This is a genomic window from Leucobacter muris, from assembly GCF_004028235.1.
Lineage (GTDB): Bacteria > Actinomycetota > Actinomycetes > Actinomycetales > Microbacteriaceae > Leucobacter > Leucobacter muris.
The window spans coordinates 1,410,253-1,862,816 of the sequence record NZ_CP035037.1 but is presented as its reverse complement, the minus strand read 5'-3'; the positions used below and the strand labels follow the sequence as shown (position 1 = coordinate 1,862,816).

At 70.8% G+C, this 452,564-nt stretch carries 406 protein-coding genes, 12 tRNA genes, 1 other RNA gene and 11 pseudogenes (2 of these 430 only partly in view); 160 read left to right on the top strand and 270 right to left on the bottom strand.

The genetic code is table 11. The annotated features are described in order from the left end of the window. The 9 genes and pseudogenes from Leucomu_RS08770 to Leucomu_RS15950 form a co-directional block, all read left to right on the top strand. On the top strand, window positions 1-1,711 hold the 3' portion of the coding sequence (locus Leucomu_RS08770; protein ID WP_128386980.1) for a hypothetical protein. 56 nt of this gene lie to the left of the window's left edge; only the last 1,711 of its 1,767 coding nucleotides appear in the window; its start codon lies off the left edge, out of view; the stop codon is at window positions 1,709-1,711. Window positions 1,712-1,786: 75 nt separating this feature from the next. Continuing rightward, window positions 1,787-2,161 carry a ribosome silencing factor gene (rsfS, locus tag Leucomu_RS08765; RefSeq protein ID WP_017884572.1) on the top strand — a complete coding sequence of 125 codons (375 nt, stop codon included), beginning with the start codon at window positions 1,787-1,789 and terminating at the stop codon, window positions 2,159-2,161. Between the two features lie 100 nt (window positions 2,162-2,261). After that, a tRNA-Ala gene (locus Leucomu_RS08760) sits at window positions 2,262-2,337 on the top strand. A 93-nt stretch (window positions 2,338-2,430) separates the two neighbouring features. Continuing rightward, window positions 2,431-3,183 (top strand): cyclase family protein, encoded by a 753-nt coding sequence (locus Leucomu_RS08755; RefSeq protein WP_017884573.1) that lies wholly within the window; start codon window positions 2,431-2,433, stop codon window positions 3,181-3,183. Beyond that, a complete protein-coding gene (locus Leucomu_RS08750) occupies window positions 3,180-4,151 on the top strand; it encodes an arsenic resistance protein (protein ID WP_128386979.1) in 972 nt (323 codons plus the stop codon). The genes Leucomu_RS08755 and Leucomu_RS08750 overlap by 4 nt, the downstream gene beginning before the upstream one ends. A gap of 99 nt (window positions 4,152-4,250) precedes the next feature. Continuing rightward, window positions 4,251-6,368 (top strand): heavy metal translocating P-type ATPase, encoded by a 2,118-nt coding sequence (locus Leucomu_RS08745; RefSeq protein ID WP_128386978.1) that lies wholly within the window; start codon window positions 4,251-4,253, stop codon window positions 6,366-6,368. Between the two features lie 117 nt (window positions 6,369-6,485). After that, entirely contained in the window at window positions 6,486-6,950 is a 465-nt protein-coding gene (locus tag Leucomu_RS08740) for a fluoride efflux transporter FluC (protein WP_017884576.1), read from the top strand. After that, window positions 6,890-7,111: pseudogene (locus Leucomu_RS15850) on the top strand (hypothetical protein); the annotation flags it as partial. The gene Leucomu_RS08740 and the pseudogene Leucomu_RS15850, both read left to right, overlap by 61 nt. A gap of 91 nt (window positions 7,112-7,202) precedes the next feature. Beyond that, window positions 7,203-7,313 (top strand): hypothetical protein, encoded by a 111-nt coding sequence (locus Leucomu_RS15950; RefSeq protein ID WP_407656642.1) that lies wholly within the window; start codon window positions 7,203-7,205, stop codon window positions 7,311-7,313. Window positions 7,314-7,322: 9 nt separating this feature from the next. On the opposite strand, the gene pdxY is transcribed toward Leucomu_RS15950, so the two are convergent. Next, window positions 7,323-8,192, bottom strand: a complete 870-nt coding sequence (gene pdxY, locus Leucomu_RS08730; protein WP_128386977.1) for a pyridoxal kinase PdxY — start codon at window positions 8,190-8,192, stop codon at window positions 7,323-7,325. A 139-nt stretch (window positions 8,193-8,331) separates the two neighbouring features. Continuing rightward, a complete protein-coding gene (locus tag Leucomu_RS08725; RefSeq protein WP_017884579.1) occupies window positions 8,332-9,678 on the bottom strand; it encodes an FAD-binding oxidoreductase in 1,347 nt (448 codons plus the stop codon). 146 nt (window positions 9,679-9,824) lie between these two features. On the opposite strand from Leucomu_RS08725, the gene gluQRS reads away from it, so the two are divergent. After that, window positions 9,825-10,778 (top strand): tRNA glutamyl-Q(34) synthetase GluQRS, encoded by a 954-nt coding sequence (gluQRS, locus tag Leucomu_RS08720; protein WP_202950838.1) that lies wholly within the window; start codon window positions 9,825-9,827, stop codon window positions 10,776-10,778. A gap of 68 nt (window positions 10,779-10,846) precedes the next feature. Here gluQRS and Leucomu_RS08715 read toward each other — a convergent pair whose 3' ends face one another. Together Leucomu_RS08715 and Leucomu_RS08710 are read right to left on the bottom strand one after the other, a co-directional pair. Further along, window positions 10,847-11,188: a spore germination protein GerW family protein gene (locus Leucomu_RS08715; protein ID WP_017884581.1), complete on the bottom strand. Its 342-nt coding sequence runs from the start codon at window positions 11,186-11,188 to the stop codon at window positions 10,847-10,849. Window positions 11,189-11,230: 42 nt separating this feature from the next. Continuing rightward, window positions 11,231-12,052 carry an SGNH/GDSL hydrolase family protein gene (locus Leucomu_RS08710; protein WP_051066204.1) on the bottom strand — a complete coding sequence of 274 codons (822 nt, stop codon included), beginning with the start codon at window positions 12,050-12,052 and terminating at the stop codon, window positions 11,231-11,233. 65 nt (window positions 12,053-12,117) lie between these two features. Between Leucomu_RS08710 and Leucomu_RS08705 the strand changes: the two genes are divergently transcribed. From Leucomu_RS08705 to Leucomu_RS08695, 3 genes are all read left to right on the top strand, one after another. After that, window positions 12,118-13,926, top strand: coding sequence for a DEAD/DEAH box helicase (locus tag Leucomu_RS08705; protein ID WP_017884583.1), 1,809 nt, complete (start codon window positions 12,118-12,120; stop codon window positions 13,924-13,926). A 123-nt stretch (window positions 13,927-14,049) separates the two neighbouring features. Continuing rightward, a complete protein-coding gene (gene ybaK / locus Leucomu_RS08700) occupies window positions 14,050-14,544 on the top strand; it encodes a Cys-tRNA(Pro) deacylase (RefSeq protein ID WP_017884584.1) in 495 nt (164 codons plus the stop codon). 136 nt (window positions 14,545-14,680) lie between these two features. Continuing rightward, window positions 14,681-14,766 (top strand) — tRNA-Leu (locus Leucomu_RS08695). Window positions 14,767-14,818: 52 nt separating this feature from the next. Here the strand turns inward: Leucomu_RS08695 and Leucomu_RS08690 are convergent. The 6 genes from Leucomu_RS08690 to Leucomu_RS08665 form a co-directional block, all read right to left on the bottom strand. Further along, window positions 14,819-15,946, bottom strand: a complete 1,128-nt coding sequence (locus Leucomu_RS08690) for an NAD(P)-binding domain-containing protein (RefSeq protein ID WP_128386976.1) — start codon at window positions 15,944-15,946, stop codon at window positions 14,819-14,821. Beyond that, entirely contained in the window at window positions 15,943-16,329 is a 387-nt protein-coding gene (locus Leucomu_RS08685; RefSeq protein ID WP_017884586.1) for a DoxX family protein, read from the bottom strand. Before Leucomu_RS08685 ends, Leucomu_RS08690 begins: the two co-directional genes overlap by 4 nt. 51 nt (window positions 16,330-16,380) lie before the next feature. Further along, window positions 16,381-16,902, bottom strand: a complete 522-nt coding sequence (locus tag Leucomu_RS08680; protein WP_017884587.1) for a MarR family winged helix-turn-helix transcriptional regulator — start codon at window positions 16,900-16,902, stop codon at window positions 16,381-16,383. 166 nt (window positions 16,903-17,068) lie between these two features. Beyond that, window positions 17,069-17,926: an aldo/keto reductase gene (locus tag Leucomu_RS08675; RefSeq protein ID WP_128386975.1), complete on the bottom strand. Its 858-nt coding sequence runs from the start codon at window positions 17,924-17,926 to the stop codon at window positions 17,069-17,071. Window positions 17,927-17,970: 44 nt separating this feature from the next. Beyond that, entirely contained in the window at window positions 17,971-18,534 is a 564-nt protein-coding gene (locus tag Leucomu_RS08670; protein WP_017884589.1) for a DapH/DapD/GlmU-related protein, read from the bottom strand. A 19-nt stretch (window positions 18,535-18,553) separates the two neighbouring features. Further along, entirely contained in the window at window positions 18,554-19,579 is a 1,026-nt protein-coding gene (locus Leucomu_RS08665; RefSeq protein WP_128386974.1) for a zinc-dependent alcohol dehydrogenase family protein, read from the bottom strand. Between the two features lie 131 nt (window positions 19,580-19,710). On the opposite strand from Leucomu_RS08665, the gene Leucomu_RS08660 reads away from it, so the two are divergent. From Leucomu_RS08660 to Leucomu_RS08650, 3 genes are all read left to right on the top strand, one after another. Continuing rightward, complete coding sequence (locus tag Leucomu_RS08660; protein ID WP_017884591.1) at window positions 19,711-20,643, top strand: helix-turn-helix transcriptional regulator; 933 nt, start codon at window positions 19,711-19,713, stop codon at window positions 20,641-20,643. Between the two features lie 86 nt (window positions 20,644-20,729). Further along, the gene (locus Leucomu_RS08655) at window positions 20,730-21,848 is read left to right on the top strand and encodes a helix-turn-helix domain-containing protein (protein WP_128386973.1); all 1,119 of its coding nucleotides are present in this window, start codon (window positions 20,730-20,732) and stop codon (window positions 21,846-21,848) included. A 156-nt stretch (window positions 21,849-22,004) separates the two neighbouring features. Further along, window positions 22,005-23,288: an ArgE/DapE family deacylase gene (locus Leucomu_RS08650; protein ID WP_128386972.1), complete on the top strand. Its 1,284-nt coding sequence runs from the start codon at window positions 22,005-22,007 to the stop codon at window positions 23,286-23,288. Between the two features lie 39 nt (window positions 23,289-23,327). Here the strand turns inward: Leucomu_RS08650 and Leucomu_RS08645 are convergent, their stop codons facing one another. Beyond that, entirely contained in the window at window positions 23,328-23,648 is a 321-nt protein-coding gene (locus tag Leucomu_RS08645; RefSeq protein WP_128386971.1) for a DUF7882 family protein, read from the bottom strand. Window positions 23,649-23,900: 252 nt separating this feature from the next. On the opposite strand from Leucomu_RS08645, the gene Leucomu_RS08640 reads away from it, so the two are divergent. Then, on the top strand, window positions 23,901-24,560 hold the full coding sequence (locus Leucomu_RS08640; protein WP_228407045.1) for a response regulator transcription factor: 660 nt from the start codon (window positions 23,901-23,903) through the stop codon (window positions 24,558-24,560). A gap of 38 nt (window positions 24,561-24,598) precedes the next feature. On the opposite strand, the gene Leucomu_RS08635 is transcribed toward Leucomu_RS08640, so the two are convergent. The 3 genes from Leucomu_RS08635 to Leucomu_RS08625 form a co-directional block, all read right to left on the bottom strand. Continuing rightward, window positions 24,599-25,111 carry a mycothiol transferase gene (locus Leucomu_RS08635; protein WP_128386970.1) on the bottom strand — a complete coding sequence of 171 codons (513 nt, stop codon included), beginning with the start codon at window positions 25,109-25,111 and terminating at the stop codon, window positions 24,599-24,601. Between the two features lie 25 nt (window positions 25,112-25,136). Next, window positions 25,137-25,937 carry an SDR family NAD(P)-dependent oxidoreductase gene (locus Leucomu_RS08630; RefSeq protein ID WP_128386969.1) on the bottom strand — a complete coding sequence of 267 codons (801 nt, stop codon included), beginning with the start codon at window positions 25,935-25,937 and terminating at the stop codon, window positions 25,137-25,139. Window positions 25,938-26,005: 68 nt separating this feature from the next. Next, window positions 26,006-27,220 (bottom strand): NAD(P)/FAD-dependent oxidoreductase, encoded by a 1,215-nt coding sequence (locus tag Leucomu_RS08625; protein WP_128386968.1) that lies wholly within the window; start codon window positions 27,218-27,220, stop codon window positions 26,006-26,008. Window positions 27,221-27,418: 198 nt separating this feature from the next. On the opposite strand from Leucomu_RS08625, the gene Leucomu_RS08620 reads away from it, so the two are divergent. Then, window positions 27,419-28,504, top strand: a complete 1,086-nt coding sequence (locus Leucomu_RS08620; protein ID WP_128386967.1) for a PQQ-dependent sugar dehydrogenase — start codon at window positions 27,419-27,421, stop codon at window positions 28,502-28,504. A 98-nt stretch (window positions 28,505-28,602) separates the two neighbouring features. On the opposite strand, the gene Leucomu_RS08615 is transcribed toward Leucomu_RS08620, so the two are convergent. From Leucomu_RS08615 to Leucomu_RS08605, 3 genes are read right to left on the bottom strand one after another with little or no spacing between them, the layout of a single operon-like run. Next, window positions 28,603-29,508, bottom strand: coding sequence for a metal ABC transporter permease (locus Leucomu_RS08615; protein ID WP_128386966.1), 906 nt, complete (start codon window positions 29,506-29,508; stop codon window positions 28,603-28,605). After that, the gene (locus Leucomu_RS08610) at window positions 29,505-30,326 is read right to left on the bottom strand and encodes a metal ABC transporter ATP-binding protein (protein ID WP_128386965.1); all 822 of its coding nucleotides are present in this window, start codon (window positions 30,324-30,326) and stop codon (window positions 29,505-29,507) included. The genes Leucomu_RS08615 and Leucomu_RS08610 overlap by 4 nt, the downstream gene beginning before the upstream one ends. After that, complete coding sequence (locus Leucomu_RS08605) at window positions 30,323-31,270, bottom strand: metal ABC transporter substrate-binding protein (RefSeq protein WP_128386964.1); 948 nt, start codon at window positions 31,268-31,270, stop codon at window positions 30,323-30,325. The genes Leucomu_RS08610 and Leucomu_RS08605 overlap by 4 nt, the downstream gene beginning before the upstream one ends. A gap of 246 nt (window positions 31,271-31,516) precedes the next feature. Here Leucomu_RS08605 and Leucomu_RS08600 point away from each other — a divergent pair, with 246 nt between their 5' ends. Further along, window positions 31,517-33,544: a BCCT family transporter gene (locus Leucomu_RS08600; RefSeq protein ID WP_128386963.1), complete on the top strand. Its 2,028-nt coding sequence runs from the start codon at window positions 31,517-31,519 to the stop codon at window positions 33,542-33,544. A gap of 15 nt (window positions 33,545-33,559) precedes the next feature. On the opposite strand, the gene Leucomu_RS08595 is transcribed toward Leucomu_RS08600, so the two are convergent. Then, a complete protein-coding gene (locus Leucomu_RS08595; RefSeq protein ID WP_128386962.1) occupies window positions 33,560-34,369 on the bottom strand; it encodes a GNAT family N-acetyltransferase in 810 nt (269 codons plus the stop codon). A gap of 58 nt (window positions 34,370-34,427) precedes the next feature. Then, on the bottom strand, window positions 34,428-35,831 hold the full coding sequence (locus tag Leucomu_RS08590) for an MFS transporter (RefSeq protein WP_164884530.1): 1,404 nt from the start codon (window positions 35,829-35,831) through the stop codon (window positions 34,428-34,430). Between the two features lie 7 nt (window positions 35,832-35,838). Between Leucomu_RS08590 and Leucomu_RS08585 the strand changes: the two genes are divergently transcribed. From Leucomu_RS08585 to Leucomu_RS08570, 4 genes are read left to right on the top strand one after another with little or no spacing between them, the layout of a single operon-like run. Continuing rightward, on the top strand, window positions 35,839-36,555 hold the full coding sequence (locus Leucomu_RS08585; protein ID WP_017884606.1) for an ATP-binding cassette domain-containing protein: 717 nt from the start codon (window positions 35,839-35,841) through the stop codon (window positions 36,553-36,555). Next, the gene (locus tag Leucomu_RS08580; RefSeq protein WP_323368287.1) at window positions 36,552-37,274 is read left to right on the top strand and encodes an ATP-binding cassette domain-containing protein; all 723 of its coding nucleotides are present in this window, start codon (window positions 36,552-36,554) and stop codon (window positions 37,272-37,274) included. The genes Leucomu_RS08585 and Leucomu_RS08580 overlap by 4 nt, the downstream gene beginning before the upstream one ends. Window positions 37,275-37,311: 37 nt before the next feature. Beyond that, window positions 37,312-38,853: an ABC transporter substrate-binding protein gene (locus Leucomu_RS08575; RefSeq protein WP_128386960.1), complete on the top strand. Its 1,542-nt coding sequence runs from the start codon at window positions 37,312-37,314 to the stop codon at window positions 38,851-38,853. A gap of 29 nt (window positions 38,854-38,882) precedes the next feature. After that, on the top strand, window positions 38,883-40,673 hold the full coding sequence (locus Leucomu_RS08570; RefSeq protein ID WP_128386959.1) for an ABC transporter permease subunit: 1,791 nt from the start codon (window positions 38,883-38,885) through the stop codon (window positions 40,671-40,673). Window positions 40,674-40,702: 29 nt separating this feature from the next. Here Leucomu_RS08570 and Leucomu_RS08565 read toward each other — a convergent pair whose 3' ends face one another. Together Leucomu_RS08565 and Leucomu_RS08560 are read right to left on the bottom strand one after the other, a co-directional pair. Continuing rightward, on the bottom strand, window positions 40,703-41,800 hold the full coding sequence (locus Leucomu_RS08565; protein WP_128386958.1) for a magnesium and cobalt transport protein CorA: 1,098 nt from the start codon (window positions 41,798-41,800) through the stop codon (window positions 40,703-40,705). A gap of 82 nt (window positions 41,801-41,882) precedes the next feature. Further along, window positions 41,883-42,779: a TIGR01777 family oxidoreductase gene (locus Leucomu_RS08560; protein WP_128386957.1), complete on the bottom strand. Its 897-nt coding sequence runs from the start codon at window positions 42,777-42,779 to the stop codon at window positions 41,883-41,885. Between the two features lie 197 nt (window positions 42,780-42,976). On the opposite strand from Leucomu_RS08560, the gene Leucomu_RS08555 reads away from it, so the two are divergent. Continuing rightward, window positions 42,977-44,521: a protein adenylyltransferase SelO gene (locus Leucomu_RS08555; RefSeq protein ID WP_128386956.1), complete on the top strand. Its 1,545-nt coding sequence runs from the start codon at window positions 42,977-42,979 to the stop codon at window positions 44,519-44,521. A 358-nt stretch (window positions 44,522-44,879) separates the two neighbouring features. Then, on the top strand, window positions 44,880-45,677 hold the full coding sequence (locus Leucomu_RS08550; protein WP_128386955.1) for an SDR family oxidoreductase: 798 nt from the start codon (window positions 44,880-44,882) through the stop codon (window positions 45,675-45,677). Window positions 45,678-45,748: 71 nt separating this feature from the next. On the opposite strand, the gene Leucomu_RS08545 is transcribed toward Leucomu_RS08550, so the two are convergent. Continuing rightward, window positions 45,749-46,297, bottom strand: a complete 549-nt coding sequence (locus tag Leucomu_RS08545) for a type 1 glutamine amidotransferase domain-containing protein (protein WP_128386954.1) — start codon at window positions 46,295-46,297, stop codon at window positions 45,749-45,751. A 163-nt stretch (window positions 46,298-46,460) separates the two neighbouring features. Between Leucomu_RS08545 and Leucomu_RS08540 the strand changes: the two genes are divergently transcribed. Together Leucomu_RS08540 and Leucomu_RS08535 are read left to right on the top strand one after the other, a co-directional pair. After that, window positions 46,461-47,111 (top strand): NAD(P)H-binding protein, encoded by a 651-nt coding sequence (locus Leucomu_RS08540; protein WP_128386953.1) that lies wholly within the window; start codon window positions 46,461-46,463, stop codon window positions 47,109-47,111. A gap of 26 nt (window positions 47,112-47,137) precedes the next feature. Next, entirely contained in the window at window positions 47,138-47,863 is a 726-nt protein-coding gene (locus Leucomu_RS08535; RefSeq protein ID WP_128386952.1) for a DUF1345 domain-containing protein, read from the top strand. Between the two features lie 61 nt (window positions 47,864-47,924). Here Leucomu_RS08535 and Leucomu_RS08530 read toward each other — a convergent pair whose 3' ends face one another. Then, on the bottom strand, window positions 47,925-48,686 hold the full coding sequence (locus Leucomu_RS08530) for an SDR family NAD(P)-dependent oxidoreductase (protein ID WP_128386951.1): 762 nt from the start codon (window positions 48,684-48,686) through the stop codon (window positions 47,925-47,927). Between the two features lie 477 nt (window positions 48,687-49,163). Continuing rightward, window positions 49,164-50,372: a YibE/F family protein gene (locus tag Leucomu_RS08525; RefSeq protein WP_164884529.1), complete on the bottom strand. Its 1,209-nt coding sequence runs from the start codon at window positions 50,370-50,372 to the stop codon at window positions 49,164-49,166. 79 nt (window positions 50,373-50,451) lie between these two features. Between Leucomu_RS08525 and Leucomu_RS08520 the strand changes: the two genes are divergently transcribed. The 3 genes from Leucomu_RS08520 to mshC all read left to right on the top strand — a co-directional run bounded on the left by Leucomu_RS08520 (window position 50,452) and on the right by mshC (window position 54,057). Continuing rightward, window positions 50,452-51,765, top strand: coding sequence for a M20/M25/M40 family metallo-hydrolase (locus tag Leucomu_RS08520; protein ID WP_128386949.1), 1,314 nt, complete (start codon window positions 50,452-50,454; stop codon window positions 51,763-51,765). Between the two features lie 145 nt (window positions 51,766-51,910). Beyond that, the gene (locus Leucomu_RS08515; RefSeq protein ID WP_128387821.1) at window positions 51,911-52,792 is read left to right on the top strand and encodes an undecaprenyl-diphosphate phosphatase; all 882 of its coding nucleotides are present in this window, start codon (window positions 51,911-51,913) and stop codon (window positions 52,790-52,792) included. Beyond that, window positions 52,789-54,057, top strand: coding sequence for a cysteine--1-D-myo-inosityl 2-amino-2-deoxy-alpha-D-glucopyranoside ligase (mshC, locus tag Leucomu_RS08510; protein ID WP_128386948.1), 1,269 nt, complete (start codon window positions 52,789-52,791; stop codon window positions 54,055-54,057). The genes Leucomu_RS08515 and mshC overlap by 4 nt, the downstream gene beginning before the upstream one ends. A gap of 61 nt (window positions 54,058-54,118) precedes the next feature. Here mshC and Leucomu_RS08505 read toward each other — a convergent pair whose 3' ends face one another. Beyond that, window positions 54,119-55,159, bottom strand: coding sequence for a PAC2 family protein (locus Leucomu_RS08505; RefSeq protein ID WP_128386947.1), 1,041 nt, complete (start codon window positions 55,157-55,159; stop codon window positions 54,119-54,121). 143 nt (window positions 55,160-55,302) lie between these two features. Between Leucomu_RS08505 and Leucomu_RS08500 the strand changes: the two genes are divergently transcribed. The 9 genes and pseudogenes from Leucomu_RS08500 (at window position 55,303) to lnt (ending at window position 65,157) form a co-directional block, all read left to right on the top strand. Then, window positions 55,303-56,010 (top strand): HAD family hydrolase, encoded by a 708-nt coding sequence (locus Leucomu_RS08500; RefSeq protein ID WP_228407044.1) that lies wholly within the window; start codon window positions 55,303-55,305, stop codon window positions 56,008-56,010. Then, window positions 56,007-57,098: a tRNA (adenine-N1)-methyltransferase gene (locus Leucomu_RS08495; protein ID WP_128386946.1), complete on the top strand. Its 1,092-nt coding sequence runs from the start codon at window positions 56,007-56,009 to the stop codon at window positions 57,096-57,098. Before Leucomu_RS08500 ends, Leucomu_RS08495 begins: the two co-directional genes overlap by 4 nt. Window positions 57,099-57,206: 108 nt before the next feature. Then, window positions 57,207-58,133, top strand: a complete 927-nt coding sequence (locus Leucomu_RS08490) for a peptidylprolyl isomerase (protein ID WP_128386945.1) — start codon at window positions 57,207-57,209, stop codon at window positions 58,131-58,133. A 7-nt stretch (window positions 58,134-58,140) separates the two neighbouring features. Next, on the top strand, window positions 58,141-59,307 hold the full coding sequence (locus Leucomu_RS08485; RefSeq protein ID WP_128386944.1) for a helix-turn-helix transcriptional regulator: 1,167 nt from the start codon (window positions 58,141-58,143) through the stop codon (window positions 59,305-59,307). Continuing rightward, on the top strand, window positions 59,300-60,268 hold the full coding sequence (locus Leucomu_RS08480; protein ID WP_128386943.1) for a helix-turn-helix transcriptional regulator: 969 nt from the start codon (window positions 59,300-59,302) through the stop codon (window positions 60,266-60,268). Before Leucomu_RS08485 ends, Leucomu_RS08480 begins: the two co-directional genes overlap by 8 nt. Window positions 60,269-60,277: 9 nt before the next feature. Further along, window positions 60,278-61,132, top strand: coding sequence for a twin-arginine translocase subunit TatC (gene tatC, locus Leucomu_RS08475; protein ID WP_017884629.1), 855 nt, complete (start codon window positions 60,278-60,280; stop codon window positions 61,130-61,132). A gap of 131 nt (window positions 61,133-61,263) precedes the next feature. Beyond that, window positions 61,264-61,617, top strand: a pseudogene (locus tag Leucomu_RS15945) (DEAD/DEAH box helicase); the annotation flags it as partial. Between the two features lie 226 nt (window positions 61,618-61,843). Then, window positions 61,844-63,475, top strand: coding sequence for a helicase-related protein (locus tag Leucomu_RS08470; protein ID WP_407656640.1), 1,632 nt, complete (start codon window positions 61,844-61,846; stop codon window positions 63,473-63,475). Next, complete coding sequence (lnt, locus tag Leucomu_RS08465; RefSeq protein WP_128386942.1) at window positions 63,472-65,157, top strand: apolipoprotein N-acyltransferase; 1,686 nt, start codon at window positions 63,472-63,474, stop codon at window positions 65,155-65,157. Before Leucomu_RS08470 ends, lnt begins: the two co-directional genes overlap by 4 nt. On the opposite strand, the gene Leucomu_RS08460 is transcribed toward lnt, so the two are convergent. Further along, window positions 65,072-65,428, bottom strand: coding sequence for an RNA polymerase-binding protein RbpA (locus Leucomu_RS08460; RefSeq protein WP_017884632.1), 357 nt, complete (start codon window positions 65,426-65,428; stop codon window positions 65,072-65,074). The genes lnt and Leucomu_RS08460 overlap by 86 nt on opposite strands. Before the next feature lie 179 nt (window positions 65,429-65,607). Between Leucomu_RS08460 and Leucomu_RS08455 the strand changes: the two genes are divergently transcribed. From Leucomu_RS08455 to Leucomu_RS08435, 5 genes are all read left to right on the top strand, one after another. Next, window positions 65,608-66,375 carry an SDR family oxidoreductase gene (locus tag Leucomu_RS08455; RefSeq protein WP_128386941.1) on the top strand — a complete coding sequence of 256 codons (768 nt, stop codon included), beginning with the start codon at window positions 65,608-65,610 and terminating at the stop codon, window positions 66,373-66,375. A 432-nt stretch (window positions 66,376-66,807) separates the two neighbouring features. Beyond that, window positions 66,808-71,403, top strand: a complete 4,596-nt coding sequence (gltB, locus tag Leucomu_RS08450; RefSeq protein ID WP_128386940.1) for a glutamate synthase large subunit — start codon at window positions 66,808-66,810, stop codon at window positions 71,401-71,403. Continuing rightward, window positions 71,396-72,877 carry a glutamate synthase subunit beta gene (locus tag Leucomu_RS08445; RefSeq protein ID WP_128386939.1) on the top strand — a complete coding sequence of 494 codons (1,482 nt, stop codon included), beginning with the start codon at window positions 71,396-71,398 and terminating at the stop codon, window positions 72,875-72,877. The genes gltB and Leucomu_RS08445 overlap by 8 nt, the downstream gene beginning before the upstream one ends. A 129-nt stretch (window positions 72,878-73,006) precedes the next feature. After that, window positions 73,007-73,651: an NAD(P)-dependent oxidoreductase gene (locus tag Leucomu_RS08440; RefSeq protein WP_128386938.1), complete on the top strand. Its 645-nt coding sequence runs from the start codon at window positions 73,007-73,009 to the stop codon at window positions 73,649-73,651. 63 nt (window positions 73,652-73,714) lie between these two features. Further along, the gene (locus tag Leucomu_RS08435; RefSeq protein WP_128386937.1) at window positions 73,715-75,259 is read left to right on the top strand and encodes a N5-glutamine methyltransferase family protein; all 1,545 of its coding nucleotides are present in this window, start codon (window positions 73,715-73,717) and stop codon (window positions 75,257-75,259) included. A 17-nt stretch (window positions 75,260-75,276) separates the two neighbouring features. Here the strand turns inward: Leucomu_RS08435 and Leucomu_RS08430 are convergent, their stop codons facing one another. Next, on the bottom strand, window positions 75,277-76,029 hold the full coding sequence (locus tag Leucomu_RS08430; RefSeq protein ID WP_128386936.1) for a sulfite exporter TauE/SafE family protein: 753 nt from the start codon (window positions 76,027-76,029) through the stop codon (window positions 75,277-75,279). A gap of 137 nt (window positions 76,030-76,166) precedes the next feature. Between Leucomu_RS08430 and hisD the strand changes: the two genes are divergently transcribed. The 3 genes from hisD to Leucomu_RS08415 are packed head-to-tail and all read left to right on the top strand — an operon-like array spanning window position 76,167 to window position 79,020. Beyond that, window positions 76,167-77,492, top strand: a complete 1,326-nt coding sequence (hisD, locus tag Leucomu_RS08425) for a histidinol dehydrogenase (RefSeq protein ID WP_128386935.1) — start codon at window positions 76,167-76,169, stop codon at window positions 77,490-77,492. Continuing rightward, window positions 77,492-77,974: a transcriptional regulator NrdR gene (gene nrdR, locus Leucomu_RS08420; RefSeq protein ID WP_128386934.1), complete on the top strand. Its 483-nt coding sequence runs from the start codon at window positions 77,492-77,494 to the stop codon at window positions 77,972-77,974. The genes hisD and nrdR overlap by 1 nt, the downstream gene beginning before the upstream one ends. A 2-nt stretch (window positions 77,975-77,976) precedes the next feature. Continuing rightward, the gene (locus tag Leucomu_RS08415) at window positions 77,977-79,020 is read left to right on the top strand and encodes a quinone-dependent dihydroorotate dehydrogenase (RefSeq protein ID WP_128386933.1); all 1,044 of its coding nucleotides are present in this window, start codon (window positions 77,977-77,979) and stop codon (window positions 79,018-79,020) included. Window positions 79,021-79,208: 188 nt separating this feature from the next. Here Leucomu_RS08415 and Leucomu_RS08410 read toward each other — a convergent pair whose 3' ends face one another. Next, the gene (locus Leucomu_RS08410) at window positions 79,209-79,787 is read right to left on the bottom strand and encodes a DUF3043 domain-containing protein (RefSeq protein WP_128386932.1); all 579 of its coding nucleotides are present in this window, start codon (window positions 79,785-79,787) and stop codon (window positions 79,209-79,211) included. A 165-nt stretch (window positions 79,788-79,952) separates the two neighbouring features. Between Leucomu_RS08410 and erpA the strand changes: the two genes are divergently transcribed. The 6 genes from erpA (at window position 79,953) to Leucomu_RS08380 (ending at window position 84,305) form a co-directional block, all read left to right on the top strand. Continuing rightward, the gene (gene erpA / locus Leucomu_RS08405) at window positions 79,953-80,324 is read left to right on the top strand and encodes an iron-sulfur cluster insertion protein ErpA (protein ID WP_128386931.1); all 372 of its coding nucleotides are present in this window, start codon (window positions 79,953-79,955) and stop codon (window positions 80,322-80,324) included. A 152-nt stretch (window positions 80,325-80,476) separates the two neighbouring features. Further along, window positions 80,477-81,331, top strand: coding sequence for an aa3-type cytochrome oxidase subunit II (ctaC, locus tag Leucomu_RS08400; RefSeq protein WP_051066206.1), 855 nt, complete (start codon window positions 80,477-80,479; stop codon window positions 81,329-81,331). 16 nt (window positions 81,332-81,347) lie between these two features. After that, window positions 81,348-82,985: an aa3-type cytochrome oxidase subunit I gene (gene ctaD, locus Leucomu_RS08395; protein WP_128386930.1), complete on the top strand. Its 1,638-nt coding sequence runs from the start codon at window positions 81,348-81,350 to the stop codon at window positions 82,983-82,985. Between the two features lie 21 nt (window positions 82,986-83,006). Then, entirely contained in the window at window positions 83,007-83,429 is a 423-nt protein-coding gene (locus Leucomu_RS08390; protein WP_017884646.1) for a cytochrome c oxidase subunit 4, read from the top strand. A gap of 10 nt (window positions 83,430-83,439) precedes the next feature. Next, window positions 83,440-83,883: a GNAT family N-acetyltransferase gene (locus Leucomu_RS08385; protein ID WP_017884647.1), complete on the top strand. Its 444-nt coding sequence runs from the start codon at window positions 83,440-83,442 to the stop codon at window positions 83,881-83,883. Further along, a complete protein-coding gene (locus Leucomu_RS08380) occupies window positions 83,880-84,305 on the top strand; it encodes a TetR/AcrR family transcriptional regulator (protein WP_128386929.1) in 426 nt (141 codons plus the stop codon). Before Leucomu_RS08385 ends, Leucomu_RS08380 begins: the two co-directional genes overlap by 4 nt. 125 nt (window positions 84,306-84,430) lie before the next feature. On the opposite strand, the gene Leucomu_RS08375 is transcribed toward Leucomu_RS08380, so the two are convergent. From Leucomu_RS08375 to ctaE, 5 genes are all read right to left on the bottom strand, one after another. After that, a complete protein-coding gene (locus Leucomu_RS08375) occupies window positions 84,431-85,045 on the bottom strand; it encodes a class I SAM-dependent methyltransferase (protein WP_128386928.1) in 615 nt (204 codons plus the stop codon). 114 nt (window positions 85,046-85,159) lie between these two features. Beyond that, window positions 85,160-86,773, bottom strand: coding sequence for a cytochrome bc1 complex cytochrome b subunit (gene qcrB, locus Leucomu_RS08370; protein WP_128386927.1), 1,614 nt, complete (start codon window positions 86,771-86,773; stop codon window positions 85,160-85,162). After that, entirely contained in the window at window positions 86,770-87,885 is a 1,116-nt protein-coding gene (gene qcrA, locus Leucomu_RS08365) for a cytochrome bc1 complex Rieske iron-sulfur subunit (RefSeq protein ID WP_017884651.1), read from the bottom strand. The genes qcrB and qcrA overlap by 4 nt, the downstream gene beginning before the upstream one ends. Before the next feature lie 46 nt (window positions 87,886-87,931). Next, the gene (gene qcrC / locus Leucomu_RS08360) at window positions 87,932-88,741 is read right to left on the bottom strand and encodes a cytochrome bc1 complex diheme cytochrome c subunit (protein WP_128386926.1); all 810 of its coding nucleotides are present in this window, start codon (window positions 88,739-88,741) and stop codon (window positions 87,932-87,934) included. 21 nt (window positions 88,742-88,762) lie between these two features. Then, window positions 88,763-89,377 carry an aa3-type cytochrome oxidase subunit III gene (gene ctaE / locus Leucomu_RS08355; protein WP_017884653.1) on the bottom strand — a complete coding sequence of 205 codons (615 nt, stop codon included), beginning with the start codon at window positions 89,375-89,377 and terminating at the stop codon, window positions 88,763-88,765. A gap of 229 nt (window positions 89,378-89,606) precedes the next feature. On the opposite strand from ctaE, the gene trpD reads away from it, so the two are divergent. Then, entirely contained in the window at window positions 89,607-90,674 is a 1,068-nt protein-coding gene (gene trpD, locus Leucomu_RS08350) for an anthranilate phosphoribosyltransferase (RefSeq protein WP_128386925.1), read from the top strand. A 79-nt stretch (window positions 90,675-90,753) separates the two neighbouring features. On the opposite strand, the gene Leucomu_RS08345 is transcribed toward trpD, so the two are convergent. From Leucomu_RS08345 to Leucomu_RS08315, 7 genes are all read right to left on the bottom strand, one after another. Further along, window positions 90,754-91,788 carry a M23 family metallopeptidase gene (locus tag Leucomu_RS08345; protein ID WP_128386924.1) on the bottom strand — a complete coding sequence of 345 codons (1,035 nt, stop codon included), beginning with the start codon at window positions 91,786-91,788 and terminating at the stop codon, window positions 90,754-90,756. A 110-nt stretch (window positions 91,789-91,898) separates the two neighbouring features. After that, complete coding sequence (locus Leucomu_RS08340; RefSeq protein ID WP_128386923.1) at window positions 91,899-92,774, bottom strand: alpha/beta fold hydrolase; 876 nt, start codon at window positions 92,772-92,774, stop codon at window positions 91,899-91,901. Continuing rightward, window positions 92,771-93,379 (bottom strand): phosphoribosylanthranilate isomerase, encoded by a 609-nt coding sequence (locus Leucomu_RS08335; protein ID WP_128386922.1) that lies wholly within the window; start codon window positions 93,377-93,379, stop codon window positions 92,771-92,773. Before Leucomu_RS08335 ends, Leucomu_RS08340 begins: the two co-directional genes overlap by 4 nt. A gap of 52 nt (window positions 93,380-93,431) precedes the next feature. Continuing rightward, on the bottom strand, window positions 93,432-94,757 hold the full coding sequence (locus Leucomu_RS08330) for a DUF418 domain-containing protein (protein ID WP_128386921.1): 1,326 nt from the start codon (window positions 94,755-94,757) through the stop codon (window positions 93,432-93,434). 671 nt (window positions 94,758-95,428) lie between these two features. Then, window positions 95,429-96,217, bottom strand: coding sequence for a phosphatase PAP2 family protein (locus tag Leucomu_RS08325; RefSeq protein ID WP_128386920.1), 789 nt, complete (start codon window positions 96,215-96,217; stop codon window positions 95,429-95,431). Next, a complete protein-coding gene (locus Leucomu_RS08320) occupies window positions 96,214-97,092 on the bottom strand; it encodes a TrmH family RNA methyltransferase (protein ID WP_128386919.1) in 879 nt (292 codons plus the stop codon). The genes Leucomu_RS08325 and Leucomu_RS08320 overlap by 4 nt, the downstream gene beginning before the upstream one ends. Further along, window positions 97,089-97,979: an alpha/beta fold hydrolase gene (locus Leucomu_RS08315; RefSeq protein WP_228407043.1), complete on the bottom strand. Its 891-nt coding sequence runs from the start codon at window positions 97,977-97,979 to the stop codon at window positions 97,089-97,091. Before Leucomu_RS08315 ends, Leucomu_RS08320 begins: the two co-directional genes overlap by 4 nt. An 89-nt stretch (window positions 97,980-98,068) precedes the next feature. Here Leucomu_RS08315 and Leucomu_RS08310 point away from each other — a divergent pair, with 89 nt between their 5' ends. Continuing rightward, window positions 98,069-98,767, top strand: a complete 699-nt coding sequence (locus Leucomu_RS08310) for an exonuclease domain-containing protein (protein WP_017884661.1) — start codon at window positions 98,069-98,071, stop codon at window positions 98,765-98,767. Window positions 98,768-99,066: 299 nt separating this feature from the next. On the opposite strand, the gene Leucomu_RS08305 is transcribed toward Leucomu_RS08310, so the two are convergent. Both Leucomu_RS08305 and Leucomu_RS08300 read right to left on the bottom strand, forming a co-directional pair. Then, window positions 99,067-99,315, bottom strand: a complete 249-nt coding sequence (locus tag Leucomu_RS08305) for a type B 50S ribosomal protein L31 (RefSeq protein ID WP_017884662.1) — start codon at window positions 99,313-99,315, stop codon at window positions 99,067-99,069. Window positions 99,316-99,450: 135 nt separating this feature from the next. Further along, on the bottom strand, window positions 99,451-100,236 hold the full coding sequence (locus Leucomu_RS08300; RefSeq protein ID WP_128386918.1) for an ABC transporter ATP-binding protein: 786 nt from the start codon (window positions 100,234-100,236) through the stop codon (window positions 99,451-99,453). A 24-nt stretch (window positions 100,237-100,260) separates the two neighbouring features. On the opposite strand from Leucomu_RS08300, the gene serB reads away from it, so the two are divergent. After that, a complete protein-coding gene (gene serB / locus Leucomu_RS08295) occupies window positions 100,261-100,899 on the top strand; it encodes a phosphoserine phosphatase SerB (RefSeq protein ID WP_128386917.1) in 639 nt (212 codons plus the stop codon). A 108-nt stretch (window positions 100,900-101,007) separates the two neighbouring features. Here serB and fabG read toward each other — a convergent pair whose 3' ends face one another. Further along, entirely contained in the window at window positions 101,008-101,718 is a 711-nt protein-coding gene (fabG, locus tag Leucomu_RS08290; RefSeq protein ID WP_128386916.1) for a 3-oxoacyl-ACP reductase FabG, read from the bottom strand. A 95-nt stretch (window positions 101,719-101,813) separates the two neighbouring features. Here fabG and Leucomu_RS08285 point away from each other — a divergent pair, with 95 nt between their 5' ends. From Leucomu_RS08285 to Leucomu_RS08265, 5 genes are all read left to right on the top strand, one after another. Continuing rightward, the gene (locus Leucomu_RS08285; RefSeq protein WP_128386915.1) at window positions 101,814-102,314 is read left to right on the top strand and encodes a DUF3099 domain-containing protein; all 501 of its coding nucleotides are present in this window, start codon (window positions 101,814-101,816) and stop codon (window positions 102,312-102,314) included. Beyond that, window positions 102,311-102,556, top strand: coding sequence for a hypothetical protein (locus Leucomu_RS08280; RefSeq protein ID WP_128386914.1), 246 nt, complete (start codon window positions 102,311-102,313; stop codon window positions 102,554-102,556). The genes Leucomu_RS08285 and Leucomu_RS08280 overlap by 4 nt, the downstream gene beginning before the upstream one ends. Further along, window positions 102,549-103,418: an SURF1 family cytochrome oxidase biogenesis protein gene (locus tag Leucomu_RS08275; protein WP_128386913.1), complete on the top strand. Its 870-nt coding sequence runs from the start codon at window positions 102,549-102,551 to the stop codon at window positions 103,416-103,418. The genes Leucomu_RS08280 and Leucomu_RS08275 overlap by 8 nt, the downstream gene beginning before the upstream one ends. A 109-nt stretch (window positions 103,419-103,527) precedes the next feature. Further along, window positions 103,528-104,418, top strand: coding sequence for a cutinase family protein (locus Leucomu_RS08270; protein ID WP_128386912.1), 891 nt, complete (start codon window positions 103,528-103,530; stop codon window positions 104,416-104,418). A gap of 139 nt (window positions 104,419-104,557) precedes the next feature. Next, window positions 104,558-105,061: a cupin domain-containing protein gene (locus Leucomu_RS08265; protein ID WP_128387818.1), complete on the top strand. Its 504-nt coding sequence runs from the start codon at window positions 104,558-104,560 to the stop codon at window positions 105,059-105,061. Window positions 105,062-105,133: 72 nt separating this feature from the next. Here the strand turns inward: Leucomu_RS08265 and Leucomu_RS08260 are convergent, their stop codons facing one another. The 10 genes and pseudogenes from Leucomu_RS08260 to sufB form a co-directional block, all read right to left on the bottom strand. Further along, window positions 105,134-106,732: an ABC-F family ATP-binding cassette domain-containing protein gene (locus Leucomu_RS08260; protein WP_128386911.1), complete on the bottom strand. Its 1,599-nt coding sequence runs from the start codon at window positions 106,730-106,732 to the stop codon at window positions 105,134-105,136. A 221-nt stretch (window positions 106,733-106,953) separates the two neighbouring features. Further along, on the bottom strand, window positions 106,954-107,670 hold the full coding sequence (pgl, locus tag Leucomu_RS08255) for a 6-phosphogluconolactonase (protein ID WP_128386910.1): 717 nt from the start codon (window positions 107,668-107,670) through the stop codon (window positions 106,954-106,956). Next, a complete protein-coding gene (gndA, locus tag Leucomu_RS08250) occupies window positions 107,670-109,061 on the bottom strand; it encodes an NADP-dependent phosphogluconate dehydrogenase (RefSeq protein ID WP_267128476.1) in 1,392 nt (463 codons plus the stop codon). The genes pgl and gndA overlap by 1 nt, the downstream gene beginning before the upstream one ends. A 59-nt stretch (window positions 109,062-109,120) precedes the next feature. Then, window positions 109,121-110,053, bottom strand: coding sequence for a glucose-6-phosphate dehydrogenase assembly protein OpcA (locus tag Leucomu_RS08245; protein ID WP_128386908.1), 933 nt, complete (start codon window positions 110,051-110,053; stop codon window positions 109,121-109,123). After that, a pseudogene (gene zwf, locus Leucomu_RS08240) lies at window positions 110,050-111,580 on the bottom strand (glucose-6-phosphate dehydrogenase). Before zwf ends, Leucomu_RS08245 begins: the two are co-directional and overlap by 4 nt. 13 nt (window positions 111,581-111,593) lie before the next feature. Further along, window positions 111,594-111,944, bottom strand: coding sequence for a metal-sulfur cluster assembly factor (locus tag Leucomu_RS08235; protein ID WP_017884676.1), 351 nt, complete (start codon window positions 111,942-111,944; stop codon window positions 111,594-111,596). 17 nt (window positions 111,945-111,961) lie between these two features. Next, window positions 111,962-112,720 (bottom strand): Fe-S cluster assembly ATPase SufC, encoded by a 759-nt coding sequence (gene sufC, locus Leucomu_RS08230; RefSeq protein WP_128386907.1) that lies wholly within the window; start codon window positions 112,718-112,720, stop codon window positions 111,962-111,964. Continuing rightward, window positions 112,717-113,049: a non-heme iron oxygenase ferredoxin subunit gene (locus tag Leucomu_RS08225; protein WP_017884678.1), complete on the bottom strand. Its 333-nt coding sequence runs from the start codon at window positions 113,047-113,049 to the stop codon at window positions 112,717-112,719. The genes sufC and Leucomu_RS08225 overlap by 4 nt, the downstream gene beginning before the upstream one ends. Then, complete coding sequence (gene sufD / locus Leucomu_RS08220; RefSeq protein WP_128386906.1) at window positions 113,049-114,227, bottom strand: Fe-S cluster assembly protein SufD; 1,179 nt, start codon at window positions 114,225-114,227, stop codon at window positions 113,049-113,051. The genes Leucomu_RS08225 and sufD overlap by 1 nt, the downstream gene beginning before the upstream one ends. Before the next feature lie 2 nt (window positions 114,228-114,229). Then, complete coding sequence (gene sufB, locus Leucomu_RS08215) at window positions 114,230-115,648, bottom strand: Fe-S cluster assembly protein SufB (protein ID WP_128386905.1); 1,419 nt, start codon at window positions 115,646-115,648, stop codon at window positions 114,230-114,232. Window positions 115,649-115,898: 250 nt separating this feature from the next. On the opposite strand from sufB, the gene Leucomu_RS08210 reads away from it, so the two are divergent. Further along, window positions 115,899-116,855, top strand: a complete 957-nt coding sequence (locus tag Leucomu_RS08210; RefSeq protein ID WP_228407042.1) for a COX15/CtaA family protein — start codon at window positions 115,899-115,901, stop codon at window positions 116,853-116,855. 1,262 nt (window positions 116,856-118,117) lie between these two features. Next, a complete protein-coding gene (locus Leucomu_RS08200; protein ID WP_128386902.1) occupies window positions 118,118-118,795 on the top strand; it encodes a hypothetical protein in 678 nt (225 codons plus the stop codon). A gap of 317 nt (window positions 118,796-119,112) precedes the next feature. Here Leucomu_RS08200 and Leucomu_RS08195 read toward each other — a convergent pair whose 3' ends face one another. Together Leucomu_RS08195 and Leucomu_RS08190 are read right to left on the bottom strand one after the other, a co-directional pair. After that, window positions 119,113-120,258, bottom strand: a complete 1,146-nt coding sequence (locus Leucomu_RS08195) for a trans-sulfuration enzyme family protein (protein WP_128386901.1) — start codon at window positions 120,256-120,258, stop codon at window positions 119,113-119,115. Window positions 120,259-120,614: 356 nt separating this feature from the next. Further along, entirely contained in the window at window positions 120,615-121,559 is a 945-nt protein-coding gene (locus tag Leucomu_RS08190; RefSeq protein WP_128386900.1) for a heme o synthase, read from the bottom strand. An 83-nt stretch (window positions 121,560-121,642) separates the two neighbouring features. On the opposite strand from Leucomu_RS08190, the gene tkt reads away from it, so the two are divergent. Genes tkt through Leucomu_RS08175 form a run of 3 tightly spaced genes read left to right on the top strand, consistent with a single transcriptional unit; the run spans window position 121,643 to window position 126,497 of the window. Further along, window positions 121,643-123,781 carry a transketolase gene (tkt, locus tag Leucomu_RS08185; RefSeq protein WP_128386899.1) on the top strand — a complete coding sequence of 713 codons (2,139 nt, stop codon included), beginning with the start codon at window positions 121,643-121,645 and terminating at the stop codon, window positions 123,779-123,781. Continuing rightward, on the top strand, window positions 123,778-124,878 hold the full coding sequence (gene tal / locus Leucomu_RS08180; RefSeq protein ID WP_128386898.1) for a transaldolase: 1,101 nt from the start codon (window positions 123,778-123,780) through the stop codon (window positions 124,876-124,878). The genes tkt and tal overlap by 4 nt, the downstream gene beginning before the upstream one ends. Window positions 124,879-124,919: 41 nt before the next feature. Next, window positions 124,920-126,497 carry a glucose-6-phosphate isomerase gene (locus Leucomu_RS08175; protein WP_128386897.1) on the top strand — a complete coding sequence of 526 codons (1,578 nt, stop codon included), beginning with the start codon at window positions 124,920-124,922 and terminating at the stop codon, window positions 126,495-126,497. 122 nt (window positions 126,498-126,619) lie between these two features. On the opposite strand, the gene Leucomu_RS08170 is transcribed toward Leucomu_RS08175, so the two are convergent. From Leucomu_RS08170 to uvrA, 9 genes are all read right to left on the bottom strand, one after another. After that, the gene (locus Leucomu_RS08170) at window positions 126,620-126,937 is read right to left on the bottom strand and encodes an RNA polymerase-binding protein RbpA (RefSeq protein WP_017884688.1); all 318 of its coding nucleotides are present in this window, start codon (window positions 126,935-126,937) and stop codon (window positions 126,620-126,622) included. Between the two features lie 131 nt (window positions 126,938-127,068). Beyond that, complete coding sequence (secG, locus tag Leucomu_RS08165; RefSeq protein ID WP_128386896.1) at window positions 127,069-127,317, bottom strand: preprotein translocase subunit SecG; 249 nt, start codon at window positions 127,315-127,317, stop codon at window positions 127,069-127,071. A gap of 87 nt (window positions 127,318-127,404) precedes the next feature. Beyond that, window positions 127,405-128,202, bottom strand: coding sequence for a triose-phosphate isomerase (gene tpiA, locus Leucomu_RS08160; RefSeq protein ID WP_017884690.1), 798 nt, complete (start codon window positions 128,200-128,202; stop codon window positions 127,405-127,407). Further along, window positions 128,199-129,401: a phosphoglycerate kinase gene (locus Leucomu_RS08155; RefSeq protein ID WP_128386895.1), complete on the bottom strand. Its 1,203-nt coding sequence runs from the start codon at window positions 129,399-129,401 to the stop codon at window positions 128,199-128,201. The genes tpiA and Leucomu_RS08155 overlap by 4 nt, the downstream gene beginning before the upstream one ends. A gap of 12 nt (window positions 129,402-129,413) precedes the next feature. Further along, on the bottom strand, window positions 129,414-130,031 hold the full coding sequence (locus tag Leucomu_RS08150) for a superoxide dismutase (RefSeq protein ID WP_128386894.1): 618 nt from the start codon (window positions 130,029-130,031) through the stop codon (window positions 129,414-129,416). Between the two features lie 115 nt (window positions 130,032-130,146). Next, the gene (whiA, locus tag Leucomu_RS08145; RefSeq protein ID WP_128386893.1) at window positions 130,147-131,127 is read right to left on the bottom strand and encodes a DNA-binding protein WhiA; all 981 of its coding nucleotides are present in this window, start codon (window positions 131,125-131,127) and stop codon (window positions 130,147-130,149) included. Window positions 131,128-131,182: 55 nt separating this feature from the next. After that, window positions 131,183-132,061: an RNase adapter RapZ gene (rapZ, locus tag Leucomu_RS08140; protein WP_017884694.1), complete on the bottom strand. Its 879-nt coding sequence runs from the start codon at window positions 132,059-132,061 to the stop codon at window positions 131,183-131,185. Then, on the bottom strand, window positions 132,058-134,061 hold the full coding sequence (gene uvrC, locus Leucomu_RS08135; protein ID WP_128386892.1) for an excinuclease ABC subunit UvrC: 2,004 nt from the start codon (window positions 134,059-134,061) through the stop codon (window positions 132,058-132,060). The genes rapZ and uvrC overlap by 4 nt, the downstream gene beginning before the upstream one ends. Next, a complete protein-coding gene (gene uvrA / locus Leucomu_RS08130; protein ID WP_041205715.1) occupies window positions 134,058-136,979 on the bottom strand; it encodes an excinuclease ABC subunit UvrA in 2,922 nt (973 codons plus the stop codon). The genes uvrC and uvrA overlap by 4 nt, the downstream gene beginning before the upstream one ends. 172 nt (window positions 136,980-137,151) lie before the next feature. Here uvrA and Leucomu_RS08125 point away from each other — a divergent pair, with 172 nt between their 5' ends. The 3 genes from Leucomu_RS08125 to Leucomu_RS08115 all read left to right on the top strand — a co-directional run bounded on the left by Leucomu_RS08125 (window position 137,152) and on the right by Leucomu_RS08115 (window position 139,052). Next, window positions 137,152-137,799, top strand: a complete 648-nt coding sequence (locus Leucomu_RS08125) for a hypothetical protein (RefSeq protein WP_128386891.1) — start codon at window positions 137,152-137,154, stop codon at window positions 137,797-137,799. Beyond that, the gene (locus tag Leucomu_RS08120; protein ID WP_128386890.1) at window positions 137,796-138,491 is read left to right on the top strand and encodes a hypothetical protein; all 696 of its coding nucleotides are present in this window, start codon (window positions 137,796-137,798) and stop codon (window positions 138,489-138,491) included. The genes Leucomu_RS08125 and Leucomu_RS08120 overlap by 4 nt, the downstream gene beginning before the upstream one ends. A gap of 144 nt (window positions 138,492-138,635) precedes the next feature. Further along, window positions 138,636-139,052 carry a VOC family protein gene (locus Leucomu_RS08115; RefSeq protein ID WP_017884698.1) on the top strand — a complete coding sequence of 139 codons (417 nt, stop codon included), beginning with the start codon at window positions 138,636-138,638 and terminating at the stop codon, window positions 139,050-139,052. Here Leucomu_RS08115 and Leucomu_RS08110 read toward each other — a convergent pair. The 15 genes from Leucomu_RS08110 to Leucomu_RS15180 form a co-directional block, all read right to left on the bottom strand. After that, window positions 139,016-139,813, bottom strand: a complete 798-nt coding sequence (locus Leucomu_RS08110) for a helix-turn-helix transcriptional regulator (protein ID WP_128386889.1) — start codon at window positions 139,811-139,813, stop codon at window positions 139,016-139,018. The genes Leucomu_RS08115 and Leucomu_RS08110 overlap by 37 nt on opposite strands. A gap of 51 nt (window positions 139,814-139,864) precedes the next feature. Continuing rightward, window positions 139,865-141,955, bottom strand: a complete 2,091-nt coding sequence (gene uvrB, locus Leucomu_RS08105) for an excinuclease ABC subunit UvrB (RefSeq protein WP_128386888.1) — start codon at window positions 141,953-141,955, stop codon at window positions 139,865-139,867. 280 nt (window positions 141,956-142,235) lie between these two features. Continuing rightward, the gene (locus tag Leucomu_RS08100) at window positions 142,236-143,441 is read right to left on the bottom strand and encodes a winged helix-turn-helix domain-containing protein (RefSeq protein ID WP_128386887.1); all 1,206 of its coding nucleotides are present in this window, start codon (window positions 143,439-143,441) and stop codon (window positions 142,236-142,238) included. Window positions 143,442-143,451: 10 nt separating this feature from the next. Then, window positions 143,452-143,868 (bottom strand): nucleoside-diphosphate kinase, encoded by a 417-nt coding sequence (gene ndk, locus Leucomu_RS08095; RefSeq protein ID WP_017884702.1) that lies wholly within the window; start codon window positions 143,866-143,868, stop codon window positions 143,452-143,454. Between the two features lie 67 nt (window positions 143,869-143,935). Further along, window positions 143,936-144,430: a DUF4233 domain-containing protein gene (locus Leucomu_RS08090; protein WP_228407041.1), complete on the bottom strand. Its 495-nt coding sequence runs from the start codon at window positions 144,428-144,430 to the stop codon at window positions 143,936-143,938. Beyond that, window positions 144,427-145,782, bottom strand: a complete 1,356-nt coding sequence (locus Leucomu_RS08085) for a bifunctional folylpolyglutamate synthase/dihydrofolate synthase (protein ID WP_017884704.1) — start codon at window positions 145,780-145,782, stop codon at window positions 144,427-144,429. Before Leucomu_RS08085 ends, Leucomu_RS08090 begins: the two co-directional genes overlap by 4 nt. Beyond that, on the bottom strand, window positions 145,779-149,183 hold the full coding sequence (ileS, locus tag Leucomu_RS08080) for an isoleucine--tRNA ligase (RefSeq protein ID WP_128386886.1): 3,405 nt from the start codon (window positions 149,181-149,183) through the stop codon (window positions 145,779-145,781). Before ileS ends, Leucomu_RS08085 begins: the two co-directional genes overlap by 4 nt. A gap of 363 nt (window positions 149,184-149,546) precedes the next feature. Next, the gene (locus tag Leucomu_RS08075; protein ID WP_128386885.1) at window positions 149,547-150,608 is read right to left on the bottom strand and encodes a hypothetical protein; all 1,062 of its coding nucleotides are present in this window, start codon (window positions 150,606-150,608) and stop codon (window positions 149,547-149,549) included. Window positions 150,609-150,663: 55 nt separating this feature from the next. After that, window positions 150,664-151,110, bottom strand: coding sequence for a hypothetical protein (locus Leucomu_RS08070; protein WP_128386884.1), 447 nt, complete (start codon window positions 151,108-151,110; stop codon window positions 150,664-150,666). Next, on the bottom strand, window positions 151,101-151,844 hold the full coding sequence (locus Leucomu_RS08065; protein WP_128386883.1) for a hypothetical protein: 744 nt from the start codon (window positions 151,842-151,844) through the stop codon (window positions 151,101-151,103). The genes Leucomu_RS08070 and Leucomu_RS08065 overlap by 10 nt, the downstream gene beginning before the upstream one ends. Continuing rightward, a complete protein-coding gene (locus tag Leucomu_RS08060; protein WP_128386882.1) occupies window positions 151,841-152,845 on the bottom strand; it encodes a class C sortase in 1,005 nt (334 codons plus the stop codon). Before Leucomu_RS08060 ends, Leucomu_RS08065 begins: the two co-directional genes overlap by 4 nt. A gap of 253 nt (window positions 152,846-153,098) precedes the next feature. Next, window positions 153,099-154,634, bottom strand: coding sequence for a SpaH/EbpB family LPXTG-anchored major pilin (locus Leucomu_RS08055; protein ID WP_128386881.1), 1,536 nt, complete (start codon window positions 154,632-154,634; stop codon window positions 153,099-153,101). Window positions 154,635-154,685: 51 nt separating this feature from the next. Next, window positions 154,686-155,117: a hypothetical protein gene (locus tag Leucomu_RS08050; protein WP_128386880.1), complete on the bottom strand. Its 432-nt coding sequence runs from the start codon at window positions 155,115-155,117 to the stop codon at window positions 154,686-154,688. Between the two features lie 345 nt (window positions 155,118-155,462). Continuing rightward, window positions 155,463-156,854 (bottom strand): discoidin domain-containing protein, encoded by a 1,392-nt coding sequence (locus tag Leucomu_RS08045; RefSeq protein ID WP_128386879.1) that lies wholly within the window; start codon window positions 156,852-156,854, stop codon window positions 155,463-155,465. A gap of 262 nt (window positions 156,855-157,116) precedes the next feature. Further along, window positions 157,117-157,275 carry a hypothetical protein gene (locus tag Leucomu_RS15180; protein WP_164884527.1) on the bottom strand — a complete coding sequence of 53 codons (159 nt, stop codon included), beginning with the start codon at window positions 157,273-157,275 and terminating at the stop codon, window positions 157,117-157,119. Between the two features lie 635 nt (window positions 157,276-157,910). Here Leucomu_RS15180 and Leucomu_RS08040 point away from each other — a divergent pair. The 3 genes from Leucomu_RS08040 to Leucomu_RS08030 all read left to right on the top strand — a co-directional run bounded on the left by Leucomu_RS08040 (window position 157,911) and on the right by Leucomu_RS08030 (window position 161,151). Continuing rightward, complete coding sequence (locus tag Leucomu_RS08040; protein ID WP_228407040.1) at window positions 157,911-159,254, top strand: quaternary amine ABC transporter ATP-binding protein; 1,344 nt, start codon at window positions 157,911-157,913, stop codon at window positions 159,252-159,254. After that, the gene (locus tag Leucomu_RS08035) at window positions 159,254-160,168 is read left to right on the top strand and encodes an ABC transporter permease (RefSeq protein WP_017884716.1); all 915 of its coding nucleotides are present in this window, start codon (window positions 159,254-159,256) and stop codon (window positions 160,166-160,168) included. Before Leucomu_RS08040 ends, Leucomu_RS08035 begins: the two co-directional genes overlap by 1 nt. A 77-nt stretch (window positions 160,169-160,245) precedes the next feature. Beyond that, window positions 160,246-161,151, top strand: a complete 906-nt coding sequence (locus tag Leucomu_RS08030; RefSeq protein WP_128386878.1) for a glycine betaine ABC transporter substrate-binding protein — start codon at window positions 160,246-160,248, stop codon at window positions 161,149-161,151. Between the two features lie 169 nt (window positions 161,152-161,320). Here Leucomu_RS08030 and Leucomu_RS08025 read toward each other — a convergent pair whose 3' ends face one another. Continuing rightward, the gene (locus Leucomu_RS08025) at window positions 161,321-162,187 is read right to left on the bottom strand and encodes an NADPH-dependent oxidoreductase (protein ID WP_128386877.1); all 867 of its coding nucleotides are present in this window, start codon (window positions 162,185-162,187) and stop codon (window positions 161,321-161,323) included. A gap of 112 nt (window positions 162,188-162,299) precedes the next feature. Between Leucomu_RS08025 and Leucomu_RS08020 the strand changes: the two genes are divergently transcribed. The 6 genes from Leucomu_RS08020 to Leucomu_RS07995 all read left to right on the top strand — a co-directional run bounded on the left by Leucomu_RS08020 (window position 162,300) and on the right by Leucomu_RS07995 (window position 168,694). After that, complete coding sequence (locus tag Leucomu_RS08020; protein WP_128386876.1) at window positions 162,300-162,530, top strand: hypothetical protein; 231 nt, start codon at window positions 162,300-162,302, stop codon at window positions 162,528-162,530. A 161-nt stretch (window positions 162,531-162,691) separates the two neighbouring features. Then, on the top strand, window positions 162,692-164,308 hold the full coding sequence (locus Leucomu_RS08015) for an ATP-binding cassette domain-containing protein (protein WP_128387816.1): 1,617 nt from the start codon (window positions 162,692-162,694) through the stop codon (window positions 164,306-164,308). 355 nt (window positions 164,309-164,663) lie between these two features. Then, window positions 164,664-165,137, top strand: a complete 474-nt coding sequence (locus Leucomu_RS08010; protein ID WP_128386875.1) for a GyrI-like domain-containing protein — start codon at window positions 164,664-164,666, stop codon at window positions 165,135-165,137. A gap of 151 nt (window positions 165,138-165,288) precedes the next feature. Next, window positions 165,289-167,877, top strand: coding sequence for a valine--tRNA ligase (valS, locus tag Leucomu_RS08005; RefSeq protein WP_194294537.1), 2,589 nt, complete (start codon window positions 165,289-165,291; stop codon window positions 167,875-167,877). Window positions 167,878-167,879: 2 nt separating this feature from the next. Then, complete coding sequence (locus tag Leucomu_RS08000; RefSeq protein WP_017884723.1) at window positions 167,880-168,161, top strand: hypothetical protein; 282 nt, start codon at window positions 167,880-167,882, stop codon at window positions 168,159-168,161. 11 nt (window positions 168,162-168,172) lie between these two features. Then, complete coding sequence (locus tag Leucomu_RS07995; RefSeq protein ID WP_128386874.1) at window positions 168,173-168,694, top strand: hypothetical protein; 522 nt, start codon at window positions 168,173-168,175, stop codon at window positions 168,692-168,694. A 53-nt stretch (window positions 168,695-168,747) separates the two neighbouring features. Here Leucomu_RS07995 and clpX read toward each other — a convergent pair whose 3' ends face one another. The 5 genes from clpX to Leucomu_RS07970 form a co-directional block, all read right to left on the bottom strand. Beyond that, window positions 168,748-170,019, bottom strand: a complete 1,272-nt coding sequence (gene clpX / locus Leucomu_RS07990) for an ATP-dependent Clp protease ATP-binding subunit ClpX (RefSeq protein WP_017884725.1) — start codon at window positions 170,017-170,019, stop codon at window positions 168,748-168,750. Window positions 170,020-170,164: 145 nt separating this feature from the next. Continuing rightward, window positions 170,165-170,803: an ATP-dependent Clp protease proteolytic subunit gene (locus Leucomu_RS07985; protein WP_017884726.1), complete on the bottom strand. Its 639-nt coding sequence runs from the start codon at window positions 170,801-170,803 to the stop codon at window positions 170,165-170,167. A 27-nt stretch (window positions 170,804-170,830) separates the two neighbouring features. Next, entirely contained in the window at window positions 170,831-171,415 is a 585-nt protein-coding gene (locus Leucomu_RS07980) for an ATP-dependent Clp protease proteolytic subunit (RefSeq protein WP_017884727.1), read from the bottom strand. A gap of 167 nt (window positions 171,416-171,582) precedes the next feature. Then, on the bottom strand, window positions 171,583-172,941 hold the full coding sequence (gene tig, locus Leucomu_RS07975; RefSeq protein WP_017884728.1) for a trigger factor: 1,359 nt from the start codon (window positions 172,939-172,941) through the stop codon (window positions 171,583-171,585). A 51-nt stretch (window positions 172,942-172,992) separates the two neighbouring features. Further along, window positions 172,993-173,070, bottom strand: a tRNA-Pro gene (locus Leucomu_RS07970). Between the two features lie 189 nt (window positions 173,071-173,259). Here Leucomu_RS07970 and Leucomu_RS07965 point away from each other — a divergent pair. After that, on the top strand, window positions 173,260-173,904 hold the full coding sequence (locus tag Leucomu_RS07965) for a phosphoribosyltransferase (protein WP_128386873.1): 645 nt from the start codon (window positions 173,260-173,262) through the stop codon (window positions 173,902-173,904). A 372-nt stretch (window positions 173,905-174,276) separates the two neighbouring features. On the opposite strand, the gene Leucomu_RS07960 is transcribed toward Leucomu_RS07965, so the two are convergent. The 9 genes from Leucomu_RS07960 to recO form a co-directional block, all read right to left on the bottom strand. Further along, a tRNA-Gly gene (locus Leucomu_RS07960) sits at window positions 174,277-174,347 on the bottom strand. 77 nt (window positions 174,348-174,424) lie between these two features. Then, window positions 174,425-174,982: a gamma carbonic anhydrase family protein gene (locus Leucomu_RS07955; RefSeq protein WP_128386872.1), complete on the bottom strand. Its 558-nt coding sequence runs from the start codon at window positions 174,980-174,982 to the stop codon at window positions 174,425-174,427. A gap of 55 nt (window positions 174,983-175,037) precedes the next feature. Then, window positions 175,038-175,110: transfer RNA gene (locus Leucomu_RS07950), tRNA-Asn, on the bottom strand. A gap of 89 nt (window positions 175,111-175,199) precedes the next feature. Beyond that, the gene (locus Leucomu_RS07945) at window positions 175,200-176,048 is read right to left on the bottom strand and encodes an ABC transporter ATP-binding protein (RefSeq protein WP_017884731.1); all 849 of its coding nucleotides are present in this window, start codon (window positions 176,046-176,048) and stop codon (window positions 175,200-175,202) included. 11 nt (window positions 176,049-176,059) lie between these two features. Continuing rightward, the gene (gene dnaG / locus Leucomu_RS07940) at window positions 176,060-177,931 is read right to left on the bottom strand and encodes a DNA primase (protein WP_128386871.1); all 1,872 of its coding nucleotides are present in this window, start codon (window positions 177,929-177,931) and stop codon (window positions 176,060-176,062) included. A 98-nt stretch (window positions 177,932-178,029) separates the two neighbouring features. Then, a complete protein-coding gene (locus Leucomu_RS07935; protein ID WP_017882491.1) occupies window positions 178,030-179,289 on the bottom strand; it encodes a deoxyguanosinetriphosphate triphosphohydrolase in 1,260 nt (419 codons plus the stop codon). Continuing rightward, on the bottom strand, window positions 179,282-180,478 hold the full coding sequence (gene dusB / locus Leucomu_RS07930) for a tRNA dihydrouridine synthase DusB (protein WP_128386870.1): 1,197 nt from the start codon (window positions 180,476-180,478) through the stop codon (window positions 179,282-179,284). Before dusB ends, Leucomu_RS07935 begins: the two co-directional genes overlap by 8 nt. Window positions 180,479-180,514: 36 nt before the next feature. Next, a complete protein-coding gene (locus tag Leucomu_RS07925) occupies window positions 180,515-181,303 on the bottom strand; it encodes an isoprenyl transferase (RefSeq protein WP_017882493.1) in 789 nt (262 codons plus the stop codon). Between the two features lie 10 nt (window positions 181,304-181,313). Beyond that, window positions 181,314-182,036 (bottom strand): DNA repair protein RecO, encoded by a 723-nt coding sequence (gene recO, locus Leucomu_RS07920; protein WP_128386869.1) that lies wholly within the window; start codon window positions 182,034-182,036, stop codon window positions 181,314-181,316. A gap of 34 nt (window positions 182,037-182,070) precedes the next feature. On the opposite strand from recO, the pseudogene Leucomu_RS15940 reads away from it, so the two are divergent. From Leucomu_RS15940 to Leucomu_RS15930, 3 genes and pseudogenes are all read left to right on the top strand, one after another. Further along, window positions 182,071-182,385 (top strand): annotated as a pseudogene (locus Leucomu_RS15940) (TRIC cation channel family protein); the annotation flags it as partial. Between the two features lie 51 nt (window positions 182,386-182,436). Next, entirely contained in the window at window positions 182,437-182,727 is a 291-nt protein-coding gene (locus Leucomu_RS15935) for a trimeric intracellular cation channel family protein (RefSeq protein WP_407656658.1), read from the top strand. Then, complete coding sequence (locus Leucomu_RS15930; RefSeq protein ID WP_407656639.1) at window positions 182,682-183,029, top strand: hypothetical protein; 348 nt, start codon at window positions 182,682-182,684, stop codon at window positions 183,027-183,029. Before Leucomu_RS15935 ends, Leucomu_RS15930 begins: the two co-directional genes overlap by 46 nt. 83 nt (window positions 183,030-183,112) lie before the next feature. Here Leucomu_RS15930 and Leucomu_RS07910 read toward each other — a convergent pair whose 3' ends face one another. From Leucomu_RS07910 to Leucomu_RS07880, 7 genes are all read right to left on the bottom strand, one after another. Next, window positions 183,113-184,168, bottom strand: a complete 1,056-nt coding sequence (locus Leucomu_RS07910) for a 2,3-butanediol dehydrogenase (RefSeq protein ID WP_128386868.1) — start codon at window positions 184,166-184,168, stop codon at window positions 183,113-183,115. Window positions 184,169-184,388: 220 nt separating this feature from the next. After that, window positions 184,389-184,991, bottom strand: coding sequence for a crossover junction endodeoxyribonuclease RuvC (gene ruvC / locus Leucomu_RS07905; protein ID WP_017882497.1), 603 nt, complete (start codon window positions 184,989-184,991; stop codon window positions 184,389-184,391). Between the two features lie 78 nt (window positions 184,992-185,069). Next, window positions 185,070-185,834, bottom strand: a complete 765-nt coding sequence (locus Leucomu_RS07900; protein WP_017882498.1) for a YebC/PmpR family DNA-binding transcriptional regulator — start codon at window positions 185,832-185,834, stop codon at window positions 185,070-185,072. Between the two features lie 52 nt (window positions 185,835-185,886). Next, window positions 185,887-186,390, bottom strand: coding sequence for an HIT family protein (locus Leucomu_RS07895; RefSeq protein WP_081611553.1), 504 nt, complete (start codon window positions 186,388-186,390; stop codon window positions 185,887-185,889). 41 nt (window positions 186,391-186,431) lie between these two features. Further along, window positions 186,432-188,354, bottom strand: a complete 1,923-nt coding sequence (gene thrS, locus Leucomu_RS07890; RefSeq protein WP_228407374.1) for a threonine--tRNA ligase — start codon at window positions 188,352-188,354, stop codon at window positions 186,432-186,434. A gap of 158 nt (window positions 188,355-188,512) precedes the next feature. Next, window positions 188,513-188,585: transfer RNA gene (locus Leucomu_RS07885), tRNA-Val, on the bottom strand. 116 nt (window positions 188,586-188,701) lie between these two features. Beyond that, window positions 188,702-189,670, bottom strand: a complete 969-nt coding sequence (locus Leucomu_RS07880; RefSeq protein ID WP_228407373.1) for a hypothetical protein — start codon at window positions 189,668-189,670, stop codon at window positions 188,702-188,704. Window positions 189,671-189,921: 251 nt separating this feature from the next. Between Leucomu_RS07880 and Leucomu_RS07875 the strand changes: the two genes are divergently transcribed. The 3 genes from Leucomu_RS07875 (at window position 189,922) to Leucomu_RS07865 (ending at window position 190,212) form a co-directional block, all read left to right on the top strand. Further along, a tRNA-Gly gene (locus Leucomu_RS07875) sits at window positions 189,922-189,997 on the top strand. A 45-nt stretch (window positions 189,998-190,042) separates the two neighbouring features. Continuing rightward, a tRNA-Cys gene (locus Leucomu_RS07870) sits at window positions 190,043-190,113 on the top strand. Between the two features lie 27 nt (window positions 190,114-190,140). Next, window positions 190,141-190,212 (top strand) — tRNA-Val (locus tag Leucomu_RS07865). A 109-nt stretch (window positions 190,213-190,321) separates the two neighbouring features. On the opposite strand, the gene Leucomu_RS07860 is transcribed toward Leucomu_RS07865, so the two are convergent. Then, window positions 190,322-191,638: an aspartate aminotransferase family protein gene (locus Leucomu_RS07860; protein ID WP_128386865.1), complete on the bottom strand. Its 1,317-nt coding sequence runs from the start codon at window positions 191,636-191,638 to the stop codon at window positions 190,322-190,324. 169 nt (window positions 191,639-191,807) lie between these two features. On the opposite strand from Leucomu_RS07860, the gene Leucomu_RS07855 reads away from it, so the two are divergent. Next, window positions 191,808-192,488: a GntR family transcriptional regulator gene (locus tag Leucomu_RS07855; RefSeq protein WP_128386864.1), complete on the top strand. Its 681-nt coding sequence runs from the start codon at window positions 191,808-191,810 to the stop codon at window positions 192,486-192,488. Between the two features lie 93 nt (window positions 192,489-192,581). Beyond that, complete coding sequence (locus tag Leucomu_RS07850) at window positions 192,582-193,610, top strand: phosphotransferase (RefSeq protein ID WP_128386863.1); 1,029 nt, start codon at window positions 192,582-192,584, stop codon at window positions 193,608-193,610. A gap of 61 nt (window positions 193,611-193,671) precedes the next feature. On the opposite strand, the gene Leucomu_RS07845 is transcribed toward Leucomu_RS07850, so the two are convergent. After that, complete coding sequence (locus Leucomu_RS07845; RefSeq protein WP_128386862.1) at window positions 193,672-194,724, bottom strand: hypothetical protein; 1,053 nt, start codon at window positions 194,722-194,724, stop codon at window positions 193,672-193,674. Window positions 194,725-194,779: 55 nt separating this feature from the next. Next, window positions 194,780-194,965, bottom strand: coding sequence for a CsbD family protein (locus Leucomu_RS07840; RefSeq protein WP_128386861.1), 186 nt, complete (start codon window positions 194,963-194,965; stop codon window positions 194,780-194,782). A 200-nt stretch (window positions 194,966-195,165) separates the two neighbouring features. Here Leucomu_RS07840 and Leucomu_RS07835 point away from each other — a divergent pair, with 200 nt between their 5' ends. The 3 genes from Leucomu_RS07835 (at window position 195,166) to Leucomu_RS07825 (ending at window position 197,418) form a co-directional block, all read left to right on the top strand. Next, complete coding sequence (locus Leucomu_RS07835; RefSeq protein ID WP_128386860.1) at window positions 195,166-195,969, top strand: DUF1206 domain-containing protein; 804 nt, start codon at window positions 195,166-195,168, stop codon at window positions 195,967-195,969. Window positions 195,970-196,092: 123 nt separating this feature from the next. After that, on the top strand, window positions 196,093-196,701 hold the full coding sequence (locus tag Leucomu_RS07830) for a flavodoxin family protein (protein ID WP_164884526.1): 609 nt from the start codon (window positions 196,093-196,095) through the stop codon (window positions 196,699-196,701). Window positions 196,702-196,749: 48 nt separating this feature from the next. Further along, window positions 196,750-197,418 (top strand): Pr6Pr family membrane protein, encoded by a 669-nt coding sequence (locus Leucomu_RS07825; RefSeq protein ID WP_228407038.1) that lies wholly within the window; start codon window positions 196,750-196,752, stop codon window positions 197,416-197,418. A gap of 55 nt (window positions 197,419-197,473) precedes the next feature. Here Leucomu_RS07825 and Leucomu_RS07820 read toward each other — a convergent pair whose 3' ends face one another. From Leucomu_RS07820 to Leucomu_RS15490, 4 genes are all read right to left on the bottom strand, one after another. Continuing rightward, the gene (locus Leucomu_RS07820; protein ID WP_017882517.1) at window positions 197,474-197,710 is read right to left on the bottom strand and encodes an Rv0909 family putative TA system antitoxin; all 237 of its coding nucleotides are present in this window, start codon (window positions 197,708-197,710) and stop codon (window positions 197,474-197,476) included. A gap of 92 nt (window positions 197,711-197,802) precedes the next feature. Then, window positions 197,803-198,405 (bottom strand): hypothetical protein, encoded by a 603-nt coding sequence (locus tag Leucomu_RS07815; RefSeq protein WP_128386859.1) that lies wholly within the window; start codon window positions 198,403-198,405, stop codon window positions 197,803-197,805. 9 nt (window positions 198,406-198,414) lie between these two features. After that, entirely contained in the window at window positions 198,415-199,479 is a 1,065-nt protein-coding gene (gene zapE, locus Leucomu_RS07810; RefSeq protein WP_031289439.1) for a cell division protein ZapE, read from the bottom strand. A gap of 86 nt (window positions 199,480-199,565) precedes the next feature. Further along, window positions 199,566-200,048 (bottom strand): alpha/beta hydrolase, encoded by a 483-nt coding sequence (locus tag Leucomu_RS15490; RefSeq protein WP_228407037.1) that lies wholly within the window; start codon window positions 200,046-200,048, stop codon window positions 199,566-199,568. Between the two features lie 781 nt (window positions 200,049-200,829). On the opposite strand from Leucomu_RS15490, the gene Leucomu_RS07800 reads away from it, so the two are divergent. The 4 genes from Leucomu_RS07800 to Leucomu_RS07785 all read left to right on the top strand — a co-directional run bounded on the left by Leucomu_RS07800 (window position 200,830) and on the right by Leucomu_RS07785 (window position 206,051). Beyond that, window positions 200,830-201,402, top strand: a complete 573-nt coding sequence (locus Leucomu_RS07800; RefSeq protein WP_128386858.1) for a DUF3000 domain-containing protein — start codon at window positions 200,830-200,832, stop codon at window positions 201,400-201,402. Beyond that, entirely contained in the window at window positions 201,399-202,592 is a 1,194-nt protein-coding gene (locus tag Leucomu_RS07795; protein ID WP_128386857.1) for an HRDC domain-containing protein, read from the top strand. The genes Leucomu_RS07800 and Leucomu_RS07795 overlap by 4 nt, the downstream gene beginning before the upstream one ends. Window positions 202,593-202,713: 121 nt before the next feature. Further along, on the top strand, window positions 202,714-203,910 hold the full coding sequence (locus tag Leucomu_RS07790) for a thiolase family protein (RefSeq protein WP_407656637.1): 1,197 nt from the start codon (window positions 202,714-202,716) through the stop codon (window positions 203,908-203,910). Between the two features lie 5 nt (window positions 203,911-203,915). Then, the gene (locus Leucomu_RS07785) at window positions 203,916-206,051 is read left to right on the top strand and encodes a 3-hydroxyacyl-CoA dehydrogenase NAD-binding domain-containing protein (protein ID WP_128386855.1); all 2,136 of its coding nucleotides are present in this window, start codon (window positions 203,916-203,918) and stop codon (window positions 206,049-206,051) included. A gap of 85 nt (window positions 206,052-206,136) precedes the next feature. Here Leucomu_RS07785 and dxs read toward each other — a convergent pair whose 3' ends face one another. The 5 genes from dxs to dut form a co-directional block, all read right to left on the bottom strand. Continuing rightward, a complete protein-coding gene (gene dxs, locus Leucomu_RS07780; protein WP_017882525.1) occupies window positions 206,137-208,101 on the bottom strand; it encodes a 1-deoxy-D-xylulose-5-phosphate synthase in 1,965 nt (654 codons plus the stop codon). Window positions 208,102-208,355: 254 nt separating this feature from the next. Further along, window positions 208,356-211,043 (bottom strand): aconitate hydratase AcnA, encoded by a 2,688-nt coding sequence (acnA, locus tag Leucomu_RS07775; protein ID WP_017882526.1) that lies wholly within the window; start codon window positions 211,041-211,043, stop codon window positions 208,356-208,358. 148 nt (window positions 211,044-211,191) lie between these two features. Beyond that, window positions 211,192-211,977 carry a DUF3159 domain-containing protein gene (locus tag Leucomu_RS07770; protein ID WP_017882527.1) on the bottom strand — a complete coding sequence of 262 codons (786 nt, stop codon included), beginning with the start codon at window positions 211,975-211,977 and terminating at the stop codon, window positions 211,192-211,194. After that, on the bottom strand, window positions 211,974-212,642 hold the full coding sequence (locus Leucomu_RS07765) for a DUF3710 domain-containing protein (RefSeq protein WP_194294536.1): 669 nt from the start codon (window positions 212,640-212,642) through the stop codon (window positions 211,974-211,976). Before Leucomu_RS07765 ends, Leucomu_RS07770 begins: the two co-directional genes overlap by 4 nt. A 66-nt stretch (window positions 212,643-212,708) precedes the next feature. Next, window positions 212,709-213,146: a dUTP diphosphatase gene (dut, locus tag Leucomu_RS07760; protein WP_017882529.1), complete on the bottom strand. Its 438-nt coding sequence runs from the start codon at window positions 213,144-213,146 to the stop codon at window positions 212,709-212,711. A gap of 92 nt (window positions 213,147-213,238) precedes the next feature. On the opposite strand from dut, the gene Leucomu_RS07755 reads away from it, so the two are divergent. Beyond that, window positions 213,239-213,709: a DUF3093 domain-containing protein gene (locus tag Leucomu_RS07755; protein WP_017882530.1), complete on the top strand. Its 471-nt coding sequence runs from the start codon at window positions 213,239-213,241 to the stop codon at window positions 213,707-213,709. A 233-nt stretch (window positions 213,710-213,942) separates the two neighbouring features. Here the strand turns inward: Leucomu_RS07755 and Leucomu_RS07750 are convergent, their stop codons facing one another. Further along, on the bottom strand, window positions 213,943-214,233 hold the full coding sequence (locus tag Leucomu_RS07750) for a DUF4193 family protein (RefSeq protein WP_017882531.1): 291 nt from the start codon (window positions 214,231-214,233) through the stop codon (window positions 213,943-213,945). Between the two features lie 224 nt (window positions 214,234-214,457). Between Leucomu_RS07750 and sepH the strand changes: the two genes are divergently transcribed. After that, window positions 214,458-215,645: a septation protein SepH gene (sepH, locus tag Leucomu_RS07745; protein ID WP_128386854.1), complete on the top strand. Its 1,188-nt coding sequence runs from the start codon at window positions 214,458-214,460 to the stop codon at window positions 215,643-215,645. Here the strand turns inward: sepH and Leucomu_RS07740 are convergent. Next, window positions 215,642-216,859, bottom strand: a complete 1,218-nt coding sequence (locus Leucomu_RS07740) for an alkaline phosphatase family protein (protein WP_228407036.1) — start codon at window positions 216,857-216,859, stop codon at window positions 215,642-215,644. The two genes, sepH and Leucomu_RS07740, sit on opposite strands and share 4 nt — an antisense overlap. Before the next feature lie 10 nt (window positions 216,860-216,869). Between Leucomu_RS07740 and Leucomu_RS07735 the strand changes: the two genes are divergently transcribed. After that, window positions 216,870-219,323, top strand: a complete 2,454-nt coding sequence (locus Leucomu_RS07735; protein WP_017882534.1) for a DNA gyrase/topoisomerase IV subunit A — start codon at window positions 216,870-216,872, stop codon at window positions 219,321-219,323. Between the two features lie 19 nt (window positions 219,324-219,342). Here the strand turns inward: Leucomu_RS07735 and Leucomu_RS07730 are convergent, their stop codons facing one another. Both Leucomu_RS07730 and Leucomu_RS07725 read right to left on the bottom strand, forming a co-directional pair. Beyond that, complete coding sequence (locus Leucomu_RS07730) at window positions 219,343-220,224, bottom strand: EamA family transporter (protein WP_128386852.1); 882 nt, start codon at window positions 220,222-220,224, stop codon at window positions 219,343-219,345. Between the two features lie 223 nt (window positions 220,225-220,447). Beyond that, window positions 220,448-222,583 carry a DNA gyrase/topoisomerase IV subunit B gene (locus Leucomu_RS07725; protein ID WP_128386851.1) on the bottom strand — a complete coding sequence of 712 codons (2,136 nt, stop codon included), beginning with the start codon at window positions 222,581-222,583 and terminating at the stop codon, window positions 220,448-220,450. 199 nt (window positions 222,584-222,782) lie between these two features. Between Leucomu_RS07725 and Leucomu_RS07720 the strand changes: the two genes are divergently transcribed. After that, entirely contained in the window at window positions 222,783-223,004 is a 222-nt protein-coding gene (locus Leucomu_RS07720; RefSeq protein WP_017882537.1) for a DUF7455 domain-containing protein, read from the top strand. A gap of 81 nt (window positions 223,005-223,085) precedes the next feature. On the opposite strand, the gene Leucomu_RS07715 is transcribed toward Leucomu_RS07720, so the two are convergent. Then, a complete protein-coding gene (locus Leucomu_RS07715) occupies window positions 223,086-224,387 on the bottom strand; it encodes an RNA polymerase sigma factor (RefSeq protein WP_017882538.1) in 1,302 nt (433 codons plus the stop codon). A 183-nt stretch (window positions 224,388-224,570) separates the two neighbouring features. Continuing rightward, complete coding sequence (locus tag Leucomu_RS07710; RefSeq protein ID WP_128386850.1) at window positions 224,571-225,551, bottom strand: proteasome assembly chaperone family protein; 981 nt, start codon at window positions 225,549-225,551, stop codon at window positions 224,571-224,573. Between the two features lie 183 nt (window positions 225,552-225,734). On the opposite strand from Leucomu_RS07710, the gene lpdA reads away from it, so the two are divergent. Beyond that, window positions 225,735-227,108 (top strand): dihydrolipoyl dehydrogenase, encoded by a 1,374-nt coding sequence (gene lpdA / locus Leucomu_RS07705; protein ID WP_128386849.1) that lies wholly within the window; start codon window positions 225,735-225,737, stop codon window positions 227,106-227,108. A gap of 43 nt (window positions 227,109-227,151) precedes the next feature. Further along, window positions 227,152-228,945, top strand: coding sequence for a 2-oxoglutarate dehydrogenase, E2 component, dihydrolipoamide succinyltransferase (gene sucB / locus Leucomu_RS07700; protein ID WP_017882541.1), 1,794 nt, complete (start codon window positions 227,152-227,154; stop codon window positions 228,943-228,945). A gap of 33 nt (window positions 228,946-228,978) precedes the next feature. Here the strand turns inward: sucB and Leucomu_RS07695 are convergent, their stop codons facing one another. Continuing rightward, window positions 228,979-229,194: a hypothetical protein gene (locus tag Leucomu_RS07695; RefSeq protein ID WP_017882542.1), complete on the bottom strand. Its 216-nt coding sequence runs from the start codon at window positions 229,192-229,194 to the stop codon at window positions 228,979-228,981. A 394-nt stretch (window positions 229,195-229,588) separates the two neighbouring features. On the opposite strand from Leucomu_RS07695, the gene Leucomu_RS07690 reads away from it, so the two are divergent. The 3 genes from Leucomu_RS07690 to glnA (Leucomu_RS07680) all read left to right on the top strand — a co-directional run bounded on the left by Leucomu_RS07690 (window position 229,589) and on the right by glnA (Leucomu_RS07680) (window position 232,285). Continuing rightward, window positions 229,589-230,278: a DUF4191 domain-containing protein gene (locus tag Leucomu_RS07690; protein WP_017882543.1), complete on the top strand. Its 690-nt coding sequence runs from the start codon at window positions 229,589-229,591 to the stop codon at window positions 230,276-230,278. 5 nt (window positions 230,279-230,283) lie between these two features. After that, complete coding sequence (locus Leucomu_RS07685; protein ID WP_017882544.1) at window positions 230,284-230,715, top strand: RDD family protein; 432 nt, start codon at window positions 230,284-230,286, stop codon at window positions 230,713-230,715. A gap of 145 nt (window positions 230,716-230,860) precedes the next feature. Continuing rightward, entirely contained in the window at window positions 230,861-232,285 is a 1,425-nt protein-coding gene (glnA, locus tag Leucomu_RS07680; protein ID WP_017882545.1) for a type I glutamate--ammonia ligase, read from the top strand. Window positions 232,286-232,688: 403 nt separating this feature from the next. On the opposite strand, the gene Leucomu_RS07675 is transcribed toward glnA (Leucomu_RS07680), so the two are convergent. From Leucomu_RS07675 to Leucomu_RS07665, 3 genes are all read right to left on the bottom strand, one after another. Continuing rightward, the gene (locus Leucomu_RS07675) at window positions 232,689-235,736 is read right to left on the bottom strand and encodes a bifunctional [glutamine synthetase] adenylyltransferase/[glutamine synthetase]-adenylyl-L-tyrosine phosphorylase (protein ID WP_128386848.1); all 3,048 of its coding nucleotides are present in this window, start codon (window positions 235,734-235,736) and stop codon (window positions 232,689-232,691) included. Window positions 235,737-235,749: 13 nt separating this feature from the next. Next, window positions 235,750-237,087 (bottom strand): type I glutamate--ammonia ligase, encoded by a 1,338-nt coding sequence (glnA, locus tag Leucomu_RS07670; RefSeq protein ID WP_017882548.1) that lies wholly within the window; start codon window positions 237,085-237,087, stop codon window positions 235,750-235,752. A 102-nt stretch (window positions 237,088-237,189) separates the two neighbouring features. After that, a complete protein-coding gene (locus Leucomu_RS07665; RefSeq protein WP_017882549.1) occupies window positions 237,190-237,396 on the bottom strand; it encodes a hypothetical protein in 207 nt (68 codons plus the stop codon). 100 nt (window positions 237,397-237,496) lie between these two features. On the opposite strand from Leucomu_RS07665, the gene map reads away from it, so the two are divergent. Continuing rightward, on the top strand, window positions 237,497-238,366 hold the full coding sequence (map, locus tag Leucomu_RS07660) for a type I methionyl aminopeptidase (RefSeq protein ID WP_017882550.1): 870 nt from the start codon (window positions 237,497-237,499) through the stop codon (window positions 238,364-238,366). A gap of 175 nt (window positions 238,367-238,541) precedes the next feature. Here the strand turns inward: map and rnpB are convergent. The 6 genes from rnpB to Leucomu_RS07630 all read right to left on the bottom strand — a co-directional run bounded on the left by rnpB (window position 238,542) and on the right by Leucomu_RS07630 (window position 243,430). Beyond that, window positions 238,542-238,918: RNase P RNA component class A (rnpB, locus tag Leucomu_RS07655), an RNA gene on the bottom strand. A 47-nt stretch (window positions 238,919-238,965) separates the two neighbouring features. Then, entirely contained in the window at window positions 238,966-239,694 is a 729-nt protein-coding gene (locus Leucomu_RS07650; protein WP_017882551.1) for a zinc ribbon domain-containing protein, read from the bottom strand. Window positions 239,695-239,865: 171 nt separating this feature from the next. After that, window positions 239,866-240,717, bottom strand: coding sequence for a Nif3-like dinuclear metal center hexameric protein (locus Leucomu_RS07645; RefSeq protein WP_017882552.1), 852 nt, complete (start codon window positions 240,715-240,717; stop codon window positions 239,866-239,868). 3 nt (window positions 240,718-240,720) lie between these two features. After that, entirely contained in the window at window positions 240,721-241,386 is a 666-nt protein-coding gene (locus Leucomu_RS07640) for a methionine ABC transporter permease (protein WP_017882553.1), read from the bottom strand. After that, a complete protein-coding gene (locus Leucomu_RS07635; RefSeq protein WP_017882554.1) occupies window positions 241,386-242,414 on the bottom strand; it encodes a methionine ABC transporter ATP-binding protein in 1,029 nt (342 codons plus the stop codon). The genes Leucomu_RS07640 and Leucomu_RS07635 overlap by 1 nt, the downstream gene beginning before the upstream one ends. 98 nt (window positions 242,415-242,512) lie before the next feature. After that, a complete protein-coding gene (locus tag Leucomu_RS07630) occupies window positions 242,513-243,430 on the bottom strand; it encodes a MetQ/NlpA family ABC transporter substrate-binding protein (RefSeq protein WP_017882555.1) in 918 nt (305 codons plus the stop codon). Between the two features lie 214 nt (window positions 243,431-243,644). Here Leucomu_RS07630 and Leucomu_RS07625 point away from each other — a divergent pair, with 214 nt between their 5' ends. The 4 genes from Leucomu_RS07625 (at window position 243,645) to Leucomu_RS07610 (ending at window position 248,027) form a co-directional block, all read left to right on the top strand. Beyond that, window positions 243,645-245,084, top strand: coding sequence for a glyceraldehyde-3-phosphate dehydrogenase (locus Leucomu_RS07625; protein ID WP_031289447.1), 1,440 nt, complete (start codon window positions 243,645-243,647; stop codon window positions 245,082-245,084). A gap of 39 nt (window positions 245,085-245,123) precedes the next feature. Continuing rightward, window positions 245,124-245,972, top strand: a complete 849-nt coding sequence (locus Leucomu_RS07620) for a universal stress protein (RefSeq protein WP_128386847.1) — start codon at window positions 245,124-245,126, stop codon at window positions 245,970-245,972. 9 nt (window positions 245,973-245,981) lie between these two features. Further along, complete coding sequence (locus Leucomu_RS07615) at window positions 245,982-246,629, top strand: MBL fold metallo-hydrolase (RefSeq protein ID WP_128386846.1); 648 nt, start codon at window positions 245,982-245,984, stop codon at window positions 246,627-246,629. A 156-nt stretch (window positions 246,630-246,785) separates the two neighbouring features. After that, window positions 246,786-248,027 (top strand): MFS transporter, encoded by a 1,242-nt coding sequence (locus tag Leucomu_RS07610; protein ID WP_128386845.1) that lies wholly within the window; start codon window positions 246,786-246,788, stop codon window positions 248,025-248,027. A gap of 5 nt (window positions 248,028-248,032) precedes the next feature. On the opposite strand, the gene Leucomu_RS07605 is transcribed toward Leucomu_RS07610, so the two are convergent. Next, window positions 248,033-248,539 (bottom strand): flavin reductase family protein, encoded by a 507-nt coding sequence (locus Leucomu_RS07605; RefSeq protein ID WP_017882560.1) that lies wholly within the window; start codon window positions 248,537-248,539, stop codon window positions 248,033-248,035. A 173-nt stretch (window positions 248,540-248,712) separates the two neighbouring features. On the opposite strand from Leucomu_RS07605, the gene Leucomu_RS07600 reads away from it, so the two are divergent. Further along, complete coding sequence (locus Leucomu_RS07600) at window positions 248,713-249,201, top strand: glutathione peroxidase (RefSeq protein WP_164884525.1); 489 nt, start codon at window positions 248,713-248,715, stop codon at window positions 249,199-249,201. 191 nt (window positions 249,202-249,392) lie between these two features. Here Leucomu_RS07600 and Leucomu_RS07595 read toward each other — a convergent pair. Together Leucomu_RS07595 and Leucomu_RS07590 are read right to left on the bottom strand one after the other, a co-directional pair. After that, window positions 249,393-249,466, bottom strand: a tRNA-Val gene (locus tag Leucomu_RS07595). A 67-nt stretch (window positions 249,467-249,533) separates the two neighbouring features. Next, on the bottom strand, window positions 249,534-249,995 hold the full coding sequence (locus tag Leucomu_RS07590) for a peroxiredoxin (RefSeq protein WP_128386844.1): 462 nt from the start codon (window positions 249,993-249,995) through the stop codon (window positions 249,534-249,536). 274 nt (window positions 249,996-250,269) lie between these two features. Between Leucomu_RS07590 and aceE the strand changes: the two genes are divergently transcribed. From aceE to Leucomu_RS07555, 7 genes are all read left to right on the top strand, one after another. After that, the gene (aceE, locus tag Leucomu_RS07585) at window positions 250,270-252,996 is read left to right on the top strand and encodes a pyruvate dehydrogenase (acetyl-transferring), homodimeric type (protein ID WP_128386843.1); all 2,727 of its coding nucleotides are present in this window, start codon (window positions 250,270-250,272) and stop codon (window positions 252,994-252,996) included. A 14-nt stretch (window positions 252,997-253,010) separates the two neighbouring features. Continuing rightward, entirely contained in the window at window positions 253,011-254,204 is a 1,194-nt protein-coding gene (locus tag Leucomu_RS07580) for a PucR family transcriptional regulator (RefSeq protein WP_017882564.1), read from the top strand. A gap of 221 nt (window positions 254,205-254,425) precedes the next feature. Further along, window positions 254,426-255,352 (top strand): ACP S-malonyltransferase, encoded by a 927-nt coding sequence (locus tag Leucomu_RS07575; RefSeq protein ID WP_128386842.1) that lies wholly within the window; start codon window positions 254,426-254,428, stop codon window positions 255,350-255,352. 26 nt (window positions 255,353-255,378) lie between these two features. Further along, a complete protein-coding gene (locus tag Leucomu_RS07570; RefSeq protein WP_017882566.1) occupies window positions 255,379-256,383 on the top strand; it encodes a beta-ketoacyl-ACP synthase III in 1,005 nt (334 codons plus the stop codon). A gap of 82 nt (window positions 256,384-256,465) precedes the next feature. Beyond that, a complete protein-coding gene (locus Leucomu_RS07565) occupies window positions 256,466-256,714 on the top strand; it encodes an acyl carrier protein (protein ID WP_017882567.1) in 249 nt (82 codons plus the stop codon). 90 nt (window positions 256,715-256,804) lie between these two features. Beyond that, window positions 256,805-258,043 carry a beta-ketoacyl-[acyl-carrier-protein] synthase family protein gene (locus tag Leucomu_RS07560; protein WP_128386841.1) on the top strand — a complete coding sequence of 413 codons (1,239 nt, stop codon included), beginning with the start codon at window positions 256,805-256,807 and terminating at the stop codon, window positions 258,041-258,043. A gap of 211 nt (window positions 258,044-258,254) precedes the next feature. Continuing rightward, the gene (locus Leucomu_RS07555) at window positions 258,255-259,106 is read left to right on the top strand and encodes a glutamine amidotransferase (RefSeq protein WP_017882569.1); all 852 of its coding nucleotides are present in this window, start codon (window positions 258,255-258,257) and stop codon (window positions 259,104-259,106) included. A 9-nt stretch (window positions 259,107-259,115) separates the two neighbouring features. On the opposite strand, the gene efeB is transcribed toward Leucomu_RS07555, so the two are convergent. From efeB to Leucomu_RS07535, 4 genes are all read right to left on the bottom strand, one after another. Further along, the gene (efeB, locus tag Leucomu_RS07550; RefSeq protein WP_128386840.1) at window positions 259,116-260,450 is read right to left on the bottom strand and encodes an iron uptake transporter deferrochelatase/peroxidase subunit; all 1,335 of its coding nucleotides are present in this window, start codon (window positions 260,448-260,450) and stop codon (window positions 259,116-259,118) included. Next, a complete protein-coding gene (gene efeO, locus Leucomu_RS07545; RefSeq protein ID WP_228407348.1) occupies window positions 260,450-261,673 on the bottom strand; it encodes an iron uptake system protein EfeO in 1,224 nt (407 codons plus the stop codon). Before efeO ends, efeB begins: the two co-directional genes overlap by 1 nt. Then, complete coding sequence (gene efeU, locus Leucomu_RS07540; RefSeq protein ID WP_128386839.1) at window positions 261,634-262,557, bottom strand: iron uptake transporter permease EfeU; 924 nt, start codon at window positions 262,555-262,557, stop codon at window positions 261,634-261,636. The genes efeO and efeU overlap by 40 nt, the downstream gene beginning before the upstream one ends. Before the next feature lie 191 nt (window positions 262,558-262,748). Further along, entirely contained in the window at window positions 262,749-263,237 is a 489-nt protein-coding gene (locus Leucomu_RS07535) for a Dps family protein (protein WP_128386838.1), read from the bottom strand. A gap of 332 nt (window positions 263,238-263,569) precedes the next feature. Here Leucomu_RS07535 and Leucomu_RS07530 point away from each other — a divergent pair, with 332 nt between their 5' ends. Next, complete coding sequence (locus Leucomu_RS07530; protein ID WP_128386837.1) at window positions 263,570-264,571, top strand: IS481 family transposase; 1,002 nt, start codon at window positions 263,570-263,572, stop codon at window positions 264,569-264,571. On the opposite strand, the gene hemQ is transcribed toward Leucomu_RS07530, so the two are convergent. Beyond that, window positions 264,568-265,293: a hydrogen peroxide-dependent heme synthase gene (gene hemQ, locus Leucomu_RS07525; protein ID WP_128386836.1), complete on the bottom strand. Its 726-nt coding sequence runs from the start codon at window positions 265,291-265,293 to the stop codon at window positions 264,568-264,570. The two genes, Leucomu_RS07530 and hemQ, sit on opposite strands and share 4 nt — an antisense overlap. 39 nt (window positions 265,294-265,332) lie before the next feature. Continuing rightward, window positions 265,333-266,457 (bottom strand): ferrochelatase, encoded by a 1,125-nt coding sequence (locus Leucomu_RS07520; RefSeq protein ID WP_128386835.1) that lies wholly within the window; start codon window positions 266,455-266,457, stop codon window positions 265,333-265,335. 135 nt (window positions 266,458-266,592) lie between these two features. Here Leucomu_RS07520 and Leucomu_RS07515 point away from each other — a divergent pair, with 135 nt between their 5' ends. From Leucomu_RS07515 to Leucomu_RS07495, 5 genes and pseudogenes are all read left to right on the top strand, one after another. Next, window positions 266,593-267,597, top strand: coding sequence for a FecCD family ABC transporter permease (locus tag Leucomu_RS07515; protein WP_128386834.1), 1,005 nt, complete (start codon window positions 266,593-266,595; stop codon window positions 267,595-267,597). A 14-nt stretch (window positions 267,598-267,611) separates the two neighbouring features. Beyond that, complete coding sequence (locus Leucomu_RS07510; RefSeq protein ID WP_017885118.1) at window positions 267,612-268,454, top strand: ABC transporter ATP-binding protein; 843 nt, start codon at window positions 267,612-267,614, stop codon at window positions 268,452-268,454. Window positions 268,455-268,510: 56 nt separating this feature from the next. Beyond that, on the top strand, window positions 268,511-269,527 hold the full coding sequence (locus tag Leucomu_RS07505; protein WP_128386833.1) for an ABC transporter substrate-binding protein: 1,017 nt from the start codon (window positions 268,511-268,513) through the stop codon (window positions 269,525-269,527). A gap of 69 nt (window positions 269,528-269,596) precedes the next feature. Next, window positions 269,597-270,082, top strand: a complete 486-nt coding sequence (locus Leucomu_RS07500; protein WP_128386832.1) for a hypothetical protein — start codon at window positions 269,597-269,599, stop codon at window positions 270,080-270,082. 36 nt (window positions 270,083-270,118) lie between these two features. Then, window positions 270,119-271,698: pseudogene (locus Leucomu_RS07495) on the top strand (SDR family oxidoreductase). A gap of 183 nt (window positions 271,699-271,881) precedes the next feature. Here the strand turns inward: Leucomu_RS07495 and Leucomu_RS07490 are convergent. Next, a complete protein-coding gene (locus tag Leucomu_RS07490; RefSeq protein WP_017885114.1) occupies window positions 271,882-272,400 on the bottom strand; it encodes a DUF4385 domain-containing protein in 519 nt (172 codons plus the stop codon). A gap of 340 nt (window positions 272,401-272,740) precedes the next feature. Next, window positions 272,741-272,926, bottom strand: coding sequence for a helix-turn-helix domain-containing protein (locus tag Leucomu_RS07485; RefSeq protein WP_267128475.1), 186 nt, complete (start codon window positions 272,924-272,926; stop codon window positions 272,741-272,743). Between the two features lie 277 nt (window positions 272,927-273,203). Here Leucomu_RS07485 and Leucomu_RS07480 point away from each other — a divergent pair, with 277 nt between their 5' ends. The 7 genes from Leucomu_RS07480 to Leucomu_RS07450 all read left to right on the top strand — a co-directional run bounded on the left by Leucomu_RS07480 (window position 273,204) and on the right by Leucomu_RS07450 (window position 278,661). After that, complete coding sequence (locus tag Leucomu_RS07480; protein ID WP_128386830.1) at window positions 273,204-273,416, top strand: hypothetical protein; 213 nt, start codon at window positions 273,204-273,206, stop codon at window positions 273,414-273,416. 43 nt (window positions 273,417-273,459) lie between these two features. Next, window positions 273,460-274,200, top strand: coding sequence for a DUF4190 domain-containing protein (locus Leucomu_RS07475; RefSeq protein ID WP_128386829.1), 741 nt, complete (start codon window positions 273,460-273,462; stop codon window positions 274,198-274,200). Between the two features lie 203 nt (window positions 274,201-274,403). Beyond that, window positions 274,404-275,626 (top strand): IS3 family transposase gene (locus Leucomu_RS07470; RefSeq protein ID WP_128387728.1). Its coding sequence is split into 2 segments (ribosomal slippage): window positions 274,404-274,689 and window positions 274,689-275,626, totalling 1,224 coding nucleotides; the frame shifts between segments, so codons are not numbered across the junction. A gap of 50 nt (window positions 275,627-275,676) precedes the next feature. Next, window positions 275,677-275,955: a hypothetical protein gene (locus Leucomu_RS15840; protein WP_164884524.1), complete on the top strand. Its 279-nt coding sequence runs from the start codon at window positions 275,677-275,679 to the stop codon at window positions 275,953-275,955. A gap of 164 nt (window positions 275,956-276,119) precedes the next feature. After that, window positions 276,120-277,262, top strand: coding sequence for an ABC transporter permease (locus tag Leucomu_RS07460; RefSeq protein ID WP_128386828.1), 1,143 nt, complete (start codon window positions 276,120-276,122; stop codon window positions 277,260-277,262). Beyond that, window positions 277,262-277,969, top strand: a complete 708-nt coding sequence (locus tag Leucomu_RS07455) for an ABC transporter ATP-binding protein (RefSeq protein WP_128386827.1) — start codon at window positions 277,262-277,264, stop codon at window positions 277,967-277,969. The genes Leucomu_RS07460 and Leucomu_RS07455 overlap by 1 nt, the downstream gene beginning before the upstream one ends. Window positions 277,970-278,058: 89 nt before the next feature. Beyond that, window positions 278,059-278,661 carry a TetR/AcrR family transcriptional regulator gene (locus Leucomu_RS07450; RefSeq protein WP_128386826.1) on the top strand — a complete coding sequence of 201 codons (603 nt, stop codon included), beginning with the start codon at window positions 278,059-278,061 and terminating at the stop codon, window positions 278,659-278,661. A 148-nt stretch (window positions 278,662-278,809) separates the two neighbouring features. Here the strand turns inward: Leucomu_RS07450 and Leucomu_RS07445 are convergent. The 3 genes from Leucomu_RS07445 to Leucomu_RS07435 all read right to left on the bottom strand — a co-directional run bounded on the left by Leucomu_RS07445 (window position 278,810) and on the right by Leucomu_RS07435 (window position 280,547). Then, window positions 278,810-278,886: transfer RNA gene (locus Leucomu_RS07445), tRNA-Ile, on the bottom strand. A 232-nt stretch (window positions 278,887-279,118) separates the two neighbouring features. Further along, window positions 279,119-279,895, bottom strand: coding sequence for a FadR/GntR family transcriptional regulator (locus Leucomu_RS07440; RefSeq protein WP_017885113.1), 777 nt, complete (start codon window positions 279,893-279,895; stop codon window positions 279,119-279,121). Window positions 279,896-279,992: 97 nt separating this feature from the next. Next, window positions 279,993-280,547: a DUF308 domain-containing protein gene (locus Leucomu_RS07435; RefSeq protein WP_128386825.1), complete on the bottom strand. Its 555-nt coding sequence runs from the start codon at window positions 280,545-280,547 to the stop codon at window positions 279,993-279,995. 80 nt (window positions 280,548-280,627) lie between these two features. Between Leucomu_RS07435 and Leucomu_RS07430 the strand changes: the two genes are divergently transcribed. After that, entirely contained in the window at window positions 280,628-281,290 is a 663-nt protein-coding gene (locus Leucomu_RS07430) for a DNA-3-methyladenine glycosylase (protein ID WP_128386824.1), read from the top strand. 35 nt (window positions 281,291-281,325) lie between these two features. On the opposite strand, the gene Leucomu_RS07425 is transcribed toward Leucomu_RS07430, so the two are convergent. From Leucomu_RS07425 to Leucomu_RS15480, 12 genes are all read right to left on the bottom strand, one after another. Continuing rightward, window positions 281,326-282,465, bottom strand: a complete 1,140-nt coding sequence (locus tag Leucomu_RS07425) for a sensor histidine kinase (protein ID WP_128386823.1) — start codon at window positions 282,463-282,465, stop codon at window positions 281,326-281,328. After that, window positions 282,465-283,103: a response regulator transcription factor gene (locus Leucomu_RS07420; protein WP_128386822.1), complete on the bottom strand. Its 639-nt coding sequence runs from the start codon at window positions 283,101-283,103 to the stop codon at window positions 282,465-282,467. The genes Leucomu_RS07425 and Leucomu_RS07420 overlap by 1 nt, the downstream gene beginning before the upstream one ends. A 52-nt stretch (window positions 283,104-283,155) precedes the next feature. Beyond that, window positions 283,156-284,157, bottom strand: a complete 1,002-nt coding sequence (locus Leucomu_RS07415; RefSeq protein ID WP_228407344.1) for a DMT family transporter — start codon at window positions 284,155-284,157, stop codon at window positions 283,156-283,158. A gap of 2 nt (window positions 284,158-284,159) precedes the next feature. Further along, complete coding sequence (gene gmk, locus Leucomu_RS07410; RefSeq protein WP_017885107.1) at window positions 284,160-285,068, bottom strand: guanylate kinase; 909 nt, start codon at window positions 285,066-285,068, stop codon at window positions 284,160-284,162. 189 nt (window positions 285,069-285,257) lie between these two features. Beyond that, window positions 285,258-286,127, bottom strand: a complete 870-nt coding sequence (gene pyrF, locus Leucomu_RS07405; protein WP_128386821.1) for an orotidine-5'-phosphate decarboxylase — start codon at window positions 286,125-286,127, stop codon at window positions 285,258-285,260. Then, window positions 286,124-289,441, bottom strand: a complete 3,318-nt coding sequence (carB, locus tag Leucomu_RS07400) for a carbamoyl-phosphate synthase large subunit (protein ID WP_128386820.1) — start codon at window positions 289,439-289,441, stop codon at window positions 286,124-286,126. The genes pyrF and carB overlap by 4 nt, the downstream gene beginning before the upstream one ends. A 3-nt stretch (window positions 289,442-289,444) precedes the next feature. Next, complete coding sequence (gene carA, locus Leucomu_RS07395; protein WP_017885104.1) at window positions 289,445-290,689, bottom strand: glutamine-hydrolyzing carbamoyl-phosphate synthase small subunit; 1,245 nt, start codon at window positions 290,687-290,689, stop codon at window positions 289,445-289,447. Beyond that, window positions 290,686-291,261 (bottom strand): PH-like domain-containing protein, encoded by a 576-nt coding sequence (locus Leucomu_RS07390; protein WP_017885103.1) that lies wholly within the window; start codon window positions 291,259-291,261, stop codon window positions 290,686-290,688. The genes carA and Leucomu_RS07390 overlap by 4 nt, the downstream gene beginning before the upstream one ends. Continuing rightward, on the bottom strand, window positions 291,258-292,640 hold the full coding sequence (locus Leucomu_RS07385) for a dihydroorotase (RefSeq protein ID WP_017885102.1): 1,383 nt from the start codon (window positions 292,638-292,640) through the stop codon (window positions 291,258-291,260). The genes Leucomu_RS07390 and Leucomu_RS07385 overlap by 4 nt, the downstream gene beginning before the upstream one ends. Beyond that, the gene (locus Leucomu_RS07380; protein WP_017885101.1) at window positions 292,633-293,592 is read right to left on the bottom strand and encodes an aspartate carbamoyltransferase catalytic subunit; all 960 of its coding nucleotides are present in this window, start codon (window positions 293,590-293,592) and stop codon (window positions 292,633-292,635) included. Before Leucomu_RS07380 ends, Leucomu_RS07385 begins: the two co-directional genes overlap by 8 nt. Then, a complete protein-coding gene (pyrR, locus tag Leucomu_RS07375) occupies window positions 293,589-294,179 on the bottom strand; it encodes a bifunctional pyr operon transcriptional regulator/uracil phosphoribosyltransferase PyrR (RefSeq protein WP_017885100.1) in 591 nt (196 codons plus the stop codon). The genes Leucomu_RS07380 and pyrR overlap by 4 nt, the downstream gene beginning before the upstream one ends. Before the next feature lie 198 nt (window positions 294,180-294,377). Further along, window positions 294,378-294,611: a helix-turn-helix transcriptional regulator gene (locus Leucomu_RS15480; RefSeq protein WP_031290271.1), complete on the bottom strand. Its 234-nt coding sequence runs from the start codon at window positions 294,609-294,611 to the stop codon at window positions 294,378-294,380. A 130-nt stretch (window positions 294,612-294,741) separates the two neighbouring features. Between Leucomu_RS15480 and Leucomu_RS07365 the strand changes: the two genes are divergently transcribed. Next, a complete protein-coding gene (locus Leucomu_RS07365) occupies window positions 294,742-295,182 on the top strand; it encodes a hypothetical protein (protein WP_128386818.1) in 441 nt (146 codons plus the stop codon). Between the two features lie 119 nt (window positions 295,183-295,301). Here the strand turns inward: Leucomu_RS07365 and nusB are convergent, their stop codons facing one another. Together nusB and efp are read right to left on the bottom strand one after the other, a co-directional pair. After that, window positions 295,302-295,718, bottom strand: coding sequence for a transcription antitermination factor NusB (gene nusB / locus Leucomu_RS07360; protein WP_017885097.1), 417 nt, complete (start codon window positions 295,716-295,718; stop codon window positions 295,302-295,304). 5 nt (window positions 295,719-295,723) lie between these two features. Continuing rightward, window positions 295,724-296,287: an elongation factor P gene (gene efp / locus Leucomu_RS07355; protein WP_017885096.1), complete on the bottom strand. Its 564-nt coding sequence runs from the start codon at window positions 296,285-296,287 to the stop codon at window positions 295,724-295,726. A gap of 138 nt (window positions 296,288-296,425) precedes the next feature. Here efp and Leucomu_RS07350 point away from each other — a divergent pair, with 138 nt between their 5' ends. Further along, window positions 296,426-296,992 carry a thioesterase family protein gene (locus tag Leucomu_RS07350; protein WP_128386817.1) on the top strand — a complete coding sequence of 189 codons (567 nt, stop codon included), beginning with the start codon at window positions 296,426-296,428 and terminating at the stop codon, window positions 296,990-296,992. A 62-nt stretch (window positions 296,993-297,054) separates the two neighbouring features. On the opposite strand, the gene Leucomu_RS07345 is transcribed toward Leucomu_RS07350, so the two are convergent. Together Leucomu_RS07345 and Leucomu_RS07340 are read right to left on the bottom strand one after the other, a co-directional pair. Beyond that, window positions 297,055-297,900 carry a hypothetical protein gene (locus tag Leucomu_RS07345; protein ID WP_128386816.1) on the bottom strand — a complete coding sequence of 282 codons (846 nt, stop codon included), beginning with the start codon at window positions 297,898-297,900 and terminating at the stop codon, window positions 297,055-297,057. Window positions 297,901-297,928: 28 nt separating this feature from the next. Then, a complete protein-coding gene (locus tag Leucomu_RS07340; protein WP_128386815.1) occupies window positions 297,929-299,803 on the bottom strand; it encodes a vWA domain-containing protein in 1,875 nt (624 codons plus the stop codon). A gap of 118 nt (window positions 299,804-299,921) precedes the next feature. Here Leucomu_RS07340 and Leucomu_RS07335 point away from each other — a divergent pair, with 118 nt between their 5' ends. After that, window positions 299,922-301,346, top strand: a complete 1,425-nt coding sequence (locus Leucomu_RS07335; RefSeq protein ID WP_031290269.1) for an AAA family ATPase — start codon at window positions 299,922-299,924, stop codon at window positions 301,344-301,346. Between the two features lie 9 nt (window positions 301,347-301,355). Here Leucomu_RS07335 and poxB read toward each other — a convergent pair whose 3' ends face one another. From poxB to Leucomu_RS07250, 17 genes are all read right to left on the bottom strand, one after another. Then, window positions 301,356-303,080 (bottom strand): ubiquinone-dependent pyruvate dehydrogenase, encoded by a 1,725-nt coding sequence (gene poxB / locus Leucomu_RS07330; protein WP_128386814.1) that lies wholly within the window; start codon window positions 303,078-303,080, stop codon window positions 301,356-301,358. A gap of 114 nt (window positions 303,081-303,194) precedes the next feature. Then, entirely contained in the window at window positions 303,195-304,097 is a 903-nt protein-coding gene (locus Leucomu_RS07325; RefSeq protein ID WP_228407343.1) for a DUF1684 domain-containing protein, read from the bottom strand. After that, complete coding sequence (locus tag Leucomu_RS07320; protein WP_128386813.1) at window positions 304,087-305,451, bottom strand: acyl-CoA thioester hydrolase/BAAT C-terminal domain-containing protein; 1,365 nt, start codon at window positions 305,449-305,451, stop codon at window positions 304,087-304,089. Before Leucomu_RS07320 ends, Leucomu_RS07325 begins: the two co-directional genes overlap by 11 nt. Continuing rightward, a complete protein-coding gene (locus tag Leucomu_RS07315) occupies window positions 305,448-306,509 on the bottom strand; it encodes an Ldh family oxidoreductase (RefSeq protein WP_128386812.1) in 1,062 nt (353 codons plus the stop codon). The genes Leucomu_RS07320 and Leucomu_RS07315 overlap by 4 nt, the downstream gene beginning before the upstream one ends. A gap of 10 nt (window positions 306,510-306,519) precedes the next feature. Then, window positions 306,520-307,365 carry an ABC transporter permease gene (locus Leucomu_RS07310; RefSeq protein WP_128386811.1) on the bottom strand — a complete coding sequence of 282 codons (846 nt, stop codon included), beginning with the start codon at window positions 307,363-307,365 and terminating at the stop codon, window positions 306,520-306,522. After that, complete coding sequence (locus Leucomu_RS07305; protein ID WP_128386810.1) at window positions 307,362-308,141, bottom strand: ABC transporter ATP-binding protein; 780 nt, start codon at window positions 308,139-308,141, stop codon at window positions 307,362-307,364. Before Leucomu_RS07305 ends, Leucomu_RS07310 begins: the two co-directional genes overlap by 4 nt. Further along, entirely contained in the window at window positions 308,138-309,190 is a 1,053-nt protein-coding gene (locus tag Leucomu_RS07300; RefSeq protein WP_017885085.1) for an ABC transporter substrate-binding protein, read from the bottom strand. Before Leucomu_RS07300 ends, Leucomu_RS07305 begins: the two co-directional genes overlap by 4 nt. Before the next feature lie 140 nt (window positions 309,191-309,330). Beyond that, on the bottom strand, window positions 309,331-310,413 hold the full coding sequence (aroB, locus tag Leucomu_RS07295; RefSeq protein ID WP_128386809.1) for a 3-dehydroquinate synthase: 1,083 nt from the start codon (window positions 310,411-310,413) through the stop codon (window positions 309,331-309,333). Continuing rightward, window positions 310,410-311,138 (bottom strand): shikimate kinase, encoded by a 729-nt coding sequence (locus tag Leucomu_RS07290; RefSeq protein WP_128386808.1) that lies wholly within the window; start codon window positions 311,136-311,138, stop codon window positions 310,410-310,412. The genes aroB and Leucomu_RS07290 overlap by 4 nt, the downstream gene beginning before the upstream one ends. Next, window positions 311,135-312,331, bottom strand: coding sequence for a chorismate synthase (gene aroC / locus Leucomu_RS07285; RefSeq protein WP_017885082.1), 1,197 nt, complete (start codon window positions 312,329-312,331; stop codon window positions 311,135-311,137). Before aroC ends, Leucomu_RS07290 begins: the two co-directional genes overlap by 4 nt. A gap of 5 nt (window positions 312,332-312,336) precedes the next feature. Next, the gene (locus Leucomu_RS07280; protein ID WP_128386807.1) at window positions 312,337-313,323 is read right to left on the bottom strand and encodes a shikimate dehydrogenase family protein; all 987 of its coding nucleotides are present in this window, start codon (window positions 313,321-313,323) and stop codon (window positions 312,337-312,339) included. 1 nt (window position 313,324) lies between these two features. After that, window positions 313,325-314,416, bottom strand: a complete 1,092-nt coding sequence (mltG, locus tag Leucomu_RS07275; protein ID WP_128386806.1) for an endolytic transglycosylase MltG — start codon at window positions 314,414-314,416, stop codon at window positions 313,325-313,327. Then, window positions 314,413-314,910, bottom strand: coding sequence for a Holliday junction resolvase RuvX (ruvX, locus tag Leucomu_RS07270; RefSeq protein WP_128386805.1), 498 nt, complete (start codon window positions 314,908-314,910; stop codon window positions 314,413-314,415). Before ruvX ends, mltG begins: the two co-directional genes overlap by 4 nt. After that, the gene (alaS, locus tag Leucomu_RS07265) at window positions 314,910-317,564 is read right to left on the bottom strand and encodes an alanine--tRNA ligase (RefSeq protein ID WP_128386804.1); all 2,655 of its coding nucleotides are present in this window, start codon (window positions 317,562-317,564) and stop codon (window positions 314,910-314,912) included. The genes ruvX and alaS overlap by 1 nt, the downstream gene beginning before the upstream one ends. A 39-nt stretch (window positions 317,565-317,603) precedes the next feature. Continuing rightward, window positions 317,604-317,828 carry a hypothetical protein gene (locus tag Leucomu_RS07260; RefSeq protein WP_017885077.1) on the bottom strand — a complete coding sequence of 75 codons (225 nt, stop codon included), beginning with the start codon at window positions 317,826-317,828 and terminating at the stop codon, window positions 317,604-317,606. 163 nt (window positions 317,829-317,991) lie between these two features. Then, window positions 317,992-318,621, bottom strand: coding sequence for a 30S ribosomal protein S4 (rpsD, locus tag Leucomu_RS07255; protein WP_017885076.1), 630 nt, complete (start codon window positions 318,619-318,621; stop codon window positions 317,992-317,994). A 276-nt stretch (window positions 318,622-318,897) separates the two neighbouring features. Continuing rightward, a complete protein-coding gene (locus tag Leucomu_RS07250; RefSeq protein ID WP_051066245.1) occupies window positions 318,898-320,403 on the bottom strand; it encodes a replication-associated recombination protein A in 1,506 nt (501 codons plus the stop codon). Window positions 320,404-320,550: 147 nt separating this feature from the next. Between Leucomu_RS07250 and Leucomu_RS07245 the strand changes: the two genes are divergently transcribed. Continuing rightward, a complete protein-coding gene (locus Leucomu_RS07245; protein WP_128386803.1) occupies window positions 320,551-321,828 on the top strand; it encodes a DUF349 domain-containing protein in 1,278 nt (425 codons plus the stop codon). Between the two features lie 114 nt (window positions 321,829-321,942). Then, window positions 321,943-322,491 carry a hypothetical protein gene (locus tag Leucomu_RS07240; protein WP_128386802.1) on the top strand — a complete coding sequence of 183 codons (549 nt, stop codon included), beginning with the start codon at window positions 321,943-321,945 and terminating at the stop codon, window positions 322,489-322,491. A 10-nt stretch (window positions 322,492-322,501) separates the two neighbouring features. Here the strand turns inward: Leucomu_RS07240 and Leucomu_RS07235 are convergent, their stop codons facing one another. From Leucomu_RS07235 to leuA, 7 genes and pseudogenes are all read right to left on the bottom strand, one after another. After that, the gene (locus tag Leucomu_RS07235; protein ID WP_128386801.1) at window positions 322,502-324,754 is read right to left on the bottom strand and encodes a RelA/SpoT family protein; all 2,253 of its coding nucleotides are present in this window, start codon (window positions 324,752-324,754) and stop codon (window positions 322,502-322,504) included. A 62-nt stretch (window positions 324,755-324,816) separates the two neighbouring features. Continuing rightward, the gene (gene secF, locus Leucomu_RS07230) at window positions 324,817-325,848 is read right to left on the bottom strand and encodes a protein translocase subunit SecF (protein ID WP_017885071.1); all 1,032 of its coding nucleotides are present in this window, start codon (window positions 325,846-325,848) and stop codon (window positions 324,817-324,819) included. Window positions 325,849-325,850: 2 nt separating this feature from the next. After that, entirely contained in the window at window positions 325,851-327,704 is a 1,854-nt protein-coding gene (gene secD / locus Leucomu_RS07225) for a protein translocase subunit SecD (protein WP_228407342.1), read from the bottom strand. Window positions 327,705-327,768: 64 nt separating this feature from the next. Further along, window positions 327,769-328,230 (bottom strand): preprotein translocase subunit YajC, encoded by a 462-nt coding sequence (gene yajC / locus Leucomu_RS07220; protein WP_017885069.1) that lies wholly within the window; start codon window positions 328,228-328,230, stop codon window positions 327,769-327,771. A 153-nt stretch (window positions 328,231-328,383) separates the two neighbouring features. After that, on the bottom strand, window positions 328,384-329,403 hold the full coding sequence (gene ruvB, locus Leucomu_RS07215; protein WP_128386799.1) for a Holliday junction branch migration DNA helicase RuvB: 1,020 nt from the start codon (window positions 329,401-329,403) through the stop codon (window positions 328,384-328,386). Next, window positions 329,400-330,029, bottom strand: coding sequence for a Holliday junction branch migration protein RuvA (ruvA, locus tag Leucomu_RS07210; protein WP_128386798.1), 630 nt, complete (start codon window positions 330,027-330,029; stop codon window positions 329,400-329,402). The genes ruvB and ruvA overlap by 4 nt, the downstream gene beginning before the upstream one ends. 164 nt (window positions 330,030-330,193) lie before the next feature. Next, a pseudogene (leuA, locus tag Leucomu_RS07205) lies at window positions 330,194-331,983 on the bottom strand (2-isopropylmalate synthase). Between leuA and Leucomu_RS15835 the strand changes: the two are divergent. Both Leucomu_RS15835 and Leucomu_RS15700 read left to right on the top strand, forming a co-directional pair. Beyond that, window positions 331,945-332,865, top strand: a pseudogene (locus tag Leucomu_RS15835) (DUF2207 domain-containing protein); the annotation flags it as partial. The pseudogenes leuA and Leucomu_RS15835 overlap by 39 nt on opposite strands. A 652-nt stretch (window positions 332,866-333,517) precedes the next feature. After that, window positions 333,518-334,051, top strand: coding sequence for a DUF2207 family protein (locus Leucomu_RS15700; protein ID WP_267128454.1), 534 nt, complete (start codon window positions 333,518-333,520; stop codon window positions 334,049-334,051). A gap of 91 nt (window positions 334,052-334,142) precedes the next feature. Here the strand turns inward: Leucomu_RS15700 and Leucomu_RS07195 are convergent, their stop codons facing one another. The 12 genes from Leucomu_RS07195 to lepA form a co-directional block, all read right to left on the bottom strand. Next, entirely contained in the window at window positions 334,143-334,529 is a 387-nt protein-coding gene (locus Leucomu_RS07195) for a DUF5684 domain-containing protein (protein WP_017885064.1), read from the bottom strand. 24 nt (window positions 334,530-334,553) lie between these two features. Then, on the bottom strand, window positions 334,554-335,522 hold the full coding sequence (era, locus tag Leucomu_RS07190) for a GTPase Era (RefSeq protein WP_017885063.1): 969 nt from the start codon (window positions 335,520-335,522) through the stop codon (window positions 334,554-334,556). After that, window positions 335,519-336,415, bottom strand: a complete 897-nt coding sequence (locus tag Leucomu_RS07185) for a hemolysin family protein (RefSeq protein WP_128386797.1) — start codon at window positions 336,413-336,415, stop codon at window positions 335,519-335,521. Before Leucomu_RS07185 ends, era begins: the two co-directional genes overlap by 4 nt. Further along, window positions 336,412-336,876, bottom strand: coding sequence for an rRNA maturation RNase YbeY (gene ybeY, locus Leucomu_RS07180; protein WP_017885061.1), 465 nt, complete (start codon window positions 336,874-336,876; stop codon window positions 336,412-336,414). Before ybeY ends, Leucomu_RS07185 begins: the two co-directional genes overlap by 4 nt. Beyond that, complete coding sequence (locus tag Leucomu_RS07175; protein WP_128386796.1) at window positions 336,873-337,904, bottom strand: PhoH family protein; 1,032 nt, start codon at window positions 337,902-337,904, stop codon at window positions 336,873-336,875. The genes ybeY and Leucomu_RS07175 overlap by 4 nt, the downstream gene beginning before the upstream one ends. An 11-nt stretch (window positions 337,905-337,915) precedes the next feature. After that, window positions 337,916-338,266 carry a histidine triad nucleotide-binding protein gene (locus Leucomu_RS07170; RefSeq protein ID WP_128386795.1) on the bottom strand — a complete coding sequence of 117 codons (351 nt, stop codon included), beginning with the start codon at window positions 338,264-338,266 and terminating at the stop codon, window positions 337,916-337,918. Window positions 338,267-338,326: 60 nt separating this feature from the next. Next, the gene (locus Leucomu_RS07165) at window positions 338,327-339,094 is read right to left on the bottom strand and encodes a 16S rRNA (uracil(1498)-N(3))-methyltransferase (protein WP_128386794.1); all 768 of its coding nucleotides are present in this window, start codon (window positions 339,092-339,094) and stop codon (window positions 338,327-338,329) included. Window positions 339,095-339,100: 6 nt separating this feature from the next. Next, entirely contained in the window at window positions 339,101-340,198 is a 1,098-nt protein-coding gene (gene dnaJ / locus Leucomu_RS07160; protein ID WP_128386793.1) for a molecular chaperone DnaJ, read from the bottom strand. A gap of 70 nt (window positions 340,199-340,268) precedes the next feature. Further along, window positions 340,269-341,306 (bottom strand): heat-inducible transcriptional repressor HrcA, encoded by a 1,038-nt coding sequence (gene hrcA, locus Leucomu_RS07155; RefSeq protein ID WP_128386792.1) that lies wholly within the window; start codon window positions 341,304-341,306, stop codon window positions 340,269-340,271. Window positions 341,307-341,490: 184 nt separating this feature from the next. Then, window positions 341,491-342,729 carry a radical SAM family heme chaperone HemW gene (gene hemW / locus Leucomu_RS07150; protein WP_128386791.1) on the bottom strand — a complete coding sequence of 413 codons (1,239 nt, stop codon included), beginning with the start codon at window positions 342,727-342,729 and terminating at the stop codon, window positions 341,491-341,493. Continuing rightward, window positions 342,710-343,678 (bottom strand): DUF1990 family protein, encoded by a 969-nt coding sequence (locus tag Leucomu_RS07145; protein ID WP_228407337.1) that lies wholly within the window; start codon window positions 343,676-343,678, stop codon window positions 342,710-342,712. The genes hemW and Leucomu_RS07145 overlap by 20 nt, the downstream gene beginning before the upstream one ends. 13 nt (window positions 343,679-343,691) lie before the next feature. Beyond that, on the bottom strand, window positions 343,692-345,545 hold the full coding sequence (lepA, locus tag Leucomu_RS07140; protein ID WP_128386790.1) for a translation elongation factor 4: 1,854 nt from the start codon (window positions 345,543-345,545) through the stop codon (window positions 343,692-343,694). A 124-nt stretch (window positions 345,546-345,669) separates the two neighbouring features. On the opposite strand from lepA, the pseudogene Leucomu_RS07135 reads away from it, so the two are divergent. Further along, window positions 345,670-345,891: pseudogene (locus Leucomu_RS07135) on the top strand (winged helix-turn-helix domain-containing protein); the annotation flags it as partial. A gap of 176 nt (window positions 345,892-346,067) precedes the next feature. Further along, complete coding sequence (rpsT, locus tag Leucomu_RS07130) at window positions 346,068-346,328, top strand: 30S ribosomal protein S20 (RefSeq protein WP_128386789.1); 261 nt, start codon at window positions 346,068-346,070, stop codon at window positions 346,326-346,328. Between the two features lie 180 nt (window positions 346,329-346,508). On the opposite strand, the gene holA is transcribed toward rpsT, so the two are convergent. From holA to Leucomu_RS07110, 6 genes and pseudogenes are all read right to left on the bottom strand, one after another. Next, window positions 346,509-347,516, bottom strand: coding sequence for a DNA polymerase III subunit delta (gene holA, locus Leucomu_RS07125; protein ID WP_128386788.1), 1,008 nt, complete (start codon window positions 347,514-347,516; stop codon window positions 346,509-346,511). 549 nt (window positions 347,517-348,065) lie between these two features. Continuing rightward, on the bottom strand, window positions 348,066-350,948 hold the full coding sequence (locus tag Leucomu_RS07120) for a ComEC/Rec2 family competence protein (protein ID WP_228407335.1): 2,883 nt from the start codon (window positions 350,946-350,948) through the stop codon (window positions 348,066-348,068). A 23-nt stretch (window positions 350,949-350,971) separates the two neighbouring features. Further along, window positions 350,972-351,157 (bottom strand): ComEA family DNA-binding protein, encoded by a 186-nt coding sequence (locus Leucomu_RS15925; RefSeq protein ID WP_407656656.1) that lies wholly within the window; start codon window positions 351,155-351,157, stop codon window positions 350,972-350,974. A gap of 127 nt (window positions 351,158-351,284) precedes the next feature. Beyond that, a pseudogene (locus Leucomu_RS15920) lies at window positions 351,285-351,542 on the bottom strand (SLBB domain-containing protein); the annotation flags it as partial. Window positions 351,543-352,348: 806 nt separating this feature from the next. Then, window positions 352,349-354,913 carry a leucine--tRNA ligase gene (leuS, locus tag Leucomu_RS07115; RefSeq protein ID WP_194294575.1) on the bottom strand — a complete coding sequence of 855 codons (2,565 nt, stop codon included), beginning with the start codon at window positions 354,911-354,913 and terminating at the stop codon, window positions 352,349-352,351. Window positions 354,914-354,985: 72 nt separating this feature from the next. Next, window positions 354,986-356,512, bottom strand: a complete 1,527-nt coding sequence (locus tag Leucomu_RS07110) for a chorismate-binding protein (RefSeq protein WP_128386786.1) — start codon at window positions 356,510-356,512, stop codon at window positions 354,986-354,988. Window positions 356,513-356,642: 130 nt separating this feature from the next. Between Leucomu_RS07110 and Leucomu_RS07105 the strand changes: the two genes are divergently transcribed. Then, entirely contained in the window at window positions 356,643-357,509 is an 867-nt protein-coding gene (locus Leucomu_RS07105; RefSeq protein WP_128386785.1) for an aminotransferase class IV, read from the top strand. Here the strand turns inward: Leucomu_RS07105 and Leucomu_RS07100 are convergent. From Leucomu_RS07100 to Leucomu_RS07060, 9 genes are all read right to left on the bottom strand, one after another. Beyond that, window positions 357,496-358,482, bottom strand: a complete 987-nt coding sequence (locus Leucomu_RS07100) for a siderophore-interacting protein (RefSeq protein WP_128386784.1) — start codon at window positions 358,480-358,482, stop codon at window positions 357,496-357,498. The genes Leucomu_RS07105 and Leucomu_RS07100 overlap by 14 nt on opposite strands. Before the next feature lie 56 nt (window positions 358,483-358,538). After that, the gene (locus tag Leucomu_RS07095; protein ID WP_128386783.1) at window positions 358,539-359,540 is read right to left on the bottom strand and encodes an iron-siderophore ABC transporter substrate-binding protein; all 1,002 of its coding nucleotides are present in this window, start codon (window positions 359,538-359,540) and stop codon (window positions 358,539-358,541) included. Then, complete coding sequence (locus tag Leucomu_RS07090) at window positions 359,537-360,424, bottom strand: ABC transporter ATP-binding protein (protein ID WP_128386782.1); 888 nt, start codon at window positions 360,422-360,424, stop codon at window positions 359,537-359,539. Before Leucomu_RS07090 ends, Leucomu_RS07095 begins: the two co-directional genes overlap by 4 nt. Beyond that, on the bottom strand, window positions 360,421-361,473 hold the full coding sequence (locus Leucomu_RS07085) for a FecCD family ABC transporter permease (protein WP_128386781.1): 1,053 nt from the start codon (window positions 361,471-361,473) through the stop codon (window positions 360,421-360,423). Before Leucomu_RS07085 ends, Leucomu_RS07090 begins: the two co-directional genes overlap by 4 nt. Next, window positions 361,470-362,510 carry a FecCD family ABC transporter permease gene (locus Leucomu_RS07080; RefSeq protein WP_228407331.1) on the bottom strand — a complete coding sequence of 347 codons (1,041 nt, stop codon included), beginning with the start codon at window positions 362,508-362,510 and terminating at the stop codon, window positions 361,470-361,472. Before Leucomu_RS07080 ends, Leucomu_RS07085 begins: the two co-directional genes overlap by 4 nt. A 130-nt stretch (window positions 362,511-362,640) precedes the next feature. Beyond that, entirely contained in the window at window positions 362,641-364,365 is a 1,725-nt protein-coding gene (gene cydC / locus Leucomu_RS07075) for a thiol reductant ABC exporter subunit CydC (RefSeq protein ID WP_128386780.1), read from the bottom strand. Beyond that, entirely contained in the window at window positions 364,362-366,092 is a 1,731-nt protein-coding gene (cydD, locus tag Leucomu_RS07070) for a thiol reductant ABC exporter subunit CydD (protein ID WP_128386779.1), read from the bottom strand. Before cydD ends, cydC begins: the two co-directional genes overlap by 4 nt. A 162-nt stretch (window positions 366,093-366,254) precedes the next feature. Further along, a complete protein-coding gene (gene cydB, locus Leucomu_RS07065) occupies window positions 366,255-367,283 on the bottom strand; it encodes a cytochrome d ubiquinol oxidase subunit II (RefSeq protein WP_128386778.1) in 1,029 nt (342 codons plus the stop codon). Window positions 367,284-367,296: 13 nt separating this feature from the next. Beyond that, the gene (locus tag Leucomu_RS07060; protein ID WP_128386777.1) at window positions 367,297-368,751 is read right to left on the bottom strand and encodes a cytochrome ubiquinol oxidase subunit I; all 1,455 of its coding nucleotides are present in this window, start codon (window positions 368,749-368,751) and stop codon (window positions 367,297-367,299) included. A 257-nt stretch (window positions 368,752-369,008) separates the two neighbouring features. Between Leucomu_RS07060 and Leucomu_RS07055 the strand changes: the two genes are divergently transcribed. Then, complete coding sequence (locus Leucomu_RS07055) at window positions 369,009-370,058, top strand: App1 family protein (RefSeq protein WP_228407329.1); 1,050 nt, start codon at window positions 369,009-369,011, stop codon at window positions 370,056-370,058. A gap of 15 nt (window positions 370,059-370,073) precedes the next feature. After that, complete coding sequence (locus tag Leucomu_RS07050; protein WP_228407327.1) at window positions 370,074-371,141, top strand: FUSC family protein; 1,068 nt, start codon at window positions 370,074-370,076, stop codon at window positions 371,139-371,141. A gap of 243 nt (window positions 371,142-371,384) precedes the next feature. On the opposite strand, the gene Leucomu_RS07045 is transcribed toward Leucomu_RS07050, so the two are convergent. From Leucomu_RS07045 to Leucomu_RS06960, 19 genes and pseudogenes are all read right to left on the bottom strand, one after another. Continuing rightward, entirely contained in the window at window positions 371,385-371,945 is a 561-nt protein-coding gene (locus Leucomu_RS07045) for a YceI family protein (RefSeq protein WP_128386776.1), read from the bottom strand. A 336-nt stretch (window positions 371,946-372,281) separates the two neighbouring features. Continuing rightward, window positions 372,282-372,959: a type 1 glutamine amidotransferase gene (locus Leucomu_RS07040; protein WP_267128474.1), complete on the bottom strand. Its 678-nt coding sequence runs from the start codon at window positions 372,957-372,959 to the stop codon at window positions 372,282-372,284. A 65-nt stretch (window positions 372,960-373,024) separates the two neighbouring features. After that, window positions 373,025-374,401, bottom strand: coding sequence for a Mur ligase family protein (locus Leucomu_RS07035; RefSeq protein WP_128386775.1), 1,377 nt, complete (start codon window positions 374,399-374,401; stop codon window positions 373,025-373,027). A 70-nt stretch (window positions 374,402-374,471) separates the two neighbouring features. Continuing rightward, window positions 374,472-375,296, bottom strand: a complete 825-nt coding sequence (gene trmD, locus Leucomu_RS07030) for a tRNA (guanosine(37)-N1)-methyltransferase TrmD (RefSeq protein ID WP_128386774.1) — start codon at window positions 375,294-375,296, stop codon at window positions 374,472-374,474. After that, on the bottom strand, window positions 375,293-375,988 hold the full coding sequence (gene rimM, locus Leucomu_RS07025; protein WP_128386773.1) for a ribosome maturation factor RimM: 696 nt from the start codon (window positions 375,986-375,988) through the stop codon (window positions 375,293-375,295). The genes trmD and rimM overlap by 4 nt, the downstream gene beginning before the upstream one ends. Then, complete coding sequence (locus Leucomu_RS07020; protein ID WP_194294574.1) at window positions 375,988-376,287, bottom strand: RNA-binding protein; 300 nt, start codon at window positions 376,285-376,287, stop codon at window positions 375,988-375,990. Before Leucomu_RS07020 ends, rimM begins: the two co-directional genes overlap by 1 nt. A 5-nt stretch (window positions 376,288-376,292) precedes the next feature. Continuing rightward, window positions 376,293-376,718: a 30S ribosomal protein S16 gene (gene rpsP, locus Leucomu_RS07015; RefSeq protein WP_128386772.1), complete on the bottom strand. Its 426-nt coding sequence runs from the start codon at window positions 376,716-376,718 to the stop codon at window positions 376,293-376,295. A gap of 132 nt (window positions 376,719-376,850) precedes the next feature. Next, complete coding sequence (locus Leucomu_RS07010) at window positions 376,851-378,155, bottom strand: alpha/beta fold hydrolase (protein WP_128386771.1); 1,305 nt, start codon at window positions 378,153-378,155, stop codon at window positions 376,851-376,853. 96 nt (window positions 378,156-378,251) lie between these two features. Then, window positions 378,252-378,800, bottom strand: coding sequence for a CDP-alcohol phosphatidyltransferase family protein (locus Leucomu_RS07005; RefSeq protein ID WP_128386770.1), 549 nt, complete (start codon window positions 378,798-378,800; stop codon window positions 378,252-378,254). Window positions 378,801-378,899: 99 nt separating this feature from the next. Continuing rightward, a complete protein-coding gene (gene ffh, locus Leucomu_RS07000; protein WP_128386769.1) occupies window positions 378,900-380,465 on the bottom strand; it encodes a signal recognition particle protein in 1,566 nt (521 codons plus the stop codon). Window positions 380,466-380,505: 40 nt separating this feature from the next. After that, on the bottom strand, window positions 380,506-380,643 hold the full coding sequence (locus Leucomu_RS16010) for a hypothetical protein (protein WP_323368313.1): 138 nt from the start codon (window positions 380,641-380,643) through the stop codon (window positions 380,506-380,508). A 100-nt stretch (window positions 380,644-380,743) separates the two neighbouring features. Further along, window positions 380,744-381,325: pseudogene (locus Leucomu_RS06995) on the bottom strand (3-hydroxyacyl-CoA dehydrogenase NAD-binding domain-containing protein); the annotation flags it as partial. A gap of 207 nt (window positions 381,326-381,532) precedes the next feature. Further along, window positions 381,533-382,939: an MDR family MFS transporter gene (locus Leucomu_RS06990; RefSeq protein ID WP_228407324.1), complete on the bottom strand. Its 1,407-nt coding sequence runs from the start codon at window positions 382,937-382,939 to the stop codon at window positions 381,533-381,535. Window positions 382,940-382,943: 4 nt separating this feature from the next. Continuing rightward, the gene (ftsY, locus tag Leucomu_RS06985; protein WP_128386768.1) at window positions 382,944-383,819 is read right to left on the bottom strand and encodes a signal recognition particle-docking protein FtsY; all 876 of its coding nucleotides are present in this window, start codon (window positions 383,817-383,819) and stop codon (window positions 382,944-382,946) included. A gap of 35 nt (window positions 383,820-383,854) precedes the next feature. Further along, window positions 383,855-387,625: a chromosome segregation SMC family protein gene (locus tag Leucomu_RS06980; protein WP_128386767.1), complete on the bottom strand. Its 3,771-nt coding sequence runs from the start codon at window positions 387,623-387,625 to the stop codon at window positions 383,855-383,857. Between the two features lie 128 nt (window positions 387,626-387,753). Beyond that, window positions 387,754-388,152: a DUF4260 family protein gene (locus Leucomu_RS06975; protein ID WP_128386766.1), complete on the bottom strand. Its 399-nt coding sequence runs from the start codon at window positions 388,150-388,152 to the stop codon at window positions 387,754-387,756. Further along, window positions 388,149-388,724: a hypothetical protein gene (locus Leucomu_RS06970; RefSeq protein WP_128386765.1), complete on the bottom strand. Its 576-nt coding sequence runs from the start codon at window positions 388,722-388,724 to the stop codon at window positions 388,149-388,151. The genes Leucomu_RS06975 and Leucomu_RS06970 overlap by 4 nt, the downstream gene beginning before the upstream one ends. A gap of 9 nt (window positions 388,725-388,733) precedes the next feature. Then, a complete protein-coding gene (locus Leucomu_RS06965) occupies window positions 388,734-389,303 on the bottom strand; it encodes a DUF6434 domain-containing protein (protein WP_128386764.1) in 570 nt (189 codons plus the stop codon). A gap of 65 nt (window positions 389,304-389,368) precedes the next feature. After that, window positions 389,369-390,040, bottom strand: a complete 672-nt coding sequence (locus Leucomu_RS06960; protein WP_024357177.1) for a DUF1345 domain-containing protein — start codon at window positions 390,038-390,040, stop codon at window positions 389,369-389,371. Between the two features lie 165 nt (window positions 390,041-390,205). On the opposite strand from Leucomu_RS06960, the gene Leucomu_RS06955 reads away from it, so the two are divergent. Further along, complete coding sequence (locus tag Leucomu_RS06955; protein ID WP_017885017.1) at window positions 390,206-390,526, top strand: hypothetical protein; 321 nt, start codon at window positions 390,206-390,208, stop codon at window positions 390,524-390,526. 35 nt (window positions 390,527-390,561) lie between these two features. Here the strand turns inward: Leucomu_RS06955 and Leucomu_RS06950 are convergent, their stop codons facing one another. Beyond that, window positions 390,562-391,344: an alpha/beta fold hydrolase gene (locus Leucomu_RS06950; protein ID WP_017885016.1), complete on the bottom strand. Its 783-nt coding sequence runs from the start codon at window positions 391,342-391,344 to the stop codon at window positions 390,562-390,564. A gap of 79 nt (window positions 391,345-391,423) precedes the next feature. On the opposite strand from Leucomu_RS06950, the gene Leucomu_RS06945 reads away from it, so the two are divergent. Next, on the top strand, window positions 391,424-391,720 hold the full coding sequence (locus Leucomu_RS06945; protein ID WP_128386763.1) for a chorismate mutase: 297 nt from the start codon (window positions 391,424-391,426) through the stop codon (window positions 391,718-391,720). Window positions 391,721-391,763: 43 nt separating this feature from the next. Further along, a complete protein-coding gene (locus Leucomu_RS06940) occupies window positions 391,764-392,288 on the top strand; it encodes a GNAT family N-acetyltransferase (protein ID WP_017885014.1) in 525 nt (174 codons plus the stop codon). Between the two features lie 85 nt (window positions 392,289-392,373). On the opposite strand, the gene Leucomu_RS06935 is transcribed toward Leucomu_RS06940, so the two are convergent. Further along, window positions 392,374-392,916 (bottom strand): TetR/AcrR family transcriptional regulator, encoded by a 543-nt coding sequence (locus tag Leucomu_RS06935; RefSeq protein WP_031290241.1) that lies wholly within the window; start codon window positions 392,914-392,916, stop codon window positions 392,374-392,376. 53 nt (window positions 392,917-392,969) lie between these two features. Here Leucomu_RS06935 and Leucomu_RS06930 point away from each other — a divergent pair, with 53 nt between their 5' ends. Further along, on the top strand, window positions 392,970-393,557 hold the full coding sequence (locus Leucomu_RS06930; RefSeq protein ID WP_228407322.1) for an MBL fold metallo-hydrolase: 588 nt from the start codon (window positions 392,970-392,972) through the stop codon (window positions 393,555-393,557). After that, window positions 393,454-393,699, top strand: a complete 246-nt coding sequence (locus Leucomu_RS15825) for an MBL fold metallo-hydrolase (protein WP_323368312.1) — start codon at window positions 393,454-393,456, stop codon at window positions 393,697-393,699. Before Leucomu_RS06930 ends, Leucomu_RS15825 begins: the two co-directional genes overlap by 104 nt. Window positions 393,700-393,768: 69 nt before the next feature. Here Leucomu_RS15825 and mutM read toward each other — a convergent pair whose 3' ends face one another. From mutM to Leucomu_RS06880, 10 genes are all read right to left on the bottom strand, one after another. Continuing rightward, window positions 393,769-394,755 (bottom strand): bifunctional DNA-formamidopyrimidine glycosylase/DNA-(apurinic or apyrimidinic site) lyase, encoded by a 987-nt coding sequence (mutM, locus tag Leucomu_RS06925; protein WP_128386762.1) that lies wholly within the window; start codon window positions 394,753-394,755, stop codon window positions 393,769-393,771. Window positions 394,756-394,761: 6 nt separating this feature from the next. Continuing rightward, complete coding sequence (gene rnc, locus Leucomu_RS06920) at window positions 394,762-395,448, bottom strand: ribonuclease III (protein WP_128387799.1); 687 nt, start codon at window positions 395,446-395,448, stop codon at window positions 394,762-394,764. A 61-nt stretch (window positions 395,449-395,509) separates the two neighbouring features. Continuing rightward, the gene (gene rpmF / locus Leucomu_RS06915) at window positions 395,510-395,713 is read right to left on the bottom strand and encodes a 50S ribosomal protein L32 (protein ID WP_128386761.1); all 204 of its coding nucleotides are present in this window, start codon (window positions 395,711-395,713) and stop codon (window positions 395,510-395,512) included. 13 nt (window positions 395,714-395,726) lie between these two features. Further along, window positions 395,727-396,275 (bottom strand): YceD family protein, encoded by a 549-nt coding sequence (locus Leucomu_RS06910; protein ID WP_128386760.1) that lies wholly within the window; start codon window positions 396,273-396,275, stop codon window positions 395,727-395,729. Further along, a complete protein-coding gene (gene coaD, locus Leucomu_RS06905; RefSeq protein ID WP_017885007.1) occupies window positions 396,275-396,769 on the bottom strand; it encodes a pantetheine-phosphate adenylyltransferase in 495 nt (164 codons plus the stop codon). Before coaD ends, Leucomu_RS06910 begins: the two co-directional genes overlap by 1 nt. Before the next feature lie 62 nt (window positions 396,770-396,831). Continuing rightward, window positions 396,832-397,560: a response regulator gene (locus tag Leucomu_RS06900; RefSeq protein ID WP_128386759.1), complete on the bottom strand. Its 729-nt coding sequence runs from the start codon at window positions 397,558-397,560 to the stop codon at window positions 396,832-396,834. Further along, entirely contained in the window at window positions 397,557-398,999 is a 1,443-nt protein-coding gene (locus Leucomu_RS06895; protein WP_128386758.1) for a sensor histidine kinase, read from the bottom strand. Before Leucomu_RS06895 ends, Leucomu_RS06900 begins: the two co-directional genes overlap by 4 nt. A gap of 34 nt (window positions 399,000-399,033) precedes the next feature. After that, entirely contained in the window at window positions 399,034-399,981 is a 948-nt protein-coding gene (locus tag Leucomu_RS06890) for an ABC transporter permease subunit (RefSeq protein WP_128386757.1), read from the bottom strand. 118 nt (window positions 399,982-400,099) lie between these two features. Next, on the bottom strand, window positions 400,100-401,014 hold the full coding sequence (locus Leucomu_RS06885) for an ABC transporter ATP-binding protein (protein WP_128386756.1): 915 nt from the start codon (window positions 401,012-401,014) through the stop codon (window positions 400,100-400,102). Between the two features lie 260 nt (window positions 401,015-401,274). Beyond that, window positions 401,275-403,470: an ATP-dependent DNA helicase RecG gene (locus tag Leucomu_RS06880; RefSeq protein ID WP_128386755.1), complete on the bottom strand. Its 2,196-nt coding sequence runs from the start codon at window positions 403,468-403,470 to the stop codon at window positions 401,275-401,277. 62 nt (window positions 403,471-403,532) lie between these two features. Here Leucomu_RS06880 and rsmD point away from each other — a divergent pair, with 62 nt between their 5' ends. Further along, entirely contained in the window at window positions 403,533-404,117 is a 585-nt protein-coding gene (rsmD, locus tag Leucomu_RS06875; protein WP_128386754.1) for a 16S rRNA (guanine(966)-N(2))-methyltransferase RsmD, read from the top strand. An 81-nt stretch (window positions 404,118-404,198) separates the two neighbouring features. On the opposite strand, the gene Leucomu_RS06870 is transcribed toward rsmD, so the two are convergent. Together Leucomu_RS06870 and gabT are read right to left on the bottom strand one after the other, a co-directional pair. After that, window positions 404,199-405,668, bottom strand: coding sequence for an NAD-dependent succinate-semialdehyde dehydrogenase (locus Leucomu_RS06870; RefSeq protein ID WP_128386753.1), 1,470 nt, complete (start codon window positions 405,666-405,668; stop codon window positions 404,199-404,201). 36 nt (window positions 405,669-405,704) lie between these two features. Next, entirely contained in the window at window positions 405,705-407,048 is a 1,344-nt protein-coding gene (gabT, locus tag Leucomu_RS06865) for a 4-aminobutyrate--2-oxoglutarate transaminase (RefSeq protein ID WP_128386752.1), read from the bottom strand. 170 nt (window positions 407,049-407,218) lie between these two features. On the opposite strand from gabT, the gene Leucomu_RS06860 reads away from it, so the two are divergent. Beyond that, the gene (locus tag Leucomu_RS06860) at window positions 407,219-408,811 is read left to right on the top strand and encodes a PucR family transcriptional regulator (protein WP_128386751.1); all 1,593 of its coding nucleotides are present in this window, start codon (window positions 407,219-407,221) and stop codon (window positions 408,809-408,811) included. A 45-nt stretch (window positions 408,812-408,856) separates the two neighbouring features. Here the strand turns inward: Leucomu_RS06860 and thiL are convergent, their stop codons facing one another. Continuing rightward, window positions 408,857-409,876 carry a thiamine-phosphate kinase gene (gene thiL, locus Leucomu_RS06855; RefSeq protein ID WP_128386750.1) on the bottom strand — a complete coding sequence of 340 codons (1,020 nt, stop codon included), beginning with the start codon at window positions 409,874-409,876 and terminating at the stop codon, window positions 408,857-408,859. A gap of 43 nt (window positions 409,877-409,919) precedes the next feature. Here thiL and Leucomu_RS06850 point away from each other — a divergent pair, with 43 nt between their 5' ends. Then, on the top strand, window positions 409,920-410,402 hold the full coding sequence (locus Leucomu_RS06850) for a DUF3515 family protein (protein ID WP_017884996.1): 483 nt from the start codon (window positions 409,920-409,922) through the stop codon (window positions 410,400-410,402). A 142-nt stretch (window positions 410,403-410,544) separates the two neighbouring features. Here Leucomu_RS06850 and Leucomu_RS06845 read toward each other — a convergent pair whose 3' ends face one another. The 7 genes from Leucomu_RS06845 to Leucomu_RS06815 form a co-directional block, all read right to left on the bottom strand. Beyond that, complete coding sequence (locus tag Leucomu_RS06845) at window positions 410,545-411,705, bottom strand: D-alanine--D-alanine ligase family protein (RefSeq protein ID WP_017884995.1); 1,161 nt, start codon at window positions 411,703-411,705, stop codon at window positions 410,545-410,547. Beyond that, window positions 411,702-412,826 carry an NAD(P)H-dependent glycerol-3-phosphate dehydrogenase gene (locus tag Leucomu_RS06840; RefSeq protein ID WP_017884994.1) on the bottom strand — a complete coding sequence of 375 codons (1,125 nt, stop codon included), beginning with the start codon at window positions 412,824-412,826 and terminating at the stop codon, window positions 411,702-411,704. Before Leucomu_RS06840 ends, Leucomu_RS06845 begins: the two co-directional genes overlap by 4 nt. Next, a complete protein-coding gene (locus Leucomu_RS06835; protein ID WP_031290231.1) occupies window positions 412,823-413,599 on the bottom strand; it encodes a lysophospholipid acyltransferase family protein in 777 nt (258 codons plus the stop codon). The genes Leucomu_RS06840 and Leucomu_RS06835 overlap by 4 nt, the downstream gene beginning before the upstream one ends. Window positions 413,600-413,665: 66 nt before the next feature. Beyond that, the gene (gene murA, locus Leucomu_RS06830; RefSeq protein WP_031290229.1) at window positions 413,666-414,994 is read right to left on the bottom strand and encodes a UDP-N-acetylglucosamine 1-carboxyvinyltransferase; all 1,329 of its coding nucleotides are present in this window, start codon (window positions 414,992-414,994) and stop codon (window positions 413,666-413,668) included. A 74-nt stretch (window positions 414,995-415,068) separates the two neighbouring features. Then, on the bottom strand, window positions 415,069-415,671 hold the full coding sequence (gene leuD / locus Leucomu_RS06825; protein ID WP_017884991.1) for a 3-isopropylmalate dehydratase small subunit: 603 nt from the start codon (window positions 415,669-415,671) through the stop codon (window positions 415,069-415,071). Between the two features lie 2 nt (window positions 415,672-415,673). Continuing rightward, a complete protein-coding gene (gene leuC / locus Leucomu_RS06820; RefSeq protein ID WP_128386749.1) occupies window positions 415,674-417,164 on the bottom strand; it encodes a 3-isopropylmalate dehydratase large subunit in 1,491 nt (496 codons plus the stop codon). Between the two features lie 197 nt (window positions 417,165-417,361). After that, on the bottom strand, window positions 417,362-418,381 hold the full coding sequence (locus Leucomu_RS06815) for a TerC family protein (RefSeq protein WP_128386748.1): 1,020 nt from the start codon (window positions 418,379-418,381) through the stop codon (window positions 417,362-417,364). Between the two features lie 352 nt (window positions 418,382-418,733). Between Leucomu_RS06815 and Leucomu_RS06810 the strand changes: the two genes are divergently transcribed. Next, window positions 418,734-419,480, top strand: coding sequence for a TIGR00645 family protein (locus tag Leucomu_RS06810; RefSeq protein WP_228407320.1), 747 nt, complete (start codon window positions 418,734-418,736; stop codon window positions 419,478-419,480). 65 nt (window positions 419,481-419,545) lie between these two features. Here Leucomu_RS06810 and Leucomu_RS06805 read toward each other — a convergent pair whose 3' ends face one another. After that, window positions 419,546-421,138 carry an isocitrate lyase gene (locus Leucomu_RS06805; protein ID WP_017884987.1) on the bottom strand — a complete coding sequence of 531 codons (1,593 nt, stop codon included), beginning with the start codon at window positions 421,136-421,138 and terminating at the stop codon, window positions 419,546-419,548. A 220-nt stretch (window positions 421,139-421,358) separates the two neighbouring features. Here Leucomu_RS06805 and Leucomu_RS06800 point away from each other — a divergent pair. Further along, window positions 421,359-421,440: transfer RNA gene (locus tag Leucomu_RS06800), tRNA-Leu, on the top strand. A gap of 130 nt (window positions 421,441-421,570) precedes the next feature. On the opposite strand, the gene Leucomu_RS06795 is transcribed toward Leucomu_RS06800, so the two are convergent. Further along, on the bottom strand, window positions 421,571-422,518 hold the full coding sequence (locus Leucomu_RS06795; protein WP_128386747.1) for an EamA family transporter: 948 nt from the start codon (window positions 422,516-422,518) through the stop codon (window positions 421,571-421,573). A 195-nt stretch (window positions 422,519-422,713) separates the two neighbouring features. Here Leucomu_RS06795 and Leucomu_RS06790 point away from each other — a divergent pair, with 195 nt between their 5' ends. The 3 genes from Leucomu_RS06790 to Leucomu_RS06780 are packed head-to-tail and all read left to right on the top strand — an operon-like array spanning window position 422,714 to window position 424,905. Beyond that, the gene (locus Leucomu_RS06790) at window positions 422,714-423,655 is read left to right on the top strand and encodes a MerR family DNA-binding transcriptional regulator (protein WP_128386746.1); all 942 of its coding nucleotides are present in this window, start codon (window positions 422,714-422,716) and stop codon (window positions 423,653-423,655) included. Window positions 423,656-423,664: 9 nt separating this feature from the next. After that, the gene (locus tag Leucomu_RS06785) at window positions 423,665-424,009 is read left to right on the top strand and encodes an antibiotic biosynthesis monooxygenase family protein (RefSeq protein ID WP_128386745.1); all 345 of its coding nucleotides are present in this window, start codon (window positions 423,665-423,667) and stop codon (window positions 424,007-424,009) included. Beyond that, complete coding sequence (locus tag Leucomu_RS06780) at window positions 424,006-424,905, top strand: dihydrodipicolinate synthase family protein (RefSeq protein ID WP_128386744.1); 900 nt, start codon at window positions 424,006-424,008, stop codon at window positions 424,903-424,905. The genes Leucomu_RS06785 and Leucomu_RS06780 overlap by 4 nt, the downstream gene beginning before the upstream one ends. Window positions 424,906-424,996: 91 nt before the next feature. Here Leucomu_RS06780 and Leucomu_RS06775 read toward each other — a convergent pair whose 3' ends face one another. From Leucomu_RS06775 to Leucomu_RS06755, 5 genes are all read right to left on the bottom strand, one after another. Further along, a complete protein-coding gene (locus tag Leucomu_RS06775; protein WP_128386743.1) occupies window positions 424,997-426,091 on the bottom strand; it encodes a DNA alkylation repair protein in 1,095 nt (364 codons plus the stop codon). A 71-nt stretch (window positions 426,092-426,162) separates the two neighbouring features. Beyond that, on the bottom strand, window positions 426,163-427,635 hold the full coding sequence (locus tag Leucomu_RS06770) for a peptide MFS transporter (protein ID WP_128386742.1): 1,473 nt from the start codon (window positions 427,633-427,635) through the stop codon (window positions 426,163-426,165). A gap of 11 nt (window positions 427,636-427,646) precedes the next feature. Beyond that, on the bottom strand, window positions 427,647-428,003 hold the full coding sequence (locus Leucomu_RS06765) for a cupin domain-containing protein (RefSeq protein WP_051066220.1): 357 nt from the start codon (window positions 428,001-428,003) through the stop codon (window positions 427,647-427,649). 104 nt (window positions 428,004-428,107) lie between these two features. Next, window positions 428,108-429,514, bottom strand: a complete 1,407-nt coding sequence (locus tag Leucomu_RS06760) for an NAD(P)/FAD-dependent oxidoreductase (protein ID WP_228407318.1) — start codon at window positions 429,512-429,514, stop codon at window positions 428,108-428,110. Between the two features lie 150 nt (window positions 429,515-429,664). Then, a complete protein-coding gene (locus Leucomu_RS06755; RefSeq protein ID WP_164884523.1) occupies window positions 429,665-431,086 on the bottom strand; it encodes a PucR family transcriptional regulator in 1,422 nt (473 codons plus the stop codon). Between the two features lie 210 nt (window positions 431,087-431,296). Between Leucomu_RS06755 and Leucomu_RS06750 the strand changes: the two genes are divergently transcribed. From Leucomu_RS06750 to mgtE, 3 genes are all read left to right on the top strand, one after another. Beyond that, entirely contained in the window at window positions 431,297-431,719 is a 423-nt protein-coding gene (locus Leucomu_RS06750) for a DUF1801 domain-containing protein (protein ID WP_017884978.1), read from the top strand. A 119-nt stretch (window positions 431,720-431,838) separates the two neighbouring features. Beyond that, on the top strand, window positions 431,839-432,471 hold the full coding sequence (locus Leucomu_RS06745) for a LysE family translocator (protein WP_017884977.1): 633 nt from the start codon (window positions 431,839-431,841) through the stop codon (window positions 432,469-432,471). Between the two features lie 383 nt (window positions 432,472-432,854). After that, the gene (gene mgtE, locus Leucomu_RS06740; protein ID WP_128386739.1) at window positions 432,855-434,213 is read left to right on the top strand and encodes a magnesium transporter; all 1,359 of its coding nucleotides are present in this window, start codon (window positions 432,855-432,857) and stop codon (window positions 434,211-434,213) included. Between the two features lie 51 nt (window positions 434,214-434,264). Here mgtE and Leucomu_RS06735 read toward each other — a convergent pair whose 3' ends face one another. From Leucomu_RS06735 to rplS, 7 genes are all read right to left on the bottom strand, one after another. Next, window positions 434,265-437,312, bottom strand: a complete 3,048-nt coding sequence (locus Leucomu_RS06735) for an aminotransferase (RefSeq protein ID WP_128386738.1) — start codon at window positions 437,310-437,312, stop codon at window positions 434,265-434,267. A gap of 21 nt (window positions 437,313-437,333) precedes the next feature. Then, entirely contained in the window at window positions 437,334-437,975 is a 642-nt protein-coding gene (locus tag Leucomu_RS06730; RefSeq protein ID WP_017884974.1) for a non-canonical purine NTP pyrophosphatase, read from the bottom strand. 2 nt (window positions 437,976-437,977) lie between these two features. Further along, a complete protein-coding gene (gene rph / locus Leucomu_RS06725; protein WP_017884973.1) occupies window positions 437,978-438,718 on the bottom strand; it encodes a ribonuclease PH in 741 nt (246 codons plus the stop codon). 103 nt (window positions 438,719-438,821) lie between these two features. Further along, entirely contained in the window at window positions 438,822-439,661 is an 840-nt protein-coding gene (gene murI, locus Leucomu_RS06720; protein ID WP_017884972.1) for a glutamate racemase, read from the bottom strand. Between the two features lie 56 nt (window positions 439,662-439,717). After that, window positions 439,718-440,518, bottom strand: coding sequence for a ribonuclease HII (locus Leucomu_RS06715; RefSeq protein WP_128386737.1), 801 nt, complete (start codon window positions 440,516-440,518; stop codon window positions 439,718-439,720). Continuing rightward, window positions 440,515-441,228 carry a signal peptidase I gene (gene lepB, locus Leucomu_RS06710; RefSeq protein ID WP_017884970.1) on the bottom strand — a complete coding sequence of 238 codons (714 nt, stop codon included), beginning with the start codon at window positions 441,226-441,228 and terminating at the stop codon, window positions 440,515-440,517. The genes Leucomu_RS06715 and lepB overlap by 4 nt, the downstream gene beginning before the upstream one ends. A 119-nt stretch (window positions 441,229-441,347) precedes the next feature. After that, window positions 441,348-441,695: a 50S ribosomal protein L19 gene (gene rplS / locus Leucomu_RS06705; RefSeq protein ID WP_128386736.1), complete on the bottom strand. Its 348-nt coding sequence runs from the start codon at window positions 441,693-441,695 to the stop codon at window positions 441,348-441,350. A gap of 287 nt (window positions 441,696-441,982) precedes the next feature. Between rplS and Leucomu_RS06700 the strand changes: the two are divergent. Next, a pseudogene (locus Leucomu_RS06700) lies at window positions 441,983-444,099 on the top strand (RecQ family ATP-dependent DNA helicase). A gap of 84 nt (window positions 444,100-444,183) precedes the next feature. Here Leucomu_RS06700 and Leucomu_RS06695 read toward each other — a convergent pair. The 5 genes from Leucomu_RS06695 to Leucomu_RS06675 form a co-directional block, all read right to left on the bottom strand. Further along, complete coding sequence (locus Leucomu_RS06695; protein WP_128386735.1) at window positions 444,184-445,191, bottom strand: Fpg/Nei family DNA glycosylase; 1,008 nt, start codon at window positions 445,189-445,191, stop codon at window positions 444,184-444,186. A 3-nt stretch (window positions 445,192-445,194) separates the two neighbouring features. After that, window positions 445,195-445,686, bottom strand: coding sequence for a ribose-5-phosphate isomerase (locus tag Leucomu_RS06690; RefSeq protein ID WP_017884965.1), 492 nt, complete (start codon window positions 445,684-445,686; stop codon window positions 445,195-445,197). Further along, window positions 445,664-447,058 (bottom strand): MFS transporter, encoded by a 1,395-nt coding sequence (locus tag Leucomu_RS06685; protein WP_017884964.1) that lies wholly within the window; start codon window positions 447,056-447,058, stop codon window positions 445,664-445,666. The genes Leucomu_RS06690 and Leucomu_RS06685 overlap by 23 nt, the downstream gene beginning before the upstream one ends. After that, window positions 447,051-449,588: a LuxR C-terminal-related transcriptional regulator gene (locus Leucomu_RS06680; RefSeq protein ID WP_128386734.1), complete on the bottom strand. Its 2,538-nt coding sequence runs from the start codon at window positions 449,586-449,588 to the stop codon at window positions 447,051-447,053. The genes Leucomu_RS06685 and Leucomu_RS06680 overlap by 8 nt, the downstream gene beginning before the upstream one ends. 122 nt (window positions 449,589-449,710) lie before the next feature. Next, the gene (locus tag Leucomu_RS06675) at window positions 449,711-450,313 is read right to left on the bottom strand and encodes a mycothiol-dependent nitroreductase Rv2466c family protein (protein ID WP_017884962.1); all 603 of its coding nucleotides are present in this window, start codon (window positions 450,311-450,313) and stop codon (window positions 449,711-449,713) included. A 162-nt stretch (window positions 450,314-450,475) separates the two neighbouring features. Between Leucomu_RS06675 and pepN the strand changes: the two genes are divergently transcribed. Then, window positions 450,476-452,564 carry the 5' portion of an aminopeptidase N gene (gene pepN, locus Leucomu_RS06670; protein WP_128386733.1) on the top strand. It continues 497 nt past the right edge of the window, so 2,089 of the gene's 2,586 nt are visible here — the first part of the coding sequence; its start codon is at window positions 450,476-450,478; the stop codon falls past the right edge of the window.

The window sequence follows — 452,564 nt, the reverse complement described above, 5'->3', positions numbered from 1 at the left end:
GATGGAGGAGACCGGCGCGCTGGATCTCTCCGAGATCTCGGAAGCGACGGCTGCGCCGAAGCCCGCGAGCGCTCCGCAGCCCGAGGGCGAGGTCGAGATCTCGCCCTACCGTGAAGACGGCACGCCGCGCAGTCGACGCGAGATGCGCGAGCTGCGGGAGCAGGCCCTGGCGGAGCGCGCTGCGCGTGCGCAGAGCGAGAGCGATCCCGGCGCCGCGGCGGTCGCCGAGCAGCCGGCAGGTGCCGAAGGGGCCGCCGTCAACGCCGACGACGTCCGTCCTTCCGTCGCCGAGCAGCCGGCGCAGCCGACCGCGCCCGCTGAGCCTGCTCCGATCGACGAACCCGCAGCGCAGAGGAAGCCCGCCCCGGTCGGCGAGCGGCGCGAAGACGGCGCTCCGGAGGCAGCGGAGACCCCGGCCGAGCCGGTGCCCGCCCCGATCCCCGCGGTGCGCCCCGCGCCCTCCGCCGAGCCGACCTCGTCACCGGCAGAGCCGACGTCGTCCCCGGCCGAGGAGATCGAGGCCGCCCCCGTAGTCGAGGGCCCAGCCGACGACGACGTGCCCGAGACCGTCGAGGCCGAGATCGTCTCCGAGCAGCTCGGCCAGGATCCGGCGCCCGCCGAAGAGACCGGCGCGCTCGACTTCGACACGCTGATCGCACCGCCGACCGAGCCCTTCACTGTGGCCGAGCTGCAGGACGCCGAGGCGGGCACCCCCGACGATGCGGAGGACGAGGACGACGCCCACGCCGAGGCGGAGGCCCCGGCCGAGATCGTAGACGAAGCCGAGGCAGAGTCCGCCCCGGCCCCGAAGCCCAAGCGCCGGTTCCCCTGGCAGCGCAAGGCCGCCGCCGAAGAGACTCCAGCAGACGAGGCCCCGGTCGAGGCGCCCGCGGAGGAGTCGCTCACGCACGAGGCTCCGGCCGAGGCAGCCGCTGCCGATCCCGAGCCGGGCGTCGATGGTGCGCCGCCGGCGGAGGCTCAGGCCCCGGTACCGGAGGAGCCCGTCGAGGCGAATATCGAGACGGATGCCGAGATGGCGGGCGCCCGCCCCGCCGTCTCCGACCCCGTCGCCGTCGACGAGGCGATCGCGGTCGCCGAGATCGCCGAGCCCCGGGAGGCTCCGGTCGACGAGCTCGTCGAGCCGAGCCCGGAGCAGAAGACCAGCTACTCGTTCCCCGACATCGCCCCTCCGGAGGAGTGGCGCTCGGTGTTCGACGACCCGACCTCGCGCAAGGTGCCCGACCAGGGCGGCCAGGGCGGCGACTTCGACGATCTCATCTCCCGCGCGGTGGCGCAGGAGAGCACCTCGACCACCGCCGGAACGTCGGCGCTGATCCTGCCCTCCATGCCGGAGGACACCGGCGGCCTCGCCGGCCCCATCGGCACCACGGGTGAGCTGTACGTGACCGGTTCCCTCAAGCTGCCGAAGTCGCTCGGCGAGACCGGCGGGCACTCCGCACTGCACGACTCGATCGAGATGGATCCCATCACGGGCGAGGAGTCGGGCGATGTGCGCATGACATCGGAGGGCCCCGCCCCCGTGTCGGCCCGCCATGCCGTGAGCGCGCGCGCCGCCTCGGGTCTCCCGGTTGCGAAGCCGGTCAAGGATCGCAGCAAGCTCCCTCTCGTGCTCTCCCTCACCGGGGGCGGCCTGCTCGTCGCGGTGGTCGCGCTCGGCGTCTGGGGTGCGAGCAACGGGATGTTCGGATAGTTCTCGACCGCGGGCGCGCGCCCGCCGAACGAAGGAAACACACTGAAGACTGAAGCGAATCAGCCCCACGACGTGATGTCGGATCTGCGAATCGCGGTTCGAGCGGCCGACGAGAAGGGCGCCACCTCGCCGGTGGCGCTGCACGTCACGGAGCAGTTCGGCCTGGCCGACGCGTTCCTGATCGTGACCGGCAGCGTCGAGCGCAACGTGCAGGCCATCTCTGACGCGATCGAGGACGAGCTCAACGCCGAGGGCGTGCGCACCGTGCGCCGTGAGGGGCGTGAGAGCGGGCGCTGGGTGCTGCTCGACTTCGGCGACCTCATCGTGCACGTTTTCCACCAGGAGGAGCGCGACTTCTACCAGCTCGAGCGCCTCTGGCAGGACTGCCCGTTGATCGAGGTGGAGTCGATGCTCGCCCCGGCGGGGGACGGCGGCGCCCGGAGCGAGTGAGCCGCAGTGCGACGCGCCCGGGATCTGTCGATTTGCGCATCGCACCCCACTCCGGTGTAAAGTAGAGGAGTTGTCGGGGGAGCATTTCTCCGACTTCCCCGGGTCTGTGGCGCAGCTGGTAGCGCACCTGCATGGCATGCAGGGGGTCAGGGGTTCGAGTCCCCTCAGATCCACCACTTCAGAGTTCAAGCCCCGCTTCGGCGGGGCTTGAACCGTTTTCGGGCCGTCTTCGCGCGGCGACTCGGGCCGCTCCTCGGTACACTTCGAGCATGCTCGACCTCAGTCACCCGATCACCGCAGGCATGACGGTCTATCCCGGCGATCCCGAGGTGCGCTCGCGCGAGGCGCTCAGCGTCGCCGCCGACGGCGTGGCGGTCACGGAACTGCACCTCGGCTCGCACACGGGCACCCACATCGACGCCCCCTCGCACACGATCCGGGGCGGACGCACCATCGACGAGGTGCCGCTCGATGCGCTCTCGGGCGACGCCCTCGTGCTGCGGGCGGATCGTGCGGGGGAGTGCCGGCCCATCGACGGCGAGATGCTCGGGCTCGAGCGCTTCGACGCCGTTCCGCCGATCGTGGCCATCTGCACCGGGTGGGATCGCCACTTCGGCGGCGAACTCGCCCTGCGGCATCCCTTCCTGGCCGTCGAGGCCGCCGAGCGCCTGTGGTGCCTGGGCATGCGCGTGCTCGTGGTCGACACGCTCAGCCCCGATCCCACGGCCGTCGAGGCGGGGATCGCGGATGAGCGGAGCGCCGCGGGCGAGGCGACCGACCGGCAGGCGCCGCGAGATCCTGCGGCGGGTCCGCCGCCCGCCACCGCGGATCGACCGCTCGCCGTCCCGGATCCGCTGCCCGTGCACACGGTGGTGCTCGGCGGGGGAGGTGCGATCGTGGAGAACGTGCGCGGGCTCGACGCGCTCGGCGAGCGGGCGCGGCTCGGGATCTTCCCGCTGCCGCTCGCGGGCGCCGACGGCGCACCGGCCCGGGTCGTGGCCTGGAGGGACGAGGCCCGGTGATCCCGAGCTCCGTGCGGCTCGTCGAGCGCTTGGAGCGCCACCAGGTGGCGCTCTACCTGGCCGCCCTCGCCATCGGCGCCGCCGCGGGGCTGCTGCTGCCGGGCCTCGCGCGCCCAGCCGAACTCGCCATCACCCCGGTGCTCGGTCTGCTGCTCTACGCGACCTTCCTGGGCATCCCGTTCGCGAGTGCGGGTCGAGCGCTGCGCGACTGGAGGTTCCTCGGCGCGGTGCTCGTGGTGAACTTCGTGCTCGTGCCGCTCGTGGTGTGGCTGCTCTCGCGCCTCGTCGCTCATGATCGTGCTGTGCTGGTGGGGGTGCTGTTCGTGCTGCTCGCGCCGTGCGTCGACTACGTGATCGTCTTCGCGGGGCTCGCCGGCGGCTCCCGCGAACGGCTGCTCGCCGCCACGCCGCTGCTCATGCTCGCGCAGCTGCTGCTGCTGCCGGTGTTCCTGTGGTGGATGGCGGGATCGGACATCGCGGCCACGGTCGAGGCGCGTCCGTTCGTCGAAGCCCTGCTCTGGCTCATCGTGCTGCCGCTCGCCGCCGCGGCTGGCACGCAGTTCGCCGCGGAGCGCGCCCGCTGGGTTGCGCGCCTGCGCGATGCCGTTCTCGGGGCGATGGTGCTGCTGATGATGCTGACGCTCGCGGTCGTGGTCGCGTCCCAGGTGGCGGGGATCGGGGGCAGGATCGCGACGCTCGTCATTGCGATGCCGGTGTTCGTGCTCTTCGCCGCCGTGATGGTGGCGGCGGGGGCGGCGGTCTCGCGGCTGGTCGGGCTCGACACCGCCGGGCGCCGGGCGGTGGTGTTCAGCGGTGCGACCCGCAACTCGCTCGTCGTGCTGCCGTTGGTGCTCGCACTGCCCCCGGCCTTCGCGCTCGCGCCCCTCGTCGTGGTGGCGCAGACGCTGGTCGAACTCGTGGTGATGGTCGCCCTCGTGCGCCTGATGCCAAGGCTGATCCCGGGCTAGGGAATACCCCCACCAGGTATCTGGTTGGACTGGGTGTCGCCGGTCGGGCCTTGCGCGCCGCAACTGAATCACCCAGGCTGGCAGTGAGGACGGGGGAGCATGAACGAGCATCACGACCACGCGACCATCCACGAGGCTCGCGAGCGGCCGGCCGATCAGAGCAGTCACGGGGGTCACGGCGATCACGATGGGCAGAGGGGCCACGAGGGCCACGCCGTCGACGAAGCCCACGCCGGTCACGCCGGTCACGCTGGTCACGCCGAGCGCTTCCAGCGGCTGTTCTGGTTCATGCTGGTGCTGGCGGTGCCGGTGGTCGCCTGCTCGCCGATGTTCGCGATGCTGCTCGGCTACGAGGTGCCGGGATGGGCGCTCTGGGTGTCGCCCGCGCTGGGCACCGTGATGTACCTCTGGGGCGGCGCGCCGTTCCTGAGCGGCGCGGTGGGCGAGATCCGGGATCGCAAGCCGGGCATGATGCTGCTGATCGGGCTCGCGATCACGGTGGCGTTCCTCGCCTCGTGGGGGGCGAGCCTCGGCCTGCTCGATCACGAGCTGGACTTCTGGTGGGAGCTCGCGCTGCTGGTGGTGATCATGCTGCTCGGGCACTGGGTGGAGATGCGTTCGCTTGCGCAGACGACCTCGGCGCTCGACTCGCTGGCGGCGCTGCTGCCCGACGCGGCCGAGCGCGTCGAGGGCGATGAGGTCGTGACGGTGGCGCCCGACGAGTTGCGCGTCGGCGACCTCGTCGTGGTGCGGCCGGGCGGACGCGTGCCTGCCGACGGGCGCATCGTGAGCGGATCCGCGAGCATGGACGAGTCGATGCTGACGGGGGAGTCGCGAGCCGTGCGGCGCGGCGAGGGCGAGCGGGTCGTCGCGGGCACGGTCGCGACCGACTCGGGGCTGCGCGTCGAGATCTCCGCGATCGGCGGCGACACGGCGCTCGCGGGGATCCAGCGGCTCGTCGAGCAGGCGCAGAGCTCGACGTCGCGCGCCCAGCGACTCGCCGATCGCGCGGCCGCGCTGCTCTTCTGGTTCGCGCTGGGCTCGGCCGTCGTGACGGCGACCGTCTGGACACTGGTGGGTCGGCCCGACGAAGGCGTGGTGCGCACGATCACCGTGCTGGTGATCGCCTGCCCGCACGCACTGGGGCTTGCGATCCCGCTCGTCGTGTCGATCGCGACGGAGCGCGCGGCGCGCGCCGGCATCCTGGTGAAGGATCGCCTGGCGCTCGAGAGCATGCGCGTCGTCGACGCCGTGCTGTTCGACAAGACCGGCACGCTGACCGTGGGATCGCCCGCGGTGACCGCGGTTGCACCCGCGGAGGGGAACGACCCCGACGAGCTGCTCGCGCTCGCTGCAGCGGCCGAGTCCGACTCGGAGCACCCGCTCGCGCGCGCGATCGTGCAGGCGGCAGCCGAGCGGCGTCTTGCGGTGCCGGCGTCGAGCGGTTTCTCGTCATCGCCGGCGGTGGGCGTGCGGGCCGAGGTCGGCGGGCGCTTGGTGCAGGTCGGCGGCCCCTTCCTGCTCGAGCAGGAGGACGTGCGGGAGCTGCCGGTGGCCGAGGCCTGGCGCGAGGAGGGCGCGATCATCCTGCACGTGCTCGTCGACGGCGGGGCGGCGGGCGCGTTGCGACTCGCCGACGAGATCCGGCCCGAGTCGCGCGCCGCGATCGACGAGCTGCACCGGCGCGGCGTGCGGGTGGTGATGATCACGGGCGACGCCGAGGCGGTCGCCGCGTCGGTCTCATCGGAGCTCGGCATCGACCGCTTCTTCGCGGGCGTGCGCCCCGAGGACAAGGCATCGAAGGTGGAGGAGCTGCAGAGCGAGGGGCGCCGTGTCGCGATGGTGGGCGACGGGGTGAACGATGCGCCGGCGCTCGCGCGCGCCGACGTGGGGATCGCGATCGGCGCCGGCACCGACGTGGCGATCGCGTCGGCTGGGGTGATCCTCGCGAGCGACGACCCGCGCGGTGTGGTCTCGGTGATCGACCTGTCGACGGCGAGCTATCGCAAGATGCGGCAGAACCTCTGGTGGGCTGCCGGCTACAACCTGGTATCGGTGCCGCTCGCCGCGGGGGTGCTCGCGCCGGTCGGCTTCGTGCTGCCCATGTCGGTGGGCGCGGTGCTCATGTCGCTCTCGACCGTCGTGGTGGCGCTCAACGCCCAACTGCTGCGACGGCTCGATCTGCGGCCCGTGGAGCGCAGCGCCGAGGGGGAGTAGACTGCGGGGGTGCCCTTCGGCGCCCGGTGGTGGGGCTCACCGGAACCAACCTCGTTCGATGCGACAACGGTCCCTGTCTCAATCGCGTACGCGTGTGTTCGAGATGGGAGTGACCGGATGAGTGAGCGTCGGAGCCGGCCGGGAACCGGCGAGGGATCGAGGATCGCGGCGACCCTGCCCGACCTGGGGGTCGTGGCGGTGGGCGGTGCGGTCGGATCCCTCGCCCGTCACCTGCTGTCGATCGCGATCGGGTCGAGCGGCGACTTCCCGCTCGCCATCTTCGTGATCAACGTGTGCGGCGCCTTCCTGCTCGGCCTGCTCGTCGAGGTCGTCGCCCAGGCGGGCGGCGAGGGTGGCCGCTGGCGCACGACGCGCCTGCTGCTCGGCACCGGCGCGCTCGGCGGGTTCACCACCTACAGCCTGCTCGCGGCCGACCTCGCCGAGCTGCTGCTCGACGGCGCCTTCGGCGTCGCGGCGCTCTACGCGGTGCTCACGCTCGTGCTCGGCGGGGCCGCGAGCTGGTGCGGGGTGCTGGCGGGGCGGATGATCGGTCCATCATCGGCGAGGGGGGCAGAACGGTGAGCGGCGCCGCACTCGCGATCGGGATCGCGTTCGCGGGCGGCCTCGGCGCGGCCGCGCGCCACCTCATCGACACGAGCCTGCCCGATCGGGTGCGTGCGCGCTTCCCGTGGGGCATCATGCTGATCAACCTGACGGGTGCCTTCGCGCTCGGAGTGCTCGTCGGCCTCGCCCTCGACCACCCGGTCGCGAGTGTGCTGTCCATCGGCTTTCTGGGGGGGCTACACGACCTTCAGCACCGCGAGCCTCGACAGCGTGCGCCTGCTGGCCGCCCGTCGGTACCTGGCCGCGCTGTGGAACGGCCCGGGCATGCTGATCCTCGCCACCGCGCTCGCCGTGCTCGGCATCGTGCTGGCCCGATCCTGATCGACCGGCTCAGCGCACCCGTCGGGCCTCGAAGGTGCGCGCGGGGTGCACGTAGGCCTCCTGCGACTCGACGAGCTGCAGTTCGCGGCTGCCGGCCGCGAGGGTGCGCTCCAGCAGCTCGAAGACGCTCGCCGCGGTGCGGGAGAGGGCGACGGCCGCGTCGCCCGATCCGCGGAGGTGCGCCGTGAAGAGCGCGGCTGTCACGTCGCCCGAGCCGTTGCGCTTGAGCGGGAGGCGCGGCGTCTCGACCAGCCAGGCGCCGTCGTCGGTGACGGCGAGCATCTCGATCGCGGCGGGTTCGTCGTCGGCGCCGACCGGGCGGTCGGGGCGCTGCAGGCTCGTGACGAGCACGGTGGCGGGCCCGAGCTCGCGAGCGCGGTCGACGGCGTCGAGCGTCGACTCGAGCGTGTCGGGCGAGGTGCCCGTGATGAAGCCGAGCTCGAACTGGTTGGGCGTGATGAGGTCGGCCCGCGGCACCACCCGGTCGCGGATCAGGTCCTGCACCTCGGGAGCGACGTGGCAGCCCGACTTCGCGTTGCCGAGCACGGGGTCGCAGGCGTAGATCGCGTCCGGGCTGTGCCGTTTCACGCGGTCGACGGCGTCGAGGATCGCGTCGCCGATGCTGCTGCCGCCCTGGTATCCGGAGAGCACCGCGTCGACGTTCTCGAGGCCGCCGCGCTCCTCGATGCCGGTGACGATCTCGCGCACGTCGTCGCCGCTGAGCATCGGACCGCGCCACGAGCCGTAGCCGGTGTGGTTCGAGAAGCACACGGTGAAGACGGGCATCACCTCGACGCCGATGCGCTGCAGGGGGAAGACCGCGGCGGAGTTGCCGACGTGACCGTACGAGACCGAGGACTGGATCGAGAGGATGCGCATGGATCGATCCTCGCACTGGTCCATGGGCTGGACCACCTCTCGGGCGCGGGGATGGACCACTGGGGGTCCCCTCGCCCGGTGACGCGCTCCGCGGGACCCGCAGGAGCCCCGAGGCTCGGCCCTCCTCGCGGGATCCGCGTCAGATCGCACGATCGGGCGTGAGGATGCCGCGCGGATCGAGCGCCGCCTTGATCGCCCGCTGCACGTCGATCGCCGCCTCGTCGAGCTGCCAGGGCAGCTCGTGCCGCTTCAGGGAGCCGATGCCGTGCTCGCCCGAGATCGTGCCGCCCAGCGAGATCGCGAGTCGCGTGATGTCGTCGATCACACGATCGGCGGCCGCGATGCCCTCCGGGGTGTCGGGCGCCTCGACCGTGCTGTGCAGGTTGCCGTCGCCGGCGTGCGCGACCGTCGAGACGCGTCGCCCGTGCCGCTCCGAGATCTCGGCGATGCCGCGGAACACCTCGGCGAGCGCCGCCACGGGCACCCCCACGTCGCAGGAGATCTTGAGGCCGCGCGCGTTGAGGGCCGGGTTCGAGAGCCGCCGCGCCTCGAGCAGCGCGTCCGATTCCGAGACGCCCGTGTCGGTCGCGCCGTGCGCCGCGCAGACCGCGGTGATGCCCTCGGCCTTCTCGGCCGCGTCGAGGCCGGCCGTCTGACCCACGAGCATCGCGCCCCGCGGAACCGTCAGACCGCTCGGGTAGAACGACTCGATGATCTCGACGCTGAGGGCGTCCATGAGCTCGAGCACCTCGGGCTGGGCGGTTCCGCCCACGATCGCGGTGACGGCGCGGCCGGCGTCTTCGAGGGTGTCGAAGCTCGCGCGGAAGGTGCGGGGCGTTCCCGGAGGCACGGGCTTGAGGCGCACGGTGGCCTCGGTGATCACGCCGAGCGTGCCCTCCGAGCCGATGAAGAGGCTCTTGAGGTCGTAGCCGACGACGTTCTTGCGGGTGAGCGCGCCGGCGCGCAGCACGCGGCCGTCGGCGAGCACGACCTCGAGCGCGGCGACGGAGTCGGTGGTGACCCCGTGCGCGACGCAGCGCAGACCGCCCGCGTTGGTGGCGATGTTGCCGCCGACGGTGCACATGCGGGCGCTGGCCGGATCGGGCGGGAAGAAGAGCCCGCGCTCCCGGCAGGCGGTGTCGAGCTCTGCGGTGATCACGCCGGGCTGCACCACGGCGAGACGGTTCTCGGCGTCGATGCCGACGATGCGGTTCATGCGCTCGAGCGACAGCACGAGGCCGCCGTCGTAGGCCATGGCGCCGCCCGTGAGCCCGGTGCCGGCGCCGCGCACGCTCACCGGCACGCGGTGCTCGTGGGCCCATGCGAGGGCGGCCGAGACGTCGGCGGTCGACTCCGCGAAGACGAGCGCGAGCGGAGCGCCCCGGAGCACGGCGCGGGAGGTGTCGATCGCGTACGGGGCGATGAGGTCGGGATCGCGCACCAGCCGGTCGCCGAACACCTGCTGCAACTGCTGAAGAGATTCCACCCTGGCTCCTTGATCGATGGCACGGGCACCGCAACCACGGTACCGCACGGCCCCGAGCCGCGGCCGAGGCGGGAGAGCGGTGGCGTGAGACGTGGCCGGGAGCCCGGTCGGCAGCCGCGTGGGAGGATGAAGGGGTGGAGGATCGGGTGAGCGCGCCGCGCACGCGTGCGCAGGGCGGCAGGGGGGCGGGTCGGTACGCGCCGAGCCCCTCGGGAGACCTGCACCTCGGCAACCTGCGCACGGCTCTGCTGGCCTGGCTGTTCGCGCGAGCGAGCGGGCGACGCTTCCTCATGCGCATCGAGGATCTCGACCGCGCGCGCGACTCGGGCGCGGGGGAGCGGCAGCTCGGAGACCTCGCCGCCATCGGCATCGACTGGGACGGGGAGCCCGTACTGCAGACGGAGCGGGGCGCGGATCACGAGGCCGCGATCCGAACCCTCGCGCGCGCGGGTCTCGTGTACGAGTGCACCTGCACGCGACGGGACATCCTGGCCGCGCCGAGCGCCCCTCACGCGCCGCCCGGCGCCTATCCTGGCACCTGCCGCGACCGCACCGATGCGCAGCGCGCGGTGGCCCGCGAGGCGATCCTGCCCCGGATCCCGGCGCTGCGGCTACGCGCGCCCGAGGGGGTGCGCGAGCTGGAGTTCGACGACGTCGTGCTCGGGCGCACGCGCGGCGACATCGACGACTTCGTGCTGCGGCGCGGCGACGGCACCGTCGCCTACAACCTGGCCGTCGTGGTCGACGACGCGACGATGGGCGTCGACCAGGTGGTGCGCGGCGACGATCTGGCACCGTCGACGCCGCGGCAGATTCTACTGCAGCGGATGCTCGGTCTGCCATCACCCCCCGAGGTGGAGTACGGGCACGTGCCGCTCGTGCTCGGCCCGAGCGGGGCGCGCCTCGCGAAGCGGGACGGCGCGGTCACCCTCGCGCAGTTGCGGGAGCGCGGGGTCGGCTCCGGCGAAGTGCTGATCGAGCTCGCGACCTCACTCGGTCTCGGGGCGCCGGGCGAGCCCGTCACGACGGCTCGCCTGCTCGAACGTTTCGACCCGGCCGCGCTGCCCCGAGCCCCCTGGACCTGGGCGGGCCCGCGCTGATCTCGGCGGCCGCGCCGCGCGGACGCATCGAGCGCGCTGCGCCCCGGCCCGAAGCGGCGCCGTAGGGGCTACTTCTTGAGCGCCTTGATGATGCGGGCCAGGGCTCGGCCCGCCACCCACACGAACGGCACGCCGACGGCGAGCAGCGCGATGATGTTGGGCTCGAAGCGGGTGTAGCCGTCGCGGCTCACGTAGGCGCCGACCGGCACCGACATGCCCCCGCCCCCGCCGCCCGAGCCCTCGCCCTGGGCGTCTTCGAGGCCGCCGCCGCCCTCGCCGGCGCCGAAGCCGTACGAGGTGCACGCGACGGGCATGATCGTGGTGCCGTCGACCTCGACGGGCTCGCCGTAGGACGAGCGGACGCCCACCTGAGTGACCGTGTCTGCAAGCTGCTGGGTGAGTGATGCCATGCCCTCACCCTACCCGCTCAGCTGAGATTCCGGTGTGAGAGATCAGGCCTCGGCGCCGCCGTAGCGACCCCGGCGCGCGGGTTCGGGTCGGGGGCGCTTCGCCTCGATGCCGTCGCCCGAGGAGACGTGCTTGATGCGGCGGATCACCCACGGCACGAGGTGCTCACGCGCCCACACCACGTCCTCCTTGCGGGCCTGGCGCCAGGTGCGCAACGGCACGGGCGGGGGATCGAGCGGGGTGAGGTCGTGGGGCACGTTGAGGGCCTCGAGGGCGGCGCGCGCGATCGTGTGGTGACCGAGCGCGTTGAGGTGCAGCCGATCGCCCGCCCAGAAGCGGCTGTCCTGCAGCTCCTCGAGCGCCCATTGGTCGACGACCACGCAGTCGTGCCGCTTCGCGACCTTGCGCACGTTCTCGTTGAAGATCGCCACCTTGCCGCGGATCGTGCGGAAGACGGGCTGGAAGGCGGTGTCGACACCCGTGAACAGGAGGATCGTGGCGCCGCTCGCGCCCAGGCGCTCGATCACCCGGTCGAGCTTCGCCGCCACCTCGTCTGGGTCGGTGCCGGGGCGGATGACGTCGTTGCCGCCCGCGCACACGCTGATGAGATCGGGGCGCAGATCGAGCGCCGCATCCACCTGCTCCTCGGCGATCTGCCGGATGAGCTTGCCGCGCACCGCGAGGTTGGCGTACGCGAACTCGTCGTCGTAGGCGCTGAGCACCTCTGCGAAGCGGTCGGCCCAGCCGCGCAACCCGCCCGGGCTGTCGGCGTCGGGATCGCCCACGCCCTCGGTGAACGAGTCGCCGATGGCCACGAAACGCGACCAGGGAAGTTCGATTCCCGCCTGATCATCTGCCACTGCCATCCCCTGTCCGTCGAGCGGCGCCCGTCTGAGAACGCTCGCGATCTACACCGCTAGTCTAGAACGCTGTGACAGATTCGGATCCAGCCCTCCATCTCCCGGGAACGAGTGCCGCCGAACACCTGCCCCCCGCCTATCCCGAGCGCGCCGCCCACGGCACGGCCCCGCGGCTGCGCGCCTGGCAGGAGGAGGCGATCAAGCAGTATCTCGATCAGCACCCCCGCGACTTCCTGGCATCGGCGACCCCGGGCGCGGGCAAGACGACGTTCGCCCTGAGGCTCGCGTCGATCCTGCGCGCCAATCACACCGTCAGCCAGATCGTCGTCGTCGCCCCCACCGAGCACCTGAAGACCCAGTGGGCCGACGCCGCGGCGCGCGCGGGCATCCGCTTGAACCCCTCCTACTCGAACAGCGACGGGCTCGGCTACGGCCGCCATTTCCACGGCGTGGCCGTCACCTACGCCCAGGTCGCGATGAAGCCGGTGCAGCACCGCCTGCTCACCGAGAGCGCCGACACGCTCGTGATCCTCGACGAGGTGCACCACGGCGGCGACGCGCTGAGCTGGGGCGACGCGATCCGCGAGGCCTACGGCAGCGCGAAGCGCCGGCTGTCGCTCACGGGCACCCCGTTCCGCTCCGACGAGGCGCCGATCCCGTTCGTGCAGTACGCGCCGCAGGGCGACGGATCCCGGCTCTCCCTCACCGACTACGACTACGGATACGGGCGAGCGCTCGCCGACGGCATCGTGCGCCCCGTCATCTTCATGGTCTATGCGGGCAAGATGCGATGGCAGACCTCGGCCGGCGAGGAGATGGAGGCCGCGCTCGGCGAGGGCAACACGAAGGACATCACCTCGCAGGCGTGGCGCACCGCGCTCGACCCGGCGGGGGACTGGATCGCGAAGGTGCTGCGCGCCGCCGACCGTCGCCTGAGCGAGGTGCGGCAGCAGATCCCCGATGCGGGCGGGCTCGTGATCGCGACCGACCACGCCTCCGCGAAGTCGTACGCGCGTCAGCTGCGCGAGATCACCGGCGAGGAGGTGGCGCTGATCCTCTCCGACGACGCCGGCGCCTCGGAGCGCATCGACTCGTTCTCGACCGGGGACTCGCGCTGGATGGTGGCGGTGCGCATGGTGTCGGAGGGCGTCGACGTGCCGCGCCTCGCCGTCGGCGTGTACGCGACCAGCTCGTCGACGCCGCTGTTCTTCGCACAGGCCATCGGGCGCTTCGTGCGCTCGCGGCGCCGCGGCGAGGTCGCCTCGGTGTTCATTCCGAACGTGCCCGCGCTCATGCAGCTCGCCGCCGAGCTCGAGAAGGAGCGGGGCCACGTGCTCGAGGGGCCGAAGAGCGCCGAGGAGATGTGGGACGCCGAGGCCGCCCTGATGGCGGAGGCCGAGCGGGAGGACCGGGCCTCGTCGGAGCTCGAGGAGGCCGAGTTCACGTATCAGGCGCTCGGATCCGACGCGCACTTCGACCGCGCCGTGTTCGACGGCGCCGAGTTCGGGGGGTACGCCGAGGTCGAGAGCGAGGAGGAGCTCGACTTCCTCGGGTTTCCGGGTCTGCTCGAACCGCAGGAGGTGCGGGCGCTGCTGCAGCAGCGGCAGGCTCGGCAGGCCCGCCGCTCGGCGAGCCGCCAGGGGCTGCTCGAGCACGCGCCGGAGCGGGCGGAGGCGCCCGAGGCGCTGCACCGCACGCTCGGCGAGCAGCGCAAGCTGCTGTCGAGCCTCGTCGGCATGTACGCCAAGGTGTCGGGCGAGCCGCACAAGGATATCCACACCGAGCTGCGGCGCGTGTGCGGCGGGCCCCCCGTGGCCCAGGCGTCGGTGACGCAGCTGCAGAAGCGCATCGAGCTGCTGCGGAGACGGCTGCGCCCCTAGGGGCATGGCGGGCCCGAATCGCTGGTACGGCGTCGAGAGGCGGGTTTCGCGGGTCTCCCGGCGGGTGGAGCCGCGAAACCCGCCTCTCGGCGCACCTGAGCCGTGCTCCCTAGAATCGAGGGTGTGGGAAAGAAGCATGCCGCAGCATCGACACCGGCGACCGTCGCGCTCGTGCGGGCGGGGATCCCGTTCGAGATCCGCGCCTACGAGCACGAACCCGGCGTGAGCGACTTCGGGGGAGAGGCCGCCGCCGCGCTCGGGGTGGAGCCCGAGCGCGTCTTCAAGACGCTGCTCGCCGAGGTGGACGGCGCGCTCGCCGTCGGCGTCGTGCCGGTGTCGGGCAAGCTCGACCTCAAGGCGCTCGCCGCCGCGCTCGGCGGCAGGCGGGCCGCGATGGCCGACCCCGCACTCGCGGAGCGCAAGACCGGGTACGTGGTGGGCGGGATCAGCCCGATCGGTCAGCGCACGCGGCTGCGCACGGTGGTCGACTCGTCCGCGCTGGGACACGGCACCGTGCTCGTGTCGGGCGGGCGCCGCGGGTTCGACATCGAGCTGACGCCCGGCGACCTGATGCGCGCGACGGATGCGATCGCGGCGCCGATCGGCCGGCCCGACTGAGCGGCGCAGAGGGGCTGCTCGGCGGCGACGCCGAAGGAATGGGGGCGACGCGCCCGGCCTGAGCCGCCCGATTCGTACCGTGCCGGGATCCGTGCTAAGTTATTATCTGTTCGGCCGATGAAGGTCCGGATCGTTCGCGCGGGTGGCGGAATTGGCAGACGCGCTAGCTTGAGGTGCTAGTGCCCGTATTAGGGCGTGGGGGTTCAAGTCCCCCCTCGCGCACGCGAACGAAACAGCCCCTGGGCAGGTCTCACGACCGGCCCAGGGGCTGTTCTCATGTCCGGCGCGAGTCGGCGGGCACGACGGCGAAGCGATCGGCGAGGGCCCGGGCGGCCTCGCGACCGGCGCGATTCGCGCCGACCGTGGACTGCGACGGCCCGTACCCGATGAGGTGGATGCGGGGATCGGCGGCGGCACGGGTGCCGCGCACGGTGATGCCGCCGAACTCGTTGCGCAGGCCGAGCGGGTCGAGGTGCCGCAGGTCGGGGCGGAACCCGGTCGCCCACACGATCGCGTCGACGGGGGTGAAGCCGCCGTCGGCCTCCCGCACGCCGCCCGGCTCGAGGCCGGTGAACATGGGGCGCCGTTCGAGCGCGCCGCGGTCGCGGGCGGCGATCGCGTACGGCGTCCAGGCGAGGCCCGTGTACGAGACGACACTGCGGCCGGGTCTGCTGGCTTCGGCGTCGGCGGTGACCCGTGCGATCACCTCGCGCCCCTCGATCTCGGGGCGGAACCCGCCGTCGCGGAAGACGGGCGGCCGCCTCGTGTACCAGTGCGTGGTGGCGACGCGGGAGATCTCTTCGAGGAGCTGGACCGCCGAGATCCCGCCTCCGACGATCGCGACCCGTCGGCCCGCGAACTCCTCAGCCGAGACGTAGTCTCGGGTGTGCAGCTGGCGGCCGGTGAAGCACTGCTGCCCGGGGTACTCGGGGAGCAGCGGATTATTCCAGGTGCCCGTCGCGTTGATCACCGCCCGCGCGCGCCACCCGCCCTCGTCGGTGTCGACGAGCAGTTCGCCCTCGGAGTCGTCGTCGGCGCGACGCACGGCGCTCACCGCGACCGGTCGCAGGATCGGCAGTCGCGTCTCGCGCTCGAACGCGGCGAAGTAGGCGGGAGCGGCGTCGCGACTCGCCGCGTCGGGGGAGACCGTCGGCTTCGGGTGGTCGGGCAGGTCGAAGATGCCGTTGACGGTCGCCATGCGCAGCGACTCCCACCGATGCTGCCACGCGCCGCCGGGAGCCGGGTTCGCGTCGAACATCACGAAGGTGCGCGCGGCCCCCGGCTCGGCGAGGGCGCTCGAGAAGCCGCGCCTGGCGAGGTGGTAGCCCGCCGAGAGCCCCGCCTGCCCCGCGCCGATCACGGCGACCGTCGCGAAGCGGCTCGGGCGTTGCGCGGCGCTCATCGGGTCGCGAGGATCAGCGCCGCCGAAGAGAGCCCGACGGCGATGAGCCCGAGGTTCACGGGCAGGGTCTTGCCCTCGCCGCGCTTGAGGTGCAGCGCGAGCGCCAGCAACTGGATCACCGTCAGGCCGAGCACCGCGGCGAACGCCACCCAGCTCACCCACGCCCACCCGTCGAGGGTGCGGGCGAGGATGAGCGGCAGGATCGCGCCGACCGCGCCGACGATCTCGGACCAGGCTGCGAAGTAGGCGATCCCCTTGCCCGTCGTCTCCGTCCACGGCATCTTCTCCTGCAGCGCGGGCCAGGGCGTGAACGCCTTGCCCGCGCCCGCCAGCAGGTTGCACACGGCGAGGAGGCCGGTGGCGATCCACATGATGATGAGCATCTGAGGTTCCTTTCGGTGGTGGGCGATGCGGAGCCGGTCGGGAGCGGCGACTCATCGGCCCGCCGCGCCGCGCGCGCCGGGTGGTCGAGGATCCAGTTCTCCGCACTGCTGTTCGAGGTGCGCGCGGAGGGACGCCACCGCGTCGCCGAGCGCCAGGAGCTGCTGCGGTGCGAGCGCGTCGACGAACAGCTCGTGCACGTCTCTGAGGTGCGGCACCGAGCCGCGCCGAAACTGCCCGAGGCCCGCGTCGGTGAGCACGACGGTCGATCCGCGGCTGTCGTCGGCGCACCGCTCGCGGCGGATCAGCTCGCGCTTCTCCATCCGTGCCAGATGGTGCGACAGTCTGCTGCGGTCCCATCCGATGCGCGCGGCGAGCTCGGAGGAGCGCATCGCGCGTTCACCCGCCTCGCTCAGCGCCAGCAGCACCGAGTAGTCGGCCGACGAGATGCCCGACTGCTGCTGCAGGCGGGCGCCCAGCAGACGGCGCAGCGCTTCGGAGGTCTCGACGTAGTCGCGCCAGACGCGCAGCTCCTGCCGCGACGGCAGCTCGTGCTTTGCCCCGTTTCGGCCCATCCGACTCGCCTCCGTATGAGATTGATGCATCAATCATATGCGGACATGGTTGACGCATCAACCATGCGATCAGGTCGTCGGACGGCGCCGAGATGCCGCACCGGCGCCGTGCCGGTCGCGTGCCTGCTGACCCGCTTCACCCACCGGTGCGCCGATCCGCCGGCTCTCACCCGCCGCTGTAGACCGGGAAGGCGGCGTGCGCGCCGTAGTCGCTGTCGTCGAGGCGCCTGAGGGCCTCCATATCGGCCCCGGAGATCACGAAGTCGACCTGCGCGTTCGCCCGCATGTGCTCGGGGTTCGCGGTCTTGGGCAGCGACACGCAGCCCAGCTGCAGGGTGTACCTGATGCACAGCTGGGGCACGCTCACGCCGTACTTCTCGGCGATCGCCCGCACCTGCGGATTGTCGAGGATCTCGCCGTGCGCGATCGGCGAGTACGCCTGCACGAGGATCCCCTTGCTCTGGCAGTAGGCGATGAGCTCCGACGGAGTGTTGCCGGCGTGCACGAGCACCTGGTTGGCGTGCGGCGCGACGGTGCCGTGCTCGAGGATGTTGTCGAGGTCGTGCCGCAGGAAGTTCGAGACGCCGATCGCCCGCAGCTTGCCCGCCTCGTGCGCTTCCTCGAGCGCGCGCCAGGCGGCGAGGTTGCCCTCGGCGTAGTCGCCGCCGCGGAAGTCGGCCCACGGCTGCGGAGAGTGGATCAGCATCAGGTCGATGTATCCGATGTCCAGCTTCGCCAGCGACTCGTCGATCGCGGCCCCCGCCTCGTCATAGTCCTTGATCTCCGCGGCGAGCTTGGAGGAGACGAACAGCTGCTCGCGGGACACCCCGCTCGCGCGCACCCCCTCGCCGACGCCGCGTTCGTTGCCGTACGCCTGCGCGGTGTCGATGTTGCGATAGCCGACCTCGATCGCGGTCTGCACGGCATCGGCCGCCCGGTCGTCTTCGATGAACCAGGTGCCGAGGCCGAGCTTCGGGGTCTCGACACCGTTCGACAGGGTGTAGGTCTCGTTCAGGATGGTCATGCGCTTGCTCCGTTCTGCTGCAGTGCGTGGGATTCGGTGCGTTCTCAGAGGTTGCGGATCACACGCGCGGGCACGCCGCCCACGACGGTGTCGGGTGCGACGTCGCGGGTGACGACCGCTCCCGCGGCGACGACGGCGCCGTGTCCGATCGTGACGCCCGCGAGCACCGTCGCATTGGCCCCGATCCAGACCCGGTCTCCGATCACGATGGGCCGCGGAACGGTGGTCGCCCGCTCCGCCGGGTCGAGCTCGTGGTTCAGCGACGCCAGTACGACGTTGTGGCCGACGGGCACATCGTCGCCGATGCGGATGCCGCCCTGATCCTGGAACCGGCAGCCGCTGTTGATGAAGACGCGCTCGCCCAGCACCGTGTTCTTGCCGCAGTCGGTGGTGAACGGCGGGAAGAGCCTCACCGTCTCCGCGACGGGCCGCCCGGTGAGGCGCGACATGATCTCGACGCGCTCCGCGGGCGTCGTGTAGCGGGTGTTCAGCTCCATGCACACCCGGATCGCCTCGTCGGCCAGCTCGTGCATCTTGGCCGCGAGATCGGTGCCGGGTCGCGCCGCTTCGCCCGCGTCCATCCGGTCGAGGAACTCCTGCGTATCCACTGCTGCTGTTCCCTTCCGCTCAGACCGTCAGCAGCACCTTGACGGCGGTGCGCCGATCCATCGCCTCGTAACCCGCGGCGGCCTCTTCGAGCGGCAGCGTCAGATCGAACACCCGGCCCGGCTCGATCCTCCGTTCCCAGATCAGCCGGATCAACTCGGGCAGGTAGCGGCGCACCGGCGCCGGCCCTCCGTGCAGGTGCACTTCGGCGAAGAACAGCCGGTCGGCGGGAATGGTGACGCCCCGATGCGCGACGCCGACGAAGCCGATGTGCCCGCCCGCGCGGCACGATCGGATCGCCTGCAGCAGCGACTCCTCGGTGCCGACCGCTTCGATCACCGAGTGCGCACCGAGCCCGCCGGTGAGCTCCCTGATCCGCGCGGCGCCCTCGGATCCCCGCTCCTCGACGATGTCGGTCGCGCCGAACTCCCTGGCGAGCCTCTGCCGTTCGGGGTGGTGGCTCATCGCGATGATGCGTTCGGCGCCCAGCTGTTTCGCCGCGAGCACCCCCATGAGGCCCACCGCGCCGTCGCCGACGACGACCACGGTCTTGCCCGGCCCCGCCTGTGCGGCATCGGCGGCGAACCAGCCGGTGCCGAGCACGTCGGAGGCCGCGAGCAGCGACGGGATCAGGTCGGGATCGGGCCGGCCCGGCGTCTTCACGAGCGTGCCGTCGGCGTGCGGGATGCGCGCCCGTTCCGCCTGGGTGCCGATGGTCGCCGACACGAACTCGGAGTTCACGCACTTCGACGGGTATCCCGATTCGCAGATCTCGCACTCGCCGCACGAGATGACGAAGGAACCGACGACGAAATCGCCGGGCCGCACGGTCTTCACCTCGTCGCCCACCTCCTCGACGACCCCCACGTACTCGTGGCCCATCGGGGTGCGATCGACGGGCTCGACGCCGCGGTACGGCCACAGATCGGAGCCGCAGATGCAGGTCGCGGTGATCCTGATGATCGCGTCGGTGGGCTTCAGGATCCTCGGGTCTTCCCGCTCGCCGACGGTGATCCTGCCGGGGGCGTCCATGATGACTGCGCGCACGTGTGCTCCTTGGTGTGCTGGCGAAGGGTACCCGTCTACCACACCACGAATCGGCCGAAAGAGGGAGACCCCGTCGAGGGAGGCACTGCCAGGGCCTCCTTCCGCGCGGGTCGGCGCCCTATCGTGGTGGTATGGACAATCGCGCCGAGGTGAAGCGCTTCCTGGCCACCCGCCGCGCTCGGGTCACGCCCCGGGAGGTCGGTCTGCCCGAGGGGTCGAATCGCCGTGTGCCGGGGCTGCGTCGCAGCGAGGTGGCGGCCCTCGCCGGCGTCAGCGTCGAGTACTACACCCGCATCGAGCGCGGTGCGATCGCCGGAGCCTCGCCGGAGGTGCTGGACGCGATCGCGCGGGCGCTGCGCCTCGACGATGCCGAGCACGCTCACCTCTTCGACCTCGCCCACGCCGCGAGCCCGGTGGCGCGGCCGCCCCGCCGCCGCAATCCGAAGAGCTGGGCGCCGCATCGGAGCCTGCAGTGGATCCTCGACGCGGTGAGCGACGGGCCGGCGTTCGTGCGCAACGGCCGCATGGACATCCTGGCCGCCAACCGGCTGGCCCGCGCGTTCTACCGGCACACCTTCGACATGCCGGGCCGGCCGCCGAACATCGCGCGGTTCACGTTCCTCGACGAGCGAGCCTTCGCGTTCTATCCGGATTGGAAGATGTTCGCCGACGTGACGGTCGCGATCCTGCGCACCGAGGCGGCGCGGGATCCGCACAACAAGGAGCTGCACGACCTGATCGGCGAGCTGTCGACGCGCAGCGCCGAGTTCCGCACGCGCTGGGGCGCTCACGACGTGCGCCACCACGGCGCCGGGTTCAAGACCTTCGACCACGACATCGTGGGGGAGATGACGCTCGCCTATGAGGGTATGAACATGGAATCCGAACCGGGACTGTCGATCACCGTCTATGCGGCGGAGCCCGGCTCGCCCTCCGCGGAGCGGATGCGGCTGCTCGCGAGCTGGGCTGCCGGCGAGTACGGCGAGTACGGCGAGCGCGGCGACTCCGGCGAGGCTCCGCGGCAGGCCGAGGCCCCGGCCGATCGGGAGCAGCGGGCCGAGTAGCCCAGACGATCCGGCCCTCGGAGGCCACGCGCGGTCCGAACTCGGGCCCACCGGCGAACGCGCCCTCGAGCGGCGACAATGGGGGGATGGGCGAATCGACCTGGCTGAATCTGCTCGAACGGGTGCGACGGGACATCCCGACGCTGCTCGGCGACTTCATGGAGGAGCTCGCCGACCTCGACGGCTACTCCGGCGGCCCGGTGCCGCGCGACGATCTCGAACGCACCGCACTGCAGGCGTTCGATCTCTTCCTGGAGCGGCTATCGGCCGATGACGGCGAGGCCGCGGCCTCCGATTTCCCCGGCTCCCTCGGCAGACGGCGGGCGCGCCAGGGGATCCGCATCGACCAGTTCACCGAGGGGGTCAGAATCAACTTCCGGCTGCTCTGGCGCGCGCTGCACCGGGCCGCTGAGCCGGACCTCGTCGGGGAGCTCGTCTCGAACGGCGAGCGCGTGCTCAACGTCGTCGAGCGCTACGCGACGGAGGTGCAGGCCGCGTTCATCGATGAGACGCAGATCATGGCCCAGTTCCACCGCACGGCGCGCGAGCGGGCGCTGGCCCGCCTGTTCGCGGGCGGATCAGACGAGGCCGACGTGCGCGGCGCGGCCGAGGTGCTCGGTCTTGAACGCGACGAGACCTACGAGCTGATCACCGCGAAGACCGCCGAGGTTCCGGAGGCGGTGCGCGCCCCCCTCTCGGAGCAGGGGGCCCTGACGTACGAGGACGGCGATCTGCTGCACCTGTTCCGGCGCAGGCGCGGCGTCGCCGACTGGCCGCTCGCTTCGCGTGGGCTCGCGGGCGTCCACATCGCCAGGGTCGCGGGCCTCGGAACCCTCGCGCGGGCCGCCTCGTTGGCCCGCGATGTTCTGCGCGTCGCGGAGCCCGGCAGGACCGTGACCCTGCGAGACGGGTTCGCGCCGCTCATGCGCGAGCGAGTGCGGGAAGCGGTCGAGGGTTTCGAGCACGAGTTACTCGGTGACTGGCGGCGCGCCACCTCCGACGAACGGCAGAGGTTCTCGGAGACCCTGCACGTCTTCATGCGCAGCGGATCGGTGCAGGAGACCGCGGATCGGCTCTTCCTGCACCGCAACACGGTGTTCAAGCGGCTGCGCGCGTTCGAGGCGCTGACCGGGCTCGACGTGACGCGGCCGAGGGACGCCGCGATCGCGCTCCTGCTGCTGCCAACTGACCCCGCGGTGTTGTGATCACCACTCGGGGCTCTGAATCGGTGTGATCTCGACACCTCGGCGATGCATCTCGACACATAGGCTCGAAATCGCCGGCCGCGAACGGAGCGCCCGGGCAACGCACCCGCGCCGTGCCGCAGTGATCCGGCCTCGCGGCCGCCGAGAGGAAGCAGCATGATCCCCCACGAAATCGCCGACCGGATCCTCGCCGCCGTGGACGCGCGGTTCGACGAGCAGCTCGCGAGAACCGCTGAGCTCGTCGCCTCGCCGTCGCTGCGCGAGGGCGAGGAGCCCGCCCAGGATCTGGTCGAGCAGCAGATGCGGGGCCTCGGGCTGGAGATCGACCGCTGGGCGATCGACTCGCCCGAGCTGCGCGCGCACCCGGGCTTCGGCAAGTGCACGGTCGACTACCGCAGCATGACGAACGTCGTCGGCACCTATAGTCCCGCTCGCGACGGCGGGAGGTCGCTGATCCTCAACGGGCACATCGACGTCGTGCCGGAGGGGCCCGAGGCCGAGTGGTCGCGCTCGCCGTGGGACGCCGAGATCCGCGACGGCTGGATGTACGGACGCGGCGCCGGAGATATGAAGGCCGGCCTCGTCTCGAACCTGTTCGCGTTCGACGCGGTCCGCCGCGCCGGCCTCGAACTCACGGGTCGGGTCCACCTGCAGTCGGTCGTCGAAGAGGAGTGCACCGGCAACGGCTCGCTGGCCGCCCTGCTGCGCGGCTACACGGCCGACGCCGTCATCATCTCGGAGCCGGAGGAGGATGCGCTCGTGCGGGCCAACGTGGGGGTGCTGTGGTTCACCGCTCGCGTGAGCGGGGATCCCACCCACCCCAGGGAGATGGCGAACGGCTTCAACGCGATCGACGCCGCCTACGAGGTCATCGGCGCGCTGCGCGAGCTCGAGGAGCGCTGGAACGCCGAGAAGGGCGAGCACCGCTATTTCGAGGATCTGGATCACCCCATCAACTTCAACGTGGGCGGCATCCGGGGCGGCGACTGGCCGTCGAGCGTGCCGGCCTGGTGCGAGCTGCGGGTGCGCGTCGCCACCTATCCGGGCACGACCGCCGACGACGCGTGGAGTGAGATCGTGCGCTGCGTGGAGGACGCCTCGCAGCGCGCCGAGGGAGGCCGCTCGTTCGAGGTGCGGCTCACGCCCGACGGTTTCTACGCCGAGGGCTATGTGCTCGAGCCGGGCGGGGAGGCGGAGGCGCTGCTCGAGCAGACGCACCGCGCTGCGTTCTCGCGCGAACTCACGAGCTTCACCACGCCCGGATACCTCGACGGCCGGGTCTTCGTGAACTACGGCGGCATGCCGACGCTCGTCTACGGCCCCGTCTCGGAGAACATCCACGGCTACGACGAGCGCGTGAGCATCGAGTCGGTGCGCAGGTGCACGAAGTCGATGGCGCTGTTCCTGGCCTCCTGGTGCGGAGTCGTCGAGGCCGAGTAGCGGCGGCCGCGCACCGGGCTCGGCGGCCGCGAGACCGGGCTACTTCGAGTCGTGAGGCTCCCATCCCGCGTGCTCGGGGGTGAGCACGAGCCCCCGGCTCGAGTACGACGACTTCGTGAGCCGCTGCAACCACTCCCGCGAGAGCGGCACGCGCTCTCCGTCGGAGAAGTGGAAGACGATGGGGATCGAGGCCGAGATCCAGAGCGTCGTCGTGACCGCGCGTTGGTGCTGGTGCGCGGTCCAGGTGAGGAAGAAGGACTCGTTCCTCCGCACCCTCGTGACGATCACGACCCGCAGGTGCTCGAGGGTGCGGTCGTCGAAGTGGTACTCCTGCGTCCTGCCGTAGATGAGTGTTCCCAATGCTGCCTTCGGGTCGATGCCGAACGACTCCTGTCGCGGGCGCGCCATTCCCGGCGAACGGCCATCGGCCCGGGTGGAGTGGGAAGGGGGGCGTGCTTCCCGGGGAAACTGTAGCGACGGGGGCACCACCCCTGGGGGTGTGTTCTCGGCGGCTCGAGACAACTAGGATTCGGCGTCGAACCGCCGTCTCGCGGGTCTCCGGCGGGGCGCGGATCCGGCCGGTCGCGGGCCAGTCGCGCCTATACTCGTTACGTGAACACCGAGCCCCTGCGCCTGCGTCTGCTCAACGACTACGAGGTGGTCGTGGCGGGCCTGCGCGCCATGCTCGAGCCTTTCGACGACCGGGTGCGAGTGGTGGAGGAGGACATCCGCTCCATCTCGGGGCGGCGGGTGGATCTCACCCTCTACGACACCTTCGGCCGAACCCTCGATGAGCAGCGGAACCTCGGCGAGCTGGTCGCGGATCCGGCGACGGGCACCGTCGTCGTGTACGCCTGGAACGCCAGAGAGGCGGCGACCGAGGGCGACGGGGAGGCGAGCGGAGTCGAGTACCTCGACAAGTCGCTGCCCGCGGCCGAGCTCGTGGCCTCGCTCGAGCGGATCGCAGGCCGGGGGGGCGCGCCCGGCGCCGCAGCGCCCCGGGAGAGGCCCGCCGCCGTCCGCCTCGCCGAACCGCAGAGTTCGTGGCCCGGCAGGGAAGAGGGGCTGAGCGTGCGCGAGGCGGAGGTCGTCGCGCTGATCACCCAGGGGCACACGAACCCGGAGATCGCGGCGTCGCTGTATCTGAGCCTGAACTCGCTCAAATCGTACATCCGTTCGGCCTATCGCAAGATGGGCGTCGAACGCCGATCCCAGGCGGTGCGGTGGGGCATCGAGCACGGCATGCTGCCGCCTCGGAAGGGCGAGCACTAGGCCGCCTCCCATGGGTGGAAGGGTGCGCCTCCGACCGCCTACTCGAACGCTCCGGGCTCCATGCCGGCGATATAGGCCGCCTGCGCCACGTGCTCGGCCGCGTCGACCGAGATGCTCACGAGCCGTGAGGCGCGGGTCACGGGCGGGTCCCACTGCTCGTCGATGACCTCGTCGAGCGCGGATTCGTCGAGCGATCGCAGGTACTCCACCTGCGCGTCGACCACGGCTGCGAGATGCTCGAGCAGCAGCTCGGGATCCTCGACGACGACGGCGCGCGCCTGCTCCGCCGTGTGCCCGTACCCCATCTCGTGCGGGCCGAGCTCGAGGCCGAAGCGCCGGTCGAAGCCATCCGACGACCACACCGCTTCGCGGCCGGAGAGCGCGGCGAGCTGCTCGTCGAGTTCGCGGGCGGCGTGCCACAGCAGCCAGGCCACGGAGTTGTCGTGGTGCGGGTGGGCGTTCAGCAGGCCCGGCGTGAGGGAGATGCGCAGGGCCTCGGCGGAATCCTTCGGCCGCCGGGCCAGGTCGATCAGGATGTCGATGGCGTTCATGTCGTGCTGCCGTCGCTGGCTCCGCTCAGAGCGTCGCGACGGACCCTCCGTCCACTCGATAGTTCGAACCGGTCACGAAGGAGGCGCGGTCGGAGCACAGGAACGCGATGACCGCGGCCACCTCCTCGGGGGTGCCTCGCCGCTTCAGCTCGAGGAAGGGGCGCTCCTCCTCGAGGAAGGAGCGGATCGCCTCGTCGCGCGTCACCCCGAGCTCTTCGGCGCGGCGATCCATCATCGCGTCGGTCATGGGCGTGCGGATGAAGGCGGGGGAGACGGTGTTGACGAGCAGGCCCTGCCCCGCATAGCTGCGCGAGAGCCCCTTCGCGAGCGCGAGCACGCCGGCCTTCGCCGCGCAATAGGGCAGCTCGTCATCGTACGGCTGCACGGCGTCCTCCGATGCGACGAACACGACGCGGCCCCGGCCGCTGGCGCGCAGGTCGTCGAGGAAGGCGCGGGTGACGCGCACGGGAGCGAGCAGGTCGACGTCGAGCGTCGAGACCCAGCCCTCGTCGTCGATCTCGTGGAATTTGCCCTGAGCCCCCGTCACCCCGGCGCAGTGCACGAGCGTGTCGACGGCCCCGACGGCGCCCGCCGCGCTGCGGTGCAGCTGCTCGATGTCGGACGGGCGGGTGAGATCCGCCGGGAATGCGTGCAGCCGGTCCGGCGGGGCATCCAGCTCGTGCGCGGCCGCGCGCAGTTTCTCGGGATCGCGATCGGTCAGCACGACCGTGGCCCCCTCCCGAAGAAGCTCGGAGGCCGTGCTCCAGCCGATGCCCGAGTCGCCGCCGGTGATGAGGGCCGTGCGCCCCGCGATGCCGAGATCCATGATGCTCCTTCCGCTGCAGCGGGTGGTGATATCGGTCCGTCATCCGGATACGGATGGCGGATCCCCGATCAGTCTTCCGTCTCGCCGTCCTCCGTCGGGATGCGGCGGCGCAGCGCGTCGTGATCAGAGCCGTCGGCGTTCGCGATCGCGTCGCGCGCGTCGTCGCGCCGGCCCTCGACGTTCCAGAGCAGCACGCCCGCCACGCGGTCGCCGTCGACGTAGTAGACGACGCCCCGCTCTCCGTCCCACTGCTCGACGGTCTCGAGCGACGGGTCGAGGGTGCCGACCGCCTCGTAGCGGTTGCCGAACACCACCGAGTAGAAGTAGGGCGTGTGATCGTAGGGCTCGTCGGCCCCCGCGAGGTTGCGTCCCGCCTGGTGCCCCATCTCGGTGGCGTTGTCGACGTGCTCGATGCGGCGCCGGCCCAGGATCTCGTCGGGGTAGGAGGCGATGTCCCCGGCCGCGAACACCCGGGGGTCGCTCGTGCGCAGCCGGTCGTCGACCAGCACCCCGTCGTCGGTCTCGAGGCCGGCCCCACGGGCCAGCTCGATGTTCGGGGTGACGCCGACGCCCACCACCACTGCGTCGCACGTCAGGGAGCCGCCGTCGGAGAGCGCGAGGCGCACCGAGCCGTCGGCTTCGAAGCCGGCCCCCTCGGCCTTCGCTCCGGACACTATGGTCACGCCCTCGCGCTCGTACATCCGCTGGAACCGCGAGGCCAGCTCGGCGGGGAACTTCGACCCGCCCAGCACCTCATCCGGGAAGACCAGCGTGACGCGCGTGTCGTTCTGCACGAGGGCCGCCGCCAGCTCGGTGCCGATGAAGCTGCCTCCGACCACCGCCACGTGGCGCTCGCCCCCCGCGAGACCGCGCAGCCGTCGGTAGTCCTCGACGGAGCGGAAGAACACGATGCGGTCGTCGTCCGGCAGGCCGGCGGTGCCGGGGCTGCCTCCCGTGGCGAGCAGCAGCTGCTCGTAGCGGAACTCGGCGCCGTGCTCGGTGCGCACGACGCGCTCGCCGCGGTCGATCTCCACCGCTCGCTCACCAGCGTGCCTCGTCGCACCCGTGTCGGCCTCCGTGTCGAGCCAGACGTCGTCGAAGGCGAAAGCGGGATCCGTCCAGAGCTTCTTCGAGAGGGCCGGCCGCGTCACCGGAGGCGTCTGCTCCTCGGCCACGATGCCGATGGTCCCCTCGGGGTCGAGCTCGCGGATGCCGCGAGCCGCGCTGTCGGCGACCATGCCGCCGCCGACGATCAGATACCGGTACTCGCTGTAATCAGCCATGACCTCACGGTAACGAGCCGCGGGCGCGCAGCGGCAGGGCCTTGCCAACACCCCGAGCCGAGTGCTAGTCGCCGCTCGCCGCGATCGACGGCTCTTGCGAGGCCGACCGGTTCGGCGCCGGTGGAGCGCCCGGCCTCGCTGGGGCTGATGCGCCCGGCACGCAGCGCGGATGCCGCGACGGGGGCGTACCGTGGGAGCATGATCGAGACGCTTCCCGCGCCGTGCCGCGCCCGCTGGATCGCCGTGGCCGGCGCCGCGCTGCTGCTCGCGGGCTGCACGACCACGCCCGGAGCGGAGCATCGGGGCGGCGGCGCATCTCCCGGCGCAGAGGCGGCATCGGGCGCGGAGACCGTGGCGACCGGCCTCGACGCCCCGTGGTCCATCGCGTTCCACGGGGAGACGCCTCTCGTCAGCGAGCGCGACACCGCGCGCATCGTCGAGCTCGATGCCGAGGGCGGCAGCCGCGAGGTGGCGGTGATCGACGGGGTCGTGCCCGCCGGGGAAGGCGGGCTGCTCGGCATCGCCGTGCACGACGAGCACCTCTACGTCAACTTCACCGCGCGCGACGAGAACCGCATCGAACGGCTGCCGCTCGCGGGGGAGCCGGGCGCCCTGGCCCTCGGTGAGGCCGAGACGATCCTCGACGGGATCCCGGCGGCGAGCCATCACAACGGGGGCCGCATCGCCATCGGGCCTGACGGCATGCTCTACGCGACCACGGGCGACGCGGGCGACCCCGCGAGCGCGCAGGACGCGGGGTCGCTCGCGGGCAAGATCCTGCGCCTCGCGCCCGACGGGGCGGCGCCGGCCGACAACCCGTTCCCTGGCTCCTACGTCTACAGCCTCGGACACCGCAACGCGCAGGGTCTCGCCTGGGACGACGACGGCGCGCTCTACGCCTCGGAGTTCGGTCAGAACACCTGGGACGAGCTCAACGTGATCGAGGCGGGCGGCAACTACGGCTGGCCCGAGGTGGAGGGCATCGCGGGCCGGGCCGGCTTCGTCGATCCCGTGCAGCAGTGGGAGCCGGGGGAGGCGAGCCCGAGCGGCATGGCCGTCGTCGACGGCAGCCTGTACATCGCCAACCTGCGCGGAGAGCGGCTGCGCGAGGTGCCGCTCGGCGATCTCGGGGCCTCGACCGAGCACCTCGCGGGCGTCTACGGGCGGCTGCGCGAGGCGGCGGTCGCGCCCGACGGATCGCTGTGGGTGCTCACGAACAGCACCGACGGCCGGGGCGCGCCGGCCGACGGCGACGATCGGATCCTGCGCGTGGATCCCCGCTGAGGAGCCTCGATCCTCGCCGCGCCCCGGCGTGTCGTTCCGGCTCCGGAACCGAGCCCGACCGCCGCCCGGGCCGGCCTCGGGTCCGGCTCGGGCGGGGATCAGGCGACGGATCCCGAACCCCTCGCCCGCGTTCGCGACCGCGTCGCCGAGCGCGCCCGGCGACGAGCGAGCAGCCGGGTGGCGATGAGCCCCTGGCACGGCCCGAACAGGTAGGCCAGGGCGAACGCCGCGCCCTGCGCGAGCACGATCATGGGGCCCGACGCCGTGTCGAGGTAGTAGCTCGTGTAGAGGCCGACGACGGCGCAGACGGCGGCGATGGCGGGGGCGAGCACGAGCATGCGCCCGAAGCGATCGGTGAGCAGGTACGCGGTCGCACCGGGGATGATGAGCATCGCGACGACGAGGATCACCCCGACGGCCTGCAGCGCGACCACCGAGGTCATCGCGAGCAGCCCCAGCAGGATCGCGCCGAGGAGGCGGGGGTGCAGGCCGATGGCGTGCGCGTGCGTGGGGTCGAACGCGAAGAGGGTGAAATCGCGCCGCTTCACGATCAGCACCGCGAAGACGATCGCGGCCAGCACCGCGATCTGCAGCAGATCGGCCGACGACACCCCGAGCAGGTTGCCGAAGATGATGTGCGTGAGGTCGGTCTGCGAGGGCACGACCGAGATGATCACGAGCCCGAGTGCGAACAGCGTGGTGAAGACGATGCCGATGGCCGCGTCCTCCTTCACGCGGCTCGTGTCGCGCACCGCCCCGATGAGCGCGACCGCGAGCACGCCGAACACGACGGCCCCGAGTGCGAAGGGGGCGCCCACCAGATAGGCGATCGCCACTCCGGGCAGCACCGCGTGCGAGACCGCGTCGCCCATCAGCGACCAGCCGATGAGCACGAGCCAGCACGAGAGCAGCGCGCACACCACCGAGGCGACGAGCGCGGTCGCGAGCGCGCGCGTCATGAAGTCGTAGCCGAGCGGGTCGAGCAGCAGGTCGAGCGGGTTCATGCGTCCTCTCCCGGTTCGCGCGCGTCGCGTTCGCGGCTGTCGTCGTCGCGCTCCCGATCGTCCCATGCGGGACCGTCGTCACGATGCATGACGTCGAGCCCGAAGGCGAGCGCGAGCGCGTCGGGCTGCAGCACCTCGTGGGGGTCGCCGTGCATGAGCACGCGCCGCATCAGCAGCACCGCCTCGTCCGCGAGAGCGGGCAGGGCGTGCAGGTCGTGCGTGGAGACGAGGATCGTGTGGTCGTCGGCGGCGAGCTCGCGCAGCAGACGGGTGATGGTCGCCTCGGAGCGCTTGTCGACGCCCGCGAAGGGCTCGTCGAGCAGCAGGGTGGTGGCTCCCTGCGCGATGCCCCGGGCGACGAATGCGCGTTTGCGCTGCCCGCCCGAGAGCCGCCCGATCTGCCGGTCGGCGTAGTCGGTCAGCTCGACGCGCTCGAGTGCGCGGTCGACCGCGTGCTGGTCGGCGCGCCGGGGCCGCCGCGAGACGCCGAGGTGGCCGTAGCGCCCCATCATCACCACGTCGCGCACCGAGACCGGGAACGCCCAGTCGACGTCTTCGCTCTGCGGCACGTATCCGACGCGGCCCTCGCGGCGGGCGCGAGCCGGGGGGTCGCCGTCGATGAGCACCGATCCGGAGTCGGGGCGGATCATGCCCATGATCGTCTTGAAGAGGGTCGACTTGCCCGAGCCGTTCATGCCGACGAGGCCGCAGACGCGCCCGGGTTCGACCGAGAAGTCGGCCCCGTCGAGGGCGAGCACGTCGCCGTAGCGCACGGTGAGGTCGCGGATCTCGAGCGCCGGGGCGGCGGGGGCGGTCACGCGTCGCCTCCGGTGAGACCGTCGGCGATGAGCTGCGCGTCGTGGCGGATCAGCTCGAGGTAGCTCGGCACGGGGCCGTCGGCCTCGGACAGGGAGTCGACGTAGAGCACGCCGCCGAACTCGGCGTCGGTGGATTCGACGACCTGCCGCATCGGCTTGTCCGAGACGGTCGACTCGCAGAACACGGCGGGCACGTCGTTCTGCCGCACGAAGTCGATCGTGCCCGCGATCTGCTGCGGTGTGGCCTGCTGTTCGGCGTTGACCGCCCAGATGTAGCGCTCGGTGAGTCCGGTGTCGCGGGCGAGATACGAGAAGGCGCCCTCGCAGGTGACGAGCGCGCGCTGCTGCTCGGGCAGGTCCGAGAGCTTGGCCGTGAGCTCGTCGTGCACCCGCTGCAGCTCGGCGCCGTAGGCCTCTCCGTTGGCGGTGTAGTCGGCGGCGTGCTCGGGGTCGAGCTCGCTGAAGGCCGCCACCATGTTGTCGACGTAGGTCTGCGCGCTGTGCGGGCTCATCCAGGCGTGCGGGTTGGGCATGCCCGCGTGCGCGTCGTCGGCGATCGGGATCGGTTCGACGCCCTCGCTCACGACCGCGTGGGGGACGTCGAGGTCGGCGACGAACTGCTCGAACCAGGCTTCGAGCCCGAGGCCGTTGTCGAGGATCAGCTCGGCCTCGACCGCGCGGCGCACGTCGCTCGGCGTTGGTTCGTAGCCGTGGATCTCGGCGCCCGGCTTGGTGATCGACTCGACGCGCAGGTGCTCGCCCGCGACGTTGCGCGCCATGTCGGCGAGCACGGTGAAGGTGGTGAGCACTACGGGGCGCCCGTCGTCGCGGCCCGGGCCCTCCGCGGCGTTCGCGCTGCAGGCGGTGAGCGCGCTCGCGGCGAGCACGGCTGCGGCGAGCGCCAGCGAGCGGATGCGGGCGGGGCGGGGCGAGCGGCGGGGCATGGGGTCTCCTTCACGGTCGTGCGCAAGCGCCTCGGACGGGAGGCGTCGGTTCGGTGGTCCCCATCTTAAAGTTCGGTATGCCGAACTTTCAAGATCGACACGCCGTTGCGAGGCGACACCGCGGCGGCCGCGACTCGCGCCGTATGCCTCCCGAGGCATTGAAGCCGCCGCCCGGCTTGCAATGGCACCCTCGGCCCGCGAAGGTAGAAGGGCCGAATCGTTCGTCGAACAGAGTGGAGAACGGCCATGAGCGCAACCGATCAGCCGGGGGACGGCGACGGGTCGCAGCCCGACACGGGTGCCGAGACGCCTCCCGAACAGCGATCCGGCGCAGGCGGCCGCGCCGAGACCGGGCGCGACGCGCGCCGCGGGCCCGACGCCGAACCCGCGGCCGACGCGCCGTTCGAGACGGTGGCCGAGGCCCTGCTCAGGTCGGAGGCCGAGCTCGCCGCCCAGCTGAGCCGGGTGGCCGCCGCGATCCCGTCCGATCCGAGCTTGCCGGCCACCGTGCACCTGCCGAGCTCCGTGCAGATCGCCGAGGACGACTCCGACGCCCGCATCACCGAGAAGCTGCGCAGCCATGGCGTGCGGATCGGGCGGGGCATGATCTCACCGCGGGTCTTCTGGCCCGCGCTCATCGTGATCCTCCTGGTCTCCCTGTTCGCGATCCTCGCACCGGCGCTCGCCGGAAGCGTATTCATGGCGGTGCAGAACTGGATCGTCGAGCACCTCGGCTGGTACTACATGATCATCGTCGCGGTGTTCATCGCCGTGGCGGTCGGGATCGCGTGCTCGCGCCTCGGGCGCATCCGCCTCGGCCGCGACGACGACGTGCCCGAGTTCGGGGTGCTGTCGTGGTTCTCGATGCTGTTCGCCGCCGGCATGGGCATCGGTCTCGTGTTCTACGGGGTGGGCGAACCGCTCACGTACGCGACCGTGCAGCCGAAGCCCGGGTGGGAGGGCGACCAGGCCGAACTCGCCGGTCTCGCGATGGCCCAGACCTTCGTGCACTGGGGGCTGCACCCTTGGGCGATCTACGCGGTGATCGGCCTCGCGATCGCCTACGCGATCCACCGCCGCGGGCGGCCGGTCTCGATCCGCTGGTCGCTCGAGCCCCTGTTCGGCGAGCGCGTCAAGGGCTGGGTCGGCGACGTCATCGACGTGCTCGCGATCTTCGGCACCGTCTTCGGCGTGGCGACCTCGCTCGGCCTCGGGGTGCAGCAGATCTCGGCGGGCATGGCCGAGATCGGGATCGTCGATCGAGCGAGCAACACGCTGCTCGTCGTGCTGATCCTCGTCATCACCCTCATCGCCATGCTCTCGGTGATCAGCGGCATCGGCGCCGGCATGAAGTGGCTCTCGAACATCAACCTGTCGATGGCGGGGCTGCTGCTCATCAGCGTGCTGCTGCTCGGGCCCACGCTGTTCCTGCTGCAGAATCTCACCGAGTCGATCGGCTTCTACCTGGCGAACGCGTTGCAGATGACCTTCGACGTGGGCGCCTACCAGCGCTCGCCGGAGGCCACCAGCTGGTTCTCGGGATGGACGATCTTCTACTGGGGCTGGTGGATCTCGTGGTCGCCGTTCGTGGGCATCTTCATCGCCCGCATCTCGCGCGGCCGCACCGTGCGCGAGTTCATCGCGGGCGTGCTGCTCGCACCGACCCTCGTGGGCGTCGTGTGGTTCTCGGTGATGGGCGGCGCCGGCATCTACCGCCAGCTGTTCGGCGAGGGCGACCTGGTCGAGAACGGCGAGGTGCACGTCGAGAGCGCTCTGTTCAAGGTGCTCGGAGATCTTCCCCTCGGCACCGTGTTCTCGGTGGTCGGCATCCTGCTGGTCGCGATCTTCTTCATCACCTCATCGGATTCGGGGTCGCTGGTGGTCGACATGCTCGCCTCGGGCGGCCACCCCAACCCGCCCACGTGGTCGCGCGTGCTGTGGTCGATCCTCGAGGGCGTGGTGGCGATCGCGCTGCTGCTAGCCGGCGGCCTGCAATCGCTGCAGGCTGCCGCCCTCGCGACCGCGCTGCCGTTCAGCGTGGTGCTGCTGCTCATGAGCTGGTCGACGCTGCGCGCGCTGCGCATCGACGACCGGGTGCTCGAGCGGGCCGAGCGCATCGCGCGGCTCGATCGCGTCACCGAGCACATCTCGAACGAGCTGGCGGGCACGATCACCGACATCCCCGAGCTCGAATCCTGGGTGGACGATCGCATCGACTACCGCATCTCGCGCACGAGGGGCGCCTTCGGGCGCAAGCCGACCGAGAAGCGCTGAGCGCGTCCGTCTCGGCTACCGACGCACGAGGCGCTCGGTGCTGAGCCTGCATCCGAGTGAGGCGAGCGCCGAGCGCAGGGGCTCGCTCGCCGGCGCGGACGGGATCTCGACGCGCGCGGTCCAGTCGCCTGCGCGGGCGAGATCGTCGAGCAGTGCGCCGAGTCGGGCGGGATCGGAGCCGGCGTCTGCGGAGGCGGGTGCGAGCTCGGCGATGCGGTCGGCGGACACCCAGGTGTCATCGGGGCCGGGTGAGAAGTCGAGAGCGAACCCGAGTTCGGCGGCGCGCTCGGCGAGCACCGCCGAATCATGCGTCGTCTCGCCGCGATGCGTTCCCGCTGCGGTGCCCGGTCGCTGCGAGCGCATCCAGCTCTCGGAGTACGGCTGATAGCCCTGCCCGAGATACAGCTTGCGCGCTCGGGGATTGCCGCCCATCACGTCGACGACGGAGACGCCGATCCCGGCAGCCTCGGCCTCCTCGTCGACCGCGCGCATCAGCAGCGTGCTGAGGCCCGCACCCCGTGCTGCGGGCAGCACGCTGAGGGTCTCGAGCACGACTGCCGACCGTCCGTCGAGTTCGTCGGCGTAGCTGAGCGCGTAGCCGACAGTGCGGTCCGAGCGCACCGCGAGGTGGATGGAGACCCACGGTTGCTCGTCGTGCAGTCGCCGATAGTGGCGCTCGCGCAGCGGCCAGCTCTCGCCCCGCTCGACGATCTCGAGACCGGCGGCACCGATCGACGCGTGGTGGTCGAACAGCGCATCCCAGAGGGGTGCGAGGCGAGGGATCGCCTCGCCGCCGACGCGGTCGATCTCGAACTGCCCGCCCATGGGCCACCTCCGTGCGGTTTGCTCTGCGCTTGCAGTGTACGACGCGGGGCGCGGGCGCTCAGTTCGCGCGCGCTCGCCCCGCGAGCAGCCGCGGGGCGAGCGCGGCGGCCAGCGCGGGAAGGGTCGCGAGCAGCAGCCAGGGGAGCGCCGCCGCTCCCGACCCCGCCGCGGAGGCGCCGCTCGCGCGGTCGAAGAGCCCGTCGACCGCGAGGTTGCCGCACAGCACCGCGATGCCGCCGCAGCTCGCGAGCAGGCCGAAGTACGATCCGGTCGCCCCGGGGCGGGCGAGTTCGGGCACGAGGGCGAGCGCCGTCGGGTTCGCGATGAGGTGGCCGAACGCGATCCCGGTCGCGGCCATTGTGACGAGGGCGAGCGCCGCGGTCTGCGTGAGCGGCAGCAGGGCTGCAGCCGCCAGCGAGAGGAAAGCCGCCGCGTGCGCCAGGTAGCCGATGCGGAGGGCTCGCGGGGCTCCCAGTCGTGCGCTTCCGCGCGCGAGCGGGAGCTGCAGCGCGAGGGTGAGGATCGACACCCACGCGAACACGAGGGCGACGGCCCCGGCGTCGCCGCCCGCCTGGGCCATCGCGAGGGGCAGCGCGAGGTAGAGCTGGTTGTAGGCGAGCAGGTCGGCGGCGTGCAGCGCGGCGAAGGCCGCGAATCGGCGATCTCGCAGGGCCGCGAGCGCGGTCGCGCCGCGGTGGGGCCGGCGCTCACGGACCGGTCGGGGCAACAGAGCGGCGAGCATCGCGCCGACGGCGAGGAAGAGGGCTGCGCCGGCTGCGGCGACGACGGCGAAGCCGTGGTCGAGCAGTGCCGCGCCGAGGAGGGGGCCGACCACCACGCCGACCTCTCCGGTGACGGCGAGCCAGGCGAAGAGGGATGCCCTTGCACGGGGTGAGCGATGGAGCGTCCGGGCGGCGAAGCCCGGCAGGACGTCGCTCGAGGCGCGCTCCGCGGCGGCATCGCCGACGCCCGCGCCGCGCGTCGGGGAGGCGGTGCGCCGCACTGCCTCGATCTCGGCGATGAGGGAGTTGAGCGCGGGCGAGAAGAGGGCGCCGCCGAGACCGGTCAGCGCGGTGCCCGCGATGAAGAGCCAGAGCCGGGGGTCTCCCGCCCAGAGCGCCGCCGAGAGCGCGAGGAAGCCCGCGGCGCGCACCGCGCAGCCGGTCAGGATGACCGGCCGCGCGCCGACACGATCGGCGAGAGAGCCGCCGACGATGAAGAGGCCCTGCTGCGCGAGGGTGCGCACTCCCAGCACGAGGCCGACCGCGGCGGCGCCGAGCCCGAAGTCTCCCGTCAGCACCGTCGTGAGGAACGGCACCACGGCGTAGAAGCCGATGTTGAAGAGGGCCTGGGTGCCGAGCAGGGTGGGAGTTCGAGGCGCGGCGGCGGGGCCGTGCGCCGGGACGGCGCGGGCGGGCGGTGGGCTGATTTGCGCCGCCCGCCGTCCGTGATTGATAATCATTTTCATTATGAGTATCGATACTACGCGCGGATCCACCGCTCCCGCTTCGGCGCGGCGCGCGCCGAAGAACCGCGGCGGGGCGGCGCTCGTCTCGCTGCGCGGGGCGACGGTGCGAACCGCCGACGGCCGCGCCCTGCTCGAGGTGCCGCGCCTCGACATCGCACCCGGCGAGCGCGTGGTGATCACCGGCCCCTCGGGCAGCGGCAAGTCGCTGCTGCTGAGCACGCTCACCGGACGCTGGGCGGCGGGGCTCGTGTTCGAGGGCGGGCGGCAGGCGACGTTCACCCGCGTCGGCTTCGTGCCGCAGCGGGGGCTCGACGCGCTCCACCCCCTCGCCCCGCTCGCGCGCCAGCTGCGGCGCGTCACCGCTGCCGGCGCCGATCGCGTCGCCGAGGTGCTCGTGTCGGTCGGGCTCGACGATCCCGCGATGCACCGCAGACGCCCCACCGAACTCTCGGGCGGCCAGGCGCAGCGCGCGGCCGTCGCCCTCGCGGTGCTCACCGACGCGCCGTTGATCCTCGCCGACGAGCCGACCAGCGCCCTCGATCACGACACCCGCGATCAGACCCTGCGACTGCTCGACGAGATCATCGGCGAGCACCAGACGCTCGTCGTGGCGACCCACGACGGCGCGGTCGCGGACGCGCTCGCGACGCGGCACATCCGGGTCGCCGCCGGGAGCATCGCCGAGGTGCCGCTCCGCCGCGCCGGAGTGCGGCCGTGAGCGCGGCGGTGGGCGGGGCGGGGCGAAGCGCCGGATCCGGCGTCCCCGTGCTCGAGATCCGCGAGGTCACCGCGATGCACGGCCGAGGCCGCCGCGCGAGGCGCGTGCTCGCCCCGACGAGCCTGCGCATCCACGCTGGCGAATCGGTCGCGGTCGTGGGCCGCTCGGGCGCCGGCAAGTCGACGCTCGCCGACATCGTGCTCGGCCTGAGGCCTGCGGCCGACGGCGGGGTCGCGGTATCGGGGGAGCCCTGGTGCGGGCCGTCCCACCGCCCCGAACGGCGTCGCCGTCGACTGGTGCAGGGCGTCCCGCAGGATCCAGCGGCCTCCTTCGCGCCCCGATCCACAGTCCGGCGCTCCATCGAGCAGGCGCTGCGCAGACTCACCGGCGCGGCCGGCGGCGACGCGGAGGCGATGATCCGCCGCGCCGCCGAGCTCGCCCACCTCGACCTCGGCCTGCTCGACCGCCGGCCCGCCGAACTCTCGGGCGGGCAGGCCCAGCGCGCCGCGATCGCGCGCGCCCTCGCGGTCGAACCGGCCGTGCTCGTCGCCGACGAGCCGACCAGTGCGCTCGACCCCGAGACCGCGCTCTCGGTCTCGACCGCGCTGCTCGCCGGCGTCGAAGCGGCCCGCATCGGCATGCTACTCGTCACCCACGACCCGGAGCTCGCCGCGCGCTGCTCCCGCACAACGACGATCGTCGCGCCTCCCGCGCCATGACCGCCCACGTACACGACCCCAACGGACAGGACCCTCGATGACCGTCTCCCGACCCCGACCCCGGCCCCGATCCCGCGCTCTGGCGCTGGCCGCGATCCCGCTCGCGGGGCTGCTCGCGCTCTCCGGCTGCTTCTCCGGCGCCGCAGGCGGCCACCGCGGCACCGACGACCGCATCTCGGTCGCCCACATGCAGCCGCCGCGCTCCGGCCTCAGCCCCCTCAGCGACGATGCGTTCAAGCTCTCCCGCTGGTCGGCCTCCGAGACGCTCGTCGTGCTCGACGAGCTCGGCGAAGCCCTGCCCGGCCTCGCCTCCGAGTGGGAGCGCGACGGCGAGCTGACGTGGCGGTTCACGATCCGCGACGGGGTGACGTTCCACAACGGCCAGGCGCTCACCCCGGCCTCCGTGGTCAACTCCCTGCAGCACGCGATCGACGCGACCCCCGTGCCGCGCATCCTCGACGGCGTCGAGCTGACCGTGAGCGCCGAGGGCGAGCACGGCGTCACCATCGAGACGGCCGAACCCGACCCGCTGCTGCCGCACCGCCTGTCGAGTCCCCAGCTCGCGATCTTCGACGACGCCGCCTACACCGAGAACGGGGTGAACCCCGTGGGCACCGGCACCGGGCCGTTCGAGATCGTCGACGTCGACGGCGTCTCGGGCGCGACCCTCGACCGCTACGAGGACTACTGGGGCGACCCCGCCCTCGCGAGCGGCATCGACGTGACGTTCGTGCCCGACGGCACGGCACGGTCGGCGGCCCTGCGCACCGGCGAGGCCGACGTCGTCGAGGCGATCCCCGCCGGCCAGGCGGCGTCGGTCGACCAGGATCTCATCACCGAGGTGCCGATGCCGCGCACCAACACGCTGTACCTGAACACCGAGAGCGGTCCCTTCGCCGACCCCGCCGTGCGAGCCGCCGCGCGCGAGGCCATCGACCGCGCAGCCATCGTAGACTCGGTGTACGAGGGTCGCGCCGACGTCGCGTCGGGCCTGCTCGGCCCCGCGCTGCCGTACGCCGCCGACCTGCGCGACGACGCCGGCTACCGCGAACGGCTCGACGGCCGAGCCGAGGCCGCCCGGGTCGACGGCGTGAAGATCACGCTGGGGACCTTCACCGACCGGGCCGAGCTGCCCGAGGTCGCCGTGATGCTCGAGCAGCAGCTCGAAGCGGTCGGCTTCGACGTGCAGCAGGACGTGCGCGAGTACCAGTACATCGAGGCCGACGCCCTCGACGGCGCCTTCGACGCGTTCATCCTCTCCCGGGCCACCGTGCTCGACTCCGGCGACCCCGTCGCCTACCTCGCCTCCGACTTCACCTGCGACGGCGGCTTCTCGATCTCCCAGCTCTGCGCGCCCGAGGTCGACGAGGCGATCCGCATCGCCTCCGAGACCGAGGCCGGGGAGGAGCGTCAGCGCGCCATCATGCTCGCCGAGGCGAGCGTGCTCGGCACCGACGCCGCGATCCCGCTGCTGCACGAGCGGGTGATCCAGGGAGAGTCGTCGCGCGTGCACGAGGCCGCCCGCGACCCGCGCGAGCGCATCCTCATCACCGCCGACACCCACCTCGATGCCGAGTAGTCCGACCAGGGTGCGAAAGGAGGGCGACCGTGCGGCACAGTAGTGCGCTCGGGCTCGTCTCGCGCGTGCTCAGCGGGGTCGTGCTGCTGCTCGTCGCCGGGGCACTGCCCTGGTTGTCGCGGCTCGACCCCGCGGCCGCCGTGCTGCGAGCCCGCTACGCCGAGCTCGAACCCACCCCCGAAGCGCTCGCCGCCATCCGCCAGGAGCTCGGGCTCGACGGCGGGCCGCTCGCCACGAGCCTGCGCTGGTGGTCGGGTGTGCTGCGCGGAGACCTCGGCACCTCGTGGGTGAGCGGCGGCGAGATCGGGCCCGGCGTGTGGCACGCCCTCGGCGCCTCGGCGACGCTCACCCTGTTCGCCACCGTCGTGGCGCTCGTCGTCGCGGCCGCCCTCGTCGCGCCCGCCGCCCTCCGGGTGCTGCGGGATCAGCCGCAGCGGGGCTCCGGGCCCCTCGGGGTGGCTCTGACGGCGCTCCCCGAGTTCCTGCTGGCGAGTGCGCTGCTGGTGGTGGTGGCGGTGCAGCTGCAGTGGCTGCCGCCCTACGGCTGGACGGGCCTCGACACCGCGGTCCTGCCGTCCCTCTCACTCGGCATCCCGGCAGGCGGCCTCCTCGGCCGCCTGCTCTCCGACGCCGTCTCGGGCGTCGCCGAGGAGCGCTGGGTGAACGTCTGGCGACTCGCAGGCGCACCGGCTCGGGTGATTCTGGCCGGGGTGCTGCGGCGCGCGGCGGCGGCCGTCGTCGACCAGCTGGGGCTCGTGTTCATCGGCCTGCTCGGCGGTGCCGTGGCCGTCGAACAGGTCTTCGCGATCCCGGGCCTCGGCCGCTACCTGCTCGGCTCGGCGAACGCGCAGGATCTGCCGGCGCTGCAGGCCGGTGTGCTGCTCATGGCGCTGGCGGCCGTGCTCGTCGGGGTGCTGGCCTCGCTCGCGAGGCGCCTGCTGCGCGGCGGACCGCTGCCCGCCGGATCGCTGCCGCCACCGCCCGAGGCGCGCGGCGAAGGCCATGCGGCCCGCTGGACGGCGGCGATCGCGGCGGGCCTGCTGCTCGCCATCCTGGCCTTCGGGCTGCCGCGCGACCCCTACACGATCGCGCACGCCCGCCTCGCTCCGCCCAGCCTCGAGCTGCCCTTCGGCGCCGACGCCAGCGGGCGCGACCTGCTCGCGCGCGTCGCCCACGGCACGATCGGCACCCTCACCCCGGCGTTCCTGATCGTGCTGCTCGCGATCGTGGTGGGCCTGCTGCTCGCCGTGCTCGGCGAGGTCGCACGCGGGCCCGCGGAGATCGCCAACGCGACGCCCCCGATCCTCGCGGGCGTCATCATCGCCGCGCTGCTCGGCCCCTCGGTCGGGGGAGCCGCGCTCGCGGTGCTCTGGGTGACCTGGCCGCCGCTCACCACGCACGCGGCGGCGCTCATCGACGAGGCGCTGGCCCTGCCGCACATCAGGTGGTTGCCGCTCGCCGGGGTGACGAGCCTCGAGATCTGGCTGCGCCACGTGCTGCCCGCCGCCGTGCTGCCGCTGCTGCGCCACGGCATGCTGCGGCTGCCGGGCGTCGCCCTCGCCCTCGCCGCCCTCGGTTTCCTCGGCCTCGGCGCGCAGCCGCCGCTGCCCGAGTGGGGCCTGCTGCTCTCGGAGGGCATCGACTACGTCGAGCGCGCCCCGTGGACCACGGTCGCACCGGCGATCGCGCTGATCCTCACCTCGGTGTTCGCGGTGGCGCTCGCCGGGCTGCGCCGCACGCGCCGCACGCGCTCAGCCGCGGCGCCGAGGCCCACCGAGCGCGAGGACGCGGAGGTGTCGACCCCCGCCGCAGCGGTGTGACGGGCGCGGGCGGATCGGCGATCCGCCCGCTACATCCACTTCTTCAGCTTGAAGATCACGTACAGCAGTGCCGCGAACCCGACCATCCCGCCCACGGCGAGCGGATACCCCGCCGCCCAGTGCAGTTCGGGCATCAGGTCGAAGTTCATGCCGTAGACCGCTGCGATGAGCGTGGGGGCGAAGAGGATCGCGGCCCAGCCCGAGATCTTCTTCATGTCCTCGTTCTGGCGCTGCGCCACGAGCGTGGCGTTCACGTTGAGGATCTGCGAGAGCGCGTCGCGCAGCTCGGTGGTCTCGGTCACCACGCGCGTGAGGTGATCGGAGACGTCCTGCAGGTAGGCCTGCAGGGCGTCGGGGATCGCGTACTTGTCGGCACCCTGCTGCAGCTTGTGCAGCACCCGCGTGAGGGCGGCGGTCGCGTGCAGCACGTCGATCACCTCCTGGCTGAGGTGGTAGATGCGCTCGGCGGCCGCCGCGTCGCCGCTGAACACCTGCCGCTCGATCTGCTCCTTGTCGGTCTGCACGCCGTCGAGCACGGGAAAGTAGCCGTCGACGGTCGCGTCGAGCAGCTGATAGACCATCCCCTCGGGGCCGAGGCGCAGCAGCTGCTCGTTCCCGAGCAGCAGCGCGCCGCTGCCGAGCGTGGCGTTCTGCGACGCGTCGATGCCGGCGGCGACCTCGGTGCCGTCGATGAGGCGACCGTCCTGGCAGACGATCACGAGCGCGCGGGGGCGCACGAGCAGGTGGAACTCGCTGAACTCCACCTCCTCGCTCTCGTCGATGTAGCGGGCCGATCGCAGCACGAGGAACAGCACGTCGCCGTAGCGCTCGAGCTTGGGTCGCTGCCCGGCGTGCAGCAGATCCTCGACCAGCAGCGGGTGCAGCTGCCACGCCGAGGCCAGTTCGGCGATGCCCTCGGGGTCGGGCGTGGCCATCACGGTCAACGCCATGTGCGACGGATCGGCCCGCGTGAAGGCGAGCGACTCGGCGGGCGGCACGTCGGCGGCGAGCTGCTGCGGGCGGCCGTCGACGATGCGGCGGGTGAGGGTCGGAGCCGCGACGGGGGCCGCCGCGGTCGCTCCCCGCGCGCTCTGCCGAACCGCGCGCTTCGCTCGCTGCCGTGCCATGTCAGCCCCCTCCGTCGAACCGTTTGGCAGTGTATCCCAGGCGGGGCCGAGGCCCGGGCCGTGTCTCGCTCGGGATCGGCGCTCAGTCGGCGAGCGCCGACGCGATGGCCCGTTCCACGGTGGGGTGCTCGAATTCGAAGCCCGTTCCCTCGAGCACGGTGGGCAGCACGCGGGCGTCCGCGAGCAGCAGCGAGTCGGCGGCGTCGCGGCCCAGCCCGAGCCGCAGCGCCCACGGGGGCGCGGGCAGCAGGAAGGGGCGGCGCATCTGCCGGGCGAGCTCCCGCCCGATGTCGTTCGCCGAGGCCGGGATCGGCCCGCAGAGATTCGCGGGGCCCTCGACGTCGGCGGCGATGAGGTGGCGGATCGCCCGCACCTCGTCGTCGAGCGAGATCCAGGGCCACAGCTGCGTGCCGGCGCCCAGGGGACCGCTCAGCCCCAGTCGTGTGAGGGCGAGCAGCGGCTTCAGCACGCCCTCGGCGTGCAGCAGGGGAGCGGTGCGCAGCAGCACGACGCGGGTTTCGGGTCCCGCGGCGAGGGCCTCCCGCTCCCACGCCGCGCACAGCTCGGCGAGGAAGGTCTCGCCCGCCGCGCTCGCCTCATCGAGGGTCTCGCCGGGGCGATCGCCGTAGTACCCCACCGCCGAGGCGCAGAGGAACGCCGGGGCGCCGGAACCGAGACGGCGCAGAGCCGTCGCGAGCGTGCGGGTCGGGATCAACCGTGACTCCCGGAGAGTGCGGCGGTAGGGAGCCGTCCAAGGCAGGCGGCCGATGCTCGCCCCGTTGAGGCAGACCACCGCGTCGGCGCCGTCGAGCACTGCGGGGTCGAGCGCGCCGCCGTCGGTGAGCCACTCGACCTCGTGCGGGCCGCGGGGCGGGCGCCGCACCAGATGCGTGACCCGGCGCCCCTCCGCCTGCAGCAGCCAGGTGAGCGCCCCGCCGATCAGACCGGATCCGCCCGCGATCACCACGTGCCCGCTCATGAGCCGCCCCCTCTGCTGCCACGGCGGCGGCCCGGCACACCATGTGCGAGTCGCTGCCGCGTTCGTGCTCCCGATCCTAGGGTGCGCCGCCGGGTACCACCAGGAGCACGAGGCTCATGAGAGACGGGCTTCGTCGCGCGGAACGTCCACGCCGCCACCCTGAGTGCGCGGTGAGGAAGCGGGCGTAGCCTCGGGGCATGCGCATCGAAGCCCAGCCCGAAGACCGCCCAGCGGAGCCCGGCGGAGTGCGGGCGCCCGCGGCTGCTCGGCCGTTCGCCCCGCCCCTCGGCGCCGCCTTCGCCGAGCGTCTGCCCGAACGGGCGCTGCCCTGGAACGCGATGCGGCCCGAGCGCCCCGCGATCCTCGCCCTCAACGAGAGCCTCGCACGAGAGCTGGGGCTCGACCCCGAGCGGCTGCGCGACGAACCCGGTGCGCGCTGGCTGATCGGCAACGACCCCGCCGAGGGCAGCCGGCCCGTCGCGCAGGTCTACGCCGGGCACCAGTTCGGCGCCTACTCGCCCAGACTCGGCGACGGCCGCGCGCTGCTGCTCGGCGAGATCGCCGACACCCGGGGACGGGTGCGGGACCTGCACCTGAAGGGATCCGGCCGCACCCCCTTCGCGAGAGGAGCCGACGGATTCGCCGCCGTCGGTCCCATGCTGCGCGAGTACCTGATGGGGGAGGCCATGCACGCGCTCGGCATCCCCACCACCCGGGCCCTCGCCGTCGTCGCGACCGGCCGACGCGTGGTGCGCGACGAAGCGCTCGACGTGCTGCCGGGCGCCGTGCTCGCACGCGTCGCGAGCAGCCACCTGCGCGTCGGCACGTTCCAGTACGCGCGCTCGCTCGGCGACCCCGAGCTGCTCCGCCGCCTCGCCGACTTCGCCATCGAGCGGCACTTCCCGGAGCTCGCGGCCGGCGAGACGCCCTACCTCGGGCTGCTCGAAGCGGTGATCGACGTGCAGGCGAGGCTCGTCGCCTCGTGGATGCTCGTCGGCTTCGTGCACGGCGTCATGAACACCGACAACATGACGATCTCGGGCGAGACCATCGACTACGGGCCGTGCGCCTTCATGGACGCCTACGACCCCGCCACGGTGTTCAGTTCCATCGACCACCGCGGCCGCTACGCCTACGGCGCGCAGCCCGCCGTCGCCGGGTGGAACCTCACCCGCTTCGCCGAGACCCTGCTGCCGCTGCTCTCCGACGACCCAGCCGAGGCCGAACGGCAGGCCGTCGGCGCGCTGCAGGGCTTCGGGGGCGCCTACGACGCCGCGTGGACCGCGGGCATGCGGGCCAAGCTCGGGCTCGGCGACGCCCGCGGAGCCGACCCGACGGCCGACGAAGAGACCGTGGCCGCGCTCGCCGCAGAGCTGCTGCACGAGCTGCACGAGGGCCGGATCGACTACACGCGCGCGTTCCGGGCGCTCGCCGAGACCGCGCGCGGGGTCGCGGCCACCGGGTACGCCGAGCTGCTCGGGGAGCGAAGCCCCGGCCCGTGGCTGGAGCGGTGGCTCGCGCTCGGCCCCGATCCGACCGCGATGGACGCGACGAACCCCGTCTACATCGCGCGCAACCACCTCGTCGACGAAGCGCTCGTCGCGGCCACCGAGGGCGACCTCGCGCCGTTCGAGGCGATCCTCGACGCGGTCGCGCGCCCGTTCGAGCCGCGTCAGGGTCTCGAACGGTACGCTCAACCGGGCCCTCCGGGCCGCCCGCACGTCACCTACTGCGGCACGTAGGCCTGCGCCGACCCCTCCCGACCGCCCGGATCCGTCGCGCCCGTCCCGACCGCCCGCGCCCGTCCCGACCGCCCGCGCCCGTCCCGACCGCCCGGGCCCGACCCGAGCGCCCGGGCTCGACCCGAGCGCGCCTCCCCGTGACCCGCGGTGCGCCGAGAGGCGGATTTCGCATGTCGCGCGGGCGCGCGAGCTGCGAAATCCGCCTCTCGAGGGCCCGCACGCCCGGCGCAGGAGCAGCCGGGCATGGGGCGAGGGAGCAGGCAGGGGTCCGGGGCAGGGCGGGGCGTGTCAGAGACGGCGGGGCGGGGGAACAGGGTAGCCTGAACGGGAGGAAGCAGAACGGGCGAGGGAGCCGAGCATGCACACACCACGGCGTTCGGCGATCGTGACGGGCGCCGCCCGCGGGCTGGGGCGGGCGATCGCCCTCGAGCTCGCCCGGCGCGGTGAGCGCCTCGCCCTGTTCGACCTCGACCTCGACGGGGCGGCCGAGACCGCGCGGCTCATCCGCGAGGCCGCGCAGGAAGCCGGGTCAGGCACCGCCGGGCTCTCGGCCGAGACCGCAGCCGAGGCCTTCGCCGTCGACGTGAGCGACGAGACGAGTGTGCGCGAGGGTGTAGCCCGGGCCGCCGAGCGCCTCGGGCCGCCGCTGATCCTCGTCAACAACGCGGGCGTGCTGCGCGACGACCTGCTGTTCAAGATGCCCGTCGAGAGCTGGGACACCATCATGAACGTGCACCTGCGCGGCGCCTTCCTCATGAGCCGCGAGGCGCAGCAGTACATGGTGCGGCACGGCTGGGGCAGGATCGTGAACCTCTCGAGCACGTCGGCGCTCGGCAACGCCGGGCAGGCGAACTACTCGGCGGCGAAGGCGGGGATCCAGGGGTTCACGAAGACCCTCGCGCTCGAACTCGGCCGCTTCGGCGTCACCGCCAACGCGGTCGCGCCCGGATTCACGGTCACCGACATGACCCGCTCCGTCGCCGAGCGGCTGGGCGTCGGCTTCGACGAGCTCGTCGAGCGCGAGGCGGCCGCGGTGCCGGTGCGGCGGGTGGGCGCCCCCGAGGACATCGCGAACGCGGTGGCGTTCTTCACCGACGAGGCCAGCGGCTTCGTCTCGGGGCAGGTGCTGTACGTGGCGGGCGGCCCCCGAAGCTGAGCCCGCACCCAAAAGAAAGAGCGGGTGCGCCGGGGAATGGAGAGACCCCTGCGCACCCGCTCGGCTCGTCGCTAGGCGGTCTGGCCGCGGTGCTTGCCCTCGGCGATCTCCTCGACGAGCTTCGCGTTGAAGGCGGGCAGGTCGTCGGGGGTGCGGCTCGTCACGAGCCCCTGATCCACCACGACCTCCTCGTCGACCCACGTCGCTCCCGCGTTGCGCAGGTCCGTGCGCAGGCTCGGGTACGAGGTGACCTTGCGGCCCTGCAACACGTCGGCGTCGGCGAGGATCCAGCCGCCGTGGCAGATCGCCGCCACCGGCTTGTGCTGCTCGAAGAAGTCGCGGGTGAACGACACGGCGTGCTCGTCGAGCCGGATGTGGTCGCCGTTGACGACGCCGCCGGGCAGCACCAGGGCGTCGTAATCGCCGGCGCTCGCGTCGGAGGTCGATCGGCTCACGATCGCCTCGTGCCCGTTCTTGCCGCGGATCGTCCCCGTGTTCGTCGAGACGACGTCGACCTCGGTTCCGTGCTCCCGCACCGCGGCGAGGGGTTCCGTCAGCTCAGAATCCTCGAACCCGTTGGTGGCGAGGATCGCTACGCGCTTACCGGTCAGGTGCGCCATGGTGTTCTCCAATCTCGTTGCGTGCATCGATGAGCACCAGTCAACCCCGTCGCCGGCGCCCGGGGCACCCCGTTGCGCTGCTCGGTGCGATTCGCTATCTTGCCTGCGGGAGGCGATCCGGCGGCCCTGTGCACGCCACGGCCCGAGGCGTATGGTGGAGGGCATGTCACGGATCATTCTCTTCGGTGGACACGGCAAGATCGCGCTTCTCGCGGAGCCCCTGCTCACGGCTCGGGGCGACGGGGTGACGGCGGTGATCCGCAACCCCGACCACGCCGACGAGGTGCGGGCCACCGGCGCCGAGCCGCTCGTGGCCGACATCGAGCGGCTCGACGTCGACGCGCTCGCAGAGCTGATCGCGGGTCACGACGCGGTCGTCTGGTCGGCGGGCGCCGGGGGCGGCAACCCGGCGCGCACGCGCGCGGTGGACCACGAGGCCGCGGTGCGCAGCATGGACGCGGCCGAGCGGGCCGGCGTGCGGCGCTACGTGATGGTCTCCTATTTCCGCGCATCGCCGCAGCACGGGGTCGACCCCGACCACCCCTTCTTCGCGTACGCCGAGGCGAAGGCCGCGGCCGACGAGCACCTGCGCGCCTCCTCTCTCGACTGGACGGTGCTCGGCCCGAGCGCCCTCACGCTCGATCCGGGCACGGGCCGGATCGACGTCGACGCCGAGGACTCGGAGAGCGTGCCGCGCGCGGACGTCGCAGCGGTCATCGCGGCGGTGCTCGCGGACGACGGTACGATCGGCCGCACGATCCGCTTCAACTCCGGCGGCACGCCCATCGCCGAGGCGGTGGCGGCCCGAGCCTGAGCCCCGGCGTCGATAGACTCCGAGGGATGAGACGCGGCAGCACCCGGCGCAGAGCGCAGCGAGAGTTCCCGATCCGCTACGACGACGGCTTCCGGGGCGGCATCGCCATGCTCGTGTCGGCCCCGGTGCTCGCGGTGCCGCTGATCGCCTTCGGCCGTCAGGGGCTGCGCGAGGAAGCGGGCCTCGTGCTCGCCGCCCTGTGCGCGACGTTCTCGGTCTTCTTCCTGCTCTATCTGCTCTGGACTCATCGCCTGTTCTCGCGAACGGCGCCGGCGGATGCGCTGCGGATCGCCGCGACGCAGCACCGCCGCGGTGCGAGTCGTCTCTCGCGGGTGATCGGCCTCAAGACGGCGGAGGACTGGAGCATGACGGCGGCGCTCGTCGCTCTGCTGGTCTCGCTGGTGGCTGCGGCGGTGGGGGTGCGGCAGGGCGGGATGTGGTTGCCGCTGCTGGTGCTGCTCACTGTCGGCACCGCCTGGGCCACCGTGGTGTACGCGTTCGCGCTGCGCTACTTCCGGCTGCACGCGGCCGGCGAGACGATCCATTTCGACATCGTCGAATCGCCGGGCTTCGGCGATTTCGTGTCGATGGCGGTGATGGTCTCGTCGGTGGGTGCGATGTCGGCGGGAACTCCGCGCACGCGCGCCGGCCTCGGTACGGTGCGCACGCACACCTTCATCTCGTTCGCCTTCAACGCGCTCGTCGTCGCGATGGCGGTCTCGCTCATCTCGAGCCTCATCATCTCGGGGTGATGGGCGGAGCGAGATCCCTGATTCCCGAAGGCGGACGGGGATCGCGCCCGCGACGCTGCACTCAGTCGCCCGTGGTGGTGGCCCGTTCGAGCAGGCGGTCGGGGAGCATCGGGATCAGACGCCGGATCAGGCGGTAGCGCCAGTCCGAGACGATCACGGCCCGCCCGCGGTGCAGGCCGCGCAGACCCTCGCGGGCGACTCGACGGGTGTCGGCCCACGCGATTCGGGGCAGCCTGGGCAGATGATCCTCGCCCATGCGCACATGGAACTCCGTGTCGAGCAGGCCCGGGCAGAGCGCCGTGACCCGCACGCCCGTTCCGCGATAGCGCGCGTTCAGCGAACGCGAGAGCGATACCGTCGCGGCCTTGGCCGCGCCGTAGGTGCCGCTCGGCGTGAATGCGGCGACGCTCGCGACGTTCATGATCCAGCCGCGACGGCGGGCGAGCATGCCTGGGATCGCGGCGTGGGCGAGCCGCAGCGGCGCCCACGACAGCAGTTCGTGCAGGCGCCGCTCGTCGGAGAGGCGGCTCGACTCGAAGCCGTCGTAGACGCCGAAGCCCGCGTTGCTGATGAGGATGTCGACGGGGGAGTCGGGATCGGCGACGCGCCGCGCTGCGCGCTCGAGGCCGTCGTGCGCGGTGAGGTCGGCCGCCAGCACCTCGACGGCGACGCCGTGGTCGTGCCGCAGACGCCGGGCCAGCCGCTCGAGCCGGGCTTCGTCGCGGGCGACGAGCACGAGGTTCACGCGGCGCTCGGCGAGCTGGCGGGCGAGCTCGGTGCCGAGCCCGACGGATGCGCCGGTGACGAGAGCGAGATATGCCATAGCGGTCAGTCTCTCATCCCCGGGTCCGGCGATCGCGCGGAATGGGGGTCGGGACCGCGCGACGCCCTGGATCCCGCCGGCTGACGCCGTGCCAGAGCCTCAGGCCATCGCCGTCGTCGGGTTCGGCCTGCTGGGCGCGCTGCTGCTCGGCTCGCTGTTCCTCGTGCCCGGATCAGGGCGCGCGGTGGATCGCCGCACCTGCGGCGGGGATCGTGCGGCTGCTCGAAGTCGTCGCCGGTGCGGGCCGCCGAGCAGCGCGACCTCGCGGCGGAGGGCTGGGGCCTGCGCGTCTACGAGGCGACTTCTTCGGTGGGCGATCGCGATACGACGCCGCGGGCTCACCGCGGAGCAAGCGGGGAACCGCGCCCATCTGCACGGTGCGATGATCGCGCGCGGCTTCGAGCCCTACGAGCTGGAGTGACGGCACTTCTCGTACCCGCTCGGCGACGACGCCGGACCGTTCGACGCCCCGGTGCGCTAGACGCTCGGCGCCGTCTCGGCGGGCGACGCCGCGGCTGTGGTCGAAGGAGGGGGTGCGAAGCAGACCGCGGCCCAGGTGGTGATCGGCACGGCGAGCACGAGCCCGATGCTGCCGCACAGGGTGCGCACCACCTCGATCGCGATGTCCTCGTGCGTGAGCAGCGAGAGCAGGGGCCGGTCGTAGAGGTACAGCAGGATCAGCACGCCGAGCGCCGCACCGACGTACGCGAAGAACACCGTGTACACGGTCGACGCGATGTGGTCGCGCCCGATCCGCATCGCGCTCGCGTACACCTCGTGCCGCGGCATCGCGGGGGCGGCCGCCCGCAGCTCCCACACGGACGACGCCTGGGTGATCGTGACGTCGTTGAGGATCCCGAGCCCGGCGATGATGACGGAGCAGCTGAGCAGTCCTCGGAAGTCGATGTGCTCGACCACACCCGCGAGCGTGCCCGAGGCCTCGTCGCCGATGCCGCTGAGGCGCGTCGCCTGGGCGGCGATCAGCGAGACGCCGGCCATGATCGCGATGCCGCAGAGTGTGCCGACGAGCGCCGAGGTGGTGCGCATGTTGAAGCCGTGTACCAGGTAGAGGATCGTGAACATGATCGCGCTCGACGCGATGACCCCGACGAGCAGGCCGGGGGAGCCGGCCACGAGCGCGGGCAGCAGGAAGGCGAGGATCACGGCCGCGCTGATCCCGAGCGCGAGGAGGGCGAGCAGGCCTCTGAGCCTGCCCACCGCGATCACGACCGCGACGAAGACGAGCGCGAGGATCGCGAGCGGCAGGCCGCGGAACACGCCCGACACGCTGTACTGGTTCGCGAGCTGGTAGCGGGTCTCGGCGACGGGCGCGTGCGGATAGGCCATGAGCTCGAGACGGTCCCCGGGTTGCAGACCGGCCCGGGTGACGGCTCCTCGAGCGGTGATGTCGACGACGTGCCCGGCGTCGTCGCCGCTGCGGATGCCGATCGAGAAGGTCAGGCAGTCGTCGGCCGTGCTGCCGTCGACTTCGGCGCAGCCCTCGGTCACCGCGAGCAGTTCGCCCGTCTCGAAGGTGGTGCCCTCCGCGACGAGGGGTGCGCGGTCCGCGGTCTTGGCGACTTGGTCGTAGTCGGGCCAGAGGGCGATGAGGCCCCAGGCGGTCGCGGCCGCCACGAGCGCGAGCACCGTGAACGCGACGAGCTTGATAGGCGTAACGATTCTCATTACGGAAATAGTAGCGCCGCGAGTGTCTCCCGGCGTCATCCGCCGGCGCCGTGTCGCGGGCTCCCGGTACCCTGGAGGCATGAGCAGCGAGACCACCGACCCCCAGCTCTCCGAGACCGCGCGCGTCGCGCGCGACCTCATCCGCATCGACACCACCAACCGCGGAGGCGGAGACGCCGAGCCCGAGCTGCCCGCCGCCGAGTACGTCGCGACGTACCTGCGCGATCTGGGGCTCGAGCCGCAGATCTTCGAGTCGCTGCCGGGCCGGGCCAGCGTCGTCGCGCGCGTGCCCGGAGCCGAACCCGGCCTGCCCGCCCTGGTGCTGCACGGTCACCTCGACGTCGTGCCGGCAGACCCCGCCGGGTGGAGCGTCGATCCGTTCGCCGGCGTCATCGCAGGGGGCATGCTGTGGGGGCGCGGCGCGGTCGACATGAAAGACATGGACGCGATGATGCTCACGGCGGTGGCCGAGCTGCTGCGCTCGGGGGAGCGGCCCCGGCGCGAGGTCATCCTCGCCTTCTTCGCCGACGAGGAGAACGGCGGCGTCTACGGCTCGCACCACCTCGTCGAGCACCACCCCGAGCTTTTCTCAGGGGCCGAGACCGCGATCAGCGAGGTCGGCGGCTACTCCATCGACGTGGCCGGCACGCGCGCCTACCTCATCCAGACCGGCGAGAAGGCGCTCGACTGGATCCGCCTGCGCGCCCGGGGCACCGCCGCCCACGGCTCGCGCGTCTGGCATGACAACGCCCTCACCCGTCTCGCCGAGGCCATCGCGGCGCTCGGGCGGCACGAATGGCCCGTCACCCTCTGCGACACCACGCGCGACCTCATCGACCACCTCGCGGCGATCCTCGGCGAAGACCCGCACGAGGTGGCGCCCGACGAGCTCGTGCTGCGGCTCGGCAAGGGCGGCGGCTTCATCCAGGCCAGCCTGCGCAACACGAGCAACCCGACCGTGCTCACCGCGGGTTACAAGCACAATGTCATCCCCGACACCGCCGAAGCGCTCGTCGATGTGCGCTCCCTGCCCTCCGAGCAGGGAGACGTGCTCGCGCAGGTGCAGCGCATCGTCGGCCCGGACATCGAGATCGAGACGGTGCGCACCGACATCGGTCTCGAGGTGCCCTTCGCCGGCGAGGTCGTCGACGCCATGACCGAGAGCCTGCGCCGCGCCGACCCCGACGCGCGCGTGCTGCCCTACCTGCTCTCCGGCGGCACCGACAACAAGGCGCTGTCACGCCTCGGCATCGCGGGCTACGGGTTCGTGCCCCTGCGCCTGCCCGCAGACCTCGACTTCCCCGGCATGTTCCACGGCGTCGACGAGCGGGTGCCCCTCGACGCCCTCGACTTCGGGCACCGAGTGCTCGTCGACCTGCTGCGCACCTACTGACGCCGGTCCTCCCGGCCGAGCCGGCTGCGACCGCGGTTCGCACTCGCGCCCGACCGGGGCGTCACGGGGTTTCGCCGCGACCCTGGGCTATCCTGGACGGCGGCCCGCGACGGCCGCACGCTTCCATCCGCCACGAAAGGACATGATGGGCTTCTTCGACGCGATCCTGCTGGGCATCCTGCAGGGTCTCACCGAGTTCCTGCCGATCTCGTCGAGCGCTCACCTGCGCATCGCGAGCGAGCTGCTCGGCATCGGCGACGCCGGCGCCGCCTTCACCGCGATCACCCAGATCGGCACCGAGGCGGCGGTCATCGTGTTCTTCTGGCGCGACATCGTCCGCATCATCGGCCGCTGGTTCCAGTCGCTCACCGGCAAGGCGGCCCGCACCGACCCCGACGCCCTGATGGGGTGCTGGATCATCATCGGCACGATCCCCATCGTGGTGCTCGGCCTGCTGTTCCAGGACCAGATCGAGACGACGCTGCGCTCGCTCTGGTTCACGGCGATCACGCTCATCGTCTTCGGTCTACTGCTCGGCGCCGCCGACTGGGCCGGGCGCAAGACGAGGCCGCTCGAGAAGCTCACCTGGAAGCACGGCCTCGTCTTCGGCTTCGCCCAGTCGCTCGCGCTGATCCCGGGCGTCTCCCGCTCCGGCGGCACCATCACGGCCGGCCTCTTCATGGGCTACACCCGCGAGGCCGCGACGCGCTACTCCTTCCTGCTCGCCATCCCCGCCGTGCTCGGCTCGGGCTTCTACCAGCTCCTCAAAGCCCTCCGAGCCCCCGAGGGCGACACCCCGATGGGCCTCACCGCCATCGCCACCGCAGTGGCGTTCGTGATCGCCCTCGTGGTGATCGGCGTGTTCATGAAGTACATCTCGAAGCGCAGTTTCCTGCCCTTCGTGATCTACCGGGTGCTGCTCGGCATCGCGATCATCGTGCTGCTGAGCACCGGCGTGCTCACCGCCGAGGGCGGCACCGCCGTCGCATCAGTGGCCGACGTAGCGACCGCGGGGGCGATCCGATGAGAACCTGGACCCCTCCCGAGCTGCCCGAACTGCCCGGCGCCGGCCTCACGCCCAAGCTGTACAACACCGCCACCGGGCGCTTCGAGTACCCCGCCATCTCCGAGGGGCGCGCGCTGCTCTACGTGTGCGGCATCACCCCCTATGATGCGACCCACCTCGGCCACGCGTTCACCTACCTCGCGTTCGACATCATGCAGCGCGCCTGGCGCGACGCCGGCATCGAGACGGTCTACGCGCAGAACATCACCGACGTCGACGATCCGCTGCTCGAGCGCGCCGCCTCGACCGACGTCGACTGGCGCTCGCTCGCCGACGAGCAGATCGGGCTCTTCCGCTCCGACATGCACCGCATGGGCATGATCCCGCCCGAGCACTACGTCGCGGTCACCGAGCAGATCGACGAGATCGCCGCCGCCGTGCGCGAGCTGGTCGAGCGCGGTCTCGCCTACTCGGTGCCGACCGTTGACTCCGAGGGCGACGACATCTACTTCGACACCGATGCGGCCGAGCGGGAGTCGCAGTGGCGGCTCGGCGACGTCGCACCCTACGACCACGGCACGATGCTGCAGCTCAGCGCAGAGCGCGGCGGCGACCCGCAGCGCGCGGGCAAGCGCAACCCGCTCGATCCGCTGCTGTGGCGGGCGGTTCGCGCGGGCGAGCCGAGCTGGGAGAGCCCCGTCGGCGAGGGCCGGCCCGGCTGGCACATCGAGTGCTCGGTGATCGCGACGAGAGCCCTCGGCGGCGCGTTCACGGTGCAGGGCGGCGGGTCCGATCTCGTCTTCCCGCACCACGAGTTCACCGCGGCACACGCCACCGCCATCTCGGGCACGCCCCTCGCGCACGCCTACTGCCACGCGGGCCTCGTCGCCTACCAGGGGCACAAGATGTCGAAGTCGCGCGGCAATCTCGTCTTCGTGTCGAAGCTGCTCGACGGCACGCACGGCGCCTGCGCGGGGGTGCCGGCCGACCCGTCCGCGATCCGCCTCGGGCTGCTCGCGCACCACTACCGCTCCGAGTGGGAGTGGCACGACGCCGACCTCGAGACCGCGAACCGCCGGCTCGAGGCGTGGCGCGAGGGGCTCGAGCGCGGCGGCGACGACCTCGCCTCCGCGACCGCGGTGCTGCAGCAGCTGCGCGCCGCCCTCGCGAACGACCTCGACACACCGGTGATGCTCGCCACGCTCGACGCCGCCCTCGATCGCGGGGTCGACGACCCCGCGCTGATCGCGGCTGCCGTCGACGCGCTGCTCGGGGTGAAGCTGTAAGAGCGGCTATCGAGTCGGCCGGTTCTGTACGAGTCGGTGCGGGTGGGGCTTGCGAGGCGCGTCAGCGCTGCTCGGGATCCGCGTCGTCGCCCTCGTCGCCGCGATCGCGGGCCTCGCCCGTGAGATCCGGCTCGCCCGTGAGATCCGGCTCGCCCGGGAGATCCGGCTCGCCCGTGAGATCCGGCTCGATCGCCTCGGTCTGCTCGATGCCGCGCGATCCGCCCTCGAGGAACTTCTCGAACTCGAGGGCGAGCGCGTCGCCCGTCGCCTCCGCGGCCATGGCATCGTCGCGCGACTCCTCGAGCCCGCGGATGTAGCGCGACATCTCTTCGTCGGCGGCGGCGATCCGGTTGATGTTCGCCTCCCACTCGTTGGCCTGCATCAGCAGTTCGCCGCGCGGGATCACGATGTCTAGCAGTTCCTCGAGCTTGTCGAGCAGCGCGAGCGTGGCCTTCGGGGAGGGGGTGCTGTGCACGTAGTGGGGCACCTGGGCCCAGAGCGAGATCGCCGAGATGCCGGCCTGCGCGAGTGCGAGGTCGACGACGGTCGCGATGCCGGTGGGGCCCTCGTAGCTGCTGCGCACGGCGCCGGTCTCGGCGCGGCGCTCGGCGCTCTCGGTCGAGACCGACACGGCGATGGGGCGGGAGTGCGGCGCGTCCGAGAACATCGCGCCGAGGATGATGACGGTGTCGATGCTCCACACGTCGATGAGCTCGACGATCTCGTCGGCGAAGTTCTGCCAGTCGCGGGCCGGCTCGACGCCGGCGAGGAGGAAGAGGTCGGTGACGGGACTGCCGTCGATGCGCCGCAGCGTCTCCTCGTCGGGGCGGGGCGGGGCCGGCGCGTCTCCCGGGCGCTGCACCGTGCCGTACAGGCGGGTGTCGGGCCACTCGAGCACACGGTTGCCCTCGGCGTCGAAGATCAGCTTGGGACGGTGCACCTGGAAGTCGACGTAGCCCTCCGAGCTGATGACGTGCAGCACCTCCGCGTCGATGAGCCCCCCGAGGTGCTGCAGAACCTCGGTGGTGGCGTCGCCGGCGTCGCTCCAGCCCTGGAAGGCGACGATCAGCACGCGGGGCTGCGGGGAGGCGGTCTCAGACATGCCCTCCAGGATATCGACACCGCGCCCGAGAACCGACGTTTCCGCCGAGCGCGCGATCTCGGCGTCGCATCGCGGCCCGACGGGAGGGGGTGCCCGCCGCGGTCTCCCGGCGCGGTCGAGGTTCCGTCGGTAAACTGGTGCGGATGAGCGCACTTTCCCAGCACGAAGCACCCGCCGCCGTCCTGTGGGACATGGACGGCACCGTGATCGATTCGGAGCCGCTGTGGCTCGAGGCCGAGCTCTCGATGCTCTCGCGCTACGGCATCGAGCTGACCGCCGAGGTGCGGGACCGCATGATCGGATCGGGGCTGCGCAACGCGGCGGTCGTCTTCCAGCAGATGGGCGTTCCGCTCGGCGTCGACGAGATCATCGCGGAGTGGGAGACGGCGGTGATCGCCGGACTGCGCGAGGCCGGCCCGCAGTGGCGTCCGGGCGCCGTGGAGCTGCTCGAGTCGCTCGCGACGGCGGGCATCCCGAGCGCGCTCGTGACGATGGCCGTGCGGTCGATCGCCGACGCCGTCGTCGGGCTGCTGCCCGAGGGCCTGTTCCGCGGCATCGTCGCGGGCGACGAGGTGGAACATGAGAAGCCGGATCCTGATCCCTACCTGCGCGGGGCAGCCCTGCTCGACGTGCCGATCGAGCGCTGCCTCGCGATCGAGGACTCCTTCACCGGCCTGGCCGCCGCCCACTCATCGGGCGCGGTCGCGATCGGGGTGCCCAACCTGCTCGACCTCACCGGTGCATCGGCGCACGAGGTGTGGCCGACGCTCGCCGGCGTCGACGCGGATAGACTTTCCGAGCGTTTCCGCTCCCTGCGGAACGCCGAGCAGACGACGGGAGCGCAGCGGTGAGCGAGCAGCAGAGCACGGACGATTCGATCGTCGGCGCCGATTCGGGCCGGGCGCCGCAGGCCGCCGGCGAGCACGCGCCCTCGGCCCGCGGGCCCCTCGGCTACGGCGACCGGGTGCAGCTCACCGGCCCCAAGGGCCGCCTCAACACGATCACGCTCGTGCCGGGCGGCGAGTTCCACAGCCACCGCGGCATGATCCGCCACGAGGAGATCGTGGGCCTGCCCGACGCCTCCGTGGTGGTGAACAGCAGCGGTGAGGAGTACCTCGCGCTGCGCCCGCTGCTCTCCGACTTCGTCATGTCGATGCCGCGGGGGGCGGCGATCGTCTACCCCAAGGACGCCGCGCAGATCCTGTCGCTCGCCGACATCTTCCCGGGGGCCCGCGTGGTCGAGGCGGGTGTCGGGTCAGGTGCGCTGTCGCTGCACCTGCTGCGCGGGATCGGCCCCGAGGGGCGCCTGTTCTCGTTCGAGCGCCGTGAGGAGTTCGCCGACATCGCCCGCGGCAACGTGGCGGCCTTCTCGGGGCGCGCCCCCGAGAACTGGACCGTCACGGTCGGCGATCTGCAGCAGACGCTGCCCTCGAGCTGCGACGACGGCAGCGTCGACCGCGTGGTGCTCGACATGCTCGCGCCGTGGGAGTGCGTCGACGTCTCGGCTCGGGCGCTCGCGCCCGGCGGCGTGCTCATCTGCTACGTCGCCACCGTGACCCAGCTCTCGCGCACGGCCGAGGAGATCCGCCGCAGCGGCCTCTTCACGCACCCCCAGTCGTCCGAGACGATGGTGCGCGGCTGGCACGTCGAGGGGCTCGCGGTGCGCCCCGACCACCGCATGGTCGCGCACACCGGCTTCCTCATCGCAGCGCGCAGGCTCGCGCCAGGCGCGCAACTGCCCGAACTCAAGCGCCGCGCGTCGAAGAGCGAGTTCACCGACGAGGATCTCGCCAGCTGGCTGCCCGACATGGGCGAGCAGGGCGATCCCGGCGCCTGGACTCCCGAGGTGGTGGGCGAGCGCGGCAAGAGCGACAGAGTGCTGCGCAAGAAGGTGCGCGAGGCCCAGCGCTTCGCCCGCGAGCGCGGCGCCGACGACTGAGCGGGGCGCCCCCGGGTCGGCGGGTCTCCGGCCCAGCCGAGTTTCGATAGGATAGCCGGGTTCAGTTCGGCCGCTCTGCGGCCGAATCGGCTTCTCCGAGAGGTGCACATGCTTCGTCGACTCGTTCCCGCCACCGCAGCCGCCGCGCTGCTCCTCGCCGGCGTCACAGGCTGCAGCGCGCAGCAGGCGGCCGCGGCAGACTGCGAGCCGACGCTGCACCCCGGCGCCATGAGCGACGGCGTGCAGGTGAGCGGCGGTTTCGGCGAGACCCCCGACGTGTCGATCCCCGACGATCTGCAGGTGCTCTCCACGCAGCGCACGGTGGTCGACGAGGCCGAGGATCGCAGCCGCGTCGCCGACGAGCAGTCGCTCGTGGGCGTCAACATGGCGTTCTTCGACTCGACGAGCGGCGAGCCGCTCTACGAGAGCCCGGGCTTCGCCGCGGCGGATCAGTCGGCTGAGTTCCTGATGGTGTCCGAGGACGCCCCGAACCCGCTCAGCGAATCGCTGCGCTGCGCCGCGCCCGGCGACCGGGTCGTCATCGCGATCGCACCCGAGGAGGGCTCGCAGCTCGCGATGCAGCTGGGAGGCAGCCCCGACGCCCCGCTCGTCGGCGTGATCGACGTCGTCTCGACCGGTCCGCTCGCCGCGCAGGGTTCCGCGCGCGGTCTGCCGAACGGCTACCCGGCCGTCGTCACCGACCACGAGGGTCGTCCCGGCATCGTGCTGCCGCCCCGCGACGCGCCCGCCGGCACCTCGTCGGCCGTGCGCGTCGAGGGCGACGGCGCCGAGGTCGAGGCCGACGACAACGTCGTCGCGCAGCTGCTCGTGGTGGGCTGGGACGGGGCCGTGCAGACCAACAGCTGGGACACGGGCCTGATGGGGCTCGGCAACGAGCAGCAGGTCTCCGAGTCGGGCTACACCTTCCGCGACCAGCTGACGGGCAAGAAGGTCGGCTCGCAGGTCGTCATCATCGAGAACGAGTCGGACGCCGACGCGAAGGTCGTGGTGGTCGACATCATCGGGGTCGGCTGAGGTCCGGGTGCCCGGTCGCGTTCCGGGCGAGCAGCGCGTCTTCAGCCTGGTGCTCGCCCTGGTCGTGAGCCCCGAGGGGCTCACGAAGCAGGAGCTGCTGTCGACCGTGCACGGCTACGCCGGTCGCGCGCGATCCGCGTCGGAGCGCGCCGCCCTCGACCGGCAGTTCGAGCGCGACAAGGAGCAGCTGCGCGAGCTCGGCATCCAGATCGATACGCTCGACTCACCCCTGCAACCGGGCAACAACCAGCTCACCCGCTACCGCATCTCGAAGGAGCAGCTCGAGTTCCCGAGCGAGCTCCGCTTCGACGAGCGCGAGCTCATGCTGCTGCGCCTCGCGGCGCTCGCCTGGAGCGAGGGGAGCCTGAGCGCCGAGTCGCGGCGGGCCACGATGAAGCTCGAGGCGCTCGGGGCTGGGCTCGACGTGCAGCACCTCGGCGTCGCCCCGAGCCTCGGCACGGCCGAGCCGGCCGCGGCCCCGCTGCAGCGCGCCATCGACGAGGGTCGGATCGCGCGCTTCGACTACACGCTGCCGGGGCGCGCCGCCCCGCTCGAGCGCCGCGTGGCGCCGCTGCGGCTGCATCGGGTCGACGGGCGCTGGCACCTCATCTCGTGGGATCTCGACCGCGAGGCGGATCGGGTGTTCCTGCTCTCCCGCATCTCCGGCGAGGTGCGCGTCGCGGCTGAGCGCTTCGATCCCGCTCTGCGGGAGCGCGGCGAGCCCGCGATCGCCGCGCTGCTCGCCCTGCGCGAGCAGCGCCGAGCCGAGGTGCTGGTGCGCTGCGGCAGCGTCGCGGAAGCGCGGCTCGCGCCGCGCGCTTTGGGTGCGATGAACACGCCGGCGAGCGCCGAGGACGCGCCGCCGTGCGAACCCGGCTCCGGTGACGGAGCGGCGCGCGGGGGTCGGGCCGCCGAGGCGTGCGGCGGCCGCTCCGAGGACCGTGTGCGTCTCACCATCGGCGTGCTCGACCCGCATCTCTTCGCCGAGGAGATCATCGGTTACGGGGCGGACGCCGTGGTGACGTCTCCCGAGAGCCTTCGGGGTCTCGTCGCCGACGGCCTGCGCCGCATCGCGGCGGCCCACGGCGCGCCGCCGATCGGCGCCGCTCCCGCGAGCCCGAGCGCTCCCGCGGTTCCGGTCGCGGCCGACGACGAGGGAGGCCCCGATGCGTAAGCGCGTGCTCGCACCCGACCGGGTGCTGCTGCTGCTCTCGCTGATCCCGTACCTGCGCGAGCACGGCCCGACCCCCGTCCCGCAGCTGGCGGCGGCCTTCGACGTCGCACCCGAACTGCTGCGCGCGCTCGTGCGCTTCCTCGGCACGGCGGGCGTACCGGGGGAGACGCTGAGCTACCAGCACGAGGATCTCTTCGACATCGACTGGGACGCCCTCGAGCGCGACGACGTCGTGAGCCTCACCCACACGGTCGCGGTCGACGACGCGCCCAGGTTCGCCCCGTCGGAGACCGCCGCCATCATCGCCGGGCTGCAGGCGCTCACCCCCATGCTGGGGGAGGCCGACGCCCGGCTCGCGCAGCGGACCGCCGCGAGGCTCGGCGCCGCGCTCGGCGCCGGCGCCCCCGCGCTGTCGGTCACCGCCGATCCGCAGGACCCGCGGATCCCGCTCATCGTCTCGGCGATCGAGGCCCGCCGAGCGCTGGCGTTCGAGTACCGCGACGCGGCGGGGCGCACGAGCTCGCGCACCGCCGACCCCATCGCGCTGACGCAGCACGCCGGATCCTGGTACCTGCGCGCCCACTGCCGCGACCGTCGCGCCGAGCGCAGCTTCCGCGTCGAGCAGATGAGCGAGGCGCGCGTGCTGCAGCTGCCGGCCGAGCAGCACGAGGCCTCGGGCGAGGAGGCGCGCACGGCCTTCGACCTCGTGGCGACCCTGCCCGCGCATCTGCTGCCGAGGATCCGGGGCTTCGACCCCGAGGCGATCGAGGAGGACGCGGACGGCCGCGTGCGCGTGCGCGTCGAGGCCTGGCACGAGGGGGCCGCGATCCGGCTCGTTCAGGCCGCTCCGGGCGACGTCGTCATCGAGTCGCCGCGGCACGCCCGCGAGGCGGTGCGGGCGTGGGCGGAGCGCGCGCTCGGCGCCGCCGGCGCCGCCACCCCTCCAGGCGCGCTGGGATAAACTGAGCGAATGGCAGATCAGGCGCGCAAGAAGCGCAATCCCGAGGGGCGGATGAGCCTCGGGGACCACCTCGTCGAACTGCGCAAGCGCCTGATGATCTCGGTGATCGCGATCGTGCTCGGCCTGGTCGTCGGCTTCCTGCTCTCCGACTTCGTCTGGGACGTGCTGCGCCAGCCGGTCTACGACATCGCCGAGGAGCAGGGTCGCACCGCGCAGATCAACTACGACGACATCACGGGCGCGTTCGACACGCGCGTGCAGATCGCCCTGTTCATCGCGGTGATCGTCTCGTGCCCGATCTGGCTCTACCAGATCTGGGCCTTCCTCGCCCCCGGCCTGACCAAGCGCGAGAAGCTCTACGGGGTGGGATTCCTCTTCACCGCGGTGCCGCTGTTCCTGCTCGGCGCCTATGCCGGGTGGCTCGTGATCCCGAACATCGTGCGCCTGCTCACGAGCTTCGCGCCGCCCGAGGACGCCGCCTTCATGAGCGCGCGCAAGTACCTCGACTTCTCCACGAAGCTGCTGCTCGCGATCGGGATCGGCTTCGTGATGCCGGCCCTGCTCGTCATGCTCAACTTCCTTGGGGTGATCCGCGGCAAGACCATTCTCAAGAGCTGGCGCGTCGCGATCCTCATCATCATCCTCTTCGCCGGCATCGCGACCCCGGCGGTCGACCTCATGAGCATGTTCATGCTCGCGATACCGCTCGTCGTGCTCTACTTCGCGGCCGCGGGCGTCGCGCTGCTGCACGACAGGCGGGTCGACAAGAAGCGCGCGGCCGAGCTCGCCGAGTACGGCATCGACGGCACCGACATCGGCGATGACGCGGGCGAGACGCCCAGACGGGCGGGGAAGCAGCAGTGAACGACCAGTTCGACGCCGCCGAGCGGGCCGGGTCGGCGTAGACCGCGCTCGACGCCTTCTCCGCGCGCATCGGCTACCCGCTCGACGCGTTCCAGCGCACGGCGTGCGAGCGCCTCGAAGAGGGGCGCAGCGTGCTCGTGGCCGCGCCCACCGGCTCGGGCAAGACCACCGTCGCCGAGTTCGCGGTGTACCTGGCCCGTCGTGAGCGCGACGCCAGGATCTTCTACACCGCCCCCATCAAGGCTCTCTCCAACCAGAAGTTCCACGAGCTCTGCGAGGAGTACGGCGAAGACGAGGTCGGCCTGCTGACCGGCGACGTGAACCTGCGCGGCGACGCCCCGATCGTGGTGATGACCACCGAGGTGCTGCGCAACATGATCTACGCGGGCTCCGACGCGCTCGACGACCTGGCCTTCGTGGTGCTCGACGAGGTGCACTACCTCGGCGACCGGTGGCGCGGCGCGGTCTGGGAGGAGATCATCCTGCACCTGCCGCCCCAGGTGCGGCTCGTGTCGCTCTCGGCGACCGTCTCGAACGCCGAGGAGTTCGGCGACTGGATGCACGCCGTGCGCGGCGACACCGACGTGATCCTCTCGGAGCACCGCCCGGTGCCGCTCTACCACCCCGAAGGCCCTCCTGCCGCTCTTCGTCGGTCGCGACGGCGAGACCGCCGCGACGGGCGGGGGAGGGCGCCTCAACCCCGAGGTGCGCATGCTCGAGGGCGGGCGGCGCGGCGGCGACGACGGCCGCGACGGCGAGCGGGGCGGCGGATACTGCCGCGGCGATCGGGGCCGCGGCGGGCGCAGCCACGGCTACGCCGACCGCGGTCGCACGCGGGGGCGCCCGCCCGTGCGCCGTGCGCGGCGCGTCTCCCGCGCCGACATCGCGCGGGCGCTCGACGAGACGCGCCTGCTGCCGGCGATCGTGTTCGTGTTCAGCCGCAACGGCTGCGACCAGGCGGTGCGGCAGTGCCTCTTCGAGGGCATCGCCCTCACCTCGCGCGAGGAGCGCGAGGAGATCCGGCGCCTCGCCCTCGACGCCACCCGGGGCATGACCGACGAGGAGCGCCGGGTGCTCGGCGTGCGCGAGTGGATCGCGGGCCTCGAGCGCGGCGTCGCCGCCCACCACGCGGGCCTGCTGCCCGCGTTCAAGACGGTGGTCGAGCACCTGTTCCAGCGCCGTCTCGTGAAGATCGTGTTCGCGACCGAGACGCTCGCCCTCGGCATCAACATGCCGGCCCGGGCGGTGGTCATCGAGCGCCTCGACAAGTTCAACGGCGAGCAGCGCGTGCCGCTCACCTCCGGCGAGTACACCCAGCTCACGGGCCGAGCCGGGCGGCGGGGCATCGACACCGAGGGCCACGCGGTGGTGGTCTGGAACGACGGGGTCGACCTCGAGGCGCTCGCCCACCTCGCGGGGGCGCGGTCGTTCCCGGTGCGCTCGAGCTTCCGGCCGACGCCCAACATGGCCGTCAACCTGCTGCAGCGCATGGACATGGAGCACGTGCGCGAGACGCTCGAGCTGTCGTTCGCGCAATTCCAGGCGGATCGCGCGGTCGTCGACCAGGCCCGCGAGCTGCGGGCCGAGCAGGAGTCGCTCGCCGGGTACGACGCCGCCGCGGCGCGGTCCCAGGGCGCGGACCGCAAGCGGTGGGAGGATCGCGCGCGCAAGCTGCGGCGCCGCCTCGAGCGCGGGCGCCGCCAGATCGCGTCGCGCACGGGCACGATCGCCCGCGTCTTCGACCGAGTGGTCGAGCTGCTGTTCGACCTCGACTACCTGAACGGGCCGTCGAACGAGCCCGAGGTCGCCCCGTGGGGCGAATTGCTGCGCCGCATCTACGGCGAGCGCGACCTGCTGGTAGCCGAGTGCCTACGCCGAGACGCGCTGCGCGGACTCGACGCGGCCGGTCTCGCGGCGATGTGCTGCGTGCTGAGCTACGAACCGCGGCGCGACGACGAGGGTGAGCCGAGCCTGCCAGGCGGGCGCCTCTTCGCGGCCGCGCACGACCGGGTACTCGACCTGTGGGTCGAGCTCGACGACCTGGCCGAGCGACACCGGCTGCCGCGCAGTGAAATGCCGCACGCCGGCCTCGCCGCCGCGATGCACGCCTGGGCTGCGGGCACCCCCATCGAACTCGTGCTCGAGCGCTCCGGCATCGGCGCCGGCGACTTCGTGCGCTGGGCGAAGCAGACGATCGACCTGCTCGACCAGATCGCCCAGGCGTGCGAGACGGCCGTGCTGAGCGGTCTCGATGAGGATCGCCTCGGCGAGCTGGCCCGGCTCGCTCGCGAGGCGAAGCGCGGCGTGCGCCGCGGCATCGTCGAGGCATCGAGCACCTCATGACCCCGACGCTCATCGCGCGTCTGCCGTGGTGGGTGTCGCTGATCGCGGCGGCCGCCGGCGGGTACCTGCTCGACGTGGCGAGTCCGGCGCTCGCCTGGTGGCCCGCAGCGATCGCGGGGGCCGCTCTCGTCTTCGCCTCGGTCTGGCAGCAGCCCTGGCAGATCGGGCTGCAGGCGGGTCTCGTCGCTGGTGCGGCGTTCTGGGCGCCCCACATCTCGTGGCTCACGCTCTACCTCGGGCCGGTGCCGTGGCTCGGCCTCTGCGCGGTGATGGTGCTCTGGTTCGCGCTGTTCGGCATTGCGGCCGCGGCGGCGACGCGGGGCATCGCGCGCCTGCCCTGGTTCTCGGAGCGCGTCGGAGCACTCGTGGTCGCGCAGTCGCTCGCGGCCGCCGGGCTGTGGGTGCTGCGCGAGCAGGTGCAGGGGTCGTGGCCGTACGGCGGCTTCGCGTGGGGGCGCCTCGCGCACACGCAGGCCGACGGGCCGCTCGCGCAGGCGGTGTCGTGGGTCGGCTTCGCGGGCCTCTCGGGGCTGCTCGCGCTCGCCTGCGCGCTGCCGGTCGCCGCGCTCCTCTCGCGCCGCTCGGCGGCGGTCGGCGCCTCAGGGATCGGCGCCTCCGGGATCGGCGGTGCCCGGCTCCGCGGTCCCGTGCTGCCGGCCGCCGCCGCCGCGCTGGTGCTCCTGCTCGTGATGGCACTCGTGCCGGCGCCGCCGTTGCCGCAGACGGGCGCCCTTCGCGTCGCCGCGGTGCAGGGCGATTCGAAGTCGGGCATCTTCGACGACCGCGAGTCGGGCGACGTGCTCCGTGATCACGTGGCCGCGACCGAGGAACTGCTCGACCGTCTCGAAGCCGATGACGAGACCGTCGACGTGATCGTCTGGCCGGAGAACAGCGCCGAGTTCGCGCTGCCCGACAACCCGCTCGCGGCGCAGCGGGTGGCACGCCTCGCGAAACGGGCCGGAGCGCCGATCGTGGTCGGCACGATCCTCGCGAACCCCGACGGCAGTTACACCAACAGCTCGCTGATCTGGGGGCCGGAGGGTGCCGAGCCCGGGCGATACGACAAGCGGTATCCGGTGCCGTTCGCGGAGTACATGCCCAATCGAGAGTTCTTCCGCGCTCTCGCCCCCGACCTCGTCGATCTCGTGCAGCTCGAGTACACGGCGGGTGTGCTGCCGGCCGCCTTCGAGGTGCCCTCGGCAGCGGGGCCCGTGCGGGCGGGGCTCGCGATCTGCTTCGACATCATCTTCGATGCGCAGGCGGTTGCGATGGGGGGCGACGGCGCCGAGGTGATCTTCGCGCAGACGAACAACGCCGACTTCGGGCGCACCGATGAGAGCGCTCAGCAACTCGCGATCGCGCGGCTGCGTGCCGTCGAGACCGGTCGCGCGCTCGTCAACATCTCCACGGTGGGCACGAGCGCGGTGGTCGCGCCCGACGGCGGGGATCTCGCGACGCTGACGCCCTTCACCGCCGATGCGATGGTCGCCGAGGTGCCCTTGGTGGAGGGCAAGACCCCGGCCTTGAACGCCGGATCCGCGATCGCCGCCTTCTGGATGGCGATGGGAGCGCTCGGGTGCGCGGTGGCCGCGGCCGCTACTTGGCGCCGCGGCGGGCGCGCAGCAGCTGCAGACGCTCCTCGAGCAGTTCCTCGAGCTCTTCGCGGGTCCGGCGCTCGATGAGCATGTCCCACGGGGTGCGCTGCGAGGACTCCTTCTCCTCGAACTCGGCGCGCGCTGCGCGCCCGGCCTCGTCGTCGAGGAACCCGATCTCGCCGCTCTTCTGATCCACCCACTCGGCCGGGGGCTCGGCGTCGGCGTCGAAGAGCACGCTGAAGCGCACCCCGCGATCGGTCAGGTACTCGACGGTGCGTCTGGGCGAGAGCTCGACGCCCTCTTCACCCTGCAGACTCGTCGAGCCGATACGCGTTCCTCGGAGCGTTCGATCAGCCATGCTGGACCTCCTCGCCGGTGATGTGCGGGTGGGAGCGCCCACGGACCCGCGGGCGCCCCTGCCGTTCATTGCAGCGTACTCGTTCGCGACGGGTTCGCGATACCCCTGTACATGGGCTGCTCAGGATGCAAGGTCCACTACTCTGGGAGGCACGTATTTCGAAACGACGAGGAGCACTTGTGACTCAGATTCTTGAACCGGGCACTCTCTCCGGTCGCCGCGCGCTCGTGACGGGATCCTCCCGCGGGATCGGAGCCGACACCGTCCGGTACTTCGCCGAGGCGGGCGCCGACGTGGTCGTCAACTTCCGCAACAAGGCTCCGCGCGCCGAGAAGCTCGCCGCGCAGCTGCGCGAGCTGGGCGTGCGCGCGCTCGTGCAGGGCGCCGACCTCACCGATCCCGACTCGGTCGAGGCGATGATGGAGGCCGTGCGCGAGGAGTTCGGCGGCCTCGACATCCTCGTGCTCAACGCTTCGGGCGGCATGGAGAGCGGCATGGAGGAGGATTACGCGCTGAAGCTCAACCGAGACGCGCAGCTGTCGGTGCTCGACGCCGCGCTGCCGCTCCTCGGCGAGGGCTCGCGCGTGGTGTTCGTCACGAGCCACCAGGCCCACTTCATCCGCACCACCCCCACGATGCCCGAGTACGAGGGTGTGGCGCTCTCGAAGCGAGCCGGCGAGGACGCGCTGCGCGAGCGCATCCCGGAGCTCGAGGAGCGCGGGATCGGCTTCACCGTGGTCTCGGGCGACATGATCGAGGGCACCGTCACGGCGACCCTGCTGAACCGCCTCAACCCGGGCGCGATCGAGCAGCGCCGCGAGCAGGCCGGCAAACTCTACAACGTCTCGGAGTTCGCGGCCGAGGTGGCGCGCGCCGCGGTCGATCCGGTGCCCGCCGACCACACGCGACTGGTCGGCGACACGAGCAGCTTCGACGGCGACGCGTGACCGGATCCGCGGTCGCGCTCCGGTGCGACCGCGGTCGCTCCGTGCTCCTCGGGTGTGGCGGAGCACGAGCGGTTCCGCGCCGATTCAGCCGGTGGGCGATAGTCGAACGCTCCGATGAACGGGGTGGCGACTATCGCACACCGGCTTTTTCGCGCCCGGTTTCGGAAGGACGACGGCAGTGTTTCGGTTATGTTTCGTGAAATGCGACCGTTCGGAGATTGTCAAGATGTTCCGCAGAATATTTCGAGGAGAAGTATCGGATCGTGAATGCTGTGCATAAAGTGCGTTAGCCGATTCGTTTCGCCGAAGAAACGACTGGTAAACTGGCCCCTCCACAGCCACCATGGCGCGCTGCGACGGCGCTGTCGCAGATGATTCCCCATCGGTGGCTCCGCCCGGGCCGCCGACGTCCCGCCGAGAGAGAGGACGTCGATGAGCGACCGAGCAGCGACCCCCACCGCCAGCCCCGCCGGCTTCCCCGAGCGCGTCGGGCTCTACGACCCCGCCGATGAGCGCGACGCCTGCGGCCTCGCGTCGGTCGTGTCGCTCACGGGCGAGCCGAGCCACGAGATCGTCTCCCTCGCGCTCGAGGCGCTCGAGCACCTCGAGCATCGCGGCGCGGTCGGCTCCGACGCGGGAACGGGCGACGGCGCGGGCATCCTGAGCGATCTGCCCGACCGCTTCATCCGAGAGGTCCTCGCCGAGCACGACGCCCGTCTGCGCCTGCCCGCGGCCGGCGGCTACGCTGCGGGGCTCGCGTTCCTGCCCCAGGCGTCGACCGAACGCCAGGCGGTGCGGTATCGCATCGGCGCCATCGCGGCCGAGGAAGGCCTCTCGGTGCTCGCCTGGAGGCCCGTCGCCGTGCGCCCCGAGGTGCTCGGCGAGAGCGCCCGCGCCGTCAGCCCGGTCATCGAGCAGCTCGTGCTCGTGCCCGCGAGCGGCGAGGCGGTCGACACGGATCAGCTCGAGCGGCGCGCGTTCCGCACCCGCAAGCGCATCCAGCACGAGACGGGCTGCTACCTGCCGTCGCTCGGCGCCCGCACGATCGTGTACAAGGGAATGGTCACCACGCTGCAGCTGCCCGGCTTCTACCCCGAGCTGTCCGACGAGCGCTTCGAGAGCCGCTTCGCCATCGTGCACTCGCGCTACTCGACCAACACCTTCCCCTCATGGCATCTCGCCCAACCGCTGCGCCTCGTCGCTCACAACGGCGAGATCAACACCGTGCGCGGCAATCGCAACTGGATGCGGGCGCGCGAGGCGCAGCTCGAGAGCCCGCTGCTCGGCGACGTGCGGCAGCTCTCCCCGGTCTGCTCGGAGGGCGGCAGCGACTCGGCCAGCTTCGACGAGGTGCTCGAGCTGCTGGTGCGCGCGGGCCGCTCGCTGCCGCACGCGCTCGCCATGATGGTGCCCGAGGCCTGGGAATCCGAGACCGGCCTGCACCCCGACCTCGTCAGCTTCCTCGAATACCACTCGCTCGTGATGGAGCCGTGGGACGGGCCCGCCGCGATGATCGCCACCGACGGCACCGAGCTGGTCGCAACCCTCGACCGCAACGGCCTGCGCCCCGGCCGCTTCCTCGTGACCAGCGACGGCGTCATGGTGATCGCCAGCGAGACCGGTGTGCTCGACATCGCCCCCGACCGGGTGATCCGACGCGGGCGTCTTCAGCCCGGCCGCATGCTCGCGGTCGATCTCGCGAGCGGCACCATCCGCGAGGACGAGGCCGTGAAGCGGGAGCTCGCGAACCTCGCCCCCTGGGGCGAGTGGCTCGAGGAGGGACGCATCCGGCTCTCCGAACAGCCCGAGCGCGAGCACCTCGTGCACCCCCCGGCCTCGATCAGCCGGCGCCAGCGCACCTTCGGCTACACCGAGGAGGAGCTGCGGCTGCTGCTCACCCCCATGGCTCGCGACGGCATCGAGCCGATCGCGGCGATGGGCACCGATACGCCGATCGCGGCGCTCTCGGAGCGGCCGCGCCACATCTACGACTACTTCGTGCAGCAGTTCGCGCAGGTCACCAACCCGCCGCTCGACGCGCTGCGGGAAGAGCTGGTCACGAGCCTCGTCACGAGCATCGGGCCGCAGCAGAACCTGCTCACGCAGTCGGTCGACCATGCCCGTCAGGTGATCCTCGACTTCCCGGTCATCGACAACGACGCGCTCGCGCGCATCCAGCACTTCGGCGACGACCCCGAGCGCGAGCGCGCGGTCACGATCCGCGGTCTGTACCCCGTCGACTACGACGCAAAGGGCCTCGCCGACCGGCTCGAGACGATGTGCTGGGAGGCGAGCGCCGCGATCGAGGCGGGGGCCGAGTTCATCATCCTGTCCGATCGCGACTCCAACAAGGACCTCGCCCCCGTGCCGTCGTTACTCGCCGTCTCGGCGGTGCACCACCACCTCATCCGCGAGGGGCAGCGCATGAGCGTCGCGCTCATCGCCGAGGCGGGCGACGTGCGCGAGGTGCACCACGTCGCGGCCCTCATCGGCTACGGCGCCGCCGCCGTCAACCCCTACCTCGCCATGGAGACCGTCGGGCTGCTCGTGCGCGACGGGTCGATCGCGGGCGTCACCGAGGAGCAGGCGATCGCGAAGCTCATCAAGTCGCTCGGCAAGGGCATGCTCAAAGTGATGAGCAAGATGGGCATCTCGACCGTCGCCTCGTACTGCGGCGCGCAGACCTTCGAGGCGATCGGCCTCTCGCAGCAGCTCGTCGACCGCTACTTCACCGGTACCGCCTCGCGGCTCGGCGGCGTCGGCCTCGACGTGATCGCCGCCGAGGTCGCCGCCCGCCACCGCGCCGCCTACCCCGACGACCCCGCCCCGCTCGCGCACAAGAAGCTCGAGACCGGCGGCGAGTACCGATGGCGGCGCGGCGAGGAGCCCCATCTCTTCGACCCCGAGACCATCTACAAGCTGCAGCACGCCACCCGCACGGGCCGCCGCGAGATATTCGCCGAGTACACCCGCCGCGTCAACGACCAGCAGCAGCGGCTCATGACCCTGCGCGGCCTCTTCAGGCTCTCACCCCAGCGGCCGCCCGTGCCGCTCGGCGAGGTCGAGCCGGTGAGCGAGATCGTCAAGCGCTTCGCGACCGGCGCCATGAGCTACGGATCGATCTCGCCCGAGGCGCACCAGACCCTCGCGATCGCCATGAACATGCTCGGCGGCAAATCGAACACGGGCGAGGGCGGAGAGGCCGAGGATCGGCTGCTCGACCCCGAGCGGCGCAGCGCGATCAAGCAGGTCGCGTCGGGCCGCTTCGGCGTCACCTCGATGTACCTGACGCACGCCGACGAGATCCAGATCAAGCTCGCCCAGGGGGCGAAGCCGGGCGAGGGTGGTCAGCTGCCGCCGCAGAAGATGTACCCGTGGATCGCCCGCACCCGCCACGCCACCCCGGGCGTCGGGCTCATCTCGCCGCCCCCGCACCACGACATCTACTCGATCGAAGACCTCAAGCAGCTCATCTTCGACCTCAAACGGGCCAACCCCGCCGCGCGCATCTCGACCAAGCTCGTCGCCCAGAGCGGCATCGGCCCGGTCGCCGCGGGCGTGGCAAAGGCCCTCTCCGACGTGATCCTCGTCTCCGGCCATGACGGCGGCACGGGCGCGAGCCCCATGAACTCGCTCAAGCACGCCGGCTCCCCGTGGGAGCTGGGCCTCGCCGAGGCCCAGCAGACCCTCATGCTCAACGGCCTGCGCGAACGCGTCGTGCTGCAGGCGGACGGCCAGCTGAAGACCGGCCGCGACGTGGTCGTCGCCGCCCTGCTCGGCGCCGAGGAGTTCGGCTTCGCGACCGCCCCGCTCGTCGTCTCGGGCTGCATCATGATGCGCGTCTGCCACCTCGACACCTGCCCGGTGGGCGTCGCCACGCAGAACCCCGAACTGCGCGAGCGCTTCACCGGCCGCGCCGAGCACGTGGTCAACTTCTTCCGCTTCATCGCCGAGGAGGTGCGCGAGCTGCTCGCCTCCCTCGGCTACCGCACCCTCGGCGAGGCCGTCGGCGACAGCTCGGCGCTCGACGTCGACGACGCGATCCGCCACTGGAAGGCCGAGGGTCTCGACCTCACGCCGATCCTGCGCGGCCCGTCGTTCCCCGAGAGCGAGCCGCGGCGGCACGGCCGCGAGCAGGATCACGAGCTCGACGAGCACTTCGACCGGGGCCTCATCGAGATGGCGGCCGACGCGCTCGACCGTCGCGAGCCGGTGGTGGTCGACCTGCCGATCCGCAACATCGACCGCGCCGTCGGCACGATGCTCGGCCACGAGGTCACGAAGCGATACGGCGCGACGGGCCTCGCCCCCGAGACCATCGACGTCACCCTCACCGGCTCGGCTGGGCAGTCGCTCGGCGCCTTCATCCCGGCCGGCATCACGCTGCGCCTCATCGGAGACGCCAACGACTACGTCGGCAAGGGGCTTTCGGGCGGCGAGATCGCGATCCGCCCGCACCCCGATGCCGGGCACGCGGCGTCGGGCAACGTGATCGCGGGCAACACCATCGGGTACGGCGCGACGAGCGGCAGCCTGTGGATCGCGGGCACGGTGGGGGAGCGCTTCCTCGTGCGCGGATCCGGCGCTACCGCGGTCGTCGAGGGCGCGGGCGACCACGCGCTCGAGTACTTCACGGGCGGATTCGCCCTGATCCTCGGCCCCACCGGGCGCAACATCGGCGCCGGCATGTCGGGCGGCGAGGCGGCGATCCTCGATCTCGACCCCGCGAACGTGAACTCGGCCGAGCTCGGGTCAGGGGCGCTTACCCTGACCCCGCTCGACGATGCACTGCGCGAGCGGATCGCAGCGCTGCTGAAGCGGCACGTCGAGCAGACCGGTTCCGAGCTCGGCACCGCGCTGCTCGACGAGATCGACAGCGACCCCGAGCGCGTTTTCGCGCGCTTCACCCGACTGATCCCGCGCGGCTACTCGCGCGTGCTCGAGATTCGCGAGCGCGCCAACGAACAGGGCGTCGACCCCGACGGAGAGCGGGTCTGGTCCGAGATCCTGGAGGCGACCCATGGCTGATCCCCGCGGATTCCTGAAGGTGCGCGAGCGCGAACTCACCCCCAAGCGACCCGTCGCACTGCGGCTGAAAGACTGGCGCGAGGTCGTCGACCCCGCCGACCCCACCGTCGTCGCACGGCAGGCGTCGCGCTGCATGGACTGCGGCGTCGCCTTCTGCCACCAGGGGTGCCCGCTCGGCAACCTCATCCCCGAATGGAACGACCTCGTCACCCGCGACCGCTGGCAGGACGCCATCGAGCGGCTGCACGAGACGAACAACTTCCCCGAGTTCACCGGCCGCGCCTGCCCGGCTCCCTGCGAGTCGGCGTGCGTGCTCGGCATCAACCAGCCGGCCGTCACGATCAAGCAGACCGAGAACGGCATCATCGACCAGGCCTTCGCGAACGGCTGGGTGACGCCGCAGCCGCCCGCGCGCCTCACGGGCAAGACGGTCGCCGTCGTCGGATCCGGGCCCGCGGGCCTCGCCGCCGCGCAGCAGCTCACGCGCGCCGGTCACACCGTCGCCGTGTACGAGCGCGACGAGCAGCCCGGAGGTCTGCTGCGATTCGGCATTCCCGAGTTCAAACTCGAGAAGCAGCTCGTGACCCGCCGCGTCGAACAGCTCAAGGCCGAGGGCACGCGCTTCCGCTGCGGCATCGAGATCGGCCGCGACATGTCGTGGAGCGAGCTGCGCCGCCGCTTCGACGCGGTGGTCGTCGCGACGGGCGCCACCGTGCCGCGCGAACTGCCGCTGCCCGGCCGCGAGTTCGCGGGCGTGCACTACGCGATGGACTACCTCACCGCGCAGAACCGCGCGCTCGCGGAAGCGGGGGAGCAGCGGGGCGACGAGCCTGCCGCCGGCTTGCCCGCCGAGTTCGACGCGGCGGGCAAGCACGTGATCGTCATCGGCGGTGGCGACACCGGCGCCGACTGCGTGGGCACCGCCCACCGCCAGGGCGCGAGATCGGTCACCAACCTCGCCATCGGTCGCAAACCCTCGCCGACGCGCACCGACACCCAGCCCTGGCCCGTGCACCCGACGCTGTTCGAGGTGTCGAGCTCGCACGAGGAGGGCGGGGAGCGCCGCTACCTCGCCTCGACCGTGGAGTTCGTGGGCGACGCCGAGGGCAGGGTGCGCGCCCTGCGCGTCGCCGAGACGGGCTTCACCGAGCGCGGCCGCGAGCCGATCCCGGGCACCGAGCGGCTCATCGACGCCGACCTCGTGCTCATCGCGATGGGCTTCACCGGCCCCGAGGCGATCGAGGATCAGGGTCTGCGGCTGGGCCGCGGATCGCGCGGCGCGTTCGAGCGCGCCGACGACTACGCGACCGATGTGCCCGGCGTCTTCGTTGCGGGCGACGCGGGCCGGGGCCAGTCGCTCATCGTGTGGGCGATCGCCGAGGGGCGGGCCGCCGCGGCCTCGGTCGACGCGTACCTCACGGGCGAGACGGTGCTGCCGAGCCCGGTCCGGGCCTTCGACCGCGCGTTCGCCTGAGCGGTGCGGCGAACGCCGCACCGCTTCGCCGACGGGACCGTGCGGCGCCGCGCGGAATAGCGGCGGGTCGCGGTCGGTTGCACCGAGGGGCCCGTCGTGTCGGCGGGCCGGGACTTCGAGGAGGCAGAGATGACCAAGGTGACGGTAATCGGCGGCAGCGGGTACGCGGGATCGCACATCGTCGAGGCTGCGGCGGTGCGCGGGCTCGAGGTGACGAGCGTGAGCCGCGGCGAGAGCGCGCAGCAGATCGCGGGGGCGCGGTACGTGCGGGGTTCCATCACCGAGGCGGCCGACCGCGCCCGGGCGCTCGACGGGGCCGACGTCGTGGTTGCCGCGGTCTCACCGCGCGGTGACATGGCAGGCCGCGTCCGCCCCGCCATCTCGGAACTCGCTGCAGAGGCCGCCGCCGCGGGGGTGCGCCTCGGTGTGATCGGCGGCGCCGGCTCCCTGCTGCAGAGCGAAGGCGGAGACCTCGTCATGAACGGCCCCGACTTCGCCGACGAGGTGAAGCCCGAGGCCGCCGAGATGGGCGGCGTGCTCGACGACCTGCGCTCCGCGCCCGAGGCGCTCGACTGGTTCCTCGTGAGCCCGGCCGCCACCTTCGGAGCGTGGGCGGCGGGGGAGTACCGCGGCGAGTACCGGACCGGCGGCGACGTGCTGCTCACCGACGCCGAGGGCCGCTCCGAGATCTCTGGCGCCGACTTCGGCGTCGCGGTGGTCGACGAGATCGAGGATCCGAAGCACCGCCGCGCCCGCTTCACCGTCGCCTACTAGGCGCGCACCGGCGGTCGTGCGAGTCCGCACGACCGCCGGTCGGGGAGCGAATACCCTGGTGGGGTGGATCCCGAACTCATCGACCGCCTGCACGCCGGCCTCGCCGCCGCCGACTACCGCGTCGACGCGGTCGCGAGCCTGCTCGGGGCCGCGGCAGACGGCGCCCGCCAGCGCGGGGTGTTCGCTCCGGCGCTGCGAGCGCTCGGCGAGCGCGACGAGGGCCCGCTCCCCGCGCTCGTGCGGCTCTTCCTGCTCGCCCAGCGGGTCGACGGCGCCGAGCTCGACGCCGCCCTGCCCGAGCTCGGCGCAGCGGGGGCGATCGGGCTCGGCCTCGTGGAGGCCGACAGGGACGGCCGCCTGCGCGCCGCGCTCTCGCTGAACCCCGTCGCGGTGACAGACGCGCGGTCGGACCGGCCGCTGCACTGGTGGATCATCTCAGACCTCGACGATCAGCTGCGGCGCCGGCCAGCGCGCCCCGACCACGTCATGGGCGTCGGAGGAGCGACGCGATCCCTCATCTCGCAGGCGCCGCCCGCGGATGCGGCGAGGTGCCTCGATCTCGGCACGGGCTGCGGGATCGTGGCGATGCACCTGGCGCTGCGCGGCGAGGTCGTCGCGACCGACATCTCCGAGCGGGCGCTGACGATGGCCAGGGCGAACGCCCGGCTGGGCGGGGTCGAACACCGGATCGACTTCCGTCTCGGCGACCTCTTCGCGCCGGTCGCGGGCGAGCGATTTGACCTCGTGCTCTCGAACCCGCCGTTCGTGATCACCCCGCGAGGCGACGGCGACGCGCCCGTCTACGAGTACCGCGACGGCGGTATGGCGGGCGACGGCCTCGCCGAGCGGGTCGTGAGCGAGGCGCCCGGTCACCTCGCCGAGAACGGCACGCTGCTCTGTCTCGCGAACTGGGAGTCGCCGTGGGGGTCGAACGGCCTCGAACGGGTGCGCGAGTGGATCGAGGCGGCCGCCGGCTCGGCCGGCGCGCTCGACGCCTGGGTGATCGAGCGCGACCGGGTGGACCCCGCGCAGTACGCCGAGACCTGGGCCCGCGACGGGGGAGCCCGGCCGGGCACCGACGAGTTCGAGCGGCTCATGGGCTCCTGGCTCGACGACTTCGCGGCGCGCCGGATCACGGCGATCGGGCTCGGGGCGATCCGCGCCCGAAGGTGTGCATCGGCGGGTGCTGCCGAACGCGCGCTCGTGGAGGTCGATCGAGCGGCCGGCGCGTACGCGGCCCAGGATCTCGGAGGCGGGCTCGCCGCCGCGTTCGACGCGGGCGTGCGCGCGGCTCGCATGAGCGACGCCGAGGTGCTCGCGACCCGTTGGCTGCGCGCCGAAGCGGTGGTCGAGGAGCGCGAGCACACGCCCGGCGAGGAGGCGCCGCGCGCGATCCGACTCACCACCGATCGACCCATCGCCCGCAGGGTCGCGGCCGACCCGCTCATCGCCGCAGCCGTGGGAGTGTGCGACGGCGAGCTCTCGCTCGGCCGCATTGCCGACGCCCTCGCCACGCTGCTCGAGGTCGACGCCGACGCGGCGGCAGAGGCGCTGGTCGCCGGGTTCCGCGAACTCGCGTGGCTCGGCATGCTCGCACCGCTCGAGTGACGCGACGATCCGCCCCGTCACCCGAACAGCTCGAAGAGCCCCTGCGACAGCGAGGCCGCCGCCCCCACGAACGCCAGCACGATGACCAGCCGCCGCACCTGTCCCACGGTGACGACCCTCAGCAGTCGCTCGCCGAGGGCGATGCCGGTCAGCAGCACGACCACCACGAGGCCCCAGAACCACCAGCCGGTCGCGGGCAGCGAGCCCGGATCGAGCATCAGCTTCATCGCCGCCGACGTCACCCCGATCATGAGGAAGTAGGGCTGCAGCGTCGCGGCGAACGCCGTCTGCGGCCAGCGGGTGAGCACGGCGTAGGCGCTCACCGCCGGACCGCCGACACCGGCAAGGGAGTTCGTGAGCCCCGAGAGCAGCCCCGCGACCGCTCTCGGCCCGCGCTGCTCCGTCGAGAAGCGGTTTCCTCGCATGGCGAGCGAACCGCCGAGCCCGACGATCACGATGCCGCCCACCGTCACGGCCATCACCGCCGGCGAGAACAGCTGCGCCACCCAGGCCCCGGCGAGGGAACCGACCACGGCGAAGGCGCCGAGCCACCGGAACATCGACCAGTCGATCGACCGCCACACCCGCGGAAGGATCAGGCCGCTCGACAGGATCGAGAGCACGTTGACGAGCACCACGCCCGAGTGAGCGCCGATCACGAGCGCCATGAAGGGCGAGACGAGCATCGCGAAGCCGAGCCCCGCCACCCGCTGCGCCACGGACCCCAGCAGGATGAGACCGAGGATCAGCGCACCGGTCGCCAGGCTCATGCTCCGGCTCCCCGGGGGTCGCGTCGAACGATCGAGTGCTGCATCCGTGCCATGGTCATCTGCACTCCATCCTGTCAGACCGGTTCGCACCCGGCGCCGAGGCGAGCCCGCCGCGCTGCCGGTAAACTGGGCGGGTGATGCGAACGATTGACCTGCGGGGGCAGCAGCTCTCTCGCACCGACCTGCTGCGGCTCGTGCCGCGCGCCGCACTCGACATGGGCACCGCGGTGGACCGCGTGCGCCCCCTCGTCGAGGCGGTGCGAGATCGAGGAGAGGACGCGCTGCGCGAGCAGGCGCGCGACTTCGACGGCGTCGAGGGGCACGCGCTGCGCGTGCCCGCCGAGCGCATCGCCGCGTCGCTCGAAACCTGCCCGCCCGAAATCCGCGCCGCACTCGAACTGCTGATCGAGAAGCTGCGGCGCGCATCCGCCGCCCAGGTGCCCGCCGAGCAGCTCACCCGCTTCGGCGACGGGGCCGTCATCCGGCAGCGCTGGCAGCCGATCGGCCGCGTCGGACTCTACGCGCCCGGCGGCAAGGCCGCCTACCCCTCGTCGGTCATCATGAACGCCGTCGCCGCGCAGGCCGCCGGCGTGCCCGAACTCGCGCTCGCCTCGCCCGCGCAGGTCGACAACGACGGCCTGCCGCACGAGGTCGTGCTCTGGGCCGCCGCGCTCGCCGGCGTCGACGAGGTCTACGCGATCGGCGGCGCCGGCGCCATCGCCGCCTTCGCGCACGGCGTCGAGAGCATCGGGCTCGCGCCCGTCGACAAGATCTCGGGGCCGGGCAACGTCTTCGTCGCCGCCGCGAAGCGCGTGGTGAACGGCGTCGTCGGCATCGACTCCGAGGCCGGCACCACCGAGATCCTCGTGATCGCCGATGAGAGCGCCGATCCGCGATTCGTCGCCGCCGACCTCATCAGCCAGGCCGAGCACGACGAGGCCGCGGCGTCGGTGCTCGTCACCGACTCCGCCGAGCTCGCCGAGCGGGTGCGCTCGGAGATCGAACGCCGCGCGGCCCGCACGCGCCACGCCGAGCGCGTCGCCACGGCGCTCGCCGGCCCGCAGTCCGCGGTGATCCTCGTCGACGACCTCGCCACGGCCGCCCGCGTCAGCGACGCCTACGGCCCCGAGCACCTCGAAATCCAGACCCGCGACGACGAGGCGGTGCTCGCCCGCATCAGCGACGCCGGCGCGATCTTCGTGGGCGGCTACACGCCCGTGAGCCTCGGCGACTACCTGGCGGGCTCCAACCACGTGCTGCCCACCGGCGGCACCACGCGCTTCGCCTCGGGCCTCGGCGCCCACACCTTCCTGCGACCGCAGCAGGTGATCGGCTACGACCGCGCCGCGCTCGCTGAGGTCGAGCAGCCCCTCCTCGCCCTCGCCGACGCCGAGGGCCTGCCCGCGCACGGCGAGGCCGTCAGCGCCCGATTCGAGGCCGAGCGCGCGGGGGAGGGCGCCTGATGCACTGCCCGTTCTGCCGCCACCCCGACAGCCGCGTCATCGACTCCCGCACCGCCGACGACGGCCTCTCGATCCGCCGTCGCCGGCAGTGCCCCGAGTGCGGCCGCCGCTTCACCACCACCGAGACCGCGAGCCTCACCGTGATCAAACGATCCGGCGTGGTCGAGCCGTTCAGCCGCGAGAAGGTCATGAGCGGCGTGCGCAAGGCCTGCCAGGGCCGGCCCGTCACCGAGGCCGACCTCGCCGTGCTCGCGCAGCAGGTCGAGGAGTCCGTGCGCTCCAGCGGCATCGCCCAGTTCGACGCCAATGAGATCGGCCTCGCGATCCTGCCCCACCTGCGCGAACTCGACGAGGTGGCCTATCTGCGCTTCGCCAGCGTCTACCAGGCGTTCGAGTCGCTCGCCGACTTCGACGCCGCGATCGCCGAGCTGCGCGCGCACCCCGCGGGCGAGGCATCCGCATCGACCCCCACGGAGGACTGACCATGCGTCTCTACCCGCTGCTCTTCGGCACCGTGCTGCGACGCATGGACCCCGAGACCACCCACCACCTCGCATTCAAGGTGATCCAGGCCGCGCCCTTCACCGCGGGCGTGGTGCGCCGACTCTGCGCCCCGCACCCGTCGCTGCGCACCCGAGCGCTCGGCATCGACTTCCCGAGCCCCTTCGGGCTGGCCGCCGGCTTCGACAAGAACGCGCAGGGGATCCTCGGTCTCGGCGAGTTCGGCTTCGGGCACGTCGAGATCGGCACGCTCACCCGCCACGCCCAGCCCGGCAACCCGAAGCCGCGCATGTTCCGGCTGGTCGGCGACCGCGGTCTCATCAACCGCATGGGCTTCAACAACGGCGGATCGGCCGCCGCGGTTCCCCGCATCGAGCGCGCCCGGCTGTCGCGCCGGCGCCCCGTGATCGGAGTGAACATCGGCAAGAGCCGCGTCACCGAGGTCGACGACGCCGTGCAGGACTACGTCTGGAGCGCCCAGCGCCTCGCGCCGATCGCCGACTACCTCGCGGTGAACGTCAGCTCGCCCAACACGCCCGGCCTGCGAGGCCTGCAGGAGCTCGAGATGCTCGAGCCGCTGCTCGCGGCCGTGCGCGACGCAGCCGGCACCACCCCGCTGCTCGTCAAGATCGCCCCGGACATGGCAGACGAGCAGATCGACGGCATCGTCGCCCTCGCCAGGCGCCTCGGGCTCGACGGCGTCATCGCCACCAACACCACGGTCTCGAGGGAAGGCCTCACCGCTCCCGCCGCCGAGATCGAGCGCATGGGCGCCGGCGGGCTCTCGGGCGAACCGCTGCGAGAGCGCTCGCTCGAAGTGCTGCGCCGCATCCGGGCCGCCGAGCCGGACCCAGGCTTCTGCGTGATCTCGGTCGGCGGCGTCGCCACCGCCGACGACGTGCTCGAGCGGCTGCGGGCGGGCGCGACGCTCGTGCAGGGGTTCACCGCCTACATCTACGAGGGGCCCCTCTGGGCGCGCGCCGTCAACCGGGGCCTGCGCCGAGCCGGCTGGACGCAGCAGCGGTAGCCGCGGCTTCCGGCTCGGCCTCGGACGCAGGCGGCTCGGCCTCGGTTTCCGGCTCGGCCTCGGACGCGGGCGCGGGCGGATCGGTGCGCCCCGGCCGAGGACATCGCCCCGGTAACGCAGAACCCCCGGTCGATGCGACGTCGTCTCGCATCGACCGGGGGCTCTGCGTGAGGATCCCGGATGCGGGATCAGCTCGGGAAGCTGCCCCGCTTCACCTGGGGCTTGGGCACGCGCAGCGGGCGGAACTGGAAGGCGCGCATCGCGGCGTACCAGCGGAAGCCCGGCTGCACGCGATCCTCTCCGAACTTCTCGCCGAGGCGCTTCTTCAGACGCATGCCGAGGAAGACCGCGTCGATGATCGCGAGGCCCACGAACGCCCAGATCACGATGAGGCTGATCACCTGCATGATGCCCGGGATGAACGTCATCACCAGCACCACGAGCATCATGGGGATGAGCAGTTCGCCGACGCTCCAGCGGGCGTCGACGTAATCGCGCACGTAGCGGCGCTGCGGCCCCTTGTCGCGAGGGGTGAGGAAGCGCTCGTCGCCCTGCATCATGCCGAGGCGGGCGCGCTCGCGCGCCTCCGTCTGCTGACGCCGCTGCTCCTTCATGAGGGTCTTGTCCCTCGAGCCGACGATGGGCCGCGCGTTCGCCGCCTGCGCCTGCTTGCGCGAGGGCGTCGGCCGACCTTTGCCGACCCTGGCCTCGTTCTGAGCGTCGTGCTCGTCGGCGGCGGTCGCGCCGTCAGCGCCCTTCTTTGCCACGCCTGTCCTCTCGATCGATGCGCTCTGCGCGCGTTGCGTACAGCGGATGTCGACGAACCGCGTCGACTGCTGCCCCAAGACTACCGTGCGCTGCTGGCGACTTCCCCGGCGGAGCGGCGTAGAATCGGGGAAGACGGGTTCAACACGCGAGCGAGGAGTTTACGCATGAGCACTGAGACGATCGCTGCAGAGACCGCGGCTGCCGAGCACGCCCACGGAGTCGCGCTCAGCGGGGCCGCGCAGGAGAAGGTGCGCAGTCTGCTGGCGCAAGAGGGGCGCGACGATCTGCGACTGCGCATCGCCGTGCAGCCCGGCGGGTGCTCGGGCCTCATCTACCAGCTGTTCTTCGACGAGCGAGAGCTCGAGAACGACGCCGTCGTCGACTTCGACGGGGTCGAGGTCGTGGTCGACGCCATGAGCATTCCGTACCTCAGCGGCGCCACGATCGACTTCGAGGACACCATTCAGAAGCAGGGCTTCACCATCGACAATCCCAACGCCCAGGGCAGCTGCGCCTGCGGCGACAGTTTCAGCTGAACCGGGCCGGGCATCGAGAGTTCGCGACACCCGGTGTCGGTTCGGGGAATGCTCAGGTTCGCGCTAAGCTAACAGGGAGTCATCAGCTTCGCCTGCCATCCGAGCCGGCGAGAAAACAGTTCGAAAGGTATGCGGTGCGTTCCAATCGTCGAATGAAATGGGTCGCGGCCCCGGTGGCGCTCTCGGCAGCGCTGCTCCTCGCCGGCTGCACCCCCGAGCAGCAGCGGGGCTTCCTGCCCGAGGGTTCCGAGGGAGCCACCAGCCACACGGACGGCATCACGGGCCTGTGGGTCACCTCCTGGATCGTGCTGCTCGCGGTCGGCGTCATCACGTGGGGCCTCATCATCTGGGCCACCATCGCCTACCGCCGCCGCAAGGGTCAGACCGGCCTGCCGGTGCAGCTCCGCTACAACATGCCGATCGAGACCTTCTTCACGGTCGTCCCGGTCATCCTGGTGCTCGGCTTCTTCGCCTTCACCGCTCAGGAGCAGAGCAAGATCGAGGCCCGCATCGACAACCCCGACAACACCGTCGAGGTCATCGGCAAGCGCTGGGCCTGGGACTTCAACTACGTTGATGACGACGTCTACTTCCAGGGCGTGCAGGTGCAGACCGACGCCGAGGGCAACGCCGAGGAAGACACCATGCCGGTGCTCTACCTCCCGGTCGACAAGACCACCGAGATCCGCCTCGAGACCCGCGACGTCATCCACTCCTTCTGGGTGGTCGAGTTCCTCTACAAGAAGGACATGATCCCCGGTCAGACCAACTACATGAGCTTCACGCCGACCAAGACCGGCACCTTCATGGGCAAGTGCGCCGAGCTCTGCGGCGAGTACCACTCGATGATGCTCTTCGAGGTGCGGGTCGTCGAGCAAGACGAGTACGACGCGTACATCGACTCGCTGCGCGACGCCGGCAACACGGGCCAGGTGACCGTCGAGTTCAACCCGAACCAGGAGCGCCTCGCGATCGACAACGACAGCGCGAAGTCGCAGAACGACTAACGAGGGAAACAGAAACATGAAGAAGGGCAACGTCATTGTCTCGTGGCTGACGTCCACGGACCACAAGGTGATCGGATACATGTATCTGATCAGCTCCTTCGTGTGGTTCCTGATCGGCGGCCTGATGGCGCTCCTGATCCGCGCGCAGCTGTTCGCGCCGGGTCTCGAAATCATCGCCACGAAAGAGCAGTACAACCAGCTGTTCACCATGCACGGCACCATCATGCTGCTGATGTTCGCCACCCCGCTCTTCGCGGGCTTCGCGAACGTCATGATGCCGCTGCAGATCGGCGCTCCCGATGTCGCCTTCCCGCGACTCAACGCCTTCGCCTTCTGGCTCTACACCTTCGGCTCGCTGATCGCCGTCGGTGGCTTCCTCACCCCGCAGGGCGCGGCCTCGTTCGGCTGGTTCGCATACGCGCCGCTCTCCGAGATGACCTACTCGCCCGGCGTCGGCGGCAACCTCTGGGTGCTCGGCCTCGGCGTGAGCGGTTTCGGCACGATCATGGGCGGCGTGAACTTCATCACCACGATCATCACGATGCGCGCACCGGGCATGACCATGTGGCGCATGTCGGTGTTCACCTGGAACACGCTCATCACCTCGATCCTCGTGCTGCTCGTCTTCCCGGTGCTCGCCGCGGCGATGTTCGGCCTCGCCGCCGACCGCATCTTCGGAGCGCACATCTACAACGGCGAGGGCGGAGCCATTCTGTGGCAGCACCTCTTCTGGTTCTTCGGCCATCCCGAGGTGTACGTCATCGCGCTGCCATTCTTCGGCATCGTCTCCGAGGTCTTCCCGGTGTTCAGCCGCAAGCCGATCTTCGGCTACAAGACGCTGATCTACGCGACGATCTCCATCGCCGCGCTGTCGATGACGGTGTGGGCGCACCACATGTACGTCACCGGCTCGGTGCTGCTGCCGTTCTTCGCGCTCATGACGATGATGATCGCGGTGCCCACCGGTGTGAAGATCTTCAACTGGCTCGGCACGCTGTGGCGGGGGTCGATCACCTTCGAGACGCCCATGCTCTGGTCGCTCGGCTTCCTGGTGTCGTTCGTCTTCGGCGGCCTGACCGGCGTCATCCTGGCGTCGCCGGCGCTCGATTTCCACCTCTCGGACACCTACTTCGTGGTCGCGCACTTCCACTACGTGATCTTCGGCACGGTCGTGTTCGCGATGTTCGCCGGCTTCTACTTCTGGTGGCCGAAGTGGACCGGGCGCATGCTCGACGAGCGCCTCGGCAAGATCCACTTCTGGGTGCTGTTCATCGGCTTCCACATGACCTTCCTCGTGCAGCACTGGCTCGGCGTCATGGCCATGCCTCGTCGCTACGCGACCTACCTTCCCGCCGACGGCATCACCTGGGGCAACCAGCTGTCGACCGTGGGTGCGATGGTGCTCGGCGTCTCGATGATCCCGTTCCTGCTGAACGTGTACATCACGGCGCGTCGCGCCCCGAAGGTCACCGTCAACGATCCGTGGGGCTACGGCCGCTCGCTCGAGTGGGCGACCTCCTGCCCGCCGCCCCGCCACAACTTCACCTCGATCCCGCGCATCCGCACGGAGTCGCCGGCGTTCGATCTCAATCACCCCGAGATCAGCGGCGTGGAGCAGCCGGTTCGCGAGCCCGCGCTCGCCGAGAAGAAGTGATCTCGAGGAGATACTGAAGCAATGAAATCCAACATCGTCATCTTCTGGATCCTCACGGCATACTTCGTGCTGCTGGCCTCCGTCTACACGATCTGGAACATGTCCGTGCACGGCTACCCCGAGTGGGCCGGCTCCACGGCGATCCTGCTCTCGGGCGGTCTCACCGGCTTCATCGCCTTCTACCTGGGGCTCGTGAAGAAGAAGCAGGGCGGCGTGCTGCATGAGGACCGCCTCGACGCCGACATCGACGACGGGGATCCCGAGCTCGGCGAGTTCAGCCCCTGGAGCTGGTGGCCGCTGTTCCTCGCCTTCGGCGCCTCGATGGTGGTGCTGGGCCTGTGCGTGGGCTTCAACTTCTGGCTCTCGTTCCTGACCCTGCCGCTCGTCATCGTCGGCATCGTCGGCTGGGTGTACGAGTACTACCGCGGCAACTTCGCACGATAGAGGCCTTCGCTTGAGCATCATCATCCGCCGCGGGCGCAGCGAGGACGGCGCGGACGTCCTCGCTCTCGCCCGTCAGTTCACCACGGGGCGCGAGCCCATCGGCCGCGACGAGTTCCTCATCGCGTTCGACAACGTGCTGCGGCACCGCGACCAGGAGACTAACGTGCTCTTCGTCGCGGAGCTCGACGATCGACTGGTCGGCTACTCGCTGATGACGGTCTCGCGCCTGCTGCATGCGCCCGGCCTCACCGCCCACCTGCAGGAGATCGTCGTCGACGAGGCCTCGCGGGGCCACGGCGTGGGGGATCGGCTGATGCAGGCCAACGAGCACTACTGCATGGGCCGCGGGGTGCGCCAGCTCTCGGCGTCCACCGCTCGCATCGGCTCGTTCTACAACCACCGGGGCTTCGAGCCCGTCGGTGAGCACTACCGCAAGGTTCTCGACCTGGGGTGAGCACCACGCATCGTCGCACTCGGCGACGTCCCGGTGAGAACCGGGAGCGCCTGCTGGAGGCCGGACTCGTGGAGTTCGGCCTCTTCGGCTATCACGGCGCCTCCACAAGTTCCATCGCCGCCCGCGCGGACGTGCCGCAGCCACACGTCTACGCCAACTTCGAGACGAAGCAGCAGCTCTTCCTGGCGTGTTTCGAGCGGCTCGGCGAGCAGCTGAGCGTGCGCCCCTCCGAAGCGCCGTCAGAGAGCCTCCTGCGCTTCCTCTACCAGTCGGTGGCCTCCTCGGCGGCGCCCGGGCTGCAGAAGCCGATGCGAAGGCCGCTGCTCGAGCTCCGCGCGTTGCTGGGGGAGCCGCTTTTCGACGCCCTGCTCGCCGCGGGGGCCCGGGCTCTTCTCGACGCGCAGCCCGATCCCCGGCCCTGAGCTCCGGCCCTGAGCCACACCCCTGAGCTCCGCAGACCGGCGCCGGTCAGGCCCGCGTCACTTGCTTGCGTCGCCTACGCGCGTCGCTCCGCTCCGAGTTCTGCAGAGGTGCGACCTTTTGCCGCCTAGACCCTGATCGCGGAGATCGACGCGTGAGGGCGGGCCGGAGGGTTCTGCCGGCGTTCGACGTCGATCACGTCGAATCCCACAGCCCCGAGCATCTCGCGGAACTGCTGCGGAGAGTGGGTGAACGCCGTCGTCACTGCGTGCTCGAACGGCTCATCCGCGGGGCCGTCGAAGAAACCGACGAGCAGCCGGCCGCCGGGGGAGAGCACCCGAGCGATCTCGCGAAGCTGTGCGTCGAGATCCCGAGGCTCGGCGTGGATCAGCGAGTACCAGGACAGCACGCCGCCGAGTGATCCGTCACCGGCCTCGAGCGAGCGAGCGTCGCCCACTGCGAACGCGAGTTCCGGGAAGCGCTGCTGTGCGACGCGCACGAACTCGGGGGTCAGATCAATGCCGTGCGCGTCGACGCCGTGGTGCGCGAGGTGTGCGGTCCAGTGCCCTGGGCCGCACCCGAGATCCAGCAGCCGCCCCTCCACGCTCATCGCCCATTCGGTGATGCGCGAGCGATCGAGGGGATGCATGTCGTCGACCGATCCGAGCAGCCGCGTGTACTCGGCCGCTCGCGCGCCGTAGGCGGCGCTGACGGGGTTCTCGAAGGCGTGCGGGTTGCTCACGCCCCGAGGCTAGCAGCGCGTCGTAGCGGCGCAGGGGAATGAGCGCGCCGCGGTGCGGAAACGCGTGAGGCCCCGCAGGAATAAACCTGCGGGGCCTCACGCGCCGGGAGAGGATCAGTGACCCTCGTGGTGGCCCTTCTCGATCTCGCCCTGGGAAGGCGGGACGATGCGGTCTTCGAAGAACCAGCGGCTGAATCCTGCGCGCAGGCGCTTCGAGAACGGGATTCGGCCGTCGTCGTTGGGACGCAGCATGAGCGGTGCGTAGTCGTGGTAGCTGACCAGCTCCCAGCGCTCGTACTCGTCGAGCGGCTTGTGCACCTCGATGTACTCGCCACCGGGCAGGCGCACGATGCGGCCCGACTCGTAGCCGTGCAGGGCGATCGCGCGGTCCTTCTTCTGCAGACCGAGGCAGATGCGCTTGGTCACGAAGTAGGTGAAGATCGGGCCGAAGATCAGCAGGGCCTGGAGCGCGTGGATCACACCCTCCATCGAGAGCTGGAAGTGCGTCGCCATGAGGTCCGAGCTCGCGCCGGCCCACATGACCGCGTAGAACACGACGCCGGCGGCGCCGATCGCGGTGCGGGTGGGGGCGTTGCGGGGGCGATCGAGGATGTGGTGCTCGCGCTTGTCGCCGGTCACCCACGCCTCGACGAAGGGGTAGATGGCCACGAGCACCAGGAAGATGCCGATGACGATGAGAGGCAGCAGCATGTTCCAGGACCAGGTGAAGCCGAACCACTCGGTTTCGAGCCCGGGCGGCACGAGGCGCAGCATGCCGTCGGCGAAGCCGATGTACCAGTCGGGCTGGGTACCGGCCGACACCGGCGACGGGTCGTAGGCGCCGTAGTTCCAGATCGGGTTGATGCCCACGAACGAGGCGATCAGCACGATCATGCCGAACACGATGAAGAAGAAGCCGCCGGCCTTCGCCGCGTACACGGGAAGCACGGGGTAGCCGACCACGTTCTGCTGGGTCTTGCCCGGGCCGGGGTACTGGGTGTGCTTGTGGATGACCACGAAGGCGAGGTGCAGGGCCACGAAGAGGATCACGAGCGCCGGCAGCACCATGATGTGCAGCATGTACAGGCGGCCGATGATGTCGGTACCGGGGAATTCGCCTCCGAAGAAGAAGTACGAGAGGTAGGTGCCGATCACGGGGATCGCCTTGATGATGCCGTCGATGATGCGGAGACCGTTGCCGGAGAGCACGTCATCGGGGAGCGAGTAGCCGGTGAAGCCCTCGGCCATCGCGAGCACGAAGAGCACGAAGCCGATGAGCCAGTTGAGCTCGCGCGGCTTGCGGAACGCACCCGTGAAGAAGATGCGGAGCATGTGCAGGCCGATCGAGGCGACGAACAGCAGCGCGGCCCAGTGGTGCACGTGACGCATGAGCAGGCCGCCGCGCACGGAGAAGGAGATGTCGAGCGTCGATGCCATGGCGACCGACATCTCGAGGCCCTTCATAGGCACGTAGGGGCCGGTGTAGTGCACCTCGGCCATGGAGGCCTGGAAGAACAGCGTGAGGAAGGTGCCCGACAGCAGGATCACGATGAAGCTGTAGAGGGCGACCTCGCCGAGCAGGAACGACCAGTGGTCGGGGAAGACCTTGCGGCCGAACTCCTTGACGGCGACGCCGATCTTGGTGCGCTCGTCGATGTAGTTCGCTGCGGCGGCGGTGAAGCGGCTCGAACCGCTCTGCGCGGGGGATTCAGTTACGGTGCTGCTCACTTGAGGCGCTCCCAGAAGCTCGGGCCGACAGGTTCATGGAAATCGCTCTGCGCGATGAGGTAGCCCTCGTCGTCGACGGTGATGGGCAGCTGGGGCAGCGGGCGCTTGGCCGGACCGAAGACGACCTTCGCGTGCTCCGAGACGTCGAACTGCGACTGGTGGCAGGGGCAGAGCAGGTGGTGGGTGTGCTGCTCGTAGAGCGCCACGGGGCAGCCCACGTGCGTGCAGACCTTCGAGTAGGCGACGATTCCGTCGTACGACCAGTTCTCGCGCTCGGGAAGCTCCTTGAGCTCGGCCTGGTCGAGACGCATCAGCAGCACGATGGCCTTCGCCTTGGCGTCGAGCAGCGTCTCGCTGCCGCCGCGCTCGTCGAGGCTGAGGTTGTGGAAGTCGTCGTGGTTCAGCGTCTCGGGGATCACGTGGAACGCGGAGCCGATGGTGACCTCGCTGGCCTTGATCGGAACGCCGGAGGGGTCGCGAGCCAGGCGCACGCCCTTGTCCCACATGGTGTGCTTGAGCAGCTGCACGGGGTCGCGGTCCTGCGGAGCGAGGCTGCGGAGGAGCGTGATGCCGGGGAGGGGGAACGCGATGAGCGCGCCGATGAGGCTGTTGCGCACCAGCGAGCGGCGCGAGAAGCCCGACTCCTCGTCGGCGAGCTTGAAGACCTCGGCCGAGGCCTCGCGCGTGGGCGTGTCGCTCGGCACGGGGTGGCGCTCATCGATCGACTCGTGGTCGGCCATGAGGGCCTTGCCCCAGTGCACGGCTCCGACGCCGATGGCGAGCAGCGCGAGCGCCATGCCGAGACCGACGAACATGGTGTGCAGTCGGATCGCCATCATGTCGCCCGTTTCGATCGGGAAGAACATGTAGGCGAGGACGGCGCCGAGGCTGCCCGCGATCGAGATGTAGAAGAGCGTGTAGACGATGCGCTCGGCGCGCTTCTCCCGCTTCGGATCGAGATCCGTGACGCGCTTCCGGTGCGGGGGAAGGCCCGGATTCTGCACAGCGTCGGCCACGACGACCGCGGTGCCTGCCGCAGCTTCGACCGAGCTGTGGCCCTGGGCTGCGACAACGGCGTCACTGCCGCCGTTGTTCTTCGCTTCCTCTGCCATGTTGCTCCTTGACTCCTGACTCATGAACTCTGTGTGCGCCGTCGGATCAGTTCGACTTCGCGGTGACCCAGACGGTGAGGCCGACGATGGCGCCGAGACCGATCACCCAGATGAAGAGGCCCTCGGCCACGGGGCCGATCGACCCGAGGGTCAGACCGCCGACGGCGGGCTCGTTCTCGATGTACTTGAGGTACGAGATGATGTCGGCCTTCTCCTGCGGCGTGATGTTCGCGTCGCTGAAGACGGGCATGTTCTGGGGGCCGGTGACCATGGCCTCGTAGATGTGGGTGGCCGGGACGCCAGTCAGCTTCGGGGCGAACTTGCCCTGGGTGAGCGCACCGCCGGCCGCGGCGACGTTGTGGCACATCGCGCAGTTGATGCGGAACAGCTGACCGCCGCGGGCGATGCCCTCGTCGTCGCTGTCGGCCTGGATGTAGCGGCTCTCGGGGAGCGCGGGCCCGGGGGCGAGGGAGGCCACGTAGGCCGCCATCTGCAGGGTCTGCTCCTCGGTGAACTGCTGCGGCTTGACCATGCCCTGCGGGCCCTGGAAGGCGAGCGGCATGCGGCCGGTGCCGACCTGGAAGTTGACGGAGGCCGCACCGGCGCCGATGAGCGACGGGCCGTCATCGGTGCCCTGCGCGTTGGCGCCGTGGCAGGTGGCGCAGTTGGCGCCGAACAGCTTCTCGCCGGCCTCGATGGTGGCGGGGGACTCGAGGTCGATCTCGGCGGTGGCGGAGGTCTGGCTGAAGCCGGTGTACGCGGCGCCGGTCACGAGCAGGCCGACCGCAACGAGAGCGGCGGTGGCAAGCGGGTGCCGTCGGCCGGACTTGCGAACGTTATTCTTGGCGCGAGCCATGTTCTCGATTACTCCTGACCCCTACTTGAGGACGTAGATGACGATGAAGAGGATGATCCACACGATGTCGACGAAGTGCCAGTAGTAGGACACGACGACCGCGGTGGTCTCCTCCTTGTGCGTGAAGTTCTTGACGGCGTAGATGCGTCCGATGACGAGCAGGAACGCGACGAGGCCGAGGGCGACGTGGATGCCGTGGAAGCCCGTGGTCATGTAGAAGGCCGAGCCGTACGGGTCCGAGCTGAGCGTGATGCCCTCGGAGACGAACGTGGCGTACTCCCAGACCTGGCCGGACACGAAGATGGCGCCCATGAAGAAGGTGAGGTAGAACCACTCGACCGTGCCCCACTTCTTCGGGCTCGCGCCGGTGGCGCGCGGCTGCATGCGCTCGGCGGCGAACACGCCCGCCTGGGCGGTGAAGGAGGAGGCGACCAGGATCAAGGTGTTGACCAGCGCGAACGGGAAGTTGTGCAGCGCGGTCTGCTCGGCCCACAGCTCAGGGTTCATCGCGCGCAGCGTGAAGTAGATGGCGAAGAGGCCCGCGAAGAACATGACCTCGCTGCCGAGCCACACGATCGTGCCCACGGCGACGATATTGGGTCGCTTCACCGAGGGCACGGCTGACTTGGTATTCATAGTGGTCGTTGTCACCCCTCCATTATGGCTGAAAGTTTGGTGTGCGTTTTCACTCGGTCCCGGCGCGCCGAACTTTCTGCGAGTTTCCTGCTCAGCCTACCGTGCTGGAGGGGCGAGAAAGTCCATTCCGGGCCACCTCATTCATCAGATGAACTTTGAAATCTCTGGTATTATCGTTCGCCGCCCTTGACGAAAAGGGGACCCTGCGGCGGCTCGATAGGATTGGCCCATGATCGACGAACGCAGCTGGCCGACCGTGCTCACGACGCTCCTCGAGGGCGACGATCTCAGCGTCTCCCAGGCGGAGTGGGCGATGTCCCGCTTCATGACGGGAGACGCCAGCGGCGCCCAGATGGGCGCCTTCCTGGTGGCGCTGCGATCGAAGGGCGTGACCGTCGATGAGATTGTGGGCTTCCGCGACGCGATCCTCGCCGAGGCCGCCCCCATCGCGCTTCCGGCGATGTCGCTCGACGTCGTGGGCACCGGGGGAGACCGCTTCGGCACCGTGAACGTCTCGACCATGGCATCGATCACGGCGGCGGCGGCGGGCGCTCCCATCGTGAAGCACGGCAACAAGGCGGCGAGCAGCAAGTCCGGCTCCTCCGACGTGCTGACGGCGCTCGGCATCGGGCTCTCGCTCGACGCGGATCAGCTCGCCGCGGTCTTCGACCGTGCGGGCATCGCCTTCGTGCACGCCGCCCGCTTCCTGCCCGGGTTCCGGCACGTCGCCCCCGTGCGCTCCGACCTCGGCATCCCCACGGTCTTCAACTTCCTCGGCCCGCTCTGCAATCCCGTGCGCCCCGAGGCCTCCGCCGTCGGCGTTGCCGATCCGGTCGCCGCTCCGCTCATCGCCGGCGTGTTCCGCATCCGGGGGGCCTCGGCCCTCGTCTTCCGAGGCGACGACGGGCTCGACGAGCTCACCACTACGGGGCATTCCCGGCTCTGGGAGGTCACCCGCGGCGGCCTCACGGAGCACGACATCGATCCGCGCGATCTCGGGATCGCACGTGCGTCGATCGAGGATCTGCTCGGCGGCACCCCCGACGAGAATGCACGGATCGTGCATCGCGTGCTGGCGGGGGAGTCGGGGCCGGTGCGCGACATCGTGCTGCTCAACGCAGCGGCGGGCCTCGTCGCCTTCGACCTGGCGAAGCTGCCCGAGTCGTCCGAGCGCCCCCTGCTCGAGCGCCTCGACGAGAAGCTGCGGGTCGCCGCAGAGACCATCGACTCGGGTCGGGCGGTCGAGAAGCTCGACGAGTGGGTGCGTGCGACCTCCGAGGCGGGCGACGCGGCCTGAGCGGCGCGTCAGCTCCGGCGCTCCCGGCATGCCGCGAGAGCGCTGCTGAGGGCTCACTGCGCTTCCGGCCGGAGCGGGGTCAGGGTCTCGCCGACGCCGTCTCCGCGCGATCCATGCGCGTGTACTTCGCGAAGAACGGCATCGGATCCACGGGCTCGTCGTCGACGCGGATCGCGAGGTGCAGGTGCGGGCCGAACGACATGCCGGTGTTGCCGACGGTGCCGGCCTGGTCGCCCATCGCGACCGTGTCGCCGACCTGGTAAGTGTGGGAACCCATCTCCATGTGGCAATAGCGGCTGGTGACGTTCTTGCCGTCGAGCTCGTGCTCGACCTTGAGACCGAAGCCGCAGCCGTCGCTCGCGAAGCCCGCCTCGAGCACCTCGCCGTCGGCGATGACCTGGATCGGGGTGCCGGCGGGTGCCCCGAAGTCCTGCGCGTCGTGGAACTGCTCGACGGGAGCCGTGCGGTAACCGAACCCGTCGGTGAGCATGACGTTCGAGACGAAAGGGTAGTTGACGAGCGCCTGCGGTCGGAACGTGTAGCTGACGGGGGTTTCGGAGTCCGAGACCGACGCGCTGATCTCGCTGAACGACGTCGGGAGCTCGTCGAGCGAGACCTCGGAGAAGAGTTCCTGCGCCGCGACCACGCCGCCCGCCGAGGCGTCGGCGTCGGCAGGTGTGATGAGGGGGAGCGATGCCGTGAGCACGAGACCGCAGACGCTCGCGGCCGCGGCCACGGCGGCGATGCGGCGGCGAAGCGGCACCGGAGCCGCTGGTGACCTCACGACCGCCGGTTCGGCTGTCGGTACGTGCTCGACGAAGGGCAGCCGGAGCGATCCGGTGGCGGTCGACGGCAGCGCCGTCTTCGGCGTCGGCCGACGCTCGGCTCCGGGTCGGGACGCGTCCGGCGCGACAGTATCGGGCGCCGCCTGCGGTGATGCGGCCGCGCGCGTCGACTCAGGCGCCGTCTGCGGGGTCTCGGGCGAGGTCTCCCGAGCTGCCGACTGCGGCGCGGCCTGCGAGGCGGCCCGCTGCTGTTCCCTCAGCGACCTGCGCGACGGGTAGCCGGAGCCGGCCGAGCCGCTGGGCTCGCTGAGAATCGGGGCGTCTGTCATTCGGGCTTTCGAGAGTCGGGGGCGCGGCGCCGGGGGCCGCGGCAAAAGATAACGCTCAGGTTACAACGTCCGACGCCGGAATGCCAGAATGTGCAGCTCGGGGGACAGCGCTACCGCTCTCGAGCGATCCCCATCCAGTCGAGCACGTGGTGGGCGACGGGCTGTCCGGAGCTGATGAGCGCCTCGTGCCCGCGATCCCGGATCTGCAGCATCTCGCCGCGGGGGAGCAGCCCGGTGATCCGCACGGCCCAGCCTCGCGGGCAGACGCGGTCCCGGGTTCCCCTGATCACGAGGCTGGGCTGCGCGACGCGGGGCAGGCAGCTCTCGAGGCGGTGATCGAGCATCTGCCTCAGCTTGCGCATGAACCAGATCGGGCCGGCCTGCAGGTAGGTCTTCGTCGCTCGGGTGAGCACCGAAAGGGGCTCACCCTCGGCGAGATCCTGGATCATGCGCGCGCCCTGCATGAGCAGGGAACGCTCGGCGGGGTTCACCGAGGGGGCGATCAGCACGACCCGTTCCATGAGGTCGGGGTGCCGGGCTGCGAGCTCGGCGACGATCTGGGCGCCCATCGAGTGGCCCACGGCGACCAGCGGGCCCGCGTGCTGCTCGTGCAGCGCGGCGGCGACCAGGTCGGCGGTGTCGGGCATGCTGAGCGGGTCGGCCGGTTCGGGGCAGTCGGCGAAGCCGGGCAGATCGACGGCGATCGCCTCGCACTCGGTGTGGATCTCGGCGAGGAAGCGATCGTAGACGCTGTGGCCCATGCCGATGCCGTGGATCAGGAGCACTCGCGGCGCACCGGGGCGACGCCATCGGAAGATGTGCAGCTCTCGGGAGTCGAGCTGGAAGCTCGCGCGTTCGGGCTCGGGGAGCGGAGTGCGCTCGTCAGCCGCCTCGTCATTGGGGTCGGCGCGACTCGCCGCATCCGCTGACGCCGGGGGTGCGGGATCCGCGCTCGCGGCGCGAAGGCCCGTCTCCGGGCGGCTCATGCGCGTGCCGCCCGGATGAACCGGGTGATCAGCTCGGGATCCTTCTCGCCGGGCGCGCGCTCGACACCGCTCGACACGTCGACGCCCGCCGGCCGGGACGCGGCGATCGCGTCGGCGACGTTGTCGGGGTCGAGGCCGCCCGCGAGCAGCCAGCCGCGGCCGAGTCTCTCGCCGTCGATGAGCGAGAGATCCCAGGCTTCACCGGAGCCGGGGAAGGCGCCGTCGACGAGCAGGCGTTCCTCGCCGAACTCGCCGGAGCGCAGCCCGGGGTGCTGCGCGAGCGACGTCGCCCGCCAGACGCGCGGCAGGATCTCGCGCGCCGCCGCGAAATCGGCGGCCGCGTAGGAGCCGTGCAGCTGCAGCACGTCGAACCCCAGATCGCGGGCGGTTTCGGCCGCCTCGAGCGCGGGCATGCGGTTCACCACGAGCGCCACGTCGATCTCGCGATCCGAGGCCCGCGCCGCCGCGATGACCTCGGCGGCCTGCGCAGGCGTGGCGTGGCGCGGGCTGCGCGGGCTCATGACGACCCCCAGGGCGTCGGCGCCGGCGGCGACCGAGTGGGCGGCCATCGTGGTATCGCGCAGACCGCAGATCTTCACGTACATCGCTTCGTCTTTCCCGAGGTGTGCAACTCCCGCCAGCGTACCGGAGGCGGGCTCAGCGGGTGCTGGGCGTATCGTCCGCGGCCCGTGCCGTGGACGGGGCCGGGGGAGCGGCGGGGAGGGGAGCGGCGGGCAGGTCGAGTCTCGCGTAGGTGAGCCGGCGCAGCAGCACCTCGGCGGGACCGCGCGCTCCGCGGCGCTCCAGGATCACGGCGAGGATCAGCGACAGCAGCCAGGCGCCGAGCGCGATCCCGAACGCGGCCGCGGTGTTGATGCGCGAGCCCATGCCGAAGCCCCACGCCGCGAGCAGGGGAGCGAACACCACCGACTGCAGCAGGTAGCTGCTCAGCGAGCGCTTGCCCACCGCGGCCACGGCGCGCGACACCGCGCCGGCGCGATGCTGCAGTCGAGGACCGATCACGCCGAAGAGCGCGGCGTAGCCGACGCCCCCCGCGGCGCCCGCCAACTGGTTGAGCAGTATCATCGCCCAGGCGACGGGTTCCAGCGCCGGCAGCAGGCCGAGGTAGAGCATGGCCGTCGGTGCGGCCGCGACCGTGCTGACGAGGATACCCCAACCGGCGACGGCCCCGAGACCGATGCGGGAGCCCGCGGCCTCGAGCCAGCGGTGGCGGCCCGCGAGCCAGCCCAGCAGGATGCACAGGGGCACCACCAGCGACAGCACCGTCGCGGGCGTCGACACGAGCCACATGCCGATGCGGGCGAGCATCGCCCAGCCGTACCCCTGCACGCCGTTCAGCATGTCGGCGGTGCTGCCGAAGTCGGCGGCGGTCATCAACGCCGGCGAGTCGGCGGGCACGAGCGCGTTCAGCAGCAGCCCGAGCCCCAGCGACGAGACCGCACCGAACGCGACGAGCGCGAACATCGTCCACGCCGCGAACTTCAGCACGCGATCCGAGCGCCAGAACAGCGCCGCCGTGAGCGCGAGACCCGCGAGCCCGTAGGCGCCGAGGATGTCGCCCGCGAACAGCAGCGCCGCGTGCACGAACCCGAACGACAGCAGCCACCAGTGCCTGCGCCAGAACATACCGCGCACCGCCACCAGCGGCACGCCCCTCGTCTCCCGAGAGCGAGCGAACTGCACCATGCCGTAGCCGAAGAGGAACGCGAACATCGGGTAGACGCGCGCATCGACGAACAGGATCGTCAGGGCCGAGAGCGCTCGATCGAGCGCGGAGCCGTCGGAGGGATGGGTCGTGTACAGGGGAGTGTCGTGCCCCCACAGATACACCGAGACGTTCGCGATCGCGATGAGCAGCAGCATCCAGCCGCGCGCGAGATCCGGTGCGAGTGCGCGCCGCGCCGGAGTCGGCGGTGCGGCGTTCGTCGACGTGTTCGTCGACGCGGAATCGGTGTGCGGCACGGTACCCCCTGGACAAGCCTCGACGCCGCGTATGCGACACGGGTGTCATCTATTTTATGCAGATCGAATTCGGCGTGGCGGGCTCGGGACCGAAGCGCGAGCCGCAACGGCTCGGATTCGACCGGAGCCCGACGATGTCACGCAACCTCGGCGCTCGAGGGGCCGGAGGGCGTCGGGGGGTGCCGGACGGAGCGGTGCGGGGCGGCGAGGGGGAGAGGCGGGTCATCTCAGAAAGCTGACATAATATCGATTATCATGCACTGGGCGCGGAGCGCCCTCGTGCATGATAATCGAAGCGGTGAAAGCGCCTGTGGGTCTTTTCGCTGTGGAGCAGGCTGGCCGGGAATGAGCGAGCTGTGGGAGCGTCTCACCGTGGGTCTTTTCGCAGTGGAGCGTGTGGCCCCGTAACGAACGCGCGACCGTGAACGCGCCTGCGGGAGTCTCCGCTGGAATTCCCGGAGCTCCGGTGCGGTATCGGCTGGAATGCTTCGTCGGACATCGTCGGACATCGTCGGTCGAAGCCGGTCGACGAAGTCGACGATGCCGGCTGGGCCGAAGCTCGCCGGTGCGCGGCGCAATACGCTCCTGGCCGCGCCCGACTCACGGAGCGCGGTTCGGGCTCGAAGCGCGTTCGCCAGCTCCGGCGTCTCCCTCCCCGGGTGCGGATTATGTCAGGTTCGGCCCACGCTGAGCAGCAGCAGTGTGCGCGACGCGAGCGTCGCCGCGCCGATGCAGCCGAACTGGCCCGCGCTCAGGAGCGTCGCCGCGTTGCCGTTCCACGCGGCGACGGCCGCCAGCACGAGCGCGGCGGCGACCATGATCCACCCGACCAGCGCGAGGCCCACCGCGAGCGTGCGGCCGAGCACGATGCTCCCCCGCGACGTCGCCGGCCGGATCAGGCACGCCAGTGCGAACGCCGTGGTGCCGAGCGCGAGCCCGCCCAGCACGTCGCTCGGGCGATGCCAGCCGTACGCGAGCAGTTGCCACCCCACCGCCGAGAGCAGCACGGCACCCGCTACCGCGAGGAAGCCCCGCGCCCGTGTCGGCACCGCCCAGACGAGCGCGGCCGTCACCACCGCGAACACCGTCATGTGGCCGCTCGGGAACGTGTTCGGCACATCGAGGTCGAACAGCTGGGGTCGTGTCAGCCAGACCTGCTTGAGCAGCTGCGAGGCGACGATGGCGAGCGCCGGTACCACGGTGACGACCAGCGCCCGCTTGACGCCGTGCGCGAGCAGGGCGACGACCGCGACGACGCCGAGCGCGATCGCCACCGACGGGATCGAGACCAGGTTCAACGGCGGCGGCGGGCTGGTGGTGAACTCCGCGGCGTCCAGCACGCTGTCCTCGGCGCGCTGCCCCACCTCGAGCTGCACGCCGAGCACGTACGATCCGACACCCACGGCGATCCAGAAGATCGCGAACCAGAGCGCCCGCCTGCGGCCGCCCCCGCCGATCACGGGCGGCTCCCCCGGCCCTCGGCGCGATCCGGAGCACCGCCCCGGCCTGCGCTGAGGTCCCCGGCGCGATCCGCGGTGCGCACTGCCCAGAGCGCGAGCGCGGCCGCGGTCGCGACGTTGAGCGAGTCGACGCCGTGCTCCATCGGGATCACCACGGAACGCGCCGCCGAGGCGAGCGCCCTCCGCGACAGCCCGGCGCCCTCGGTGCCGAACAGCAGCGCCAGACGTTCGGGCAACTCCCCCGCGTAGTCGGCGAGATCTTCGGCGTCGTCGCGCAGAGCGAACGCCGTGAGCTCGTAACCCTCGTCGCGGAACATGGGGCCGGCGACCGGCCACTCCGGCAATCGGGCCCACGGCACCTGCAGCACGGCGCCCATGCTGACGCGCACGGCGCGGCGGTAGAGCGGGTCGGCGCACGCCGGCGAGAGCAGCACGGCGTCGGCCCCGAGGGCCGCGACCGAGCGGAAGATGGCTCCCACGTTCGTATGGTCGGTGAGGTCCTCGAGCACGACGACGCGCTTCGAGGCGCGCAGCAGTTCGACGGGGTCGCGCGGCGAGGGGCGGTGCATCGACGCGAGCGCGCCGCGGTGCATGTGGAAGCCGGTGAGCGCCTCGAGCTGCTGCGACTCCCCCACGTACACGGGCACGTCGGGGTGGTCGGCGAGCAGCGGTTCGACGCGCGGCAGCCACTCCTCGAGCAGCAGCACGGAGCGCGGGCGATGGCCGGCGTTGAGGGCGCGCTCGATCACCTTCGGCGACTCGGCGAGGTAGAGCCCCTCCTCCGGTTCGCGCACGCGCCGCAGCGCGACATCGGTCAGCTGGGTGTAATCGGCGAGCTCCGGTGCGGAGAGGTCGCCGATGCGAGCGAGCCTCACGCGGCGGCCTCGCGCTCGTCGGCCCGCGCCCCGGCGAGGAACTCCGAGACGAAGGCGACCGCGTCGTCGACGGCTTCGTAGTGCACGAGGTGCCCCGTGCCCGGGATGATGCGCAGGCGCGAGCCAGGCACGCGGTGGCGCAGGTCGAGCTGCTTCGGCAGTGGGGTGATGTCGTCGCGCTCTCCGGCGATCAGCAGCGTCGGCATCGTGAACGCGCGCGCGAACTCGGGCACGGTGTGCGACACCGATGCGCGGAACGCCTGCAGCAGGGTGGTCGGATCCGAGAAGGTGCTGAAGTAGGCGTCGTGCTGGCCGTGGATCCAGGAGCGCAGCTCGGGTTCGCCGGTCTTCGCCATGACCTCGCTCATCACGCGCACGATGACGGGGTTGCCGAGCAGGCGGCGCGCGGCCGGGCGCGGCAGCAGCTCGGCGGCGCGGTAGTAGCCGATCGCGAGCTGGGTGAGTGCGGCCTGCGGCCCCTCGAGGGCCGGCGCCGAGATCGGGTTGACGAGGATCAGCCGGCTCGGCTCGAGGCCCCCGGCGATCGCCGCGGCGACCACGAGTGAGCCGAACGAGTGCCCGAGCACGGCGAGGCCGGCGGGCGCGACGGCGTCGGCGAACGCGCGCAGCCACTCGCCGTAGAGCTCGATGTCGTGCTCCCGCCCCGGGATGGCGGGGCTCTCGCCGAAGCCGGGCAGATCGGGCACGATGGCGCGCACACCGGGGAGCGCGGAGACGATCCCCTGCGCGACGCCCTCGAGACCGTGGTGGTCGCCGCGGAAGCCGTGCACGAGCAGCAGCGGGGCGGCCTCGGGGTCGCCGTACTGCCAGGCTCGGGTGTCGATGCCGAGCGTCGGCACACGCAGGAGGGTGGGTGAAACGGTCACTCCCCGATGGTACCCGCGAACCCCTGGCAGCGCCCTGCGGGCGGGCTCCGGCGACGGTCGGTAGCATCGTTGAGAACGAAAGGATCCCCGTGACCCAAGAACTCCCGCTCTGGGCGGCGAATCTCGCCGTGTTCGACACCGAGACCACCGGCGTCGACACCTCCTACGCGCGCATCGTGAGCGCGACGATCGCCCTGCTCGGCCCGTCCGGCGAGGTGCAGGAGCGCTACGACTGGCTGCTCGATCCCGGCGTGGAGATCCCCGAGCCCGCGGTGCGGGTGCACGGCATCACGACCGAGATCGCCCGCGCGAGCGGCATCGACGCGGCGGTCGGAGTGCAGCAGATCGTCACCCGGCTGTTCGAGATGATCGAGCGGGGCTTCCCGCTGGTCGCCTACAACGCGCCGTTCGATCTGAACCTGCTCGCCGCCGAGGCCGCCCGCCACGGGGTCGCGTGGCCGAGCGAGCTCTCCCCCGTCGTCGATCCGCTGATCCTCGACAAGCAGCTCGACCGGTACCGCAAGGGCAAGCGCACGCTCGAGGCGGTCGCGGCGCACCACGGCGTCGAGATCGGCAACGCGCACGACGCGGGCGACGACGCGATCGCGGCCGGCCGCGTGCTGCAGCGCATCGCCCGCAAGTACGCCGACGTGATCCCGGTCGAGCTCGATGAGCTGCATCGCGCCCAGGTCGCGTGGGCGGCCGCGCAGGCCGCGAGTTTCCAGGACTACATGCGGCGGGTGCGCGATCCCTCGTTCATCGCCGATGGGCGCTGGCCGATGCGCTGACGCCCGCGCGGCCCTCCCGGCCGCGTGCGGATTCTCCCCCGCTTTGCCCGCCTTCCTACGACTTCTCCTCCCGCTTTGCCCGCCTCCCTACGACTTCTCCCCGTGCGTCTGCAGGCCTCCCCGCGGCACCGATCGAGCTTCGCGCACCGGAATCGGTGCGAACGGGGTGCGCGAGCGTCGATCGGTGCTGCAAGCGTCCTTCCCGGCCCAGCGAGACGGCCCGGCGGCGCGCCGGCACACGACAAAGGGCGGTCGATCCGGTTCGGAGCGACCGCCCTTTCGCCTGGGAGGCTATCGGCTCAGGCGCCGAAGCCCTTGAAGCGCTGGTTGAACTTCTCGACGCGGCCGGCCGAGTCCATGATGCGCTGCTTGCCGGTGTAGAACGGGTGCGAGGCGCTGGAGATCTCGACGTCGATGACGGGGTAGGTCGCGCCGTCGAGCTCGATGGTCTTGTCGCTGCTGAGCGTGGAGCGGGTGAGGAACGTCTCCCCCGAGGCGAGGTCGCGGAAAACGATTGCGTTGTACTCGGGGTGGATATCGGTCTTCATGAGTGTTCCTTAATGTGCCTGGATGAGGGTGTGTAACAGCACACCCTGAGGTCTTGGGATCTGCGGCGTGGCCGCACCAAAGATCGAGTTTACCAGAACAGCCGCGTTCTGGGGTTCGAATCCCGGGCGAGGCGGCTACGGTTTGGCGACCGCGGCGTATCGGCCGTTCGACACGGTGAGCTCGAACGGCATGCCGAAGGTGGCTTCGAGGTTCTCGGCGGTGAGCGCCTCGGTGATGGGGCCCGAGGCCTGCACCTGCCCGTCGCGCAGCAGCAGGGCGTGGGTGAAGCCCGGCGGTACCTCTTCGACGTGGTGCGTCACCATGATCATCGCGGGCGAGTGCGGCGACCGCGCGAAGCCCGACAGCATCTGCAGCAGCCGCTCGCGCGCGCCGAGGTCGAGGCTCGCGCTCGGCTCGTCGAGCAGCAGCATCTCGGGATCGGTCATCACCGCGCGGGCGATGAGGGCCCGCTTGCGCTCCCCGTCGCTGAGAGTGCCGTAGGCGCGGTCGACGTAGTCGCCGAGGTCCCACTCGGCGAGGATGCGCTCGGCCTGCCGAACGTCGACGTCGTCGTAGTGCTCGTTCCAGCGGCCCTCGACGCCGTATGCGGCGGTGAGCACCAGGTCGCGCACCTTCTCGGACGCCGGGATGCGGCGGCCCGTGGCCGACGAGACGAAGCCGATGCGGTTGCGCAGCTCGAAGATGTCGACGCGCCCGAGGCGCTTGTCGAGCACCTCGACCGAGCCCGTGGTCGGGTAGTCGTTCGCCGTGGCGAGCTTCATGAGCGTGGTCTTGCCCGCGCCGTTCGGCCCGAGGATGACCCATCGCTCCGAGTCCTCGACCGCCCAGTCGATCCCGTCGAGGATCGGACGGCGGTCGCGTACGTAGGTGACATCGGTGAAGCGCAGCACGTTGACCATGGGCTCAAGCCTAGACTGGATCGCATGACCGTTTCACCGCTTGTTGTGCTCGACTGCGACTCCACCACGATTCAGGACGAGGTGATCGAGCTGCTCGCCGATGCCGCGGGCAGCCGGGAGCGGGTGGCCGAGGTGACCGAGCGGGCCATGCGCGGGGAACTCGATTTCGCCGAGAGCCTCGCCGAGCGCGTCGCGACGCTGGCGGGCACGCCCGACACGGTGTTCGCGGAGGCCTACGGTCGGGTGCGTCTCTCCCCCGGCATCCGCGAGCTCGTCGCCGCGGTGCACGAGCGCGGCGGCAAGGTGGGCGTCGTCTCCGGCGGGTTCCACGAGGTGCTCGATCCGATCGCCGAGGATCTGGGGCTCGACTTCTGGCGGGCGAACCGGCTCGAGGTCGCCGACGGCCGCCTGACGGGTCGCACCGTCGGCCCCGTCGTCGACGGCTCGGTGAAGGCGCGGTCGCTGCGCGAGTGGGCTGAGGCGAGCGGGATCCCGCTCTCCGCCACGGTGGCGATCGGAGACGGCGCGAACGATCTCGAGATGATGGGGGTCGCAGCGGTGGGAGTGGGGTACAACGCGAAGCCGATCGTGCAGCAGCGCGCCGACGTCTCGATCACCGACGACCTGGCGCGCGCGATCCCGTTGCTCGACCGCCTGGCCTGAGGCCTCGCGCCTCGTCCGTTGCGCGGCGAGGCCGGCGTCACACGTCCGACGCCCTCGCGAGCACGATCGCTCCCGAGGGCGTCTACCGGGCCGTCAGCGCGCCAGCGCTCAGTGGCCCATGCCGAGGCCGCCGTCGACGGGGATCACGGCGCCCGAGATGTAGGCGGCGTCGTCGCCCGCGAGGAACGAGGCGGCGCCCGCGATCTCGGCGACCTGGCCGAAGCGGCCCGCGGGGATCGACGAGAGGTACTGCTGCTGCTGCTCGTCGGGAAGCGCGGCCGTCATGTCGGTCTCGATGAAGCCGGGGGCGATGACGTTGGCGGTGATGTTGCGGGATCCGAGTTCGCGGGTGAGCGAGCGGGCGAAGCCCACGAGCGCGGCCTTCGACGACGAGTAGTTGATCTGACCGGGCGAGCCGTAGAGGCCGACGACCGAGGAGATGAGGATCACGCGGCCGAACCGCCCCTTGAGCAGACCCTTCGCGGCGCGCTTCACGACGCGGAAGGTGCCCGTGAGGTTGGTGTCGATGACGCTCGTGAACTCCTCCTCGGTCATGCGCAGCAGCAGGGTGTCGCGCGTGATGCCCGCGTTGGCGACGACCACCGCGACGGGGCCGAGCCGGGCTTCGATCTCGGTGAAGGCCGCGTCGATGGAGGCCGCATCGGTCATCTCGGCGCGCACCGTGAGCGATCCCTCGGGCCCCTCGCCGGAGCGGGCGGTGACGGCGACGCGGTGGCCGTCGGCGATCATGCGTTCGGCGATCGCGTAGCCGATGCCGCGGTTGCCGCCGGTGACGAGTACGGTGCGCGAGGTGCTCATGGAGGTCCTTCCGTCAAAACTGTCCCCAGCCTATTGCATGTGTGCGCGGTCCCAGCGGGACGGCGTAGGCTGGTCTGGTACTGAGGAAAGGGCGCATGGCGAAGAGCTACAGTGTGACATCGGCGGGGGTGAATCCGGCCGAGGATCGCGCGCACCGGATGCGCATGTACTTCATCGCGATGAGCCTGCGCGTGGCCTGCGTGACCTCGCTGTTCTGGGTGCGCGGCTGGTGGGTGCTGCTCGCGGCGGCCGGGGCGGTCTTCCTGCCGTGGTTCGCGGTGATGGTGGGCAACGCGGTCGCGCACGACGGCGGTCAGGCCCCTGACGCTCCCGAGCCGCTGAAGCTCGAGGGCGGCGCGCCCGTCGGGCCCGAGGAGGTGTCGGCCGACACCCTCATCGTGATCGATGTCGAGCCTGAGCGCCGTTCGTCCGCGGCAGAGGGCGCCGGCCCCGCCGGAGCTGCGCAGGGCCCCGCTGGCGGCAGCTCCTCCTCCGACGGCGCCTCGGCTGAGAGCACCTCCGCCGACGGGCCCCGCGCCGAGGGCGCCCCCTCCCCCGGCCCCGAGACGCACGACGCGCGCGGCGGCGCCGCGTGAGCGCCGCAGTGCTGGGCGGCGTGACCCTCGGCGGTGCCCCGTCGCACCGCTTCGAGTGCTCCCGGGCGGGGTGCCGCGACGAGGCGAGCTGGGCGATCCTCTGGCGCAATCCGAAGATCCACGACGAGCACCGCCGGAAGACGTGGCTCGCGTGCGAGGCGCACCTCGAGACGCTGCGCGAGTTCCTCGCGGCGCGCGACTTCCCCCTCGAGACGCGGGTGGTGGGTGAGCTCGATGGCTGACGCGACGCCGGTGGGCTGGCGCTTCCTGTACTCGGGTCGATGGATCGGCTACTTCACGATGCTCGCGATCTTCTCGGTCGCGTGCGTGTTCCTGGGCAACTGGCAGTTCGACCGCCGAGCGGAGGCGCGCGCCGAGATCGCCCGCATCGACGCGAACTACGACGCTCCCGCCGCGCCCCTCGCCGATGAGCTGTCCGATCCGTCGGCCTTCGACGAGGACGCGCAGAAGTGGCGCACGGTCGAGGTCATCGGCGAGTACGTCGGCGATCCCTACCTCGCCCGCAACAGGCCGGGGCGAGACGGCGTCGGCTCGAACCTCATCCAGGCGCTGCGCACCGATGACGGACGGGTCTTCTTCGTGGATCGTGGCTGGGTGCCGATCGACGGCCATGAGGCCGAGACCGGCGGGATCGCCGCCGACGAGCTGCCCGAGCCGCCGAGCGGCGAGGTGCGCGTCGAGGCGAGGCTGCGTGCCTCCGAGCCCACGATCCCGGGTCGCACCTCCGTGGGGCGAACGGTCGCGAGCATCGAGCTGCCCGAGCTGGCGCGTCTCACGGGCACCGAGGGCGAGGCGTACACGGGTGCGTACGGCATGCTCATCTCGGAGACGCCGGCCGGCGAGCACGGCGTGCTGCCTGAGAAGCCCGAGCGGGACGAGGGCCCCCACCTCTCGTACGCGCTGCAGTGGTACGTGTTCATCGGCATCGCCTGCATCGGCGTCGGCTATGCGGCTCGGCGCGAGTACCGGGGGCTGAACCCCGACAGCAGCGTCGTGCGGGAGCAGGATCGCCGCAGCGCCGAGCGCAAGCGCCGTCGCGGGCTCAGCGACGCCGAGGAGGAGGACGCGCTCATCGGCGGCTGAGGCCCCTCCGGTCGGTCTGATCGGCCGTTGAAGCCGTCAAGAGCGCGCAAGGCCGGTGCCGGGATCGGGCGCGCCCGAGATTCGCAGTTCGCCCGAGTTAGTCTGGAGTGTGGTTTCCCTGACGTTCATCCGGCCCCTTTCGATCGTCGCTGCGCTGTGCGCCGCGGTCGTGCTCGCGGGCTGCGCCTCCCAGGTCGATCCGTCGGCGACGCGCGACTCCCTCGCCGAGGTCACCGAGAACCCCGATCCGCCGCAGGCCGCCGAGCTGTACGACGCCGAGCTGCACCCCGACCCGATCGTGGAGCCGCGCGACTGCTCGCCGTATCTCGTGATCACCGTGCGCGGCACGGGCGAGCCGTCGAAGGGGCAGCTGCTCTCCCCCGTCGCGCGCTCGATCTCGCAGGCGAGGCCAGATCAGGTCGACGTGCTCGACCTCGACTACCCCGCCGATGGCGAGATGAGCGAGGGCGGCACGCTCGGGGCGCGCATGCTCGTCGACACGCTCAACGTGCAGGCCGAGGCGTGCGACGAGCAGCGCTTCGTGCTGCTCGGCTATTCGCAGGGCGCGCTCGTGATCGGCGACGCGCTGGCGGCGCCGGACGCACGGATCGTGGGCGGCACCGTCGGCGTGGTCTCCGAGAGCGCGGTCGAGCGGGTGCTCGCGGTGGTGTTCTACGGGGATCCCCGATTCGTCGGGGGCGAGCCCTTCAACGCGGGTAGTTACGATCCCGCGGTCAATGGGCTTCTCCCCCGCGCTCAGGGCAGCCTTGACGCATTCGCCGACCGGGTGCGCGACTACTGCGTGGCGCGCGACTTCATCTGTCAGAGCAGCAGCCTCGACCTCGACGAGTCGGGCCACGTCGCCTACTTCGACAACGGCATGCAGCAGGACGGCGCCGCCTTCGTCATCAACAGGCTCGACCCGCACGACGACGATGAGACCGGCGATTCGAGCGATCGGCGGGGACCCGACGCGCCCGATGCCGACCCGGCCCGCTGAGATGCCCCCGGTTGCGCCCGGGCGCAGGGGTGTTGACCCGAGGCGCTCCGTCGGGCGGGGCGCGTTGCCGCTCGCGGGGCGGCCGACCTAGCCTCGAGACGTGCGCCCGCAACGCGGCGGGCGCCGTGAGGAGGCGGCCTTGTCGGGCAGCGGCAACCAGTACGATCACCTGTTCGTGAAGCACATGCCGGTCTGCGGGCCGGACGACTTCAACAACGAGGGCGAGGCCGCCGATCTCGAACCGCCGAAGAACCTCGGCGAACCCAACTGGCTGCTGCACGCCGGGCTCGTGCCCGATGCGAAGGTCAACATGACCCACATCTGGATCCACGAGACCGAGGTGCCCGAGCTTTGGGTCGTGCCGCACGTGCACGACTACGACGAGATTCTGATCTGGACGGGCGGAGACCCCGACAACCCGCATGATCTCGGGGCCGAGATCTACATGGACATCGACGGTGAGCGGCACACGATCACCACGTCGGGCTGCGTGTACATCCCCGCCGGCGTCGAGCACTGCCCGCTGGGCTTCACCCGCGTCGACCGTCCGTTCCGCTTCAGCGCGCTCTCGCTCGCGCCGCACTACGTGTCGGACCGCGAGGAGCGCGCGGCCGAGCGGGCCCGCGCCCGCGAGGCCGACTGACCCGGGCCTGCGCGTCCGCACGCGCGACGACGATCGCGGCGTGCGTGCGGGCGCGCAGGCGCGCGGGTTCGATCAGGCCAGCTCGATGAAGTCGAGGTACTCCTTCGACCAGTGGTCTTCGGTGGCCTCGGGCATGATGAGCACGCGCTCGGGGTTCAGCGCCTCGACGGCGCCCGGGTCGTGCGAGACCAGGATGACCGCGCCCTTGAAGTGCGCGAGCGCGTCGAGGATCTCCTCGCGGCTGGCGGGGTCGAGGTTGTTGGTGGGCTCGTCGAGCAGCAGCACGTTGGCGCTCGAGACCACGAGCATCGCGAGCGCGAGACGGGTCTTCTCGCCGCCGGAGAGCACACCCGCGGGCTTGTGCACGTCGTCGCCGGTGAACAGGAACGAGCCGAGCACCTTGCGGGCCTCGGTCTCGGTGAGGTGCTGCGAGACCGACACCATGTTCTGCAGCACGCTCGCCCGCACGTCGAGCGTCTCGTGCTCCTGCGCGTAGTAGCCGACCTTGAGGCCGTGACCCGCGATGATCTCGCCGGTGTCGGGCTCGTCGACCTGCGCGAGCAGGCGCAGCAGTGTCGTCTTGCCGGCGCCGTTCAGGCCGAGCACCACCACTTTCGAGCCGCGGTCGACCGCGAGGTCGACGCCGGCGAAGATCTCGAGCGATCCGAACGATTTCGAGAGCCCCTGCGCCATGATCGGGGTCTTGCCGCAGGGCGCGGGGTCGGGAAACCGCAGCTTCGCCACGCGATCCACCTGGCGCTCGTCCTCGAGGCCCGAGAGCATCTTCTCGGCGCGCGCCACCATCTGGTGCGCGGCTGCGGCCTTCGACGCCTTCGCACCGAACTTCGCGGCCTGATCCTTGAGCGCCGAGGCCTTCTTCTCGACGTTCGCGCGCTCCTTGCGGCGACGCTCCTCGTCGGCGGCGCGCTGTCGCAGATACAGCTTCCAGTTCATGTTGTAGACGTCGATGACCTGGCGGTTCGCATCGAGGTAGAAGACCCGGTTGACCGTCTCTCCCACGAGGTCGATGTCGTGGGAGATGATGATGCAGCCGCCCTTGTAGCCCTTGAGGAACTCGCGCAGCCACACGATGGAGTCGGCGTCGAGGTGGTTGGTCGGCTCGTCGAGGATCATCGTGTCGGCGTCGCTGAACAGGATGCGCGCGAGCTCGATGCGACGGCGTTGCCCGCCGGAGAGCGTCTTGAGCGGCTGGTCGAGCACCCGGTCGGGCAGGCCGAGGTTGTGCGAGATCGACGCGGCCTCCGACTCGGCGGCGTACCCGCCGAGGGCGTGGAAACGGTCGGTGAGGTTGCCGAAGCGCTTCATGGCCTTCTCGGCGACGGCCGGGTCGTCGGACGCCATCTCCTCGGTGGCCTTCGCGATGTTCTTGGTGAGCGTGCCGAGGCCGCGGGCGTCGAGGATGCGGTGCCGCGCGATCTGCTCGGGATCCCCGGTGCGGGGATCCTGCGGCAGGAAGCCGAGTTCGCCGGATACCGTGATGCTACCCTCGGCGGGTTGCAGCTCGCCGGACAGTGTGCGCGTGAGGGTCGTCTTGCCTGCGCCGTTGCGTCCGACGAGGCCGATCTTGTCGCCCGGGTTCACCCGGAAGGTGACGCCCTCCATGAGGCGTCGGGCGCCGACGTCGATCGCGAGGTCTTCGACGGTGATCATGTGGGAAGGCTCCTTGGACACGCCGGCGGGGCCGGCTTGCGAGTGGACAACCTCGCTAGTCTACTCGTCCTCGTCGGGGCGCGAGCTGTCGGGTGCGCGGAGGGCGAACGACCGGGTGAGGAGTGCTGCGCGGTACGGCGGCTGCGGGCCGGGAACTGCGAGGGATGTACGCGGATCCGGAACCCGAACCGCGGTGCGCCGGGCGGGCCCGGTCCCGACGGCTACGCCGACAGGTGCAGTGCGGCGTCGTCGGCCCACAGCACCGTGTCGACGCGGCCTGCGAGGCGCGCTGCGGGCACCAGCGGCTCGGTGCGCCCGAGCACCGCGCGCAGTGCCTCGGCCTTGCCCTCCCCCACCGCGAGCAGCCAGGAGTGGACGGCTCGGTTCAGCACGGGCAGCGTGAGCGTGACCCGCTCGGGCGGCGGCTTCGGCGAGTCGCGCACCGGCAGCGCGGCCGCCTCGTCGTCGCCCTGCAGCAGCTCAGAGCGCCCCGGGAAGAGCGAGGCGATGTGGCCGTCCTCCCCCACGCCGCTGAGCACCACGTCGATGCGGTCGACCCGTGCGGCGACGTCCGCGTACTCCGCGGCGGCCTCCTCGAGCGTGAGCCCCGAATCGGAGGCGGTGACGCGGTGCACGAGCGTCGCATCCGTCTCGACGGCGGCGAACAGCGACTCGTCGGCCAGCAGATCGTTGCGATCCGCGTGCCCGGCCGGCACCCAGCGCTCGTCGCCCCAGAGGAAGCGCACCCGCCCCCAGTCGACCGTGTCGCGGTCGCGGTGGTCGCGCACGGCGAGCAGGGCCTGCGCGCCGGCGCGACCGCCGGTCAGCACCACGCAGGGCACCGCTCCGGCCAGCTGCCGCTCCCGGCACACCCCGATGAGCGCGGTCGCGACCGACTCGCCCAGCGAGCGCCGGTCGACGACGCGCTCGACGCGCATCAGAGCCGCACCTCGCTGCGATCGGCCGACCAGAGCGTGTGGAACGTGCCGGGGCGGTCGACGCGGCGGTACGTGTGCGCACCGAAGAAGTCGCGCTGCCCCTGGATGAGCGCGGCCGGCAGCCGTTCGGCGCGCAGACCGTCGTAGTACGACAGCGACGACGAGAACGCGGGTGCGGGAATGCCTGCGGCGGTCGCAGCGATCACCACGCGCCGCCAGGCGGCCTGCCCGCGGCTCAGCGCGTCGGCGAAGTAGGGCGCCGACATCAGCAGCGGCAGCTCGGGCTGCTCGGTGTAGGCCTCGGCGATGCGCCCGAGGAACTGGGCGCGGATGATGCAGCCGGCGCGCCAGATGCGCGAGACGGCGCCGAGGTCGATGCTCCAGTCGTACTCGGCGGCGCCGGCGCGGATCTCGTCGAAGCCCTGCGAGTAGGCGACGATCTTCGACGCGTAGAGCGCCTGGCGCACGTCCTCGATGAAGGCGGTCTCGTCGAGGGGCGCGAAGGTCTCCGCCGGTCCCGGCAGCTCGGCCGCCGCGGCACGCTGCTCGGGGTGCGACGAGAGCGAGCGGGCGAACGTCGCCTCGGCGATCCCGGAGACGGGCACGCCGAGCGACAGCGCGGTCTGCACGGTCCAGGCGCCGGTGCCCTTCGCGCCGGCCTGGTCGAGGATCACGTCGACGAGCGGCCGACCGGTCTCGGCGTCGACTTGCCGAAGCACCTCGGCGGTGATCTCGATGAGGTACGATTCGAGCTCGCCGCGGTTCCACTCGGCGAAGACGTCGGCGATCTCGGCGGGGCTCTTGCCCGTGCCGCGGCGGATCAGATCGTAGGCCTCGGCGATCAGCTGCATGTCGGCGTACTCGATGCCGTTGTGCACCATCTTCACGAAGTGACCGGCGCCGTCGTGGCCGATGTGGGCCACGCAGGGCTCGCCGTCGGCGACGGCCGCGATGGAGGTGAGGATCGGGCCGAGCGTGGCCCAGGCCTCGTCCGACCCGCCCGGCATGATGCTGGGTCCGTTGAGCGCGCCCTCCTCGCCGCCCGAGATGCCGGCGCCGACGAAGTTGATGCCGGTCTCGCGCACCGTCCGCTCCCGGCGGATCGTGTCGGGGAAGAATGCGTTGCCGCCGTCGACGATGATGTCGCCCGGCTCGAACACCTCGACGAGCGCGTCGATCGTGGCGTCGGTCGCGGCGCCGGCCTGCACCATGATGATGGCGGTGCGCGGGCGGGTGAGGCTGGCGGCGAACTCTTCGTAGGAGTAGGCGGGGACGAAGCCGGCCTCGGGATGCTCGGCGATGAGCGCGTCGGTGCGCTCGGGGCTGCGGTTCAGCACCGCCACGGTGTTGCCCTCGCGGCTCGCGAGGTTGCGGGCGAGGTTCGCCCCCATGACGGCGAGGCCGACGACCCCGATGTTCGCGGCCGCTGCGGTCGCGTCTGCTGCTCCGGTCAAGACTGTGACTCCGTTCGATCGTTGGCTTCGAGCTGCTTCACCACGCCGCCGTACATCGCGTCCTCGTCGAGGATCCTCAGCTCCTCGGCCAGGCACTCGCGCAGCGTGCGTCGCGGCAGCGAGATCTCGTGCTGCGGCTGGCCGGGCTGGCGCAGCACCGCCCGGGCGGGCGACACCCGCTCGAGCACGGCGTCGCCCGACGCGCGCCGCAGCGTCACCGAGCGCACGCCCTCGACCACCGGCGCCTCGTTCTGCAGCCGGCACTCGGTCGGCACCTGCAGCATGAGCTCGAGCCAGGTGGCGAGCAGGCGCGTCGACGGCGAATCGGCCCCGCCGACCACCTCGACCGCGGTCACGGGGTCGAAGGGCGGCTGGTCGAGGATCGCGGCGAGATACTCGCGCCAGCGCGTGAGGCGCGTCCAGGCCAGGTCGGTGTCGCCGGGCGCGTACCCGGCGGCGCGCGCCGCGAACGCCTCCGCCGAGGAGTCGGCGCTGTCGGTGATGCGGCGCTGCGCGATGCGACCGAGCGGGTGCGATCCGGGGCGCTCGGGAGACTCCTGCGGCCACCACACCACCACCGGCGCGTCGGGCAGCAGCAGGCCGGTGACGAGACTCTCAATGCCGCTGCACACCTCGCCGTATGCGCGCAGCACGACGACGTCGCTGGCGCCGGCGTCGGCCCCGACGCGGATCTCGGCGTCGAGGCGCGGGGCGGGCTCGTGCGGGTTCGCGACCAGCACGATCACGCGCATCGGGTGCTCGCTCGAGGCGTGGTTGGCGGCCTCGACCACCGTCTCGTCGATCGGCTCGGAGGTCGCGATGATGAGGGTCAGCACGCGGCCCAGCGCGGAGACGCCGCCCTCGAGCCGCATCGCGACGAGGCGGCGCGCCACCGCGCTCACGGTCGTGTTGGGGAGGTGCTCGATCACGGGCGTCTCCATCCGCGGCCGTCGCGGGCCAGCAGGTCGTTCGCCGAGTCGGGCCCCCACGACCCGGGGGTGTACTGCTCGGGGGCCTCGTCGAGCGACGCCCAGAATTCCTCGATGGGGTCGAGGATGCGCCACGACAGCTCCACCTCGGCCTGCCGCGGGAAGAGGGGCGCGTCGCCGAGCAGCACGTCGAGGATCAGCCGCTCGTACGCCTCGGGGCTCGCCTCGGTGAACGCGTGGCCGTAGCCGAAGTCCATCGTGACGTCGCGCACGCGCGTGCCCGTGCCGGGCACCTTCGCGTCGAAGCGCATCGTGATGCCCTCGTCGGGCTGCACTCGGATCACGAGGGCGTTCGATCCCTGATCGCTGCCGTGCGCCTTCGCGAACAGCTCCCCGGCCTCGCGCCGGAAGACCACGGCGATCTCGGTCACTCGCCTCCCCAGTCGTTTGCCGGTGCGCAGGTAGAACGGCACATCGGACCAGCGGCGCGTGTTCACGAACAGCTTCATCGCCGCGTACGTCTCGGTGCGCGAGGCGGGATCCATGCCCTCCTCCTCGAGGAAGCCGCGCACCAGCTCCCCGCCCTGCCAGCCGCCCGCGTACTGGCCGCGCGCCGTCGCCGTGGCCAGGTCGTCGGGCAGCCGTACCGCTTCGAGCACCTTCTCCTTCTCGGCGCGCAGGTGGTCTGCGCTGAGCGAGATCGGCTCCTCCATCGCGGTGAGGGCGAGCAGCTGCAGCAGGTGGTTCTGGATCACGTCGCGGGCGGCGCCGACGCCGTCGTAGTAGCCCGCGCGGCCGCCCACGCCGATGTCCTCGGCCATGGTGATCTGCACGTGGTCGACGTAGTTGCGATTCCAGATCGGCTCGTACATCGAGTTCGCGAACCGCAGCGAGAGGATGTTCTGCACCGTCTCCTTGCCGAGGTAGTGGTCGATGCGGAAGATCGAGTCGGCGGGGAACGCCGACTCGAGCGTGTCGTTGAGCTCGCGCGCCGACTGCAGATCCTCGCCGAACGGCTTCTCGATGATCACGCGCCGCCAGCGCTGGTCGTCGACGGTGCGGTCGACGAGGCCCGAGCTGCTGAGGTGGTGGGCCACCTCGGGGAACGATCTCGGCGGGATCGACAGGTAGAAGGCGTGGTTGCCCATGGTGCCGCGCTCCCGATCGAGGGCGTCCACGGTGCTGCGCAGGCGCGCGTACGCGTCAGGGTCGTCGAATCTTCCCTGTACGAAGCGGATGCCCTGGACGAGCTGCTTCCAGGTCGACTCGCGGAAGGGGGTGCGAGCGTACTTGCGCACGGCGTCGTGCACGATCTCGGCGAAGTCGCGGTCGGCCCAGTCGCGGCGGCTGAAGCCGACGAGCGCGAAGCCGGGGGGGCAGCAGGCCGCGGTTCGCGAGATCGTAGACCGCCGGCATGAGCTTCTTGCGCGACAGATCCCCGGTCACCCCGAAAATGACGAGCGCGCTCGGCCCGGCGATCCTGTTGAGGCGAGGATCGCCGGGCGAGCGCAGCGGGTTGTGAGGCACGGATGTCGGGATCTTAGATCGCGAATCCCAGCGCGCGCATCATGTCGCGACCGTCGTCGGTGATGCGCTCGGGGGTCCACGGCGGCATCCACACCCAGTTGATGCGGAAGGCCGCCACCAGCCCGTCGAGCGCCTCGGCGATGTCGTTCTCGATCACGTCGGTCAGCGGGCAGCCGGCGCTCGTGAGCGTCATGCTGATCACCAGCGCGTCGTGCTCCTCGTCGTAGGCCAGATCGTAGATCAGGCCGAGGTCGACGATGTTGACCCCGAGCTCGGGGTCGGAGACGTTCTTGAGCGCCTCCGTCGCCTGCTCGCGGAACTCGGGATCGATCGACTGCGGGACCGTGGTGGTTTCGTCGCTCATACGACCAGCCTACGCGCCTAGGCGGACGCGAGGAAGCGGTCGTAGCCCTCTTCTTCGAGGCGTTCGGCGAGCTCGGGGCCGCCCTCTTCGGCCACGCGGCCGTTCACGAAGACGTGCACGAAGTCGGGCTTGATGTATCGCAGGATGCGCGTGTAGTGCGTGATGAGCAGCACGCCGAGGCCGGTGTGCTCCTTGGCGCGGTTCACCCCCTCGGACACGATCTTCAGCGCGTCGACGTCGAGGCCGGAGTCGGTCTCGTCGAGCACCGCGAACTTCGGCTTGAGCAGCTCGAGCTGCAGGATCTCGTTGCGCTTCTTCTCGCCGCCCGAGAAGCCCTCGTTGACGTTGCGCGAGGCGAAGGACTCGTCCATGCGCAGGTTCTGCATGGCCTCCTTGACCTGGCCCATCCAGGTGCGGATCGCCGGCGCCTCGCCGTCGATCGCGGTCTTCGCGGTGCGTAGGAAGTTGGCGTTGGTCACGCCCGGGATCTCGACCGGGTACTGCATGGCCAGGAAGAGGCCCGCCTGAGCGCGCTCGTCGGGCTCGAACTCGGTGATGTCCTCGCCGTCGAGCAGCAGCTGGCCGCTCGTGATCTCGTAGCGGGGGTGGCCGGCGACGGCGTAGGCGAGGGTCGACTTGCCCGAGCCGTTGGGGCCCATGATGGCGTGGGTCTCACCCTGCTTGATGGTGAGGTTGACGCCCTTCAGGATCTCCTTCGGGCCCTGCTCGGTTTCGACGCTGACATGCAGGTCCTTGATTTCAAGAACTGAGCTCATTGTTCAATCTCTTTCGTAACGTTGGGGTCGATGTACACGTCGCCGTCTTCGATCTCGACAACGTAGACGGGGACCGGCTCGTAAGCCGGAAGGTTCTGCGGGTAGCCGGTGCGCAACGAGAACGCCGAGCCGTGCGCCCAGCACTCGAGGGTGTCGTCCTCGACGAAACCCTCGGAGAGGCTGATCTGTCCGTGGGTGCAGGTGTCGCCGATCGCGTGCACCTCTCCCTGGCCGTCGAGCACGAGAGCGATCGGCGCATCCTCGACGACCACGCGGGTCGCCTGATCCTGCACCAGGTCGCTCAGCGCGACTACCTTGTGGCGGGCCATTATGCGAGCACGCTCTGCTGCAGCTCTGCCTCGATCGCCTCCTGGAGCCGCGCCTCGACCTGCTCGTTGCCGATGCGCTGGATGACCTCGAAGAGGAAGCCCCGCACCACCAGCTTGCGGGCGTCGTCCTCGGAGATGCCGCGGCTCTGCAGGTAGAAGATGTGCTCCTCGTCGAAGCGGCCCGTTGTGGAGGCGTGACCGGCTCCCTCGATGTCGCCGGTCTCGATCTCGAGGTTCGGGATCGAGTCGGCGCGCGTGCCCTCGGTGAGCGTGAGGTTGCGGTTCTCCTCGTAGCTGTCGGTGCCCTCCGCGATGCGACGGATCAGCACGTCGCCGATCCAGACCGCGTGCGCGCCCTCGCCCTGCAGCGCGCCCTTGTAGGCGACGCGGCTGCGGGTGCGGGGGGCGTTGTGGTCGATGTAGACCTGGTGCTCGAGGTGCTGGCCGGCGTCGGCGAAGTACGCGCCGTAGCTCTCGCCGTTGGCGCCCTGCCCGTCGAGGTGGATCGAGGGGTTGAGCCGCACCACGCCGCCGCCGAGCGAGACGACGATGTGCTGGAGGTTGCCGTCGCGGCCCACGGTCGCGTTGTGGCTGGCGAGGTGGATCGCGTCGTCGGCCCACTCCTGGATCGAGACGACGGTGAGGTTCGCGCCGTCGCCGACCACGATCTCGACGGTCTCGGTGAGATTCGCGTCGCCCGAGTTCTCGAGGATCACGAGCGCGTTCGCGTTGGGCGCCGCCTCGATGATCGTGTGAGCCGCCGCGGGGTTCTGCGCGAGCCCGGAGCGGTCGACCGTCACGGTCTGGCGCTCCTCGCTGGTGAGCAGGATGCGCAGCGCGGTGCCGGCCTGGCCCCAGGCGTTCGCCGCGGCCTGATCCTCGGGGATGCCCGCGCGGCCGACGAGATCCGAGTCCATCGGCACGTGCGTGACCTCGACACCGGGGGCGTCGGAGACGACCGGAGCCGCGGTGCCGGCCTCGAGCGGGCCGTCGATGAGCGCCCGGATCTTCGCGATCGGGGTGAACTTCCAGTTCACCTCGCGGCCGGTGACCTCGGGGAAATCGGCCAGGTTCGTCGACTTGAAGCGCTCCGAGCGGGTCTGCACCGGTGCCCGGTTCTCCCAGTCGCCGTCGCTGTGGGCCTTGAATCCGTGCTGTTCTGTCTGGAGAGTGGACATCTTTAACCGACGGATCCTTCCATGCTCATCTCGATGAGCTTGTTCAGTTCGAGCGCGTACTCCATGGGCAGCTCGCGCGCGATGGGCTCGATGAAGCCGCGCACGATCATGGCCATGGCCTCCTCTTCGGAGAGGCCGCGGCTCATGAGGTAGAAGAGCTGATCCTCGCTCACGCGGGTCACGGTCGCCTCGTGCGCGAGGGTGGCGTCGTCGGTGCGGAGGTCGATGGCCGGGTAGGTGTCGCTGCGCGAGATCGTGTCGACGAGCAGCGCGTCGCAGACCACCGAGTTGGCGGCGTGGTGGGCGTTCGCCTCCACGCGCACCTCGCCGCGGTAGCCGGTGCGGCCGCCGCCGCGCGCGATCGACTTCGAGAGGATCGACGACTTGGTGTGCGGCGCGAGGTGGATCATCTTCGCGCCGGCGTCCTGGTGCTGGCCGGGGCCCGCGAACGCGACCGAGAGGGTCTCGCCCTTGGCGTGCTCGCCGGTTAGGAAGATCGACGGGTACTTCATGGTGACCTTGGAGCCGATGTTGCCGTCGACCCACTCCATGGTGGCGCCCTCTTCGGCGATCGCGCGCTTGGTGACGAGGTTGTACACGTTCGTCGACCAGTTCTGGATCGTCGTGTAGCGCACGCGGGCGTTCTTCTTCACGATGATCTCGACGACGGCGGAGTGCAGCGAGTCGCTCTTGTAGATCGGAGCGGTGCAGCCCTCGATGTAGTGGACGTAGCTGCCCTCGTCGGCGATGATGAGCGTGCGCTCGAACTGGCCCATGTTCTCGGTGTTAATGCGGAAGTAGGCCTGCAGCGGGATCTCGACGTGCACCCCCTTCGGGACGTACACGAACGAGCCGCCCGACCAGACGGCCGTGTTGAGCGCCGCGAACTTGTTGTCGCCCGACGGGATCACCGTGCCGAAGTACTGCTCGAAGATCTCGGGGTGCTCGCGCAGCGCCGTGTCGGTGTCGAGGAAGAGCACGCCCTGCGCCTCCAGGTCCTCGCGGATCTGGTGGTAGACGACCTCGGACTCGTACTGCGCGGCGACGCCCGCGACGAGGCGCTGGCGCTCGGCCTCGGGGATCCCGAGCTTCTCGTACGTCTCCTTGATCTCCTCTGGCAGCTCCTCCCAGGTGGTGGCCTGCTTCTCGGTGGAGCGCACGAAATACTTGATGTTGTCGAAGTCGATGTCCGACAGGTCGGCGCCCCACGCGGGCATCGGCTTGCGGCCGAAGATCTGCAGGGCCTTGAGGCGTCGCTGCAGCATCCACTCGGGCTCGTTCTTCAGCGCCGAGATCTCACGCACGACCTGCTCGTTGAGGCCGCGTTTCGCCGTCGCGCCCGCCTCGTCGCTGTCGTGCCAGCCGAACTCGTACTGGCCCAAGCCTTCGAGCTCGGGTCGGTCGATCAGTACCTCTGGCATGATCACTCCCTCAATTCTTCGTCTCGCCGAGCTCAGACCGCGTGAGCGTGCGAAACGAATCGAGCGCACAGGTCTGGCTCTGCAGCGGTGCAGTAGTCTGGGCTTCGGACGGAGCCGATCCGGTGCTGAGCACCCGAACACGGCTCGCCGTACGCAACCACAGCTTCCCATTCTACAGGTTCCCGGTGAAAACGGGCAGGGGCTCGCCCAGGGCGAAACCCCGTGCGGGAGGCGCCCGAGAGGAGCTTCGTTGTCCACCCCGAGCAGCACCGCCACCGACTCCGCTACCGACTCCGCGACCTCGCCCGGCGGGCGCCCGCGATTCATCGACGCAGATGGTCTGCCGAGCCGACTGGTGCGCGTGCTCGCGTGGATCTCGTTCGTGCTGAACGTCACGATCATCGCGACGGGCGGCGCGGTGCGCCTCACCGGCTCGGGTCTCGGGTGCAGCGACTGGCCGGTGTGCGTGCCCGGCTCGCTCACCCCCACCCCCGAGCTCGGCATCCACGGCGTCATCGAGTTCGGCAACCGCACCCTCAGCGGGCCGCTGCTGATCTTCGCGATCGCGGTGCTGGTGCTGACCTGGACGATCCGCCGGCAGCGCCGCGACCTGTTCGTCATCTCGGCCGTGGTGCTCGGGCTCGTCGCCTCGCAGGCCGTCATCGGCGGCTTCGTGGTGTGGCTGCACCTCAACGCCAACCTCGTGGGTGTGCACTACGTGATCTCGCTCATCATCGTGTGCGTGACGGCGGCCTACCTGGTGCGCATGTACGAGCGCCCCGGGGCGCGCGAGCGGGCGGTGCCGACCCCGTTCCTGATCCTCGCCCACATCACCACCTTCGCGATGGCGATCACCGTCTTCGTCGGCGTGCTCACCACGGGCGCCGGCCCCCACTCGGGCGACGACAGCGTCGTGCGCGACGGCTTCGACGCGTCGCTGCTCGCGCACGTGCACGCCTGGCCCGGCTACGCCGCGCTCGCGCTCACCGTCGCGCTCGTGATCTGGGCGCTCGCGCAGCGGCTGCGCCCCCGCGCCTGGAGCGTCGCGCTGCTCGTCGTGCTGCTCGTGCAGATCGGCGTGGGCGTGTACCAGGCGCGCAGCGGGCTGCCGCCCCTCGCGGTCGGCGTGCACATGGTGCTCGCGTCGCTCACCGCTGCGGCCATGACGGTCGTCGTGCTGCGCCTCAAGCGGCCGGTGGCGACGTAGAGGCCGGGTTCTCGAGCGCGAGTCGGGTCCGGGGTCGGTTCGGCCTGGGCCCGGTGCTGCCCGGTCCTGCCCCGGGGTCGCCCGGGTCGGAGTTGCCCGGTCCTGCCCGGCCCGGTCCGATCTCGGGGCTGTCCGGTCCGGTTCCGGTTCGGTCTCGGGGCCGTTGGGGGTGACCCTATCCCCTGCTCTCCCCCGCCCGCTCCTGCTCTCCCCGCCCGCTCCTGCTTTCTCCTGCCCGCTCCCTCGCGAGTGGTCAGAAAGTGCTTGTGGCGTCCGAAATCCGAGCACTCCTTGACCCCTCGCAAGGGACTTTGCGGCCCGGGTCTAGGATCCTGCCTCCCCGGGTCTCCTAGCCTCGGGGCCGCCGCGCGCCCTTCCCTTTTTCTTTCCCTTCCCACACTTTCCCCTTTCCCTGTCCCCTCGAGTGGTCAGAAAGTGCTTGAGGCGTCCGAGGCCCGAGCACTTCTTGACCACTCGCGAGGAACTTGCGGACCGGGGCCCTGATCCTGGGCTCCCCGGGCCTCCTGGGCTCCCCCCGGTCTCTTGGGCTCCCCCGGTCTCCTGGGCTCCCCGGGTCTTCTGGCTCCCTGGCTGCCACGCGCCCTTCCCTTCCCTTCCCTTCCCTTTCCCTTTCCCTTTCCCTTTTCCTTTCCCTTTTCCTTTTCCTTTTCTCTTCTCTCTTCTCTCTTCTCTTCTTCCTGTTTCCCTCTCCCCTGGCGAGTGGTCAAGAAGTGCTCCGATCGCCCCAGATGGGAGCACTTCTTGACCACTCGCAGGGCCCCACAGGTCGCAGGCACTTCGCTCACAGCTGGGGTTTCGCCCGCCGATCCGGGGAGTTCCCGTGAGCGCTGTGGAGACGGGCGTCCGAGGCGAACTCAAGCGAGACCATGGTCGACATGACCTCTCAACCGCAGCCCATCGCACTCACCGATGAGCGAGCCTTCCTAGTGAGGGACGCGGTGCGGTCGGGGTGCGGCCGAGCCACCTTCAGACATCCTCGGTGGCACCGCCCCTTCGCCGGTGTGCGATCGCGGGGGCCCATCGCGGCCACCCTGCACGGCTGGGCCCTGCAGTACCTTCCGAGGTTGCGGCCCGGCGAACGGTTCAGTCACTCCACGGCGCTGGCGCTGCTCGGCTGCCCCGTGAGAGTGTCGCAGCACGCGCTGGTCGACGTCTCTTCACCGGTGGCCGCCGGCCGCGTGAGGTGCCGGGGCGTCGCCGGACACCGACATCGAGAGGTCGCGCCCGAGTACCCCTGTATCGTGCCCGAACACGACGATTGGATTCCGGTGTCCGCCCCGCTCGACGCCGTGCTGCAGTCGGCTTTGCAACTTCCATTCTGCGAGCTCGTCGTGGCGCTCGATTTCCTGCTTCTCAACCCCTCCGAGCGCTACGATCCTCATCTCTACGTGACTCGAGACGATCTCAAGATCTTCGCGGCTCAGGCATCGGGTCGCGGCACCGTGCGTTTTCGCGAGGCGGCGGCACTCGCTCGGGTGGGGGCCGAGTCGCGCATGGAGACGCTGATGCGGCTCGGCAATGCTCGGGTGGGCGGCCCGGAGTTGCGACTGCAGGCCGAACTGCACGACGGGCAGGGGTGTTGGATCGGGCGCTTCGACGCGGCTGACGACGAGGCGCGCGCCATCTTCGAGTACGACGGCGGGCAGCACCTCGTTTCGCTGCAGCAGCGTCGACGGGATGCGGTGAAGCTGCAGGCGGCGCGCGATGCAGGTTGGCGTGTGCGCGTATTCTTCGCCGACGACGTGCTCAAGAGTTCGCTCGCGACCGGGCGGAGGATGCTGCACTTCACCGGGCGCCCGGAACGCCCGGTGCGGCCGATGCTTGCGAGGCTGCTCGACGAGCGTTCCGGGGATCGCACCGAGCCGGCCACCCACACGTCCTCGCCCATGAGCCGCACCCTGATGAGCGGTCACGAATAGTTCTGCGAGCGCGATGATCGAACACTTGGTGGCCGCTCGCCGGGAAGCGGATCGGAGGGAGAAGCCGAAAGACTCGGAGAACCGGGAACGCGCGGGCTAGAAAGAAGGGAGGAGTGTGAGGAACGGGTGAGAGATGCGGAGCGAAAGGGAGGAAGGACGAGCAGGCGGAAACGACGAGAAGCCAGGAACCACGAGAGGACAGAAGCATCGAGCAACCAGAAGTGCCGAGAAGCCAGAAGCGCCGAGAAGCCAGAAGCGCCGAGCAGCCAGAATCGACGAGAAGCCAGAATCCACGAGAGAGATGAGGGCGGCCCCCGCTACCCCGCGGCAGCTGTGAGGGCGCGGTCGAGATCGGCCCAGAGATCCTCGACGTGCTCGATGCCGATGCTGAGGCGCACGAGCGCCTCGGGCACCTCGAGGGGCTCGGCGGCGTGCCGCCGCCGGCGCTCCACGAGGGACTCGACCCCGCCGAGGCTCGTGGCAGGCGTGAAGAGGCCGAGGGCCTCGACGAGGCGGTCGGCGGCGTCTGCTCCCCCGCTCGGCTCGATCGAGACGATGGCGCCGAAGCCGTCGAGCTGGACGCGGGCCCGCTCGTGGTTCGGATCGCTCGGCAGTCCCGGGTATCGCACGCGCTCGACGGCCGGGTGCTCGAGCAGCCGGCGCGCGAGCTCGCCCGCCGTGGCCTCCGCGCGGTCGAGGCGCAGCGCCATGGTGCGCAGGCCCCGCAGCGCCAGCCAGGCCTCGAAAGGCCCCGCGATGCCGCCGTGCAGCGTGCGGTGCTTCGCGAGCCGTGCCCGCAGTTCGCCGTTGCGGGCGACGACGAGGCCGAGCAGCACGTCGGAGTGTCCGGCGATGAACTTCGTCGCCGAGTGCACCACCACGTCGGCGCCCACCGAGAGCGGGCGCTGCCTGAGCGGCGTGGAGAAGGTGTTGTCGACGACCGCGGTGACAGCGCGGCGCCGCGCCTCCGAGACGAGCCGCGGCAGGTCGACGACGTCGAGCCTCGGGTTCGTCGGGGACTCGAGCCACAGCAGGTCGGCTCCCTCGAGCGCCACGATCGTCGCCGCGAGGTCGAGCGGGTCGACCTCGCGCAGCACGAGCGACCCCGCCTCGGCGAGATCCCGCGCGAGCCCGATCGTGCCGTTGTACGAGGCGCTCGGTACGACCGCCACCCCGCCGACGGGTACGAGCGACAGCGCCGCAGAGACCGCCGCCATGCCCGACGCGAAGGCGAGGCCGGGCAGGTCGCCACCCTCGAGGCTCGCGATCGCCTCCTCGAGCGGCTCCCACGTCGGGTTGGCGTAGCGGGCGTAGACGCGCTCACCCTGCTGAGGTGCGCCCGCGCTTCGGAAGGTCGAGCTGAGCGAGATCGGCGGGTTGAGCGGGCCGTCCGGCGTCGGATCGGGCCTGCCGAGAGTGACGACTGCGGTGCTCGAGCGGAGTTCGGATGCCTGCTGACTCATGGAGTCAGCGTAGCGGCTCGGGTGTGCACCCCTCCGCGCGGAGACGGCCGACGCGGGATCGGCAGACCGGAGTGCGGCAAGCCACGATCTTCCAAGCCGTGATCGTCCAAGGCGAGGGTTCGCGAGCCAAGATCTCGCAAGGCGCGGTCTCGCAAGCTGCGAACTTTCAAAGCGAGGATTCGCGAGTCGAAGGCGCGCAACCCACAGGCCGCGGAGCCTGCATGCCTAAGGATGCTGAGTCAGGGGCCGGCAGGATCAGCCGTGCACGAATCGAACCCTCGAATCGACCTCGCAAGTCGGAGCCTGCGAGTCAGGGAACGCCGCATCAGGGAGCCCGAACCTCAGGCGCCCACGACTCAGAACGGCAGCAGCGGATCGATCGCGATCGCGAGCGACAGCACGGAGAGGTAGGTGATGGAGCCGTGGAACACCTGCATGGGCTTGCCCTCCTGCCCGCGGATCGCGCTGCCGTAGAGACGGTGCGCCTGCAGGATGAAGTAGCCACCCGAGAGCAGTGCGACGGCGGTGTACAGCCAGCCGATGCCGGGCGCGGGGATGAGCAGCAGGCTCGACGCGACAGTGGCCCAGGTATAGAGGATGACCTGCAGGCCGACGGTCGCGCGGCCGCGCACGACACCGAGCATGGGGACGCCCGCCGCCGCGTAGTCCTCGCGGTAGCGCATCGACAGCGGCCAGTAGTGGGCCGGAGTCCAGAGGAAGATGATGATGAAGAACACCCAGGCGGGCCAGCCGAGGGAGCCGGTCACCGCGGCCCAGCCGATGAGCACGGGGAAGCAGCCCGCGATCCCGCCCCAGATGATGTTCTGCTCGCTGCGGCCCTTGAGCCACATCGTGTAGACGACCACGTAGGTAAAGATGGCGGCCGCGCCGAGCACGGCGGCCAGCCAGTTGGTGGTGGCGTAGAGCCACACGATCGAGATCACGCCGAGCACCCAGGCGAACACGAGCGCGTTGCGATCCGAGATCTCGTCCGTGACGAGCGGCCGGTTCTTGGTGCGCTTCATGAGGCGGTCGGCCTCGCGGTCGATGTAGCAGTTGAAGGCGCCGGCCGATCCTGCGCTCATCGCGCCGCCGATGAGCGTGGCGAGCACCAGCCACAGGTCGGGCAGGCCGCGTTCGGCGAGGATCATGGCCGGAACGGTCACCACGAGCAGCAGTTCCATGACGCGCGGTTTGGTGAGCGCGACGTAGTTCTTGACGACGCGTCCGAAGGGGCGGCGGGGCCGAGCCTGCTCGGTGTGCGATGCGGCCTGCGACTGGGCTGAGATCTCGGTGGACATCACCCTCTATGCTACCCCGGCTGCCGTAAGATTGTCGGTGTGTGCGCGAACGCGCTCGGATTCTTCCCGTCGAAAGGTGTCTCTTGGGAAACGAACTGCAGTGGGACGAGCTCGATGATCTCGCGGTGAACACCGCGCGGGTGCTGGCGGCTGACGCGGTGGAGAAGGTGGGCAACGGCCACCCGGGCACCGCGATCAGCCTCGCGCCTCTCGCCTATCTGCTGCATCAGCGGGTGATGCGCCACGATCCTGCCGACGCGGGCTGGATCGGCCGCGACCGCTTCATCCTGTCGGTGGGCCACTCGTCGCTCACCCAGTACGTGCAGCTGTACCTCGGCGGGTACGGTCTCGAGCTCGACGATCTGAAGGCGCTGCGCACGTGGGGTTCGAAGACGCCCGGGCACCCCGAGTACGGCCACACCGACGGTGTCGAGATCACGACGGGCCCGCTCGGGCAGGGGCTCGCGTCGGCCGTCGGCTTCGCCTACGCGGCCCGCTACGAGCGCGGCCTCTTCGACCCGGAGGCTGCTCCCGGCAGCAGCCCGTTCGACCACTTCGTCTACGTGGTCGCGGGTGACGGCGACCTGCAGGAGGGCGTGACGGCCGAGGCCTCGTCGCTCGCCGGCCACCAGGAGCTCGGCAACCTCATCGCGATCTACGACTCCAATCAGATCTCGATCGAGGACGACACCGACATCTCGTTCTCCGAAGACGTCGCGAAGCGCTACGAGGCCTACGGCTGGCAGGTGATCGAGGTCGACTGGAAGAAGACGGGCGAGTACGTCGAGGATCTGGTCGAGCTGAATCGTGCGATCGAGGCGGCGCAGGCCGAGACCTCGAAGCCGAGCCTCATCATCCTGAAGACGATCATCGGCTGGCCCTCCCCCGGCAAGCAGAACACCGGCGGCATCCACGGCTCGAAGCTGGGCGGCGACGAGCTCGCGGCCCTCAAGCGGGCGCTGGGCTTCGACCCCGAGCAGCACTTCGCGGTCGCCTCCGAGGTGATCGAGCACACGCGCAAGGCGGTTGAGCGCGGTGCCGAGCGGCACGCCGAGTGGCAGCGCTCCTTCGACGAGTGGGCCGCCGCCAACCCCGAACGCAAGGCGCTGCTCGACCGTCTCGAGGCCGGCGAGCTGCCCGAGGGCGCGGCCGAGGCGCTGCCTGTCTTCGAGCCGGGCGAGAGCGTGGCGACGCGGTCCGCGAGCGGCAAGGTGCTCGCCGCTCTGGGGCCGATCATGCCCGAGCTGTGGGGCGGATCCGCCGACCTCGCGGGCTCGAACAACACCACGATCCCGGGCGCGCCCTCGTTCGTGCCGAGCCGCCGCTCGACGTCGGCGTGGCAGGGCGACCCCTACGGTCGTGTGCTGCACTTCGGCATCCGCGAGCACGCGATGGCCGCGATCCTCAACGGCATCCAGCTGCACGGTCCGACGCGCAGCTACGGCGGCACCTTCCTGCAGTTCGCCGACTACATGCGCCCTGCGGTGCGCCTGGCGGCGCTGATGAACGTGCCGAGCATCTTCGTGTGGACGCACGATTCCATCGCCCTCGGCGAGGACGGCCCGACCCACCAGCCGATCGAGCACCTGGCCTCGCTGCGCGCGATCCCGAACCTCGCGATGGCGCGCCCCGCCGACGCCAACGAGACCGCGGTGGTGTGGCACGAGGTGCTGAGCCGTCACGCGGGGCCGACCGGTATCGCGCTCACGCGTCAGAACGTGCCCGTGCTGCCCCGGGGCGGCGAGTTCGCGACGGCCGAGCAGGCCGCCGAGGGTGTGCGTCGCGGCGCCTACGTGCTGGCCGACTCCCCCACCGGGTCCGTCGACGTGCTGCTCATCGCGACCGGCTCCGAGGTGCAGCTGGCGGTCGAGGCGCGCGAGCGGCTCGCGGCCGACGGCGTCGGCGCACGCGTGGTGAGCGCGCCGTGCCTGGAGTGGTTCGCCGAGCAGAGCGAGGAGTACCGCGAGAGCGTGCTGCCGGCGACCGTTCCGGCGCGCGTGAGCGTCGAGGCGGGCCTGGCGCTCGGCTGGGAGCGCTACGTGGGCGATCGGGGCCGTTCGGTGTCGATCGAGCACTTCGGAGCCTCGGCCGACTACGAGACGCTGTTCAGGGAGTTCGGGATCACGACCGAGGCCGTGGTCGATGCGGCACGCGAGAGCATCGCGCACGTGGCGCGCAGCCTGGGCGCCGGCGAGCGGAGCCTGGCGGAGGTGGCACGATGAGCGAGTCGACTCGGGCTCTCAGCCGCGCGGGTGTCAGCATCTGGCTCGACGACCTGTCGCGGTCGCGTCTCGACAGCGGTGAGCTGCGCGCGCTGATCGCGAGCCACGACGTGGTCGGAGTGACCACGAACCCGACGATCTTCGCCGGTGCGATCGGCAGCGGCGTCGGCTACGGCGAGCGGATCTCGGCGTGCGCCGGGCCCGGCCTCGACGTGGCCTCGACCATCGTCGAGTTGACGACGGCCGATGTCGCCGATGCGTGCGACGTCTTCGCCGAGGTGTACGCCGAGTCCGGCGGCCGCGACGGCCGCGTGTCGATCGAGGTGGAGCCGGGTCTCGCCCGTGACACCGCGGGCACGGTGGCGCAGGCGCGCGAGCTGTGGGCGAAGGTGGACCGCCCCAACGCGATGATCAAGATCCCGGCCACGGTCGAGGGCCTCGAAGCCATCACCGAGACGATCGCTGCGGGCATCAGCGTCAATGTGACGCTCATCTTCAGCCTCGAGCGCTACCGTCAGGTGATCAACGCGTATCTCACCGGCCTCGAGCGGGCTCGCGCGGCCGGGCACGATCTGTCGGGCATTCACTCGGTCGCGTCGTTCTTTGTGTCGCGCGTCGACAGCGAGATCGATGCGCGGCTGACCGCGGTCGGCACCGCCGAGGCGCTCGCGCTCAAGGGTCAGGCCGGCGTCGCGAACGCCCGCCTCGCCTACGAGGTCTTCGAGCAGGCGTTCGATACCGAGCGGGCCCGCCTGCTGCTCGATCTCGGCGCCAATGCGCAGCGCCCGCTCTGGGCCTCCACGGGGGTGAAGGATCCGTCGCTGCGCGACACCCTGTACGTCGAGGAGCTCGTCGCGCCGCAGACGGTCAACACGATGCCCGAGGCGACGCTGAACGCGTTCGCGGATCACGGCGAGGTGCGGGGCGAGACCGTCACCTCCGAGTACCTGGAATCGAATCAGCTGCTCAACGCGATCGACGCGTTGGGCATCGATTACGGCGAGGTCACCGAGAAGCTCGAGCTCGAGGGGCTGCAGAAGTTCGACGCCTCGTGGGCGGAGCTCTGCGGCACCGTGGAGCGTGCGCTGGCCGACTGAGCGGGACGAGCACGGAGCAGGCCACCGAGGGGAGAGCAATCATGGCTGGGATCGGGATCGCCTTCGGCGATGACATCGAGCGCGTGAACGGCGGGCGCACCGCTGAACTCGTCGAGGAGCTCGTGCGGGGTCGTGTGGCGAGCCGCATCTTCGCACACGACGCGACCCTGTGGGGTGCGGAGGCGGAGGCCGAGGCCGCGATCCGGCTGGGGTGGACCGACTTCGAGCCGGCGGCGGCCGAGTTGATCCCCCGGATCGAGTCGCTGCGGGCCGAGTTCGCGAGCGCCGGCGTCGATCGCTTCGTGCTGTGCGGCATGGGTGGATCGAGCCTCGCGCCGGCGGTGCTCGCCCGCTGGGCGGGCGTCGAGCTCACCATGATCGACTCCACCCATCCCGCGGCCGTGGCTCGCGTCCTCTCCGGGGATCTGGCCCGCACCGCAGTGGTGGTGAGTTCGAAGTCGGGCAGCACGATCGAGACCCGCAGCCATCTCGCGACCTTCGAGCAGGCGTTCCGGGCGGCCGGCATCGATCCCGCGAGCCGCGTGGTGATCGTCACGGATCCGGGGTCCCCGCTCGACGAGGAGTCGCGTGCGGCGGGGCGTCGGGTGTTCAACGCCGACCCGAACGTGGGCGGTCGATTCTCGGCTCTCACAGCTTTCGGGCTGGTGCCCTCGGGGCTGGCAGGCGTTGATATCCGCCGTCTCGTGGCGGAGGCCGCGGAGGTGCGCGGGCTGCTCGCGCGCGACACCGCCGACAATCCGGCGCTGCGTCTGGCGGCCGCGCTCGCGGGCGGGCTTCCCCGGCGGTTCGTGCTCGCGGTGCGCGAGACGCGCAGCGCTCGATGGGGTCTCGGCAGCTGGATCGAGCAGCTCATCGCCGAATCCACGGGCAAGGACGGGCACGGCGTGCTGCCGATCGCGCTGCACGAGTCGGCCCCCGAGTTGCGCGAGACGCCGGCCCAGGCTGTGGTGGTGAGCGTCGCCGACGGCGACGCTCGCGGCGCGATCGAACCGGCCCCCGAGGCGGGTGTGCTCGTCTCCGCTCCCCTGGGCGCCCAGATGCTGCTGTGGGAGGTCGCCACCTCGGCGCTCGGTCGGCTCATGGGGATCGACCCGTTCGACCAGCCCGACGTGGAGGCCGCGAAGGTGGCGGCTCGCGCCGCGCTCGCCGAGGCCGACGGTTCGTCGTCGCCGACTGCGCAGGCGCTGTCGGCGGGCGAGGTCCTGCGTCGCCTGCGGGAGGCGGTTCCGAGCGACGGGTACCTCGCGATCCAGGCGTACGTCGACCCGAACGGCGCGCTCGCCGAGCCGCTCGGCGAACTGCGGGATCGGCTGGCGACGACGCTCGGCGTGCCCGTCGCCCTCGGTTTCGGGCCGAGCTACCTGCACTCGGTCGGCCAGCTGCACAAGGGCGGCCGCGCGCTCGGCGCGTTCCTGCAGATCGGCGACGTTGGTGCGCCCGACGTACCGATCCCCGATTCCCAGAGCTTCGGCGTGCTCATCGCCGCCCAGGCGCGAGGCGATCGCGAGGTGCTCGCCGAGCGAGGTCGGCCGGTGGTCGCGCTGACGCTGCCCTACGGCGATCGATCCGCGCTCGACCCGCTGCTCGCCGAGATCTGATCCGAGCGCGACGAACGCGCTGATCCGACGAACGCGCTAACGCGACGAAAGCGTTGACGCGCTGAAACACGAAGAAGCCCCGGTCTCATCGGACCGGGGCTTCTCTCTGCTGGGCTGGGGCGCTACGCCGACTTCGCGGCGGTGCCGCGCCGGGCGCGGAGCTTCTGCAGCGCGGCCTCGAGCAGCTCCTCGGCCTCTTCGGGCGTGCGCCGCTCCTTCACGTACGCGAGGTGCGTCTTGTACGGCTCGTTCTTGGGGAGCAGCGGGGGGTTCTCGCGGTCTCGACCGGCGGGAAGGCCGGTGGTCGGCGAATCGATCTGCTCGGGGATCTCCTCGGGTGCGACGTCGGCCGCGAAGTAGCGGATCGTCTCGTTGCCGAGCGCGTCCCAGTACGAGATCTGAATACGTTCGGCGCGCGCTCCGTGGTCCTTCTCCCCCATGGGTCCGGATCCGACGCGGGCGCCGCGAATGGCGTTACTGCCTGGCACTGAATACCTTTCTGCTACAGAACTGCGAAGTCGTGGGCGGGGTCGCCTCTGGGCGAGGCACGGGGCCCGCCGGTGATCCGGGGTCAGACCACCGAGAAGCGGGCGATGAGCCCGAGACCCACGATCGACGCGACCCACACCAGCGACACGACGACGGTGATGCGGTTGAGGTTGCGCTCGGCGACGCCCGACGAGCCGAGGCTCGAGGTCACGCCGCCGCCGAACATGTCGGAGAGGCCGCCGCCACGACCCTTGTGCAGCAGGATGAACAGGGTGAGCAGCAGGCTCGTGATCACGAGGACGACGATCAGGGCGATCTTGAGGATGAGCACGCAGTTCACCTTTCAGGGGTCGAGGGCGCGGTAGGCCGAGGTCTAGTATACCGCTCGCGAGCTGGGCGCCGATTGCGGCGCCCCGGCTCACGCACCGGTGACGTGCTTCTTGAACTGGATGATGCGGGTGAACTCGTCCGACTTCAGGCTGGCTCCGCCGACGAGGGCGCCGTCGACATCCGGCTGACGCAGGAAGCCGGCCACGTTCTGGCTCGATACCGAGCCGCCGTAGAGCACGCGGGTGGCATCGGCGCGTTCGTCTCCGCGCAGTTCGCGCAGCGACTCCCGGATCGCCTTGGCGACCTCCTGAGCCTGCTCGGGGGTGGCCGCCTGGCCGCTGCCGATGGCCCAGACGGGCTCGTAGGCGATCACGAACTCGGCGTCCTGCGGCAGCGGCGCGAGCGCGGCCGCGAGCTGGGCGAGCGGGATCGCCGCGGCGCCGTGCTGCTCGAGGTCTTCCGCGGTCTCGCCGACGCAGATCATCGGCACCATTCCGGCTCGGTGCGCTGCGAGGGCCTTCTGCCCCACGAGTTCGTCGCTCTCGCCGTGGCCCTGACGGCGCTCGGAGTGGCCGACGAGCAGGTAGTGCACGTCGAGCTTCGCGAGCATCTGGGCGGAGACGTCGCCCGTGTAGGCGCCCGATTCGTGCGGCGACACGTCTTGCGCGCCGAGCACGAGCGACAGCTTGTCGGCGGCCAGCAGCGTCTGCACCGATCGCAGGTCGGTGAACGGCGGGAAGACCGCCACCTCGGTCTCGCTGTAGTCGTGCTTGACGTCCTTGAGGCCCCACGAGAGCTTCTGCACGAGGGCGATGGCCTGCAGATGGTCGAGATTCATCTTCCAGTTGCCGGCGATCAGCGGGGTGCGCTGCGCTTTCTGGGTCATGCGAGGACCTCCAGTCCTGGGAGCTGCTTGCCCTCGAGGAACTCGAGGCTCGCCCCGCCGCCCGTCGAGATGTGGCCGAATTGATCGTCGGAGAACCCGAGCGCGCGCACGGCGGCAGCGGAGTCGCCGCCGCCGACGACGGTGAAGCCCTCGGTCTCGGTGAGGGCCTTCGCGACGGCGCGCGTGCCGGCGGCGAAGGCCTCCATCTCGAAGACGCCCATGGGGCCGTTCCAGAAGACCGTCGCAGATGAGGCGATCACGTCGGCGAACGCGGTCGCCGAGTCGGGGCCGATGTCGAGTCCGATGCCCGCGTCGCCGAAGCTCGACGACTCGATCGCGTCGGCGGGGACGATCTCGTGGGCGGCGTCGGCCGAGAAGGTCTCTGCGACGACCACGTCGGTCGGCAGCACGATGCGCACGCCGCGCTTCTCGGCATCGGCGAGGTAGCCCCGCACGGTGTCGAGCTGATCCTGCTCGAGCAGGCTCGCCGCGACGGCGTGGCCCTGGGCTGCGAGGAAGGTGAAGAGCATGCCGCCTCCGATGAGCAGCGTGTCGACGCGCTCGATGAGGTGCGAGATGACCCCGAGCTTGTCGGAGACCTTCGAACCGCCGAGCACCACCGTGTACGGGCGCGCGGGGTCGACGGTGAGGCGCTGCAGCACCTCGAGTTCGGCCGCGACGAGTCGGCCGGCGGCGCTCGGCAGCAGCTGCGCGAGGTCGTACACGCTGGCCTGGCGGCGGTGCACGACGCCGAAGCCGTCCGAGACGAACGCGTCGCCGAGCTCGGCGAGCTGCTCGGCGAAGGCGCGCCGTTCGGCGTCGTCCTTGCTGGTCTCCCCCGCGTTGAAACGCAGGTTCTCGAGCAGCACGACGTCGCCGTCGACGAGCGCGCCGACGGCCGCCGACGCCGAGGCGCCGACGGTCTGGTCGACGAACTCGACGGGCGCTCCGAGCAGCTCCGACATGCGCACCGCCACCGGCTTCAGCGAGTAGCGGGCCTCGGGCTCGCCCTTCGGGCGGCCCAGGTGGCTGATGATCACGATCTTCGCCCCCGCATCGCGAAGCTCGCGGATCGTGGTGAGCGAGGCGCGGATGCGGCCGTCATCGGTGATGACGCCGTCGGACAGCGGAACGTTCAGATCGCAGCGGACGATGACGGTGCGGGAGCGCAGGTCTCCCAGTGATTCGATGGTGCGCATGCCGGGGCGGGCTCAGATCAGGCCGGGCGTCTGCGAGCGGGCGGCCTCGAAGCGCTTCGCCACGTCCTGCCAGTTCGCGATGTGCCAGAACGCCTTCACGTAGTCGGCGCGCACGTTGAGGTAGTCGAGGTAGTAAGCGTGCTCCCAGACGTCGAGCATGAGCAGCGGCACGGTGCCGGCGGGCAGGTTGCCCTGCTGGTCGAAGAGCTGCACGATGTTCGGGCGCTGACCCAGCGCATCCCACGCGAGCACGGCCCAGCCGGAGCCCTGCACACCGAGCGCAGTGGCGGTGAAGTGGGCCTGGAACTTCTCGAACGAGCCGAAGTGCTCGTCGATCGCCGCGGCGAGCTCGCCCTCGGTGCGCTCCCCGCCCTCGGGCGAGAGGTTGTTCCAGAAGATGGTGTGGTTGACGTGACCGCCGAGGTTGAAGGCGAGATCCTTCTCGAGCTTGTTCACGGCGGCGAGGTTGTCTGAGTCGCTCGCCTCGGCGATCTGCTCTAGAGCCGTGTTCGCGCCGGTCACATAGGCCTGGTGGTGCTTGTCGTGGTGCAACTGCATGATCTTGCCGCTGATGTGCGGCTCGAGCGCGGCGTAATCGTAGGGAAGCTCGGGGAGTGAATAAGCAGCCATGAGGTGCTCCAATCTCTGCGTTCGACAGTTGACGGTTCAAGTCTAGGGCTCTGGCGCCCGGAAGTGGCGGAGAATCAGCCGGGTGCGGCAGGGTTGACGCCCGGCCGCGCGCGCGTTACATCGAATCGAGTTCTTCGGGCAGGCTCGCCTCGGTGCCCGGGATGCCTCGGGCCTCCGCCTCCTTGTCGGCCATCGCGAGCAGACGCCGGATGCGGCCCGCGATCGCGTCCTTGGTGAGCGGCGGATCGGCGCGGGCGCCGAGGTCGTCGAGGCTCGCCTCGCGATGCGCGAGACGCAGCTGGCCGGCGTAATTCAGGTGCTTGGGCACGTCGTCGCCGAGGATCTCGAGTGCGCGCTCGATGCGAGCGCACGCGGCGACCGACGCCTGCGCCGAGCGCCGCAGGTTGGCGTCGTCGAAGTTGACGAGCCGGTTCGCGGTCGCGCGGGTCTCGCGGGCGCGGCGCAGCTCGTCCCAGCTGGAGCGGGCCTGCTGCGCGCCCATCGCGCCGAGCATCTCGCCGATCGCCTGGCTGTCGCGGATCAGCACCTTGTTCTGGCCCCGGATCTCGCGGCTCTTCGCCTCGATGCCGATGCGGCTCGCCGCGCCGACGAGCGCCATCGTGACCTCGCTGGTGGGGCAGACGATCTCGAGCGACGCGGAGCGGCCCGGAGCGGTGATGCCGCCGCGGGCGAGGAAGGCGCCGCGCCAGATCGCGGCGAGCTCGGCCTGGGCGCCGGTGGTGAGACGGTTCGGGAGGCCGCGGATCTGGCGGCGGCGCTGATCGAGCAGGCCGAGCTGACGCGCCAGCGTCTCGCCGTCGAGCACGCGCACGAGGAACTGGGGGGCGCCGGGCCGCGTGCTCGACGGCGGCAGCTGCTTGGCCTCGGAGCGCACCCCGTAGAGCTCGGCGAGGTCTTTGCGCACGCGCTGCACGATCTGCGGCGTGTGCAGCTCGGCCTCGAGGGCGATGCGACCCGAGATCGTGTGGAGTCCGCCCGCGAGACGCAGAATCGTGGCGACCTCGGCGACGCGCTCACCGGTGCGCTGCACCGGGAACCGTACGAGTTCGCTCTTCACCTCGGGAGTAGACAGCACGAATCGGATCCTTTCGGAGAATGAGGGTGGAGAGGTTTCGGGTGCGGCGCGCGGGCTATTCGCGGCCGAGGTCGCGATGGCGCAGGCTGACGCTCACACCCGGCAGGCCGGCGAGGCGGTCGGCGAGCTCGCGGGCGGTCGCGACCGAGCGGTGCTTGCCGCCGGTACACCCTACCGCGAGTGAGGCGTGCCGCTTGTTCTCCCGCTGGAAACCGGCGAGGACGGGGGTGAGAGCGGCGATGTAGTGGTCGAGGAACTCCTCGGCGCCGTCGCGGCTCAGCACGTAGTCCTTGACCTCGGGGTCGACGCCCGTGAGGGGCCGGAGTTCGGGGATCCAGAACGGGTTGGGCAGGAAGCGCATGTCGACCATCAGGTCGACGTCGGTGGGCGCGCCGTACTTGAAGCCGAAGCTGAGCACGGAGAGCTGCAGGCCGGGCGTGTTGTCGTCGGAGAACAGATCGCGCGTGGCGGTCGACAGGTCGTGCACGTTGTACCGCGAGGTGTCGATCACCACGTCGCTCGAGGCCCGCAGCTCCTGCAGGCGCTCGCGCTCGAGGCGGATGCCCTCGAGCAGACTGCCCGCCTCGCCCTGCAGCGGGTGCGGGCGCCGCACCGACTCGTAGCGGCGAACGAGGATCTCGTCGGTGGCGTCGAGGAAGACGACACGCACCGTCGCGGTCTCGCGCAGCTCGTCGATCACGTCTTGGATCTCGGCGAAGAGGTCTCGGCCGCGCACGTCGACCACGGCCACGATGCGGGGCAGCGCTCCCCCGGACCGGTCGGCCATGTCGGCGAGCGTCTTGAGCATCGAGAGGGGCAGGTTGTCGACGACGTACCAGCCCAGGTCTTCGAGCGTGTTGGCGACCGTGCTGCGGCCGGCGCCCGACATGCCCGTGACGATGAGGATTTCCTGCCCGGATACCTGCTCGTTCACGCCGTGTTCCCCTCGTCTGGCGCGCCTTGCGACGCGCCCTCTGGTGCCTCATCGATCGATGCCTCAAGTTTAGCCGCAGCGGAGGCTTCGGGTTCGTCGGGCGCGGTTCCGTCGGCCGGGGCCGACGAGGCGAGGTGGCCGAGGATCTGCTCGGCGAGCTTCGGACCGAGGCCCGGAGCCGAGGCGAGTTCGTCGTGGGAGGCGGCGCGCAGGCGCGCCACGGAGCCGAAGTGCTTGAGCAGACCCTGCACGCGCTTCGGGCCGAGGCCCGGGATCTCGGAGAGGCGGCTCGCGATCGACGTGCTGCGGCGCTGGCGCTGGAAGGTGATCGCGAAGCGGTGGGCCTCGTCGCGCACGCGCTGCACGAGGAACAGCGCCTCGCTCGTGCGGGGCAGGATCACGGGGAACGGGTCGCCGGGCAGCCAGATCTCCTCGAGGCGCTTCGCGATCCCGCACAGTGCGACGTCGGTGATGCCGGCCTCGGCGAGCGCGCGCGCCGCGGCCTTCACCTGGGGCTCGCCGCCGTCGACGATGACGAGTTGGGGGCGGTCGCGGTAGATGCCGCTCGGCTGTTCGCCCGCCTCGCGGGCGGCGTTCAGCTGCGCGGCGCGGCGGGCGACGACCTGGTGGATGGAGTCGGTGTCGTCGCGCGTCTGCTCGATGCGGTACTTGCGGTAGGCACCCTTCGCGGGCAGGCCGTCTTCGAAGACGACGAGCGAGGCGACCACGCCGGTGCCCTGCAGGTGCGACACGTCGATGCACTCGATGCGCAGCGGCGGCTCATCCATGCCGAGCGCCTGCTGCAGTTCGGCGAGCGCGTCGGTGCGCGCGGTGAGGTCGGCGGCCCGTTTGAGCTTGTGCCGGATCAGGTGCTCCCCCGCGTTCAGCACGGCGCGCTCCATGAGCTGCGCCTTGTCGCCCCGCTCGGGGATGCGCACGCGCACGCGGCCGCGGCGGGGCCGCTGCGCGCTCAGGGCCTCCTCGAGCTCGGGGGTGTTCTCTGGCAGCAGCGGCACGAGGATCTCGGGCGGCGGTTCCCGCTCGCCGTCGTAGGCCGACTGGATCACCTGCTCCAGCAGCTTCGCGGGAGAGTCGTCGAGTTCGACGTCGACGATCCAGCTGCGTTCGCCGCGGATCCTGCCCCCTCGGATGATGAACTGGTGGGCGGCCGCCGCGAGTTCGTCGGCCCGCAGTCCGAACACGTCGAGGTTCACGTCGAGCTTCGAGCCGGTGCCGAGCACCACCGCGTTCTTCTCCATGACGTGCTCGACGGCCTGCGCCTGGTCGCGCAGCCGCGCGGCGTCCTCGTAGCGCTGCTCGGCCGCCGCGTCGCGCATCGCCCGCTGCAGCTCGCGCAGGTGACGGGTGTCGCCGCCCGCGAGGAACGAGACGAGCTCGCCCACGCGTTCGCGGTGCGCCTCGATGGTGATGAGCCGGGAGCAGGGGCCGTGGCAGCGGCCGATCTGCCCCGCGAGGCAGGGGCGCCCGCTCTGCATGGCGCGCTTGTAGTCGGCGTCGTTGCAGGTGCGGATGGGGAACGCGCGCTGCAGCAGCTGCGTGGTCTCGCGCAGCGCCCACACCTTCGGGTATGGCCCGAAGTACCGCGCGCCGCGGATCTTCTCGTTGCGGGTGATGATGAGGCGGGGGGCTTCTTCGCGCAGCGTGACGGCGAGGTACGGGTACGACTTGTCGTCCTTGAACTGCACGTTGAAGGGCGGTTTGAACTCCGTGATCCACGTGTGCTCGAGCACGAGGGATTCGGTGTCGGTGGCCACCACCGTCCAGTCGACCTTCGCCGCGAGCGACAGCATGGTGCGGGTGCGCGGCATCAGCGAGTGCATCGGCTGGAAGTAGTTGGACAGCCGCGCCCTGAGGTTCTTCGCCTTGCCGATGTAGAGCACGCGCCCGTGCTTGTCGCTGAACCGGTAGACGCCTGGGCTGGTGGGGATCTCGCCCTGGGCCGGCCGGAACGCGGCGCGGTTGTCGACGGGCTGGATCAAGCCGAGGCCTTCGCCGCCTCAGCCGCCTGCACGGCGCGCGCCGACTTCGCGGCCCAGCCCTCGAGCACCTCGGCGAGGAATCGGCCGGTGTGGCTCTCGGGGTGCTTCGCGACCTGCTCGGGAGTGCCCGTCGCGAGGATCGTGCCGCCTCCGGAACCGCCCTCGGGCCCGAGATCGATGATCCAGTCGGCGCTGCGGATCACGTCGAGGTTGTGCTCGATCGTGATGACGGTGTTGCCCTTGTCGACGAGGCCGTTGAGGACGAGCAGCAGCTTGCGCACGTCTTCGAAGTGCAGCCCGGTGGTGGGTTCGTCGAGCACGTAGATGCTGCGGCCGTTCGAGCGCTTCTGCAGCTCGGTGGCGAGCTTGACGCGCTGCGCCTCGCCGCCGCTCAGCGTGGTGGCGCTCTGGCCGAGCCGCACGTAGCCGAGGCCGACGTCGACGAGCGTCTTCATGTAGCGGTGGATCGACGAGATGGGCTTGAAGAACTCCTCGGCCTCGGCGATGGGCATCTCGAGCACCTCGGAGATGTTCTTGCCCTTGTAGCGCACCTGCAGGGTCTCGCGGTTGTAGCGCTTGCCCCCGCAGGCCTCGCAGGCGACGTAGACGTCGGGCAGGAAGTTCATCTCGATCTTCAGGGTGCCGTCGCCCGAGCAGGCCTCGCAGCGGCCGCCCTTCACGTTGAAGCTGAAGCGGCCCGGCAGATAGCCGCGGGTCTTCGCCTCGGGGGTCTCGGCGAAGAGGGTGCGGATCTTGTCGAACACGCCGGTGTAGGTGGCCGGGTTGGATCGGGGCGTGCGCCCGATGGGGGCCTGGTCGACGTGCACGACCTTGTCGAGGTGCTCGAGGCCGGTGATGCGGGTGTGCTTGCCGGGCACGAGGCGTGCGCCGTTGAGCTGGTTCGCGAGCACCCGGTAGAGGATGTCGTTGACGAGCGTCGACTTGCCCGAGCCGCTCACGCCCGTCACCGCGGTCATGACGCCGAGGGGGAACACGGCGTCGACGTTCTGCAGGTTGTTGGAGCGGGCTCCCACGACCTTGAGCTCGCGGTTGCGGTCGCGCTTGCGGCGCTTCTTCGGGGTGACGATGCTGCGCCGCCCGGCGAGGTAGTCGCCGGTGATCGAGCGACGGTTCTCGAGCAGCTCGCGGTACTCGCCCGAGTGCACCACGGTGCCGCCCTCGACGCCGGCACCGGGCCCGATGTCGACGATCCAGTCGGCCGCTTCGATGGTCTCCTCGTCGTGCTCGACCACGATCAGGGTGTTGCCGAGATCGCGCAGCTTGATCAGGGTCTCGATGAGACGGCGGTTGTCGCGCTGGTGCAGGCCGATGCTCGGCTCGTCGAGCACGTAGAGCACGCCCGTGAGGCCCGAGCCGATCTGCGTGGCGAGGCGGATGCGCTGGGCTTCGCCGCCCGAGAGGGTGCCCGCGGCGCGGGCCAGCGTTAGGTAGCCGAGGCCGACCTCGATGAGGAAGTCGAAGCGCAGCCGGATCTCGCGCAGCACCTGGGCGGCGATGCGGGCCTCTCGCTCGGTGAGCGTGACCTCGTCGAAGAACCGCTTGGCTTCGGTGAGGCTGAACTCGGTGACGCCCGAGATCGACTCGCCGTTCACCGTCACCGCGAGCACCTCGGGCTTGAGGCGCTGGCCGTGGCAGGCGTGGCACGGCACCTCGCGCAGGAACTCCTGCCAGCGGTCGCGCTTCGTGTCGCTCTCAGCCTCTGCGTATTGGCGCTCGATGAACGGGATCACGCCCTCGAAGCCGCTCGAGTACTTGACTTCGCGGCCGAAGCGGTTCTTCCAGCGCACGTTGACCTTGAAGTTGTTGCCGTAGAGCACCGCGGTGCGCACGTCGTCGCTCAGTTCGCCCCAAGGGGTGTCGAGCGAGAAGTCGAGATCTCTCGAGAGGCCGACGAGCAGCTTCTCGTAGTACTGGTAGAGGCTCCTGCCCTGGCTGGTCCAGGGCACGATGACGCCCTCGGCGATCGAGAGCTCGGGGTCGCCGAGCACCAGATCCTCGTCGACCGACATGCTCGTGCCGAGGCCCGAGCACGCGGAGCACGCGCCGAAGGGTGCGTTGAACGAGAAGGTGCGGGGCTCGATCTCGGTGAGCTGCACCGGGTGCTGATTGGGGCAGCTCAGGTGCTCGGAGAAGAGCCGGGTGCGATCCTCGTCCCCCTGCTCCAGATCCACGAAGTCGACCGCCACGATGCCTCCCGCGAGTCGCAGCGCGGTCTCGAGGGAGTCCGTGAGGCGGCCCAGCACGTCGGGGCCGGCCACGAGGCGGTCGACGACCACCGAGATGTCGTGCTTGATCTGCTTCTTGAGCTTGGGCGGATCGCTGAGCTGCACCAGCTCGCCGTCGACGAGCGCGCGCGAGTAGCCGGCCGCCGCGAGATCCTGGAAGAGGTCGACGAACTCGCCCTTCTTCTTGCTGACGACAGGGGCGAGTACCTGGTAGCGGGTGCGCTCGGGAAGCTCCATGAGGCGATCGGCGATCTGCTGCACGGTCTGCGACGCGATGCGCTCCCCGCAGATCGCGCAGTGCGGCACTCCGACGCGCGCCCAGAGCAGGCGCATGTAGTCGTAGATCTCGGTGATGGTGCCGACCGTGCTTCGCGGGTTGCGGTTGGTCGACTTCTGGTCGATCGAGACGGCGGGGCTCAGCCCCTCGATGAAGTCGACGTCGGGGCGGTCGACCTGCCCGAGGAACTGGCGGGCGTAGGCGCTGAGCGACTCGACGTAGCGTCGCTGCCCCTCGGCGAAGATCGTGTCGAATGCGAGGCTCGACTTGCCGCTGCCCGACAGCCCAGTGAAGACGACCATCGAGTCGCGCGGGATCGCCAGATCGATGTCTTGCAGGTTGTGCACGCGGGCCCCCTGGACGCTGATCTGGGCGTGTGCGGCAGACGAGCGGATCGGGGTGGTGCTGGTGGGTGCGGCGCTCTTCGAAGTCACTGATCCATCCTACGTCGCCACGGCTGAATATTCGAACATGTGTACGAGTGATTCGGCGGATTTCGCCGCAGGCGCACTTCCCTCCCAGGTCGCTTTCGGATATTATTGATGCAAGTTCTCGAAAGGACCTGAGATGTCGATCGCGCACCTTCCCGCCGAACTCCCCCGCAGCCGCCGCGACCTCGCGGGTGCTCCCCTGCGGCCCAGCCGCGACCGGCTCACCGCGCTCATCACGCAGCTCGACGACGATCGCCTCGACATCGCCGAAGAGCTGCTCGCCGACATCCTCGCCCACCAGCAGGCCGATCTCCGAGGCCTGACGGGCGCCGAGATGTCGGTGCTGGCCCGTCTCGACGTGAGCGAAGGCGAACTGCGGCGCCCCACCTCCCTGCCCGCCACCCGGCGCAGCCGCCTGTGGGAGCGCCAGCTCGCCGAGCTCAGCGTCACCGTCGGCGAGGCCGCCGAGACGCTCGGCGTCACCCCCGCCCGAGTGCGGCAGCGCTGCGCCGCGGGCACCCTGCTCGCCCAGCGCCGCAGCGACGGCTGGCGACTCCCCTCATTCCAGTTTCCGGACGGCCGCGAGCTGCCCGGTTGGTCGATCGTCGCGGCCGCGATCCCGGCGGGCACCCCGCTGGCGCTCGTCGAGCGGGTGCTCACCTCCCCCGCGATGCGCCTGCGCGTCGACGACGAGGAGCTGGCGCCCTTCGAGTGGCTGGCACAGGGAGGGGATCCCGCCCTCGCCGCGGCCGCGGTCGACGACGCGCTGAACCGTCTGCCGTGAGCGAGCAGCTGCCCGAGCCGGATTCGGCCCGCTTTCCCGACCTCGACGTCGACCCGCGCTGGGTGCGCGAGGTGCCCGCAGGCACACTGATCGTGCGCATCTTCCGGGCGGGCGGGGCCCACCCGGTCGCGTGGCACGAGTTCCGCTCGTTCGGACCGCTCGACGGCCGTTTCGACCCGCACCCGCTGCCCGTCGGCGACCACCACGGCATCGGTGTGATGTACGGGGTGATCGAGAGCGCCGGGGCCTCCGGGGGCTCCGTCCAGCGGCCCGACGATGCCGTGGACGGTTCGTTCGCGGCTGCTCTGCTCGAGGTGTTCCAGGCGCAGCGCATGATCCGGCTGCGCGACGGCTCCCCCACGCTCGTGGCCTTCGAGACCACGCGGCCGCTGCGCCTGCTCGACCTCTCCGACAGCGATTGGATCGCGGTCGCGGGCGGCAACGCCGCGATCTCCTCCGGAGACCGTGAGCAATCGCGGGCGTGGGCGCGCGAGATCGCGCGACGCTACCCCGAACTCGACGGAGTGGTCTCGGCGTCGTCGCTCGTGCCGACCGTGCGCGTGGTGGCGCTCTGGGCGAATGCGGCAGATGCGCTCCCCCAGCACCCGGCCGCGCTGCTGCCGCTCGGCCTCGACGAGCTGCTCGGTGTGATCGACCGGATCGCCGACCGCTACGGCTACCTGGTGCTGTGAGCCCTGGGAGGTGCCCGGGCGAAGGCGCGGCGATCCGACCGGGCCGCGTGCTGAAGCGGTCATGACCCGGGCCCGCGATCCGGGCCCTTCCGCGTGTCCGATTCGTTCTAGCGCGCATCCCGCGCTCGGCCTACGCTGGCGGCTATGACACTGCAATTCGACTTCATCGGTATCGTCACGGCCGACCTTCCGGCCTCGCTCGGGTTCTACCGCGCCCTGGGCGTGGACGTCCCGCACGGGCAGGAGCAGGCGCCCCACGCCGAGGCGACGCTGCCGGGCGGCATGACGCTCGCCTGGGATCCGGTCTCGACGATCCGGAGATTCATGCCGGACTTCGAGCTCCCCGTCGCAGGCGGGGGCCGCATCGGCTTCGCCTGCCGGGCGCAGAGCGCCGCCGAGGTCGACCGGGCCTACGCCGAGCTCGTGCAGCAGTACCCGGCGGCCGCGCACACCGAGCCCTGGGATGCGCCGTGGGGGCAGCGCTACGCGACCGTGCTCGACCCCGACGGCAACTCGATCGATCTCTACGCGCCGCTCGACCCGGAGGCCGCGGCCAGCTGAGCGGGCGCGGCTCCGATCACCCGCCCGAACTCGCGCGCCATATGCGACTGGTCGGCGTATCCGGCGAGGCTCGCCGCCGTCGCGAGGGGCGCGCCTCGCAGGATCAGGTCGCGCGCCCGCTCCGCCCGCAGCACCCGCCGCAGCGAGGCGTATCCGTAGCCGAACGTCTGCAGCATGCGCCTGCGCAGCTGCCGTTCCGAGTATCCCAGGCGGCGGGCGAGTCGCGGGAGCGGTTCGGCCCGCAGCGCCGCGGCCCGAACCTCGTCGACCCACCGCAGCCGCCGCGCCTCAGAGTGCAGCGCGAGCTCTCGAGGCACGGCCCGCGCTGCATCGCGCAACCTCCCCGCGTACCGAGACTCTGCCGCCCTCGACAGATCGGGGGCGCCGCTCGTCGGTCCCTCTTGCGGCCCGCGCGCCGCCGGCGACTCCGCCGCGCCCAGCAGGGCGCGCAGCGCCCGTTCCCCGCGCTCCGCGAGTGCGGTGGGCAGCAGGCCCTGGGCGGGGAGGATGCGGTCGCGCAGCTCGAACGCGTCGATGCCGAGACCCGCACCCGCGAGCCCCGGAGAGAACCTGAGCCCCACCGTGGGATGCTGCTCGCTTCCGCGTGCGAGCAGCCACCTCGTCGAGGGACCGGCGACGATCAGCTGGTCGTCGCGCAGGATGATGTCGGCGCAGCCGTCGGCCGAGATGGTGGTCGCGCCCTCTGCCGGGCTGGAGATCCAGAGCGTGCCGAGCCCGGGGATGGGCGTTTCACAGTACACGGGGCTCCGATCGTTGCTCGGCTCGACGGGCTGGGTCTGCGATGATCTCGCCTAGAGGTGGCCCGCGGCGTCCATGCTGCGCAGCTCGCGCTTCAGTTCTGCCACCTCGTCGCGCAGGCGCGCGGCGAGCTCGAACTTGAGTTCTTCTGCGGCCACGAGCATCTGCTCGGTGAGGTCGGAGACGAGCTCTTCGAGCTTCGCGGCGCCCTCGGCCCCGATGGCGCCGGCCCTCGACGCGGACTTGCCCTTCGCCCGTTGTCCGGACCCGCCCTTGCGCTGGGCGTGGGCGCCGGTGCGCGAGAGCACGTCTTCGGTGTCGGCGGCCTCGCGGGCGAGCATCTCGGTGATGTCGCCGATCTTCTTGCGCAGCGGCTGCGGGTCGATGCCGTGCTCGGTGTTGTAGGCGACCTGGATCTCGCGTCGGCGGTTGGTCTCATCGATCGCCTCGCGCATCGAGCGGGTGACCGTGTCGGCGTACATGTGTACCTGGCCCGACACGTTGCGGGCGGCGCGGCCGATCGTCTGGATGAGCGAGGTCGACGAGCGCAGGAACCCTTCTTTGTCGGCGTCGAGGATCGCGACGAGCGACACCTCGGGCAGGTCGAGGCCCTCGCGCAGCAGGTTGATGCCCACGAGCACGTCGTAGACGCCGGCGCGCAGCTCGGTGAGCAGTTCGACGCGGCGCAGCGTGTCGACGTCGGAGTGCAGGTAGCGCACCCGGATGCCCGCCTCTTCCATGAAGGTGGTGAGTTGCTCGGCCATCTTCTTGGTGAGCGTGGTGACCAGTACGCGCTCGTCGCGCTCGGCTCGCACCCGCACCTCTTCGAGCAGGTCGTCGATCTGCCCCTGGGAGGGCTTGACCACGATCTCGGGGTCGATGAGGCCCGTCGGGCGGATGATCTGCTCGACGATGCCGTCGGCGCGCTCGAGTTCGTAGGCGCCCGGGGTGGCCGAGAGGTATACGGTCTGGCCGACGCGCTGCTTGAACTCGTCGAACTTCAGGGGCCGGTTGTCGAGTGCGCTCGGCAGCCGGAACCCGTGATCGACGAGCGTGCGCTTGCGCGACGCGTCGCCCTCGTACATCGCACCGATCTGGGGCACGGTGACGTGCGACTCGTCGATCACCACGAGGAAGTCGTCCGGGAAGTAGTCGAGCAGGCAGTGCGGCGCCTCGCCGGGCCGGCGCCCGTCGATGTGGCGCGAGTAGTTCTCGATGCCCGAGCAGAAACCGATCTGCTCCATCATCTCGAGGTCGAAGGTGGTGCGCATGCGCAGGCGCTGCTCTTCGACGAGCTTGTTCTGCTGCTTGAGCTCCCGGGTGCGCCCGTCGAGTTCTTCGGCGATGGTGCCCATCGCGCGGTTCATCACGTTGCGGCTCGCGACGTAGTGCGAACCGGGGAAGACCGACACGGTCTCGACCTGTTTGATCACCTCGCCCGTGACGGGGTGGAGATAGTAGAGCGCCTCGATCTCGTCGCCGAAGAACTCGATGCGGATGGCCAGCTCTTCGTACATGGGAATGATCTCGACCGTGTCGCCGCGCACGCGGAAGTTGCCTCGCACGAACTCGATGTCGTTGCGCTGGTACTGCATGTCGACGAAGCGCCGCAGCAGCACGTCGCGATCGAGGCTGTCGCCGACCACGAGCGGCACCATGGCCTCGTAGTACTCTTCGGGCTTGCCGAGACCGTAGATGCACGACACCGTGGAGACCACGACCACGTCGCGTCGGGAGAGCAGCGCGTTCGTGGTGGAGTGGCGCAGGCGCTCGACCTCGGCGTTGACCGACGAGTCTTTCTCGATGAAGGTGTCGGTCTGCGGCACGTAGGCCTCGGGCTGGTAGTAGTCGTAGTAGCTCACGAAGTACTCGACCGCGTTGTTGGGCAGCAGCTGCCGGAACTCGCTCGCCAGCTGGGCAGCGAGCGTCTTGTTATGGGCGAGCACGAGGGTGGGGCGCTGCACGGCCTCGATGAGCCAGGCCGTGGTGGCCGACTTGCCGGTGCCCGTCGCGCCGAGCAGCACGACGTCGGTCTCGCCCGCGTTGATGCGCCCGGCCAGCTCTTCGATCGCCTTCGGCTGATCGCCGCTGGGCTCGTATTCGCTGATCACCTCGAAGGGGCGTACGCTGCGCGTGGGTTCCATGATCTCGAGGGTACTCGGAGCCACTGACATTCTCGCGTCGGTTCGCGGGAGGCGGATCGCCCCTGGCGGATCGGCCGCCCCACGTCCCGCGCCCCCGATATGTTCTGGCCTCGCTCCCGCCATCCCCTCACCCCACCCGCGCTGAGAGGCGGATTTCGCAGCTCCGCTCGTCGGATCCCGTGCGAAATCCGCCTCTCGAGCCCGGGAATGGGCACTCTCGACCCCGGGAACGGGGCTTCACGAGCCCCTGGGCCCCGCGCACCCCGGCGAGCCACAGGCCCTAGGCGGCGTCGAAGCGTGCGGGCAACGGCAGGTCGCCCGCTCCGCTCACCCGCACCTCGTCGAGCCCCTGCCAGCGCGCGGCCTTCGCGAGCAGGGGGACGGCCGCCTCGGCGGTGCGGGCGGGTGCGCGCTGCTCCTGCCAGGCGGCCTGCACGAGCAGTGCGCCCCGCTCCCCCGCCCGGCGCGGCCGATCGGCCTTGAGATCGATGCGCCCGGCGAGACGACCTCCGACCATGAGCGGCAGGCAGTAGTAGCCGTAGCGGCGCTTCTCCTTCGGCGTGTAGATCTCGATGCGGTAGTGGAAGTCGAACATGCGCTCGGCCCGGGGCCGGAACCAGACCACCGGGTCGAACGGGGTGAGCAGGGCGTCGGGGGCGAGCCGCGCGGGTACGCGGGCGTCGCGGTGCAACCAGGCGGGCTCCGGCGCACCGTCGGCCCGGGTCCAACCGGTGACGCGCACGGGCAGCAGTACTCCGTCGTCTTCGAGCGCTCGTACCGCCGACCGCGCATCGGCTGCCTTCAGCCGGTGGTAGTCGGCGAGGTCGGCGAGCGTGGCGACCCCGAGCGAGCGGGCTGCGCGTTCGACGAGCGCGCGCTGGGCCTGCTCTCGCTCGACCGGTTCGAGCGCCTGCGCGGGCAGCACCTGCTCGGCGAGAGCGTACCGGCGTTGGAAGCCCTCGCGCCCGTGCGAGACGACCTCGCCCCAGGCGAAGAGCTTCTCGACGGCGCGTTTCGTGTCGCTCCAGTCCCACCACGGGCCGCGGCCGCTGCGGGGGCCGTCTTCGAGTTCGCGCACGAACTGCGGCCTGCCCTCGGCGAGCGCCGAGCGCACGCGGTCGATGGTGGGCGCCAGCGCCTCGGCGCGGCCATCGCTGCGGTAGCGGTCGCGGAACTCGTCCATGCGCCACCCGAAGAGCGCCCGATCCCGCACCGGGACGAACGCGGCCTCATGCGCCCAGTACTCGGTGTACTCGCCGCTGCGCCACAGGTGGCGGTCGAGGGCGTCCGCCTCGTAGTGGCCGTGCCTGGAGAACACGGGAAGGTAGTGGCTGCGCGCGAACACGTTGACCGAGTCGATCTGCAGCACGTGCAGCGACTCGAGCGCGGGGTCGAAGGGGCGCCGGCGCCGCAGTCGGGGCGCGTTCGTGAAGCCCTGAGCCGCGAGGGCGATGCGACGCGCCTCGGCGGCGCTCAGGGCGTTCACGACCGCGGGATCAGGCGAACCAGAGCCCGAGCTCGCGCTCGGCCGACAGCGTCGAGTCGCTGCCGTGCACGAGGTTCTGCTGCACGTTGAGGCCCCAGTCGCGGCCGAGGTCGCCGCGGATCGTGCCGGGCGCGGCCGTGGTGGGGTCGGTGGTGCCCGCGAGCGAGCGGAAGCCCTCGATGACGCGCTCGCCCTGGGCGCGCACCGCGACGACCGGGCCCGAGCTCATGAACTCGATGAGCGGCTCGTAGAAGGGCTTGCCCTCGTGCTCGGCGTAGTGCGCGGCGAGCAGTTCGCGATCCGCGCGCACCATGCGCAGGTCAGCGATGGTGTAGCCCTTCGCCTCGATGCGGCGCAGGATCTCGCCGGTGAGGCCGCGGGCCACGCCGTCGGGCTTCACCAGGATGAGGGTCTCTTCAGCGGACATGCACGCTCCTTCGGTACCGGTTCGTCGGGGTGCGTCTCACCCCGAACAGAGTCTATCGAGTGGGGGCTCAGCCGCCTTGAGCCGCGAGCCAGGCGGCGCGGTTGCGATCGATCTGGGCGCCCTTCACCATGCAGTAGATCCAGAGGCCCGTGAACAGCAGGCCGACGATCAGCGCCATCGGCAGCAGGATCGCGGTGGCGAGCATGAGGGCGTGCACGATCCAGCCGAGGATGATGCCGGCCCGCCCCAGGCGCATGATGCCCAGCGCCACGATGATGAGCAGCCCGAGGCCGCCGCCGATGTAGAGGCCGAGTTCACGGGGTTCGAGCACGCTGAGCCCGAAGAGCGAGAGTCCGATCAGCACGACCACGATGAGCTCGAAGCCGAGCACGATCGAGGCGAGCGCCTTCTGCGTGGACTGCGCGCCTCGGCGCGCACCCGAGATGCGCATGGCCGAGTTGTGGGCCATGGTCTCGGAGGGCGACAGCTTGAGATCGTCGTCGGAGTCGTTCTCGCGGCCCGGGCCTGCAGCCGGTTCGGGCACGGTGTTGTCGCGGCTCACGCGATCCCCCATTCTTCGGAGCGCGCGTGCGCGATGGCCTCGCCCGCGAGCAGCACGGAGCCGACCACGAGCACGGCCCGTCCCTCGCCGCGAGCCGCCCAGGCCCGCGCCTCGTCGAGCGCCTCGGGCAGCGAGTCGGCGACTTCGACGGGGGTGTCCGGGATCGCGTCTTCTGCGACCTCGCGCAGCGCGGTGGGGTCGATCGAGCGGGGCGACTCGACCGGAGTGACGGTGACGCGGTGGGCGATCGGTGCGAGCGCCCGCAGCAGCCCGAAGGCGTCCTTCTCTTCGAGCACGCCGACCACCAGCGCCAGCTCTTCGAAGCTGAACGACTCGGCGACGGCCCGGGCGAGCGCCTCGGCGCCGTGGGGGTTGTGCGCGGCGTCGACGTAGATGACGGGGTCGGTGCCGATGAGTTGCAGCCGGCCGGGAGACGTGAGTTGCCCGAGGCCCTCGTCGAGCACCTCTTCCGGCACGGGGCGCTCGGCTCCGAAGAAGGCCTCGACGGCGGCGACCGCGAGTGTCACGTTCTCGGCCTGGTGGCGGCCGAAGAGCGGTACGAAGGCCGGGTCGTACGGGCGACCGCTCAGCCCGACGAACTCGATCTGGCGGCCTCCGACGGCGACGCGATCCTCGATGAGGCGGAAGTCGCGGCCCTGCACGACGAAGCGGGAGCCCGCCCGTTCGGCCGCGGCCTCGAGCTCGGCGAGCGCGTCGGGATGCTGCTCGGCCGTGACGACCGCGCTGCCGGGCTTGACGATGCCGGCCTTCGTGCGGGCGATCGTCTCGACGTCGCGGCCGAGGATCGCGGTGTGGTCAAGATCGATGGGAGTGAACACGGCGACACGCGCGTCGGCGATGTTCGTGGCGTCCCACTCGCCTCCCATGCCGACCTCGATGACGGCCACCTCGATGGGCGCGTCGGCGAACGCCGCGTAGGCGAGCACGGCGAGCGCCTCGAAGAAGGTGATCGGCCCGTGCCCCGCCGCCTCGAGCTCGGCGTCGACCACCTCGAGCGGCAGGCGCAGCTCGTCCCAGGCCGAGGCGAGCAGCTCGCCGTCGATGGGTTCGCCGTCGAGCTGGAAGCGCTCGGTGAAGTCGACGAGGTGGGGGCTCGTGAAGAGGCCGGTGCGCAGGCCGTGGGCTCGCAGCAGTGACTCGATGGCGCGGCTCGTCGAGGTCTTGCCGTTGGTGCCCGCGACCTGGATCACCGGGTACGAGAGCTGCGGCGTGCCGGCGAGCTCGGCGAGGCGGCGCACCGGCTCGATGCGCGGGCGCGGGTTCGCCTCGCCCACGCGGGTGAGCAGTTCTTCGTAGACGCGTGCGGCGGCGTCGGCGTTCGTCGGGTTCACTCTGCGGCCTGCTTCCAGTGCTCGGTGACGTCGATCGTGATGACGAGCGGGTCTTTGCCGGTGCCGAGCGCGTCGGCGCGGGACATGAACACGCCGGGGCCGGTCTCGGGGAGCCCGGTCAGCAGCCCGGCGAACTCGTCGCCGGGCAGGGCATGGGCGGCGAAGCCGACCGCGAGGGTCTCGGCGGAGATGAGATCCGCGTGCGCTTCGAGTGCGGCTGCGTGCTCGGGCGCCGCGTTCAGCGCGAGCACGATGCGGTCGCTCACGTCGAGGCCGGCGTTCTTGCGAGCCTCCTGCACGGCGCGGATCGCGTCGCGGGACACCCCCTCGGCCTCGAGCTCGGGCGTCGTGCTGGTCGAGAGCAGCACGAAGCCGCCGCCCGGGATCAGTGCGAGCGCGGGGCCGCCCGAGTCGCCCGCTCCCCCGTCGCCGGCGCTGAGGGTCAGCTCGTACTCGTGCGGTTCGAGTTCGATGCCGCCCGCGACGATGGTGCCGCGCTGCTCGCTCCAGTCGCCCGACTTGGCGGCCTTGATGGCCTGCTGCACCTGCTTGCCCAGGCGGGGCCCGGCTGCTCGTGCGTTGACGGCGAGGGTCTGCACGATGCCGTGCTCTTCGGCGCTGGTGCCGGTCTGCTGCACGAGGTGCACGGCCTTGACGTTGAGCTCTTCGCTCAGGATGTCGGCGAACGGTTCGAGCGCGTCGGGTCGCGAGGTCACGACGGTGAGCTCGGCGAGCGGCAGACGTACGCGCAGGCGATGCGCCTTGCGCAGGGCGAGCGCCTGCGACGTGATCTGACGCACCTCGTCCATGGCGGCGACGAGCTCGTCGTCGACGGGGAACGCGTCGGCGGAGGGCCAGTCTTCGAGGTGCACGGAGCGGCCGCCGGTGAGACCGCGCCACAGCTCTTCGGTGATGAGGGGGGCCATGGGTGCCGCGACGCGCGCCACGGTCTCGAGCACCGTGTACAGCGTGTCGAACGCCTGCCGGTTCTCGGGCTTGCCGTTCGCCCCCGCGGTGCCCTCCCAGAAGCGGTCGCGCGAGCGGCGCACGTACCAGTTGGTGAGCACCTCGGCGTAGGCCCGCAGCGACTCGGCGGCCGACGTCGTGTCGAGCGCGTCGAGGTGCGCCTCGACGTCGCGCACGAGCCGACCGGTCTTCGCGAGGATGTAGCGGTCGAGCGGATCGCTGGAATCGGTGCGCCACCGCCCCATCACCCCGTCGGCGTTGGCGTAGAGGCTGAAGAAGTACCAGGTGCTCCAGAGCGGCAGGATGAACTGGCGCACGCCTTCGCGGATGCCCTCCTCCGTGACGATGAGGTTGCCGCCGCGCACGACGGGAGAGGCCATGAGGAACCAGCGCATCGCGTCCGAACCGTCGCGGTCGAACACCTCGTTCACGTCGGGGTAGTTGCGCAGGCTCTTCGACATCTTGTTGCCGTCGCTGCCGAGCACGATGCCGTGGCTGACCACGTTCTTGAACGCGGGCCGGTCGAAGAGCGCCGTGGCGAGCACGTGCTGCACGTAGAACCAGCCGCGGGTCTGCCCGATGTACTCGACGATGAAGTCGGCGGGCTGGTGGGTGTCGAACCACTGCTCGTTCTCGAACGGGTAGTGCACCTGCGCGAACGGCATGGAGGCGGAGTCGAACCAGACGTCGAGCACGTCTTCGATGCGGCGCATGGTCGACCTGCCCGTGGGGTCGTCGGGGTTCGGCCTCGTCAGCGAGTCGATGTAGGGGCGGTGCAGGTCGACCTCGCCCGACGCGTTGCGCGGCAGCTCTCCGAAGTCGCGTTCGAGCTCGGCGATCGAACCGTACACGTCGATGCGCGGGTGGTCGGGGTCGTCGCTCTTCCAGACGGGGATCGGGCTGCCCCAGAAGCGGTTGCGGCTGATCGACCAGTCGCGAGCGCCCTCGAGCCACTTGCCGAACTGGCCGTGCTTGACGTTCTCGGGCACCCAGGTGATCTGCTCGTTCGTCTCGATCATGCGCTGCTTGAGGTCGGTGACGCGCACGAACCAGCTCGAGACGGCCTTGTAGATGAGCGGGTTGCGGCAGCGCCAGCAGTGCGGGTACGAGTGCTCGTAGCTGGCCTCGCGCAGCAGCCTGCCGCGCTCGCGCATGAGGCGGATCAGGGGGCGGTTGGCGTCCATCCAGAGCTCGCCGGCCACGTCGGTGACGGGCTTCAGGAAGCGGCCGCCGTCGTCGACGCTCACGATGACGGGGATGCCGGCCGCGCCGGTGATGCGCATGTCGTCTTCGCCGTAGGCGGGGGCCTGGTGCACGATGCCGGTGCCGTCCGCCGTCGACACGTAGTCGTCGCTGAGGATCTGCCAGGCGTTCTCGGTGCCCCACGCCTCGGTGTCGGCGTAGTAGTCGAAGACGCGCTCGTAGCGCACACCCGCGAGCTCGGCGCCGACGACGGTGCGCTCGACGGCCTCGCGGGCGGCATCGGCCGACTCGTAGCCGAGCTCTTTCGCGTGGTTGCCTACGAGATCGACGGCGAGCAGGTACCGGGCTTCGCCGGCCGCTCCGCCGTCGGCGGCGCCCGCAGGGCCGGCGGGCACGAGCGCGTAGGCGATCTCCGGGCCGACGGCGAGGGCCAGGTTGGTCGGCAGGGTCCAGGGGGTGGTGGTCCAGGCGAGCGCGCGCACGCCGTCGAGGCCGAGCTCGGCGGCTCGGGGCCCGGTGAGGGGGAAGGTGACGGTGACCGACGGGTCCTGCCGCATCTGGTACACGTCGTCGTCCATGCGCAGTTCGTGATTCGACAGCGGGGTCTCGTCGCGCCAGCAGTAGGGCAGGATGCGCGAGCCCTCGTAGGCGAGGCCGCGATCGTAGAGCTGTTTGAACGCCCAGATCACGCTCTCCATGTACCCCAGGTTGAGCGTCTTGTAGTCGTTCTCGAAATCGACCCAGCGAGCCTGGCGGGTGACGTACTCCTCCCACTCGCGCGTGTACTGCAGCACCGACTCGCGGGCCTTCTCGTTGAAGGCCGCGACGCCCATCTCTTCGATCTGGGCCTTCTCGGTGATGCCGAGCTGCTTCATCGCCTCGAGCTCGGCGGGCAGGCCGTGGGTGTCCCAGCCGAAGCGCCGTTCGACCTTCTTGCCGCGCATGGTCTGGAAGCGCGGGAAGACGTCTTTGGCGTAGCCGGTGAGCAGGTGGCCGTAGTGCGGCAGGCCGTTGGCGAAGGGCGGGCCGTCGTTGAACACCCACTCCTCGTCGCCTTCGCGGCGGCGGATCGACTCGCGGAAGGTGTCGTCGCCCTTCCAGAACTCGAGCACCTGCCGCTCGATCTCCGGGAACCTCGGCGACGGGTTCACACCCGCGGTGCTCGCCTGCTCGTTCGAGGGCGTCGACGCACCGGAGGGGGTCGTTCCGGTCGACTGCTGGGGGTACGGCATTGCTCGCTCCTGGCTTCTCGGTCTGTCTGCCGCCAGTCTGACTGAGACCACTGACATCGGTGGGTCTCGGTGTCGGATCGGCGGTGCATCAGTGCCGGGACGAGCTCGGGGATGCTGGATCCCTCACCCGCGGTACCACCCCGCTTGCCTCATGCGCGCCCTGTGCGGGAACGCTTCAGCCTCTTCATTCGGCTGTGACGGGCCGTACCCGTTCGGTTCTACTGGGCGAGCGATTCTCGCGGATCGCGCACCGTTCTTCCGAAGACTCCCCGGTGATGGCCGGATCGCAGTCGATGGGTTGCAGTCTATCGCACGCGGCTCGGCCTCGACCCGAGCGCGAGCCCCGAGTCGAAGAGTCGCGCGTCAGGCCTCGCTCAGCTGCTGCTCAAGTTCGGCGATGACGGCGTCGGTGGTGCGGGCGGCCTTGCCCCGGTTGACGAACTCCTGCACGTAGTCCATCTCGCCCCGCATCTGCTCGAGGCGCGTGAGCGCGCGGCCGAAGAGGCGCTCCGAGAACTCCTCGGACTCGCGAGTGACGGCCTCGGCCTGCAGGCGCGCCGCCTCGATGAGGTTGCGGGCCTGTTCGAGGGCATCGCGACGCTGCTGCTCGACGTACTGCTGCACACGCGCGTGCAGCGCCTCGCTCTCCTGCGAGACCTCGTAGGCGCGGCGGTTGATCTCGGCGGCCTTCGCGTTCGACTCGTCGAGCACGGCCTGCGCCTCACTCAGGGCGGCCTCGTGGCGCTGGGCGTATTCGGTCTCGGCCTCTTCCTGGCGGTGCGCGATGGCGCGCTCCGCCGCGAGCACGGCGTGCTCGGTCTCGACCCGCATGCGGTTGATCTCGGCGCGCTGTTCGTCGATCTGCTGCTGCGCGACGGTGCGCATCTGCACGACCTCGCTCTCGGCCTCGGCCTGCAGGCGCGACACCTCGCGCTTGGTGGAGGCGAGTGTGTCGCTGGCTTCTGTGAGCCGTTTGTTGGCGAGGCTCGACATCTCGGCGGCGTGGGTCTCGCTGGAGAGGCGGATCTTCTCTGCGCGGGCCGTGGCGTCGTTGATCAGCTGAGCGGCGCGGGTCTCGCTCTCGCGCGTGCGGCGCTGCGCATCGGCGGCGGCCTCGGAGGCGATCTGCTCGGCCTTGGCGTGGGCGTCGGTGATCATCTTCTCGGCCTGCGACTCGGCGATGCGCAGCACCTCCTCGAACTTCGAACCGAGGCCGGAGAAGTTGGGCTTGCTCTGCTGGGCCTTCGACAGCTGCTTCTTGGCGATGTCGAGCTGAGCTTCGACGTCGAGCAGACGGTCGGCGATGCCGTCGCGGTCGGCCTGCACCTGCTGCACCTTCGCCTCGAAGTTGCGGAGGAGTCGATCGACGGCGTGGCGAGAGTAGCCCCGCACTTCGCGTGGGATCTCGTATTCGTGTAGCGACATGCTGTGCTCTTTCGGTCGTTGCTGGTTCGATGACGATGAGGGGTGTTCGGGCGGGCTATTCAATCGCGGGCGCCTCTTCTGCGGGCGCCTCTTCTGCGGGCGGCTCCACTGCTTCTTCGATCGGAGCGTCTGCCCGGGCGGCGGGGTCGACGCCGACGCTCAGCGTGCCGGCGTTGATGATCAGGTGCTGCGACTCCCGGTAGAGCACCGCGAGTCTGCTCTCCGGGAAGATGAGCACGCGGTCGCCGGTCTGGGCCCGGGCGAAGAACGGTTCCGCGCTGAGCGTCGCCGGATCTTCGACCGTGGCGATGGTGGGGGCCTCCTCGGGCAGGACCATGAGGGAGCCGACCCGCGTGAGGAGCTCATCGCCCGAGAGTCCGGTCGATGCGGCGCTCTCCGCCGCGGCATCGCCGCCGGCTCGCGGGGGCGGGTTCGCGATGATCGGCACCGCCACAGCCACCGCGCCGAGCATCAGCGCGGCCGCCACAGAGATCACGAGCACGCGCACCCAGCGGGTCCGCCACAGCTCGAGCAGACCCCGCGGGCGGCCGTCGGGGCGGGAGCCGTCGCCGCTCGGCGGCTCCGAGCGAGGCGGGTGTTCGGTCTCGGTGCGCGGCTCGCGCTCGGACCGCGGCTGCCGCTGCGGTCGGGGTGCGCGCCTCGGTTTCGGCTGCCGTTTCGGCTCGGTCGGGTGTGCGGCGGGGCCGCCTCGACCGATGTCTGCTGCGGACCGCTCTCGGGCAAGGTTTCGACGGGGGCGGCTGCTGCGGGGGTCTTCGAGGCGGGTGCGAGATCGGGGGCCGACTGCGGGGCGCTCGCTGCCGCGCGCTCGGCAGGGGTGCCGACTGGGGCTGCGGCCAGGCCGTCGGTGCGCGCATCGAAGGCTCGGGCGATGCTGCGGGTCTCGGCGATGTCGGAGAAGAGTCGCTGCGCGGCCTCTTCGCTCGTCTGCTTCGACTGCGCTGCGGCAGACGAGGGCGTCGCCGAGGCGGCACTCGGAGCCACCGCGGAGCCCGAACCCGGCACGGGAGCCTCGGGATCGGCCTGGGCCTCGAGTTCGCTCTTGCTCTCGGCGAGCACGCTGCGGAGACGGGCCATTGCTTCGTCGAGTGCGGTCGAGGCGTCCCAGGGTACCCGCTGCTGCGCGGACTGTTCGCCGTGGCTCGGCGGAGCGGGATGCTGTTCGCTCGTGGTCCCCTGCTGGGTGCGCGTCTGGTTCGGAGGGATGCCGGTCATCGGATGCGCTCCGTTTCGGCAGTCGGATCGACCGACGGGCCGGCAGCCGCGGTGGGTGCGGCCGGCGCGCTCTCGCACATCCTGGCGAGGCCTTCCTCGAACGCGGCGAGCCTCTCGCGCTTGTGCTCGCGCCGCGCGTGCACGATCACTGCGGCGAGACCGATGGTCGCTGCGGCGACGCCCAGCGCCCAGTAGGGGAACCTGGGCAGCATCGAGGCCTGACCGGCGGTCTGCTGCACGGGCGGGGGCTCCAGCCGGTCGGCGGTCACCACGAAGCGGTGGGAGTTGACGCCGAGGGGTGTGCAGGTGATGAGCGAGATGATGTCTCGATCGGCGTAGACGGGGTGCAGGGCGGCCTGCTGGGGCTCGAGCACCTCGGTCGACGTGACCCGGTAGGTGAGCACCTCGTCCATCACCTCGATGTGGATCAGGTCGCCCTTCTTCACCTCGGGCAGGTGGGTGAAGCCGACCGACTCGGCGACTCCGCGGTGCGCTCCGAGCACGGCGTGGGTGCCGACGCCGCCGATGGGCAGCGACGAGTTCTCGGAGTGGCCGACCCCGCGCACGAGGGCGCTCTCGTCGAGGGTGTGCCGGATCGGCTGATCGAGGTCGATCGCGGGCACCCGCAGGCGAGCAATGACGTCGGCGCTCGGCAGCAGCAGCGTGTCGCGGTAGTCGTCGCCCGGCAGACCGGATCCCAGGGCGAAGCGCTGGTTGTACCCGCGCGCGGCGTCGAGCAGCTGGTGGCGCAGCGTGGGGCCGACCTTCTCGACCGTGCTGGAGAGCTCGCGCGTGGCGATGGACTGGGCGCGCTGTTCGAACCACTGCGCGGCGGAGGGGTAGAGCAGCACCAGCACGCCCAGCCACACCATCGTGGCGACGACGACCCGACGACCGGGCGAGAGCGACAAGCCGGCGCGGGGACGCTTCGAAGCCGCGCCCCTGGCGGGTGCGGCTTCGGCGGGCGCGGTGCTCGGCGGCGCTGCTCGGGTGTCGGTCATGATCTCCTGCGGTGGGTGGCTGCGGAGCGGAAGGCAGATAGAGATGTGCTCATCTTATATGGATGCTAATTGTTCTTTGAGGAGTATTCGTGTTTTTTCTAGCACTTAACTCTGGATTTACCGGATGTCGTGGATCGTCTTGCTACGAGTCTTGTGGATCTCCGTCCCTTCGACCGGCTCGGGGCCGGAAAGCCTCCTGCGTGCGGCGTCTTCCCGCCCCCTTCGACAGGTTCAGGGGGCGGGAATGCTCGGCTCAGACCTCGGCGGGATCCTCGGTCTGCTTGCGGCGTCCGAAGGTCGCGAAGAGCACGCCGCCGGCGATGAGGATCGCGCCCGCGACCCCGATCGCGGTCATGCCCGCACCGCCGAGCACGGGCAGCGCCCCGGCCTCGCGCATCTGGTTGGGCACGTTCGCGACCGACCCGCTGCCGGTGAGACCGGTGCCCGGATACACCGTGATCTCGGTGGGCGCAGCCGCGGCGACATACCCCGCCGGAGCCTTCGTCTCGACGACCCAGTACTTCGTGCCCGCAGCCGACGCCTTCAGCCCGTTGATCACCACGAAGCCGTGATCGGCGCCCTGATCGGCGGTGGTGAACGTCTTGCGATCGGCCCCCGCGGTCGAACCCGCACCGAACTCGAGCCCACCCGTCACCGGATCCCCCGCAGCGACCTGAGCCGCCGCAGCGTTCGCCGCAGCCTCGGTGGCGAACACCTGGAACTCCGCACCCGCAAGACGAGCATCCTCATCACCCTGCGCATGCTTGTTCACACGAGCCGTACCCCACAAAGACTGGGCCTGTACGTCGAACTCAGCGCTGTCGATGAAGACCTTCGCGGTGTTCGTGATCGTGCCGTCCGAAGGAATCGAGGTCACCGTCGTCGCGATGGTGAAATCGACCTGCGCGTTGTCGCCGGCGAGCCAGAGCTCGTCGTACCCCTGCGGGGTCAGCTCCATCGTGTAGACGTCGCCCGCGGGAGTGACCGTGAAGTCGGTGGGCGAGGTGAGCTGAACCGGTGCGCCCGCGGCTGAACGGATTGTCACCGTCGGTGCCGGAGAAGCCGCGTAGGCGAGTTCGGCGGGGAGCGTATCCACCACCCGGTAGTCGCTCACCGGCGAGAGGGGGATGTTGCCCGACACGGTCCAGGTGATGACATCGCCGAGTGCGTACGAGTCGGTGTCGTTCACCGTTTTCACCGCGGTCGTGGCTAGGTTCTTTGGGTACGCGTGCACGTCGTACCGGAACACGCCCGGCTCGGTCGTGGGCATCGGCAGCGTCACCAGGAACGGCTGTGCGCGCGTACTCACGTTCGCGGGAGCGTCGGTCTCTTCGACATAGAAGAGCCCCACGTTCAGCGAATCGAATACCAGCTCTCCTGGCACGCCGGCTGCTCCGGTCACACCGGTTCCCGCCGGGACGAGCGTATTCCCCGCGGTCGTGAATGAGCCGGGATTCGCAAGATAGGGCTGGATCAGCGCCCAGCCGGCATCGGTCTCGAGATCGACGGCGACCCCGCCGATCTCAGTGACCTCACGCGCAGTGAAGGTCACCCCGTCGATCGGCAGCGCCCCTGCCGGCAGGCTGCCCGACGGCACCTCCGACCCGTCACCGGCGGCGCCTGAAGTGGCCGGCTGCGACAGCTTATGAATCGTGAGACTCCGCGGCTCATCCGGATCGATGTTCGACGGCGCCGCGGACGCCGCAGACACCGCGACCCCCATCAGCGCGGTCGCCCCTAACACGACCGCCGCCACGGCGGCACTCAACCGCCTCGTAGTTCTCGACATGTGATGTTCCCTTCTTCCACCCGAGGGGGGGATCCTTGCTTACGTACCAACTCAGTTCATAGATTCAGCAGGCGCCGACCCGTCCGCGTGCGGGCCCCGGCGTCGCCGGAGCACCGCCGCCAGCAGGCCGACGGCGACGATCAGGCCGCCCCAGGTGAGGATGCCGAGTACGGTCGCACCGCCCAGCACCGGCAGCGGGAACGCGAACCACTGGGGTGTCGTGAGCGTCACGCGGCACGCACCCGAGTCGCCCCCGCACCCCGTCGGTCGCACCACACCGTCGGTCGCGGTGTCGTCGCCGGGGGCGAAGCCGTTTGCGCTGTTCACGAATGACGCCGACGAGGTGCCGTGCCCCGTGCCGTCGAACACCCGCGCGAGCGAGAACTCCACCTGCGGGTTCGGGCCCGGTGCCGCCTCGGCCAACGGCCCGTTCGCCACCACGGCACCGCCCGCGACCACGCCTACCGCGACCGCCCATGCCACCGCCCGGCGCACCGGCAGCCGTGCTCGGTCGCGCCTCGGCAACTGCGACGAACGCGATGAGTCCGCCCGGCGCGCACCGAAGAACGCTCCGCGACCCGCCCGCGAACGCGCAGCACCAACGCCCCCAGCCCGCATGGAGAGCCTCCTGATCGAAGAACGGTACGCCGACATCACCCCGATGCCGCGTCGCTCCCCTCAACGCACTCTCGACCCCGGATGGTTCTCACAGCGTATCCCCCGGTATCGGACAGGAGGCGCTATACCGGAGCAACAATCACCCTCGGGCGGCGTTTTTCACCCGCGGGCGCAGGTAGTCTCACCCTGCCGGCTCGTGCCCGGGTCGACTCAGCCGCGGAGCCGCGAGAGCGGCACCCACTTGATCTTGCCGTCGACCACGGTGAGCACGTCGCCCTCGTCGCCGATGCGCCCCTCCGAATCGCGCAGCGTCTCAACCTGCAGCGCTTTCGCGAACAGTCCCGTGGCGTGATCGAAGCGCAGCACCGCGGGATCGGCCCAGGCCGTCGCGGTGCCGTCCCACGGCAGGATCTGCCCGCGATTGTGCGACCGCGCCCTCGCCTGATCAGCGGTCGTGCACGCCGTTTCGCTGCGGGTGTAGGGCTGCAGCCCGTCGACCGCGGGCAGCGCCACGAGGTTGCGGTGGGCGTCGCTCGCGTGCAGCAGCCGCAGCCCGAGCACGGAGACTGGCGAGCCGCCCGCCCCTGCGCGGCTCATCACGAGTCGGTACCGACCGAACTGCTGCGGCGAGAGCACCTCGAGGGTCTTCTCCTCGTACGGCTGCCATTCGAGGCCGGAGCGCGTGTCGAGCGTGGCCCACGAGGCGCCGTCGTTCGAGCCCTCGAGGCGGAACTCGGCGGGGGCCGACCCGGGATCCCCGGCAGCCTGCAGCGCGTAGCGTGTCACCGTGCGCTGCTCGGGCAGCGACACCGAGAGCCACTCGCCGAGCGGCGGCGTGCCCGTCTGCCACGCGGGCAGGGCGGCGACGTCGATCCCGAGCTCCGCCGGCCGCGAGAACACCGTGAAGGCCGCCACCGCACCCTCGGGGGCGACGGAGGTCGAATCGGCGACCCGGTAGCCGCCGACGACCTCGGCGTCCATCGCGGGCGTCACGACCGGGTCGCCCTCGGTGAAGAGCGCGTCGGGCACCTCGGCGAAGTCGCTGCGCACCAACTCCTGGCCGTTGAGGCGCAGCCACCCGCGCCCCTGCTCGTCGGTGAAGCGCAGCGCGCTCTCGTCGAGGTAGTCGACCTCGCCGGGCGCCGGGCACGCGTCGGCGGGCGGCTCGGCCGAGACGCCGCAATCGTAGGAGGCGCCCGTCCAGCGAACGCGCTCGCCCGACTCGCAGCTCGGCACCGGGATGCCGAGCGCGCCGCCGATCTCGGTGCTCAGCGACAGCTGCGCAACGGGCAGCGGCGGCGCGACCGATCCGGCGCCCCCGCCCGCGGGCGTCGCCTCGACCGGGTCGTCGGCGAGGGGAGCCTCCTGCGCCGGGGTCTCCGCCGCGGGCGCATCCCGGGGTGGTTCGGGATCCGGGATCGCCGCACCGTCGCCGCCGGACGCCGTGCAGGCGAGCGCTCCGTCGACCACAGCGAGGCCTTGCGCGCCTTCGGCGCCGCAGCTCTCGGCTGAGTATGCGACACCGGCCGTGACGGGGCCGCCGGAGCACTCCCACCCGCCCTCGGCCGTCGCGACGAGCGTGCGGCCCGCCGGGCACAGCATCAGACCCAGCGCGCCCGAATCGACGTGGAGACCCGATCCCTCGGCGAGGAGTGACGGGGAGACCGGAGCACCCGGCTCGCCGGGCGCCCCCGGCTGACCGGCCGCACCGGGGGCCCGGCGGCGCCCGGCGCGCCGCTCGCTCCCGTCGGCCCTGCGGGCCCCGCAGGGCCGACGGCGCCGGGCGTGCCGGGAGCGCCGATCTCGCCCGCTTCGCCGCGTTCGCCGGCCGGGCCCTGGGCGCCCGGCGCCGACTGCGCGCTCATCAGCGCGCCGAGAGCCTGAGGCAGCCAGTCACCATCGCGCCGCCGACCAGCAGGGCGACGGTCACGGCGCCGCCCGCGAACAAGACGCGTTTGCGTCGCTGGATGCGCTGCAGCTCGGCGAGGTCGCCGGGGCTGAAACCTACCGAGAGTCCGTCCACCTGCGTGTGGAGATCGCGTCGGGGATGCCGAGGGCCCGCGCCGGCCCACCGCCTCGTCACTGCGCCGAACCCGGCGGACGCGTCGCGACGACGCGGCGCATCATCGAAGGATCGGGCACGGGAACCTCATCGCGAAGGGATAGGGGGATACCGGGTCAACTCTAGTCTGACACCGGGCGGGATGGCTCGCGGTCATCCAAGGACCTTTCCGAGCACGCGTTCTGCCGGTATCGGGGCGCGACCCGAGCGTGGTTCGACGCCGCCGAAGCGCCGCCTGTGTAACGTCCGGATAACGATGGTGATGTGATGAAACTCCTGATCAGACCGAAGTACACGGCTCTCCTCGGGCACGACGCGACCCCGCTCGCCTTGCAAGTCGCCCCCGAACCTTGTTAGCGTCGAAGCAGCGTCGAGTGCACATCTGATGCCGCTCGTCGCGCCCCTCGGATCGAATTCGCTGAGCTACGGCGAGCCGAAGGCAGGCGCGATGGCAGGTGGCCGGTGAGCATTCCGCAATACGATATCCGGCCTGTTGGGAGGCCGCGGTTCGAGCGAGCCGTTTTTCGGCGCCGCGTCGGCACTCCATAGCGGTGTGCCCGCGGTTCCGCGGTCCCCACGCCAGAGGGGTTGAAAAAGTGAACAGAACAACTGAGCAGCCCGACAGGGCACTCGACGGCGCGCCCGCCATCGAGGTGGAGCGCGCCTACAAAGTATTCGGGCGCCGGCCCAAGGAGGTCGTGAAGCAGCTCAAGCAGGGCGCCTCCCGGGATGAGCTGCGCGCGCACGGGACCGCCGCCGTGATCGACGCGAGCTTCGAGGTGCGCAAGGGCGAGATCTTCGTCGTGATGGGCCTCTCGGGATCGGGCAAGTCCACGCTGATCCGCATGCTGAACGGCCTCAACCCGACCACCGACGGCTCCATCAAGGTGAACGGCAGCGAGGTCGTGGGGCGCAGCGCAGCCGAGCTGCGCGAACTGCGCCGCGACCACATGTCGATGGTGTTCCAGCACTTCGCGCTGCTGCCCCACCGCACGGTGCTCGACAACGTCGCCTACGGCCTCGAGCTGCAGGGCGTCGCCCCGGCCGAGCGTCAGGAGCGGGCGCGCGGCTGGCTCGCACGCGTCGGCCTCGCCGGCTGGGAGCGCAGCTTCCCCGGCGAGCTCTCGGGGGGCATGCAGCAGCGCGTCGGCATCGCCCGCGCCCTCGCGGCCGACACCGACATCCTGCTCATGGACGAGGCCTTCTCGGCGCTCGATCCCCTGATCCGCCGTGAGATGCAGGAGCAGCTCATCGAGCTGCAGCAGGAGCTCGGCAAGACGATCGTGTTCATCACGCACGACCTCAACGAGGCCATGTTCCTGGGCGATCGCATCGCGGTGATGCGCGACGGCCGCATCGTGCAGGTGGGCACCCCCAACGACATCCTCACCGACCCGGCGAACGACTACGTGGCCCAGTTCGTGCAAGACGTGGATCGGGCGCGCGTGCTCACCGCCGGCGACGTCATGGAGCCGCCGCACGCCGTCGTCTTCGCATCGGCCGGCCCCCGCACGGCGCTCAAGACGATGCGCGACATGCAGACCTCGGCCTGCTTCGTCACCGACTCCGGGCGCAAGCTGCTCGGCGTGGTGCGCGACAAGGACGTGCTGCGGCAGGTGCGCGAGGGCAGCACCGATCTCACCGAACGACTGCGGCCCACTCCCTCGATCGTGAAGCGCGATCAGCTGATCGCCGACCTCTTCGAACTCGCCGTCGAGAGCCCGCTGCCGGTCGCCGTGACCGATGAGCAGGATCGCCTCATCGGCGTCGTACCGCGCGTGACCCTGCTGGCGGCGCTCGCCGACCTGCCGACCACCACGACCGAGATCCCGGTCATCGAACCCACCCCGGAGGTTCCCGCAGCCATGATCACGCAGACTCTCGAGGAGAGCGCGGTCGGCGCGCCCGGAGCACCGCTCGCGAGTGAGGAGGCGCACTGATGGACGGCTTCCGCATCCCCCTCGGCGGCTGGGTCGCCGACGCCCTCGATTGGTTTAAGGGCGCCTTCAAATGGCTGCTCGACTTCGTCACCCTCGTCGTCGGCTGGCTCGTCGAGGGCCTCGCCGACGTGCTCGTCGCGATCCCGTTCGCGGCACTGATCCTGGTGTTCGCGCTGCTCGGCTGGCTCGTCCGCTCGTGGCAGCTCGCGGTCGGCACCGCCGTCACGATGCTGCTCATCGTCGCGATGGACCAGTGGGAGAACGCGATGCTCACGCTCGCGCTCGTGCTCGTCGCAGCCGTGATCGCCGTGATCATCGCGGTGCCCCTGGGTATCCTCGCCGCGCGCAGCGACCGGTTCAGCGCGGTGATCCGCCCCGTGCTCGACTTCATGCAGACCATGCCCTCGCTGGTGTACCTGATCCCCGCGGTCGTCTTCTTCAGCGTCGGCTTCGTGCCGGGCGTGTTCGCCACACTGCTGTTCTCACTGCCGCCGGGCGTGCGATTCACCGAGCTCGGCATCCGCGGCGTCGACTCCGAGACCGTCGAAGCCGGCCAGGCCTTCGGCGCGACCCCGGGAAAGATCCTGCGCGGCATCCAGCTGCCCCTCGCCACCCCCACCATCATGGCCGGCATCAACCAGGTCATCATGCTCGCCCTCTCGATGGCGGTCGTGGCGGGTATGGCCGGCGCGAACGGACTGGGCAAGGAGGTGGTGTCGGCGCTGTCGACCCTCAACATCGCGAAGGGCGTCGAGGCAGGCCTCAGCGTCGTGATCCTCGCCGTCTTCCTCGACCGCGTGACCGCCGCGCTCGGCAACCCCGCCGAATACAAGTCGTCGCTGCTCGGCGTGCTGCGCAAGCAGCGCAACGAGCGCACGCCCTCCCCCGCGTCCGTGCCGGCCGCGGCCCACTGACCCGCAAGACCACGAATGAACACGCGGGGCCGCAAGCCCCGTTCCGCGCCACCGGGCGCGGAGAGAAAGGAAACACGATGATCAAGCGCAAGCTCACCGGAATCCTCGCCCTCGGAGCGGCGGCCAGCCTCGCCCTCGTCGGCTGCTCGAGCGACGGCGGATCCGCGAACGGCGACGGCGGTGACAAGGGCACCGTCACCCTCGGCTTCCTGCCCAGCTGGACCGACGGGCTCAGCACCGCCTACCTGCTCGAGAACCAGCTCGAGAAGCTCGGCTACGACGTCGAGATGGAGGAGCTCACCGAGGCGGCCGTGCTCTACACGGGCCTCGCCAACGGCGATATCGATGTGTACCCCTCGGCCTGGTCCGAGAAGACGCACGCCACTTACATGGAGCAGTACGGCGATCAGCTCGAGGATCTCGGCGCCTACTACGACAACGCCGTGCTCACCATCGCGGTGCCCGAGTACATGGACGACGTGAACTCGATCGAGGATCTCGTCGGCCAGGCCGACCGCTTCGACGGCGAGATCATCGGCATCGAGCCGAGCGCGGGCCTGACCGAGCAGACCGAGACCGTCATGATGCCCGAGTACGGCCTCGACGGCGACTACTCGCTCGTCACCTCGTCGACCGCGACGATGCTCGCCACGCTGCAGGAGAAGATCGACAACGAGGAGGACGTCGTCGTCACGCTGTGGCGCCCCTTCTGGGCGAACGACGCCTTCCCCGTGAAGGATCTCGAGGATCCGAAGGGCGCCATGGGCGAGCCCGAGGCCCTGCACTTCCTCGCCACGGGCGGCTTCTCGGAGCAGTACCCCGAGGCGGCCGAGCTCATCGAGAGCATCCAGCTCGACGACGCCGCCTACGGTTCGCTCGAAGCGCTCGTGACGGGCGACGAGTACGAGGGTGACCCCGAGGGCGCCGTCGAGGCGTGGCTCGCCGAGCACCCTGACGCCTTCCCCGGCCTCATCGCCGACTAGTCGTCCTCACGGCCCCCGGCGCAGCGCCTGCGCCGGGGCCGGCGAACACCGAGGAGCCCCGCTCCGTTGCACCGCCGTTTCGGCGGGGCAGCGGAACGGGGCTCCTCTGCTCTGCGTGGACGGCGGACCCTGCACCGGCTCGGGCCCGCGCACCCGTGAGGGCCGTCCGTCAGTCGAGTGAGAACCCGCGCCGTCGCACCTGCTCGCGCAGATGCCTCCTGAGGCTGGCGGCGCCCAGGTGCTCGGGGTTGCTGCAGCGCCGCGCGGTGTGCTCGCACCAGCCGTAGCGATCCTCGTCGTCCGCATCCAGCTCGGGATCGCCGCCCGCCGGCACGTGCCGGCCCCGATAGATGCCGCGCGCGATCGTCGCCCGGTCGTAGGCCTCGAGCGCCTCGTCGAGACGTTCGGCCGAGTAGCGCTCCCGATGCACCGTCGCCTCCACCGGCAGTCTCGGCTTGACCCCTCGCCCGGAGTCTCGTGGGCTCCCGAGCGCCAGCCCGACGACGGCGAACACCCCACGGGGAAGGGCGAGCTCCGCCGCGACCGTGTCGGGCTCGTTGCGCACCGAACCGATCGGCACGCCGGCGAGGCCGACCGACTCCGCCGCGGTCAGGGCGTTCTGCATGCAGAGCGCCGCATCGACGGATGCGAGCAGGAACATCTCGAGCGTGTCCGCGGCGAACGGCTGCCCTTGGCGCTCGCACACTGCTCGGAGCCGGAAGATGTCGGCGCAGAAGACGAGCATCACCGGGGCTTCGCGCACGCACCGCTGGTCGCCGACGAGTTCGGCCAGCCTGTTCTTGCGCTCGACATCGCGGACGACGACGATGCTGTACGCCTGCAGGTTCGAGGAGGTGGGTGCGCTGCGCGCCGCCGTGAGGATCGCGGTCAGCGCCTGCTCCCCCAGCGGTTCGGCGGTGAAGCTTCGGCGAGACTCGTGCGCTGCGATCGTGCGCATCGTCTCGCTCGCCCAGGCGCTCGGCAGCTCGATCCCCTCGAGCTCGAATCGGTTCTGGATCCCGCCGTGTCCGCTCATCGCGCGAGGCCCTCGATCACCGCAGCGCTGAAGTCGTCGGTCGTGGCGCGGCCGCCGAGATCCGCCGTGCGGGGCCCGTGCTCGATCGCCGACGAGCGGCGACAACGAGGCGGTGCTGCTGCACGTCGCCGAGTTCGCGCTGCGGCTCGACACCGCTCGCGACGCGACACTCGACGTCGAAGCGGCCCCTCACGATTCGCTGAACCGCGAGCGTCTGCACGACGAGCTCACCGCCTGCAACACCGCGCTGGGCGCGCTGGCAGCCGAACTGAGGGATCGCCTCAGCGTGGCGAACCGATCCGCCGCGAACCGGGGCGATGCCGCGGCCCGGGCCGTGGCGTAGCCTCCCGGAGCCGAGACCGCTAGAATGGGCCCCATGCGCCTGTACTTCTTCATCTAAGGGTTCGCCTCGCAAGCGACCCCTGACACGCACCGCTGCCGTGCGGCGATCCGCCGCACCCGGTGCTCGATGAAGAAAGAACCTCAATGCCGCACGCATCACCCATGCCCGCGCGCGCCCAGATCACGGCGCGCGACCTCACCATCCACCGCGGGGGCTCCCCCGTCATCAGAGGCCTCGACCTGACCGTCGACGAGCGCTCGAGCATCGCCGTCGTCGGCGAGAACGGGCGCGGCATGTCGACGCTGCTCGCCCTGCTCGCGGGCGCCCCCGACGCGGTCCCGCCCTCCGCCGGCACCGTGAGCCGGATGGGGCGGATCGGCTTCGCCGAGCAGGAGATGCCCGTCGACGCCGAGCGCACCGTCGGCGACGCCATCGCCTTCGCGATCGCCGACTCCCTCGCCGGCCTCGCCGAACTCGACCGCGCCGCCGCAGAGCTCGCCGAGGGGCGCACGGCGGCCGAACACGCCTACACGGTGGCCCTCGACGCCGCAACCGCACTCGACGCGTGGGACGCCGAACGCCGCGTCACGATCGCGCTCGAGGCCCTGCAGGCCGAAACCGACCGGGCACGACCGCTGCGAGAGCTCTCGGTCGGCCAGCGCTACCGGGTGCGGCTCGCGTGCCTGCTGGGCGGCGACGCCCGGATCCTGCTGCTCGACGAGCCCACCAACCACCTCGATGGCGCGTCGCTCGAGTTCCTCACCGAGAGCCTGCGCATGCGACCGGGCGGCTTCGTCGTGGTGAGCCACGACCGTCAGCTGCTGCGAGACGTCGGCTGCACCTTTCTCGACCTCGACCCGAGCTCCGACGGCCGCCCCCGCGCGTACGGCGGCGGCTACGACGGCTACCGGCAGGGGAAGGCGGCTGACCGCGTCCGCTGGGAGCAGGAGCACGCCGCTCAGCTCGACGCCGAGGCGAGGCTCGCCGTCGACCTCGAAGCGGCCCGCCAGCGACTCGTGAGCGGGTGGAGACCGCCGAAGGGAACGGGTAAGCACCAGCGGGCGACCCGCGCGGCGGGTCTCGTCACGAGCGTCAAACGCAGGCAGGCCGACCTCGACGCGCACACCGTCGAGGTGCCCGAACCCCCCGCGCGCCTCATGCCGCCCGAGTACCGCGTGCGGTTGCGCGGCACACTGCTGGCGGCCGAGGAAGCGACGCTCGAGCCGCGGCTGCGGCAGCCCGTCAGCTGCTCGCTGCGAGCCGGCGGCCGCCTACTCGTGCGCGGCCCGAACGGCGCCGGCAAGTCGACGCTGCTCGGGCTGTTGGCGGGTGAGCTGCAGCCCGACGGGGGAACCGTGCGGCGGCGGGACGGCGCGACGATCGAGCTGCTCGCGCAGGAGAGCGAGCTCCCCGGATCCCGCAGCGCCGATGCGCTGTACCGTTCTCGCGCCGAGCTGCTCGTGCTGCGCGGCGCGCTCCCGGCCTCTCGGGTCGCGCCCCTCGGCTCGCTCGGCCTGCTCGGGGCCGCTGAGCGTCGCAAGCGGGTCGGCGAGCTCTCGGTCGGTCAGCAGCGCCGCCTCGATCTCGCGTTGCGGCTGCTCGCGCAGCCCGACGTGCTGATCCTCGACGAGCCGACGAACCATCTCTCGCTCGCCCTCATCGACGAGCTCACCGAGGCCCTCGACGGGCTGGACGCCGCGGTGATCGTGTCGACGCACGACCGGGGCATGCTGAACGATCTCGCGGAGTGGCCGACGGTCGAGCTCGCGGGGGCCTGATGCGCCGCGCGGCGCCCCGACGCGCTCCGGGGCTTCGGCAGCCGCGGCTGGAGCTTCGGACCCGGCCCGTGTTTCGGAGCCCACCCGTGCTTCGGAGCGGAACCGGCGATTCCATCCGAGACACGGGTGAGCTCCGAAACACGGGTGAGCCCCAAGACTCGGGTGAGCTCCGAGAGTCGGGTGAGCTCCGAAACACGGGTGAGTGCCGAAACGCGGGGCGCCGCGCGGCAGCGAAGCCCGGACCGGCGATCGGCGCCGACCCCTCGCGCGACGGCTGCCGGGTGCGTAGGATCGGGCGTGACGCAGCACCGAGCGGCGAGGGTTCGCTGCGAGAAGCCGAGCAGAGGAGCCCACCGTGATCGAGCAGTTCCCCGTTCCGCAGATCGTCGAACTTCCCGAGCAGCATCTCGCGGTCGTGCGCGAGAGGGTCGCGTTCGACGCGCTGCCCGAGCTGTACGACCGCGCCTACCCGCAGATCTTCGGCGCCCTCGCCCGGGCGGGCGTGGCGCCCGTCTCGGCGCCCATGGGTGTGACGCACGGGGAGCCGGATGCCGAACTCGACCTCTCGGTCGCGGTACCGGTCGCTCAGCCGTTCTCTCCCGACGGCCCGGTCGGCGCCGAGACCCTGCCCGCGGGGCGCGCCGCGACGCTGCTGGTGAAGGGCGACTATGCGCTGCTGCCCGCCGCCTACAAACACCTCTTCGCGTGGATCTCGGAGCAGGGACTCGCCCCGACGGGGATCTCCTGGGAACAGTACCTCACGGAGCCGGAGCCGGGAGGCGATCCCGCCGAGAACGAGACGCTGATCGGAGTCGCGCTGCAGGACTGAGAAGGGGCGCGGCGACGGCGCGTCCGGGCCGCGCGCCGGACGAGCCGCGGTCGAAACGCTCCGATAGACTGATCGGGTTGACCATCAGGCACCAAGATCGGCAACGCCGATCGACCACGCGGTGCCGCCCATAGCGAAGACGGAGCCCTGCATGAGCGCGATCCCCGACAAGCCGAAACTCGAAGGCCTCGAAGAGAAGTGGGGCCCGGTATGGGAGGAGCAGGGTACCTACCGCTTCGACCGCGACGGCGCCGAGCGGGCCGAGGTCTACAGCATCGACACTCCCCCGCCCACCGCCTCGGGTTCACTGCACGTCGGCCACGTGTTCTCGTACACGCACACCGACACGGTCGCCCGCTACCAGCGCATGCAGGGCAAGCGCGTCTTCTATCCGATGGGCTGGGACGACAACGGCCTGCCCACCGAGCGCCGCGTGCAGAACTACTACGGCGTGCGCTGCGATCCGTCGCTGCCCTACGTCGAGGGCTTCGTGCCCCCGCACGAGGGCGGTGACGGCAAGAGCGTGAAGGCGGCGGATCAGCAGCCCATCTCGCGCCGCAATTTCATCGAGCTGTGCGAGAGGCTGACCGTCGAAGACGAGAAGCAGTTCGAGGATCTGTGGCGCACGCTCGGACTGTCGGTCGACTGGACCCAGACCTACCGCACCATCGGCGAGGAGTCGCTGCGGGCGTCGCAGCTCGCGTTCGTCCGCAACGTCGAGCGGGGCGAGGCCTACCAGGCGCAGGCTCCCACGCTGTGGGACGTGACCTTCCGCACCGCGGTGGCCCAGGCCGAGCTCGAGGACCGGGATCAGCCCAGCGCGTACCACACGCTCGCCTTCCACCGCACCGACGGTGGCGGCGACATCCTCATCGACACCACCCGCCCCGAGCTGCTCGCGGCCTGCGTGGCCCTCGTGGCGCACCCCGACGACGAGCGCTACCGGCCCCTCTTCGGGCAGACCGTGCGCACGCCGCTCTTCGACGTCGAGGTGCCGATCGTCGCGCACCACCTCGCGCAGCAGGACAAGGGCACCGGCATCGCCATGATCTGCACCTTCGGCGATGTCACCGACGTGATCTGGTGGCGCGAGCTCGACCTGCCGAATCGGGCCATCCTCGGCTTCGACGGACGGGTGATCTCGGAGGCGCCCGAGGAGATCACGAGCGAGCGGGGCCGCGAGGCCTACGCTCAGATCGCGGGCAAGACCGTGTTCAGCGCGAAGGCCGCGGTCGTCGAGGCGCTGCAGGCCTCGGGCGAGCTCGTCGGCGAGATCCGTAAGATCAACCACCCGGTCAAGTTCTTCGAGAAGGGCGACAAGCCCCTCGAGATCGTCTCGACCCGCCAGTGGTACATCAAGAACGGCGCCCGCGACGAGCAGTTGCGCGAGCGTCTGCTCGCGCACGGCCGCGAGCTCGACTGGCACCCCGACTTCATGCGCGTGCGCTACGAGAACTGGGTCGAGGGTCTCTCGGGCGACTGGCTCATCTCGCGCCAGCGCTTCTTCGGCGTGCCGATCCCGGTCTGGTACCCGCTCGATGCCGAGGGCAACCCCGTGTTCGACCGGCCGATCCTGCCGTCCGAGGACCAGCTGCCGGTCGACCCGTCGAGCGACGCGCCCGCGGGCTACTCCGAGGATCAGCGGGGTGTGCCCGGCGGCTTCCAGGGCGAGGTCGACGTGATGGACACCTGGGCGACCTCGTCGCTCACGCCGCAGCTCGCGGGCGGCTGGGAGCGGGATCCCGAGCTCTTCGACCTCGTGTACCCCTACAGCCTGCGCCCCCAGGGCCAGGACATCATCCGCACCTGGCTCTTCTCGACGCTGCTGCGCTCCGAGCTCGAGGCCGGGCAGCTGCCGTGGAAGAACGCCGGCATCTCGGGCTGGATCCTCGATCCCGATCGCAAGAAGATGTCGAAGTCGAAGGGCAACGTGGTGACCCCCGCCGGCCTGCTCGAGCAGCACGGCTCCGACGCGGTGCGCTACTGGGCGGCCTCTGCGAAGCTGGGCACCGACGCCGCGTTCGACCCGCAGAACCCCACGCAGATCAAGATCGGCCGCCGGCTCGCCATCAAACTGCTCAACGCGGCGAAGTTCACGCTCTCGTTCGACGACTCGGGCGCCGGCACGGTCACCGAGGCGCTCGACCGCTCCATGCTCGCCGGGCTCGCCCGCGTGATCGAGGGCGCCACCCGCGCGTTCGAGGCGTACGACCACGCGCGCGCGCTCGAGCTCACCGAGTCGTTCTTCTGGACGTTCTGCGACGACTACCTCGAGCTCGTCAAGGAGCGCGCGCACAACGGCGAAGGCCAGCCCCAGGCGTCGGCCGTGACGGCGCTGCGCACCGCGCTCTCGGTCTTCGTGCGGCTGCTCGCCCCGTTCCTGCCCTACGCCGCCGAAGAGGTCTGGTCGTGGTTCGGAGAGGGATCGGTGCACCGCGCAGCCTGGCCGCTCGCCGCCGAGGCCGGCGATCTCGCCGGCGCCGACGCCGACGCCGAACTGCTGAGCCTCGTGGGCGGCGCCCTCGTGGGCGTGCGCGGCGCGAAGACGGCCGCGAAGGCCTCCCAGCGCACGCCGGTCACGCTCGCCGTGGTGCAGGCGCCCGCCGAGACGCGCGATCGCCTCGCCCTCGCCGCCGACGACCTCGCCGCGGTGGGCCGCATCGCCGAGCTGCGCATCGAGGCCGCCGAGGTCGACGCCGTGACGGTGGCGCAGATCGAGCTCGAGCAGGCCGAGGCCTGATCATGCAGCTGGGGGCGCGCTGGCGGGTGGGCGATCCGCCCCACCGCAGCGTGCCCCCGGCACTGCACGCGACGATCGCCGCGCAGCAGGCCGAGCACCCCGAGGCCTCCTCATGGACGCTCACCTGGCTCGAGGGGCGGCCCCGCTGCGCGCTCGAGCACGCGGTGATCGTGACCCTCGATGCCGCCGGGCGGCCGCTGGTGCTCGACGGCGCCGATCCGGCCTCTGACCGGGCATCGGCATCTGAAGACGACGAAGACGAAGACGACGACTGGCTGCTCTGAAGGGCGATGACATGACCCCCCGCGAACCCCTGCACCTCCCCCGCACGCGTGCGATGGCGGCCGCCGCGCTGGCCGCGCTGCTCACCGTCTCGCTCGCCTCCTGCGCTCCCGAGACCGACGACATCGCCGGCGCGAAGACCAAGGATCAGCTCGCCTCGGGCGAAGCCTCCGAGGATCAGGGCCAGCGCGCAGAGATCCCCGACGAGGCGTCGCAGAAGAAGACCGAGCTGCCCGAGAGCTTCCCCACCGACCGATTCGAGCTGCCCCGGGGAGCGGTCATCGACGACGCGGGCGAGCGCAGCGCGGGCGACTGGTTCGTGGTGCTGCGAGCGAAAGACGCGTCGACCGCCGCGACGCAGTGGACCGAGGTCATCGAGACCGGCGGCTTCGAGGTGTCGGATCAGCAGGGCGACGTGGAGCGCGACGCCTCTGCGACACTGCAGGGCTCGGGGCTCGACGTGTTCGCCCTCATGCTGCCGCAGGACGACAGCTCGGTACTGCTCAGCTACGACATCACCTCGTCCGGCAGCTGACCGTCAGAGCGCGCGACGCCCGGCACGTTCCGCGCTTTCGCTGCCGCGGCGCCTTAGGCGCTCTCGCGGCCCCGGCGCGACTGCAGCACCCGCGGCGCCGCGTCGCCCAGCACCGACTCCCGGGTGACGATCACCTTCGTGACGTCGCCGTCGGAGGGCACCTCGAACATCACCGGCCCGAGCAGGCTCTCGAGAATGGCGCGCAAGCCTCGGGCGCCCGTCTTGCGTGCGACGGCCTGCTCGGCGATCGCCTCGAGCGCGGCGTCTTCGAATTCGAGGTCGACGCCGTCGATCTCGAACATGCGCTGGTACTGCTTGACGAGCGCGTTGCGGGGCTCGGTGAGGATGCGGGTGAGCGCCGACACGTCGAGCGGGTCGACCGTGGCCACGACGGGCAGGCGGCCGATGAACTCGGGGATGAGGCCGAACTTGTGCAGGTCTTCGGGCTGCACCTCGGCGAACAGACGATCGTCGTCGCGCTTGCTCGCGACCGGCGAGCCGAAGCCGATGCCGCCCTTGCCGAGCCGGGAGCCGATGATCTCTTCGAGGCCCGCGAAGGCGCCGGCGACGATGAAGAGGATGTTGGTGGTGTCGAGCTGCAGGAACTCTTGGTTGGGGTGCTTGCGGCCCCCCTGCGGCGGGATCGAGGCGACGGTGCCCTCGAGGATCTTGAGCAGCGCCTGCTGCACGCCCTCTCCCGAGACGTCGCGGGTGATCGAGGGGTTCTCGGCCTTGCGCGAGATCTTGTCGATCTCGTCGATGTAGATGATGCCGGTCTCGGCGCGCTGCACGTCGAAGTCTGCGGCCTGCAGCAGCTTCAGCAGGATGTTCTCGACGTCTTCGCCGACATAGCCCGCCTCGGTGAGCGCCGTCGCGTCGGCGACGGCGAAGGGTACACCCAGCTGACGCGCGAGGGACTGGGCGAGGTAGGTCTTGCCGCAGCCCGTCGGGCCGATCAGCAGGATGTTCGACTTGGCGATCTCGACCTGCTCGGATGCCGTATCGGCGCTCGTGAGGGCAGAGGCGGCGCGCACCCGCTTGTAGTGGTTGTAGACGGCCACGGCGAGCGACTGCTTGGCCCGATCTTGACCGATCACGTACTCGTCGAGGAACTCGGCGATCTCGCGGGGCTTGTGCAGCGTGAAATCTGAGGGCTCGGCGCTCTGGTGCTCGGCCATGCGCTCTTCGATGATCTCGTTGCAGAGCGCGACGCACTCGTCGCAGATGTAGATCTGCGGGCCGGCGATGAGCTGCTGCACCTGCTTCTGCGACTTGCCGCAGAAGGAGCACTTGAGCAGCTCGCTGCTTTCGCCGATTCTCGCCATGCGGGGGCTCCTTCACACTCGAACGGAAACGAGACACTCAGAGACTATCCGGGACCACTGACATTCACGGGTGGGGCGCGCCGTGGCGGGCCCCTCGAGGGGCCCGCCGGCCGCAGCACGAGGGCTGCGGCCGGCGATCCTTCGACTACTGGGAGATGACCGGCTGCGGGTTCTTGCGGCTGGTCAGCACCTGATCCACGAGCCCGTACTCGAGGGCCTCCTGGGCGCTGAGGATCTTGTCGCGATCGATGTCGCGGTTGACCTCCTCGATGCTGCGCTTCGAGTGCTTCGAGAGGGTCTCCTCGAGCCACTCGCGCATGCGGAGGATCTCGCGGGCCTGGATCTCGATGTCCGAAGCCTGCCCGTGGCCCGCCTGACCGGTCGAGGGCTGGTGGATCAGCACGCGCGCGTTGGGCAGCGCCAGCCGCTTGCCCGGCGTGCCGCCCGCGAGCAGCACGGCAGCGGCCGAGGCCGCCTGCCCGAGGCACACCGTCTGCACGTGCGGACGAATGTACTGCATCGTGTCGTAGATCGCCGTCATCGCGGTGAACGAACCGCCCGGCGAGTTGATGTACATGGTGATGTCGCGCTCGGGATCCTGGCTCTCGAGCACGAGCAGCTGGGCCATCACGTCGTCGGCCGACGCATCGTCCACCTGCACGCCGAGGAAGATGATGCGATCCTCGAAGAGCTTGGCGTAGGGGTCCTGGCGCTTGTACCCGTAGGCGGTGCGCTCCTCGAAGGAGGGCAGCACGTAGCGGGAGCTGGGCATCTCGATCTTCATATGGCCTTCGTTCACTTTCTCTCGCGCCTACCGGTTCGTGCCGCCGCCGCCGACCACGTCGGCCGCCGAGTCGCGGATGAAGTCGACGAAGCCGTACTCGAGTGCCTCATCAGCGGTGAACCAGCGGTCGCGATCGCCGTCCTCGTTGATCTGCTCGACCGTCTTGCCGGTCTGCGCCGCCGTGATCTCGGCGAGGCGGTTCTTCATCGACGTGATGAGCTGGGCCTGCGTCTGGATGTCGCTCGCGGTGCCGCCGAAGCCGCCGTGCGGCTGATGCAGCAGCACGCGCGCGTTCGGGGTGATGTACCGCTTGCCCCGCGTGCCCGCGGTCAGCAGGAACTGCCCCATCGAGGCGGCCATACCGATGCCCACGGTGACGATGTCGTTCGGCACGAACGACATCGTGTCGTAGATCGCCATGCCCGCGGTGATCGAGCCGCCGGGCGAGTTGATGTAGAGGTAGATGTCGGCCTCGGGATCCTCGGCGGCGAGCAGCAGGATCTTCGCGCAGATCTCGTTCGCGTTGTCGTCGCGAACCTCTGATCCGAGCCAGATGATGCGATCCTTCAGCAGGCGTTCGAACACGCTGTTCGGTGGCGTCTGTTCTGCCATTCGGTGCTCCTTCGTAGTTGCTTGATTCGAGCGTATCGACTCGATCCGGATCCGGTGGCCGTGTTCGCCCTAGGCGTGTTCGGGCGCAGAGACGGAAAACCCCCGGGCCGCTGGTGAACAGCCGCCCGGGGGAATCCGCACATCACCGCGTTGCGATGAGCGACGCGTTACTTCTCGTCGGCCTCCTCGGCCGCCTCGACGATCTCCTCGGCCTCTTCGACGACCTCGGCCGCAGCCTCGTCCTCGGAGTCGACCGCGGTGAACTCGCTCAGATCGACGGCGTTGCCGGACCGGTCGACGACCTTGGCCTTGCCGAGCGCGATGGCGAGGGCCTTGTTGCGGGTGACCTCGCCCAGGATGACGCCCATCTGGTTGCCCTGGCTGATTGCCTGCAGGAACTGCGTGGGCTCCATGCCGTACTGCTGCGCCGACTGGAAGATGTACTGCGACAGCTCGTTCTGCGTGGGCGTGACGCCCTCGGCCTCGACGATCGCGTCGAGCAGCAGCTGCAGCTGGATCTGCTGCTCGGCCGACTTGCGCACCTCGGCGCGGTGCTCGTCGTCGTCCAGGCGGCCCTCGCCCTCGAGGTGGCGGTGCACCTCGTCCTCGACGAGTTCCTCGGAGACCGGGATGCCGGCCTGCTCGATGAGAGTCTCGGTGAAGAGGTCGCGAGCCTGCTGGCCCTGCGCGAAGACCGAGGCGCGGCCCACCTGATCCTTCAGGCTCTCGCGCAGCTCGGCGATGGTGTCGAACTCGCTCGCCAGCTGGGCGAACTCGTCGTCGGCCTCGGGAAGCTCGCGCTCCTTGACGGCGGTGAGGGTGACCTCGACCTCGGCGTCCTGCCCCTCGTGCTCGCCGCCCAGCAGCTGCGAGGTGAAGGTGGTGGACTCGCCCGCGGTGAGGGTCTCGATGGCCTCGTCGGTGCCGGCGAGCAGGTTGCCCGCGCCGACCTCGTACGACACGCCGCTCGCCTGATCGACCTCGTTGCCGTCGATCTTGGCGGTGAGATCGAGCTCGACGAAGTCGCCCTGCTTGGCCGGGCGGTCGACCGTCACGAGGGTGCCGAAGCGCTCGCGCAGCTTGGTCAACTCGGCTTCGACCGCCTCGTCGTCGATCTCGGCGTCGTCGACGGTCAGCTCGATGCCGTCGTACTCGGGCAGGGTGAACTCTGGGCGCACCTCGACCTCGAAGACCAGCACGAGGGTGCTCTCCGGATCCTGCGCGTCGAGCCACTTCTCGACGTCGGCGGTGGGGCGGCCCATGGGGCGCTCATCGGCCTCGGCGAGAGCGGCCTGGTAGAAGTCGTCGAGCGAGGCGTTGACGGCCTCCTGCACGACGGCCTCGCGGCCGACGCGCTGGTCGATGATCGGCGCGGGCACCTTGCCCTTGCGGAAACCGGGGATCGAGACCTGCTCGGCGATGGTCTTGTACGCCTGCTTGAGGTACGGCTCCAGTTCGTCGAGCGTGACCTCGACGCTCAGCTTGGCGCGGGTCGGAGTGAGCTTCTCAGCGGTCGTCTTCGGCAATTTGGCCTCTCATCGTCGGAATGTCGTGCTGCTTCTCGGGCCGGGTGACCCTGGTCGGGGCGACAGGATTCGAACCTGCGACCTCCCGCTCCCAAAGCGGGCGCTCTAGCCAAGCTGAGCTACGCCCCGAAACCGGTAGGTTTCACGGTCGAGACGCGCGAAAGCGCGCAACCCGAGCAAGTCTAGCCGAATCTGCCCGGGAACATGCATCCCCGCGATGGGAGGGAGCGCCCGGCGGAACGCGGGATCCGGCCGCCTCCGGGCGCGCCCTTGACGCGCACGGTCCTCGCGGGTAGACCGGAGGAAGGGGTGAGAATCATGCGAGTCCTTCAGGACCGGATCGAGGCCGGCCGTCTGCTCGGCGAGCGGCTCGCGGAGGAGTACGCCGGCACCGACACCGTGGTGCTCGGGCTGCCCCGGGGCGGGGTGCCCGTGGCCGCCGAGGTGGCCCGCAGGATCCGGGCGCCGCTCGACGTGCTGGTCGTGCGCAAGCTCGGGGTGCCGCACCACGAGGAGGTGGCGATGGGCGCCGTCGGCGAGGAGGGCGCGATCGTGCGCAACACCGGGGTGCTCGGATCGGCGGGTGTCTCCGCGGTCGAGTTCGAGCGCTCCGAGAGGCGCGAACGGGCCGAGGTGGCGCAGCGCATCTGGCGCTTCCGAGGCGGGCGGGAGCCGGTGCCGCTCGACGGGCGCACCGCGATCGTCGTCGACGACGGCATGGCGACGGGCGCGACGGCGGCCGTCGGGTGCCGGATCGCGCGGGCGCGCGGGGCGGCGCGGGTGGTACTGGCGGTTCCGGTGGCGCCGCCCGATGCCCTCGCGGTCTTCGACGCGGCAGACGACGTCGTCTGCCTGTCTGCTCCGGCGGGGTTCATGGCGGTCGGCCAGTACTACGTCGACTTCGCGCAGGTCGAGGACGAGGAGGTCGTGCGGCTGCTGGGCGAGGCCCGGGAGCAGCCTTAGACGCCGAAGCGCCGACTCCGAGGCGCCGACTCCGAGGCCTCGACAGCCCCCATCCGCACCGATCGACGTTCAAGCACCTCGAACGGCGAGAACCGGGTGCTCGAGCGTCGATCGGTGCTCGGAGAAGCGCCTCGGCGGCGGTGCCGGGTGCTCGGGGGCCCGACGGCGCCGAAACACGAAACCCTCCACCGAAGTGGAGGGTTTCTGCGGAGGGGCTGACGGGAATCGAACCCCGGCCGGCCGCTTGGGGCAACGCGCCAGCGTTGCGCGGCCACGCCGCTGGCGCCGCCCTCGGCGCCAGTTCCGGGTTCTCGAAGATTCCCGACGGCGCCGAAACACGAAACCCTCCACCGAAGTGGAGGGTTTCTGCGGAGGGGCTGACGGGAATCGAACCCGCGTAACCAGTTTGGAAGACTGGGGCTCTACCATTGAGCTACAGCCCCGAGCTGCGAGCAGCACGGGTGTGCCGGAGCACCTCACCGATCATAGTGCATGGCGGGCGGCGCTTCGCACATCCGGGTCACGGCGCGCGCGTCGCGCTGCGGTGGTGCTCGGTGTAGTCGGCGTAGACCTCGGCGTTCTGCCGCACGGCCTCGCGGTCGGCGTCGCGCAGCTCGCGCACGACGCGGCCCGGGATGCCGGAGACGAGCGAGTGCGGCGGGATCACGGTCGACTGGGGCACGAGCGCGCCGGCCGCGATGAGGGATCCCTCCCCCACCACCGCGCCGCTGAGCACGGTGGAGTTCATGCCGATGAGGCAGCCGTTCTCGATCACCGCGCCGTGCACGACGGCGTTGTGCCCGATCGAGACGTCGTCGCCGATGAGCGCCGCCCCGCCGTCGCCGCGCTGCGTGTGGATGACGACCCCGTCCTGCACGTTGCTGCGCGCGCCGATGCGCACGGAGTTCGAGTCGCCGCGCACGACGGCGTTGTACCAGATGCTCGACTGCTCGCCCACCACGACGTCGCCGACGACCGCGGCACCGGGCGCGATCCACGCCGAAGGGTGCACACGGGGAGCGCCGTAGGGCTCGACCGGGATGATGCTGCCGTGGTGGTCGGGGTGCTGCTCGCCCATCGCGTCCTCCTTCGGATAGCAGAAAGCCCTCACCGTGCAGGTGAGGGCTTGTTTGCTCCCCCGGCTGGGCTCGAACCAGCGACATCCTGATTAACAGTCAAGCGCTCTGCCAACTGAGCTACAGGGGATCATTGCCGCAGCAACCCCTCTATGTTAGCAAGCGCGATTGTGGCGGTGCAAATCGGTGCGGGGCCCCCGGGCGAGGCGCGTCGAGCCGCTACTCCTCGGCGATCTCGTCGTACGCGGTGGCCCGCAGCGCCTGCGCGAGCTGCTGAACGTAGCCGTGATCCGCGTGCCTGAAGATCTCGTTGATGTCGCCCTGCCCCACGACGCGGCCGTGCTGCATGACGAGCACCTCCTGCACGAGCGCCTCGAGCATGCCGATGTCGTGGCTGATGAGCAGCATGGTGGCGTCGGTGCGCTCGCGGTACCAGCGCAGCAACTCGACGATCTTGGGCCGGTTGTTGGCGTCGACGCCGAGCGTGGGCTCATCGGCGATGAGGAGCGCCGGATCGAGCATGAGCGAGCGCATCACGGCGACGCGCTGGCGCTGGCCCTTCGAGAGCTCGTAGGGGTACTCCTGCAGTTTCGCGAGCGGCAGGGCGACGATGTCCATCATCTCGGCGATGCGCTCGCCGAGCGCTTCGCGATCGAAGTGCTTGCTGCGCTCGACGATGGGTTCGAAGAGGATGTCGCCCACGTTGAGCTCGGGGGTGAGCGTCGCCCCTGCATCCTGTGCCAGGTGGCCGACGTACGCGGTGAGCCGCGAACGGGTGCGGCGGCTGAGGCGCCGCATGGGCACGTCGAACACCGTGGCGGCGCCGCCGGTGAGCTTGATGCGGGCGGCCTTCTCGCCCGCATCGGCGGCGCGGCCGGCGAGGAACCGGGTGAGCGTGGACTTGCCGGATCCGCTCTCGCCGAGCAGCGCGACGACCTCCCCGCGGGCGACCTCGAAGCTCACCCCCTCGACTGCTTGGAACTCGCGCCCGCCGGCGTGAGCCGGGTAGGCGAGCGAGAGGTCGGAGACCTGTACCGTCGGGTCGGCGTCGAGTACCGGGTGTGCCATGGTTGACGATCCTACTCCTCGCGCAGCCCCCGACGCGCCGCTTCGAGCGCGACGAGCTGCTGCTGGATGCGTCGTGCCCCGGGATCAGAGGCGTCGCCGATGCGCTGATGACGCGCGAGCAGCTCCTGCTTGAGGGCGAGCAGATCTCGGTCGAGCAGCGAGATCACCACGTCGCGGGCGTAGGCCGCGATGAGTTCGGGCCTGCGCTGCGGCATGGGGGCGATCGCGAGCTCGCGCGCGAGCCCGCGGTGACTCTCGGGGGCGGACTCGAGCACGGTGTCGAGCCAGCCCGGCGTCCCGAGGGCGGGCAGCGCCGTGGCGATCGCGTCGCGCACGACCCGCAGGTTCGGCTCGCGCACCTGGGCCGTGACGGCCTGCTGCAGCAGATCCGAGCCGACGGCCTCGCCCTGCTGCAGCATCGCCATGAGCGCGTCGCGCTCGAGCCAGGTCGTGGGGGCGTTGCGCAGCGAGGAGAGGCCGATGCGGGGGCGCTCCGGCTCGGGCGGTGCGTCGCCCCAGGGCTGCTGGGGCGCGGGCTGGGGCCCGTATTCGCCGCGGCCGCGCGGGTTTCGCTCCACCGTGCGCACCGCCTGCTGCACCTCCGCGAGCTCGCTGCCGAGCATGCGGGCGAGCTCGCGCGTGTAGCCCGGGCGCAGGGAGGGGTCCTTGATCTCGGCGATGATGGGTGCGGCGGCGCGCAGCGCGTTCACCCGGCCCTCGACGCTGTTGAGGTCGAAGCGCGAGACCGCCTGGCGCAGCGCGAACTCGAAGAGCGGCGTCTTGCGGGTGAAGAGCTCGCGCACCGCCTCGTCGCCGCGGTGCAGCCGCAGGTCGCAGGGATCGAGGCCCCCGGGGGCGACGGCCACGTAGGTCTGCGCCGTGAACCGCTTCTCCTCGCTGAACGCCCGCAGCGCGGCCTTCTGCCCTGCCTCGTCGGGGTCGAACGTGAACACGACCTCGGCAGCGGCGTCGTCGCCCATGATGCGGCGCAGCACCGCGATGTGATCCTTGCCGAACGCCGTGCCACAGGTCGCGACCGCGGCCTCCTCGCCCGCGAGATGGCAGGCCATCACGTCGGTGTAGCCCTCGACCACGACCGCGCGCTTGCCGCGCGAGATCGCCTTCTTGGCGAGGTCGAGCCCGTACAGCACCTGAGACTTGTGGTAGACGGGCGACTCGGGCGTGTTGAGGTACTTCGGCCCGTTGTCGTCGTCGTAGAGCTTGCGGGCGCCGAAACCGAGGGTCTGGCCGCTCGTGTCGCGGATCGGCCACACCACGCGCCCGCGGAAGCGGTCGTAGACCCCGCGCTGGCCCTCGGAGACGAGGCCGGCCTGCGAGAGCTCCTGCGGTGTGAAACCCTGCTTCCGCAGGTGGTCGGTGAGGTGGTTCCAGCCGCGGGGCGCGTAGCCGACGCCGAAGCGCTCGCAGGCCGCGGGGTCGAAGCCGCGCTGCGAGAGGAACTCGCGCCCCGCCGCACCCTCCTCGCTCGCGAGCTGGGAGACGTAGAACGCGGCGGCCGCCTGGTTCGCCGCGAGCAGCCGGGCCCGGTTCGGTCCGTCCTGGCGCCGCTCGCCGCCCTCCTCGTAGGTGAGCACGTAGTGGATGCGGGCCGCGAGGCGCTCGACCGACTCGGAGAAGGTCAGGTGATCCATCCGCTGCAGGAAGGTGAAGGCGTCACCGGACTCGCCGCAGCCGAAGCAGTGGTAGTAGCCGAGCGCCGGCCGCACGTGGAAGCTGGGGCTGCGCTCGTCGTGGAAGGGGCAGAGGCCCTTCATCGAGTCGATTCCGGCGTTCTTCAGGGTGACGTAGTCTCCCACGAGATCGGCGAGATTGGTGCGGCGCTTCACTTCCTCGATGTCGCTCGCCCGGATCCGCCCTGCCATAGTGTCAGAGTCTAGTCTCGCCGGCCGCTTCGGGTCTCGCGCGACCGTCGCGGGACCGTCGAAGCCTCGTCACGGCGGCGCCACGTCGGCACCCGGCGCTAGGCCAGGGGCGCGTCGCACAGGCGCTTGTACCAGGCGATCGCCGACTGGTCGGTGAGCGAGGCCACCTGATCGACCACGGCGCGCCTGGCGGTCGCCTCGTCGGGCGCGGCGCGGAGATCCGCGGCGTAGGCGGGCTCGAGTTCGTGCGCGCCGGTCTCCCACAGGGTGTGCAGCAGCTCGATCAGCAGGCCGCGCTGGCGGCGGTAGGTCGGCTGGCGACGGCCGCTCTGCATCACGAACGCGGCGACCACACCCTTGAGCACCGCGATCTCGGCTCGGATCTCGCGCGGCACGACCACGTCGGCGCCGTAGCGCGCGAGCGGGCGCCCGTCGGCTTCCTCGAGCGTCGCGCCGATCGCGACGCGGGCGAAACGGCCGATCATGTCGCTCGTGAAGTTCTTGAGCTTGGCCTGATCGCGCCGGGAGCCGTCCCAGCGGGTGAGCCAGTTCTCGCTCTCGGACATGCGGTCGAACGCGGCTCCCAGCTCGTCGGCGTCGAAGCTGCCCCCCGCCCACTCCGCGACGGCGCGGATGAGCGCGCCGTGCCCGGAACGGGCGGTGAGGAACTGCGGATCGATGTGCTCGGCCACGATCGCGTCCTCGAAGTCGTGCACCGAGTAGGCGATGTCGTCGGAGAGATCCATCACCTGCGCCTCCACGCACTTGCGGCGCTGGGGCGCGTCCAGCCGCAGCCACTCGAACACCGGAGCGTCGTCGGCGAAGTAGCCGAACTTCGCGCTGCCCGGTTCGGCCTCGGAGAGCGCCCACGGGTACTTGCAGCTCGCGTCGAGCGTGGCGCGCGTCAGGTTGAGGCCCACGCTCTCGCCATCGGGCGCGAAGTGCTTCGGCTCGAGGCGGGTGAGGATGCGCAGCGTCTGCGCGTTGCCCTCGAAACCGCCGAAGCCGGTCATCCACTCGTTCAGAGCCTTCTCGCCGTTGTGGCCGAACGGCGGGTGCCCGAGGTCGTGCGCGAGGCAGGCCGTGTCGACGACGTCCTGCGAGACGCCGAGGGCGACCGCCAGCTCGCGGCCGATCTGCGCCACCTCGAGCGAGTGCGTGAGGCGGTTGCGCGCGAAGTCGACGCCGGCGGTCGGGCTCAGCACCTGCGTCTTCGCTGCGAGGCGCCGCCACCCGCTCGAGTGCAGCACGCGTGCCCGATCCCGGGCGAAGTCGCTGCGGTGGCCGCCGTGATGCTCGGGCACGAAGCGCTCGGCGTCGACGGCCGCGTAGCCCGCCGGGAGCGCGGGATCAGCCACCGTCGGATCCCCCGTCGGTGCGCTCGGCCTCGGCGACGACCGCGCGGGCGGCGCTGTCGGTCGTGCGGCTGTCGAGCCAGCCGTCGGGCAGGTGGACGCGCTTGGGGCTGCCCGCCCGGCCGCGCTGCCCCTCGGCGCCCTCGCCCGGGTAGGGCATCGAGGCGTCCATCGTCGCGAAGATCTCGTCCATCTGCTCGAGCGACTCGACGGCCGCGAGAGCTCGGCGGGTGTCGCCGCCCACCCCGTAGCCCTTGTAGTACCACGCGACGTGCTTGCGGATGTCGCGGCAGGCGCGATCTTCTTCGCCGTCGAAGAACTCGACGAGCAGTTCGGTATGGCGACGCATCGCGTCCATCACGAAACCGAGCGGCGGCCGCGCCATCGAGGCCTCGGCCTCTTCGCGGCTGATCTCGCCCGCCTCGGCGCGGAACGCGGCGGCCAGATCGCCGAACAGCCACGGCCGCCCCAGGCAGCCGCGGCCGACCACGACGCCGTCGCAGCCGGTCTCGCGCACCATGCGGATCGCGTCCTCGGCGGACCAGATGTCGCCGTTGCCGAGGATCGGCACGCTAGTGATCGTCTGCTTGAGCGTCGCGATCGCATCCCAGTCGGCGTGCCCCGAGTAGAACTCGTTGGCGGTGCGGCCGTGCAGCGCTATCGCCGCCACGCCCGCCTGCTCCGCCGCCCTCGCCGCGTCGAGGTAGGTGAGGTGATCGGGGTCGATGCCCTTGCGCATCTTGACGGTGAGCGGAATGTCGCCCGCGGCCTGCACGGCGCCCGTGACGATCGCGTCGAAGAGGTCGCTCTTCCACGGCAGGGCGGAGCCGCCGCCCTTGCGGGTCACCTTGGGCACGGGGCAGCCGAAGTTGAGGTCGATGTGGTCGGCGAGATCCTGATCGACGAGGAAGCGCACCGCCTCGGACACCGTCTTCGGATCGACCCCGTAGAGCTGGATCGAGCGGGGCGTCTCGCTCTCGTGGTGCTTGATGAGGCGCAGCGACGCGGGCGTGCGCTCGACGAGGGCGCGGCTCGTGATCATCTCGCTCACGTACAGACCCGCGCCGTACTCGCGGCAGAGTCGGCGGAAAGCGGTGTTCGTGATGCCGGCCATGGGCGCGAGCACCACGGGCACGTCGAGTTCGAGCGGGCCGATGCGCAGGCGCGAGCCGGTCAGAGTCTGGGAAGTCATATCGGCCCCATTCTCTCATCACTCGGCGAGGCCGCGTCAGCCCTCCGCGGTCGGCTGGTCGACGGCGCCGCCGAAGCGGCGGTCGCGCGCGTGATAGATCTGGATCGCGCGCCACAGCTCCCGCCGCCCGAAATCCGGCCAGAGCGTGTCGAGGAACACCATCTCGGCGTACGCCGACTGCCACAGCATGAAGTTGCTGATGCGCTGCTCCCCCGAGCTGCGCAGGAACAGATCCACGTCCGGCAACTCCGGCACGTAGAGGTGGCGCTCGATCGTGCGCTCCGTGATGCCGCGCGAGCTCAGCCGCCCCGCCTCGACCTCCGCCGCGACCGCCCGCACCGCGTCGGTGAGCTCGTTGCGGCCCCCGTAGTTGACGCACATGGTGAGCGTGAGGCCGGTGTTCTGGGCCGTCGCGCGCTCGGACGCCTTCAACTCGCTGATCACCGACCCCCAGAGCCTGGGTCTGCGGCCGGCCCAGCGCATGCGCACGTTCCACGCGTCGAGCTGGGCGCGGCGGCGGCGCAGCACGTCGCGGTTGAAGCCCATCAGGAAGCGCACCTCGTCGGGCGAACGGCGCCAGTTCTCGGTCGAGAACGCGTACACGCTCAGGTGCTTCACGCCCGCCTGGATCGCGCCGGCCACCACGTCGAGCAGCGCCTGCTCCCCCATGCGGTGCCCCTCGACGCGGGGCAGCCCCCGACGGTTCGCCCATCGCCCGTTGCCGTCCATGACGATCGCGACGTGCTGCGGAGCGGGTCCGGCGAACGCGGGCGGCTGCTCGCCGGTCCAGTCGACCGGGACGAGGCTGTCGGGGGCGTGATGCATGGGGGAAAGTCTATTGGCGCGAGGATCCGAACGCCCGCAGCCCGCGCTCGAGGTGGAACTGCGTGTAGGCCGCCGCGATCCCGGCCGCCTGGCCGCGCTCCCGCTCTCCGCTCGCGAGCGCGGCGTCCCAGTCTCCGGCGAGCAGCGCGGCGAGCAGCGAGACCGAGCCCGGATCGAGCCGCGGCGAGCCCGGCAGCCGGCAGTTCTCGCAGGTCACCCCGCCGAGCTGCACCGCGACCGCGGTGTGCGGCCCGGGGGCGCCGCAGTTCACGCACGCGTCGAAACCGGGCGTCCACCCCGCGAGGCTCATCGCCCGCAGCAGGTAGCCGTCGCGCACGAGATCGGCCGGGATCTTCGCCGCGGCGAGCGTGCGCAGCGCCCCCACCAGCAGCGCGTACTGCTCGCGCGACGGGGCCCCCTCGGCCAGGCGCTCGGCGGTCTCGACCATCACGCTGCCCGCGCGGTAGCGATCGTAGTCGGAGCTGATCGCGGGCCCGTAGGCGCCCAGCGTCTCGGCCTGCGTGATGGTGTCGAGCGTGCGCCCCTCGAAGCACTGGATGTCGGCCACCATGAAGGGCTCGAGCCGCGCACCGAACTTCGACGAGGTGCGGCGCACGCCCTTCGCGACGGCGCGCAGCAGGCCCCGTCCGCGCGTGAGCAGCGTGACGATGCGGTCGGCCTCGCCCAGCTTGTGGGTGCGCAGCACGACGCCTTCTTCGCGGTAGAGGGGCACCCGACCATTGTCGCACCCGGCGGTCGTCCGCCGGGTGCCGGCGAGTCGGGATCGCGCCCGCATCCGCGATCCGCGATCCGCCGGGATCCCGGCCGCTCCCCGCCCCGCCGCCGAGGACGCCCTGCGCCGGGCCGGGCGAGTGCGCGAGAATGGACGGGTGCTCGACCAGACGTTCCAGACGCCGCTCGCCGCCGACCTCGTCGCGGTGGCCGCCGGCAGTCTGCAGGGCGCCCTCTTCGCGGCGGGCTTCAAGCGCATCGACCTGCTCGGCGTCGCGTTCATCGGCGTGGCGACCGGCATCGGGGGCGGCCTGCTGCGCGATATGCTGCTCGGCACGACGCCCGCCGCGTTCTCGAACAACCTCTACCTGATCGTGTCGATCGGCGCCGCGCTGCTCGGCATGCTGCTGCCCCGCGTGTTCCGCCGCCTCGACCCGTTCATCTCGCTGCTCGACGCGATCGGCATCGGCATGTTCGGCGCCATCGGCACCACGAAGGCGCTCGCGATGGGGTTGCCGATCGTGCCCTCCCTCTTCATCGGCGTGGTCTCCGCCGTCGGCGGCGGCGCGCTGCGCGACGTGATGCTCAACCTGCCGATCGCCGTGATGCACGTCGGGTCGCTCTACGCGGTCGCGAGCCTGGTGGGGTGTCGGTGCTCACCGTGCTGCTGGCCTTCGACGTGCCGGTCGTGATCTGCGGCGTCGTGTGCGTGGTCGTGACGACGGCCGTGCGGCTGCTCGCCGTGCGCTTCGGGTGGAGCCTGCCTGAGCAGCGCGCCCTCAGCCGGGTCAAGCTGCGCCGCCAGCGCCAGGTCGAGCAGGTCATCGACGAGGCCCTGCAGACGGGCGCCATCACGCTGCCGATCGTGCTGCCCGATCCCGATCCCGCTGCCGCCCACGACACCGACGACGCTCCCTCCGCCGCCGACGACGCCGGCGATGACTCCGAAGCCGGCGGGCCGCCGCCCGGCCGGCCCCGCCGGCCCCGCCGGTAGGCGCCCCGACGCGCGAAGGGGCGGCACCGCCTCCGCGATGCCGCCCCTTCGCCGCTGCGGGCTCCGCCGCGGGTCTCGTCGCCCTACGGGTGCACGATGATCTTCACCGCGGTCTCGTTGCGATTGATGAGGGTGTCGAAACCCTCGTCGATCAGGTCGTCGAGGGCGATGCGGCCCGTGATGAACGGCTCGAGATCCACCTTGCCCTCCTGCACGAGTTTGATCGTCGCGGCGTGGTCGCGCACGTACGCGATCGTGCCGCGCAGGTCGATCTCCTTGAGCACGAGCTTCTGCATGTCGAGCTGGGCGGGCTTGCCCCAGATCGAGACGTTCACGATCACGCCGGTCGGCTTCACCGCGTCGAACAGCTGATCGAGCACCGCGTTGACGCTGGTGCACTCGAACGCCACGTCGGCGCCGAAGCCCCCGGTGATCTCGCGCACGCGGGCGATGAGATCCTCTTGCGAGGGATCGATGACGTGATCGGCCACGCCGGTCTCGCGCGCCTTCGCCTTGCGGGCGTCGCTCAGCTCGCTCATGATGACGGTCACACCCTCGGCCTTGAGCACCGCGGCCACGAGCAGCCCGATCGGGCCGGCGCCGCCCACGAGCGCGACATCGCCGGCGCTCGCGTCCGAGCGGCGAACCGCGTGGTGCGCGACCGACAGCGGCTCGATGAGCGCCGCCTGGTCGAGCGGGATGTCGCCGATCGGGTGCACCCAGCGGCGATCCACCACGATCTTCTCGCTCAGGCCGCCCCCGCCGCCCGCGAGGCCGATGAAGCCCATCTTCTCGCACAGGTGGTAGTTGCCGGCCCGGCAGGGGCCGCACTCGTCGCACACGAAGTACGGCTCGACCACGACCGAGTCTCCGACGGCGAGATCGGCGACCCCTTCGCCGAGGGCGCTCACCGTGCCCGAGAACTCGTGACCGAGGGTGACGGGCGACTCCTCGTGCGACAGCGGGTGCGGATGGCCCGGCGCGGGGCAGAAGATTGGGCCGTCGAGGTACTCGTGCAGGTCGGTGCCGCAGATGCCGCACCAGGCCACGTCGATGGCTACGGCGCCCGGCCGCAGCTCCGGCTCCGGTACCTCCTCGATCCGAATGTCCTTGCGTCCGTGGAAGCGTGCGGCTTTCATCTGGGTTCCCTCCTGATCGCGTGCGCACGGAACCCGAGACGACACCGGCCGATCGACGCCGGCCGCCGAGAGTTCCGTCTGGTGCTGGCCGAACCGGTCGATTCGGTCGCACTCGCCAGTCTACGCCGGTCGTCCGCGCGGAGTTCGGGATCGTGTGGCGCTCGACGGCCGCTCGGGATCGCGTGGCTCGCGGCCGGCCGGCATCGCCGAAGACGCGGGATCAGGACCGCGCGCCGCGCCGTCGTCCGAGCTTCGACTCGGCTTCGCGCCACGCGCGCTGCGCCGGCGTCTCGCCCCCCGGCGCCGCGGCCGAGCGATCGAAGCGCTCCATGCGCGTCGCGGCCCCGCCACGGCCCAGGTGCCAGGCGTGGGTGATCGCGAGTGCGAGCGCGTCGGCCGCGTCGGCGGGTTTCGGCGGGGCCGCCAACCCGAGCAACCGCGTGACCATGGTCGTCACCTGCGCCTTGTCGGCGCTGCCGTAGCCGGTCACCTGCGCCTTGACCTCGTTCGGGGTGTAGAGGGCGACCGGGATCCCGCGCTCCTCGGCGAGATACATGACCACGCCGCTGATCTGCGCGACGCCCATCACACTCGCCACGTTGTCCTGCGCGAACACGCGCTCCAGGGCGATGCCCGCCGGCTTCTCGCCGTCGAGCAGCCGCTCGATGCTCGAGCCGATGCGGTGGATCCTCTCGGGCAGCGGCCTGTCGGCGGCGCTGCGCAGCACCTCGACGTGCTCGAAGGCCACCTTGCGCGAGGCGCCGGCGGTCACGATGCCGACGCCGCAGCGGGTCAGGCCCGGGTCGATGCCGATAATGCGCATGCCGCTCCGTTCGTCGGGTTCGGGATCCCCGGGCCGGTGTCGCACCTGTCGGCGCGCCCGGCCCGGGCGGGTGATCCGCTACTCGTCGTGCTCGAGCTCGGCCTGCACCTCGGGCGACAGGTCGAAGTTCGAGAACACGTTCTGCACATCGTCGCTGTCCTCGAGGGCGTCGATGAGGCGGAACACCTTGCGCGCGGTGTCGGCGTCGATCTCGACCTTCAGGTTCGGCACGAACTCGACGTCCGCCGACTCGTAGTCGATGCCGGCGTCGACGAGCGCGGTGCGGGCGCCCACGAGGTCGCTCGCCTCCGTGAACACCTCGAACGACTCGCCGTTGGGGGTCGGCACGACCTCCTCGGCCCCGGCGTCGAGCACCGCCAGCAGCACGTCGTCCTCGGTGGTGTCGGCGGCCGGCACGGTGAGCACGCCCTTGCGAGCGAAGTTGTAGGCCACGCTGCCGGGATCTGCGAGGGTGCCGCCGTTGCGGCTGAGCGCCGTGCGCACTTCGGCGGCGGCCCGGTTCTTGTTGTCGGTGAGGCACTCGATCATCAGCGCCACGCCATTCGGGCCGTAGCCCTCGTACATGATCGTCGTGTACTCGACGGCGTCGCCCGTGAGGCCGGCGCCGCGCTTGATGGCGCGATCGATGTTGTCGCCGGGCACCGAGTTCTTCTTCGCCTTGTGCACGGCGTCGGCGAGGGCGGGGTTGCCCGAGAGGTCGGCGCCGCCGATGCGGGCGGCGACCTCGATCACCTTGATGTACTTCGCGAAGGCCTTCGCTCGACGCGAGTCGATGATCGCCTTCTTGTGCTTCGTGGTCGCCCACTTGGAGTGTCCGGACACGGGAGCTCCTGTTCCTGTCGGTTGAAGTTCAGTAGGTCATTCTAGGTTCGGCTCAGTCGGCCGGCCCAGGGTCGACCGGCCAGGCGGCCGCGATCGACGCGCGCACATCGCCGAGCAGCTGCGGCAGCGCCTTCGTCTTCGCGACGATCGGGAAGAAGTTGGCGTCCGAGGCCCAGCGGGGCACGATGTGCTGGTGCAGGTGCGCCGCGATCCCGGCGCCCGCGATCTGCCCCTGGTTCATGCCGAGGTTGAAGCCCTCGCACCCCATCACCTCGCGTGCCACGCGCATCGCGGTCTGGGTGAGGGCACCGATCTCGGCGACCTCCTCGGGGGTCGCCTCGTCGTACTGCGAGATGTGGCGGTACGGGCAGACCAGCATGTGCCCGTTGTTGTACGGGAACAGGTTGAGCAGCACGTAGGCGGTCTCGCCGCGCGCCACGATCAGCGCGTCCTCGTCGCTGCTCGCCGGAGCGGCGCAGAACGGACAGTCGCTGCGATCCGGCTGGTGGTGATCCTGCACGTAGACCATGCGGTGCGGCACCCAGAGCCGCTGCATGTCATCGGGGGTGCCGACGGCAGCGGTCTCGCGCAGCGACTCTACTCGGTCCACGCCGTCGACACCTGCTCGTGGGTCTCGATCGCGTGGACGATGCGCTCGATCGCCTCGTCGACGGGCACACCGTTCAACTGCGAGCCGTCGCGGAAGCGGAAGCTCACCGCGCCCGCCGCCCGATCGTCCTCGCCGGCGATGAGCTGGAACGGTACCTTCGCCTTCGTGTGCGTGCGGATCTTCTTCGGCATGCGATCGTCGCCGTGATCGACCTCGGCGCGCACGCCGCGCTCCCGCAGCCGCGCGACGACGCCGTCGAGGTACTCGCCGTACTGCTCGGCCACCGGGATGCCCACCACCTGCACGGGCGAGAGCCACACCGGGAACGCCCCCGCGTAGTGCTCGAGCAGGATCGCGAAGAAGCGCTCCACCGAGCCGAGCAGCGCGCGGTGGATCATCACCGGCTGCTTGCGGGTGCCGTCGTCCGCAGCGTATTCGAGTTCGAACAGCTCGGGCTGGTTGAAGTCGAGCTGCACGGTCGACAGCTGCCAGGTGCGGCCGATCGCGTCGCGGGCCTGCACCGAGATCTTCGGGCCGTAGAACGCCGCACCGCCGGGATCGGCGACGAGCTCGAGACCCGACTCCTCGCCCACCTCGCGCAGCGTCTGTTCGGCGACCGCCCACTGCTCCTCGGTGCCCACCGACTTCTCGGGATCCCGCGTCGAAAGCTCGAGGTAGAAGTCGTCGAGGCCGTAGGCGCGCAGCGTCGCGAACACGAACTCGAGCTGGCGCTTGATCTCGTCCTTCACCTGCTCGTCGGTGACGTAGATGTGCGCATCGTCCTGCGTGAGCCCGCGCACGCGGGTGAGACCCGACAGCGTGCCGCTCTTCTCGTAGCGGTACACCGTGCCGAACTCGGCGAGGCGCAGCGGCAGCTCGCGATAGCTGCGCGCACGCGCCCGGAAGATGAGGTTGTGGAACGGGCAGTTCATGGGCTTCAAGTAGTAGTCCTGGCCCTGCTTGACCACGTGGCCCTCGCCGTCGGTCACCTCGTCGAGGTGCATCGCCGGGAACATGCCCTCCTTGTACCAATTGAGGTGCTGGCTCGTCTCGAACAGCGTGCCCTTGGTGATGTGCGGGCTGTTGACCACCTCGTAGCCGTTCTTCAGCAGCTCGCTGCGCATGAACGTCTCGATCTCGTGGCGGATGATGCCGCCCTTCGGGTGGAACACCGCGAGACCCGAGCCGATCTCGTCGGGGAAGCTGAACAGGTCGAGCTCGACGCCCAGCTTGCGGTGGTCGCGCTTCGCGGCCTCCTCGAGACGGGTCTGGTACTCGCGCAACTCGTCCTTCGTGGGCCACGCCGTGCCGTAGATGCGCTGCAGCATCGGGTTCTTCTCGCTGCCGCGCCAGTAGGCGCCCGCCGAGCGCATGAGCGCCCAGCCGTTGCCGATCACCCGGGTGCTCGGCACGTGCGGGCCGCGGCACAGATCCTTCCAGCACAGCTCGCCGGTCTTCGGATCGACGTTGTCGTAGATGGTGAGCTCTGTTCCGCCGACCTCGACGCTCTCGTTGTCGGAGCCCTGATCCGCACCGCCCTTGAGGCCGATGAGTTCGAGCTTGTACGGCTCGTTCGCCAGCTCCTCGCGGGCCTCGGCCTCGGTCACCACACGGCGCACGAAGCGCTGCCCCTGCTTCACGATCTTCTGCATCTCGGACGAGATCGCCTTGAGATCTTCGGGGGTGAACGGCTCAGCCGGATCGAAGTCGTAGTAGAAGCCGTCGGTGATGGGCGGGCCGATGCCGAGCTTCGCCTCGGGGTTGATGCGCTGGACCGCCTGTGCGAGCACGTGCGCCGCGGAGTGGCGCAGAATGTTCAGCCCGTCCTGCGAGTCGATCGCGACCGGCTCGACCGTGTCCGTCTCGGTGACCGTCGCCGCGAGATCCTTGAGCTCGCCGTTGACGCGCATTGCGACGATCGAGCGATCGGTGAACAGGGAGAAGCCATCGGCCACTGGGGCACACTCCTTCGAGACGGAAGCACTAACCCCACGATTCTAATGGGTGAGGCGCCGCACCCCCTGAAACGACGGAGGCCCCCGATTGCTCGGGGGCCTCCGGCCTGCGGTGGGCGATACCAGACTCGAACTGATGACCTCTTCCGTGTGAAGGAAGCGCGCTACCAACTGCGCCAATCGCCCGCGTGATCCGGATCAGCGATCCGTGCCAACCCGAACGATAATACACGGATCGAGGGGCCTCCGTGCCACCCGCAGAGCGAACCGCGTGATCTCGCGGCTCGCACCCGCGCCGGGGCTCAATCGCTCGGGCGTGTCGTCACCGGGGCGAGGTCGCTGTTGAGCTGCTGGTCGAGTTCCGAGCTGAGCTCGCCCAACTGCTTGAGCTGCGCGCCGAGCCCGTTGTAGTAGTCGATGTCGGCCTGCAGCGTCGCGAGCGTCTGCTCGAGCGCATCCCGTCGCTGCGCGAGCTCGTCGCGAATGCGGTCGAACTCCTCGGGCGCGTCCGAGAACTCGTAGCGCTCGTTGCGGGCGCCGAACTCGGCGGCGTCCTCGTTGAAGCGCCGAACCTCGTCGTCGTACGCCGCCTTGCGCGCCTCGATGTCGCCCCGCAGCGCCGTCATCTCGGTCTCCAGGCTCTCGGCCTGCTGCTGCAGGTCGACGAACACCGAGTGGTACGTCTCGAAGATGTCCACGAGCGCACCCCGATCCTCGAACCACTGCGCATAGTGCTCCTCGAGCCAATCCGGCAGCTCGCGCACCTCCGTGCCGAGCACCGAGTGCAGCTCGTTCGCGAAGGCCGCCTCCGACAGGTGCTCGTACACCTCCATGCGCTCCCGCAGGCGCGGATCCTGCTCGGCCAGCTCCTCGTACGCCGTGCGCAGCCGCGGGGCGAGCATCGCACGGTCGCCCTCGCCCAGCCGCGCGTAGGTCGCGTGCAGCAGCTCGTGCGCGGCGGTGACCTCGACGATGCCCTCCACCCGATCATCGGTCACGTCGAACAGGTGGATGCGCTCGCCCGTGTAACAGCCGAGCACGTGGCCGTGCTCGGAATGATCGACCTCCGAGCACTGCTCGTTGAAGTTCTGACTGCCGTCGATCGTCGGCTGCGTCGCCAGGAACACGCGTTCACCCGACGAGGTGAGCGCGAGCTCCCCCATCACCTCCACCACCCGAGGATCCGGGTCGAACCCCGCCGCCGCGAAGTGATCGCGGATCTCCTGCCGGTGCGAGAACGCGAACACCGCGGCGGCGGCCACCAGCAGCACGCACAAGAGGCCGATCCCCCGTTTCAGAGCCGACCGCCCGCGCTTCCCCATGCAGATAACGCTAGCGGCACTCCACCCGCCGGGGGTGGATTACCGCCCCGAAAGACGACGAATGAAGAGAAAACGAGACAAAACCCAAGCGGGTGCAGGCGGCGCGCCCGGGCGTCCGGGCCTGATTTGCGTCGCACACCCGACCCGCATATAGTTGTTCAGGTCGCCACGGCAGCGGAAACGCGAAGCGGGGCGATCGTGCGGATGTAGCGCAGTTGGTAGCGCATCACCTTGCCAAGGTGAGGGTCGCGAGTTCGAGTCTCGTCATCCGCTCCAGTGGCCGAGTTCATCTCGGCCGCTTGTGGTGTCAACCACCACCACGGTGGCGTGGCCGAGAGGCGAGGCAGCGGCCTGCAAAGCCGTATACACGGGTTCGAATCCCGTCGCCACCTCGCCGTATAATTCAATAGCCTCAACAGGCGCGATTGGCGCAGCGGTAGCGCGCTTCCCTGACACGGAAGAGGTCACTGGTTCGATCCCAGTATCGCGCACGGCAAGGCCCCTCCTCGGAGGGGCCTTCTTCGTGCGTTCCCCCGGGATCTCGCGCAGTGCCCTCGCGGATCTCGCAAACGCTGGCGTGTGTGCCCTGAGAACTCGGTGCTACGCGCGCGTCTCGCGACGCAGCACCAGCTCGAGTTTTTCGAGCAGCAGGTCTGCGTGGTTCGAGGTGAACGGCAGCGGTGGGCGGATCTTGAGTGTGGCCGCGGCCGGGCCGGACGCGCTGATCAGCACTCCTTCGTCGCGCAGGGCGTTCACGACACGAGCCGCGAGTTCGGGGTCCGGGCTGAGCCCGGCGTCGCGGCTGCCCAGGTCGGCCGCCAGGAACAGTCCCGCACCGCGCACATCGGTGATGCGCTCGTAATCGCCCATGAGCGACTGCAGGCCCGAGAGCAGCTCTCCCCCGACCCTGGCGGCGTGTTCGACGAGGCCGTCCTGCTCGATCACGTCGAGCACGGCGGTGGCGGCGGCGATGCTCACCGGGTTGCCGCCGAACGTGTTGAAGTACCGCACCTCGGAGCCGAACCTCTCTTGCGCGGCGACCGTGCCGACGACTGCGGAGATGGGTACCCCGTTGCCCATCGGCTTGCCGAGCACGACGAGGTCGGGCACGATGCCGTGGCGTTGAAAGCCCCACCACTCACCGGTGCGCCCGAATCCGGGCTGCACCTCGTCGGCGATGTAGAGCCCCCCGGCATCGTGCACGGCCTGCACGACGGGGGCGAGGAACCCGGCGGGCTCGACCTGCACCCCGTCGCTCGAGAAGACCGAGTCGAGAATAACGGCTGCGACCCCGTGACCGCGTTCGTTGAGGTCGGCGATCGCGGCGCTCACGGAGTCGAGCAGCCGCGTTGCGACCTCGTGGGCAGGTGCGCGCGCGGTGTCGATCGATGGGATGAGCGCGACGTGGTCTCCGACCGGGTTGTTCGGTCCCAGCGACGGCGAGACTTGAGCGGCGGCGTGGGTCGTGCCGTGGTACGCGTGCTCGGTGACGATGAGACCCCGATTGCCGGTGCCGTACTGGGCGGTCCGGATCGCAAGATCGACCGCCTCGCTCCCCGTGCACGCGAAGGTCACCCGCTCGAGAGGGGCGGGAAACTTGGCGACGATGCGCTCGGCGTAGTCGACGACGGGGTCGGTGAGGTAGCGGGTGTGGGTGTTGAGCGTGGCGATCTGGGCGCCGACCGCTGCGGTGACCGCGGGATGACTGTGGCCGATGGCGGGAACGTTGTTGTACGCGTCGAGGTAGGCGCGGCCGTCCATGCCGCGCAGCCAGAGCCCCTCTGCGCTCTGCACCGCCACGGGTTCGCGGTAGAAGAGCCGGTAGGAGGGGCCGAGCACGCGGTCGCGACGGTCGAGCAGGCGTTGTGTGGCGGGGTCGAGCCCCGCCCCGGTCGCGGGATCGTATGCGTTCGCCATGTGAACTCCGGACTGCCTGCGCGTGGTGGCCACCGCAACTCCTCTCAGAATAATTGATCATCAATCATTGCCAGGGTGGCATGATTCCCTGCGGCCGTCAAGGCGAGCGCGCCCGGGTTGCTCACCACTTCGGATAAGGTGTTGCTCGAACTCCAGCGGAAGGCTCACTGTGACCGAGACGACATCCTCCACGCCGGCGGCGGCCGAACTTGCCGCAGGCCGCATCCGTGAAATGATCTTCGCGGGTTCGATCGCCCAGGGCTCGCGGCTGCGGGAGATCGCGCTCACCGAGATGCTCGGAGTGTCCCGCCGCACGGTGCGCGAGGCGCTCCTGCTGCTCGCGGAGCAGCGACTCGTCGTGCACGAACGGCACCGGGGCGCCATGGTGCGCACGTTCTCAGCGCGTGACGTTCGCGATCTCTACACGGTGCGCCGCACCTTCGAGCTGGAGGGCGCGCGCAACGCGCCCTTCGCCTCGGAGGAGGCCCGCATCCGGCTCACCGCCGCCTTCGAGAGGCTTCGCGAGGCTCTCCACGCCGGCGAATCCCGCCGCACGGTCGCCGCCGATCTGCAGTTCCACGGCGCCGTGGTCGGGCTCACGGGCAGCGACCGGCTCATGGGTTTCTACGAGCAGATGAGCGCGGAGATGGAGATGGTGCTCGTGATGATCCGCGATGACGAGGAAGAGCGCGGCGCCACGGCCGAGCAGCTGGTGAGCGAGCACCAGGTGATTCACGACTCGCTCATGGCGCGCAACGTGGTCGAGGCGCAGCGCGCGGTGCTCGCCCACATCGACATCTACGAGCAGCTCGTGCTCGAGATCCTCTCCGAGGCGACCCTCGCCGCGTAGCTTTGCCCATCATAGTGATCACCCTCGGGCGTCCCTTGTGTGTATATTGATCACCAATCATGGCTCAATGTTCACCGACGCAAGGACGTTTGCATGACTTCTCGGAATCCTTCACCCCGCACGCTGACCATTCCCCGCAGCGAGTCGACGCGTCTACTGCGCGAGCACTACGGCATCGAGGCGGTGGGGCTCACGCCGCTCCACAGCGAGCTCTCGACCGTGGTCGGCGTCGACCTCGTCGACGGCACACGACGCGTGTTCCGGGCAAGTGCGTCAAGCCCGCGGGAGCTGGTGCTCGCGCACTGGCGGATCGGGGCAGCGGATCGCCTCGACGACTCCGGCATCCCCACCGGCCGCTCGGTGCCGGCGCTCAGCGGCGAGAAGGTGGTGGAGGCGGAGACCTCGGACGGCCCTGCGGCGCTTCACGTCGGGGAATGGCTCGACGGGTTCATGCTGAGCGCTGCGCTTCCGACGCCGTTTCTCATGCGTGCCGTGGGCGAAGCGGCGGCCCGGGTGTCTGCGGGGCTGGCCGATTGGCCGGCCCCTCCGGCCGAGGTGGCGCACCCGTGGGAGCTGCTGCGCACGGTCGAAACGATTCAGGCGACGGTGCATTCGGTGACCGATCCTGCTGCGCGACGGCTGGTCGACGAAGCGCTCGCGCGGTTCACCGCGACGGTGGAGCCGCGCCTGGCGGATCTGCCTCACCAGGTCGTGCATCACGATCTGCACGACTCGAACATTCTCGTGGACACCGCGAGCGAGCGGGTGACCGGCGTGCTGGACTTCGGCGACATGGTGTGGGGGCCGCGAATCGCCGATCTCGCGATTCCCGGCACGCACGGTGCGCGATCCTCCCTCGACCCGACGTCGGCGTTCATCGAGGTCGCGGAGGGGTGGGGGCGCGTCTCCGCGCTGGAGCCGGAGGAGATCGATCTGGTGTTCACCGCGGGGCTCGGTCGGCTCGCGGTGAATCTGAGCGTGTGGACGGATCGCGCGAACACGGAGCGCGCCGAGTACGCGCGGGCGCGTTCGGCACGCACGGCGAAGACGCTGCGGCGCCTGCTCGCCGCGGATGAGGCGACGGTGCGGGCGGAACTCCACCGCCGCCTCGGCCGTCGATAGATCTCCAGTCCCCGGCCCGCTCCCCCGGCGGTGCGGCGGTCACGAGACGGCGCGCGGCGCTCTACTCGGCGGAGTTCATGCGCTGGCGCTCGCGCTGTCCGTGCGTCAACCTCCTGATGTCGACGTCCGAGTCGAAGCTCGAACCGAGCGCACCCGCCACGGTGCCGAGTGACGCGCTCAGCACGGCGATGTCGACGTAGTTCGAGAAGCGGGCCTTCGAACCGAGCACCTGGCCCATGAAATCGGGGTCGATCACGATGAGCGCGCTCAGCAGGATGATCACCACGAGCGACGCGTAGAGCGCCAGCACGCAGAGCACCAGGGTCAGCACCGTAGACAGGTTGTAGAGCAGGATCACCTCGGTGACGCTCGCATGGCTCGGCCGGTCCCAGAGCCGGTTGCCGATCAACAGCCACGCCACGATCACGCAGATCGCGAGCAGACTGATGACCGCCAGCCGGAACGGGCTGAGCGCCGCGGACATCTGCCAGATCGAGTTGTAGAAGACGCCGAACGCGCCGGCCGCGGCGGCGGCCGCGAGCGCGCTCGACAGCTTGGGCACGATCCGCCACGGATCGTTCGAGAGCACCATGCCGATCACGGTGCGCGCTCCCCCGGCCAGCCGGTGCGCCTGCAGCAGCCGGTTCGAGTTGTCGGGGCTCCCCCGCCACTGCGCCCAGCCGATGCGGTGCCGAGCGTGATCCTGTGCGCCTGGATCCGAACGCATCTGCCGCACGCACGACACCAGGGTTCGCAGCAGGCGGCTACCCGTTGCCCCTGCACCGAGGGTGGGCAGCGAGACTATGGCGACGTCGTCGGAGACGAGGACCTCGGCGACGAGCGGCCTGCCGTGGCGGTGACGCGGGATCTCGGTGACCATGAGGATCACGTCGACGTGCTCGTACTCGGTCGAGAGCTGTTTGACGTCGGAGACGTCGAGGGTGTCGTCGGGGTCGATCCGGATCAGCTCCGTGCGGGCGTGCACCCCGACCGGGGCGCCGAGCAACCGTTCGAGCTGTGCTTCGAGCCGTTCTCGGATGCGGTCGACGCGGCGCGAGGGCAGCCCGGGATCGGCGACGACGAGTACGCTCCACTGGTCGGAGCGCGGGCGCAAACGAGGATCCCCGCGACTCCCGTCCGGGAGCCGCGGGGATCCATCGCGGCGGAGACTACCGATCGAAGACATCCTTCGCGGCGTCCTTGGCTTTCGCGGCGGCGTTCTTGATGTCGCCCTTTGCCTGATCGGCCTTGCCCTCGGCGACCTTCTCGTCGTCGCCGGTCACGTTGCCCAGGGCCTCCTTGGCCTTGCCCTTCGCCTTGTCCATTCCGGCAGACAGCTTGTCCGATGCACTCATGTGGAGCCTCCTTCGTGTTGACGCCCCCAACTCTTCCAGCGCGAGCGGATCGGCTCCAGGGGCTTGCTTGCCCGGCTCATCTGTGCAATACGCGCGGAGGACGCAAGGGTCGGGCGACGTCGTCAGATGGCGTGCCCCTCCTTCGCGCCCCGTCCCCTCGCGGCGCGAAGGTCGGGGCGCCCACCGGCTACGCTCGAAGCGTGAAACCCGAGATGAAGTCGGCCGCGCGCAGCGCGGAGCGCAAGACTCCGCTGCGCGTGCTCGCCCGCGGCGGCTACGTCGCGAGCGGCCTCATCCACCTGCTCATCGGCGGCATCGCGTTCGCGCTCGCGTGGAGCGGGCGCGGCGAGACGGATCAGGCGGGCGCCCTCACCGCGATCGCCTCGGCCCCGCTCGGGTTCGCGGCGCTGTGGGCCGTCGCGGTGCTGCTGTGGGCGCTCGGCGTTTACCACGGCATCCACGGCGTCGCCCTGCGCATCGAGCATCGACCGAAGCGGTGGGCGCGGCGGGTGGCCGAGTGGGGGCAGGCCGCGCTGTTCATCGCGATGGGGGTCGTCGCCGCCGCGGTCGCGGTCGGCGCGCGCCCGGATCCCGATTCGAGCGCGCGCGAGGCCAGCCGGGGGCTCCTCACCTTCCCGGGCGGGCCCGTGCTGCTGGGGTTGATCGGTGCGGGCGTGGCGGTCGGCGGGATCGCGTGGATCGTGATGGGTGTGCGACGCAGCTTCCGCAACCGGGTCACCCTGCCGCCGGGCGCCCCCGGCACGGCTATCGCCGCGATCGGAGTGCTCGGCTTCGTGGTGAAGGGCATCGCGCTCGCGGTCGTGGGCGTGCTGCTCGTCGAGGCCGCCCTGCAGCGGAATCCGCGAGCCGCAGGCGGCCTCGACGCCGCGATCGAGTCGCTGAGGTCCTTGCCGCTCGGCGGTGCGATGGTCGCCGTCATGGCGGTGGGGTTCACGGCGTACGGAGTGTTCTGCGTGTTCCGCGCCCGTTACGCCGATCTGTAGACGTCGGCGAGGCCCGCGTCGCGACCCATCGGCCTCGTGGTGCCCCGATGCGGTCGCTAGCGCTGATCCCGGCGAAAGGGAACCCCCTTTCGCGGCGCGCGCCGGCGCGCCTACGGTGGGCCCATGACTGCATCGCTGACGGCTCTGATGATCAACTGCACGCTGAAGCCCTCGCCCGGTCCGTCGAGCGGGGACGTGCTCGGTGGCCAGGTGATGACCGCGCTCGAGCGGCGAGGCGTCGCCGTCGACACGGTGCGGGCGGTCGACTCTCGCATCCTGCCCGGCGTCGAAACCGATATGGGCGAGGGCGACGAGTGGCCGCGCATCCGCAGGGCCGTGCTCGACGCCGACATCCTGGTCTTCGTCACGCCGACGTGGCTCGGCCAGCACTCGAGTGTGGCGCAGCGGGTGCTCGAGCGGCTCGACGCCGAGTTGAGCGAGACCGACGAGACCGGGCGTCCGATCCTGTTCGATCGGGTCGCGATCCCCGTCGTCGTGGGCAACGAGGACGGCGCCCACCACATCACGGCGATCCTTGCGCAGGCGCTCGGCGATGTCGGCTTCACGATCCCTGCGCAGGCCTCGGTGTACTGGAACGGCGAGGCGATGCAGAAGACCGACTACCGCGAACTCGACTCGACGCCCGATCCCGTCGCCTCGGCCGTCGAGACCGCAGCCGCGAACGCGGCGCATCTCGCGGGGCTGCTGCGTCGCGACCCGTACCCCGCGTAACCTGCGTCGCCGGCGCGCGGCCGGGCCGCTGCGGCTATGCTGACCCGCATGTCACTCGCACGCCCCGCGCTCGTCTCATCCTCACCTGTGGCGGCGCCCGTCGCTGCGCCTGTGGTGGGGGCCGCGCGAGTACTGGCGGGGGCGACCGTCGTCGTCGTGCTCGGGTACGGCTACATCGAGGGCATCGGCCACAACCGAACGAACCCCCTCGACTACTTCGGGTACTTCACCAACCTCACGAGTCTGCTGACCAGCGGGATCCTCATCTCCTGCGGGCTTCGCACGATTCGGGGCCGGCCCGCAGACGCTCGGCTCGTGCTCGCACGGGCCGCCTCGATCGCCTGCATGATCGTGGTCGCCGTCGTCTACAACGGGATCGTGCCCGGCACGGCCGCCGCTCCCCCGTGGGTGAGCGCGACCCTGCATGCGGCGCTGCCGATCGCGGTGGTGCTCGACTGGCTGCTCGTCGGAGACTGGCCGCCGCTCTCGTGGCGTTTGATCTGGATCGTGCTGCCCTATCCGCTGCTCTGGCTCGCCGTGGTGCTCGTGCGGGGCGCCACCGACGGTTGGGTGCCCTACGGGTCTCTGCTGCCCGAGCGGGGCGCGGCATCGCTCGCGGTCACGGCGGCGGGGCTGCTGGCGATGCTGCTCGTCGGCGCGGCCGCGGTCTGGGGCGGAAGCCGCCTCACAGGCGTTCGCGGGGCGCTGAGACGATAGCGTCGGCGAGGGCCCCGGCATCCCCCACAGGGCGGGGCCCTCGCGTGCCTCTCTGCTACTCGTTGCCGATCTTGCCGTCGAGGTTGTCGCGCAGCTCGGAGACCTTGTCGCTGTGCTTGCCCCCGGTGACCTTGTTCGCGAGGCCGGCCGCGCCGTCGAGGATCTTGTCGCTGATGCCCTCGGCCTGCTCGCTCTTCAGCGCCTCATCGATCTTGTCTGCGTTCTGCTTCGCGAACTCCCCGGCCTTGCCCGCCAGCCGGGAGGCCTGCTTGCCCAGATCCTCGATGCCCATGTCCGATTCCTCTCGTCGCGCTCCGACCGATTCGTCGCGTTGCCGCCATTATGGCGCGCGACGAGCCCGATCGACAGAGGGTCGACCGAGAATCAGCCGCGAATGCCGTGCCGACGCATCACGGCCTGCACCGCGGGCGCGAAGCGCTCCCGCGGCAGCACATGCCCCTCGCGACGCATGCCGCTGTCGGTGATGCGCAGCACGCGCTCTGGCGAGAGGAAGCTCTCCCGCCCCTGGCTGTCCCAGCCGCCCGTGCCGACCGAGACGAAGTCGCGGTGCGCTTTCGTGCTCAGATAGCAGCCGGCCGTGGTGTCGCCGTCGATCCGCGCGATGATCAGCACCGGGCGATCCTTGCCGCGCCCGTCGTTCTCCACGTACGGCACCCAGGTCCACACGATCTCACCAGGGTCGGGATCGCCGTCTGGATGCGGCTCGTAGCTCGGACGCAGGGCGCCGATCTCGTGCGGCGTCAAATCTCGGGTCGCGTCCGCGCCGTTGCGGCCCGGGCTGTCCTCCAGACCGAGCGCCGGCGATGCGGTGTCCGAGCCGCGGCGCGCAGCGCGCAGCACGGCGGGCCGGCCGCGCGATCCGCGCCCCCGATCCGATCCCGGCCGCCGCTGCGAACCGATCAGCGCGTCGGCCACGGCGCGCGCGATCCCGCGCAGCAGTCCGCGGCCCGATGCCCCGCCAGCCACGCCGCCGCCCTACGCCTCGAGCTCGCTCGAGGTGAGCGCATTGAGACGGGACATGCAGCGCAGATACTTCTTGCGGTAGCCGCCGTCGAGCATGCCGCCGCCGAAGACCGACGTGAGCGGCACGCCCGTCGCCCGGATCGGGATCTGCGCGTCGTACACGCGGTCGATGAACGCGACGAAGCGCAGCGCCGCAGACTGATCGGTGAGCTCGTGCACGTCGCGCAGGCCGATGCACTGCACGCCGTCGAGCATGCCGACGTAGCTCGACGGGTGCACCGTCGCGAGGTGCGCGATGAGCTGCTGGAAGTCGTCGTCGGTCATGCGTTCGCCCGAGGCGGCCACGTCGGCCAGGGCGAACCGGTACGCGTCGACGTCGAGCGCGACGGCGTCTCCCTCGATGTCGCGCTGACGATAGTCGACGCCGTCGATGCGCACCGTCGTGAAGCGGTCGGCCATCGCCTGGATCTCGCGCATGAAGTCGGCGGCGGCGAAGCGGCCCTCGCCCAGCGCGTTCGGGGGCGTGTTCGATGTCGCGATGAACCGCGAGCCGGTCGAGGTGAGGTCCTTGATCAGCCTCGTCATGAGCATCGTGTCGCCCGGATCGTCGAGCTCGAACTCGTCGATGCAGATGAGGCGCGCGCCCTGCAGCACGCCGAGCGCTCCGTCGTACCCGAGTGCACCCACCAGCGCCGTGTACTGGATGAAGGTGCCGAAGTACTTGCGACCCGCCGTCGCGTGCCACGCCGCCGCGAGCAGGTGCGTCTTGCCGACGCCGAAACCGCCGTCGAGGTACACGCCGGGCTTGGCGGGCGCGCTCTGCCGCGGCTCGGTCTGCTTCTTGCGCCCGAAACCGAAGAAGCCGCCGCGGGCCGCGGGCGGCTCGGGCTCGGTGAACGAGCGCAGCAGGCTTCGCGCCTCCTCCTGCGACGGGTACTCGGGATCGGGCCGGTACGAGTCGAATGAGGCGTGATCGAACTGCGGCGGCGGAACGAGCGTCGCGACGAGCTCGGCGCCCGAGATATTCGGATGCCGGTCGATGAGACGGGCGGAGCTGTGCTGGGGGTCGGAAGACATCGTGGGCAAGTCTACCGCTGCCGCGGCCGCGCGCTGTCGCCTGAGCGCGGTGACCTGCTGCGATTCGACGGCGGTCCGGCCGCCGTTCAGCCGCGCCAGGCCGGCCGGGGCAGCGCTCGCGCGAACTGCTCGGTCGCGCGCTCCCAGCGCTCGGGGTCGACGTTCCACAGCTTCACGTGCTCGCCGCGCTTCTGCAGTCGCAGCTGCACGAGATCGGGCCGCGCCGCCGCGAGGCGCTGCGCGCCGCTGCACGGCACGAAGCTGTCCTGCTCGCTCGCGTGCACGAGCACCGGCACCTGCAGCTCGCGCCCGAAGGCCGCGGCATTCAAGCCGTCGAATGCGATCCCGCCCGCCTCGCCGCCGCGCACGCGCCCCTGCCAGAGCAGGCGGATGCCGAGCTCGGCGACGAGCTTCGGCGCGCGTCTGCCGGCCGCGTGGTAGCGCAGCAGCTCGTCCCAGTCGATGGCCGGCGAGTCGAGGATCAGGCCGTCGATCGCGTCGCGGTGCTCGCCGCGGGTCGCGGAGACGAGCGCGGCCGTGCCGCCCATCGACCATCCGAACAGCGTCACCCGCTGCGCTCCGCGGGCGACGGGCCTCGGCGATCGCCGCGTCGACGTCGCGGGCCTCCGAGACACCCACGCCGTAGCGTCCGTACGCGCCGCTCGGGGCGCCGGGGTCGTTGCGGTAGCTGATCACGAGGCTCGTGATGCCGGCGCGCGCGAGCGGCGCCACGCCGCGAAGCGTCTCCTCCGGAGGGGCGCCGCGTCCGTGCACGTGCACCGCCCAGCGCTTCTTGCGAGTGCGAGGCGGGTGCACGATCCACGCCTCGCACTCGCCGAGCTCGGTGGGGTACTCGATGCGCTCGGTCGCGTATCCGAGTTCTTCGGGTGCGACATACCACCAGCCCGCGAGGCGTGCCCGCGTGCCCTCGCGGGGCGCACCGCGGTCCACCCGCAGCAGTTCGCGCATCGTGCCCTCGGGTCCCGAGGAGAGCACCGGCCCGAGGCGGGCGTGGCCGGCGCCGCCGTCGAAGACCAGCGAGTAGCGGCCCGGCAGGTCGCAGTCGACGCCCCGCAGTCGGACCACGGTCGCCGAGCCGCTGCGCTGCAGGCCGACCAGCGTGACCGGCGACTCGGCCTCGCGCTCGGGCGTCACCGCCATGCGGGCCAGCGCGACGCCGCCCGCCACCACTCCCACCGCGCCGACCGCCGCCGCTCCGGCCGCGAAGCCGAGCCCACGAGCCGCGTTGCGCTGCCAGTTCTCCATGAGCCGCTCTCCTCTCCCGCGATCCGCCCTGCACGGCGTGGCATCGCGAAAACCCTCACAGCAAACTCTAGTGTTCCCCTTGTGATGGCAAGGATTGGTCTGCAGTCGGTCGACTTCGAGGTCGCTGCCGCTCAGATCCGCGGCGCCAGGCTGCGCAGCGAGCTCGTGACGCAGGAGATCCCGGCTCCCGAGAGGATCGCACCCCGATCGATCGCCATGGCGGCGGGCGTGGCGCGGGGCCCGCGGCGCGGCCTCTCCCCCGACGGCACCATCGACTCGCACTACGGCGCGGGTCGTATCGTGCTCATGCACGACCCCGAATCGGCCGAGGAGTGGGGCGCACCGTTCCGCATCGTCTGCTTCGCGCAGGCCCCGCTCGAGGTCGAGATCGGCGTCGACCCCTTCATCTCCGACGTCGCCTGGTCGTGGCTCGTCGACGCACTCGACTCGCGCGGCGCCGAGTACACCTACCTGTCGGGCACCGCCACGAAGACGCTCTCGAGCGGTTTCGGCACGCTCGAGGCGCAGGGGGACGCCGCCCAGATCGAGCTGCGCGCGTCGTGGACCCCGCTCGGCGCGGACTTCGGCGCGCACGCCGAGGCCTGGTCCGAACTGCTGTGCCTGCTGGCCGGGCTGCCCCACGGAGCGGGCGAGTGACCGTGGTCGAGCAGTCCGAACTCGACACCGACTGGTCGCTCGTCACCGACGAGGCGGCTCTGGAGCGCGCCGCCGACGCCCTCGCATCGGGCGCGGGCCCCGTCGGCGTCGACGCAGAGCGGGCATCCGGCTTCCGCTACGGCTCGGACGCCTACCTCGTGCAGGTGTTCCGGCGCGGCGCCCGCCCGTTCCTGTTCGACCCCACCGAGCTCGAGACCTTCGCACCTCTGGCCGAGGCCATCGGTGACGAGGAGTGGATCCTCCACGCCGCGAGCCAGGACATCCCCTGCCTCAGCGCGATCGGCCTGCAGCCCACCCGCCTCTTCGACACCGAGCTCGCCGCGCGACTGCTCGGCTACGAGCGGGTCGGCCTCGGTGCGATCGTGGAGTCGCTGCTCGGGATCAGCCTCGAGAAGGCCCACTCGGCCGCCGACTGGTCGCAGCGCCCGCTGCCCGAGCCCTGGCTCGAGTACGCGGCCCTCGACGTGGCGCTGCTGCCCGACCTGCGAGACGCCGTCGCCCAGGATCTCGAGGCGCAGGGCAAGACCGAGTTCGCGCTGCAGGAGTTCGAAGCCGTGCGCACCCGCCCCGACAAGCCCCGCGGTCCGGAGCCCTGGCGCAAGCTCTCCGGCGGCCACGCTCTGCGCTCGCCCCGTGCGCTCGCGATCGCACGCGAACTGTGGCTGGCGCGCGACGAACTCGCTCGCGAGCGCGACGTGGCGCCCGGCCGGCTGATCCCCGACTCCTCGATCGTGGCGGCCGCCGCGGCGAACCCCCGCTCGAAGGGCGACCTCGCCCGATTGCAGACCTTCCGCGGCCGAGCCAGCCGCCCCGAGATCGACCGGTGGTGGCGGGCGATCCTGAACGGCAAGACGACCGAGGATCTGCCGGGGCCGAAGCCGCGGGATCCCGATTTCATGCCCCACCATCGTGGGTGGCCGCAGCGCCATCCCGAGGCCGCTGCGCGGCTCGCCGCAGCCCGGGGAGCCCTCGAGGCCGAAGCCGAGCGGCAGCGCATCCCCCTCGAGAATCTGCTGACGCCGGACACCCTGCGGCGGGTCGTGTGGAGCCCGCCCGGAGATCGCTCGACCGCCGCAGTGGCACTGCGTCTCAAAGAGTTGGGCGCCCGTGACTGGCAGATTGGCATCACTGCACCAATCATTGCCGCCGCTTTTGTGGACCTCGCATAAGAAGTAACACTGTGGTGCTCGGAATTGCGGCGATCACGCACTCCCCCTTCCCTCGGTGAGACTCCGTCTCTAGGATGGTTGAGACGCAGATCACACACCTGATGGAGGCACAGTGGCCGCAATGAGAGAAGTCGTGTTCGTCGACGGGGTGCGCACCCCGTTCGGTCGCGCCGGCGAAAAGGGACTGTACGCGGGGACCCGCGCCGACGACCTGGCGGTCAAGGCGCTGCAGGGCCTGATCGAGCGCAACGAGGCGCTTCCGCTCGACCGCATCGACGATGTGGGCATCGCGGCGACCACGCAGCAGGGCGACCAGGGGCTCACCCTGGGCCGCACCGTCGCAATGCTCGCGGGCCTGCCCGTCACCGTGCCGGGCTTTGCGCTCGACCGCATGTGCGCGGGCGCCCTCACCGTCGCCTCGTTCATGGGCGCGGCGATCGGCTCGGGCCAGTACGACCTCGCGATCGCCGGCGGGGTCGAGCACATGGGGCGGCACCCCATCGGCCTCGATGCCGACCCGAACCCCCGATTCGTGGCCGAGAAGCTCGTGAGCCCGGACGCCCTCAACATGGGCATCACCGCCGAGCGGCTGCACGACCGCTTCCCCGAGCTCACCAAGGAGCGCGCCGACCGCTTCGGCATGCTGAGCCAGCACAAGGTGCAGGCGGCGTACGACCGCGGCGACATCCAGGCCGACCTCGTGCCCGTCGCCACCCGCTCCGAGAGCGGCTGGGGCGTCGCCACCGAAGACGAGGGCCGTCGTCCGCAGACCACCATGGAGGGCCTCGCCGGCCTGAAGACTCCGTTCCGACCCCACGGCCGCGTCACCGCCGGCAACGCCTCCCCGCTCACCGACGGCGCCACGGTCTCGCTGCTCGCTGGCGCCGACACCGCCAAGGAACTGGGACTCGGTGCCAAGATGCGCCTCGTCGGCTTCGCCTTCGCCGGCGTGCAGCCCGAGGTCATGGGCCTCGGCCCCGTGCCGTCGACCGAGAAGGCGCTGAAGCGAGCCGGGCTCACCGTCGACGACATCGGCCTCTTCGAGCTCAACGAGGCCTTCGCGGTGCAGGTGCTCTCGTTCACCGACCACTTCGGGATCGCCGACGACGACCCGCGCGTCAACCCCTGGGGTGGCGCCATCGCGTTCGGCCACCCGCTCGCGGCCTCCGGCGTGCGCCTCATGATCCAGCTCGCGCGCCAGTTCGAGCAGCGTCCCGACGTGCGCTACGGCGTGACCGCCATGTGCGTCGGCCTCGGCCAGGGCGGCACCGCCATCTGGGAGAATCCTCACTTCGACGGCAAGAAGGGCAAGAAGTAATCGCCATGACCGACTACAGCAAGATCGATTTCTCGCCGATCATCGACGCCTCGGCCGACGAGGTCGTCACCGAATCGTACGTGCGCGACGTCGCACTGCCCTCGGGCGGCGCGCTCGCCCTCATCACCCTCGACAACGGTCGCGACCACACGCGCCCCAACACACTCGGACCCCGTACCCTGCAGGGCCTCGAGCGCGTGCTCGACGAGCAGCGCGATCGGGCCGCCGCGGGCGAGATCCGCGCCGTCGCGGTCACCGGCAAGCCGTTCATCTTCGCCGCGGGCGCCGACCTCTCGAAGGTCTCCACGCTCGCCACCGAGCAGAACGCGCGCCTCATGGCGCAGTACGGGCACCGAGTCCTCGGCAAGCTGGGCAAGCTCGGCGTGCCCTCCTTCGCCTTCGTCAACGGTCTCGCGCTCGGCGGGGCTATGGAGATCGCGCTGGGCTGCGACTACCGCACGCTCGACTCGTCGGCTGCGGCACTCGCGTTCCCCGAGGTCTTCCTCGGCATCATCCCCGGCTGGGGCGGCGCCACCCTCGTGCCGAACCTCATCGGCATCGAGAACGCCCTCGAGATCATCGTCTCGAACCCGCTCAAGAACAACCGCATGCTCAAGCCGAAGCAGGCCTACGAGATGGGCCTCTTCGACGCGATGTTCGGCGCGGCCAGCTTCCTCGAGCGCTCCGTCGCGTGGGCCGACGGCGTGATCGAGGGGCGCGTCAAGGTCGACCGGCCCCACGCGCCCGGCAAGCTCGAGCGCCTCACCAAGTGGCCAGCCGCGATCAAGATCGCGCGCGACACCCTCAAGGCGCGCATCGGCACCGCGGCGAAGGCGCCCTACGTCGCCCTCGACCTGCTCAGCGCGGCGAAGGACAACGACATCGAGCGCGGCTTCGAGCGCGAAGACGACGCGCTCGCCCAACTGATCTCGAGCGACCAGTTCGCGGCCTCCATCTACGCCTTCGACCTCGTGCAGAAGCGCGCGAAGCGGCCCGCGGGCGCCCCCGACCGCGAGCTCGCCCGCCCCGTCAAGAAGGTGGGCGTGATCGGCGCCGGTCTCATGGCCAGCCAGTTCGCGCTGCTCTTCGCCCGCAAGCTGCGCGTGCCCGTGCTCATCACCGACCTCGACCAGGCGCGCGTCGACAAGGGTCTCGAGTACATCCGCGGCGAGATCGACAAGATGCACCAGAAGGGCCGGCTCTCGTCCGACGACGCCAACCAGTTGAAGGCGCTCGTGAGCGGCACCACCGACAAGGCGCTCTACGCCGACTGCGACTGGGTGATCGAGGCCGTGTTCGAAGAGCTCGGCGTGAAGCAGCAGGTGTTCGCCGAGATCGAGCCGATCATCTCCCCCGAAGCCATCATCGCCACGAACACCTCGTCGCTGTCGGTCGAGCAGATCGGCGCGAAGCTCGCCCATCCCGAGCGGCTCGTGGGCTTCCACTTCTTCAACCCGGTCGCGGTGATGCCCCTCATCGAGGTCGTCAAGGTGCCCGCCACCGACGACGCGGCGCTGGCGACCGCGATGTCCGTCGCGAAGAAACTCGGCAAGAGCGCCGTGATCACGGCCGACCGCCCCGGCTTCGTGGTGAACCGCCTGCTCGCGAAGGTGATGGGCGAGGCGGCACGCGCGCTCGACGAGGGCACCCCGATGCCGGTGGTCGAGCGCGCACTCGCGCCGATCGGCCTGCCCATGGGCCCGTTCGAGCTCATCGACCTCGTCGGCTGGAAGGTGGCGGCACACGTGCAGGACACCATGGTGCACGCGTTCCCCGACCGGTTCTACGCCTCGGAGAACCTGCACCGGCTGGCCGAGGTCGACGAGCCCCTCGTCAAGACCAAGCACGGCAAGGTCGAGGATCTGTCGAAGGCGGGCAAGAAGGCCGTCACGCTCGGCAAGACCGCGGCGAGCGAGGAGGAGATCCTGCGCCGCGTCGAGGACGAGCTCGCGAACGAGATCAAGATCATGCTCGACGAGGGTGTGGTGGCCGCGGCGGAGGACATCGACCTGTGCCTCATCCTCGGCGCCGGGTGGCCGTTCCAGGCGGGCGGCGCGACCCCCTACCTCGATCGCGTGGGCGCGAGCGAGCGCGCGTTCGGCGGGGTGTTCCACGAGCCGCGCATCCAGGGCGCCCGCTAGACGCCTCCGTGTGCCTGAGGCCCCTGTTCGGATCATCCGGGCAGGGGTCTCGGCCGTGCCGCGCGCGGCAGGTATCCGACTCGCGCTACTCGGGGCGGGCGATCGGGATACGCTTGCCCCGCACCTGATCCGCGACCGCCGCGGCGATCTGCTCAGCCGTGAGCCCCGCATCGTGCAGCAGCTCGTCGCGAGAGGCGTGCTCGGGGAACGCGTCGGGTGTGCCCAGCTCGCTCACCGCCGTGTCGACGCCGGCGTCGCGCAGCGCCTGCCTGATCCGAGTGCCCACACCGCCCACGCGAATGCCGTCCTCGATGCTGATGAGCAGACGGTGACCGCGCGCGAGGTCCGTGACCGACTGCGCCACCGGCACCACCCAGCGCGGGTCCACGACCGTCGACGTGATGCCCTGCTCGGAGAGGATTGCGGCCGCGTCGAGCGCGACGCGCGCCATCGGGCCGACCGTGACGAACAGCACATCGGTCGACGACGTATCGGTCGACGCGGGACCCGTCTCGGCGGCGCGTTCGGAGGTGCCCGGCTCGAGCAGCACGTCGACGCCGTCGTCGAGTCGGCGCAGCGCCGGCAGCGGCTCCCCTACCGCGCCCTTCGGGTAGCGGATCACCGTGGGGCTGTCGTCGACCCGCACGGCCTCGCCCAGCAGCTCGCGCAGGGACGCCTCGTCACGCGGAGCGGCGATCCTGATGCCCGGCACGATCTGCAGCGTGGCGAGATCCCAGACGCCGTTGTGGCTCGCACCGTCGGGGCCCGTGACGCCCGCCCGATCCAGCACGAAGGTGACACCCGCCCGATGCAGGGCGACGTCCATGAGCAGCTGGTCGAAAGCGCGGTTCATGAAGGTCGCGTAGATCGCGACGACGGGGTGCAGACCGCCGTAGGCGAGGCCGGCCGCGCTCGTGACCGCGTGCTGCTCGGCGATGCCGACGTCGTAGACGCGAGCCGGGTGCTTCTCTGCGAGCAGATCGAGGCCCGTGGGGGCGAGCATCGCCGCGGTGATGCCGACGACGCGGTCGTCGGCCTCGGCCAGCTCCACGATGCGCTCGCGGAACACCGACGTCCAGCTCGCGCCCGACGACGCCTGCACCGGCACGCCGCTGTCGGGGTCGATCTTGCCGACCGAGTGGAACTGATCGGCCTCGTCGTTCTCGGCGGGCGCGTATCCGCGACCCTTCTCGGTGATGACGTGCACCAGCGTGGGCCGGCCGTAGCCCTTCGCCTGCCGCAGCCCCTCCTCGACCGCCTCGAGGTCGTGCCCGTCGATGGGGCCGACGTATTTGATGTCGAGGTTCGCGTAGAGATCCTGGTTGCCGGAGGCGCGGCTCGCGATGCCGCGCATCGCGCCCCGGGTGGCCCGGTAGACGGTGCGGCCCGGAGCGCCGAAGGCGGAGAAGAACTTCTCGCTGCCCTCTTGCAGGTCGCGGTAGCTCGATGAGGTGCGCACCCCGTTGAGGAAGCGGGCCATGCCGCCGATCGTGGGCGCGTAGGAGCGCCCGTTGTCGTTGACGACGATCACGAGGTTGCGGTCGTTGTCGTCGGTGATGTTGTTGAGCGCCTCCCACGTCATGCCGCCGGTGAGGGCGCCGTCGCCCACGACCGCGACCACGTGCCGGTCGTGCTGCGAGGGGTCGGACTGCGCGCGGCGGGCAAAGGCGCGCGAGATGCCGTCGGCCCAGCTCAGCGAGCTCGACGCGTGGGAGCTCTCGACGATGTCGTGCTCGCTCTCGGCGCGCTGGGGGTAGCCCGCGAGGCCGCCCCGCTGGCGCAGCTGCGAGAAGTCCTTGCGGCCCGTCAGCAGCTTGTGCACGTAGCTCTGGTGGCCGGTGTCGAAGACGATGGGATCGCGGGGCGACTCGAACACCCGGTGGATCGCGATCGTCAGCTCGACGACGCCGAGGTTCGGGCCGAGGTGGCCGCCGGTCTTCGCGACCTCGGCGATGAGGAACTCGCGGATCTCGGCCGCGAGCGTGCGGCACTGCTCCGGCGTCAGCGCGTCGAGGTCGCGGGGGGACTCGATTCGATCCAGGATCGCCACTCGCCACCTCCGCTGTCGGTTCCGGCGGGATGCGCCGGGCATCCCCTCAGTCTACCGCGCCCGACCATGGCGGAAGCCCGCCCCCGCCCGTGCGAACCGATCCGGTTCGGGGGCGGAAGCGGGCTTCCAGCGTGTCGCTCGGCCTGGATGGCTCAGACGTCTGGGCGCAGCCCGGACGGCATGAGCTCAGACGCCTGGGCGCAGCCCAGACGGCATGAACTCAGACGCCTGGGCGCAGCCCAGACGGCATGAACTCAGACGAGCGAGCGCAGCACGTACTGCAGGATGCCGCCGTTGCGGTAGTAGTCGGCTTCACCCGGGGTGTCGATGCGCACCACGGCGTCGAAGGCGACCTGCGAACCGTCGGCCTTCGTCGCGGTGACCTGCACGGTCTTCGGGGTGACGCCCTCGTTGAGCTTCTCGACGCCCGTGATGTCGAACGTCTCGGTGCCGTCGAGGCCGAGGCTGTCGGCGCTCTCGCCCTGCGGGAACTGCAGCGGCAGCACGCCCATGCCGATGAGGTTCGAACGGTGGATGCGCTCGAAGCTCTCGGTGATGACGGCCTTCACTCCGAGCAGGCTGGTGCCCTTCGCGGCCCAGTCGCGCGACGAGCCCGAGCCGTACTCCTTGCCGCCGAGCACCACGAGCGGCACGCCGGCCGCCTGGTAGTTCTGGCAGGCGTCGTAGACGTAGGCCTGGGGGGCGCCCTCCTGGGTGAAGTCGCGGGTGAAGCCGCCCTCGACCCCGGCGCCGTTGTTCTCGGCGGCGAGCAGCTGGTTGCGGATGCGGATGTTCGCGAAGGTGCCGCGGATCATGACCTCGTGGTTGCCTCGGCGCGAGCCGTAGGTGTTGAAGTCGCGCGGCGCGATGCCGTTTGCCACGAGGTACTGGCCGGCCGGCGTCTCGGCCTTGAAGCTGCCCGCGGGGCTGATGTGGTCGGTGGTGACCGAGTCGCCGAGCTTCAGCAGCACGCGGGCGCCCGAGATGTCGCGCACGGGCTCGGGCTCGGGCTGCATGCCGTCGAAGTACGGGGCCTTGCGCACGTAGGTCGACTTCTCGTCCCACTCGAAGGTGTTGCCGGTGGGCGTGGGCAGCGACTTCCAGTGCTGGTCGCCGTCGAACACCGTGGCGTACTTGCTGTTGAACATGTCGGAGTCGATCGACGCGTCGGCGATCTTCTGCACCTCGACCGGGTCGGGCCAGATGTCGCGCAGGAAGACGTCGTTGCCCTCGTCGTCCTGGCCGAGCGGCTCGGCGTCGAAGTCGAAGTCCATGGTGCCGGCCAGCGAGTAGGCGACCACGAGCGGCGGGCTCGCGAGGTAGTTCATCTTGATGTCGGGGTTGATGCGGCCCTCGAAGTTGCGGTTGCCCGAGAGCACCGCGGTGACGGCGAGGTCGTTGTCGTTGACCGCGTTCGAGATCTCCTCGTTGAGGGGGCCCGAGTTGCCGATGCAGGTCATGCAGCCGTAGCCGACGAGGTAGAAGCCGAGCGCCTCGAGGTCGTCGCGCAGGCCCGACTTCTCGTAGTAGTCGGTCACGACCTTCGAGCCGGGGGCGAGGGTGGTCTTGACCCACGGCTTCGCCGTGAGGCCCTTGGCGACGGCGTTGCGCGCGAGCACGCCGGCCGCGAGCATCACCGAGGGGTTCGAGGTGTTGGTGCACGAGGTGATCGAGGCGAGCGTGACCGCGCCGTGGTCGATCTCGAACTCGTTGCCCGCCTGGTCCTTGACCTTGGCTGGGTTCGCGGCCTGGGCGTAGTTCTTGAGGTCGGTCTCGAACTGGGTCTTCGCGCTGGTGAGCTCGATGCGATCCTGCGGGCGCTTCGGGCCGGCGATCGACGAGACCACGGTCGAGAGGTCGAGCTCGAGGTACTCGCTGAACTGGGGTTCGCGCGACGGGTCGTGCCACATGCCCTGGGCCTGCGTGTAGGCCTTCACGAGCTCGATCTGCTCATCGGGGCGGCCGGTGAGGCGCATGTAGTCGAGCGTGACGTCGTCGACGGGGAACATCGCCGCGGTCGAGCCGAACTCGGGGCTCATGTTGCCGATGGTGGCGCGGTTGGCGAGGGGCACGGAGCCGACGCCCTCGCCGTAGAACTCGACGAACTTGCCGACCACGCCGTGCTTGCGCAGCATCTGGGTGATGGTGAGCACGACGTCGGTGGCGGTGACGCCCGCCGGGATCTGGCCCGAGAGCTTGAACCCGACGACGCGCGGGATGAGCATCGAGATGGGCTGGCCGAGCATTGCGGCCTCGGCCTCGATGCCGCCGACGCCCCAGCCGAGCACGCCGAGGCCGTTCTCCATCGTGGTGTGGGAATCGGTGCCGACGCAGGTGTCGGGGTAGGCCTGCGTGACGCCGTCGACATCGCGGGTGAAGGTGACTCGGGCCAGGTACTCGATGTTGACCTGGTGCACGATGCCGGTGCCCGGGGGCACGACCTTGAAGTCGTCGAAGGCGCCCTGGCCCCAGCGGAGGAACTGGTACCGCTCGCCGTTGCGCTGGTACTCGATCTCGACGTTCTTCGCGAAGGCGTCTGCGCGACCGTAGACGTCGGAGATCACCGAGTGGTCGATCACGAGCTCGGCCGGCGCGAGCGGGTTGATCTTGTCGGGGTCGCCGCCCAGATCGGTGACGGCCTCGCGCATGGTGGCGAGGTCGACGACGCAGGGCACGCCCGTGAAGTCTTGCATGATCACGCGGGCCGGGGTGAACTGGATCTCGGTGTCGGGCTCGGCCGCGGGATCCCAACCGCCGAGCGCCTCGATGTGCGCGCGGGTGACGTTCGCGCCGTCCTCGGTGCGCAGCAGGTTCTCGAGCAGCACCTTGAGGCTGTAGGGCAGGCGCTCGTGGCCCGGTACCCGATCGATCCGGAAGATCTCGTATTCCTTCTCGCCGACGGCGAGGGTGCTCTTCGCACCGAAGCTGTTGACCGCTGCCATTGCAGTTCCTCCACTCATGTCCCGACACGCCGCATCCGGTGGGATGCTCAAAATATCTCGATGTCGAGATAATTCTACACCGGATTCGGGCGCGCTCAGGACACTCTACCGGAGGCGTCTCCCCAGTCTCCGCGCCGTTTTCGCGCGGCTAATCATCAGATGATGTGGCGCTGTCCGGCGCGTCGCCCAGTGCCGCCGAGACGCGGCTCAGCACGAGCCAGGTCAGGATCGCGGCGAGCGCGAACAGCGGCACGCCCATGAGCAGCCGGGCGAGTCCCAGCGCGTCGACGGCGGCCGTATCGCCGCCCTGCGCCGCGAAGTAGAGCGGCAGCTGCACGGCGAGCCGCGCGCCGAAGGCCGCGATCCAGAACACGGTGCAGAGATTCGCAGCCCGCCGCAGCACCGGCACGCGCCGCCACTCGGTGAGCGAGCCCCGCAGGAAGCCGAGCAGCAGCCCGATCAGGGGCCACCCCACGAGCAGCGACACGGAGTGCGCGACGATCCACGCGGCGTTGATCCAGAACCCCGGCAGGTAGTAGTCCTCGCCGCGTCCGGTGAACAGCGTCACGCCCACGCAGACGAGCACGCCGATCAGCCCGGACAGTGCTGCCTGCACCGGCTCGCGGCGGACCAGGCGCCAGCCGAAGGCGACGAGCGCGAGCGCGAGCGGAGCGATCGCCGAGATGCGCGCGTCGCGCGTGACGACGAAGACGCCGAGGTAGAGGGTCGCCGGAACGAGCGTCTCGGCGATGCCGCGCCAGCCACCGATCGCCTCGAGCACGCCGCGGGCCGACACGGCCTCGCCGTGCAGACCCGCATCGACGACGCCGCCCAGGCCGCCGCGGCCGTTCGGCGCACGACCCGCCGGCTCGCGCGGCGCATCGGCATCGGCGTCGCGCTCGCCCGGCGCGTCGGCGGGTCGGTCGTCGCTCACGCCTGCTGAGCCCCGCCCTGGGCGGGAGGGGTCTGGCGCTGAGCCTGCACACCGGCGGGAACGCGCAGCGGCAGCAACTCGCCCGGGGGCATCGGCTGCTCGCCGCGCACCACCACGAGTTCGCGGAACAGATCGATCACGCGCTCGCGCGTGTCGGCGTCGACCGCGGCCTGGCCCATGATGACGCCGCGCAGCATCCAGCGGGGACCGTCGACCGCGACGAAGCGAGCCACGCGCGTACCGCCCCCCTGGTCGGCCGGCACCGGCGTCCGAGCGACCAGCTCGGTGCCGAGCGGGCCGTCCTCCTCGACGAGCGACGCGCCCTGCGACGCCATCTGCTGCGCCAGGTCGGCTCGCACCCCGTGCCACAGGCCAGTGCTCTTCGGAGCGGCGAACGCCTGCACCTGCAGCAGCGATTCCGCGTAGTCGAGCGACACGGCGACGACGCGGTTCGCACGCTCGTCCACCTCGAGCCGCAGCTGCAGACCCTCCCGCGGGGCCACCTTGATGCCGCCCAGGTCGACGTACGGACGCATCGCCGGAACCTCGCTCGCGTCGAAGGGCCCCGCCTCCGCCCGATCCTCGGGCGCCGGCTTCGAATCGTCGATCCGGGGCGTCTGCGGCTCGCTCAGCTCGATCTCGTCGGCCTGTCGTTCTTCGCTCATAGTCGGAACACTCCTTGTTCGCGCCCGTTCCGCCGGGCCTCTGCGTCTGATTGTGCGGGCACGGCCTCAGCCGCGCACGCCCGTCGATCCGAAACCCGCCTCGCCGCGCACGCTCGACGGCAGCTCCTCCACCGGCACGAACACCGCGCGGGACACCGGCGTGATGATCAGCTGCGCGATCCGATCGCCGGCCTCCACGCGGAACGGCTCATGCCGATCCGTGTTGAGCAGCGTCACCTTGATCTCGCCGCGGTACCCCGCGTCGACGGTGCCGGGCGAGTTCACCACAGTGATGCCGTGCTTCGCGGCGAGCCCGCTGCGGGGCACCACGAACGCGGCGTACCCCTCGGGAAGCGCGATCGCGACGCCCGTGCCGATCAGCGCCCGCTCCCCCGGCTGCAGCACCGCCGATTCGGCGGCGAACAGATCCGCCCCCGCATCATCGGAGTGCGCGTACCGGGGCGGCACCTCGGCTCGGATGGGGATCTCTACGACATCGGTCACCCGGACAGGCTACCGGATCGTGCCGGGAACGCCGTGAGCTGCGGCGCCCCGCACTCGGCGTCCTCGACGGTGCGCACGAGGATAATGGGGGTATGACGAGTCGATCCGCAGCAGAGACCACCGCCCGCCCCTATCGTGAGCGGCTCCTCCCCGGCATCGGCCTCTACATCGCGCTGCTGCTGCTGGTTCCGGCCGTCGCTCTCGTGCTCACGCCCATCAACTCGGATATGGCCCTGCCCGTGGGCGTCGTCGTGTACCTCATCGTCGCCGGCGCGGTCACCCTCATGTGCCCCGTCGTCGCAGTGCAGAACGGTCGGCTCGCCGCGGGGCGCGCCGAGATCCCCGTGCAGCAGCTCGGAGGCATCGAGCTGCTCGGATCCGAGGGCATGCGAGCGGCCATCGGGCCCGGCGTCGACGCGCGCAGCTACCTCGTGGTGCGCGGTTGGATCCACCGCGGCGTGCGCATCGAGAACATCGACCCGGCCGATCCGGCGCCGTTCTGGATCATCACCACGCGGCACCCGCAGAAGCTCGCAGAAGCTATCGAGGCCGCGAAGGCCTGAGGGCGCGAGAGCCGAGCCGTCGGCCCATCGGGATCGCTTCGCCGATTCGAGATGCGGCGCTCCATCCGGCTCCTCGACAGGTCGCGAAGCGGATCATCCGCTGACGGCCCACTCGGGTGCGGACTCGCGGGGCAGCGGCCCCGGCGCGGAATGCACTGAATCGCCTGCGGCGGTGGCCGCAGCGGCTCGAGCGCACAACCCTGGCGGGTTTTGGCTTCAGCTCAAGCCGCGATTCAGCCCGCGCATTCCGCGCACACCGGGCCGAGGTCGGTCTCCTCGGCCATCTGCGAGCGATGACGCACCAGGAAGCAGCTTACGCAGGTGAACTCGTCGTCCTGCTGCGGCAGCACGACCACGTCGAGCTCGACGTCGGACAGATCCGAGCCGCCGATGTTGAAGCTCGGGTTGTCGGCATCCTCTGAATCGATGCCTGAGGCCCCCTTCGCGGGTCCGCGTTCCTTCAGAGCCTCGATCGACTCGGCTTCTTCCTCGGACTTGCGCGGGGCGTCGTAATCGGTGGCCATTCTCTCCTGCATTCCCGTGCCGCGGGAGCGGCACCTCATCGTTCGAGCGGCCATAGTCTGCCCTACGATCGCGGTCGGACGCAAACTCTTCGGCTCGGAGTTCTCTGTGCGCGAAGTCGGGCCCGCCAACGACTCCGCGGATTCTTGAGCACGCGCCGAGTCAATACCCTCCGGTGCCGCCGTTCTGTGGCAGCCTGGTTCGCGACTCACGAAGGGATGCGCCGATGGACGAACTGCGCTTTGTGCGACGCGAAGAGCGCTCGCTGGTCGTTGCGAACGATGCCGGCGAGGAGTTCCGCCTCGTCGTCGACGACGCCGTGCTCAGCGAGATGCGGCACCTGGGTCGCCGCGAACGCGACACCTCCCGCGTGCGACCCCGAGAGATCCAGGCGCTCATCCGCGCCGGCAAGACCCGTTCCCAGGTCGCCCAGCTGACCGGCCTCGACGAGTCCGACATCGAGCGCTACGAGGAACCCGTGATCGCCGAGCGCAACTACGTGCTCGAGCGCGCCCACGCGGTGCCCGTGCGCACCGATGTGGACGATGACGGCGATCAGCGCTTCGGGGCGGTCATCGCCGAGCGCCTCATCGCGCTCGGCTCGGATACGAGCGAGTGGTCGTCGTGGCGCGATCCCGAGACCGGCTGGATGATCGCCCTCGAGTTCATCTCCCGCGACGTCGCCCATCGTGCGGTCTGGTCGTTCGAGCACCGCAAGGGGGTACTCTCACCCGTCAACCCCGACGCCGTCAACCTGTCGAAGCAGGGCGACGTGGGAGACCGCCTCATCCCGAAGCTGCGCGCCGTGGACAACGGAGAGGCGTCGCCCCAGTTCGACTCGGGAGCGTTCGACGGCTCGCCGACCGCCGACCCTGAGGGGATCGAGGAGGCCGATGGAACCGCCGACGATGCGCCGGCCGCCGACCTCGCGGCGCCGCTCTCGGACGCCAACGCCGAGTACCAGCGCCGCCGCGAGATCGATCAGCGGGCCATCAAATCGGAGTCCTCGGACTCGGATCTGAGCCAGACCGCGGACCTGCTCGACGCGCTCCGCAAGCGTCGGGGCGAGCGGGATCGCAGCCGCGGCGCTGTCGAGGAGCCGCTCGAGCTGCCCACCCCCGTCGAGCCCACGAAGCAGTCGGCCCCGCCCGCGGATCCCGATCCTGCGCCGGCCGCGCCGCGCAGCATCTGGGGAGCTGCGGGCGTGTCGGGAGGTCCGGATCGCGCCGGCGCCGATCGCGGTGGCGCGCCGCAGGACGCACCGGCCCGCGAGGGGCAGCGCGACACCCGCGACCGCAAGGGCGACAAGAGCGAGCCGGCCGAGAACGTGCGAGGCGGCCGGAAGGGGCGCGCGTCGATCCCGAGCTGGGACGACATCCTCTTCGGCACCCGCAGCGACGAGGATCCGGCCTAGCTCCCGGCGTCGATCGGTTGAGCCGTCGCCACGGCCGAGGCGAAGCCGCTGCCGTCGAGGGCGCCCGCGACCGCCAGCGGCACGCCCCGCTCGTCCTCGCTGAACGAGCCGTGCTGCCCCACCATGTCGAGCGAGCGCGGATCGTCGGCGGTGCTGTAGTAGGCGACCTGCTTGCGCGCGGCGATCACCACGTCCCCGATCCGCGGGGCCACCTCCGGATCCACCGATCCGAAGCACCCCGAGGCGATCGCCTCTTCGCGCGTCGCCACCCAGGCACGCGCTCCCTCGGCCTGCGCCCAGCTGCGGGCGACAGCGCCGGCGTCGGCCCCGGCGCGCAGGAAGAGGGAGCGGAAGCGCGGTTCTCCCCCGACCTCGGCGATATCGGCGAACAGCTCGGGATCGGCGTCGAGCATCACCTGCTGGTGGGGCCCGACGTCGACGATGCCGTGATCGGCGGTGACCACCACGCCCACGTCGGCGGGAAGGCCGCGCAGGAACCCGTCGAGCTCGGCGTCCAGGCGCTCGAGCCGCCGCACCCAGGCGTCGCTCTGCCACCCGTGCTCGTGGGCGGCCTTGTCGAGCTCGTCGACGTACAGGTAGGCGACGATCGGGTCGCCGGCCCGCAGCAGCCGGGAGGCGACCGCGAAGCGATCCTCGATGCGCTGGCCGGGATGGTACTCCGCGCCGGTGAGGATCGCCTCCGTCAGGCCGCCCGTCGCGTGCGCCGGGCGGCCGATCGCGACCGGCCGCGCTCCGATGGCCCGCGCGATGCCGAACAGCGGCGCGGCGCGCTGCCAGACGGCGCGATCCTCGATGCCGTCCCAGTCCTTCAGCGTCGTCACGAGCCCGAGCCTCGGGTGACGGATGCGGTAGCCGATCAGACCGTGCGCCCCGGGCAGGCGGCCCGTCGTGAGAGTGGTCAGCGCAGCGCCCGTCGTCGACGGGGCCACCGTCTCGATGCGGCGCCTCGGCAGCCGCGCGAGCGTCGGCGCGTGGCCCTCGCGCGCGTTCAGATTGGCGTGGCCCAGGCCGTCGACGACGACCATCACGAACGATCGGAGGCGCGGCAGGCGGCTCGCGTCGGGGATCGGCACGCCCGGCGCCGCTTCGAGCGCCGCACGCGGGTCGATGCCGAGCCCCAGGGCGACCGTCGAGATCCCGCTTGGCAGAATCGCGGCCAGCCTCGCACCGTTGTCGGCGGTCGTCGGTAGCATGATCTCCATTATGACGGAATCCCGAAGTGAGGGCCCCCACGAGACGGCGGGGGAACGCATCGAAGACATCGACATCTCGCAGGAGATGGAGGGATCGTTCCTCGAGTACGCGTACTCGGTGATCTACTCCCGCGCCCTGCCCGACGCCCGCGACGGTCTCAAGCCCGTGCAGCGGCGCATCCTGTTCATGATGCAGGACATGGGCCTGCGCCCCGAGAAGGGGCACGTCAAGTCGGCCCGAGTCGTCGGCGAGGTCATGGGCAAGCTGCACCCGCACGGCGACGCCTCCATCTACGACGCGCTCGTGCGGCTCGCGCAGGGCTTCGCGATGCGCCTGCCCCTCGTCGACGGCCACGGCAACTTCGGCTCGCTCGACGACGGCCCCGCCGCCTCACGCTACACCGAGGCCCGCCTGGCCGGCGCCGCGCTCGCCATGACCGACGCCCTCGACGAAGACGTCGTCGACTTCGTCCCCAACTACGACAACCAGATCATGCAGCCCGACGTGCTGCCCTCAGCCGTCCCCAACCTGCTGGTCAACGGCGCGAGCGGCATCGCCGTCGGCATGGCGACCAACCTCGCCCCGCACAACCTCATCGAGGTGGTCGACGGAGCGAAGCACCTGCTGCACCACCCCGAGGCGACCGTCGACGAGCTCATGGAGTTCATCCCCGGCCCCGACCTGCCGGGCGGCGGCATCATCGTCGGCCTCGACGGTGTCAAGGACGCGTACCGCACGGGCCGCGGCGCGTTCCGCACCCGCGCCAAGGTGTCGGTCGAGCAGCTCGGGCCGCGCCGCACGGGCCTCATCGTCACCGAACTGCCCTACCTCGTCGGCCCCGAGCGCGTGATCGAGAAGATCAAGCAGGGCGTCGAGGCGAAGAAGCTCTCGGGCATTTCCGACGTGGCCGACCTCACCGATCGCAAGAACGGTCTGCGCCTCGTCATCACCCTCAAGACCGGCTTCTCGCCCGAAGCGGTGCTCGAGCAGCTCTACCGCTACACGCCGCTCGAAGACTCGTTCAGCATCAACTCCGTCGCCCTCGTGAAGGGCCAGCCGCAGACCCTCGGCCTGCGCGAGATGCTGCGCGTGTTCCTCGACCACCGCATCTCGGTGATCACCCGGCGCAGCGAGTTCCGGCTGAAGAAGCGCCGCGAGCGGCTGCACCTCGTCGAGGGCCTGCTTATCGCGATCCTCGACATCGACGAGGTCATCCAGCTCATCCGCACGAGCGACGACGCCGAGACGGCGCGCACGCGCCTCATGCAGGTGTTCGACCTCTCGGAGCCGCAGGCCGAGTACATCCTCGAACTGCGCCTGCGCAGGCTCACCAAGTTCTCGCGCGTCGAGCTGGAGGCCGAGCGCGACGAGCTGCGCGCCGAGATCGAGGCGCTGCTCGAGATCCTCGGCAGCGACGAGAAGCTGCGCGCCGTGGTCGCCGAGGAGCTCGATCAGGCGGCCGAGGCCTTCGGCACCCCGCGTCGCACCGTGCTCACGGGCGCGGTGGCCCGCCCCGCCCGAGCCACCGCCGCGGCGACGTCGCTCGAGGTCGCCGATAGCCCCTGCACGGTGCTGCTCTCTGCGACGGGCCGCGCGCTGCGCATCGATCGGGATCCCGAAGCCCCCGAATCGCCGCGCTCGGCGTCGCGGGCGACCAAGCACGGCGCGATCCTCACCCGCGCCGACGGCACGGTGCGCGGCGAGTTGGGCGCGATCCTCTCCGACGGCACGCTGCACCGCTTCACCCCCGTCGACCTGCCGCTCGTGCCTGCCGCGTCGGTCGCCTTCTCCGCCGGCGTGAAGATCGCCGACTACCTCGGCCTCACCGACAAGAAGCTGCGAGTCGTCGGCCTCGTGCCGCTCGACACCGGCACGCCGGTCGGACTCTTCACGGAGCAGGGCACGGTGAAACGGGTCGTGCTCACCGATCTGCCCGCGAAGCCCGCGTTCGAGGTGATCGGGCTCAAGGCGGGCGATCGCCTCGTCGCCGCCTTCGCCGCGCCCGACGACTCCGAGTTCGCGGTCGTGACGAGCGACGCCCAGCTGCTGCGCTTCCCAGCCTCGGCCGTGCGCCCCCAGGGCCGCCCGGCCGCCGGCATGGCGGGCATCCGTCTCGGCGCCGAGGCCCGGGTCGTGTTCGCCGGCGCGGTGCCCGAGGGGGCCGATGCCCGGGTCGTCACGGTGGCCGACAGCTCGATCACGCTGCCCGGCACCGACGTCGCCACGGCGAAGGTGACCGAGTGGTCCGAGTTCCCCCCGAAGGGCCGCGGCACCGGCGGCGTGCGCGCGCAGCGCTTCCTCAAATGGGAGGATCAGATCGCCTGCGCCTGGGTGGGCACCGGCGAGCCCCGCGCTCTCGCCGCGGACGGCGCGGCGCGCAAGCTGCCGACCGAACTCGGCAAGCGCGACGGCTCCGGCCAGCCGATCGACGGCGCCGCCGCCTACGTGGGCGTCGCCCCGTAGACGGTCGCCGATCCGCCGCTCACAGCGCGACGAGCACCACACCCGCCACCACCACGGTCGCGGCGACGAGGCGCAGCGCGGGCCGGCTCTCGCGGTGCCGGAACGCCCCGTAGAGGCCCACCAGCACGACGCTCACCTCGCGCACGGGAGCGACGAGCAAGACGGGCGCGAGCGTGACCGCGGTGAGCACGAGCACGTAGGCGAGCGGCGAGAGCAGACCGAACGCGAGCAGACGCATCCGGTTGAGTCGCAGCTCGGCGCGCAGGCGGGCGAGCGCGCCACGTCGCCCCTCGAGCAGCAGCAGCGCGGTGAAGAACGGGATCTCGGCGAGGCTGCAGCCCACCATGAACGCGACGGGCGCGATGCCGAGCTCCGTGACGGCGTGCGCGTCCCAGACCGTGTAGGCCGCGATCCCGACCCCGGTGAGCAGGCCGTACACGAGCCCCGGATCGAGCCGGCGCCGTCGCTCACCGGGCGCCGAGCGGCCCACCACGCCGAACGCCACCACACCCCCGATCACGAGTGCCACGCCGACGAGCGCGAGCGACCCCGGGCGCTCGCCGAGCACCGCGACCGCGACCAGCACGGTGAGGATCGGTCCCGTGCCCCGCGCCGTCGCATAGACCGTCGAGAGGTCGCCGTTGGCGTAGCCGCGCTGCAGCACGAGCATGTAGAGCACGTGCAGCAGACCCGAGACTCCGACCCCGAGCAGCAACGATCCGGGCGTCGCCGCACCCAGCCCGCCCGTGAACGGAACCGCGACCGCCCACAGCACCGCGCTGCACACCGCACCCCACCAGAGGAACGGCAGGCCCGAGCGGCTCGATCCGTGCGCGATGATGTTCCAGGCGGCGTGCGTGACCGCCGCGCCGAGAACGAGCAGGAGGGGTACGAGCGGCATGGCAGAACCTTCTGCCCGATCGCGAACGGCGCGACGGGCGAGGTTCCTCCGGGCTTTTGTCCTGTCAGATGACGCCGGATCACGGAACCCGGCGTGGCGCCGCTCGGACCAGGCGGGCGATCGGCTCTCGCCGCCGCCCCGGAACCCTAGACGCTATCGCCACCAGCCTAGCAGCGGCGCGCCCCGGCGGCCCCGGCCGTGCGCTGCACCGGGTTCCTGCGCCCTACGCGTCGATGCGTTCGCGATCGAGATCGTCGGCGTTCTCGACGATGAACTCCTTGCGGGGCGCGACCTCGTTGCCCATCAGCAGCTCGAACACCTTCGAGGCCGCCTGCGCATCCTCGACCCGTACGCGTCGCAGCGTGCGCTGGGAGCGATCCATCGTCGTCTCGGCGAGCTGATCCGCATCCATCTCGCCGAGGCCCTTGTAGCGCTGGATCGGCTCCTGGTACTTCTTGCCGCGGCGGCGCAGGTCGGCGAGCAGCGCGTTCAGCTCGCGCTCGCTGTACGTGTAGACGACGTCGTTCGGCTTGCGCCCGGCGTTCTGCACGATCACCCGGTGCAGCGGGGGCACCGCCGCGTAGACGCGGCCCGCCTCGAGCATCGGGCGCATGTAGCGGAAGAACAGCGTGAGCAGCAGGGTGCGGATGTGCGCGCCGTCGACGTCGGCGTCGCTCATGAGGATCACCTTGCCGTAGCGCGCCGAATCGATCTCGAAGTCGCGGCCCGAACCCGCGCCGATCACCTTGATGATGGCGCCGCACTCGGCGTTCGAGAGCATCTCGGCGACGGAGGCCTTCTGCACGTTGAGGATCTTGCCGCGGATCGGCAGCAGCGCCTGGAACTCGCTGTCGCGCGCAGGCCGCGCGGTGCCGAGAGCGCTGTCGCCCTCGACGATGAACAGCTCGGTCTCGGCCACGTTCTTCGAACGGCAGTCGATGAGCTTCGCCGGCAGCGAGGAGCTCTCGAGCGAGCTCTTGCGGCGCGCGGTGTCGCGCTGGGCGCGCAGCGCGATGCGCGCCTTCATCTCGGAGACCATCTTCTCGAGCAGGGCGCCCGTCTGGGTCTTGTCGTCGCGCTTCGTCGAGGCGTAGCGCTGCTCGAGGCCCTTGACGATCGCGCGGGAGACGATCGAACGCACGGCGGCGGTGCCCAGCACCTCCTTGGTCTGCCCCTCGAACTGCGGCTCGGGCACGCGCACGGTCACGACGGCGGTGAGGCCGGTGAGGATGTCGTCCTTGTCGGGCCGGTCGCTGCCGGCCTTGAGCTTGCGCGCGTTCTGCTCGATCTGCTTGCGGAAGAAACGGGTGAGCCCCTGCTCGAAGCCGCTCAGGTGCGTGCCGCCCTTCGGAGTCGCGATGATGTTGACGAAGCTCTGCACCTCGGTGTCGTAGCCGGTGCCCCAGCGCAGCGCGATGTCGACCTCGCAGTGGCGCTCCACCTCGCGCGACACGAGATGACCCGTCTGCTCGTCCATCACCGGCACGGTCTCCGTGAAGGTGTCGGAGTCGGTGATGCGCCAGGTCTCGGTGAGAGGTGCGTCGACCGCGAGGAAGTCGACGAACTCGGAGATGCCGCCCTCGTACTCGAAGCGGTGCACGGGCGCTTCGCCCGTCTCGCCGAGCGACTCGGGTCGGTGGTCGGTGATCTCGATGGCCAGCCCGGGCACGAGGAACGCGGTCTGACGCGCGCGCCGGATGAGCGACTCGGGCTCGAAGCGGGCCGATGCCAGGAAGATCTGCGGATCGGCCCAGTAGCGCACGCGGGTGCCGGTCACGCCCTTCTTGACCTTGCCGATCACGCGCAGCTCCGACGACTCCTCGAACGGCGCGAACGGGGCGTCGGGGCCCTCGCCGTGGAAGACGCCCGGCTCGCCGTGCCGGAACGACATCGCCCACGTCTTGCCGTCGCGGTCGACCTCGACGTCGAGCCGCGACGAGAGGGCGTTCACGACGGACGCGCCCACGCCGTGCAGCCCGCCGGAGGAGGCGTAGCCGCCGCCGCCGAACTTGCCGCCGGCGTGCAGCTTCGTGTAGACGAGTTCGACGCCCGAGAGGCCGCTCTTCGGCTCGATGTCGACGGGAACGCCGCGGCCGTTGTCGGAGACGGTCACGCTGCCGTCTTCGTGCAGGGTGATGCCGATCGCCTTGCCGTGGCCCGCGAGCGCCTCGTCGACCGAGTTGTCGATGATCTCCCAGAGGCAGTGCATGAGGCCGCGCGAATCGGTCGTGCCGATGTACATGCCGGGACGCTTGCGCACCGCCTCGAGGCCTTCGAGAACGGTGAGGTGCCGCGCGGAATAGCTGGACTCCGCTGACGTGGACGTCGCCGCCCCGGTCGCTGAACGCTCCGATGCCACTGTGGGGATCTCCTCTGTTCGATGGACGCATCTACCCTAGGGCAGACCGCCGACACCGACGGCCTAGCCGCCCGGCGAGTGCGGATCCCGGGCTCTGCTCGCTACGCGTACAGCGAACCCGCCGCCCGAGCCGCGCGAAACCGGTCGGGGCGTGCTTGGATAGAGGTGTATCGATTGATCGGACGAACGGGAGGATGCCATGACGACGCTCGAGCAGGATCGTGCGACCGAGGTCGAGGCAGCGGATCGCCCGCTCAGCGCTCTGGACCGCTGCGACAGTTGCGGCGCCCAGGCATATGTGCGAGTGATGCTGAACGGCAGCGAACTGCTGTTCTGCGCTCACCACGCCCACAAGCACGAGGCGAAGCTGCGCCCGATGGCCGAGGTGTGGCACGACGAGAGCCACCGCCTGGGGGCCTGAGCTTCCCCGCAGAACTGAGAAGCGCCGCCCCTCGAAGCATTTCGAGGGGCGGCGCTTCTGTCGTGAGCGGGGCCGCGCGGCCTACTCCAGGTAGTCCCGCAGCTGCTGCGACCGCGAGGGGTGGCGCAGCTTCGCCATCGTCTTCGACTCGATCTGGCGGATGCGCTCACGGGTCACGCCGAAGGTGTCGCCGATCTGGTCGAGCGTCTTCGGCATGCCGTCGCCCAGGCCGAAGCGCATGCGGATCACACCCGCCTCGCGCTCCGAGAGGGAGTCGAGCAGCTGCTCGAGCTGCTGCTGCAGCATCGTGAAGCCCACCGCGTCGGCCGGCACGACCGCCTCGGTGTCCTCGATGAGGTCGCCGAACTCGCTGTCGCCGTCTTCACCGAGCGGCGTGTGCAGCGAGATCGGCTCGCGGCCGTACTTCTGCACCTCGACGACCTTCTCGGGGGTCATGTCGAGCTCGCGGCTCAGCTCTTCCGGGGTGGGCTCGCGGCCCAGATCCTGCAGCATCTGCCGCTGCACCCGGGCGAGCTTGTTGATGACCTCGACCATGTGCACGGGGATGCGGATGGTGCGCGCCTGATCGGCCATCGCGCGGGTGATGGCCTGACGGATCCACCAGGTGGCGTAGGTGGAGAACTTGAAGCCCTTGGTGTAGTCGAACTTCTCGACAGCGCGGATGAGGCCGAGGTTGCCCTCCTGGATCAGGTCGAGGAACTGCATGCCGCGGCCGGTGTAGCGCTTGGCGAGCGAGACCACCAGGCGCAGGTTCGCGCCGAGCAGGTGGCTCTTCGCGCGCTGACCGTCGCGAGCGACCCACTTGAGCTCGCGCACGAGCTTCTTCGGCAGGTTCTTCTCGGTGGCGAGCTTCTCCTCTGCGAAGAGGCCGGCCTCGATGCGCATCGCGAGCTCGACCTCCTCTGCGGCGTTGAGCAGAGCGACCTTGCCGATCTGCTTGAGGTAGTCCTTCACGGGGTCGGCCGTCGCACCCGGGATCGCGGTGGTGACCGTGGGCACGTCCTCTTCGTCGGAGGCCTTGAGCACGATCGCACCGGTGGGGAGCGGCTCGGTCACCGCGGGCGCGGGCTTCTCCTCCTCCGCCGCCTCGGGGGTCTCCTCCTCGGACTCGGAGTCGACCTCGTCGAGGAGGTCGTCCTTCTTCTTCGCGGCGCGACGAGTGGCCGGCTTCTTGGCGGCGGCCGTCGTCTTCTTCGCCGCGGTCGTCTTCTTCGCGGTGGTGCTCTTCTTCGCGGCGGCCTTCTTCGGCGCCGCGGTCTCGGCGGTCTCCTCCGCCGCGGCGACCTGCTCGGCCGCCTCGGAATCCTTCTTCGCCGCCTTCGCGGACGTCGCACGAGTCCTGGTCGTGGATGCAGTTGCCACGCAGCCGCCTCTCTGTCTGGTGTCTCCGCCGGAGCCGTCGATGGCATCGACGAGTGCTCACAGCATGAAAACCCATGTCAAGCCCGTTGTATTCCCTCGGAGGGGGAAACGCTGGATTGAATGGGTTACGACCTCTATTATTGCATGCCGCGCGACCCCGGGCTGACCGTCGCCCGCGCGGGCTCAGACAGCGCCGTCGGCGCCGTTCTCGTCGTCTGCGGCGTTCTCGGCGTCGCCGCCGTTCTCGGCACCCGTTCCGGAGCCCGGCTGCCGCTCGGCGAGGAAGCGCTCGAGCTCGCTGGCGAGCTGCTCGGCGGTGGGAATCATGCCGTCCTCGCCGATGAGGGGCGACCGGATCGTCTGATCGTCCATGTACGCGTCGTAGCGCTCCTCGAGCGTGCGGACCATCTCGACGGACTCGTGATTCGCCGCGATCTGCTCGTCGACCTGCGTCATGAAGCGGCGGGAGGCGTCCCGCACCGAGTCGGTCGCGAGGATGAGGCCGGTCGCGGACATGATGCCGTCGAGCGCCGCGTAGAGCGCCTCGGGGTACTCGGTGTTCGCCAGATAGTGAGGGATCAGCAGCGCGAAGCCGACGACCTCCTCCCCCAGGCTGTGCAGGCGGTACTCGAGCACATGGGCGGCGGAGGCCGAGAGCCTGGTGGTGGGGCGCCAGACCGAGCGCTCCTCGATGAGGTCGTCGCGCGTGCCGCTCACCGTCATCGATACCGGCCGGGTGTGCGGCACCGGCATCGGAAGCGCGTGCGACCAGACCGTGGTCGAGACCTCGAACTCGTGCACGAGCATCAGCACCGCGTCGATGAACTGCTCCCAGCGGAAGTCGGGCTCATGGCCGCTGAGCAGCAGGAAGGGTTTGCCGAGCTCGTCGTGCACGAGGCTCAGCAGCAGTTCCTCGGGTGAGTAGTCGATCAGGTGGTCTTCGTCGAAGGTGATGACGGGGCGGCGGGCGCGGTAGTCGAGCAGCAGATCGGCGTTGAAGCGCAGCAGTTCCTCGGGCTCGTAGCGATTCCAGAGGTACTCCTCGAGCTGCGAGATCGCCCCGCCCGCGTCCGTCAGCCCCTGCATGGCGACGACGAGCGGAAGCCCGCGGGGGACCCGCGCGCGTCGCTCGGCGTAGTCTGCGGAGAAGATCGGATCGGTCACACGTCCATCCTACGAAGGCGGGCACGCTGCGCGCCTGTTCCCCGTCACGCCCATAGCGAACCCGCCTGCGGAGCGCAACGGCCCGCCGTGCGGCGCCTGGCCGGGTGTAGGCTGGACTCAGTGCGCCCGACACCACCAACGGGCCGCCGAGACACATTGCGAACACCCCGAGGGAGATCCCACTTGGCCGATCAGCAGTTTGACATCGTCGTTCTGGGCGGCGGCAGCGCCGGCTACGCAGCCGCCATCCGGGCGAAGCAGCTCGGCTTCAGCGCCGCCGTCATCGAGAAGGACAAGCTCGGCGGCACCTGCCTGCACCGCGGCTGCGTGCCCACCAAGGCGCTGCTCCACTCGGCCGAGATCGCCGACGTGGCCCGCGAGGGCGAGGCGTACGGCGTGCTGTCGAGCGTCTCCGGCGTCGACATCGCCGGCGTGACCCGCTTCCGCGAGAACCTCGTGGCCGGCAAGTTCAAGGGCCTGCAGGGGCTGCTCAAGGCGAACGGCATCACCGTCATCGCGGGCGAGGGCCGTCTGGTCTCCCCCACGACCGTGCAGGTGGGCGACGACCGTGTGATCGGCAAGCACGTCGTGCTCGCGACCGGCTCCTACTCCCGCTCGCTGCCGGGTCTCGAGATCGGCGGCCGCGTGATCGCGAGCGAGCAGGCGCTCGAGCTTCAGGAGATCCCGAAGCGGGTCCTGATCCTCGGCGGCGGCGTGATCGGCGTCGAGTTCGCGAGCGTGTGGCGCTCCTTCGGCGCCGAGGTGACCATCGTCGAGGGCCTGCCCCACCTGGTCCCCAACGAAGAGGAGTCGGTCTCGAAGCAGCTCGAGCGCGCTTTCCGCAAGCGGGGTATCGACTTCAAGGTCGGCGTGCGATTCAAGTCGGTCTCGCAGGACGCGAGCGGCGTGACGGTGTCGCTCGAAGACGGCACCGAGCTGTCCGCCGACTACCTGCTCGTGGCGGTCGGCCGCGGCCCCGCCACCCAGGGGCTCGGCTTCGAGGAGGTCGGGGTCGAGATGGATCGCGGCTTCGTGCTCACCGATGAGCGCCTGGCGACCAACGTGCCGGGCGTCTACGCCATCGGCGACATCGTGCCCGGTCTGCAGCTCGCGCACCGCGGTTACCAGCAGGGCATCTTCGTCGCCGAGCAGATCGCGGGCCTGAACCCCGTCGTCGTGCAGGACGTCAACATCCCGAAGATCACCTACTGCGACCCCGAGATCGCGTCGGTCGGCCTCACCGAGGCGAAGGCCAAGGAGCAGTTCGGCGCCGACAACGTCAGCAGCTACGAGTACAACCTCGCGGGCAACGCGAAGAGTTCGATCCTCGGCACCGCGGGCACGGTGAAGGCGGTGCGCGTCAACGACGGCCCCGTCGTCGGCGTGCACATGATCGGCGCCCGCGTCGGCGAGCTGGTCGGCGAGGCGCAGCTCATCGTCAACTGGGAGGCCTACCCCGAGGACGTGGCGCCCTTCGTCCACGGGCACCCGACCCAGAACGAGACCATCGGCGAGACCATGCTGAAGCTCGCGGGCAAGCCGCTGCACGCCATCTGAGCGCGGCTGACAGACTTCAACGAACGAAACGGAGAAATGCACGATGAGTGAATCGGTGGTCCTCCCCGCACTGGGCGAGAGCGTGACCGAGGGTACGGTGACCCGCTGGCTGAAGAACGTCGGCGACACCGTCGAGGTCGACGAGCCCCTGCTCGAGGTGTCGACCGATAAGGTCGACACCGAGATCCCGTCGCCCGTCGCGGGTGTGGTCGAGGAGATCCTGGTGCAGGAGGACGAGACCGCCGAGGTGGGCGCCGTGCTCGCGCGCGTCGGCGACGGCAGCGGCTCGTCCGCTCCGAGCGAGACTCCGGCATCCGAGGCTCCCGCCGCCGAGGCCGCCCCGGCCGAGCAGCCGGCCCCTGCCGCCGAGCAGCCGGCTCCCGAGCAGCCCCAGGCCGCCGCCCAGCCCGCCGCGGCTCAGCAGGAGGCTCCGGCCGGTGCGAGTTCGGACGCGCAGGACGTCGTGCTGCCCTCCCTCGGCGAGAGCATCACCGAGGGCACGGTGACCCGCTGGCTGAAGAACGTCGGCGACACCGTCGAGGTCGACGAGCCCCTGCTCGAGGTCTCGACCGACAAGGTCGACACCGAGGTGCCCTCCCCGATCGCCGGTGTGCTGCAGCAGATCGCTGTGCAGGAAGACGACACCGTCGAGGTCGGCGGTGTGCTCGCCCGCATCGGCAGCGGTGAGGCTCCCGCGACTCAGGCCGCACCCGAGCCCGCAGCTCAGGCGGCACCCGAGCCCGCGGCTCAGGCCGCGCCCGAGCCCGCGAAGGCCGAACAGCCGGCCGCCGCCGAGCAGCCCGCGGCTGCCGAGGCCCCCGCCCCCGCCGCCGAGACCACGCAGCCCGAGGCGGCGCCCGCCGCTCCCCCGGCCGCGCCCACTCAGCAGCCCGCCGCTCCGGCGCAGCCCGCCGCCGAGCAGCCGGCTCCGTCGTCCGGGTACATCACCCCGATCGTGCGCAAGCTCGCCCACGATACCGGTGTCGACCTCTCGAAGGTCACGGGCACCGGCGTCGGAGGTCGCATCCGCAAGGAGGACGTGCTCGCCGCCGCCGAGACTGCGAAGAGCGCCGCGCCCGCAGCTGCGGCCCCCGCCGCGGCTGCGGCCGTCGAGGTCTCCGAGCTGCGCGGCACCACGCAGAAGATGAGCCGTCTGCGCAAGGTGATCTCGGAGCGGGCCGTCGCGTCGCTGCAGAACACCGCGCAGCTCACCACCGTGGTCGAGGTCGATGTGACCCGCGTGGCGCAGCTGCGTCAGGCCAAGAAAGACGAGTTCCTGCAGAAGACCGGCTCGAAGCTGTCCTTCCTGCCGTTCTTCGCCCTGGCCGCCGCCGAGGCGCTGCGCACCTACCCGATCATCAACGCGACCGTCGACGGCGACTCGATCGTCTACCCCGACACCGAGAACATCAGCATCGCGGTCGACACCGAGCGAGGCCTGCTGACGCCGGTGCTGCGCGAGGCGGGCGAGAAGAACCTCGCCCAGATCGCGGGCGAGATCGCCGATCTGGCCGAGCGCACCCGCGACAACAAGCTCACCCCCGACGAGCTGAGCGGCGGTACCTTCACGCTCACGAACACCGGCTCGCGCGGCGCGCTCTTCGACACGCCGCTCGTGTTCCTGCCGCAGTCGGCGATTCTCGGCACCGGTGCGGTCGTGAAGAAGCCGATGGTGATCTCGGGACCGGAGGGCGACGCGATCGCCGTGCGCTCCACGGTCTACCTGGCGCTCTCCTACGACCACCGCATCGTCGACGGCGCCGACGCCGCGCGCTTCCTCACCCAGGTGAAGCAGCGGCTCGAGGCGGGCGACTTCGAGGGCAATCTCGGCATCTGAGCCGACTCGAATCCAGCGCGGGCCGCGGCCACCTCATCGGTGGCCGCGGCCCGCGTCGTCGTCCGGGGCGCTCCGCGTCGCCGGGGTGATCCTGCTGCGCAGCGCATAGCAGGCGGCCTCGCTCGCGAGCTGCGCGCTCCAGCGGCCGCCCCGTTCGATCTCCGAGGAGGCCTCTTCGAGCGCCTCGAGCAGCAGCCCCGCGGCCCCAACGGTGTCCCAGCAGCGCAGCGCGCGCTCGAGCCCGTGCATCGTCAGCCCCAGGGCTCGGCAGCCGCGATCGTGCGCGTGGCGTCGGCCCCGGCGATCACCGCGAGGGTCGGCGCAGTCGCCCTTCGTGCGCAGCTCGATGCCGGCGAGGCAAACCCGTTCCGCCCTTGCCGCGAAAGCGGCGGCCGCCCCGATCCGGCCAGTGCGCCGTCCTCTGGTTCCCATCACGCTCCCGTCCGAGCCGCCGATCGGCGGCTCCGGCTCGACACCAGTCTGCGGTACGATCCGCACGATCGGCCCGGGTCGTTCGCAACCGTGGAGAACTTCGCAGAAAGCCGCGGATCCCTCGCGCTGTGAGCGAACATGCGCTGCTTCGTGGGCATGGAAGCGCGGTGCGCGGTTCGAGTGCGCCGCCAGAGCCGATATCCTAGGTGTCATGGCAGAAGAGAAGGCGAAGCGCAACGGTCGCATCCGGCAGATGGTGGAGATCTACAAGACCACCAAGGTTCACGACCGCAACCTCCCCTGGGCGCTCCTGCTGTGCTTCATCGCTCCCGTCGCCGTCTCGGTGCTGCTCGCCTGGCTGCTGCCGGGAGGCTGGTTCGGCTGGGTGATCTGGCCGGTCACGGGCGTGCTCGTCGGCATTCTGCTCGTCATGATCGTGCTCGGTCGCCGAGCCGAGCGCATGGCCTATCAGCAGATCGAGGGCCGCCCCGGCGCCGTGGGCGCCGTAGTGCAGGGCGCTCTGCGGCGCTCGTGGCGCGGCTCCGAGGTGCCGGTGGCGATGAACCGCAACCAGGACGCCGTGTACCGGGTCGTAGGCCGCGGCGGCGTCGTGCTGATCTCCGAGGGCTCGCGCCAGCGCACCGAGCGCATGGCGGCCGACGAAGAGCGCAAGATCAAGCGCGCACTGCGCAACATCGAGGTCGTGCACCTCTACGTGGGCCCCGACGGCGACGGCGTGCCGCTCCCGAAGCTCTCGAAGACCCTGCTGCGGCTCAAGCCGAAGCTCAACCGCAACGAGGTGGCGGCCGTCTACAACCGGCTCTCCTCGCTGCAGGCCGCTCCCGTCGGCATCCCGAAGGGCATGGATCCCAACCGCGTCCGCCCGCAGCGTCCACGCTGATCCCGATGGCTGCTCCCTCTGCGCCGCAGCGCTTCGGCGACCTCGAGCCCAGCAAGTGGCCAGGCGAGCGCCTCGGCCTGCCCGAGTCCGGCCCCCACTCGGTCGCCCGGCTCGGCAGGCGCGCGCTCGCGATCCTCATCGATTGGGGACTCGCGGCACTGCCCGCCTACCTGCTCATCGGAGGCGCCCACCCCGAGTGGTGGAACTACCTGATCTTCGCGGTGATGCAGAGCGTCTTCATCCCCACCATCGGCGGCTCGATCGGGCACCGGCTGCTCGGCCTCCGCGTGGTGCCCATCGCCGGCGGCTGGGTCGGCCCCTGGCGGCCCGCGGTGCGCACCCTGCTGCTGTGCCTCGTGATCCCGGTGCTGGTCTGGGATTCCGACCAGCGCGGCTTCCATGACAAGATCGCCGGAACGGTGCTGATCCGTGCCTGATCCGGCGATGCACCGGGCGCGTGCAGGCGTAACACCCGTGAAACATCGGAATCACGGTTTTGAAATCAGGCTCGCATAGGCTGGTAACAAGCAATCGGGCCGAGCCGTCGTGAGAGCACGGGCCGATCTGACCACGAGGAGCAGTATGTTCACCACCCCCCAAGAAGTGATCGACTTCATCAAGGAGACCGACGTCAAGTTCGTCGACATCCGCTTCGTCGACCTGCCCGGCGTGCAGCAGCACTTCAACATCCCGGCTGCCACGGTCGATCTCGACTTCTTCGAGGTCGGTCAGATGTTCGACGGCTCCTCGATCCGCGGCTTCGCCGGCATCGCCGAGTCCGACATGCAGCTCATCCCGGACGTCAGCACCGCCTACATCGACCAGTTCCGCGCCGAGCGCACGCTCATCCTGATCTGTGACATCTTCAACCCCCGCACGGGCGAGATCTACTCGAAGGATCCGCGCCAGATCGCGAAGAAGGCCGAGCAGTACCTCGCCTCGACCGGCATCGCCGATACCGCGTTCTTCGCCCCGGAGGCCGAGTTCTACATCCTCGACTCGGTGCGTCACGAGACCACCCCGCGCCGCACCTTCTTCGAGATCGACTCCGAAGAGGCCGGCTGGAACTCCGCTCGCAACGACGAGGGCGGCAACCTGGGCCACCACACCCCGGCGAAGGGCGGCTACTTCCCCGTCTCGCCCGTCGACAAGCAGGCGGACCTGCGCGACGACATTTCGCTGCGCCTCATCGAGGCCGGTCTCGAGCTCGAGCGCTCGCACCACGAGGTCGGCGCCCCGGGGCAGGCCGAGATCAACTACCGCTTCGACACGCTCGTGAAGGCCGCCGACGACGTGCTGAAATTCAAGTACATCGTCAAGAACACCGCCGAGCTGTGGGGCAAGACCGCCACCTTCATGCCGAAGCCGGTCTTCGGCGACAACGGTTCGGGCATGCACACCCACATGTCGCTCTGGAAGGGCGGCGAGCCGCTGTTCTACGACGAGAACGGCTACGCGCAGCTCTCCGACATCGCCCGCTGGTACATCGGCGGCATCCTGCACCACGCGCCCGCGCTGCTGGCTTTCACCAACCCCACGATCAACAGCTACCGCCGTCTGGTCAAGGGCTACGAGGCCCCGGTCAACCTGGCCTACTCGGCGGGCAACCGCTCGGCCGCCGTGCGCATCCCGCTCACCGGCTCGAACCCGAAGGCGAAGCGCATCGAGTTCCGCGCCCCCGACGCCTCGGGCAACCCCTACCTCGCCTTCGCTGCGCAGATGATGGCGGGGCTCGACGGCATCCGCAACCGCATCGAGCCGATGGAGCCGATCGACAAGGATCTCTACGAGCTGCCCCCCGAGGAGGCGAAGAGCATTCCCCAGGTGCCCGGCTCGCTCGACGAGGCGCTCGACGCGCTCGAGGCGAACCACCAGTTCCTGCTCGAGGGCGGCGTGTTCACCGAGGAGGTCATCCAGACCTGGATCGACTACAAGCGCGAGAACGAGATCCTGCCGATGGCGGTGCGGGTGCACCCCTTCGAGTACGAGCTCTACTACGGGGTGTAATCCGCGTTGAGGCGACGAGAGCCCCCGACGACCTGTCGTCCGGGGGCTCTCGTGCTTCCGGAGCGGGTGCGACGGCGCAGGCGACGGCTCGCGGACGCTGTCCGGGTCTCTTCCCGCCCGTGCTCCGCCGCAGCTCTGCTCCTCCGAGACGACGCAAGCCCCGACCGGGCGGTCGGGGCTTGCGTCGTTCATGTCGGGCGACGACGATGTCGCGAGCGGGCGGCGGCGCCCTTGCCGATCAGGATTCGAGTTCGTCTTCGAACTCAGCACCGTCTTCGGCGAGGAGAGCCTCGAGGAATGACTGTAGGTACTGCATAACAATCAGATTACGCTTGGGTGACCTCGCGCGCTAGCCCCTTGCGTAAACATCGTTCGCATGTTTCGTAGCGTGACGGTGAACGGATCAGGGAAGCGGAAAGCGCACGTCCTGCTCGGCGTAGCCGAAGAACTCCCGCTCGAAGACGGCGCGCGCGCGACGCGAGACGGCGAACCACCGCTCCTCGAGCTCGAAGGTGCGTCCGCGCGGCAGGTCGAGCACCCCGGCGATGCCGTCGAGGTCGGTACGATCGACCGGTAGCGAATCCGAGGAACGGCCCGTCCACAGCTTCAGCGCCGAGCGCACGCGGCTCGCGAAGCGCCACGAGTCTGCGAGGTGGTCGGCCTCGTGCGGGCCGAGCAGCTCGAGCTCGTTGGCGGCCTCGAGCGCGCGCAGCGTCGAGACGGTGCGCAGCTCGGGGTGGCGCTGCCCTTCGCGCAGCTGCAGCAGCTGCACGAGCCACTCGACGTCGCTGATGCCCCCCGGGCCCAGCTTCAGGTGGCGACGGGGATCGGCGCCCTGCGGCAGCCGCTCGGCCTCGACCCGGGCCTTGATGCGCCGTACCTCGCGCACCTCGTTCTCGCCGAAGGACGCGGGATACCGGATCTCGTCGGCGAGCTCGATGAAGTCTGCGCCGAGGGCGGCGTCTCCCCCGACGGCTCGCGCGCGCAGCAGCGCCTGGGCCTCCCACGTCACCGACCACCGCTGGTAGTAGGAGCGGTAGGCGTCGAGGCTGCGGGCGAGCGGCCCGTTCTTGCCCTCGGGCCGCAGATCGAAGTCGAGGTCGACGGGGAACCGCGGATCCGAGACGAGACGGCGCAGCTCCGAGATCAGCCGCACCGCCTCACGGGACGCACGATCCGCGGCCACGGTGCCGGGGGCCCGGAACACGGCGATGAGATCGATGTCCGAGGCGAACCCCAGCTCGCCGCCGCCGTAACGGCCCATGCCGATGAGCGCGAGCTCGATCGGATCGCCCTCCCACTTCACGACCGCGTCGAGGCGGATCGCGGTGAGCAGCGCGTCGAGCAGCGCGGTGTGCGCAGCGTCGAGGCCGGCCGCCACCTCGGCCTCGCCGATCACCCCGGTGATGCGCCCCATCGCGAGCCGCAGCACCTCTCGCCGGTGCACCGTGCGCAGCGCCGCGGCCGCCGCCTCGGCGCCGTCGCGACGCGATGACATCGAGCGCATCTCGGCGAACAGCTGCTCGCGGCTCATGGGGCGCAGCTGCTCGTCGCGCTCGAGCCAGGCCACAGACTCGGGCAGCGACTCGAGCAACTCGGCCGCGAAGCGCGAGCACGACAGCACGCGCGTGAGCCGCTCGGCCGCCTCGGTGCCGTCGCGCAGCAGGCGCAGGTACCAGGGGGTCTCGCTGTTCGCCTCGCTGACGCGCCTGAACGCGAGCAGCCCGTAGTCGGGGTCGGTGCCCTCGGCCAGCCACTGCAGCAGCACCGGCATGAGGTTGCGCTGGATGCGCGCCCGCCGCGACGTGCCGCGGGTGAGCGCCGCGAGGTGGCGCATCGCTCCGTCGGGATCGCGGAAGCCGATGCTGACGAGACGCGCGCGCGCCTCGTCGCTGCCGAGCACCAGCTCCTCCTCCGGAAGCGCCGCGACCGCGCTGAGCAGCGGGGCGTAGAAGATCTTGAGATGCAGTTCGCGCACCTCGCGTTTCGTGCGCTCCCAGCTCTCGAGCAGCAGCCCGCCGTTGTCGGCGAGCCCGGTGGCGCGCGCGAGCACGCGCAGCGCCTCCTCGTCGGTGGGCATGATCGCGGTGCGGCGCAGTTCGCGCAGCTGGAGCCGGTGCTCGAGCACGCGCAGGAAGCGGTAGTCGGCCGCCAGCCGCTCGCCGTCGCCGCGGGCGACGTACCCGCCGTCGACGAGGGCGCGCAGCGACGGCAGCGTGCCGCGCAGGTGCAGGCGGTCGTCGTACTGGCCGTGCACGAGCTGCAGCAGCTGCACGCTGAACTCGATGTCGCGCAGCCCGCCGGGGCCCAGCTTGAGCTGCACCTCGAGTTCGTCGTCGGCGATGTGCTCGGTGACGCGCTGGCGCATGCGCTGCACCGAGCCCACGAAGTCCTCGCGCGATGATGAGGCCCACACGAGGTCGCGCGTGCGCTCCACGAACTCGCCGCCGAGGTGCAAATCGCCGGCGAGCGGGCGGGCCTTCAGCAGGGCCTGGAACTCCCAGGCCTTCGCCCAGCGCTCGTAGTAGCTGAGCATGGAACCGAGGGTGCGCACGAGGGCGCCGTGCCGGCCCTCCGGGCGCAGGTTCGCGTCGAGCTGCCAGAGCGGCGGTTCGAAGGCGGGGTCGTGAATCCCCCGCATCGTCTCGCTTGCGAGCCGGGTGCCGACGCGGATCAGCGCATCGCCGTCGAGCGCATCGTCGTCGGCGCTCGCGACGATGAAGACGACGTCGACGTCGGAGACCACGTTGAGCTCTTCCGCGCCGCACTTGCCCATGGCCACGACGGCGAGCTGCGCGGCGGCGACGCGCTCCGAGGGCACGGGCGGGCCCGAGCATCCCGCGACCAGCGTGGCGCGCGCGACTGCGAGGGAAGCCTCGATCGCCGCCCCGGCGAGCGCGGAGAGCGAGAGCGCGACCTCCTCGAACGCCTCGGCGGCCTCGCCCTTCCTCGAGCGTCGCAGATCGAAGAGCATCAGCTCCGAGAGTAGTTCGCGATAGCGCACCCGCAGGGCGTTCCAGCCGCTCTCGCCGGTGAGCGCGGCACTCGGGGCGGCAGCGTCTGCGCCGTCGTCTCGCACCGCGTCGAGCAGGGCCGCGCGGGCCTCGTCGGCGTGGATCGCGCGCCCACCGGTCTCGAGGATGCCGACGAGCCGTTCGGGGCGCCGCGCGAAGAAGTCGCCGAGTGCGGGCGAGGCGCCGATGAGCAGGCAGAGCCGACGCAGCAGGCGAGGATCGAGGGCGCGGGCGCGCTCGGGGTGGGATTCCGCGAGGTGCCGGATGCGGATCAGTGCCGCGTCGGGGTCGGCGGCGCCGGAGAACGCTCGCAGCAGCTCGTCGACGCCGATCTCGAGGCTGCGGGCGAGCTCATGCAGCGCGTCGCGCGACTCGGAAAGGTCTTGGAAGCCGGCGCGCGCCACATCCGCGAGGCGCAGCTCGGTCTGATCGGCCACCCTGGAGCGCCTCTCAGATGGTGTCGAGCATCGAGCCGAGCTCGTAGGGCGTGACCTGAGCGCGGTACTCGCTCACCTCGCGGCGCTTGTCGCGGATGAAGTAGGCGAACACCTGCTCGCCGAGGGTCTCGGCCACCAGCTCTGAACGCTCCATCACCGCGAGCGCGTGATCGAGACTGGTGGGCAGCGGGTCGAAGCCCATGGCCCGTCTCTCGCCGTCGCTCAGCGCCCACACGTTGTTCTCTGCCTCGGGAGGCAGCTCGTACTCGTCGCGGATGCCCTTGAGACCGGCCGCGAGCAGCACCGAGAAGCCCAGGTAGGGGTTCACCGCGCTGTCCATGCCTCGGTATTCGACGCGCGCGGCGCCGCCCTTGCCGGGCTTGTACATCGGAACGCGCACCAGCGCGGAGCGGTTGTTGTGCCCCCAGCTGACGAACGAGGGCGCCTCATCGCCGCCCCACAGGCGCTTGTAGGAGTTGATGTACTGGTTGGTGACCGCGGTGATCTCGGGCGCGTGGCGCAGCAGGCCCGCCACGAAGCGGCGGCCCGTCTGCGAGAGCTGGTAGCGGGCGCCCGGATCGTAGAACGCGTTGGCGTCGCCCTCGAAGAGCGAGAGGTGGGTGTGCATGCCCGAGCCGGGCTGACCGACGAGCGGCTTCGGCATGAAGGTGGCGTGCACGCCCTGCGCGATCGCGACCTCTTTCACCACGGTGCGGAACGTCATGATGTTGTCGGCCATGGTGAGCGCGTCTGCGTAGCGCAGGTCGATCTCGTTCTGGCCGGGCCCGGCCTCGTGGTGGCTGAACTCGACCGAGATGCCGAGCTCCTCGAGCATCGCGACGCTTTCGCGACGGAAGTCGTGCGCCGTGCCTCCGGGCACGTTGTCGAAGTAGCCGGCGCGATCGACGGGCACCGGGCCCTCGGAGCCGTACTCGGAGGACTTCAGCAGGTAGAACTCGATCTCGGGGTGCGTGTAGAAGGTGAACCCCTGCTCGGCCGCCTGAGCCAGCGTGCGCTTGAGCACGTTGCGGGGATCGGCGACGGCGGGCTCGCCGTTGGGGGTGCGGATGTCGCAGAACATGCGCGCCGTGGGCGCGGACATGCTGCGCCACGGCAGCAGCTGGAAGGTCGAGGGGTCGGGCACGGCCAGCAGATCGGACTCGTACGCTCGGGTGAGCCCCTCGATGGCGGATCCGTCGAAGCCGATGCCCTCGCTGAACGCGCCCTCGACCTCGGCGGGGGCGAGCGCCACCGACTTCAGAGTGCCCGACACGTCGCTGAACCAGAGACGCACGAATTTCACGCCGCGCTCTTCGATGGTGCGAAGAACAAAATCGCGCTGCTTGCTCACACCGGCTCCGTTCGCTCAGTTGACGATTATTGCCAGACTAGCGCGCCCCTGTGACATCCGTGTTTCGGCAGCGCGGGCCGACCGCGTCCTCTCAGCGGGGGCTCAGTCCTCCCGAGCGTCCTCCTCCGCCCACTCCTTGGCGCGCTCCTGCAGCTTGGCCGGGCCGTTGGCGGCCTCCTCGCGCGTCTTGAACGGACCGATCCGGTCGATGCCGAGCGACTGCGGCCCCTCCTCGACCTCGCCGGTGCGGGTGTTGTACCAGTAGGTCTCCTCGGTGTCGTCGACTCCCCAGTCCCGCTTGCTCATCATGACCTCCTCGGTTCGCGCGGATCGCGCGTCTGCTCGGCGCCCGGTCGGTTCCGGACGATCAGGACCCGGGCGAGCCGGGCCTACTTCATAGACTAGAGGCATGCCCTTCGACGCACACGGCCATTTGGTCCCCGGTTCCGCGCCCCAGCCGCGCACCGTCCCCCAGCAGATCGCCCGTCCTCCCTACGTCGGCCTCGCGGCTCCTCCCGCCTACACGGGGGACGACACCTACAGCGAGGCGGAGATCGAGCGCATCCGAGCCGCGGGCCGGGTCGCCTCGCGCGCGCTCGACGCGGTCGGCGACGCCGTGCGTCCCGGTGTCACCACGGCCGAGCTCGACCGGGTCGCGCACGAGTACGTCGTCTCGCAGGGCGCCTACCCCTCGACGCTCGGCTACCGCGGATACCGGGCCTCCTCGTGCACGTCGGTGAACGAGGTGATCTGCCACGGCATCCCCGACGACACGGTGCTGCGCGAGGGCGACCTCGTCAACGTCGACGTCACTGCCTACCTCGACGGCTTCCACGGCGACACCAACCGCACCTTCCGGGTCGGTCGGGTCTCCGAGGAGGTCGACCTGCTCATCGAGCGCACGCACGAGGCCATGATGCGCGGCATCAAGGCGGCGAAGCCCGGGCGCCAGGTCAATGTGATCGGTCGCGTCATCGAGACGTACGCGAAGCGCTTCGGCTACGGCGTGGTGCGCGACTTCACCGGGCACGGCGTCGGTTCGTCGTTCCACTCGGGTCTCATCATCCCCCACTACGACTCGGCCCCGGCCTACGGCGACGTCATCAAGCCGAACATGGTCTTCACGGTCGAGCCGATGCTCACGCTCGGCTCGTACGAGTGGGATCAGTGGGACGACGGCTGGACCGTCACCACGCGCGACAAGAGCGTCACGGCGCAGTTCGAGCACACGATCGTGGTGCGGGAGGACGGCTTCGAGCTGCTGACCGTCTCGGGGTGACCGGCCCGCGGTCTCGTACGACTCGACATCGCCGCGGCGGTGCAGCCCGCGATCATCGCGTCGGGCGGTCTCGTCTCGCGCCGCCACCGTGTCCACGGTGCGTCCAGGGCTCCTCGGAGACACGAAACCGCCCTGATACCTCCGCAGAATCACGCGGAAGCATCAGGGCGGAGAGGGGAACGGGCCGGCTGTACGCCGGGTTCTGTCCCGGCCGGCGAACCGGCCGGTGACGGTCATCTCTCTCGGGGCGCCGTTGCCGACACCCTCTAGCGGCCTACCCGCAGACTCGGCGAGGAGCGTCGACGTCTGCTGTCTGGCCTTGCTGCGAACGAGGTTTACCTGGCCGCCCGTGTCACCACGAACGCCGGTGGTCTCTTACACCACCCTTTCACCCTTACCCGATGCAGCGTGCCGCATCGGGCGGTCTACTCTCTGTTGCACTTTCTCGCGGGTCGCCCCGGGTGGGTGTTACCCACCGTTCTCCTCTGTGCAGCCCGGACGTTCCTCGGCGCGAGCACCGAAGTGCCGCGACGCGACCGCCCGCCAGCCCGTTCCGGATCCAGTCTACCGCGCGTGCGCGGCGGCAGCGGCGCGGGGCGCTACTCCCCCTCGACGCGCACGAGGATCGCGCCGGTGCCCGGGCAGAAGACGAGCTCGTCGGGGGCGGCCGAGCGGATGTCGCTGAGCTCCGCCGGCGTCAGGGACATGTTGCTGGCCTCCGAGACGCCGCCCCGCAGACGGGCCGCGCCGATCCCGATGCGGCCCCGCAGCTCCTCGTAGAGGTCGAGCAGGTCGCGCTGCAGCTCGGCCGCGATGCCGGCCCGCTCCTCGCCGCGCGACGAGAGCTCGCGGTCGAGGCGCTGCTCGGCCTCCGAGATCTTCGCCCTGATCGCGGCGCGGCGCTCGTCGACGCCGGCGAGCACCTGCTGGGCGGCCGAGAACTCGGCCTGCGCCCGCTCCTGCACCTCCATGATCTCGAGCTCGCGATCCTCGAGTTCGCTCTGCCGCCGCGCGAGCGTGTCGAGTTCGCTCTGCAGCGCCTGCGCCTCCTTCGACGACGTGCTCACCGCGATCAGCTGCTCGTCGCGCGCGCGGCGCTGGCTCACGAGCTGCACGTCTGCCTCGACGCGCGCGATCTCGGCGTTCTGGGCGTCGAGCTCGCGCTGCGCCGCCATGAAGCGCGCCTTCGCCTGCTCGGCCTCGCCGGTCAGCCCGTCGAGCTCGGCCCGCTCGGGCAGGGTGCTGCGCTTGCGACGGAGCCGGGCGATCGTGTTGTCGCGGTCTTGCAGGTCGAGCAGCAGCTGCTGCTGGCGAGGGCTGGCTTTCATGGGGTCAAGCCTACCCGGGCGGCGCCCCCGGCCGTTCGCTCGGAGCACGCCGATGTCTCGGGGCGCAACGCGCGATCCGATCCGAGACGTCGGCGAGATCCGAAGCACGGGCAGGCGCGCCGGGCCGGAGCCCGCGACGGCGTCCGGAGAAGGCCCGGATCGGGCCGAGGCTCAGAGCCTCGACGCCCCGACCGCGAAGCTCCACGGATCGGTGCGCAGACCGCTCACCGCGAACTCGACGCCGGGCAGCCGGGCGGAGAGCCGCTCGGCCGCACCCTCGAGCCACAGCGATTCGCTCGCCCAGTGCGCGACGTCCACGAGAGCGGGCCCGCCCGCGGCGAGCGACTGCTCGATCGACTCCTGCGCGGGGTGGTGCCGCAGATCGGAGGTGAGGTAGACGTCGGCGGCGCGCACCGCGGGGTGATCGAGCAGGCTGTCCCCCGCCCCGCCGAGCAGTGCGATGCGACGCACGGGCCGATCCGGATCGCCGGCCACCCGCACGCCGCTCACGGTCTCGGGCAGGATCGCCGCGACCCGCTCGGCGAACTCGCGCAGCGAGGTCGCCTCGGAGAGGTCGCCGACCCTGCCGATGCCGAACACCTCGCCCGGTCGGGGCCCCTCGGCCGGCACGATCGCCTCGGCCGACACGAGGCCGAGCCGCTCGGCGACGACCGCCGAGACGCCGCCCTCGGGCTGGTCGGCGTTCGTGTGCGCCGCGAGCAGCGCGCAACCGCCGCGGATGAGCCTCGCGAGCAGCGCGCCCTTCGAGGTGTCCTCGGCGATCGTGTGAATGCCGCGCAGCAGCAGCGGATGGTGCGTGAGCAGAGCGTCCGCGCCCAGCTCGAGCGCCTCGTCGACGGTCGCCGCCACCGCGTCGACCGCCAGCAGCACCCGGCGCAGGGGCGCATCGCCCGCACCGGAGACGAGGCCGACGCGGTCCCACCCCTCGGCGGTCGAGGCGGGCCAGAACTCCTCGGCGACGCGCCGGAGATCGGCGAGGGTGCGCGGCGGGGCTGATGACACGGGCTACCTCCGGAGCAGCTTGCGGGCGAACACGTTGCCGAGCAGCTGCACGAGCTGCACGATGGCGATGATGATGAGCACGGCCGACCACGTGACCCACGGGTTGAACTGGCGGTAGCCGTACTGCAGGGCGAGGTTTCCGAGGCCGCCGCCGCCGATCACGCCGGCCATCGCGGTCATGTCGACCACCGCGATGAACGCGAAGGTGTAGCCGAGCACGACGGGGCCGAGACCCTCGGGGATCAGCACCGTGAGGATGGTGCGCAGCGGACCGGCGCCCATGGCGCGCGAGGCCTCGATCACCCCGGGCGGCACGGTGAGCAGGTTCTGCTCGACGAGTCGCGCGATGCCGAAGGTCGCCGCGAAGACGAGTACGAAGATCAGGGCGCGATCCCCGATGCCCGTGCCGACGACGAGGCGGGCGAGCGGCTGGATCGCGGCGATGAGGATCACGAACGGGATCGGCCGGAAGAAGTTCACGAGGAAGTTCAGGGTCCAGTAGAGGGCGCGGTTCTGCAGGATGCCTCCCTGTCGGGAGACCGTGAGCAGCACGCCGATGATCAGGCCGAGCACCCCGCCGATGCCCATCGCGAACACGACGTAGACGAGCGTCTCGACCGTCGCCTCGAGGAATTTGCCGTTCGCGAGCAGCTCCATGAGCTTGTCCATCAGACCAGCACCTCCAGGTCGGTCTCCTGCGCGAGCGCCGCGATCGCGTGCTCGACGCGCAGGTCGTCGCCGATGAGTTCGAGGGTGAGCTTGCCGAAGCTGCGGCCGCCCACGTCGGTGACGCCGCCGTGCACGATGCTCACCCCGACGCCGCGCTCGGCGAGGGTGCGGAACACGACGGGCTGATCCACGTCTCCATCGCGGAATGTGAGCGTCACCAGCCGGCCCCGGTGCCGCTCGCGCAGCTGCTCGAGGTGCTCGGCCTGGGGCTCCGTGGGCAGCGCGCTCGACACGAAGCGCCTGGTCGTGGTGGTCTGCGGGCTCGAGAAGACGTCGAAGACGCCGCCCTGCTCCACCGCGCGGCCCCCGTCCATCACGGTGACGCGATCGGCGATCCCGCGCACGACCTCCATCTCGTGGGTGATGAGGATGATCGTGATGCCGAACTCGTCGTTGACGCGCTTCAGCAGCGCGAGCACCTCCTGGGAGGTCTGCGGGTCGAGCGCGCTCGTGGCCTCGTCGGCGAGCAGCACACCCGGGTTCGTCGCGAGCGCCCGAGCGATGCCGACCCGCTGCTTCTGGCCGCCCGATAGCTGGTCGGTGTACGCCTCCGCCTTGTCGCCGAGGCCGACGAAGTCGAGCAGCTCGGCCACGCGACGCTTGCGCTCCGCCGGAGAGACGCCGGCCACCACGAGCGGGTACTCGACGTTCTTCGACACCCGCTTCGAATGGAACAGGTTGAACTGCTGGAAGATCATGCCGATGCGGCCGCGCACCGCGCGCAGCCTCGCCTCGGGCAGGCTCGTGATCTCGTCGTCGCCCACCAGGATGCGGCCCGAGCTCGCCCGCTCGAGGCCGTTGACGAGGCGCAGCAGGGTGCTCTTGCCGGCTCCGGAATAGCCGATGATGGCGTGGATCTCGCCCGAGGCCACGTCGATCGAGACGTCGTCGACCGCCACCACCTGCGCGGCGCCCTTGCCGCGACCCGGATAGCGCTTGGAGACGCCGATCATCTGGACACGCGTCATGCGCGGTCTCCCTCCTGCTCGCCGCGGATGCGGATCGGGGCGCCCGGTGAAACCGAACGCCCCGATCCTAATCGCTGCTCTCGCTGCGCGACGAGCGGTTACTTGTTCTCGCGGACCTGTTCCTCGGAATCGGTGAGGATCTCCTGCAGCTCCGAGACCGGCGTGTTCAGCAGGATCGCGCTGTCCCCCGAATTCTCGAAGACGCCGTCCTGCACGTCCTGGTTCGTCTGGTAGATCTCGACGAGCTTCTGGTAGGTCTCGTTGTCCTTGTCCTCGGCGCGGGCCGCGAAGATGTTGATGAAGTACTTCGCGCCCTCGTCCTCCGGATCGTCCTGGTAGAGCGCCTCGTCGAACTTCAGGCCGGCGTCGGTCACGAAGTCGTTGTTGACGACGGCGGCGTCGACGTCGGAGAGCGAGGTCGCGGTGAACGATGCGTCCATCTCGGTGACCTGCACCTTCGACGCGGAGGCGTCGATGTCGTCGGGGGTCGAGAACAGGCTGCCGCCGTCGCTCAGCTCGATGAGCTCGGCCGCCTGCAGCACGTTGAGCGCGCGGGCGCGGTTGGTCGGATCCGAGGGGATAGCGACCGTGCCGCCCTCGGGGATGTCCTCGAGCGAGTCGTGCTTGGTGGAGAACACGCCGAGGGGGTAGATCGCGGTCGAGCCGATCGCGACGAGGTCGTCGTCGTTCGCCACGTTGTAGTCGGCCAGGTACACGATGTGCTGGAACTGGTTGAGGTCGAGCTCGCCCTCGCTCAGCGCCGGGTTGGGCTGGTTGTAGTCGGTGAAGTCGACGAGCTCGACCTCGATGCCCTCCTCGGCGGCGGCCGCGGTGAAGGTCTCCCAGTAGGGGTCGCTCGCGCCGACGACGCCGATGCGCACCGTCTCGGAGGCGGCCGCGCCGCCGCCGCCCTCGTCGGATCCCCCGGCGGCCGAGCAGCCGGCGAGCGCCGTCGTGGCGGCGAGTGCGAGCGCGGTGATCGAGGCGGCGAGGATGCCGCGCTTCGTGAAGGTCATGATGCTCCTCATGATCGATGTGCTGGTGGGTCGACGCCGCGTCGGGCGCGGCGGTACGAGAACAAGCGTGCGGGATCGGGCCCGGCGGGCGAAATCACGGTGTCACACTGCGTCATCCAAGGCCGGTCATGGGATACTGGCACTGACGAACAAGCGTCGTCGGCGGGCAGGCCGATTCTCTTCATGACAGTGTTGAAAGGACCCCTCCGTTCACATGATTCAGCGTGCTGATGCTCACCTCGAGGCTTGGAAGGCGAAGCAGGAACTCGCAGAGCGGATGATTCCGCTGATCGGCCAGCTCTACCGCGACCACGACGTGGTCATGTCCGTCCACGGACGCAGCCTGGTGGGGCGCTCCCCGATCGACATCATCCGTGCTCACTACTACGCCCACAAGATCGACGACGTCGAGCTGCCCCTGGAGGAGACCTCGGCGATCGTCGAGGCGCTCGCGAAGATCCAGCCGGGCCCGGTCTCGCTCGACCTCGCGCTGCTCGCGAACGGCTTCCGCGCTTCGGGCGGCGGCGACGTCGAGGCCTACCTGCGCGAGCAGCTCGCTCCCGCGCTCGACGCCCGCCCGGGTCAGGGCACCGACGTCGTGCTCTACGGCTTCGGCCGCATCGGACGCCTGCTCGCCCGCATCATCATCGACCACTCGGGCAGCGGCAACGGCCTGAACCTGCGGGCGATCGTGGTGCGCAAGGGATCCGAGAACGACCTCGTGAAGCGAGCCAACCTGCTGCGCCGCGACTCGGTGCACGGCCCCTTCAACGGCACCATCAAGGTGCTCGAGGACGAGAACGCGATCCTCGCGAACGGCGTGCGCATCCAGGTCATTTACTCGAACGACCCGGCCAGCGTCGACTACACCGAGTACGGCATCGAGGATGCGATCCTGGTCGACAACACCGGTCGCTGGCGCGACGCCGAGGGCCTCGGCCAGCACCTGCGCAACCGTGGCATCTCCCGGGTGCTGCTCACCGCGCCGGGCAAGGGCGACATGCTCAACGTGGTCTACGGCGTCAACAACGACAAGATCACCGACGAGCACACGATCCTCAGCGCCGCTTCCTGCACCACCAATGCGATCACGCCGGTGCTGAAGGTCATCAACGACCGCTTCGGTGTGAAGCGCGGCCACGTCGAGACGGTGCACTCGTACACCAACGACCAGAACCTCATCGACAACTTCCACAAGGGCGACCGCCGCGGCCGTTCCGCCGCCCTCAACATGGTGCTCACCGAGACCGGCGCAGCGAAGGCGGTCGCGAAGGCGCTGCCCGAGTTCGAGGGCAAGCTGACCGGCAACGCGATCCGCGTGCCCACCCCGGATGTGTCGATGGCCGTGCTCAACCTGCAGCTCGAGCGCGAGACCACGAGCGACGAGATCAACGCCTTCCTCGAGGAGGTGTCGCTCACCGGCGCCCTGCGCACCCAGATCGACTACGTCGAGTCGCCCGAGATCGTCTCGAACGACTTCGTCGGCTCGAACCGCGCGGGCATCGTCGACGGCCTCGCCACCATCGTGACCGGCGACAGCGCAGTGGTCTACGTCTGGTACGACAACGAGTACGGCTACAGCTGCCAGGTGGTGCGCATCATCGAGCAGCTCGCAGGAAACCACCCCGCGCATCTTCCGGCGCGCGAGGCCTGACCTCAGGCCCGCCGCAGAACCCGAGAGAAAGGAACGAAGATGTCATCGAAGTATCTCATCGGTGTCGACGGATCCGAGCAGAGCCGCGTCGCGCTCGCCTGGGGCCTCGCTCGAGCCACGGAGCGCGGAGCCGAGGTGGAGCTGCTGCACGTCGCCGACGACTCGTTCCTCTCGGAGAGCGTCGCGTTCCTCTCGGAGGCGCAGCAGGCGTCCGAGCAGATGCTGCACGCCGAGACCGAGTACGCTCGCAGCCTCGGCTTCGAGGGCAAGATCTCGGGCACCGCGGTGGTCGGCCACCCGATCGCCGAGGTCGAGGAGGCGTCGAAGCACGCCGATCTGCTCATCCTCGGCGCGCACAACGGCAGCCAGTTCGCGGGTTCGTTCTTCGGCACCCGCGCGGTGAAGGTCGCGGCGACCGCGCACTGCCCGGTCGCGGTGATCCCGGCCGTGGCCTCGGCTGAGCCGAAGCCGGGCGTGGTCGTGGGCGTCGACGGTTCGGAGGCCTCGAAGCGGGCCATCGCGGTCGCGGCCGAGGAGGCCTCGTTCCGCGGCTCGCCGCTCATCGCGGTCTACGCCTGGATGCCCCCGCTCACCCCGGGCCTCGAGTATCTCTGGAGCGAGGAGCTGGTGGAGTCACAGCGTTCGGCCGCCGAGGAGGCCATCGCGATCGGCGTCGCCGGGTTGGCGGAGCGCTACCCCGACCTCGAGATTCGTCGCGAGATCGTGCAGTCGCCTCCAGTGGCGGCGCTCGTGCAGGCGGCCGAGGGCGCCGAGCTGCTCGTCGTGGGCAGCCGCGGCCGCGGCGGCATCTCGCGTCTGCTGCTGGGCTCGGTGAGCCACGGCGTGCTGCAGGCCCTGCCGTGCCCCGTCGTGGTGACCCGCGGCTGAGACGGCATCATGTCGGAAGCACGGATCGACCGGGTGGTGACCCGCGGCCTCGTCGGCGCGGGTCGCCCCGGTTACCCCGGTGACGGGGTCGAGCTCGAGAACAACGTCTGGATCGTGGGCGACGACGAGCAGGCGCTGGTCATCGACGCCTCGCACGACGCCGAGGCGATCGTGGCCGCGGTGGGCGATCGGGATCCGCTGGGGATCCTGCTCACCCACGGTCATGAGGATCACGTGAACGCCGCGGTGGAAGCGGCCCGGATGCTGGACACGCACGTGTACCTGCACCCGGCCGACCTCTTCCTGTGGCGCGAGGCCCACGGCGAGACGCTGCCCGACTTCGAGCTCGCCGACGGCGCGAGCTTCCTGGTGGCGGGCGTCGACCTCGCGGTCGCCCACACGCCGGGGCACACGCCCGGCTCGGTGTGCTTCATCGCGCCCGCGCTCGGCACCGTGTTCTCGGGCGACACCCTCTTCCAGGGCGGCCCCGGCGCCACCCGCTGGGAGTACTCGAGTTTCGAGCAGATCGTGGAGTCGATCCGCACCCGCCTGCTCACGCTGCCGTCGGCGACCGTCGTGAGACCGGGCCACGGCGACAGCACCACGGTGGCGGCGGAGGCGCCGGATCTCGAGGCGTGGCTCGCCCGGGGCTGGTGACCGCGAACGCGGTCATCGCGAAGGACGGATTTCGCTGCGGGCGGGATCGTGACCGTTCGGAAACAGTGAGCGTTTAGACTTGCCCGGTCGCAGTGCCGCGCAGTCCTCGGCGCGCGGGTGAACCCGGGCGCCCGCCCGCCACCCGAAAGGTCGCCCATGACCGAGCCCTCTCTCTCCCCGCTGCGCCGCGGCGTCGCACTGTTCGCCCTCGCCTTCGGCGGCTTCGGCATCGGCGTGACCGAGTTCGCGACGATGGGCCTGCTGCCCGACATCGCGGGCGAGCTGATCCCCGGCTTCGAGCAGGCGCCCGACCGCGTGATCGCGCAGGCGGGTGTGCTCATCACCGTCTACGCGCTCGGAGTGGTGGTCGGGGCGCCGACCTTCGCGGTGCTCGCAGCGCGCATGTCCCAGACGCGACTCGCGTTCTGGCTGCTCGGCCTCTTCATCATCGGCACGGTCGCATCGGCGTGCATGCCGACGTTCGGCTCGCTCGCCCTCTTCCGGTTCGTCGCGGCGCTGCCGCACGGCGCCTACTTCGGGGTCGCGTCGCTGCTCGCGGCCCGCATCATGGGGCCGGGCAAGCGCGGGCGCGGGATCGCCCTCGCGCTCTCGGGGCTCACCATCGCCAACGTGGTGGGCGTGCCGCTCGCGACCTGGATGGGCCAGCTGCTCGGCTGGCGTTCGGCCTATGTGCTGGTCGCCGTGATCTTCGCCACGACGCTGCTGCTCTCGATGCTCGCGCTCCCCAGGTACCCCGGCAACCCCGAGCGCAGCCCGTTGCGCGAGCTCTCGGCGCTGCGCAACCCGCGCATCTGGGTGATGATCGCCGTCGGTTCGGTCGGCTTCGGCGGATTCTTCGCGGTGTACTCCTACATCGCCGAGGCCACCACCCGTGAGACGGGGCTGTCGCCGGCGATGGTGCCGTGGGTGCTGGCCTGCCTCGGCGTCGGCATGACGATCGGCAACCTCATCGGCGGCTGGGCGACGGACCGCGACCCCCGGCGCACGGTCACGTGGGGCTTCATCGGCTTCATCGTCGTGCTCGTGCTGTACACGCAGTTGGCCTGGCATCCCGTCGGCCTCTTCGCGTGCGGCTTCATGCTGGGCGTCACCTCATCGCTGCTCATCCCCTCGATCCAGTCGAGGCTCATCCGCATCTCCGACGAGGCGGCGCTGCTCGGCGCCGCCGTGAACCACGCCGCGTTCAACATCGGCAACAGCCTCGGCGCCTGGCTGGGCGGCATCGTGATCGCCGGCGGGTTCGGCTACCTCGCCCCGGGGTGGGTGGGAGCGGCGCTCGCGGTGGTCGGCCTGGGGCTGGTGGCGGTGAGCAACACCGTCGAGCGCCGCGACAAGGCCCGTGGCCTCAACACGGTGGGCATCTCGGTCGTGGAGTAGCGCCGCTACACCACCGGTGCGAGCGTGCGGAACGCCCGGTCGAGGTAGACCATGGGGTCGGCTGGCTCGCCGAACACCGCGTCGAGCACTTCGGCGACCACGATCACCGAGGCGCCCACTCCGAGCGAGTGCAGGGTGCGGCACCGCAGCGCGACGCGCGTGTGGGGCAGGTGCGGCTCGCCGGTGGGAAGCATCGACCAGCCCTGCTCGGGCGTGAAGCGCTCGGATCCCGAGACGGCGAAGGCCGCCGCGATCTCGGCGTGCCTCGCGTCGAGCAGGTGCACGAGGTAGGTCTCGGCGCCGAGGATGCCGCCGGCGCTGCCGGTGGCCCGCGTGACCGAGAACGAGAGGGCTGCGGGATCGATCCCGACCGAGGCGACGCTCGACGCCGTGAGGCCCACCGGGCCCTCGGGCGTCTGCGCCGTGATGAGCGCCACCCCGGTGGGGTGCTCCCTGAACGCGCGCTTCAGCGCCTCGGCTCCGATGTGCTCGGTCTGCGGATCGGTGGTCATGCGATTGACTCTCCCTCTTCTCGTCGGGCCGCGCCGTGCTGCCCAGTTCGTCGACGCGCTTCTCAACACCGCGCGATCCGGAATCATTCCTCGACCGCTGCCGAGAGACGACCGCGGCGCTCGCGAGCCAGGAGGCCTGGCGGCGCGCGGCGGGCCGGCGTAGGCTGACCCACATGGACGGGTTGCGCGAGGTACCGCTGACGACGATCGACGGCGAGCGGACCTCGCTCGCGGAGTACGCGGATCGCGCGGTGCTGATCGTCAACGTCGCGTCGCGCTGCGGGCTCACCCCGCAGTACGCCAAGCTGGAGGAACTGCAGCGGCGCTACGCGGACCGGGGGCTCACGGTGCTGGGCTTCCCCTGCAATCAGTTCCTCGGGCAGGAGCCGGGCAGCGCCGACGACATCAAGACGTTCTGCTCGACGAGCTACGGCGTCACCTTCCCGCTCATGGAGAAGGTGTGCGTGAACGGCCGCCGCAAGCACCCCCTCTACGCGCTGCTGCACGAGGTGCCCGACGCGGAGGGCAAGGGCGGCCGGGTCAAGTGGAACTTCGAGAAGTTCCTCGTCGCCCCCGACGCGACGGTGCACCGGTTCCGGCCGGCGGTCGAGCCCGACGATCCCGAGGTGATCGCGGCGATCGAGGCCGCCCTGCCCGCGTAGGCGGGCGCGACGCCGAGAGCGGTGGTGACGGGTCGCTGCGGCTGACGGTGCGCCCGGAGGGACTCGAACCCGCCCAGCCGCTCAGGGCAACGCGCCAGCGTTGCGCGGCGATGGCGCGCGGTGAGCCTGCGAGCCGCGTTCAGGGTTCATGGATGAGCCCGACGGGAGTGTGAAGGAGCGAAGCGAGTGAGTGCGCCCGGAGGGACTCGAACCCCCGACCCTCTCGGTGTAAACGAGATGCTCTAACCAACTGAGCTACAGGCGCGCGCCCGCGAGGCGGGCCTCCCCAGCATAGGGGACGCCGCCGCGCGGTCGCGAATCGCGACGGTCGCCTAGGCGATCGCTTCGAGGGCCTCGCGATAGGCCTCGAAATCGCGGGCCTCGCCGGGCGCGGTCTCGAAGGACGCGAGCACGCGGCGATCCTCGCCGATCACGAGCGTCGCGCGGGTGGCGATGCCCGCTTCCTCGACGAAGACGCCGTACTGCTGCGCCACCGCGCCGTGCGGCCAGAAGTCGGAGAGGATCGAGAACTCGTAGCCCTCCTGCTCGGCCCAGGCCTTCAGCGCGTAGACCGAGTCGATCGAGATGCCGACGAGGCGCACCTTGTTGTCGTCGAAGATCGACAGGTTGTCGCGCAGCTCGCACAGCTCGCCCGTGCAGATGCCGGAGAACGCGAAGGGGAAGAACACGAGCGCGACGGGGCCGTCGGCCACCATCTCCGAGAGCGTCAGCTCCTCGCCGTGCTGATCCGAGAGCGTGAAATCGGGCGCCTGCGCGCCGACCTCGAGCACCATGGTGCCTCCTTACCGGCGCTTGGCGCGCCATTGATGATGCGGACGCCTCCACACTATCGACTCGCCTCTCCATGGCCGAGGGAGCCGGGCTCCCAATCGCCCCCGAATATTGTGCGGCTGTGACACCCTCGACAAGGGATGTGCGCGTTTCTTCGTGGAACTTCGATAGTCTGGAGCCACCCCGCGGACCAGCGGGAATGATCGAGCATGCCGCGAACGACCGCACCAACCCGCCTCGCCGCGCGGCCTGCCGAGTGGTGATTGGAGCACAACCTTGGCTGTGAACACGCAGGATCCCTACGCGCCAGATCGTGACGACATGGATCCGCAGGAGACCGCCGAGTGGCGCGAATCGCTCGACGCCGTGGTCGAGGAGCGAGGCGCCGGTCGCGGTCGCGAGATCATGACGAGCCTGCTCGACCGCTCGCGTCAACTGCACCTCAACGTTCCCCAGGTGCCCACCACCGACTACGTCAACACCATCGCCTCCACCGACGAGCCCGATTTCCCCGGCAACGAGGAGCTCGAGCGCCGCTACCGCTCGTGGATCCGCTGGAACGCCGCGATGACCGTGCACCGCGCCCAGCGCCCAGGCATCGGAGTCGGCGGCCACATCTCCACATACGCCTCCGCCGCGTCGCTCTACGAGGTGGGCTTCAACCACTTCTTCCGCGGCCAGGATCACCCCGGCGGCGGCGACCAGATCTTCGTGCAGGGCCACGCCTCCCCCGGCATGTACGTCCGCGCCTTCCTCGAGGGCCGCCTGAGCGCCGACCAGCTCGACGGCTTCCGTCAGGAGAAGTCGCACCTCGGCGGCGGTCTGCCCAGCTACCCGCACCCGCGCCTGCTGCCCGACTTCTGGCAGTTCCCCACGGTGTCGATGGGCCTCGGGCCGATCAACGCCATCTACCAGGCGCAGTTCAACAAGTACCTCACCAACCGCGGCATCAAGGACTGCTCCGACCAGCACGTGTGGGCCTTCCTCGGCGACGGCGAGATGGACGAGGTCGAGAGCCGCGGCCAGCTGCAGGTCGCCGCGAACGAGGGCCTCGACAACCTCACCTTCGTGATCAACTGCAACCTGCAGCGCCTCGACGGCCCCGTGCGCGGCAACGGCAAGATCATCCAGGAGCTCGAGAGCTTCTTCCGCGGCGCCGGCTGGAACGTCATCAAGGTCATCTGGGGCCGCGAGTGGGACGACCTGCTGAACCGCGACACCGACGGCGCGCTGCTCAACGTCATGAACACGACGCCCGACGGCGACTTCCAGACCTACAAGGCCGAGAACGGCGCCTTCGTGCGCGATCACTTCTTCGGCAAGGACGAGCGGGCGCTGAAGCTCGTCGAGGAGTACAGCGACGACCAGATCTGGGGCCTGCGCCGCGGCGGCCACGACTACCGCAAGGTGTTCGCCGCCTACAAGGCCGCGACGGAGCACAACGGCCGCCCCACGGTGATCCTCGCGAAGACCATCAAGGGGTACGGCCTCGGCCCCCACTTCGAGGGCCGCAACGCGACCCACCAGATGAAGAAGATGACGCTCGAAGACCTCAAGCTCTTCCGCGACACGATGCACATCCCGATCTCCGACGCGCAGCTCGAGGCCGACCCCTACCTGCCGCCCTACTACCACCCGGGTGAGAAGGACGAGGCGATCGAGTACATCCACGAGCGCCGTCGCGCGCTCGGCGGGTACCTGCCGGCCCGCCGCACCACCCACACCGAGGTCGTGCTGCCCGAGCCCAAGAGCTACGCGATCGCGGCGAAGGGCTCCGGCACGCAGGAGGCCGCGACCACGATGGTGTTCGTGCGCATGCTCAAGGACCTCATGCGCGACAAGGGCTTCGGCCCCCGCTTCGTGCCGATCATCCCCGACGAGGCGCGCACCTTCGGCATGGACTCTTACTTCCCCACGTCGAAGATCTACAACCCGCACGGCCAGAACTACGTCTCGGTCGACCGCGAGCTGCTGCTGGCCTACAAGGAGAGCCCCGAGGGTGTGCTGCTGCACGTCGGCATCAACGAGGCCGGCGCCACCGCCGCCTTCACGGCGGTCGGCACCTCGTACTCGACGCAGGGCGAGCCGATGATCCCGGTCTACATCTTCTACTCGATGTTCGGCTTCCAGCGCACCGGTGACGCCTTCTGGGCCGCCGGCGACCAGATGGCGCGCGGCTTCGTGATCGGCGCCACCGCCGGCCGTACCACGCTCACCGGCGAGGGCCTGCAGCACGCCGACGGCCACTCGCTCGCGCTCGCGTCCACCAACCCGGCCGTCGTCGCGTACGACCCGGCCTACGGCTACGAGATCGGTCACATCGTGCGCGCCGGCATCGAGCGCATGTACGGCGGCGAGCACCCGGATCCGAACGTCATGTACTACCTCACCGTGTACAACGAGCCCCTCGTGCACCCGGCCGAGCCCGAGAACGTCGACATCGATGGCATCGTGCGCGGCATTCACCGCGTCAGCGAGGCGGCCGGCGACGGTCACCGCGCCCAGATCCTCGCCTCCGGCGTGGCCGTGCCGTGGGCGATCGAGGCGCAGCAGCTGCTCGCCCAGGACTGGGGCGTGGCCGCCGATGTCTGGAGCGTCACCAGCTGGAACGAGCTGCAGCGCGACGGCGCGGCGGCCGATGAGCAGAACTTCCGCTCGCTCGACGGTGACGCCCGCGTGCCCTACCTGCAGCAGAAGCTCGCCGACGCCGAGGGCCCTTTCGTGGCCGTCAGCGACTGGTCGCGCCAGGTGCCCGAGCAGATCCGCCCCTACGTCCCCGGCGACTACTCGGTGCTCGGAGCCGACGGTTTCGGCTTCTCCGACACCCGCGCCGCCGCGCGCCGCTACTTCGGCATCGACCGCGAGTCGGTCGTGGTGAAGGTGCTGCAGCGCCTCGCGGCGCAGGGTCGCATCGACGCCGACGTGCCGCGTCGCGCAGCCGAGCAGTACCGTCTGAACGACGTGAACGCAGGCACCACCGGCGGCGCGGGCGGCGAGGCCTGATCGAGCGATCGCGCATGGATCGCACGAAAGAGCAGGAGCTGGCCTGGCTGCGCACGATCACGGGTGAGCTGTCGACGCGCACCATCACCCGGCTCGACGAGACGCTGCCCTGGTACGGCAAGATGCCGCCCAGCCGGCGCTCGTCGGTCGGGCTGGTCGCGCAGACCGGCATCAGCTCATTCATCCAGTGGTACGAGGATCCGAGCTCGACGCCGTGGATCGCCTCCGACGTCTTCGGGGCGGCGCCCCGCGAACTGCTGCGCTCGATCAGCCTGCAGGAGACCCTGCAGCTGATCCGCGTGGTGGTGTCGGTGGTCGAGGAGCGCGTCGCCCCGCGCAGCGAGGCGCTGCGGGAGGCGGTGCTGCACTACTCGCGCGACGTCGCCTTCGCGGCAGCCGATGTGTACGCCAGGGCGGCCGAGGCGCGCGGCCTGTGGGATGCGCGCCTCGAGGCACTGGTCGTCGACTCGATCCTCACCGGTGAGAGCGACGACGAGCTGCCGAGCCGCATCGCGGCCCTCGGCTGGCACGGCGACGGCGAAGCCGCGGTGCTCGTGGGCACCGCCGAGCGCGTCGTCGACGTGGATCAGCTGCGCCGGTCGGCGAGGCACGCGGGCGCCGACGCGCTGATCGGTCTGCAGGGCACCCGCCTCGTGCTCGTGCTGGGACGGCTCGATGCGCAGCAGCACGCCGCGGCTCCCGCCGATCCGCCGCTCAGCTTCCTCGAGATCGCCGGGAAGCTGGCCGACGGTTTCTCGGACGGCCCGCTGGTGCTCGGCCCCACCGTCGAGAACCTCGTCGACGCCTCCCGCAGCGCCCGCGCGGCGCTCGCGGGCGTCGCCGTGGCGCGCTCCTGGCGCAACGCGCCGCGCCCTGTGGCGGCCGACGATCTCCTGCCGGAGCGTGCGCTCGCGGGCGACGGGCTCGCCCGGCGCACCCTCATCGAGCAGATCTACGAGCCGCTTGCGGCGCACTCGGGCGAGCTGCTCGAAACGCTGTGGTGCTACCTCGACAACGGCCGCTCGCTCGAGGCGACCGCGCGTGAGCTGTTCGTGCACCCGAACACCGTGCGCTACCGGTTGAAGAAGGTCTCCGAGGTGATCGGCTGGAATGCGACGGGCGCGCGCGAGGCCCTGATCCTGCAGTCGGCGCTCATCGCGGGCTCGATCGCGCGCCATGGACGGCGCGCAGCGCCGTCTGGAAAGTAGCCGCGACGGCCCACAGGCCGGAGCGGAGCCCGCGCTTGTGCGCGCAGCGCCGTCGGCGAAGCCGCCCGATCGCCCCAACGGCCGCCCGGGGTGATGGCGCGGCGCTCGCGCAATCCGGCGCACCGCGTCGCCCCGAAAATGATGGGTTCGCACAATCAATTTCAAGATTTATCGTTCGCAATATGCAGGATCACGGCCGTTGATCTGAGAAACTGGAAGACGTGATTGTCATCGCCTGCCCTGGACAGGGCTCACAGACCCCCGGATTTCTGAACGAGTGGCTCGAGCTGCCGGGCAGCCGCGAGTTCCTCGGCACCGCCTCCGACCGCGCGGGCGTCGACCTCATCGAGCACGGCACCGTGAGCGATGCCGACACGATCCGCGACACCGCGATCGCGCAACCGCTGATCGTGGCCGCGAGCCTGCTCGCGTGGCGCGAACTCGCAGCGCGCACCGCGGTCGCCGACGCCGGCATCGCCGGGCACTCGGTCGGCGAGTTCGCCGCCGCCGCCGCCGCGGGGGTGCTCTCCGAGGATGACGCGCTGCGGCTCGTCGGCGTGCGCGGCCGCGCGATGGCCGAGGCGGCCACTCGGGCTCGCACGGGCATGGCGGCCGTCGTGGGCGGGGTCGAGACCGACGTGCTCGCGAAGATCGAGGAGCACGGGCTCACCCCGGCCAACCGCAACGGCGGCGGGCAGATCGTCGCGGCGGGTGCCCTCGACGCGCTCTCGGCCGTCGCGGCAGACGCCCCCCGCGGCGCGCGCGTGATCGCACTGCAGGTGGCCGGCGCCTTCCACACCGACTTCATGTCCAGCGCCATCCCGACTCTGCGGGAGGCGGCTGAGGGCGTGGCCGCGTCGACGCCGACGCACCCGCTGTGGACCAATGCCGACGGTTCCCTCGTCGACGACGGCGATCGCTTCGTGGATCTGCTCGTCTCGCAGATCGCGAGCCCCGTGCGCTGGGACGCCTGCATGGAGGGCTTCCAGCAGGCTGGCATCTCGGGTCTCGTCGAGCTCGCCCCCGCCGGTGCGCTCACCGGCATCGCGAAGCGCGCGCTCAAGGGCGTGCCGGCCGTCGCCGTCAAGACGCCCGCGGATCTCGACGCCGCCGTGGCTCTCATCTCCGAGGCCGCGTCAGCAGCCTGACAGTCTGACCGAAAGGACTCACGCACATGGCATCACTCGTGCAGGCCACGGGCCCCGCGCACACCCGGATCCTCTCCATCGGCGCGGCTCGCGGCGACCTCGACGTGCCCAACGACGATCTGGTCGGCCCGATCGACTCCTCCGATGAGTGGATCCGCCAGCGCACCGGGATCGTGCAGCGCCGCCGCGCGAGCGCGCACCTCGGCGCCGTCGACCTCGCGGTCGCGGCGGGCGAGGAGGCGATCGTGAAGTCGGGGCTCGAGCGCTCCGAGATCGACGGTGTGATCATCTCCACCATCTCGAACGTGGCGATCACCCCCTCGATGGCGGCGCTCGCCGCGCACCGCCTCGGCCTCACGCCCGCGGCGGCCTTCGACATCTCGGCCGCGTGCGCCGGCTACGTGTACGGCGTCGCCCAGGGTGATGCGCTCGTGCGCTCAGGCCTCTGCAAGAACGTGCTCGTGATCGGCGCCGAGAAGCTCTCGGACATCGTCGACCCGACCGACCGCAGCATCTCGTTCCTGCTCGGCGACGGCGCCGGGGCCGTGGTCGTCGGCGCCAGCGATCACGCCGGCATCGGGCCCACGGTCTGGGGGTCCGACGGCGAGAAGTGGGACACGATCCGAATGACCTCGACCTTCGAGGAATACCGCAGCAACCCGGGCGAGGTGGCCTGGCCCACACTGCGCCAGGACGGCCAGACCGTGTTCCGCTGGGCCGTCTGGGAGATGAAGAAGGTCGCGCAGCAGACCCTCAAGGCCTCCGGCATCGAGCCCGGCGATCTCGCCGCCTTCATCCCCCACCAGGCCAACATGCGCATCATCGACGAGTTCGCGAAGCAGCTCAAGCTCCCCGAGTCGGTGGTGATCGCCCGCGACATCGAGATGCAGGGCAATACCTCGGCCGCGTCGATCCCGCTCGCCATGCACGCGTTGCGCGAGCAGCACCCCGAGCTCTCGGGCGGCCTCGCGCTCACCATCGGCTTCGGCGCGGGCCTCGTCTACGGCGCGCAGGTCGTCGAGATCCCGTAGCCCGAGAGCGCGTCGGCTCCGCGCCCGCGCCAACCGCACGTACACTTCTACAACCCCCACCCATATCAAGGAGAAACACACCATGGCATTCAGCAACGAAGAGGTTCTCGCAGGTCTTGCCGAGATCATCAACGACGAGACGGGGATTGCGGCCGACGTCGTCGCCCTCGACAAGTCGTTCACCGACGATCTCGACATCGACTCGATCTCGATGATGACCATCGTGGTCAACGCCGAGGAGAAGTTCGACGTGAAGATCCCCGACGAGGAGGTCAAGAACCTCAAGACCGTCGGCGACGCCGTCGACTTCATCAACAAGGCCCAGGCCTAAGGTTCTCGGAACGGGGTCGGGCCGCGGCCCGACCCCGCCCTCCTCACCACCCCAACGTTCGTTCCACACCAGATCGCGGAGCACGCAAGCATGAGCAAGAAGATCGTCGTCACCGGTATCGGCGCCTCCTCCCCCATCGGCGGCACGGCCCCTGAGAGCTGGGAGTCGCTCCTCGCCGGCGAGTCGGGCGTGCGCACCCTCGAGTACGACTGGGTCGCCGAGTATCAGCTGCCCGTCACCTTCGCGGGCCAGGCTCGGGTCAAGCCCACCGAGGTGCTGGAACGCCCCATCGCCAAGCGGCTCGACCCGTCGAGCCAGTTCGCGCTCGTCGCCGCCAAGGAGGCCTTCGCCGACGCAGGCAGCCCCGAGGTCGCCGCGGAACGCCTCGGCGTCGACTGGGCCACGGGCATCGGCGGCGTCTGGTCGCTGCTCGACGCCTGGGACACGCTGCGCGAGAAGGGTCCGCGCCGCGTCATGCCCCTCACCGTGCCCATGCTCATGCCGAACGCCCCCTCGGCCGCGGTGTCCATGCACTTCGAGGCCCGCGCCTATGCGCGCACGGTGGCCTCCGCCTGCGCCTCGAGCACCGAGTCGATCGTCAACGCCTACGAGCACCTGCAGGCGGGGTTCGCGGACGTCGTGATCGCCGGCGGATCCGAGGCTGCGATCCACCCCATCACCGTCGCGTCGTTCGCCTCCATGCAGGCGCTCTCTCGCCGCAATGACGACCCCGCGACCGCGTCGCGTCCCTACAACGTCGACCGCGACGGCTTCGTGATGGGCGAGGGCGCCGCCGCGCTCGTGCTCGAGACCGAGGAGCACGCGCTCGCCCGCGGCGCGAAGATCTACGCCGAGATCGCGGGCGGAGCGGTCACCGCCGACTCGTACCACATCACCGCGAACGATCCCGAGGGTCGCGGCGCCATCCGCGCCATGCAGACGGCCCTCGAGCAGGCCGGAGCCACCGCCGACGAGGTCTCCCACATCAACGCCCACGCCACCTCGACGCCCGTGGGCGACATCAACGAGTACACGGCGCTGAAGGCGATCTTCGGCGACCGCGCCGACGAGATCCCGATCTCGGCCACGAAGGCCGCCACGGGTCACCTGCTCGGCGGCACGGGCGCCCTCGAGGCCCTCTTCAGCGTGCTCGCCGTGCAGAACCGCATCGCACCGCCCACGATCAACCTCATCGAGCAGGATCCCGAGATCCCCGTCAACGTCTCCTCCGAGCCGCAGCCGCTCGGCGAGGGCCCGCAGCTCGCCATCTCGAACTCGTTCGGATTCGGGGGGCATAACGCCGTCGTCGCTATTCGCTCCGTCGACTGAGCTGATTCTGCTTGCCCCTTCACCGGCCGGTGGGCCGGTGCGGCATCGCCGCGATCAGAGCTCCGCTCTGATCAAGAGCGGCTGGCCGGGCATAACGCCGTCGTCGCTATTCGCTCCGTCTGAGGCGGCGCCCGGCACCGCGCGATCCTGCGCGTCGTAACAGTTCGAGATGCGTGCGGTGCGGCCCGCCTCACGCGCTACGGTAGTATCCATGAAACCGTTCCTGCTCATCACGACCCGGGGCGAAGACGACGTCGCGGCCGATGAGCATGCGGCGTACTGTCGACTGACGGGGCTGCTGCCCGAGGAGCTCGCGTGGCGACGCATCGACCGCGCACCGCTCGGGCCGATCGACTTCGGGTGCTATTCGGGCATCATCCTGGCCGGCAGCCCGTTCACGGTGAGCGAGCCCGTCGAGCGCAAGTCGCAGACCGAACTGCGCGTCGAGCGCGAGCTCGCCCAGCTGCTCGATGAGGTCGTGCGAGCCGACTTCCCCTTCCTCGGCGTCTGCTACGGCATCGGCACGATCGGGGCGCACCAGGGGGCGCGGGTCGACCGCACCTACGGCGAGACCTCGCAGGCGGTGCGGATCAGCCTCACGTCGGCCGGCGTGCTCGACCCGCTGTTCTATCAGCTGCCGGGCGAGTTCGACGCGTTCGTCGGGCACAAGGAGGCCGTCTCCGAGGCGCCGCCGAGCATCACGGTGCTCGCGAGCTCCCCCACCTGCCCCGTGCAGGCCTTCCGCGTGGGGCGCAACGTGTACGCGACCCAGTTCCATCCCGAGCTCGACACGGCTTCGTTCACGTCGCGGGTGCGGGCGTACGCCGATCACGGATACTTCCACCCGACCGAGGTCGACGCCATCATCGAGCGAGTCGAGCGGGCCGACGTGCGCGCCTCCCACATGGTGCTGGGCCGCTTCGTCGAGGAGTACCTCGACTCGAGGCCCGCGGCGGCGGCTGCCGACGGCGCAGTGCGCGACGCTGCCGCGAGAACGGGCAGCGCGGGCTCGCGTTCGGCGGATGCGGCTCGTCCCGCATCGGCGACGACGACGGCGGCCTGAGCCGCGCCGCTACTCGAAGAGCGCCTGCGCGATGAACCCGCCCGGCTGCACGCCCGCCGGTATGGCCCACAGCCCCGAGCCGATGTGGCGGATGTACTCGTTCAGCAGGTCCGGCTTCAGCGACCGCTGCACGCGCACGAAGGTTTCGGGATCCCGCTGGAACGAGATGAAGAAGAGCCCCGCGCCGAGCTGGCCGAGCCCGTTCGAACCGTCGACGTAGTTGTACCCGCGTCGCAGCATGCGGGCGCCCCCGTTGTGGTCGGGGTGGGCGAGGCGCACGTGGGCGGCCACGTCGATCATGGGCTCCTCGGTGTCACCGGCCGGCACTGCCGCTTCGAAGTCGGGCTGGTCGAACTCCGCCCCGCCGCTCAGCGGGCCGCCCTCCCGCTTCGTGCGGCCGATGATGCGCTCCTGCTCGTCGAGGGAGGCGCGGTCCCAGCTCTCGATGGTCATCTGTATCTTGCGCGCCACGAGGTAGCTGCCGCCGCGCATCCACTCGGGAGCCTCGGCGCCGGCCCAGATGTGCTGCTCGAGCGAGGCGGTGTCCTCGGCCATCACGTTCGCGGTGCCGTCCTTGAATCCGAAGAGGTTGCGGGGCGTGTCCTGCCTGCGCGAGGTCGAGGCGGTGCGCCCGAAGCCGAGCTGGCTCCACGAGAGGTGGGCGCGGCCGACCGCGATGCGGGCGAGGTTTCGGATCGCGTGCACCGCGATCTGGGGATCGTCGGCGCAGGCCTGGACGCACAGGTCACCCCCGCTCTGCGTCGCGTCGAGCAGATCGAACGCGAACGAGGGCAGCGGTTCGAAGGCCCGGGGCAGGCGCGACCGGAGGCCGAACGGATCGTCGGGATCCGAGGCCCCCTCTCGCCCCGTGAAGAGGCGCCTGCCGAGCCCGAAGGTCAGTGTCAGGTGCCCGGCGCCGAGGCCTGTGGCCTCGCCGGTGTCGTCGGGAGGCAGCAGGGCGTTGCTGGGTTCGATCCCCGTGCCGACCTCCTGCCCGCGCACGAGGCGTTCGGCGGCGGACGTCCAGTCGCGCAGCAGCGCGATCAGCTCTTCGCGGCCGCTGCCCGACACCATGTCGAACGCGGCGAAGTGCAGCCGGTCCTGCGCGGGTGTGACGATGCCCGCCTGGTGCGCTCCGTGGAAGGGCACGGATCCCGAATCCGGCGCCTCCGACCCGCCCGCCAGGTGGGAGGCGAGGGCCGCGCCCCCGCCTCCCCCGAGCGCGAGACCGGCCGCGCCGGCGCCGAGCAGCCCGAAGAGACCGCGACGCGACGGACGGAGGAGCTCCGAATCGACCTCGCCGGCCTCCTTCTCATTCTCCGCGGACTGCTCGACCGCCATCATCAGCCCTGCACGACGCCTGCGGTGAGCTTCGACATCGGCTCGCTGAGGGCGGTCAGCTTCGCGGCGAGCTCGTTGCGCTGCTGCTGATCGACCGTGTCGTAGAACACGAAGCCCTCGTCGTACGAGCCGTAGGTCTCGAGCAGCGCGAACATGTCGGCGAAGCGCTCGTCGAGCTGCTTCGCGAGATCCTCTCCACCGTTCGCCTCGAGCAGCCCGCGCACGGTGTCGAAGGCCACCTGGGCGCCCTCGACGTTCGCGGTGAAGTCGTAGAGATCGGTGTGCGCGAACTCGTTCTCCTCGCCGGGCAGCTTGCCGTCGGGCGCGGCCACCTCGTCGAGCAGGCCCTTCGCGCCCTCGGTGATGTCTGCGAGCGTGAGCGTGAAGTCGGGGCTCGCGACCTCGTCCTTCAGCTCGTTTACGTCGGCGACCAGCTGATCGCCGATCTCCTTGCGCTCCTCGGGGGTGAGCGGCTTCAGGTCGTCCTTCGGGTAGTGGTCCTTCTCGGGCGTCGAGTAGTTCGCGATCGCCTCGTCGAGCCACAGATCCTGCTCGATGCGGTGGAAGCCGGTGAAGGGCAGCCCCTCCTCGATCGCGCCGGGCTTGCGGTAGTCGATCTTGGGGTCGAGGTCGCCGAACTGCTCGGCGGTCGGCTCGATGCGCTCGTAGTTGATGCGGGCGATCGGGAAGAGCTGACGGGCGGTCTCGTCGTCTCCGGCCTGGTAGGCCGCCACGAACGCCGCGACCTGCGGCACGAGCTCCTCGGTCTGCGTCTTGACGTAGCCGACGTACTGGGCCACGACCGCGTCCTCCTCGGGCGTCGTCGCCACGGCGTCGCCGGTGACCGCGAACGCGGCCTGGCCCACGCCGGTGCCGATCATGCCGGGCTTGCAGCTCGTGAAGTAGTCGCCGGGGCCGACCTGCACGGTGAGGTCGCGGCTCGATCCCGGGGCGATGTTCTCGACCTCGCCGATGATCGTGAGCTCGTTGCTGCCGAGCACGTAGAACTCGTTCACCTTGCTGCCGTCGTTCTTCACGGTGAAGGTGATGGTGCCGCTCTGAGCCTCGGCCGCCTCGACGTTGCAGGCGGTGTCGCTGGCGGTGACGGCGATGGACTGGGCGTTCGCGCCGGTGCCGGCGTTCGGCACGCAGGCGGTGAGGGTGAGGGTCGCGGCGCCGATGGCGCCTAGCGCGACGAAGCCGCGGCGGGGGCTGATGGTGGACACGGGGTTTCCTTTCTGGTTGCGCGTGCTCCGCGGTACGAAGCGACCAGGAACAGCGGAAGGGTGATGACGAGGTAGAGCGCCCAGGCGATGACCTCGAGTCGGGTCATCTCGGGCGAGAAGCCCACGGTGCCCTTGAGCAGTACGCCGAGCACGCCGTCGGGGGCGATGATGTGGGGCACGCGGAACGCCCAGGCGGCGTCCCCGAACCAGGCGGCGGCGAAGGCGCCAGCGCCCGGGGGCACGGCGGCGAAGGGGCCCGGCAGGAAGCCGGCCTCCTGCAGGTCGTGGATCGCGTAGGCCAGCACGCCCGCCGCGAAGACGATGAGCAGCGCGCCCGACCAGCGGAAGAACACGGTGAGGTTGATCCTGAGCATGCCGCGGTACAGCAGCCACCCGAGCACCGAGGCCAGCAGGATGCCCGAGACCGCGGCGGCGAAGCCGAGCAGCGGCGTCGTGTCGGTCGCGCGCGTGGTGGCCCAGATGAAGAGGGCGGTCTCGATGCCCTCGCGGGCCACCGAGACGAAGCCCACCGCGGCGACGCCCCACCCGTTGCCGAGCAGGGCACGGTCGATCTGGGAGCGCAGCTCGCCGCCGATGCCGCGCGACATCTTCAGCATCCAGAAGACCATCCAGGTGACCATGGCCACGGCGACGAGGGAGAGGAGGCCGCCGATGGCCTCCTGCGCGGTGAAGGAGAGGCCGTAGGCGCCGTAGGTGAGCACTGCGCCGGTGATGAGGGAGAGCAGGATCGCTGCGCCGACGCCCAGCCAGATCTTGGCGGCCGCGTCGCGTCGACCGATCTTGTTGACGTAGGCCAGGAGTACGCCGACGACGAGGGCGGCTTCGAGGCCCTCTCGCAGCCCGATGAGCAGCGTGGCGATCATGCGGGGTTCGCCCTCCGAACTTCACCCAGTGATACATGCGATGTTGGTAAGGCGTGCCTTACTCGAAAAACATAGCACAGTTCATCAGACGTGATCGGCGAGCGCGCGGAACGGCGAAGGGCCGTGCCCCTCGGGATGAGAGGCGCGGCCCTTCGGTCGACTGGCGGGAGAGCCGGATCGGCTCGACCGGCTCAGTCGGCGTAGTGCGAGAAGAGGAACCAGCGATCCTTGTCGAGCTGCTGCGCGAAGGCGATCGCGAGATCCTGACTCACGGGATCGATGTCGTCGAGGCCCTTGACCGCCGCGTAGATGGTCTCCAGCGTCGCGTCGAGCTGCGCCACGACCTCGCGCACCGTCACGTCGGACTGCTGGAAGCCGACCGTCATCTCGGGCGTGGTGGTCTGGGCCGCTACCGTGCCGATGCGGCCGTCGACGGGCAGCCCCAGGGCTACCATACGCTCGGCAGCCGTGTCGGCCGCGTCCTGCGCGTGCGCGACCACCTCGTCGAGAAACTCGTGCACGCCCATGAAATTGCTGCCGCGCACGTGCCAGTGCGCCTGCTTGCCGTTCACCGCGAGGGCGATCAGATCGTGCAGCACCGGCGTCAGGTACTGTGCGACTCCGGAGAGTCGACCGAACTCGCCCTGCGCTGCGATCGGCTGCTGTTCAAGAGTAGTCATGCTGAACCTCCATCTTGTCTGCCGGGGAGCACATCTCCGCTCGGTGCAATCTCAACGATACGCCGATCAGAGGGATCCGCAAGCAAGTGAAGGCTTGCCTAAACGTCTCCCCAACGGGGGTTTTACCGCACCGAACGGGCGCGAGGGCGTGCGCCGCCGCCCGCGCGGCACAGACCTCGGCGGCCGCCGGCCGGCGCTCCGGGCACGCGGCCGATCGCCGGCCCGCTCCCCCTAGGTGTAGTTCCTTGGGACGTTGTGAACGCGTAGCAGACTAAAGAAGACCTCCGGCAGGATGTGGGTTACCACACACACGTCCTCAACCGGAGGTCTTCATGCCCCACGCTAACGCACCCCTCACCCCTATCGGCAGACAACGTCTCGCAGTATTGATTGTCGATCAGGGATGGACCATCCGCCGTGCCGCGGAACGGTTCCAAGTGTCACCCGCGACCGCTGCAAAATGGGCTGCGAGATACCGGGCCGATGACACCCTCCAGGATCGTTCCTCACGCCCGCACACCTCACCCAATCGCCTCTCGAAACGACGCGAGCATCGCATCATCAGTCTGCGTTTCACCCGTCAGTGGGGGCCGCATCGCATTAGTTACCACCTCGGTATCCCGCGTTCCACGATCGAGCGGGTCTTGAACCGATATCGAATGCCGCATCTGGCCCATCTTGACCGCGCGACCGGTCTTCCCGTGAGGAAGCCTCGCATCATGAGGTACGAGAAACAGATCCCGGGAGAGCTCGTGCACGTTGATATCAAGAAACTCGGCCGTATTCCCACTGGGGGCGGATGGCGTGTGCACGGACGCGGATCCGCGCAAGATCGTCAAGCGGGCAGTGCTCGTGACCGTGCGGCACGTACTGGCGCAGCATCCTCGCGCGGCTACGCGTTCTTACATCACGCGGTCGATGATTACTCGCGATTGGCGTACTCCGAGATACTGAACGATGAAAAGAAAGAGACCGCGGCAGCGTTTTGGGATCGGGCGCGTAAGTTCTTCACCCAGGCTGGAATCGTGGTGACCGCTGTCATGACAGACAACGGGTCTTGTTACCGATCCCACGCGTTCGCGAGCGCGCTCGGCCCCGGAGTCAAGCATCATCGCACGCGCCCGTATCGGCCACAGACGAACGGGAAAGTCGAACGTTTCAACCGCACGCTCGCAGCAGAGTGGGCGTACGCCGGCATGTATGAGAGTGATGCAGCCAGGGCCGCAACATACGACGCTTGGCTGCATCACTACAATCATCACCGACCCCATACCGGGATCGGTGGTCTCACACCGTCAGATCGTGTTCACAACCTCACGAGGAACTACACCTAGAGCACGACCTTCGCGAGCAGCGACTCGGGGTCGCGGCGGGGGCCTGTGAAGAACGGCGTCTCCTCGATCACGTGGCGGCGCGCGCCGGTCGCGCGCAGCTCGCGCATCAGATCGACGATGCGCGTCAGCTCGTCGGCCTCGAACGCGAGCAGCCACTCGTAATCGCCGAGCGCGAACGACGCGACGGTGTTGGCGAGCACGTCTCCGTAGTCGCGGGCCGCCGCGCCATGCTCCCGCAGCAGCTCCCGGCGCTCGTCGTCGGGCAGCAGGTACCACTCGCGCCCGCGGACGAAGGGATAGACGCAGAGGTAGCCGCGCGGATCGTCGCCCGCGAGGAAGGCCGGCACGTGACCCCGATTGAACTCGGCGGCGCGGTGCACGCCGATCGACGACCAGACGGGCGAGAGGCGCCCGCCCGCCCAGTCGAGTACCGAGCGGTAGGCCTGCTGCGGCGCCTCGGGCGTCGGCGCGTGCCACCACACGAGCACATCGGCGTCGGCTCGGTAGCCGGCCACGTCGTACCAGCCGCGCGTCGTGAGACCCTCGACCTCATCGAGTTCGACGAGCAGACCCCGCACGATCGAGGCCCATGCCGGGGAGACCCCCAGCGCGGGCGCGACGCGCTCGACACGGAAGACGGCGTACATGGTGTAATTGATGTCGTCGTTGATCGCGTCCGCGACGGCGGAGTGGTCGACTGCGGGGCGGGCTGCTTCGGTCATGGCTTCTCGGGTGCTCCTCGTGCTCGGGATCGGATGCGCTCAGTCTTCGTGGCCCGCGATCACCGGGATGCCGGTGACCTCGCCGTGGCGCATGCGGCAGCTGCCGGCCGGTGCATCGTCGGGGAAGGCGGGAAGAGAGCCGGCGGTGCGCGCCTCGACGGTCTCGCCGCGCTCGCGCGCCGCGCGTTCGAGCACCATGTCGACGAGCCCCGAGACGAACGCGCGGCGCACGCCCACGGTGTCGGCCCGCACCGCGGAGACACCTTGCTCGGCGGCGGTCTCGAGCGCTTCCACGTCGAGATCGAAGGCGACCTCCATGTGGTCGGAGATGAAGCCGATCGGCGCGATCACGATCTTGCGCACGCCCTGGCCGGCCAGCACTTCGATGTGGTCGTTGACGTCGGGCTCGAGCCAAGGCGTCCGCGGATCGCCCGAGCGGGAGCAGTAGGCGAGCGAAGATGCGATCTCGACGCCGTAGCGCTGGGCCAGGGCGGCGTCGATCGTGGCGCGCACATCCTCGTGCTGCTCGCGATAACCGGGCCCGGTCACCGCCGAGGCGTCCTGCATCGTGTCGGGGATCGAGTGCGTCACATACACGATGTGGGCGCCGTCGAGGCCGCCGTCGAGGCCGGACGCCGCTTCCTCGATCGCGTGGCGGTTCGCGTCGACGAATCCGGGCTCGTTGAAGAAGGGGCGCAGCACATCGATGCGAGGGGCGTCGGCCTTCAGCTCGGCGAGGGCCGCCGCCAGGTGCTCGCGGTACTGGCGGCTGCCCGAGTACGACGCGTAGGCGCTGGTGACGATGGTGAGGATGCGGCGAGCCCCGAAGGCGGCGGCGTCGCGCAGCGTGTCGACGGTGTAGGGGTGCCAGTTGCGGTTGCCCCAGATCACGGGCAGCGACACGCCGCGCCGTCGCAGCTCCTCCTCGAGGGCCGCGACGAGCGCGAGATTCTGCTCGTTGATCGGGCTGCGGCCGTCGAAGTGGTGGTAGTGCTCCCCCACCTCGGCCAGGCGCTCCTCGGGGATGCCCTTGCCCCGGGTGACGTTGCGCAGGAACGGGATGACGTCTTCGGGGCCGTTCGGCCCGCCGAACGAGCAGAGCAGCAGTGCGTCGTAGGGCAGCGGATCGGTGAGCGGCACGGTGGGGTGAACGTTCTCGGTCATGGCTTGCACCGTATCATCAGGCTTCCTGTAGATCTGATGTATAACATCTGATCTGTGAGATCTGATGTGGGCACCAGTGCGCCCCCGCAACCGACCGCTCAGGTCACGACGCTAGCAATCCCCGCTCGGGAGTTCATGAGGATCCGCCGCGCCCCGCTCGTCGCCCTGGCCTGCACCCTGCTGCTCGCCGTCGCCGCCCTCGCCGCCCTCTGCATGGGCATCGTCTCACTCACGCCGATCGAGACGCTGCGCGCACTCGTGGATCCGGCCCGCACCGACGAGCGCGCGGTCGCGGTCGTCTGGTCGATCCGCCTCCCCCGCATCGCCGTCGCGGCCCTCGTGGGCGCCGCGCTCGCCACCACCGGCGTCGTCATGCAGGCTCTGCTGCGCAACCCGCTCGCCGAGCCCGGCATCACCGGCGTCTCGGCCGGCGCCGCCATGGGCGCGGTCGCCGGGATCACCCTCGGCCTCTCGGGATCGGCGCTGTGGGGCGTGCCGCTCGCGGCATTCGCGGGGGCGACCGTCGTGACGCTGATCCTGCAGTTCGTGCTCCAGGCGAGGAAGGATCTCGGCTCGCCCACGATCATCCTCGTGGGAGTGTCTCTCAGCGCGCTCGCCGGAGCGCTCATCAACGTGCTCATCGCCAACGCCGCCGACGACGCCCTCGTGCGCAGCGCCATGTTCTGGCTGGCCGGAGACCTCGAGCTGCGCAACTGGCAGCACGCCGCGATCGCGACGGTGCCGATCCTCATCGGCATCGGCTACTTCCTCACCCGCATCCGCGCCCTCGACGCCCTCGCGCTCGGCGAGCAGATCGCCGCCACCTCCGGTGTGCACGTGGGCCGCGAACGCACCGTGCTGCTGCTCGTGGCCTCGCTCGTGACGGGCGCGGCGGTCGCGGTGAGCGGGATCATCAGCTTCGTGGGCCTCGTCGTTCCCCACGCGATGCGGCTGGTGCTCGGAGCCTCGCACGCCAGGCTGCTGCCGTTCTCGGCGCTCGGCGGTGCGCTCTTCATGGTGCTCGCAGACACCGTCGCCCGCACCGCCTTCGGCGCCACCGTCGTGCAGACCGGCGTCGTCGCGGCACTCGTCGGCGCCCCGATCTTCCTCTTCCTGCTGCTCAGAAGGCAGCAGAGCTGATGGGGAGCGGGCTGATGGCGCGCCGAACCGGACCCGCGCCCGAGCACGCCGGAGGGGCTGCGACGACCAACCCGTTCGGCGGCGGGCCCTGCCTGCTGCTCGGCGGCACGCTCACGCTCGGCTCCTTCGGCGCCTATCGCGGCGGGCGGGCCCTGAGCGACCCCCTCACCCTCAGGCTGCTGCCCGGCACCGTGCTCGGCGTCGTGGGCCCCAACGGGGTCGGCAAGTCGTCGCTGCTCGGCGCGCTCGCCTGCTCCGGAGTGCAGAGCTTCGGCAGCCTGCGCTACGGCGACGTCGACCTGCCGGGCATGCCGCCCCGCAGACGCGCCTCGGTCGTGTCGCTGCTGCCGCAGGACCTGCGGGCACCCGACGAGCTCCGCGTGCGCGAGCTCGTCGAGATCGGCGCGCACGCGTCGCAGCACCCCCACGCGGGCGAAGCGGCGCGGAGCGCACTCGCCGACGCGGGGGTCGAGGATCTCGCCCAGCGCCGCTACGGCTCGCTCTCGGGCGGGCAGCGGCAGCTCGTGCAGCTCGCCCGCGTGCTGGCGCAGGACACGCCCGTGGTCATCTTCGACGAGCCGACCTCGGCGCTCGACCTGTTCCACCAGCGCGCCGTCGAGCAGACGATGCGCCGGCTCGGCAACGACGGCAAGATCGTCATCGCCGCGCTGCACGATCTCAGCCTCGCCCTCAACGCGTGCACGCAGATCCTGCTGCTCGACGGCGGCGGCGGGTCGCACGCCGGCAGACCCGCCGAGGTGCTGCAGCCCGAGCTCGTGCACGCCGCCTACGGCGTGCACACCACCATCCACACCACGCCTCACGGTCGCTCGTTCCTCGCCACCGACGACCGCTGAACCCGCCCGCTGAGCCCGTCCCGCGCTCCGCGAACCTCTCCCCGAAAGGAACCCCCGTGCCCAAACGACGCCTCGCAGCCCTCGCGATCGCCGCCTCGGCGGCGCTGATGCTCTCCGCGTGCGCAGCATCGAACGACGCCCCCGCCACCGACTCCGCGGGCTCCAGCGGTTCCGTCGCCGGGGAGGCGGCGTTCCCCCGCACGATCCAGGTGCCCGCGGGTCGGGGCGCCGAGGCGGCCGAGCTCACCCTCGAGTCCGCACCCGAGAGCATCGCGGCGCTCGACTACGAGAGCGCCGAGGTCGTGGCCGTGCTGGGCCTCGCCGACCGTCTCGTGCTCGTGCCCGAGGCGGTCACCAAGCCCGCCCTCGGCGGCCACATCGACGAGATGGAGCAGGTGCCGAACACCATCCCCGTCGCCATGGAGCTGAACGCCGAGACCGTGATCGCACTCGCACCCGACCTCGTCATCATGAGCCCCCGGCACGGCGCCGAGAGCAGCATCGGCGGGGTGCTGCAGCACTCGGGCGTGCCCGCCCTGCTGCTGCCCGACGTGTGGTCGAGCGTCGACAGCGTCACCGCCAACATCGACCTCATCGGCCAGGCCACCGGCGCCGACGACGAGGCCGACGCTCTCGCCTCGCAACTCGCCGAAGGCCTGCAGGCCTCCGATTCCGATGCCGACTCGGCTGCGGCCGAGAGCGGCCCGCGCGTGCTCGTGCTCACCAACCAGGCCGGCCGCCCGTTCATCACCGCCGGCCACGCATTCCCTCTCGAGATGCTGAGCCTCGCGGGCGCCCGCTCGGTGAGCGGCGAACTCGGCATCGACATCACCGGCCCGATCTCGGCCGAGCAGATCGTCGAGGCCGCACCCGACGGGATCCTGCTGGTCGATATGAACGGCAGCGGCGACCGCATCTTCGCCGAACTGCTCGCGAACCCGGCCGTGGCCGCGCTGCCGGGCGCGCAGCAGACGATGCTCGTGCAGGGACGCGACGTGCAGGCGCTGGGTCTCACCTCGACCATCGACGGGCTCGACCGGCTGCGCGGCTGGGTGCAGACGCTCGAGGGGTGAGCGGGCGCTTCACTCCTCGGCCTGCGAGGTCGCACCCGCGAGCGCCGGCGAGCGGCGTAGCATGAAGCCATGCTCGAGACGGTCTCCCAGTGGAGCGACTTCAACGTCGCCATGGCCGGCGCGAGTGCGGCCCTCGCCGGTCTGGTGATCGTGGCGGCGAGCGTCAACATCCAGAAGATCGTGAGCGCGGGCACCCTCACCGCTCGGCTGGCAGCGGTTATCGCCACGCTCGTGCTCGCGCTGGTGGTCTCGGCCGTCGGCCTGGTGCCCGGGATCGATCTGCTCTGGTACGGCCTGGTCACCATCGTGGTGGCCCTGGGCGCCGCCTGGTTCCAGGCGCACGCGACGCGGGTCGTGATGCGGGATCCTCAGCAGCGCGCCCGGGTCGCGAAGTCGGCTCTCGGCATCCTCCCGATCGCCGCGTACCTGGCTGCCGGGTCGATGATGGCGCAGGGCCTGACCGGCGGGCTGATGCTCGCGGCGGCGGGATGCCTCGTCGCGATCGTCTCCGCGATCCTGGTCTCCTGGATCGTTCTGGTCGAGGTGCTGCGCTGAAGCGCGAAGCGAAAGCGAAAGCGAAAGCGGGGAATCGTGACGGACATCGAATCGAGACATGATCGGGAGCAGCGCAGCGCTCCGACCGGCCGGGAGCCGGCGCTGCGCGCGCGCCGCTCGAGCGACGGCTCGACTCCCCGCGTGCTCGTGCTCGGCGCGACGGGCTATCTGGGCGGGCGCCTCGTTCCCAGGCTGCTGGCGGGCGGATACCGGGTGCGCGTGCTGTCGAGATCGCACGAGCGCGTCGCGGCGCTGCCGTGGGCGAACGACGTGGACATCGTGACCGGTGACGCGGCCGATCCGGAAGCCGTCGGTCGAGCGATGAACGACATCGACATCGTCTATTACCTGCTGCACTCCATGGCGAGCGGGGCGCGATTCGAGCAGCTCGATCGTGAGATCGCCCGCACCGTCGCGGCGCAGGCGGTGGACGCCCGCGTCGACCGCATCGTCTATCTCGGCGGCCTGCACCCCGAGGGGTCGAACTCTCGCCGCACCTGCGCTCGAGGAAGGAGGTCGGCGGCCTGCTGCTCGCCTCGGGGGTGCCGACCGCGGTGCTGCAGGCCGGGGTGGTCATCGGCTCGGGATCCGCCTCGTTCGAGATGGTGCGCCATCTCACCGATGTGCTGCCCTACATGCCGGCGCCCCGATGGGTGCGCAACTTCATCCAGCCGATCGCCGTGCGCGACGTGCTCTACTACCTGCTCGCGGCGGCGCGGTTGGATGCGGGGCTGAACCGCTCGCTCGACATCGGCGGACCGGACGTGCTGCGCTACGGGCAGATGATGAACGGCTACGCCCTCGAAGCCGGTCTCGGGCAGCGGCGCATCGCGTCGCTGCCCGTGCTCACCCCGCGGCTGGCATCGCACTGGGTGGGCCTCGTGACGCCGGTACCCCGTCAGATCGCGAGGCCCCTCGTCGAATCGCTGCAGCATCCCTGCGTGATGCGTGACCGCACGATCGACGAGATCATTCCGCCTCCTGCCGGAGGACTCACCGGATATCGCGAGGCCGTGCGGCTCGCACTCGGGCGCATCGAGCTCGACGAGGTCGAGACGAGCTGGGTCGACTCGAACCTGCTCGGGGCGCCGAGCGCACCGATGCCGAGTGACCCGGACTGGGCCGGTCGCACCGTCTTCACGGATGTGCGGAGTCGTCGCACCTCCGCCGACGCGGCGGACGTCTGGTCGGTCGTATCTCGCATCGGCGGCGCGAACGGCTGGTACTCGGCCTCGGTGCTCTGGGCCGTACGGGGCTGGCTGGATCGAGCGGCCGGTGGCGTGGGCTTGCAGAGGGGCCGGCGCAGCAGGTCCCGCATCGCAGTCGGCGACGCTGTCGACGTCTGGCGCGTGGAGCGTGTCGAGCCGGAGCGGCTTCTGCGCCTGCGAGCCGAGATGTGGACGCCGGGGAGCGCCTGGCTCGAACTCGGTGTCGAAGACGACGGCAGCGGCACCGAGTACCGTCAACGCGCGGTGTTCTTCCCCAGAGGTCTGCTCGGCCGGCTCTACTGGCTGGCGATGCTGCCCTTCCACGGGCTCATCTTCAGCGGGATGGTCAACCGTATCGTCGCGCTCGCGGAGGCCGGGCGGCACGACGGCCACGAGAGCGCAGGGTAGTCGCTGCGCGGCGGGTCAGGCCGGCTTGCGTGCGATCCTGCCAGCTCTCACGCGGAACCAGAGCGCCAGCTCTTTCGCCGCCCGACCCGTGGTGAACTCGTCGGGGGCAGCTGCGATGTCTGCGAAAGAGTCTCGGAACCCCTCGGGCGGTGCGGCGTCGCGCGGGCCCGTCGTTTCCCGGCACTAGCGGCGCTGGGCGCTCGATGGATCACCGGACTCGTGGCGTCGGCGATGCTCGCTCCTGAGCTCGCGGTAGCGGGGATCCGCCGCAGCGCGATCCCACGCCTCCTTGAAGATGCGTGCGCTCTCGGCTTTGACGGGGTCCTCCTGGCGCTCGAGCTCCGCTCTGCCGTGGGCGCCGCTCTGCCCCTTTCGATCAGCGGGAACCGGACCGCGGTACTTCTTGCCGCCCAGATGGTTCGCGTAGCGCCGTGCCCGGGTGTATCCCATCTGCAGGAACTTGCGAGCCATGTCCGCTCCGACGAAGTCGCCCGACGCGAGATAGTCGTGGAACATGGTCAGAATGCGCTCGCTCGACTCGCGTGCGAGCTCGGGCGTGGCGAACCGCCAGTGCGGCAGCAGCTCCGACTTGTAGGGCTCGACCTTCAGCACGCCCTGCTCGCCGCGCCCGATGCGGTACAACTCGGGATGCCTGCGCAGGTCGAGCGAGGCGTAGTCGAGCGAGTAATCGAAGTCGGCCATGCCCCAACTGTCTCATCATCTCGGCGTTCGGGCCAGGGCCGCACGCCGGCGGGGCGGGCGGCCCAGTCCAATCGTCGACCTGCGAGAAAAGTGCACGGCGGTGCGAGAGTAGGGCGTGCGGGGCTTGAACCCGCGACCGACGGATTATGAGAGCGTCGCGAGTGTCTATCTGGGGCGCGCTGAACTCGACCGTACTTCCCTGAGAAAAGCCGCTATGCCGCGTCATTTCGGGCGATACTCGCTGAGCGCGGTAGCTACTTCGGTCAAGCCTGGATCACGGTAGCGAAGCGCGGCGGAGGGGATTTTGAGGGGATTTTACTCCTCAGTTAGCGCCGCCCATTCACTGCTTGCCGTCCGGCGCACTATCTTGGTCCCGAAGTTCCGTCAGAAGCTCAAGTGGATCGAGATCGAGAGTTTCCGCCAGACGCTCTAGGCTCCGGAGAGAAAGATTGCGTTCTCCACGCTCTATTGCACCCATGTATGTTCGGTGCACACCAAGACGTTCTGCGAAAGCCTCCTGGCTCACGCCTCGGAATGACCGATAGAGCCGCAGGTTGCGCCCAACAACCTTCTGCAACTCACCTTCCACAGTTCCTAGACTCTCGGTGCGCTACTTTTGAATCTACATACTTATAAGTAGCATTACAGGAAGGTCATCCTGACGGCATCGTTAACCTGAGGAGCTATTTGTGAGTACAGTAAAGCCGGTCACAAACCTATTCGGAGGCCATCCACATTCAGCAGAGGTGGTCTATGCGTCCACGGACCCGCAGAACACTTGGTACCTTCTTCGCGAGAATCTCATGACGCAGCTCTCACGGCGTCCTCCGGAGGTCTACACCGAGCGAATCATCGCCCAGGACCGCGGTGGCCGCAAGCGTCTGCAGAAGTTGACGGCGCAAGGTTGGGAAATCCAAAGCGCGACCCCTCGAAGAATGCTGCGCGGAGACGTCTACGTGTTTACCCGCCCCCAGACGACAGCAGACGAACGCGAATTCTTGGGATGGAAGAAATGATCGCCGCCCCCTCGGAGGATCCCTCGGTTCTGAGGATGCTCGCATGAACAACGAAAGTGAACTCGCCCGACCGGGTCGAGAGGCGCGAGGCGTGCCAAGTAGAGGCCTTGCGATAGCTGCGCTCGCAGTCGGTAGCGCCGCCTTCTTGATCGGCTGGACGCCCTTCTTTGGACTGGCCGCGGGAGCTACTGCGATCATTCTCGGCGTGGTCGCGCTTCATAAGAAGCAACCGAAAGCACTCAGTATCACCGGCATCGCTCTGGGTGGTGTGGCTGCTCTCACCTCGATCGCCTTGACCGTCTTCGCGCTTGCCGTTACCGACTGGGACGCTGTCGCAACCGGACCGAGGACGGAGCAGACCGCTGCCGAGCCCTCACCGTCCGCGGAGCCGGAGCCCACGCCGACGCCGACTCAGAAAACACCAGAGGCAACTTCGAAGCCGAAGCCCGAGAAGAAGGAGCAAGAACTTCCGAAGCCAGAGGGGAAGCCCAAACCTAGTACCCCCACCCCGCTTCCAGCAGCAGAAGCAACGTCAGGTGGGATGACTTCTGGCATGGCTGAGGTGGCGTGCGAGAACACGGCTCGCGAAGCATTTCCCTACGGAGTAAAAGTTCACTGGTTCACGGGGACTATTGCGGAACGACTCGAGAATGATGTCTGGTTCATCAAAGCCGAGATCACACCGAAGAATGAGTACGGCACGAAGATCGAAGGCGTGGTGATGGAGTGCACCGTGACGGGCTCTGAAGAAGCCCCGCAGATCCTTGCGTTTGACGTCTACTAGATTTCACCCATCTGACTGCTGAAGCTTAATGTTCGCGGGCGCATGCGCTCGACACTCCGAATGTGGACGTTCAAAACTTCGAATGTCCACATTCGCGATCTTGAGGATTAAATACCCAAACGGTTATTCCGACATAGCGCCTCATGAATCTGTTTGAATTGGCCTGGTTTGAGTTCCGATCTTTATACAAGGATGGAACTACGATGCCAAGCAAATATGACCCTGAACTTCGCCAGCGCGCACTTCGGATGCTCGCCGAAGCCCGTCCCGAGCACGAGTCGCTGACCGCGGCCTGCCGACACGTCGGTGGGCTCCTCGGAGTGAGCCCGGAGACGCTGCGCGTGTGGCAGCGCCGCTACGACATCGATACCGGCGCGAAGCCTGGCACCTCGATCGATATGGCCCAGGAGAACCGGCGGTTACGCCGCGAGGTGAGCGAGCTCCGTAAGGCCAACGAGGTACTCAAAGCCGCGAGCGTGTTTTTCGCGAAGGAACTCGACCGGCCACGAACGAAATGATCAGATTCATCGACGAGTACCGTGATCGTTTCGGGGTCGAGTTCCTCTGTCGTACGCTGCGTGCGGCAGTTCGTGGGTTCCTCACCTCCCGCGGATACCGGGCCGCGAAAGCCCGGTCGGCCTCAGCCAGGCAGCTGCGCGACGAGTTGCTCCTCCCTGAGATCCGGCGGCTCCACGCGAAGCACTATGGCGTGTACGGGCGCCGGAAGATGCATGCCCTGCTGAAGCGTGAGGGGTGGAAGATCGGCCGCGACCAGACCGAGCGTCTGATGCGGCTCGCCGGCGTGCGCGGGGTACGGAAATCAAAGCGCGTGTTCACCACACGCCCTAACAAAACGGCGGCACTGCCTGCCGATCTCGTCAACCGGAGATTCGCCGCTGACGGGCCGCGCAAGCTCTGGGTGTGCGACGTGACCTACGTCGCCACCTGGTCTGGGTTCGCCTATGTCGCGTTCGTCACTGACGTGTACTCGCGCAGAATCGTGGGCTGGAATGTCGCTGCGACGCTGAAATCTGAGGTTCTGCCGATGCAGGCACTCGATATGGCTGCGTGGCAATCGGGCGGCAGGCTCGATGGCCTGATCCATCACGCCGATCACGGGTCGAATTACACCGCCATGGTCTATACGGATCGCATTGCGGAACTCGGAGCAGTGCCCTCGACCGGGACGGTCGGCGACAGTTTTGACAATGCCATGGCTGAGGCGGTCAACAACCTCTACAAGACCGAACTGATCCGACAGCAGGGCCCCTGGCGGACGGTTGAGCAGGTCGAACTCGCGACCCTCGAATACGTGTGGTGGTGGAACCATGAGCGCCTTCACGGGGAGCTCGATATGCGTACCCCGATCGAGGTCGAGCAGGCCTACTATGCTGAGGCCGAGGAACTTCTGTCACCGACAGGTTGACAGGAAAACCGGTCGGAACTCAAACCAGGCCAATTCAGTCCGCCAACCGCGTGGGCAACACCGACCGGAACTGGCTCATTCTTCTTGACCTTCCGGCGCCCTGTCCATGCCATGGCAAGGATTACGACGAGAACAACAAGTTTAACTGCGATCTTTACGTGATTCACTCCTCCGCCACCCATCTCGTTCACTCCGACGAGCAGAACGCCGGTAACGAGTTGCACCCATGCGCCGGCGAACTGGAAGAGGCCGACGGTCGGAGTCTTGAACGTGGCGAGCCATCCGCCCAGGAGTGCGGCTGCGCCGAGAATGTGCAGGAAGACGAGTGAAGCGTGAAGTAGGTCCATGACTTCAACCTAACCGGAACGCTAAAGCCTCCACCTCCTGTCGGCTAACGGTCGCGGATTCTCACAGGCCGCTATCAGGGTTATCGACATAGCGTTGACATGTTTGTTGACGCAGAGTCGACAAAGAGCTGGCAGGAGAGGGAGACATGTTTCTAGCGATCCGCGAACTGAAGTTTGCGCGCGGACGATTCGGCCTGATGGGTGCAGTCGTCTCGCTCGTCGCACTGCTGATCGTTCTGCTCTCGGGTCTCTCATCTGGCTTGGTCAACGACGGGGTGTCTGGTCTGAAGTCGCTGCCGGTCACCGCGTTTGCGTTTGACGAGGGCACGAAGACCGACAACGCTTTTTCGCGCTCAGTCGTCGAGGAGTCGCAGCTCGAGATCTGGGAGTCGTTCCCTGGCGTGGGGGCAGCGACGCCGGTCGGTGCGGGAATGACGAATGCCACGACAGAAGACGGCACTCAGATCGATCTCTCGCTTTTTGGAATCGTCCCTGATTCGTTCCTGAGCCCGAAGGTATCCGAGGGGTCGACCATCTCGGGTCTTGGGGGCATCGTGGTATCCGAGACGGCGAAGAGCGACGGACTAGAAGTTGGCAGCATCATCACCCTTGATCGGCTCGACACTGAACTTGAGGTTGTCGGCTTTACTGAGGGGCAGTCGACGTTCGGTCACGTCGACATGGCCTATCTCAATATTGATACCTGGCGGCTGATCGCCTCCGGTGCTGCACAACCCGGCGTTCCGACGCAGGACCAAGTCGATGCGCTCGATTTCGATGTCGCGAGCGTGGTCGCAATCCAAGCGAGCGATGCAGAAGAGCTCGATCTCGCCGCAGGCGATCGTCAGGCGGAGACCACAGCCGTGACACTGAAGGAGTCTTTCAACTCGTCTCCTGGATACGAGGCAGAGACACTGACGCTCAGCATGATTCAGATGTTCCTCTACGCGATCAGCGCTCTCGTGGTCGGCGCCTTCTTCACGGTCTGGACGATTCAGCGGCAGCATGAGCTCGCGGTTCTCCGAGCTGTCGGCGCCTCGGGTCGCTACTTGCTTCGGGACTCGCTGACCCAAGCCGCGATTCTGTTGGTCGCATTCACAGCAATCGGAGTTGCCGCTGGTGTCGGGCTGGGCTCCATAATGCCTGAAGGCATGCCCTTCGCTCTTGAGCCCGCACCCGTCCTCACGGCCTCCTTGATCACAATCGCTCTGGGTCTCGTTGGGGCTGCGGTTGCGGTCCTCCGCATCACGCGAATCGAACCCATCTCCGCCTTGGGAGGGCAGCGCTAATGTCATTTGCACACAACCTGGAAACGATACTTCGGTTTGAGAATGTCACCCTCGAACTCGGTGACGGCGATAGTAGGGTGCGGCCGCTGGACTCAGTGAGCCTTGAGATCGCGCGCAGCGAGTTCGTGGGCGTGGTGGGCCCATCTGGGGCCGGAAAGTCGACCCTGCTTGCCGTGGCGGGTGCACTGCAGTCACCTGACAGCGGTTCGGTTCGCGTGCTCGACCAGGAGCTCACGGAGATGGCTGGCTCTCAGGGAAAGATGGCCAAATTTCGTCTGCGAAACATCGGCTTCGTGTTTCAATCGGGCAATCTGATCCCCGCACTCAACTCTGCAGACCAGCTGCGTCTCATGAACAGGCTCGCAGGCGGATCATCATCGTTCGATCCGATGCCGTTCCTGGAAGCGGTTGACATGGCACACAAGGCGAAGAATCTTCCTCGTCAGCTCTCCGGAGGCGAGCGACAGCGTGTTGGCATCGCCAGAGCTCTCGTCACCCGTCCGGGTCTACTGCTGGTCGACGAGCCAACGGCAGCACTAGACCGTGCCCGAAGTCAACAGGTTGTCGCCCTCCTCGCGGAACAGAGCAAGACCCATGGGGTTGCCGTCATGATGGTCACCCATGACCACGAAGTGCTCGGACACTGCGACCGCGTGCTAGAGATGGTCGATGGCCGGCTCGGAACATTCCAACCAGCGACAACGTAGACTCCGCGGACCTCCTACCTCGCCCGAAAGGTCAGCTTCACGGTAAGTTCATTAGCAGGCGACGGAATGAGACCAGTGGAGGATGAACTGTGCCACGAATCACTGCGAACACCGTAGCTGAGCACCGCGCAAATCAAGAGCGCCTGCTGCTCGACGTCGCACACGCGATCCTAGAGGAGACTGGCGAGATCGGAAGCATGCGCGATGTAGCTGAACGTGCAGGGCTGGCAAGGTCGAGTGTTTACCATTACTTCGAGTCCACGGAGGCATTGCTTCAGGCGCTGGTAGAGGACATCTTCCCCAGATGGACGATACGCATCACTGATGCCATGGATGCTGAGCCCGAACCAAGTGGCCGACTCGTTGCCTATGCCCTCGAGAATCTCCGTCTCGTGCATGAAGGGGCACACGCCGTCGGCTCCGCACTCGCGGCCCTCTCGCCCGGAGAAGCCCTGAACGAACAAGCGGCCGGAATGCATCGCGCTATCCAGGAGCCACTGATTCACACACTTGAAGTCCTGGGGGTCGAGGATTCCGAGGCCATGGGTGAGATGATCAACGCCGTCGTCCACGCATCCACTCGCCTCTTAGAGGCCGGGAAACCGTTCAATCAAGTGTCCTCGACTCTCATTGCCGTGATTGAACCGATGGCGGTCGAACTGCAAAGACGAGCCGCAGCAAAGACCTCCTAGCATCTCACAGCGCAAATGAATACGCCCTCCTGCTCCGCCTCGCCCAAGAGGCACGGGGTCCAGTGCAGCGCCCAACGCCTTGGAGGGGTTCTGGAGTGGAACTTGCAAATCGCCGCTCGACGGATACCGCGCGATCCCTTGCAAACACTGGTAGGGCGTGCGGGGCTTGAACCCGCGACCGACGGATTATGAGTCCGCTGCTCTAACCGACTGAGCTAACGCCCCTGGCAACCGTTCCATCCTAGTGGAGGCGTTCCGCGGGCTCACCCGTACGCGTCGGGGACGCACGCCTGGCGCCGCGAACGGTCGAAAAATGCCGCGACGCGCGAAGGTCGGAGCGCTTTTCGACCACTCGTGGCCCGTATCACCACGCCCTCGCGCATGTGGCATCCTCACCCAAGGCGGTGCCACGAGAACCGCGGCCCGCGAGAACTGCGAGTGCGACCCGGCAGCCCACTCAGGCCGGGGCGCGGTCGGGGTCGTAGCCCGCGTCGATGAGCGAGGTCGCGCGCTCCGTCTGCGCACTGAAGTCGAGCATGTCGGTGCGCAAACCGAGGTCGCGGTCGACGTGCAGCGCCATCGAGTGCGCGGCGTCGCGCACGTCGCGGGCCGCGATCGCGTCGAGCACTGCGCCGTGGTCGCGGTGCATCGTCTCGAGGGTGGTGCCGAGGATCACGCGCCCCTCGGTGCTCGCACCCTCGAGCACCGACATGACGCCGAGGTAGAGGTCGAGCAGCAGCTTGCTGCCGCTCGCCTCGACGACGAGGCGGTGGAATGCGTCGGGGGCGGTGCTGCGGTTGCAGGTGTCGAGTGCCTCCGGCGCGGCCCCCGCGACCAGCCCCTCGTGCACTCGGCGATGCGCCTCGCGCAGGCCGGCGAGCTGTTCCTCGGTGCGGTGCACGGCGGCGTGCTGGGCGGCTTCGATCTCGAGCGACCTGCGGTAGACGAGCACCTCCTCGAGGTCGTGATCGGCGAGGAACTCGGACAGGATCGAGCTCACGGGGGTGCGTGATCGCACGAACGTGCCGACCCCGGGAACGGTCTCGAGCATGCCGAAGGCGGCGAGCGAGCGCACCGCCTCGCGCACGGTCGACCGGCCGACGCCGATCAGCTCGACGAGTTCGGGCTCCTTGGGGATCAGGTCGCCCACCGCCCACTCGCCGGTGGAGATCTTGCCGCGAAGGAAGTCGAGCGTGTCGCGCGCCTTCTGCGAACCGCGGGTGGTGCTTGTCATGTGACGACCTCGTGAGGATTGGGGGAACAGCGTCAACTATATCGGGCGGTGCCGCCGTCCTTCTGCGCCGCTCTGGGCGCCCGACGGGCGACGCGCTTCACATCACGATGGTGGTGGCCGACACGTCGAGGCGGCGCAGCCGGTTGGCGGTCCAGATGATGAGCGCGCCGAGCAGCACGAGGCAGACGCCGCCGATCACGGCGACGACCGTGAGTGCGAGGCCCGGCCAGGCGAGCGCGACCACGCCGCCGACGAGGATCAGTACGCCGGGTACGAGGATCGCGGGGCCGCGCCCGGCGAAGCGGGCGCCGATCGCGATCCAGAGCACGCCGAAGACCACGAGGCCGACGCCCACGAACGCAACGATCGCACCCACCGTGAGGTCGGAGAACACGATCGCGAGCACGCCCGCGGCGATGAGCACAATACCCCCGATGAGCGCAGCTGGCGACGCCGCCGACCGGGTGAGCACGGCGAGTCCGTTGGCGATCAGCGCGGATCCGAAGAGCACCACCAGCATCCCGGTCGCGGCGAAGAACGGCCACACCAGGAAGCCCACGCCGACCGCCGCGACGAGCACGCCGGTGACGAGCAGCGTCCACCACGGGAACCGCCGCTTCTCGGTGGTGTAGACGACGGGTTGCTGGCTCACGGTCGACCTCCTCGGCGCCCGCACACTGGCGGTGCGCTCGCTTCCAGACTACGACACCGCGCCTGGGCGAGAATGGAAGGATGGACCGTGAGCTCTTCCTCTCCCCCGCGCTCGAGGTGGCGCCCCGTCTGCTCGGGGCCACGCTCTCGGTGACCGGCGACGACGGCCTGGGAGGCGCGGGCACGGTGACGATCCGGATCACGGAGGTCGAGGCCTATCACGGGGTCGGCACCCCCGGCCCCTACGATCCGGGATCGCATTCGAAGGATCGGCGCACCGAGCGCAACGCGTCGATGTTCGGCCCGCCCGGCCACGCCTACGTCTACTTCAGCTACGGCATGCACTTCGCGCTGAACATGGTGTGCTCGCCCGAGGGCACGGCGTCGGGGGTGCTGATCCGTGCGGGCGAGGTGGTCGAGGGCGGCGAGATCGCGCAGCGTCGGCGCTCCGCGAAGCGGGGCGGCGCGACCGTGCCGCAGCACATGCTCGCTCGCGGCCCCGGCAATGTGGCCGCGGCGCTCGGGATCGCCCGCGAGACCCATGACGGCCTCGACCTCTTCGAGGCGCCGTTCGCGGTTGCCCGGGACGGCGCCGTCTCCGGCCGGATCACGAGCGGTCCGCGGGTCGGGGTCGCGGGCGAGGCGGGCGGGCCGGCGTTCCCCTGGCGGTTCTGGCTGGCCGACGAGCCGAGCGTCTCCGCATTCAGGCCGGGACGCGGCGCCCCGAAGCCTCCGCGGGGGTAGCGCTCGCCGAGGCAGCGCCCGGGCCGCGCCCCGGCTCAGGCCGGAAGCCAGGCCCGCAGCGCCCCGCCGTCGGCCTCCCGCTCCAGTTCGAGCTCTCCACCGCGGTCGGCGATGCGGTTGCTCAGTCTGGCGAGGCCGCTGAGCGCCGGGTTCTCGATCGGCACCACGCCGAGGTGGCGCACTTCGGCGAGAAAGCGGCCGTCGCGCGCTTCCAGCCGCAGTTCGAGCCGGCTCGCCTCGCCGTGCCGCAGCGCGTTCGAGACGCCCTCCTCGATGGCGCGCACGAGCAGCAACCGGCTCGTGCGATCCAGCGGGTCGGGCACCGGGATCTCGTCGGCTGAGATGCGCACCGGGATCGAAGGCGGGATGCGGGCGACGAGCGCTCGAGCGGCCGGCAGCAGGCCGCGATCGAGGGCCTCCGGGTAGAGCGAGGCGCTCAGTGCGCGCAGCTCTCGCTCCCGCAGCTCGTCGAGCTCGGCGCGCACCTCCTTGAGGCGGGCGGCGAGTTCCCGGGCTTCGGCCGGCCCGACCCCGGTTTCGCCTTCAAGCCGCGCGCCGGCCTCGCCGAGGGCGGCCCCGAGCATCACGAACCGGTTCTGGAGCGTGCCGTGCAGCGTATCGGCGACCTCGCGTCGCACCCGGATCTCCTCCTGCTGCAGCTCGTCGAGCGCCTCGGCTGCACGGATCGCAGCCGCCTGCCGGTCGCGCTCCGCCCACCGGGCCCGACGGCTGAGCCCGACGATCGAGACGGAGATCCCGAGCACCGCGAGACCGACCGGCACGGCCGTCAGGGCGTCGTGGAGCGCCTCCTCGGCGCGCGCGACCGGGTGCACGTTGAACAGCAGCTGCAGGCCGGCCCGCGCCACGACGCCGGTGGCGACGATCAGCAGGGCGAGCGCCGCGGCGCTCCAGAACGGGCGGTCGATGATCCTCGTCCACGCCGCCCCGAACGCCATGATCGCGACGCTCACCAGGTTGATCGAGGCGCGCAGGCTCGCCTCGGCGACCGGCCCGAGCGCGTGACCGCCGATGCGCGGCGCGGGCACGCCGTGGACGAGCATCGACTGCGCCGTGGCCCCGAAGGCGAAGAAGACACCGATCAGCAGCACCGAGAGCACCAGCATCCGAGTATCGGACACCCGGTCGGCCGCAGCCTCGCGCTGCGCACCGCGCATCACGCGGTCTCCTCCAGGTACAGACGTGCGGCCGCCACGCGGGGGTTGAAGCGCGCGCGGTCGATCTGCAGGCCGGCGTAGATGGCGTTCACGTGGTTGTTCACCGAGCTGAGGGCGAGGCCCAGCCGTTCGGCGATCGCCTGGTTGGTGAGCCCCTCGGTGACGAGCTGCAGCACCTCGAGATGCCGGCTGCTCAGCCCCTCCAGGCGGCCGCCGGCCCGCACTCGGCGCGAGCCGACCACGTCGGGATCGATCACGCGACGGCCGGCGGCGCAGGCTCGAATAGCGCGGATCAGCTTCGCCGAAGAGGTCGAGGAGTTCTTCGAGAGGTAGCTCCACTGCTCGCGCTCGTCGAGCTCGAGCAGCATCTGCGAACGGTCGACCGCGGAGAGCAGCACGACGCGGAGATCGGGGTTCGACCGCTGCAGGGCGCGGCCGACGTCGAGCCCGGTGCCGTCGGGCAGCTCGACGTCGAGCAGGGCCACGTCGAGGGCGCGCGCGTCCCAGTTCGACGTCGCGTCCGAGCAGTCGGCGGCGGTGACGACGGCGAAGCCGGGCACCGCGCGGAGCAGATGCTGCAGCATCTCCCTGAAGAGCGGTTGATCCTCGAGAAGCCCGATCCTGAGCGTCTGCGTCATCGTGTCTCCCGGTCACCCTGCCGTGTGCGAGAAGCTTATCGCACCGGACGTCTCAGTCGGTCGCCGGACCCGCGGACCCCGGCTGCTGCGCGCCCGACCCGGCGGCCTCGGCAGGCGCGTCGAGCGCCGAGGCGCCGGTCTGCGGGTGGAACTTCGCGAGGCCGATCACTCCGACCACCGCGAGGGCGCCGGAGGCGATGAACGCGAACACCGCCCACCCCGGGGCGTTCGCCGCCTCGTTCAGCACGATGATGCCGATGAGCACCGCGACGATCGGATCGATCACCGTCAGCCCCGCCACCACGAGATCGGGCGGGCCGGACGAGTAGGCGTTCTGCACGAACACCATGCCCAGCAGGGCGCCCACCACGAGGGCCGCGACGCAGAGCCAGGTGAGGGTCTCGAACTCGCCCTGCTGCAGACGGCCGATCACCGCCTTCGCGAACGTCGCGACGAAGCCGTACAGCACGCCGGCGCCCACGATGTAGAGCAGCGCGACCCGGTGGTGCCGCAGCAGCACGAAGGCGATCAGGGCGAGCACGAGCACGACCGCGAAGGTGATGAGGATCGTGGTGAGCTTCGCATCGGTCACCGGGCGATCGGTGGCGGTGAACGCCGCGATGCTGACGAAGGCCACGATCCCGAGCACCGCAAGGCCGATCGAGATGCGCACGCGAGTGTCGAGCCGCACGCCGCTCAAGCGCGAGTTGAGGATCGACGTGATCACGAGCCCGACCACGCCGATGGGCTGCACGATGATGATCGGCGAGAGGGCGAGCGATCCGATCTGGAACGCCACCGCGAGGCCGAGCAGCAGCGTGCCGCTCACCCATGACGGGCGCCGCAGCAGCCCCAGCACGTGCCGAAGCGAGAGGCCGGAGCCCGCGCTCGCGCCCACGATGCGCTCGACCTTGTTGAGGCCCCGCGACTGGTACTGCGCCCCGAAGGCCAGCAGGGCGGCCCCCAGCAGGGCGAGCGGAGTCCCCAGGAACTGCCTGGGATCGAGCGAGGCGACCTCGCCGAGCCCCTCCATCGGCAGGACCGACGCCAGCACCGTCAGGCACCGCCGCGCATGAGCTCGACCAGCCTGGCGGCGGCCCGTGGCACTTCGTCGTTCACGATGATCTCGTCGAACTCCTCGGCCGAGGCCAGCTCGACCTTCGCGGTCTCGAGCCTGCGGGCGCGCTCCTCGGCGTCCTCGGTGCCCCGGCCCACGAGCCGCTGCACGAGCTCGTCCCAGCTCGGCGGCGCGAGGAACACGAGGCGGGCCTCGGGCATGCTGGCCCGCACCTGTCGGGCTCCCTGCAGGTCGATCTCGAGCAGCATGAGTTCGTCGCGGGCGGCGGCCTCGAGTACCGGCCCCCGCGGCGTGCCGTAGCGGTGCTGGTTATGCACGGTGGCCCACTCGAGCAGGTCGTCGGTGGCGAGCATGCGGTCGAAGCCCTCGTCGTCGACGAAGAAGTAGTGGCGGCCGTGCTCCTCGCCGGGGCGGGGGGCACGCGTGGTGGCCGAGACCGAGAGCCGCACCTCGGGGTAGTGCTCTCGGATGTAGGCGGCCACTGTGCCCTTGCCGACCGCGGTGGGGCCCGCGAGCACGGTGAGGGGCGGGCGCTCGGAGGACGCGCCCGTGCGTTCGCGCACGAAGGCTTCCAGGCGCTCGCGCTGCAGCGCGCCGAGCCCGCCGAGGCGTTTGCGCTCGGAGATGCCGAGGTCTTCGCGTACGCGGTCGGCCTTCACGGCGCCGATCGCGGGGAACGAGAGGAGGAAGTCGGTGATGCGCAGCGACGCCTCCGTGCTGCCCGGGGCTCGCGATTGCTCGAGCACGCGCAACGGCGACACCTCGCCGCTGCGCAGCTTGCGCTTCAGCTCGGCGCGCGCGCGCCGCGCCGCGATCGCGGCACGGTTCGCCGCAACCCGGTCGACCTCGGGCATCGCCCGCTTCTGCGGGTTCCCATTCGTGCTCATCGTCCTGTTTCCCTCTCCCCGTTCCAAGCCTAGGGTATGTCTCGCGAGCCCTCGTCTCCCGCGCGGGCCGGTTCGGAGCGCCGCGCGCGCCGCCGTCGTCGACTCGGCACCGGACGAGCCCCGCCGCCGCTCCGGGCGAGGCGCCCGGCCGTCCGCTGCGATGCGGCCCACGAGGCGCGGCCCGGGAACCTAGGCTCGCGAGGCGGCGAGGGCGGAGGCGATCGCGTCGGCGCGCCCGCGCACACGATCGGCGAGGCCGACCGCTCCCCCGGCGAGGATGCTGCGAGACTCGTTCGCGAGCAGCGCGTGGCCGATGCCGCCGAAGATCTGCGCCGCCTGTTCGATGCGCGCCCCCTGGTGGCCGAAGCCGGGCGCGAGCACCGGCAGCGCGGGGCGCACAGCGGGCTTCGCGACGTCGATGCCGAAGTCGGCGAGGTCGAGCGTCGCGCCCAGCACGACGCCGACGGAACCGACGCCCGAGCCCGCGGCGGCCTCGGCGTTGAACGCCTCGGCGTCCTCCACCATCGCGCGGGCGACGCTGCGGCCGTCGTCACGGGCCGCCCGCTGCACCTCGCGGGCCTCGGGGTTCGAGGTCGCGGCGAGCACGAAGAGGCCCTTGCCGTGGTCGCGCACGTGCGCGAACGCCCCGACGAGGCTCTCGAAGCCCTGGTAGGCGACGGCCGTCATCGCGTCGGCCTCGAGCGGGGATCCGGGTGCCAGCCAGGCGTCGGCGTAGGCCCCGAAGCTGGAGCCGATGTCGCCGCGCTTCACGTCGGCGACCACGAGCAGCCCCGCCTCCCGGGCGTCGGCGAGCACGCGCTCGAGCGCGGCATAGCCCGCCGAGCCGAAGCGTTCGAAGAACGCCACCTGCGGCTTCACGCACGCGGCCACGCCGGCGGCGGCCGCGACGACTTCGCGCCCCATCCGCTCGGCGCCGGCGGCGTCGTCCCCGAGACCCCAGTCGGCGAGCAGCGGTGCGTGGGGATCGATCCCCGCGCAGAGGTGCCGGCCCGCGGCGAACTCCGCCGCGAGCCGGCCCCCGAAGGAGCGCGCGCTCATCGCGCGGCCGCCGCCTCGGCGAGCACCGCGTCGCGATCGGCCTGGTACTCCTGCAGCGACTTCACCGCGAAGCCCTGCTGCTGCGCCGAGATGGCGCCGACCGCGGCCGAGAGCTCCGACACGGTCGTGAAGATCGGCTTGTCGGCCGCAACCGCCGCAGCGCGGATCTCGTAGCCGTCGGCGCGAGCCGAACTGCCCGACGGGGTGTTCACGATCATGTCGATCTCGCCGCGGTTGATGAGGTCGACGATCGTGTCGCCCTCGGCGTGGGCCGAGTGCTTGCGGGCGACCTCCGAGGAGATGCCGTTGCGCGCCAGCACCACCTGCGTGCCCTGGGTGGCGAGGATGCGGTAGCCGAGCTCCTGCAGCCGCAGCGCCGGCAGCACCACGGAGCGCTTGTCGCGATCCGCCACCGACAGGAAGACCGTGCCCGAGGTGGGCAGCTCGCTGCCGGCCGCCGACTGGCTCTTCGCGAACGCCGTCGGGAAGTCGCGGTCCATGCCCATGACCTCGCCCGTGGAGCGCATCTCGGGGCCGAGCAGCGAATCGACCACGAGGCCCTCGTTGGTGCGGAAGCGCTTGAAGGGCAGCACGGCCTCCTTCACGGCGATCGGCGCGTCGATGGGCGCGCGCGAGCCGTCGCGCTCGGGCAGGAAGCCGCTGTCGACGAGCTGCTCGATCGTCTCGCCCGCCATGATGCGCGAGGCGGCCTTCGCGAGCGGGATCCCGAGCGCCTTCGACACGAACGGCACCGTGCGGCTGGCGCGCGGGTTGGCCTCGAGCACGTAGAGCACACCCTGTCCGATCGCGAACTGCACGTTGAGCAGGCCGCGCACGCCGATGCCCTCGGCGATGCCGAGCGTGGCTTCGCGCACCTGGGCGATCTGGTCGTGGCCGAGCGTGACGGGCGGCAGGGTGCAGCTGGAGTCGCCCGAGTGCACGCCGGCCTCCTCGATGTGCTCCATCACGCCGCCGATGTAGAGCTGCTCGCCGTCGTAGAGGGCGTCGACGTCGATCTCGATGGCGTCGTCGAGGAAGCGGTCGACGAGCAGCGGGTGGCCGGGGCCGACGAGGGCGTGGCCCTCGATGCGGCCGAAGTAGCCGCGCAGCGTCGCCGTGTCGTACACGATCTCCATGCCGCGCCCGCCGAGCACGAACGAGGGGCGGACGAGCACCGGGTAGCCGATCTCCTCGGCGACGCGCACGGCGCCCTCCTCGTCGATGGCGGTGCCGTTGCGGGGCGCCACGAGCCCCGCGCGCTCGAGGATGCCGGAGAACGCGCCGCGCTCCTCGGCGAGGTCGATCGCCTCGGGGGTGGTGCCGAGGATCGGGATGCCCGCGTCCTTGAGCGGCTGCGCCAGGCCGAGGGCGGTCTGCCCGCCGAGCTGCACGACGACGCCCAGCAGCTCGCCGCTCTGCTGCTCGGCGTGGATCACCTCGAGCACGTCCTCGAGCGTGAGCGGCTCGAAGTAGAGGCGGTCGCTCGTGTCGTAGTCGGTCGACACGGTCTCGGGGTTGCAGTTGATCATGATCGTCTCGTAGCCCGCATCGCTCAGCGCGAAGGAGGCGTGCACGCACGAGTAGTCGAACTCGACGCCCTGGCCGATGCGGTTGGGGCCGGATCCGAGGATCACGACCTTCTTGCGGTCGCTCGCCTGCACCTCGGTCTCGAGGTCGTACGACGAGTAGTGGTAGGGCGTGAGCGCGGGGAACTCGCCCGCGCAGGTGTCGACCGTCTTGTAGACGGGGCGCAGGCCGAGGCCGTGGCGCAGACCGCGGATCTCGGACTCGGACACCCCGCGGATCGCCGCGATCTGCGCGTCGCTGAAGCCGTGGTCCTTGGCCTCGCGCAGCACGTCGAGCGTGAGCTGCGGGGCGCCCTTCACCGTCTCGGCGACCTCGTTGATGAGTGCGATCTGATCGAGGAACCAAGGGTCGATCGCGGTCGACTCGAACACCTGCTCGACGGTCGCGCCGAGGCGCAGCGCCTGCTGCACGTCGACGATGCGGCCGTCGGTGGGGCGCGCGATCGATTCGAGCAGTTCGGCGACGCGCGCCTCGCGCTCGGACTCGGCGACCGGCTCCCAGTGGAACGAGGTGCCGCGCTTCTCGAGCGAGCGCAGCGACTTCTGCAGCGCCGTCGTGAAGTTGCGGCCGATCGCCATGGCCTCGCCCACCGATTTCATGGTGGTCGTGAGGGTGTCGTCGGCGGCGGGGAACTTCTCGAACGCGAAGCGGGGGGCCTTGACCACGACGTAGTCGATGGTGGGCTCGAAGCTCGCGGGCGTCTTCTGCGTGATGTCGTTCGGGATCTCGTCGAGGCGGTAGCCGAGGGCGAGCTTCGCCGCGATCTTCGCGATCGGGAAGCCGGTGGCCTTCGAGGCGAGCGCCGACGAGCGGGAGACGCGCGGGTTCATCTCGATGACGATGATGCGACCGCTCACCGGGTCGACGGCGTACTGGATGTTGCAGCCGCCCGTGTCCACGCCGACGCGTCGGATGATGTCGATGCCGATGTCGCGCAGCTTCTGGAACTCGCGGTCGGTGAGGGTGAGCGCGGGTGCGACGGTGATCGAGTCGCCAGTGTGCACGCCCACGGCGTCGACGTTCTCGATCGAGCAGACCACGACCGTGTTGTCGGCCGTGTCGCGCATGAGCTCGAGCTCGTACTCCTTCCACCCGAGGATCGACTCCTCGAGCAGCACCTCGCTGGTGGGGCTGTAGTGGAGGCCGTCGCCGGCGATGCGGATCAGGTCCTCCTCGGTGTAGGCGAAGCCCGAGCCGAGGCCGCCCATCGTGAAGGAGGGGCGCACGACGAGCGGGTAGCCGAGATCCTTCGCGAACTCCTTCGCCTCCTCGAGGGTGTGCGCGATGTGCGAGCGGGCGACGTCGGCGCCCGCCTCGATCACGAGCTCCTTGAAGATCTGGCGGTCCTCGCCGCGCTGGATCGCCTCGACCTTGGCGCCGATCAGCTCGACGTCGTACTTCTCGAGGATGCCCTGCTCGTGCAGCGCCATGGCCGCGTTGAGCGCGGTCTGGCCGCCGAGGGTGGGCAGGATCGCGTCGGGCTTCTCCTTGAGAATGATCGACTCGATCACCTCGGGGGTGATGGGCTCGACGTAGGTGGCGTCTGCGAAGTCGGGGTCGGTCATGATCGTCGCGGGGTTCGAGTTGACGAGGATGACGCGCACGCCCTCTTCGCGCAGCACTCGGCAGGCCTGGGTGCCCGAGTAGTCGAACTCGCAGGCCTGGCCGATCACGATCGGGCCCGAGCCGATGACGAGGACGGAGTTGATGTCTGAACGCTTGGGCATGGCTTAGTTGGCTCCTTCTGCGCTGGCCGAGCCTGCCGAGGCCCGATCCTTGACCAGCTGGCGGAATCGATCGAAGAGGTAGAAGGCGTCGTGCGGACCGGCGGCGGCCTCGGGGTGGTACTGCACCGAGAAGGCGGGGATGTCGAGGCACTCGAGCCCCTCCACCACCTGGTCGTTGAGGCTGTAGTGGCTCACCTGCACGCGCCCGAAGCCCTCGGGAGCGTCGAGCTCGCCCTCGATGGGCGCGTCGACGGCGAAGCCGTGGTTCTGGGCGGTGATCTCGACGCGGCCGGTGCGCTTGTCGAGCACGGGCTGGTTGATGCCGCGGTGGCCGAAGGGCAGCTTGTAGGTGCCGAAGCCGAGGGCGCGGCCGAGCAGCTGATTGCCGAAGCAGATGCCGAAGTAGGGCACGCCGTCGCGCAGCAGCTCCCGCAGCAGCACGACCTGCTGGTCGGATGCCGCGGGATCGCCGGGACCGTTCGAGTAGAACAGCGCGTCGGGGGCGATGGCCCGGATCTCGTCGAGCGAGGTGGAGGCCGGCAGCACGATCACGTCGAAGCCGTGCTCGGAGAGGTACTGCACGGTGGCGCGCTTGATGCCGAGGTCGAGCACCGCGATCGAGCCGATGCGCTCGGCGCCGTCGGCGGCCGGCACGTCGTAGCGCTCGGGCGTGGTGACCTGCTCGGAGAGGTTCTTGCCCGCCATGCCGGCCTGCTCGCGCACGAGCGAGAGCTGTTCGTCGGCCGAGAGCTCGAGGTCGGCGCCCGAGAAGATGCCCGCGCGCATGGCGCCGGCCGAGCGGATGCGGCGGGTGATGGCCCGGGTGTCCACGCCCGAGATGCCGACGACGCCGTCGTCGACGAGGTCCTCGTCGAGCGAGCGCTGCGCGCGGAAGTTCGAGACGCGGCGTGCGGGATCGCGCACCACGAAGCCGGACACCCAGATCTTGCGCGACTCCATGTCGGTGTCGTTGGCGCCGGTGTTGCCGATGTGGGGCGCGGTCATGAGCACGATCTGGCCCGCGTAGGAGGGATCGGTCAGCGTCTCCTGGTAGCCGGTCATGCCGGTCGAGAACACGACCTCGCCGAGCGTGCGACCGGTCGCGCCGTAGGCGCGCCCGTCGTAGCGGGAGCCGTCCTCGAGCACCAGCACGGCGCCGCCCTCGGGCACCGCGGCCGCGGGCGGCGCCGTGACGCCGCTCGTCGTCGACTCGGGGGTCGACACCTCTTCACCTGTGTTCGTGGTCACGCGTCCTCCTGCGTCGTTCCGTCTGTGTCCGTCTGTCCCGGCGCCCCGCACATGGCGGGGGTCAGGATCTGCTCGATCGCCTCTGCGAAGCGCCGCTGCTCGGCGGGGTCCGCGAAGCGGAAGCTCGATTCGAGGGTGCGGCTCTCGCCGCCGGCCTCGCTGTCTCCGTGGGTCTCGTCGGCGCGCCAGGCGAGCAGGGAGAGGCCTCCCCGCTCGACGGCCTTGCCGATGCGAACGCCGGCGTCGCCGGTGCCCAGCACCCGGTCGGCGGCGATGTGCACGGGGCGCTCTCCGGTGACCTGGATGGTGACGCCGTCGCGGCGCACCGTCACCTCGGCGTAGCCCTTGTAGCGCAGCCCGGGCAGGGCGATGCGCTCGAGCGGGGCGCCCGCGGCGGTCGTGGAGACGTAACCCGCGCGCGGGAAGCGCTCGATGATCTCGCCGCCGGGCTCGTCGGACGACGCCGCTGCGGCCGCGTCGCGCTTCAGGCGCGCGCGCCAGGAGCACCACATGCCGACGAGCACGAGCACGCCCACCGCGCCGAAGAGCAGCGCGATCGAGTAGGCGCTCATCGGGCCCCCTCCAGCGCTGCGGTCGCGGCGGCGGCCGCCACGGTGGCGGTCTCGACGAGTGCTCCCCCGTCGAGCGTCAGGTAGCCGCGGCGCACCGTGTAGGCCACTCGACCGGGCAGCTCCATCCCGAGATAGGGCGAGTTGACGCTGAGGCCTCGCAGCCTGGCGAGGTCGAACTCGCTCGCGCCGCCCGGGTCGACGAGCACGAGGTCGGCGCTCTCACCCTCGGCGAGGGCGGCGGGGTGCCCCTCGAGCCTGCCGATCTCGGCCGGCTTCTGCGAGAGCAGGGTCTCGAGCTCGGCCCAGCTGGTGTGGCCCTCGTTCACGAGGGTGAGCAGCGCGATCGGCAGCGCCGACTCGAGGCCGACCATGCCGAAGGCGGCGACGTCCCACTCGCACTCCTTCGCCTCGACGGGGTGCGGCGCGTGGTCGGTCGCGATGATGTCGATGACTCCCTCCGCCACTGCGCGGCGCAGCGCGCGCACGTCTTCCTCGCGGCGCAGCGGCGGGTTCACCTTGTAGCGGGGGTCGTAGCTGCGCACCAGCTCCTCGGTGAGGATGAGGTGGTGCGGGGTGACCTCCGCGGTGACCTGCACGCCGCGGGCCTTCGCCCAGCGCACCACCTCGACCGAGCCGGCCGTCGAGAGGTGGCAGATGTGCAGGCGCGCGCCGATGTGCTCGGCGAGCAGCACGTCGCGGGCGATGATCGACTCCTCGGCGACCGCGGGCCAGCCCTTCAGGCCGAGCTCGCTCGAGAGCGCGCCCTCGTTCATCTGCGAGCCCTCGGTGAGGCGCGGGTCCTGCGCGTGCTGCGCGATCACGCCGTCGAAGGTCTTCACGTACTCGAGTGCGCGGCGCATGAGCAGCGGATCGTGCACGCACTTGCCGTCGTCGGAGAACACGCGCACGGCGGCGCGCGACTGCGCCATCGCGCCGATCTCGCTGAGGCGCTCCCCCGCGAGGTCTTCGGTGACCGCTCCGATGGGGCGCACCGTGGCGTAACCGGCGGCGTCGCCGAGCGACTGCACCTGCTCGACCACGCCGGCCGTGTCCTGCACGGGCATCGTGTTGGCCATCGCGAACACGCTCGTGAAGCCGCCCGCGGCGGCGGCCCGGGTGCCGGTGAGCACGGTCTCGGACTGCTCGAAGCCGGGCTCGCGCAGGTGGGTGTGCAGGTCGACGAGGCCGGTGAGGGCGACGAGCCCCTCGGCGTCGATCACGCGCTCGCCCTCGCGGGGCTGCAGCTCGGCGCCGCGCTCGACGATGCGGCCGCCCGAGATGCGCAGGTCGACGGAGGCCGCCGAACGGGGATCGGCGCCGCGCTCGGTGAGGTCGGCGGCGAGACGCGCGCCGCGGATCAGGAGGTCGGGGTTACTCATGGGTGCTCCGTTCGGATCCGCTCAACAACAGGTACAGGGCCGCCATCCGCACCGAGACGCCGTTCGCGACCTGCTCGAGCACGGTGGAGCGCTCGGAGTCGGCGGCCCGCGACGAGATCTCGAGGCCGCGGTTCATGGGGCCGGGGTGCATCACGATGGTGCGCTCGCCGAGTCTGCCGAGCCTGGCGTCGTCGAGGCCCCAGTTGCGGGCGTACTCGCGCTCGTTCGGGAAGAAGGCGGCGTGCATGCGCTCGGTCTGGATGCGCAGCAGCATCACCACGTCGGGCTGCTCGTCCCGCAGAGCGGCGTCGAGGGAGTGGTGCAGCGTGACCGGCCAGTCGCGGGCGCCGTAGGGCAGCAGGGTCTCGGGCGCGACGAAGCTCACGTGCGCGCCGAGGGCGTTCAGCAGCCAGAGGTTCGAGCGGGCCACGCGGGAGTGGGCGACATCGCCGACGATCACCACCGAGACGCCGTCGAGGTCGCGGCCCCGGCTCGAATCGGCGAAGAGGCGCCGGCGCATCGTGAAGGCGTCGAGCAGCGCCTGCGTGGGGTGCTCGTGGGTGCCGTCGCCGGCGTTGAGCACACCCGCGTCGATCCAGCCGCTGCGGGCGAGCCGTTCGGGGGCGCCCGAGGCCGGGTGGCGGATCACCACGCCGTCGGCGCCGATCGCCTGCAGGGTCTGCGCGGTGTCCTTGAGCGACTCCCCCTTCGAGACCGACGATCCCTTCGCGCTGAAGTTGATGACGTCGGCGCTCAGACGCTTCGCCGCGGCTTCGAAGGAGATGCGGGTGCGCGTCGAGTCCTCGTAGAAGAGGTTGACCACCGTCTTGCCGCGCAGCGCGGGCAGCTTCTTCACCTCGCGCTGCTGGGCGGCGTCCATCTCTTCGGCGGTGTCGAGGATGAGGATCGCTTCGTCTCGGCTCAGCGTGCGCGTGTCGAGCAGGTGCCTCATGCGGTCGCCTCCGGAGCCGTCGCACGCACCCGGGCCGGCGCCTGCGCGAGGGAGGGATCGTCGACGCTGCCGATGGCGACCTCGTCGACGCCGTCGAGCTCTTCCAGCCGCAGCGAGATGCGCTCGTGCTTGGCGCTCGGCAGGTTCTTGCCGATGTAGTCGGCTCGGATCGGCAGCTCGCGGTGGCCGCGGTCGATGAGCGCGGCGAGGCGCACGGCGCGGGGGCGGCCGTGATCGTTCAGCGCGTCGAGGGCGGCGCGCACGGTGCGGCCCGAGTAGAGCACGTCGTCGACGAGCACCACGGTGACGCCGTCGATGCCGGCGACGGGCATCTCGGTCGGCTGCGGAGCCCGTGCGGGCTGCCGCGAGAGGTCGTCGCGGTACATGGTGACGTCGAGACTGCCGACCGGCACGTCGACTCCCTCGATGCGGGAGATGGTGGCGGCGATGCGGTGCGCCAGCAGGGTGCCGCGTCTCGGGATGCCGACGAGGATCAGGTCGCCGGTGCCCTTGTTCGCCTCGACGATCTCGTGGGAGATGCGGGTCAGCGCCCGCGATATGTCGTCGGCGTAGAGGAGGGTACGCATGTTCCCAGCACTCCTTTCCCGCCTCACAGGACGGACTTAAAGGAACTCATTTCCCTCAACAATAGCAGGCCCGGCGACCCGGGCCCGCGCTCGGCCCGCCGCGGTGCTCCGCCGCGGCGAAGCACCGCGAAAGGCGAGTTTCGCAGCTGAACCCGGAGCTGCACCTGCGAAATCCGCCTCTCGGCGCCTGCCGCGCCGTCACTCGCGCCACACCGGCGCGAGCAGTTCGTCGAGCCCGACGCCGAGCGCCCTCGACAGCTTCAGCCAGGTCTTGAGGTCGCCGTGGTGCTTGCCGGAACCGAGATTCAGGATCGTCTGCCGGCTGACCCCGGAGGCCTCGGCGAGCTGCTCGATGGTCAGGCCGGCGCGCGTGCGCTCCCGCCCGATGATCACTCTCAGCTGGGTGAGGTCGGGGTTGGGAGGAAGTGGCACCTCACCAGTCCATAGAGTTTGCCCCCGCAGCGCAGCACAGGATACTGTGCATAAAGCACAGGTTCTTGTACCCTGCCGCTGCACTACCCATCGGAATCCCACTGCCCCGACCGAAAGGACCCCGATCCACATGAAGAAAACGCTTCCCTCACTGGCAGCCGTCGCCCTGCTGACCATCGGCCTCGCCGGCTGCTCGGGCGCCGCGGAGCCCGCCGCCCCCGCTGCCCCCGCTGAGGCTCCCGCAGAGGAGGTCGTCGCCGAGCCCATCTGGACCCCGGTCGCGACGATCACCGGCAACGCGGACCAGCAGTCGGACACGATCGCGCTGACCGGCGGGAAGGTGCGCGTCACCTACGACTTCGTCGACAACGCGGGCGCGAACATGGTCGTCGGCGCGGTCTACGTGCTCACCGAGGGCACCGACATCATGACCGACGGAGCGATCCCCGACGTCATGATCAGCGAGCCCGGAGCTGGCGAGACCATCCTGCGCAAGGACGCCGGCGACTACTACGTGAAGGTCACCGCGGCGAACGCCGACTACACGGTGACGGTCGAAGAGCAGAAGTAGCGCGTGGGCGCGACGAGCGCCGCTCCCGAACGACGAAAGGCGGGTTTCGCCGGCGATTCCGAAGAATCACCGGAGAAACCCGCCTTTCGACTGGGCGGCGGAGGCCGACCCGAGAAGCCCTACGCCTGCGCGTGATCGGCGATGCGGCCGAGCACGCCGTTGACGAAGCGGCTGGAGTCCTCCGTGGAGTAGTCCTTGGCCAGTTCCACGGCCTCGTCGATCGCGACCGCCGTGGGCACCTCGTCGTTGAAGAGGATCTCCCAAGCCGCGAGGCGCAGCAGCGCACGGTCGACGTTCGGCATGCGCTCGAGCGTCCACCCCTGCGCGTAGCTCATGATGAGCTCGTCGATCTCGTCGCGGTGGTCGGTGACGCCGTCCACGATCTCACGGGCGTACAGCCACGAGGCCTCGCGGTCGGGCTCGCCGGCGGCGCGCTGGGCCTCGGCGTTCACGATCGTGATGATCGACTCGTCGCGCACGTCGGCCTGGAAGAGCATGTCGAGGGCGCGCTTGCGCGCCTTGGTGCGGGCTGACAACGGTACTAGTCGTTGACTCGGCCGAGGTAGTCGCCCGTGCGGGTGTCGACCTTGACCCGGGTGCCGGTCTCGAGGAACAGGGGAACCTGGATCTCGGCGCCGGTCTCCACGGTCGCGGGCTTGGTGCCGCCGGTGGAGCGGTCGCCCTGCAGGCCGGGCTCGGTGTAGGTGATCTCGAGCACGACCGAGGCGGGCAGCTCGAGGTAGAGCGGATCGCCCTCGTGCAGCGCGATCTGCACGTCCTGGTTCTCGAGCATGAACTTCGCCGAGTCGCCCACCACGGCGCCCGAGACGGTCAGCTGGTCGTAGTCGCTCTTGTCCATGAAGACGAAGTCGGCGCCGTCCTGGTAGAGGTACTGGTAGTCGCGGCGGTCGACGTTCGCGGTCTCGATCTTGGCGCCCGCGTTGTAGGTCTTGTCGATGATCTTGCCCGAGACGACGTTCTTCTGCTTGGTGCGCACGAAGGCGCCGCCCTTGCCCGGCTTGACGTGCTGGAACTCGACCACGCTCCAGAGCTGACCGTTCTCCTTGATCACGGTGCCGTTCTTGATGTCGTTCGAGGTTGCCATACAGGTGTTCTCCGGGTTCTATCGGGTTCGAGCGCCAGAGCAGCGCCGATACAGTTTACACCGCGCTTACCGAGGCCGCCTTGCAGTTCTCCCACAAACGGCGTGCGGCCGCGATCCGTGCCGCCCTATCCTGCCGTGATGCACATGCTCTTCCGCACCCTCTGGCATCTCTGGTTCGTCGGGCCGCGCGGCCCGCGTCTCGGCTTCGGCGACGTCTCCCGCTCGCGGTTCCGCGCGTGGCCGACCGACCTCGACGTGCTGCGCCACATGAACAACGGCAAGTACCTCTCCATCATGGACGTGGCCCGGTTCGACCTGATCCAGCGCAACGGCGCGCTCGACGTGTTCAAGCGCGAGGGCTGGTACCCGGTCGTCGTGGGTCAGACCATCTCGTACCGCAAGTCGCTGAACCCGTGGATGCGGTTCTGGATCGAGTCGCGCATCCTGGGCTTCGACGAGCAGGCCGTCTACATCGAGCAGCGCTTCGTGCGGCCCGACGCGCAGCGCCGCCCCGAGATCTACGCCCGGGCGATCGTGCGCGGGCGCATCCTGCGCCGCAGCGGCGGCACGGTGCCGGTGAGCGAGGTCATCGAGAAGAGCGGGGCGGATCCCGAGCAGTTGCGCGTGCCCGACGACGTGCTCGCGTGGGGTGCGTCGTCCCGGCTCCCCTCCACCCGATCCGACGCGCGCAGCGTCTGGGAGTAGCCGGCGGCAGCCGGGCACGGGCGCCAGCCAGGTACGGGCGCCAGCCAGGTACGGGCGCAGGGTCAGCCGACCGGCGGCCGTGCCCCGAGGTGCGGCCCCTGGTTGCCGATCTCGCGGCAGTTGATGCGCACGCTGCGCTCGCCGGCGTCGTAGACGTGGCGCGCGGCCAGACGGCCGTCGGCGAGTGCGCCCGCCAGCCAGGTGAAGCTGCGGGCGTCGACCAGCGGCTCGCTCGAGGCCGCGCGCATCAGCTGCAGCATCAGCATCTCGGGCAGCGTGGCGTGCGGGCCGTGCTCGAAGCTCAGGCCGAGCACGGCGGGCGCGAGCCCGCCCGGCACGAGCCGCAGCGTCCACCCCGTCGCGGCGCCCGCGCGGGCGCGCACGATCGGCACACCCGATGGTGCACGATCGAGCAGGGCGAACTCGCGCTCGGCCTCGTTCGCGAGCACGAGCGGCGAACCGCCCTCGGGCTGCGACAGCGGCCCCTCATGCTCGGCCGCCCGTTCGAACAACCGTCGCCAGCCCGCCGCCCCGAGGCCGTAGGGCGCCGGCACGGGCACGAGCGTGGGGTCGCCGGACAGGGCCGCGCCGAGCCGCGCGAGATCCGCACCGGCATCGGCGAAGGCCTCGGGCTGCGGCGGCTCGAGGCCCACCCGGCCGGCGACGGCGCGAGCGGCGTCGAAGGCCCGCCCGAACCGGTCGCGCTGCGCCTCGTCGAGCACGTCGGCGAACCCGACCGAGGAGAGCGATGTCGCGCGCAGCGCTTCGGTCTCGCCGTCGAGCCAGGCGTCGAACCCGTCGGCTCGGTCGCCCCCGTTCGACGCGAGGGCGGCGTCGAGCTCGCTCGCGAGCTCGGGGAAGAGCGCCCGCGTGAGGCGGATCCGATCCCCCGTGTCTGGCGTGCTCATGTGCCCTCCCGCTCCCTGTCGCTCATCTTCACGGTAGCTCACTCTCGACCAGGTCGAGGATCGCCTCGGCGATGCCGCTCGGGTCGTCGACGCGACGGCTGCTCGGTGCGTAGCGCCGCACGATCTCGTCGGAGCCGATGCCGATCCCGTGCACGTCCACGCCCGCGGCCCGCAATCGCCGCAGCTCGCGTGCGGCCGCGACGGGGTCGTTCGACCCTCCGTCGCTCACCAGCAGCACGAGCCGTCGTCGTTCGACGCCATCGGCCGCCGCGGCCGCACTCGCGCCGGCTGCGCCGGGCGCGATCCCGAGCTGCTGCGCCGCGGTGAGCAGCGCAGCGCCGTCGTTCGTGGAGCCCCTCGGCGATCGGATGCCCGAGTCCATGCGGCGCCTCGCCTCGTCGTCGAGGCCCCGGCTCAGCGGCTTCACCACGAGCGGCTCGGCGTCGAACAGCACGAGCGCGGTGCGGATGTCGAGGTCGAGTTCGATCCCCGCCCGCTGCTCGGCGTGCGCGACGTCGCGTTCGACGCCCGCGAGCGCCTCCATCATGATGAGCGCCGCATCGGCCGCCGCGTCGGCGATGCGCCCCTGCATCGACGCCGAGCGGTCGACGAGCAGCACGTAGTCGGTGCTGCCCGCGCGGCGGCGGCGGCGCGGCCGGGTCTCCCGGCGCAGAAAGGCGGCCGGGCGCGCCACGCCCGCCCGCGCCTCGGCGACCGCGCGGGCCAGGGCCTCGGGGCTCAGCATCTCCCCCTCCGGCACCGGCCGGCGACCGATCCCGCGCACCTGGGCGACCCGCTCGGCGATGACCCGCGCCCACACCGCCCGCATGCGTTCGATCGCGTCGGCCAGCTCGCCGGCCCGACCGCGGTAGTCCGAGAACGCGAGCCCGCCGTTCGCTGCGGCGGCGCCGCCCCCGGCCTCCCTCGGATCGTCGCTGCTGCGCGGCGCACCCTCGAGCGGAGGCAGGGACATCGCCTCGAGCAGCGCCCCCTCGGCGGGGAGCGGCGTCGCGAGCAGCGCGCTCACGAATCCCGCCTGCTCGGCGGCGAACAGGTCTGCGCCCTCGGCCGTCTGACGCCCCTCGCCCGCCCGGGCGCGCTCGTCGTCTTCCGGCGCCGACGCCTCCCCGTCCTGGCCGCCCTCGTCGGGCGCCTGCTGAGCGGCGTCGCCGCCCGCGCCGGCCGCGCCGAAGTCGTCGGAGGCGCCGCCGCCCTCGTGCTCCTGAGCCTCGGCTCCCCGGGGCGCCTCACCCCACCCGCGGTCACGCGCGTCCCTCGCGAGCAGCCGTTCGTAGGGCGGCAGCAGCAGCGCGAGCGCGCGTTCGAAGCGGTCGAGCGCGCCTCGTCCGGGGTCGGGCGCCAGCACGCGCTGCAGGGCGTCGCCCCGCTCGGAGGCCCGCTGCAGCGCGTCCCACTCGGCGGCGACCTCGGCGTCGGCCCCATCGGTGGGCGCCGGCGCGCCGAATCCCGCCGCGAGCAGCAGGGCGACCCACTGCAGGTGCCGAGCCTGCTCGCCCAGCCCCTCCGGCAGGCTGCGGGCCATCGCCGACGCGAGCCGGTCCCGCATTCCCGGCAGCGCCGTGAGCAGCTCGGCCGCGGCCTGCAGGCGCACGACTGCCGCGACGAGCGGCTGCGCGGCGGGCCGTCCCGACACGATGGAACGGCCGCGACGCGCCCGCTCGGGGGTCACCCGCTCGCCGCGCACGCTCTCCCAGAGCTGCAGCAGTGCGAGCGCGACGGCCTCGTCGCGCCCGTGACCGCGCTGCGCGTACCAGCCGAGTCCCACGCGCAAGCCGGCCTCGTCGAGCTCCCAGTCGTCGTCATCGGTGACCGAGACGGGCACGCCGATCAGGGCGCCGACGGCGCGCAGCCGCTCCCGCTCCTCGATGCCCCGGTCGACCATGCCCACACCCTACCGGGGCCGGCGCGAGACCGATGCTGCCTGCGCGTGACGCGCGACGACCCGCCGCGGCCGCAGCCGCTCGCGTGAGCGTCGTGCGCGCAGTGGTAGCGTGACGGGCATGCTGGCATTCGACGCTGACCCGGTGCTGCGCGAGGCGCGCTCCATCGCCGATGAGCGCCGCCGTGTGCGCCGCGCGCTGCGTTCTGCGACCGGGCACGACGAGGCCGCGGAGCACCGCGCCGATCTGGCCTCGCTCGATGCCAGGCTCGCCGCGATCCTCGACGACCCGGACAACCGCGAACTCGTCGACCGGGCCCTCGTCGAGCGGGCGCGCGTGCTGCGCCTCGCGGTCGCGGCCCGGCGCGAACGGACGGCCCGCGACGCGACCCTCGCCTCCGCGCACGCGATCGTGGGTCGCGCGGTCGCCGCGGGCAGGGCGCCGACGGCGTCCGAGGGGGTGCGCGTGCGGGAGCTGCGAGCGGCCGCCGGCGCAGAGTCCCAGCGGGGATGGCGATCCGCCATCACCTCCGCAGAACGCCGCGACGGCGTGCTCGAAGCGCTCGGCGCGCTGCGACTGCGGGAAGCCGCCCGCCAGCTGCGCGGCGGCCTGCTCGAGACGGCCCAGATGCGCGGCATCATCTCGGAAGCGCTGCCCGCCGTGCTGCGCGGCGACCCGGTGCTGCTCGTCGGCGAGACTGGCGGCGCGAAGACCGCCCTCGCCGAGCACCTCTCGCGGCTCGCGGTCGGCGGCGAACCCGAGTTCGTCTCCGGCTACGGCGACATCACCGGCGCCCAGCTCATCGGCACCCACGAACTGCGGGCCGCTGGCGGCGCGACCGTGAGCGTGTTCGTGCCGGGGCCGCTGCTGCGGGCCATGACCGAGGGCCGGCCGGTGATCCTCGACGAACTCAACGCGATGCCGGCCGAGTTCCTGAAGCGTCTCAACCGGGTGCTGCAGCTGCGCCCGGGCGACGCGTTCGGCGTGCAGGAGGACGCGGGCCGCGAGGTGCGGATCGCGTCGGGCTTCGCGATCCTCGCCACCGCCAACGAGCAGACCCCGCATCGATACCGGGGGCTCGATCGCCTGAGCGCCGAACTGGTGAACCGCTTCGGCGCGAACGCCTACCGCGTGCACTACCCCGACACCGGCCTCGGCTACGACGGTTTCCCCGTCGAGAACGCGCTGCTCGCGACCGCCGCCGTCGTGGATCGGCGGGGCGAGCTGCCGCCGGGGCTCGGCGTCGACGAGCTGTTCCGGGTGGCGCGGGCGGCGTTCATCAGCCAGCAGGTGTTCGCGGGCGAGCACGGCGAGGGCTTCGGCGACTACGTGAGCACGGAGCGCGAGATCGACGGGCGACCGGGGCTCGAGGAGGCGGTGCTCGCGCCGCGCACCCTCGTCGCGATCCTGCAGAAGGTCGCCGGCAGCGCCGGCACCGTGACGCTCGATCACGCGCTCACCCGCTTCGTCGAGGGTGTGATGCACCGCGAGGATCGCCGAGTGCTCGCGCTGATCCTGCAGGGGCAGGGATTCCGGATCGGCTGATCCGCGTCGCTAGAAGATCTGCCGCAGGTTGGTGCGGGCCAGGTCGAGCACCTCGTCGCCGCGACCGGACAGCACCGAGCGCAGCGCGTAGAGCGTGAAGCCCTTCATCTGCTCGACGCTGATCGAGGGCGGCATCGACAGCTCCTGCCGGTCGGTCATCACCTCGACGAGCGCGGGTCCGTCGTGGGCGAAGGCCTCGCGCAGCGCATCCTCGAGCTGATCGGAGTCGCTCACCCGCGTCGCGTGCACGCCCACGGCTCGCGCGACGGCCGAAAGGTCGGGGTTCTTCAGCTCGGTGCCGTAGTTCACGAAGCCGGCGGCCTTCATCTCGAGTTCGACGAAGTTGAGCGACGAGTTGTTGAACACCACGATCTTGAGCGGCAGCGGCGCGTTCTGCTCGAGCGTCAGCAGTTCGCCGAGCAGCATCGCGAGGCCGCCGTCGCCGGCCAGCGCGATCACCTGGCGGTTGCGGTGCGAGGCCTGCACGCCGATGCCCTGCGAGAGCGCGTTGGCCATCGAGCCGTGGCTGAACGAGCCGATGAGGCGTCGGCGTCCGTTCATCGTGAGGTAGCGGGCGGCCCACACGACGGGCGAGCCCACGTCGGGGATGAACACCGCATCGTCGGCGGCCAGGCGGTCGATCAGCCTGGCGACGTACTGGGGGTGGATGGGCTTGCCCGACGCGGTCGGTGTGGCGAGCTCGTCGAGCTTCTTGCGGGTCTTGCGGTAGTGCTCCAGCGCGTCGTCGAGATGGGAGCGGCGCTTCTTGCGCTCGATCAGAGGCAGGAGCGCCGCGGCGGTCTCGCCGGCGTCGCCCACGATCCCGAGGTCGAGCGGGGCGCGGCGGCCCAGCTGCTCCCCGCGCACGTCGACCTGGATCTTGGTCGCGCCCGCGGGGAAGAACTGCTGGTAGGGGAAATCGGTGCCGAGCATGAGGATCGTGTCGGCCGCCTCCATCGCCCGGTAGCCGGAGGCGAAGCCGAGCAGCCCGGTCATGCCCACGTCGAAGGGGTTGTCGTACTCGATGTGCTCCTTGCCGCGCAGGGCGTGCACGACGGGGGCGGCGAGGGCGTCGGCCAGGGCGATGACCTCGTCGTGGGCGCCCGCCACCCCCGCTCCGGCGAGGATCGTCACCTTCTTCGCGCCGTTCAGCAGTTCGGCGGCGCGCTCCAGCTGCTCCTGCTGCGGGAGCACGCGCGGGCGGGTCGTCGTGATCCTCGCGATGCCCTCGTCCGGGATGTCCGCGAGCGCGACGTCGCCGGGGATCACGAGCACGGCGACCCCCTGCCGTTCGACGGCGGTCTGCATCGCGATGCGCAGCAGTCGGGGCATCTGCTCCGCGCTCGAGACGTGCTCGGCGTACACGGAGCACTCGCGGAAGAGCTCCTGCGGGTGCGTCTCCTGGAAGTAGTTCGACCCGATCTCGGCGCTCGGGATGTGCGCGGCGATCGCGAGCACCGGCACCCGCGAGCGCTGCGCGTCGTACAGCCCGTTGATGAGGTGCAGGTTGCCGGGACCGCAGCTGCCCGCGCACACCGCCAGCCGCCCCGTGGTGCCGGCCTCCCCCGCTGCCGCGAAGGCGGCGCCCTCCTCGTGGCGCGCGTGCACCCACTCGATGTCCGAGGTGCGGAGCGCGTCGGTGAAGCCGTTGAGCGAGTCGCCAGGGATCCCGTAGACGCGTTCGACTCCGTTCGCCTCGAGGGTGTCGACGATGTTCTGCGCGACCGTGGTCATGGAGGTCCCCCTTCGCCTGTTGCGGCGGCGGGTCTCCGCCGCTCCCTCCCATCCTCGTGGCGCCCCGGGACGGGCACAAGGGGGTTGCGGCGGGAGCGGCGGGCCTCGGCGGGCTCAGCCGGCGGGCGCCTCGTAGGTGAGCACGCGGGCAACGTCGTGCTCGGGCCTCTTCTCGCCGGCGAGCACCTCGAAGTCGAGGTGGTTCTGGCGCGGCGGCAGCGGGCACGTCACGAAGTTCGTGACGGCGCAGGGCAGTGCGACGGCGTAGTTGAAGTCGATCCAGTCGATGCGGCCCTCGCCGTCCTCCGAGAATTCCAGCTCGATCACGCGGCCGGCCCCGTAGGTGACGGGGCCGCTGGTGAGGTCGCGGATGTGGGCGACGGGCTGCACCCGGTCGCCGGCGTCCTTGCCGATGAGCACGATCTCGTAGGTCTTGCCGCCGTGCTCGAAGCGCAGGGTGCCGATCCGGCTCGTGGTCTCGCGCACGCCGCGCTCGACCGTCTCCTGCTCGACGTCGTCGCGCTCGGCCGGCGTGAACGCGGCGGGGATGCGCCAGTCCGGGTCGTAGTCGAACGCGGTGAGGCCGATCTGCTCGGCGCGCACGGAGACGCGCGGATCGCGCACGCGCACGCCGAAGATGCGTTCTCCGGCGTCGTTCGTGCGCGGCACCGTCTCGACCTCGCACTCGCCGAAGTAGACGGGCGCGCTCGCGCCGTGGCCGTAGGTCTGATTGCGGCCGGTGACGATCTCGACGGGACCCGTCGGGTACTCGCCGTCGACGGACAGCGTGGGGCCTTCGGCGGGCGGGGTGTAGATGACGCGTCCGTCCTCGACGCTCCAGGCGCCGGTCAGCAGTTCGAGCTCGACGCCCGACGCGCCCTCGTGCAGCCAGTACTGGGCGACGAGCGCCGTCCAGCCGTAGGGCCGCGTGAGATCCGAGACGTGCTTGTGGCGCCACTCGCGCCACTGGCCTGCGAGATGCTCGGTTACCGGCATCGGTGCTCCTTTACTGTTCATGGGTGGAAGTCTGTCGCGCCGCGCGATGCACGAACTCGCACACGCGGTCGAACGAGTCGGTGCTCGCCTCGGCGTTGCCGCGGGGTGTGCCGCCGTTCGAGTAGTGCACCCCCGAGACCGGGTGCACGCGCTCGATCTCGGTGCTCGGCAGGTGCGGGATCGTGATGCCGTGGCCGGCGTCGGCGTAGTCGAGGTGCAGCCGTTCGGCGGCGTGGCCGTGCCGTTCGAGGGCGTCGAGCACGATGCGTGAGGCCAGGCTCGACGGCCAGGCTCGGTCGTCGAGGCCCGACACGCACGCGACCGGGCCGGGGAAGCGCTCGATGGGGATGCGGGCGGCGCGGGCGAGGGCGCGGTCGCGCAGACCGTCGACGTAGACGTCGGCGTGGCGGGTGGGCGCGGGGTCGTCGTTCCAGGGCTGCCAGTCGACCTCTCGGTTGTCGTGCCAGAGATGCTCGAGCGGCTCGCCGCCCCGGGTCCACGTGGGGCCGTTCCACCCCTCGGCCGGATCTGCGGCGCCCTGTGCGCCGAACACGAAGGCGGCCGGCACGAAGGCAACGGCGCCGAGGATGCGCTCGGGGAAGGTCGCCGCGAGCAGCAGCGTGAGCTCGCCGCCGCGCGACTGCCCGCTGACGAGCGGCGCGCCGCCGAGCGGGTCGAGCTCGGCGACGGCGTAGTCGAGGGCGCGCTCGAAGTACTCGAGGGGCGTGCGGGAGATGTAGTCGGGCAGCCCGGGCGCTTTGAAGTAGCCGAGCGCGAGGGCCTGGATGCCGTGCGCGGCGTAAAGGGCGGCTCGGGGCTCGTTGACGCCGCCGCCGGAGCCGTTCATCACGATGATCGTCGGGAAGGGACCGGCGCCTGCGGGCCGGAAGAGGGTGGCGACGAGGCCCCGTTCGCGGATCTCCCGCCGCCGCACGCCCTCGGCGAGCAGTCGCTGCTCGACGACGACTTCGGCGAACGCCGGGGGCGCGCCCCGGTCGAAGACGCCCTCGGCCGGCACGTCGAGCAGGCCGGTGCCCGGCTCGGCGCGGCCGGTGATGCGGGTGAGGATCGGCTCGGCGACAGCACGCGGCTCGACGCCGCCGCCGACGGCGGTCTCCCGGCGCTGCGCCCAGAAGAGGCCCATCGCGTCGGCGACGCGATAGTCGCCCGAGACCGGGGCCGAGACGTCGAGGTCGACCCGGCCGTCGGCGTCGGCGAGGAAGGTCGCCTGGGATGCCCACAGCTCGGCGCCGCGCAGCGTCTCCGCGCGCAGGGTCACGAGGGATCCGGGCACGGTCGCCTCGACCGTGACGCGGCGGCGTTCGGAGAGCAGGCCGATCCGTGGTTCGGCCTCGATGCGCAGCGCGCCGGTCACGACGCCCCCTCCGCTCCGCGCGCGAGCAGCGCGTCGTACTGGTGCTGCGTCAGGGCGACAGCGCCCTCGAGGTCTTCGTGCCCCTGCGGGAGCGCATCGAAGCGGCCCGGCACGTGACCGCCCGCCGCACGCCACTCCGCCGCGATCTCCGCGCACGTCTCGGCGATCCCGCTGCCGCCCGCCCGCGCGGGATCGAACGCGATGATCACCGCTCCACGGCCCGCGGCCGCCTCGCCGGACGGCGCCCGCCCGCCCACCGCGGCCCCGGCGATCACCTCGACGAGCAGGCCCGTCAGTGACCCGAGACGGCCTTCGGGCAGCAGGGCGGCCGCGGCATCGGCGGCGACGGTCGGCCGGCCCTGCGCGTCGAGTGCGACGCCCTCGGGCAGCGGCTCCCCCGCCTCGCGACGACGGCGCAGCTCGGCGAGCGTGATGCGGGAGGTGGCGAAGTCGGCCACGAGCGGCGATCCGCCGGTTCGCGGTGCGGCGAAGGCGAGCGGGTTGGTGCCGATCGCGGGCGAGGATCCGCCCCACGGCGCCACCATCGCCGGCGCCTGCGCCGAGACGAGCGCGACCGCCCCCGCCTCGGCGAGGGAGCGCGCCGCGAGCCCGAGCACGCCGAGCGCGCCGACGTTGCGGACGCCGACCAGCCCGATGCCGTGGGCGGCCGTCGACGCGGCGGCGATCCTCACCGCCGCCGCGAGCGCCAGCGGTCCGGGGGCGCCGGTCGCATCGATGCCGTCGATCGCCCCCGAGCCGGTCGCACCGGCGTCCACCGCCGACTCCCGGCCGGTCGCAGGGTCCGCAGCAGCATCCCGCGCGTCGCGCGTCGCGGGCGCCCCCGGGCCTGAGCCCGAGACGTGCGCGAGGTCGCGCAGCAGCATGTCGACGCCGAACCCGGTCAACCCGAGACGCTCGGCCTGCACGATCCAGCGCGCCGCGAGATCCGCGTCCTCGGCCTCGATGCCGCGCGCTCGCCCCGCATCGGCGAAGGGTGCGAGCGCGGCCGCCACGTCGCCCTTCAGGCGGTGAGCCGCGACCTCGATCAGCGCGTCCACGGCGCCCCGCTCAGTACTTCACCCACGGCACCACGCGGCGCTCGACGAAACCCTCGAGAGCCGTCGCGCCGTAGCCGAGCGCCGAGATGGTGACGATGCCGACGTACATCTTCGAGACCGCGAACGTCGACCACGAACTCCAGATGAGGTAGCCGAGGCCGCTCTGCGAACCCACGAACTCCGACGCCGCGATGATCACGAACGCGCCGCCCGTCGCGAGCTTCATGCCCGTGAAGATCGACGGCAGCGCGTACGAGAACGACACCGTGAACCACCGCTGCAGCCGGGTCGCGCCGTTCGCGCGCGCCACGTCCTCGAACAGCGAGGGCGTCTGCATCACGCCGCTCATCGTGTTGAAGAACAGGTAGAAGAAGACGCCGATGGCGACGATCACGTACTTGCTCGTCTCGCCGAGCCCGAAGATGAGCAGCAGCAGCGGGAAGATCGCGACCTTCGGGATGGGCAGCAGGCTCGAGAAGATCGGCTCGAGCAGCTGGCGCAGCGGGCGAACGGTGCCGAGCAGCACCCCGAGCAGCACGCCCGGGATCGCACCCATCAGGAAGCCGACGAAGATGCGCGACAGCGTCATCGCGGTGTGCTCGATGAGCACACCGTCCATCAGCATCTTCACGAACGTCTCGACGATCGAGCTCGGCGGCGGGAAGAACCGCGCGTCGAGCACGCCGGCGCGGCTGAGCACCTCCCAGACGAGGATGAGCAGCAGCGGGGTGTACGGACCGATGCGGCGGATCCACGGCGAGCCCTTCTCGGCCTGCACCGCCGCGGCCAGCTTGCGCGTGACCTCCTCCCGCGACGCCGTCGGATCCTGCCGGGTCTCCTCCACCTGAGCGGTCACGCCGCCTCCTCCCCCCCCCCCCCCGCCGCGTCCTGCTCGAGCAGGTTCCAGAGCTGATAGGTGATCTCGCCGTAGCGCGGATCGCGCCGCAGCTCGATGATGTCGCGCGGCCGTTCGAACGGGATCTCGATCTCGGCCACGATGCGGCCGGGCCGGCGCGACATCACCACGACGCGGTCGGCGAGCGTGAGCGCCTCGTCGACGCTGTGCGTGATGAACATGACCGACTTCGAGGTCTGCTCCCAGATGCGCAGCAGCTCCTGCTGCAGCGCGACGCGGGTCTGCTCGTCGAGCGCGCCGAAGGGCTCGTCCATGAGCAGCGCGTCGCCGTCGTCGGCGAGAGCGCGCGCCACCGAGGTGCGCTGACGCATGCCGCCCGAGATCTGCGCCGGGTAGTAGCTGCCGAAGTCGGAGAGCCCCACCAGGTCGAGCAGCTCGCGCACCCGCTCGCGGCGGGCGGCGCGCGGCATGCCGCGCAGCTTCAGCGGGTAGCCGACGTTCTCGGCGACCGTGAGCCACGGGAACACGCCGTGCTCCTGGAACACCACCGACGGGCGGCTCTGCGTCACGACCGAGCCGAGGCTCGGCTTCTCGAGCCCGGCCGCCACCCGCAGCAGGGTGCTCTTCCCGCACCCGGACGGGCCGAGCACGCAGACGAACTCCTTCTCGCCGATCTCGAGCGAGACGTCCTCGACTGCGACGAGCACGTCGCCCTTCGAGTCGGCGTCGGGAAACGCCTTCCAGAGGTTGCGGATGGAGATGCCGGGCTTCGTCACTTCGCCGCTGCCTGCTCCGAGGCCTGCGCGACCGCCTGCTGCAGGATGTCGTCGCGGAAGACCTCCTCGATGCCCGACGGGCCGTCGAACTCGAGGGCGCCGCGCTCGCGGAAGAAGGCCTCCTGGCGGGCCACGTCCTCCCAGTCGATGGCGCCGTCGGGATCCTGCAGGGTCAGGCCGATGGCGGTGAGGGTCTCGACCGGCAGATCCGTGTACTCCGCGATGATCTCCTGGTCGCCCGGATCGTTCCAGCCGCCGGCCTCGAGCTCCTGCACGGCGCGCAGGTAGGCGGCGGTGAAGGCGGTCACGGCCTCGGGGTACTTGTCGACGTACTCGCTGTTGAACACCAGCGCGCCCAGCTCGACGCCCGCCTGGTAGTCGACGGGCAGCAGCTCGTGGCCGATGTCCTCGCCGGCGATCGCCGACGAGATGGGCTCGATCGTCCAGCTCGCGTCGACGGAGCCGTTGGCCATGGCCGGCGGGATGTCACCCGGGCTCAGGTTGACCAGCTCGACGTCGTCGAGGCTGAGCCCCACCGAGTCGAGGGCGAGGTGCACCGAGTAGATGCCGAACCCGCCGTCGCCCGGAATCCCGATCTTCTTCCCCCTGAGATCCTTCGCATCGGTGACGCCCGAGACGTCGGAGGCCATGAGCGGCGCGGGGTTCTTGCCCTCGGCGGGCACCTTCGAGACGCTCGCGATGACCGAGAGCGAGGCGCCCGCCTTCGTCGCGTTGAACAGGCCGGCGCCCCAGGTGGCGCCGCCCGCGGTGATGCTGCCGGTGCTGACCTGCTGGTAGGTCTCGCCCGAGCTGCCGCTCTTCGAGATCAGTTCGACGTCGAGCCCGGCCTCCTCGAAGTAGCCCTTCTCCTCGGCGATGAAGAACGGGGCGTAATCGGCGTACGGCGAGTAGAGGAAGGTGATCTTCGGGGCGTCTGCCGGGTCGCCGGTGCCGGCGGCCTCGGCGTCGCCGCCCGAAGCGCATCCTGCCAGCAGGGCTGCGCTGGCGAGGAGGGCGATGCCTCCCGAGAGTCGGCGTCGAAGGCTCATAGCGGGAACTCCTGTGTCATGTGGGATCGCGGACCGGATGTCGCCCGCAACGCATCAAATCTACCGGGCGGCGGAGGCCGTCGCGCGCCGCGCGTCACATTCGGCAACACCGCCGCGGCGGAGCGCTCCGAGCGCGCTCGTCAGGAGGCGATCTCCTGGTACGCGAACTGCAGCACCGACTCGTCGACGCCCGCGAGCACGCGCGGCCTGGCGATGTCGTCGAGCACGATGAAGCGCAGCATCCCGGCGCGCGCCTTCTTGTCGCGCTGCATCGTCGCGAGCAGCCCCGGCCAGCGGCCCGCGGGGTACGACAGCGGCAGCGAGAGCGACGAGAGCACCCTACGGTGCCGCTCCACCACCTCGTCGGAGAGCGATCCGGCCATGCGCCCGAGCTCGGCCGCGTACATCATGCCGATCGAGATCGCCACGCCGTGGCGCCACTGGTAGCGCTCGGCGTGCTCGATGGCGTGGCCGAGGGTGTGGCCGTAGTTGAGGATCTCGCGCAGCCCGCCCTCGCGGAAGTCTTCGGAGACGACGCGCGCCTTCACCCCGATGGCGAGCTCGACGACCCGCTGGAACTCGGGCGCTCCGGGGTCGGTCGCGCGCTCGACGTCGGCCTCGATGATGTCGAGGATCTCGGGCTCGGCGATGAAGCCGCACTTCGCCACCTCGGCGAAGCCGGCGAGGATCTCGTTCTTCGGCAGCGTGTCGAGCAGTTCGATGTCGCAGATCACCGCGGAGGGCGCGTAGAAGCAGCCCACCAGGTTCTTGCCCTCTGCTGTGTTGATGCCGGTCTTGCCGCCCACGGACGCGTCGACCATGCCGAGCACCGTGGTGGGGATCTGCACGAGCCGCACGCCGCGCAGCCAGGTCGCCGCCACGAAGCCCGCGAGATCGGTGACGGCGCCGCCGCCGAGCCCGATCACGGCGTCGGTGCGGGTGAAGTCGGCCTGCCCCATGATCTGCCAGCAGAACGCCGCCACCTCGACGCGCTTCGCCGATTCGGCGTCGGGCACCTCGGCGAGCAGCACCTGGCCGTAGCGCTGCTGCAGGGAGCTGCGCAGCTCGTCGGCGAGCCTTCCCACGGTGGCCGTGTGCACGATGAGCACCTTGGCGACGCGGTCGCCGAGCGCCTCGGGCACCCGGTCGAGTACGCCGCGTCCCACCGTGACGGTGTAGTCGGTGTCGCCGGTGACCTCGATGAGGGTCGGGGTGTCGCTCATGCGTTGTCGCTCCTCTTCCTGAAACTGCGAGCCCACTGCGCCACGCGGCGCGCGAGCTGCTCCTTGGTGGCCCGGTCGGTGCGATAGGTCACGTCGGCGACCTCCTCGTACAGCGGGCGGCGCTCCTCGAGAATGCGCCCCCACGCCTCGGGATCGTCGCGCAGCAGCGGCCGGCGCGACAGGTTCGCGGTGCGCAGCACCGCCTCCTGCGTGGTCATGAGCAGCACCACCGGGTGCTCGGCGAGCAGCCGTCTCGTGCTCTCGGTGAGCACCGCCCCGCCTCCGAGCGCCACGATGCGCCCGCCGCCGGTCGCGAGCTCGGCTGCGATCACCTCGGCCTCGAGCCGCCTGAACTCGGGCTCGCCGTGCCGCTCGAAGAACTCGGTGATGGGGCCGTACTGGCGCACGAACACGGCGTCCGTGTCGATGAACGGCACACCGAGCTCGCGCGCCACCCGCTTGCCGAGACTCGTCTTGCCCGCCGCCATGGGGCCCACGAACACCACGGCCCGGTCGGGCAGCCGCGCGCCGCCGCGCCGCCGGCGCCGCCGCCGTGAACGGCCGCGCGAACCCGCGGGCGCGTTGCGAGCGGCAGCAGCCTGGTCGGCCGCGGCGTCGCGCGCCTGCTGACCGTCGTTCGGAGGCGTCGGCCGCGCTGGCGGAGCGGGCTTGGGCTTCGACGCGGGCGGCCCCGTGTCGCGCCCCGCTCGCCGGTGACCGTTCACGACTCGATGACGGTCGCCAGCCGCTCGGGGATCGCCGCCACGTAGGCTTCGAGGTTGCGCCGGGTCTCGGGCAGGCTGTCGCCGCCGAACTTCTCGGTCACCGCGTCGGCCAGCACCAGCGCGACCATCGCCTCGGCCACGACGCCCGCGGCGGGAACGGCGGTGACGTCGCTGCGCTGGTGGTGCGCCTTCGCCTCCTCGCCGGTCGCGGTGTCGATGGTGGGCAGCGCGTGGGGCACGGTGGCGATCGGCTTCATGCCGGCGCGCACGCGCAGCACCTGACCGGTCGTCATGCCGCCCTCGATACCGCCGGCCCGGCCCGTCTCGCGGGTGATGCCGCCGTCCTCGAGGTGCAGCTCATCGTGCGCGACCGAGCCGCGGCGGCGCGTGGTCTCGAAACCGTCGCCGACTTCGACGCCCTTGATCGCCTGAATGCCCATCAGAGCACCGGCGAGGCGCGAGTCGAGGCGGCGGTCCCAGTGCACGTAGGATCCGAGCCCGGGCGGCAGGCCGTAGGCGAGCACCTCGACGATGCCGCCGAGGGTGTCGCCGGTCTTCTTGGTGTCGTCGACCTCCTCGATCATGCGCGCGCTCGTCTCGGCGTCGAAGCAGCGCAGCGGGTCGGCGTCGAGCGACGCGACGTCGTCGGGCCGCGGCAGCGGCGATCCTGCGGGCACCTCGACCTCACCCATCGAGATCGTGTGGCTCACGAGACGGATCCCGAGCTCGGCGAGGAAGGAGCGGGCCACGGCGCCGAGCGCCACGCGCGCGGCGGTCTCGCGCGCGCTGGCGCGCTCGAGCACGGGGCGCGCCTCGTCGAACCCGTACTTCTGCATACCGGTGAGATCGGCGTGCCCCGGACGGGGGCGCGTGAGGGGGGCGCCACGGCCGCGGGACTTCTCGGTGAGCTCGGTCTTCTCGGCGCTCATCACCTCGGTCCACTTGGGCCACTCGGTGTTGCCGATGCGGATCGCGACCGGACCGCCGATCGAGACGCCGTGCACCACGCCGCCCGACAGGTGCAGCTCGTCCTGCTCGAACTTCATGCGCGAGCCGCGGCCGTAGCCCAGCTTGCGGCGAGCGAGGTCTTCTCGGATTCCGTCGAGCGAGACGGGCACCCCGGCGGGCAGTCCCTCGAGGACGGCGATCAGTTCAGGGCCGTGTGATTCTCCGGCAGTCAGCCAACGCAGCATACCCGCTATCTTCCCACATCCGTCGGCTCCGCCGCGTCGCGCATGGCCTCGAGCACGCGGTCCTCGTGCGGCAGGGGGGTCGAGGGATCGCCGGCCACGAAGATGCGGATCTGCAGCAGCGCCTGCTCCACGAGCATCGCCGTCCCGGGGTGCGCCTCGCCGCCGGCCTCGTGCCAGCGCACGGCGAGCGGAGACGGCCACGGGTCATAGGCGACGTCGAACAGCGGGATCTCCGCCAGGGCGTCCGGCAGGGCGAACTCGGCGCCCGCCGGGCCCGGCAGGGTCGAGATGATGAGCGTCGGGCGCGCGACGCGCGGGTCGGCGTCGACCATCGCGGCGAGGACAGCTCCGTCCATGAGGCTCTCGGTGCGGGGCGCCACGGTGCCGGAGACGTGCAGCGCCCGATCCGACCCCGGCTCGCACGTATCGCCGAATCGGGCGACCAGATCGCCGATCGCGGCGACGTTGCGAGCGACGATCTCGACGTGCTCGGCGCCCAGGCCGCGGGCGGCGAGCACCGCCGACACGGCGGTGGCGCCCGACCCGAGCACGACCGTGCTCGTCGGGTCGAGCCCGGCCTTCGAGATCGCGGCGGCGAGGCCCCCGACGTCGGTGTTGAAGCCGGCCCAGGCCGTTCCGCCATCAGGGCCGGGTACGCCGAGGCGCAGCAGCGTGTTCACCACGCCGCTCTCCTCTGCGACGGGGTCTCGCACGAGGGCGAGCCGATGCGCCTCCTCCTTGAGCGGCATCGTGAGCGACAGGCCCCGCCACTCCGCTCCGCACTGCGCGAGGAACCCCGCGAGCCCGTCCGCCTGCAGTTCCTCTCGCCCGTAGCTCCAGTCGAGTCCGAGCTGCGCATACGCCGCCGCGTGGATCGCGGGAGACTTCGAGTGGGCGATCGGCGAGCCGAGCACCGCGAGGGTGGCCGCGGGCAGCGCCGTGGTGGGCGGCCGCTCCCCCTCTGCGTGCCGGGGTGCGCCCGGGCGGCTCACCTCAGCACCCGCTGTCGGGGGTCGCGGCGCACCAGTCGCGGTACTCCTGGATCGCGGCCTCGTGCTCCGCCTCGTTCGTGGTGAACGTCAGGGCGCCGTTCCCGCCGGGGGCGTTCACGAAGTACAGCCAGTCGGTGTCGGCCGGGTGCAGAGCGGCATCGATCGCCGCGCGGCCGGGGTTCGAGATCGGGCCGATCGGCAACCCCTTGTGCACGTAGGTGTTCCACGGGTTGTCGTCGCTCAGCGCCTCGTCGCTCGACCAGAAGCTGCCGTGCTCGCCCGAGCCGTACTGCGCGGTGGAGTCCATGCCGAGCGCCATGTCGATCTCGAGCCGCTTGTAGATCACCTGAGAGATCTTCGAGAAGTCGTCGTCCCGGCCCTCGCGCTGCACGATCGAGGCGACGGTGAGCACGCGCTCGCGATCCGCCTCGGGCACGCCGAACTCGTCGAGCACCTGCACCTGGTGGCTCACCAGCAGGGCGATGATGTCGTGCGCCGTCATCTCGGGCTGGAACTCGTAGGTCGCCGGGAACAGCCAGCCCTCGAGCGACGGCACGCCCTCGCTGAGGCCGAACACCGTGGGGTCGACGGCGGCCGCGGCGAACTCCTCGTAGGGGATGCCGGATCCCTGCGAGAGCCGTTCGAGCGTGCCCTCGATCGTGAGCCCCTCCGGGATCGTTGCGCTCAGCTGCCGGAGGTTCGCCGGATCCTGCATGGCGTCGAGGGCGGCCTGCGAGCTCATCCGCTCGCGCAGGGTGTAGATGCCCGGCTGGAACTCGACCTGGGGCTGCTGCGCGAGCAGCAGTTCGGTGAACGCGTCCGAGGTCTTCACCACGCCGGCCTCCTCCAGCGAGGCGGAGATGTCGGATCCGATCTCGCCCGCGCGAACGGTGACCGAGACCTCGTCGCCCTGGTCGCTGTCGTCATAGTCGTTCGTGGTCCACCCCATGGCCAGCGAGACCTGCTCGCCGTAGTGCGACCAGAGGTAGGCTCCGGCGCCGGCGAGACCGCCGAGCAGCAGCAGGGCGACGAGCAGCGAGATGAGGACTCTCCGGCCGGTGCGGCGGGCGTCCTCGCGCGTGCGAGCGTTCATGTTCGAGTCTCCTCCTCGGGGGGCTCAGGGATTGCGACCGCGTGTCCGGGGGCCTCGCCGCGGGCGCGCTCGACGTCGAGCGCGTGCTGCAGGATCACCACCGCCGCGGCCTGGTCGATGATCGACCGGCTCTGCTTCGTCTTCTTGCCCGCCTGCCGCAGCTGGCCCTGCGCGGAGACGGTCGAGAGCCGCTCGTCGACGAGGCGCACTGGCACGCCGTCGCCGTCGAGCCTCGAGGCGAGGCGCTCGGCGAAGGCCGCGGCGTCGTCGGTCGAGGGGGTGCGCTCGCCCCGCAGGTTCAGCGGCAGGCCCACGATCACCTCGACCGCATCGAGGTCGGCCGCGACCCGCGCGATGCGCACGAGGTCGGCGTCGCCGCCGAGGTCGCGCGGCACCGTCTCGACCGGGGTGGCCAGCATGCCGTGGGGGTCGCTGCGGGCGACGCCGACGCGGGCCTTGCCCACGTCGACGCCGAGTCGCACGCCGATGCGCATCAGCCGCCCAGGTGTCGCCGGATCTCGGCGAGCGCGTCGTCGATCTTCGCGGGGTCGGTGCCGCCGCCCTGCGCGAGGTCGGGCTTGCCGCCGCCGCCGCCGCCGAGCACCTTCGCCCCGAGCTTCGCGAGGTCGCCCGCGCGCACGCCGCGATCGCGGGCGCCCTGGGTGGTCGCCGCGATGACGACGGGCTTGCCGCCGGCCTCCCCCGCGAGCGCTACGACGCCCGCCTCGGCGGCGAGCCGATCCCGCAGCTGCAGCACGAGCGCGCGAACGTCGTCGGCCGATCCGACCGAGCCGAGCGAGCCGAGCACCGCTCGCACGCCGTCGAGATCACGGGCGCCCGCAAGCAGCTCGGGCACGCGCTGGCCCAGCTTCTCGGCCTCGAGCGCGGCGACCTTCTTCTCGGCCGCCCGCAGCTGGGCGCCGAGATCCTGCACCTTCGTGACGAGCTCGGCCCGCGGCACCTTCAGCCCGCTGGTGAGCTGCTGCACGATGGCCCGCTCGGCGGCGAAGTTGCGGAACGCCTCGATGCCGACGAGAGACTCGACGCGGCGGTTCGTCGAGCCGACCGAGCTCTCCGAGACGAGACTGATCATGCCCACCTCGGCCGCACTCGACACGTGGGTGCCCGCGCAGAGCTCGCGCGACCACGGACCGCCGATATCGACGACGCGCACGCGGTCGCCGTACTTCTCGCCGAAGAGCGCCATCGCGCCCATCGCCTTCGCCTCGTCGAGGGACATCTCGCGGGTGACCACCTCGTAGTCGCTGCGGATCGCGAGGTTCGAGATCTCCTCGATCTCGCTCTTCGTCTCGGTCGAGAGGGCGTCGCTGTGGGTGAAGTCGAGCCGCAGGTAGCCGGCCTTGTTGTACGAGCCGGCCTGGTGGGCGTTCGGACCCAGCACGTCGCGCAGCGCGGCATGCACGATGTGGGTGCCCGAGTGGGCCTGCGTGGCGCCCCGGCGGTAGTCGGCGTCGACGCGGGTCTCGGCGCGCGCATCGAGACCGATGGTGCCGATCGTCACCTTGACGGTGTGCACGATCAGGCCCGGCACCGGCTTCTGCACGTCGAGCACCTCGGCTTCGAAGCCGTCGCCGATGATGATGCCCTGGTCGGAATCCTGCCCGCCCGACTCGGCCCACAGCGACGTCTCGGCCAGCACGATCTCGGCCAGCTGGCCCTCGCGCGCCTCGGGCGCCGGCGCGCCGTCGACGACGATGCCGAGCACGCGGCTCTCGTGGATCAGCTCGTCGTATCCGACGAAGGCGGTCTCGCCGAGTCCGCGCAGCTCCTTGTAGACCGAGAGGTCGGCCCGCTGACCCTTCTTCGCCTTGGCGTCGGCCTTCGCGCGGTCGCGCTGCTCCTGCATGAGCTCGACGAAGACCCCGCGGTCGACCTGCACCCCCGCCTCCTCGGCGATCTCGAGCGTGAGCTCGATCGGGAAACCGTGGGTGTCGTGCAGCAGGAACGCGGTGTCGCCGGGAACGTCGGCGCCGGCGCCCTTCGCGCTGTCGACGGCGGCGTCGAGGATCTGGATGCCCGAGGCGAGCGTGCGCAGGAAGGTCTTCTCCTCGGCGTAGGCCGCGCGCGAGATGAACTCGAAGTCGCGCTCGACCTCGGGATACGCGGCCTTCATCGCGTCGCGGGAGACGGGGAAGAGTTCGGCGAAGCTGGGCCCGTCGAAACCGAGCAGCCGCATCGAGAGGATCACCCGGCGCAGCAGGCGGCGCAGAATGTAGCCGCGGCCCTCGTTCGACGGCGTGACGCCGTCGGCGATGAGCATGAGGCCGCTGCGCACGTGGTCGGCGATGACGCGCAGTCGCACGTCGTCGGCGTGGTTCTCGCCGTAGGTCTTGCCGGCGAGCTCGGCCGCGCGATCGAGCACCGGCCGCACCTGGTCGATCTCGTACATGTTCTGCACGCCCTGCTTGATGAAGGCGACGCGCTCGAGCCCCATGCCCGTGTCGATGTTCTTGTTCGGCAGCTCGCCCACGATCGTGAAGTCGGTCTTCGACGTCACATCGGTGATCTGGTACTGCATGAACACCAGGTTCCAGATCTCGACGTAACGGTCGTCGTCGGTGGCGGGGCCGCCGTCGACGCCGTACTCGGGCCCGAGGTCGTAGAAGATCTCCGAGCACGGGCCGGCGGGGCCGGGCTGACCGGTCGACCAGTAGTTGGTGTCCTTGCCGAGCCGCTGGATGCGCTCGTCTGGCAGCGTCGAGAGCCGCTTCCACAGCGCGAGGGCCTCGTCGTCGTCTTCGTAGACGGTGACCCAGAGATCCTTCGGGTCGAAGCCGAGCCCGCCGTCCGCCTCGCTCGTGGTGAGCAGCTCCCAGGCGAAGCCGATCGCCTCCTCCTTGAAGTAGTCGCCGAAGGAGAAGTTGCCGCACATCTGGAAGAAGGTGCCGTGGCGCGGGGTACGGCCGACCTCTTCGATGTCGTTCGTGCGGATGCACTTCTGCACGCTCGTCGCGCGCGGGTAGGGCGCGGGAACGAGGCCGGAGAGGTAGGGCACGAACGGCACCATGCCCGCGACCGTGAACATGAGGCTGGGGTCGTCGCTGACGAGCGACGCCGAGGGCACGACGGTGTGCCCTCGCTTCTCGAAGAAGTCGAGCCAGCGGCGGTGGATTTCAGCGGTCTGCATCCGGTGGGGATCCTTCTGGTCGGTGTTCGTGGGGCTGGATCAGCGCTGCTCGCGCAGCTTGCGCAGCGCGGCCTCGACGTCGTCGAGCAGTTCGTCGGCCTCGGCCTCAGCCTCGCGGTAGCCGGTGACGAAGGCGCGGTTCAGCTCGTCGACGCCGCGGTTGACCCGGGCGAAGAAACGGCGCCCCTCGGGCGTCTGGTTGACGAAGTGCGCGGCGATGAACCCCAGCACCACTCCGCTCATGAGCCACAGCAGTTTGCGCATGTTTCCATTCCTCCTAGCGGCGTTCGACCGCGGCCGGTCGGCCGGGCGCGGGAAGCACCCCTCAAGCTTAGCGGTAGCCCCCGACGGAGGCTCTGCGACCCGTGGGAACGCCGAAGGGGCGCCGGATCTCTCCGACGCCCCTTCGGCGTGTGGTGCTCGGTGTTCAGCGGCCCGAGTAGTACTCGACCACGAGCTGAACCTCGCAGGTCACGGGGACCTCGGCGCGCTTCGGGCGACGCACGAGGCGGGCCTGGAGCTTGTCGAGCTCGACCTCGAGGTAACCGGGAACGTTCGGCAGCACCTCGGCGTGACCGCCGGCAGCGGCGACCTGGAAGGGCTCGAGGCCCTCGGAGCGCTCCTTGACGTGGATGAGCTGACCCGGCTTCACGCGGAAGGAGGGACGGTCGACGATCTTGCCGTCGACGAGGATGTGGCGGTGCACCACGAGCTGGCGGGCCTGCGCGGTGGTGCGGGCGAAGCCGGCGCGCAGCACGAGCGCGTCGAGGCGCATCTCGAGCAGCTCGACCAGGTTCTCACCGGTCAGGCCGTCCTGGCGACGGGCCTCCTTGAAGGCGATGACGAGCTGCTTCTCGCGGATGCCGTACTGGGCACGCAGACGCTGCTTCTCGCGCAGGCGGACGGCGTAGTCGCTGTCGCTCTTGCGCTTGGTGCGGCCGTGCTGACCGGGGCCGTAGGGGCGCTTCTCGAGGTAGCGCGCGGCCTTCGGCGTGAGGGCGATGCCGAGCGAGCGGCTCAGGCGAGTCTTGGAACGGGTACGCGACGTAGTCGACACGTGGGTCCTTTCGGGTTTCTGTGCGGGGTGCGGGCTCGGGATCGAGCCCTGTGTTCTCTCGGCCACGCTGCGCCCGCATTCACGAGCTCTCGCTCGCAATGCACGCGACGCAGCAAACCGTCTTCGGTGAGGGAACGACCAGTGCAGAAACCCGGCTACAGGGCGACTGCCACCTGCTCTCCGCGCGCAGCCGTGCGCGGCAGTGGTGTTGGCCAGCGACTAGCTTATCAGATCTCTCGGCGCGGTTCGCGGCACGAACTGCTCGTGAGCGGAGGATCAGCCGCCCCGCGTGATGCGGCGGATCTTCTCGAGGCGATCCGAGATCTCGCGCTCGTTGCCGTGCTGGGTCGGCGCGTAGTAGACGCGGTCGATCAGCTCGTCGGGAAGGTACTGCTGACGCGAGACGCCCCGCGGGTCGCTGTGGGGGTAGACGTAGCCCTTGCCGTGGCCGAGCCGTTTCGCCCCCGGGTAGTGGGCGTCGCGCAGGTGCTTCGGCACCAGGCCGAAGCGGCCGGCCTTCACATCTGCAATCGCCGAGTCGATCGCCGTGATGACCGCGTTCGACTTGGGCGCCGTGGCTATGTAGATGGTGGCCTCGGCGAGCGGGATGCGGGCCTCGGGCAGGCCGATGAGCTGGGTCGCCTCGGCCGCTGCGACCGCGATCGGCAGCGCCTGCGGGTCGGCGAGCCCCACGTCTTCGGCCGCGTGCACCATCAGTCGGCGCGCGATGAACCTGGGATCTTCGCCGGCCTCGATCATGCGTGCGAGATAGTGCACCGCGGCGTCGGGGTCGGAGCCGCGCAGCGACTTGATGAAGGCGCTGATGACGTCGTAGTGCTGGTCTCCGTTGCGGTCGTAGCGCAGCAGCGCGCGATCTACCGCTGCAGACACGATCTCGGGCGTCAGCCGCGGGCGGGCGGGCTTCTCGGCTCCCGATCCCGCTGCTCCTGCTGCGCCCTCCCCCGCACGCGCCCCGCTCGCCGAATCAGCCTCGGCACCCGCGTCCGCCACGGCATCTGCGTCTGCCCAGGCATCCTCGCCCGCATCGGCAGCTGCGGAGGCGTCGCCTTCGCCGGCGTCCGACTCCCCCTCCTCGCCGGCACGGGCCGGATGCCCGTCCGCCCCCGCCTGCTCCTCATGCTGCACCGCCCCGCCGCCGGCGAGGGCCGAGGCGGCGGAGGCCTCGAGCGCGGTGAGCGCCCGCCTGGCGTCGCCCGAGGCGAGCTGCACGAGCGCATCGAGGGCCTCGTCGTCGGCGTCGACCGCCCCGCCGAGCCCGCGGGGATCGGCGATCGCCCGCTCGAGCAGGCGACGCAGATCGGCGTCGTCGAGCGGTTCGAGGGTGAGCAGCAGCGAACGCGAGAGCAGCGGACTGATCACCGAGAACGAGGGGTTCTCGGTCGTGGCCGCCACGAGCGTCACCCAGCCGTTCTCGACGCCGGGCAGCAGCGCGTCCTGCTGGGCCTTCGTGAAGCGGTGGATCTCGTCGAGGAAGAGCACGGTCGCGATGCCGTAGAGGTCGCGGTCGTTCAGCGCCCGCTCCATGACCGTACGCACGTCTTTGATACCGGCGGTGACCGCCGAGAGCTCGACGAAGCGGCGGCCGCTCGAGTGCGCGATCGCCTGCGCCAGGGTGGTTTTGCCCGTGCCGGGCGGCCCCCAGAGGATGACCGACACCGCGCCGCCGCCGCCCTCTGAGTCGGAGGCGAGGGTGCGCAGCGGCGATCCCGGGCGCAGCAGATGCTGCTGCCCCACCACCTCGTCGAGCGAGCGGGGCCGCATGCGCACCGCGAGCGGCGCCGTGTGCGAGGGAGCGGCGTTCGTTTCCACGTGGCCATGCTACCCAGCGCCTCTGACATTCGCGCCCGAGTCGAGCCCCGACGAGCCGGGCAAATCCGGCTGTGGCATAGTGGAGGGGTCTATTCCGTTATGGTCGGCGACCCCGGCCCCACACGACAGGTGAGCAGAACCTTGAGCGAAGCGACCAACGAAACGCCCTGGGGCCGAGTCGACGACGACCGCACCGTCTACGTTCGCGAGGGTGACGGCGAACGTGTGGTCGGCTCGTTCCCCGACGGCACGCCCGAAGAGGCCCTGGCCTACTTCACCCGCAAGTACGCCGACCTCGAAGGGCAGATCGTGCTGCTCGAGGCCCGCATCGCCCGCGGCACCGCCGATGTCTCCGCGGCCGACACCGTCGCGAAGCTGCGCGAGCAGCTCGTCGAGCCCGCCGCCGTCGGCGACATCGCCGCCCTCCGCGCGCGCGTCGAGAAGCTCGGCGAGAAGACCGCAGAGCTCGGTGAGAAGCAGCAGGCCGAGCGCGAGGCCGCCCGACAGGAGGCCGTCGCCAAGCGGGAGGCCATCGTCGCCGAGGCCGAGCGTCTCGCCGCCCAGCCCGAGTCCTCGATTCGCTGGAAGGACACGAGCCACGCCTTCGAGCAGCTCTTCACCGACTGGCAGACCGCCCAGCGCAGCGGGCCCCAGATCCCGAAGCCGCAGGCCGACGCCCTCTGGAAGCGCTTCCGCACCGCGCGGCAGACGTTCGACTCGGCGCGCCGCTCGCACTTCGCCCAGATGGACGCCAACAACAAAGAGGTGAAGCAGCGCAAGGAGCGCATCATCTCTGCAGCCGAGGCGCTCGCGCCGAAGGGCGTCGAGGGCATTCCGGCCTACCGCGCCCTGCTCGACGACTGGAAGGCGGCGGGCCGCGCGAGCCGCAAGCTCGACGATCAGCTCTGGGCCCGGTTCAAGGCGGCCGGCGACGTGCTCTACGAGGCGAAGGCTGCCGAGGCCGCTCAGACCAACGAGGAGTACACGGCGAACCTCACCGCCAAGCAGTCCCTGCTCGACGAGGCCGCCCCCATCCTCGAGCAGCGCGACCACGGCGCCGCGCGCAAGGCGCTCACCGAGGTGCAGCTGCGCTGGGACGAGATCGGCCGCGTTCCCCGTGAGGCGCTGCGCGACATCGAGTCGCGTCTCCGCAAGATCGAGGATCACGTGAAGGGCCTCGAAGAGGAGCACTGGCGCAAGACCAACCCCGAGACGAAGGCCCGCAGCGAGGGCCTGCGCGGTCAGCTCGAGGCCTCGATCGCCGAGCTCACCGCGGAGGTCGAGGCGGCCCGCGAGGCGGGCGACGCGAAGGCCGTGGCCTCGGCCGAGGAGAAGCTCGCCACGCAGCAGTCGTGGCTCGCCGCGATCGGCGACTGAGCACCTCGACCGGAGTTCGCTCACAACGGGAGCCCAGGGCTCCGATCCGAGCGAGTTATCCACATTCAACGCCGGGGCCTGGTCTTTCCAGGCTCCGGCGTCGAGCATTGAGGCATGACCGCTTCCGCGCCTCCCCTGCTCCCCCGCTTCGACCGCTGGCCCCCGGCGGTGCGCTCGGCCGAGCGACTGCGCGGCAGCCTCGTGGGCTGCGGGCCCGGTGTGCGCGGAGCGGGCTGGCCCGACACCCCGCGGGTACGCGCCACGGCCCTCGGCCCCTGGCTCACCCCGGATCGGGTCGCTGTGCGGCTGACGGCCGCCTGGGTGTGGGGCGCCTGTCGCGATCCGGGGCGCCCGCTCGAGTTTTCGACGCTCGGCGGACGTCGCCCACCGCTACGGCGCCGCGGCCCCGATCTCGCCCTGCACCAGTTCGTCTACCCCGACGAGGCGCTGCACGTCTTCGATCCCGGCCTGCGCGTCACCGGGCCCGCCCAGACCGTCTGCGACCTGCTGCGCACGCCCGGCGCCTTCGAACCGCGGCGCCGAGTGGCGGTGCGGCTGCTGCTCCCGCTCGTCGCCGGAGGCGCCGATGAGATCCGCGCGAGACTCGTGAACGGGCGGGCGCAGTACCGCTGCGTCGCGCTCGGGCGCCTCGACGCGGTGTGAAGGGCCGCCGTCAGTTGGTGATGCGGTAGACGTCGTAGACGCCGTCGATGCGGCGCACGGCGTTGAGCACGTGATTGAGGTGGGTGGAGTTCGCCATCTCGAACACGAACTTGCTGATCGCCAGACGCGACGTGGAGGTGTTCACCGAGGCCGAGAGGATGTTGACGTGGTGCTCCGAGAGCGAGCGGGTGATGTCCGAGAGCAGACCCGCGCGATCGAGCGCCTCGATCTGGATCTGCACCAGGAACACGCTCTTCGTCGACGGAGCCCACTCGACCTCGACCACCCGATCCTGCTGCTCGCGCAGGTTCTGGAAGTTGTGACAGTCCACGCGGTGCACCGATACGCCGTCCGCCTTCGTCACGAAGCCCATCACCTCGTCGCCAGGAACGGGCGTGCAGCACTTGGCCAGCTTCGCCAGCACGCCCGAGGCGCCCTTCACCACGATGCCGCTCGAATCGGCCACCTTGCTCGCGCGGGGCGCCTCGATGATGGGCAGCGTCGCGAGGGCGGGTTCTGTCGAGGTCTGCTCGTCGAACAGCAGCGCGGTGACCTTCTCGACCACCGATTGGGCCGACACGTGCCCTGCTCCCACCGCGGCATAGAGGGCGGTCACGTCGGCGTACCGCAGCTGCAGCGCGACCTGCTGCAGGCCGTCGGAGTTCATCACCTGGTGCAGCGGCAGCCCCTGCTTGCGCAGGGCCTTGGTGATCTCGACTTTGCCGCTCTCGGCGTCCTCCTCCCGGCGCTCCTTCGTGAACCACTGACGGATCTTGTTCTGCGCCCGCTTGCTCTTCACGAAGTCGAGCCACGACTTGTTCGGGCCGGCGTTCGGATCCTTCGACGTGAACACCTCGACGACGTCGCCGTTCTGCAGCGGTGTCTCGAGCGACACGAGGCGGCCGTTCACCCGCGCGCCCATCGTACGGTGCCCGACCTCCGTGTGCACGGCGTAGGCGAAGTCGACCGGGGTACCGCCGGCGGGCAGCCCGATGACGCGCCCCTTCGGGGTGAAGACGTAGACCTCCTTGGCGCCGATCTCGAACCGCAGCGCGTCGAGGAACTCGCTGGGATCTTCGGTCTCGGCCTGCCAATCGGAGATGTGCGCGAGCCAGGCCATGTCGCTCGAGCCCGGCGCCTGCTGCCCCTGCTGGCGTTGCTTGTACTTCCAGTGCGCGGCCACGCCGTACTCGGCGCGCTGGTGCATCTCGACCGTGCGGATCTGGATCTCCACCGCCCGGCCGTCGGGGCCGATCACGGTGGTGTGGAGCGACTGGTACAGGTTGAACTTCGGCGTCGCGATGTAGTCCTTGAAGCGGCCCGGGATCGGCGTCCATCGCGCGTGCACGGCTCCGAGCACCGCGTAGCAGTCTCGGATCGAGTTCACGAGCACGCGGATGCCGACGAGGTCGTAGATGTCGTCGAAATCTCGGCCGCGCACCACCATCTTCTGATAGATCGAATAGAGTTCCTTGGGCCGGCCCGTCACCTCGCCGCGGATCTTCGCCTCGCGCAGATCGTTGTCGATCGAGCTGATCACGCGGCCGACGAGCTCGTCGCGCTGCGGGTTGCGCTGCGTCACGAGGTTCTCGATCTCGGCGTAGAGCTTCGGCTTCAACACCGCGAACGAGAGGTCCTCGAGCTCGGCCTTCAGCGACTGGATGCCCAGCCTGTGGGCGAGCGGCGCGTAGATCTCGATGGTCTCCTGCGCCTTGCGCTTGGCGGAGTCGCCCGGCACGAAGCCCCAGGTGCGCGCGTTGTGCAGGCGATCCGCCAGCTTGATCACGAGCACGCGGATGTCCTTCGACATCGCGACGACCATCTTGCGCACCGTCTCGGCCTGCGCGGAGTCGCCGTACTTGACCTTGTCGAGCTTGGTCACGCCGTCGACGAGCATGGCGATCTCATCGCCGAACTCCTCGGTCAGCTGCTCGAGCGTGTACTCGGTGTCTTCGACGGTGTCGTGCAGCAGCGCCGCGGCGATCGCCACGGGGGCCACCCCCAGCTCGGCGAGGATCTGGGCCACCGCGATGGGGTGGGTGATGTAGGGCTCGCCGCTGCGCCGCTTCTGCCCCCGGTGAGCGCGCTCGGCCACGGTGTAGGCGCGTTCGATCACGGAGAGATCGGCGCGAGGATAGTTGCCGCGCACCGTGCGCACCAGCTGGTCGACGGCGCCGGGAGAGGTGCCGCGGGAGAAGATCCGGGGCACCAGCCGACGCAGCGCCGTCGCGCCGCTCTGCTGCGTTACGTCGTTCGTGACCACCTCAGACCTCCCTCGAATGTTTGAACGTTACACCACGAGAGGTCATTCCCACGAACCAGCCGCTAGGCGCCGATCGGAGCTCCGTTCTGCTCGTCGGCGTCGCTGGTCGCGGGCTTGCGGGAGCGCAGGGCCTTCTCGTCGTGACGCTTGATCCCGGGCTCCCCCGCGCGCAGGTGCGCGTAGGCCGGTGCCGCGATGAAGATGGTCGAGTAGGCGCCCACCAGGATGCCGATGAACAGCGCCAGCGAGATGTCGCGCAGTGTGCCCGCCCCCAGCACGAACGCCCCGATGAAGAGGATCGACGCGACCGGCAGCAGGGCGACCACCGAGGTGTTGATCGAGCGCACGAGCGTCTGGTTGACGCCGAGGTTGACCGACTCCGCGAAGGTGCGGCGGTCGTTGAGCTCGCCCGGAGAGGTGTTCTCGCGGATCTTGTCGAAGACCACGACGGTGTCGTAGAGCGAATAGCCGAGGATCGTGAGGAAGCCGATCATGGCCGCCGGCGTGATCTCGAAGCCGGAGATGCCGTAGATGCCCGCCGTGATCACGAGGTCGTGCAGCAGCGCGATGATGGCCGCGAGCGACATCTTCCAGGTGCGGAAGTAGATCGCCATGACGAGGGCCGCGAAGAGCAGGAAGACGAAGAGGGCGATGACCGCTTGTCGGGTGATGTCTTGGCCCCAGGCCGGGCCGATGTACGAGTACGTCACCTCGTCCTCGCCGACCCCGTAGGCCTCGGCGAGCGCCGTCGTCACCGCGCGGTTCTCGTTCTCGTCGAGCGCCTCGGTCTGCACGCGGATGTCGGTGGGGCCGAGCTGGGTCACGCGGGGCGCCGCCGAGGGCAGCACGTCGGCGACGGCCTCCTCGGCGAGCGCCGGATCGCGGTCGCCCTGCTCCGAGAGGTGCACCTGGAACTGGCTGCCGCCCGTGAACTCGATGCCGAAGCTGAATCCGCCGCGGGCGAGAGGCCCGAGCACCGAGAGCACGATGAGCACGATCGAGATCACGTACCAGATCTTGCGCTTGCCGACGAAGTCGATCGACTTCTCGCCGGTGTAGAGAGCGTTGCCGAATTCGGCGAATGAGCGAGCCATGCTTAGCTCTCCTTTCCGGTGTTGGCGGTCTCGAGCGAGATGCCCTGCTCCGCCGCCTTGCGCTCAGCGATGGTCTGCCGGCGCTCGGCCTCCTTCTGGCTGCGCGCGTTCTTCTTGCCCGCGCCCTTGGCGGCGATGACAGGCTCGCGGAACTGGGCGCGGCCTCGGTACACAGCGCTGAGGCGCTGGGGATCGAGACCCGACGCGGGGTGGCCCGAGCGGTAGAAGCGGGTGCGGGCCAGCAGCGTCATCATCGGGTGCGTGAAGAGCGCGACCACGAGCACGTCGACGAGCGTCGTGAGGCCGAGCGTGAACGCGAAGCCCTTCACGTTGCCGACCGCGAGGATGAAGAGGATCACCGCGGCGAGCAGGTTGACGCCGTCCGAGGCGAGCACCGTACGGAAGGCCCGCTTCCAGCCGTGCTCCACCGCGCTCTCGATGCTGAACCCGTCGCGCAGCGCGTCGCGGATGCGCTCGAAGTAGACGATGAAGGAGTCGGCGGTGAAGCCGACCGCGACGATGATGCCCGCGACGCCCGCGAGCGAGAGCCGGTAGCCCTGCCTCCACGAGAAGAAGGTGAGCAGCAGGTAGGTGAGCACCGCGGCGATCGCGAGGGACGCGATGGTGAGCGAACCGAGGGCCCGGTACTGGAAGATGGAGTAGACGACCACGAGCAGCAGGCCGATCAGACCGGCGAGCAGACCCGCCTGCAGCTGGTTCGTGCCGAGCGTCGCCGAGATGTCCTCCTGGCTCTGCACGGTGAAGTCCATCGGCAGTGCGCCGAACTTGAGCTGATCGGCGAGCGCCTGCGAGGACTCCTGCGTGAAGCTGCCGCTGATCGAGGGGCGTCCGTCGAGGATCTGGCCGTTCATGGTGGGAGCCGAGAGCACGCTGCCGTCGAGCACGAAGGCGAAGCGGTTCTGAGGCTCGGCAGCACCGTAGAGGCGCGTGCTGATCTTGCCGAAGGTATCGGCGCCCTGGCTGTTCATGGTGATCTGCACGACCCACTCGCCGGTCGTCGCACCGGTGTTGGTGGTGCCCATCTGCGCGACCGCGTCGGTGATGACATCGCCGCTCAGCTCGACCGGGCCGAGGATGAACTTCTCCATGCCCGCGTCGTCGCAGGTGATGAGGGGTCGGTCGGCCGCCGCTTCGCGGGTGTCGAGCGCGGCCTCGGAGTCGCAGCTGAACGCGTCGAACTGCTGCTGCAGCGCGGGGGTGATCCAGGCCATGTCGCCGGCTTCGGTGGGCAGCGGATCGGGATCCACGTCGCCCGCGTCGGCAGCGGCGTCGTCGGCCGTCTCGGCGTCGTCAGCCTGCTCGTCGGTCGCGGTCGTCTCGGACGACTGCTCATCGGCGGCAGCGGCATCCGACGAGTCCTCCGCGTCGGCCGTCTCGCCCTCGGGGGTCGCCGCCGCGTCGTCGCCCTCGGCCTGCTGCTGCAGCTGCTCGAGGTCGACACCCATGCCCGTGGCGAGCACCGGGCGGAAGTCGAGCTTCGCCGAGGCCTCGATGCGCTGCAGCGTGGCCTCGTCGGCCTTGCCGGGGATCGACACCGAGATGTGCTGGCCGCCCTGCGTGGTGATCTCGGCCTCGGAGACGCCGGCGGCGTCGACGCGCTGGCGGATGATCGAGACGGCCTGCTGCAGCTGCTCGCCGCTGACCGCCTGGCCGTCCGTCTGCTCGGCTGCGAGCAGGATCTGCGTGCCGCCCTGCAGGTCGAGTGCGAGCTTGGGCGTCCATGTCGCATCGCTGCGGAACACCCCGTAGGTGATGAGGCCCGCAAGGCCGACGATGAGGACCAGGAGGAATACGAGGGAGCGACGAGCCCTCCGCACCGCGGGTGTGGACGCCAAGACTTACTGCTTTCTCTATGGGTGAAGTGGAAGGTGCCGCGGTTCCCCTCCCGCGGCGCGCGGATCAGGCCTTGGGAGCCTGCCCGTCGGTCTGGTCGTCGGCGTCGGGGCGCTCGGTCTCGGTCGAGTCGGCGCTGCCCTCGGCGGCGTCGGCACCGGTGGCGGGCTCGCCGGGAACGCCCTTGGCGAGGCGCTCGCCGAACTCGGGATCGTCGTCGGGGGCGAAGGAACCGGCGATCGGCTCGTCGGCGTCGGTGCTCTCGACCGGGGTGACGACCTGCGAGATGGCGTTGCGGTGCACGACCAGCGTGCTGGTGCCGCTGCGCACGACGGCGCGATTCTCTTCCTCGTCGATCGACTCGATGGTGCCGAAGATGCCCGACTGCAGCATCACCTCGGCGCCGGGGCGCAGGCCGTTCTGCAGCTCCTGCATCGCCTGCTGACGCTTCTTGCCGTTGCGGAACATGAAGAAGATCAGAACTGCGATGAGTCCGAACATGAGAATGCTGATCGGGTCGAGAGCCACGAGAGTCCTTTCGATGGGCGGTCCGGAAATGGAGCCGCGAGGCACAGATTTCATAAGCCTACCGTGCTTCGGCTGGAAAACCCGACGAACGGAAGGCCTCATCCGACGAAGCCGTACGGCTGGCTCTCAGGGAGCGGGCAGCGGCCCGGCGCCTCAGATGAGCGTGGGCGCGCCGTTCGGAGCGCCGGGCGGCGCGACGCCCACGTGCTCCCAGCCCAGCCGTGTCGCCACCCTGCCGCGAGGGGTGCGGGTCAGCAGACCGGTGCGCACGAGGAAGGGCTCGACGACCGCCTCGATCGTCTCGGCTTCCTCGCCCACCGAGACCGCGAGCGTCGAGAGGCCCACCGGCCCTCCCGAGAACCGTTCGACCACCGCGCGCAGCACCTCGCGGTCGAGACGGTCGAGGCCGTGCTGGTCGACGTCGTAGAGGGCGAGTGCCGCCTGCACGCTGGCGGTGTCGCCGGGCGTCTCGTGCACGAGGCTGTAGTCGCGCACTCGGCGCAGCAGCCGGTTGGCGATACGAGGGGTGCCCCGGGACCGCCGGGCGATCTCGTCGACGCCCTGCTCCGACAGCGCGAAGCCGAGCAGGCCTGCCGCGCGGCGGACCACACTCGCGAGCTCGTCGTCGGAGTAGAACTCGAGATGCGCGGTGAAACCGAAACGGTCGCGCAGCGGATTGGGCAGCAGACCCGCCCGAGTGGTCGCGCCCACGAGCGTGAAGGGGGCGAGTTCGAGCGGCACCGACGTCGCGCCGGCGCCCTTGCCCACCATGATGTCGACCTTGAAGTCCTCCATCGCGAGGTAGAGCATCTCCTCGGCGCTGCGCGCCATGCGGTGGATCTCGTCGACGAACAGCACCTCTCCCGGCGTGAGGGCGGAGAGCACGGCTGCGAGGTCGCCGGCGTGCTGGATCGCGGGGCCGGACGTCTGGTGGAGCGGCTTGTCGAGTTCGGAGGCCACGATCATCGAGAGCGTGGTCTTGCCCAGTCCGGGCGGGCCCGCGAGCAGGATGTGGTCGGGGGTGTGCTGCCGCATGGTCGCGGCGTCGAGCAGCAGCCCGAGCTGGCGGCGCACCTTCGACTGGCCGACGAACTCCGAGAGCGTCGACGGGCGCAGCGCGCCCTCGTACCCCTGCTCGGACGGCGACGCCTGAGGCGAGAGCTCCCCCGTCATCGGCGTGCTCCGGCTCCGCCGCGAGCGGCCTGCAGCAGTGCGAGCGCGGCCCGCAGCAGACCCGCATGGTCGTCGGGGGCTCCGGCGTCGCGGGCGTCCTGCACGGCCTGGCGGGCATCCGATTCGGACCAGCCGAGGCCGACCAGGCCCTCGCTGACTGCGTCGGCGGCGCGCTGCACCGGGTCGCCGGGGGCCGTGTCGGGAGCGCCCGCATCGGCGAAGGCCGACTCGGGAAGCTTGCCCGCGAGCGAGACGACGATCAGCTTCGCCGTCTTGGGGCCGATGCCCGAGACCTTGCGGAACGGTTTCTCGTCCTCCGCGGCCACGGCGCGGGCGATCTCGGCGGGGCTCAACGACGAGAGCACTCCGAGCGCGCTGCGCGGTCCCACGCCCGAGACGGCGATGAGGTGACCGAACACGTCGAGTTCGTCCTGCGTGGCGAAGCCGAACAGGGTCAGCGAGTCCTCGCGCACCACGAGCGAGGTGTGCAGCGAGACCTCGTCGCCGACGACGGCCTGGGACACGCGCCCGCTGGGCACCTCCACGCGCATGCCGATCCCGCCGACACCCACGACGACCCAACCGGCGCCGGACGCGAGCACGGGCCCGCTTATCGAAGCAATCACGCACCCAGCCTAGAGTGCGCATCGGACGGAGGTGCTCGCGCCACACCGATCATTCGAATATATCTACGAACGACCGATGCATGCCGGCATGGCGCCTCGGCGGCGGTCTCACCGACTGCACCGGTGCGGGCCTCGCGCTCCCGCGAGGTCCGCACCGCACCGCTCTACGCGCCGTGGGCCGCCGCCGTGCGGGACACGCCGGCGGCGGCACCTTCCGCGTTCCGGCTGCGCACCGCCCGGTTCACAGCCGAGACGATCGCCTTGAGCGTCGCGCGCGTGGTATCGGGGTCGACGCCCACGCCCCACAGCCGCTGGCCGTCGACCTCGAGATCGACGTAGGCGGCGGCGACGGCATCGCCGCCCGAGCTCATCGCGTGCTCGACGTAGTCGAACAGCGTCACGGCGTGGCCGTTCTCGTTGATGCCCGTGATGAAGGCGTCGACCGGGCCGTTGCCGCGGGCGGTGAGCTGATGCTCCCCCTCGCCGTCGCGGTAGTCGACGGTGAGCTCGGTCACCCCGTCGCCCGCGCTCGTCGACGCGGTCCGGAACAGCTCGTAGCGGCCCCAGCGCTCGAACGACGAGTCGGTCGTGGGCAGGTACTCGTCCTGGAAGATGCGCCAGATCTCGTCGCTCGAGACCTCGCCGCCCTCGCTGTCGGTGAGCCCCTGCACCACCGCGCTGAACTCGATCTGCAGCCGGCGCGGCAGGTCGAGGTTGTGGTCGGTCTTCAGCAGGTAGGCGACGCCGCCCTTGCCCGACTGGGAATTGACCCGGATGACCGCCTCGTAGGAGCGCCCCAGATCCTTCGGGTCGACGGGCAGGTAGGGCACGGCCCATTCGATGTCGTCGATCGCCGTGCCCGCGGCCTCGGCGTCCTGCGCCATGCGCTCGAAGCCCTTCTTGATGGCGTCCTGATGCGAACCCGAGAACGCCGTGTAGACGAGGTCGCCGGCCCACGGGCTGCGCTCGGGCACCCGCAGCTGGTTGCAGTACTCGGCGGTGCGACGCACCTCGTCGAGGCGGGAGAAGTCGATCTGGGGGTCGATGCCCTGGGTGAACAGGTTGATGCCGAGGGCGACGAGGTCGACGTTGCCCGTGCGCTCCCCGTTGCCGAAGAGGCACCCCTCGATGCGATCCGCACCCGCCATGTAGCCGAGCTCGGCCGCCGCGATGGCCGTGCCGCGGTCGTTGTGAGGGTGCAGCGAGAGGATGACGTTCTCGCGGTGGTTCAGGTGGCGGCTCATCCACTCGATCGAGTCGGCGTAGACGTTCGGGGTCGCCATCTCGACCGTGGCGGGCAGATTGATGATGACCTTGCGATCGGGCGCGGGCTCGAAGATCTCGAGCACGTCGTTGCACACCTCGACCGCGTACTCGAGCTCGGTGCCGGTGTACGACTCGGGCGAGTACTCGTAGTAGATGTCGGTGCCCGCGCAGATCGACTCGCTCGCCCGGCAGAGCTTCGCGCCCTCGGTGGCGATCTTCTTGATGCCCTCGCGGTCGGAGCGGAACACCACGTCGCGCTGCAGGATGCTCGTGGAGTTATAGAGGTGCACGATGGCCTGCTTGGCGCCGACGAGCGACTCGTAGGTGCGCTTGATCAGGTGCTCGCGCGCCTGGGTGAGCACCTGGATGGTGACGTCGCCGGGGATCGCGTCGTCTTCGATGAGCTGCCGCACGAAATCGAAGTCGGTCTGACTGGCCGAGGGGAACCCGACCTCGATCTCCTTGTAGCCCATCTTGACGAGCAGGTCGAACATGATGCGCTTGCGCTCGGGGCTCATGGGATCGATGAGCGCCTGATTGCCGTCGCGCAGGTCGACGGCGCACCAGCGGGGGCCTCGGTGATGCGCTTCGCGGGCCACGTGCGGTCCGGCAGGTCGACCGCGATGATCTCGTGGAACGGGCGGTAGCGATGGACCGGCATGCCGGAGGGCTTCTGCGTGTTCTTCATGGGCTCGTACTCTCTCGTCTCAATAACTCTTGCTCAGCCAAACACGAACACCGCGACGAGGGAGGCCTGGGACTAGGACTCGTCGCGGCAGCTAAGGAGAAGCGAGCCGAACAGCATGCAGCCATTATACCACCGCCGCGTGGGCCGCTCGCTCGCCCGCAGCGCCTCGCCGAGCCGCCGGGCTCGCCGCCGCGTCGGCATCCGGCGGGGCGCGTCGAGGCAGAACCTCATAGGGTGGAACGCATGAGGACGATGCGCGGAAAGCTGTTCGGGATCGCGATCGCGGTGCTCGGGATCACGGCGGGGCTGTTCGGGATCGGGCCGGTCGCGCTCGCCGGATCCGCGCCGCCCGCGCACGCGAGCGTCGACGATTTCAGCTACGACGGCTGGCGGGTGGAGTACCGGATCGACACCGACGACGAGGGGCGCGCGATCGCGCGCGTCACGGAGACGCTGACGGCCCGCTTCCCCGACTTCGATCAGAACCGGGGTCTCGTGCGCGGCCTCCCGATCGACTACGAGGGCTCGTCGACGGACCCCCGCGACTTCTCGGTGACGGACGCCGCCGGGGAGCCGGTGCCCTTCGACGTGGAGCGCGACGACGGTTTCGTCGCGGTGCTCACGGGCGACGACCGCTACGTGCACGGCGTGCAGACGTACGTGATCGAGTACACCCTCAGCGACGTGGTGCTCGCCCGCGACGACGGAAAGGCCGACGAGTTCTACTGGGATCTCACGGACTTCGAGCACCGGCAGCCGATCAACGGCTTCTCGGCGCAGATCTCCTTCTCCCCCGAGCTCGCCGAGCACCTGAACGGCGCCGCGAGGTGCTACTCGGGCGCGGCGCACTCCACGCAGGAGTGCGCGATCAGCGAGGCCGGGGGCGAGTTCTCGGTCTCGGTCGCCGCACTCGATCCGCGCGAGGGCGTCACCGTCGCGATCGGGCTGGAGCCCGGCAGCGTCGCGCAGCCCCCGGCGCGCCTGCCGAACTTCGCCCTCGACACGCTGCCCTTCGCGAGCGGCGCCGCCGCGCTCGGAGTCGGCGTCGCCGGGCTGGTGTCGGTCCTGTCGCTGCGCCGCAAGCATCGCACGGCGCGCGGCACCATCGTCGCGCAGTACGACGTGCCGAACTACCTGCCCCCGCTCGTCGCGGCTCCGATCGTCGGCTCGACCTCGAACCCGGCGTCGGCGCAGCTCGTGCACCTCGCGGTGAACGGCACGCTCCGCATCGAGGACGGCGTCGCCGAGCAGGGCCTCTTCGGGCCGAAGCAGCCGCAGCCGGTGCTGCGGCTGGTCGACCCCGGGCGCGCGGTCGACCCCGTCGACCGCGAGGCGATGCTGCAGCTCTTCCCCCAGGCCGCTCCGGGTGCGGCGTTCACGATCCCGAAGCAGAGCGAGTCGTTCGCGTCGAAGATGCGCAAGCTGCAGTCGAGCGGGGTCGAGCAGGCCCGGAGTCGCGGTTACTTCCAGCGGCTGCACAGCCCGGCCGCGCGCGCTCGGCATCGTCGGCATCGTCGTCTCTGCGGGGCTGCTCGTGCTCTCGCTCGTCGGCATCGCCCAGCGCGGCAGCGTCGCGGGGCTCGTCGGCCTCGTCGCGGGCGGAATCGCGCTCGTGCTGTCGATCATCGCCGTGTGCCCCCAGCGCGTGCATACGCCGGCCGGGGCCGAGACCCGCGAGTACCTCGAGGGCGTGCGCGAGTTCATCAGGGTCGCCGAGGCGGATCGCATTCGGATGCTGCAGTCGTACTCCGGGGCGGAGCGACAGCAGGACGGCTCGGTCGACGTGATCCACCTCTACGAGAAGCTGCTGCCCTACGCGATGCTGTTCGGGCTCGAGAAGCAGTGGACGCGCACCCTCGCGGTGCGCTACGAGCAGAGTCCCGGCTACGTGCCGTACTGGTACCCGGCGGTCGCCATGCACGGCCTGGGCGCGTTCGACAGCACGATCTCGCAGTTCACGAGTTCGCTGAACTCGTCGGTGAGCTACACGTCGAGCAGTTCGGGAGGTTCGAGCGGGGGCGGCTTCAGCGGAGGCGGCGGGGGAGGCGGGTTCAGCGGCGGCCGGTAGCCCGCGGAGCGAAGCGAGGGGCGGTGCGCGGAGACGGCCTGGAATCGTAGGATCCCAGGCCGTCTCGGCTTCGACGCGGAGCGCAGTGGGCTTACGCTCGACGCTCGGAGTACTGGGCGCTGCCGAAGCCGATGATGAGGTAGCCGATCGCCGACAGCAGCCACAGCAGGAAGAAGGAGAAGACGCCGCCCTTGCCGAAACGCTCACCCAGGCGCAGCGCGACGAGGATGCCGAAGACGATGTTCACGATCGGGATCAGGTAGAGCAGCGCCGACCACGCCGAGTATCCCGCCACCTTGACGAGAATGAAGACGTTGACGATCGGGATGATCGCGAGGATGCCCGGGTACCCGGCCTTCGAGAACACCCGCCACAGCGCGATAGCGACGATGACGTACCAGATGATGGCGAAGACGCCGTACTCCTGGGTGAGCGCGGTGATCTGAGCCTGATCGGTGATGGATTCAGTGAGGTGCATACTCCAGACAATACTGGATACCGGTCAGAAACCGAGCCTTCCGAGCGCCTTCGGATCCCGCTGCCACTCCTTGAGCACCTTCACGCGCAGCGAGAGGTAGACTCGGCGCCCGAGCAGCGCTTCGATCTCGCGGCGGGCGCGCTCTCCCACGTCGCGCAGCCGCGATCCGCCCTTGCCGATCACGATGCCCTTCTGGCTGTCGCGCTCGACGTAGATGGAGGCGTAGATCTCGATCAGGCCGGGTTCGCCGTCCGATCCCTCGCGCTCCTCGCGGTCATCGACCGTCGCGGCGAGCGAGTGCGGCAGCTCCTCGCGGGCGCCCTCGAGCGCGGCCTCGCGGATCAGTTCCGCGATGCGGTCGTCCTCACCCTCGTCGGTGGTGGTCGCGCTCTCGTAGAGCGGAGGCGAATCCGGCATCAGACCGAGCAGCACGTCGCTCAGCACGTCGAGCTGGTCGCGCGTGACCGACGAGATCGGCACCACCGCGTCCCACTCCCGCAGGGATCCGAGCCGGGTCAGTTGGTCGATGATCTCGCCCTTCGACGCCTCGTCGACCTTCGTGAGAATGGCCACCTTCCTGGCGCGCGGGAAGTCGTCGAGCCGCTCGTTGATGAAGCGGTCGCCCGGGCCGAGCTTCTCGTTCGCGGGCACGCAGAAGCCGATCACGTCGACGTCGCCGAGGGTCGCCTCGACGAGCGCGTTCAGCCGCTCCCCGAGCAGCGTGCGCGGGCGGTGGATGCCCGGGGTGTCGACGATGATGAGCTGCCCGTCGGGGCGGTGCACGATGCCGCGGATGGCGCGTCGCGTCGTCTGCGGTTTCGGGCTGGTGATGGCGATCTTCTCCCCGACGAGCGCGTTGGTGAGGGTCGACTTGCCCACGTTCGGCCGCCCCACGAACGAGACGAAGCCCGCGCGGAATCCGGCTCCCTCGCGCGCGGCCGCGTCGGCCCGCGCGCCGCCCTGCTCGGCGTGTTCTGAGCGCTGCTCGCTCATTCGTCTTCCTCTTCCTCTTCGGGCCCGACCCACCGGGCCACCACGGTCAGCAGGCGCTGCCGCTTGCGCTCGGTGTCGGCCGCGGTGAGCTCGATGCCGTCCACGGTGACGGTGTCGCCCGTCTCGGGCAGGCGGCCGAGATGCTTGGCCACGAGCCCGCTCACCGTGTCGACGTCTTCGTCATCGAGTTCGAGGCCGAACAGCTCGCCGAGGTCGTCGACCGAGAGGCGCGCGCTCACGAGGAACGATCCGTCCTCGCGCTCGGCGACCTCGGGCACTTCGCGGTCGTGCTTGTCGGCGATGTCTCCGAGCAACTCCTCGATCAGGTCTTCGAGGGTCACGAGACCCGAGATTCCGCCGTACTCGTCGACGACGAGCGCGAGATGGTTCGACTCGCGCTGCATCTGCCGCAGCAGCTTGTCGGCGGGCTGCAGCTCCGGAACGAACATGGCCGGCTTCATGATGCGGGTGACCCGCTCGGTCTCGGCCTCGTCGGGGCGACGCAGCACGAAGCCGCTCGCATCGCGCAGGTAGGCGATGCCCGCCACGTCGTCGGGTCCGCCGGTGACGACGGGCATGCGCGAGTGCCGGGAGGTCAGCAGGGCCTCGAGCGCCTCGCGCACCGACTGCGTCGCGTCGACCGTGATCATGTCGGTGCGCGGCACCATGAGCTCGCGTACGAGGGTGTCGCGGAACTCGACCACGGAGTGGATCACGTCTCGATCGTCGTCCTCGAGCAGATCCTGCTCGGCGGCCCGATCCACGATCGAGAGCAGCTGCTCCTCGTCGCGCACCCGGCCGCGGCCGAGCGCGACGAGCCCGCCGATGCGCTTCGCGGTGGCCGAGAGCCTGCGCGGCAGCGGCACGGAGCCGGTGGGAGGGTCGACGCTCACTTGCGGCCCCGTTCGCGCATCGCGAAGGAGAGCAGCAGGTCGCGCTGCAGGCCGAACATCTCGGCCTCCTCGTCGGGGGCGGCGTGGTCGAAGCCGAGCAGGTGCAGCATGCCGTGCGTGAGCAGCACCGACATCTCCTGCTCGAGGTCGTGCCCCGCGGCCTCGGCCTGCACCTCGGCCACCTGCGGGCAGATCACCACGTCGCCGAGCAGGCCGGCGGGGGTGCGCGCGTCGACCCGTCCCGGGCGCAGCTCGTCCATGGGGAAGCTCAGCACGTCGGTGGGGCCGGGCTCGTCCATCCACTGCACGTGCAACTGCTCGATCGCCGCCTCGTCGACCATCACCACGCCGAGCTCGGTGTCGGGGTGCACGTGCAGCGACTCGAGCACGAAGGCGGCGAGCCGCTGCAGTCGCGACTCGTCGACTTCGACGCCCGACTCGTTGTTGATCTCGACGCTCACTCGGCGTCTCCCTTCTGCCTGTTCTGGTCGTAGGCCGAGTAGGCGTCGACGATGCGGCTCACCAGGTTGTGGCGCACGATGTCGTCGGAGCCGAGCTCGGCGAAGTGGATGTCGTCGACCCCGCGCAGGATGCGGTTCACCACGCGCAGGCCGCTCGCCGCGATCGGCAGGTCGATCTGGGTGATGTCGCCCGTGACCACCATCTTCGATCCGTAGCCGAGGCGGGTGAGGAACATCTTCATCTGCTCGGGCGTCGTGTTCTGCGCCTCGTCGAGGATCACGAACGATTCGTTGAGGGTGCGCCCGCGCATGTAGGCGAGCGGTGCGACCTCGATGGTGCCGCTCGCGAGCAGCTTGGGCACGACCTCGGGGTCCATCATCGAACCGACAGCGTCGAACAGGGGGCGCAGGTAGGGGTCGATCTTGTCCTCGAGCGTGCCTGGCAGGTAGCCCAGCCGCTCGCCGGCCTCGACGGCGGGGCGCGTGAGGATGATCTTCGCGATCTCGCGCCGCTGCAGGGCCTGCACGGCCTTCGCCATCGCGAGATAGGTCTTGCCCGTACCGGCGGGGCCGATGCCGAAGACGATGGTGTGGTCGTCGATGGCGTCGACGTAGGCCCGCTGCCCGCGGGTCTGGGGCCTCACGGCGTGGCCGCGCACCGTGAGGATCGGTTCGCTGAGCACCTGCGCCGCGGTGGGACCGTTGCCCTCGTGCACCATTCGGGTGACCTCTTTCACATCGTGGCGCGAGACGGCGCCGCTGAGCTTCGCGATCTGCAGGATCTCCTCGACCACCTGCTCCGCCGTGCGCACGGCTGAGGCGGGGCCCCGCATGGTGAGCACCTGATCGCGGGCATGGAACGAGACGAGCGGATGCTGCGCCTCGAGGTCGGCGATGAGCTGGTCGCGGTGGCCGAGGAAGGACGCCAGGTCGACGCCCGCCAGCAGCACCGTGCGCTGCAGCTCGGGTTCGGAACCCGCCTGCGGGGCTTCGCCTTCGCCCGTCGATCGCGCGTCAGTCGAGTTCACGGACTCCCTCTCTAGGATCCAATGAGCGAGCGCTCCTCGAACTCGCCGGCGAGCACGTGCGCGTGCACGTGGAACACGGTCTGACCCGCGCTCGCCCCGTTGTTGAAGATGATCCTGAACTCGCCGTTCGCGCGCTCGTCGGCGAGGCGCTTCGCGACGGCGATCATCTCGGCGAGCAGCTCGGGATCGGCCGCCGCGAGCTCGGCGACGTTCTCGTACTGCGAGGTCTTGGGAATCACGAGGATGTGCACCGGCGCCTGCGGCGCGATGTCGGGGAACGCGACGACGCGCTCGGTCTCCGCGAGGATCTCGACCGGGATCTCGCCGGAGGCGATCTTGCCGAAGATGGTGTCCTGTGCCATGGGTCCAGTCTAACGCCGCGCCGCCGAGAGCCGGGCGTGCGCCGCCGACACTCGCACGCGCTACCAGCGCCCGAGGGCCGCGCCGAGCACCGCGAGCGCTGCCGGGCCGGCCGACGATGTGCGCAGCACCGTGTCCCCGAGCACGAGCGCACTCGCGCCGGCCGCCTCGAGCGCGTCGAGCTCGCCATCGGCGAAGCCGCCCTCGGGGCCCACGACGAGCACGATCCGCTGCGCCGAGCGGGCCGCCGCTCCCCCGGCCCACGCCACGAGGCGCCGCCCGCTCCGCGGATGCAGCGCCACGACCTCCGCGTCGGCCGCCGTCGCCATGCGGCACAGATCATCGAACGACACGGGCGACGCCACCCGCGGCACGCGCGCCCGCAGCGACTGCTTGGACGCCTCGCGCGCGACCCGCGCCCACTTCGCGACGCCCTTCGCCGACTTCTCGGAGCCGCCCGCGCCATCCCAGCGCGACACCGATCGCGCAGCCTGCCAGGGCACGATCTCGTCGACGCCGAACTCGGTGGCCTGCTCGACCGCGCGCTCGTCGCGGTCGCCCTTGGCGAGCGCCTGCACGAGCACGAGGCGCTGCGTCGGCTCGGGCGCCGCCTCCACCCGCTCGATGCGCACGGCGAAGCGATCCTTCGCCACCTGCTCGGCTACCCCCGCGCCGAGAGTGCCTGCGCCGTCGCCCAGGAGGATCCGTTCCCCCTGGCGCAGCCGGCTCACCCGTACCGCGTGGCGCGCCTCGTCGCCCGTCACCTCGACGAGCGCGCCCGGTGCGAGCTGCCCCGCCGCGAGATCCTCGCGGTAGTAGAGGTTGGCCATCGACCGCTACCCCTGGCGGAAGAAACGGTCGCGCAGCTTGCCGAAGAAGCCCTGCTGGAACTCGCCGAGGTGCGGCGGCTCGTCGCTGCGCAGCGAGGCGAGCTGGCGCACGAGATCCTGCTCCCGCTTCGACAGCTTGGTGGGGGTGTTCACCTGCACGGCGATCTTGAGGTCGCCGCGGTTCGTGCTGCGCAGCGCCTGGATGCCGCGCCCGCGCACCGTGAGCACGTCGCCCGACTGGGTGCCCGGTGCGACCTCGACCTCCACCTCGCCGTCGAGCGCCTGCAGCTTCGCCGCGGTGCCGAGCACCGCGTCGGTCATCGAGACCTGCATCGTGCAGAGCAGGTCGTTGCCGTCTCGGCTGAACACATCGTGGTGCATCACGCGGAACTCGATGAACAGGTCGCCGTTGGGGCCGCCGCCCGGGCCGACCTCGCCGCCGCCGCGCATCTGCAGGCGCGTGCCGGTGTCGATGCCCGAGGGGATGTCGACGGGGATCATGCGGCGCTCGCGCACGCGGCCCTTGCCGCCGCACTCCACGCAGGGGTGCTCGATGACGGTGCCGTAGCCGTGGCAGCTGCCGCAGGGGTGCATCGTCACGACGTTGCCGAACAGCGAGCGCACCTGGCGCTGCACCTGGCCCTGGCCACCGCACACGTCGCAGGTCACCGGGTGGGTGCCCGGCTGACAGCAGCTGCCCTGGCAGACCTCGCACAGCACGGCCGTGTTGACCGTGATGTCGCGCTGCACGCCGAAGATCACGTCTTCGAGGGAGACGTCGACGCGGATCATCGCGTCGTCGCCGCGCTCGGAGCGGGGGCGGGGGCCGCGCTGCGCGCCGCCGAAGCCTCCCCCGAAGAAGGTCTCGAAGATGTCGCCGAAGCCGGCGGCGCCGCCCTGGCCGCCCCCCATGTCGTAGCGCTGCCGCTGCTCGGGGTCGCTCAGCACGTCGTAGGCGTGGGTGACGTCCTTGAAGCGCTCTGCGGCGTCGTCGCTCGGGTTCACGTCGGGGTGCAGCTCGCGCGCGAGCCGGCGGTAGGCCTTCTTGATATCTTCGGGCGTCGCCTCGCGCGGCACGCCGAGGGTCTCGTAGTGGTCGGCCACGTTGTGCTCCTCAGGGGTGTTGTTCGGTGAAAATGACGACCGGGCGAGACGGGGCGGGCGCCCCGCCGAGCTACTGCTCCTCGCCCAGGAAGCGGTTGAGATAGCGGGCGACCGCGCGCACGGCCGCGATGTTGCCGGCGTAGTCCATGCGCAGGGGCCCCAGCACGCCGAGACGCGAGACCGAGTCGGCCTCCTGCTCGTAGCTGGACGCGATCACCGAGGTGGCCGCGAGGCCGTAGGGCGCGTTCTCGCGCCCGATCGAGGCGGAGACGTCGCGCCCGTCGTGCGCGAGCTCGCCGAACAGCCGCAGCAGCGCCACCTGCTCCTCGATGGCCTCGAGCACCACCGGCAGCGAGCCCGCGAACTCGCCCGGGCGCGACAGGTTGGCCGCTCCGGCGACGGCGATGCGTTCGCTGCGATTGGCCTGCAGCTGGCTGCCGACCACCGAGAGCACCCGACGCACGAGCTCGGCCTCGTCGGGCTGGGCCCACTCGGAGACCCGCTCGATGAGGTCTGCGACCGCGGTGGCCGCCGTCTCGACGTCCGACCCGACCGCCGTCTCGGCGATCCGCTGCCGCAGCCCGTGCACCCACGCCTCGGTGACCTGCGATGCGGGCAGCCAGGCCACCTGCTGCTCGACCACGCCGCTGCCGAGGATGAGCACGCACAGCACCCGGTCCTCGCCGATCGCGACGAGGTCGATGTGGCGCACCACGGTGCGGCGCAGCGACGGGTAGTGGGCGACGGCCACCTGGTTCGTGAGTTGCGCGAGCAGCCTCACGGTGCGGGCCATCACGTCGTCGAGGTCGCTCGACTCGCCGAGGAAGCGCTCGATGGCGGATCGCTGCGCCGCGCTGAGCGGGCGGATCCTGGCGAGCGTGTCGACGTACAGGCGGTAGCCCTTGTCGGTGGGCACGCGACCCGAGGAGGTGTGCGGCTGAGCGATCAGCTCGTCCTCCTCGAGCAGCGCCATGTCGTTGCGAATGGTGGCGGCGGAGACGCCGAAGCTGTGCCGGTCGACGATGGCCTTCGATCCCACGGGTTCGTTCGAGGAGACGTAGTCGCTCACGATCGCGTGCAGCACCGCCAGGCTGCGCTCGGACACCATGTGACCGCACCCCCTTCTTGGCACTCACCATCTCAGAGTGCCAAGTCTACCGCAGGCCCCGCCGCTCCGTCGGCAGCGACTCACGCCCTCGGCGAACCCCCGAGCGAGCGGGGCCGGCGCCGCGGGCGCGGATCTGAGCCGCGGTTCAGTCCCGTGATCCCGGACGCGCCGGCGCCCCGAGCCGTCAGCCGAGCAGGCGGTGCACGACCGTGTCGGCGAGCAGTCGCCCGCGCAGCGTGGGGACCACGCGCGCGGTTCGGCCCGCTGCCGCGATCGCGGCGCGGCCGTCGATGAGCCCGTCGGCGATGAGCTGCGGGATCGCGCGGCGCTCCTCGGCCCGCAGCACGTCGGCGGGCAGGCCGTCGGCGATCCGAGTCTCGAGCAGCACCCGCTCCTCCCGTCGCGCGTCGCCGCTCAGCGTCTCCCGGGCGTGCGCGGGCGAGACGCCCGCCTCGATGCGCTGCGCGTAGGCGCCCGGGTGCTTCACGTTCCACCACCGCACCCCGCCGACGTGGCTGTGCGCACCGGGGCCCGCGGCCCACCAGTCCTCGCCCGTCCAGTATGAGAGGTTGTGGCGCGAGCGGGTGCCGGCCGTGCGCGACCAGTTGCTGATCTCGTACCACGAGAACCCGGCCGCGGCGAAGCGGGCGTCGGCCAGCTCGTACATCTCGGCGTGCAGGTCCTCGTCCGGCTCGGGCACCTCGCCGCGACGGATCTGGGCCGCCAGCTTCGTGCCCCGCTCCACGATCAGGGCGTAGGCCGAGATGTGATCGGGATCGGTCGCGAGCGCCGCGTCGATCGAGCGCTCCCAGTCGGAGAGCGACTCCCCCGGCGTGCCGTAGATCAGGTCGACGCTCACCTGCAGCCCCGCCTCGCGCGCCCACCGGGTCACGAGCGGGATGCGCTCGGGCGTGTGCGTACGGTCGAGGGTGGCGAGCACGTGCGGCACCGCCGACTGCATGCCGAAGCTGACTCGGGTGAACCCCGCCTCGGCGAGCGTCGCGAGGTAGGCCGCGTCGACCGAGTCGGGGTTCGCCTCGGTCGTCACCTCGGCGCCGGGCTCGAGGCCCCACTCGTCGCGGATGCTGGCGAGCATCGCCGCGAGATCGCTCGCCGGCAGCAGCGTCGGCGTGCCTCCGCCGAAGAAGACCGTCGACACCCGGCGATCCGGCACCCCGGCTCGCCGCAGCACCTCGGCGCCGAAACCGAGCTCGCGCTGCACCTGCCCCGCGTAGTCGTCGCGCCGCGTTCCGCCGAGCTCGCTCGCGGTGTACGTGTTGAAGTCGCAGTAGCCGCAGCGCACGCGACAGTACGGCACGTGCACGTAGACCCCGAAGCGTCGTCCGTCGGCGCCGACGGCCGCGCTCGGCGGCAGCGAGCCGTCGGCCGGCGCCGGGTCTCCCTCAGGCAGAATGCTCGGCATCGTCGCCCGTGTCGGGGCCGTCGGCGGGATCGGTCGTCGCGGCGGGATCGACGGAGTGCTCGGCCGTCGGCTCTGCGGCTTCCTCGACCGCGGCGGGGCCGTCGGTCGCCGCGGCGGGCGCCGTCTCGTCGGACTCGGCGGGGTCGGCGGCCTCGGGCGTCTCGGGAACGGGGGCCTGAGCGGCGGCGAGGTCGTCGGTCTCCGAGGTCTCGAACCCGACTCCGGGGTCGGCGCCCGCATCGGCAGCGGCATCGGCATCGGTCTGGGGCGCCGCGGTCTGCGGCGCGGCCGAGGGATCCACCGCACCCGCACCCGGGGCGAGCGCGGCGAGCTGCGCCTTCACCGCGTCGACGGCGGCCCGCAGGTCGGCGCGCGCCTTGAGGCCGAGCAGGCCGCTCTTCGGGGCCGACAGGAAGCCGCGGGCGACCGCCCACACGGTGTCGTCGTCGCGGTGCTCGATCATGAAGAGCTGCTCGCCCACCGCGCCGGCCTCGTCGCTCGTGCCCCAGGCGAATCCCGAGCGCCGCTCCTCGTCGACGGTGTAGACGATCAGCACGTTGCGGGGCTGCTGCCCGGGCGCGCGCAGCACCGCGGTCGTGCCGGCCACCAGGTAGGGCTCGCCGTCGGGCCCGAACTGCTCCTCGACCTCGCCCCCGGCCTGCGGCTGGCCGTCGTCGTCGAAGCTCACGCCCGTGTAGCGGTCGCCCGATCCGCGCACCACGTCGGCGACGGTGACGCCGCTGCCGCGCTGGGCGCCCCAGGTCATCAGCAGGCTCGAAGCCAGCAGGAAGCGCTCCTGGCCGCTGCCGAGGCGAAGGGTCTCCTCGTAGGACGTCGTGCCGTCGGGCGGGAAGCGCACCAGGTCGGGCGCCTTCGACGCGCCGACGGCCGCGTAGGCGACGGGCATCTCGATGTGACTGCTGCGCCGCGCGGGCTGCTCGTTGCTCATCGTTCGCTCACCCTCACTTCTTCGAGGTCTCCTTGCCCTCCACGTCGCCCGAGAGCGCGGCGATGAAGGCTTCCTGCGGCACCTCGACGCGGCCGACCATCTTCATGCGCTTCTTGCCCTCCTTCTGCTTCTCGAGCAGCTTGCGCTTGCGGCTGATGTCGCCGCCGTAGCACTTGGCGAGCACGTCCTTGCGGATCGCGCGGATGGTCTCGCGGGCGATGACCCGGGCGCCGATCGCCGCCTGGATGGGCACCTCGAACTGCTGCCGCGGAATCAGCTTGCGCAGCCGCTCGGCCATCATCGTGCCGTAGTGGTAGGCGTTGTCGCGGTGCACGATCGCGCTGAACGCGTCGACCTTGTCGCCCTGCAGCAGGATGTCGACCTTCACGAGATCGGCCTCCTGGTCGCCCATCGGCTCGTAGTCGAGGCTCGCATACCCCTGCGTGCGGCTCTTGAGGTGGTCGAAGAAGTCGAACACGATCTCGCCGAGCGGCATGCTGTAGCGCAGCTCGACTCGCTCGCCGAGGTACTCCATGCCCATGAGGCTGCCGCGGCGGCTCTGGCAGAGCTCCATGATCGCGCCCACATAGTCCTTGGGTGCGAGGATCGCGGTCTTCACGACCGGCTCGCGCACGCTCGCGATCTTGCCGTCGGGGTACTCAGACGGGTTGGTAACCGTGACCTCCTTGCCGTCGTCGGTGGTGACCTGGTAGATCACGCTCGGCGCGGTGGCGATGAGGTCGAGGTCGAACTCTCGGCGCAGGCGCTCGGAGATGATCTCGAGGTGCAGCAGCCCGAGGAAGCCGCAGCGGAAGCCGAATCCCAGCGCGACCGAGGTCTCGGGTTCGTACTGCAGGGCCGCGTCGGACAGCTTGAGCTTGTCGAGCGCCTCGCGCAGGATCGGGTAGTCGCTGCCGTCGAGCGGGTAGAGGCCCGAGAACACCATCGGTTTCGGGTCGGTGTAGCCGGGCAGGGGATCCTGCGCCGCCCGCAGCTTGGTCGTGACGGTGTCGCCCACCTTCGACTGGCGCACGTCTTTCACACCCGTGATGAGGTAGCCGACCTCGCCCACCGCGAGCCCCTTCGTCGGCGTGGGCCCGGGAGCGGACACGCCGATCTCGAGGGCCTCGTGCTCGGCCTTCGTCGACATCATGAGGATCTTCTCGCGCGGCGTCAGGCGCCCGTCGACCATGCGCACGTAGGTGACCACGCCGCGATAGGGGTCGTAGACGGAGTCGAAGATCATGGCGCGGGCGGGGGCGTCGATCTCGCCCACCGGCGCCGGGATGCGCTCGACCACACGATCCAGCAGCTCCTCGACGCCGGCGCCCGTCTTGCCCGAGACCTTCAGGATGTCGTCGGGGTCGCCCCCGATGAGATCCGCGATCTCGCGCGCCACCCGTTCGGGGTCGGCCGCCGGCAGGTCGATCTTGTTGAGCACCGGGATGATCTCGAGATCGTTCTCCATCGCCAGGTACAGGTTGGCGAGGGTCTGCGCCTCGATGCCCTGCGCGGCGTCGACCAGCAGGATCGCGCCCTCGCACGCGGCGAGCGAGCGCGACACCTCGTAGCTGAAGTCGACGTGGCCGGGGGTGTCGATCATGTTGAGGGCGTACTCGCCGCCGCCGAGCGACCAGTGCATGCGCACGGCCTGCGACTTGATGGTGATGCCGCGCTCGCGCTCGATATCCATGTTATCGAGGTACTGCGCGCGCATGTCGCGATCCGAGACGGTGCCCGTGATCTGCAGCATGCGGTCGGCCAGCGTCGACTTGCCGTGGTCGATATGCGCGATGATGCAGAAGTTGCGGATCTGCGCGGGGTCGGTCGACGCCGGCACTGGGGGGTTCACACTGCGAGGAGACATTGCCCGCCATTATCCCACAGCGGCGGGGCCCGGCTCTCCGCGGAGCGCGCGGGCGCGCGGGTTCCGTGAGCATCGGAGCCCGGGCCGTATGGAAACCGTGAGGATCGCCGCAGCCGCGGCCGCCGAGCGGCAGATCATGGAGCTGCTGATCAGGAACTCAGGCAGACTCGTCACCCGGCAGATGCTCCTCACCCGCATCTGGGGCACCGAACACGCAAAGGACACCGGCTATCTGCGCCTCTACCTCTCCCAGCTGCGCAAGAAGCTGGAGCCGCAGCCCGCCGAGCCGAGGTACCTGCTGACCGAGCCCGGCATGGGGTACCGACTGCAGCGCGACGAGGAATGAGCGGCTGCGCCGACGCAGCGCGGCTCCGACACGGTGCCGGAATCGAGACTCCTGCGTTCGCTTCTGCTAAAGTTGATTCTTGGCTTGCGTGTGGTGAAATCCACACAACCCGCGAGGTGCCCTCTCTCGCCGCGCGGAACAACCGTCAAACCTGTACCTAAAGGACACTATTCAACGTGGCAAACATCAAGTCGCAGATCAAGCGCATCAAGACCAACCGCAAGGCGACCGAGCGCAACAAGGCTTACAAGAGCGAGCTCCGCACCGTCGTGCGCGCCGCCCGCGAAGCCATCGCCGCCGGCGACAAGGCCGTGGCCGAGCAGAAGCTCGCCCTCGCCAGCAAGAAGCTCGACAAGGCCGTTTCGAAGGGCGTCATCCACAAGAACCAGGCCGCGAACCGCAAGTCGAAGCTCGCCACTCAGGTGGCCGCGCTCTAAGCGACCGGTTCTTCCGCGGTTTCACGAAGAGACCCCGCCTCGGCGGGGTCTCTTCGTGTATCCGGGCGGTGCGACGTTCGCACTCGCTCAGTCGGCCCATTTGCACCGAGTCGGCCTATCATTCGCGCGACAATCAGGCCGACTCGATAGGAATGGGCAGTCTCGACGGGTGAGCTCGAGCTAGCGGCCGCGCTTCGCCACGAACAGCAGGTACTTCTCGAGCGCGTACTCGGGGTCGCGGCTGCCGCCCTTCAGCAACCACTCCGTCTCGGCGGCCAGGTCGATGCAGCGGGCGAGGTCCTCCTCGCGCCAGCCGCGCACCTCGCGCAGCGCACGATCCACCTGCCACGGCGCCATGCCGAGCTCCTTCGCGAGCTGCCCGCTCGAACCGACGGCGCCGTACACCCGCGCCATCGCGCGCACCTTCATATTGAGCGCGGCGAGCATCGGGATCGGGTCGGTGCCTGTCGAGAGCGCCTGCCGCAGCAGCACGAGGGCGTCCGCGGCGCGCCCCGCCGTCGCGGCGTCGGCGACCTTGAAGGCGTTGGTCTCGACCCGGCCCTCGGTCGCCCGGTTCACCTCTTCCTCGGTGAGCCTCGATCCGGCGTCCGATACGAGCTGCGCGCAGGCCCCCGCGAGCTCCCCGATGCCGCCCGAGTAGGCGGCCACGATCATGCGCAGCGCACCGGGCGTGATCTGCGCCCCGAGCCTGCGGAACTCGGCCTGCGCGAACCCCAGGCGATCCTGATCCTTCTTCACCTCGGCGCAGACCACCTCGATGCCGCCGACCGCTCCCCCGCGCACCGCGTCGAGCAGCGCCTTGCCGCGCTGACCTCCCGCATGGCGCAGCACCAGGGTGGTGTCATCGGCGGGCTCGGCGACGTAGCGCTTCGCGTCCTCGATGAACGCGTCCGAGCACTTCTCGACGCCCTCGACCCGGATCAGCCGAGGCTCGGCGAACAGCGACGGGCTCGCGATCGTGAACAGCTCGCCCGAGGTGTACGAGGCGGCGTCGACGTCGTGCACCTCGAGGTCGGTGTTCGCCTCGAGCAGCGCGGCGCGGATCGCCTGGCCCGCGCGGTCGGCGAGAAAGCCCTCTGGGCCGCTCACCAGCACCACCGGCGCGGGGCGCGCCTCGGTCCAGTCGAGCTGCGGGATCTTGCTCTTCGCTCCTCGTGCTGCTGCCACCCCTCAACCCTACTCGCCCGGCCCCGGTGCCGGGTCTCCGGGGCGGCCTTGGGGCGGCCTCGCGGGGGCGCTCCGCACGCCGCCTTCCGGAGCGGCCTCCCGCGGCGCCCCGCACGCCGCCCGGCACGACGCCCGAGGTCGGGCGATCCCGGCCCCGACCCGCCCGCATATCCCTCCCCACCGCACCGCGCGCCTGCAATATCCTTCCCCCGCCGCACCGATTCACGCTCAAGCACCTCAATCCCGGAGAAATCGGTGCGTGAAGGTCGATCGGTGCGTGAGGCGAGGCAGGCCGGAGCCGGGAAGCGGAGACCGGGGGTGGAGGAACCGAAGAGAACCGACCGGAACGAAAGGAACGGAGGGAACAGACGGAACAGACGGAACGGAGGGGTCCGAAGGGAGCGGCCTGAACGGAGGCAACGGCGGGCGCGGCGGGCGGGGCGGCGAAGGGCGAGGGCCGGCGCGGGGAACGACGACACGGGCGGGCGGTTCTCGCCGAGGCGGCGGGGTGACGGTCTGAGGAAGCCGCAAACTCAGAGGGCGGCGAACTCAGGGGGCAGCGGTCTCGGGCGACGAGGCGGAGGTCCGCTCCGCCCAAGCGCGTAGCTCACCCGGCGAGCCGCTGATCGCGAGGGATCCGTGACGGTCTGTGCGCAGCGGGCGGGCTCCGACCCGGGCGAAGGCGGCGAGCGCGGCGGCCGCGGGGTGTCCGTAGCCGTTACCCGCGCCCACCGAGACGAGCGCCAGTTCGGCGCCGATGGCGCCGGCCAGCACCGGATCCTGGTCCCGGCTGCCGTGGTGCGCGATCTTCACGACCGCGGCGCTGAGATCGGCGCCGCCGGCGCGCAACGCGCGCTGCTCGTCTTCGCCGGTGTCGGCGAGCAGCATCACCAGCGCCCCGCCGGCCTCGACGCGCAGCACGAGACTGGCGGCGTTCGAGTCGGCGGGCACGGCGCCCGGTGCGGGCGCGAGCACCTCCCAGCCGAGACCCGTGCCACCGCCGCGCAGCCCGGTCTCACCGGTCCGGTGCGGCACACCGGCGGCGCGCAGTTGCGCGAGCACCGGTCGAGACCCACCGTCTTCGCGATTGTCGGGGGCGACCAGCGCGGCCTCGACCGTGTGGATCACCTCGCTCAGGGCTCCCACGTGGTCACGATCGTCGTGGGTGAGCACGAGCAGGGCGATGCGCGTCACACCGAAGCGGTCGAGGCAGATGCGCAGCAGCGCGGGGTCGTCGCCCGTGTCGACGAGCATCACCTCGGCCGGACGGTCGGGGTCGCGCAGCAGGATCGCATCACCCTGCCCTACATCGCAGGCGACGACGAACCAGTCCGAGGGTGTGCCGATTCTCGCGACGGCCGGCGCGACGAGCACCGGCCCTGAGAAGGTTCCGGCGGCCGCGCAGAGCAGCACCGCGACGACCGCGCGACCGCGCGTCGAGAGCTGTCGCCACCCGCGCCAGGGCACGCGACCGGCCGCGCGATCCTCGGGAAGCCTGATCCGGTGGGCGGCGAACGACCACGCCGCCAGCAGTGCGAGCTCGACGAAGGCGAGCAGCAGCGCCCCGGCCCAGCCGTCCGGCCACGGCCAGCGCGCGAGCGGCAGCTGCGCCGTGACCTCGGCCGTCGCGGAGATCCACCGCGCGGGCAGACCGGCGACCGCTACGGCCTCCTCTCCCAGCGTCGGCGAGATCGGGAGCGCCAGCAGCGCGATCAGGCCGAGGCCCGTGCCGAGCGGCACGGCAGGGCCCGCGAGCACGTTTGCGAGCACACCCACCGCGGGGATCCCCGGCTGCAGGAGCAGCAGCAACGGCCCGCACGCGAGCTGGGCCGACAGCGCGACGGCCACGGGCAGCACGATCCACCGCGGTACCGGCGCCACCCGCCGAAGCAGGCGCACGATCTCGGGGACGAGCAGCAGGATGCCGGCCGTCGCCGCGACCGACAGCGCGAAGCCCGGCTGCAGCGCCTGCCAGGGCTCGGTGAGCAGCATCAGGAGCATCGCGGCGCCGAGCGCGGGCAGCGCGACCGCTCGTCTGCCCCCGAAGCCGGAGGCGAGCACGACCGCGCCCATCACGGCGGCGCGCTGCACGCTGGCGTCGGGCCCCACAACGAACACGAAGCCCGCGAGCATCATCCCCGCGAGTGCGATTCTCAGGCGACGCCCAGCGCCCAGCAGGCCGGCGAGCCAGATCGCGGCGCCGGTCACGAGCGCGCAGTTGGCGCCCGATACGGCGACCAGGTGGGTGAGCGAACTCTGCTGCATGCGCAGTTCGAGCGGCGCCCCGACGAGGGCGGTGTCGCCCACCGCGAGCCCCGGCACCAGCTCAGCGCCCGGCACCTGCGCCGCGGCCTCGCGCAGCCCGCCGCGAAGATCGGCGGCCGCCGTCCCGACATCGGCGACGACCCCATCGAGGCAACCGCTCGCGGGCTCGCCCCGAGCCGAGCCCACCCTGACGCCGTAGGCGGCCGCCGCACCGGGTTCGAGCGGCACGGCAACCCCGTGCACGATCAGACGCGTGCCTGGCGCCCAGCTCGCGCGTCCACCGGCACTCGACCCGTTCACCGCACCCGCACTCGACTCGTTCACCGCTTCGGAGCCCCGTTCGGTCTCCGTGTCGGCGCTCGACTCGATCTCCGTCTCGGCGCTCAGCCAGAGCACGATCGGCACCTCGCCGCGAGGCGTCGGCACCGCCGCCGCCACCCAGCCTCGCTCGCCGCCGAACTCGGCCGGCTGCGAACGCGGGAATCCCCGCAGCACGACGTCGAGGCGCAGCTCGCGCTGCTCTGCGGCGGCCCCGGCGAGTCGCGGATCCGCGCGCGCCCACTCACCGGAGTCGATGCTCGCACCCAGCAGCGCGAGCGCTGCGCACAGCACGGCACCGTGCCGCAGCGCGGTGCGCGCCGCCCAGCCCGCCATCGCGAAACCCCGGGTGCTGCCGCGTGCGCCCCGTCGCCGCCCCACGGCCGACCGACCGCCGGCTTCCCGACCCGCGAGCACGCGCCCGGCCGTCTCGGCCGCACCGTGCTCCTCCGAAGCTCCGACCGACCGATGCGCCTCCGCCCGCAGAGGCGTACCGCTCGTACCGGTCGCCCGGGTCGCCCCGTGCTCCGTGCCGCCGGCGGAACGGGCCCCCGCGGCGACGCCAGCACCGGCTGCGATCACCGCGAGCGCGATCATCAGCGCTCCTGCCCCGATCGCGGCCACCGCGATCCAGCGGCCGGTGCCGGGGTTCACCACGGCGAAGGCCGCGGCCGCCCAGACGAGCAGGGCCGGGCCGAACAGCCGCCAGCTGCCCGGCGGTGATCGCGTGCGCGAGGCAGCCGGGGCGCGGTGCGGCACGACCTCCGGCACGACTGCCTCGGGCTCGACCTCGCGCTCGACCTCGTGCCCGATGCGCAGTGCCGGCGCCGCGGCGTCCGTGCGGGGCATCGCCCGCCGCGACCCCGCACCGTTCACACCCGCACCAGCTCTCTGAATCCGTCGAGCGTCTTCGCCCCGATCCCCGGCACCTCGAGCAGCTGGTCGATCGAGGCGAAGCGGCCGTTCGCGGCGCGCCATTCGATGATGCGCTGAGCGAGCGCCGGGCCAACCCTCGGCAGGGCCTCGAGGGCGGTGGCATCCGCCGTGTTGAGGTCGATGACCCCGCTTTCGCCTGCACCGCCCGCATCCGGCTGCCCGATCGCGCGCGCCCTCTGCGACCTGCTGAGCGTTCGGCACGACGATCTGCTCGCCGTCGGCGACCGCGCGGGCCAGGTTCACACCCGAGAGCACGGCGGCGCCGGTCGCTCCCCCGGCCGCCTCTATGGCCTCGGCGACGCGGGTGCCGGCCTGCAGCTCGACCACGCCAGGGCTCACCACCTCGCCCACCACGTGGACGTACAACGGCGCAGCGCGAACGCCGCCCGCGGCGGCATCGCCGTTCGCGGCGCTGCCCGGACCCGCGGACCCGGCGCTCCCATCGGCGGCGGCCCCGTCGACGCCCGCGCCCGCCGCTCCCCCGTCGCTCGCACTCGCGTCGAGCATCGCACCGGCACCGCCCGGCCGCAGCGCCACGACTGCGATGGCGATCAGCACGGCGACGACCAGCACCGTGGCGCCGGCGAGCACGGGCACGGCGACCGCTCGGCTGAGGCGCCGTCGAGGCGAGACCGCATCGTGCTGCTCGAGTGCGGGCGGCGCCCCGTGCGCAGCCACCGCAGCGGGTCGTTCCCGCCACAGTCCGCGCTCCAGGATCGCCTCTGAGTTCCAGGGCCGCGAGTGCGGATCGGAGTCGACGGCACCGTGGATCGCCTCCGGTTCTGCCGACTCAGCGTACCGCGCCGTCGCAGTCGGCCGCGCCGGCGCAGCACCCCCGCCCTCGGGCGCCGACGGCACTGCTCGGTGCGGGCTGCGATGCCGGGGCCCGGCGCCGGCAGGCGACCCCGCCGCCGTCTCCGTGCGACGCTCGTGCAGCTGCTCCCAGTGGCTCATGCGCCCACGCTAGGCGGCGCGAGCGGAGCATCCGGGCCGATGGAGCGCATCTGTGGAGAAGTGTTCGCCCCACCCGCGGAACGGTCTCCTGTGAACGACGTCGCCGAAACGACGCGCACGGGCGGCGCAACCCGCGCGAGGGCCGCCGTACGCACGACACCACCGCCGCACGCGAGCAGGCCGGCCAGCCAGTCAGCACGCGAATCAGCCTGCCCGCAAACCGGCCAGCCGACGAACCAGTCAGCACGCCAGCAAACCCGCACGTCGGCGAACCAGCACCGACCCGAGGCGGGCACCACGGGCGCGCCGCGACGTGACCGAGCGCGCGGGTCTCGGCTCCGACGCGCCGACCGCCGCCCCTACTTCGTGGCGATGCTCACGATCTTCGGCACGCGCACCACGACGTTCACGACCTCGCGGTCGCCGATCGCGCGCTGCACGGCCGCTGAGGCGCGGGCGGCGGACTCGGCTTCGGCCTCGGTCACCGACGCCGGCAGCGTGAGGCGATCCCGCACCTTGCCGTCGACCTGCACCACCATCGTCACCTCGTCCTCGACGAGCAGCGACGGGTCGGCCACGGGCCACTCGACGAGCGCGACGGTGGGCTCATGCCCGAGCTTCGCCCACATGTCTTCGGCGGCGTAGGGCGCGAAGAGCGACAGGATGAGAGCGATCGCCTCGGCCGATTCGCGCACGGCCGGATCGGCGACGCCGCAGCCCGAGTCGATGGCCTTGCGGGTGACGTTGACCTGGTCCATGAGGCGGGCGACGACGACGTTGAACTTGTAGGCCTCGACGAGCCCGGGTGCGTCGCCCAGCAGGTGATGGGTGTGCTTGCGCAGTGCCGCGTCGCCGCCGGCGAACGAGGCGCCGACGGGCGCGCCGGAACTCTGCACGTCATCGGCGATGCGCCAGGCGCGCGCGAGGAACTTCGCCGAGCCCTGCACGGACACGTCGGCCCAGTCGATGTCGTCCTCGGGCGGGCCGGCGAACGCGAGGGTGACGCGCAGCGCGTCGGCGCCGTGCTCGCGCAGCTCGCTCGCGAACTCGACGAGGTTGCCCTTCGACTTCGACATCTTGGCGCCGTCGAGCAGCACCATGCCCTGATTCAGCAGCGCGGTGAAGGGCTCCTCGAACTCGAGGTAGCCGAGGTCGTGCAGCACCTTGGTGATGAAGCGCGAGTAGAGCAGGTGCAGGATCGCGTGCTCGACGCCGCCCGCGTACTGGTCGATGGGCCCCCAGCGCTTCGCCTCGGCCGGGTCGAAGGCCTGGGTGTCGTCGTTCGCCGACAGGAATCGCAGGTAGTACCAGGAGCTGTCGACGAAGGTGTCCATGGTGTCGGGATCCCGCGTCCAGCTCTCGCCGGTCTCGGGGTCGACGACGGTGGCCCACTCGGTCGCGGCGCCGAGCGGTGAGGAACCCTTCGGCTTGAGGTCGAGCCCCTCGGATGAGGGCAGCTCGACGGGCAGCGACGACTGGTCGACGGGCTTCATCTCGCCGCCGGCGCCGTGCAAGATCGGGATGGGGGTGCCCCAGTAGCGCTGACGCGAGATCAGCCAGTCTCGCAGACGATAGGTGGTGGCGGCGCGACCGGTGCCGCGCTGCTCGAGCACCTCGATGGACTTCGCGATCGCGTCGGTCTTGGCGAGGCCGTCGAGTTCGGCCGAGTTGACGAGCGTGCCGTCGCCGACGAGTGCGACGCCGCTCTCGGCGGGGTCCGGCAGCCGAGCGCCGTCTTCGTCGCGCACGTCGAGCACCACGCGCACGGGCAGCTCGAATTTGAGTGCGAAGTCGAGGTCGCGCTGGTCGTGCGCGGGCACTGCCATGATCGCGCCGTGGCCGTAGTCGGCGAGCACGTAGTCGGAGGCCCAGACGGGGATGCGCTCGCCGTTCACGGGGTTGACGGCGAAGTGGTCGAGGAAGACGCCGGTCTTCTCACGGTCGGCGTTCTGGCGTTCGATCTCGGTCTGCTTCTGCGTCTGCTCGAGGTATGCCTGGAACTGCATGCGCACCTCGGGCGAGGCGCCGGAGGCGAGTTCGGCGGCCAGGTCGGAGTCGGGGGCGACGACCATGAAGGTCGCGCCGTGCAGCGTGTCGGGTCGGGTCGTGAAGACGGGCACCTTCTCGGCGCGGCCCTCGATCTCGAACTCCACCTCGGCGCCGCGCGAGCGGCCGATCCAGTTGCGCTGCATGTTCAGCACCTTGGAGGGCCACTGGCCCTCGAGCTGGTCGAGGTCGTCGAGCAGGCGATCCGCGTAGTCGGTGATGCGGAAGTACCACTGGGTGAGCTTCTTCTTGACCACGATCGCGCCGGAGCGCTCGGAGGTGCCGTCGGCGAGCACCTGCTCGTTGGCGAGCACCGTCTGGTCCACCGGATCCCAGTTGACCCAGCTCGCCTTGCGGTAGGCGAGGCCCTTCTCGTACATCTTGAGGAACAACCACTGGTTCCACTTGTAGTACTCGGGGTCGCTCGTGTGCAGCACGCGGCTCCAGTCGAACGACGGCGCGTAGGCGCGGAACGACGCCTTCTGCTGGTCGATGTTGGCGTAGGTCCACTCGCGGGGGTCGACGCCGCGCTTGATGGCGGCGTTCTCGGCGGGCAGGCCGAAGGAGTCCCAGCCGATGGGGTGCAGCACGTCGTAGCCGCGTCCGCGCCAGTAGCGGGCGAGCACGTCTCCGAAGCAGAACGCCTCGGCATGACCCATGTGCAGGTCGCCCGACGGGTACGGGAACATGTCGAGCACGTACTTGGTGGGACGGTCGCTGTCGCGGCTCACCTCGAAGGGCTTCAGCTCGTCCCAGACGGGGAGCCAGCGGTCCTGGATCGCCCGGAAGTCGTAGCCCTCGGCCTCACGCGCCTGCTGCTCGGTCACACACACCTCGATCTCGTTCGGGATCGCCCACTGCCGCGGGCTCGCACACATTCCTCAAGAATACCGCGGATGCGGGCGCGCCCGCCCCCCCCCCCCCGGGCGGGGCTCGCCGCGGCGACCGCGCTACCGTGACCGCGGTTCGCGCGGCGCGAGCGCGGCGAGGAGCGGCGCGGCTTTGAGGTGCTTCTCGGCGGTCTCCCGCTCGGGATCGGAGTCGGCGGTGACCCCGCCCCCTGCGCCGATGCGCGCCGCACCCGGCCCGGCTCCACCGGCGCGCAGCTCGACGCTGCGGATCGTCATGGCGAGCTCGGCGTCTCCGCCGTCGTCCACCCAGCCGAAGCAGCCGGCGTAGAGCCCGCGCGGGGCGCCCTCGAGCTGCCGCAGGATCTCGACCGCGCGCCGCTTGGGCGCGCCCGTCATCGAGCCGCCGGGGAAGCACGTCTCGATCGCGTCGAAGACATCTCGACCCGCCCGCAGCTCGCCGCCGACGGTGCTCACGAGCTGATGCACGTGGGGGTGGGTCTCGACGCGCAGGAAGCCCTCGACCCCCACCGAGCCGACCTCGCACACGCGGCTGAGGTCGTTGCGCATGAGGTCGACGATCATGAGGTTCTCGGCCCGCTCCTTCGGATCGCTCGCGAGCTGCGCGGCGAGAGCGGCGTCGGCGTCGGGCGTCGCGCCTCTCGGCCGCGTGCCCTTGATCGGGTGGGTGAGGATCCGTCGGCCCCGCGCGCTCAGGAAGCGCTCGGGGCTCGCGCTCACGAGTGCGCGGTCTCCCGCCACGATGACGCCGCCGCGCACCGCGCCGCCGCCCGCCCGCAGCCGCAGGAAGAGTTCGAGCGGGTCGAAGTCGCCGCGCATCTCGGCGGTGTCGGTGAGGCACAGCACGTAGGCCTCGCCGTCGCGGATCGCGGATCGGCAGGCCTCGACCTCGGCCGCGTAGGCGGCGTCGGTGCGGCGCCACCGGGGTGCAGCGGCAGAAGGGCCGGGTCGAGCGGCGCAGTCGCTGCCCGCAGCGGCCGGCACGGCCGTGGCCTCGGATCCCGCCGACCTCTCGGATCCCGCCGATGTCTCGGAGCTCGCCGATGCCTCGGAGCAATCAGGGCTCTCCGGTCCGAGATACGGGCCAGAGCCGAGAGACGCGGGGCCGAGCAGGGCGGCGAGCTCGGACGTGTCGCCCCGCGGCTCGACCGCCCCGCGGTCGTGGTCGATCGCGAGCACGCCGTCGAGGCGCAGCGCGAAGCCGGGCGCCCCGGCAGGGCCCTCGTCGCAGTCGCCGTCGGCCGCGCCGCCGATCCCCGTCGGCCGGCCGCCGCCGCCTCTGCCGCCGTCTCCGAGATCACCGCCCGCAACGGGGTCGAGCAGCGCCACGCCGAACTCGTACGCCAGCGCGACGGCCCAGCCCGACTGCAGGCCCGGCACCGCGGTCGTCACCGCGGCCGCCCCCGGCGCCGCCCGCAACCCCGCCAGGAACTCGCGCTCCAGGCCGGTCTCGGCGATCCGCAGCTCGCTCGCCACCCCGAGGTAGCTCACCCGGGGCTCACCCGGGGCCGCCGCCGCGCCGTCGAACCAGACCCAGGGCCGGCCGCTCGCGGCGAGCACGCGCGCGATCTCCTCCGCGTCGCTCGGCCAGGCCCGTCTCCCCGTCACCCGACCACCCTACCGAGACCGCTCCCGCTCCACGGCCGTCGCCCCCGATCGCGACTCGCTCCCCCTGCTCTCACTCGCCCCGGCCCCCCGCCCCGGGCGCGCACGCCCGCACCGGCGGTAGTCTGAGCGCGTGGCAACTTCTCCTGGCGCACTGCTGGTGGCCGACTCGTTCCGGGTACGGGTGAACCTCCGCACCGGGGGCGCCGAGGTGCGCGGGCTCTCACTGCACGTCGAGCGGTTCAGGCGGTCGGCGATCGAGGCGCTGCTCGGGGAGCCGCCCGCGCCGGATCCCCGCCCGGCGCTGCGCGCCCCGGACTCCCGCGAGTCCGCCGCACACGCCGCCGTCGATGCGTTCCTCGCAGAGGCGCTGCCACGCATCGCGGCGTACGGCGAGGGCTTTCCTCGGCTCGAGCTGCGGGGCGCGGCGGATCGCGCTCCCGAGTTCGGCCTCTCGCTGCGACCGCTGCCCGAGCTGCGCACCGCCATCGAACTGCGCACCGCGCCTCCGCTCCCCCTCGAACACCCGGAGCGCAAGGGCCCGAACCTCGATCGGCTGACGGCGGTGAACCGCCGGCTCGGAGCCGAGGCGCTGCTCGTCGACTGGCGCGGTCGCGCGGTCGAGGGCGCGACCACGAGCCTGCTCTGGTGGCCCCGCGCCGGCGACGATCGGGAGCCCCGCGGCGCGGTGTCGGCGAGCAGCCGCCGAGTGCGGTCGGTGACCGAGCGGCTGCTGGTCGAGGCGGGCGGCCGCCGTCTGCTCGGCGAGACGCCCCGCCGCGGACGGGTGGGCCGCCCGCAACCCCGCAGCGCCACCGTCGCGGAGCTCGCGCGCCACGAGGTCTGGGCGGTGAACGCGCTGCACGGCATCCGGCTGGTCGCCGCGATCGACGGCGTGCCGCAGGCCCCGCCCGAGGAACGGCGGCTGCGCTGGTTCCGCGAGGCGCTCGACCGCTGCTGGCAGCCCCTCGCGCAGGGCGGAGAGTTTACGACCGCATAGCGACGCCGCGGCGCCAGTACCCCATGAACGCGACGCGCGAGCGCTCGAAGCCGAGCTCCCCCACGAGGCGCCGTCTGAGTGCCGTGACCACGCCGCTCTCGCCCGCGATCCACGCGTAGGTCGCGCCGTCGACGGCGGCCCCGGCTCGGGTTGCGGCGGCCCGGATGTCGTCTCCGCCGGCCAAGCCCTCCGCTGCGTGCCCCGGTCCGCGACCGGTCTCGGGCGGGTGCTCCGGCGTCTCCCACACGAGCTCGTCGCCCGCGGCCTCGCGCTCCGGCCCCCCGGGTCCGGTCGCGGCTCCGAGATGTCGCAGCACGGCGGGCAGTAGCGCCTCGCCGTGCTCGGCGCCATCGCGGGGCAGCCAGTGCACGCGCACGTCGCATCGGGCGTCGATGGCGAGGCGATCTTCGAGGCCGGGCACCTCGATGAACGCGTCGCCCGTCGCCTCGGCGGGCAGATCCTCGAGGATCCGCGCGATCGCGGGGGCGGCGGTCTCGTCGCCGACGAGCAGCAGCGAGGAGGCGCCCTCGGGATCGAACTCGATGCCCCCTCCGGCCTGGCCGCGTCGCGGGGCAAGCAGCAGGATCTCGTCGCCCCGGCGCGCGGCGTCGGCCCAGGCCGAGGCGGGGCCGGTGAGCCCCGGGCTGAGGTGCAGCACGAAGTCGACCGCGAGGCGCGTGCCGTCTCCGGAGCCGGTGAGGTGGCGGATCGAATAGGTGCGCATGGATCCCCGGCGCTCCTCCGGAAGCGAGGTCCACTGCGCGTACCAGTCGTGCGCGTCGGGCGCGAGCGTCGGCAGGGTTCCGGAGGCGCTCGGGAAGATGAGTTTGATGCGCTGATCGTAGATCGGGCCGTCGATTCCGACCTGGGCGAGGTCTGGGCCGGCGAAGACGACGCGGATGAAGGCGGGCGAGAGCCGCACGACCTCGGAGACCGAGACGCGGGCGAGCACGTAGGGCGAGGGGGCAGTCATCGTGGATGCGGTCGATCGCCGGGGGCCGATCTGCGGCCCCCGGCGATCGGGGGCGCTCAGCCGATGATCTCGGAGAGTCGGCTCGCGAGGCCGTCGACGACGATCGGGATCGAGAGCGGGCTCGCTGCGCTGAACGCTTGCGTCAGCTCGTCGCCCTCTTCGAGCCAGACGGTGCGATCCTGCTTGACGACGTCGAGCGAGCCGACGAGCGGATCCTGCTGCATCTCCTCGAGCGTGTAGCCGATCGGGAAGAAGATCGCCGCCTCGGCGTCGAGCGCGCTGATCTGCTCGGCCGAGAGTTCGACGTAGAAGCCGCTGGGTTCGAGGTCGAGCACCGGCGGGTTCTGCTCGAAGCCCAGGTCCGCGAGCAGGTCCCAGCGGAAGTCGCCGGCGATGTAGGCGCCGTAGGAGTCGCCGAACTTGGTTCCGGTGACCGCCGTGACGCTGTCGAACTGGGGGTGCGCCTCGGCCGCGTCGGCGATGCCCTGCTGCACCTCTTCGACGACTCGCTTCCCCTCGTCTTCGAGGCCGAGGGCCGCAGCGACCTGCTCGACCTGCGCATCCCACGAGGTTCCGAAGTCGGGTGTGCCCTCGGGGGCGTACACGGTGGGCGCGATCGAGCTGAGCCGCTGATACTGCTCCTCGTCGGCGGCGGATCGGGTGTTCAGGATCACGTCCGGGTCGAGGGCCTGGATCGCCTCGTAGTCGTATCCGCCGAAGGGGTTCTCGAAGACGGTGGGGTCGGCGCCGTCGAGCGCGTCCTGCGCCCAGGCGCCGACGCCGTGCGATTCCTCGCCGAGCGCCATCCAGTCGGAGACGGCGACGGGCACGACGCCGAGGGAGAGCGCGACCTCGGCGTCCGACCAGCCGAGCGCGACGACGGTCAGCTCGCCGTCGTCGGGCTCGGGCACCTCGACGGGTCCGTAGATCGTGTCGGCCACGGTGCCGAGGAGCCCCTCGGCGGAGCCGGTGTCGCCGCCGCCGGCGCTGTTCGAGCAGCCGGTGAGGGCGAGCGCGGCGATCGCGAGCCCGGCGGCTGCGGTGCGGAGGTGTGTCATGAGTGCTCCTTCGGTGCGGGGATATCGGGGGCGTGCGGAATGATGAGCGGGCCGCCGGTCTCGGGGTCGGCGATGACGCGGGCGGCGACGCCGAAGACGTCGTGCAGCAGTTCGGGGGTGACCACCTCGTGCGGGGCGCCCTGCGCCACGATGCGCCCGCCGTCGACCGCGACGAGGTGCGTCGCGTAGCGGGCGGCCTGGTTGAGGTCGTGCAGCACCGCGACGAGCGTGCGCCCCTCGCGCTGCAGGCCGGCGCACAGGTTGAGCACGTCGATCTGGTGCGAGATGTCGAGGTAGGTCGTGGGCTCGTCGAGCAGCAGCACGGGCGTCTCCTGGGCGAGGGCCATCGCGATCCAGACCCGCTGGCGCTGCCCGCCCGAGAGCTCGTCGACGATCCTCGTCGCGAACTCGGTGAGGCGCGTGCGCTCGAGCGCGTCGCGCACCGCCTCCTCATCGTGCCGGCTCCAGCGCTTGAGGATGCTCTGGTGGGGGTGCCGGCCGCGGCTCACGAGGTCGATCACCGTGATGCCCTCGGGTGCGATCGAGGTCTGCGGCAGCAGGCCGATGCGGCGTGCGAGCTCCTTGGCGCGGATCGTCGCGATGTCCTCGCCGTCGAGCAGCACCGCGCCCGCCGAGGGCTGGATCAGCCGCGCGAGCGAGCGCAGCAGCGTCGACTTGCCGCAGCCGTTCGGCCCGATGATCGCGGTGAACTCGCCCGGCGGCACGTCGAGGTCGAGCTGCTCGATGATGCTGCGGTCGCCGTAGCCGGTGCTGAGCCGCTGAGCGCTCAGCCGGTGGGCGCTCAGCCGTGGCGCGGCGTCCGCAGCGGACTCGGGCGCGGCGGGCAGGGGCGCGCCTGCGCTCAGGCGGGGTAGCTCGGTCATCTGGCTTTCCTTCCGAACGAGGCGAGCAGCCACACGAGATAGGCGCCGCCCACTGAGAGCGTGACGACGCCGACGGGCAGCTGCTCGGGGGCGATGATGGTGCGCGCCACGAGGTCCGAGGCGGTGAGGAGCAGGGCGCCGAACGCGGCGGCGGGCAGCACGCGCACGCCCGGCGTGCCGGTGACGCGCATCGCGAGCTGCGGCGCGGCGAGGGCGACGAAGGCGATCGGACCGGCCGCCGCGGTGACGATGGCGAGCATCGCGATCGCGATGATCAGCATGCGCAGGCGCACCGCCTCGGCACCGACGCCGAGCCCTCGCCCGGCGTCGTCGCCCATCTCGAGCATGCGCATGTCGGCGGCGAGCAGCAGCACGAGCGGGATGCCGACGAGTGTGCTCACGACGACCGGCACCGTGTGCGCCCACGAGATGTCGGCGAGCGACCCCGCCCCCCAGCTGGCGGCGGAGATCGCCTGCTCGACGCGCAGCACCGTGAGCAGCCAGGTGTTGAATGCGCCGAGGAAGAGGCTGACGCCGATGCCCACCACGATGATGCGCATGCCGCTCACCCCGCGGCGGTAGGCCAGCAGGTACACGGCGGCGCCGGTGAGCAGCCCGCCGGCCAGCGCGCCGAGCGCGGTGCCGAGCGCGCTACCCGCCGCGGCCAGCGAGACGAGCAGCGCTCCCGTGTACGCTCCCGTCGAGAAGCCGATGATGTCGGGGCTGCCGAGCGGGTTACGGGTGATCGACTGGAAGACGGCGCCCGCGACCGCGAGAGCCGCTCCCCCGAGCAGCGCGAAGACGATCCGCGGCAGCCGCCACTCCAGCAGGATGCGCGCGGTCACGTCGTCGGCCCGGCCGCTCAGCGCCGCGAGCAGATCGCCGAAGCCCAGCCCCGAGCTGCCGATCGTCACCGAGAAGAGCCCCAGCGCGAGGGCGGCGAGGGCGGCCGCGGCCGTCCACCACGCGGCGCGCACCTCGAGCCTTCCGCTGAAGCCGCCGAGGCGCACGGGTCTGATCGCGGTCGGCCAGTGCAGCTGCCCCTTCACAGTCCCCTCGCCCCCCTGCGCCGCGTCAGCGCGATCAGCACGGGCGCCCCGAGGAAGGCGGTCACCACCCCCGCCGGTAGCTCGCTGGATACGGCGACGCGCCCCAGGATGTCGGCGGCGAGCATGAGCACGGGGGCTGCGATCAGGCAGAGCGGCAGGATCCAGCGCTGATCCGGCCCGACGATGCTGCGCAGGGCGTGCGGCACCATGAGCCCGACGAAAGCGATGGGCCCGGCCGCGGCGGTGGCGGCCCCGCACAGCAGCGTCACGGCGGTGACTCCGGCGAGCTTGGTGACGGCGGGCCGCGATCCGAGCGCGACCGCGACGTCGTCGCCGAGTGCGAGCGCGTTCAGGGCGCGGGGCAGTACGAGGGCGATCGCAGCGCCGACGACGATGAACGGCAGCACCGCCCACAGCGTGTCGAACTGGCGGTTCTGCAGCGATCCCGCCGCCCAGAAGCGCACCCGGTCGAAGACCTCGGGCTGCGTCAGGGTGACGGCGAAGCTGATGCCGGTGAGCACGGCGCCGAAGGCCGTGCCGGTGAGCACGAGCTTCGTCGGCGTGCCGCCGGCGGGGCCCGTGGTGCCGATGCCGTAGACGACGAGGGCGGCCACGAGGGCGCCCGCGAGCGAGAACGCGATGTGGGCGCCGGTGAGCGAGGATCCGAGCCACGCCGCAGCGAACACGACCGCCGTGTAGGCGCCGGCGTTCACGCCCAGGATGCCGGGGTCGGCGAGGGGGTTGCGCGTGATCGCCTGGATGATCGCGCCCGACAGGCCGAGTGCGATGCCGACCGCGATCGCGAGCAGGGTGCGCGGCACCCGGTACTCCCTGACGATCAGGCCGTCGGGCCCGCCGTCATCCGTGAACAGCAGCCGCCAGGCTTCCGCGGTGCTGAGGCGGCCGGAGCCGACGAGCAGGCTCGCGAGCGCCAGCGCCGCGAGCAGCACGACGCCGAGCACGACCGCGACGACGCGACGACGCCTCATCGCCGACGCGGCGCGCAGCGTGTCTTCCGCGGTCGTGGTGGCGTGCACAGCAGGGCTCCCGGTCTCGTCTCCGCCGGGTGCGACGGAGCTGAGGGTATCCTAACCCCACTTCATCTGATGAACTCACGGGAGAATCGCAGGCACGCGCTCCAGGCGCCCCGCAGCGCCCCGGCCCCGGTCAGAGGGCGAGGGTGCGGGCGGGCAGTCCGGCGGGCAGCTCGGTGTGCGTGATGAGGATCACCGCCCGGTCTTCGGGCACCGCGCCGACCAGGTCGGTCAGCAGCCTGTCGGCGAGCTCGCGGTCGACGCCCGCCGTCGGTTCGTCGAGCACCACGACCGGGAAATCGGCGAGGATCGCGCGGGCGAGCGCGATCCGCTGCGCCTGCCCGCCCGAGACCAGCGCCCCGTGCTCGCCCACCGCGGCGTCGAGACCGCCGCGGTCGCGCGCCCACGCCCCGAGTCCGACGCGATCGAGCGCCGCCATCAGCTCGTCGTCGCTCGCCGTGTCGCGGGCGAACTTGAGGTTCTGTCGCAGGTCGGCGTCGAACAGGTGCGGCGCCTGTTCGCAGAGGCCCACGGAGCGCCGCACCTCGGCGATCGGCAGCCGCCGGGCCTCGACGCCCCGCAGACGGTAGGCGCCGCGGTAGTCGATGAACCGCACCAGGGCGAGAGCGAGCGTGCTCTTGCCGGCTCCGCTCTCGCCGGTGACCACGAGCGTCTCGCCGGCGCGCAGCTCGAAGTCCACGCCGGCGACGGCGTCGTGATCCGCCCCCGGGTGCCGCACCGATAGGTCGCGCACCTCGATGAGCGGGCCGAGCGGGCCGTCGGCGACTCCGGCCGAGTCCACTGCTGCGCCGACGCGGGCGTCGCCCCAAACGGACTCGATCTCCGCACCCTCGCCGACGCGATCCACGGGGATCTCCCGCGGCAGCGGCGTCTCGGTGAGCTCGGCCACCCGGTCGGCGCTCGACCGCACGGTGCGGCGAGCCGCGAGGGCGGCCGGCACCTGGGCGAAGACCTCGAACACGGCTGCGGGCACGATGATCACCGCGGCGAAGAGCGGCGCGCTGAGGCCCGAGCCGAGGGTCGGCAGCAGCGCGACAAGCAGCAGCAGCGAGGCGAGCCCGGCGCCGAGCGACAGCAACCCGCCGGTGAGGCCCGCGGCGCGCGCGCGGCGCAGCTGCACCCGCGACAGGCGCGCCTCGGCAGCCGCGATCCGCTCGCGCTGCATGCCGGTCGCCCCGAAGGCGGCGAGCACCTCGGCCGAGGCGAAGCGCTCGAGCAGGGCGTCGACGAGGCCGGCGCGGGCGGCGCTGAGCTCGCGGTCGTCGCGGCCCGCGAGGCGCTCGGCGAGCAGGGCGGCGAGCCCGCCGGCTGCCAGCAGCACCGCCGCGAGGATCAGTGCGCCGAGCGGCGAGGCGAGGGCGACGACGATCAGGCTGAGCAGCACCACGACGCCGCTCACGACGAGAGGCTGGCGCACGCGCAGCGGCTCGTCCTGCAGTTGGTCCACGTCGTCCACGAACGCCGCGAGCACCTCGCCGCGCCGGTGCGACTCGACGGCGCCGGGCACGCGCGGCACGAGCGCGTCGAAGGTCTGCGCGCGCAGCGCCGCGAGTTGCGCGAGCGCCGCGTCGTGGCTGAAGAGCCGCTCGGTGTAGCGGAACGCCGCGCGCCCGATGGCGAGGGCCCGCACGCCCACGACGGCGAAGGTGAGGTGCAGGATGGGCGGCTGCTCGCCCGCCCGCACGATCAGCCACATGCTGAGGCCGAGCAGGCCTACGACGCAGGCGTCGGCGAGCACCCCGAGCAGGGCGCCCGGGGTGCGCCGGCGCCGCGAGGGCATGGCGCGCTCGAGCACCGCCCGGCGCGGCGCCTCGGCTGTCGCAGTGCGGCGGCTCACGCGCTCACCCCGCTCTCCGCGTCGGCATCGGCATCGGCGCCCGCGGCCCGGCGGGCATCCATCGCGGCTCCCCCCGCATCGGCGTCGGTCTCGCCGCCGGGGATCGCCTCGAGCCGCACCACCCGGTCGGCGGCGGCCAGCACCGCCGGCCGATGGCTCACGACGAGCACGACTCGACCGGTCTGCGCCTCCTCGCGCAGCACCCGGCAGACGAGCGCCTCGTTCTCGGCGTCGAGCGCCGAGGTCGGCTCGTCGAGCAGCAGCGCGGCGGCGTCGCGATTCCACGCCCGGTACAGGCAGCGGGCGATCGCCACGCGCTGCGCCTGCCCGCCGGAGAGCCCCGCGCCCGCGGCGCCGAGCTCGGCCTCGGGATCGATCGCCGACAGGCCCACGGCGGCGAGGGCCCGGGCCACGAGCGCGGGATCCGTCCGCGGCTCCCCCAGCGCCACGTTCTGCGCGACGCTGCCCTGCAGCAGGCCCGGCCGCTGCCCGACCCAGGCGACCTCGGCGGGTCGCGCGATCCTCCCCTCCCGGGGTTCGAGGAAACCGAGCAGGGCCGCGAGCAGGGTCGACTTGCCGGCGCCCGAGGGCCCGGCGATGCCCACGATCTCTCCGGGGGCCGCGAACAGCGTGATCGGCCCCACCACCGGCGGGCCGCCGCGGGCGAGCACGACGGCGTCGACCGAGACGCGATCCGAGTGCGCGACGCCCGCGGTCCGCCCCTCGTCTCGCCGCTCGATGATGTCGAACACCTGCGCCGAGGCGGCGAGCCCCTCCGTCGAGGCGTGGAAGGCCGCGCCCACCTGGCGGATCGGGATGAACACCTCCGGCAGCAGCAGCAGCACGAACAGACCGAGCGCGAGCGGGAACGCGCCGTCGACGAGGCGCGTGCCCACCGTCACCGCGACGAGGGCGATCGAGAACGTGCCGGCCAGGTCGAGCACGAAGCCCGAGAGGAACGTGACGCGCAGCACCTTCATGGTGCGCGAGCGGTACTCCTCGGTCTCGCGGGCGATGCGAGCCGATTGGCGCTGTTCGCGCCCGAAGATCTTGAGGGTGGCGAGACCCGAGACGGCGTCGAGGAACGAGCTCGACAGCCGCTGCAGCTGCGCCCACTGGCGATCCTGCACCGCCTGGGTGGCGAGGCCGATGAGGATCATGAAGACCGGGATCACCGGGAAGACGATGAGCACGATCACACCGCTGACCGGGTCCGCGAGCAGCACCGCCAGCACCAGCAGCGGCGTGGCGACGGCGGTGAGGATGAGCTGGGGCACGTAGCCCGAGAAGTATCCGTCGAGGGCGTCGAGGCCGCGGCCGAGCGCGGTCGCCTGCTCGGCGTCGGAGCCCCGGCCCTCGCGCAGCGGGGAGCACGCGTCGACGGCGTCGAGCGCCGCGGCCCGCAGCTGCGCCTTCACCAGCACCGCGCCGCGGGCGGCCACCGCGTCCATTCCCCACGACGCCGCCGAGCGCACGCCGAGCGCGAGCAGCGCGCCGAGCAGCAGCCACGGCAGCTGCTCGGTCGGCAGCACCCCCTCGGCGACCCTTCCGGAGGCCCCGCCCATCCCGCCCAGCACCGGCAGCGCCACCACCGCGAGCGCCTGCGCGAGCAGCCAGCTCCAGGCGAGGATCGCGAGCGTGCGCGCCACACCCAGCGCGGCTCCGATCAGCAGCACGCCGCGTGCGGCGCGGGCGTGCCGCAGCAGCCTCGGGTCGAGTGGTTTCACGGGGTTCCTGTGCGTTCGAACGGACGGGGCGCCGGAGAACGGTCGCCCGCTCGCCACCGGCAGTCTAGGGCAGTCCGGCGCCTCACGTCTGATGAGCGGCAGAGTGGGCGGCGGCGGGTACCGGGACGCCGAAGCGATCCGGGCACCCGCCGCCGCGGCCTCTCAGTGCGCGCCCGCGGGGATCGCCTCGCGGGTGAGCCGCTTGCGGAACACCCAGTACGTCCACGCCTGGTAGGCGAGCACGAGCGGCATCGTGAAGCCGGCCACCCACGTCATCAGCTCGAGCGTCTTCTGCGAGCTCGCCGCCCCCTCGATCGACATCGAGAATGCGGGATCGATCGTCGAGTACATGAGGTAGGGGAAGAGCGCCATGAAGATGGTGAGCAGGGCGAAGGTGATCGCCACGGCGTTGCCGGTGAACGCCCACCCCTCGCGCCCCGCCAGGTTCGCGATGAAGCCGCCGATGAGCCCGATCGCGGCCACCGCCGCGCAGAGCACGATCAGCCAGAGCATCTCGTGATCCCGGTGCATCAGGATGGTCCAGATCAAGAAGCCGGCGCCGGCGACGATCGCCGCGATCCCGACCTTCGTGGCGAGCCGGCGAGCCCGCTGCCGCATGTCGCCCAGCGTCTTCAGCGAGATGAAGACGAGGCCGTGCGCGAAGCAGATCAGCAGCATCACGAGCCCGCCGAGCAGCCCGTAGGGGTTGAGCAGCGTGAGCAGCGTCCCCTCGTAGATCCATCCGCCCTGCGGCAGCAGCGAGATCGGCAGCCCCTGCGCCAGGTTCGCGAAGGCCACGCCCCACAGCAGGGGCGGCAGCGCCGAGCCCCAGAAGATGAACTGGTCGAACCAGCGCGTCCACTGCTCGCCCTTGCCCTGATGGCGGTACTCGAACGAGACCCCGCGCAGGATCAGTGCGACCAGGATCAGCAGCAGGGCGAGGTAGAAGCCCGAGAACATCGTCGCGTACCACTCCGGGAAGGCGGCGAACAGCGCCGCACCGGCCACGATGAGCCAGGTCTCGTTGAGATCCCAGACCGGTCCGATGGTGTTGATGATGAGCCTGCGGTCGGTGTCGTCGCGCCCCAGGAAGGGCAGCGACATGCCGACGCCGTAGTCGAAGCCGTCGAGCACGAAGTACCCGATGAGCAGCACCCCGACGATGAGGAACCAGAGTGTGGTGAGTTCCATGTGTCCGTTCCTCCTAGTAGACCGTCGCCAGCTTCTGCTGGTCGGGTTCGCCTTCGCCGTCGCCGCTGTCGTCGTGCATCTCGATCTCGGGCGGGCCCTCCTTGGCCGCGCGGGTGATGAGCTTGAACTCGAGCACCGCGAGACCGCCGTAGACGAGGGTGAACACGATCAGCGAGACGAGCACGGCCCAACCCGGCACACCGGGAGAGACGCCCTGCTCGGTGGTCATCACGCCGAACACGATCCAGGGCTGGCGGCCCATCTCGGTGAAGACCCAGCCCACGAGCGACGCGAGCATCGGGATCGGGGCCGTCCAGATCGCGACCTTCCACACCCAGGCGGGCAGTTCGGCGTTCTTGCGAGTGATCCAGAGGCCCACCGCCGAGACGAGCGCGGCGAAGGCGCCGAGGCCGGTCATCCAGCGGAACGACCAGTAGGTCACCCACACGATCGGCACGAAGCTGCCATCGCTCGGGCAGGTGAGCGCGGAGTCGGCCCCGCAGAAGGCGAGCTCGTACTCGGCCTGCAGATCGCGGATCCCCTCGACCGTGCCGTCGAAGGTGCCGTTCGATAGGAACGAGAGCAGATACGGGATGCGCACCGAGAAGATCTCGTGCATGCCGTCGGGCGTGCCCCAGCTGAAGATCGAGAACGAGGCGTCGGGGCCGCTCGCGGTGTTGTAGAGCGCCTCGGCCGCGGCCATCTTCATGGGCTGCGTCTGGGTCATGACCATGCCGAGCTCGTGGCCCGTGAGCCCGACGCCGAGGAAGGCCACGATGTTCGTCCAGGCGCCGAAGCGCAGGGTGGTGCGCATCTCGTCGACGAACTGGCCGCGCTGCAGGTGCCAGGCCGCGACCGCGACCAGCACGACGCCCGCGAACATGATCGATGCGAACAGCGTGTGCGGGAACTGGGTGAGGGCGACCGGGTTCAGCAGCACGCTGCCGATGCTGTCGAGCTCGGCGCGGCCGCGCTCCTCGTTGATCTCGAAGCCGACCGGGTTCTGCATGAACGCGTTCGCCGCGAGGATGAAGTAGGCCGAGAGCACCGTGCCGATCCAGACGAACCAGATGGTGAGCACGTGGATCTTCTTCGGCAGCTTGTCCCAGCCGAAGATCCAGAGGCCGATGAAGGTCGCCTCGAAGAAGAAGGCGATGAGCCCCTCCATCGCGAGCGGCGCACCGAAGATGTCGCCCACGAACCGCGAGTAGTTCGACCAGTTCATGCCGAACTGGAACTCCTGCACGATGCCGGTGACCACGCCCATCGCGAAGTTGATGAGGAAGATCTTGCCGAAGAGGCGGGTGAGCCGCAGGTACTTCACCTTGCCCGTGCGCACCCAGGCGGTCTGCAGGATCGCGACCAGCAGACTCATGCCGATCGTGAGGGGCACGAAGATGAAGTGGTAGAGCGTCGTGAGCCCGAACTGCCAGCGGGCGAGCGTCAACGCATCGAGGAATTCGTTCATGTATCGCTCCTGAACGAAGGAGGCCGCACCTCACCGAGGGGCTGCACTCCCTTAGTGAGATCCGCCACGAGATATCATTCTCGCCGGAGCTGCCGATCGGCGACCGGCCAACTCGAATTCTACTCTTTCTGTGAGTTTGCTGCGAGTTCATTTTGATGTCGAGAGAGTTTTCTCTCGGCGTCGAAACGGTTTTCGCTCGACGTCGAGCGAGCCGCGCGGCGGGAGCCTACGGAGGCCCCGACCCCTAGACTGGATCCGTGATATCGAACGCGCAGCCCGACAGCCGACCCCGCTTCGCGGCGCGCCTCGAAGACTGGGTGCACGGCCGACGGGCCCGCCGCGCGGTCACCCGGGGCAAGGTGCCCTCCGTGATCCCCTACATCGGCTATGGCGGCGACGGCTGGGTGCGCGTGCTCGGCCGGGTGCTCTACCTGAAGCCCGAGAGCCGCGAGCACACGCGCCTGCGCCCAGACGTGGCCGCGGTGTCGCGCGTGCGCGGCTGGCGCACCTTCACGAGCCTGAACGTGCCCTACCAGCAGGTGCGGGTCTCGATCGACGGCGTGTTCGTCACCGAGATCACCGCGGATCGCGGCGGCGTGATCGACGCGATGGTGCCCGTCGCGCTCACCCCCGGCTGGCACACCATCACCCTGCAGGCCGGCGACAGCGAACCGGCCGACGCGCCCGTCGCCGTCGTCGACCCCGACGCGAAGCTCGGCGTCATCTCCGACGTCGACGACACGATCCTCATCACGGCCCTGCCGCGGCCCTTCGTCGCCGCCTGGAACAGCTTCGTGCTCGACGAGCACGCGCGATCCGCCACCCCGGGCATGAACGTGATGCTCGACCACTTCGTCGCGGCCAACCCGGGCTCCCCCGTGATCTACCTCTCCACCGGCGCGTGGAATGCGGCGCCCGCCCTCAGCCGGTTCCTCGCCCGCAACCTCTACCCGATGGGCCCGCTGCTGCTCACCGACTGGGGCCCCACCCACGACCGCTGGTTCCGCAGCGGCAAGGAGCACAAGCGCCGGGAGCTGCAGCGGCTCGCCCGCGAGTTCCCCGACACGCGATGGGTGCTCTTCGGCGACGACGGGCAGCACGACGAGGCGCTGTACCACGAGTTCGCCACCGAGCACCCGAGCAACGTCGCCGCGGTCGCGATCCGTCAGCTCTCGGTCGGCGAGGCCGTGCTGGCCGGTGGGCGCTCGAAGGCGCGTCTGCACCGCAGCACGAGCGGCGTGCCGTGGGTGTACGGGCCCGACGGAGCCACTCTGCGCGACAAACTGCGCAAACTGGGGCTGCTGTGATCGCCCGGAGCCGCCGTGCCTGATCCATCCCCTGCGCGCTGGCGGCGGGCGCCGCAGCAGCTGACCGGCCGATTCATCGCGGATCGCCGCACGCCGCTGATCCAGGTGATCAAGACGCTCGTGGCGATGGTGCTCGCCTGGTTCACGTGCCTGCTCGTCTTCCCCGAGCAACTGCCCATCTTCGGCGCGATCGCCGCGCTGCTCGTGGTGCAGGACAACGTCGACCAGTCGCTCAGCAAGGGAATCGAGCGCGTCGTCGGCGTGCTGCTCGGCGTGACCGTCGCGCTGCTCACGGGAGAGCTGCTGGGGCAGCACTCGTGGCTGTTCATCGCCGCACTCGTCGCGGGCCTCGCGCTCGGCTGGGTGCTGCGCATGACGCCGAGCGCGGCCAACCAGATCGTGGTGAGCGCGCTGCTCATGATCGCGCTCGGCGGGCTCGACCTGCACTACGGCGTCGAACGGCTCGTCGAGACCCTGATCGGCGCCCTCATCGGCGTCGCGATCAACGCGCTCGTGGCCGCGCCGGTGCGCACACTGCCCGTGCACGAGGCCATCGTCTCGCTCACCGCCGATGCCGCCGGTTCGCTGCGGCGGATCGCCGACGCGCTCGACGAGCCGCGCGACGACGACTGGCTCGAGCAGATGCACATCGATGCGCGTGCGCTGCAGAGCGAGCGCACCCGGGTGCACGGCCTGCTGCGGCAGGCGCGCGAGAGCCTGCGCCTCAATCCGCGCAGCCGTCGGTACCGGCGGGGCCTCGCCGAAGACGACGCCCTGTTCCAGCGCCTGCAGCCGATCGTCACGCAGATCGGCGGCATGTCGCGCGCCGTCTACGACCTCTACGAACCCGACCTCGTGACCGACCCCTCGGTGGTCGGCCTGGTCGAGGAGATGCGGCGGGCAGCCCACGACCTCGAGCGCCTCGTCTCGCTCTCCGGCGACGAGGCCGACGCGGTCGAGCCGCCCGCGCTCACGCAGCCGTACACGATCCCCCAGGCGCACCCCGATCACTGGGTGCTCATCGGCTCGCTGATGGAGGATCTGCGGCGCGTACGCGGCAGGATCACCGGCGAGCTCGACTAGGACACATCTGGCAGGTCCCAGCCCGATCGGCTCGCCCGGGTCGGGCGCTCCCCCGAGCTCGTTCACGAGGCCGCCCGCAACGCACGGCTTGAGGAGCCGCCCGGGTTCGACCCCTCACGCAGGGGCGGCCCCGCGCCCGAGCTCGTCGCGGGGTGCGGGGCCGCTCTCGGCCGGCGCGGCGGGATCAGGCCTGCAGCTGCGGCAGTGGCCGCAGCTGCTTTCGCGGTGAAACGCCGGCGCGTGTCACTCCTGAACGAAAGCTGCCTGGATGTCGAGGGTGACGGTCACGTCGGAGCCGAGCAGCAGGCCGCCCTTCTCGAGCGGAGCGTTCCAGGTGAGGCCGAAGTCTTCGCGCTTGACCGAGGTGGCGGCGGTGAAGCCGACCTTGTAGTTGCCGTAGGCGTCCTCGCCGAAGCCGCCGAGCTCGAAGTCGAAGGTGACGGGCTTCGTCACGCCGCGCATGGTGAGGTCGCCGTCGACCTTGAACTCGCCGTTCTCCTCGCGCACGCCCGTCGAGACGAAGGTGAGCTGCGGGTACTCGTCGGCCGCGAAGAAGTCGCCGGTGCGCAGGTGGCCGTCGCGGTTCTTCTCGTTCGTGTTGATGGAGGCGACCTCGGCGGAGGCCTCGACCGACGAGTCGAGCGGGTTCTCGGCGGTCACGAAGGTCGCGTCGAACTGCTCGAACTTGCCCTTCACCTTGCTGATGGCGAGGTGGCGGATCGAGAAGCCGACCTCGGAGTGGGTGGGGTCGACCTTCCAGGTGCCGACGCGGTAACCGGGGATCTGATCAGCGGTGATGCTCATGACTTGCCTTTCTGCTGGTGGGAGCCGCCCCTCGGCGGCCTCATCGGAGCACAACCGGGCAGACTCGAACTGTATTCCCATGCATATAAATTTTTCTTCGGGAGTCTCGGGTCGCTCGGTCGCCCAGTCGCCCAGTCGCCCGGTTCGGCGAAGAGGCTGCACCGCCCCGCGCGTCGGCCGAAGAGCACCCCCGCGAGTGGTCGAAAGCGGCTGCGCACCGAGGGCGATCCAGCCGTTTTCGACCACTCGCCACGCACACCCGCGCACCGAAGCAGGAGCAGGAGCAGGAGCAGGAGCAGGAGCAGGAGCAGGAGCAGGAGCGGGCTCTGCGCCCGGCTAGCGGGGGCGACGCTTCGCGCTCTCGCGCGCCCGCCGCACCGTCTCGTCGACGCCCGCCACGGGATCGAAGGAACCGTAGCGCCGGCGCGCCGCCTCGCCGATCAGGAAGTCGCTGAGCGCGGGGTTCTTGGGCAGCAGCGAGCCGTGCAGGTAGCTGCCGATCACGTTGGCGGTGCGCGCCCCCTCGAAGCCGTCGTCGGGATTGTTGCCCGCGCCCTGCGCGACGCGACCGAGCGGGCGCGATCCGGGCCCGAGGCGCGTGTTGCCGCTGTGGTTCTCGTAGCCGATGATCTCGCCGAACTCGTCAGAGTCGAGCACGATGTTGCCGATCATGCGCACGTCGCCGCCGCGCGTCTCGACGTCGAGCACGCCGATGCCGGTGAGCTCGTCGCCGGTGTGGGTGACGAAGCGGTGCCCGAAGAGCTGATAGAGCCCGCAGACCATGAGCATGGGGGCGCCGTCTGCGGCGAGGATGCGGATCTCGTCGGCGCGCGCGGCGAGATCCCGGGCCACGCGGCCCTGCCCCGAGTCCTGGCCTCCCCCGCCCACGACGATGTCGACCTGCTCGGGCAGCGGGTCGCCGGTGTTGACCTCGACGACACGGGGCGCGAAGCCGTGCGCCCGGGCCCGCCGGGCGAGCGACAGCACGTTGCCTCGGTCGCCGTAGATGTTCATGTCGCGCGGGTACAGCGACACGATGACGAGCTCGCGCTCGTCGCGGGTCTCGTTCTCGTTCTCGCTCACCAGATGTCCTCCACGTCGGTCAGCTCGGCCAGCGCCCGTCGCAGCTCGAGCATGGCGGTGTAGGTGCAGTAGATGCGTCGCGGCCGGGCGCCCTCGCCCTCGCCCTCGCCCAGGGTGCGCTGCCGGAATGAGGCGAGGGCGCGGCCCAGATCCTCTTCGACCTGACCGACGGGCACGTCGTCGTGTTCGAGACGCAGCGCCATGTCCCACGCGCGCGTGCCCGCGACCGTGTCGACGCCCTCGTCGGCGAGCGAGCCGAAGTCGACGTCCCACAGCCACGACATGTCGCGCCCGTCGGCGTACTGGTCGTTGATCGCGATCATCACGTCGACGCCGCTCGCGTCGAACGACGCGAGACCGAGCCGGAAGCCGGCGGGGTTCTTCACGAGCACGAGTTCGAGGGGCCGCCCGTCGAGCAGCAGCTGCTCGCCGCGCCCGAAGGCCGGGCGCACCTCGGCGAGGGCCGCCACGAGCGCCTCGTCGGTGTCGGCGGTGCGGAATCGCGCGGGTCGGCCGGGCAGCGGCCCGGCGTCGAGCGCCATGCGCACGGTCGCGAGGGCCGCCGCGGCGTTGAACGTGTTGTAGAGCCCCTCGAGCTTGAGCGCGGTGCGGTGATCCTCGCCCTCGATGCGGAACACGGCCTCGTGGTCCCCCAGCCCGACGAGCGTGACGTCGGCGTCAGGGCGTTCCGGGGCGTCGTCGGCCGCTGCCTCTGCGAGGGGCGTCGCGTGGAAGTCGTCGTCGCTCGGGAAGGTCGAGAGCAGCGCGGCCGAGAGGCCGAACTCGCGCACCTCGGGGCGACCCGCGGGCGAGGCGGATCCGGCGCGCTCGCGCGTGCGCTCGCCGATCGCGGCCACCAGTCGATCCTCGCGGTTGACGACGAGGCCCTCGACCGTGGCGTCGGCGATGCGCTGCAGCAGCTTCGCGGTGGTGTCGATCTCGCCGAAGCGGTCGAGCTGGTCGCGCAGCACGTTGAGCAGCAGCGTGAACCGGGGCTTCACACGGTCGATGAAATACATCGCGTGCGCCTCGTCGAGCTCGAGCACCGCGATGTCGGCGTCGAGCCTGCCGCGGAGCGAGCATTCCTGGATGGCGGCGGCGACGACGCCCCGCGAGAAGTTCGATCCGGTCTTGTTCGTGAAGACGCGCAGACCGCGGGCCTGCAGCATCTCCACGATCATCTTGGTGGTGGTGGTCTTGCCGTTGGTGCCGCTCACCGCGATCACCCCGTAGGGCAGCCGGCCGAGCACCCGGCTCAGGAAGCCGGGATCGAGTTTTTCGACGACGAGGCCGGGCAGGGCGGATCCGCCGCCCCGCAGCCTCGCCGCCTGCCGCACCGTCTTGCCGATGACGGCGGAGAGAACATCACGCATGGATCAAGCTTAGAGGTTGCGCCCGCGGAGGCGATGCCGCCGTGCCCCGCGGCGGCATCAGGCTGCGGCGTCAATCCGCGGCGTGACGGCCGCGCGATTCTCCGCGCAGCTCGCGGGGCAGCAGCTCGGGCCGCACCCGGCGGGTGCGCTCGACGCGCTGCTCTCGGCGCCAGGCGTCGATCGCGGCGTGGTTGCCGCTCAGCAGCACGGGCGGTACCTCGCGTCCGCGCCAGTCGGCGGGCTTCGTGTAGCTCGGGTACTCGAGCAGACCGTCCTCCTCGTGCGACTCCTCGACCAGGCTCTCGGGGTTGCCCACCACCCCGGGCAGCAGCCGGGCGATGGCCTCGATCATCGCGATCGCGGCGACCTCGCCGCCGTTGAGCACGTAGTCGCCGATGCTGACGAGGCGCACGCGCCCCCGCCCGGAGTACTCGTCGAACACGCGCTGATCGATGCCCTCGTAGCGGCCGCAGCCGAAGACGAGGTGCTGCTCCTCGGCGAGTTCGCGCGCCATGCGCTGCGTGAAGACCTCGCCGGCGGGCGACGGGAAGATGATGAGCGGCTCGGCGCCGCTCGTCGCGCCCGATCGTCCGAGGGACGGCTCACGGGTGTCCGCCGTCCCCGCCGATGCCTCGGGCGCCGACGACGACGCGGCTGCGGTCGGCGACTCCGCCAGGATGCCGTCGAGCATCTCGCCCCACGGTTCGGGCTTCATGACCATGCCGGCGCCGCCCCCCGTGGGGGTGTCGTCGACGGTGCGGTGCTTGTCGTGGGCCGCGTCTCTCAGGTCGTGCACGCGCACGTCGAGCAGCCCCTTCTGCTTCGCCTTGCCGAGCAGGGAGAGCTCGAGCGCGTCGAAGTAGCCGGGGAAGATCGAGACGACGTCGATCCTCATGCGCTCGCGCCGTTCGGATCGCCTTCGCCCGGAGCGGCTGCATCGCTCGACGCATCGTCGCCCGGAGCATCGTCGCCCGGAGCATCGTCCTCGGCGATCTCCTCGAAGAGACCCGCGGGCGGGGTCACGCGCACGACGCCCTCGTCGATGTCGACGCTCGGCACGATCGCCTCGACGAATGGCACGAGCACGGTGCCCCCGGCTGTGGAGACGACGAGCAGGTCCTGCGCCGGGAAGTGCCGCACCTCGGCGACGGTGCCCAGTTTCACCGCGGTCGTCTCTCCCGAGGCGTTCTCGGTCTCGCGGACGACGTCGAGCCCGACGAGCTGGTGGTCGTACCAGGCGTTCTCCTCTTCGCCCTCGGCGACGGCCTGCTCATCGATCCAGAGGATCGCGCGCACGATGCTCTCGACGGCGGTGCGGTCGGGCAGCTCCTGGAAGAAGCCGACCGGGGAGTCGTTGAACCAGCGCAGTTCGCGCATGGTGATGGTGCGGCCGAACCAGGAGGAGTCCTCGGGCACCTGCAGGTGGAAGACCGCTCCGGGTGCGAAGCGCAGTTCGGGGTTGTCGGTGAAGAGCTCGAGCTTGACTCCGCCCTTGAGCCCGTGGGGTTTCGTGAGGCGCCCGACGCGCAAACTCCCCGCCCCGCTTGCGGGACGGGGAGCTCGCGCACGCTCGTGAGCGTCGGCCATCAGGCGGCGCCCTCCGTGTCGACCGGGTCGGCCTCGTCTTCGCCGAGGTCGTGCTGGTCGGTGTCGATCACGTCGACGCGCACGCGCCCGCCGTCGGCCAGAGCCGATACGACGGTGCGCAGCGACGAGGCGGTGCGACCGCCTCGTCCGATCACACGGCCGAGGTCGCTCGGGTGCACGCGCACCTCGAGCACGTCGCCCCGCGGGGTCTCGCGGGCGTCGACGCGCACACGATCGGGGTGGTCGACGATGCCGCGCACCAGGTGGTCGAGCGCTTCGGCCAGCGCCTGCTCAGCCAAGAGGATTAGCCCTCGGTGGCCTCGGCGGCGACCTCCTCGGCCGGAGCCTCGGCGGTGTCCTCGGCCTTCGCCGCGGGCTTCTCGGCCTTGGGCCGCAGCACGGGCTTCTTGGCGGCGTCGACCTCGAAGACGGGCTTCGGCTCGACCGGCTTCACCTGCGACTCGGTGTTGCCCTCGCCGGTGAACTTGCCCCAGTCGCCGGTGAGCTTGAGGATCGCGGCGACCTGCTCGGTGGGCTGGGCGCCCACGCTGAGCCAGTACTGCGCACGCTCCGAGTCGACCTCGATGAACGAGGGCTGCTCGGTCGGGTGGTACTTGCCGATCTCCTCGATCACGCGGCCGTCGCGCTTGGTGCGCGAGTCGGCGACGACGATGCGGTAGTAGGGGGCGCGGATCTTGCCGAGGCGCTTGAGACGGATCTTGACGGCCATGATGACTCCTTGGATCGAGGGGTGCGACGCCGCGCCTCGCGATTCGAGCGGGAGCGGAAGCCTGGGCGCGCAGGGTTGCGCGAACCCATCAATCCTCACATAATCCGGGAAGAAAAGCAATTTTTGTCACGATCAGGCTTTTCTTCGCGACTGGGTGCCGCCGAGCCGGTGTTCGAGGGCGACGAACAGCCGCTCGGCGACTCCGTCGTGGTGCACGCCGTCGTGCTCGTACTCATTGGTCACCCACGCGTGCACGGCCCCGACGCGGGAGGCCGTCTCGAGCGAGAGGCGGGCGTCCACGTACATGTCGTCGAAGTAGACGGCGGCTTCGACGGGCACCTCGTTCGCAGCGAGCCGCTCGGCGTCGTAGAGATCGATCGGCCACTCCTTCGCCGCGAGCGCCTCGACGCCGGCGCGGAACCCCCGCAGCGCCCGGATCTCCTCGAACATCCAGGGGAACACCATCTCGCCGGTGAAGAGCAGCGGCCTCGCCGTCTCGGCGAACTCGGGCCGCCGATCCCGCTCCCGCTGCGCCGCCCAGGCCGACGGCCCGGATCCGTAGATCGCTTCCTGGAGAGCGGCGTACAGCGGCCGACCCCCGAAACCGGTCTCGGCCCCCACCGCATCGACGAACGCCTCGCTCAGCCGCGTCTCGGCTGCATCGGCGAACGCCTCGTCGAGCACCCAGTGCACACGGTCGAAGCCCGGCGCCATGCCGAAATCGAAGCCGAGCGTCTGCAGGCGCCGCACGGTGAGCCGGTCTCCGTCCGGCAGCCGCACGTCCTCTCGCTCGAGCAGGTCGGCGATCCTGCCGACGCGCTCGGCGAGATGCGGCGCCCGCTCCCTGAACTCCCGGTTCTTCTCGACGGTGCGCGGGAAGGTGCGGCGGTAGACCTCGGCGGGATCCGCGTCGAGCCCCGCGAGACCGCCCGTCACCGCGGATCCGACGATCGCCTCGGGCGCAGCCGACAGGTAGTGCAGCGTCAGGAAGCCGCCGTAGCTCTGCCCGATCGTCCACCACTGGCGACCCTCGTAGCGCGTCCGCCGCACCTCCTCGAGGTCGCGCACGATCGAGTCGGCGCGATGCAGGGACAGTCGATGAGCGGCGTCCTCGGCGGCCAGGTTCTCGAAGTGCGCGCCGCTCACGGGCGTCGAGCGGCCGGTGCCCCGCTGATCCGGGATCACCAGCCGGAAGCGCTTCAGCACCGCTCCCACCCAGCCGGATCGACCGAGGGGGCGCGTGCCCTTGCCGCCCGGGCCTCCCTGCAGGTGCACCAGCAGCGGCAGATCCTCGCCGCGCTTCTCGGCCGCGACGAGCTCGCGGGCGAAGACCCGGATCGTCTCGCCGCCCGGGTTCGCCCAGTCGAGCGGCACCGTCGTCCACACGTCGCGGGCCACGATGTCCCTGCCGATCCAGTACTCCGGGCTTCTGCTCATGCGATCCACCCTAGGGCCTGCGGCGTCCGCGGCGACACGCGGTGCGTCGGGTCGCCATGCGCCGCGGCCCGCACGCGAAGCACGCGGCGGTTGCCGTCAGCGGCGGCGGCCGGCGACCATCAGCCGGAAGTAGTCGGCTCCCACCACAATGTGCATGGCGACGCCGACGGCGGTGATCCACCGCCCCGCCTCGCCGAGCCACTCGAGACCGGGCAGGATCCCGAACCCCACCGCGGCGATGCCGGTCATCATCACGGCCGTGCGGGCCTTGCCGAGCAGACTCGCCTCAGGGATGCGTTCGGGGCGCGTCATGAAGTAGACGACGAGCAGCACCAGTTCGACGCCGGGGATCGCGATCGCGGTCCACGCGGGCAGCAACCCCGCGACGATCATGGCGAGCACGATGGCCACGACGCCGACGCGGTCGGCGAGCGGGTCGAACAGCTTGCCGAACTGCGACACCTGGTTCATCAGCCTGGCGAGAGTGCCGTCGATCCAGTCGCTCGCACCGAAGATCACGAGCAGCACCACTGTGAGCACGGGCTGTTCGCCCTCGATCAGCAGCACCACGATGGGGATGACGAGCAGCAGCCGCAGCAGTGTGATCGCGTTGGGCAGCGTGGCCCACGATCTTTCGCTCGTCATGCTCAGCGCCCCTCCCCCGGCCGACCGGCCTGTCGCCGAGTCTACGCGGGCGACGCGCTTCGATCCGGGCGGCGCGCAGGGCGCAGCCGGTTCAGACCGTCAGCGCAGGCCCTTGCCGAGCATCTGCTGCAGCTTCGCGAGGTCTTCCTCGCTCGGCTGCGCCTTCCCGGCGGCGCCGAGCCCGAAGCCGGAGCCGCCGGCCGGCGCCGCGGCCTGCTGCGTGGCCAGCCCGGCGGCCTCCTGGGCTCGCTTGGCGGGGTTGCCCGACTGCTTGCGCCCCTTGCCCTTGGCCTGCTGCTTCTTCTTGCCGCCGTGACCCATGCCCGGTATCGGCCCCATGCCCGGGATCTGCGGCACGCCGCCGCGGGCGACGGTCTTCATCATCTTCGCGGCCTGCTCGAAGCGCTGCACGAGCTGGTTGACGTCGGTGACGGTCATACCCGAGCCCTTGGCAATGCGCAGGCGGCGGGAGCCGTTGAGGATCTTCGGGTTCTGACGCTCGTCGCGGGTCATCGACTGGATGATGGCCTCGGTGCGCACGATCTCGCGCTCGTCGAAGTTGTCGAGCTGATCCTTCATCTTGCCCATGCCGGGCAGCATCCCCATCATCTTCTTCAGGGAGCCGGCCTTGCGCAGCTGCTGCATCTGGCCGAGGAAGTCGTCGAGGGTGAAGGCGTCGGTGGCGATCTTCTCGGCGACCTTGCGCGCCTCGTCCTCGTCGAACGCCTGCTGGGCCTGCTCGATGAGGGTGAGGATGTCGCCGAGGTCGAGGATGCGGCTCGCCATGCGGTCGGGGTGGAAGGGCTCGAAGTCACCGAGGCCCTCGCCGGTCGAGGCGAAGAGGATCGGACGACCGGTGACGCTGCGGATCGAGAGCGCAGCGCCGCCGCGCGCGTCGCCGTCGAGCTTCGTGAGCACGACGCCGGTGAAGTCGACGCCCTCCTGGAAGGCCTGCGCGGTCGCGACCGCATCCTGACCGATCATGGCGTCGATGACGAAGAGCACCTCGTCGGGCTCGGTGGCCCTGCGGATGTCGGAGGCCTGCTGCATCAGCTCGGCGTCGACGCCCAGGCGACCCGCCGTATCGATGATCACGAAATCGTACTGCTTCGCCCGGGCCTCGGCCACGCCGTTCTTCGCGACCTGCACCGGGTCGCCGACACCGTTGCCGGGCTCGGGCGCGTAGATCGCCACGCCGGCCTGCTCGGCGACGACGCCGAGCTGGGTGACCGCGTTGGGGCGCTGCAGGTCGCAGGCCACGAGCATCGGGGTGTGGCCCTGATCCTTCAGCCACTTCGCGAGTTTGCCCGCGAGCGTGGTCTTGCCCGCACCCTGGAGACCGGCGAGCATGATGACCGTGGGAGGGTTCTTGGCGAACTGCAGTCGGCGCTGCTCGCCGCCGAGGATGCCCACGAGTTCCTCGTTGACGATCTGCACGACCTGCTGCGCCGGGTTGAGGGCCTGGTTGACCTCGTCGCCGAGCGCGCGCTCGCGCACCTTGCCCGTGAACTCCTTGACCACGTCGAGCGCGACGTCGGCCTCGAGCAGGGCGCGACGGATCTCGCGCACCGTGCTGTCGACGTCCGAGGCCGACAGCTTGCCCTTCGTACGGAGGTTCTTGAAGGTCTCGGTGAGCCGAGCAGACAGGTTTCCGAAAGTAGCCATAGCGGGTCCAGTCTACCCGGCTCGCCCGGGATCGTCCGACCTACTCGTACGCGTAGAAGCCGCGGCCCGATCCCTTGCCCAGGTAGCCCTTGTCGATGTACTCGCGCTTGATGTATTCGGCGAACTCGCGCTGCTCGGGATCGTCGCTGTCCTTGCCGAGGTTGTAGGGCGTCATCATGCCGACCACGTCGTAGATCTCGAACGGCCCGGTAGGTGCCCCCGGTCGCGATCTTCCAGGTCCTGTCGATGTCCTCGGGGGTCGCCACACCGCGCACGAGCAGGTGGGACGCGGCGTTCAGGAACGGCACGAGCAGCGAGTTCAGCACGTAGCCCGGCTGCTCCTTGCGGATGCGGATCGGCACCATCCCGATCTGCTCGGCGAACTGCGCGACGGCTTCGAAGACCTCTGGGTCGGTGCCCGCGTGCCCCATGACCTCGCCCGTGTTCTTCGCCCAGACCTCGTTCGCGAAGTGCAGCGCGAGGAACTTCGCGGGGCGCCCGGTGAACGGCGCGATGTCGCTCGGCAGCAGCGTCGATGAGTTCGTGCAGAGGATCGTCTGCTCGGGGGCGACGGCGGCGACCTTCTCCCAGGTCTGCTGCTTGATGTCGAGCCGCTCGGGCACGGCCTCGATGATGATGTCGGCGCGCTGCACCGCGTCGGCGAGGTCGGAGCTCGTGCGGATGCGCGCCACGGCGGCGTCGAGCTTCTCGGGCGTCGCGTCGGGCAGGTCGCGCAGATACAGGGGCTTCAGGTACTCCCAGCGCGCCGGGAGCTTGGCGAGGATCTCGTCGTTCAGGTCGTACGCGACCACGTCCTTGCCGGAGTACGCGGCCTGGAAGATGATCTGGGAGCCGAGCACGCCGGTTCCGAGTACGGTGAGGTTCTGCAATGTCGTGCCTTTCTCGAATGTATCGCCCGGTGGGCGGTGATCCGGTCCGGCGGTCGCAGCGCGGGGCTCGGCCGTCAGGCCTCACCCTCCGGTCTACTCCTCCGCGGGCACGGCGTGGCCGGATTTCGCGGGCAGCGAATCCCCGGCGGGTGACCGGTCGCTGACGGGCGACCGCTCTCAGTCGGGCGTCGGCACGCGCCGCGGCATCGCGACGGCGCTCGCGAGCATGAGCAGGGCCGTGATCGCGACTCCCGCGAACACCCAGGTCGTCGCCGACACGACCGTGGGCGCGTGGTGCTCTCCCCCGCCGCCCGAGATGACCGCGTTCGAGATCGCGCCGTAGATCGCCACTCCGATCGCGCCGCCGGCGGTGCGCGCGAAGACGTTGAGGCCCGTCACGGCTCCGCGCTGGTTCCACTCGACCGACGCCTGGGCGGCGATGAGCGTCGGCGTCGCCGTCCACCCGATTCCGAAGCCGATGCAGAACGCGCAGACGGCGATGCGCAGGGGGTCGGGCCAGGGGGCGACGAGCACGAGGGCGACGGCGCCGAGGGCGGCGATCGTGCTGCCGATGAGCGCCGTGCGGCGGAACCCCCACCGCAGGTAGAGACGCCCCGACATTGAGGCGGCGAGCGGCCAGCCGAGCGTGCACGCCGCGACCGAGAGGCCGGCCACAAGGGGCGGGGACCCCGCCGTGCGCTCGAGATAGCTCGGCGCGAATGCCGTGAACCCGGTGAGCAGCGCACCCACGCAGGCGGAGATGCAGGTGGGCGCCCACACGACGGGCAGTTTCAGCAGCCCGAGGTCGAGAATCGGCTCGGACGCACGCCGGGTCGAGCGGGCGAACACCGCGAGCGCCGCGATCCCGAGCGCCGCCAGGCCCAGGCTCGGCAGCGAGACCCACTCCCACCCGTGGCCGCCCTCGATCAGCGCGAGGATCACCGCCGTCAGCCCGATCGTCAGCACCGCGGCGCCGAGCACGTCGACGCGGCGGTCGCTGCGTTCGGCGCGCTCGCGGTAGTTGCGCAGCAGCAGCGCGCCGGCGATGAGGCAGAGCGGGATGTTGATGAAGAAGATCCATCGCCACGAGACGAACTGCGAGAACACGCCGCCGAGCACGGGGCCGAGCACCGAGGCCGCGGCCCACACGCTCGCCATGTACCCCTGCACTTTCGCCCGCTCCTCGACGGTGTAGATGTCGCCCGCCACGGTCTGCGTCATCGGCGCGACGGCGCCGGCCCCGAGCCCCTGCACGGCGCGGAACACGATGAGCGCGGGCATGCTCCACGCGAAGCCGCAGGCGATCGAGCCCACGAGGAAGAGCGCGATGCCGAACAGCAGGATCGGTTTGCGCCCGATCATGTCGGAGAGCTTCGCGTAGATCGGCACCGAGACCGCCTGCGCCAGCAGATAGCTCGAGAACAGCCACGGGAACTGGTTGAAGCCTCCGAGGTCGGCCACGACGCTCTGCACGGCCGTCGCGAGGATCGTCGCGTCGACCGCGATGAGCCCGGCCGAGAGCATCAGGGCGAGCAGGATCGGCCCGCGCTCCGAGCGCAGTCCGACCTGGGCGCGGGAGACCACCGGCTCAGCCGACGAGCTGCTGCGCGAAGACGTGGGGCGTGAAGCCGGTGAGGTCGCCGATGCCCTCGCCCTGCCCGACGAGCTTGATAGGCAGGCCGGTCTTCTGCTGCACCGAGAGCACGAAACCGCCCTTGGCCGAGCCGTCGAGCTTCGTGAGCACGAGGCCGGTGACGCCGGCGTGCTCGATGAAGGCCTCGGCCTGCGCGAGCCCGTTCTGGCCCGTGGTTGCGTCGAGCACGAGCAGCACCTCGGCGACGGGCGCCTGCTTCTCGATCACGCGCCGCACCTTGCCGAGCTCGTCCATGAGGCCGCCCTTCGTCTGCAGGCGGCCGGCGGTGTCGATGATGGCGATGTCGTAGCCCTCGTTCTTCGCCTGCTCGACGGTCTGGAACGCGACCGAGGCGGGATCCTGCCCCTGCTGCTGGGGCTTCACGATGTCGACCCCGGCGCGCTCGGCCCAGGTGGCGAGCTGCTCGACGGCGGCGGCGCGGAACGTGTCGGCGGCGCCCACCACGATCTTCTTTTCGAACGCGGTGAGGTACTTCGCGAACTTGCCGATGGTGGTGGTCTTGCCCACCCCGTTGACGCCGACCACGAGGATCACGGCGGGGCGCTCCGAGAGGTGCAGCGTGGGGTCGTAGGCCGCGAGCCGCTCTTCGATGGCGTCTCGCAGCATGCGGCGCATGTCTTTCACCTCGGTGACGCGGTGGCGCTCGACGTCGGCGCGCAGCTGGTCGAGGATCGACTCGGTGACGTCGGGCCCGAAGTCGGCGGTGATGAGCGCGGCCTCGAGATCGTCCCACGTCTCGTCGGTGATGAGCTCGGGGCCGGTGAAGAGAGTGCGGAACGCTTTCGAGAAGGACCAGGATCGCTCAGCCATTGCTCAAGTCTATCGAGATCGGGATCGGGCGCCCGCTACTCCTCGCGACCGATGCGCTGGCCCACGACGGCGCTGATGCCGTCCTGCCGCATCGAGACGCCGTAGAGCGCGTCGGCGATCTCCATGGTGCGCTTCTGGTGGGTGATCACGATCAGCTGCGAGTTCTCGCGCAGCCGCTCGAAGACCTGCAGCAGGCGGCCGAGGTTCGCATCGTCGAGCGCGGCCTCGACCTCGTCGACGATGTAGAACGGGCTGGGGCGGGCCTGGAAGATCGCGATGAGCCAAGCGACCGCGGCGAGGGATCGCTCGCCGCCCGACAGCAGCGAGAGGCGCTCGACCTTCTTGCCCGCCGGTTTCACGGCCATGTCGATGCCGGTGTTCAGCAGGTCGTCGGGATCGCTGAGCGCGATCTCTCCGGACCCGCCGGGGAAGAGGATCGGGAAGACCTCGGAGAACGCCGCCTTCGTGTCCTCGAAGGCCGCCGCGAAGATGCCCTGCATCTTGTGGTCGAGCTCCTCGATGATGGCCAGCAGATCCGAGCGCGTCTTGGTGAGGTCCTGCAGCTGGTCGGTGAGGAAGCGGTGCCGCTGCTCGAGGGCCGCGAACTCCTCGAGCGCGAGGGGGTTGATGCGGCCGAGCTGGGCGAGCTGCTTCTCGGCTTTCGCGAGCCGCCGCTCCTGCTCCGCGCGCACGTACGGCACGGTCTCGACGGCGGGCGCCTCTGAAGCGTCGCGGTCCTGTCCCTCGCCCTCGGCGTCTGCGCTGCCCGGCGCCGCACCCTCCGACTCCGTCGAGGGGAGCGCCTCCGCCTCGGCGCGCTCGGAGGCGGCGCTCGTCAGCCCCAGCTCCGCGGCGAGCTCCGCCTCGAGCGCATTCGCGTACGCGGGCTCGGGATCCGCGGCCTGCTCCGGCTGCGGAGATGCGGCGTCCGCCGCGTGCACCGGCACCCCGACCAGGGGGCCGTACTCGGCGATGAGCACGTCTTCGACGAGTCCGAGCTCGTTGCCCGAGCGTTCGAGCAGCCCCGAGAGCTGCAGCTTGCGCTCGTAGCTCTTCAGCTCGGCGCCGTGCACCCGCTCGGTGAGGGTCTGCAGCTTCTGCCGCAGCTCCGACTCCTCGGAGCGCAGCAGCGTGAGCTCCTGGCTGTGCTTGGCGCGCTGCTGCTCGGCGGCCTGCTGGGCGAGGCGGGCCTCGGCCAGGGAGCGGTCGCAGGCGTCGAGGATCGCGGGCAGCAGCTCGGCCACCCGCTCGGCCTGCGCCACCTGCCGGGATCGCAGCACGGCGCGCCGCGCCGCCTCCTCGGCCGCCTGGCGCTCCGCTTCGAACTGATCGGCGAGCGCGCCGCGGCGCGCTTCTGCGGCGCGGGCCCGCTCGCGGGCGGTCTCGAGCGCGAGACGCAGCTCGATCTCGGCCGACCGCGCCCGCTCGAGCTCGGCGAGCAGCTCGTCGCGCTGGCTCGCGTCGAGGATCGGCCGGGGCTCCGCCTCCGCCGCGGCGAACGCCTGGGCGGCGCGCTCGGCATCGGCCGCAGCCTCCCCGACCGACTGTTCGACGGCGACGAGCGCGTGGCGGGCGCGGTCGGCCTCGGCCCGGGCGGCCTCGGCGCGGGTGGAGAGCCGGTTGCGCTCCTTCGCGGCCTCCGCGAGACGGGCATCGGCCGCGCGCAGCTCGGCGAAGGCCTGCTGCGCGTCGGTCTTGGCGCGCGACGCGGCGTCGCGCAGCTCGGCGAGCTCGGCCTCGGTCTCGACGATCCGCTCGGCCACGCGGGTGCGCGCCTGCTCCGCCTGCTCCAGCTCGGCCGTGAGCTCGATGCGCGACGGGGCGAGGCCCGACCCGCCGCTCAGCGTGTGCTCGGTGAGCACGTCTCCCCCGCCGGTCACCACGGTGTATGCGCCGCCGGGCCACTGCTCCCGCAGTGCGGAGGCGACGCGGATCGCCGACTCCAGGTCTTCGACGATGTAACTGCGCGCGAGCAGCCCGCGCACCCCGACAGGGGCCTCGAGGATCACGTCGACGGCGCGGGTCGCCCCGTCGACCTCGGGCCCGGCGCCGGCCGCGGGATCCGCGTCGCCACGCCCGCCGCCCGCGAGCACGGCCCGCAGCCGCCCCAGATCCCGCTCGCGGGCCGCCGACACGGCGAGCCCCGCTGCCGCGTCGGACTCGGCGAGCAGGGCGTCGCCGAAGACGCCGAGCGCGGCGCCGACGGCCGCCTCGGCGCCCTCGCGCACCCGCACGTGGTCGGAGACCCGCCCGGAGATCCCGCTCGGCGCATCGGCCAGCAGCGCCCCCGAGGCGTCGCGCTGATCCAGCGAGCGGGTGAGCGCGCTCACCCGCGCGTCGAGTCCGGCGCGCTCCTGCTCGAGCTCGTGCAGCCGCTCCCGGGCCTCGTCGCGCCGCTGCTCCGCGTCGCTCTGCCGCTCCTGGGCGGCGCGGTAGGCGGCGTCCCAGTCGGCGATCCGCGAGCCGGCATCGGCGGCCGCCGCGCCCGGATCCTCGGCCTCGGCCCGCTCCTCGAACCCCGCGAGCTCGAGCCGCGCGGCTTCCGCACGCTCCTCGGCCTGCTCCACCGCGTGCTCGCGCCGCGCCAGCTCCTGCGCCACGGTCGCCCGCTTCTGCTCGGCGGCCTCGGCCCGTCCGCGCAGCTGCGACAGCTGCAGGTCGTGCCTCGACACGAGCGCGCTCTGCGCGGCGATGTGCTCATCGATCGCGTCGAGCGCCTGCTGCGCCTGACGCGTCGCCGATCCGCCGCGCTGCCACGCGGACTCCGCCTCGGGAATCAGCGCCTCGAGCCGGCGCACCTCCTCGGCGGCCTCGTCGACCGCGCCACGCGTCAGCCGATTCACCTGCTCGGGCGTCTCCGCCTGCGTCGCGAGGAAGGTGAGCCGCTGCTGCGCCTGCGAGTAGAGGCCCCGCAGCTTCGACTGCGCCGATTCGAGACCGATCGTGACGCGCCGCGCCGCGTCGAGCTCGTCGCTCTGCTGCTCCTGCTCCAGCCGCTGGATGCGCAGCTGCTTCTGCTCGACCTGCTCCTGCAGCACGATGCGCTCCGAGTGCCGCTCGGCCTCGTCCTTCGCCAGCTCGTCGAGCTCGGCCCGCAGCCGCGCGACGTCGTCGGCGAGCAGCCGCGCCTTCGCGTCGCGCACCTCGGCGGCGATCGTCTGCGCCTGCCGCGCCACCTCGGCTTGACGCCCGAGCGGTTTGAGCTGCCGCCTGATCTCGCCCGCCAGATCGTTCAGACGCGTGAGATTCGTCTCCATCGCATCGAGCTTGCGCAGCGTGCGCTCCTTGCGGCGGCGGTGCTTCAAAATGCCCGCGGCCTCCTCGATGAAGCCGCGGCGATCCTCCGGGGTGGCGCGCAGCACCGCGTCGAGCTGGCCCTGCCCCACGATCACATGCATCTCGCGGCCCAGGCCGGAGTCGCTCAGCAGCTCCTGCACGTCGAGCAGGCGGCAGCTCTCGCCGTTGATCGCGTACTCGCTCGACCCGTTGCGGAACAGCGTGCGGCTGATCGTCACCTCGGTGTACTCGATCGGCAGCGCACCGTCGGAATTGTCGATCGTGAGTCGCACCTCGGCCCGGCCGAGCGGGCCCCGGGTGGAGGTGCCCGCGAAGATCACGTCCTCCATCTTGCCGCCGCGCAGCGTCTTCGCGCCCTGCTCGCCCATCACCCACGCGAGCGCGTCGACCACGTTCGACTTGCCCGAGCCGTTGGGGCCCACGATGGCGGTGACGCCGGGCTCGAACTGGAACGTGGTCGGCTGAGCGAAGGACTTGAAGCCCTTGAGCGTGAGGCTCTTGAGGTGCACGCCGCCGCCTTTCCGTCTCTCGCCCGGCCGACAAGGATCCGTCGATCTCTACGACTTTACCCGGCCGAGAGCCGATTCCCCGCTATTGCGAAGCCTCGAGAACCAGGGCGGCGAGGCGCGCCCCGGGCTCAGCCCAGCACGCTGCCGACAGGGATGATGTCGCCGTCGGCGTCTCGGAAGCCGTAACCGAAGGCGCGATCCGCCGCGATGTGCACGAACCAGGCCGCACCCGCGAGCGCGAGCGGCCAGAATCCGCCGTCGAAGCCGCCCGTGATGAAGAACACGGCCGCCCCGAGCACGAGCATCGCGATCGGCACCGGCATCGAGTGCAGCGTGTTGTAGAGGCGCACGCGCTCGGACTTCAGGCGGCCCTGCTCCGCGAAACCACCGATGAGCGCCACGTCGGGCAGCACCGCGAAGAGCACCGCGATGCCGACGGCCGGCCAGCCGAGCGCCACGCACGCCAGCACGATGAAGCCGAACCAGACGAGGGCGCTCATGCCCCAACTCACACGCATGAAGTTCATGGGCTCCATGCTATTGCTGACGCCGCCGTGAGCCGGGCCGCGATCCAGCACCCCGCGAAGAGCAGGATCACCCCTGCCAGCAGCGGCCAGAACACGCGGGCGCCGCGTGGCGTCACCGACCAGATCGCGAGGCCGTAGCCGACCGCCCCCGTCAGGAAGAACGGGAACCCCGCGAAGAAGAGCACGAGGAAGACCCCCACTCCCCCCGTGCTCGGGTCGAGGAGCCGGTTCGCCGCCTCGACCAGGATCGCCAGCACGAACGCTGCGGCGAGCGCGATGCCGCTGAACAGCAGCGCCTGCCCGAACGGGTAGAAGCGCCGCAGCCAGGGGCCGAGCACCGCCGCGGTCGCGATCATCACGAGCAGCTGCGGGATTCCGAACCAGACCAGGTTGAGCGTGGTCTGGGGCATGGGACTGTCACCGAGCAGGCCGAAGAGCGTGATCACCAGCACCACGCAGAGCCCGGCGACGATCGCCCCGAGCGCCGAGCGCCACGCGATCCCCCACCGCGAGAGCAGAAGCCACGGGTGATCCGGAGGCAGCCCGGGCTCGGTCTGATGCAGGTCGACCATGCCCTCGCCCTACGCTCGGCCGCGCTCGTCGACGGGGCGTGCGCGGTACTCCCGCCAAGCGGCGAGCAGATCCTCGCGGCTGCCATCCGGGTGGGCGGTGTGCCAGGCCCGGGTGAAGCGGTTGTACTCGAACTGGGCGTCGATGCCGCGTTTCCCCTGCTCGCGCGTCGCGACCCAGTGGTCGAGGGCGTGCTGCAGGGTCTGCGTGCCATCCGAGGCCGCGAAGAAGGCGCGCATCTCGGCGTCGAAGTGGAAACCCGGCCCCGCCTGCTCAGCCATCCACGCCCGCACCGTCTGGCTGCACCGCTGACCCGCCGGGATCAGGGTCTCGGGCGTCAGCTCACCCGCGAGCTGACGCCCACCGGTGCGCCTCCGCTGCGACGGCTCGACGAACTCGCGGCCGTCGAGGCGAGCAGCGATCCGCTCCGTCAGCAGTTCTTTGCCGCCGGTGGCGCGGATGCCGAGCGACCGCGCGAAGTCGCTCAGTTCGTCTTTCAGCCAGTACCAGCGTCGCAGCTCGTCGCCGGAGAGCCCCGGGGTGAGCGCTGGGCGGGCCGAGCCCGGCGAAGACTGAGTCATCCCCTCACCCTACCGAGGGGCGCACGCGGCGCTCGCACCGGCGCCCGGGCCGTCATCCCGGGCCGTCATCCCAGGCCCGAGATGAGATTGACGACGTTCGCGATGATGCCGACGCCGAAGAGATAGCCGAGCAGCGTCTGCGCGATCACGACCCGGCGCAGATCCGAACTGCTCACGTTCGTGTCGGCCACTTGATAGGTCATCCCGAGCCCCACCGAGAAGTAGGCGAAGTCGGTGTACTGCGGCGGATCCGCCTGATTGAAGTCGATACCGCCCCGCGGTGCGCCATCGGGGCCGCTCGCGTAGTAGAGCGCGGCATACCGCAGCATGTAGTCGGTGTGGATCAGCGCCCAGGAGCTCGCAACGCTGAGCAGCGCGATCCCCGCGAGCAGGTATGCCTCGATCCCGTCGGCTCGCTGCGCCTGCGCCGCGACCACCGCGACGGCGACGAGGCTCGCGACACTGCCGGCCACAGCGACCACGCGCGCGAGCCCGCGCCCCGGATCCTCGGCGGTCGCGTGCGCCCTCGTCTGCTGCGGGTTCATGCGCCAGACCACCAGCAGCACCCAGACCACGTTGATGAGCGCCACGAGCCCCCAGCCCGCGAGCAGTCCCGCAGCGACTCCGAGCGAGGGGGCCACGACGGCCCCCGCACCGATGCCGAGCAGGATGGAGACGCAGGAACGCAGCCGCAGATGCGCGTGCGCATGCGCACCTGCGGAGACTTTCGGGCCCATGCGCGCAGTCTATTTCGAAGCGGCGGCCGGCACACGCGCGTGCCAGCGCTCGTGGCTGCCCCGGCCGGGGAACGGCGTCGTGCCGCGTAGGATGAGGTCAGGCACGCATGGAACGGCGAACGCCTCGGCCGCCTCAGCCTCCGTCTCGATGCCGCGTACTGCGGGTTGCTCGGCGCGGGCGTCGCACTCGCCGCCCCGGCGATCGCGCCCACCCTCGCGCTGCCGGCATGGCTGGTCGCCGCCGTCGGCGTCGCCGTGGTCGTCTGCGCCGGCCTGATCCTGCTCATGCTCGCGAGACTTCCGCTGCGCACCGCGCTCCGGCTGGTGATGATCGCGAACCTGCTCGCCGCCGCCGCGGTCGCTGCGGTCTCGGCGACGGGCGCCGCGGTGCTGGTCGCCCTCGCCGTGCTCGCCATCGCCGTCGATATCGCCCTCTTCGCCGCCAGCCAGGCCGTCGCGCTGCGACGCCTGCAGCCGGCGAGCTGAGCCCCCTGCGGAACCTTCGGTGCCGCGAAGGAGCCTCAGCGAGCGACGGCCGTCCGGTCGAGCCAGTCGCGCAGCAGGGCGCCGACGACCGCCGGCTGTTCCAGGTGCACATTGTGCCCGGCGGCGTCGAGCACGACGAACGCACCCCGCGTGTAGTGGTCTCGCAGCGCCAGGCCGTCCTCGAAACCGACGACGTGGTCCTGCCTGCCGAAAACGTGCAGCGACGGCGCATCGAAGGGCTCCGCGGCGCCCGCCTCAGGAGAGTAGGCGTGCGTGTACTTCGCCGCGATCCGCCCCATGACCCGCTGATCCGCACCGCGCAGACCCGGCAGCGCGGAGGTGAGGAACGCGTCGAGGGCCGCCTCGCTCTGCACGACCGCCATCTCCTCGAAATCCGCCCGCGCCTCCCCCGCCCGCACGAGCACCTCGTCGTCGAGCACGACCGCCTGACGGTCGGGACAGATGCGCCGCGAACGATCCGGCTCGAACATCCCGCCGAGCGTCGCAAGACCCAGGCACTGCGCCGGCAGCGCGTGCGCGAGGTGGCGCGCGACCATCGCTCCGAACGAGTTGCCGATCACCGCGAAGGGCGCCTCGCCGATCGTGCCACGGACCTCGGCGAGCACCGCGTCCGCAAGCTCACGCGGGGTGCGCTCGCCGGTGTCCGCAGCGCCCTCCGCCCATGGAAGGTCGAGGTAGATGCGCTGCCACCCCCGGTTCGCGAGATCGTCGTCGAGCGGCAGCATGATGCGGTGATCCACACCGAAGCCGTGAATCGCGATGAGCGGGGTTCCCTCGCCGAGGATCTGCGCAATCATCGTTCAAGGGTATCGGCGCAGGCGCCTGGCCTGCCCCGAGACCGGGGCTCGAGACCTGCACCCCGACTATATTGATGCGATGAGCACCGACCCGGTTCAGAGCCTCACCCTCGACCATGTGCGCGAGCAGATCGACGCGATCGATCAGCGCATCGTCTCACTCATCGCCGATCGGCAGCGGTGGGTGCTCACGGCTGGTTCCCTCAAGCAGAACGAGGGCGAGGTGCGGGCGCCCGCCAGGGTGGAGCAGGTCATCGAGAAGGCGCGGGGCCTCGCCGAGGAGCGCGGGGCCTCCCCCGAGGTGGTCGAGGCCGCGTACCGTGCCCTCATCGGAGCCTCCATCGATCTCGAACTGCGGCAGCACCGAGCAGGCTAGCGGCCCGAACCCTGGCATACCCGGCGCCTGCGACAATGGTCGGATGCGTCTCGAAACCCCGCGCCTGCAACTTCGCGAGCTGAACGAGGGCGACCTGCCCGCGCTCCGCGCGATCCTGCAGGACGAGCAGACGATGACCGCCTACGAGGGCGCGTTCGACGAGCCGATGGTGCGCGGCTGGCTGCAGCGCATGCGCGAGCGGTATCGGGAGGACGGCTTCGGGCTGTGGGCCGTCGAGCTGAGTGACACCGGCGAGATGATCGGGCAGTGCGGGCTCACCCGGCAGCGCATCCTCGGCGCCGACGTCATCGAGGTCGGCTACCTCTTCAACCGCGCCCACTGGCACCGCGGATACGCCGTCGAAGCGGCCACCGCCTGCCGCGAGTACGCCTTCGATCAGCTCGCCGCCGAGCGGGTGTGGGCGCAGGTGCGCGACACCAATCTCGCCTCGATGAACGTCGCGATCCGCCTCGGCATGACCGTCCGCGGACGCTTCGTGAAGCACTACCGCGGCGTTGAGATGCCGCATCTGGCGTTCGCGGTGGATCGGCCGCGCTCGGGCTGTTGATCCCCATCGCGGTTCGCGTGGACGATCTGCTGCAGACAGCAGGCTTCTGCGTCTCACGCTTCAGTCGGGACCTGGAGACCGCGCCTCAGCGCGAGCGCGCTATCGCTTCGAGAATTCTCTCGAGCCCGAAACGCCACGCCTCCTCCACATCTCCGTCCAGGCGGAAACCCCCGTTGTTCTCCATGATGATGAAGCCCGTCGCCCACGCAGTGAGGGTGCGAGCAGCGTCAAGCCCTCGAGCTTCGCCGCAGAGGGCCCGTGTAGCGTCGATCACCGGCTGCGTGACCGCCGCCGTCGCCGCGAGACTCGCAACCGGAACACCTGCACCGGGAGCCATGATCAGTTGGAATGCGGCAGGATGCAGATGCCCGAAGCTGCGAAACGCTTCCGCAAGGCGGTAGAGGTCGGGAGCCGCCCTCAACGCATCGGACAGGTCGCTCAGCGCAGCTTCAGCGACGAGTCGGATCAGTTCGTCTCGATTTCCGACGCGCTTGTAGAGAGAAGGCGCACGAACTCCCACACGCTGAGCAACGCTCTGCATGGTCAAGCCGGGCAATCCGTCGGATTCCACAAGCTGCCGGGCAGCATGCACGATCGCACCCAGGGAAGTCTTGTCAGGAGCTGGCATCCCCCAAGTATAGCTATTGACAGTAGCCTTCATGGCTATATATCTTAGCCTTCATGAAGCTGAGCACCCATCTCTACCGAGTCGGCAATGACATCGTGGCCGCCTACCTCGTCGTCACCCCCGAAGGAGTCACGATCATCGATGCGGGGCTCTCCGGCCACTGGCGCGATCTCCGCGCCGAACTCACAGTTGCGGGCAGAACCCTGGGCGACGTCAAGGGCATCATTCTGACGCACGGCGACTCCGACCACCTCGGCTTCGCTGAACGCCTGCGCCGGCACCTCGGAATACCCGTCTACGTCCACCACGCAGATGCAGCGCGTGCCATGGGCGGACCGAAGCCGCCCAACGCCAAGCAGCAGATGAGATTCCTGCCCCTCGTCGAATTCCTGACATACGCCCTCCGCAAAGGCGGACTTCGCACTTCGTGGCTCACCCGCACGATCGACGTGCGCGACGGAGAAGTCCTGGATCTTCCGGGATCCCCCCCCCCCCCGCATCATCGGCCTTCCAGGGCACTCCGAGGGCAGCATCGCCGTGCATGTTCCGCTCGCCGACGCAGTGTTCGTCGGCGATGGACTCACGACACGCAACGTCCTGACCGGCGTGACCGGCCCCCAGCCCGCGCCGTTCACCGATGACCCAGAGCAAGCCATCGCTTCTCTCCAGAATCTGCTCCCGACCGAAGCGACATGGGTACTCCCCGGACACGGCGCCCCCTGGAAGGACGGCATCACCGCCGCCGTGCGTGCAACCGCTGCGGCCTCGACGGCCCGGCCCTAGCACTCCGCCGCGGCGGCGCACCGCCAGCGGGAGCAGCGAATCGGACCGGGCGGATCCTGCCCCAACGCCTCAGACAGAGGTGCGGGACCGCGGGGCGGAGCCCCTTTTCTGGCACCGCGAGCAGAAGTGCGAGGAGCGTCCGCCGATGACGATGCGCCGGATCGGCCCCCCGCAGCGCGGGCACGGCTGCCCGGTGCGGCCGTAGGCGTTGAGCGAGTGCGCAAAATAACCCGCCTGACCGTTCACGTTGACGTACTGGGCGTCGAAGCTCGTGCCGCCCTCGGCGAGCGCCTTCGCGAACACGTCGCGCAGCGCGGCGAGCAGCTCGCGGGCCTTGCGCGGCCCGACCGACGTGCCCGCCGTCTCGGGGTGCAGTCGCGCCCGCCACAGGGCCTCGTCGGCGTAGATGTTGCCGACGCCGCTCACGAGCCCCTGGTCGAGCAGCAGCTTCTTCACACCGGCGCTGCGGGAGCGCAGCGCCGCGATGAAGCCGATGTCGTCGAAGAGCGGATCGAGCGGGTCGCGCGCGATGTGGCGCGCCTGGCTCGGGATCGCGCCGCCGCCCGCGGCCTCGACGAGCGCGTCGAGCGCCAGCGAGCCGAAGAGCCGTTGGTCGGCGAAATCGAGACGCAGGTCGCCGTGCTCGGGGTGCTCGATCCAGAGCCGCACGCGAACGTGCCGGTCGTCGGGCGCTTCGAGCGAGCGCAGCAGCAGCTGCCCGCTCATGCCGAGGTGCGCGAGGAGCGCCGATCCGGGAGCGCCGCCGTTCGGGTTCGCTACGGGGATCCACATGAACTTACCGCGCCGCTGCGGCGCGGCGAGCCGGAGACCGGTGACCCGGCGCTCGAAGTCGGCCGAGCGCGACAGGCCCGCCTCGACGGGCAGGGTGACGCTGTGCCCGCCGAGGCCGTCGTCGAAGGGCAGTCCGTCGAGGCCGAGCGGCAGGTGCCGCTTGAGCGCGCGGGGGTCACGCACCTCGGCGGCGACGATCCGCGCACCCGTCACGGCGGGGGCGAGGCCGGCGCGCACCACCTCGACTTCGGGCAGTTCGGGCACGCCGCGCTACTTCCCGGCGCCGCGCTCGGCGCGACGGCGACGGGCCTCGAGCAGCTGCTCGACGGCGTCGCGCGCGGCGGCGAGCTCGGCCACCTTCTTGCTGGTGCCCTCGCCGACTCCGGTCGCACCGTCGAGCGTCACGCGCGAGGTGTATCGCCGATCGTGATCCGGGCCGGTGCCGGTGGTCTCGTAGGGCGGGTGCGACAGGCCGCGCTGGGCGGCCTCCTTCTGCAGCGAGGTCTTCGGATCGACGGCCGCCGTGAACCGTTCGGGGTCGGCGAACAGCGGGGCCACGAGGTCGAGCACGAAACGGTTCGCCGTCTCGCCGTCGGTCGACAGGTAGACGGCGCCGATGATCGCCTCGACGGTGTCGGCGAGGATCGAGTCCTTGTCGCGCCCACCGGTCTGGCGCTCGCCCTTGCCGAGCCGCAGCGAGGCGCCGATGCCGAGACCGCGCGCCACCTCGGCGAGCGCCACGGTCGACACGAGCGCCGAGCGGCGCTTCGCGAGTTCGCCCTCGCTCAGCTCGGGGTAGTCGCGGTAGAGCTTGAGGGTGACGGCCTGACCCAGGATGGAGTCGCCAAGAAACTCAAGGCGTTCGTTGTGGGGCGCCCCGCCGTTCTCATACGCCCAGGAACGGTGCGTGAGGGCGAGCTCGAGCAGCTCGGGATCGACTCGCACCCCGAAGGGCATGAGAAAGCCGCCGGGCTCGCCCTGCGGCGTTCCCGACGGCTCTCGAGCGTTCGATGCCAACTTACGCGTCGGCGACCTTGCGGCCCTTGTAGTCGAGGAAGAGGGCGTTGCCCTGCGAGTCCTCGACCACGCGAGCGCGGTGCGGGAGGCTGTACACGGTGCGGCCGTTCTCGACGGTCTTCACCAGCTTCGGGGCCTCGGCCTTCCACGCCGAACGGCGGTGACGGGTGTTCGAACGCGACATCTTGCGCTTGGGAACAGCCATGATGCTCTCTTTCCTAGTTGCCTTCAGGATCGGCGGACCGATCCACGTCTTTTTCCTCGGCCAGATACCCGGCCAGCGCAGCCCATCGCGGATCAACCGCGCCGGACTCGGCTGCAGCCTCGGCCTCGCGCAACTCACCGGACTCGGGATCGAGCCCCGGGCAGTCCGGGCGACACACTGGCTGGAACGGCAGTGCAAGCACTACCGCGTCTCGGAGCGGGGGTTCAAGATCCACGTGATCACCGTGAACCCCATACTCGTCGGCCTCCGTAGGAGTATACGCGAAAAGCTCCTGAAACTCGACTTGAAACGGCGTGGCGAACTCTTTCAGGCAGCGCCCGCACTCGGCGTGCACGGTGGTGTTCACCTCGACGGTGGCGAGGATGCCCTCGTGCACCGACTCGAGCCGCAGGTCGAGGTCGAGGTTCTCGCCCTCGGCCACCCAGGCGAGCCCCTCGCCCAGTCGTTCGGGCGCCGCGACGGTGCGCGTGCGCTCGCGCATCTCACCCGGACGATTGTAGATGTCGCGGATGTTCTCGTGGAACACTCGTGCGCCGCTCATCACGCGGGCCTCGTCTTCGCGAGGAAGCGGGCCACGGCCGGGGGCACGTACTGCGAGACGTCGCCGCCCATCGACGAGACCTGGCGCACCAGCGTGCTCGACACGTGCGCGTGGGCCGGGTCGGGCAGCAGGAACACGGTCTCGACGCCTGCGAGGCTGCGGTTCATGATGACCATGGGAGTCTCGTAGGCCACGTCGATCTGGGAGCGGATGCCCTTGACGAGCACCGAGGCCCCGACCTCCGTGCAGTAGTCGACCAGCAGGCCGACCGACCACGACGCCACGAGGATGTTCTTCGGCATCTGGGGGTCTTCGTCGAGCGCCTTCTGGATCAGGCCGACGCGCTCCGAGATCGGCAGCATCGCGTCTTTGCCGGGGTTGTGCACGACGAGGACGTGCACCTCGTCGAAGATGTCGGCAGCCCGACGGATCACGTCGAGGTGCCCGAGGGTGATCGGGTCGAACGACCCGGGTACGACGGCGATATTGCTCATGCCTTCAACCCTATCTGCCGCAGCTTGGAAGAGCGCCGCGTCGCCGCTGTCAGCGGAATCTCTCAGAGTCCGTGCTGCTTCGCGAAGATGACGGCGTGCACGCGGTCGCGCAGCTGCAGCTTCGCGAGCACGCGCCCGACGTGGGTCTTCACCGTCGACTCCGAGAGGAAGAGCTCGGCGCTGATCTCGGCGTTGTTGAGCCCCTCGGCGATGAGGCGCAGCACGTCGAGCTCGCGCTCGGTGAGCACCTCGAACACGGCGTGCGGGTCGGTATCGGCGCCGGGAGCGCCGGCGGCGCCCGACACCTCGGGCGCTGCGGAGCCGGACGACGCCTGAGCCGGATCCGCGAGTCGCAGCTGCTCGATGAGCCGGCGCGTGACGCTCGGCGCCATCGCGGCGTCGCCGCCGGCGACGCGGCGGATCGCATCGACGAGGTCGTCGGGACGGGCGTCCTTGAGCAGGAAGCCGCTCGCGCCGGCCTGGATCGCTCCCGTCGCGTACTCGTCGAGATCGAAGGTGGTGAGCACGAGCACACGCGTCGCCGGGTGCTCGGCGACGATGCGGCCGGTGGCCTCGATGCCGTTCATGCCGGGCATGCGCACGTCCATGAGCACCACGTCGCACCCGCCGCCGCTCGCCTCCAGACTCGCGAGCTCGGCGAGCGCCGCCTCGCCGTCGGCGGCCTCTGCGACCACGTCGATGCCGGGCTCCCCCAGCAGCACGAGCCGGAAGCCCGTGCGGATCAGTTCCTGGTCGTCGACCAGCATCACCCGGATCTGTGCGTCGCTCATCGTCTCTCCTCGTCGGGTTCGGGATCTCGGTCGTCCGCGCCGCCCTCCTGCTGCGCGGCGGGATCGCCCGGCACGCGTTCGCGGGCCGCCGCGCTGACGGGCAGCTCGGCGTGCAGCAGCCAGCCCGCGCCGGGGCCCGCGACGGGCCCCGCCGAGATCTCGCCGCCGAACACCCGCGCGCGCTCGCGCAGGCCGGCGATGCCGCGCCCCGAGCCGACGCCGGATACCGGCGCCGACGATCCGGGTTTCGCGCCGAAATCGCGCACCTCGATCACGGTGCGGTCGGGCAGGCGCTCGATCCGCACCTCGGCCCGGGCGCCCGTGCCCGCGTAGCGCAGCACGTTCGTGAGCCCCTCCTGTACCACGCGGTACACGGCGAGATCCTGTCCGCGGTCGCCGGAGGCCTCGCCCGAGATCTCGAGGCTCACATCGACGCCCGCGTCGCGGAAGCCGCGCGCGAGCTCGGGCAGATCCTGCACACCCGGCTGCGGCACGAGTTCTGCCTGCTCGCCCTGTTCGGTGAGCGCGCCGAGCAGGCGCCGCATCTCGGCGAGGGCCGTGCGCCCGGTCTCGGCGCTGCGCGTCATGGAGTCGACCGCCGCGTCGGGGGCGGCCTGCGCGGCTCGCGCCGCATCCTCGGAGAGCGCGATCATGACCGACAGGGAGTGGGCGACGATGTCGTGCATCTCGCGGGCGATGCGCGAGCGCTCCTCGGCGACCGCGAGCTGCGCGAGCTGGTCGCGCTCCCGCGCGAGCTGGTGCGCCCGGTCGATGATCGCCTGCAGATACCGGCGGCGGTTGCCGAGGTTGATACCGAGCATCAGCACCGCGAGGTACCAGATCGCGGTCATCACACTCACGACGATGAAGTCCGGGATCGACATCGCGGCCGCGTCACCGGCGCGCACGACCCCACCCGGGGTGATCTCGCCGGTGGTGCTCCACGTCGAGCCCGAGAGCATCGAGACGAGGCTGCCGCCCACGCTCGCGACGACCACGATCGCGTAGCCGATCCATCCGGCGGCGACGCTGCGGTAGACCGGAACGGCGTAGATCATGAAGAGCAGTGCGACGCCCGACGCGAGCGCCTGGGCGCCGTGGTCGCCGAGCATGGCGACCGTCACCACGATGAGCCCCGCCAGCGGATAGCGGCGTCTGAAGAGCAGCGCGGCGCCGATCACCAGTACCCGCAGCACGGCCAGCGGCCACCACGGCCAGTGCAGGTAGCCGGGCAGCGCGAACCAGTCGGAGACGGCGAGGCCGTCGACCGGGGCCTGGGCGGCCACGAGGTCGATGAACACGCCGAGCAGGCAGCCGAGCACGTACCAGGTCACGATGAACACGTCGACCGCGAGCGGGTGCGCCGCCAGCGCCCGCCGGATCACTCCCGGCGAGCGCGGCAGCCGCACCTCGGCCGCGGTCGACAGTTCTGCGTTCACCCCTTCACCCTACTGACTCGCCCGACCGCGCGGATCAGCGCGCGTCGCGGCGCTTGAAGAGGATCGCGGCGGGCACGAGGGCGGCGACGGCCCAGGCGGTCATCGCCGCGAGCGCCGTCCAGTAGCCGGGCCCGGAGCCGACCGCGAGCGCCTCGCCGTCGACCGTGACGGCCTCGGGGAGCGCGCTGTCGGAGATGCCCGCTGCGAGCGTGCCGCCGAGGTCGGCGGGCAGGTAGGCGGAGACGGTGGGCAGCCACTCCCATCCGGTGAGCATGAGCACCTGCATCGCGATCGGCAGCACGAACGTGAGGCCCGCGATCACCGCGATACCGCCCGCGGTCGAGCGCAGCAGCGTCGCGATGCCGAAGGCGAGCAGCGTGATGAGCACGAGGTAGGCCACCGTTCCGAGTCCGCCCGAGATCACCGCGGTGGAGCCGAGCTGCTCAGCGGCCTGGGGCAGGAACGCCACGGCGAGCGCGAGGCCGCCGAGCACGAGCACGAGGGCCGTCGCGGCGGCGACGGCCGCGGTCACGATCGCCTTCGCGATCAGCACCGGGGTGCGACGCGGCACCGCGGTAAGCGTGGAGAGGATCATGCCGCTCGAATACTCGCTCGTGACGGCGAACACGCCCAGCACGCCGAAGACGAGGGCCAGGAACGGCGCGGTGAACGTCGACACGATCAGCAGGTAAGTCTGCAGGCCGGCGGGATCCGACGTCATCATGGCGTCGGCGCCGTCCATCTGGCCGCTCCACAGCAGGGCGATCATCGCGCTGAGCCCGAGGCCGACGAGCGCGGTGATGAGCAGGGTGAGGCGGATGCTGCGCAGCGACGACAGCTTGATGCGCTCGGAGCGCAGCACACCGCCGAAGGTGAGCCGCGGGGCGCCGCCCATGGCCGGGCGGCCTTCTGGAGCGGGCGCGGATCCGCCGGCCTGCTGGCCGGGCACCTGGCTCGCGTCGATGGTGATGGTGGAGGTCATGATCTGCTTCTTTCGCTGGAAGATGTGGTGCGTCTGGGGATCGGAGACGGCCCATTCCCGAGGCCGCCGGAGGTGGCGGTCGTCCGGCTTCGCGCGGGCGATGCCGCCGCCGGCCGAGTCACGCGGACTGGTACTCGAGCTCGCCGCGGGTGAGCGCGAGGTAGGCGTCCTCGAGCGACGACGAGAGAGGGCTGAGCTCGTGCAGCTCGATGCCGTGCGCGGCGGCGGCGCGGCCGATCTCGGCCGCAGCGATCCCGCGCGCCGTGAAGCCCTGCTCCCCCTCCGGATCGAGCTCCACGCCCGAGGCGTTCATGAGCAGCGCAGCGAGCCTCGCGGCGTCGGGGCTCTGCACCCGCACGCGTTCGCCCTGCGCGCCCTGGCCCCCGGCTACGAACTCGGCGATGGGCGCGTCGGCCACCACGCGTCCGCGCCCGAGCACGATCACGTGGTCGGCGGTCTGCGCCATCTCGCTCATCAGGTGGCTCGACAGCAGCACGGTGCGTCCCTCGCCCGCGAGGTGGCGCAGCAGCTGACGCACCCACAGCACGCCGTCGGGGTCGAGACCGTTCACGGGCTCGTCGAGGATGAGCGTCTGCGGGTCGCCGAGCAGCGCCGCCGCGATGCCGAGCCGCTGCCCCATGCCCAGCGAGAAGCCGCCGACGCGCTTGTTCGCGACCGCCCCGAGCCCGGTCTGCTCGAGCACCTCGTGCACGCGGCGATCCGGGATGCCGTGCGTCGCGGCGAGGGCGCGCAGGTGGCTGCGGGCGCTGCGGCCCGGATGCACGCCCTTCGCGTCGAGCAGCGCGCCCACCTCGGCGAGCGGCGCCGGGGACTCGGCGTAGCGCCTGCCGTTCACGGTGACGGTGCCCGCCGAGGGGCGGTCCAGCCCCACCATGAGACGCATGCTCGTCGACTTGCCCGCACCGTTCGGGCCGAGGAATCCCGTCACCTGCCCCGGCCTGATCGAGAAGCTGACGTCGTCGACGGCGGTCTTCTTGCCGTACTGCTTGCTCAGGCCTCGTGCCTCGATCATGGTGCTCTCCTTCGCGTGGTGCCTGGGGTGATGCGCTCGTGGTGCATCGTTGCTTCCACGCTAGGACCGCGCGAGCGGCGACGGATCGGCCCTCGGTGCCTGGGGAATGGTACCTGGGTACCGCTTCGGGGCCGGCCGAGGGGCGGCGTCGCACGGCGCGGCCGCCGGATCCCGGATCGCGGGTGCGCGACGCGGTACGAGCACGCGCCTTCCGAGGCGCCGAGTCCACGCCGTGCTCGACGGGCGTGCGGCCCCGGCAGCTACGACTTCGCGAGGTTGTCGAGCAGGCCCGCCTCGTACTCGCGGGCGATGAGCTCGGCGAGGCCCGGGGCGGTCTCGAGCTCGGGATCGTGCTCGAGCAGCGCCGCCGCCACCTCGCGGGCGTGCGCGATCAGTTCGCCGTGCTCGGCGACGCGCAGCAGGCGCAGCGTCGACCGCCCTCCCGACTGCGCCGTACCGAGGATGTCGCCCTCGCGGCGCAGTTCGAGATCGACCTCGGCGAGCGCGAAACCGTCGGAGGTCGCCGCGACGGCCTCGATGCGCTCTCGCGCCACAGAGCCCTGCTCGGCCGTGGTCATGAGCAGGCAGAGACCCGCGTGCTCGCCGCGCCCCACCCGGCCGCGCAGCTGGTGCAGCTGCGAGATGCCGAAGCGGTCGGCGTCGCGCACGATCATGATCGTGGCGTTGGGCACGTTGACGCCCACCTCGATGACGGTCGTGGCGACGAGCACGCCGATGCGCCCATCGGCGAAGCCCCGCATCACGCGGTCCTTCTCGTCGGAGGCCATGCCGCCGTCGAGCCCCTCGATCTGCACGCCCGCGAACTCGGGGCGGCGGCGCAACTCGGCGACGGTATCCTCGACGTTCGCGAGCGGCCGCGGCCGCTCCTCGGCGCCCGTCTCGTCGCCGTCGAGCTCGGGATCGACCTCGCCCGCCGAGATCGCCGGGCAGACGACGTACACCTGTCGGCCTCCCGCGAGGTCTTCCGCAGCGCGCGCCCACACGCGGGCCGCGCGGTTCGGCATCTCGAGTTCGGGCACGGTGAAGGTCTCGATGCCCTGCCGCCCGGGCGGCAGCTCTCTGATCGTGGTCACCTCGAGGTCGCCGAAGGTCGTGAGCGCGACCGTGCGCGGAATGGGGGTGGCGGTCATCGCGAGCACGTGGGGCGAAGCCCCCTTGCGCCTCAGCGCCTCGCGCTGCTCGACGCCGAAGCGGTGCTGCTCGTCGACCACGATGAACCCGAGGTCGTAGAACGCGACCCCCTCGCTGATGAGGGCGTGCGTGCCGACCGCGATGCGGCAGGTGCCCGAGGCGAGCGAGAGCAGCGCCCGCTTGCGCTCGGCGGCCGGCATGCGGCCCGTGAGCAGCACGGGGTTCAGCTCGGCCGTGAGGTCGGGGCCGAGCGCCTCCGTGATCGAGCGGAAGTGCTGCGCCGCGAGCACCTCGGTGGGCGCGAGCAGCGCGCTCTGGCCATCGCTGCCCGCGACCTGCAGCATGGCGCGCAGCGCCACGAGCGTCTTGCCCGACCCGGCCTCGCCCTGCAGCAGACGGTGCATCGGGTGCGATTGAGCGAGCTCGGCCGAGATCGTGTCACCCGCGAGGCGCTGGTCGCCGGTGAGGTCGAAGGGCAGGGCGGCGTCGAATCGGTCGAGCGGGCCCGGCTTGCCCGCCGCGCCGCTCGTGAGCGGCCTCGGGGTGCTGGATTCGAGCCCGGCGCGACGCCGGCGATCGAGCAGCGCGAGTTGCAGCTCGAACGCCTCGCGGAAGCGCAGACTCTGCTGCGCGCCGCGCCAGTCGGCATCGGTCTGCGGGCGGTGGATCAGCTCGAGCGCCCGCCCGTAGGCCATGACCCCCTCGGCGTCGCGGATCTCGGCGGGCAGCGGGTCGGTCACCGGCCCGAGAGCGTCGAGGGCGAGTTCGACGGCCCGCTGGATGGTCCAGCTGGGCATCTGCGCGGTGGCCGGGTAGATCGGCACCGGCGTCTCGGCCCACGCCTTCGCCGCCGCCTCGTCGAGCTGCTCTGCGCCGGGGGCCTCATCGCGGTTCTCGAACAGCTCGTACTCGGGGTGCTGCAGCTGCAGGTTGCCCCGGTACTCGCTGACCTTGCCCGCGAAGATGCCCCGTCGCCCCGCCACCAGCTCCCGGCTGCGCCACTGCTGGTTGAAGAAGGTGAGCGTGAGCGTTCCCGTTCCGTCGGTGATGCGGGCTTCGAGGAGGCTGCCGTTGCGGCGCTGCATGCGGCGCTCGCGCACGTCGAGCACCTGGGCGACCACCGTGATCTGCTCGCCCGTCGGCAGCCCGCGCAGCGGCGTCAGCTCGCCCCGCCGGGAGTAGCGGCGCGGGAAGTGGTGCAGCAGGTCGCCGACCGTGAGCATCTCGAAGGCCCGCTGCAGCGGCTTCGCCGTGCGCGCTCCCACGACACCGTCGAGGCGGGTGTCGAGCGTGGCCTGGGTCATGTCTCCAGCGTAGCGGCGACCCCCGACAGACGCTCGCGGCGGCGAGACGGTACCCTCGTGTGATGACCAGAATCATCGCCGGAGCCGCCGGATCGCTGCGCCTCGACGTGCCCCGTTCCGGCACGCGGCCCACGAGCGATCGCGTGCGCGAGGCGATCTTCTCGGCGCTCGAGTCGTGGGGCCTCATCGACGGCGCACGCGTGCTCGACCTCTACGCGGGCTCGGGCGCTCTGGGCCTCGAGGCGGCGAGCCGCGGTGCAGCCGCCGTCACGCTCGTCGAGAAGCATCTCCAGGCGGCGCAGGTCGCGGGTCGCAACGCGCGAACGGTGCTCGGGGCGTTCACGCGCTCCGGATCGGCCCCCCTCGTCGAGGTCGTGCGGCAGTCGGTCCAGGCGTTCCTCGACTCGGCCGGGGAGAATCCGGCCGCTCCGCGCTGGGATGTCGCGCTCATCGACCCGCCCTACGATCTCGGGGACGCCGAGCTCGCGGCGAACCTCGCCGCGCTCGTGCCGCTGCTCGCCGACGACGCCGCCGTGCTCGTGGAGCGCAGCACCCGCTCCCCCGAGCCGGAGTGGCCCGCGGGGCTGGCTCCGGTGCGCGAGAAGCGCTACGGCGAGACCGCGCTGTGGTGGGCAGAGCCCGCCTGAACCGCGATCCGCCCCCTCCGGATACACCTCGGGCCCGGAACCTCAGAGGTTCCGGGCCCGAGTGCGGACTCCGAGCTCGAACTACGAGCGCGGGATCAGCGTGTACTTCGTCGACAGGAACTCGTGGATGCCGTCGAAGCCGCCCTCGCGGCCGATGCCCGACTGCTTCACGCCGCCGAACGGAGCCGCGGCGTTCGACACGAGGCCCGTGTTCAGGCCCATCATGCCGGTCTCGAGCTTCTCGATCATGCGGTGACCGCGAGCGAGGTTCTCGGTGAACACGTAGCTCACGAGGCCGTACTCGGTGTTGTTGGCGATCTCGACCGCCTCGTCCTCGGTGGAGAAGCGCACGATGCCGAGCACCGGGCCGAAGATCTCCTCGCGCATGATCGCGGCCTGCGGGCCGAGGTTGTCGATCACGGTCGGCTGGAAGAAGTTGCCGGGGCCGTCGATCGGCTCACCACCGGTGACGATGGTGCCGCCGGTCTCGACGGCGTCGGCCACGAGGCGGGCCGTGTTGGCCACGGCCTTCTCCTCGACCAGCGCGCCGATGTCGTTGCCCTCGTCGGCGCCGCGGCCGATCTTCATCGCCGCGACCTTCTCGCCCACGCGGCGCGCGAACTCGTCGGCCACGCTCTCGTGCACGATGATGCGGTTCGCCGCGGTGCAGGCCTGGCCGATGTTGCGGAACTTCGCGAGCATGGCGCCCTCGACGGCCTTATCGAGATCCGCGTCCTCGAACACGACGAACGGCGCGTTGCCGCCGAGCTCCATCGAAGTGCGCAGCACGTTCTGAGCGGCGGCCTCGAGCAGCTTCACGCCCACCGGGGTGGAGCCCGTGAACGACAGCTTGCGCAGGCGGGGATCCGACAGCAGCGCCGACGACTGAGCGCTCGACTTCGAGGTCGGCACGACGTTCACCACGCCGGCGGGGAGGCCCGCCTCCTCGAGCAGCTGTACGAAGAAGATCGTGGTCAGCGGAGTCAGCGCAGCCGGCTTGATCACCGAGGTGCAGCCCGCGGCGAGTGCCGGAGCGATCTTGCGGGTCGCCATCGCCAGCGGGAAGTTCCACGGCGTGATGAAGTAGCACGGGCCGACGGGGATATGCGAGACCACCATGTTGCCGGTGCCCTCGGGGTTCTGGCGGTAGTCTCCCTGCACGCGCACGGCCTCCTCCGAGAACCAGCGCAGGAACTCGCCGCCGTACACGACCTCGCCGCGGGCCTCGGCGATGGGCTTGCCCATCTCCATGGCCATGAGCAGCGCGAACTCCTCCTTGCGCTCCATCAGCAAATCGAACGCGCGGCGCAGGATGTTCGAGCGCACGCGGGTGGGGGTGTTGCCCCACTCCTCCTGCGCCTCGACGGCCGCGTCGAGCGCGCGCACCGCGTCCTCGACGGTCGCGTCGGCGATGGTCTTGATGACCTCGCCGGTGGCGGGGTCGGTCACGTCGAAGGTCGCGCCCGAGGTGGACGCTTCCCACTTGCCGCCGATACCGAGACCGGACTCAACACGATCGAGCAGTTCCTGCTCGTTGGGCTTCAGTGCCATGATGTCTACTTTCTGTTCGTCAGTCTGCTGCGTCGGTCAGTTGGCGGCCAGCGCGTCGGCGACGACCTGGAGGCCCTCGCGCAGCAGCTCGTCCGAGATGGAGAGCGGCGGGAGGAAGCGGATCACGTTGCCGTAGGTGCCGCAGGTGAGCAGGATGACGCCCTGGTCGCCGGCCTGCTTCGCGATCGCGCCGGTGAGGGCGGCGGCGGGCTTCTTCGAGCCCGACTCGACGAGCTCGACGGCCTGCATGGCGCCGCGTCCGCGGATGTCGCCGATGCGGTCGTCGTTCTTCTGCAGCTCGGCGAAGAACTCTTCGATGATCGCGCCGATCTCGCGGGCGCGCTGCGAGAGGTTCTCCTGCTCGTAGGTCTCGATGGTGGCGAGGGCCGCGGCACAGGCGATGGGGCTGCCCGCGTAGGTGCCGCCGAGGCCGCCCGCGTGCGCCGAGTCCATGATCTCGGCGCGGCCGGTGACAGCCGACAGGGGCAGACCGCCGGCGATGCCCTTGGCGGTGGTGACCAGGTCGGGCACGACGCCCTCGTGGTTCGCGGCGAAGAGGTCGCCGGTGCGGGCGAAGCCGGTCTGCACCTCGTCGAGGATGAAGACGACGCCGTTGGCGGTCGCCCACTCCTGCAGGGCGGGGAGGAAGCCCTCGGCGGGGGCGATGAAGCCGCCCTCGCCCTGGATGGGCTCGATGATGATGGCGGCGAGGTTCGACGCGCCGACCTGCTTCTCGATCTGGGTGAGCGCGACCTCGGCGGCCTCGGCGCCGGTCAGGCCGTCGCGGAAGGGGTACGAGGTCGCGACGCGGTAGACCTCGGGGGCGAACGGGCCGAAGCCGTCCTTGTAGGGCATGTTCTTGGCGGTCATGCCCATGGTGAGGTTGGTGCGGCCGTGGTAGGCGTGGTCGAAGACGACGACGCCGTTCTTCTTGGTGTAGTGGCGGGCGATCTTGATCGCGTTCTCGACGGCCTCGGCGCCCGAGTTGAAGAGTGCGGAGCGCTTCTCGTGGTCGCCGGGGGTAAGCTCGTTGAGCTTCTCGGCGACCTGCACGTAGCCCTCGTAGGGGGTGACGGTGAAGCAGGTGTGGGTGAACTGCTGCACCTGCTCGGTGACGGCCTTCACCACGGCGGGGGCCGAGTTGCCGACGCCGGTCACGGCGATGCCGGAGCCGAGGTCGATGAGCGAGTTGCCGTCGACGTCGACCATGACGCCGCCACCGGCTGCGACGATCGACACGGGCAGGGCGGCGCCGACGCCGGCCGCGACCGCGGCGCTCTTGCGCGCGATGATCTCCTGCGATTTCGGACCGGGGATGCTGGTGACGAGCTTGCGCTCCTGCGGGAGCGAGGGGCCGCCGATGATGCTGGCATCAGCCATGAGGTTCTCCTTGCCTGGGGGCTCACCGCGCTGCGCTCGGGTGAGCGCCTCGCGGGTTCGAATGTGATTCCGGATCAGCCTAGCCCCGTCCGCCTACCCGCTCCTGTGCCACAATGGACTAAATAGACTCGAACTTTCGCCACTTCGGCAGACACCATTCAGGGAGGGCCATGGCAGCCAGCTCCGCGCCGGATGAGCGGGCCGCGAGGGGCGGGACGCCCGCCACGCACTCCCCCGCCATCGAGCTCGGCGAGCTGCTGCGTCAGTACCAGCTCGGCCTCGTGCTGATCGCCGGGGCGAGCGCCGACGTGCTCGAGCGACCGGTGCAGTGGGTGCACGTCAGCGAGCTCGAGGATCCCGCCCCGTTCCTCACGCCCCGCACCGTGCTGCTCACCACCGGCGCCCGGTTCTCGGCGGTGCACGACCAGCAGGACGCCGACGCGTACGTGCAGCGGCTCGTCGGCGCCGGTGTCACCGCCCTCGGCGTCGCGGTCGGCCTGCACTGGGACCGTGTGCCGGCGCAGATCGTCTCGGCCTGCGACCGGCTCGGCCTGCCGCTCTTCCGCGTGCCCTACGATACGGCGTTCATCGAGATCGTGCAGACCGCGGCGCGGCTGCTCGAGGCCGGCGCGAGGGAGCGCGACGTCTGGGCGCTCGAATCGCAGCGCGCGGTGGCCTCGGCCTCGCTGCAGCGCGACGGGCTGGGCTCGGCCGTGCGCGAGGCCTCCGCCCGTCTCGGGCGCTGGGTGTGCATCACCGACAGGTCGGGGCGCATCGTCGAGTTCTCCCCGGGCTCCGCCCGCTCCGATGTCCAGGCCGAGTGGATCCGCCGCGAGACCCGTCGCCTCGTGGAGCGGGGCGTGAGCGCGGGCCGCATCGGCGGCGCGGGCGGCGGTGTGCAGATGCAGGCGCTCGGCCGGCGCGGCCGGGTGCTCGGGGTGCTGGCGGTCGAGGATCGCGGCGCCCCCGACACCGCCGAGCGCACCCTCATCGGCCTGGTGGCCGCGCTCGCGACCGTGCAGCTCGAGCACCGCGGCGGCATCGACGAGGCGCAGTCGTCGCTGCGCGACGCGATCGTGCAGCTGCTGCTGGACGGCGACCTCGCCCTCGCGGAGAGGATCGCCGCGGGCGCGCTCACCCGGGTGCCGCGCGGATCCGTCGTGGCCGTGCGCTACCGCACGCCGGAGGGGGTCGATCCCGCGATCGTCGAGGATCTGCAGTCCTTCGACGCGGGCAGCCCCGGGCTCATCAGGGCGACCCTCGGCGATGCGCCGCTGATCATCGCCGAGACGCGGCACCTGCCCGCGATCCGCCGCCTGCTGCTCACGCGCCGCATCCTGTCGGGGGTCTCGGAACGCGGAACGCTGCCGCAGCTGGCCGAGTTGATCGACCAGGCCGACCGGGCGGTCGAGTACGCGGTCGCGAGCGGCGCGGAGGGGCCGGTCGACTACCTGCCCGCGCTGCACGACGGCGTACTGCACCTGCTGAGCGGAATGCCCGATGCGCGGCACCGCGCCGAGAGCCTGCTCGCTCCGCTGCGCCAGCACGACCGCAGGCACGACGACACCATCGAGCACAGCCTGCGCGTCTGGCTCGCCCACCACGGCCAGACGAGCCCGGCCGCGACCGAGCTCGGCGTGCACCGCCACACGCTCAAGGCCCGGGTGCAGACGGCCGCGCAACTGCTGCAGAGCGACCTCGACTCCCCCGACACCCGCGCCGACCTGTGGACGGCGCTGCGACTGGCGGAGAAGAGGGCCTGAACCCCCTCCTCCGCCGGGTCGCCGATCCTGCGGGCGTGTCGAGCATCAGGATCCGGGCGGGCGCACCGTGTACGGGTCCCAGCCGGCGGGGTCGAGCGCGCCGCCGTCGAGACGGATCCCGGGCGCGGCCGCGGATCCCGAATCGATATCCCGCACCGCGCCGATCGGCAGGAAGCCGTGCGGCAGCGCCGCCGACGCCGGGAACGTCGCGAGCAGCCCGTGATCCTCACCGCCCGTGAGCATCGCCCCGATCGGCACTGCAGCGCCGTGCTGCACTCCGAAGCCGCGCTCCAGCAGGAGCGCGTCGAGGTCGACTGTCACCCCGCTCGCCCGCGCCAGGCGGTCGGCGTCGATCGACAGCGAGTCGGAGACGTCCATCATCGCGGTCGCTCCCGCGTCGGCCGCGGCCGCTCCGAGCGCGATGGGCGGCTCGGGGGCGAGCTGCGCGGCGACGGCCGCGGGGTAGGCCCGCCGCAGGGCGGGCAGCGACCGGGAGTGGGCGGTGCCGTCGGGATCGGCGGCCTCGGCGAACAGCAGCGACAGCCCGAGCCCCGCGAGCCCGAGCTGCCCCGCGTACGCGACCCTGTCGCCCGGCCTCGCGCCCGAGCGGGTCACGGGCGGCCGCCCCTCGAGGTCGCCGAGCGCCGTCACCGAGGCGGTCACCACCGGCGCGCGCCCGAGGTCGCCGCCGATCACACCGCAGCCCGGCGCGAGCTGCCGGCAGGCGGCGTCGAGGCCGCGCGCGATCCGCTCGAGCAGATCGACCGGTGTCTCGTGCGGCACGGCGAGCGCCACGGTGAGCGCCGTGGGCCGCGCACCCATGGCCGCGACGTCGGAGAGGTTGGTGGCCGCGAGCTTCCACCCCAGTTCGAATCCGTCGTGCCAGGCCAGACGGAAGTCGGGCCCCTCGATCATCGTGTCGGTCGTCACGACCGCGTCGCCCTCGAAGCCGAGCACCGCGCAGTCGTCGCCCGGACCGAGCCGCGCGCTCGCGGAGGGGCTCAGGCGGGCGAGCACGCGGGCGAGCACCTCGCGCTCCCCCAGTTCCCCCACGGTCGCGTTCACACTCTCAAACTAGCGCACAGGCGGCACTCGCTAGGCTGGCAGCGTGACTTCGCACCGCACCCGCCTGCTCGCGCTCGCCACCGCGGCGCTCGCCTCTGCGACGCTGCTCACCGGCTGCGCCGGCGACGTGCCCATGGAGGCGGCCGAGAACGCCAACGACCCGGCCTGCGCCGACGTGATCGTGCGCCTGCCCGACACGGTCGCCGGCCTCGAGCGGCGCACCACCAACGCCCAGTCGACGGGCGCGTGGGGCGATCCGGCCGGCGTGCAGCTGCAGTGCGGCGTCGAGCCGAGCGGCCCCACCACCGACACCTGCGTGAACGTCGACGGGGTCGACTGGATCATGGACGACTCGCAGGCGCCGCTCTACCGCTTCGAGGCCTACGGGCGCTCGCCCGGCCTCGCCGTGTTCGTGAATTCCGAGTACGCGAGCGGTACCGCGGCGGTGCTCGACCTCGGCACCGTCGTCAGGGAGCTGCCGCAGACACGCGAGTGCGTCGGCCTCGTCGACACGCTCGATCTGTAGCGTCGACCCTCGTGTCCGGTGTCTCGGGTGACACCGGCGTCTCGGGTGGGACCGGTGCTTCGGATCGAGGCCCGGGATCGCGTCCGAGATACCGGTACCGTCCGAGAGACCGGAAGCACCCGCACCCGCAGCGGGCCGGGGCTCAGTAGGCGGGCTTCTTCTCGATCGCCAGCTCGACCAGCTCGGTGATGAGGTCGGTGTATTCGAGCCCCGACTCCTGCCAGAGCCGCGGGTACATCGAGATCGGGGTGAAGCCGGGCAGCGTGTTGATCTCGTTGAGCACCGGTCCCTCGTCGGTGAGGAAGAAGTCGATGCGCGCGAGCCCGGCGCACTGCGTCACCTCGAAGGCGCGCACCGCGGCGTCCCGGATCGCCTCGAACTCGAGCTCCGTGACCTGCGCCGGCAGCGCGAGCTCGACGCCCGCGGCCCCGAGATACTTCGCCTCGAAATCGTAGAAGTCGCGCCCGGTGAACACGATCTCGCCGATCACCGAGCTGGTGCGCGGGCGATCCTCGCCGCGACCCTCGAGCACTGCGATCTCCACCTCGCGCCCCGTCACGCCCGACTCGATGAGCACCGTGCGATCCTCTGCGAACGCCACCTCGAGCGCGGCGGGCAGCTCGGCGAGCTCGGCGACCCGGCTCACCCCCACCGACGAGCCGGCCCGGGCCGGCTTCACGAACAGCGGGTAGGAGAGCCCCTCGTCGAGACGCTCCGAGAGGTACGGGTCGCGAGAGAGCTGCTCGCGCGTCACCGTGCGCCAGGGCGCCACCGGGATGCCGGCGTCGGCCAGCACGGTCTTGACCGCGTGCTTGTCCATGCAGAGCGCCGAGCCCAGGACGCCGCTGCCCACATAGGGCAGGTCGACCAGGTCGAGCATGCCCTGCACGGTGCCGTCTTCGCCGTACGGGCCGTGCAGCATGGGCAGCACCGCGTCGACGTGCCCCAGCGATCGCAGCGCGCCCGCCTGATCGACGACGGTGAGCGTGCGGGTCGCGGTGGAGGCCGGCCACAGCACGCGCGTGCCGTTGTCGCCGACCTCGGGCAGCGCGCCGGGCTCGAGCCGGTACCCCTCGAGGTCTTCCTCCCGCATGAGCACGGTGGCCCCCTGCTTCGTGATGCCCACCGGGATCACGTCGAACTTCGCGCGGTCGATCGCGCGCAGCACGCCCGCGGCGGTGACGCAGCTGATGCCGTGCTCGCTGGAGCGGCCGCCGAAGAGCAGCGCGACCGTGCGCTTCTCGCCCGCGCCGGGCGCGTCGGCGCGGCGCTCCGACGGGGAGGATGAGGATGCTGCGGTCACGCCTGGGTTCCCTTCAAACGGTTGAGCAGTCGCCGCCACGTGCCCTCGTGGGCTCCGTCGGGAATCGCCTGCTCGGGCTGCGGTACGTCGTCTTCGGTGGCGAGGTGCGGGCCGAGATCCTTCGGGGCCATGCGGCCGTCGAGCACCATCTGCACCTGCTCCACGATGGGCATGCGGATGCCCAGCTCGCGGGCGAGCTCGAGCACCGGGGGCACCGACGTGATGCCCTCGGCGACCTGCTGCATCTGCTCCCGCGTCTCCTCCTGCGTGTAGCCCTGCCCGATGAGGCGGCCGGCGGTGTTGTTGCGGGAGAGCGGCGACTGGCAGGTAGCGATGAGGTCGCCGAGGCCGGCGAGTCCCGAGAGGGTCGCGGGATCCGCGCCGTGCGCGACGGAGAACTGGGTCATCTCGGCGATGCCGCGCGTGATGATCGCGGCCTTCGTGTTCTCGCCGTAGCCCACGCCGTCGACGATGCCGATCGCCAGCGCGATGAGGTTCTTGAGCACGCCGCCGAGCTCGGTGCCGACGACGTCGGTGTTGACGTAGGTGCGGAAGTAGGGCGCGGAGGCGGCAGTCGCGATCTCCTGCGCGACGGTGAGATCGGCGCAGGATGCGACGCCGCCGGTCGGCTGCTCCTTCGCGATCTCGAGCGCGATATTGGGGCCCGAGATCACGCCGATGCGCGTCGGGTCGAGGTCGAGCGTGTCGGCCATCACCTGCGACATGCGCATGGTCGTGGTCTTCTCGACCCCCTTCACGAGGCTCACTAGCACGCTGCGCCGGTCGAGGTAGGGCTCGATGTCGAGCAGGTTCTGCCGCAGGGTCTGGCTCGGCACCGCGAGGAAGACGAGGCCCGCGCCGCGCAGCGCGACGCTGAGGTCGTCGGTCGCCTTCAGGCTCTTCGGCAGGTTGATGCCGGCGAGGTACTGGGTGTTGCGCTTCGCGACCTGGATCTCGTGCGCGACCTCGCGCCGACGCGCCCAGACGGTGACATCGCAGCCCGCGTCGCAGAGCACCTTCGCGAACGTGGTGCCCCAGCTGCCCGCTCCGATGACCGCGACCCTGCGGCCGCGGTTGCGCAGATTCCTACCGGTGACGATCGGGATCGGCCGCGTGCTCAAAAGCGGCCCGTCTCGTTCTGCTGGTGCTTGCTGGGGTCCCAGCGCTCGGCTGGCGGCTGCTCACCGCGCAACTCGGCGAGCAGCGCGGTGATCGCGTCCATGAGCAGGCTCGTGGCCTCGGTGACGACGCGCTGATCGACGGGACGGTTCTCGAAGCGGCTGAGGTCGAGCGGCTCGCCCACCGAGACCCGGATGGTCTTGCGCGGGAACGGATGGATGCGCTTCGCGTAGCGCGGCATCAGATCCTGGGTGCCCCAGTGGGCGACGGGGATCAGGGGAATACCCGACTCGAGAGCGAGGCGCACGGCGCCCGACTTGCCCCGCATGGGCCAGAGATCCGGATCGCGGGTGAGCGACCCCTCCGGGTACACGATCACCCCCGACTCGCGCTCGATGAGCTGGCCGGCGGCCCCCATCGGGTTGACTCCGTCGCGTGCGGGCCGGGTGGATCCCTGGCGCTCGACCGGGATCTGACCGGAGGCTCGCAGCACCCACCCCAGCACGGGCACGCGGAAGAGGCTCGCCTTCGCCATGAACCGGGGCAGCCGCCCGAGATGCCAGACGGCCGCGCCCATCGCGATGGGGTCGATCTCGCTGTAGTGGTTCGGCGCGAGGATGAAGGGGCCCGTCTTGGGCAGCTTCGACTGCGGCGCGAAGCGGTAGCGCACCATGACGGACCACACCGGCAGGATCATCCCGGCCAGGAACCAAAACACGGAGGGTCGACGCTTCTCCGCGGAGGGGCGGCTGCGGAGTTTTACCGTGTCAGTCATGGTCCCATTATCCCGCTCCCGCGCCCCCGGCACGGCATACCGTGCCGGGGAGGCGATATCGAGGGATCAGCTCTCGTAGACGAAGTCGGCGCCGAGCTGCCGCAGCTTCTCGATGAAGTTCTCGTAGCCGCGCGAGATGATGCCGATGTTCGTGACCTTCGAGCTTCCCTCGGCGGTGAGCGCCGCGATGAGGTGGCTGAAACCGCCCCGCAGGTCGGGCACCTCGATGTCGGCACCCGTGAGCGGGGTGGGCCCCGTGATCACGGCGGCCTGCTCGAATTCGCGGCGCATCACGCGGCGGGTGCTGTCGTGCAGCCCCTCCTTGTAGACCACGATGTCGGCGCCCATCTTGTTGAGGGCCTCGGTGAATCCGAAACGGTTCTCGTAGACCGTCTCGTGAATCGTCGACACGCCCTGGGCCTGGGTGAGGGCGACGACGAGAGGCTGCTGCCAGTCGGTCATGAAGCCGGGGTGCACGTCGGTCTCGATGGTCACCGGCTTGAGGTCGCCCCCGGGATGCCAGAAGCGGATGCCGTCAGAGTGCACGTCGAAGTCGCCGCCGACCTTGCGGAAGACGTTGAGGAAGGTCATCATCTCCTCCTGCTTCGCGCCTCCGACGAACACGTCGCCCTTCGTGGCGAGGGCGGCTGCGGCCCAGCTGGCGGCCTCGTTGCGGTCGAAGATCGCCGCGTGGTCGTAGCCCCGCAGCTCTTTCACGCCCTCGATGAAGATGACGCGGTTGGGCTCGACCGTGATGATCGCGCCCATCTTCTGCAGGATGCAGATGAGGTCGATGATCTCGGGCTCGATCGCCGCGTTGCGCAGCTCGGTCTGCCCCTCGGCGAGCACGCTCGTGAGCAGCACCTGCTCGGTGGCACCGACCGACGGGTAGGGCAGCTCGATGTTGGCGCCTTTGAGCCCGTTGGGGGCCGTGAGGCTGATGCCGCTCGGCAGCTTCTCGACGACCGCACCGAACTTGCGCAGTGCGTCGAGGTGGAAGTCGATGGGCCGGTCGCCGATGCGGCACCCGCCGAGGTCGGGGATGAACGCCTCGCCGAGACGGTGCAGCAGCGGGCCGCAGAAGAGGATCGGGATGCGGGACGACCCCGCGTGCGCGTCGATGTCGGCCTGGTGGGCCACCTCGACGTTCGAGGGGTCCAGGCGCCACACGCCCGGCTCGTCGCCGCGGGTGATCAACACGCCGTGCAGGGCCAGCAGACCGGCGACGACGCGCACGTCGGAGATGTTCGGCACGTTGCGCAGCACGCTGGGCGACTTGCCGAGCAGCGCCGCCACCATCGCCTTGGTGGCGAGGTTCTTGGCGCCGCGCACCTCGATCCGCCCCTGCAGAGGCCGACCGCCGTTGATGAGGATCTCATCGGAGGTCAGCCCCACGCGGGCGCCGGCTTTCTGAGCGTCTTTCTTGAGCCCTTCGGCGGTCGTGTCGTCGTTCGGTGCGTCCTGCTCGCTCACGCGGCCTCCAGCGGGGTTGTGGTCGGCATCCAGGTCGGTCGCCGAGCCTCGAATTCAGTGATTGCCGACTCGTTGCGAAGGGTCAGCGAGATGTCGTCGAGCCCCTCCATCAGACGCCAGCGGGTGTAATCGTCGACCTGGAACGGCACGGTCAGGTCGCCGACCGAGACGGTGCGGTCTTCCAGGCTCACGGTCAGCTGCACTCCGGGCTCGGCGTCGATCGCCGCCCAGAGCTTCTCGACGTCGGCCTCTTCGACCTGGGCGGCGAGCAGACCCTGCTTCCCGGAGTTGCCTCGGAAGATGTCGGCGAAGCGCGGCGAGATGACCACCTTGAAGCCGAAGTCGCGCAGCGCCCAGACGGCGTGCTCCCGCGACGATCCGGTGCCGAAGTCGGGGCCGGCGACCAGGATCTCGGCGCCCTGGAAGACGGGCTGGTTGAGCACGAAGCCCTCATCTTGCCGCCAGTGGTAGAAGAGCGCGTCGTCGAAGCCGGTCTTGGTGACGCGCTTCAGGAAGACGGCGGGGATGATCTGGTCGGTGTCGACGTTGGAGCGCTTCAGCGGTGCGGCGATGCCCGACATCGTGATGAACTTGTCCATGGTTACGCTGCCTCAACCTTCTCGGCGGCGTGCGCCGCGCCGTCCGCGTCGTGCGTGATGCCGTTCTCGGCATCCTCCTTCAGATCCCAGGGGCTCGAGAGCGTGCCGCGGATCGCGGTCGCGGCGGCGACGAGCGGAGACACGAGGTGGGTGCGGCCACCCTTGCCCTGGCGGCCCTCGAAGTTGCGGTTCGAGGTCGAGGCGCAGCGCTCCCCCGGGGCCAGCTGATCGGGGTTCATGCCGAGGCACATCGAGCAGCCCGCGAAGCGCCACTCGCCGCCGAACTCCTCGACGATCTTGTCGAGGCCCTCGGCCTCGGCCTCGAGGCGCACACGGGCCGAGCCGGGCACCACGATGAGGCGCACCCCCTCGGCCTTCTTCTTGCCCTTGATGATGCTGGTGAAGGTGCGCAGGTCGTCGAGACGGCTGTTCGTGCAGGAGCCCATGAAGACCGCGTCGACCGCGATCTCCTTCATGGGCGTGCCGGCCTCGAGGTCCGTGTACTCGAGCGCTCGCTCGGCGGCGGCGCGCTCGTTCGGATCCTCGATGTGGACGGGGTTCGGCACACGATCGCTCAGCAGCACGCCCTGGCCGGGGTTCGTGCCCCAGGTCACGAAGGGCTCGAGCTCGCCGGCATCGATGAACACCTCGCGGTCGAAGACGGCGCCGTCGTCGGTGGGCAGCGTCTTCCAGTACTCGACGGCGCGATCCCAGTCGTCGCCCTGCGGCGCGTGCGGACGACCCTTGACATAGTCGAAGGTGATCTCGTCGGGCGCGACCATGCCCGCGCGGGCACCGGCTTCGATCGACATGTTGCAGATCGTCATGCGGCCGTCCATCGAGAGGCTGCGGATCGCCGATCCGCGGTACTCGAGCACATAACCCTGCCCGCCGCCGGTGCCGATCTTCGCGATGACCGCGAGGATGATGTCCTTCGCGGTCACGCCGGGGCGCAGCTCGCCCTCGACGTTGATCGCCATGGTCTTGAACGGCTTGAGCGGCAGGGTCTGGGTCGCCATCACGTGCTCGACCTCGCTCGTGCCGATGCCGAACGCGAGAGCGCCGAAGGCGCCGTGGGTCGAGGTGTGGCTGTCGCCGCAGACCACCGTGATGCCCGGCATCGTGAGGCCGAGCTGCGGACCGACGACGTGCACGATGCCCTGCTCTTTGTCGCCGAGCGGGTGGGCGCGCACGCCGAAGTCCTCGACGTTGTGGCGCAGCGTTTCGATCTGCAGCCGGCTCGTCGGATCCTCGATCTGACGGGTGATGTTGACCGTGGGGGTGTTGTGATCCTCGGTGGCGATCATGAGATCGACGCGGCGCAGGGGCCGGTTCGCCATGCGCAGGCCGTCGAAGGCCTGCGGACTGGTGACCTCGTGGATGAGGTGCAGGTCGATGTAGATGAGATCCGGCTCGCCGTTCTCGCCCTTCACGACCACGTGGTCGTCCCACAGCTTCTCGGCCAGAGTTCGGGGCTTGGTTGCTTCAGTCATACGTGCGCTTCTCTATTCCGTAACTTGCATGCGCCAACGCGCGCGATTGCTTTTCGGCCGTGCCGGACTCCGCGACGGGAGGGCCGAAATGCTACACCCCGTCGCGGCAAGGAAGAAGAAGCTGCCGACGACGCATAGCGAAGAGTCTACCACCGGGTGCCCGCGTTCCCTGGAAGCGGGCACCCGGTGCGACCGGTTCAGTCGCCGGGGTTCTCGTGAGCGCCGAGGTGCAGCCGCTCGCCGGTGCGCTTCGCCTCGCGGTTCATCTTCACGACGCTCGCAACCGTAGCGATCGCCATCGCCGTGACGATGAAGCCGAGCGACACCCACGTGTTGATCTCGGGCACCGGCACGTGCTCGCCGCCGTTGATGAAGGGCAGCTCGTTCTCGTGCAGGGCGTGGAAGATGAGCTTCACGCCGATGAAAGCGAGGATCGCTGCGATGCCGTACTTGAGGTACTCCAGGCGATCGAGCAGGCCGCCGAGCAGGAAGTACAGCTGGCGCAGGCCCATGAGCGCGAAGACGTTGGCGGTGAAGACGATGAAGGGGCTCTGCGTGATGCCGAAGATCGCGGGGATCGAGTCGAGCGCGAACAGCAGGTCGGTGGCGCCGAGCGAGATCAGCACGAGCAGGAAGGGCGTGAACATGCGCTTGCCGTCGACCGTGGTGCGCAGCTTGCCGCCGTCGTAGTGGTCGCTGAAGGGGAACATCCTCTTCGCGAGACGCACGGCGAGCCCGTCGCCCTGCTCGTCGTGCCCGCCGGGCTTGACCTGCTGCCACGCCGTCCAGATGAGCCAGGCTCCGAACAGGAAGAACACGGCGATGAAGCGCTCGATGATGGCCGCGCCGGCCAGGATGAACAGTCCGCGGAAGATCAGCGCGAGGATGATGCCGATCATGAGGGCCCGCTGCTGGTAGGCGTACGGCACCTTGAAGCTGCCGAGGATCAGCACGAACACGAAGAGGTTGTCAATCGAGAGGCTGTACTCCGTGAGCCAGCCCGCGAGGAACTCGGTGCCGTGCTGCACATCGCCCAGCAGGAACATGCAGCCGGCGAAGACGAGGGCGAGCAGCACGTAGAAGCCGACCCAGAGGCTGGCTTCGCGCATGCTCGGCACGTGCGGGCGCTTGATGATGAGGAGCAGGTCGATGACGAGGATCGCGACGAGCACGACCATCGCTCCGATCTCGAACCAGAGCGGAAGAACAGGGGTCACGGCAACTCTTTCGGTGTGGCGCGGGTACGCGGAGTAACCGAAAGTCTCTCCCCGGCGAGGCTCCCCGCGAAGCGGCGGAACCCCACCGCGTCCGCACCGGCCGGGCCACGGAGCCCGGCGTACTGACGACACGGACGAAACGGAATACTCCCTCTCGAAGGCATCATCATACCCCGGCGGGGCCGAGCGCTCAGCGCTCGTCGGCGAGTCGCGGGGTCCGCCGAGAGATCGGCGCTCCCGGCTCGTTCCGATCGACGGGCGGGTGCGCGCAGCGCCCCGCACCGTCGCGTTCCCAGCGCGAGACGGGGTTCGCCTCGCTACGATGTGATCCTCCGCAGACGAAAGGACGCCCGTGACCGACCGTTCGACCCCTCCGATCGAGCGCAGCACCCAGCGGGGTCCCGGCCCCGCCTCCCGCACGCTCGCCGGATTCATCTTCGCGAGCCGCTGGCTGCAGGCCCCGCTCTACCTCGGCCTCATCATCGCCCAGGCGGTCTACGTCGTGCTCTTCTTCGTCGAGCTCTGGCACCTCATCGAGGGCGCCATCCTCGAGGGCCACATCAGCGAGACCGAGGTCATGCTCAGCGTGCTCGCGCTCATCGACATCGTGATGATCGCGAATCTGCTCATCATGGTGATCATCGGCGGCTACGAGACCTTCGTCTCGAAGATCCGCGTCGAGGGCCACCACGATGAGCCCGACTGGCTGTCGCACGTGAACGCCAACCTGCTCAAGGTGAAGCTCGCGATCTCGATCATCTCGATCTCGTCGATCCATCTGCTCAAGACCTTCATCGAGGTCGGCCGCATGGACGGCGGCCTCGTGCACAACGCGAACGGCACGGTGCTCTACTCGTGGGACGGCGTGCTGTGGGAGGTGGTGATCCACCTCGCGTTCATCGTCTCCGCTCTGGCGCTCGCCTGGATCGACAAGATGAGCCACCAGCACCCCGCCGCGCCGAAGAACGAGCAGCTCACGGCTGGGCGCCTGGAGGCGTCGCTGCGGGACCCCGTCCCGGCCCCCGCGGCCGACGGCTACGTGACCGTCCGGCTCCCCGCCGGCTCGCAGCTTCCCGAGGGCGCCCGCATCCTCGAGTGAACGCGGACCGCTGAAACGCGCGAACGGGGGCCCGACTTCGGCGGGCCCCCGTTCGCGCGTTCGGATCAGAACTGGTTCATGGTGTTGTCCTTGCCGCCTGCCTTGAGGGCCGCGTCACCGGCGAAGTACTCCTTGTGGTTGTCGCCGATGTCGCTGCCGGCCATGTTCTGGTGCTTGACGGTGGCGATGCCCTGGCGGATCTCCTGGCGCTGCACGTCGCGCACGTAGGTGAGCATGCCCTCGTCGCCGAAGTACCCCTTCGCGAGATTGTCGGTGGACAGCGCAGCCGTGTGGTAGGTCGGCAGGGTGATGAGGTGGTGGAAGATGCCGGCGCGAGCCGATCCGTCGCGCTGGAAGGTGCGGATCTTCTCGTCGGCGAGGCGCGCGAGTTCGGTGCCGTCGTACTCGACGCTCATGAGGTTGTCGCGGTCGTAGGCCGCCACGTCCTCGCCCCGCTCGACGAGCAGGTCGTAGGCCTGCTGACGGAAGTTGAGGGTCCAGTTGAACGAGGGGCTGTTGTTGTAGACGAGCTTCGCGTTCGGCACGGCCTCGCGGATACGGTCGACCATGCCCGCGATCTGCTCGACGTGAGGCTTCTCGGTCTCGATCCACAGGAGGTCGGCGCCGTTCTGCAGGGAGGTGATGCAGTCGAGCACGCAGCGCTCCTCGCCGGTGCCGGAGCGGAACCGGTACAGGTTGCTGGCGAGGCGCTTCGGGCGCAGCAGCTTGCCGTCGCGCTTGATCACGACGTCGCCGTTGCCGAGCTCGTCCTCGGAGATCTCCTCGACGTCGAGGAACGAGTTGTACTGGTCGCCGAGATCGCCGGGAACGTTCGTCACCGCGAGCTTCTGGGTGAGGCCGGCGCCGAGCGAGTCGGTGCGGGCGACGATCACGCCGTTGTCGATCCCCAGCTCGAGGAACGCGTATCGCACGGCGTTGATCTTCGCGATGAAGTCCTCGTGCGGCACGGTGACCTTGCCGTCCTGGTGGCCGCACTGCTTCTCGTCCGACACCTGGTTCTCGATCTGGATGGCGCAGGCCCCGGCCTCGATCATCTTCTTCGCGAGCAGGTAGGTGGCCTCGGGGTTGCCGAAACCGGCGTCGATGTCGGCGATGATCGGCACGACGTGCGTCTCGTAGTTGTCGATCTGCGACTGGATGAACTCGACGGCGGTCTCGTCGCCCGCCCGGCGGGCGTCGTCGAGCTGGGTGAAGAGCAGGTCGAGCTCGCGGGCGTCGGCCTGGCGCAGGAAGGTGTAGAGCTCCTCGATGAGCGCGGGCACCGCGGTCTTCTCGTGCATCGACTGATCGGGCAGCGGCCCGAACTCGGAGCGCAGGGCCGCGACCATCCAGCCCGAGAGGTAGAGGTAGCGCTTGTTGGTGGTCTCGAGGTGCTTCTTGATCGAGATCATCTTCTGCTGCCCGATGAAGCCGTGCCAGACGCCGAGCGACTGCGTGTAGACCGACGAGTCGGCGTCGTACTCGGCCATGTCGCGTCGCATGATGTCGGCGGTGTACTGCGCGATCTCGAGGCCCGTCTTGAATCGGTTCTGAGCCCGCATGCGGGCGACGTGCTCGGGGTTGATCGCATCCCAGCTCGGACCGTTCTGCTCCTTGAGCGCCTCGACGGCCTCCCTGTCGTTCTGGAACGCACTCATTCTGACTCCTTCGCATGATGGCGGCTAGCTCCGAAATGAACTACTTCTACTCTGGGGGACGCCAGACCCCCGCCACGCACGAATCCCGGGATGAAGATTCGCGGTATTTCTGCGCGGCGGAAATCTTGCTCGCCGGGCGGTCGGATCGCTCCGATCCGACCGCCCAGGGGCCGCCGCCACGAGCCGATAGGCTGTCAGCTGCCCCGCGGACCGGGGCCGCGCGCGAGTGGCGGAATTGGCAGACGCGCTGGATTTAGGTTCCAGTGTCCTCGGACGTGGGGGTTCAAGTCCCCCCTCGCGCACCTGAGACGGCCCCCGGGCCGGACGACGGCCCGGCGCTCGGAGCATCGGCGGCACCCGGGAGGAGGCGTCCGCCCCGCCCCGGGCTCGCCGTGATGGGCGGCTTCGGAGTGTTGCTCGCCGCCGCGCCGGTCACACTGCGGAGGCGGCGGGCCGGCGAGCCCGCAGGATCTCCCCCGTCTTCACCGCGACCACTCCGGCGATGATCAGCGCCGCGCCCGCCCACTGCGCGCCCGTGGGGACGACCGCGAGCAGCACGATGGTCCAGACGATGCCGAACAGCGCCTCCGAGTACCCGGTGAAGCTCGCGACCGTCGCTCCGAGCCTGCGGGAGGCGGCGACGCCGAGCACGTAGGAGAGCACCGTCGAGATGAGCACCATGCCCGCGACGACGACCGCGGGAGGCAGCTCGGCGCCCGCGATCGCCGCCGGGGCGCCGGTGACCGCGAACGGCAGCAGGCCCGTCGCGCTCACCACGACCAGCATCACCGCTCCGACCGCGAGGCCGAGCCCCACGAAGGGGATCGGCGGGATGCCGTGGTCGCTGCTCGCCCCCGTCGCGTAGTACGCGGCATTGCCGATCGCCGCGATGAGCGCGAAGACGATGCCCATCGGGTGGAGTGCTCCGCCCGCTCCGGCGCCCGATATCGCGGCGAGGCCGAGCACGGCGACGGCGGCGCCGATCAGCGTCAGCGCGGCCGGCGCCACGCGCGTTCGGGCCCAGATCCAGAGCATCAGGATCACGGGCCCCATGAACTCGATGAGCAGCGCCAGACTCGGCGGGATGAACTGCACCGCCATGAAGAACGCGAGTTGACAGCCGGCGACCGCGAGCACGCCGAACAGCAGGATCGGCCGCCACGCCGCCAGAACCGTGCGCCACCGGCTCCGCAGGGCGAGCGCGGTGGGCGCCGCGAGCACGAGGGCCGCGAGGGTGATCCTCGCGGTCGTCGCGGCTCCCGCCGACCACCCCGCTGCGAGGAGCGCGCTCGCGAAGCTGCCCGACAAGGCGAACGAGGCCGCGGAGCCGACCGCGAGCAGGAATCCGGCGACGGGAATCGCCCGCGTCGCAACCGGCATCGGCACCTCCGTGAATCGCCTGAACCCGTCATGAGACGGCACTGCCTGCCAGGATATCGCCGACCGAGACCGCCTCGGGCCAGGGGAAAGTGCCGACGGTCCCGCCGACGCCGAGTCGCGGCTCGGACGGCTCGCTCCCCGCCGATTTGACCCTGCCCCCGGGGGCAGGGTTTACGCTGACGGCAGAGGAGGAGCATGCGTATCGGAGAACTCGCGAAGCGCACCGGGGCATCGGTCAAGGCGATTCGCTATTACGAGAGCATCGGACTGATCGAGCCCGCCCGTCTCGACAACGGGTACCGGGTGTTCGACGAGCACCACGCCCGCGCCGTGGCCGAGATCCGGGAGCTCGCGGGTCTCGGCGTGTCTCCCCAGCGCGCGGCGCCCTTCCTCGAGTGCCTCGGTCTGGGGCACGAGCACGGCGACGACTGCGTGAGTTCACTCGCCGTCTACCGCGACACGATCGCCGACCTCACCCGCATGATCGACGCGCTCGCGGCGCGGCGCGCCGCGCTGCGGCACCGCTTGGAGGCGGGCGCCGGACGGACCTTCACGAAGGAGCAAACGATGACCGACTACACGATCCTGCCCGAGGGGCTGCCGCGGCCCGAGGACGACGGGGCCGCCGATCACCTGCCCGGCATGAGCGTGCCGCGGCTCGAACTGCCGACGAGCGACGGCCGCACGCTGCGGTTCGCCGACCTCGGCCGCGGCCGCACCGTCGTCTACCTCTACCCGCTGACCGGCCGACCGGGCGTCGACCTGCCCGAGGGCTGGGACGCCATCCCCGGCGCCCGCGGCTGCTCGACGGAGGCCTGCGATTTCCGCGACCACTTCGGCGATCTGCGCGCGGCGGGCGCCGAACGGGTGTACGGCATGTCGAGCCAGGATCCCGCCTACCAGGCTGAGGTCGTCGACCGCCTGCGGCTGCCCTTCGCCATGATCTCGGACGAGGGGTTCGCGCTGGCCGACGCGCTGCGGCTGCCGACGTTCGCCGCCGCCGGTCACGACCGCCTGTACTCGCGCCTGACGCTGATCGTTCGCGACGGCCTGATCGAGCACGTCTTCTACCCGATCTTCCCGCCCGACGCGCACGCCCGGCAGGTGCTCGACTGGCTCGAGCGCACCCCCGCCTGAGAGGCCGGCATGTCGAAGACTCCGAAGTACAGTTCGACCTTCATCTTCGAGGTCGGCGCTCTCGATGACGAGTTCCACCGCATCGACACCGAGATCGCGCAGCGCGCCAGGCGCATCAAGGGCTTCCTCGGAGAGGAGGCCTGGCACAACGAGCGGACCGGCCTGCACGCCGAGGTCTACTACTGGTCGAGTTTGGAGGCGCTGCGCGAACTCATCGGCATGGACACCCATCGCGTCGCGAAGAGCCGATACGGCGAATGGCTCGGCGGCTACCGCGTCGTCATCGCCGAGGTGACGGCCGTCTACGGCGACCCGGTCCTCGGGCTCGAGCATCGGCCGGAGCGCGAGCGATGAGCCTGTTCTCCGGCCTCAGCGCCTTTCCCCTCACGCCGCTGCTCGACGACGCCGTCGATGAGCGCGCATTCGCCGGCATCATCGAGCGTCTGGCCGACGCGGGGGTCGACTCGATCACCGCCCTCGGCTCCACCGGCTCCTACGCCTACCTCACCGTGGAGGAACGCGCACAGGTGGCCGCCCTCGCGGTCGAGCACGCGGGCGACGTGCCGGTGTTCGTCGGCGTCGGCGCGTTGCGCACCTCGCACGTGCTGGCGAACGTCGAGCGCGCCGAGCAGGCCGGCGCACGTGGGCTGCTGCTCGCCCCCATGACCTACCAACCGCTGACGCACGACGACGTGTTCGAGCTGTTCCGCAGCGTCGCCGAGCGCACCGAGCTGCCCGTGATCGTCTACGACAACCCGGGCACCACCCGCTTCGCCTTCACCGTCGAGCTCTACGCGCGCATCGCCGAGCTGCCGGGCGTCTCCGCCATCAAGATCCCGGGTGCACCCCGCGATCCCGTCGACGCCCGCCGCCACGTCGACACGATCCGAGCCGCGGTGCCCGAACGCGTCACCGTCGGGATATCCGGCGACGCCTTCGCGGCGGCAGGTCTGAACGCGGGATGCGATTCCTGGTACTCGGTCATCGGCGGCACGCTGCCGGAGCCGGCCGTCGCCATCACACGCGCCGCCCTCGGCGGCCGGCCTCATGAGGCGACCGCCGAGTCGCAGCGCCTCGCGCCGCTCTGGGCGCTGTTCGCCGAGTTCGGCGGTAGCGTGCGGGTCGTCGCGGCGATCGCCGAGCACCTCGGTCTCGCACGGGAGGGGTGCCTGCCGCTGCCGCTCCGCGGTCTCGCGCGAGAGCAGCGCGCTCGGGTCGTCGAGACCGTGACCGCGCTCGGTCTCGTCTGAACGCCCCGAGGCGCGGCGCCCGGGAGACGAGACGGTCACCCGAAGGCGCGGACCTGGCCCGCGGGCTCACCCCATTCCGACCGCGGCCGCCCTACCCCAGCTCGAACCCGGTGCGCGGGTGAGCGACCCCGTTGATCTGCAGCGCCACGCCGTACCGCCCCGGATAGTAGCGGCGCGTGGTGATCGCCCGGAACGAGTGCGAGGCCCGCACGACGGTGCGCTCCCCCGGACCGAGCGTGCGCTGCGCGATCTTGAAGACCTTCGAGCGTTCCTCGCCTCGAGCCCCCGGGAAGAACAGCGCGTAGTCGATCACGAGGCGCGCCGGATCCGCCCCCGTGTTCTCGACCTCCGCCTCGAAGGCGACGGCTCCGCCCGCCTCGACCCGCACGGGCGAGACCTCGAGCGGCGAGACCTCGACGAGCGCCGGCGGAAAGCCCAGCAGCTCGAGCGCACCGGCGTCGCCCCGCTTCACGAGCGTGCGCAGCGCATGGCGGGACACCCGCTCGAGATGATCGCCGCCCGCGTCCCGCCAGCCGCGCACGACCTCCACGGCGAACGCGGCATGCCCGCGGCTGTGGTCGTTGACGTGGTTCGCGACCGAACGGCGCACGCTCTCCTCGGCATCGTCGTGGAGGGCGTCGAGGATCACCCTCGTCGGCGACGGGTCGGCGACGAGGGCGGGGAGGCGCTCGGCCCACGGCAGCAGCGGGCGACTGCCCTCGGTCGCGAGCCGGCGCACCCTCCAGTCGGGGTCCGTCGTCCACGACGCCATGCGGTCGAGCCCGCGATCGAGGTCGTGCAGCAGCAGCGGGCGGATCGCGAACTCCGAGGTGAAGCGCTTCGTCAGCTGCCGCAGCACCTCGAGCGAGTCGTCGAACGCCGACTCGGTGCGCTCGGCGACCGCGCGCCGGGCGGAGGCGAGCCCGACCGGCCAGAGCGCCCACCCATCGAAGCCGGGGTGCTCGATCGCCGCGCGCACCACGCGCGCGAGTTCGGCGTGATCGCCGGGCAGATCGAGCAGGATCCCGTCGGCGAGGCTCCTCGCACGTCGACTCAGCGTCAGCGCGCTCAGCCCGGCGGCCGCCTCGCGCGTGGCCTCGAAGCGACGGCCGGGCGCCGCGTCCTGCAGCGCGCCGAGCAGCGATCCGACGCTCTCGTCGCCGAGCAGCTCATCGGTCATCGACATCCGGGCCTCCGTTCCCCGCGCTCAGTATACGAAGGCGGGGAACAGCGGCGGGAGGCGGCGCTCGGGCAGGATCAGCGCAGCCCCGCGGAGAGGGCTCGCTGCAGCGGGGTGCGGAACAGCCAGAGCGCGACACCGAGACCGAGGCCGATGGCCACGATCACGACGAAGTACGGCACGGGATCCATCACCTCGAACAGCTGGCCGAGCAGCCCCGAGATGGAAGAGCCGAGCGCCAGCGTCAGCGCGTTCAGGCCGATGAGCTGCAGTTTGACGGCGGCCGGGCCGATCCGCGTCGCCAGAGACAGGCCGATCGGTCCGATGAAGACCTCGGACGAGCCGGCGACGATCATCACGACGATCACGAGCAGCAACGGGATCTGGACGCCCGGGGTCTCGGGGAAGAGGATGAGCGCCACCATCATCAGCACGTACGCGAGCCCCATCTGCACGAGCCCCAGGGCGAACTTCGCGGGTGCACCGGGCCCGTCGTTGCCGCTGCGACCCCAGAAGCGGGCGATCACCGGCGTGATGAGCACGGCCGAGAGCTGGCTGATCATCGTGATCCAGGGCACCGGCATGCTCCAGCCGCCGATCACGAGATCCACGCGCTCGGTGATGAGGAACGTGATCGCGGTGAACTGCTGGAACAGCAGACCGAAGTAGACGCCCGCGGCGAGGAAGAGCGGCAGGTACGCCGCGACGCGACGCTTCTCGTCCCGGCTCACGCTCTTCGCCGAGAGCATCATGATGAAGTACCAGGCCGCGGCCAGCAGGATGAGCACCGTGGCGACGGAGGCGAGCTGCTCGGCGCGCACCGAGCCCGTCGCGAGCAGCAGGCCGACGACCGTTCCGACCAGCGCGGCGCCGACCGCGATCCCGAGCGCCCTCGCACGGGCGATGGGTCGCGCGACCACGTTGGTGCGCTCCGGCAGCTTTCGCATCGAGACGACGTACTGCACCAGCGCGCCCGTCATGCCGATCGCGGCGAGCCCGAAGCCCCAGTGGAAGCCCCACTCGTTCTGCACGAAGCCCGTCGACATCGGGCCGAGCACCGCGCCCACGTTGATCGCGAGGTAGAAGTAGGCGAAGCCGACGTCGCGCTGCCCCTCATCCCGCCCGTCGCCGACGATGCCGACGATGTTCGTGATGTTGGTCTTCAGCGCGCCGGTGCCGAGGATGATGAGCACGAGGCCGACCGCCACCCCGGTGATGCCGGGGATCACGGCCAGCACCAGGTGGCCCGCGGTGATGACGAGTCCGCCCCAGAACACCATCCATTTGGGGCTCATGACGCGCTCGCCGAGCCAGGCGCCGAGCAGCTGCGCGAGATAGACGGATCCGCCGTAGGCTCCCACGATTCCGGCCGCGGCCGCCTTGGGCAGCTCGAGTCCCCCGTCCTGCAGGTTGAAGTAGAGGTAGAGCGTCAGGATGCCGTTCAGCCCGTAGAAGGAGAATCGCTCCCAGAGCTCGGTGAAGGCGAGCCCCCAGATGGTGCGGGGAAGCTGGTTCACCGAGATCGTGCTCGTCGAGGTTTCACGAAGCATGGTGCGGCCTCCTAGTCGCGGATGATGGTGAAGGACTTGGTCAGGGTCGCGTCGATCTCCCAGCGTCCCCGCCACCCCTCGGGCAGAAGGGCCGTGGACCCCGACCGGAGCTCGGTCACGGCGCCGTGCTCGCTGACCAGTCGGCCGCTGCCGCCGATGATGTGCACGAACTCGACGTAGCCCGCGTGGTCGGTCGAGAACGCACCGGGAGTGACCCGCCAGAGACCCATCTGAGCCTTCGGCGTGTCGCGCAGCACGTGCGTCGACGTCTCGGGTGCGCCGCTCAGCACCTTCGCCTGCGGCACCGCGACGAAGGCGGGCCACTGGATCCGGTCGGAGTCGACGGCTTCGGTCTCTGCGAAACTCACGTGTGTTCCTCTGCTCTCTGAGAAGGGAGTGGGAAGGGATGGGGGCGCGCTGAAACGCCCTCGCGCGGCGCGGCGGAGGGGCGGGGCGCGACTCCGGGGGTTCGCTAGCGGCCGCTGACGAGGTTGGCCATGCGCGCGGTCCAGTGTGTGCGGGGCGCGTCGAGGGCATACTCGCGCTTGTCGGCGTATCCGTAGACGGCGTAGAGCGCGGTCGCTCCGATCCAGCGCACGGGCTCGATCTCCCAGTTGCGCGCCCGGCGGCCGATCCACGGCAGGCGCGCGAGCGCGGTGTCCTCGCCCAGGATCAGATCGCGCATGGTGCGCGCGGCGAGGTTCGTGCCCGAGAGGCCGTGGCCGACGTAGCCGCCGGCGGTCAGCACACCGGATGAGCGGTCGAAGTTGACCGAGGCACACCAGTCGCGCGGAACGCCGAGCACACCCGACCAGGACTGCTCCAGGCGCACGTCGGAGAGAGCCGGGAAGAGCTCGCCCAGCCGCTTCTTCAGCTGCAGCACGGCGGAGTCGGCGGTGCGCCCCTCGCGGTCGAAGCTCGATCGGAAGTTGTAGGGCACTCCCCTGCCGCCGATCGCGATGCGGCCGTCCTGCGTGCGATGCATGTAGGTGAAACTGTGCGCCACATCGCCCACGAGTTCCGCTCCGTGCCACCCGACCGCATCGAGCTGGGCGTCGGAGAGCCGCTCGGTGATGACCATGCTGCTGTTCATCGGCAGCAGCTTGCGGGCCTTGCCCTGCAGCGAGAGCGTGTACCCCTCGAGCGCTTCCACGACGAACTTCGCGCCGACGACGCCCCGGTCGGTGTGCACCCGATGCGGCTCCACGCTGATCGCGGTCGTGCCCTCGTAGATCGTGACCCCGAGCCCCTCGACGGTCGCCGCGAGCCCGCGCGTGTACTTGGCGGGGTGCACCCGCGCGCAGTGGGGGGTCCAGTAGCCGCCCTGGGCGCCCTCGATGCGCACGCGCTCGCCGAGCTCGGCGGGCGACAGCTCGAACACGTCGCCCTCGCCCCAGCCCTGCTGCCGCATCTCGGCGATGTGAGCGCGGGCGCGGGCGAGCTGGGCGGCGTTGGTGGCGGCGTGGACGAGGCCGTCGTGCACGAGATCCTCGGAGAAGCCCTCGGCCCGTGCGACTTCGATCGACTCGCGCACCGCGCCGAACATCTCCCGCTGTAGCGCGCGGGCGGCTTCGACGCCTCCGGACTTCGCATACCGGCGGAACTGACCCGCGGGCTCCGCGCTCATCCAGCCTCCGTTGCGGCCCGAGGCTCCGAATCCCGCGAACTCGCGCCCGATGATGACGATCTCGAGCTCGGGCCGCGCCTTCTTGAGGTAGTAGGCCGTCCAGAGCCCCGTGAGGCCGGCGCCGACGATCGCGACGTCGGCGGAGACGTCTCCCGGCAGGGCCGGCCTCGGCGTCGGCCGGCCGGTGCTGCGCATCCAGAACGAGACCTCTCCGTTGACGAACCCCGGGGCCGAGTAACTCTGCTGCGTCATAAAATCCATATCCTCGTTGAGACGGCGGAAGCTGATGCAGCGAGCCTACGCACCGAGAACGTCGATGAGCATCGTCACGGAGATCAAAAATGATTAATCATATGTACCCTGGTATGAATACCGGCAGACGGGTCCCCCGACTGCGGACGCTCACCCTTCCGCCGCGCGCACGCTCTCCCAGGCTTGGTAGGCCACCCAGAAGGCGGCGATGTCGGCGGATCGGGTCACGCTGAGGCCCGTCTCCTGCTCGATGCGGTTCAGGCGATAGGAGAGCGTCTGGCGGTGGATGCCGAGCTCGTCGGCTGCGCGCTGCCAGTGGCGATCGTGCCGCAGATAGGCGAAGAGGCTCTCCCTCAGCTTGCGCGCCCCGTCGGAGCCCTCGGCGAGCGGGCCGAGCACGCCCCCGATGATCTCCTCGGCCTCGCGATTCGATCGCGAGAGCACGGCGATCGTCGTGCCCTCGAACTCGGTCCACGCGCGGCCGCTGAACTGAGCGGCGGTCAGCACCCGCGCCGCCTCCTCGGCGGCGGACCCCACATCGCGATGATCGATGAACACCGAGGAGACGCCGAACCGTGCCTCGGAGGCCTCGGCAAGCTCGCGGATCTGCGCCACCTGCGACAGCGGGATCAGCGCGAGGTGGCTCGTGCGCCCCGCGCCGACCAGCACCGGCAGCTCTCGCAGAGCCACCCCGCGCGCGATCCGTTCCGCTGATTCGGCGAATGCCGCGACCTGGTACCCGCCGGCCAGCGAGTCGCCGAGTATCCTCTCGGCCTCGTCGGGCTGGGTTCCGGCGAGCAGGCCGGCCAGCGCCTGCGCCGATCGCTGTGCACGCGCATCGGCGGCCCCGAGCACCCGATCGATGGTCACCTCGAGCACCTTCATGAGGTGCACCAGGATGAAGCTCTCGACGGGCTCCCCCGGGTACTCGACGAGAATCAGCTCGGCGGCGTGCCGCCCTCGCAGCGGGTAGCTGCGCACCCGGCGCTCGCTCGCTCGCGCCCCCTGCTGCGCCCGCCCCGTCTCGAGCACCGTGATGCCGGTCGCACTGTCCACGACCCGCAGATCGGCCCGGAGCAGGGCGCCGAGCCCCGCCATGAGCCCCGCGAAATCGTCGTCGGCGTTCGCCGCGACCTGGTAGAGCTTGCTCAGCTTGAGCACCTGCAGGATCTGCGATGAGGAGGTTGCGGCGGCCACGTGCCGCGACACGACCGCGTACGGGGTCTCGGTGGCGGCCAGCAGCAGGGGGAAATCACGGCGTTCGGCCTCCGTGAGCATCGCCTCGCTCACGGGAGGCGCGACGTCGTGGTCGCCGATCATCAGGCCCGCGAGCCCGGCATCGTCCAGGCGGCGGATGAACCCGCGCTGCTCATCCGGATTCGCGGGCACGCAGAGCCCCACCGTCATCAGCAGCTCGTGCGGCCCGAGCCACTGCTCCGGCGCCTGCATCTCGCAGCTGTGCGCCCACAGCACCTCCCGGCCGAGCCCGCCCCCGCCCGCGAGCACCTCGATGCCGACGCTCGCGGTCGACACGAGGTCCTCGACCAGCATCACGGATCCCGACTCTGCCATGATCAGATCATCGCACAACAAACCCGACCGCTTCATCACTCAGTACAGTCGCGGCCGCCGCTCGCGAACCGCCCCCGGCGCCCCTGAGATCCGCGCCCGCCCCGTTCAGCCCGCCCCGCGCCCGCTCCGGGATCGCCGCGCCCCGACCCCCGCCGCGCAGTACGATGTGTGCACACCCTGCAGGGCCCCCATCAACCGCGAGGAGATCCCATGGCAGCGAAAGAGCCCGCGATGTCACCCTCGGACACGCCCGTCGCCGAGGTGCTCGACCGAGTCGCCGGCCCGCGCCGGGCCGAGGCCGATGAGCTGCTCGCCCTCCACCGGGAACTCAGCGGCGCCGAGCCCGTCGTCTGGGCCGGCCGCATCATCGGCTTCGGGGAGTACGAGTACCGGTACGAGAGCGGGCACGGCGGCCGCGCCCCCGAACTCGCGTTCGCCACCGGATCGGCGAAGCACACGCTCTACCTCGTCGACGGCTTCTCGGAGCGCTGGCCCGACCTCATGGAGCGGCTCGGTGCATACCGCGCGAGCAAGGCCTGCCTCTACCTCACGCGGCTCGCGAAGGTCGACCGCGGGGCGCTGCGTGAGCTGCTCGAGCACTCCCTCGCCGAGACTCGCGCGCAGTCCGCCTGAGTCGTGCAGGCCGGGCCGGGCCCGCAGTCTCCTCCGGCCGCGTCTGAGAGGATGGGGGTCGTGCCCGCTGCCCCGCTCCGCCGCCCCGATACAGCCCCGAGCCGACCGGGGCCGCGCCGATGACCGCGGCCGGCTGGGGCGGGCTGCTCCTGGCCTGGTTCGCGGCGCTCGCACTGCCCGGGCCCGACATCTTCCTGCTGCTGCGCCTCGGGGTGCGGCAGCGACGCGCAGCCGTGCTCGCGGCGCTCGGCATCATGAGCGGCAACCTGCTCTGGATCGTCGTCTCGGTGCTGGGGCTCGCCGCGCTCTTCCAAGCGCTGCCCGGCCTGCTGCCGATCATGCAGAGCGCGGGCGCACTGGTGCTCGGCTTCCTCGGGGCGCAGAGCATGCGGAGCGGGATCGCGCAGCTGCGCGTTGCAGAGGCGGATCGGGGTGAGGGATCGGTGTCCCGGCCGTGGCTGCTGGGATTCACCACGAACCTCGCCAACCCGAAGGCCCTGATCTTCTTCACGGCGCTGCTGGCGCAGTTCCTGCCCGCGGGGGCGGGCTGGGACACCCGGATCGCAATCATCGCCGCGATGGTCGCCGTCGGTGTCGCCTGGTTCCTCTCGATCGCGATCGCGTCGTCGGCCGCCGCGTTCCGCGGCTGGTTCGGTCGCGCCGCCCCCTGGTTCGACATCGTGGCGGGGGCGCTCTTCGTGGTCATCGCCGCGGCGATCCTCGCGGAGGCGGTTCTCGCAGTCGTCCGCTGAACGGAGCGGCTCGGCGCGGGACGGCTCCGCGCCGCGGGCCGGGACGTCGGGAGGTGCTCGCACGGCGTCCCGGCGCACGCCGACACGTCGACCGGGCTTGTCGCCGATCCGCGTTCCTGTTAGGGTCGCTGCGGATCGTGTCGCGCCCGCTGTGCCGGAGCTCGCGGTCCCCGACCCACGACCCGAAGCGAGGTGAGCCCATGCCCAGTGACAGTTGCAGTCACCAGCCGGGCCACGTGCTCGCCCCTTCGACCCGCTCCGACTAGTCGAGGCGGCGCTGCGGCCCGGCGCATCTCTCTGAGCGCCGCGTTCCGCACAGGTTTCGCGGTGCGCCGACCCGCGCCCGCGCCGTCCAGGCGTGCGCCTCCTGTGAAGGAGCTCACATGACCACCCAGAGCATTCCCGTCGTCGACGGGCTCATCGACACCATCGAGCAGCAGCTCGCCGCCCGTGACCTGCACGCGCTGACCGAGACCCTGGCCCCGCTCACGGCCGCCGACCTGGTTCCGCTCTTCGACCGCCTCAGCCTGCGGCGACGAGCGGTGGTGTTCCGATTGCTCGGCAAGCAGCGAGCGCTCGAGGTCTTCGAATCGCTCGACCCCGAGCTGCAGAGCGATCTGCTCGCAGGGCTGCACGATGCCGAGGTCGCGCGGCTCTTCGCCGAGCTCGATCCCGACGATCGCGCCTGGCTGCTCGAGGAGCTGCCCGCGTCGCTCGCGACTCGACTGCTGCGGGGCCTGCCCGAGACGGATCGGGTGCTCACTGCGGCCGTGCTCGGCTACCCCCAGGGCAGCGTCGGCCGGCGCATGACGCCCGAGTACGTATGGACCAGGATCGGGCTGACCGTCGACCAGTCGCTCGCCCGGGTGCGCGCCCGGCTCGACGACGCCGAGACGGTCTACACGATCCCCGTGCTGGACGACGTCAGACGAGTCGTCGGCGTCGTCAGCCTGCGAGACCTGCTCGGCGCCGATCCCCGCGCGAGCGTCGAGGAACTGATGCAGCAGGCTCACACCGCCGCGGCCGTCGAGCACGCGGAGAGCGCGGCTCGCCGGTGCGCCGATCTCGCGCTGCTCGCGATGCCGATCGTCGACAGCGAGCAGCGCCTCGTCGGCATGTTCACCATCGACGACGCCGTGCGCATCCTCGAGCGCGAGGAGAGCGAGGACACGGCGAGGCAGGGCGGCACCGAACCGCTGCGGCGCCCCTACCTGTCGACGCCAGTGCGCTCGATCGTGCGCTCCCGAGTGGTGTGGCTGCTCGTGCTCGCGATCGGGGCGACCCTCACGGTGCAGGTGCTGTCGGTGTTCGAGTCGACGCTCGAGCGGGTGACGGTCCTGGCGCTGTTCGTCCCGCTGCTCATCGGCACCGGCGGCAACACGGGCAACCAGGCCGCCACCACCGTCACTCGGGCACTCGCCCTCGGAGACGTGGGCCCGAGGGATCTGCTGCGGGTGCTCTCGCGCGAGCTGCGCACCGGGGCGATGCTCGGCCTGCTGCTCGGCGGGCTGGGCTTCGCGGTCGCCGGGCTCGTCTACTCGCCGCAGATCGGCGCGGTGATCGGGATCACGCTGCTCACCGTCTGCACGGTGGCCGCTGCCGTGGGCGGCTGCATGCCGCTGCTGGCACGGGCGGTGCGCGTCGATCCGGCGGTCTTCTCCAACCCGTTCATCTCGACGTTCGTCGACGCGACCGGTCTGATCGTCTACTTCATGATCGCGAAGACGATCCTGCAGTTGTGAGAGCGGTGCGGCCGGCGGGTTGCGACGCGACGCGAGCCGCCGGCCGCGGGATCACCAGCCGGTGCTCAGCACGCGATCGAGTTGGGCGACGACGAAGTCGGCGCTCTCCTCGGTGAGGCAGAGCGGGGGCTTCACCTTGAGCACGTTCGAGCGCTCCGAGGTGGTGAGCACGATCACCCCGAGCTCGCGCAGCCGTTCGCAGATCGCGGCGGCCTCCTCGGTGGCGGGCTCCATCGTCTCGCGGTCGCGCACCAGCTCGACGCCGAGGTAGAGCCCCTCGCCGTGCACGGGGCCGATGATGTCGTGCTGCTCGGCGAGAGCCCGGAAGCCGTCGGCGAGGCGCCGGCCGACGAAGTGCGCGTTCTGCTGCAGCCCCTCGCTCCGCATCGCGTCGAGCACTGCGAGCCCCACGCGGCAGCTGAGCGGGTTACCGCCCGCCGACGAGAAGAACTGACCCTGCGTGGTGAGCGCATCGGCGATGCGCTTCGAGGTGATGACACCGCCGATCGGGAATCCGTTGCCCATGGGCTTCGCGATGGTGATGAGGTCGGGGGCGACTCCCGACTGTTCGAAGCCCCAGAAGCTCGACCCCATGCGACCGAACCCGACCTGCACCTCGTCTGCGATGCACAGACCGCCCGCGACGCGAACCCGGTCGTAGACCTCGGCGAGGTAGCCGTCGGGCAGCAGCACGCCGCCCGCGTTGCCGAGCACCGATTCGCAGATGAAACCGGCGATGTGTCGCCCCGACGCCGCGAGGGCGTCGAGGTCGCCCCCGAGGTCGGCGGCGTAGCGGGCCCCGACGCTCGTGTCGCCCGCCTCGCCGCGGTAGGTGCCCCGGAACCGGTTGGGCACGTCAGCCACGTGGATCCAGTCGGGGCGGTTCTCGAGGGCGTACGGGTTGTCGTAGGCGCTCGTGGTGACGGCGTCTGAGGCCATGGTCCAGCCGTGGTACGCCTCGCGCAGCGCGACGACCGTCTTGCGGCCCGTGGCGGCCTGAGCGAGCCGAAGCGCGAGGTCGACCGCTTCGGAACCCGAGTTCACGAGCAGCACCGTGTCGAGATCCGAGCCTTCGGGGAGCAGGGCGAGGAGGCGCTCGCTGTACTCGGCCAGCTCGCGGTAGAGGAAGCGGGAGTTGGTGTTCAGGATGCGGATCTGCCGGTTCACCGCGTCGGCGACGCCCGGATGCCCGTGCCCGAGGCCGGTCACGTTGTTGACCATGTCGACGTAGGCTCGCCCCGTGGTGTCGACGAGGTGGTGGCGCCAGCCGCGCTCGATCTGCATGGGGCTCGCGTAGTAGCGCTCCTGCGCGCTCGCGAAGATCTGCTCGCGCCTCGTCTGCTCGTCGGCGGACTCGTCGCGCTGCACGAGCGAGTCGAGGCCGAGGATCGACGCCGGGTCGTGCGTGAAGCGCGCCCACGCCGGCACGCGCTCGGGGGCGACGAGTTGCGCTCGCCCCTGCTGCGGAACCTCGACCGAGAGGATGGGCGGCTCGGCTCCGTCGAGCGCGTCGCCGCGGCACACCGTCACCGTGAGAGGACGGGGATCCGAGGACGCCGCGAGGCGTACGATCGGGTCTGCCGCACGAACGTCGGCGCCGACCTCCACCTGCGCCGGGACACCGTCGATCGAGAGGAACCAGCCGTTCTGCAGTTCGAGCAGCACGCCGCGCTCCGTCGCCGCCGCGACACTGCCCGAGAGGGGCGCGAGCACGTCGAGCGCGCCTCCGCCGCCCACCCACAGCTCGGTGCCGATGGGCCAGGTCTCGGCCGCGTCGACGGAGTCGATCGCCGTGCGCGTGAGCCGGTAGACGCCGTACGGCAGCACTGCGACTGCGGCGCCGTCGCGCAACGCGGCATCGACCAGACGACGCTCCGCGACGTCTCGTTCGAGCCACGTGCCGGCGTCGAGCGCCTCGCTCTCGACGCCCGGGTCGACCATGGCGACCCCGCCGGTGAGGCCCGCCAGCAGCGCGCCGAGCGGGCGCTGGCCGGGACCGCCCGGCCCGTCGACGCCCGCACGGCGAGGAATGCTCGGCGCGGCGACGAGGCGCAGCCCCTGCCCGTGGGGGACGCCCTGCATGCCGAGGCGCGCGAGCACCTGCTCGGTCGCCTCCGCGAGCGGCAGCGCGGTCGCGGCGTCGAAGATCGCCTGCTCCCCCGCGATGCGCTCGCGGGCATAGTCGTTGCCGCCGTCGATCTCGAGCTGGCGCCAGCCGCTCGCGACGAGCACGGCCGCGCGCAGCACGATCAGCGGCCAGACGGCGCGCGCCTCGGCGTTGGAGAGCGGCGCGGCGCGGTGGAACGCCGCGATCGTGTCGAGCACCCGCAGGGGCCGCTCGGGGTCGTGGTGCAGCATCGAGCTCGCCGTGACGGCGAGCTCGGAGACGCGCCAGCCGTAGGCGAGATCGCCGAGGTCGAGCACCACGTGCGGGTGCAGGCGGCGATCATCGCCGCGACGACCCGTCACGTTGTCGTCGGTGAGGTCGCCGTGGATCGCCTGCGTCGGCAGCGCCGCGCTCACGAGGTCGAGCTGCCGCTGCGCCGCCTCGGCCGCCGCGAGCACGCGCTGCCGCAGCTCCTCGTCGGCGTTCGAGTGACCGAGCCCCGCGGTCTGCTCGTGCGCGACGCCCATGATCCACATGTGGTCGCGGGCGAGGCCCGGGTGGGATAGGCCCTCGAGCGCGTTCACCGAGGCCGCCGCGAGCGCGCCGAACTCCTCGAGCACCACGGGGGCGAGGTAGCCCGCGTCGACGAGCGGCTCGCCTTCCGCGAACTCGCTGCGCCGAACCGCGAAGCCGCGCCAGCGCTGCGTGAGGGAGCCGTCGAGGCCGGGCAGCACCGAGGCGACCGGCACGCCGGCGGCGCGGTACGCATCGAGCGCCGCATGCTGGGCGTCGCGCTCGGCGTCGCCGAAGACCGGGTTGTCGACGCGCAGCACGCTGCGACCGCCGTCGGCCTCGAGCAGCACGAAGTTGCGGTCCTGGTTGCTGCCGAGCTCGTGCGCCTCGGCCTCGATGCCGAAGCACTCGCGCGCGATGGCCGCCGCGTCGACCTCGGACACGTTCGGCCGCACGAGGCCGCCCTGGGGTTCGGTCATGTCGCGTTCTCCTCGTCGGGTTCAGCTCGGAAGGTGTTCGCCGCCCAGCTGGGAGCGGATCGAGGGGGCCAGCGCGGAGAACGCGCGGGTGCGGTGCGAGAGCAGGTCTTTCTCGGCCCCGGTCAGCTCGGCGGCCGAGCGCTGCTCGCCCTGCGGCTGGAAGACGGGATCGTAGCCGAAGCCGTGCTCTCCCGCCGGCTGCCGCAGCACGCGGCCGGGCCAGACGCCCAGCTCGCAGACCTCGCCCGCTCCGGGCCCGCCCGTAAGATCGGCGCCCTCACCGGGAGGCACGACGAGAGCGGCCGCGCACACGAAGCTCGCCGCCCGATGCTCGTCGGCGACGTCGGTGAGCTGCCAAAGCAGCAGATCGACATTGGCGGTGTCGCTGCGCGACGGGCCGCCCCAGCGCGCCGAGAAGATGCCCGGGCAGCCGCCGAGCACGTCGACCGCGATGCCGGAGTCGTCGGCGATGGCCGGAAGCCCGGTGTGGGCCGCGGCAGCGCGCGCCTTGATGAGGGCGTTCTCCTCGAAGCTGAGCCCGTTCTCGACCGGCTCGGGGCCGTTGTAGCCGACGAGCTCGATGCCGGGGATCAGCGGGCCGAGGATGCGCCGCAGCTCCTCGAGCTTGTGGGCGTTGTGGGAGGCGAGTACCAGCCGGGTCACGGTTATCGCCCCTCGGCCAGCACCGAGCGCTGGATCTCGGCGAGCTCGGAGGCGCTCGTCAGCGCGAGATCGAGCAGCCCGTCGAGCTCGGCGCGGTTGAACGGCACGCCCTCGGCGGTGCCCTGCACCTCGACGAAGTCGCCGGATCCGGTCACCACGACGTTCATGTCGGTCTCTGCACTCGAATCTTCGACGTAGGCCAGGTCGGTCATCGGCGTCGTGCCGACGATGCCGACCGACACCGCGGCGACGCTGTCGCGCAGCGGCTGGGCCTTGCGGGCGATATGGCCCTCGGACCGGGCCCACTCGATGGCGTCGGCCAGCGCCACGTAGGCGCCGGTGATCGACGCCGTGCGGGTGCCGCCGTCGGCCTGCAGCACGTCGCAGTCGATCACGATCGTGTTCTCGCCCAGCGCCTTCGTGTCGATCACGGCGCGCAGGCTGCGGCCGATCAGCCGCGAGATCTCGTGCGTGCGACCGCCGATCTTGCCGCGCACCGACTCGCGCTGCATGCGCTCGTTGGTGGAGCGCGGCAGCATCGAGTACTCGGCCGTGACCCAGCCGGTGCCCCGCCCAGCCAGCCAGCGCGGCACGCCGGGGGTGAACGAGGCGGTGCAGAGCACCCGCGTGCCGCCGAAGGAGATCAGCGCGCTGCCCTCGGCCTGCGAGCTCCAGCCCCGCTCGATCGTCACCGGGCGCAGCTGCTGCGGGGTGCGCCCATCGGCGCGGGTCTCATCACTCATGTTCTCTCTTTCGGTCGGGGGTCGGGTCGGGGACATCGCCTCGGTTCGGCTCTGCCAGCACGCTACCGGCAGCCGCCGACACTCATCGGGATCGGCGCGCGGGTCAGCCGGGCAGTGTGATCGCGCCGGTCTCGAGGCGGTCGACGGCGTCGATGCCGATCCCGAGCATGCGTCGCGCGAGGTCGACGAAGCCGCGGGTGTCATCGCCCGTCGCCTCGTAGCGCAGCATCGGATCGCCCGCGGCCGGCGGCCGCAGCAGCTCCTGCTCGGTCAGCACCCGGAACACCTCGTTCGCGGTCTCGATGTCGCTCGACACGAGCGCCACGTCGGGTCCGACGACGCGGGCCAGCGCCCCGCGCAGGAACGGGTAGTGGGTGCAGCCCAGCACGAGCGTGTCGATGCGCTGGGCGACGAGCGGGGCGAGGTACTGCTCGGCGATCGCGTGCACCTCGGGTCCGCTCGTGAGGCCGGCCTCGACGAGCTCGACGAAACGCGGGCAGGCGGCCGCGGTGAGCGCGATCTCGGGCCGCATGGAGAAGAGGTCGTCGTAGGCGCGCGACTGGATGGTGCCCTGCGTGCCGATCAGGCCGACCCGACCGTTGCGGGTGATCGCGGCGGCGCTGCGCACGGTCGGGCCGATGACCTCGACCACGGGCACGTCGTAGCGCTCGCGCGCGTCGCGCAGCACGGCCGCCGATGCGGTGTTGCAGGCGATCACCAGCATCTTCACGCCCTGCGCGACGAGGCCGTCGAGGATCTCGAGCGCGAAGCGGCGCACCTCGGCGATGGGGCGCGGCCCGTACGGCGTGCGCAGCGTGTCGCCCACGTAGATCATCGACTCGTGCGGCAGCTGATCCCGGATCGCCCGGGCCACCGTCAGGCCGCCGACTCCCGAGTCGAACACCCCGATCGGCGCATCGGGCGAAATATCGCGGTTGCTCACCGCACCAGCTTATCGTCCCGTCCCGACCCTCCGCCGAGCGCCCCGCAGCGGCTCGGCTACGCGCGGGGCCGTGTGATCCAGGTGTGCCGGTGCAGCTCGGTGAGGCCGCGGGCGGTGATCCCCTCGTAGTGCGCCCGGGATCCGTAGCCCTTGTTCGACGACCAGCCGTACTCGGGATGCGCCTCGTGCGCCTCGCGCATCAGCGCGTCGCGCTCGACCTTCGCGCGCACGGAGGCGGCCGCGACCGAGGCGCAGCTGCGATCCGCGCCCACCCGGGTGCGCACGCGCAGCGGCGAGCGGAGCGCGGGCGTGAGCCAGTCGTGCGATCCGTCGAGCAGGATCAGCGCCCGCTCCACCGCCACGCCCGCCGCGTGCAGCTCGAGCAGCGCACGCCGGCCCGCCTCGCCGAGCATCGCGCCGATGCCGTGCTCGTCGATCTCCTCGGCGCTCGCGAAGCCCACCGCGCCCGCGCCCCAGCCGCGCACGAGCGGCGCCATCGCCTCTCGCCGCTTCTCGCTCAGCAGCTTGGAGTCGCGCAGCCCCTCCGGGAACTCGCACGTGCCGCGGACCACGGCGTGCACGCCGACCGCGACCGGGCCCGCTACGGCGCCCCGCCCCACCTCGTCGACGCCGATCACGAGGTCGAAGCCCTCGTCGAAGCAGCCGAGTTCGACGTCGAGGGTGGGATCCTTCGGCGGCGCCGCGGCTCGCGCCTGCGCCTGCGCCTGCGTCTCGGCCCGCCGAGGGGCGCCCGCGCCGACCTCAGCCTGCTGCGCGACGGCCCCACGCGAACCGGCGGGTTCCACGAGAGCCCGATCCGGAGCGAGCGCCAGCGCGTCCGCGGAGTCCCGGCTCACTGCTCTCGCGCCTGCTCGACGCCGGTGAACGTGTGCTCGGGCGTGCCCAGCCAGGTGAAGCGGTTGAGCGGCCAGTTGAGCACGAACGCGCGGCCCACGATCTCGGTCTCGGGCACGAAGCCTCGGCCGGGCTGATCCTGGTTGTAGCGTGAATCCTTGCTCTGGTAGCGGTTGTCGCCCATCACCCAGACCGACCCCTCGGGCACGGTGACGTCGAAGTCGATCTTCGAGGCGCGGCCGCCCTCGCCGTCGGGGATCACGATGTAGGGCTCGTCGAGCGGCACGCCGTTCACGGTCACCCGGCCGTCGGCGTCGCAGCACTGCACCCGGTCGCCGCCGACCCCGATCACGCGCTTCACGACGTACTCGTTGCTCGTGTCGGCCGCGAGGCCCACGGCCTGCAGCACCTTCTCGAAGCCTTGGGGGGGCTCGGTGCCGCGCGGCAGCAGCCAGCCGCCCGGATCCTTGAAGACCACGATGTCGCCCCGGTTCACCGAGACCACGTCGGGCACCAGCTGGTTCACCAGGATGCGGTCGTCGACCTGGAGGGTCTGCTCCATCGACTCGGACGGGATGTAGAAGCTGCGCACGAGGAAGGTCTTCAGCAGGAACGAGACGAGGAACGCGACCACCAGGATCACGATCAGGTCGCGGATGAACCCGAGGATCCCGCTCCCGCGCCGCCGAGGCCTCCCAGCCGCTTCGTTCATCTCGCATTCCCTCTCCGGTGCCGCCGATCCGTCGGCCGCACCCGTCCATCCTGCCACCCGAGCCCTGGGAAAACAGAAACCCCCGCCGAAGCGGGGGTTTCTGCTCAGGAAGGCCCGACTCAGATGTCGCGCTTCTCCTTGATCTTGGCCTTCTTGCCGGTGAGGCCGCGCAGGTAGTAGAGCTTCGCACGGCGCACGTCGCCGCGAGTCACGACCTCGATCTTGTGGATCGCGGGCGAGTGCACGGGGAACTTGCGCTCCACGCCCACCTGGAAGCTGATCTTGCGCACCGTGAAGGTCTCACGCACACCCTCGCCGTGGCGAGCGATCACGACGCCCTGGAACACCTGGACACGCGAGCGGTTGCCCTCGACGATGTTGACGTGCACCTTGACGGTGTCGCCGGCGCGGAACTCGGGGATGTCGCTCTTGAGCGACGAGGCGTCGACGTGGTCGAGCTTCTGCATGATTGTCTCTCTCTGCGCCCGCCGCAAGTCGGAACGCGGAATGAAGGTGAAAGTACTGGGTGTTCGGCTCACGGCGTGTGCGGACCCTCACGGCAGTGCCGCACCGTGGCACAAGGAACTATTATGCCACATCGGCGGCGGAGGTCGAAGCCGTGTCTCGGCGTGCGCTCGGTGCGTGATCCGGCCTCGGCGAGACCGCCCCGCCCATTCTCCCCTCACCGGAGCCGGATCTCTGACCGAGCCGTGCGGGACCGGTCGATGTCAGCGGTCTCTGACATCATCGGGGCATGGAACCCCAGCACGAGACCCTGCGCACCGAGGCCCGCGAACTGCTGATCCGGCTCACCGGGCGGTCCGACGCCGACTTCCACGACGGGCAGTTCGAGGCGGTGCACGCGCTCGTGGCCGACCGCCGCAGGGCGCTCGTGGTGCAGCGCACCGGCTGGGGCAAGTCTGCGGTCTACTTCGTGGCGACCGCGCTGCTGCGCAGACGGGGCGCGGGGCCCACGCTGCTCGTCTCGCCGCTGCTCGCCCTGATGCGCGATCAGGTCGCCGCGGCCGAGCGGGCGGGCGTGCGCGCCGCGGCGATCAACTCCGCCACCGCAGACGAGTGGGATCGGATCGAGGCCCGGCTCGCGGCCGACGAGATCGACGTGCTGCTGGTCTCCCCGGAGCGCCTGAACAATCCGCGCTTCCGAGAGCAGCAGCTGCCGGGGCTGCTCGACCGCATGGGCCTGCTCGTGATCGACGAGGCCCACTGCATCTCCGATTGGGGGCACGACTTCCGGCCCGACTACCGCCGCATCGCCGCGCTCCTCGCCGGGCTCGACCGCGACGTGCCCGTGCTCGCCACCACGGCCACCGCCAACGCCCGCGTGGTCGACGACGTGGTCGACCAGCTGGGGCACGACGTGCTGACCCTGCGCGGCTCGCTGGCCCGCGACTCGCTGCGGCTCGGCTGCCTGTCGCTGCCGACTCCCCGCGAGCGACTGGCGTGGCTCGTCGCCCACCTGGGCGACCTGCCCGGCAGCGGCATCGTCTACGCGCTCACGGTCTCGGCCGCCGAAGACACCGCGCTGCTGCTGCGCGACGCCGGGTACGAGGTCGCCGCCTACACGGGGCGCACCGACCCCGAAGAGCGGGAACGGCTCGAGGCCGCGCTCAAGGCGAACGGGGTGAAGGCGCTCGTCGCCACGAGCGCCCTCGGCATGGGCTTCGACAAACCCGATCTGGGCTTCGTCGTGCACCTCGGGGCGCCCTCGTCGCCCGTCGCCTACTACCAGCAGGTCGGCCGCGCGGGCCGCGGCGCGGCGAACGCCGACGTACTGCTGCTGCCCGGCTCCGAGGACGAGGCGATCTGGCGGTACTTCGCCACCGCGTCGATGCCCGACCCCGATCGGGCGGCGGCCGTGCTGGCCGCCCTCGGGGCGCCCGGCTCCGCCCCCCCCTCTCGACGCCAGCGCTCGAGGCGCGCGTCGACATCCGGCGCAGCCCGCTCGAGCTGCTGCTCAAGGTGCTCGACGTCGACGGCGCGGTAACCCGGGTCTCAGGCGGGTGGGTCTCCACGGGCGCGCCGTGGAGCTACGACGCCGAGCGCTACGCGCGCATCGCCTCGGCGAGAATCGCCGAGCAGCGCTCGATGCTCGAGTACGAACGCGGCGAGCGGTGCCGCATGGAGATGCTGCAGCACGATCTCGACGACCCGAGCGCGGCGCCCTGCGGTCGCTGCGACGTCTGCGCGGGGGCCTGGTATCCCTCGGAGGTGCCGGCGCAGGCGGCCGAGCGCGCCTCGGGCCAGCTGGAACGCGTGGGCGTGCCGATCGAGCCGCGCGGCATGTGGCCGACCGGCGCGGATCGCCGCGGGCTTCCGGTGAAGGGCCGCATTCCCGAGGCTGAGCGTCCCGAGACGGGGCGGGCCATCGCCCGCCTCACCGACCTCGGCTGGGGCGGGCCGCTGCGGCAGGTCTTCGCGGCCGGAGCCGCGGATCGCGCCATCGAAGACCGGCTGCTGGAGGGGGTGATCGCCACCCTGCGCGACTGGCCCTGGGAGACGCGTCCCGTGGGTGTCGTCGCGATGCCCTCGCTCACTCGGCCGCAGCTCGTCGGCAGCACGGCTGCGGCGATCGCGCAGCGCGGGCGCCTCCCGCTGCTCGGCTCCCTCGACGTCGACCCGGGCGTTCCGGTCGCCGGCCCGGGCGGTAACAGCGCCTTCAGGCTGGCGTCGGTGTGGGGTCGCTTCGCCGTCGGCCCGCAGCTCGCCGAGACCCTGGCGCAGGCGCCCGGCCCCATCCTGCTCGTCGACGACCTGGTCGACAGCCGCTGGACCGTGACCGTCGCGGCGCGGGCCCTGCGCGCGGCGGGTGCGCCGGCCGTGCTCCCGTTCGCACTCGCCAGCGTGGGGTGAGGGCTCGCGGCGTTCTCGGCGCAGCGCGAGGCGAGGCGCTCAGCGAGCGGTCGAGCGCTCAGCGAGCGGGCAGCGGATAAGCGGTCAGAGCTGGCAGCCGGGACACCAGTAGAGCTTGCGAGCGCCGAACTCCTCGAGCACGATGTTCGTTCCGCACCGCTTGCAGGGCGTGCCCTCGAGCTTGTACACCCAGTGCCGCTCGTCGCGCTCGGCGAGCGCCCGCCGGTAGTCGTCGCCCTCGAGCCCGTCGATCGTGATCATCTGACCGACGGTGATGCCGATCTCGAGCAGGTGGGCCCAGTCGTCCCAGAGATCCTCGAGCACCGCAGGATCCAGCGTGTTCGCCGGGGTGTGCGGGTTCAGGCGCGCGCGGAACAGCATCTCGGCCCGGTACACGTTGCCGATGCCGGCGATGATCGACTGGTCCATCAGCACGAGGCCGATCGGGGTCTTCTTCTTGCGGGCGCGTGTCACGAAGCGCTCGCGCTCCTCGGGCGTGTTCGCGTTCGCGGGGTCCGGGCCCAGCTTCTGGACCACGGCGTCGACCTCGGCGGGGGTCAGCACCTCGCAGGCGGTCGGCCCGCGCAGGTCGGCGCACACCGTCTCGTTGAGCAGCCGCACCCGCACCTGCCCGACGGGATCGGGCGGGAACGCGCCGTTCGTAGCCTCCGCTCGATCGCGTTCCGCCATGTGCACGCGCGCGACGCGCGACCGCCGGGGTGCACCGATCGACGCGACCGAATCTTCGCCGGCGCTGTCCATCGGGGTGTCGACCACCCCGGCCATGCCGGTCTGCCCGAGCCGGCCGCGGCCGAACTTGGTCGTGTGGATCTGGATGGCGGGATCGATCGCGACCTCGCCCGCGAAGTCCCACGCGCCGTAGATGCCGAGGTGCACGCGCAGCCAGTGGTCGCCCTCGAATTCGAGGAACATCTGCTTGCCCACGGCGCGAGCGTCGGTCATCTCGCGCCCGCTCAGCAGTGCCGCGCCCTGTGCGAAGCGGCCCTGCGGGCTCGTGACCTCGGGTGCGGTGCCCACGAAGTTCACTCCGAACTGGCGCGCGATGCGATGTACGCTGTGCCCCTCAGGCATGGTTCACAGTTCGTCGACCTGCTTGCCGGCGATCTCGCCGGTGCGCTCGTACTCGCCGAGCTGGCCGATGCGGCGCACGTGGCGTTCGTCGCCCGTGAAGGGCGTGTCGATGAACAGATCGATGAAGCGGATCGCGTCGGCCACTTCGTGCTGGCGCGCGCCGATGGAGATGACGTTGGCGTTGTTGTGCTCGCGCGCGAGCTGCGCGGTCGACTCGTTCCACACCAGCGCGGCGCGGATTCCCTCGACCTTGTTCGCTGCCATCTGCTCGCCGTTGCCCGAGCCGCCGAACACCACACCCAGCGCCTCGACTCCGTCGCGCTCGTCGCGCGCGACGCCGACCGCCGCATTGATGCAGAACGACGGGTAGTCGTCGAGCGCATCGTATTGCTCGGGCCCGTGGTCGATGACCTCGAACCCACGATCGCGCAGGTGCTGCTGCAACTGCTGGCTGAATTCGAGTCCGGCGTGATCAGTGGCGACGTGAATGCGCATGGGCACCATCGTACCGTTCCCCGCCGCCCGGAACTGCCCGTCCGGGCTCCGCGTTCCGCGCAGCCCGCCGAGGGACCGCAGTGACGATGAGGATCATCGCTCCCCACGCCGCCGGAAGGCCGCCGAGGACGAGGATCATCGCGGTGTATCCCCCGTCCGTGGCCCGGAATGCTCCGAGTAGGGCGAGCCCCAGCAGGGGCCCTACGAACTGACCGAGCGCCCCGGCAGCGCTGAACGCCCCGATGAACCGCCCAGCGCGGTGCCGCGGCACCCCCTCGAGCGCCGTCACCAACAGCGTGGAGGCGTTCACAGCGACGGCTGCTCCCGTGAGGAGAGCCGCGATCGCGAGCGAGCCGAGGGTGATCCCGAAAGCGCGCGCGCCGATGGATCCGGCGAGCAGCGCTGCCGCGAGGAGCAGCGCTGCGGCCCCTGTCCCGAACAGCCGCGGTCGCAGGAACAGCAGCAGGGCGACGGAGAGGAGGCCGAACAGTCCGGCTGCCAGCACGAGGGCGCTGCTGCGCACAGCATCCGGTCCATGAACGCCGAGGCGGTGCTCAAGATCGAGCGGGTGGAACGTCAGGAACGCTGCGAGCACTGCAGTGGAGGCGACTTGCACGACCAGCACTGTCCAGCCCGGGAGGGATCGGGCCTGGCGAAGCGATGCGGACGCCGGAGTTGCCCGGGGCTCAGGGGACGCAGTCTGGGTCGCGGCTTCCGCGATCCGCGCGTGCGGATCGTCCTCGCGCGCGCGCAGGAAGGCTCGACGCCGCGCGAGTAGCACCGAAAGGGGAAGCAGCACGCCCGCGGCGGCGAAGCCGAAGGTGATGTGCCAGGCGGATCCGGGCAGAGCGATGAGCAACAAGATCGGGATCAGCGCACCGAGGTAGCCGCTCATCACCATGACGACGGATCCGCGGCGTCGGTACGATTCCGCGACTGAGGCGAGCATGGAGCGCAGGACCGCCATCGAACCCGAGTACCCGAACTGAGCGAGTCCCCACCCGCAGATGAGCGCGGGCACCGCTTCTCCGGCCGCGAGCACGAGACCAAGTGTGCCGATCACCGAGGCGATGAGCGCCCAGCACCACTTCCCCGGCCGAGGCACCAGATCGGTGAGCGCGCCGAAGCCAAGCGCACCGACGACCGCGCAGAGCGCGCCGACGGCCACGACGACCGCCACGATCCGGGGAGCCTCGGCGGCTCCCACCAGCGCCGAGGCTCGCTGTGCGAGGCCTCCGACCACGAGCGGAGCAAGCGCTGCGAGGAGTAGGAGCTTCGCGATGTTGACCTCGACGGCAGTGCGGCGCGAGCCGTTCCGACCGCCCAACGGGCCGACCTCGGCCCGGCCGTCTCGGCGCTCACGATCACCCATCCCTAGTTACCGCGGAAAGCCGCCCGAGGCAGGTCGGGTCACCGCCGTCCCCTTCGAACATCCCCGCCTCGATCGCCATCCGGACCGCTTCCTCACGGCTGTTCACGCCGAGCTTCCGGTATGCCCGCCTGATGTGGGACTTCACGGTGTCGGTGCTCAAAAACAACGCCTGAGCAGCCGCCGGAACCGTCCCGTGCCGCACCGTTGCCGCGAGGGCGCGCAGTTCCGCGGCCGACAGCGCGCGGATCTCATCGCCGACACCGGCTGCGGTCCCCGTCGGCTCCACCCACCCGGCGAGTGACGGCGCAAGCTCTGCGAGCCTATGCAGAGCATCGTCCGTGACCGCGAGCCGAGGCAGGCTGAGGCCGTGCTCACGCATGAGTCCGGCCGCGGCATTCGCGCTATCCGATGCAGACCCGGAATCACCGTTTCGACGCTCGGCTTCGGCCTGCACGAGCAGGAGCTCGGTTCTTCTGCGGGGAGCGCCGGCGAGCCCAGGCTCGCGCTGCAGGGCTGCGACAATCATGCGGGCGGCAGCGTCATCTCCCCGGCTCAGGGCCGCGTACGCGCTGCCGAGGTCAGCGCTGCTCGGCTTCGAACCGCGAACGACCATCCCGGCCCGCCACTGCAGTCGAGCCCGAAACTCGGCCAGCATGCGGCGGTGAGCGGGCAGCGTCGCAAATCGCCTCCGCCGCTGCTGGAGGCGCCACTCGAACGAGTCGAGTGCGGATCGCGAGCCGGTGCACTCCTCGAGCACGAGGGCGCGCAGCACCTCGAGGTACGGCCAGTGCTCGATGGTGGGCTCGTGCGGCACGAGCGCGTCGAGATGATTCTCGGCGCGCTCCGGGTCGCCCGCCTCGAGCGCTTGCACAGCCGCCGCGATGCGGTACCCCGAACCCGTATAGGAGGTGCGCCAGCCCATCGGCGTCTCCTGGCTCTCGCACTGTTCGATCCGCTCCCCCAGCCGCAGCATCCAGCCGCGCCAGGCGTCGGAGAAGGCTCCGAGCGCGAGGGTGTGCACCTCGCCGAGCGGCGTCTCTTCCTCGTCGAAGTCGCACCGCAGCAGCACTCGTTCGACGTCGTCGAAGCGCGACGCGTGCAGATAGGTGACGGCGGCCTGGGTCGTGCCGGTCCAGAGCGGACGCTTCAATGTCATGCGCGTCGCTTCATCGAAATCCTCGATCGCGATCTCGAAGCGATCAGCCATGCGCAGCGCCAACTCCTGGTTACCGCTGAGGCGAGCCGCCACCATGCGCAGGGCTGATGCGACGGCTCCGGGCAGCCCCCGTTTCTCGGACTCCTCCGCGAGCCGCGAGCCTGTCAGCATCTTGAAGCCGTTGATCACCGTGTCGAATCGACCACGAGGGTACGCGAACTCATCGATCAGCGCGAACGCGGCGATCACCGGGTGCCGATCCCGTACCGCAGACGGAATATCCCGCAGCCACTTCTCGCCGACCAGATCCTCTCTTCGGCCCAGACGCTGAAAGCTGCGAGCCAGCAGCATGGGTTCCAGGAGGTCCCACGCCTCGGCCTGGAGCGCGGCGCGCACCGCCTGGAAGGGCCGGATCGGTTCGAAGACGACGGCGGCGCGGCGGTAGAGAATGCGCAGACGTACGGCTCCGACTTCGATCTCCGCGCGTCGCCGCAGCTCCTCGCGGATCAGATCGTGGTGCCGGTACCAACGCGTGCCGGCGTCGCTCTCCCAGTATCCGAATCCGGTCTCCGACGACCCCTCGAGCATCTCGAGGGCCCGCTCCTCGTCGACCTGAAACATCCGGGCGACGACGCCGCTCGAGATCTCGTCGAAGAGCGCCGTTGCGCAGAGCACTTCCCGACCGTGCTCACCGGCGTGCGCGAGCATGCGGGAGACGTGATTCCGCACGAACACGCGATGGGCGGCGGCACCTCTTCCCGACTCGCGCTCGACGATCGCGGCGTGGGCGGCTAAGGGCCAGCCTCCGGAACCGCGCTCGATCGCGACCGCGAGGCGATCACGCGCTGCGCTGTCGAGCTCGGGCAGCCTGCGCGCCAGCAACGACGAGATCTCGTCGCGGCCGAACTGCAACTCCCTCGCCGTGATCTCCCTCACGGGGACACGCATGCGCGCGTCGATATCGACCAGCCGGGCATGTCTGGAGCGCGACGCGACGACGACGCTCAGCATCCGATGCGTCTCGAGCATCTCGAGCAGGTCGGCTTCGAAGGCGCCGTCGCCGACGAGATGCAGGTCATCGAGAACCAGCACGAGCCGCTCCGGGAACCCGCGCCCGACCGCGCGCATCGCCCGCGTCAGGGGCTCAACGCCCGCAGGCAGTTCCGAGCCCCGCATGCGTCCGAGCTCCGAATCCTCTGGTACGAGCCCGGAATCCACGAGCGCCTGCAGAATCGCCTGCCAGGCGCCCGCGGCGTCCGACCGGTCGGCGCCAAACCTCACCCAGACTGCCGGCGTGTCGCCACCGCTCAGCCGCACCGCGATCTGCGCGGCGGCGACGGACTTGCCCGCCCCGCTACCGCCCCAGCAGACCACGAGCGCCGGACCGCCTCGCAGCGCGGAGTCGATCACGCGCTCGCGCAGCAGCGGCTCGTACCTGCTGGTCGGGAAGTAGTGGGTGCGGTTCGCGGGCCCCGTCGGAACGGCGCTCACGCCGATCAGAACTGCGGACCGACCGTGCGACCGCGCTTGAGCTCGTAGAAACCCGGCACGGTCGCAGCGGCGACGATGCCGTCCCACAGCTGCAGGGCGGTGTCGCCCGTCGGCGCGGGCGTGACCACGGGACCGAAGAACGCGACGCCGTTCACGGAGATGATCGGCACCCCCACATCGGGGCCCGCGATCTCCATCGCGTGGCCGGTGTTGGCGCGCAGCTGCGCGTCGCTCTGCTCGTCATCGGCCGCTGCGGCGAGCGCTGCGGGCAGGTCGAGCGCTTCGAGCGAGTCGGCGATGATCGCGTCGAAGTCCGTCCGCCCGCCCGGGTGCACGCGGGTGCCGATCTCGGTGTAGAGCGGGCCGACGACCTGCTCGCCGTGGGCCACGCGCGCGGCCTCGACGACGCGCCCGAGTCGGTGCCCCTGCCGGTGCGCATCTCCGTGGCGGTCGTTCTGGCCCTCGTTGAGCACGGCGAGGCTGATCGGGTGCCAGGCCACCTCGAAGCCGCGCGCCTCGGAGACCTCGGCGACCCAGCGACTGGTCATCCAGCACCAGGGGCAGATCGGATCGAACCAGAACTCGACTTCGGGTGTGGCGTTGCTCATGGGCCCAGTCTACGACCCGCCGCCGCCGCTCGGAAGGAGGGGCCGCTTCCTGAGTCCGGCCATAGCGTCCGGGCATAGGCTGGTGCCGATACTTCCCATCGTGCGGGCCGATCCTTCGCGAGATCCGGCCCCGACACAGAACGTAACGCCCGAAGGAGCACCGTGTCCGGAGAGAACCTGACCCGCGTCGAAGCGCGCGATCGCGCGACCATCGTCACGACCGAGAGCTACGAGGTCGAGCTCGACCTCACCACCGGGGCGGAGACCTTCGCCGCGGTCACCACGGTGCGCTTCGGCGGACGCGCAGGCGCCTCCACCTTCATCGATCTCATCGCCGATTCGGTCGAGAGCGTCGAGCTGAACGGCCGCGCACTCGATCCGGTATCGGTCTTCGCCGACTCGCGAGTGCAGCTCCCCGAACTCGCCGAGCAGAACGTGCTGCGGATCGCATCGACCCAGCGCTACATGAATACGGGCGAAGGCCTGCACCGCTTCGTCGATCCGGCCGACGGCGAGGTCTACCTCTACTCGCAGTTCGAGGTGCCCGACTCCCGCCGCATGTTCGCGGTGTTCGAGCAGCCCAACCTCAAGGCGACGTTCCGGTTCACAATCACGGCTCCCGCCCGCTGGCAGGTCGTGAGCAACCAGCCGACGCCCGAGCCCGTCGCCGCGGGCGAGAAGGCCGGCGCGCAGGGCGACGACTGGGCCGAGCAGGCGATCGCCACCTGGAGCTTCGAGCCCACCCCGGTGATGTCGAGCTACATCACGGCACTCATCGCGGGCCCCTACCGCGTGGTGCGCAGCGAGCTCACGAGCCGCGACGGCCGCACCATCCCGCTCGGCGTCTTCTGCCGCGAGTCGCTGGGCGAGCACCTCGACGCCGACTACATCTTCGAGAAGACGCGCGAGGGCTTCGCGTTCTTCGAGGAGCAGTTCGACTACCCGTACCCGTTCGACAAGTACGACCAGCTCTTCGTGCCCGAGTACAACATGGGTGCGATGGAGAACGTGGGGGCGGTGACCTTCACCGAGGCGTACGTGTTCCGCAGTCAGGTGACCGACGCCATGCGCGAGCGCCGCGTGGTCACGATCCTGCACGAGCTCGCGCACATGTGGTTCGGCGACCTCGTGACGATGCGCTGGTGGAACGACCTGTGGCTCAACGAGTCGTTCGCCGAGTACATGTCGACGCTCGGTGTGGCAGAGGCGACCGAGTGGAGCGACTGCTGGACCACGTTCGCGGCCTCCGAGAAGTCGTGGGCGTACCGGCAGGATCAACTGCCCTCGACGCACCCCATCGTCGCCGAGATCCGCGATCTCGAAGACGTGCTCGTCAACTTCGACGGCATCACCTACGCGAAGGGCGCGTCGGTGCTCAAGCAGCTGGTGGCCTGGGTGGGGCGGGAGCCGTTCATGCGCGGCGTGCACGACTACTTCGTGAAGCACCACCACGGCAACACCGAGCTGGTCGATCTGCTCACCGAGCTCGAGGCGCAGAGCGGCCGCGACCTCGCGGAGTGGTCGAAGCTGTGGCTCGAGACGGCGGGGGTCAACACGCTGCGCCCCGTGTTCGAGCTCGACGACGCCGGCCGCTACGCCTCGTTCGCGATCGAGCAGAGCGCGGTCGCCGAGTACCCGACGATCCGCCCGCACCGCATCGCGGTGGGCCTCTACTCCCTCGTCGACGGCTCCCTGCGCCGGGTGCACCGCGTCGAGCTCGACGTCGACGGCGCTCGCACCGAGGTGCCCGAACTGTTCGGCGCCGAGCAGCCCGAGCTGCTGCTGCTGAACGACGACGATCTCACCTACGCGAAGATCCGCCTCGACGAGCGCTCGCTCGACACCGCCGCTGCGCGCCTCGGGGCCATCGACGACTCCCTCGCTCGCGCCCTCGTGTGGGGCACGCTCTGGGACGCGACCCGCGACGCCGAGTTCCCCGCCTCCCGCTTCGTCGACATCGTGCTCGCGCACATCGGCCGCGAGACCGCGTCGACCACGCTGCGCACCGTGCTGGGCCAGCTGCTGCTCGCGGCCGCGAGCTACGTGGATCCCGCGCAGCGCGAGACCTCGCTCGCCCGGGTCGCCGACGGATTGCAGGGCCTCGCCGAGACGGCGGAGCCCGGCTCCGACGCGCAGTTCCAGTTCGTCAAGGCGTTCGCGCAGCTGGCGGCGAGCGACGCGCACCTCGACCGGGTGCAGAGCCTGCTCGACGGATCGGCCCCGCTCGAGGGCCTCGAGATCGACACCGATC

Coding starts and splice junctions, on each gene's coding strand:
- rsfS (WP_017884572.1), top strand. CDS start 1,787: ATGTCGGATCTGCGAATCGCGGTTCGAGCGGCCGACGAGAAGGGCGCC.
- Leucomu_RS08755 (WP_017884573.1), top strand. CDS start 2,431: ATGCTCGACCTCAGTCACCCGATCACCGCAGGCATGACGGTCTATCCC.
- Leucomu_RS08745 (WP_128386978.1), top strand. CDS start 4,251: ATGAACGAGCATCACGACCACGCGACCATCCACGAGGCTCGCGAGCGG.
- Leucomu_RS08740 (WP_017884576.1), top strand. CDS start 6,486: ATGAGTGAGCGTCGGAGCCGGCCGGGAACCGGCGAGGGATCGAGGATC.
- pdxY (WP_128386977.1), bottom strand. CDS start 8,192: ATGCGCATCCTCTCGATCCAGTCCTCGGTCTCGTACGGTCACGTCGGC.
- Leucomu_RS08715 (WP_017884581.1), bottom strand. CDS start 11,188: ATGGCATCACTCACCCAGCAGCTTGCAGACACGGTCACTCAGGTGGGC.
- Leucomu_RS08710 (WP_051066204.1), bottom strand. CDS start 12,052: ATGGCAGTGGCAGATGATCAGGCGGGAATCGAACTTCCCTGGTCGCGT.
- Leucomu_RS08690 (WP_128386976.1), bottom strand. CDS start 15,946: ATGAGCGCCGCGCAACGCCCGAGCCGCTTCGCGACGGTCGCCGTGATC.
- Leucomu_RS08685 (WP_017884586.1), bottom strand. CDS start 16,329: ATGCTCATCATCATGTGGATCGCCACCGGCCTCCTCGCCGTGTGCAAC.
- Leucomu_RS08680 (WP_017884587.1), bottom strand. CDS start 16,902: ATGGGCCGAAACGGGGCAAAGCACGAGCTGCCGTCGCGGCAGGAGCTG.
- Leucomu_RS08675 (WP_128386975.1), bottom strand. CDS start 17,926: ATGACCATCCTGAACGAGACCTACACCCTGTCGAACGGTGTCGAGACC.
- Leucomu_RS08660 (WP_017884591.1), top strand. CDS start 19,711: ATGGACAATCGCGCCGAGGTGAAGCGCTTCCTGGCCACCCGCCGCGCT.
- Leucomu_RS08655 (WP_128386973.1), top strand. CDS start 20,730: ATGGGCGAATCGACCTGGCTGAATCTGCTCGAACGGGTGCGACGGGAC.
- Leucomu_RS08650 (WP_128386972.1), top strand. CDS start 22,005: ATGATCCCCCACGAAATCGCCGACCGGATCCTCGCCGCCGTGGACGCG.
- Leucomu_RS08635 (WP_128386970.1), bottom strand. CDS start 25,111: ATGAACGCCATCGACATCCTGATCGACCTGGCCCGGCGGCCGAAGGAT.
- Leucomu_RS08630 (WP_128386969.1), bottom strand. CDS start 25,937: ATGGATCTCGGCATCGCGGGGCGCACGGCCCTCATCACCGGCGGCGAC.
- Leucomu_RS08625 (WP_128386968.1), bottom strand. CDS start 27,220: ATGGCTGATTACAGCGAGTACCGGTATCTGATCGTCGGCGGCGGCATG.
- Leucomu_RS08620 (WP_128386967.1), top strand. CDS start 27,419: ATGATCGAGACGCTTCCCGCGCCGTGCCGCGCCCGCTGGATCGCCGTG.
- Leucomu_RS08615 (WP_128386966.1), bottom strand. CDS start 29,508: ATGAACCCGCTCGACCTGCTGCTCGACCCGCTCGGCTACGACTTCATG.
- Leucomu_RS08605 (WP_128386964.1), bottom strand. CDS start 31,270: ATGCCCCGCCGCTCGCCCCGCCCCGCCCGCATCCGCTCGCTGGCGCTC.
- Leucomu_RS08600 (WP_128386963.1), top strand. CDS start 31,517: ATGAGCGCAACCGATCAGCCGGGGGACGGCGACGGGTCGCAGCCCGAC.
- Leucomu_RS08595 (WP_128386962.1), bottom strand. CDS start 34,369: ATGGGCGGGCAGTTCGAGATCGACCGCGTCGGCGGCGAGGCGATCCCT.
- Leucomu_RS08590 (WP_164884530.1), bottom strand. CDS start 35,831: ATGATTATCAATCACGGACGGCGGGCGGCGCAAATCAGCCCACCGCCC.
- Leucomu_RS08585 (WP_017884606.1), top strand. CDS start 35,839: ATGAGTATCGATACTACGCGCGGATCCACCGCTCCCGCTTCGGCGCGG.
- Leucomu_RS08575 (WP_128386960.1), top strand. CDS start 37,312: ATGACCGTCTCCCGACCCCGACCCCGGCCCCGATCCCGCGCTCTGGCG.
- Leucomu_RS08565 (WP_128386958.1), bottom strand. CDS start 41,800: ATGGCACGGCAGCGAGCGAAGCGCGCGGTTCGGCAGAGCGCGCGGGGA.
- Leucomu_RS08560 (WP_128386957.1), bottom strand. CDS start 42,779: ATGAGCGGGCACGTGGTGATCGCGGGCGGATCCGGTCTGATCGGCGGG.
- Leucomu_RS08555 (WP_128386956.1), top strand. CDS start 42,977: ATGCGCATCGAAGCCCAGCCCGAAGACCGCCCAGCGGAGCCCGGCGGA.
- Leucomu_RS08550 (WP_128386955.1), top strand. CDS start 44,880: ATGCACACACCACGGCGTTCGGCGATCGTGACGGGCGCCGCCCGCGGG.
- Leucomu_RS08545 (WP_128386954.1), bottom strand. CDS start 46,297: ATGGCGCACCTGACCGGTAAGCGCGTAGCGATCCTCGCCACCAACGGG.
- Leucomu_RS08540 (WP_128386953.1), top strand. CDS start 46,461: ATGTCACGGATCATTCTCTTCGGTGGACACGGCAAGATCGCGCTTCTC.
- Leucomu_RS08535 (WP_128386952.1), top strand. CDS start 47,138: ATGAGACGCGGCAGCACCCGGCGCAGAGCGCAGCGAGAGTTCCCGATC.
- Leucomu_RS08530 (WP_128386951.1), bottom strand. CDS start 48,686: ATGGCATATCTCGCTCTCGTCACCGGCGCATCCGTCGGGCTCGGCACC.
- Leucomu_RS08525 (WP_164884529.1), bottom strand. CDS start 50,372: ATGAGAATCGTTACGCCTATCAAGCTCGTCGCGTTCACGGTGCTCGCG.
- Leucomu_RS08520 (WP_128386949.1), top strand. CDS start 50,452: ATGAGCAGCGAGACCACCGACCCCCAGCTCTCCGAGACCGCGCGCGTC.
- Leucomu_RS08515 (WP_128387821.1), top strand. CDS start 51,911: ATGGGCTTCTTCGACGCGATCCTGCTGGGCATCCTGCAGGGTCTCACC.
- mshC (WP_128386948.1), top strand. CDS start 52,789: ATGAGAACCTGGACCCCTCCCGAGCTGCCCGAACTGCCCGGCGCCGGC.
- Leucomu_RS08505 (WP_128386947.1), bottom strand. CDS start 55,159: ATGTCTGAGACCGCCTCCCCGCAGCCCCGCGTGCTGATCGTCGCCTTC.
- Leucomu_RS08500 (WP_228407044.1), top strand. CDS start 55,303: ATGAGCGCACTTTCCCAGCACGAAGCACCCGCCGCCGTCCTGTGGGAC.
- Leucomu_RS08490 (WP_128386945.1), top strand. CDS start 57,207: ATGCTTCGTCGACTCGTTCCCGCCACCGCAGCCGCCGCGCTGCTCCTC.
- Leucomu_RS08480 (WP_128386943.1), top strand. CDS start 59,300: ATGCGTAAGCGCGTGCTCGCACCCGACCGGGTGCTGCTGCTGCTCTCG.
- tatC (WP_017884629.1), top strand. CDS start 60,278: ATGGCAGATCAGGCGCGCAAGAAGCGCAATCCCGAGGGGCGGATGAGC.
- Leucomu_RS08470 (WP_407656640.1), top strand. CDS start 61,844: ATGCTCGAGGGCGGGCGGCGCGGCGGCGACGACGGCCGCGACGGCGAG.
- lnt (WP_128386942.1), top strand. CDS start 63,472: ATGACCCCGACGCTCATCGCGCGTCTGCCGTGGTGGGTGTCGCTGATC.
- Leucomu_RS08460 (WP_017884632.1), bottom strand. CDS start 65,428: ATGGCTGATCGAACGCTCCGAGGAACGCGTATCGGCTCGACGAGTCTG.
- gltB (WP_128386940.1), top strand. CDS start 66,808: ATGAGCGACCGAGCAGCGACCCCCACCGCCAGCCCCGCCGGCTTCCCC.
- Leucomu_RS08445 (WP_128386939.1), top strand. CDS start 71,396: ATGGCTGATCCCCGCGGATTCCTGAAGGTGCGCGAGCGCGAACTCACC.
- Leucomu_RS08440 (WP_128386938.1), top strand. CDS start 73,007: ATGACCAAGGTGACGGTAATCGGCGGCAGCGGGTACGCGGGATCGCAC.
- Leucomu_RS08430 (WP_128386936.1), bottom strand. CDS start 76,029: ATGAGCCTGGCGACCGGTGCGCTGATCCTCGGTCTCATCCTGCTGGGG.
- hisD (WP_128386935.1), top strand. CDS start 76,167: ATGCGAACGATTGACCTGCGGGGGCAGCAGCTCTCTCGCACCGACCTG.
- nrdR (WP_128386934.1), top strand. CDS start 77,492: ATGCACTGCCCGTTCTGCCGCCACCCCGACAGCCGCGTCATCGACTCC.
- Leucomu_RS08415 (WP_128386933.1), top strand. CDS start 77,977: ATGCGTCTCTACCCGCTGCTCTTCGGCACCGTGCTGCGACGCATGGAC.
- erpA (WP_128386931.1), top strand. CDS start 79,953: ATGAGCACTGAGACGATCGCTGCAGAGACCGCGGCTGCCGAGCACGCC.
- ctaC (WP_051066206.1), top strand. CDS start 80,477: ATGAAATGGGTCGCGGCCCCGGTGGCGCTCTCGGCAGCGCTGCTCCTC.
- ctaD (WP_128386930.1), top strand. CDS start 81,348: ATGAAGAAGGGCAACGTCATTGTCTCGTGGCTGACGTCCACGGACCAC.
- Leucomu_RS08390 (WP_017884646.1), top strand. CDS start 83,007: ATGAAATCCAACATCGTCATCTTCTGGATCCTCACGGCATACTTCGTG.
- qcrA (WP_017884651.1), bottom strand. CDS start 87,885: ATGGCAGAGGAAGCGAAGAACAACGGCGGCAGTGACGCCGTTGTCGCA.
- qcrC (WP_128386926.1), bottom strand. CDS start 88,741: ATGGCTCGCGCCAAGAATAACGTTCGCAAGTCCGGCCGACGGCACCCG.
- ctaE (WP_017884653.1), bottom strand. CDS start 89,377: ATGAATACCAAGTCAGCCGTGCCCTCGGTGAAGCGACCCAATATCGTC.
- trpD (WP_128386925.1), top strand. CDS start 89,607: ATGATCGACGAACGCAGCTGGCCGACCGTGCTCACGACGCTCCTCGAG.
- Leucomu_RS08345 (WP_128386924.1), bottom strand. CDS start 91,788: ATGACAGACGCCCCGATTCTCAGCGAGCCCAGCGGCTCGGCCGGCTCC.
- Leucomu_RS08340 (WP_128386923.1), bottom strand. CDS start 92,774: ATGAGCCGCCCGGAGACGGGCCTTCGCGCCGCGAGCGCGGATCCCGCA.
- Leucomu_RS08335 (WP_128386922.1), bottom strand. CDS start 93,379: ATGTACGTGAAGATCTGCGGTCTGCGCGATACCACGATGGCCGCCCAC.
- Leucomu_RS08305 (WP_017884662.1), bottom strand. CDS start 99,315: ATGAAGACCGATATCCACCCCGAGTACAACGCAATCGTTTTCCGCGAC.
- Leucomu_RS08300 (WP_128386918.1), bottom strand. CDS start 100,236: ATGGTCAACGTGCTGCGCTTCACCGATGTCACCTACGTACGCGACCGC.
- serB (WP_128386917.1), top strand. CDS start 100,261: ATGACCGTTTCACCGCTTGTTGTGCTCGACTGCGACTCCACCACGATT.
- fabG (WP_128386916.1), bottom strand. CDS start 101,718: ATGAGCACCTCGCGCACCGTACTCGTCACCGGCGGCAACCGCGGCATC.
- Leucomu_RS08285 (WP_128386915.1), top strand. CDS start 101,814: ATGGCGAAGAGCTACAGTGTGACATCGGCGGGGGTGAATCCGGCCGAG.
- Leucomu_RS08275 (WP_128386913.1), top strand. CDS start 102,549: ATGGCTGACGCGACGCCGGTGGGCTGGCGCTTCCTGTACTCGGGTCGA.
- Leucomu_RS08260 (WP_128386911.1), bottom strand. CDS start 106,732: ATGATCACCGTCGAAGACCTCGCGATCGACGTCGGCGCCCGACGCCTC.
- pgl (WP_128386910.1), bottom strand. CDS start 107,670: ATGCGCGTCGAGCGCGTCGTCGACCGGCGCTCGCTGGGCGAGTCGGTC.
- gndA (WP_267128476.1), bottom strand. CDS start 109,061: ATGGGGGCGAACCTCGCCCGCAACCTCGCGAGCCGCGAGGGCAACACC.
- Leucomu_RS08235 (WP_017884676.1), bottom strand. CDS start 111,944: ATGAGCGACGAAACCACCACGGTCCCGCAGTCGATCGATCCCGAGTTC.
- sufC (WP_128386907.1), bottom strand. CDS start 112,720: ATGAGCTCAGTTCTTGAAATCAAGGACCTGCATGTCAGCGTCGAAACC.
- Leucomu_RS08225 (WP_017884678.1), bottom strand. CDS start 113,049: ATGGCCCGCCACAAGGTAGTCGCGCTGAGCGACCTGGTGCAGGATCAG.
- sufD (WP_128386906.1), bottom strand. CDS start 114,227: ATGTCCACTCTCCAGACAGAACAGCACGGATTCAAGGCCCACAGCGAC.
- sufB (WP_128386905.1), bottom strand. CDS start 115,648: ATGCCAGAGGTACTGATCGACCGACCCGAGCTCGAAGGCTTGGGCCAG.
- Leucomu_RS08195 (WP_128386901.1), bottom strand. CDS start 120,258: ATGAGTCAGCAGGCATCCGAACTCCGCTCGAGCACCGCAGTCGTCACT.
- Leucomu_RS08190 (WP_128386900.1), bottom strand. CDS start 121,559: ATGTCCACCGAGATCTCAGCCCAGTCGCAGGCCGCATCGCACACCGAG.
- tal (WP_128386898.1), top strand. CDS start 123,778: ATGAGCGAGTCGACTCGGGCTCTCAGCCGCGCGGGTGTCAGCATCTGG.
- Leucomu_RS08175 (WP_128386897.1), top strand. CDS start 124,920: ATGGCTGGGATCGGGATCGCCTTCGGCGATGACATCGAGCGCGTGAAC.
- Leucomu_RS08170 (WP_017884688.1), bottom strand. CDS start 126,937: ATGGGGGAGAAGGACCACGGAGCGCGCGCCGAACGTATTCAGATCTCG.
- tpiA (WP_017884690.1), bottom strand. CDS start 128,202: ATGACCCAGAAAGCGCAGCGCACCCCGCTGATCGCCGGCAACTGGAAG.
- Leucomu_RS08155 (WP_128386895.1), bottom strand. CDS start 129,401: ATGCGCACCATCGAATCACTGGGAGACCTGCGCTCCCGCACCGTCATC.
- Leucomu_RS08150 (WP_128386894.1), bottom strand. CDS start 130,031: ATGGCTGCTTATTCACTCCCCGAGCTTCCCTACGATTACGCCGCGCTC.
- Leucomu_RS08125 (WP_128386891.1), top strand. CDS start 137,152: ATGTCGATCGCGCACCTTCCCGCCGAACTCCCCCGCAGCCGCCGCGAC.
- Leucomu_RS08115 (WP_017884698.1), top strand. CDS start 138,636: ATGACACTGCAATTCGACTTCATCGGTATCGTCACGGCCGACCTTCCG.
- uvrB (WP_128386888.1), bottom strand. CDS start 141,955: ATGGAACCCACGCGCAGCGTACGCCCCTTCGAGGTGATCAGCGAATAC.
- ndk (WP_017884702.1), bottom strand. CDS start 143,868: ATGTCCGCTGAAGAGACCCTCATCCTGGTGAAGCCCGACGGCGTGGCC.
- ileS (WP_128386886.1), bottom strand. CDS start 149,183: ATGCCGTACCCCCAGCAGTCGACCGGAACGACCCCCTCCGGTGCGTCG.
- Leucomu_RS08075 (WP_128386885.1), bottom strand. CDS start 150,608: ATGTCGCTACACGAATACGAGATCCCACGCGAAGTGCGGGGCTACTCT.
- Leucomu_RS08065 (WP_128386883.1), bottom strand. CDS start 151,844: ATGACCGGCATCCCTCCGAACCAGACGCGCACCCAGCAGGGGACCACG.
- Leucomu_RS08060 (WP_128386882.1), bottom strand. CDS start 152,845: ATGACCGACACCCGAGCAGCGCCGCCGAGCACCGCGCCCGCCGAAGCC.
- Leucomu_RS08055 (WP_128386881.1), bottom strand. CDS start 154,634: ATGTCGAGAACTACGAGGCGGTTGAGTGCCGCCGTGGCGGCGGTCGTG.
- Leucomu_RS08045 (WP_128386879.1), bottom strand. CDS start 156,854: ATGCTGTGCCCGGCGGGCCGCACGCTCGTCGCGACGGCCGAGGGCGGG.
- Leucomu_RS08035 (WP_017884716.1), top strand. CDS start 159,254: ATGGACGGCTTCCGCATCCCCCTCGGCGGCTGGGTCGCCGACGCCCTC.
- Leucomu_RS08030 (WP_128386878.1), top strand. CDS start 160,246: ATGATCAAGCGCAAGCTCACCGGAATCCTCGCCCTCGGAGCGGCGGCC.
- Leucomu_RS08025 (WP_128386877.1), bottom strand. CDS start 162,187: ATGAGCGGACACGGCGGGATCCAGAACCGATTCGAGCTCGAGGGGATC.
- Leucomu_RS08015 (WP_128387816.1), top strand. CDS start 162,692: ATGCCCGCGCGCGCCCAGATCACGGCGCGCGACCTCACCATCCACCGC.
- valS (WP_194294537.1), top strand. CDS start 165,289: ATGAGCGCGATCCCCGACAAGCCGAAACTCGAAGGCCTCGAAGAGAAG.
- Leucomu_RS08000 (WP_017884723.1), top strand. CDS start 167,880: ATGCAGCTGGGGGCGCGCTGGCGGGTGGGCGATCCGCCCCACCGCAGC.
- Leucomu_RS07995 (WP_128386874.1), top strand. CDS start 168,173: ATGACCCCCCGCGAACCCCTGCACCTCCCCCGCACGCGTGCGATGGCG.
- clpX (WP_017884725.1), bottom strand. CDS start 170,019: ATGGCGAGAATCGGCGAAAGCAGCGAGCTGCTCAAGTGCTCCTTCTGC.
- Leucomu_RS07985 (WP_017884726.1), bottom strand. CDS start 170,803: ATGAAGATCGAGATGCCCAGCTCCCGCTACGTGCTGCCCTCCTTCGAG.
- Leucomu_RS07980 (WP_017884727.1), bottom strand. CDS start 171,415: ATGGCAGAACAGACGCCACCGAACAGCGTGTTCGAACGCCTGCTGAAG.
- Leucomu_RS07965 (WP_128386873.1), top strand. CDS start 173,260: ATGCGAGTCCTTCAGGACCGGATCGAGGCCGGCCGTCTGCTCGGCGAG.
- Leucomu_RS07955 (WP_128386872.1), bottom strand. CDS start 174,982: ATGGGCGAGCAGCACCCCGACCACCACGGCAGCATCATCCCGGTCGAG.
- Leucomu_RS07945 (WP_017884731.1), bottom strand. CDS start 176,048: ATGGCACACCCGGTACTCGACGCCGACCCGACGGTACAGGTCTCCGAC.
- dnaG (WP_128386871.1), bottom strand. CDS start 177,931: ATGGCAGGGCGGATCCGGGCGAGCGACATCGAGGAAGTGAAGCGCCGC.
- dusB (WP_128386870.1), bottom strand. CDS start 180,478: ATGACTTCCCAGACTCTGACCGGCTCGCGCCTGCGCATCGGCCCGCTC.
- Leucomu_RS07925 (WP_017882493.1), bottom strand. CDS start 181,303: ATGCATCACGCCCCCGACAGCCTCGTCCCGGTCGACTGGACCGGCGAG.
- Leucomu_RS15935 (WP_407656658.1), top strand. CDS start 182,437: ATGCTGCTGCCCCGCGTGTTCCGCCGCCTCGACCCGTTCATCTCGCTG.
- Leucomu_RS07910 (WP_128386868.1), bottom strand. CDS start 184,168: ATGAAAGCCGCACGCTTCCACGGACGCAAGGACATTCGGATCGAGGAG.
- ruvC (WP_017882497.1), bottom strand. CDS start 184,991: ATGCGCATTATCGGCATCGACCCGGGCCTGACCCGCTGCGGCGTCGGC.
- Leucomu_RS07895 (WP_081611553.1), bottom strand. CDS start 186,390: ATGCAGCGGCTCTGGGTGCCGCACCGCATGGTCTACGTGCAGGATCAC.
- thrS (WP_228407374.1), bottom strand. CDS start 188,354: ATGCGCGTCAACGGCGAGCTCAAGGATCTCGCGGCGACGGTCACCGAG.
- Leucomu_RS07860 (WP_128386865.1), bottom strand. CDS start 191,638: ATGGCGAACGCATACGATCCCGCGACCGGGGCGGGGCTCGACCCCGCC.
- Leucomu_RS07850 (WP_128386863.1), top strand. CDS start 192,582: ATGACTTCTCGGAATCCTTCACCCCGCACGCTGACCATTCCCCGCAGC.
- Leucomu_RS07840 (WP_128386861.1), bottom strand. CDS start 194,965: ATGAGTGCATCGGACAAGCTGTCTGCCGGAATGGACAAGGCGAAGGGC.
- Leucomu_RS07830 (WP_164884526.1), top strand. CDS start 196,093: ATGACTGCATCGCTGACGGCTCTGATGATCAACTGCACGCTGAAGCCC.
- Leucomu_RS07825 (WP_228407038.1), top strand. CDS start 196,750: ATGTCACTCGCACGCCCCGCGCTCGTCTCATCCTCACCTGTGGCGGCG.
- Leucomu_RS07820 (WP_017882517.1), bottom strand. CDS start 197,710: ATGGGCATCGAGGATCTGGGCAAGCAGGCCTCCCGGCTGGCGGGCAAG.
- zapE (WP_031289439.1), bottom strand. CDS start 199,479: ATGTCTTCCGACCCCCAGCACAGCTCCGCCCGTCTCATCGACCGGCAT.
- Leucomu_RS07800 (WP_128386858.1), top strand. CDS start 200,830: ATGGCAAGGATTGGTCTGCAGTCGGTCGACTTCGAGGTCGCTGCCGCT.
- Leucomu_RS07790 (WP_407656637.1), top strand. CDS start 202,714: ATGAGAGAAGTCGTGTTCGTCGACGGGGTGCGCACCCCGTTCGGTCGC.
- Leucomu_RS07785 (WP_128386855.1), top strand. CDS start 203,916: ATGACCGACTACAGCAAGATCGATTTCTCGCCGATCATCGACGCCTCG.
- acnA (WP_017882526.1), bottom strand. CDS start 211,043: ATGGCAGCGGTCAACAGCTTCGGTGCGAAGAGCACCCTCGCCGTCGGC.
- Leucomu_RS07765 (WP_194294536.1), bottom strand. CDS start 212,642: ATGAGCGAAGAACGACAGGCCGACGAGATCGAGCTGAGCGAGCCGCAG.
- Leucomu_RS07755 (WP_017882530.1), top strand. CDS start 213,239: ATGACGAGTCGATCCGCAGCAGAGACCACCGCCCGCCCCTATCGTGAG.
- Leucomu_RS07750 (WP_017882531.1), bottom strand. CDS start 214,233: ATGGCCACCGATTACGACGCCCCGCGCAAGTCCGAGGAAGAAGCCGAG.
- sepH (WP_128386854.1), top strand. CDS start 214,458: ATGGACGAACTGCGCTTTGTGCGACGCGAAGAGCGCTCGCTGGTCGTT.
- Leucomu_RS07740 (WP_228407036.1), bottom strand. CDS start 216,859: ATGCTACCGACGACCGCCGACAACGGTGCGAGGCTGGCCGCGATTCTG.
- Leucomu_RS07735 (WP_017882534.1), top strand. CDS start 216,870: ATGACGGAATCCCGAAGTGAGGGCCCCCACGAGACGGCGGGGGAACGC.
- Leucomu_RS07730 (WP_128386852.1), bottom strand. CDS start 220,224: ATGCCGCTCGTACCCCTCCTGCTCGTTCTCGGCGCGGCGGTCACGCAC.
- Leucomu_RS07720 (WP_017882537.1), top strand. CDS start 222,783: ATGACGACGCTCGAGCAGGATCGTGCGACCGAGGTCGAGGCAGCGGAT.
- sucB (WP_017882541.1), top strand. CDS start 227,152: ATGAGTGAATCGGTGGTCCTCCCCGCACTGGGCGAGAGCGTGACCGAG.
- Leucomu_RS07695 (WP_017882542.1), bottom strand. CDS start 229,194: ATGCACGGGCTCGAGCGCGCGCTGCGCTGCTGGGACACCGTTGGGGCC.
- Leucomu_RS07690 (WP_017882543.1), top strand. CDS start 229,589: ATGGCAGAAGAGAAGGCGAAGCGCAACGGTCGCATCCGGCAGATGGTG.
- Leucomu_RS07685 (WP_017882544.1), top strand. CDS start 230,284: ATGGCTGCTCCCTCTGCGCCGCAGCGCTTCGGCGACCTCGAGCCCAGC.
- glnA (WP_017882545.1), top strand. CDS start 230,861: ATGTTCACCACCCCCCAAGAAGTGATCGACTTCATCAAGGAGACCGAC.
- Leucomu_RS07665 (WP_017882549.1), bottom strand. CDS start 237,396: ATGATGAGCAAGCGGGACTGGGGAGTCGACGACACCGAGGAGACCTAC.
- map (WP_017882550.1), top strand. CDS start 237,497: ATGCCCTTCGACGCACACGGCCATTTGGTCCCCGGTTCCGCGCCCCAG.
- Leucomu_RS07650 (WP_017882551.1), bottom strand. CDS start 239,694: ATGAAAGCCAGCCCTCGCCAGCAGCAGCTGCTGCTCGACCTGCAAGAC.
- Leucomu_RS07640 (WP_017882553.1), bottom strand. CDS start 241,386: ATGGACAAGCTCATGGAGCTGCTCGCGAACGGCAAATTCCTCGAGGCG.
- Leucomu_RS07635 (WP_017882554.1), bottom strand. CDS start 242,414: ATGACGCGTGTCCAGATGATCGGCGTCTCCAAGCGCTATCCGGGTCGC.
- Leucomu_RS07630 (WP_017882555.1), bottom strand. CDS start 243,430: ATGACCTTCACGAAGCGCGGCATCCTCGCCGCCTCGATCACCGCGCTC.
- Leucomu_RS07625 (WP_031289447.1), top strand. CDS start 243,645: ATGATTCAGCGTGCTGATGCTCACCTCGAGGCTTGGAAGGCGAAGCAG.
- Leucomu_RS07620 (WP_128386847.1), top strand. CDS start 245,124: ATGTCATCGAAGTATCTCATCGGTGTCGACGGATCCGAGCAGAGCCGC.
- Leucomu_RS07615 (WP_128386846.1), top strand. CDS start 245,982: ATGTCGGAAGCACGGATCGACCGGGTGGTGACCCGCGGCCTCGTCGGC.
- Leucomu_RS07610 (WP_128386845.1), top strand. CDS start 246,786: ATGACCGAGCCCTCTCTCTCCCCGCTGCGCCGCGGCGTCGCACTGTTC.
- Leucomu_RS07605 (WP_017882560.1), bottom strand. CDS start 248,539: ATGACCACCGATCCGCAGACCGAGCACATCGGAGCCGAGGCGCTGAAG.
- Leucomu_RS07600 (WP_164884525.1), top strand. CDS start 248,713: ATGGACGGGTTGCGCGAGGTACCGCTGACGACGATCGACGGCGAGCGG.
- Leucomu_RS07590 (WP_128386844.1), bottom strand. CDS start 249,995: ATGGTGCTCGAGGTCGGCGCGCAGGCGCCCGATTTCACGCTCTCGGAT.
- Leucomu_RS07580 (WP_017882564.1), top strand. CDS start 253,011: ATGGATCGCACGAAAGAGCAGGAGCTGGCCTGGCTGCGCACGATCACG.
- Leucomu_RS07570 (WP_017882566.1), top strand. CDS start 255,379: ATGGCATCACTCGTGCAGGCCACGGGCCCCGCGCACACCCGGATCCTC.
- Leucomu_RS07565 (WP_017882567.1), top strand. CDS start 256,466: ATGGCATTCAGCAACGAAGAGGTTCTCGCAGGTCTTGCCGAGATCATC.
- Leucomu_RS07560 (WP_128386841.1), top strand. CDS start 256,805: ATGAGCAAGAAGATCGTCGTCACCGGTATCGGCGCCTCCTCCCCCATC.
- Leucomu_RS07555 (WP_017882569.1), top strand. CDS start 258,255: ATGAAACCGTTCCTGCTCATCACGACCCGGGGCGAAGACGACGTCGCG.
- efeB (WP_128386840.1), bottom strand. CDS start 260,450: ATGATGGCGGTCGAGCAGTCCGCGGAGAATGAGAAGGAGGCCGGCGAG.
- efeU (WP_128386839.1), bottom strand. CDS start 262,557: ATGATCGCCACGCTGCTCATCGGGCTGCGAGAGGGCCTCGAAGCCGCC.
- Leucomu_RS07535 (WP_128386838.1), bottom strand. CDS start 263,237: ATGACTACTCTTGAACAGCAGCCGATCGCAGCGCAGGGCGAGTTCGGT.
- Leucomu_RS07530 (WP_128386837.1), top strand. CDS start 263,570: ATGCCCCACGCTAACGCACCCCTCACCCCTATCGGCAGACAACGTCTC.
- hemQ (WP_128386836.1), bottom strand. CDS start 265,293: ATGACCGAAGCAGCCCGCCCCGCAGTCGACCACTCCGCCGTCGCGGAC.
- Leucomu_RS07520 (WP_128386835.1), bottom strand. CDS start 266,457: ATGACCGAGAACGTTCACCCCACCGTGCCGCTCACCGATCCGCTGCCC.
- Leucomu_RS07515 (WP_128386834.1), top strand. CDS start 266,593: ATGAGGATCCGCCGCGCCCCGCTCGTCGCCCTGGCCTGCACCCTGCTG.
- Leucomu_RS07510 (WP_017885118.1), top strand. CDS start 267,612: ATGGCGCGCCGAACCGGACCCGCGCCCGAGCACGCCGGAGGGGCTGCG.
- Leucomu_RS07500 (WP_128386832.1), top strand. CDS start 269,597: ATGCTCGAGACGGTCTCCCAGTGGAGCGACTTCAACGTCGCCATGGCC.
- Leucomu_RS07490 (WP_017885114.1), bottom strand. CDS start 272,400: ATGGCCGACTTCGATTACTCGCTCGACTACGCCTCGCTCGACCTGCGC.
- Leucomu_RS07480 (WP_128386830.1), top strand. CDS start 273,204: ATGACGCAGCTCTCACGGCGTCCTCCGGAGGTCTACACCGAGCGAATC.
- Leucomu_RS07475 (WP_128386829.1), top strand. CDS start 273,460: ATGAACAACGAAAGTGAACTCGCCCGACCGGGTCGAGAGGCGCGAGGC.
- Leucomu_RS07460 (WP_128386828.1), top strand. CDS start 276,120: ATGTTTCTAGCGATCCGCGAACTGAAGTTTGCGCGCGGACGATTCGGC.
- Leucomu_RS07455 (WP_128386827.1), top strand. CDS start 277,262: ATGTCATTTGCACACAACCTGGAAACGATACTTCGGTTTGAGAATGTC.
- Leucomu_RS07440 (WP_017885113.1), bottom strand. CDS start 279,895: ATGACAAGCACCACCCGCGGTTCGCAGAAGGCGCGCGACACGCTCGAC.
- Leucomu_RS07430 (WP_128386824.1), top strand. CDS start 280,628: ATGGACCGTGAGCTCTTCCTCTCCCCCGCGCTCGAGGTGGCGCCCCGT.
- Leucomu_RS07425 (WP_128386823.1), bottom strand. CDS start 282,465: ATGCGCGGTGCGCAGCGCGAGGCTGCGGCCGACCGGGTGTCCGATACT.
- Leucomu_RS07420 (WP_128386822.1), bottom strand. CDS start 283,103: ATGACGCAGACGCTCAGGATCGGGCTTCTCGAGGATCAACCGCTCTTC.
- gmk (WP_017885107.1), bottom strand. CDS start 285,068: ATGAGCACGAATGGGAACCCGCAGAAGCGGGCGATGCCCGAGGTCGAC.
- pyrF (WP_128386821.1), bottom strand. CDS start 286,127: ATGAGCGCGCGCTCCTTCGGGGGCCGGCTCGCGGCGGAGTTCGCCGCG.
- carB (WP_128386820.1), bottom strand. CDS start 289,441: ATGCCCAAGCGTTCAGACATCAACTCCGTCCTCGTCATCGGCTCGGGC.
- Leucomu_RS07390 (WP_017885103.1), bottom strand. CDS start 291,261: ATGAGCGCCTACTCGATCGCGCTGCTCTTCGGCGCGGTGGGCGTGCTC.
- Leucomu_RS07385 (WP_017885102.1), bottom strand. CDS start 292,640: ATGAGTAACCCCGACCTCCTGATCCGCGGCGCGCGTCTCGCCGCCGAC.
- Leucomu_RS07380 (WP_017885101.1), bottom strand. CDS start 293,592: ATGAGGCACCTGCTCGACACGCGCACGCTGAGCCGAGACGAAGCGATC.
- pyrR (WP_017885100.1), bottom strand. CDS start 294,179: ATGCGTACCCTCCTCTACGCCGACGACATATCGCGGGCGCTGACCCGC.
- Leucomu_RS07365 (WP_128386818.1), top strand. CDS start 294,742: ATGAAGAAAACGCTTCCCTCACTGGCAGCCGTCGCCCTGCTGACCATC.
- efp (WP_017885096.1), bottom strand. CDS start 296,287: ATGGCAACCTCGAACGACATCAAGAACGGCACCGTGATCAAGGAGAAC.
- Leucomu_RS07350 (WP_128386817.1), top strand. CDS start 296,426: ATGCACATGCTCTTCCGCACCCTCTGGCATCTCTGGTTCGTCGGGCCG.
- Leucomu_RS07345 (WP_128386816.1), bottom strand. CDS start 297,900: ATGAGCACGCCAGACACGGGGGATCGGATCCGCCTCACGCGGGCGCTC.
- Leucomu_RS07340 (WP_128386815.1), bottom strand. CDS start 299,803: ATGGTCGACCGGGGCATCGAGGAGCGGGAGCGGCTGCGCGCCGTCGGC.
- Leucomu_RS07335 (WP_031290269.1), top strand. CDS start 299,922: ATGCTGGCATTCGACGCTGACCCGGTGCTGCGCGAGGCGCGCTCCATC.
- poxB (WP_128386814.1), bottom strand. CDS start 303,080: ATGACCACGGTCGCGCAGAACATCGTCGACACCCTCGAGGCGAACGGA.
- Leucomu_RS07325 (WP_228407343.1), bottom strand. CDS start 304,097: ATGAACAGTAAAGGAGCACCGATGCCGGTAACCGAGCATCTCGCAGGC.
- Leucomu_RS07300 (WP_017885085.1), bottom strand. CDS start 309,190: ATGAGCCTTCGACGCCGACTCTCGGGAGGCATCGCCCTCCTCGCCAGC.
- aroB (WP_128386809.1), bottom strand. CDS start 310,413: ATGAGCGACACCCCGACCCTCATCGAGGTCACCGGCGACACCGACTAC.
- aroC (WP_017885082.1), bottom strand. CDS start 312,331: ATGCTGCGTTGGCTGACTGCCGGAGAATCACACGGCCCTGAACTGATC.
- mltG (WP_128386806.1), bottom strand. CDS start 314,416: ATGAACGCTCGCACGCGCGAGGACGCCCGCCGCACCGGCCGGAGAGTC.
- ruvX (WP_128386805.1), bottom strand. CDS start 314,910: ATGCGCATCGGCGTGCGACTCGGCGTCGACGTGGGCAAGGCCCGCGTC.
- alaS (WP_128386804.1), bottom strand. CDS start 317,564: ATGCAGACCGCTGAAATCCACCGCCGCTGGCTCGACTTCTTCGAGAAG.
- Leucomu_RS07260 (WP_017885077.1), bottom strand. CDS start 317,828: ATGCGCAAACTGCTGTGGCTCATGAGCGGAGTGGTGCTGGGGTTCATC.
- Leucomu_RS07250 (WP_051066245.1), bottom strand. CDS start 320,403: ATGCGGCCCCGCTCGCTCGACGAGGTGGTGGGGCAGCAGCATCTGCTG.
- Leucomu_RS07245 (WP_128386803.1), top strand. CDS start 320,551: ATGGTCGGCGACCCCGGCCCCACACGACAGGTGAGCAGAACCTTGAGC.
- Leucomu_RS07240 (WP_128386802.1), top strand. CDS start 321,943: ATGACCGCTTCCGCGCCTCCCCTGCTCCCCCGCTTCGACCGCTGGCCC.
- secF (WP_017885071.1), bottom strand. CDS start 325,848: ATGGCTCGCTCATTCGCCGAATTCGGCAACGCTCTCTACACCGGCGAG.
- ruvB (WP_128386799.1), bottom strand. CDS start 329,403: ATGACGGGGGAGCTCTCGCCTCAGGCGTCGCCGTCCGAGCAGGGGTAC.
- Leucomu_RS07195 (WP_017885064.1), bottom strand. CDS start 334,529: ATGCACCTCACTGAATCCATCACCGATCAGGCTCAGATCACCGCGCTC.
- era (WP_017885063.1), bottom strand. CDS start 335,522: ATGAGCGAGCAGCGCTCAGAACACGCCGAGCAGGGCGGCGCGCGGGCC.
- Leucomu_RS07170 (WP_128386795.1), bottom strand. CDS start 338,266: ATGGCACAGGACACCATCTTCGGCAAGATCGCCTCCGGCGAGATCCCG.
- Leucomu_RS07165 (WP_128386794.1), bottom strand. CDS start 339,094: ATGGCCAACCTCTACTACCGCGAGGATCTCGCGGCGGGGCAGCTCGCA.
- hrcA (WP_128386792.1), bottom strand. CDS start 341,306: ATGGTGTCCGAGCGCAGCCTGGCGGTGCTGCACGCGATCGTGAGCGAC.
- hemW (WP_128386791.1), bottom strand. CDS start 342,729: ATGCCGAGCATTCTGCCTGAGGGAGACCCGGCGCCGGCCGACGGCTCG.
- Leucomu_RS07145 (WP_228407337.1), bottom strand. CDS start 343,678: ATGAGCAACGAGCAGCCCGCGCGGCGCAGCAGTCACATCGAGATGCCC.
- lepA (WP_128386790.1), bottom strand. CDS start 345,545: ATGTCTCCTCGCAGTGTGAACCCCCCAGTGCCGGCGTCGACCGACCCC.
- Leucomu_RS07120 (WP_228407335.1), bottom strand. CDS start 350,948: ATGCCCCGCACGGACGCCGCGGCGCCGGCACTGCGCATCGGGCACGAG.
- leuS (WP_194294575.1), bottom strand. CDS start 354,913: ATGTGTGCGAGCCCGCGGCAGTGGGCGATCCCGAACGAGATCGAGGTG.
- Leucomu_RS07100 (WP_128386784.1), bottom strand. CDS start 358,482: ATGACTGCCCCCTCGCCCTACGTGCTCGCCCGCGTCTCGGTCTCCGAG.
- Leucomu_RS07095 (WP_128386783.1), bottom strand. CDS start 359,540: ATGACACACCTCCGCACCGCAGCCGCCGGGCTCGCGATCGCCGCGCTC.
- Leucomu_RS07090 (WP_128386782.1), bottom strand. CDS start 360,424: ATGACCGAGCTACCCCGCCTGAGCGCAGGCGCGCCCCTGCCCGCCGCG.
- cydB (WP_128386778.1), bottom strand. CDS start 367,283: ATGGAACTCACCACACTCTGGTTCCTCATCGTCGGGGTGCTGCTCATC.
- Leucomu_RS07060 (WP_128386777.1), bottom strand. CDS start 368,751: ATGAACGAATTCCTCGATGCGTTGACGCTCGCCCGCTGGCAGTTCGGG.
- Leucomu_RS07045 (WP_128386776.1), bottom strand. CDS start 371,945: ATGAGCATCACCGCTGATCAGATCCCCGGTTACCGCGTCGGCACCTGG.
- Leucomu_RS07040 (WP_267128474.1), bottom strand. CDS start 372,959: ATGAACATCTACGGCGACCGAGGCAACGTGCTGTCGCTCGCCCGGCGG.
- Leucomu_RS07035 (WP_128386775.1), bottom strand. CDS start 374,401: ATGCGTGATGTTCTCTCCGCCGTCATCGGCAAGACGGTGCGGCAGGCG.
- trmD (WP_128386774.1), bottom strand. CDS start 375,296: ATGAGGATCGACGTCGTCTCGATCTTCCCCGGCTACTTCGACGCGCTC.
- rimM (WP_128386773.1), bottom strand. CDS start 375,988: ATGGCCGACGCTCACGAGCGTGCGCGAGCTCCCCGTCCCGCAAGCGGG.
- rpsP (WP_128386772.1), bottom strand. CDS start 376,718: ATGGCCGTCAAGATCCGTCTCAAGCGCCTCGGCAAGATCCGCGCCCCC.
- Leucomu_RS07010 (WP_128386771.1), bottom strand. CDS start 378,155: ATGAGCAGAAGCCCGGAGTACTGGATCGGCAGGGACATCGTGGCCCGC.
- Leucomu_RS07005 (WP_128386770.1), bottom strand. CDS start 378,800: ATGACGAGCGAAAGATCGTGGGCCACGCTGCCCAACGCGATCACACTG.
- ffh (WP_128386769.1), bottom strand. CDS start 380,465: ATGGCTACTTTCGGAAACCTGTCTGCTCGGCTCACCGAGACCTTCAAG.
- Leucomu_RS16010 (WP_323368313.1), bottom strand. CDS start 380,643: ATGATGACGCCCTACAACCTCGGCAAGGACAGCGACGATCCCGAGCAG.
- ftsY (WP_128386768.1), bottom strand. CDS start 383,819: ATGGCTGAGCGATCCTGGTCCTTCTCGAAAGCGTTCCGCACTCTCTTC.
- Leucomu_RS06975 (WP_128386766.1), bottom strand. CDS start 388,152: ATGAACTTCATGCGTGTGAGTTGGGGCATGAGCGCCCTCGTCTGGTTC.
- Leucomu_RS06970 (WP_128386765.1), bottom strand. CDS start 388,724: ATGGTCGACCTGCATCAGACCGAGCCCGGGCTGCCTCCGGATCACCCG.
- Leucomu_RS06965 (WP_128386764.1), bottom strand. CDS start 389,303: ATGACTCAGTCTTCGCCGGGCTCGGCCCGCCCAGCGCTCACCCCGGGG.
- Leucomu_RS06960 (WP_024357177.1), bottom strand. CDS start 390,040: ATGGGCCCGAAAGTCTCCGCAGGTGCGCATGCGCACGCGCATCTGCGG.
- Leucomu_RS06950 (WP_017885016.1), bottom strand. CDS start 391,344: ATGATTGCGCAGATCCTCGGCGAGGGAACCCCGCTCATCGCGATTCAC.
- Leucomu_RS06945 (WP_128386763.1), top strand. CDS start 391,424: ATGAGCACCGACCCGGTTCAGAGCCTCACCCTCGACCATGTGCGCGAG.
- Leucomu_RS06940 (WP_017885014.1), top strand. CDS start 391,764: ATGCGTCTCGAAACCCCGCGCCTGCAACTTCGCGAGCTGAACGAGGGC.
- Leucomu_RS06935 (WP_031290241.1), bottom strand. CDS start 392,916: ATGCCAGCTCCTGACAAGACTTCCCTGGGTGCGATCGTGCATGCTGCC.
- Leucomu_RS06930 (WP_228407322.1), top strand. CDS start 392,970: ATGAAGCTGAGCACCCATCTCTACCGAGTCGGCAATGACATCGTGGCC.
- rnc (WP_128387799.1), bottom strand. CDS start 395,448: ATGCCCTTCGGGGTGCGAGTCGATCCCGAGCTGCTCGAGCTCGCCCTC.
- rpmF (WP_128386761.1), bottom strand. CDS start 395,713: ATGGCTGTTCCCAAGCGCAAGATGTCGCGTTCGAACACCCGTCACCGC.
- Leucomu_RS06910 (WP_128386760.1), bottom strand. CDS start 396,275: ATGAGCGGCGCACGAGTGTTCCACGAGAACATCCGCGACATCTACAAT.
- coaD (WP_017885007.1), bottom strand. CDS start 396,769: ATGAGCAATATCGCCGTCGTACCCGGGTCGTTCGACCCGATCACCCTC.
- Leucomu_RS06900 (WP_128386759.1), bottom strand. CDS start 397,560: ATGAGCGACGCACAGATCCGGGTGATGCTGGTCGACGACCAGGAACTG.
- Leucomu_RS06890 (WP_128386757.1), bottom strand. CDS start 399,981: ATGACCTCCACCATCACCATCGACGCGAGCCAGGTGCCCGGCCAGCAG.
- Leucomu_RS06885 (WP_128386756.1), bottom strand. CDS start 401,014: ATGATCGAGGCACGAGGCCTGAGCAAGCAGTACGGCAAGAAGACCGCC.
- Leucomu_RS06880 (WP_128386755.1), bottom strand. CDS start 403,470: ATGACCCAGGCCACGCTCGACACCCGCCTCGACGGTGTCGTGGGAGCG.
- rsmD (WP_128386754.1), top strand. CDS start 403,533: ATGACCAGAATCATCGCCGGAGCCGCCGGATCGCTGCGCCTCGACGTG.
- Leucomu_RS06870 (WP_128386753.1), bottom strand. CDS start 405,668: ATGGCACTGAAGCCCAACGAGCAGGAACTGCTCGATCGTGTTGAGTCC.
- gabT (WP_128386752.1), bottom strand. CDS start 407,048: ATGGCTGATGCCAGCATCATCGGCGGCCCCTCGCTCCCGCAGGAGCGC.
- Leucomu_RS06860 (WP_128386751.1), top strand. CDS start 407,219: ATGGCAGCCAGCTCCGCGCCGGATGAGCGGGCCGCGAGGGGCGGGACG.
- Leucomu_RS06835 (WP_031290231.1), bottom strand. CDS start 413,599: ATGACTGACACGGTAAAACTCCGCAGCCGCCCCTCCGCGGAGAAGCGT.
- leuD (WP_017884991.1), bottom strand. CDS start 415,671: ATGGACAAGTTCATCACGATGTCGGGCATCGCCGCACCGCTGAAGCGC.
- leuC (WP_128386749.1), bottom strand. CDS start 417,164: ATGACTGAAGCAACCAAGCCCCGAACTCTGGCCGAGAAGCTGTGGGAC.
- Leucomu_RS06805 (WP_017884987.1), bottom strand. CDS start 421,138: ATGAGTGCGTTCCAGAACGACAGGGAGGCCGTCGAGGCGCTCAAGGAG.
- Leucomu_RS06795 (WP_128386747.1), bottom strand. CDS start 422,518: ATGCCGGTTGCGACGCGGGCGATTCCCGTCGCCGGATTCCTGCTCGCG.
- Leucomu_RS06790 (WP_128386746.1), top strand. CDS start 422,714: ATGCGTATCGGAGAACTCGCGAAGCGCACCGGGGCATCGGTCAAGGCG.
- Leucomu_RS06785 (WP_128386745.1), top strand. CDS start 423,665: ATGTCGAAGACTCCGAAGTACAGTTCGACCTTCATCTTCGAGGTCGGC.
- Leucomu_RS06780 (WP_128386744.1), top strand. CDS start 424,006: ATGAGCCTGTTCTCCGGCCTCAGCGCCTTTCCCCTCACGCCGCTGCTC.
- Leucomu_RS06775 (WP_128386743.1), bottom strand. CDS start 426,091: ATGTCGATGACCGATGAGCTGCTCGGCGACGAGAGCGTCGGATCGCTG.
- Leucomu_RS06770 (WP_128386742.1), bottom strand. CDS start 427,635: ATGCTTCGTGAAACCTCGACGAGCACGATCTCGGTGAACCAGCTTCCC.
- Leucomu_RS06760 (WP_228407318.1), bottom strand. CDS start 429,514: ATGACGCAGCAGAGTTACTCGGCCCCGGGGTTCGTCAACGGAGAGGTC.
- Leucomu_RS06755 (WP_164884523.1), bottom strand. CDS start 431,086: ATGGCAGAGTCGGGATCCGTGATGCTGGTCGAGGACCTCGTGTCGACC.
- Leucomu_RS06750 (WP_017884978.1), top strand. CDS start 431,297: ATGGCAGCGAAAGAGCCCGCGATGTCACCCTCGGACACGCCCGTCGCC.
- Leucomu_RS06745 (WP_017884977.1), top strand. CDS start 431,839: ATGACCGCGGCCGGCTGGGGCGGGCTGCTCCTGGCCTGGTTCGCGGCG.
- mgtE (WP_128386739.1), top strand. CDS start 432,855: ATGACCACCCAGAGCATTCCCGTCGTCGACGGGCTCATCGACACCATC.
- Leucomu_RS06735 (WP_128386738.1), bottom strand. CDS start 437,312: ATGACCGAACCCCAGGGCGGCCTCGTGCGGCCGAACGTGTCCGAGGTC.
- rph (WP_017884973.1), bottom strand. CDS start 438,718: ATGAGTGATGAGACCCGCGCCGATGGGCGCACCCCGCAGCAGCTGCGC.
- lepB (WP_017884970.1), bottom strand. CDS start 441,228: ATGAACGAAGCGGCTGGGAGGCCTCGGCGGCGCGGGAGCGGGATCCTC.
- rplS (WP_128386736.1), bottom strand. CDS start 441,695: ATGCAGAAGCTCGACCACGTCGACGCCTCGTCGCTCAAGAGCGACATC.
- Leucomu_RS06695 (WP_128386735.1), bottom strand. CDS start 445,191: ATGCCTGAGGGGCACAGCGTACATCGCATCGCGCGCCAGTTCGGAGTG.
- Leucomu_RS06690 (WP_017884965.1), bottom strand. CDS start 445,686: ATGCGCATTCACGTCGCCACTGATCACGCCGGACTCGAATTCAGCCAG.
- Leucomu_RS06685 (WP_017884964.1), bottom strand. CDS start 447,058: ATGGGTGATCGTGAGCGCCGAGACGGCCGGGCCGAGGTCGGCCCGTTG.
- Leucomu_RS06675 (WP_017884962.1), bottom strand. CDS start 450,313: ATGAGCAACGCCACACCCGAAGTCGAGTTCTGGTTCGATCCGATCTGC.